This window comes from Acidovorax sp. sif0632, assembly GCF_019218805.1.
Taxonomy (GTDB): domain Bacteria; phylum Pseudomonadota; class Gammaproteobacteria; order Burkholderiales; family Burkholderiaceae_C; genus Acidovorax; species Acidovorax facilis.
The window spans coordinates 628239-1089611 of sequence record NZ_JAHUWW010000001.1 but is presented as its reverse complement, the minus strand read 5'-3'; the positions used below and the strand labels follow the sequence as shown (position 1 = coordinate 1089611).

Here is a 461373-nt window from a genome sequence, read left to right as displayed (position 1 = left end):
ACGCGGTCGTGGGTTTCGATCAACTCCGGCATCGGGCGTCCTTGCGAGAGCAGCACTTCGAAAATCTTGTCAAAGCCGCTGCCTTCGCGCTCCATCAGCTTCAGGTCGTGGAACAGGCGGGCCAAGTGCTCATTGCGTCGCACCGTGGTGTGCAGCACGTTTTGCGGTGTGACGCCCAGCGGCAGTGGGCCGGGGTTTACCATTTCCAACCGGTCGGGATACAGGTTCAGAAAAATGTCGCCACGCTGGGTGTAGGGGCGATGTACCAACGCGTTGACCAGGAGCTCGCGCACCACGATTTCATCGAAAGCAGGCACGTTTTGGCGATACAGGCCATCGGGCAGTTCGTAGCGCTCACGGAAGTCAGGCACCTCCAGCCAGACCGCCTCGATCAGCTCCATCGGGGTCTGGGTGTGGTCGTCCCACACCAGCTTGTTGACCTTCTGCCAATGCTCGTCGTACTTGATGAACTGGATGACCGGTGCCGTGGTCAGTTGGGCGCGATGATGCTGACGACCAAGGCAGAGCACGCCCAAGTTGGTGAGGGTCTGCCCTTGCGCGAGCTGATAGTGATCAAGCAATTCGTTGTCGGATTTTTCCTTGACCGAAGCCTTGACCCGGTCGGATGCACGCAAGGCAGTCAGCAGCTTGTCACGCTTGGTGGCATCCACCTCACTGCGCGGAATTTGCAGAGTGGTCTGCGTTTCCCAAGGCAGTGCGGCACGCTCACTGGCCAGCCGCATCACGTCATCGCCGGTGACGGGCTTGCTTTGGTCTGCCACGCGCAAGAAGTAACGGCCGTCGGTGGTGGACGCCACGGCCATGGCGCGCGGAATGCGCAGTTCGATGTACTGGCCTCCATTCGGTGCAGTGACGACATCAGGCAGTACGGTTATGTTGACGGTACGCTCGGCCAACTTGCGCCGCAGTGTGTCGGGCAAGTCTGACGGGATGTGTTGGTCGGCCGCAGGTGCGTGTTGGCCGTCCTCGATGCCCAAAAGCAGACGACCGCCCGTTGCATTGGCAAAAGCAATGCAATCCTTGGCGATTTCGTTCCAGTCTGCCGTCTTGCCGGTCACTGCCCGCAAGGACTTCTGGTCGAGGAGTTGGCCTTCCAGGCTCACGCGACACCTTCCCCCACCGAATTCATTTTTGTTCGCTCCCGTTTTCCGTGTCGTCATCAGCACCGCCAGCGCGCACCCATTCATCGACCTCGGAGAGCTGGAATTTCCACAGCCGCCCGATCTTGTGCGCGGGCAAACCCTTGCGCTCACGCCAGCGGTAAACGGTGTCCTTCACCACGCCCAGATGCCGGGCGACATCGATGGCAGTGACCCACGGTTCGGAGTTCATAGCATTGGCGCTCACAGAGGCATCAAAGTCGTTTTAAATCGTCTTCAGTCTAACAGAGGGTTGTGGTGGTAGCCACCTTGAAATGGCCGAGATTAGCGGTGTGTCGATTAGTATGAATGATCACGCCGCACTAGACTGCGGCAGTTATCCGTAGAGCGGCCCAGGTTCATCCCGTGGGGCCGCGCGAGGGCCGCATTAGGGCCGGCTTTGCCAGCTATCTCGGCGCCCCCTCGCTGCGAAGAATTTCTATTTCCAGTGCTCCTGAAACGTCAAGCCTAGGCCGCTCCATCCAGTCGGCAATGTCGGGGCGGGTGAGCTTTTTCACCCCATCCGAGACCACCGATAGAATCACAAGAGGTCAGGACGAGTCACAACGTTTGATCCGTACCACAGCAAGAAGCATCAAAAAATGATGGTATTTTTGAAGGTACTTTTTTAAAAAGAATATCAAAAACGTAGATTTCATGCGGCCTGCTGGCTAATTTGTGATTCCGGCCCCGGTCCGTAAGAGCGCAGGCTCTTGCGGACTTTTTTCTTGCGCCTTTGACATCCGCACCTTAGCTGCCCATACCCGCCCAGACCTATCCATCCCATCCGCAACGGGTGGGGGCATATCTGGGGGTACATTTTCAAAAAAGGGGGGCAGATTGATACGTTCCCGGTGCCCACAGCCGGTACCTCGGCGATTCCGATCGCCTTGGCATGGCAGATGCCATCGCCGTACCCCGCTCAATTCTTGAGAACCACCCCCAGCGCAGCGAGCTTTTCCGCATACGAATCCCTGCGCTTCGCTGCTTTGGCTGCCGTATCAACAGCCGCCTGAATGGCTTTTGGGCCCTTGGCGCCGACAGCCTTGATGAGGCCGTGCTTGTGGGCGGCGTCAGCCTGCGCCCTTTTGTAAGTGGCGATCAGCTCGGCATGGGCAACAGGTTGATTCACAGGGGCTTCCATCTTCTAAAGTGCCATTTTCAGCGCGTTACTTTGGGGTGGTCTGCGAGGCTACAGTCACCGGCACACAGAGCCCAACTAGCCCCACACCCCGGGTTCATTTTTACGGCTGCCATCTGGCGTGGAAATCTCTCAACCCGCAGCGTGACGCCGAGTCTGCGTCCCCTGGCGCGGCTCCTGCAGTCCATTCACCGTCTAGCGATTTGCTTCGCTTTTCAACTTGCGCAATTGCTCTTCGGCAGCTTCAAGCTCTGCCCTGAGCGCTCGGACTTCCTTCTCCAGCCTTTCAATATTCGCCGTGTGGCCCTGATCAACCGCGAGCGGCTGACAGCTCGATTGCAGCGCCGGCAGTTGGTCCGCCAGTTGCCTACGTAGCAGCATCTGCCCCTTGGATCGCGCGACTTCCATGCGTTTTTCGACGTCCGCCTTTTCTGCAGTGCACGACGTGTGGTTGTCCACCGGATTCGCAGGCTGAGCGATAGCGAAACCTGCCACGGTTATCGCGATGACCAAAGTGCAATAGCCGCTGAAACGCATACAAGTAAGTACCTGAGGGAATGGGGGCTGAGCATGACAGCAATTGGCGCAGGCGGCCTCGATGCCACATGCGGGACATGGTCGGGCGTCACAGGCGGCCCTGAGCGGCTTCAGGGGCAACGCGGCCTTTTGTTCATCTCTTGTTCGTATTTCTACCTTCCAACACTCACTGCGCCGCCAGCACCAGAAAGTCCTGCTCATACCCCTTTACCGACTGCACTGCCTTCAACCGCTGCGCAGCCGTCATCGCGTTGTGCACGTTAGAGAAGCCTTCGCAGCCCTCTTCCACCAGCGCCTGCGCATAACGCTGGTAGGCCGCGTCGGGCGATGTTTGAAAACGTGCGAGGTAGCCGCGCAGCAGGCTCCGGGCCTGGTCGGTGTTGGTGCGGTCTTCGGCGATTTTCTGCAGCACCTGCACCAGGTCTTTCTGGCGGCGCAGGCGTTCGGCATAGGTGCGCTGTGGGTCAAACGACGACTGGGCGATGAAGGTGCGCAGTGCGGATTTTTGCGGTTCGTCCAAGGCGCCGTAGAAGCCTTCGGCGCGGGACAAGAGCTGCTTGAAGCGCTGCTCTCGCAGCTTGTCGGGCGTGATATCTACCCATTCCTTCTTCCAGTCGGCGTTGCTGTCGGCCTGCTTCTTTTGCAGGTTGCGGATCTGGGTGTCGGTGAGCTGGGCGGCCAGCCAGGCCAGTTTGGGTTCGGCCTGGGCGATGACCTTGTCGATCTGGGTGCGCACTGCGTCGTAGGTGCGGCAGGCCTGGCCGGGCGATATGGCGGATGGCAGTTGTTGCTGTACCTTTTGCAGCAGCTCGGCATGCCGGGGCAGCATGGTGTCACGGTGCCACTGGTGCAGGTCGCCCAGTTCGTCGCGCACGCGCTCGGTCTGGGTTTCTGACAGGCCGAGGTAGCTGTTCAGCTGCCAGTAGGCCAGGTGCGGCACCTGGTTGTAGGCCAGCTTGACAGTGCTGCAGCCTTGCAACAGCAGACCACATGCCGCCAGGGTGGCAGCACACAGTGCTTTGCGAATCAGGGACGGTGCGCGCACAGAAGCTCCTCGTGAAGAAAGGAAAGCGAAAGAGGCAGGATAGGGCCAATGCTGCACGGCGAAATTTGCGGGCTGCAATACCCCGCCAACTGCGCGAGGATTGCCGACAGCCCCGACACTGTGGAGCAGTGCGGCAGGACCTTGCCATCGGTGGCGCTCTGCGGCGCCGTGGGGCTAGTGTGGTGTTGCATGCTTGACGGCACATTGAAAACCGATGGATTTTTTGGCCAGGGCAAGGCGCAAACCACAGCGATACCCGTAGGTATCGCGCGGATTTGCAACGCAGCCCTGGTCGAAAAGACGCGGTTTTAAGTGCCGGATAGCGTGCAACATCACACTAGTTGTCTTGTCGGCGAATCAGTTGCCGACCGCTGGGCGTAATGGCCAGTTCGCCGCCGGAGCCTTTGGTGATGAAGCCCCATTCGAGCAGGCGGCCAGACACGTGGTCCTTGAGCGCATGGGGCAACGTAATGACTTGGCCCATTTCGAGTTGTTTGAGGGTCTCGATCTCGTCCACGGTGGGGTCGAAATGCGGGGCATGGTAGGTGGTCATGGGGTCACTCCCGGATCGGTATGTGCAGACAGACTCCAGCGCCACCAGATTAGTTCAGCCCCTGGGCGGATGCAAGCGCGTCATCCCTTGCCGTCTGCCCCGACGACCGGCGGCACTCCGCCTGCCGCCGCTGCCATGCCCTGCAGCCACCGTGCAAACGCCCCCAACACCGGCGGCTGGGCTTGCGCGGGGCTGATGAGGTAGTAGGCACGCTCGCCACGCAGCGGTCGGTTGCAGGCCACCACCAGCTCGCCGCTGGCCAGTTCGGCCTCGATCAACAAAGGCGGCATCAGCGCCACGCCCATGCCATGCGTGGCGGCCACGGCCAGCATGGAGAACAGCTCGTAGCGCGGGCCATCCAGCGCATGCGGGGCATCCACACCCATCGCATCAAACCACTGGCGCCAGCCATAGGGGCGTGTGCTTTGCTGCAGCAGCGGCAGCTCGGCCAGCGCCTCGGCAGCGATCGGCTGGTGGGCGCGGCCGCGGCCCCGGGGCGCGGCGGATTCGAGCAGGCGGGGGCAACACACGGGCACCACGTCTTCGTGCATGAGCAGCAGGGCCTGCACGCCGGGCCAGTTGGCGACCTGCTCGGGGGTGCCTGCATACAAGGCGGCATCGAAGGTGGTGTCGGCAAACAGAAAAGGCCGCGTTTGCGTGTCGATGTGCACCACGATGTCCGGATGCTCCTGCGCCAGCAGCGGCAGGCGTGGGATGAGCCAGCGCGTGGCAAAGGTGGGCACTGCGGCCAGCGACAGAGTGCCACCCTCGCCCTGGTGAGCCATCACGTCCAGCGTGTCGCGCTCCAGGCCCTGCAGCCAGCGCGCCACCTGGCGGCCGTAGTGGGCACCCGCAGGCGTCAGCACCACGCCGTGGCGCGTGCGGCGAAACAGTGCCACGCCCAAAAACTCTTCCAGCGCCTGGATCTGGCGCGACACCGCGCTTTGGGTGAGCGACAACTCCTGCGCGGCGCGGGTGTAGCTCTCGTGTCGGGCTGCGACTTCAAAACAGGCCAGGGCCTGGGTCGATGGGATGTTGCGGCGCATGATGAAGAGGAACTTTTAACGAGGTTATCTCACCTGCAACCTCTAGACGCGAGTATTCCATACATTCCAACAACGCATATCTGGATGAAAAGAACTCGCTTGCGGGCTGGCACACCAGGGCCTACGATGCGCTTCAGACCCGTTTCTTTCACCTTCTTTCCGACCGGAGACACACATGGCCCACGCCGCTTTTCAATGGGATGACCCGTTCCTTCTGAACCAGCAACTGACCGACGACGAGCGCGCCATCCGCGACGCCGCCGCAGCGTATTGCCAGGACAAGCTGGCACCCCGCGTGCTGGATGCCTTCCGCCACGAAAAGATGGACGTGAGTATCTTCCGCGAGATGGGCGAAGTGGGCCTGCTCGGCCCCACCATCCCCGAGCAGTACGGCGGCCCCGGCCTGAGCTACGTGGCCTATGGCCTGATCGCCCGCGAAGTGGAGCGCGTGGATTCGGGCTACCGCTCGATGGCCAGCGTGCAGTCGTCGCTGGTGATGGTGCCCATTCATGAATTCGGCACCGAAGCGCAGAAGCAGAAGTACCTGCCCAAGCTCGCCAGCGGCGAGTGGATCGGCTGCTTTGGCCTGACTGAGCCCGACCACGGCTCCGACCCCGGCAGCATGGCCACGCGCGCCTACAAGGTGGACGGCGGCTACAAGCTCAAGGGCAGCAAGATGTGGATCACCAACAGCCCCGTGGCCGACGTGTTCGTGGTCTGGGCCAAGGAAGTCTCCGAAGGCGGCGCCGTGGGTCCCATCCGCGGCTTCGTGCTCGAAAAGGGCATGAAGGGCCTGACGGCCCCCGCCATCCACGGCAAGGTGGGCCTGCGCGCCTCCATCACCGGCGAGATCGTGATGGACGATGTGTTCGTGCCCGAAGAAAACGCCTTCCCTGAAGTGCAAGGTCTGAAGGGCCCCTTCACCTGTCTGAACAGCGCACGCTACGGTATTGCCTGGGGCGCGCTGGGTGCGGCCGAGTTCTGCTGGCACACCGCCCGCCAGTACACGCTGGACCGCAAACAGTTCGGCCGCCCCCTGGCTGCCAACCAGCTCATCCAGAAGAAGCTGGCCGACATGCAGACCGAGATCGCCATCGGCCTGCAGGCCTGCCTGCAGTTCGGCCGCATGAAGGACGCGGGCACGGCCAGCGTGGAAGGCACCTCCATCATCAAGCGCAACAGCTGCGGCAAGGCGCTGGACATTGCCCGCCTGGCGCGCGACATGATGGGCGGCAACGGCATCAGCGACGAGTTTGGCGTGGCCCGCCACCTGGTAAACCTGGAGGTGGTGAACACTTACGAAGGCACGCACGATGTGCACGCGTTGATTCTGGGCCGTGCGCAGACGGGCATTGCGGCGTTTGCCAACTGAGGCCCGGCCTCCCCTCCATCCAATGCGGTGGTGAGAACTCCCCTCTCCCCTCGCGGGAGAGGGGCCGGGGGAGAGGGGGTAGTGGCGTGCGCTGTGCCTGTTCGCCCCCTCTCCCCCACCCTCTCCCGCGAGGGGAGAGGGAGTTAAAACGGGGCTCCTTTACACATGTTTCAAGCGTTTTAGGCCTCTAGCGCTTGATGGATAAGCGCTACCAGCTATCAAACTTATAGTACCTTCATGACCACATCCCCCTCCTCCCCAGGCGCCCTCGCGGGCATCAAGGTGCTCGACCTCTCCCGCGTGCTGGCCGGGCCGTGGTGCACTCAGGTGCTGGCCGACCTGGGCGCGGATGTGGTCAAGGTGGAGCGCCCCGGCGTGGGCGACGACACGCGCCAGTGGGGCCCGCCCTTTTTGAAAGACGCGGACGGCAACGACACCAATCAGGCCAGCTACTACACCGCCTGCAACCGCAACAAGCGCTCGGTGACCATCGACATGGCCTCGCCCGACGGCCAAGCGCTGATCCGGCAGATGGCGCAAGAGGCCGACATCGTGGTGGAGAACTTCAAGGTCGGCGGCCTCAAGCAATATGGCCTGGACCATGAGAGCCTGCGCGCACTCAACCCGCGCCTCATCTACTGCTCCGTCACCGGCTTCGGGCAAGACGGGCCTTATGCCGAGCGCGCGGGCTACGACCTGATGGTGCAAGCCATGACGGGCCTGATGAGCATCACCGGCCAGGCCGACAGCCAGCCCGGCGGCGGCCCCATGCGCGTAGGCGTGGCCGTGATCGACCTGTTCACCGGCCTGTATGCCAGCAACGCCATCCTGGCCGCGCTGCATGTACGCGACAACGCCACCAATGGCACGGGCCAGGGCCAGCACATCGACATGGCGCTGCTCGACGTGGGCATGGCCGTGCTGGCCAACCAGGCCTCGGGCTTCCTTGCCACCGGCAAGGCGCCCGGCCGCATGGGCAACAGCCACCCGAGCTTGGCGCCCTACCAGGACTTCCCCACGCAGGACGGCAACATGCTGCTGGCCATTGGCAACGACGGCCAGTTCCAGCGCTTTTGCGCCGCAGCCGAGCAGCCCCAGTGGGCCAGCGACCCGCGCTATGCCACCAACACGCTGCGCGTGCAAAACCGCACCGACCTGATCCCCGCCATGGAGGCCGTGACCCGCACGCGCACCACGGCCGACTGGATCACACTGCTGGAAGACAAGGCCGTGCCCTGCGGCCCCATCAACACCATCGCCCAGGCGTTTGACGACGCGCAGGTGCAGGCCCGTGGCCTGGCCGTGACGCTGCCGCGCTGGAAGGACGGCGAGGCCGCCACCGACAACGTGTTGCAGATCACCGGCGTGGCCAGCCCGCTGCGCCTGTCGGCCACGCCGCCCGTGCTGCGCAACGCGCCACCCGCGCTGGGCCAGCACACGGATGAAGTGCTGGGCGAGCTGGGGCTGGACTCGGCGCGCATTGCGGCGCTGCGGGCCAGCGGGGTTTTGTAGCCAGACCCACGCGGCACCGGGCTGCGCAACGCACACGCCATTGAACAGCCTTGCCCTGACTGGCAAGGCTTTTTTGTCTGCGCCATCTGAATCAAATCAGGCTCTAGCGCTTATTCAATAATCGCTAACAGCTATTAATTTGATAACAAATCTTGGTGCTCTCCGCGCCTACATGTGTTCGCACCTTGGTAAAAAAGACATGTACAAAAATTTACACACCTCTCCATAATGGCAGCGGGAATCTCTCCGGCGCGGCGCACAGCACGCGCCGGTTGACCGAGACGAGAGGCGCAGTGGGACAACCGCCGCAACGTACGGAGAAGTCCGGCTGGGCCGCATGCACTTTGCCCCGCCCCAGCGGCGAATCGTGGACCCCACAGGAGTTCCCCATGAAGCTCAGCCTCAAGCTCCCCCTGGCCTTTACCGTGTCGCTGCTTTTGCTGTTTGCGGCGGCGCTGTTTGGCATCAGCCGCCTGAACCAGGCGCTCGACACCTACCAGACCACCGTGGCCCAGAGTTTTGAGCACGAGCGCATGGCGGCGGACATGCTCAACAACTTCAAGGTGCAGGTGCAGGAGTGGAAGAACGTGCTATTGCGCGGCAAGGACCCGGCCCAGCTCACGCGCTACTGGGCCGCATTTGAAAAGCAGGAAAAGGCCATCAAGGACGAGGCGCAAAAGCTCGTGGTCGCCCTGCCCCCCGGCGAAGGCCGTGAACGCGTGCAGCAATTTGCCCAGGCCCACGAGCGCATGGGCGCGGCCTATCGCAAGGGGTTTGAGGCCTTCAAGGCCGCCGACCACGACCCGCAGGCGGGCGACAAGGCCGTGGCGGGCATGGACCGCGAGCCCTCGCAGCTGCTGGACCAGGCCGGTGGCCTGATCGCCAAGGCCAGCAGCGAAGTGGCCGAGCGCGCCGCCAAAGCAGCGCAGCGCGCCACCACCATCAGCCTGGTGGTGATGCTGGTGGTGTGCGCCCTGGGCATTGCGGGCGCCATTGCCTTCAGCCGCACCGTAGTGAACCCGCTGGACAACGCGGTGCGCGTGTCGCAGGCCGTGGCCAGCGGCGACCTCACCGTGGCACGGCAAGTGCAGGGCAAGGACGAAATCGCCCTGCTGCTGAATGCCCTGCACGACATGCAGATCAGCCTGTCGCACGTGGTGAGCAATGTGCGCAACAACGCCGACAGCGTGGCCGCCGCCAGTACCGAAATCGCACAGGGCAACAACGACCTGAGCGCCCGCACCGAGCAGCAGGCCAGCGCGCTGGAAGAAACCTCGGCGTCGATGGAGGAGTTGAGCTCCACCGTGCAGGCCAATGCCGAAAACGCGCGCACCGCCAACCAGCTGGCCGTGAGCGCCAGCACCGTGGCCGTGCAGGGCGGTGATGTGGTGGCCGAGGTGGTGACCACCATGAAGGGCATCAACGACAGCAGCAAGAAGATTGCCGACATCATCAGCGTGATCGACGGCATCGCCTTCCAGACCAACATCCTCGCGCTGAACGCCGCCGTGGAAGCAGCCCGCGCGGGCGAGCAGGGCCGGGGCTTTGCGGTGGTTGCCAGCGAGGTGCGCAACCTGGCCCAGCGCAGCGCAGACGCCGCCAAGGAGATCAAGACCCTGATCCACGCCAGCGTGGAGCGCGTAGAGCTGGGCACCACGCTGGTAGACAAGGCGGGCGCCACGATGAGCGAGGTGGTCAGCGCCATCCGCCGTGTGACGGACATCGTGGGCGAGATCAGCGCCGCGAGCAGTGAGCAAAGTGCAGGCGTGGCCCAGGTGGGGGACGCCATCACCGAAATGGACCAGGCCACGCAGCAGAACGCGGCGCTGGTCGAACAGAGCGCGGCAGCTGCCGACAGCCTGAAGGTGCAGGCGCAGCAGCTGGTGCAGGCGGTGGCGGTGTTCCGACTGGCGGACACCGAAGCCAGCGCCCCCACGCGCGCCCACTTGCCAGTGCCCGGGCAACACCAGCCCCGTCTGGCCGCTGGCTGACGCGGCGCAGAAATTTCAGGCCAAATTGGCCTCTAGGGATGACCTGCATAACTCCCTGCGGTCTGTGATAGCGCGGCCTCGGGCGGTTCGCTGCGTTGCTTTTCTTGCCAATAGCCCGGCTATTGGCTGCCAAAAGACGCCTTGCGCCCCATCCCGATCCGCACTACCACCGACTCTCGAGGGTTATGCAGGACATCCCTAGCGCTTTACCATCAAGCGCTAAAAGCTATCTAAAAGATAGCAATCTAAAAACCACCGACTCAGACTTCTGCCAGCACCGGCGAAGCCTGCTGCACGGAGGCCAACGTGGGCGAGGCGAGCTTGCGCAGGTAGGCCATGGTCTGCAGGCAGGCCTGGGCCACCTCGGTGCCCTTCTTCACGAAATGTTCGCGGAAGAAGCGCACATGGTCTTCGTGGTCGTGAAAGTCGCGCGGCGTGAGCACGGCCGACATCACGGGCACCTCGGTGTCGAGCTGCACGCGCATCAGGCCGTCGATGACAGCGGTGGTGACGAACTCGTGGCGGTAGATGCCGCCGTTGACCACCAGCGCACAGGCCACGATGGCGTCGTAGCGCCCGCTGCGTGCGAGCTTGCGGGCCAGCAGCGGAATCTCAAACGCACCGGGCACATCGAACAGCGCCACCTGCGCGGGGGGCAGGCCGTGGCGGTCGAACTCGGCCAGGGCCGCGTCACGCGCCTGGTGCACGATGTCCTGGTGCCAGCTGGCACTGATGATGGCCACGCGGGCGCCACGGTGGGCGGCGACGGGGGCCAGGGGGGAAACGGAAGGTGAAGAAGACTGATTCATGGGTTCCTCAAAACAGGTCATACCAGAATCAGGGCGCGCGCGAACACGGCGCCTGCACAGGGCGGCGCAGGCCTCACGGCGCTTGCGAGCGGGCAATAAACACGCAGGCAAACGCCAAAGGCCCAGCCACCCATAGCGGGTGCTCTAGGGATGTCCTGCATAACTCCCTGCGGTCCGTGATAGCGCGGTCTCGGGCGGTCCGCTGCGTTGCTTTTCTTACCAATAGCCGCGCTATTGGCTGCAAAAAGTCGCCTTGCGGCCCATCCCGATCCGCACTACCACCGACTCGCGAGGGTTATGCAGGACATCCCAAGTTTCGCGATCTCTTTCATCCGGACTGTGACCGTCGGCTCTGGTTTCGCACCAGATCTGCTGACCCTGCGGGCCTGTTCCAAAGAACGGCACCACAGGCGCTCGCGGGCTCTTGTTGGCTTTTCAGCCCTCAAATACCGCCGGTGGGGAATTCCACCCCGCCCTGAGAACGCTGCCGGCCCTGGAGTGGATCCAGGGCCGGCAGGAGGATTCTAGGAGCTTGGTGGCGTTCGCGCCGTCGCCAAGGCGATTGGCCCCCTTCGCCGATCCCGTTCACCCGTTCTGGCTGAGCCTGCCCAAGCCAGGCGCGGCGCTTGAACGGCGCTCAGCGAACGGTTCAAGTTGATGGAAGCCGGATCATTCAAAAGACCGGCTGTAGCGTACCTGCACAAAGTCTTCGCCCGGGTTGGGCTTGCGGATGCCGCCGTTGGAAATGTGGCGCACGATCAGCATCAGTTCGTGCTGGCGGCGGGCGCCAAAGTTGAAGCCCACGCCCTGGTGGTCGGCAAAGTTGAAACGGGTGCTGAAGGCCTTGTGCCGGGTGGCGTAGTGCCCGTCCAGCGCCGACAGGCCGATGCCGCCTTCCATGAACCAGGCGGACTGCCCGCCGTCGAATCGCCAACGCAGTGTCGGCACCACCGCCAGCTGCGTCCAGTGGCGGCGCCCGCCCGGCACGGCGGTGCCGGGCGGCACGCGCCAGTGCGCGATGTGGGTATCCCAGTGCCCCGTAAGTTCGCCGCCCAAAAAATCACGGCGCCAGGCCCAGGGCCATTGCACACCCACCGAGGCCAGCCCGACGTCGCTGGCCGCGCGCGCGCCGTCGATGAAGATGCGGCGCGGCTCGGGGGTAGCGGAGACCGCAAGCTCCTGGGCCCGGACGGAGGGCTGCGGCGCGCCAGCCCCCTGCTGCGCCAGGGCCAGCAGGGGCAACAGCGCGCAGCAGGCCAGCAGGGCGGCTCCAGCACAGCCGGCTCGCGGTGGTGGCGGGAACAAGCCCTCGGACGGGGAAGGCAATGGCAGCAAGGGTTGAAATGAGGAACGCACGGCAGGACTCCGACGGGCCACTGGGCCATGCCCTCCAATCTACCCAAACGCCGCCCTGCGCGCAGCACCTGGCAGCGCGCAGGGCTGCAAGAAACTCTTCGGTACCTTGTCGGGGGCGTGCAAAAGCGCTGGGCGCCGAGGTCAACGGGGCCGCGCAAAGCCCCCGTCCGCCCAGGCGGTGGCGCTGGCGGCCGTCAGGCGGAAGGTGGGCGGCGCAGGCACGCGGGCGATTTCCTGGCCCAGTGCATCTTCGGCGCTCAGCGTGGCCGTGGCGCCTTCCTCGTCGGGCACGATGGCCAGCGCCACGCGCAGGCGCTGGCCGTCGGCGGTCGTGATGTGAACGCTCTTGTTCAACTGCGCGTGCAGTTGCTGCTCATGGCGGCGCACCACCTCGCTCGCGGTCTTGACCAGGGTGTGGAAGGCCGACACATCGAGCGGCTTGGGGTTCTTCTTGTCGCGGCCCATGGTCCAGGGGCCCACCAGCGCGGGTTCGGACTCCCCCTTCAGTGTCATGGACACGGCCCAGCCATCGTCGTCTTCGTTCTTGATGACCTGCGCCGTCCAGCGCCCATCGCTCCAGCAGCGGGGTTCCTGGATGGTGTCGGGCGTGTCGGGTGCGTCGGTCATGGAGAAAAAGGTCTGGATGGCGGGAAAGGGCGCAGAGCATAACGGCAGGGCTTGGCGGCCTCAATTTCCAATAACCATTGGTTATCGAAAAACGCCATGCATAGCGCGGACCTCGCTACTCGCCCAAAGCGTCCGGCACCACGCCCGCCGTATCACGCAGCACGTCGATAAAGGCCTGTGCCGAGGGCGTGGGCGACTCGCCCAGCCGGGTGATGAGGCCATAGCTGGGCATGCGGTCGGGCAGCTCGACGGGGATGCGCGAAAGCAGCCCCCGGTCCACGTATTTCTGGATCAGCGCGGCGGGCTGAAGCGACATCATGTGCGTGGTGTTCATCAGCTCCAGCGCAAACAGGAAGGACGGCGTCTCCACCACCCCCGCCGTGAGCGCCAGGCCCGCGCTACCGAACAGGTCGTCCGACACCTTGCGCACGGCCGTGGAGGCGGGGTACAGAATCCACGGCCAGTGGGCCAGCTCGATCAGCGACAAGTCGGTGGCGCCGCGCAGCGGGTGGTGCTGCCCGCCCACCACATGCAGCGGCTCGGCGGACAGGTGCTCATAGTGGAACTGGCTGCGCTGGTCCTCGGTGGTGAACCGGCCGATCATCAGGTCGATCTTGCGCTCGGCCAGCCAGGCGATGAGCTGGTCGCTGCTCTGCTCCAGGATCTTGATGACCAGCAGGGGCCGCAGGCGCTGGATCTCCACCACCGAGGCCACCAGCACATGCGCGGCTGACCCGGTGATGGCGCCCACCGTCACATGGCCGTGGCCGCCCTGCTTGAGCGCATTCAACTCGTCCACAAACTTGCGCTGCCCATCGAGCGCCGCGCTGGCGTAGCGCAGCGTAAAAAGCCCCAACTCATTGGGCCGCATACCGCGCGAGAGGCGGTCGAACAGGCGCGCCTCCAGGATCTCCTCGATGTCCATCAGGATCTTGGTGGCCGCAGGCTGCGTGACGTGCATCTGCTCGGCCGTGAGCCGCAGGTTGCGCGTGCGGCCCAGGATGTCGAGAAACTGCAAATGCCGAAAGCGCAGCCGCGCGCAGGCCTGCGCCAAAGACAAGGGTTTACCCGGAAATTCGTCTGGACTCATAAGCGTTTGGAATGGATTGTCGCAAAACATTCAGTGGACCCGCCGGGGCGTGAAACCTAACCTTCGCTCTGCGTCGATAACGGCTGGCCCCAAAAAAGCCGCAGGCGCCAAAGGCCTCGCCAACGGGGTCCCGCCATTCCAACGGAGACAAGACACCATGCAATTCAAGACCCTCGCTAAATCCTTGGCGCTTGCTGCCACGCTGCTGGCCGCCTTTGCCGCCCCCGTCGCGGCCCAAGTCAAGGAACACACCTTCAAGGTCGGCATTGGCCTGAGCGACGACCACCCGCAGGCCCAGGCCGTGCGCCACTTTGCCGAGCGCCTGCAGGCCAAGAGCGGCGGCAAGATGAACGCCAAGCTGTTTGCCAGCGGTGCGCTGGGCAACGACGTGAGCATGACCTCGGCCCTGCGCGGCGGCACGCTGGAGATGACGATTCCGGATTCATCCACGCTGATGTCGCTGATCAAGCCCTTTGGCGTGCTGAACCTGCCGCTCACCTTCAACACCGAGGCCGAAGCCGACGCCTTGCTCGACGGCCCCTTCGGCCAGAAGCTGCTGGCCATGCTGCCCGACAAGGGCCTGATCGGCTTGGGCTTCTGGGAAAACGGCTTCCGCCATGTGACCAACTCGCGCCGACCTATCAACACGGCCGACGATCTGGCAGGCCTGAAGCTGCGCGTGATCCAGAGCCCCCTGTTCCTCGACACCTTCAACGCGCTGGGCACCAACGCCACGCCCATGCCGTTCACCGAGCTGTACACCGCCATGGAACAAAAGGCCGTCGACGGCCAGGAGAACCCGCCTGCCACCATCCTGGCCAGCAAGTTCTATGAGGTGCAAAAGCATCTGGTGCTGTCGCGCCACATGTACAGCGCGTGGGTGCTGCTCATCTCCAAGAAGACCTGGGACGGCCTTTCGGCCGACGAGAAGAAGATCGTGCAGGAGGCCGCGCGCGAGGCCACGCTGTTCGAACGCAAGACCATCCGTGCCTTCAGCGAAACCGCCCTGGGCGAGCTGAAGAAGGCCGGCATGCAGATCACCGAGCTGCCCGCCGCCGAGCAGGCCAAGCTGCGCACCAAGCTGCAGCCCGTGCTGGCCAAGTACGGCAAGGAGTTTGGTGAGGAAACCACCAGCGAAATGATGGGCGAGCTGGCGAAGGCGCGGGGCGGGAAGTAAGCGATTCGCCTCCCGGGGCGCAGCTGGTTGCAGCTGCGCCCCGCCCCTCCTTTTGCGACGCCCCGACCCCATGACCAAAACACCCCGCCGCCCCTTCCGCTCCCGCGACTGGTTTGCCGCCCCCGAGCGCTCGGACATGACCGCGATGTACCTCGAACGCTTCATGAACTACGGGCTCACGCCCGAGGAACTGCGCTCGGGCCGGCCCATCATCGGCATCGCGCAGACGGGCAGCGACCTGTCGCCCTGCAACCGCATCCACCTGGACCTGGCGCGCCGCGTGCGCGACGGCATCCGCGATGCGGGCGGCATTCCGATGGAGTTCCCTGTTCACCCCATCTTTGAAAACTGCCGCCGGCCCACGGCCGCACTGGACCGCAACCTGGCCTACCTGGGGCTGGTGGAGATCCTGTACGGCTACCCCATCGACGCGGTGGTGCTGACCACGGGCTGCGACAAGACCACGCCTGCTGGCGTCATGGCCGCGTCCACGGTGGACATTCCGGCCATCGTGCTCTCGGGCGGACCGATGCTCGATGGCTGGCACGAAGGGCAGCTGGTGGGCTCGGGCACCGTCATCTGGCGCAGCCGCCGCCAGCTCGCGGCGGGCGAGATTGATGAAGAAGAGTTTCTGCAGCGCGCCTGCAGCAGCGCACCGTCGGCGGGCCACTGCAACACCATGGGCACGGCCTCCACCATGAACGCAGTGGCAGAAGCCCTGGGCCTGTCGCTGCCCGGCTGCGCGGCCATTCCTGCACCGTACCGAGAACGCGGTCAGATGGCGTACGAAACCGGGCGGCGCATTGTTGATATGGCCTATGAAGACCTGCGCCCCTCGCGCATCCTGACGCGCGAGAGCTTCTTGAACGCGCTGTCGGTCATCAGTGTGGCCGGGGGCTCCAGCAATGCGCAGGTGCACGTGATGGCCATGGCGCGCCATGCAGGCGTGGTACTGGAGGCCCAGGACTGGACGGACCACGCCTACGACCTGCCCCTGCTGCTGAACATGCAGCCTGCAGGCCAGTTCCTGGGCGAACGGTTCTTTCGCGCGGGCGGTGTGCCTGCGCTGATGTGGGAGCTGCAGCAAGCGGGCCGCCTGCACAACGACTGCGCCAGCGTGACGGGCAAAACCATCGGCGACAACCTGCAGGGCCACGAAGCGCGCGACCGTGAAGTGATTCGCCCCTTCAACGCGCCGCTGATGGAAAAAGCTGGGTTCCTGGTGCTCGGCGGCAACCTGTTTGACTTCGGCATCATGAAAACCTCGGTGATATCGCCCGCGTTTCGCGAGCGCTACCTGAGCAAGCCGGGCCGCGAGGGCATCTTCGAAGCCCGTGCCGTGGTTTTTGAAGGCGCGGACGACTACCACGCACGCATCAACGACCCAGCGCTCGACATCGACGAGGGCTGCATCCTGGTCATGCGCGGCGCCGGGCCCATCGGCTGGCCGGGCTCGGCCGAGGTGGTCAACATGCAGCCGCCCGATGCGCTGATCCGGCGCGGCATCAACACGTTGCCCACGCTGGGCGACGGGCGCCAGTCGGGCACGGCAGACAGCCCTTCCATCCTCAACGCATCGCCCGAGAGCGCCGTGGGCGGGGGCCTGTCCTGGCTGCAAAGCGGCGACACCATCCGCACCGACCTCAACACCGGGCGCTGCGATGCGCTGGTCGCGCCCGAGGAAATCGCCCGCCGAAAGAGTGAACTGCCCGACCCACCCGTGCCCGCGAGCCAGTCCCCCTGGGAAGCGCTGTACCGCGAGAAGACGGGGCAGCTGGCCGATGGCGCGACGCTCGACTTCGCGCTGGCATTCCAGCGCATTTCCGAAAAGACACCACGCCACAACCACTGACAACGAGCGGGCGGGCCACCGGCGCCACCCCCGGATTTTTTCGAAGGACTCTCCATGAACAACATGACGGCGGCGGCAGTTGCCGAACGGGCCCGTGCGCCCCAGACCGCATTGCAAGTGCTTCCCGACGATGGCCTGCAGGGCACGCTGGTGGGCCGGGTGTGGGCACCACAGGGCGCCGTCGCGGGCCCAGCTGTGGTGGCCCTGCGGCCCGAAGGCGTGTTCGACCTCAGCGCGCACTACCCCACCATGAGCACGCTGCTCGACGCCCTGGCGCCCGCCGAGGCGGTGCGTGCAGCCACCGGCCAGTACCTGTGCAGCGTGGATGACCTGCTGGCCAACAGCCTGCCCGGAACGCGCGACAAGAGCCGCCCTTGGCTGCTGGCGCCGTGCGACCTGCAGGTGGTCAAGGCGGCGGGCGTCACGTTTGCCGCCAGCCTGATCGAGCGCGTGATCGAAGAACAGGCCCGGGGCGACGCCAGCCGTGCGCAAGCCTTGCGAAGCCAGGTCATCGAGCTGATCGGCGAGAACCTTGCCGACATCCGCCCTGGTTCGCCCGAGGCCATGGAACTCAAAACGTTGTTGCAAGAGAAAGGCCTGTGGTCGCAGTATCTGGAGGTGGGTATTGGCCCCGATGCCGAGGTGTTCACCAAGGCGCCGGTGCTGGCGTCCGTCGGCTGCGGGGACGACATCGGCATCCGCTCTGACTCGGCCTGGAACAACCCCGAGCCCGAGGTGGTGCTGGCGGTGAATAGCCGGGGCCAGATCGTGGGCGCCACGCTGGGCAACGACGTGAACCTGCGGGACATCGAGGGCCGCAGCGCCCTTCTGCTGGGCAAGGCCAAGGACAACAACGCCTCGTGCGCGTTAGGCCCGTTCATCCGCCTGTTCGACGCGAGCTTCGGGATGGACAAGGTGCGCAGCGAAACCGTGCACCTGAGCGTTGCAGGGGTGGATGGCTATGAGTTGCGTGGCATCAACACCATGGCCAGCATCAGCCGCGACCCCAGCGACCTGGTGGCGCAGACCCTGGCCGCGCACCAGTACCCGGACGGCTTCATGTTGTTTCTGGGCACGCTGTTCGCGCCTATTGAAGACCGCGACCAGCCGGGCGGTGGCTTTACCCACAAGCTGGGCGACCAGGTGTCCATCCAGAGCGCCTGGCTGGGCGGGCTGCACAACCGGGTGACGCACAGCGAGGCTGCTGCGCCGTGGCGCTATGGCCTGCGCGCCTTCATAGCAAACCTGGCGCAGCGCGGGCTGCTGCAGGGTGCTGCACTCTGAGTCGAAAAGAAAAAATCAGGAGACCACAATGCTGAATGCCCTTATCGACCGCTGCTGCCGGTGGATCAACCTGCTCATCGCCCTGGCGCTGGCCGTGATGGTAGTGATGGTGTTCGGCAATGTGGTGCTGCGCTACGCGTTCAACTCCGGCATCGCCATCAGCGAGGAGGTCTCGCGCTGGCTGTTCGTGTGGATCACCTTCCTGGGCGCCATCGTGGCGGTGCGCGAGCGGGGCCACCTGGGCACGGACTTTCTGCTGGCGCGCCTGCCGCCGCTGGGCCAGCGCATCTGCTTGACCCTGAGCTACGCGCTGATGATCTGGTGCACCTGGCTGCTCTTCAGCGGCGCGCTGGCACAGGCGCGCATCAACTGGGATGTGGATGCGCCGGTCACCGGTGCATCCATGGCCATCTTCTATGCGTCGGGCGTGGTGTTTGCCGTGGCGGCGGGCCTGCTGCTGGCGCTGGATCTGTGGCGCATCGTGTCGGGGCAGATGCCCGACAGCGAGCTGCTGCACATCGCCGAATCCGAAGAACTGGCCGCCGTGGGCAGCCAGTTGCCGCACACAGCCCCCGCGCACACGGCCTCACGCCAGTGAGCCCCACACTGCAATGACCTGGAGCGCTCTCCCATGACCGTTTTTATCTTCCTCGGCTCCCTGCTGGCCGCCATGGCCATCGGCGTGCCGATTGCCTACGCGCTGCTGGTGTCCGGCGCGGCACTGATGTGGCACCTGGACCTGTTCGACGCGCAGATCCTCGCGCAGAACGTGATCAACGGCGCGGACAGTTTTCCGCTGCTGGCCGTGCCGTTCTTCATGCTGGCGGGCGAGATCATGAACGTGGGTGGTCTGTCGCAGCGCATCGTCAAGCTCGCGCTTACGCTGGTGGGGCACAAGCGGGGCGGGCTGGGGTTCGTTGCCATCCTGGCGGCCTGCATGCTGGCGGCGCTGTCGGGCTCCGCCGTGGCCGACACGGCGGCACTGGCGGCCCTGCTGCTGCCCATGATGGTGAAGGCCGGGCACGACAAGGCACGAGCGGGCGGGCTCATCGCTTCGGCGGGCATCATCGCGCCGGTCATTCCGCCGTCCATCGGCTTCGTGGTGTTTGGCGTGGCGGCCAACGTGTCGATCAGCAAGCTGTTCCTGGCCGGCATCGTGCCGGGGCTGCTGATGGGAGTGGCGATTGCCATCACCTGGTACTGGGTCTCCCAGCGCGAAAACGTCACGCCACCGCCCAAGGCATCCACCGCCGAAAAGCTGCAGGCGCTCAGGGAATCGACCTGGGCACTGTTCCTCCCGGTGATCGTGATCGTGGGTCTGAAGATGGGCGTGTTCACCCCTACCGAAGCCGCCGCCGTGGCCGCCGTCTATGCGCTCTTCGTGGCCACGGTGGTGTACCGCGAGCTGCACTGGCGCCAGCTGACCGCCGTGTTCGTGAGCGCTGCCAAAACGACGGCCGTGATCATGTTCCTAGTGGCCGCTGCCATGGTGAGCGCGTGGCTCATCACCGTGGCGGACATCCCCAGACAGCTGGTCTCGCTGCTGAAGCCCTTCATGGACAACCCCATCCTGCTGATGATGGCCATCATGCTGCTGGTGATGGCCGTGGGCACCGCCATGGACATGACGCCCACCATCCTGATCCTGGCGCCCATGCTGATGCCGGTGGTCAAAGCCGCAGGCATCGACCCTGTCTACTTCGGCGTGCTGTTCATCATGAACAACGCCATCGGGCTGATCACCCCACCCGTGGGCACGGTGCTGAACGTGGTGGCGGGCGTGGGCAAGATGCGCATGGACGAGGTCACGCGCGGAGTGATCCCCTTTATGGCAGCGCAGTTCGCCATGATGTTCCTGATGGTGCTGTTCCCGTCCATCGTGCTGGTGCCGATGCGGTGGTTTATCGGCTAAACCGTGAATATTTATAGCCAAATTGGTCGCTAGCGCTTATCCATAAAGCGCTAGCAGCTATCAAAACAGAAGTATTCTGGCCTTTTCGGCCTTTGCACCCCGGCAAGCATGGGCGCTCAGTTCGCCACCGTAAACCGCTTTTGCACGTGGCGCGGCGTCTCCAGCTCGTCCACGATGGCAACAGACAGGTCGGCCACGCTGATGCTGCCGGGTTGCTCGCCATTCATCAGCGGCGCTTCGTCGCCCAGGCGGTATTGGCCCGTGCGTTCGCCAGGCTGCAGCAGGATGGGCGGCGAGAGGAAGGTCCAGTCCAGCGTGTTTTCGGTGCGAATCCAGTTCAGCGCCTCGCGCGCGGCCAGGGCGCCCTGCTTCCATTCGGCGGGGAACTGGGGCGTATCCACCAGCTGCACGCCGGGCGCCACAAACAGGCTGCCAGCGCCACCCACCATCAGAAAGCGGCGCACACCAGCCGCTTTGGTGCCGTCGATGATGGCGCGGGTACCTTTCAGGAACTCGTCGTGGATGTTGGGGTTCTCCCAGCCGGGGTTATAGGCGCTGACCACAGCATCGTGGCCGGCAGCGGCCTTGGCGACCTGGGCGGCGTCTTGCGCGTCGGCCGCCACTACCGCGAGGCCTTCGCGCGCGGCGAGCTTGGCGGGGTTGCGGGCCAGTACCGTCACGCGGTGGCCGCGTTGCAGCAGTTCATTCAGCACGGCAGCGCCAACAAAGCCGGTGGCGCCAATCAGGGCGATGTTCATATCGATGTCCTTGGGTCGAAGTTGCGATGTAGTCAGAATAGGAGATTGTCAAAGCTGGCGGTAGATGGCTAAATTGGCCTTCTCTTTGAAGCTCAACTTCACAATGGATGAATCACACCCTGAGTCGCTCTGCGCCCTCCACCTCTCTGGCATGGCTGCGCCATGCGGGATGGGGACGCCCCCAGCGCACTCAAGCGAAGCGCCGCACAAGCAGCTTGGCGGCCCTTGCGCGGGGGCACTGGACTTGGTCGCGCCAGTTCCAAGGTCTGGGGGCGGACAACAGCCCAGTGGGGATTGACGAGAGGACCTGATATGGAAGACCTCAAACGCATGGCGGTGTTTGCCGCCGTGGTGCAGCACGGCTCGATGAGCGGCGCCGCCCGCGCCCTGGGCATGAGCACTTCCGCCGTGAGCCAGCAGGTGCGCAAGCTGGAAAGCGATGGCGGTGTGACGCTGCTTCACCGCTCTACGCGCAAGCTTGCACTCACTGAAGCAGGCCAGCGCTACCACGCGCGTTGCGCCGCCATGTGTGCCGCAGCCGACCAGGCGCGGGCCGAGCTGGCCGCTTCGCGCGATGCCCCGAGTGGCGAGCTGCGGCTGTCGGCTACCGTCGGGTTTGCACGCCACATTGCCCCAGCGCTGGGCGAGTTGCTGGCCGCCCACCCGGCGCTGCACCTGCGCCTGCTGGTAGACGATTCGCCCATCGACCTCATCAATGCCCGCATCGATCTCGCCGTGCGCTACGGGCGCCTGCAGGACTCTACCTGGGCAGCACGGCGCCTGGGAGGCATGCAGTGGTACCTGTGCGCGGCGCCCGGCTGGGTGGCTGCCCACGGCGTGCCACAGCACCCGGACGCACTGCTCTCGCACAGCTGGCTGGGCTTTGCGCGCGAAAACGGCGGCCTGCTGATCGACCTGCGCAGCCCCACGGGCGATCCCCGGGCCCTGCGGGTGGAGCCGCGCATTGCCAGCAACAACCAGCTGTCGATCCAGCAGATGTGCGAGGCCGGGCTGGGCCTGGCGCTGGTGGGCAGCATGGATTCGCACGATGCGCTGCAGGCCGGGCGGCTGGTACGGCTGCTGCCCGACTGGTCGTTTGGCACCCTGGACATCTGGGCCATGACGCCCCAGCGCGACGCCCAGCCCGCCAAGGTGCGCCAGACCATTGCCGCGCTGCACCGCTATCTGAGCCAGCTGCCCGGCGTCACGGAATGAGAGGGGAACAGTCCGTGGGTGACTGCCATCGGCGCTTTCCTTCGCAGGGATATCGCCGCCACTTTTTATCCATCATTTTTTTATCGTTCAAACCCACAAATTCCATCGTTGTGCAGGCAGCGCCGGCTGCCTACAGTCGCCCCCCAAGGGCCTGCTTCTGGCCCTTTAACCCCCCGACTGGAGAGCGCGCATGACGACCAACCTCACCACAAACTTCCCCATCGACCGCGTACTGGCCGCCTTTGAAAAAGGCGATGTCCCCACGCTGCTCGGTAGCGTTGCCGATGACCTGGATTTCCGCATCGACCACTACCGCGATGATGCAGACACCAGCTGGCAGGTCGCCCGCAACCAGGCCGATCTGCTGACGGTGCTGCAGCGCCTGGGCACGGAGATCTTTCCGCAAGGCACGCAAATCGTTCACACCCACAGCCAGCCGCTGGGCGACGACTGGGTGATGACCCAGCTAAGCCAACGCTTCTTTTATGGAGTACAACAGCGCGAAGTGGAGTCGCTGACCTGGATCCTGAGCCACTCGCAAAACGGCCAGCTCGACTACTTTCGCGAAACCGTCACCACGATCACCCCTACCTGACTGTGGCCCCGGCCCCTGAAACCCCATGCTGTTTGACCTGCGCGCCCTCGGCTACTTCGTAGCGGCCTACGAAGAACGATCCGTGACCACGGCGGCGCGCCGCTGCTTTGTGGCGCAGCCGTCCATCAGCATGGCCATCAAGGGGCTGGAGGACGCGCTGGACACCGTGCTGTTCGAGCGAAGCCGCCAGGGTCTGGCGCCCACCCCCGCCGCCCACCGCCTGTACCCGCGCGCCTGCAGCCTGCTGGCGCAATCCAGCGCCATGGTGCGCGACTTTCGCGATGCGCCCCGCGAAACGCTGGGCGTGTTCCTGCAGGACGACCTGATGGTGGGCCCAGCCGCGCCGCTGTTTGCGCAGATTGCCGACCTCCTGCCCAACACGCTGGTCCGACTCACGGCCACAGCGCAGGAGGCCCGGCTGCGCCTGGTGGCGGAGCACTGCAAACCGCCCGGCGACACGTTTGTGTCGTTGTGGCGCGAGCCCTATGTGATGCTGTTGCCCGAGCAGCATCCCCTGCGCTTCAAGAAGAAATTCGGTCTGGCGGACCTGCAAGGGGTGCCGCTTCTTGAATGGCCGTACTGCCCGCTGCACCAGTCGTTCATCCGCCTGCTGGCCGAGCGCGGCATCGCCCTGGAGGTTCAGGCCAGCGCCGCACGCGAAGAGCTGTTGCTGCACATGGTGGACAGCGGCCTGGGCGTGGCGGTGGTGCCACAGTCCCACGCGGCGCATGCTCGCCGCTCGGTCACGCGCCCCCTCGATGGCCCCCTGGCGTTCTCGCGCCACCTGGGTCTGGCCTGCGATGCCTCGGATGCACCCATGCTCGCACTGCTAGGCCGCCTGGCCGACAGTTTGAAGGCCTCTGTGATTCCCCAGAGCAGCGTTGCCTGAGCCTCCCGCCTCCCGGTGTGGGTGGGCACAGAACAACAGGCTGCATACGGTAACCCGGCAGTCTTGCGGTAGAAACAGGCACTTCCCTAGCGCACAGCACGCCCAAGCCCACCATGGTTCTCGAAATCGCCCACCTCACCATCCGCCCCGGCCAGAACGCGGCCTTCGAGCACGCCTTTGCCCAAGCGCAGCAGATCATTGCCTCGATGCCCGGTTACCTGTCACACGAACTGGGCCATTGTCTGGAGCGCCCGCAGGACTACGTGCTGCTGGTGCGCTGGGTCACCCTGGAAGACCATGAGATCGGCTTTCGCCAGTCGGCCCGGTACCAGGACTGGAAACAGCTCCTGCACCACTTCTACGACCCTTTCCCCACGGTGGTGCACTTTGGGCCGGTGGCCCTGCCAGCCCCGGCTTGAGCCCGCAACGCGGCTCCAACGTGTGACAGCGCTGCCACGCAAGGATGCGGCAGCGCACTATTCGGGTATTGCCTGAACATTTAGCGCACTGCGCACCCCGTTCTGATCCTAGAATTTGTAAACGCGCGTATCTTCTTCTTTTCTGCGCGAAGGACCCATCATGAAAGCAGTGCAGCAGGACATCGACGAGCGGACCAACCTCACCAGCACCAACAAGTTCGAACTGCTGCTGTTTCGCCTGGGCACCGACAGTGCCCTGGGCAAGTCAGAGCTGTTTGGCATCAACGTGTTCAAGATCCGCGAGATCGTGGCCATGCCCAGCATCACCCCGATCGCGGGCACCACGGCCCATTCGCTGGGCGTGGTCAACCTGCGCGGGCAGGTGATTCCGGTGCTGGACCTGCCGTCCATTGTGGGCTGCAAACCCCAGACGGGCCTGAACATCATGCTGGTGACCGAATACGCGCGCACCACACAGGCGTTTGCGGTCGAGTCGGTGGAAGACATCGTGCGACTGGACTGGAAACAGGTGCTCTCGGCCGAAACGAGCGGCGCCGCTGGCAAGCTGGTCACCAGCATTGCCCGCCTGGACGGCAACACGGATGAATCCCGCCTGGCTCAGGTGCTGGACGTGGAGGCCATCCTTCAGATGATCTCGCCCTCGGACGGCCACGAGGTCACCGAAGAAAAGGTTGGGGCCAAGCTCAAGCTCAAGCCCGGCTGCATCATCCTGGCGGCCGACGACTCGTTCGTGGCCCGCTCGCTCATCGAGCAAGAGCTCAAAGTGCTCAACGCCCCGTATGAAATGGTGAAGTCCGGCAAGGAAGCCTGGGACCGTCTCAACGCCATTGCGAAAAGCGCCGAAGCCGAGGGAAAAACGGTCTTGGACCGCGTCGCCATGGTACTGACCGACCTGGAAATGCCGGAAATGGACGGGTTTACCCTGACACGCAACATCAAGCAGGACGCGCGTTTTCATGGGCTGCCCGTGGTCATTCACTCCTCGCTGTCGGGCTCGGCCAACGAAGACCACGTGCGCAGCGTCGGAGCCGATGGGTACGTCGCCAAGTTTGTGGCGGAAGACCTGGCCGAAACCATCCGCCGGGTGCTGCCCAAGCCTTAAAAGCAGGGCGGCCTGCCGCGGAGCAGGCGAGCCGCCCCCACGGTCAGATATTGGGTAAGAAATTGGCCGCTTCCGCTAGTCGGGCAATGGTTTGCAGCTATTGTTTTTGAAGTTTCTCCGCGGCAGCGCCCGGTCCCGACGGTTGGGACAATAGGCGCCGTCCTACCTGGCACATCGGCAGGCAGGTCAACCGAAACGGGGGGCCACGCGCTACATTGAAAGCGGCTTCAACGCGCCAGCCTCCGAAATTTGTAACACTCCGCCGGGGTGCTTTTCGGGGGCTTTACGAGCAGGGTGGAACGGCCACTCCCTGCCAGGGTCTGACCACCATGACAAACACACTTGCCCGCCTTATTTCTGCCACGGTCCTGGGCGCCGCGGTGACCGGCTGCGCCACGGTGCAGGGTGACCCGTACTACGAACCCACTCCGTACCGTGTTTATGAGCAGCCGGGTTACATCTACAACAACGCCCCGCCGGTGTACCCCGCGTATTCGGCGCCCCCAGCCGTTATCTACTACGGTGGACGTGACCGGGACGACCGCTGGGAGCGAGACCGCAACCGTAACGACTGGCGAGAACGTGAACGCGAACGGGAACGTGCCGAGCGCGACCGGCAGGCCCGGGAACGCGAGCGTGATCGCCGCGAACAGCAGGCCCGCGAGCTCGACCGCCGCCAGCGCGACCGTGACCAGGTCCTGCGCGAGCAGGCTGAGCGCGACCGCCGCAATCGCGAGGCTTACACACGTCGCCCACCATCTGGCACCTACACGCCCCATCAGCGCGATTGGCGTTCGCCCCCGCCGTCCGAAAATGCCGACAAGCCGTGAGAACCCTAAAAACCTGCGCGTGAGGGGAGCATCGGCTGCAATGCGCAACACACTCCCGTTTTGTGCAAAACTATCGCTTCGGTGTCTTTTGCCGTGCAGGCTCCGAGCTCAACCCAGCGGCACTGCTGCCACTCGCCGTTCCGGTCAACGCGGGCCATCATGAACTTGAGAATAGACCACATTGCGCCATTGCTTTGCATAGGGGCGTTTGTTTGGAGCATGGGTGCAGAAGCCCAGGTGGTGCGGTGCACCGACGCACGCACCGGCAAGGTAACCTACACCGACGGCGCCTGCGCTGGCGACTCTGCCGCCCGCGAAGTGGAAGCGCGCAAAACGCCGGAAGAACTCCAACAGGAACGCGAACTGGCCGCTGAGGCGCTGGAGCGCAAGCAGCAGCGGCTGCAGGCCGAGGCCACCGCCGCAGAGACCGAGGCCCGCCGCAACGCCGAGCGCGACCGGGCACGCGCTGCGCAGGCCGCTGCCGCAGCCCCACAACCGCAGGACTACGCCCGCTCCCCGGAATGTGCACGTTCGCGGCGCAATTTCGACATGGTGGCTGCAGGCCTGTCGCGCTCGACCTATGAGCAGGAACTGCGGCTCGAAGCGGCCCAGCGGCAGGTGGACCTGGACTGCCTGGGCCCCCAGGGCTATGCCGAGGTCGAAAAGGCACGTGCCAACCAGCCGCGTGTGGTGGTGGTTCCTCCCTCCAGGCACCGCCCTCTCTACCCCGATCCGTTTCCCCAGGCAGGTACCCCACAACCCCCACCACGCCTCACCCAATGTGGCGACTTTCGCTGCACCGACAACCTGGGCAACACCTACCCCCGCACAGGTCCGGGACGGTTTCCCGGGCCCGGTGGGGTCTGCCGCTCAAACGGCGGCCAGGCGCCCTGCTGATGCCACGGGCGCGTAGCAACAGGCCCTAACGCTGCGGCTGCCCGCTCAGCCCCTCGGCCACGCTGGGGTAGCGCAGCCGCAACCCCAGTTCCCGCACCATGCGCTGGTTGTCGAGCCGGCGTGACTCGCTCATGAAGCTCAGCAGCATCAACGACAACTGCTCCTGCGCTGCAGTGCGGGGCACACGCGGGGGGCGCGGCAGGCCGTACAGGTCGGCGGCCAGGTCAAAGTAGTCGCCCATCTTCAGGTGGGTGGCGTCGCTCACGTTGTAAGTGCGCTGTGGCCGCCCTTTCCACACCGCAGCCATGCAGGCGCGGGCCAGATCATCGGCATGGATGTGGTTGGTAAACACATCGTCTTCGGCCACCAGCACCGGCGTGCCTCGGCGCAGACGGGCCTCGGGCGTGCCGCCTTCACGGTCAGGTGCGTAGATACCCGGAATGCGCAGCACGCTGGCCCGCACACCGGCACGGCCCAGGTGGCGTACCGCAGTTTCTGCGTTCACGCGGCGCTGCGCCCGCGGGGTGCCGGGAGCCACGGCCCGCGTCTCAGGCACCAGGGCCCCCTGGCAATCGCCGTACACCCCACTCGTCGATGCATACACCAAGGACACCGGCAGGCTTCGCAGCCGCAGCGCGCGGGCCAAGGCCACGGTGCGGGGATCCAGCCACCAGGCATTTCCTCCGGCCCCTTCGCCCGGAGGGGGCGCCAGGTGCAACACCCGGGTGGCCAGCCCGGCAAGCCTGCGCAGCGAAGGCGCATCGTCCAAATTGCCCCCGATGGGCCTAGCTCCCAGGGCGCGCAGCCCCGCGACCCGCGAGGGGCTGGACGTGAGCGCCATCACCCGCATGCGTGCGGCGCCGGGGCCTGATTGCAGATCGCGCAGGATGCGTTGACCTACATCACCGCAACCCACGATCAGGAGGCGTTCACGGCGAAAGCGCGCAGGGAGGGCGCCAAGGGGGCTTTGTATTGAAGGCAAAATTGGGTCCGTTTGCTTGGCTTTTGCTGGGCCGATAGTTTGATCGAAGACGATTCCAAGGATACCCACACATGACCAGCGCAGAGGCTGCAACCCCCGCAGCGTTCCAGATCACCGTGCAGCCCAGCGGCCGCGCTTTCAGTGCCAATGCGGGCGAGGCCATCCTGTCCGCCGCCATCCGCAGCGGCGTGGGCCTGCCCTACGGCTGCAAGGACGGCGCCTGTGGTTCATGCAAGTGCAAGAAGATCAGCGGCGCCGTGCACCACGGCGAACACCAGTCCAAGGCACTCACGGCCGATGAAGAGGCTGCAGGCCTGGTGCTGACCTGCTGCGCGCAACCGCTGACCGACGTGGTGCTCGAATCACGCCAGGTCACTGACGAAAGCGCGTATCCGATCAAGAAGATGCCGGTGCGTGTATCTACCCTGGAAAAAAAATCCCACGACGTGATGCAGGTGCGCCTGCAGCTGCCCGCCGCCGATACCTTCCGCTACCACGCAGGCCAGTACATCGAATTCATCCTGCGGGATGGCGCCCGCCGGGCCTACTCGATGGCCAACGCGCCCCACACGCAGGCTGAAGCGCCGGGCGTGGAGTTGCACATCCGCCACATGCCGGGCGGCAAGTTCACCGACCATGTGTTCGGCGCGATGAAGGAAAAGGAAATCCTGCGGGTGGAAGGCCCGTTTGGCAGTTTTTTCCTGCGCGAGGACTCCGACAAGCCCATCGTGCTGCTGGCCTCGGGCACGGGCTTTGCGCCCATCAAGGCGCTGATCGAGCACATGCAGTTCAAGGGCATCACACGCCCGACCGCGCTGTATTGGGGCGGCCGCCGGCCGGGCGACCTGTACCTGCATGACTGGGTGCTGGCGCGTGCGGCCGAAATGCCCCACCTCACCTACGTGCCCGTAGTGTCCGATGCCATACCCGAAGACGCTTGGACTGGCCGCACCGGCTTTGTGCACCAGGCGGTGATGAACGACTTTGCCGACCTCTCGGGCCACCAGGTGTATGCCTGCGGGGCGCCCATCGTGGTGGACTCGGCCCGCGATGCCTACAGTGCACAGCGCGGCCTGCCCGCAGAAGAGTTCTATGCAGACTCCTTCACCTCCGAGGCGGACAAGCACGGCGGCTGACCGGGGCGCACATGCCAACCACCCCGGCTGAGCCCGCTGCACCCCGTGCGCCGCTGGCGCTGCCGCCTCCCGGCACTGCGCTCCCACCAGGGCGGATTTCGCGATGGCGCGCCGCAGTGCGCGGCACGGGCCCCATGGCGGCCGTGGTGGGGCTGGCGGTGCTCCTGGTGCTGGGCACGGGAGAATGGGCGACCCAGAGCGAACTCGACAACCAGTGGGACAACCTGCGCCGCTCGGGTGAAGTGCAGGCCATGGCCCTGCGCGGCGTGGCCACCCGCTACAGCTATCTGCCCTTCACGGCGGCGCAGCAGCCGCTGATTGCCGAGTTGCTGCACAACCCCGGCGCACAACCGCTGCGCAGCGCTGCCAACGCCTACCTGCAGACCATCAATGCCAATGCGGGCTCGGACACGCTGTATGTGATGAACACCGACGGGCTCACGGTAGCCTCCAGCAACTGGGACACCCCCACCAGTTTCGTCAACCAGAACTACGGCAACCGCCCGTATTTCCGCGATGCACTGCAAGGGCAGCCGGGGCGGTTTTACGGCGTGGGCAAGACCACCGGCGAGCCTGGGCTTTTTGCATCGGCACCCGTGGTTGAAAACGGCCGGGTGATCGGCGTCGTGGCCGTGAAGGTGTGGATGCAGCCCATCGTGGACACCTGGGCGCAACTGCGCGACCCGGTCTTCGTGACCGATGAGCGCGGCATTATCTTCCTCGGCTCTGTCCTCCCCTGGCTGTACCAGACCACGCGCCCACTGCCCGAACAGGACGTGCAGCAGGTGCAATTCGACGAGCAGCATGGCGCACGCTGGACACCCCAGCCCGTGCCCTGGAAAACGCTCCAGCGCGACGGCCAGCCAGGCACCGAGATCCTCGTGCCCGGCACCGGCAAGCGCTATCTGGCCCTTGAAGAGCGCCTGCCCGATCTGGGCTGGACGCTGACCCTCACGGCCGACAGCAAGGCCATCGCCCTGGCGCGCCAACAGGCCTGGGCACTGGCGAGCCTGGCGTCGGGCCTGCTGGTGCTCGGCGCCCTGTACTGGCAGTTGCGCGAACGGCGCCTGCAAGAGAACCGGCAGGCCCGCATCGAACTGGAGCAGCGCGTCCAGGAGCGCACCCATGCACTGCAGCAGGCGCAGGCATTTCGCCAGTCGATGGAAGACTCGCTGCTGGTGGGCATGCGCGCGCGCGACCTCGAAGGCCGCATCGTCTACGTGAACGCCGCCATGTGCGACATGGTGGGCTACAGCGCAGACGAGCTGATCGGCTGCCTGCCGCCCTACCCCTACTGGCACCCGGACGACTTGGACAGGCACTGGAACGACAGCGACACCGCCCTGGCCGGCAAAGCCGCGCCCCAGGGCAACGAAAACCGGCTGCGGCACCGCAATGGCTCCGACGTGTACACAATGTTCTACACCGCACGCCTCATCGACGGCAACGGCCAGCACATCGGCTGGATGAGTTCGGTGGTGGACATCACCGCCCAAAAACGCGCCGAAGAACAGCAGCAGCAGCGCGAGGCCCAGCTGCAGCGCGTGCAGCGTGTGATCACCGTGGGCGAGATGGCCTCCACGCTGGCGCACGAGCTGAACCAGCCACTGGCCGCCCTGGTCAACTACGCGGCCGCAGCGCGCTCACTGGCGGCACAGGGCAAAACCGAGCTGCTGAACGACAGCCTCACCGCACTCTCCAGCCAGGCCCTGCGCGCCGCCGACATCGTCGGCCGCATCCGCCGCTGGGTGCGCCAGCACCCCGAGGCCCGCGAGCCCTGCGACCTCAATGCCGCCGTGGACCAGTCCCTGGGTCTGCTGCTGCGCGCCGAGGCGCGGCGGCACGGGGTGGCGGTACGGCTGGACCTGGCCCACGGCCCGCTGCGCGTAAATGCCGACCGCGTGCTGCTCGAACAGGTGGTGCTGAACCTGGGTCTCAACGCCTTGCAGGCCACGCAGGCGATGCGCGCAGATGCCACGCCGCCCGAGGCGCACGAACTATTGCTGCGCACCACGGCCGATACCCGGTTTGCCTGCCTCGAAGTGCTGGACCGGGGGCCCGGCCTGCCACCCGAGATCGCCGAACGCCTGTTCGAGCCCTTCTTCACCACCCGTTCCGACGGCCTCGGGCTGGGCCTGAACATCTGCCGCTCCATTGTCGAAAGCATGGGCGGCGAGCTGCTGGCGCGCAACCGCGACGGCGGCGGCGCCGTGTTTGAAATCCGGTTGCCCCGCATTTTCTTGCCCCCACCATGACCGACAGCCATCCGACTACTCCCGTCACCGTCAACACCACAGTTCCCGCGAATGTCTACGTCGTGGACGACGACGAGGGCGTGCGCAACTCCCTGGCCGCCCTGCTGCTGGCCGGTGGCCATGCGCCCCGCACGTTTGCCAGCGGCCCTGAGTTCCTGGCCCGCGCCGACCTCGCCCACCCGGGCTGCGTGCTGCTGGACCTGCGCATGGACGGCATGAGCGGCCTGCAGGTGTTCGATGCCCTGCGCGAGCGCAAAGCCGTGCTCAAGACCGTGTTCCTGTCCGCCCATGGCGAACTGGCCTCCGCCGTCACCGCCGTCAAGCAAGGGGCCGTGGACTGGCTCGAAAAACCCTGCGGCGAGCAAACCCTGCTGGCCGCCGTGCTCCGGGCCGCGAACCTGTCGCTGGAAGACGCACAGCGCGCACAGCGGCGCAACACCTTACGGGAGCGCTGGAACACGCTGAGCCCGCGCCAGCAAGAGGTGGCGCGCCTGCTGGCCACCGGCATCAGCAGCAAGGAGGTGGCCCGCGCGCTGGCCCAGCGCGACCCGGAGCGGCCTATCGACCCGCGCACGGTGGACACGCACCGCTCTGCCATCTTCCTGAAACTGGACATCCGCTCGTCGCACGAGCTGGGCATGCTGGTGGAAGATCTGGGGCTGGCAGAAAACACGTTGCGCACGCTGTGACAGCCCTCCACAGGCACCCTCCACAGCTGCCGTCCACCAGTTTTCGTAAGCAGTCTTATTATTTTTTGCACAATGGCACCATGAACCGCAGAAACCACCTCATCGCCAGTGCCGCTGTTGCAGCGGCTTTTTCATCCCCCTTCGCGGCCTCGGTCGCGCTTGCGCAGGACTCCGGCCAGCCCATCCGGCTGGTCGTGCCCTACGCACCCGGCGGGCCCATCGACGTGACGGCGCGTGCACTGGCCGAGCGCGTGCGCGACTCGCTGGGCACCGTGATCATTGAAAACAAGGGCGGTGCAGGTGGCAACATCGGTGCCGACGCCATTGCCAAGGCCGCACCCGATGGCCTGACCATCGGCATCGCCGCCACGGCCACGCACGCAGTGAACCCCTGGCTGTACGCCAAGATGCCCTACGACGCGGGCAAGGACTTCGCGGGCATCACGCAGATGGTGCGTGTTCCCAACGTGCTGGTCATCAACGCCGCCAAAGCCGAGCAGCTCAAGATCAACACCCTGGCCGACCTGATCGCCTACGCCAAGGCCAACCCCGCCAAGCTCAACTACGGCAGCGGCGGCAATGGCAGCGCGGGCCACCTGGCGGGCGAGATGTTCAAGCAGCGCGCGGGCATCTTTGCGCTGCACATCCCCTACCGCGGCGCCAACCCCGCGCAGCTGGCGCTGCTGGCGGGCGAGGTGGACTTCAACATCGACAACCTGGCGGCCGCCGCGCCCAATATCCGTGCCGGCAAGCTCAAGGCCCTTGCCGTGACCTCGCTGGACGCCTCGCCCTCGCTGCCGGGCGTGCCACCCCTGTCTGCTACTTTCAAGGGCTTTTCCATCGACACCTGGTGGGGCCTGGTGGCACCCGCAGCCACGCCCAAGCCCATCATCGACAAGCTGAACAAGGCCTTTGTAGCCGCCCTCAATGCGCCAGAAACCAAGACCCGCTTTGGCGCCTTGCTGGCCGAACCCGTACCCACCACACCGCAGCAGTTCGACAGCTTCATGGCCAGCGAACGCGCGAAGTACCAGCAGGTGGTGAAGGCGTCCGGCGCGAAGGTGGATTGACCCCCTGAGCGGCAGTATCTCAACCCCCAAGAGGGACGCCACCCGTGGCCCGGCAAAGCCGGTTCCACGGTGGCACTGGCGTTGGGCTGCGCCAGTTTCATCCGGTGCGGGTCCATCCGTCGCGCAGGGTAATATTTTTAAGCTTTTTTAGCCTCTAGCGCTTATCTACAAAGCGCTAGCAGCTCCTGATTTAGGAGCAAATCATCTACCCACCACCGCGTCCGCCCAACCCGGGCCTTCGAGCCGGTGGATGTCCTGCAATGCCACGGCCTGCAGCGCTGCGGCGTCCACCCGCTCTGGCGCAAGATCGGCCAGGGGGCGCAGCACAAACGCGCGCTCGGCCATCCGAGGGTGGGGCACGGTGAGCTCGGGGGTGTTGATGGCCTGGCCGCCAAACCACAGGATGTCCAGGTCCAGCGTGCGCGGGGCGTTGCGGTAGGGGCGCTGGCGGCCAGCGGCTTGTTCGATGGATTGCAGGGCCTGCAGCAGGGGCTGCGGGGCCAGTGCCGTGGTCAGCTCGGCCACGGCATTGAGGTAGTCGGGCCCACCGGCATCGACCGGCGCGCTGCCGTAGAGCGGCGACACGCGTGTGACCCGGGTGCCTGGCAACTGGCCGATGGCCGCCAAAGCATTGCGCAATGCCGCCTCACGCTCGCCGAGATTGGCGCCCAGGCCCACATAGACCAGGGCGGGCCGTTCGCCCTCCTCGCCGAGGTCCGGCAGATTCACTCGCCCGCCGCCGCAGGGGCTGCGCCTTCGCCGCCTCCCGCACCACCGGGCTTGCGACGGCGGCGGCGGCGCTTCTTGGGGGCACCACCTTCGGAGGGGAACTCAGCGTCGCTGTCGACCGGTCCGGCGTCTGACCCCTGGGGCAAGCCGCGCGGATCGGCGGCGGGTGCAGCGCGGGGCACGCGCTTGACCACGGGCTGCGCTTTCTGGCGGGCTTTCTGTTCTTCTTTGGCCTGGTCCATCAGGTCATCACGGCGCTCGTCGTCGGCGGTCTGGAAGTCCTGCCACCACTCGGCCAGCGCTTCTTCCACCTCGCCCACATCGGCGCGCAAGCGCATGAAGTCGAAACCGGCGCGAAAGCGCGGCTGCATCACCATGCCAAACGGTGTGTTGCCCACGCGCTTTTCAAAACGCGGTTGCATGACCCAGATCTCGCGCATGTCGGCGGCCAGTTTGCCCCGGCCGGACACATCACCAATGCGCTTGTCGAACACCTCGTCGATGGCCTCCTGCAACGCGGGCAGCGGGTGCTGGCGCTGGTTCAGGCGCGTCTGCCAGCCATTGCGCACGTCTTCCCACAGCACGCAGGCCAGGAGGAAGCTCGGGGCAACGGGCTTGCCTTCGTTGACGCGGCGGTCGGTGTCTACCAGGGCGGCTTTGACAAATGGCGTATCGGCACGCTCCACGGCCACGTCCAGCAGCGGGTAGATGCCCTTGGCCATGCCCAGCTTGCGCAACTGTTCAATGGTGGCAATGGCGTGGCCGGTTTGCAGCAGCTTGAGCATTTCGTCGAACATGCGGCTCTGCGGCACCTCGGCCAGCAGCGCCTGCGACTGCACCAGCGGGGCTGCCGACTTGGCCTCGATGCTGAAACCCAGGCCGCTGAGCTTGGCTGCAAAGCGCACGGCACGGATGATGCGCACCGGGTCTTCGCGGTAACGCGTGGCGGGGTCGCCAATCATGCGCAGTGTCTTCTTCTTGGCGTCCTGCAGGCCCTTGTGGTAGTCGACCACGATCTGGCTCACCGGGTCGTAGTACATGGCGTTCACGGTGAAGTCGCGGCGCGTGGCGTCTTCGTCCTGCGGGCCCCAGACGTTGTCGCGCAGCACGCGTCCGCTGGCATCCACAGCGTGCTGCATGCCCGACAGCTGGGCCTTGCTGGTCTTTTCGTTGCCCGCCACCTGGCCTGCAGCGGCGTTATCCAGGTAAGCGCGGAAGGTGGAGACCTCGATCACTTCATGCTCACGCCCCCGGCCGTGCACCACGTGCACGATGCGAAAGCGCTTGCCGATGATGAAGGCGCGGCGGAACAGCCCCTTGACCTGCTCGGGCGTGGCGTTGGTGGCCACGTCAAAGTCCTTGGGGCGCAGGCCCAGCAGCAGGTCGCGCACGGCGCCGCCGACGATGTAGGCCTCAAAACCTGCTTGCTTGAGCGTGGCAACCACCTCGGCAGCACGGCGGTCCACCAGTTCGGGGTTGATGCCGTGCACCGAGGCGGGCACCTCCTCGCGCTTGCCAAAGTGGGGCTTGCCGCCCGAGGTGCCGGGCGTCGATTTGCCCATCAGTTTGTCTAGGAACTTCTTGATCATGGAGTGAAAGGTTTCAGGGGGTCGGGCACGAAACGGCGGCTGGTGGGGGCTGCAAGGCGCTCATCATTCAGCTGGTGGTGCAGGCGTTTCGGCATCGGCCGCAAACAGGTCCAGTATGCGCCAGCCGCGCTCCTGGGCCAGGGCGCGCAGGCGCGGGTCGGGGTTGGTGGCCACCGGGTGGTTCACCTTCTCCAGCAGGGGCACGTCGTTCATCGAGTCGCTGTAGAACGTGCTTTCGACATCTCCCCAGGCCAGTTGCCGCTCGGCCAGCCATTGTTCCATGCGGTGCACCTTGCCTTCGCGCATGGTGGGAATGCCATCGATCTCGCCGGTGTACCAGCCGCTGGCGTCACGCACCAGTTGCACGGCCAGAAGTTGCGACACGCCCAGCGCCTGCGCGATGGGCGTGGTCACAAATTCGTTCGTGGCGGTGACGATCAGCACCTCGTCGCCTGCAGCCTGGTGCTGGCGGATGAGGTGGAGCGCCATTGGTTTGATGGCCGGGGTGATGACCTCGCGCATGAACTGCTGGTGCGCGGCCGCCGCCGCCTCGGGCCCGCGCAGGCGCACGGCCTCGGTCGCAAAACGCACGTAGTCGTGCACATCGAGCGTGCCAGCCTGGTAGTGGGCGTAGAACTCGTCGTTGCGGCGCGCGAACTCCACGGGGTCGTTCCAGCCGATGCGGATGGTGAATTCGCCCCACTCGTAGTCGGAGTCGAGCGGCAGCAGCGTGTGGTCCAGGTCAAACAGCGCAAGCCGCAGGCGGCGGGGTTCAGAAGTCATTCAGGTTCACACGTAAAAAAAGACGTGGGGGCACGGCGTTATTCCGATTCCAACATTGTCTTGAGCAAGGGAATCGTGATGGCGCGCTGGGTGCGCAAGGCAAAGGCATCCAGCTGGTCCAAGAGCTGCATGAGACTGCCCAGGTCGCGCGAGAAACGGTTGAGCATGTAGTCCATGACTTCGTCGCCCAGGAACACGCCACGTGCGTCGGCCTCCTGGCGCAGCACGGCGCGGCGCTCGGCCTCGCCCAGCAGTTGCAGCTGGAACACGTGGCCCCAGCCCAGGCGGCTGCGCAGGTCGTCGCGCAAGGGCAGGTCTGCCGGGGGCAGGTTGCCAGCAGCCAGCACCCAGCGCTGGCTGCCGCTGGCGGGGCTGATGGCGTTGACGAACCAATTGAACGCGGTGGCCTGCTGGGCTGTGCTGTACAGGTGCACGTCGTCCATGAGCACGGCTGCCCAGTTTTCGTCGAAATCAGGGGGTTCGGCGACGGCCGGATCGAGCCAGCCTACGCTGGAGCCCTGCTCGCGCAGGGCCTGGCGCACGGCCTGGAGCAAATGGGTCTTGCCACTGCCGGGCTCGCCCCACAGGTAGGTGGGCACGGGGGAGCGGGTGGCCTCGCTGCTGCCCTCGCCGGCGGCCAGGCGCAGATGTTGCAGGGCGGCTTCATTGGGACCTGCATGAAACCGGGCCAGCGTGGGCCCTGTGGCCAGGCCGATGTCCAGTGCCAGTTGCTTCATCATGGCTGCCGCCCACAGGCACGCAGGCAGAGGGTTGGGGCATGAAACAGCATGGGCTTGAAGGACAAAACAGGGCGGTGTGAAGGGGTGAGCGGGTGGCACTGGGTGCGCAACCCGTAAAATCTGGGCAAATTTTAGTCTGCTGCGCACGCTGTTCCGTGCCGTCCCTGCCTTGAGCACCCCTATGAGCACCTCTGCCACCTCCCCCACCCCCCTGTCCTACAAAGACGCTGGCGTTGACATCGACGCGGGCGATGCCCTAGTCGAACGCATCAAACCCCTGGCCAAGAAGACCATGCGCGAAGGTGTGCTGGCGGGTATTGGCGGCTTTGGCGCGCTGTTCGAAGTGCCCAAGCGCTACAAGGAGCCGGTGCTGGTCTCCGGCACCGACGGCGTGGGCACCAAGCTCAAGCTGGCGTTTGAATGGAACATGCACGACACCGTGGGCATCGACCTGGTGGCCATGAGCGTGAACGACGTGCTGGTGCAAGGCGCCGAGCCCCTGTTCTTCCTGGACTACTTCGCCTGCGGCAAGCTCGATGTGGACACGGCTGCGGCCGTGGTGGGCGGCATCGCCAAGGGTTGCGAACTGAGCGGCTGCGCGCTGATCGGCGGCGAAACGGCCGAAATGCCCGGCATGTACCCTGCCGGTGAGTACGACCTGGCCGGCTTTGCCGTGGGTGCGGTCGAAAAGTCCAAGATCCTGACCGGCAAGGACGTGCAGCCCGGCGACGTGGTGCTGGGCCTGGCCAGCCATGGTGTGCATTCCAACGGTTTCAGCCTGGTGCGCAAGTGCATCGACCGCGCCGAAGCCGCTGGCACCGTGCCCGCCACGCTGGACGGCAAGCCCTTCAAGCAGGCCATCATGGAACCCACCCGCCTGTACGTAAAGAACGTGCTGGCTGCGCTGGCGGTCCATCCGATCAAGGCCCTGGCCCACATCACCGGTGGCGGCCTGCTGGAGAACATCCCCCGCGTGCTGCCCGAAGGCACGGCCGCCCATCTGACCAAGGGAAGTTGGCCCCAGACCGAGCTGTTTGCCTGGCTGCAAAAGACCGCCGGCATCGACGACATCGAGATGAACCGCACCTTCAACAACGGCATTGGCATGGTGGTGGTGGTGGATGCCGCCAACGCTGAGGCCACAGCTGCCACGCTGCGCGCTGCGGGCGAGCAGGTGTACACGATTGGCACGATCGCTGCGCGCGGCGAAGGCGCCGCCGTGGTGGTGGCCTGATCGCCCCCGCCCGCGTTCATTCAACCCCACCGCACACGACCAGTTTCAGCGCATGGCGCAGCGCCCCCCTTCTGCCCCCGTCGCCCCCGCACCGCCCGAGCCCACCACGCCGCCTCCGCGCGCCCTGACCCGGGGCGTAGTGGTGGCCAGCTACCTGTTGGTGGCGGCCGTGCTGCTGCTGGTGATGTGGCGCGGCCTGCTGCCGGGCCTGTTGTGCGTGTGCCTGGGCTTTCTGCTCACGCGGGCCCTCACGCGCTGGTTTGCCCAGGGCCTGGGACGGGTGCAGCGCCAGTCCACACCTTCCGCCCCCAGCCTGCGGGTGGCGCAGGTGGTGGCGGCAGGTCTGGTCATGCTGCTGCCGCTGGCGCTGCTGGCCGCCGGACTGACGCACTCGCGGGGTTATCTGGTCGATGCCCCGCAGCAATACCGTGAGCTGCTCAACTACATGGCGCGCACGGTGCTGGAGCTGCGCCTGAAGCTGCCTGCCGACATGGCGGCCCACCTGCCCGAGGGCGCGGCTGAAATCCAGCGCATCATCGCCAACTACCTGGGCGCCAAGGCCGGCGCGCTGGCCATGGCCGGACGCGCCTGGCTGGCCGGGCTGCTGTTTGCCTATGTGGGCCTGCTCATCGGTGCGCTGGCGGCCGTGCGCCCACCAGCCCTCGCGCGCGGCCCGCTGGCCCAGCAGCTCAAGCTGCGCATCACACTGTTTGGCGAGGCGTTCCGGCAGATCGTGGCCGCGCAGTTCTGGATTGCGGCGTTCAACACCCTGCTCACCGCGCTGTTCCTGCTGTTTGTGCTGCCGCTGTGGAATCTGGAGCTGCCCTACACGCCCGTGCTGATCACGTTCACGTTCATTGCCGGGCTCGTGCCCATCGTGGGCAACCTGGTGTGCAACGTGGTCATCACCATCGTGGGGCTGTCGGTGTCGCCGCTGGCGGCGGCCGCCTGCCTGGGCTTTCTGATCCTGATCCACAAGGCCGAATACGTGATCAACGCCAAGGTGGTGGGCCGCCGCACGCAGATGGGCGTGTGGGAGCTGCTGAGTGTGATGTTCGTGGCCGAGGCCGTGTTTGGCCCCGCCGGGCTGGTGGCGGCCCCGCTGTTTTATGCCTACCTCAAGAAGGAACTGGTGGCAGCGCGGCTGGTGTAGCCGGCCATGGATGCTGCCACCGGCAGCATCAAACACCACATTCACTACAAATGTAATAGCTGCTCGCGCTTGACAGATAAGCGCTAGAGCCTATTTTTATTCATTTTTTTGCAAACTGCCGCGCCACAAAGGCCCACACCAGGGCCGAGGCATCCGGCCCGGCCGGGTCGCTGAACGGCAATTGCGCCACGCCGCCGCTCCAGGCGTGGGCCAGCCCCGCCACTTCGCGCAGTGCCACCACGGTGCGGCCCCGGGTCTTGAATTCGGTCACCCGCATGGCATGGCGCTGGCCACGCTGCAGGGTGCGCAAGGCTCCGGCCCGCGCGCCCAGCGCGTCCGCCCACAGCAGGGCCGTAGCCGCCGCGTTACGCACCGAGACCACACCATCGGCATCGCCATGCAGCACCAGCAGGGGCGGCAGCGGCAGCACGGAAGGGGTTGCGCCCTGGTTGAGGGAGACACCCAGGGGCTCTGGCAGATGCGCAGCGCGCCGCCCGTGCATGGCGGCCAGCGCCGTGGCGGCCGATTCGGCCGTGCCCGGTGCCACCCCGGAATGCATGGCCACGGCACAGAACCGCTGGGGATAGAGCGCGGCCATCAGCACGGCCATGCTGGCACCGGCCGACAAGCCCGCCACGGCCACACGGGCCAGGTCCACCGGGTAGCGGCGCGCCACCTTGTCCACCGCAGCCAGCAGCGTGGCTGCCTCGGCCTGGGCCTTGCCGTTGCGGCGCTCAAACCAGTTCCAGCAACCATGGGCGTTGGCCATACGCTCCTGCTCGGGGTACAGCACCAGAAAACGCTCGCGCGCGGCCAGCCGGTTCATGCGCGTGGCGGCAGCCAGATCGCCCCCCGTCTGGCCGCAGCCATGCAGCATGACCAGCAAGGGCAGTTTCTCGTCTGCTTTCAGCGCCAGCCCTGGCGGGATGTAGAGGTGGTAGCGCCGCGCGCCCGCAGGCCCGGGTGCAACGCCACCGACCCACTCTCCGCGAGCGGGCACGGGCTTGCTGGCCGCGCGCCGGGCTGGCACGGCTGGCGCAGGCACCACCCGGCGCGGCGCAGCCGGGGCCTTGGCGCGCACAGGGCGCGCCGCCCGGGCAAAGGCCTTCAGGTTGCGCTGGTAGGCCCGCGTCAGCGCTGACAGGGAAAACAAGCGGGAGCGTCTGACCATGGCGGGGAGTTGCGTAGTGGGTGGGCTGTAGAGGGCAAAAAAATTTAGGGAAAACCCTAATCACCATAACAGCTTATGCGGCTCACCGCGCAAAACTATCAATTTGATAGCTACAAAACATTACCCATACGGCGTTAATCGCCTTTTTCAAGACAACCCCATGGCCCGCTCGCCCACCATTCCCTGCGAAACCTCGCCAAGACCTCCACCGATGGCGTAAATTGATCGAAACCTGTCCCGTCTGGCGCGGACTCCACGCCTTAGTGCAATAAAAATAAAGGCTTCAAACCATCCATCGAAAGAAGTACACCATGAAAACATGTCTGATTGTGATTGACGTCCAGGAGTCCTTTCGCCACCGCCCTTACTTCACCACGCACGACCTGCCCGCCTATCTGCAGGCCCAGAACGCCCTGATCGAAGGCTGCGTGGCGCGCGGCGTGCCGGTGGTGCGGGTGTTCCACAGCGAAGGCCCCGAAGTGCCAGAGAATGCGTTTTCGCAGGTGTCAGGCCAGGTGCGCGTACTCGATGGCCTGGCGCCCTTCGAGGCGGCCGCCACCTTCACCAAGTCGCGCCACAGCGCGCTGGTGGGCACGGGACTGGACGTGTGGCTGACGCGTCATGGCATCCAGCGCCTCATCATCAGCGGCATCCGCACCGAACAATGCTGCGAAACCACCACGCGCCACGCCTCGGATCTGGGCTGGGAGGTGGACTATGTGACCGACGCCACCTTGACCTGGGACATGGTGCAGCCCGACGGCCAGACGCTGGCAGCCGCCGACATCAAGACCCGCACCGCCACGGTGCTGCAGGGCCGCTTTGCCACCCTGCGCACCGTGCGGGAAGCCCTGGACGCCCTGGAAGCGGCCGCAGCCTGACCGCCGGAGAACACCATGCGCGCCACTGTCTGCGAATTGCCCTACCAACCCCATCTGCTCGAAGCTGCCTGGGTAGCACTGTGCGCCCACACCCACAGCGCGCAATCCGAGCTGGTGCTGCTGCCCGAGTTCGCCTTTGTCGAGCCGGTGTGGGAATCGCTCCCCGCCGATCCTGCACGCTGGGGCGCCGCCGTCGCACTCAGCGACACCTGGGCGACCCGCCTTCCTGAGCTGGGCGCCGACTGGGTGGTGGGAGCGAGGCCTGTCACTGCGGGCGGGCAGCGCTTGAACGAAGGCTTTCTCTGGTCCGCGCAGACCGGCTACGCGCCCCTGCGGCGCAAGTTCCACCTGCCCGATGAACCGGGTGGCTGGGAGGCCCAGTGGTTTGAGCGCGGTGATGCAGCATTTCCCCGTTTCAACGCCGGGCCGCTGGCCTTCGGCCTGAACATTTGCACCGAACTCTGGGCGCTGGACACCTATGCCCACTATGCGGCGCTGGGCGGGCTGCAGGCCATCCTGTCGCCGCGCGCCACAGCGGCCGCCACCACCGACAAATGGCTGGCCGTGGGCACCGTTGCGGCCGTGCGCACTGGCGCCTACAGCCTGTCGTCCAACCGCGCGGACCACGCCGCAGGCACCTATGGCGGCGCGGGCTGGGTCATCAGCCCCGATGGCGCCCTGCTCGCCCGCACCACGGCAGAACAACTCTTTTGCACCGTCGATATCGACCTGAACGCCACAACGACTGCGCACGGCACCTATCCGCGTTATGTGTTTGCCCACCCCCTCCCCGCACCACACCATGACCACACCATCTGCCATCAAACCCCCAAAGCCCCTGCAAGTCGCCATCCTCGTTTTTGACGAGGTGGAAGCCCTGGACCTGGGCGGCCCCTACGAAGTGTTCACCACCGCCGTGCGCATGGCGCAGCGCCTGCAGCCTGGCGCACCCGCGCCATTTGCCGTGCAGTGCGTGGCCCGCAGCCTGGCCCCCGTGCGGGCCCGCGCTGGTCTGCGCGTGCTGCCGGACGCGGACTTCACCAGCGCCACCGCGCCCGATGTGCTCATCGTGCCCGGCGGCGTGGTGGACGCCGCCGCGGCCTGCGCAGACACCCGCGCCTGGGTGGCCCAGGCGGCGCGTGGTGCGCAGATCACCGCATCGGTGTGCACGGGTGCGTTCATCCTGGCAGCCGCAGGCGTGCTGACCGAAGGCCCTGCCACCACCCACTGGGAGGACATTGCTGACCTGCGGGCGCAGTTTCCCGCGCTGGATGTGCAGGAAAATGTGCGCTGGGTAGACCGGGGGGCGCTGGTCACGTCGGCCGGCATCAGCGCCGGCATTGACATGAGCCTGCATCTGGTCACCCGGCTGGCGGGCGCAGCACTCGCGGAGCGCACCGCCCGCCAGATGGACACCCCGTGGAACAGGGAGCCATAAAACGCCTTGGGAGCGGCGCCTTTTTCAAGAACTTGTCATGCAGGACATAACACATTCCCCCATCCACGTGTACTTCGCCCTGCTGCCTGGCAGCCTGGTTCTGGACTGGGCCGGCCCGGCCGAGGCGCTGCGCATTGCCAACCAGACCTTGGTCGCCCTGGGCCAACCAGAGCGCTTTGTGCAGCACTTCGTGAGCCCCACGCCCGAGTCGATGTCGTCCGTGGGGGTCGCTGTCACCGGGCTGGCGCCGCTGCCTGACACACTGCCCAGCCCCGCGTGGGTGGTGCTGGTGGGCCTGGCAGGCCACCACATCGACGTGAGCGGCCCCGAAGCCCAGGCCCTGCTGCACTGGCTGCGCGGCCTGCGCCCGGTGGCCGGGCAGCTGGAGCTGGTCACCGTGTGCGCGGGCGCGGTGCTGGCCGCCCATGCAGGGCTGCTGACCGGCCGGCGCGCCACCACGCACCACCTGCACCTGGACGAGCTGGCCCTGGTAGACCCACGCTGCGACGTGGCCGCCAACCGCGTGTTCGTGGCCGATGGCCCCATCTACACCAGCGCAGGCGTGACCACCGGCATCGACCTGCTGCTCCACCGCATCTCCGACATCTGCGGCCCCACGGTGGCGGTGCAGGTGGCGCAGGCCATGGTGATCGGGCTGCGCCGGGGGCCGGACGACCCGCAGTTCTCGCCGTTTCTGCACCACCGCAACCACATGCACCCCGCACTGCACCGCGTGCAGGATGCCGTGGGCCAGCAACCGCAGGCCGACTGGAGCGTGCCGCAGATGGCCGAGGTGGCACATACCTCGCCGCGCCACCTCACGCGGCTGTTTCTGGAACATGCAGGCATCGCCCCGCTGCAGTACCTGCGGCGCATCCGCCTGGCCACGGCCGAGGCCGCGCTGCGCTCGGGCCAGAACGTGACGCAGGCGGCGCTGATGGCGGGGTTCAGCTCCGACACCCAGCTGCGCCGGGCCTGGCACCAGTTCGGGCGCGGAGGCACGCCGTCGCAGGGTTCGGGCCGGGCGCGCGCGCACTGAACTGCGGGCACCGGCCCGCTTCGCAGCCTCGGCCACGGCCCCAAAAGGCACCCGCCGCGACGGCACAGACACTGCCATGAAAGAGCCATCGCGCCGATGAGAATGAACGTCTGCAGGCCCCGCGCCTGCAGCAGACTCTGGACACCCTGCCCGAGGAGCGCTTTGACAGGGTCACGGCTTTTGCGGCGCACCAATTCAAAGGCCCAGCCCAGCCTTAGAAATCTGAAGCACGTGAATCCGCAGTTTGAATTTCCGCAATTCGACCGTTCTCAGGAACTGGAGGATGCAGCGGCATCCGCTCGAATGACCACACCAAGCACGCCCTGGCCTACTGCGCCACAAACCCGCTGGTCTTGATGATGCGCGTCCAAGCCTCGGTGTAGGCCGCCTGGCGGGTGGCCAGCTGCTGCGGTGTCATGTAGCCCACCGTGAGGCCCATGGCCGTCAGGTGCTCGCGCACATCCGGCATCGCCACCACCTTGGACAGGGCGATGGAGAACTCGGTGATGAACTTCTGCGGTGTGCCGGTGGGGGCGTAGATGCCGTAGTACGGCAGGTCTTCAAAGCCCTTGAGGCCCATTTCGTCGAACGTGGGCACATCGGGCATGGCGGCCTGGCGCTTGGTGCCGAGCACGCCCACCACGCGCACCTTGCCCGCCTTGTGGTTCTCGATGAAATCCTGCACCGAGGCGACGCCTGCACCGATCTGGTTGCCCAGCATGTCGGCCATCATGGGCGCGCTGCCCCGGTAGGGGGCGGACACCAGGTCGATCTGGTACTTCTGCCCGATCAGCTTGACCAGGAATTCGGGGGTGGAAGCTGGCGCCGGGATACCCACGGCCCCCTTGCCCTGGCCCGCCGTGCGCACCCAGTTGACGTAGTCGCCGAACGACTTGGCGGGCGTGCCGCCCGAGACGGCAAATGCATTCACAAAGGTGGCAAAGCCACCGACGGGAACGAAGTCGCGCACCGGGTCGAAGCCGGCGTTCTTGACCACCTGGGGCAGGATGGAGATGGTGTGGTCGTGCGTGATGAACAGCGTGGTCCCATCGGGCACTGCGGCTTTGAGCGCCTGGGCCGCAATCTGGCCCCCGGCGCCAGGGCGGTTTTCCACCACCACTGGCACGCCCAGTTCGTCCTTGAGCTTCTCGGACAAGGTGCGCGCAATGGCGTCCGAACCACCGCCGGGCGGGAACCCCACCAGCAGGCGAATGGGCTTGGCCGACTGCGCCGACGCGAGCCCCACGGTCAGCGCAGCCCCCAGAAAGGCGCTGGTGCGCAAAAGACGGGACAACAGGCTGCGGCGGGATGGGGTCATGGCAAAAGCTCCGAAGGGATGTGCAATGGGCACCGCAAAAATCAGGCCAGGCGTGCCCGGTGGCGCGCCAGCTGTGCACGCACCTGGGCCGGGGCCGTACCTCCCAGCGTATTGCGGGCGTTGAGCGAGCCACGCAGGCTCAGGCACTCGTACACATCCTTCTCGATGGCGGGGTGAAAGCCCTGCAGCACCGTCAAAGGCAGCTCCGACAGGTCGCACGCGTGCGAGGTGGCCGCCTTCACGGCATGGGCCACGGTTTCGTGCGCGTCGCGGAAGGGCAGGCCCTTTTTCACCAGGTAGTCGGCCAGGTCAGTGGCCGTGGCGTAGCCCTTGAGGGCAGCCTGCTCCATGGCCTGCGCGTTCACGGTGATGCCGCCTTCCTTTTGGCCCGTGGCGGGGTTCATCTGGCCGCCCACCATCTCGGCAAAGATGCGCAGCGTGTCTTTGAGCGTGTCCACGGTGTCGAACAGCGGCTCCTTGTCTTCCTGGTTGTCCTTGTTGTAGGCCAGGGGCTGACCCTTCATCAGGGTGATCAGGCCCATCAGGTGGCCCACCACGCGGCCGGTCTTGCCGCGCGCCAGTTCCGGCACGTCGGGGTTCTTCTTCTGCGGCATGATCGAAGAGCCGGTGGTGAAGCGGTCGGCGATCTTGATGAAGCCGAAGTTCTGGCTCATCCAGATGATGAGTTCTTCAGACAGACGGCTCACATGCACCATGCACAGGCTGGCGGCGGCGGTGAATTCGATGGCGAAGTCGCGGTCGCTCACGGCGTCCAGGCTGTTCTGGCACACACCTTCCATACCCAAAGTTTTTGCGACACGCTCGCGGTCCAGCGGGTAGGTGGTGCCGGCCAGCGCAGCAGCGCCCAGGGGCAGCACATTGGTGCGGCGGCGCACGTCGGCCATGCGCTCGGCATCGCGTTTGAACATTTCCACATAGGCCAGCATGTGGTGGCCAAAGCTCACGGGCTGGGCCACCTGCAGGTGGGTGAAGCCGGGCAGGATCACCTCGACGTTCTGCTCGGCCACATCGACCAGCGACACCTGCAGCTCCTTGAGCAGGTCACCAATCAGATCAATCTCGCCGCGCAGCCACAGGCGCACGTCGGTGGCCACCTGGTCGTTGCGGCTGCGGCCGGTGTGCAGGCGCTTGCCAGCGTCGCCCACCAGCTGGGTCAGGCGGGCTTCGATGTTCAGGTGCACGTCTTCCAGGTCGAGCTTCCACTCGAACGCACCGGACTCGATCTCGGAGGTGATCTGCGCCATGCCGCGCTGGATGGAGGCGTGGTCATCGGCTCCGATGATGCCCTGCGCGGCCAGCATCTCGGCGTGCGCCAGGCTGCCTGCAATGTCGGCCTGCCACAGGCGTTTGTCGAAGAACACGCTGGAGGTGTAGCGCTTGACCAGATCGCTCATGGGCTCGGAAAACAGCGCCGACCAAGCCTGGGCCTTGGTGTCGAGCTGGTTGTGGGATGGCGCAGAGTCAGCGCTGGTGGCTTGGGCTTTGGACATAGGAGGGCAATAATCCGATGGTTCAGACACCCGGACTGCCCGGATGCCGCAATGCAAAACACGCAAATTTTATCGACCCAGCCCCCGCTGCCGGATTCTGGCCCGCCAGAAAGGTCTGCGCGCAGCGTGCGGGCGGCCGCTGGCGCCGGGCCGGGCGGGCAGCCGCCGCGCGGGCGGGCCCTGGTGTTTGACGCCTGCCAGGTGGGCGTGGTGCTGCGGGCCGTGCTGTTCGTGGAGCTGGTGGTGGGCGTGGGCGCGATGTATGGGGCGGGCAACCCTGTGGAATGGCTGGCCACCCTGGCACTGCTGACGGGCGGTGCGCTGCCCGCCACGCTGCTGTGGCTGGTCACGGCCTGCAGCCTCAAGACCGTGCTGCAGCGACTGACCACCGTGCAGCAATACCTGGCGGGCGTGCTGCTGGGTGCCCTGGCCGGGGCCTATGCCTGCGGCATGCTGGCGCTGGTGGCGCAACCCACCTCGGCGCCCTGGCTGGCCAGCGCCGCCACGGGCGCGCTGCTGGCAGCCATGCTGGTGGCCGCGCTGGTGCTGCGCGCGCGGGGCCGCACGCCCGCAGCCACCACGGCGCGCCTGACGGAGCTGCAGTCACGCATCCGCCCCCATTTTCTGTTCAACACGCTCAACAGCGCCATCGCGCTGGTGCGTGAAGAACCCGCCAAGGCCGAATCGCTGCTGGAAGACCTGTCCGACCTGTTTCGGGTCGCCCTCATCGAGCAGGGTGAATCGACCACGCTGGCCGAAGAAATCACGCTCGCGCGCCGCTACCTGGGCATCGAAGAGGTGCGCTTTGGCAAACGCCTGCAGGTGCAGTGGAACCTGGACCCCCGCACCGACGGCGCCCGCCTGCCCCCGCTGCTGCTGCAGCCTCTGGTGGAAAACGCCGTCAAACACGGCGTGGAGCCCAGCGACCGGGGTGGCAAGCTCCGCGTGCTGACCGAGCTGCGCGGCAGCCGTGTGGTGGTGCGCATTACCAACACCCTTCCCCCCAAGGAAGCCAAGAACAGCCATGGCAATGGAGAAGACACCGCGCCCCGCGGCCACGGCATTGCGCTGGCCAATGTGCGTGCGCGGCTGGCGCTGCTGCACGATGTGCAGGGCGAGTTCACCGCTGGCGTGCAGGACGGCCTCTACCAGGTGCGCATTACCCTGCCCGCCCCCGACCCCCAGCCCCGCGCCCGGGGTGGGCGCAGCACAGCACCGCCCGCGCGCCGCAGTTCTGGCAACCCCGGCAACCGCCATGGCAGCCGCGCGGCGCCGTTGCAGCGCCGCATGGTGGACAGCCCCAACGACAACAACAGCCCCTTGAGAGACCATGAACATCCTGATCGTTGACGATGAAGCCCTTGCGCGCAGCCGCCTGCGGACCCTGCTGGCCGATTGCGCCCAGGCCCAGCCCGCTCAGCGCATGACGGTGGCCGAGGCCTCCAACGCGAGCGAAACCATGGCGCTGCTGGGGCCCACGGGCGGACGGGGTTTTGACCTGGTGCTGCTCGACATCCACATGCCCGGCCAGGACGGCCTGGCCCTGGCCCACACACTGCAGACCCTGCCCCAGCCCCCGGCGGTGGTGTTTGTGACGGCCCACGCCGACCACGCCGTGAGCGCGTTCGAGCTGGACGCCACCGACTACCTGACCAAGCCCGTACGCCGCGAACGCTTGCAGCAGGCACTGGCCAAGGCGCAGCGCAGCGCACGCCCTTCCGCACCCGCCCAGGCGCCCAGCCTGCCCGAAGGCGAAACCCTGCTGATCCAGGACCGGGGCCGCACCGAACGCCTGCCCCTGGCCGAGGTGCTGTACTTCAAGGCCGAGCAGAAGTACGTGACCGTGCGCACCACCACCCGCAGCTACATCATGGACGGCTCGCTCAGCGAGATAGAAACCAAGTTCGCCCCGCGCTTCCTGCGCATCCACCGCAATGCGCTCGTGGCCCGCCGCGCCGTACGCGCACTGGAGAAACACTACGACCCCGAAGAAGGCGAAGGCTGGGCGGTGCGGCTGCAGGGATCCACCGAATTGCTGGCGGTCTCCCGCCGGCAAGTCGCGGCTGTGCGAGAGGAGTTGGCGCGCTGATTTTGGCCGCTAGCGCTTGATAGACAAGCGCATATAGCTATTAATTTAATAGCAATTCTTCAATACACCTCGGGCACGTACATGCTCGCGGGCACCGGCTGACGCAGGTATTCGGGGTTGCGCACCCGCTCGGGCAGCACCACGGTCGGGTGGGGCACGTCCTGGTAGGGCAGTTGCGACAGCAGGTGGGCGATGCAATTGAGGCGGGCCTTTTTCTTGTCCACCGCCTGCACGACCCACCAAGGCGCCTCGGGGATGTGGGTGCGCTCCAGCATCGTCTCTTTGGCCTTCGTGTAGGCCTCCCAGCGCACGCGGCTTTCCAGGTCCATGGGGCTGAGCTTCCACTGCTTGAGCGGGTCGTGGATGCGGCCCAGAAAGCGCAGATGCTGCTCTTCGTCGGTGATGGAGAACCAGTATTTGACGAGTGTGATGCCCGAGCGCACGAGCATCTTTTCAAACTCAGGCACGGTGCGGAAGAACTCTTCGTATTCGTCGTCGCTGCAAAAGCCCATCACCCGCTCGACGCCCGCACGGTTGTACCAGCTGCGGTCAAACAGCACCATCTCGCCGGCCGCAGGCAGGTGCGCCACATAGCGCTGAAAGTACCACTGGGTGCGCTCGCGGTCATTCGGTGCGGGCAGCGCGGCCACACGGGCCACGCGCGGGTTCAGGCGCTGGGTGATGCGCTTGATCACGCCGCCCTTGCCGGCTGCATCGCGTCCCTCGAACAGGATCACCACCTTCTGGCGGCTGTGCTGCACCCAGTCCTGCAGCTTGACAAGTTCACCCTGCAACTGGAACAGATCCTTGAAATACTGCTGGCGCGCCAGGCGATCGGTGGGCTGCGGCGCGCCGATGTCGTCCACATTGCGGTCCTCGATCTCCAGCTCCAGCTCTTCGTCGTAGCTGTCGATGAGGTCGTTGGCGATGCGCTGCATCAGCTCCTGGGTGTCAAGGGTGTTGCTGTGGAACATGGTGCCGTCCGGCGGTGCAAAAAAAGATGGCGCCATGGTGGTACCGCCAAGTGACAGGACCGTGACACGGGTGTGATCTGTCACGGCCATGTCATGTGCAGCAGCCAGGATTCAGGCCCGTGCCCTCCGCTCCCCCCGCCCCCCACCGCCCCAACGCTGCGCCTGCAGGCAACAGCCTGAACTATGGGGGTGATGCCGCCGGGCTCATCTGCGGCTACCTGCTCGCCGCAAACACCGCGCCGCGCGAGGTCGATACCGTGCAGGCGGCGCAGTGGCTGGCAAGCATTCCATCAGGAGCCGCACCGCAAGGGCAGTTCCTGTGGCTGCATTTCAACCTCAGCCACGCGCAGGCCGTGCGCTGGATGGAGCGGCATGCCGATCTGCCCGAAGCATTTTTTGACGCGCTCAAGGACCGTTCTGTGTCCACCCGCATCGAGCGCGACGACGACACCCTGATCGCGGTGCTCAACGACGCGCACTTTGACTTTGCGTTCGAGCCCTCGGACATCGCCACCCTGTGGACCAGCGTGGCGCCTCACCTGATGGTGACTGGGCGCACACGCCCGTTGCGGTCGGTGGACGCACTGCGCACCGCCGTGCGCAGCGGCAATGCGCCCTGCTCCAGCGTGGCCCTGCTGGCCGAACTGATGCGCACGCAGGCCTCGGGTCTGGTGGACATCGTGCGCGGAGTGACCCAGCGCATCGACGACGTGGAAGACGCGCTGCTGGCCGGGCGCCTGGACCACAAACGCGCACGCCTGGGTGTGCTGCGGCGCCTGCTGGTGCGCCTGCAGCGGCTGCTGGCGCCCGAGCCTGCGGCGTTGTTCCGCCTACTGCAGCATCCACCGGCCTGGATGGGATCGGACGATGCGCAGGAGCTGCGCGACTCCACGGAAGAGTTCTCGGTGGTGCTGCGCGACATGCAGGGACTGCAAGAGCGCATCAAGCTGCTGCAGGAAGAGATCGCAGCCAGCGTGCAGGAAGCCAACAGCCGCAGCCTCTTTGTGCTGACGGTGGTGACCGTGCTGGCCCTGCCCATCAACATCCTGGCCGGCCTGTTCGGCATGAACGTGGGCGGCGTGCCGCTGGCTGACAACGGGCACGGCTTCTGGATCATCGTGGCCGTGGTGGCGGCCTTTACAGCGGTAGCGGGCTGGCTGGCGCTGCGGGGCACGCGAGACCAGTAGTGCCCAGGGCGGCGCCCTGGCCCAGGACTCTTGTCGGGGCCTCTACAATCGCGCCCCTTCCCCGCTCCCGATTGCCTGCCCTGCCATGAACATCGTCGTCAACGAAGAACTCAAAGCCTATATCGAACCCCTGACCCCCGACGAACACGAGGCGCTGGAGCGCAGCATCCTGGCCGAAGGCTGCCGCGACGCGCTGGTGCTGTGGGGCGATGTGCTGGTGGACGGCCACAACCGCTATGGCATCTGCCAAAAGCATGGCCTGCCGTTCCAGACGGTGCAAAACCCGCGCTTTCAGTCGATGGAAGACGTGCACCTGTGGATGATCGACCAGCACCTGGGACGCCGCAGCGTATCGGATTTCCAGCGCGGTGTACTGGCACTGCGCAAGCGCGAGATCATGGCCGACCGCAAGGCCCGCGCAACGACGGCCGCAGACACCGAAGCGGCCACCACCACCCCTGACACCCCCGAGGCTACGGCCGCCCTGCCCGCACCCTCGCCCCTGGACAGCCGCGAAGCCATTGCCAAGGCCGCGCGCCTGAGCAGCAGCCAGGTGGTGATGATCGAAAAAATCCAGAAGCAGGCCGCACCCGAGCTGGTAGCGGCCGTGAAGTCCGGCACCATTTCCATCAATGCGGCAGCGGCTGTGGCCACCCTTCCGGCCGAAGAGCAAGTGGCGGCGGTGGTGGCAGGCAAGGACGAACTCAAGCAGGCCGCCAAGCGTGTGCGCGAACTCAACAAGCGCAAGCCACGCGATGAAGCGCCATCGGACGAAAGCCCTGCGGCCAAGGACGCCAGCCCGGGCACCGAAGCGGGCGCCGATGAACTGCAGGCCCTGCGGGCCCGCGTGGCAGAACTGACGGCAGAGAACACCGAGCTGCGTCGGCAGGTGGCGCAATTGCAGGCGGCACTGCCAGAAGGCAGCGCGCCGTTCTGAGCGTCAGCCGTTGGCGTTGCGCAGCGCGCTCAGCCGGTCAGCGATCAGGTCGATGTCGAGCCCGTCTTCGGCGTGGGCAAGGTAGGCTTCCAGATCGGCCATCGCTTCGAGGGTGTTGCCCCGCTCGGCATGGGCCAGCCCCCGATCGCGCCGCTCGCCCCAGGCGTCAGGCAGCAGCACGATGAGCCGGTCGAGCACGGTGATCAAGCGCTGCCAGTCGTGCTGCGTGCGGTGCACCTCTTTCAGATTGCGCAGCATGCGCGCAATGATGTCGCGCGGTGTGGCCGCCTGAAGGTACAGGCCCAGCGGCACGTCGTAGTCGTCCACCAGGCCGTTGCGGCGCTTGTAAGGCTCCAGCCGTTCGGCAAGCTCTTCGCGGCTGAGCGACTGGCCCGAGATCGGGTCCAGCACCACCTGTCCTTTGGGCAGCAGCACCTTGACCATGAAGTGCCCGGGGAATGCAATGCCCCGGGCATGCAGGCCCAGGCCCTGGGCCAGCTCCATCCACAACACGGCCAGGCTGATGGGGATGCCCCGGCGCGTTCGCAGCACGGCGTTGAGATAGCTGTTTTCGGGGTCGTAGTAGTTATTGATGTTGCCGCCAAAGCCCAGGTCGACAAAGAAAAACTGGTTGAGCGTGCGCAGGCGCTGCAGCGCAGGTGCGTCGGCAGGCAGGCGGCGCTTGATGCGCGCAAGCAACTGATCCATGTCGCCCAGCAGTTGCTGCATGTCGAGCTCAGGGTATTCGTCCTGCGCCAGGCTGGCCGCTGCCTCCAGCAGCGGGAAGTGATCATCGCTTTGCACCAGCGATGCAAAGTACTCCAGCGAGGTGGGTACGGAATAGCTCAGTGACATGGTGGTGTTGTAAGTGCCGGGGCGGGCGGCGTCAAGCGACAGAAAGCCCTTCTTGACAGGGCATTTGTGGCCTTCGGTGAAATCAGCGCCGCAACAGCTGGCGCAGCTTGAGCCCGGCCGCCCACAGCGCGCCAAAGTACAGCACGGCAGCAGCAGCCATGAGCGCCGCCAGCAACCCTATCCGCTGCAGGGTTTGCCCCCTCATTTCAACCCAGTCGAAATGCTGCGCACCCCATACCAGCAGCACTGCCAGCAAGGCGCTCGCAGCGATCACCTGCAGGGCGAACTTGCCCCACCCCGGCAGGGGCCGGTAGCTGCCGCGCCGCAGCAGACCGATCAACAGCCAACCGGCATTGATGAGTGCGCCAATGCCGATGGTCAACGTCAGGGCCGCATGCTGCAGGTAACGCACCAGCACCAGGTTCATCAACTGGGTCAGCACCAGCACCGCCACCGCAATGAGCATGGGGGTGCGCATGTCGTGTTTGGCATAGAAGCCCGGCGCCAGCACCTTGATGGCCACAATGCCCACCAGGCCCACGCCATAACCCGTGAGGGCCAGGGTGGTTTGGCGCACGTCCTGGTCGCCAAAGGCCCCATAGTGGTACAGCACCGCCACCAGCGGCTCTGAAAAGACCAGCAAGGCCACCATGCAGGGCACGGACAACAGCACCACCAGGCGCAGCCCCCAGTCAAGCATGGCCGAGTACTGGTCGTCGTCCTGCTTAGCGCGGGCGCTGGCCAGCTGCGGCATCAGTACCACACCCAGCGCCACGCCCAGCAGCGCGGTGGGCAGCTCCATCAGGCGGTCTGCGTAGGTGATCCAGCTCACGCTGCCTGTGGGCAGGTGCGAGGCAATCTGCGTATTGATCAGCAGGGATATCTGCGCCACGCTCACCCCCAGCAGCGCGGGCAGCATCAGTCGTGCCACTTTGCGCGTGGTGGGGTCAGACCAGGCGGCACGAATGGCCGTCCAGCGCACCCCAATGCGCGGCAGCAACCCCAGGCGCACCAGCGCAGGCACCTGGATGGCCAGTTGCAGCAAGCCACCCAGCATCACCCCCGCCGCCTGGGCGTAAATGGGCTCGATGCCATGGCGGGAAAACCAGGGTGCGCCCACCGTGATGGACAGGATCAGTGCGATGTTGAGCAGCACCGGCGACGCCGCCGGCACTGCAAACTTCTTCCAGGTATTGAGAATGCCCCCCGCCAGCGCCACCAGCGACATGAAGCCGATGTACGGGAACATCCAGCGCGTCATGGTGACGGCGGCGTCAAAGCCCTGGGGCGACTGCTTGAGCCCGCTGGCCATGCCCCACACCATCCAGGGGGCGCCCAGCACGCCAGCAATACACAGCAGCACCAGCGTCCATGCCAGCAAGGTGCCCACATGGTCGATCAGCGCGCGGGCACTCTCTTCGCCCTCCTGGGCACGGGTGGCGGACAGCACCGGGACAAAAGCCTGGCTGAAGGCGCCCTCGCCCAGCACCCGCCGGAACAGATTGGGGATACGAAATGCCACATTGAAGGCGTCCGTCATGGCACTAACCCCAAAGACGGAAGCCATGAGAAGCTCTCGCACCAGCCCGGTGATGCGGGAGGCAAGGGTCAAAAGGGAAACGGTGGAGGCGGCTTTGAACAGTGACACGGGCGGGAGTGTATTCCCCCTGAGCCGCTTCGCGCCTTCCCCCAGAGGGAGACGCACCCTGTGGCCTGGCAGAGCCAGTTCCAGGGGTACGCTAGCGATGGCGCTACGCCGGTTTTGAACACCATGGCGATGAACAAACGGCCTTGGGCTATAATCGCGGGCTTTGCTGGCATCATCCACAGACCCAAGGAACTAAATCATGGCATCCGCTAAACCCAAGAAAAAGAACCCGCGCCTGGCGTCGGGCCGCAAGCGCGTCCGTCAGGACATCAAGCTCAACGCTGCGAACACCTCGCTGCGCTCCAAATACCGTACCGCTGTCAAGAACGTCGAAAAGGCTGTTCTGGCTGGCGACAAGACCAAGGCGACCGAACTGTTCGCCAAGATGCAAGCCGTGGTGGACACCGTGGCTGACAAGGGCATCTTCCACAAGAACAAGGCTGCTCGCGACAAGAGCCGTCTGTCTGCCAAGGTGAAAGCCCTGGCACTGGCAGCCGCCTAAACCAACCCCTCCGCCTGCCCCGGCAGGCAAACAGCCCGAACGGCATATGCCGTTCGCCGTTTGTAACGGGTGCGCTGCCAGCAAAAGAAAAACGAATTAAACCGCCTTCGGGCGGTTTTTTCGTTTCTGGGCGGGAAGCAAGCACCGAGCCAAAGGGCCGGACGTGTGAGGTCCCTGCTTTGCGGCAGCCCATGCTGAAATCCGTGAGAGAGCCAGCGCACAGGCCGAAAAAGACACCCCCGGCCCGCAAGCGGTCAGGCCACAAGCCGGCTCAGAGCTTGGAGGACGGGGGATCGGGCAGCAGGCAGGCTTCAGCCACCTGCAGATTGTTGTCGCGCGCGAAATTGATGACAAAGTCCCAGGCCATGGGTTCATGGCCCTGCAGATCGCGGTGCACTACCACACATTTCACGCCATTGAGCGTGGTGGGAATGCACCAGGGCGAGTAGCTCAGATGGCTGCCAGGGCGCGCTCCGCCGGGGCGGAAACTGCTCATCACCCCGGCCAGCCGCTCGGCCCAGTCGCTGGGGCGAAAGGTTTTCCCATCGTGGGTGATGCCCTGAATGAAGACTTCTTTGGAGGAGGGGGAAACCATCGGGGATTGGAGTGGTAGTGAGCGCGCCAGACACAGGATCACTGCATGCTGCACCGCAGCGCGACATTCTAACTCTTATATAAGAGCTGGCTCCCTAAACCCTGCGTCGGGCTGCACATAGGGGCCAAAGCTCAGGTAGTGCCCGCATTGCAGTGATGCGCAATCTTCAACAGCCATGCACCGGGCTCCCCCTAGAATCGTGCTTCGCTTTTTCGGGTTTCATACAGGCCACAAGCCAACCCATCACCGCACCGTCTGGAGATTTCTGCATGACCGCTACCACCCCGGCAGCTTCGCCCCACGTGATGAACACCTATGGCCGCGTACCTATTGCGCTGGCCCGTGGGCAAGGCTGCCGAGTCTGGGACGTGAACGGCAAGGAATACCTCGATGGTCTGGGTGGCATCGCCGTGAACACGCTGGGGCACAACCACGCCAAGCTGGTGCCCGCGCTGCAAGACCAGATCACCAAGCTGATCCACACCTCCAACTACTACCACGTGCCGCTGCAAGAGCAACTGGCCGCCAAGCTGGTGGAGCTGTCGGGCATGCAGAACGTGTTCTTCTGCAACTCGGGCCTGGAAGCCAACGAAGCCGCGCTCAAGATAGCGCGCAAGTTCGGCGTGGACAAAGGCATCGCCAAGCCCGAGATCGTGGTGTACGAGAAAGCCTTCCACGGCCGGTCGATTGCCACCATGTCGGCCACGGGCAACCCCAAGATCCACAGCGGCTTTGGCCCGCTGGTCGAAGGTTTCATCCGCGTGCCCATGAACGACATCGAGGCCATCAAAAAGGCTACCGAAGGCAACCCCAATGTGGTGGCCGTGTTCTTTGAAACCATCCAGGGCGAAGGTGGCATCAATTCGATGCGCGTGGAATATCTGCAGCAGCTGCGAAAGCTGTGCGACGAGCGCGGCTGGCTCATGATGATTGACGAAGTGCAGTGTGGCGTGGGCCGCACTGGCAAGTGGTTTGCGCACCAATGGGCAGGCATCGTGCCCGACGTGATGCCCCTGGCCAAGGGCCTGGGCTCAGGCGTGCCGATTGGCGCGGTGGTGGCTGGCCCCAAGGCCGCCAACGTACTGCAGCCCGGCAACCACGGCACCACCTTTGGTGGCAACCCCCTGGCCATGCGCGCAGGGGTCGAGACCATCCGCATCATGGAAGAAGAAGGCCTGCTGCGAAATGCGGCCACGGTGGGCGACCACTTGCGGGCAGCGCTGCAGCGCGAACTGGGCAGCCTGCCCGGCGTGAAGGAAATTCGCGGCCAGGGCCTGATGCTGGGCATTGAACTGAACAAGCCCTGCGGCGCACTGATTGGCCGCGCTGCGGAAGCCGGCCTGCTCCTGTCGGTGACGGCCGACAGCGTGATCCGTTTGGTTCCCCCGCTGATCCTGACCACCGCCGAGGCCGACGAAATCGTCGCCAAACTGACCCCGCTGGTCAAAGCTATCCTGGCCGAGTAATCGGCCGGCACCGAGACACAAGCCCATGAAACATTACCTGCAGTTCAACGACCTCACCGCCGACGAATACACCTACCTGTTCGAGCGTGCCGCGCTCATCAAGAAGAAGTTCAAGGCCTACGAGAAGCACCACCCTCTGGTAGACCGCACGCTGGCCATGATCTTCGAGAAGGCCAGCACACGCACTCGCGTGAGCTTCGAGGCCGGCATGTACCAGCTCGGCGGCAGCGTGGTGCACCTGACCACCGGCGACAGCCAGCTGGGCCGCGCCGAGCCGATTGAAGACAGCGCCAAGGTCATCAGCCGCATGGTGGACCTGGTGATGATCCGGACCTACGAGCAGGCCAAGATCGAGCGTTTTGCCGCCAACTCCCGCGTGCCGGTCATCAATGGTCTGACGAACGAATACCATCCCTGCCAGATCCTGGCGGACATCTTCACCTACATCGAGCACCGCGGCTCCATCCATGGCAAGACGGTGGCCTGGGTGGGCGACGGCAACAACATGGCCAATACCTGGCTGCAGGCGGCTGCGCTGCTGGGCTTCAAGGTGCATGTGAGCACACCCCGTGGCTACGAAATTGATGAGAAATTGGCTGCTGGCGCAGGTGGGACAAGCGCAAGCAGCTATCAATTTTTTAGCAACCCGCTCGAAGCCTGCCAAGGCGCCGACCTGGTCACCACCGACGTGTGGACCAGCATGGGCTACGAGGCAGAAAACGAAGAGCGCAAAAAGGCGTTTGCCGACTGGTGTGTAGACGCGGAGATGATGGCTGCCGCCAAACCTGATGCGCTGTTCATGCACTGCCTGCCTGCGCACCGGGGTGAAGAAGTGGAGGCGGATGTGATCGACGGGCCGCAATCCGTGGTGTGGGATGAGGCAGAAAACAGGATGCACGTGCAGAAGGCACTCATGGAGTACCTTCTGCTCGGCCGCATAGCCTGATTTTTTGGCTCTCCATGCCTTGGCGTCGCCAGCCCGCCCACTGCGCTGAACTGCTGGCACACTGGGCATCGCTGGGCCAAGCACTCGGCCGGGATACACCGGCGTGGCGTAAAGAGGGGCGACGGCTTGTGCTCAGTTGGGCGCACTGGCCGCGCGCCTACCACGACACCACCCACCTCTGGGCCTGCCTGCGGCATTGGCACGCGGTGCAGGATCAGCAACCCGCCGCACTCGACAACCCCCACGCTGTTGCGCTGGCCCTGTGGTATCACGATGCCATTTACTGGCCGTGGAGCAAACACAACGAAGAGCGCAGCGCCGACTGGGCAAGCCGCTTCATCCTGGGCCAGGGCCTACCCGCCACGCTGGCGCAAACCGTGCACCAGCACATCCTCGACACCCGCCACACCCCCGGCCCACTCACGGGCGATGCGCAGTGGGTGGTCGACATCGACCTGGCGATCCTCGGCCAGAGCGACGCGGTGTACCGCCAGTTCGAACGCAATGTGCGGCGCGAATACTATTTTGTACGCTGGCCACTTTACGTAGCGGGGCGCAGCGGGGTGCTGCAGGGGTTTCTTGACCGGCCGCGCATCTACGGCACGGATTTTTTTGTGCAGCGCTTTGAGGCGCAAGCGCGTAGCAATCTCAGCAACGCATTGAAGGCTCTGCAGGACGGAAAAATCTATGCGTGAACCTCAGTCGCACGGCTGAAAGCGCTTGCATTCGTCCGCCACCTGTATGGAAGTCACCGTGTTCTCACCGTCCATATACTGGGCAGTGAACTTCACCCAGCTGCCCTCGGGAATGTTGGCCAGCAACGCACTATCCATCACCCGAAAGGTCTGTGTCGTGAAGGGAAGTTTCGCAAGGGGCAGCAGCTTCAAGCGGACATAGAGCTTGTTCCCGACCTTTGGCCCGACAGACACCAGGCGCGCGCGGGTGAACACCGGTGCCGCAGGCGCCGCACCCTCTTCACGCACCGCCGGCGCTGGCGCAGCGGATTGGGCTGCTGCGCTGCCGATGACGATGGCACCCAGGGCCAAAGCCACCGTTCGGCACAGCAGACGCCGACTCACATCTGTTCGCTGCGCCATATCGCCTCCTGCATGGTTGCGGCGCGATGACCGCGGATCAGAACGCCCACGCCCCCAACTGGTAATAGTCAAATCCGCTCGTACGCCCGCCCAGGCATTTGGCCAGGAAGTCCTCGGTTTTTCGGTACATGGTGAGGTTGTTGGTCCATTTCTGGTTGCCATGGCCGTCGCCCTTGAAGGTGACGTACTCCACGTCTTTACCCGCTTTGCGCAGCGCCGCCACCATCCATTCGGACTGATCCAGCTTCACACGCGGATCGTTCACGCCGTGCATGATGAGGATGGGCTTTTGCGCATGTTCAGCGCGGTACAGGGGCGACTTGGCGTCCATGCGCGCGCGGTCTGCCGGCACGGCGGGGTTGCCCACGTAGCGGTGCCACCACGGCAAGCCCAACTCCCAGTAGGGCGGCGCGGCTTCCAGCAGGCGGGCAATGTCCGTCACGCCGACCACATCCACCGCACAGGCAAAGACTTCGGGCGTGAAAGTCGCGCCCACCAGTGCCGAGTAACCCCCATAGCTGGCTCCATAAATCGCAACGCGCGCCGGGTCGGCCACACCGCGCTCTACAGCCCAGCGCACGCCATCGACCAGGTCGTCGTGCATGCGGCCCGCGAACTCGCCCATGGCTTTTTCCATGTGCGCGCGGCCATAGCCACTGGAGCCCCGGTAGTTGACCTGCAGCACCGCGTAGCCCCGGTTGGCCAGAAACTGCTGCAGCGCGCGGCTGGGGGCGGTGTCGCCCCAGCGGTCTCGCGCCCACGGCCCGCCGTGCACCAGTAGCACCATGGGCAGCTGGCGCGGCTGCTCTACGCCCGCAGGCAATGTGAGGTAGCCGTGGATGGGCAGGCCGTCCCGTGCCGTGTAGGTGATGGGCTCGGACGACGACAGCGCGTGCGCGATCAGGCTCAGGCGGGTCTCTCCCAGAAACTGCGGCTCTTGCCCATCGCGCAGCAGGTAGGTGCGTGCGCCCCGGTCGGTGGCCACGGCCACCGTGAGCACGCGGTCGGAATCATCGGCGCTGACTACCCGCACGTCCGCGGGCTTGTCCCCAGCCAACGTAGACAACCGCTCTGCCAGCCGCGGATCGAACACCTTGCGCTGCGGATAGCCCGGCATGTAGTAAGCCACCAGCGGTTCACGCGTGCGGCGGCTGAGCGTCACGTTGTCCAGATCCACCTCGGCAGAAGCAAACAGTTCTTCCTCGGCGCCTGTAGTCATATCCAGCCGCACCAGCGCCAGCTTGTCGCGCCCTCGGTTGGACACCGCCCAGGCTTTGCGCCCTTCATCGTGCAGGCCAAAGATGTTCAGGGTGTCCCAGCGGCTTCGTTGCGTGGTAGTCAGCCAGCTACCGGGCTCCGCGCCCGGGCGCTCGACCAGCGTCTGGTCACCCTGGATCTGAGCGCGGGCGCGCAGCTGCCCGGTTCGGTCCACACCCCACCATGTGACGTTGCCGGGGTTGGTGGCCAGCAGCACCGGGGCGCCGCCCGCCGGGTTTACGCGGTACAGGTCAAACACCTTCTTGTCGCGCAGGTTGGAGGTGACGATGAAGTCGGAGGAGCCCTCCACCACCTCGGCCAGATGCACGACCGAGCGCTGTGCGGGCATCAATTCACGCAAATCCGTATCGGCGCCATCCACACGCCCCACGTAAATGCGGGTGTTCTCGTCGCCGGTCGGGTCTGCGGTGATGCTCAGCCAGCGACTGTCGGCACTGAAGCGCACGGAACGCGCACGGATGCGAAACGCCTTGGCATCGCTGCCGTCGATGGAGCGCACCCAGATCGCAGGCACCACCCCGTCAGTGCCGAACCACGCGATGCGCTTGCCGTCGGGCGACACCTGGTAGCCGCCCGTGGACTGGCGGCTGGCCACAAAGTCGCGCACCGGGATCAGCTCGGGCAGCTGGGCACCTGCTAACGACGGGTGTGTGGGACCACTGGCACAGCCCACCAAGACCAGCAAGCCGAACAATGCCATGCCGCCGCTCCACCATCGCAATGCTGTTCTTTTTGTGCCCTGCTGCTGCGCCATACCCATCTCCCCGGATTGTTGAATCGTGAATGTAGTGATTGTGCAAAGTGTTGCCTTAAGGTCTGCCAAAGGCCGCGTTTGCACATTGCCCTAAATGCGACGCACCCAACAAGCAAGGTTGGATGGATCCAGGAGGGCTTTGCCAGTGAGGCACTGTTTCAGCAACGGCGCTCACACCGCTAGCAACTTTCGATAAATCGTGTTGCGCTTGACCACCTGAAAGCCGCAGTCCGCATACACACGATTAGCGCCTGTCAGGTTCTCACCGTCCACCGCCAGCGCCGACTCGGCCATCCCTTCGTCGGCCAACAGGCGGAGGCTGCGGGCGATCAATGCCCTTGCAAGACCGCGTCTGCGCCACTTGCGCCCCACGCTGATGAACTCGGTGTAGCCCCGGCGCCGTGACAGATGGCGGTTCTCATCCTCGTTGATATACGTGCGGACTTGGCCTGCGACCTCATTGCCGTCCCACGCCACCTGCCAGCGCGCGGGCTGGAAAACCCAGCTCTCCAACCAAGTGTCGTAGTCACGAGGCAACGGCGGTGCCATGCCCCAGTGGTCTTGAAAAGCAGTGTGGTGAGCGTCCCAGATGGCGCGGTAGTGCTCTGGAAAAACGGGCCGCAGTTCCAGCCCTTGCGGCAGGGGAAAGTCCGGCGCAGCCTGCAGTTCTGTGTTCAGCATTTCAAAGAAATACCGCATTGGCGCATAGCCACTGGTCTGCAGCAGTTTCGCGCGCGCTTCCTCGCCTTGCTGCACATAGGCATGGTGCACGTGCGGGCCGCCCGGCTGCTGGGCTGCCACGGTGTGGTGCCGCTGCTCAATCCAACCTTGCAGCACACGGCCAATGCCGCGCCCGCGCCAACGCCCGGGCACAAAACCGATTTGCGCGTGCAGCGTCAACCCGTCGGCCTGGGTAAACCGCCAGCACCGGCCATAGCCCACCAGCTCGCCATCCAGCTCGGCCATGATTGCGTCGTGATACGGATCACAGTTGGTGAAGGCGGCATAGTCGCGTGCCAGGTCTTCGGGCGCGCGGCGTGCGAGTACCCCGTCTGCATCAAAGCTGGCATTGGCCACCTCGACCATGGCCGGGAAGTCCGATGGGCCACAAAACGGCCGCAGCACCAACCCAGAAGGGGCCGATACATTCGTCATCGATTTGTCATCACCCACAAGAGCATCCTCCCCAGCTTCTTCCATTCATTCTTCTTCTCCCTCAAACGTCGGTGCGCGAGTCACGTTGGGCTGCGCCCGCTGACATTGTGCAAACCACAGCCTTAACGCCAGCCAAAGACACCGCTTCAGACAACGCCCAGCAGGCTTCGCACCCGCCACAATCGCACCCCATGCACATCCTGCTCATCGAAGACGACCTGGACCTGGGCCGCGCGCTGCAGTCCGCGCTGAAGGTGGAGGGCCTGACCAGCGAATGGCTGCGCCGCACGGTGGATGCCCCGGCCACTGTCGATGCCACCACCATCGACTGCGTGCTGCTGGACCTGACGCTGCCCGACGGCAGCGGCTTCGACCTGCTGGCACGCTGGCGGGCGCAGGGCGAGCAGGTGCCCATCATCGTGATCACCGCGCGCTCGGCCGTGGAAGACCGGCTGGCCGGGCTGGATGGCGGGGCCGATGATTTCGTGGTCAAGCCTTTTGCTACGGCCGAACTGCTCTCGCGCATCCGCGCCGTGCTGCGCCGCAGCGCCCGCCAGGCCAGCGAGCGCTGGGTGCTGGGCGAGCTGGTGATCGAGCCGCGGCGCCATGCCGTGCAGCGCAATGGCACGGTGCTGGATGTGTCACCGCGCGAGTTCCAGCTGCTGCTGGAACTCGCGCGCGAGCCGGGGGTGGTGGTGTCCAAAAGCCTGCTCTCGCAGCGGCTGGACCCGCTGGGCGAGCCCGTGGACTTTGGCGCCATCGAAGTGCATGTGTCCAACCTGCGGCGCAAGATCGGGGCGGAGCTGATCCGCACGGTGCGCGGCGTGGGCTATCTGTTGCAGGCATGAGCATGAGCACCCCCGCCTTCCCCCCGAGCACCGGCAGCCGTACGCCCCGCCAGTTGCGCGCGACATGGCGTCGGCTGGCCGAGCCCACGCTGGTGCGACGCAGCGTGTTGTCCGTCACCGTGGCGTTTGTGCTGGTGTGGGCTGTGCTGCTGGGCTACAACTACTTCAACTACAAGCAGGCCATCACCAACGACCCGGGGCTGCTGAAGTACGGCGACGCGCTGCTCGAGTCGCTCACCCCGATCACGGACCCGGCGCAGGCCGCTGCGGCCGTAGCGGCCACCAACCACTGGACCAACATCCGCCGTCGCCAGATTGGCCTGCTGCCGGGCGCATCGATGCATGAGCTGCGCAACAGCGCCACAGGGCAGGTGGTCTATTCCCCCGCAGGTCTTCAAGAGCTGGACATCCCACTGCCTGCTCTGCAAGAAGGCTCTGCCCTTTCCGAATCCGTCGTGCAGGGCAAGCCCTATCGGATCTACGTCGGCCACAACGCCCGCTGGACACTGCGCATTGTCGATAACAAGCGGACGGATGTGGATTACTTGGCCTACAACGGCCGCTACCTGGTGCCCTATCTCCTGTTGGCCGCCCCCTTCGTGCTGCTGCCCGTGTGGCTGTCAGTGCGCAACGGCCTGCGCCCGCTGCAGCAGTTGGCAAACCTCATCGCCCGCAGGGACAAGGACGATCTGCAGCCCGTTGGCTTCCGCGCCCGCCACCGCGAGCTCAAGCCACTGGAACAGTCGCTCGACCACTTTCTGGCCCAGTTGCGCCAGAAGGTGGAGCGCGAGCGCGCCTTTGTGCAGGACGCTGCGCACGAGATCCGCACGCCGCTGGCCGTTATCACTGCCCAGGCCCACGTGATGGCCCGCTCGCCCATCGAAGAGGAACGCATGCAGGCCCAGGCGCACCTGGAGCAGGCCATCGCCCGCACCTCGCACCTGGCACAGCAACTGCTCGACCTGGCCGCGCTGGACGACGCACAGCGCCCCGCACCGCGTGACCTGGACGTGGCGCAATGGCTGCGTGGCGCGCTGGCGCAGGCCGCGCCGCAGGCGATGGAGCGGCAGATCGAGCTGTCGCTGGACGCGCCCGACACCTTGCCCGCCCGGCTAGACCAGCCTGCGCTCGAATCCATCGCCCACAACCTCATCGACAACGCGGTGCGCTACACGCCCAACGGCGGCAACGTGGCGGTGGCGCTGTGGCGCGAGGGCACGGCGCTGCACCTGTCGGTGCAGGACGACGGGCCGGGCATCGCGGCCACCGAGCAAACGCATGTGTTCGAGCGCTTCTACCGGGGCTTGGGCCATGCCGCCAACGGCTCGGGCCTGGGCCTGGCCATCGTGCGGCAGGCGGTGCTGCGCATGGGCGGGCAGGTGCAGATCGGCGCGGGCCTGAACGGCCGGGGCGTGGGTTTTTTCGTTAGCATTCCGCTCCCGCACAGCGCCTGACGGCCCCGCCGTAGGCCCACCGCCCGCCCCGCATGTCCGACGACGCGACCACGATGACCACCGCCGATTCCACCCACCCGTGCCTGAGCTGCGGCGCCTGCTGCGCCAGCTTTCGTGTGGACTTTGCCGTGTACGAGATGCAGGCAATGGGCGGCACGGTGCCCGACGGTCTGGCCCTGGATGTGAACGGCAGCACCTGCCGCATGCGGGGCACGGAGCAAGTGCCCATCCGCTGCGCCGCGCTGACCGGCCAGGTGGGCCAGCAGGTGGCCTGCAGCATCTACGAACTGCGCCCGGCGCCCTGCCGCGAGTTCTCGGCGGGCGACTACGCCTGCCACAAGGCACGCTCGCGGCACGGGCTGGCGCCGCTGGCGGAAGGCGCCATCTTGTGAGGTGACACGCTCCAGCAGCCGGGCTACTGCAGCATCAAAATAGTTTAGGCCTCAACAAAAAATCGACGGGGTGTTGGAAATAACCGACACCACGGGTTTTTCGGGACATGCAAACTTTGTCCCATGTCAACGCCCTCCACCCCCTCCGCCCGCCGGCTCTGGGACATCTCGCCGCCCGTGCACGCGGGCAGCCCCGTGTTCCCCGGCGACACGGCCTACAGCCAGCAGTGGTGCGCCACCATTGGCCCCGGCTGCCCGGTCAACGTGAGCGCGATCACGATGTCGCCCCATGTGGGCGCCCACGCCGACGCACCGCTGCATTACGACGCACAGGGCGCCACCATTGGCGACGTGTCGCTCGACGCCTTTCTGGGCCCCTGCCGCGTGATCCACGCCATTGGCTGCGGGCCGCTCATCACCTGGGAGCACATTGCCCACGCGGTGAACGGCACCCTGCCGCAGCGCGTGCTGGTGCGCACCTACGAACACATGCCCGTGGACCGCTGGGACGGCCAGCTGGCTGCCTACGCCCCCGACACCATCGAACGCCTGGCCGACCTGGGCGTGCTGCTGGTGGGCATCGACACCGCCAGCATTGACCCGGCCGACAGCAAGACGCTGGACAGCCACCAGGTCATCCGCCGCCGGGGCCTGCGCGTGCTCGAAAACCTGGTGCTCGACGCCGTGCCCGAGGGCGACTACGAACTCATCGCCCTGCCGCTCAAGCTGACCACCGCCGACGCATCGCCCGTGCGGGCCGTGCTGCGCGCGCTGTAGCCCAGAAATTTCAGGCATTTTTGGCCGTCACCGCGCGCCCATCATGCCCTAGCAGCTATCAAAACAGAAGCAAACCACCTTGAACACCATGACCACCACCTTGCAAGACTGCCGCGCGCTCGACGCGCAAGACCCCCTCGCGCCGCTGCGCGGCCGCTTCGCCCTGCCCCCCGGCGTGATCTACCTGGACGGCAACTCGCTGGGCGTAGCCCCCAAGGCCGCCGCCGCGCGCGTGGCCGATGTGGTTACCCGCGAATGGGGCACAGACCTCATCAAATCGTGGAACACCGCAAGCTGGTTCGACCTGCCCCAGCGCCTGGGCAACCAGCTGGCCCCGCTGATCGGCGCGGGCAAGGATGAAGTGGTGTGCACCGACAGCACCTCCATCAACCTTTACAAGGTGCTGAGCGCGGCACTCAACATCGCCCGCGAAGACAGCCCCGCGCGCAAGCGCATCGTGAGCGAGCGCAGCAACTTCCCCACCGACCTCTACATTGCCGAAGGCCTGTGCAAGGAGCGCGGCCTGGAGCTGGTGCTGGTAGAGCCCGAAGAGATCACCGCAGCACTGACCAGCGACGTGGCCGTGCTGATGCTCACGCACGTGAACTACCGCACCGGCGCCATGCACGACATGGCCGCCATCACCGCCGCCGCGCACGCCCAGGGCATTTTGTGCGTGTGGGACCTGGCGCACAGCGCGGGCGCGGTGCCGGTCGATCTGAACGGTGCAGGTGCGGATTTCTCGATTGGCTGCGGCTACAAATATTTGAACGGCGGCCCGGGCGCCCCGGCCTTCGTGTGGGTGCACCCGCGCCATGCCGACCGCTTCTGGCAGCCGCTGTCTGGCTGGTGGGGCCATGCCGCACCCTTTGCCTTCACACCCGACTACCAGCCCGCGCCCGGCATCACGCGCTACCTGTGTGGCACGCAGCCCATCATCAGTTTGTCGGCCCTGCAATGCGGGCTGGATGTGTTCACCGCTGCGCAAAGCCTGGGCGGCATGGCCGCGCTGCGCGCCAAGTCGCTGGCGCTCACTGACCTGTTCATCCAGCTGGTGGAAGAGCGCTGCGCAGGCCACGGCCTGGGCCTGGCCACGCCGCGCGAGCATGCCCAGCGCGGCTCGCAGGTGTGCCTGACGCGCGACGAAGGCGCGGGCGTGAACGGCCAGGGCAGCGGCGCCTACGCCATCGTGCAGGCGCTGATTGCGCGCGGCGTGATCGGTGACTTCCGCAAAGGCGACGGCGGCACGGGCCGCCACAAGGACATCCTGCGGTTTGGCTTCACGCCGCTGTACCTGGGCTTTGAGGATGTGTGGAATGCCGTGGAGCACTTGCGCCAGGTGCTGGAGAGTGGCGAGTGGAAGAAGGCCGAGTTCAACCAGACGCACGCCGTCACCTGATCAGAAAGGCAAACCACCATGTGCCCTTTCTCGCAAACCCCTGCCGATGGCAACAACGCGGCGTCTGCCGCCCTGCCCGAATCCATCGTGCACGAGGAACGCGCCCAGCTCGACTTCAGCAAGTCCATGAGCTACGGCGACTACCTGCAGCTCGACGCCATCCTCACCGCACAAAAGCCGCTGTCGCCCGCACACGACGAGATGTTGTTCATCGTGCAGCACCAGACGAGCGAGCTGTGGATGAAGCTCATGCTGCACGAGCTGCGCGCGGCCATCGGCCACATTGCGCGCGACGAGCTGCCGCCCGCGTTCAAGATGCTGGCGCGCGTGAGCAAGATCATGGAGCAGCTGGTGCACGCCTGGGACGTGCTGGCCACCATGACACCGCCCGAGTACAGCGCCATGCGGCCGTACCTGGGCCAGTCCAGCGGCTTCCAGAGCTACCAGTACCGCTGCATCGAGTTCTCGATGGGCAACAAGAACCGGGCCATGCTCAAGCCCCACGAGCACCGCGCTGACCTGCTCGCCCAGGTGCAGGCCGCGTACGAGGCGCCATCGCTGTACGACGAGGCCCTGCGCCTGCTGGCGCGGCGTGGCCTGGCCGTGCCCACCAGCCACACCGAGCGCGACTGGACGCAGCCCTATGTGGAAAACGATGCGGTGGAGCAGGCCTGGCTGACTGTGTACCGCAATCCCGAGAAGCACTGGGACCTGTACCAGCTGGGCGAGGAGCTGACCGACCTGGAAGACGCCTTCCGCCTCTGGCGCTTCCGCCACGTGACCACGGTGGAGCGCGTGATCGGCTTCAAGCGCGGCACGGGCGGCACGGGCGGCGTGAGCTACCTGCGCAAGATGCTGGACGTGGTGCTGTTCCCCGAGATCTGGAAGCTGCGCACGGACTTGTGAACCGGGTTCGGCGCGCCTTCAAGACGCCGCCTTGAGCGCGCACTGCAGAAAGCGCAAAAACCGCGGGTCGTTGGCATAGGCCACGTTCACCCGCATGGCCTGCAAAGGCTGCTGCTGGCCCTGCCGCTGCGGAAAGAACACGGCGCCCGGCGCCAGAAAAATGCCCCGCTCTGCCGCACTGCGGGCCAGGCCCAGTTCGGTGATGCCATGCGGCAACTCCACCCACAGGTAATAGCCGCCCGGCGGGCTGGGGTGCACGGTGAGGCCCAGGCGTGCCAATGCTTTTTGCGCAGGGCCCAACGCACTGTCCAGCCGGGCCTTGAGACGGCTCAGATGGCGCCGGTACTGGCCCGCAGAGATCAGCTGGTGCACCACGCGCTCTACAAAATCGGACGTGGACACCACCGTCACCATCTTCAGGTCACACAGCGCATTGATGCGGTGCGCCGCCCCGGCGATGTAGCCCACGCGCAGACCGGCCGACAGCGTTTTGGAAAAGCTGCTCACGTAGATCACGCGCTCCAGCTGGTCCAGCGCTGCCAGGCGCGGGGCGTTGGGCGGCTGCAGGTCGGCAAACGGGTCGTCCTCCACCACCAGAAACCCGTGGGCCGCAGCCATCTGCAACAGGCGGTGGGCCTTGGGCAGGCTGATCGACCCACCTGTGGGGTTGTGCGCCAGCGACTGCGTGAAGAACACTTTGGGCCGGTGCTTTTCCAGCAGCGCCTGCAGCGCATCCAAGTCGGGGCCATCGGCCAGCCGGGGCACGCCCAGCATCTCCACCTTGGCGAGCTTGAGCTTGCCAAACAGCGGGTAGTAGCCGGGTGAATCCACCAGCACCTCATCGCCCGCGTCCAGCAGGTGCCGCACGATGAGGTCCAGCGCGTGGTTGGCGCCCTGGGTCAGCAGCACCTGGCGCGGGCTGACGGGGATGGTGCGCTCGCCCAGCATGCGCGCAATGGTCTCGCGCAGTGGCAGGTAGCCCCAGGGAGTGCCGTAGCCATGCTCGATGTCCGTCAACCCTTGCGAGCGCGCGCGGCGCAGCGAGCTGCCCAGCTCGGACCCCTCCATCCACGACGCGGGCGGGCGGCCATCGCCCACACGCACCTCGTAGTGCTGCTCCAGTTGCTCACGCAGCAGCGACACCACGTCCACCGCTTCGGTCACATGCGGCGCAGGGGCCTGGGCATGTACGCTGCTGCTGGGCTTGCGCACGTAATAGCCCGAGCCGGGCCGCGCTTCCACATAGCCGCGCGCGGCCAGGCGGTTGTAGGCCTCCACCACCGTGTTGCGTCCCACACCGTCCTTGGCGGCTGCATCGCGGATGGACCGCAGGCGGGTGCCGGGTAGCACGCTGCCTTGTTCGATGGACTGCGCAATGCGGCGCGCCAGTGCTTCAACCTTGCTGTCGGGCGATGCGTCTTCTTCGGGGTGAGGCATGGGGTCTGTCTCCTTATCTGTATCCATGTATTGATGGGTACAGTTTTCTAATCTGTGCCCAAACTGTATCCAACCACCGGCTGCATTGTCCATATACTTTTCGAACTCGCCCGCAGCCCACACTGCGCATTGGGCCGAGGCAGCAAACCCACGGCGATGGGTGCACACATTCCAAACCAACCGGAGACAAGACATGGCAGACAAAGCCGTCCAACGACGCAACATCCTCAAATCCACCCTGGCTGCAGCCGCTGCCGTGGGCGCAGCGGCGCCCCTGGCCAGCCATGCGCAGGCCACCGTCACCTGGCGCATGCAGGCGCTGTGGGACGGCGGCACCACGCCGCAAAAGTTTGAAGAGCGTTTTGTGGCCCGCGTGGCAGAGCTGACCGGTGGACGCTTCAAGATCAACCTGTTTGCCGCAGGCCAGATCGTGCCCGCTGCACAGGCATTTGATGCCGTGCGCGGCGGCGCGTTTGAGCTGATGAAAACCTTCGACGGCTACGAGGCCGGCAAGATCCCCGCGTTCGCCTTCACCAGCACCATTCCGTTCGGCTTTGCCGAGAGCGACGAATACGAAGCCTGGTTCTACGAGCGTGGCGGGCTTGACCTGGTGCGCCAGGCGTATGCGCCCGCAGGCCTGCACTACATCGCCCCCACCGTGTACGGCCAGGAGCCGCTGCACTCCAAGGTGCCAATCCGCAAGATCGCCGACCTCACGGGCAAGAAGGGTCGCTTTGTGGGCCTGGCCTCGGCCGTGATGGGCGCCATGGGCGTGTCGGTGACGCCACTGCCCACGGGCGAGGTGTATTCGGCGCTGGACAAGGGCGTGATCGACATGGCCGATCGGGGCGACCTGACGGCCAACTTTGAAGCCGGCCTAGCAGAGGTGGCCAAGTTTGTAGTGGTGCCGGGCTTTCACCAGCCCACCACCGCCACCAGCTACGTGGCCAACCGCGCCGCGCACGACAAGCTGCCCGCCGAGTTCAAGGCCGCGCTGGCCGTGGCCGCGCGCGAGATTTCGGCGGCGCTGCGCCAGCACATCCTGGTGAGCGACGCTGCGGTGCTGGCCAAGTACCAGGCCAAGGGCTGCGAGATCATCCGATTCAGCGCAGCCGACATCGCCGCTGCACGGCCCAAGGCCATGGCCGCGTGGCGCACCGCCACCAAGGGCGACGCCCTCGCCACCAAGATCCTGGACAGCCAGGTGGCCTTCATGAAAGAACTGGGCCTGCTGGCCTGATCGCACGCGGCGGACCTTGCACTGGCGCCCTTTGTGCGCGCCAGTGCGCATGGGCTCGCCCCCACTGTTCTGAGGAGTCACCCCATGCCGTCATGGCTCTCTGTCTCCACGTCTGCCATCACCACACTCAACCGCTGGATCTTCCAGGCCACGGTGTGGTTGATGGCCATCGTGGTCCCCGTCATGCTTTATGAAGTCATTGCACGCTATGTGTTCAATGCGCCCACGGTGTGGGGCATGGAGCTGGCCGTGCTGCTGTTCGGCCCGTACTTTCTGCTGGGCGGGCCGTACATGCTGCACCTCAAGGGCCATGTGGCGCTCGACGTGGCGCGCCAGCGCCTGAGCCCCGCATGGCAGCGGCGGCTGGACCTGGTGAACTTTCCCATCATCGTGCTGTTCTGCGCCATCCTGCTGTACTTCAGCGCACCCGCAGCCTACAGCGCCTTCACCTACCGCGAGACCAGCTTTTCAGCCTGGAACCCACCTATCTGGCCGGTGAAGGCCGCCGTGCCGCTGGCCCTGGCGCTGATGCTGCTGCAGGCCGTGGTGGAGTTCTTTCGCACGCTGTTTGGCGAAGCAACCGTTGACGCGTCCCCCGCGGAGGCCCACCCATGACCTCCAACATGATTCTGGTGCTGATGTTCGGCAGCCTCACGCTGTTCATGCTCACCGGTCTGCCCATTGCCTTTGTGCTGGGCGGTTTGTCGCTGCTGTTCACCGTGACGCTGTGGGAGCCCAACGCGGTCATCGTGCTGGTGCTGCAGATCTTCGACACGATGAAGTCCGAGGCACTGCTCGCGATCCCGCTGTTCATCCTGATGGCCTGCATCCTGCAGCGCTCGGGTGTCATCGAAGACCTGTACCGCGCGATGGAGCTGTGGTTTGGGCGCTTGAAAGGCGGGTTGGCCATCGGCACCGTCATCATCTGCGTGGTGATGGCGGCCATGACCGGCGTGGTGGGTGCCGCCGTGACGGCCATGGGCATCCTGGCCCTACCAGAGATGCTGCGGCGCGGCTACAAGCCCGAGCTGGCGCTGGGCACGATCTGCGCGTCGGGCACGCTGGGTATCCTGATCCCGCCATCGGTGCTGACCATCGTGTACGCCGTCACGGCCCAGATATCCATCGGCCAGATGCTGATTGCAGGCATCGTGCCGGGCCTCATCCTGGCCGCGCTGTACATCGCCTACATCATCGTGGTGGGCTGGGTGAAGCCCGAGTGGGTGCCCCTGGACCCCAGCACCCGCAAGGCACCGCTGCGCGAAAAGCTGGTGGCACTGAAGGCCCTGGTGATACCCGCCATGCTGATCGTGATGATCCTGGGCTCGATCTTCTTCGGCATCGCGACACCGACCGAGTCTGCGGCGGTAGGCGTGGCCGGAGCGCTGCTGCCCAGCCTTATCAAGCGCCGGTGGGAGCGCGGCATGCTGCGCGGCGCAGCGACCGATGCACTGAAAGCCACGGCGATGATCCTGTGGATCACTCTCGGAGCCAAGGCCTACGTGGCCATCTTCACCGGCCTGGGCGGGGCGGACACTTTGCTGCAGTTCATCCAGGGGCTGGACGTGAACCGCTGGCTCATCCTGGCGGCCATGATGCTGTTGCTGGTGTTCCTGGGCACGGTGCTGGACGAGCTGGGAATCATCCTGCTCACGGTGCCTGTCTTCCTGCCCATCGTGCGGTTGCTGGGCTTTGACGAGCTGTGGTTTGGCGTGCTGTACGCCATCACCATCCAGATGGGCTACATCAGCCCGCCGTTCGGCTACACGCTGTTCTACATCAAGGGGACGCTGCCCAGCCACATTGGCATGAACGCCGTGTACTGGGGCATCTTGCCGTTCTTCGGGCTGCAGTTCGTCGGCCTGCTCATCTGCGCGGCCTTCCCCGATCTGGTCACCTACCTGCCCCGGCTGATGGCGTCGCGCTGAGCCGCTTGTTCACCCATTTATCCCAAACACGTCCATGACTTCCACCGCACACCCCAGCAGCCGCATCGGCGGTTTTCACAAGCTCGCCATTCCCGCACGCATCGACGCCGTGGCCCAGTTTGCGGGCCTTGGCGACGACGACAAGGCCCACCTGCTGAACACCGGCAACCTGCCTGCCGAACTGGCCGACCACCTCATCGAGAACGTCATCGGCACGATGAACATCCCCGTGGGCATTGCCACCAACATGAAGATCGACGGCCGAGACCGGCTGATCCCCATGGCCACTGAAGAATCGTCGGTGGTGGCCGCGGTGTGCAACGCGGCACGCCAGTGTTATGACCACGGTGGCTTCATCACGTCCATGTCGGGCACCGAGATGATTGCGCAGATCCAGCTTACACAGGTGTCTGACCCGCAGCACGCACGCATCCGCATCCTGGAGCACAAGGAAGACATCCGCACGCTGTGCGATGCCTGCGACCCCATCCTCGTCAAGCTGGGCGGCGGCTTCCGCGACCTGGAGGTGCGGGTGATCGACACACGCGGCGGCACCATGGTGATCACCCACCTCATCGTGGACACGCGCGACGCCATGGGCGCCAATGCCGTCAACACCATGGCCGAAAAGATTGCGCCGCAGATTGCGGCATGGACGGGCGGGCAGACCAACCTGCGCATCCTGTCGAACCTGGCCGACCGGCGCCTGGCGCGTGCGCGCTGCGTGTGGCGCACGGCCGACATCGGCGGCGAGGCGGTGCGCGACGGCATGCTGGCGGCCTACCACTTTGCGGCAGCCGACCCCTACCGCGCCGCCACGCACAACAAGGGCATCATGAACGGCGTGAGCGCCGTGGTGCTGGCCACCGGCAACGACACGCGCGCGGTAGAAGCCGGTGCCCACGCCTACGCCGCACGCGGCGGCCGCTACACCAGCCTGACAACGTGGGAGGTGACCAACGACGGCGACCTGGCAGGCTCCATCGAAATGCCCATGGCCGTGGGCCTGGTGGGCGGCGCCACCAAGCTGCACCCCACGGCCAAGACCGCGCTCAAGATTCTGGGCGTCGCATCTGCCAGAGAGCTGGCCCAGATCATCGCAGCCGTGGGCCTGGCGCAAAACTTTTCGGCCATGAAGGCCCTGGCCACCACCGGCATCCAGAAGGGGCACATGGCCCTGCACGCGCAGAACATCGCGATGATGGCGGGCGCCGCGGGCGACGAGATCGACCGCGTTGCGCAGGTGCTGGTGGCGCAGGGCACGGTGCGCATCGACGTTGCGGAGGCCGAGTTGCAGCGGCTGCGCAGTGGTGCATGAATTCGTTCACAGCGGCAGCGTGAGAGTGCCGACCCGCATCACCCCACCACCTGGAAAAGCGATCTAGAAATTACCCACAAAAAAAGCCACCAGCGCCTTGTTCATAGGCGCTGGCAGCTGTTGTTTTTGAAGAATGCCGCAACCCGAAACCACCGGGCGCGGGGGTGGCCTGCTCTGCAGCCCGCCTATTGCACGCCCGCCACCATCATGGGGCGGTTGCTACGGCACCAGATCGGTGCCAGATGGCCAATCTGGATGGTCAGCTCATTGCCCTTGCCGAGCACGGTGGTGGGGCCATTGCTGAAGGCGTAGCCGGTTTCCGAGGCCTGTTTGGGTAGTTCCACCGTCCAGCCGCTGCGCCGCAACACGCTGCGGCCTTGCTCGGGGTAGAACTGCATCTCCACCTTTTCGCCATTGCCGCAGGCGAACTGCATGCTGCCGCGGTCCGTTGGCTCGCTAAAGGCCTGCATCACGGGCGGCTGGCTGGCGCATCCCGACATCAACAGCGTTGCCAGCGCACCTGAACACAGCGAAACCATCTTCTTCATCAGTCACTCCTGAGTAGCGATGTGCATTGCGGCACACACTCCAACCTGCAAACTGCTTGTGGCCACCGACCACCGGGGTCACTGGGGGCTTCCAAGCACAAACCTTGCCACCACTCCGCTGCAGGCGAGAAGCCGAAACCGAGGAACGGTTTCAGCCGCCATCCACACCCAGCGCACGGCATGCCCATGAGAGTGCCGCACGGTCCACGCCCCGTCGATTGGGGTGATCCCCACATCGAGAGCCTTCTCTAAAGTCTGACTTCGCTCCGTGGCGCCCTGATGACGGGCCAGACTGCCCCGTCCAACACGGCATTACAGGCACGCATGGTTGCAATGCACGGACCTGACACCCGATTGCGCGCAGCTTGGCCCCAAAACGCCACGTCACCTTGGCGACTGGAGCGCCTGCGGCGACGGCTCGGGACATACCCTTAGTACCTCCGCAAATCGGGATGCAACAGCGGCCCTTGCCCAACGGTGAACTGCTGGCCCGACCCCAGGTTTGTGCACGTCATGACCCTTATCCCTCCCCCAACGCCCCTACTGCCTGCCCCACGCGCCCGTCGGTCGCTCCCATCTGGTGCAGATTGGCGGACCCGGCAACCCCTGCGATTCACGCGAGACAGCGGTCACCGCCCTGTCCATGTACGCTCGGAACGGGGCAGCCTGTTGCCACCCCTTTTTGGAGACCCACCACCGTGCAGGTGCCCCCGCCCCCCACACCCACTACCCCACTGCTCCCCCTCCGCGCCGCCTGGGCCATGCTGCTGGCACTGGTGACGGGTTTTGCGCTGAGCCAGGCGTTTCGCACCATCACGGCCATCATGGCCACGGGCCTGCGGGCAGAGTTCGGCCTGTCGGCGCAGGCGCTGGGCGTGTTTGCCGGAGCGTTCGCATTCGCCTTCGGCACCATGCAGCTCTTCATGGGCATCGGCATCGACCTCTATGGCGTGCGGCGCACGCTGCTGGTGGCGTTTCCGCTGGCGATTGCGGGCTCGGTGCTGTCGGCGCTGGCGCCTGGCTATGGCGCGGTGCTGCTGGGGCAGGTGCTGATCGGCGTCGGCTGCGCGCCCGCGTTTTTGGTGTGCACGGTGTTCATTGCGCGCTACTTTCCGGCCAGCCGGTTTGCGATGGTCTCGGGCGTGGCCATGGGTGTGGGTGGGCTGGGCATGTTGTTCACGGGCACGCCGCTGGCGTGGCTGGTGCAGCTGTCGTCCTGGCGCATGGGTTTTGCGGTGCTGGCGGGTTTTGCGGCACTGGCCTGGCTGCTGATCTTCTGGAAAGTGCACGAGCCCGTGCAGCCCACGCACAACGCGCCCCCGCACGAATCGGTGCTGCAGGCGGTGCGCGGGTTTGGCGCGCTGTTCTTGCTGCCGCACACCGCCGGAATCATGCTGCTAGCGCTGACGACGTATGCCTCCTTCCTCACGCTGCGCGGGCTGTGGCTGGGGCCGCTGCTCATTGAGCGGCATGGCTATTCGCTGGTGGCCAGCGGCAACGTGGCCATGTTGTCGTCGCTGGTGTCGCTGTTCACACCGGCATTGTTCGGGCGGCTCGACCCGGGGCCTGGCCAACGCCGCCGCTGGATCACGGGCTTCACGGTGCTGCTGGCAACCCTCTTCGGTGCCATCGGCCTGCTCCACGCCGAGTGGCTGGACGTGGCGGGCTCCATCGCGGTGGGCCTGTTGTCGGGCTACATGGTGCTGCAGTATTCAGACGTGCGTTCGGCCTACGCACCCGCCGTCACCGGGCGCGCCATGGCGGTGTTCACGATGGCGCTGTTTCTGGGCGTGGCACTGATGCAGTGGGTGACCGGCGTGGCAGCCTCCATCGCCGCCGCACAGGGCGCAGACCCGTATGTGGCTGTGATGCTGACCATTGCCGCCATGCTGGCGACAGGCGCCCTGGCGTTCAGGTGCCTGCCGGTGCCAGCACACTGACCCGTGCTGGGGACGTGCCCGCCACGCGCCACCACTGCAGCACACCAAACAGCAGCTCAAACAGCGTGAAGCCCAGCACGATCACATTGGCGCCGTGGGCCACGGCATAGATCTGCCAGGCCGCAAACAGAAACCGCGCCACGCCATCCAGCCGCCCCAGCAGCAGTGACGGAGCCACCATGCGCGCGAGCGACCACACCACCACCACCGACCCCAGCAGGTTGGCAAGCAGCATGTGGGTGGAATCCAGCGGGTGCAAGGTGCCAGGCAGACCCAGCGTGGCGGCCAGCGTGCCCAGTTGGGCGTACAGCCAGGCAAAGGTCCAGGGCAACGCGAAGGGCCAGGTGATCAGCAGGTCGTACCAACCGCTGGCACGCACGATGCACAGGTAGCGGGGCATAGACCAAGAGAAAGCGGCAGCGGGTTTGGCGGCAGCCGCAGGATGGGTGCGGACGGCAGGAATGGTGGACATGGCAGCGCGGCAATAGAAGTGAAAGAAGCCCGCAGCTTCAGGCCTGAAGTACGCTTCAGGGTCAAGCAGAATCTTCTGCCCCGCCCTTTTGATGGAAAGAATGCCCCATGAACCTCATCCAGCTGACCGACCTGCGCCCCGAAGATATCCGGCACATCTGGGCACTGGTCAACGCGCCCGGGCCCACGCTGCAGGGCACCGTGGCATGGTCGTTTGAAGGCAACGGCATCCGCACCCGCACAACGTTCATCGAGGCCTTTCGGCAGCTCGGGCTGGCGTTCACCGAGCTGCCCAATCTGCTCAAGACCAGCGAACGGGCCTGCGACCTGGCGGGCTACCTCGACCCGTTTTACACGGTGTATGTGGTGCGTGAAACCAACCATGCACGGTTGTCGGAGTTTGCCGCCGCGTCGCTGCGGCCGGTGATCAACGCCATGTCGGCCCAGGGCCACCCATGCGAGGTGCTGACCGATGCGTACTTCGTCGATACACAGATCAAACCTCTGGCGCAGGCGCGCGTGTGCCTATGGGGGCCCAGCACCAATGTGTTTCGTTCATGGCACGGGTTGGCCCAGGTACTGGGGTTTGAACTGGTGCAGGTGTGCCACCGGCGCTTTCACGAGGTACTGCCACAGGTGGTCTTTGCCGAGCCTTCCGCCATGCAAGGCCCGGTGGATGTGGTGATCACCGACAGCTGGCCCGCGGGCGCCGAGGCCGACGCCGAGACCCAAACCGACATGACACCGCTGACCGAAGAACACCTGGCCGCCTTGGGCAACCCCGCCCTGCTGCCCACACCGCCCTTCACACTGGGCCGGGAGCTGACGGTGGACCCGGTGGAGTACCCCGGTTTTGTGGGCTACGCACAAAAACAACTGTTGCTGCAGGTGCAGACCGCCATCCTCCGGTGGGCACTGGGCGCAGCCAGCGACGCCCCCACCGGAGGCGACCGTGCTGATCGGTGAACTCGCCACCGCCTCGGGCCTGAGCCGCGAGGCCCTGCGGTTTTACGAGCAGCAGGGGCTGATCCGCGCGCACCGGCTTGCCAATGGCTACCGCGACTACCCGGCCGAAACGGCGATGCTGGTGCAGTACATCCGCACCGCGCAGCAGCTGGGCTTTACGCTGGCAGAGATTGGCGACCGGCTGCCCGCCATCTGGGACGCCGCCGACCCAGGCCCAGCGCTGGCCCAGGTGCTGGCAGTGAAGCTGCAGGAGATCGACGCACGCATTGCCGCGCTGCAGGCCCTGCGCCAGACTCTGGCCGAGCGGGTGGCCACAGACTGCCCACTGCGTGGGGCCGCTGCCGCCGCCTGAATGGCGCAATGGTCCCTCATCGTCGGCAGCCTCCAAAATATCAAGCAAAAACAGGCCTTAGCGCTTATCCAACGAGCGTATCAAGCTATATATTTAATAGCAATCATCCTGCAAAAAATGGGCGCTGGCCCATGGCGCGTACAGCAGGTCTGCAGGCGCGCATCGCGCTGCCCCCGCTCAGCCCCTGTTGTTCACGCGGCCGATGAGGCCACCGAGTGCAGCAGCACGGGGTGGTTGCCATCGGCATCCACACTCTCGATCTGCACCCCAAAACCCCACAGGCGCGCCACATGCCGCAGCACCTCCTGCGTGTCGTCGGCCAGCGGGCGGCCCTGGAACTGGGTGTGGCGCAGGGTCAGGCTGCGGTCGCCGCGCAGGTTCACGTTCCAGACCTGGATGTTGGGCTCGCGCGTGCCCAGGTCGTACTGCTGCGACAGCATCTGGCGCAGGCGGCGGTAGCCGTTCTCATCGTGGATCTCGCTGACCACCAGCTCGCGCTCGTTGGCATCGTCGTGCAGCGCAAACAGACGCATCTCGCGCATCAGATGCGGGCTGAGGTACTGGCCGATGAAACTCTCGTCCTTGAAGTTGCGCATGGCGTGGTCCAGCGCGGGCAGCCAGGGTGTGCCTGCGATGTCGGGGAACCAGTGCCGATCCTCCTCCGTGGGGTTCTGGCAGATGCGCTGGATGTCGCGGTACATGGCAAACCCCAGCGCATAGGGGTTGATGCCGCTGTAGGCGCGGTGGCCCACGGGCGGCTGGTAGATGACATTGGTGTGCGAGCCCAGCCATTCCATCATCACGCCGTCGCTCAGGTAGCCCTCGTCGTACAGCGTATTGAGCAGCGTGTAGTGCCAGAAGGTGGCCCAGCCTTCGTTCATCACCTGGGTCTGGCGCTGCGGGTAGAAATACTGCGCGATCTTGCGCACGATGCGCACGATCTCGCGCTGCCAGGGTTCCAGCAGGGGCGCGTTTTTTTCGATGAAGTACAGGATGTTCTCTTGCGGCTCCTGCGGAAAGCGGTTGTGCTCCTGCGTGGCATCCTCCTTGCCGGGACGCACGGGCAGCGTGCGCCACAGCTCGTTCACCTGCTGCTGGGCATAGGCCTCGCGCTGCGCGCGCTCCAGCCGTTCGCGCGCCAGGTTCTTCTTGGAGGGGCGGCGGTAGCGGTCCACTCCAAAGTTGGCCAGCGCGTGGCACGAATCCATGAGCCGCTCCACTTCGGCCATGCCGTAGCGCTCTTCGCACTGGGCCACGTAGTCCTTGGCATACACCAGGTAGTCGATGATGCTGGACGCGTCGGTCCACATGCGAAACAGGTAGTTGCCCTTGAAGAAGCTGTTGTGCCCGTAGGCCGCATGCGCAATCACCAGCGCCTGCATGGCGGTGGTGTTCTCCTCCATCAGGTAGCTGATGCAGGGGTTGGAGTTGATGACGATCTCATACGCCAGCCCCATGTGCCCGCGCCGGTAGCGCCGCTCGGTGGCCAGAAACTCCTTGCCGTAGCTCCAGTGCCGGTAGTTCACCGGCATGCCGACGCTGGAGTAGGCATCCATCATCTGCTCGGCGGTGATGATCTCCAGCTGGTTGGGGTAGGTGTCGAGGCCAAAGCGCTCTGCCGTGGCGGCAATGGCGGCGTGGTAGCGCTCGATCAGCTCAAACGTCCAGTCGCTCGGGTCGGGCAACGGCTCGGCAGGCCGCGCGCCCGCAGGCAGGGGCTGGCCGGGCACGGCGCGGTGGCGGCGCTCACCCACGGCGGCGGCCTTCCAGGGGTTGTCGCTGACGCGGCGCTCCAGCACCGGATACTGCACAACGTTGTTCATGCGGCCACCCCCTCTTTCTTGAAGAGGTCGCGGAACACCGGGTAGATGTCGCCGGGTGCGGCGACCTTGCGCATTGCAAAGTGGGAGAACAGCGGCATCAACTGGCTGTACTCGTCCCACAGGTTCTGCTCCTCTTCTGCCACCTGCACATAGGCAAAGTAGCGCACCAGCGGCAGGATCTTGTCCACCAGCAGGTTGCGGCAGATGCCACTGTCGTTGGTGAAGTTGTCGCCATCACTGGCCTGGGCCACGTAGATGTTCCAGTCGCCCTGCGGATAGCGCGCACGGATGATCTGGTCCAGCAGCGCCAGCGCGCTGCTGACCACGGTGCCGCCGCTCTCGGTGGAGTGAAAGAACTGCTCTTCGCTCACCTCGGCCGCCTGGGTGTGGTGGCGGATGAACACGATGTCGATGGTCTCGTAGTGCCGCGTGAGAAACAGGTACAGCAGGATGAAAAACCGCTTGGCCAGGTCCTTGCGCGTCTCGTCCATGGAGCCCGACACGTCCATCACGCAGAACATCACCGCCTGGCTGCTGGGCACTGGCACCGGCGTACGCGCACGAAAGCGCAGGTCGATGGGATCGAGGTAGGGAATCTTGTCGATGCGCGCCGTCAGCGCATCGATGCGGCGCTGCAGCTCGGCCACCGCTTCGCTCGTGCCGTCGTCCTGCGCCAGCAGGGCGTCCAGCTCGGCCTGCAGCGCCAGCAGCTCGCGGTGGGTCGACTTGCCCAGCGCAATGCGCCGCCCCAGCGCCCCGCGCATGGTGCGCAGCACAGCCAGGTTGTTGGGGATTCCATCCTGGCTGTAGCCCGCGCGGCGCGACTTCCACTGCGGGTTCTCGCCGATGTGGGTGCGCAGCAGGTGCGGCAGCGCCAGGTCTTCAAAAAAGAGCTGCATGAACTCTTCCTTGGTCAGCGTGAAGGTGAAGTCGTCCTCGCCCTCCTCACTGTCGCTGGCCTGCGAGCCGCGCCCGCCCGCTCCACCCTGGGGCCGTTCGATGCGGTCGCCGCGCACATGCTCTGCGTTACCGGGGTGCACCGTGTCTCGGATGCCGCCCTGGCCATGGTGGAACACGGGCTCGCTGATGTCCTTGCGCGGTATGGTGATGCTCTCGGCCTGCTCCATGTCGCGGATGCCGCGCTGTGAGACAGCACGGCGCACCGCGTCCGCGATCTGTTCCTTGTAACGGCGAACAAATCGCTCGCGGTTGCCCACCGACTTGTTCTTGCCAGCGAGCCTGCGATCGATGATTTGCAATGCCATCCGTTGCCCCCATGCATGAACCAGCGCCCGCAGGGCTGCGCTGGCAATCCAGTCCCTTGATCAGCTGCTCTTGCGCACACGCAAGTACCACTCACACAACAGCCGCACCTGCTTGGGCGTGTAGCCCTTGTTCACCATGCGGGTGACAAAGTCCTCGTGCTTGCGCGCCTCTTCGGCGCTGGCCTTGGCGTTGAAGCTGATCACGGGCAGCAGCTCTTCGGTGTTGGAGAACATCTTCTTCTCGATCACCAGGCGCAGCTTCTCGTAGCTGGTCCAGCTGGGGTTCTGGCCCTGGTTGTTGGCGCGCGCGCGCAGCACAAAATTGACGATCTCGTTGCGAAAGTCCTTCGGGTTGGCAATGCCTGCGGGCTTCTCGATCTTTTCCAGCTCGGCGTTGAGTGCGCCCCGGTCGAACACCTCGCCGGTGTCGGTGTCGCGGTACTCGTTGTCCTGGATCCAGTAGTCTGCGTAGGTCACGTAGCGGTCAAAGATGTTCTGGCCGTACTCGCTGTAGCTCTCCAGGTAGGCGGTCTGGATCTCCTTGCCAATGAACTCGGCATAGCGGGGGGACAGGAACTCCTTGATGTAGCTGGTGTACTTGGTCTCCAGCTCTGTAGGGAACTGCTCGCGCTCGATCTGCTGCTCCAGCACATACATCAGGTGCACCGGGTTGGCGGCCACCTCGGCACTGTCAAAGTTGAACACCTTCGACAAAATCTTGAACGCAAAGCGGGTCGATATACCCGTCATGCCCTCGTCCACGCCTGCGTAGTCGCGGTACTCCTGGTAGCTCTTGGCGCGCGGGTCGGTGTCTTTCAGGCTCTCGCCGTCGTACACCTGCATCTTGCTGAAGATGCTGGAGTTCTCGGGCTCCTTCAGCCGCGTGAGGATGGCGAACTGCGCCATCATCTTGAGCGTGCCCGGCGCGCACACGGCGTTGCCCAGCGACGACTCGCGGATGAGTTTTTCGTAGATGCGGGTCTCTTCGCTCACGCGCAGGCAGTACGGCACCTTGACGATGTAGATGCGGTCCAGAAACGCCTCGTTGTTCTTGTTGTTGCGAAATGCCTTCCACTCGCTCTCGTTGCTGTGCGCCAGCACCACGCCGTCAAACGGAATGGCGCCAAAGCCCTCCGTGCCCTTGTAGTTGCCCTCCTGCGTGGCCGTGAGCAGCGGGTGCAACACCTTGATGGGTGCCTTGAACATTTCCACGAATTCGAGCAGGCCCTGGTTGGCCAGGCAGAGGCCTCCACTGTAACTGTAGGCGTCGGTGTCATCCTGCGCAAAGGTTTCTAGCTTGCGGATGTCCACCTTGCCCACCAGGCTGGAGATGTCCTGGTTGTTCTCATCGCCCGGCTCGGTCTTGGCAATGCCCACCTGCTTCAAGATGCTGGGGTAGCGCTTGACCACGCGGAACTGGCGGATGTCGCCGCCAAACTCGTCGAGCCGCTTGACCGCCCACGGCGAGAGCACACGCTGCAGGTAGCGGCGGGGGATGCCGAACTGTTCCTCCAACACGGGGCCGTCCTCCAGCGCATCAAACAGGCCCAGCGGCGATTCGTTCACCGGCGAGCCCTTGAGCGCATAGAAAGGCACCTTCTGCATCAGGTGCTTGAGCCGCTCCGCGATCGAACTCTTGCCGCCACCCACAGGGCCCAGCAGATAAAGAATCTGCTTGCGCTCTTCCAGCCCTTGCGCGGCATGGCGAAAGAAACTCACCACCTGCTCGATGGCGTCCTCCATGCCGTAGAACTCGGCAAAGGCCGGGTAGCGCTTGATGACCTTGTTGGCAAAAAGCCGTGACATGCGCGGGTCATTGCGCGTGTCCACCATCTCGGGCTCGCCAATGGCGGCCAGCATGCGCTGGGCGGCCGTGGCGTAGGCCATGGGATCGCGCTTGCACTCGGCGAGGTACTCGTCAATCGACATTTCCTCTTCGCGGCTACGGGCATAACGCGCGGCGAAACTGCTGATGGCATCCATACGACCTCCTGTGGCGGCACCCCCGGCGGGCTCGGGTGGTGCCACGGTGTTGCAGTGGGAATCGCTACCGGCTTGGCCCTTTGTAGCACCACGGCGTGCGCTTGAACAGCAAATTCGCTGGCGCATCCGTTGCCTTTTCGGGGCTTTGCACACACAGGGATAGAGCGTGGCACACGGCGCAAAGTTCATCCCGCGCAGCGCATGCAGGGGTTGCCCCGGATAGGGAATATCCTGACAACCTAGGGATGTCCTGCATAACCCTCGCGAGGCGGTGGTAGTGCGGATCGGGATGGGGCGCAAGGCGTCTTTTGGCAGCCAATAGCCGGGCTATTGGCAAGAAAAGCAACGCAGCGAACCGCCCGAGGCCGCGCTATCACAGACCGCAGGGAGTTATGCAGGTCATCCCTAGCGGCGCTGTTCACCCACCCTGCAGGGTCATGAACCGGGCGGCTCGGGGCGGGCAGTTACCACCACCCCGCCCACTGCAATGAACTCACAACGAACTGGCGCTGGAGCCATCGCCCCGGTACAACCAGGGCACATCCAGCAACCGCTCGCCCAGCAGGCGCAGCGACAGATCGCGGCCCCAGCGCACAGGCCCGGTGGCATGGAAGATGCGGCCGTTGCGGATGGAGCGCGCCTGCACCCGGGCGTTTCGCTCCCAGCGGTTAAGGGCGTAGCGGGTAAGGCGCAGCGGCACATCCAGGTCGTGCATGGCCAGCGCACGCTGCAGCTCGGCCGCGTCTTCAATGGCCATGCCAGCGCCCTGGGCCAGGTAGGGGCGCATGGGGTGGGCCGCATCGCCCAGCAGGGCCACCAGGCCTTGCGCCATCTCGTCGGCAGCGCGTACCGGAGGGCGGTCGCACAGCGGCCACAGGCGCCAGCCGGGGCCACCGGCGGCACCCACGCTGCGCACGACATCCTGCAGCGCCGTGCAGGTGCCTTGCAGGGCGTGCTCCAGGCCCGCAGCATTGGCAGCGTGGTCCCAGTTTTCCAGATCGTGCGGCGCGGGGCCTTGCACAATGACGACGATGTTCTGCAACTCGCCCCGGCGCACGGGGTACTGCACAGCATGCAGGCGCGGGCCCAGCCAGGCGGTGACCTGGCCTGTGCGCAATGCATCGGGCAGTGCATGCTGCGGCACCAGCGCGCGGTAGGCCAGGTGCCCCGTCACGCGGGGCGGCACGGCACCGAGCAGCTGGGTGCGCGTGCGGCTCCACAGACCATCGGCACCAATGAGCGCATCGCCTTCCACCTCCTTGCCCCGGCTGGTGCGAACAGTCACGACGCCCTCGGCATCGGTGAATCCGTCGATGGCGTGCTCCAGATGCAACTGCGTGTCGGTGTATTTGGTCACCGCGGAAAGCAGCAGACCATGCAGGTCGGCGCGGTGGATGGTGGCGTAGGCCGCCCCATAGCGCTGCACCGCCGTGGGGCCCAACGGCAGCACGGCCAGTTCCTTGCCACTGACGGCGTTGCGCACCTGCAAGCGGCTGGGGAACGCGGCCACCGCCTGCAACGGCTGCTGCAGGCCCCAGGCCTGTAGGCGGCGCACTACGTTCGGCCCGATCTGCACGCCGGCGCCCACTTCGCTGAATGCTGTCGCGCGTTCGTACAGCCGCACATCCCACCCCGCGCGCGACGCGCCCAACGCGGCGGCCAAGCCGCCAATGCCGCCACCGGCGACCAATACCTGCTTCTTCATGCACCGATTGTGCCGTGCGGGCGTGCCTGGATGTTTGTCATGGCGCAGGGGCCCTGCAACCACATCCAGACACCACACCACGCCATACGTCGCTCGTCACAGCGCTGGCCGCAGTGCCCGCTCCAGAACCTCTGGTGGCATGGGGCGGCCAAACAGGTAGCCCTGGAAAGCCTGGCAGCCATGGCGCTGCAGGAACTCCAGCTGGCCCGTGGTCTCCACGCCTTCGGCCACCACGGCCAGGTCCAGGCTGTGCGCCAGCGCAAGAATGGTTCGCACGATGGCGGCATCGTTGGGGTCGGTCTGCAGGTCGCGCACAAAACTCTGGTCGATCTTGAGCTGGTCCAGCGGCAGGCGCTTCAAGTAGCTCAAGGAGGAATAGCCGGTGCCAAAGTCGTCCAGCGAGAAGCCCACACCATAGCGCCGCAGGTACTCCATGCGCGAGATCACATCCTCCACATCGACCAGCAGCAGGCTTTCCGTCAGTTCCAGCTTCAGGCGCTCGGGGTTGGCCCCGCTGGACTGCAGCGAGCCCAGCACCTGCTCCACAAAATCGGGCTGGCGAAACTGCCGCACGCTCACGTTCACCGACAGGAAGAACTGTCGCGTGAGCGAGCTGCGTGACCACACCACCAGCTGCTCGCAAGCGGCCTGCAACACCCATTGCCCCAGCGGCAGGATGAGCCCTGTCTGCTCGGCCAGCGGAATGAATTCAGCTGGCGACACCAGCCCACGCCGGGGGTGCTTCCAGCGCACCAGGGCTTCTGCGCCCTGCAGGCGGCCCTTGCCGTCCACCACGGGCTGGTAGTACAGCACCAGTTCCTTGTCTTGCAGACCTCGGCGCAGATCGGCCTCCAGGGCCGCACGGTTGCTTACGGCGGCCTGCATGTCCGGGTCGAAGAAGCGCTGGGTGTTGCGCCCTGCAGCTTTGGCCTGGTACATCGCCAGGTCCGCGTGCTTGAGCAGCTCGTCCACACTCACGGTCTGCTGGCCAAACAGCGCAATACCGATGCTCGGGGTGCTGTGGTGGCTGGTATCGCCCAGCGCGTAGGGCTTGCCCAGCGTGGTGGCGATATGGCTGGCCACCAGCGCGGCCTCGGCACTGGCGTGCGGGCCATCGGCACTCAGGCCTTCCACCAGCACCACGAATTCATCGCCGCCAAACCGTGCCACGGTGTCAGCCTCGCGCACGCAAGCCTTCAGACGCTGGGCCGCCTGCACCAGCAGCTGGTCGCCTGTATCGTGGCCCAGGGTGTCGTTGAGGTCCTTGAAGTTGTCCAGGTCGATGAACAGCAGAGCCCCTTGCGCGCCTGAGCGTGCCACGGCCGCCGTGGCGCGCTGCAGCCGGTCCACCAGCAAGCGGCGGTTGGGCAGGCCGGTGAGCACATCGTAAAACGCCAGCTGCTCGATCTGGCTCTCGACCCGCTTGCGCTCGGTAATGTCGCGGCCCACGCCCCGGTAGCCCCACAGGGCGCCCTGCGCATCAAACACAGGCACACCGCTGACCGAGATCCAGTGCATGCTGCCATCGGGCCGCTGACGCTGCAGCTCCAGATCGCGAAACGGCTGGTGGGCCTGCAGCACCGCGCGGTGCGCAGCCCAGTCGGTCTCGGTCATGTTGAGCGCGCCGATCTCCCAGCGCGTGCGGCCCATCACGTTGGACAGCGGGATGCCATTGACGCTCAGGTCGCCCGCCAGCTGCACAAAGCGCCCTTCGGCGTCATGCTCCCAGTACCAGTCGGACGACAGGTCACTCAGCGATCGAAAGCGCGCCTCGCTCTCACGCAACTCGTTCTCAACGCGCACGTAGTCGCTGACATCGGCAAAGGTACGCACGAGGCCCCCATCGGGCAGCCCGGTGGTGCGCACTTCAAACGTGCGGCCATCGGATGTGGTGCGCCAGTAGACGGCGGGCGCAGGCGCCACGGCCCCCCCTGCCACGTAGTCATGCCCGCGCCGGTCCACCAGGCGGTGGCCTTCGCCAAAGTCACCACGCTCGGCCTGGATGCGGGTCAAGTCGGCCAGCGTGGGCCGCGTGGCCATCAGCGATTCGGGCAGGTTGAGCAGTTCCAGCACACGCTGGTTGTAGACGGTGATGCTGCCATCCGGCGCCGTCTTGAAGATGCCCTGGCTCATGCTGGCCAGGGTGGCCTGCAGAGCCGTGCGCTGCTCCTGCAGCAAAGTCAGCGCTTCTTGCCAGATGCGGGCGTCCACCATGCGCACGGGCTGGCCCTGCCCCTGGGCTCCCTGCAGCAGCACGGCCAGACGGTGCAAAAGCTCCGGCAGGTGTGCCACGCCATCTGCCTCGCGCACCATGTAGTCACCCAGCCCGCAGCGAAACGCGCGCGCGGCCAATGCCTCCTGGTGGGCGTCGATGCACATCAGCACCGGACGGCCCGCGCACAGCTCCAGCACGCCGGGCAGGTCCTGCACTGAAGGCTTGAGGCACAACACCACGGCATCCCAGGCCTGCGACGCCAGCGGCGCCCGGGCGGCCTCGGGTGTGGGGCTGTTCACGACACGCCAGTCGGGGTAGCGGGTGGCGATCAGATGCCGCGCTGCCGCTGCATGCTGCGTGTCGCTGTCCACCCAGAGAATGCCCGGCTCGGTCATGGCTTGCGTCCTTCCGGCAGGGCCAGCGCGGGCTGGGCAAACAGGCCCAGCTGGTGTTCGCGCGCAAACACATCCATGGGTACCGGGCGCCCAAACAGATACCCCTGAAACCCCTCACACCCATGCAGCCTCAGGAAACTCAGCTGCCCCGTCGTCTCCACCCCCTCGGCCACCACCTCCAGGTCCAGGCTCTTGGCCAGCGCCAGGATGGTCCGCACAATCGCCGCGTCGTTGGGGTCCGTCAGCACGTCCCGCACAAAGCTCTGGTCGATCTTGACCTGGTCCAGGGGCAGTCGCTTGAGGTAGGACAGGGAGGAGTAGCCGGTGCCGAAGTCATCCAGCGCAAAGCCCACGCCTTCGCTCTTGAGCTGCACCATGCGTGCGATGGTGTCTTCGATGTCTCCCAGCAGCAGGCTTTCGGTGAGTTCGAGCTTGAGTTTGCGGGGGTCGGCGTGGTGGTTCTTGAGGGTCTGCAGCACTTCGGCCACGAAGCCCGGTTGCCTGAACTGCCGGGCGCTGACGTTGACCGAGATGGACAGGTGGGCGGTGGCTTCGTGCTGGCCCCAGCGCTGCAGTTGTTCGCAGGCGGTTTGCAGCACGTATTGGCCTAAAGGGAGGATCAGGCCGGTCTGTTCGGCCAGGGGGATGAAGTCGCCGGGGCTGATCATGCCGCGCTGGGGGTGGCGCCAGCGCACCAGGGCTTCTGCGCCCATGAGCTGGGACTGGTGGTCCACGACGGGCTGGTAGTGCACCAGCAGTTCGCCCCGGGCCAGGCCCTGGCGCAGGTCGGCTTCCAGGTTGGAGCGGGCGTTGACGGCCGCTTGCATGTCGGGGTCGAAGAAGCGCTGGGTGTTGCGCCCTGCCGCTTTGGCCTGGTACATGGCCAGGTCGGCGCGTTTGAGGAGTTCGTCCACCGTGAGGCGTTCGTCGCCAAAGAGGGTGATGCCGATGCTGGGGGTGCTGTAGTGCTGGGCTCCGTCGAGTTCGAAGGGCTGGTTCAGGCTGGCCAGGAGTTTCTCGGCCACGGTTTCTGCCTGGGTGGCGGCGTCTTGCAGGTCGGGGGCCAGGGCTTCGAGCATGACGACGAATTCGTCGCCGCCAAAACGGGCCACGGTGTCGGCTTCGCGCACGCTGCCCACCAAGCGGGTGGCGACCTGGGACAGGAGCTGGTCGCCCATGTCGTGGCCCAGGGTGTCGTTGAGGTCTTTGAAGTTATCAAGGTCGATGAACAGCAGGGCGCCGAGGTTCTTGGTGCGCTGGCAGGCGGCGATGGAGCGTTGCAGGCGGTCCAGCAGCAGGCGGCGGTTGGGCAGGCCTGTGAGGGCGTCGAAGAAGGCCAGGCGCTCGATTTCTTGTTCTGCGCGCTTGCGGTCTGTGATGTCGCGGCACACCCCCAGCACCCCCGTCACCCGGCCGGTCAGGTCACGGATGGGGGTCTTGATGGTCTCGAACTGGCCTCGGTAGCCATCTTCGGCAAAGGTCAGTGTTTCTTCGTAAACCAGCGGCTGCCAAGCCTGCATGGCGCGTTGGTCGTATTTGCGAAAGCGCTCAGCCTCGGCCGGGGCCACCAGGTCAAAATCGTTGCAGCCCACGATCTGCCGCTCCGACCTGCCCGCAAATCGCTCGAACACCGGATTGACGGACAGGTACACGCCGCTGGCATCCTTCAAGAACACCATGTCAGGCATGGCGTTGACCACGCGGGCCAGATGGGCCTTCTGGTCGGCCAGCTCGGCCTCCACGCGCTTGAGCCCGGTCAGATCGTAGGCAAACAGCACAACGGCAGGCACGCCTTGCTCGGTAACGCTCTCGGGCGCGATGGTGGTGTGGCGAACCTGCAGGCCGTCAGGCCCGTCCATGCGGTTCTCGAACACGGCCGTCTCGCCCGCAAAGGCCTTGGCGAAATGGGGTTGCATACGGGCGAAAACATCGGCCGGGATCACCTCCTGCAGCAGACGGTCTTGCAGCTCCTCGGGCTTGCGGTAGAGCCAGCTGGCCTGCTGCGCATTGACATACAAGACGCGCAGATCCCGGTCCAAGCGCGCCACACCGCCGGGCACCTGGCGCAGCATGTTGGCCATCAGGGCTTCGTGGGCATGCGCAGCCTCCTCGGCCAGGCGGTGGGCCGTGATGTCGGTCTGTACACCATCCCACAGCACACGCCCGTCGTCGAGCAGACGGGGCGATGAACTCAGGTGCATCCAGCGTATCTGGCCATCAGTGCGGCGCACGCGAAAAACGGCCTCCATGCTGGTCATGGTCAGAAAAGACTGCCGCTCGGCCTGTCGCAGGCGGTCGATGTCTTCGGGCAACACCTGGCGATACAACACCCGGAAATCGGCCATGACCTCTTGCACCGTCACCCCATTGAGCCGCTCGATCGCATCGCCCATGTGCACAAAGTGTGAGCTGCCATCCAGCTCGCGCACCACCTGGAACAACACGCTGTGGGGCAGGTTGCGCCCAAGCAGCGACAGACGCCCTTCACTCTCGCGCAGGCGCCGCTCGGCCTCCTGCACACGGGCGAACGGCGCCCGTATGCCCGCATCAAAAACGGCCTGGTACAACAACGCATACGCCAAAACCCGCAGACCGTGCGCCAACGGCCCCCCGATGGACGAATGCCCACCCAGCAGGCCCACCACCAGCTCACCCCCCAGAAAGGCCACGGCAGCCCAGGCAAACACCCGTTCGCGCCGGCCCGGATTGCGGTGGAGCCACACTGCGGCTACGCCCAGCGCCACCACGAGCACAAAGGCCAGGTATTGCCGCAATGACCCGCCCGCTGCAGCGGCAAACCAGCCCGGCAGGGGCCCCATGGCCGAGCCCACCAGCAGCAGCGCCACCATGCCCGAGGCGGCCAGCCAGACCTTGGCCGGGCCGGGCATTGCCAGCCGCGCGGCTGTGAGCAGCAGGGTGACGACTTCGACCACCCGCGCCCAGCTGCTCAGCCACAGTGAGATGTGGGCCGTGCCCGATGGCATGTGCACGGGCGTGGAATGTGCCAGCACGCCGTGCAGAAAATTGCACACCGCCGCGACACCAAAGCCTGCCACCAGCACATTGGCCCGGGCCTGCTCCGACGGGTCCAGTGTGTGCAGGGATACCGATACCACCAGCAACCCCAACAGCACTGCAACCAGTTCCATAAACGGCTCCAGGCCGTGCTGGGAACCCGCCCCCGGCCCCAGCATCTGGGCCACTGGCACGATCACCAGCGTCAATGCTGCGACCACCAGCACCACCGTCAGGGCGGGCGCATCCGCCCACGGTGAACGCGCAGGCGGGGTGCGGGTGGGAGAGGACGACAGCGGCATGGTCTGGAGTGTTTCTACCGGGTTCTACATAGCGTCACAAGTGTATCGACGAGTAAGGCGCGGGGGTGCGTGTTTCCCCCCACCATCGGGCTCCATGCAAAACGGGGCCGAAGCCCCGTTGCCGACGATGCCGGTGCCCTGCACCGCCGACAGGGCAGTGTCACCCCTGCAACAACTGGCGCAGCACAAACGGCAGGATGCCGCCGGCCTGGTAGTAGTCCACCTCGATGGGCGTGTCGATGCGCAGCGTGACGGTGACTTCCTGGCGCGAGCCGTCCGCGCGGCGGATGACCAGTTGCGCGTCGCTTTGTGGCGTGAGCGCCGGGTCGGGCACCACATCGATCAGCTCATTGCCCATGAGGCCCAGCGTCTCCCACGATTCGCCCGCCTTGAACTGCAGCGGCAGCACCCCCATGCCCACCAGGTTGGAACGGTGAATGCGCTCAAAGCTGCGCGCCACCACGGCCTTGATGCCGAGCAACTGCGTGCCCTTGGCGGCCCAGTCGCGGCTGGAACCGGTGCCGTATTCCTCGCCCGCAAAGATCACCGTGGGCGTCTTTTGCGCCATGTACTGCATGGCGGCATCGAAGATGAACATCTTCTCGCCCTGCAGCGCGCCTTCGTTCTGGAACACCGTCACCCCACCCTCTTCGCGCGAGCCGTCGGCAGTGGGCGGGATCATGAGGTTCTTGATGCGCACGTTGGCAAAGGTGCCGCGCACCATCACGTCGTGGTTGCCCCGGCGCGCGCCGTAGCTGTTGAAGTCAGCCTTTTGAACGCCATGCTGCCGCAGCCACTGGCCAGCGGGTGAGCTTTCCTTGATGGAGCCTGCGGGCGAGATGTGGTCAGTGGTGATGGAGTCGCCAAACAGCGCCATGATGCGAGCACCGATCACCGATGGAAGTTTGGCATCATTTTGGCCTCCAGCGCTTGATGGATCTGCGTTAGCAGCTCCTTTTTCAAGAGCAAACTGTGCAAAAAACGGAGGCTCTGCAATGTAGGTGCTGGCGGGCCAGGTGTAGGCGGTGCCGCTCACGCCCTTGATCTTTTCCCACAGCTTGCCAGGGTCGGTGGCCACCTTGGCGTAGTTCTCGCGGAAGGCCTTGCCGTTCATGGCGAACTTGAGCAGGGCGTGCACCTCTTCGCTGCTGGGCCAGATGTCGCCCAGGTAGATGTCCTTGCCACCCTTGCCCTTGCCCACCGGCTCGGTCATCAGGTCCTTGAGCACCGTGCCGGCGATGGCATAGGCCACCACCAGCGGCGGACTGGCCAGGAAGTTGGCCTTGAGGTTGGGATGGATGCGCGCCTCGAAGTTGCGGTTGCCCGACAGCACCGCGGCACACACCAGGTCGTTGCTGGTGATGGCCTCGTTCAGCTCGGGCGTGAGGTCGCCCGCATTCCCGATACAGGTGGTGCAGCCGTAACCCGCCAGCGCAAAACCCAGCTTTTCCAGGTAAGGGAGCAAGCCGGTCTGCGTGAGGTATTCGGTGACGATGCGCGAGCCAGGGGCGAGCGAGGTCTTGATGTGCGGCTTGACCTTGAGCCCCGCCTCCACTGCCTTCTTGGCCAAGAGGCCTGCGGCCAGCAGCACGCTGGGGTTGCTGGTGTTGGTACAGCTGGTGATGGCGGCAATCAGCACGTCGCCATTGCCCACGGTCACGTCACCCGTGCGGCTGGCTTGCTGGGCGGGGACTTCGGCATGCGCGGCCGCCAGCGTGGGCTTGTTCTGCTCCATCTCCACGATGAATCGCGGTGCACCCGATGGCGCTGGCACCTCTGCCGGAGCGCCCACATCGACAGGAGCATCACTGGCCCGGACATGGTGGCGCGTGTGCAGCAGCTCGGCCGGGCGGTTGAAACCATTTTGGGCGTTGGGCTTGCTGAACAGGTCGGCAAACTGGCTGCAGACCTTGCCCAGCTCGATGCGGTCTTGCGGGCGCTTGGGGCCAGCCAGGCTGGGGGTGACGCTGCCAAGGTCGAGCTTCACCACCTGCGAATAGTCCACCTCGCCCGCCAGCGGCACGCCGAACAGGCCCTGGGCCTTGAAGTAGGCCTCAAACGCTTCGATCTCGGCCTTGGTGCGACCCGTGCCCTTGAAGTAGTCGATGGTCTTTTCGTCCACCGGGAAGAACCCCATGGTCGCGCCGTATTCGGGCGCCATGTTGCCGATGGTGGCCCGGTCGGGCAACGCCAGGGTGCGCGTGCCTTCACCAAAAAACTCCACGAACTTGCCCACCACCTTGTGCTGGCGCAGCAGTTCGGTCACCGTGAGCACCAGGTCGGTGGCGGTCACGCCCTCGCGCAGCTGGCCCGTCATCTCAAAGCCCACGACGTCGGGCGTGAGGAAGTACACCGGCTGGCCCAGCATGGCGGCCTCGGCCTCAATGCCGCCCACGCCCCAGCCCACCACGCCAATGCCGTTGATCATGGTGGTGTGGCTGTCGGTGCCCACGAGGGTGTCGGGGTAGTACACACCGTCCTTGCGCTTGTGCACGCCGCGCGCCAGGTATTCGAGGTTGACCTGGTGCACGATGCCAAAGCCCGGCGGCACCACGCCAAACGTGTCGAAGGCCTGCATGCCCCACTTCATGAATTCGTAGCGCTCGCGGTTGCGCTGGAATTCGAGCTTCATGTTCAGGTCGAGCGAATTCTTCTTGCCGTAGTGGTCGACCATGATGGAGTGGTCCACCACCAGGTCCACGGGCACCAGCGGCTCGATCTTCTTGGGATTCTTGCCCAGTTTCACGGCCACGCTGCGCATGGCGGCCAGGTCGGCCAAGAGCGGCACGCCGGTGAAGTCCTGCAGCACCACGCGGGAGACGACAAACGGAATCTCGTCCGTACGCGCGGCATTGGGCGCCCAGTGCGCAAGCTGTTGCACATGCTCGGCGGTCACCTTGCGGCCATCGCAATTGCGCAGCACCGATTCGAGCACGATGCGGATCGACACGGGCAAGCGCTGGATCTGGGGGTACTGTTTGGCCAGCGCGGGCAGCGAGTAGAACTGGCCTTCTTTGCCAGACGCTGTCTTGAAACTCTTGAGGGTGTTGGCAAACGCGTGGCGGGCGGGCTTGGGCGACAACTTGCGTGATACGGCCATGGCAAACTCCTGTGAAAGGCAACAAAGCCTATTCTGGCAGTCCTGCATGGCGGTGCAATCGTGGGGCTATGCAAACGCGGCCCCCAACCCTGTGCGGCGTGGTCGGGTCGCCCGATCCACGCCACCCGTGCCCGATATCGGCATAAAAAATGCCCCTGGCGCTTGATGGACAAGCGCAAGCAGCTATATTTTCAGGAGCAAACAACCATCTCCATCACGCCGCAGCCCAGGTTGGCAGGCGGCGCACGCCAAACCACTGCAGCTCGGCCAGCATGGCCACCGAGACCACATGCACCAGCAAATAGGCTTGGCCCAGCAAGGTGGGCGTGAGCGTGGAGCCCAGCAGCAGCAACAGGCTGGCCAACGCCCAGGCCAAGTTGCCCACGATCAGCACCCACAGCCAGCCACGCGGCATGGGCTCAGACCGGGCAATCGCTATGGCCAGGGCGGCATAGCCCAGCAGCATGGCGCCCGTCACCTGCAGCAGCCCGGGCGGCAGGCCCAGCCACTCGGCCAGGGGCGCTGTCAGCAGCAGGTGCAGGGCGCCGAGCAGAACCCCCGTGGAGGCATCGAACCAGACCACGGCACGCAGGAATCGGGGGGAGGACATCAGCTTGAACATGGAAAGCTCCTTGGTTGAGGAAGAAAGAAGGCTCCATCGTTCCCGCCCTGGCGCACCGCGTCGATGACCTGCCAGGTAATGGCCCGTGTGCGGTTAGCGCCTAGGATGGCGGCCATGACCTCCACCGCACCGTCCTCTCACCGCTCTCCGCGCCATCCTTTGCCGCACCGCGTGGCACCAGCGGGGCCCACCTCGTTTGGCGACCACCTGCGCACCTGGCGCCAGCAGCGGCACCTGAGCCAGCTGGAGCTGGCCGACGAGGCGGACATCTCTACGCGCCATGTGAGCTTCATGGAAACTGGCCGCACCAACCCCAGCCGCGACATGGTGCTGCGCCTGTGCGAGCGCCTGGCCATCCCACTGCGTGAGCGCAACGCCCTGCTGGTGGCCGCCGGCTACGCCCCCATGTACCGCGAACGCGCGCTGGACGACCCTGCGCTGGCCGCGGCGCGCCAGGCGGTTGAACTGGTGCTCAAGGGCCACGAACCCTGCCCCGCCATTGCCCTCGACCGCTGCTGGAACGTGGTGGCCACCAACCGCGCCGCGCTGGCCCTGCTGTCTGCCCACGTCAGTCCCGAACTGCTGGCGCCACCTGTCAACGTGTTCCGGCTGAGCCTGCACCCCCAGGGGCTGGCGCCGCGCATCGCCAATCTGGCGCAGTGGCGGGCGCACCTGTTTGAACGCCTGCGCCAGCAGATACAGGCCACGGCCGACCCGGCACTGATCGCACTGCAGGCAGAACTGCTGCAATATCCCGCCCCGCCGGAATCCGATGCCCTGGTACTGGCAGGTGAAATGCTGGGCGTGGTAATGCCGTTCTGCTTTGAAAGCGTGCATGGAATGCTCTCCCTCATCAGCACCACCACGATATTCGGAACGCCGGTGGATGTGACCTTGCAGGAGCTGGCAGTGGAATCCTTCTTTCCGGCGGACGATTTCACGGCACAGGTATTGCGCAAGATTGCGCAGGAAAACCCCGGGGTTGCAGAAGGCTGAACGTAATGCCCGTGCACTGTCAGGGTGCAATCAATGCGCGCAGTGCAAAATTAAACGATGACAATCCGATTCACCAAATGGCTCCACAAAGCACATTGCGCTGCCGATAAATCGCAGACACTGCGCGCGAAGTTACCGCACATGCATTTCCTGTTCGTCGCACAGTGCGTACAGTTGTCGAGGCGCCACCCGCCTGAGCACCTTTTGTCCTGGCCAAGAGTAGCCCATTAAAAAAGCCCGCATCAGCGGGCTTTTTTAATGCAGGGCAAAGACCCTTAAATCACAAACTTTTCGCGGTTTTCGTTTTGAATCCACTTGGGAGCCTTGCCACGGCCTGTCCAGGTTTCGCCGGTGGCGGGGTTGCGGTACTTGGGCGCCACCTTGGTGCCGGCCGTAGAACTGCGGCCTGTCTTGCCAGACGCCTTGCCGGTGGGGAACACGTCCTGGGCAGTCAGCCCATATTCGGCCACCAGTGAACGGACCTGCGACACAGCGTCCGACAGTTCCCGGCGCCGGGCTTCACTGATTTGTTGCTCAAGGGCTTCGCGCTGCTTCAACAGTTCTTTGTAGCTGGTCATGGTGTCTGGATTTTGGATAAGGGTGAAGACCCGCGAATTATAAGAATAATGTGCCTTTTTTGTGCAACCACTTTCAGAATTTCATTAAAAATTCTTGGCATTAACCCCCAACACCCATTGATGCATGGTTTGCGTCTGGCTGAACAACCGGGGTATTGATGCTTGCTGGAGGCGACCGGGGTTCCGTCTTCTGGCGGGGGCAATACGTTGTCGATACGCTTGCATTCCAGCGCCAGCACCTCAAATACCCAGCCCATGCACCGAATGCGGTCGCCCACTTCCATCAAATGCCCCGTTTCTTCCCTCAAACGGGCCGCCCGCGTGTTATAGCGACCACAGCCCTCACCCGGCAAATTGCGAATATCCAGGCGCGCCTTGAGTCCGACACCGGTATCCAGGGATGACCTGCATAACTCCCTGCGGTCTGTGATAGCGCGGCTTCGGGCGGTTCGCTGCGTTGCTTTTCTTGCCAATAGCTGGGCTATTGGCAAGAAAAGACGCCTTGCGTCCCATCCCGATCCGCACTACCACCGCCTCGCGAGGGTTATGCAGGACATCCCCAGCCATCCAACAGCCAGCCTCCGTCATCGCGCTGCGGAGCCCAGGCATCACGGCCCCCCGAGGTGCAATTCAACGGGAATGGCTTTCAGTAAATGGCGCGGGTCATGGTGCATTGCGCCACACCATATTCATCGCCCACAAACACCATGCGCCCAGAACGGGCCCGCAACTGCTCCAGCAACTCCACCCCACCGAGGGTTTCGGGCAGAAATTTCGCCGCCCGTCCATGCGGACACCGCGCGTCCCCGGCCTCAACGCCCAACTCCGGCACATGCTGAGCGAGGTCGGCGACGCGATCAGCAGAAAATCCGTGCTTCACTCATAAAGATCACCATGGCGCTTTACTGTATCGGCGACATCCAGGGCTGCGACGCCGCGCTGGACCGCCTGCTGGACACCATCGGCTTTTCCCCTAGCCGCGACACGGTCTACCTGCTGGGTGACCTCGTCAACCGAGGGCCTGACTCGGCCGCCGTGCTGCGCCGCTGCATGCGCCATGGCGACGCCATCCGATGCCTGCTGGGCAATCACGACCTGCACCTGCTGGCCGCCGCACACGGTGCACGCAAGCCCTCGCGGCGCGACACGCTGGGCACGGTGCTGGACGCCCCCGACCGCGCTGCCCTGCTCGACTGGGTGCGCCAGCAGCCCCTGGCCCGCACCCACATGCATGCGGGGCAAACGCTGCTGATGGTGCATGCCGGTGTGCTGCCCACCTGGACGGCCGCAGAGACTCTCGCGTACGCGGACGAAGTCCATGCAGTACTGCGCGGCCCAGACCTGCCCGATTTTCTGCACGCCATGTACGGCAACATCCCCGACCGCTGGAGTGACGATCTGACCGGCATGGATCGCCTGCGGGTGATCGTGAATGCGCTCACCCGGCTGCGCTTTTGCTCGGCCGACGGCGTGATGGATTTTGAAAGCACCGAAAGCGCCAGCGCCGCCCCGCCCGGCCTCATGCCCTGGTTCGACGTGCAAGGGCGGCGCACAGCGGGCACGCTGATGGCCTTCGGTCACTGGTCCACGCTGGGCTGGCTCAACCGCAGCGATCTGCTCGGACTGGACACGGGCTGCGTGTGGGGCGGCTGCCTGAGCGCCGTGCGTTTTGGCGCGACGCTGGCCGAGCGTGAGCTGCTGCAGGTGCATTGCGAGCAGGCACAGGCCCCGGGCTGAATAAACCGCAGCAGGTTCAGGACGGCACTGGCTCCAGCAACGCCGACATGGCGGTGGACTGCCAGACACCACCGTCCTGCCCGGCGATCAGCACGGCCAGCCCCGGCATGCGCTGCGCCAGTGCCCTGCCCGCCTGCGGGCCCTGCACCATCAACGCTGCGCCCAGTCCGTTGACGGCCGCCACGTCGCGCGCCACCAGGCTCACGCCATGCACGCCCGATGCCGGACGCCCTGTTCGCGGATTGAGCACATGGTGCTGGCGCTGGCCTTGGTGGAAGAAGAAGCGTTCATAGTCGCCCGACGAGGCCACCACACCGGCGCCCGCCACGGCCACCACACCCAGCAGGCGCTCGGGGGAACGCGGGTCGCGCAGCCCCACACGCCAGGGCCTGCCTTGCCACAGCCCGTGGGTCAGCACGTCGCCACCACCGTTGATCATGGCGTTCTCAACCCCTTCGGAGCGCAGCATGTTCATGCCGGCTTCCAGGATCGGGAGCTTGGCGATGCCGCCCAGGTCCAGCGCCATGCCCTGGCGGGCCAGAAAGGCCGTGCCCGCATTCACATCCAGCACCAGGTTGCGCGCATCTACCAGTGGCAACTGCCGTGCAATCTCGCTGGCACCGGGCACCAACTTCTCGCCAGGGCCAAAGTTCCAGGACTTGAGGGCACCCACAGTCACATCAAAGGCACCACGGCTCGTTGCCGATACGCGCTGTGCGCTTTGCAGTATCGCCATGACCTCGGGTGGCACCGCCACGGGCACGATGCCAGCAGCCAAGTTGATGCGACTGACCACGCTGCGTGGCTGGTAACGGCTCATGAGCGCCTCCAGCCTCTGCATCTCTGCATAGGATCGGTCCATGGCGCGGCGCAGCTGCGGGCCATCAACGCCCTCCACCGCCATATCCACCTGCGTTCCCATCAGGGGACGCGAGCTGCGTTCAGACACCACCCGTGCGCCCGCTGACGCGCCACCACCCCAGACCGCACCACCCAGCAAGGGCAATGCCATCACCATGCGACGGCGCGACAGACCCTGAGGGGGCAGAAAAGCTTGCTGCATGGCGCCTCCGCTCAGAGCGACTTGTCGGCCATGTAATCCACGGCGGCCTTGACCTCGGCGTCGGTCAGATTGGCGGAGCCCCCCTTGGCAGGCATCATGCCTTTCGCCCCGGTAAAGCCCTCGATCGCGTGCTTGTACATCGTGTCCTTGCCCTGGGCAATGCGCGGGCCCCAGTCGGCCTTGTCGCCCGGCTTGGGGGCACCGGCCACGCCAGCGGCATGGCACATGGCGCAGGTCTTGCCAAACACGCTCTTGCCCAGTTCGTTCTCTGCGGCAGCCGGTGCGGCGGGGGCCGCTGCGGGCGCTGGGGCCGTCACCGCAGCGGGTGCAGCCACCGGAGCAGGTTCCGACTTCTTGTCGCCACAACCGGCCAGCAGTGTGGCCAAGATCGCTACGGCGACCATCACGGTTTTCTTTTGCATCGCATACATCCTGTTCTTGGGGGTTAAAAAAAATCTGAGAGGGCCTGTGGCTGCGCGAGAAATGCGACGAAATGCGTCCAGCACCTGGCCTGAAAAAACCTACGGGCATTGCACAGGCACCGCTTCAGACTGGTGCATTGACTGTAGGTGCAAGAAGCACTTTTGGGCAGAGGCGAGCGCCGCCAAAGCATGATCCAGATCAAATTGATTCATATTACGTGAATCTATTATCCGTGCCATGCAAAGCCATCACAACCTGCGAACACTGCGCCTTTGGGTGCTGGCGTGGTTTGTCATGGCGCTGGCTGCTGCGGTGGCTTCACCGCTGGTAGTGCCGCGAAGCATGGAGCTGGTCTGCTCCGGCTCCGGCACAGGCAGCGCCAAGCTGGTGGTGAAGACCGCTGAGGGCCTGGTAGCGGCAGACGCCACCGGTCTCGATTGCCCTGTGTGCCTCGCGGCCGACACGCCACCCACCACCCATCTCGCAGCGGCAACCACTGCTGCAGCCCCCACCTTCCAGCCCCGTTTTCACACACCACTTTTTCCACGCACAAGAGTGGCGTTCAGCCCCCCTGCACGCGCACCACCCCTTTTCAACTGAGCGATCCCAAAGAGGAAAACCATGACCGAGAGAAAAGACAGTCCCCTTCCCGCTGCTGGCCTGGGCCGACGCAGCTTCATCAACACGGCGGCCCTGGTCGGGCTGACTGCAGGCGTCGCCGCATGCAACGAAAAGCCCAGCGCTGCAACGCCTGCGGCCCCCGCCCCTGCAGCACCTGCGGCCAGCCATGCCGCCGCTGGCGCCAACGTGCACCTCAAGCCCGGCGAGCTGGACACCTACTACGGCCTCTGGAGCGGCGGCCACACGGGCGACATGCGCGTCCTGGGCCTGCCCTCGGGCCGCGAGATCACCCGCATCCCCTGCTTCGTACCCGACGCCCTGGTGGGCTGGGGCATCACGAATGAATCCAAAGCTGTGATGGGCACCAAGGCCGATGGGAGCCTGAAGTACACGGTGGCCGACACCCACCACACACATGCCTCGTACAAGGACGGCAACTACGACGGCCGCTACGCCTGGATCAACGACAAGATCAACAGCCGCATCGCGCGCATACGCCTCGACTACTTCGTGTGCGACAAGATCACCGAGCTGCCCAACGTGCAGGGCTTTCACGGCATCTTCCCGGACAAGGCCGACCCGGTGGACCCTGCCATCAACTACACCACGCGCGTGTTCTGCGGCGGTGAGTTCGCCATCCCCCTGCCCAACACGGGCACGGAAGACTCGGGCAAATACCGTTCGATGTTCAGCTGCGTCGATGCAGAGACGATGGAAGTGCGCTGGCAAGTGCTGATCGACGGCAACTGCGATCTGGTCGCCACGTCATACGACGGCAAGCTGGCCGCCACCAACCAGTACAACGTGGAAATGGGCGCGAAGTACGAGGACATGATGTCCGCCGAACGCGATGCCTGCCTGTTCTTCAACGTGGGCCGCATCGAGGCTGCCGTGAAGGCTGGCAAGTTCAAGACCATCGGCACCAGCAAGGTGCCCGTGGTGGACGGCACCCATGAAGCCAACAAGGACCCCAAGACAGCACTCACTGCCTACGTTTCGGTGCCCAAGAACCCCCACGGCGTGAACGCCAGCCCCGATGGCAAATACTTCATCTGCGCCGGCAAGCTGTCGCCCACCGGCACCGTGATCGAACTGGCCAAGGTGCTGGACTATTTCGACGGCAAGCTCGAAAAGCTGGACTCCGCCATCGTGGCCGAGGTGGAGCTGGGCCTGGGCCCGCTGCACACCGCCTTCGACGGCCGTGGCAATGCCTACACCACCCTCTTCCTGGACAGCCAGGTCGTGAAGTGGAACGTGGAGGCTGCCATCAAGTTCCACGCGGGCGACAAGACCGCCAAGTACGTGGTGGACCGCCTCGATGTGCAATACCAGCCCGGCCACTTGAATGCATCGCAGTCCGAGACCAAGGCCGCCGACGGCAAGATCCTGGCCGTGGGTTGCAAGTTCTCCAAGGACCGCTTCCTGCCCGTGGGCCCGCTGCACCCCGAGAACGAGCAGCTCATCGACATCTCGGGCGAGAAGATGGTGCTGCTGGCCGACCACCCCGTGCGTGGCGAGCCCCATGACTTCATCATTTTCAAGCGCGACCTGGTGCGCCCCAAGCAGGTCTATACGCTCGACGAGTTCCCGCTGGCGGTCAAGGACCCCAAGGAGTCCGGCGTGTTCCGCAATGGCAAGAAGGTCACCGTGAAGATGACTTCGCAAGCCCCGGCCTTCAGCCTGCGCGAGTTCAAGCTCAAGAAGGGTGACGAGGTCACGCTGATCCTGACCAACCTGGACAAGATCGAAGACCTGACGCACGGCTTTGCGATCCCGAACTACAACGTGAACTTCATCGTGAACCCGCTGGAGACCAAGTCGGTGAGCTTTGTGGCCGACAAGCCCGGTGTGTTCTGGTGCTACTGCACGCACTTCTGCCACGCACTCCACCTGGAAATGCGCACTCGGATGATTGTGGAAGCTTGATGGGGCGATCCCCCTGAGGCGCTGCCGCGCCTTCCCCCTTCTCTCGAATCGCTGCGCGATTCGGGAAGGGGGACGATGCACTCGCTGCGGGGCGGCCCTTGCTCTGCATCCCTGGCCTGGGGCGCGCCAGTTGCGACGACTGCGCTCCACTTCGCATCATATTGGCCGCTAGCGCTTGATGAATAAGCGCTAGCAGCTATCAAAAAGATAGTCCCATGATTTCCCTCCGTCGGCTGTTCGCCACGCTTCTTCTGGTCTTGTTGGCAGCACTTTGGCTGGCGCCGCGCGCGCATGCTGCGGCAGGCGCCTACGAGGCCGAACTGCCTGCGGAACTCTCTACCGCGCGCGACATGTGCGCGCTGGTGCCGTGCAAGGACGTGTTTCCCGGCGCCAGCCATTTCTCTGAACGCAAGGGCCAGCCGCCCTACGTAGAGGCTTACGACAACGACAGCGCGCAAAAGAAGCTGCTGGGCTACGTGATGCTCTCCACCGACATCACCGACACCCCTGCCTACTCGGGCAAGCCCGTGGTCACGCTGATCGGCATGGACACACAGGGCCGCTTTGTGGGCGTGAAGGTGCTCAAGCATTCCGAGCCCATCCTGCTGCTGGGCATCCCTGAATCCGCGCTGCTGAAATTCAACGCCCAGTACCTGGGCAAGTCGGTGGCCGACAAGATCGAGGTGGGCCAGTCGCGCCCTGATGAAAACGTGCTGGGTCTCGACGCCATCTCGGGCGCCACCGTCACCGTCATCGCTCAGAACCAGGTCATGATGGCCTCGGGCTCCGCCGTGGCGCGGCAGGTGGGCATCCTCGCGCCCACGGTGCGCGAGCCCGCACGCTATGCCGAAACCGGCAAGCGCCTGAGCTGGGCTGAGCTGGTGCAACACGGCACCGTGCAACGCCTGCGGGTGCTGCCAGAACAGGTGGGCCTGGACAAGGGCCCCGACCCATTCATCGAGCTGTGGTTTGGCGACCTGAACCACCCGGACATTGGCAAGAGCCTTCTGGGCGAGAACGGCTGGAACAACCTGCGCCTGCAGCTCAAGGAGGGCGAACACGCCTTCTTCATCGTCCGTACCGGTGGCAAGGAATCGTTCAAGGGCTCGGGCTTTGTGCGCGGCGGCATCTACGACCGTGTGCAGGTGCGCCAAGGCGCAGATTCGTTCACCTTCCGCGACCTGGACGCGCTCAACCTGTATGGCATCGAGGCCGCAGGCGCGCCCAGCTACAACGAATCGGTCATCTTCATCATCCGCTCACCCGCGTTCTCGGCCGCCTACCCCTGGAAGCTGAGCTTTCTGGGCAACCGCGTGGACCGTGCCACGGGCACGCGCAGCTTCACCAGCTTTGACACGCCCTACTGGCTGCCCGCCGCCATGCTGCAAGGCGGGCGCCCCACCATCAACGAGCCCGACGCCCCCTGGGTGCGCGTGTGGAAGTCGCGTGCGGTAGAGATTGCACTGTTCGCCGCGCTGCTGATTGCCGTCACCGTGGTGTACGCCCTGCGCGAGAAGCTCACCCGCCTGTCCACCCACAAGAACAAGTGGCCGGTCAACGCCTTCAAGTACAGCTTCTGGGCCCTCAGCATCGGCTGGATCGGCTTTGGCGCCATGGCACAGCCTTCCATCACGCAGGTGCTGACCTGGTTCCACGCGCTGCTGTTCCAGTGGACTTGGTCGCTGTTCCTGTCCGACCCGTTCATCTTCCTGTTCTGGATCTTCATCATCGTCACCGTGTTCCTGTTCGGGCGCGGGTTGTTTTGCGGCTGGATGTGCCCGTTTGGCTCGCTGCAGGAGGGCATCTACAAGATCGCGCGTGCGGTGGGCTTCAAGCGCTTTCAGACGCAGCTGCCGCAGAAGTGGCACGACCGGCTCAAGTGGGTCAAGTACGCGGTGTTCTTCGGGCTGCTCGCGGTGTCGATGTTCTCCATGGGCCTGGCTGAGAAGCTGGCCGAGGTGGAGCCGTTCAAGACGACCTTCCTGGTCGGTGTAATGAATCGCGCCTGGCCCTACAGCCTGTTTGTGGCGGCCATCCTGGGCGTTTCGATCTTCATCGAGCGACCCTACTGCAAATACATCTGCCCGCTGGGTGCCTCGCTGGCCATGCCCAGCACGTTCCGCTGGTTTGGCCTCAAGCGCAAGCAGGACTGCAACAGCTGCAAGGCCTGCGCAGTGGGCTGCGGTGCACAGGCCATCGACGCAGACGGCCGCATCGACCACCGCGAATGCCTGCACTGCCTCGACTGCATGATTCTCTACACCGACACCAAGGGCTGCCCGCCCCTGGCCAAGGAGCGCAAGCGCCGCGAGAAAGATGGCCTGGAAATCACGCCCATCGGCAAGAACGGCTATTTCATCCCGATCCACCCTGCCACGGTGCAGGACCAGATCTCGGCCAAGGCCGCGAAGGGGCCGGACCCACGCTGGCCTACGGCGCCAGTGCTGCCGCAGACCAAGGCAGGCTCGCGCGGCCTGCGCTGGATGGCGAAGGAGCTGGTGGACCATCTGTGGCCCTGGAGCCGCGAAGGCTGGGCCTCGCGGCGCGCGCTGCAGATCGCGGGCTTCTCGCTCGCCCTGGCTGCCAGCGTGGCCTGGGTTATGACCGCCCTGGGCACGTTGTCGTCGGGCGCCATCATCGGCTGGTGGTTTGGCTGGAGCGTGTACGAGGTGCTGATCCGCCTGTCGGGCAAGCGCTATGTGAAGGACGGCCCGTGGTGGCGCGACCAGTACCGCCGGGCGGGCGTGATGGACATGCTGAGCTACGTGGGCTTCAAGAACCTGCTGATCGGCGCAGCACTCTTCCTGGCCATCAAGGCCTTGGTGGGACTGGCGTGATGAAGTCCCCCCTTGCACTCGCTGCGGTTGCTATGGCCCTGGCGCTGTGGACAGCACTTCCTGCGGCGGCAGCCACCGTGCAGGTGCGCCCTGGCCAGGACCTGCAGGCCGCCATCACAGCTGCGGCGCCGGGAGACACGGTGGAGGTGCAGCGGGGCTTTTACCGCGTGAACCTGCGCATCGACAAGCAGCTCACCCTGCGCGGCATCGACCGCCCCACGCTCAGCGGCGGCCAGACGGGCGACACCATCCGCGTCACCGCGCCCGACGTGGTGATCGAAGGCCTGATCGTGCGCGACTCGGGCACCAGCCTCAAGGACCAGAACGCAGGCATCTACATCTACCCCGGAGCACACCGCGCCGTGGTGCGCCACAACGACCTCACCTACAACCTCTTTGGCCTGTGGATCGAGAAGGCCAACGATGTACAGGTGCTGCACAACACCATCACCGGCCTGCGCGATGTGAACTCGTCGCAGCGCGGCAACGGCGTACAGCTGTACAACACCACGGGCGCACGCATCGAGGGCAATCACATCAGCTTTGTGCGCGACGCGCTGTATGTGGACGTGTCGCACCACGCGGTGTTTCGCGGCAACCGGCTGCACCACAGCCGCTACGGCACACACTACATGAACTCCTACTACAACCTCTGGGAAGACAACGATACCTACCTCAACCGTGGCGGCCTGGCGCTGATGGAGGTGCGCGACCAGGTGGTGCGCAACAACCGCGCGTGGGGCAACAGCGACCACGGCATCATGCTGCGCACCCTGCAGGACTCGGTGATCGAGAACAACGTGGTGGCCGAGAACGCCCGGGGCTTCTTCATCTACGACGTGGAGTACATCACCCTGCGCGGCAACCTGGTGGCGCGCAACACGGTGGGCGTGCACCTGTCGGCCGGCTCCAAAAACAACAAGGTCGAAGGCAACGACTTCATCGGCAACCGCGAGCAGGTGCGCTATGTGGGCGCCCGCGACGAGCGCTGGGGCACCGAAGGCGGCAACCACTGGAGCAACTACCTGGGCTGGGACCGCGACGGCAACGGCGTGGGCGACGTGCCCTACGAGGCCAACGACATGGTGGACCGCCTGACCTGGCGCCACCCCGCCATCAAGCTGCTGCTGGCCAGCCCCGCCGTGCAGGCACTGCGCCTGGTGGGCCAGCAGTTTCCGGTGCTGCGCGTGCCCACCGTGGTGGACCCAATGCCCCGCATGCAACCGAACCAACCCCAACGGAATTTTCAGCGTGACACGCAACCCTCCCCCCATTGACCTGAGCGAGCCCCCCGCCATCGAGGTGCGGGGCGCGCACAAGCACTACGGCGCACTGCACGCCGTGGACGGCATCGACCTGCGCATTGCGCGCGGCGAGATCTTCGGCCTCATCGGCCACAACGGCGCGGGCAAGAGCACGCTGTTCAAGATGATCCTGGGCCTCACGCCCGCCACCTCGGGCGAGATCCGGGTGGGCGGCGCCACGGTGCAGGGCCGCGACTTTCGCGCCGCGCGCCGCCACCTGGGCTACCTGCCCGAGAACGTGGTGCTCTACGACAACCTGAACGGGCTGGAGACACTGCGTTTCTTCGCCCGCCTCAAGGGTGCGCCCCTCACGCAATGCCCCGCGCTGCTGGAACGCGTGGGCCTGGCCCACGCGGGCAACCGCGCCGTGCGCGAATACTCCAAGGGCATGCGCCAGCGCCTGGGGTTTGCACAGGCCCTGCTGGGCGAGCCCCAGGTGCTGCTGCTCGACGAGCCCACCAACGGCCTGGACCCGCAGGCCATCCGCGACTTCTACGCCACGCTGCGCGAGCTGCAGGCGGGGGGCGTGACCATCGTCATCACCTCGCACATCCTGGCCGAGCTGCAGGAGCGCGTGGACCGCCTTGCCATCCTGGCCTCCGGCAAGCTGCAGGCCCTGGGCAGCGTGCAGGCGCTGCGCGAGCAGGCGCACATGCCGCTGACTATCCACCTCACCCTGGCTTCGGACGACCGGCCTGCCGCGCTGGGGCTGCTCTCTGCAGTGCCCGGCATCACCGCAGCGGAAACGCCGGAAGGCCTGCACGTGGACTGCCCACGCGGCAGCAAGATGGCCGTGCTGGGTGCGATGGCACCGCTGGGCACCGCGCTGCAGGACCTGCAGATCCAGGAACCCTCGCTTGAGGATGTGTACTTCGACCTGCGCAAGGGCTAGCCATGGAATTCCAACAAATTTTCACCATCGCGGGCAAAGAGTTCCGCGACCGCATGCGCAACCGCTGGGTGCTGGCCGTGGCGATGGTGTTCACCGTGTTCTCGCTGGCCATCGCCTACTTTGGCGGCGCGCAGCAGGGCACGGTGGGCTTTCGTTCCATCGAGTTCACCATCGCCAGCCTGGTCAGCCTGGTCATCTACCTCATCCCGCTGATCGCGCTGCTGCTGGGCTTCGACGCCATCGTCGGCGAACGCGAGCGCGGCTCGCTCGACCTGTTGCTGTCGCTGCCCATCACGCGGCTGGAGCTGCTGCTGGGCAAGTACCTGGGGCTGGCGGCGGCGCTCACGCTATCGACGCTTGCGGGGTTCGGGCTGGTGGCCGTGCTGTTGGTGCAGCAGTTCAGCGGGGCTGCCCTGTTCCACTACGGCGGCTTCATGATCAGCTCGGTGCTGCTGGGGCTGGCCTTTTTGAGCATGGCGGTGCTGCTATCGGTGCTCACGCACGAGCGCACACGCGCCTCCGGCCTGGCGATTGCCGCCTGGTTCTTTTTTGTGCTGGTGTTTGACCTGCTGCTGCTGGGCGCCCTGGTGGCTACGGGCGGCAGCGTGGGCGGCGAAGCCATGGCCTACCTGCTGCTGCTCAACCCGGCCGACGTTTTCCGCATCCTCAACGTGTTCTCGCTCGACGACGTGCGCACCCTGTACGGCCTGACCAGCATCGTGCCCCCTGCCCTGGCCAAGCCATGGCTCATGGGCGCGGTGATGGCGGGCTGGATCGTGGTGCCGCTCGGTCTTGCAAGCTGGAGATTCAAACCATGAACCATTCTTACCAACCCCGGTGCGGCTGCACCACGCGCCGGCAATTGCTGGGCTGGGCCGCACTCGCTTCGCTCGGCACACTCACGGGCCTGACTGGCCTCACGGGCTGCAGCCAGGCGGACAACAGCGCGCAGTCCCTCCAACCCGTGGAGATCGACCGCACCACCAGCTGCGAACTCGACGGCATGCTGCTGGCCGACTACCCCGGCCCCAAGGCGCAGGTGCGCTTTGCAGGGCAGGACAAGCCTTCGTTCTTCTGCGACACAGTGGAGCTGTTCAGCACCCTGCTGGCGGGCGAACAGGTGCGTGCCGTGCAGGCCGTGTATGTGCAGGACATGGGCCAAGCCGACTGGAATGCACCGCAGGGCCACTGGATCGACGGCAAAAGTGCGATCTATGTGGTGGGCGGCAAGCGCCACGGCTCCATGGGTCCCACCATCGGCAGCTTTGCGCAAGAGGCCGATGCGAAGAAGTTTGCTGCTGAATATGGCGGCAAGGTTCTGCGCTTTGCCGAGATCACGCCCGCCATGGTGGACCTGAGCGGCGGGGCACTGCACGACACGCGGATGTGAGCCGCCCATACCTGCGCTGATGCCCCGCCCACACGCAACCACCCGGCGCACAGCCCTTGCAGCCCTGCTGCTGGGCTCGGCAGGCCTGGTGGCATGGCAATGGCCACAGCGCACTCCGCCCCGTCCATCCGGCAACGCCGCCCTGGAGGGCATCGGCGACGATGTGTGCGTGGTGGCGCCGCCCACGCCCTACGACCCTGCGCTGGGCCAGCCCCTGACCGCCGCCCGCGAGGTGCCCGCCGACGCACGCTGCCCGGTGTGTGGCATGTACCCAGCCCGCGCACGGGCTTGGGCGGCGCAGGTCATTTTTGCGGACGGGGATGCGTATTTTTTTGACTCACCGCTCAGCCTCATGCTGTACCTTGGCAACGTGGCCCACTACACGCGGGGCCGCACGGCCGACGCCATCGTGGCGCGGTATGTCACCGATACCGATACGGGTGGTTGGCTGAACGCGCACGAGGCGGTGTATGTGACAGGGTCTTCGGCCATGGGGCCGATGCGGGCGGGCAATCTGCCCGCGTTTGCCGATGCAGAGGCTGCACAGGAGTTTGTGCAACAGCGTGGGGGCCGGGCGGTCCCCTTCGGCGCCATCGATGTGGCCTTGCTGCGCAGGCTGGCCCCAAACCTCCGGGCCGACCACCGTTTGCATTCAGATTGACGGGGCCTCAGTTGCTATTGAAAATATAGCTGCTTGCGCTTATCCATCAAGCGCTACAGGCCTAAAAAGGCCTGTATTTCATCACTGCACCGAAGTCTCTGGCTGGGCAGCCTTGAACAGCGCTGCCACCTTGCGCTTGGGCTTGATGTTGGCCGACACGCTGCTGCGCGGGGCCGACTTGGCAGCTTCCCAGGCGGGGGTTGCGTCGGCAGCTGCGCTGGCCTCATACGGCTTCTCGAAGAAGGGGTCGCGCGATGCCACGGCCGGGCGAAAGCCCCGGTGTTGTTCGCGCCCCTCGCGCCCGACGCGCTGGTCACGCTCGCGCCGTGGCGCAGCGGGGGCGGCCGGCAGCGCATCGCGCCCGTCGCCCGTCTCACCGGCTTCGCGCCAGGCACGGCGGCCGTCGTTGATGCGGCCGCGGGGCTGGTCTTCTTCGTATTCGATGGCTTCGAGATCGATCTTCTTCTTGATCAGCTTCTCGATGTCGGCCACCAGGCGGGCATCGCTGCCCGACACCAGCGTCACCGCCAGGCCCGAGGCGCCCGCACGGCCAGTGCGGCCGATGCGGTGCACATAGTCTTCGGCGTTGAATGGCACGTCGAAGTTGAACACCGCAGGCACGTCCTTGATGTCCAGGCCGCGCGCGGCCACATCGGTACACACCAGCAGATCGACCTCGCCGCTCTTGAAGGCTTCGAGCGCCTTCAGGCGCTCGTCCTGGCTCTTGTCGCCATGCAGTGCGGTGGTCTTGAGGCCTTCGCGCTCCAGGCTGCGCGCCAGACGGGCACAACCGAGCTTGCTGTTGACGAAGATGAACGCCTGCTTGATACCCCGGGTCTTGAGCACCTGGTGGATGGCGCGGCGCTTGTCGTCGTCATTGGCGCTGTAGAAGCGCTGCTCCACGGTGGAGGCCGTTTCGTTCGGGCGGGCCACCTCGATGGTGATGGGGTTTTGCAGGTAGCTGCTGGCCAGACGCTTGATCTCGGGCGAGAACGTGGCACTGAACAGGAGCGTGGTGCGCTGCTTGGGCAGGTAGCTCAGGATGCGCTGCAGGTCGGGCAGGAAACCGATGTCCAGCATGCGGTCGGCCTCGTCGAGCACGACGTACTCGACCTGGTTGAGCACGGCATTCTTGGCTTCGATGTGGTCCAGCAGGCGGCCTGGTGTGGCCACCAGCACTTCGACGCCTTTTTTCAGCTCGATGGTCTGGGGCTTCATGTCCATGCCGCCAAACACCACGGTGCTGCGCAGCTTGGTGTACTTGGCGTACAGCGCAATCTGCTGGGCCACCTGGTCGGCCAGCTCGCGCGTGGGCAACAGCACCAGGGCACGCACGGGGTGGCGGGCGGGGGATGTGGATCTGCTTTCGTGCTTGAGCAGGCGTTGCAGCAGGGGCAGCGAGAAAGCCGCCGTCTTGCCGGTGCCGGTCTGGGCTGCGCCCATCACGTCTTGCCCTGTGAGCACCACCGGAATGGCCTGCTCCTGGATGGGCGTCATGGACTCGTAGCCCATTTCGGCTACGGCGCGCGCGAGCGGTTCAGCCAGCGATAGATTGGAAAAGGAACTTGTCATTTAGCCCTCTATTGTCGCACCGGTGGCCCAAAAAGCGATTTTTCACCATGGGGGCGTGGTACAGAGCGCATTTATTCATTGAGCAAGTCACAGCAATAAGCTACATTTTTGATAGCTATCAGCGCTTATCCATCGAGCGCTAGTGGCCCTTTTTATTCAGAATTACTCCAACACCGCCCGCAATTGGCGTGTGGTCACCGCCAGACGCCTCGCCCCGATCTGGGCGAGGTTATTCATCACGGTGAGCGCTGCCTCGGGGTATTGCCGGGCCCAGGCATCAAAGTGCGCCCGCGACAGGCGCACCAGGTGCGCAGGCCCCCGCTCAGACCCCGCACAAGCGCTGCGCGCAGCGCCGTTGAGGAACGCCATCTCGCCAAACGCCATGCCCGGCCCGACCGTGGCCAAGCGCAGCCCCTTGTCGGGCGGCCACTGGGTCACCAGCGTGATGTGGCCCGACTTCACGACCAGCAGGTCGTGGTCGGTGTCTCCCGCGCTGAACACCACCCCGTGGGGCGGCACGGCCAGAGGCTCCAGCACGGCCATCAGGGCATTGGCCGCCGCCCGGGGCACGCCCTCGCCGATCTCGCCCAGCAGATCCCTTTCGGGACGCGCGGGGCGTTGCTCAATGGGGCGTTGCGAGAGGATGCCGGCCTCGGCCCATTCCAAGGCGCGGTCCAGGTCGGCAAAGGCGCGTACCTGGTCGCCTGCATGTTCAGCGGCCACAGGATCGAGCGCGGCCACGGCAGCGGCAATGCCCTGCTGGCCCAGGTCGCGCACCAGCGCGCGCAGTTGCGCCAGTGCCGTGCTGTCCCAGGCGGGCACGCGGCCCGCATCCAGAATCACCCAGCGGTGGCGCGGCTGCAGCAGCAAACGCACCTGCTCGGCCAAGTGGGCCGCCACGCCGAACGACATCACGCCCTGCAGTTCAAACACAGCCACCTGGTTCATGCGCGGCGAGAGCCAGGTGTCCGACCCCGCGCGCCGCAGCCGGCGCGAGCGCAGTTCGCCATCGAGCCGCACATGGCGCAGCACCTTGGCGGCGGAGTCGTGCAGCAACACAAAGGTGGCCACCACCAGGCCCGCAACCAGCGCGCCCACGCCGCCCATCACGGCAAACACCAGCGCCACCAGCCAGCTTTGCGCCCAGGTCACCCGCGAGCGCTGCGCGTAGCGCAGCGACCACATGAGAGCCGGCACCTGCATGAGCCCGGCCAGCACCAGCCCCCCCGCCAGGCAGGCCATGGGCACCCAGTGCAGCCACCAGGCGCCCGTCACTGCCACGCCCAGCATGATGCCGGCATGCCAGCGCGGAGCGTCGCGGGAGGGGCCCGCCTGCGCCAGCACAATGCGCGAGCGCGATGCGCTGGTGGATGCAGGAATCATCCCGGCCAGCCCGCACAACACGCCCAACAGGCTCTCGCGGCGCAGGGTCAGATTGGCGTTGCCACGCAGACCGTGGTCCAGCTCCAGCTCCTGGTTGAACACCAGTATCTCCAGGCTGTTGACCAGCGCCATCAACAGCGCCAGCACCACCAGGTCCGACCCGTGCTGTTGCGCCAGCGCCATCCAGGGGACACCCGTCCAGTCGGGCCACAGCGGGCCGGCAAACTGGCTGGGCTGCACGGCGGGTGCAAACACATCCCCCAGACCACCACCCCACACCCCCGCCACCGCCACGGCCAGCGCCACCAGGACCACAGCCGACAGCAGCCCCGGCATGCGGGGCCAGCGCCAGCGCAACGCCCAGGCTAGCCCCACCACGGCGAGCGCCGCCAGCAGGTGCCAGCCGGTGCGGGCGTTCCACAGGGCGTCGCTCCCCGCGCCAAAGCCGTTGCGCACCTGGCCCACCACCATCGACAGCCCCACCCCGGCCGCAAAACCATGCGTCACCGAAACGGGCAGGAACCGCGCCACCGAGGCCAGCCGCAGCACCCCCAGCAGCCACTGAAAAACAAACGCCAGCGCCACCGTGGCCCCGCTCACGGCCAGCACCTGGCGCGCACTCAGGCCCAGCGCAGGGGCCGCACCATGGGCGGTGGCCAGCACGGCCGCAAACAGCAGCGCCACCACCGTGGTGGGCGCGTAGACCACCCCGGCACGTGGCACCACCAGCGTGAGCAGCAGGCCCGGCAGGGCCGCCGACCACAGCGCCAGCGCTGCGAGGGAATGGTCGGCCGCCAGGGGCGCAAAAGCCAGCAGGCCCAGGCCGACGGCATGCGGCACCGTGACAGCCGCCGCCGACCACGCGGCGGCGATGCCCGGCGACCGGAGAGGCTGCAGGGACTCAGCAGGGGACATCTCGGTTCTCCATAGCGCCGTAGATCACCCACACCCCACAAAACCGGCGCGGCCCATGCCCGGGCAGCCGCGCAAGGGCCACCCCGCCGCGCTGGCTGCGTCCCCCTGCCCGCAACGCGCAGTGTTGCGAGAGCGGGGGCAGGCCGCGAAGCGGCTCAGGGGGTGTTTCAAAGACTCCGCGCCGCGAAGGTATCGCAGGCTTTGACGCTGCCATTCTGCAGCCCGTTGTGAAACCAGCGCTGCCGCTGAGCACTGGTGCCGTGGGTGAAGCTTTCGGGCACCACCGCCCCGCCGCTCGAGCGCTGCAGGGCGTCGTCACCAATCTTGGCCGCTGCGTTCATGGCCTCTTCCACATCGCCCTGCTCCAGAATCTGGCGCGCGTTCTGCGCATGGTGTGCCCACACCCCGGCAAAACAGTCGGCCTGCAGCTCCAGCCGCACCGAGAGCGCGTTGTACTCCGCCTTGCTCACGCGGCCACGCATCTGGTCCACCTTGCCGCTGATGCCCAGCTGGTTCTGCACATGGTGGCCTACCTCGTGGGCAATCACATAGGCCTGGGCAAAATCGCCGGGCGCGCCCAGGCGGTTCTTGAGGGTTTCATAAAAGCCCAGGTCGATGTAGACCTTCTGGTCCGCCGGGCAGTAGAACGGGCCCATCGCCGCCTGCCCGGTGCCGCAAGCCGTGGCCGTAGCGCCCCGAAACAGCACCAGACGCGGCTCCTGGTAGGTGCCGCCACCCTGGCGGAACACGGCCTGCCACACGTCTTCGGTATCGGCCAGAACGGTCGATACAAAACGGGCCATGGTGTCGTCGGCCGGGGGGCGCTGGGCAGGCCCCTGCGACTGCACCTGCGCGGGCGGCCCACCGCCACTGAGCAGCCCCAGGATAGTCAGCGGATTGATGCCCAGCACCCACCCGCCCACCAGTGCGATGACGATGGTGCCGATGCCAATGCTGCGCCCTCCGAAAATCGGCGAGCCGCCGCCCCCACCGCGCCGGTCTTCCACATTGTCCGACTCGCGATTGCCTTCCCATTTCATGCCGTATCTCCAGCGCCCTCACCGTGCGGAGGGCATGGCGCATATTACGCGCGGTGCAGGAACCGGAGGGGCCGATTACGATGGCCTGCCTGTCGGCGCCCGCTGGCACGATTCCACCCTTCCACGCCCCACCCGAACCGCCCCATGCTCCACGACGCCTCGCACTACGCCCCCATCGGCGACAAGGTGATTCTGATCACAGGCTTTGACCCCTTTGGCGGCGACAGCCTGAACCCCAGCTGGCTGGTGGCACAGGCGCTGGACGGGCAGCGCATCGCGGGCCACCGCGTGGTGGCGGCGCAACTGCCCACCGTCTTTGGCGAATCGATGCAACAGCTGCGGGCGCTGGCCACGGCCCACCGGCCCGCGCTGACCGTCTGCCTGGGCCATGCAGGAGGGCGCAGCGCGCTGTCGCTGGAGCGGGTGGGGATCAATATCAACGACGCCCGCATTCCCGACAACGTGGGCGCCCAGCCCATCGACACGCCGGTGGTGCCCGGCGGGCCTGCCGCCTACTTTGCGAGCCTGCCACTCAAGGCCATGCTGCGCTCCGTACAGCAGGCTGGCGTGCCTTGCGAGGTATCACAAACAGCGGGCACCTTTGTCTGCAACCATGTGCTGTACGGACTGATGCACATGCTGCAGGCACAAGGCGTTGGCCCTGCGGGCGCCCGGGGCGGATTTGTGCACGTGCCCTGGCTTCCCGGGCAAGGCACACCCTCCCTGGCACTGCGGGACATGGTGCGCGGCATCCACGCAGCCCTGTGGGCCGCTGTGCTTCACCAGAGCGACATAGCGCTCGGGGCGGGTGCCACGCACTGAAATCATGGCCTCGGACTGGGGACTTGCCCGCTCCCCGGCTCCGCCCTCGCTGTGTAAAGTCGGCGCATGTCCTTCACCTCCCTCTCCCCGGCCCCCGGCACGCTGGACGCAGCAGCCACAGCGGCGTGTCTGCCATGGGACGCGCTGGCCACCGAGATTGCGGCCCTCTTGCAGGACAGCACCGTCTCGGTGCCTGCCCGCACGGTGCTGCCACTGCCCCAGGGCGGCAGCCTGTTTGTCATGCCTGCCACCGACAGCCGCGTGGCGATGGCCAAGCTCATCACGCTGACCCCTGCCAACACGGGCACCGGCCGCCCCGCGATCCAGGGCGACGTCGTGGTGTTTGACGTGACCACGGGCGAACGCCGCCTGGTGCTGGACGGCCCCACCATCACTGCACGGCGCACAGCGGCGGTGTCGCTGCTGGCTGCACAGCATCTGGCGCCGCAGGCCCAGGGGCCGCTGCTCATCGTCGGTGCGGGCGTGCAGGGCCTGGCCCACCTGGAAGCCTTTGTGCAGGGCCTGGGGGTGCGTGATGTGTGGGTGGCCTCGCGCAGTGCCGCCAGCGCCGAGGCCCTGGTCCTGCGCGCCCAGGCGCTGGGCGCCCAGGCACGCACGGTGGCCGATGCAGACGCTGCGGTGCCCCATTGCCCGCTGATTGCCGTGTGCACCCCGGCGCACAGCGTGGTGCTGAGCGCGCCACCACGGCCCGACGCCTTTGTGGCAGCGGTGGGAGCCTTCACCCCGGCCATGGCAGAACTGGCCCCCGCCTTCTGCCGCCATGTGGCAGCACACGGGCATATCGTGGTGGACAGTGAAGACGCACGCCACGAGGCGGGCGATCTGCTGCAGGCGGGCCTCGACGTGGGCATGCTGCCCACACTGCGGGAAGCTCTGCAACGCCAGCGCGCTCCGTCCGCAGGGCCCGTGCTGTTCAAGAGCTGCGGCTGGGCGGGCTGGGACCTGGCTGCGGCCCGTCTGGCGATGCGCCTGGGCACAGAGGGCGCACCACCCACGCAGGCCACGCCATGAGCCTGCTCCGGTTCTCGGACCACAGCCTGCGCTCGCAGATCGCGCTGGTGTTCGGTACGTTGGTGGTGGGCCTGGCGGTGCTGCTGTCACTAGGATTTGGCGAACTGCTCAAGCTGCGCATCGAGCGCGATGCCGGGACTGCCCTGCAGGTCATTGCCGAAAATGCAGGCAAACTGCTGGCCAACGGCCTGCAGGAGCGCAGCCGCGAGGCCGAGGTCCTGGCGGCCGCCGAGGCCGTCTGGACCAAAGGGCTCGACAGTGCCGAAGCCCACCACATGCTGGCACGCAGTCAGGCCACCCACCCCCACAGCGCCTGGATCGGTGTGGCCGATGCCCAGGGCGTGGTGCGCGCCGCCACGGGCGGGCTGCTGGTGGGCCAGAGCGTGGCAGAGCGCCCGTGGTTCAAGGAAGGCCTGCAAACACTGCACGTGGGAGATGTCCACCCGGCCAAGCTGCTGGAGCAGCTGCTGGCCCCGCCGCCTTCGGGCGAGCCCTACCGGTTTGTGGATTTTGCGGCGCCCATTCGCCTGGGCCCGACCACCATCGGCGTGGTGGGTATCCACGGCAGCTGGGAATGGACCCATGAGGTCATGGAAAGCCTGACCCCGGCACGTACGGACGACAAAGCGGTAGAACTGTTCGTCTTCGACCGCAAAGGCGAGCTTATCTACGCCCCTGGGGGCCAGACCCGGGCCCTGCAAGTAGCCGGGCAGCGCCTGCCCGTCGAGGCCAACAACCCGGTGGCGCCTGACCGCGCCGCAGGCCGGGCCGTCGTGGCGAGGTGGCTGGATGGCCGCAGCTACCTCACGGCCACCGCACCGATGCAGGCACGCAACAGCACCAGCGACCTCGGCTGGCGCATTGTCGCCCGCGAACCCGTGGAACTGGCCTTCGCCGAGGCCCACCGCACCGTGCAACTGGCACTGGCCATCGGGCTCGGCGCCGCGCTTTTGGCCTCGGTGCTGGCGTGGCTGGCGGCACGCCGCCTGAGCGAAGACCTGTACGCGCTGGCCGATGCCGCCAGCGCCGTGGAGGCCGACAAGCCCGGCACCCGCATTCCCCAGGCCCACAGCAGCCGGGAAGTGAGCAAGCTTTCAGGCGCACTGGGCCGCATGACGCACCGGCTTCTGACAGCCCACGAAGCCATGGAGGAAAAAGTACGCCTGCGCACGCTGGAGCTGGAGGCTGCCAACCGCGCCCTGGACCTGCAGGCCCGCACCGATGCTCTGACGGGCCTGCTCAACCGCCGGGGTTTTGAAACGCAGATGGCGTTTGCCCTGGCGCTGGCGCGGCGCAGCGGCCGGCCGTTGAGCCTGATCACAGTCGACGTCGACCATTTCAAGCGCGTGAACGACACCTATGGACACGAAACCGGCGACGAAGTCCTGCGCCGGCTGGCCCGCACGCTGGAAATGCGCCTGCGCAACTCGGATGTGATCGCAAGGCTGGGGGGTGAAGAGTTTGTGGTGCTGCTGCCCGACACCGACCTTCTGGGGGCCCAAGCCATCGCCCAGGCCCTGGTCGAAGCCATGGCCGAACAACACGACCCGGTCGTGGGCCGCATCACCGTGAGCGCGGGTGTGGCCAGCATGCGCGGCCTGCAGGACAACGGCCTCGATATCCTGCGCCGGGGCGATGCGGCGCTTTATGAAGCCAAGGGCCAGGGGCGCAACAGGGTCTGCGTGGAGGCGTGACCACAGTCCATGAACAGCGGTCAGCGCACACCAAGGCCGGCGGCGTGCAAGAGCCCCGCCAGGAACCTGTTCTAAACCTCGCTGATCTCGGCCACCACGGCGCAGCCCTGGGGCGCGGCAACATCAAAATAGGCTTGCAGCCGCAAGGCCAGCGCATTCAGGCTGTGGTCCTGAATGGCCCGCGCCACGGCCAGCTGTTCGAGCGCGTAGGGCCGGTGCCCCAGCATCATGGCGGTATTCACACAGTGGCCCGTGGCGGCCATCTTCAGAACGAAAGCGTTGAGAAGCTCGCAGGGCCAATAGTGGGCGTGGGACACGGCTGCCGGGCGCAATGCGCCGTGGCCCGAGGCCAAGTCGCCTGTGGCACCTGCAGGGTCATGTAGAGAAAGCGCAGCACCCCGGGCCTTGGCGGGTGTGGTCATCGCAGCAAAGGTCAGCATGGTGGACTCCGTGACCACCGGAGGGCCCGGCGGCATGACACCATGCTAAGAACCTTACCTGCGCTTGCATTTCAGCCAATGGGCACTGGCACTGTAGGACGCAGCCCCTGCGAACACGTTCCAGCGCATGCCGAAGACCCGGCGGGCGGGAGGTCAGGCCTTGGGCAGTGTCACGCCGACCTGCCCCTGGTACTTGCCGCCCCGGTCACGGTAGCTGACCTCACACACATCGTCCTTGTCGCTCTCGAAGAACAGCACCTGCGCGCAGCCCTCGCCCGCGTAGATGCGTGCGGGCAGCGGCGTGGTGTTGGAGAACTCCAGCGTCACATAGCCTTCCCACTCGGGCTCGAACGGGGTCACGTTGACGATGATGCCGCAGCGTGCATAGGTGCTTTTGCCCAGGCAGATGGTGAGCACGTTGCGCGGGATGCGGAAGTACTCCATCGTGCGGGCCAGCGCAAAGCTGTTGGGCGGGATGATGCAGCTGTCGCCCTCGAAATCCACAAAGCTCTTCTCGTCGAAATTCTTCGGGTCCACCACCGTGCTGTGGATGTTGGTGAACACCTTGAATTCGGGTGCGCAGCGGATGTCGTAGCCGTAGCTGCTGGTGCCGTAGCTGATGATCTTGCGGCCCTCCACCTCGCGCACCTGGCCCGGCTCGAAGGGTTCGATCATTCCGTGCTCGGCCGCCATGCGGCGGATCCACTTGTCGCTCTTGATGCTCATGGCTGAATTTCCTGCGCTGTGGCCCTGGCCGTCGGTAAACAGCCGGGCGCTATTAAATATGTAGCTATTAGCGCTTGATGATCAAGCGCTGGGGCCGTATTTTGCTTGAGAAATCACCGTTTGCTCCACCACACGGTCATCGCCCAGCACGATCAGCGCAAACAAAAGCTCGTCCAGGCTGCGCGCCTGGCTGGTCTTGCGCTCCAGCAGAGGCGTAGCCCGAGGGTTGAGCACCACAAAATCGGCCTCGCAGCCCGGCTGCAAATTGCCCACCACACCCGCCAGACCCAGCGCCTTGGCGGCCCCGGCCGTGTGTTGCCACCACAGCTGCTGCGGCGACAGGCTCAGCCCCTGCTTGGTCTGGCCCTCGCGGCCCACGTAATACGCCGCCAGCATGGTGTGGAACGGGCTGAAGCTGGTACCCCCGCCCACATCGCTGGCCAGGCCGTAGCCAAAGCCCACGCGGTCGGCGCTGGCGTAGTCAAAAAAGCCACTGCCCAAAAAGAGGTTGCTGGTGGGGCTGACCGCCGCCACCGCACCGGTGTCGCGCATCAGCGCGCGGTCGTCGTCGTCAAAGTGGATGCAGTGCGCGTACACCGCGCGTTCGCGCATCAGGCCAAAGTCGTCGTACACGCCCAAGTAGCTGCGTGCGGCGGGGAACAGCTCGCGCGCCCAGCGGATCTCGTCGCGGTTCTCGGCCACGTGGGACTGAATCCACACATCGGGGTAGCGCGCAGCCAGCTCGCCCGCGCCGCGCAATTGTTCATGGGTACTGGTGGGCGCAAAACGCGGGGTGATGGCATAGCCCAGGCGGTCCACGCCGTGCCAGCGCTGGATCAGCGCCTCGGTGTCAATGAGGCTTTGTTCGGTATCGTCGCGCACGCCATCGGGCGAGTGGCGGTCCTGCAGCACCTTGCCGGTGATCAGGCGCATGTGCTGGCGTTGCCCTTCGGTGAACAAGGCATCCACTGAGGCGGGGTGCGAGGTGGCAAAAGCCAGCGCCGTGGTCACGCCATGGCGCAGCAGCTCGGCCACAAAGAACTCTGCCACCTGCGCGCTGTAGTCGGATGCGACAAAGCGCGATTCATGGGGAAAGGTGTAGTTCTCCAGCCAAGGCAGCAGACCATCCGCGGGCGAGCCAATCACGTCGGTCTGCGGAAAGTGGATGTGCATGTCCACAAACCCAGGGGCCAGGATGCGACCCGGCAGGTGCGTGACGGGCTCGTGGGCATACTGGTGCGACAGCGCCTGCCAGGCGCCGGCTGCCAGCACCCGCTGGCGGCCATGGGCATCCGGGCCAATGGCCAGCAGGCCATCTTCGTCATAGAGGGCGCGGCCATCGTCGGCAAATCGCAAAAGGGCGGAACGGTATACAGGCATGGTGCGCTAGCTTAGCGGCACCGCCTGGCGCCAGCATACGGCGCGCCCCATAGTGGCTATGGACGGCAGTTGGCAGGGTACGGGAACGCTCAACGCGCCACTTTGCCCACCACCCCTTCCACCAGCCAGTTCATCTGCAGGATCTGTGCATCAGTCAGCGCCTGGCCCGCAGCGATGCGCTCTTGCCCGTCGTTGTCGCGCACCGGCGCCTTGCCCGCGCGGAAGGGCTGGAGCTTGCCAGCACCGATGGCCTTTTGCGCATTCAGGACCTCCTGCTGCACGGCGGCAGGCACCTTGGGGCCAAAGTCGCCAACGCGGATCATGCCCTCGCGCACACCGCCCCACAGGTTGGCACTCTTCCAGGTACCGTTCTGCACGGCGCGCACGCGCTCGGTGTAGTAACTGCCCCACTGGTGCGTCACGGCCACGATCTGGGCGTCAGGCCCGGTCTTGCGCATGTCGGAGTGGTAGGCCACGGCCATCTTGCCGCGCTCTTGCGCGGCGGCCATCACGGCGGTGGAACCCGTGTGGAACGCAATCACGTCCACGTCCTGGTTGAACAGCGCCATGGCCGCATCACGCTCCTTGGGTGGGTCGAACCACACATTGAGCCACACCACCTTCACCGCGGCCTGCGGGTTGACCGAGCGCATGCCCAATGTGAAGGCGTTGATGCCCTGGAGCACCTCCGGGATGGGGAAGCCCGCCACAAAACCGGCCACGCCGGTCTTGCTCATGCGGCCCGCTGCAATACCGGCGAGGTAACGCCCCTCGTAGTAGCGCGCGTTGGCAGCGGCCACATTGGGCGTGGTCTTGTAGCCCGTGATGGACTCGAACTTCACGTGTGGATAGTCCTGCGCCACCTTGAGCGTGGGCTCCATGTAGCCAAAGCTGGGGGTGAAGATGATCTGGTGGCCCGTGGCCGCCAGATCACGGATCACGCGTTCGGCATCGGCGCCTTCGGCCACGTTCTCGACAAAGGTGGTCTTCACCTGGTTGCCCAGCGCGGCCTCGACGGCCTTGCGGCCTTCGTCATGCTGGCGCGTCCAGCCTGCCTCGGTGATGGGCGAGACATAGACAAAACCGGCTTTGACCAGCTCGGCCGTACTGCCCTTGGCGGGCGTGGTCTGGGAAAAAACGGGGGAGAAAAAACAGGCGGCCACGAGCGTGGCTGCGAGGTTTTTGTACATGGTGTTCCTCTACATGGCCCTGATGAAATAGACCGGAAGTGCCGCAGGACGACGGTGCCACCGGGAAGGTCAGACTGTGCGAAAACTACATGGAGCGGTGTTGCAAAGACTGCCGGGTTAAAAACAGGATTCAAGTGTGGGCGTGCGCTGCAGCAGCGCACAGAGCCCAGCCATCAATTTCAATTCAGCCGCAGCGCCTGCGGGCCCGCGCCCAGGCGGAAGGCACCCACCACTTCGGCCAGACGAGACGCCTGGTCTTTCAGGCTTTCGGCGGCGGCGGTGGACTCTTCCACCAAGGCTGCATTCTGCTGGGTCATCTGGTCCAGCTGGGTCACTGCCACATTCACCTGGCCAATGCCCTGGCTCTGTTCCGAAGCGGCTGCGCTGATCTCTCCAATGATGTCGGTCACGCGGCGCACGGAACTCACGATCTCGCCCATGGTGGTTCCGGCGTTCTGCACCAGGGCAGCACCCGACTCGACCTTCTCCACGGACACGCCGATCAGCGTCTTGATCTCCTTGGCCGCCTGGGCCGAACGCTGGGCCAGCGAGCGCACTTCGCTGGCCACCACGGCAAAGCCACGGCCCTGCTCGCCAGCACGGGCGGCTTCCACGGCGGCGTTGAGGGCCAGAATGTTGGTCTGGAACGCAATGCCGTCGATGGTGCCGATGATGTCGGCAATCTTCTTGCTGCTGGTGTTGATTTCGTCCATGGTGGTCACCACCTGCGCCACCACTTCACCGCCGCGCTGGGCCACTTCTGCGGCCGACACCGCCAGCTGGTTGGCCTGCACGGCCGAATCGGCGCTCTGGCGCACGGTGCTGGTCAGCTCTTCCATCGAGCTGGCAGTCTCCTGCAGGCTGCTGGCCGTTTGCTCGGTGCGTGCGCTCAGGTCCTGGTTGCCGATGGCGATCTGGGTGCTGGCGGTGGAGATGCTGTCCACCACACCCCGCACTTGCTGGAGCGAGCGGTGCAGAGCGCTGCGCATGGCATCCAGCGCGCGCAGCAGGTGGCCGGTTTCGTCATTGGCGTAGCTCGCCTGGGGGGCACCCGTCAGGTCCATGTTGGCGATGGTCTCTGCAATGGCCTCGGCCTGGCGCAGCGGGCGCGTGATGCTGGTGGTCAGCAGCCAAGCCAGCAAGGCGCCCAGCAGCAGCGACACCCCGGTGCAGATCTGCAGCAGCAGCGTGGTCTGGGCACGCAGCTCCTCGCTTCGCTTGCCGGCAGCATCTAGTTCAGCGCGCTGGCCATCCACCATCTGCTGCACGCCCGCCAGGTAGCTGCGGGAGGTGGGCTCAAACCGCTCGGTGAAAACCTTGTTGGCGTTCTCGGCATCGCCCGCCTGTTTGAACTTGCTCACTTCCTCGCGGGCCGCCAGGTAGTCCTTGCGCAGGTCACCCACCTTGGCAAAATGCTGCTTCTTCTCCGGCGTGTCCATCTTGGACTCGATGAATTTCTGCAGCTCATTGGTATCGCGGATCGACGCGGCGGTGGCGGGCGCAAAGTAGGGGATCAGGCTGGCATCACTGCTCTTGGCAATGGCTGCCGCGCGCTGCACGCCCGATGTGGTGTGGCGCAGCCAGTCCGAGCCAGCGCGCTCGGTCTTGATGTTGTCGTTGACCATGGCGTCGATCTCTTTGCCCAACTGGCTGAGCTTGACCACGGCCACCACGCTGCTGGCAAAAAACAGCGCCAGGATGAGGCCGAGCACCAGGGTCAGGCGCTTGCCAATGGAGATTTGACTGAGAAACATGGAAGGCTCCAAAAAAGGGGGCTACACGGCACCTGTGCACTCCGCAAGGGAGCGCTGGATAAGGGCCATGGTGGTAGATCACCCCGTGGGCCTGGGCCGGACGCAATTCGAACGAATACTTACTATTTTAAGGGTTTACCCACGCCGCCGCCCTGCCGCGCGGGCGACAGCGCACCAACCCGCCGATTCGCACTGGCAATCCGCGCTATGCCCGCCGCACACAGCTCAGTAGTCGTGCTCCACACACCGCTCAAAGGTTTCCTTGAGCTTGTGCTCCCACACACGCTTGTCGGCATTGCTGGCAAAACTCGCCTCAAAGCTGTTGAACGCCAATTGGTAGGCGTGTTTCGCCGTGAGGCCCGTGGCGGCAAACACCTGGGTGAAGTTCTCATTGATGTAGCCGCCAAAGTAAGCGGGATCATCCGAGTTGACCGTGGCGGCCAGCCCGGCGTCGAGCAGCTTGCCCAGGTTGTGGTCCGCCAGGTTGGGAAACACGCACAGCTTCTGGTTGGACAGGGGGCACACCGTGAGCGCAATACGGTCCTGCGCCAGGCGCTGCATCAGGGCCGCGTCGTGCACCGCCTGGACCCCGTGGTCGATGCGCTCGACCTTGAGCACATCGAGCGCGCTCCAGATGTAGGCAGGAGGGCCCTCCTCGCCTGCATGGGCCACCAGGTGCAGGCCCAGTTCGCGACAGCGGGCGAACACGCGGGCAAACTTTTCGGGTGGGTGGCCCAGTTCGCTGGAATCCAGCCCTACGCCAACGATCTTGTCGAGCAGGGGCATCGCCTGCTCCAGGGTCTCGAAGGCGGACTCCTCACTGAGGTGGCGCAGGAAACACAGGATGAGCGTGGCACTGATGCCCAGCTCCCTGCGTGCATCTTCACAGGCCCGGTACAGGCCGTTGATGACCGTCTCCATGGCAACGCCGCGTGCGGTGTGGGTCTGCGGATCGAAGAAGATTTCGGCGTGCAGCACGTTGTCGCGCGCTGCTCGCCCCAGGTAGGCGCGCGCCATGTCATAAAAGTCCTGCTCGTGCAGCAGCACGCTGGCACCCGCGTAGTAGATGTCCAGAAAACTTTGCAGGTTGGTGAACGCGTAGGCGCTGCGCAGTGCCTCCACACTGGCATAGGGCAAGGTCAATTCGTTGCGCTGCGCCAGTGCAAAGATCAGCTCAGGCTCCAGGGAGCCCTCGATATGGATATGCAGCTCGGCCTTGGGCATGGCGCGCAGCAGCGTGGGCAGGCGCTCGGCGGAAATGGGGGGCACTTTAAACATCAGCAGACTCCAAAGGTGATGCCGCTCTGGCGCAAAAAGCGGCGGTAGGCAGATGATGCCTTGTCGGCGGCGGTATGCAACTCCGCCCGCAGGTCCAGCGGCAGACACTGTGGCGTCTGCGACTCCAGCACGGGCTGGTCTTGCGTGAAGATGGTGTGCTGAAAGGCCTGCAGCTTCTCATCGGGCGAATCGAAATCTGCCACGGCCAGGCGAAACCACACGCGGCTGCGCACCGGGGTGATCGGGCAGATGAACAGCGCTATGGACTCCCGCCAGCCATCCACGGCCGTGGTGCCCGCCTCGGGCACCTTGGTCAGCACGGCCGCGTAGGGTGCCGTGACTTCGTAGGTGTACTCCACCTGGGCCGGGGCGGTGGAGTGCAGGTTGGACTGGGGTTGCCAGGCCTTGCAGCCGGTGGCCAGCAAGCCAGTGGGTGTGGCCTCAACGCGGTAGTCATCAATGGCAGGGACGTCGCGGCTGCCCAGCCAGCCTTCGTGCACAAAACCAAAGTGCGACATGTCGAGGAAATTCTCGATGATGCGTGGCGCACTGGCTTCCACGTCGTAAGGGCCGCAGTTGAGCTTGCGCAAGCGCAAGTCCCCTTCGGCGGCGAATGGGGGCAGCGCTGCACTGCCCGGCGCAATGCGCACCCACACCAGGCCATGGGCCTCGCAGGCCTCATGGTGCCGGGCGCAGTGCGTGGTGGGCGGCACAAACGCAGGCAGTGCGGGCACATGCGTGCACTGGCCCGAGCCCTCGAACTGCCAGCCGTGGTACGGGCACTCCAGCCGCCCCTGCACCGTCACCCGGCCCAGCGACAAGCGCGCACCCCGGTGCGGACACCGATCGGCCAAGGCCTGCACCCCACCCAGGCCATCACGCCACAGCACCAGCGGCTGGTCCAGCAACTGCACGGCCAGTGGGGTGTTCGCCACATCACCCGCCAGTGCCACGGGGTGCCACAACGTCGATTCGACCATCGTCCCTGCTCCAAAAAAGCACTCAACAATGAAAAAGGGCCACCCAGGAAGGTAGCCCTTTTGAACTGGCAGCCCCAAGAGGCTGCCTGATGACGGGTCAGAAGTGCTTACTTCTTCTCGCCGCCGGGGATCTTGCCTTCCACGCCCTTGACGTAGAAGTTCACACCGCCCAGAAACTTGTCATCGGCCACCGTGTCTTTGGCCAGCACTTCCTTGCCGTCCTGACCCACGATCGGGCCCTTCCAGATCTGGAACGACCCGTCGGCCAAGCCCTTCTTCACGGCTTCGACCTTGGCCTTGGTGTCGGCAGGCACGTCTTCGGCAATGGAGACGATGTCGATGGCGCCTTCCTTCACGCCCCACCAGCTCTGGCCCGTGGCCCACTGGCCTTCCAGCGCGTCCTTGGTGGCCTTGATGTAGTACGGGCCCCAGTTGATGACGGCCGAAGCCAGGTGGGCCTTGGGACCGTAGGCGGTCATGTCGCTGTCCCAACCGAAGGCGCGCTTGCCCTTCTCTTGTGCGGTCTTGAGCACAGCAGGCGAATCGGTGTTCTGGAACAACACATCCGCGCCACCGTTGATCAGGCTGGTGGCGGCTTCGGTTTCCTTGGGTGGGCTGAACCATTCGTTCACCCAGACCACCTTGGTCTTGATCTTGGGGTTGACCGACTGCGCACCCAGCGTGAAGCTGTTGATGTTGCGGATCACTTCAGGAATCGGCACCGAGCCCACCACGCCCAGCGTGTTGGACTTTGTCATGGCACCGGCAATGATGCCCGCCATGTACGCGCCTTCGTAGGTGCGGCTGTCGTAGGTGCGCATGTTTTCGGCCGTTTTGTAGCCGGTGGCATGCTCGAACTTCACGCCCTTGTTGTCTTCCGCGACCTTGAGCATGGACTCCATGTAGCCGAAGGTGGTGCCGAAGATCAGCTTGTTGCCCTGGCCGGCCAGGTCACGCAGCACGCGCTCGGCGTCGGCGGACTCGGGCACGCTTTCCACAAAGCTCGTCACGACCTTGTCGCCGAATTCCTTCTCGATGGCCTTGCGGCCGTTGTCGTGGGCGAACGACCAGCCACCATCGCCCACCGGGCCGACGTAGGCAAACGCGATCTTCAGAGGCTCGGGCTTGGGCGCCGGTGCTTCTGCCACGGGAGCCGGTGCGGGCGCGGGGGCCGGTGCCGGTTCTTCCTTCTTGCCACAGCCCACGAGGGCAGCAGCGGCCACGGCGGAGAGCGCTGCCACCTTGAGCATGGAGCGTTTCTGCAGATCAGTCATGTCGGTTTCCTTATTGAAGAAGTAAGACTTGCAAAGGTTGAGGGACGAAAACACTAATTATGGGGCGATCTACCACCGGGTAACCAGCAATTCTTGGGACCAGTGCTTGTTCACGAACCCGGATAAAACGGCTTGCCCAGCGATGCCGGCATGTTGATGCGGATCCACGCCGGATTGCGCGAGATCAGCGCCAACACCACGATGGTCGCCACATAGGGCAGCATGCTCAGCAACTGGCTGGCCACCTGCACGCCCGTGGCCTGCAAATGGAACTGCAGCATGGTCACGCCGCCAAACAGGTAAGCACCAAGCAACACCCGTGCCGGGCGCCACGTGGCAAAGGTGGTCAGCGCCAGCGCGATCCAGCCGCGCCCGGCCACCATACCCTCCACCCACAGCGGGGTGTAAACGGTAGAGATGTACGCGCCGGCCAGCCCGCACAGCGAGCCACCGGCCACCACGGCGGCCAAGCGAATACGGCGCACGGGGTAGCCCAGCGCATGGGCCGACTCGGGCGACTCGCCCACCGAGCGCAGCACCAGCCCGGCGCGCGTGCGGTACAGGAACCAGATCAGCCCCGCCACCAGCAGCATGGTGACGTACACCAGCGGGTGCTGCCGGAACAGCGCGGGGCCGAGCAGTGGCACATCGCCCAGCACCGGGATCACGTATTTGGGCAGCTCTGGCAGCTTGGCCTGGACGTAGCTGATGCCCGCAAAGGCCGAAAAACCCACGCCGAACAGGCTGAGCGCCAGCCCCGTGGCGTACTGGTTGGTGTTGAGCCAGATCACCAGCACACCAAAGATGGCCGCCAGCAGCGCGCCAGCGGCCATGCCCGCCGCAAACCCCAGCCAGGTGTTGCCCGTGTGCACCACGGTGGCAAACCCCGCAATGGCGGCGCAGAGCATCATGCCCTCGGCCCCCAGGTTGACGATGCCAGCTTTTTCATTGATCAAGAGGCCCAGGGCTGCGATGGCCAGAACGGTGCCCGCGCTCAGCGTGGCGCCGATCAGGAGTGCATAGGATTCCATTACTTGCCTCCCTTCGCGGCCACCCAGCGGATGCGGTAGGCGATCAAGGTGTCACAGGCCAGCAGCGTGAACAGCAGCAGGCCCTGGAACACGCCCGTGAGCGACTTGGGCAGGCCCATGCGCGACTGCGCCAGCTCGCCGCCGATGTAGAACATGCTCATGAGGATGGCCGACAAAATCATGCCCACCGGGTGCAGCCGCCCCACAAAGGCCACGATGATGGCGGCAAAGCCGTAGCCTGCGGGCACATACGGCGTGAGCTGGCCAATGGGCCCGGCCACCTCCAGCGCGCCCGCCAGGCCCGCCGCACCGCCTGAGATCAGCAGCGCCGTCCACAGTGCCTTGCGCGACGAGAAGCCCGCATAGCGCGCCGCTGCAGGGGCCAGCCCGCCCACCTGCTGGGCAAAACCGGCCCGCGTGCGGAACAGAAACACCCACAAGGCCGCAGCACCCGCCAGCGCCAGCAGCAGCCCGATGGACACGCGCGAGCCCTGCATCAGGCGCGGGATCTGCGTGACTTTCTCGAACGTCTTGGTCTGCGGAAAGTTGTAGCCCATGGGGTCTTTCCATGGGCCATAGACCAGGTAGCCCAGCACCAGCGTGGCCACATAGACCAGCATCAGGCTCACCAGGATTTCATTGGCGTTGAACTTGTCGCGCAGCAGTGCCGTGAGCCCCGCCCACACCATGCCACCCAGCACCCCGGCGAGCAGGATGGCGGGCACGATCCACGGCCCGGTGGTCTTGTCGGCCAGCAGCGCCACGCCGCCCGCCACCACGGCGCCGATGACAAACTGGCCTTCGGCGCCGATGTTCCACACGTTGGAGCGGAAGCACACCGCCAGCCCCAGCGCAATGAGCAACAGCGGCGTGGCCTTGACCATGAGTTCGCCAATGGCGTACTGCGTCTTGATCGGCTCCCAGAAGAAGACCTGCAACCCGCGCACCGGGTCCTTGCCCAATGCGATGAACAAGGCCACACCAATCAACACCGTGACGGCCAGCGCCAGCAGCGGCGAGCCATAGGTCCACCAGCCAGAAGCCTGGGGGCGCGGTTCCAGCTTAAGCATGCTGCACCTCCGCTGCCTTGGCCTGTTGTGCGAGGTGCGCTTGGACATCGGCATGCCACAGCCCGCTCATCCATTCGCCAATGCGCTCTACCGTGGCCTCGGCGCGCGGCACGGACGGCGACAAATGCCCCTTGGCCACCACGTGCAGCCGGTCACAGATCTCAAACAATTCGTCCAGCTCCTCACTCACCACCAGCACGGCGCAGCCCGCATCGCGCAGCGCCAGGATGGAGCCGCGAATCTGCGCCGCAGCCCCCACGTCCACACCCCAGGTGGGTTGCGAGACGATGAGCAGCTTCGGGTTGGCATCGATCTCGCGCCCCACGATGAACTTCTGCAGGTTGCCGCCCGACAACGACTTGGCCGCTGCGTTGGGACCGCCCGCCTTCACATTGAAGCGCCGGATGATGTCCTCGGCATGCTTTTGCAGCGCGCCCACCTTGATCCAGCCACTGCCGCTGACCGCATTGGTGCGCGTGAGCAGCAGGTTGTGCGCCAGCCCCATGGTGGGCACGGCGCCCCGGCCCAAACGCTCTTCGGGCACAAAGTGCAGGCCCAGCGCACGGCGCTGGCCGGGGCCCATGCGGCCTGCGTTCTGGCCCGAGACCTGGATGCTCGCAGGCTCGGCCCGTTGGTCTTCACCCGACAGCGCATACAGCAGCTCTTTTTGCCCATTGCCCGACACGCCGGCAATGCCCACCACTTCGCCCGCCTTGACCTCGAACTGCAGGTCGATCAAGTCCACGCCGAACTGGTCGGCACGCGGCAGCGACAGGCCCTTGACGCGCAGCACCGTGGCGCCGGTCTGCACCGCGCGGTGCTCCAGCGCGGGCGGCTCGGCGCCAATCATCAGGCGCGACAGGGAGGCATTGGATTCCTCCGCCGGGTTGCACACGCCCGTGACCTTGCCGCCGCGCAGCACGGTGCAGGCGGTGCACAGCGCGCGAATTTCGTGCAGCTTGTGGCTGATGTAGAGGATGCTGCAGCCCTCGCTGGCCAGCTTGCGCAGCACCACAAAAAGCTTTTCGACCGCCTGGGGCGTGAGCACCGAGGTGGGCTCGTCCAGGATCAGCACCTTGGGGTTGGTGAGCAGCGCACGGATGATCTCCACCCGCTGCATCTCGCCCACGCTCAGGGTGTGCACGGGGCGCAGGGGGTCGATGTCGAGGCCGTATTCGGCGGCCTTGGCGCTGATGCGGCCGGTCACTTCGGCCAGCGTCAGGCTCTTGTCCAGGCCCAACCACACGTTCTCGGCCACCGTGAGGGTGTCGAACAGGCTGAAATGCTGGAACACCATGGCGATGCCCAGGGCCCGCGCTTCTTGCGGGTTGCGCACCTGCACGGCCTGGCCGTTGAAGAACACGCTGCCTTCATCGGGCTTGACCGAGCCGTAGATGATTTTCATCAGCGTGGACTTGCCCGCGCCGTTTTCGCCCAGCACGGCGTGGATTTCACCCGGCAGCACCGTGAGCGACACGCCGCTGTTGGCCACCACGGCCGGGTAGCGCTTGGTGATGCCCACCAGCTGCAGCCGTGGCGGCGCCGCACCAGGCGCTGAAGGATTGGAGGGAGAACTCATGCGGGGATTGTCTCTCAGTTTTACAACTTGTTATAAGAATGAAAATACCTCATGGCGCTTGTTCAGCATGCTCAAGCAGCTATTCTTTTCGTAGCGAAGCAGCCACGGTTTTCACGCAATCTCGCAGCCAGGCTGCGGCGGCCGAGTGGTGCGTGCGGGCGTGCCACAGCTGGTAGTACATGAGCCGAGGAAACGGCACCGGGCACGGCAATATGGCCAGCGGAAGTTGCTCCACATACCGCTCGCAGTACTGGCGGCCGGTGGTCAGCACAAGCAAGCTCGATGCCACGATGCTGGGGATGAGGCTGAAATGTGCGCAGCGCGCCGTGATGTGGCGCTGCATGCCCAGGCTGTCCAGGTGGGCGTCGATCACGCCGCGCGCGCCGGGGTGGGTGGGCGTGGGCGCGATGTGTTCGGCGGCCAGCCAGCTTTCCACGTCCCAGCCGCGCCGCACGGCGGGGTGGTCTTTGCCGACCAGGCACACCACCTCGTCACCAAACAGGCGGCCCATGTGCAGGTCGTCCGGCGGCTGGGGCCAGTTGCCAATCACCACATCCACCTCGCCCTGCGCGAGATGGGCGTGGTAGTGCGTGTCGGCCGACAGGGGCAGGATCTCGATGGGGCACAAAGGGGCCTCGACCTTGATGCGGGCCACGAGCTGGGGTAGAAAAAGGGGGTCGAGGTAATCGCTGGCGGCCACACGAAAGGTGCGGGTGGCCGTGCGCGGGTCAAACCCGCGTGCGTCTGAAAACAGCGCCTCGGCCGAGCGCAGGATCGCGCCCGCAGGCTCCACCATGCGCAGCGCAGCATCGGTGGGCATCATGCTGGCGCCCGAGCGCACGAGCAGCGGGTCGCCCGCCAGGTCGCGCAGCCGCTTGAGCGCAGCCGACACCGCCGGCTGGTGCATGCCCAGGCGGACGGCGGCCCTCGATACGCTGCGTTCTGTGAGCACGGTGTGCAAGACCCTTATGAGATGGAGGTCTATCTTGTCGAAAAGGGCGTGGTCTCTCATAGCGGTGTGGGCATGGGTGCCATAAGCTTGCGCATATGCCGGTAACGGTACTGCGTTCTACCCTCTGCTGAACCTTTCCATCCAAGATCGAAGTGGCGTTTGTCATGACAACAAGACCCTTGCAATTCCTGCGCCGAGGCCAGCCCGTGGCGCTGGGCAATGTACCACCCGACCGAACCTTGCTGGAGGTGCTGCGCGAAGACCTGGGCTGCACCGGCACCAAGGAAGGCTGCGGCGAAGGCGACTGCGGCGCCTGCACCGTGGTGCTGGGCGAGGCGCGGGACGGCAAGCTGCACTACAGCGCGGTGAACAGCTGCATCCGCCTGGCGCATTCGGTGGATGGCATGGCGCTGTGGACGGTGGAGGACCTGGCGGAAGACCCACTGATCCAGCCCGTGGGCGATGCCGCAACGGCTCCTGGTCAAACCATCACGCTCCATCCAGCACAAGAAGCCATGGTGCAGTGCCACGGCTCGCAATGCGGCTTTTGTACCCCCGGCTTCGTGATGAGCCTCTTTGGCATGTACCAAAACCATGTGTGCCATGGCCAACCCATCACCCGCGAGCTGGCGCAGGAAGAACTCTCGGGCAACCTGTGCCGCTGCACCGGCTACCGCCCCATCCTGAACGCCGCACAGCAGATGGCCGCCCTGCCAGCGATGGCGGTGAACGAGCCGTTTTTGCTACAAAAATTAGAGCTGCTTGCGCTTGACCATCAAGCGCCAGATGCCAATTCTTCTTATATTTCACCCACCACGCTGCCCGACCTGCTGGCCGCACGCGCCGCGCACCCTGCGGCGCAGGTCGTGGCAGGCTGCACCGATGTGGGCCTGTGGGTGACCAAGCAGCACAAACAGTACGCGCAGATTCTGGATGTGACCCGCGCGGCAGAGCTGCGGCAGATCCAGCAGGACGCACACCACATCACCATCGGCGCCGCCGTCACGCTGACCAACGCCTTTGCGGCACTGACCGCACAGTGGCCACAGCTGCACAGCTTTGCCACGCGCTTTGCGGGCCTGCCCGTGCGCAATTCGGGCACGCTGGGGGGCAACGTGGCCAACGGCTCGCCCATTGGCGACTCGATGCCGCTCTTGATTGCACTGCGCGCCCAGGTGGTGCTGGCCAGCGTGCGCGGCGAACGCGCCATGGCGCTGGAAGACCTGTACACCGGCTACCGGCAGAACGTGATGGCGCCCGACGAACTGCTGGCACGCATCGTGGTGCCCAGGCCGGGTGTCACGGAAGTGCTTCGGGCCTACAAGATTTCCAAGCGCTTCGACGACGATATTTCTGCCGTCTGCCTTGTCATCAACCTGGACATCGAAGCCGACGTGGTGCGCCGCGCCAGCATCGGCGCGGGCGGTGTGGCTGCCACACCAGCCCGCGCGCGCCAGACCGAAGCCGCGCTGACCGGCCAGCCCTGGAATGCCGACACCATCGCCCGCGCTGCGCAAGCGCTGCAAGGCGAGTTCAACCCCATCTCTGACATGCGCGCCAGCGGCACCTACCGCCGCACGGTGCTGGCCAGCCTGCTGCAGCGCTTCTGGCTGGAGAGCCAGGGCGAAGAGGCCGTGAGCGTGGAGAACTTCCGACTGGAGGCTGCGGTATGAACCAGCGCGAATCTCTCCCCACGGGCCTCCCGGTGAGCCGCGACGCCGTGGACGACCCGGTGGCTGCCACCGCCGACGCCCACGCCGCCGAGCCCCAAGCCCCGCAGCAGACCAGCGCACCCGCCAGTCCCCGCGCCATGGGCCAGTCGCACATCCATGAAAGCGCGCGCGCCCAGGTGGCCGGTGCCGCCCACTACATCGACGACCTGCCGGAGGTGAAGGGCACGTTGTACGCAGCGCCCATCCTCTCCACGGTGGCGCATGGCACCTTGAACGGCGTGGATGCCAGCGCCGCCCTGGCCCTGCCCGGCGTGCGCGGCGTGGTGCTGGCGCAAGACGTTCCCGGCGACAAGTTGCTGGCCGCCTTTGCGCACGACGAGCCCGTTTTTGCAGTCGACACCGTGCAGCACATCGGCCAGGTCATCGGCCTGGTGGTGGCCGACTCGGTCATGCAGGCGCGGCGTGCGGTGCGTGCCGTGAAGCTCGACATCGCCCCACTGCCCGCCGTGCTTTCCGTGCACGAGGCACTGAAAGCCGAAAGCTACGTGCTGCCCCCCGTCTTCGTGCGCCGGGGTGACGCCGCCACGGGCCTTGCGCAATCAGCGCACCGCCTGCAAGGCGCGTTTGAGGTGGGCGGGCAGGAGCACTTCTACCTGGAAGGCCAGATCGCCTACGCCCTGCCGCTGGAGCAAAAGCAGTGGTGGATCTACTCCAGCACCCAGCACCCCGGCGAGGTGCAGCACTGGGTGGCGCACGCGCTGGGCATCGACAACCACGCGGTCAAGGTGGAATGCCGCCGCATGGGCGGGGGCTTTGGCGGCAAGGAGACCCAGGCTGGTCACCTGGCCGTGTGGGCCGCCGTGGCTGCCAATAAGTTCGGCCGCGCCGTCAAGCTGCGGCTGGACCGCGACGAGGACTTCATGGTCACCGGCAAGCGCCACCCGTTTGCGTACGAGTACGACGTGGGTTTTGACGACACCGGCCGCATCACGGGCCTGAAGCTGCAGATGGCCGCCAACTGCGGTTTCAGCGCCGACCTGTCCGGCCCCGTGGCCGACCGGGCCGTGTTCCATGCCGACAACGCGTACTACCTGAGCGATGTGGAAATCGCCTCCTACCGCTGCAAGACGAATACGCAGAGCCACACGGCGTTTCGCGGCTTCGGCGGGCCGCAGGGCGTGATCGTGATCGAGGCCATCCTGGGCGACATCGCCCGCGCGCTGGGTCGCGATGCGCAGGACGTGCGGATGGTCAATCTGTACGGCAAGGATGCAGCCGATGGCCGCAACGTCACGCACTACCAGATGACGGTGGAGGACAACATCCTCCACGCGCTGATGCCCCAGCTGGAGCGCGATGCCAACTACCGCCAGCGCCAGGCCGCCATCGCTGCGTGGAACGCCACAAGCCCGGTGCTCAAGCGCGGCCTGGCCATCACGCCCGTCAAGTTCGGCATCAGCTTCACCGCCACGCTGTTCAACCAGGCGGGCGCGCTGGTGCATGTGTACACCGACGGCAGCGTGCAGGTGAACCACGGCGGCACCGAAATGGGCCAGGGCCTGCACACCAAGGTGGCGCAGATCGTGGCCGACGAGCTGGGTGTGCCGCTGCACCGTGTGCTGGTCACCGCCAGCGACACCAGCAAGGTGCCCAACGCCAGCGCCACGGCCGCCAGCAGTGGCACCGACCTGAACGGCCGCGCGGCGCAGTTCGCAGCCCGCAATGTGCGGGACAACCTGGCCTCGTTCGTGTGCGGACTCGATGGCTGCGGCGCGGGCGCCATCCGCTTCGAGGGCGGCCAGGTGATCTCGCCCAAGAAGGTGCGCGCGTTCGACGACGTGGTGAAGGAGGCGTACGCCAACCGCATCCAGCTGTGGAGCGATGGCTTTTACCGCACGCCAAAGATCCACTACGACAAGGCCACGCTCACGGGCCGGCCGTTCTACTACTTCAGCTACGGCGCTGCCTGTTCCGAGGTGGTCATCGACACGCTGACCGGCGAAAGCCGCGTGGCGCGCGTGGACATCCTGCACGACGTGGGTCACAGCATCAACCCGGCCATCGACATCGGGCAGATAGAAGGTGGTTTTGTGCAGGGCATGGGCTGGCTGACCACGGAGCAGCTGGTGTGGAACGACAAAGGGTATCTGGCCACGCACGCGCCGAGCACCTACAAGATCCCGGCGACGGGGGACATCCCCCAACACTTCAAGGTGGAACTGTGGCCCGAGGCCAACCGGGAAGACAACGTGGGCGGCAGCAAGGCGGTGGGCGAGCCGCCGTTCATGCTGGCGATCAGTGTGTACGAGGCGCTGCGCAATGCGGTGGCTGCGGGACGTGAGGGGCGGGACGCTACGGAGCCCGTGGTGTTGATGGCACCGGCGACTGCGGAGAATGTGTTGCGCGCCTTGGGTAAATTGGGCGCGTGAAGGGCGTACCTCCCGACCGTTTCACCGCACGATCCGTTCGGGCTGAGCTCGTCGAAGCCGGGGCGTCACCCTGACCGTTCGGGCCGAGCCTGTCGAAGCCAGGGTTTGAGCGCTGCATTTGCCGCATGCCTGGTTTCAGGGCGGGAGCCGGGGTGTGCGCCCGGCGGCGCAGTAACTTTCTCTTGCCTCGCCAAAAGAAAGTCACCAAAGAGAAGGCGACCCTACACGCTGCGTCCCTTCGCTTCGCTGCGGGCAACCTGCGGTGCTCGCGTCCAGCGGGGTCTCGCTCGAACTCGCTCCACTTCGTTGCGCTCAGACAATCGCGAGCCCTGATCCGCTGGCCGCTGCGCTCCTCGGCGCATCCTGAAGGGAACCCGGGGAGCGGACATCCGTTCGGGCCATTGCTTCGCTCGGCCCAGTTTGTGCAGCGCGTGGCGCTTGCGCCCGCGAGGTGAGGCCGAGCGAAACAAAGGCCCGTGTGGCTGTTCGGCTGTTGGATATTCGGGTGCCCAACCCCCTGCTGGCTGCGCCTGCGGCGGGGCGGTTGCGGGGTGGCATGGGCGTCGGAGCGCCCATGCTTCGTGCTCTGACTCGCCGCAGTTGTTCGAGCGGAGCGCCGCAGGCGCGCAGTGAGTTCTGCGGCGCACCCCGCAACCGCCCCGACGCAGGTTTGCCCCGTAGCGAAGCGCAGGGGTCGCAGACTGGGGGTCGCCTTTTCTTTGGTGACTTTCTTTTGGCGAAGCAAAAGAAAGTTACTCGCATGCCGGGCGACTACCGGCCTCCGCACTCAACCCAAGCATGCTGTCCCAACCAGCAAGAACAAGCTTCGACAAGCTCAGCCCGAACGGACAGGAGGGCACCACAAGACTACAAAAACAATAGCACCCCGCGCTCTCCAGACAAGCGCCAGGGTCCAAAATCACCCCAAAACCCCAGACACCAGCCGCAAGACGCGATCACACCGCGCCGCCAGCGACTCATCGTGAGTCACCATCACAAACGCCGTGCCTTGGTCGCGCGCCAGCTGCAGCATCAGGTCAAACACGCCGTCGGCGGTGCTGCGATCCAGGTTACCCGTGGGCTCATCCGCCAGCACACACGCGGGCCGCGTCACCAAGGCACGCGCAATCGCCACACGCTGGCGCTCGCCGCCCGATAGCTCGGCGGGCCGGTGCATCAGACGCTCTTTCAAACCGACGGAGGTGAGCACCCGCTCAGCCTCGGCATGGCACTGCGCCAGCGGCAGACGACGGATGCGCAGCGGCATGGCCACGTTGTCCAGCGCGCTGAACTCGGGCAGCAGGTGGTGGAACTGGTAGATAAAACCCAGGTGCTGGTTGCGCAGCTGGCCCTGGCGCTCTGCTGACAGCGAAGACATCTCTTCACCCTTGAGGCGCACGGTGCCTGCCGTGGGCGCATCCAGCCCGCCCAGCAGGTGCAGCAGCGTGCTCTTGCCCGAGCCCGATGCGCCGACGATGGCCAGCGTTTCGCCCGCGCGGATCTGAAGATCCACGCCTTTGAGCACCGTCACATCGAGGCGGCCTTCGGTGAATCGCTTGGTGAGGCCCTTGGCCTCCAATACCACCACTCCAACTTTCTGATCACTCATAGCGCAGCGCCTCGGCGGGGTTCACACGGCTGGCGCGCCAGCTGGGGTACAGGGTGGCCACAAAAGCCAACACCAGCGAGATGATGCCGATGGGCATGATGTCGCTGCTCTGGGGTTCACTCGGCATCTTGCTGATGAGGTAGATGTCCTTGGGCAAGAAGCTCGCGTTGAGCGCCTTCTCGATGGCGGGCACGATCACGTCGATGTTGAACGCGATGCCCAGGCCCAGCAGCAGGCCCACGGCCGTGCCGATCACGCCGACCATGGCGCCCTGCACCACAAAGATGCCCATGATGCTCTTGGGGCTGGCGCCCAGGGTGCGCAGGATGGCGATGTCGGCGCGCTTGTCGGTCACCGTCATCACGAGGGTCGATACGAGGTTGAACGCCGCCACCGCCACGATGAGGGTGAGGATGATGAACATCATGCGTTTTTCGAGCTGCACGGCCGCAAACCAGGTGCGGTTCTGCTGCGTCCAGTCGCGGATGAGCAACTGGCCGCTCAGACTGCCCGCCAGTTGCTGGGCCACCTCGCGCGCCTGGTGCAGGTCCTTGAGCTTCAGGCGCACGCCCGTGGGGCCTTCCAGGCGAAAGATGCGCTGCGCATCCTCGTGGTGCAGCAGCACCAGGGCCGAGTCGTATTCGTAGTGGCCCGAATCAAACGTGCCCGCCACGGTCATCTGCTTGAGGCGCGGCACCACGCCCGCCGGCGTGACCTGCCCTGCGGGCGCGATCAGGGTGACCACATCACCAGCGCGCACGCCCAGCATGCGGGCCAGCTCGCCCCCCAGCACAACGCGGAATTCGCCGGGCACCAGCAGATTCAGTGTCTTTTCGTTGGTGGCGGCCAGGTCCGTCACGGCGCCTTCCAGCGCCGGGTCGATGCCGCGCACCAGCGCACCCTTCATGTCCTCGCCGCGCGCCAGCAGCGCCTGCGCGGCCACGAACGGTGCGGCGCCCACCACGTTGGGGTTTTGCTTCGCCTCGGCCAGCGTGCGCGCAGGGTCGGGCAACGCAGCGCCCTGGGGCGCAAAAATCTCGATGTGCGAGACCACGCTCAGCATGCGGTCGCGCACCTCTTTCTGAAAGCCGTTCATCACCGACAACACAATGATGAGCGCCGCCACCCCGAGCGCAATGCCCAGCATGGACACGCCCGAGATGAACGAGATGAAGCCATTGCGCCGCGTGGCGCGGCCCGCGCGCGTGTAGCGCCAGCCCAGGGCCAGTTCGTAGGGGATTTGCATGGATAAGGAAAGAAGGCACTGCAGAGTGCGGAATGCACGCCACAGGCCGGCCAGATTGTGGCATCCCGGACAATAGAGCGAGTGAAACACTTTTACATACCCACGTTGGGCCTCCAGGCCAGTGATCGCAAGGCGCGGACCGCTGCCAAGGCTGGATGCCTTGGCAAGGTCCGCAACGCCGCGAGCGCTGGCCTGGAGGCCCAACCCTTCGGGAAAGCCGGGGAAAGGCCCGGCCACTGCGTTGCAGTCCGCTTGCGGTATCCCAACCGCTGCGCGTCCTGCGCCTTGTTGCCGGGCCTTTCCCCGGCTTTCGTGGGCACGTAAAAGTGTTCCACTCGCTCTAGCCATGTCGGACACCAACCATTTGCTCGTTCCCTACGCCGCCAGCGCAGCCACCGGATGCCAGCAAGCCCTGCAGGGCCTGACCCTGCCCCACCTGGACCGGCTTCTGGCCCGGCTCAGCCCCCATCCCACCCACAGTGACAGCGGCGAGGAGACCAGCTTCTCCGCCCCCCACGAACGCGCCCTGGCGCGCGCGCTGGGACTGCCAGCGCAGGACGGGCGCATCCCCTGGGCCGCGTGGCACCGCCACCAGCAAGGCCAGTCACCCAACAGTGACGCCTGGGCGTTTGTCACGCCCTGCCAGTGGCAGGTCAGCACCGACCACGTCACGCTGCGCAACCCCGAGCACCTCGCGCTGGATGAAGCCGCGTCGCGCGCGCTGCTGGCCATCGTCTCACCCTGGTTTGCCGAAGACGGCATCACCCTGCACTACGACCAGCCCACACGCTGGCTGGCCACCAGCCCCCTGTTTGCCGACCTGGCTACCGCCTCGCTGGAGCGCGTGCTGCAGCGCGATGTGCGCGCCTGGATGCCGGACGCCAAGGCGGCCCGGACCCTGCACCGTTTGCACAGCGAGATGCAGATGCTGCTCTACACCCACGCCTTCAACGACGAGCGCTCGGAGCGCGGGCTGCCGGTGATCAACTCGTTCTGGGTGCATGGCACCGGCCCAATTCCCACCCCTGCCCCGTCTGCCCTCCCCACGCCGACGGTGCCCACCACCTTGCGCGATGCGGCACTGAACGAGGACTGGCGCGCCTGGGCCGCCGCGTGGACCGCATTGGACGCAGGCCCGGTGGCCGATCTGCTGCGCAAGTCCGAAGGCGGCGAGCCGGTGCAACTGACCCTGTGCGGCGAGCGCAACACGCTGGCCTTCCACACCGCCCCCCGCACCCTGGCCCAGCGTTTTCAAAGCCTTTTCAGGCCCCAGCGCTTTACAGACAAGCGCGATAAGCTATGAAAATAGTAGCAAGAGACATTCCCCCCCGTGCCGCCTGGGCGCTGGAACAGGCCGGTGTGCACCCGCTGCTGGCGCGCCTGTATGCCGCGCGCGGTGTGCGTGCCAAGGACGAGCTGGACGACGGCCTGGGCAGGTTGTTGCCCCCCGCGGGCCTCAAAGGCATTGACACCGCCGCGCGCCTGCTGGCCGACGCCATGGCGCAGAACAAGCGCCTCGTCATCGTGGCCGACTACGACTGCGACGGCGCCACCGCCTGCGCCGTGGGCGTGCGCGGGCTGCGGCTGCTGGGCGCTCAACAGGTGGATTACCTCGTGCCCGACCGCGTGACGGACGGTTATGGCCTCACCGCATCCATCGCCCGCCGCGTGGCCGAGCGCGGCGCCGACGTACTCATCACCGTGGACAACGGCATCGCCAGCGTGGACGGCGTGGCCGAGGCCAAGGCGCTGGGCCTCACGGTCGTCGTCACCGACCACCACCTACCCGGCCCCGAGCTGCCCACGGCCGATGCCATCGTCAACCCCAATCAGCCCGGCTGCACGTTCGAGAGCAAGTCCATGGCCGGTGTGGGCGTGATGTTCTACGTGCTGCTGGCCCTGCGCGCCGAGCTGCGGGCGCGCGGCATTTTTGACGCGGCCACCCAACCCAAGCTCGACCCGCTGCTCACCCTGGTGGCGCTGGGCACGGTAGCCGACGTGGTCAAGCTCGACGCCAACAACCGCCGCCTGGTCGCCCAGGGCCTGAAGCGCATCCGCGCAGGCCAGATGCCCGCCGGGGTAGCCGCGCTGTTCACCGCTGCCGGCCGCAAGGCGCCCGTGGCCACCACCTTCGACTTTGGCTTCGCCTTAGGACCGCGCATCAACGCCGCAGGGCGCCTGGCCGACATGACGCTGGGCATTGAATGCCTGCTCACCGACGACGCAGGCCGCGCCGCCGAGCTGGCGGGCACGCTCGACGGCATCAACCGCGAGCGCCGCGAGATCGAAGGCGGCATGCGCGACCAGGCCATGCTGATGGCCGAAAGCCTGTTCCAGGAAGACGAAGAACCGCCCCCGGCCATCAGCGTGTTCGACCCCGACTTCCACGAAGGCGTGGTGGGCATCGTGGCCAGCCGCATCAAGGACAAGTTGCACCGCCCCACCTTTGTCTTTGCGGCCAGCAGCGCGCCGGGCAAGGAGCACGAGCTGAAGGGCTCCGGCCGCTCCATCCCCGGCTTTCACCTGCGCGACGCGCTCGACCTGGTGGCAAAACGCCACCCGGGCGTGTTGCTGAAATTTGGCGGCCACGCCATGGCGGCCGGCTGCACGGTGGACGCAGACTCGTTCGATACCTTCGAGCAGGCGCTGGCCCGGGTCGCCCAGGAATGGCTGGACGCCGCCACCCTCACCCGCCGCATCGAGACCGACGGCCCGCTGGCCCCGGAATACTGCCGCGCCGACATGGTGGACACCCTGCACCACGAGGTGTGGGGCCAGGGCTTTGCGCCCCCCACCTTCAGCGAGGAAGTGCAGATCGTGAGCCAGCGCCTGGTGGGCGAGGCCAAAAATCACCTGTCGATCAAGCTCATGCACCAGGGCAACCCGGTGGACGCCATCTGGTTCGGCCACACCGAGCAACTGCCCGCGCGCGTGCTGCTAGCCTTTCGCCTCGATGTGAACGAGTGGAAAGGCGAGCGGAAGGTGCAGTTTTTGGTCGAGGGGGCTCAGATCTAGGAGTCTGTCGGACTTGGAGCGTCGAAGCGAAAATTGGCCCCAGCGAGGACAGTTTTTGCCTGATTTGCAGCCCCATAGCCGAGCTATGGGGCAAAAAGACGGTGGAAAATGGACCGCCGAGGTCAATTTGCAGCCGACGATTTCCAAGTCCGACAGACTCCTAGGGATGACCTGCATAACCCTCGCGAGGCGGTGGTAGTGCGGATCGGGATGGGGCACAAGGCATCTTTTTGCAGTCAATAGCCGCGCTATTGGCAAGAAAAGCAACGCAGTGGACCACCCGAGACCGCGCTATCACAGACCGCAGGGAGTTGTGCAGGTCATCCCTAGGGCAAGGCCCCACCCCGCTCAGGCCTGCGCAGGGCCCTTGCTGCGCTGGCGGATCACCGTCACCGGCTCGCCGCCCTGGCCCCAGTTTTCAGGGTCCACCTCGTCGATGATGACGGTGACACTGTCAGGGCGCTTGTCCAGCACCTGCTGCATGAGTTGGGTGACACCGGCGATCAGGGCTGCCTTTTGGGCTGCGGTGGTGGGCAGTTCGCGCCGCGCGAGGCGGATGTTGACCAGGGGCATGGGCAGATCCTTTCGTCCATCGCAAAAAAACAAAGACAAAGGCAGCCGGGGCTGCCTCGGGGGTACGGTGCAAAAACTTAAGGGCCTTTTTGGCCGCCAGCGCTTGATAGAAAAGCGCAGATAGCTATCATTTTAATAGCAATAACCACTACACCCAGCGGCCTTTAGAAGCTTTCCCAGTCGTCATCTCCGCCTTTGGCTGCAGCCCGGGGCGCAGGTGCAGCGGGCGCGGCCGATGGGCCAGGGGTGGCAGCGGGGCGTGCAGCGGCGGGGGCCGGTGGTGCCAAGCGAGCGGCGGCGGGTGCCTTGGTCGGCTTGGTTGCCTTGGGTGCTGCGGGTTGGTTGTCGAGGGCGGTTCTGGCCGCAGGCGCTGGCCGGGGCGCCGCAGACGGAGCCGGGCGGGGCGCTGCCGGTGCGCGAACCGCCATCGCGCCCACATTGAACACCGCCACCACCTCGGCCAGGCGCTGGGCCTGGTCGCGCATCGAGGCTGCGGCGGCGGTGGACTCCTCCACCAGCGCCGCGTTTTGTTGCGTCATCTGGTCGAGGTGCGTCACGGCCTGGTTGACCTGGGCGATCCCGTCGCGCTGCTCGGAGGAAGATGCCGTGATTTCTCCGATCAGGTCGCTCACGCGCTGCACGCTGGCCACGATCTCGCCCATGGTCTGGCCCGCCTGGGCCACCTGGGCAGAGCCCGACTCGACGTTTTCCACCGAGGCACTGATCAGGTTCTTGATCTCCTTGGCGGCCTCGGCGCTGCGCCCAGCCAGGCTGCGCACTTCGCTGGCCACCACCGCAAAGCCCCGGCCCTGCTCGCCCGCGCGGGCGGCTTCCACAGCAGCGTTGAGCGCCAGGATGTTGGTCTGGAAGGCGATACCGTCGATCACGCCGATGATGTCGCTGATCTTGCGGCTGCTGTCGGTGATCTGCTGCATGCTGGTGACCACCTGGCCCACCACTTCGCCGCCGCGCGCCGCCGCCTGGGCCGCCGTGCCCGCGAGCTGGTTGGCCTGGCGCGCGGTGTCGGCCGACTGGCTCACCGTGGCCGTAAGTTCTTCCATGCTGGCGGCGGTTTCTTCCAGGTTCGAGGCGGTCTGCTCGGTGCGGGCCGACAGGTCGTGGTTGCCGTTGGCGATCTGGATCGAGGCCGACGAGACGGAATCCACCCCCACCCGCACCTCGCTCACCACCCCCCGCAAGCGGGTGGACATGGCCGACAGGGACCTCAGCATGTGGCCGAACTCGTCCTTGCGGGTGGATTGCAGCTCGCGCGTGAGGTCGCCAGCGGCGATGGCGTCAATGGTTTCCACCGCCTCGTCCAATGGCACGGTGATGGAGCGCACCAGCTTCCAGGCCAGCAGCAGCACCACCACAACCAGCACGGCCGACACCACCAGGCCCTGGATGGCGTAGGCAACCCGCCGTTGCGTGGTCTCGGCCCGGATCTCCTCGCGGCGCTTTTGCAGGACAGCAACAAAATCATCCTGCGCCTTGAGGTAGCGCGCCACCATGGGGGTGAGTTCATTGTCGGCAAACTGCTGGGTGGCCACGCCATCGCCCGCGCCCTTGAGCTCCCAGGTCTTGGCGGTGGCGGCCAGCACCAGCTTGCGTTCGGCCAGCACCTTGTCGAGCGCCGCCTTTTCCTCGGGCGCCGTGGCACCGGCCACGATCCCCTCTTGAATCTTGTTGATGCCGCCAATGATTTCCTTGACCTTGGCGTCGTACTGCTGGGCCAGCACCGCGTCGGTGGTGACGGCTCCTCCCATCACCATATTGACGGCGGTTTCTGTGGCACCCCGCCAGCGTATGGCCGCCGAGATGCGCTCTTCGATCTCGACCACCTGGTCCATCGCAGCCGACATGGAGCTGTTGGCCCGGTACTGCTGGAAGCCGGAGATCAACAGCATGGCCAGCATCAGCAGGATGAATGCTCCCCACAGCTTGCGCGAAACGCGGATATTGTCGATTTGCATGGTTCTTTTTCCTCGTGGACCTGGAAATGTAAGTGTGCGGCCAACGCGCGGCACGCAACATCCGATTGCGTCAACAGCAGGCCACAAGCCTACGCCAGCCCAGGCACTGCCCTGCCCTCTTTTTCCCGGGAAAAACCCGCACCCAGGGTGCTGAAGGTGACAGGACGGCCCACCCGGGGGTCAGCGGCACCTGGCAGGACTCCGGGGAACCCGTCCACGACGGCACAGGGGTCGCGCGGTGGCGCGCGATATCGGTACAAGCCCTAAAATGGCACGGTGACATCCATATTGAACGCCGACCTGCATTGCCATTCCGTGGTATCCGACGGAACCCTGACCCCGGAGGATCTGGCCGCCCGCGCGAAAGCCAACGGTGTCGAGCTGTGGGCGCTCACCGACCATGACGAAATCGGCGGCCAGCACCGCGCCGCCGCCGCTGCCCATGCGCAGGGCATGGCCTACCTCACGGGCGTCGAAATCTCGGTCACCTTTGCCGACACCACCGTCCACATCGTCGGCCTGGGTTTCGACCCCAACGACACCCGACTGGCCGAGGGCCTGGCCGCTACGCGCGGTGGGCGCGGCGAACGCGCCAAGGACATGGCCGAACAACTGGCCCAGGCGGGTATTCCGGGCGCTTACGAGGGCGCGCTGCAGTTCGTAGGCAACCCGGCATTGATTTCACGCACCCATTTCGCCCGCTTTCTGGTGGAGACCGGGGTCTGCAAGGACACCTCCGAGGTATTTCGCAAATACCTCATCGAAGGCAAGCCTGGTTATGTGCCGCACCGTTGGGCGTCGCTGGGCAACGCCGTGCGCTGGATCACCGAGGCAGGCGGCATGGCCATCATTGCCCACCCGGCGCGCTACAAGTTCAGTGCCAACGAAGAATTTGCGCTGTTTTCCGAATTCAAGGCCCACGGCGGGCGCGGGGTGGAAGTCGTCACCGGAAGCCACAGCGCAGCCGAATATGTCACCTACGCCGCGATGGCGAAGGAGTTTGGGCTGGCCGCTTCACGCGGCAGCGACTTCCACAGCCCGGACGAGTCCCACACCGACCTGGGGACCTTGCCGCTGCTACCCGGCCAGCTCACCCCGGTCTGGGAACTGCTGGCTGAACGCATCCGGCACCCCGCTGCCGTTTGAGACGAGACGCACCATTTCATGGCCCAGTATTTCGAAGTCCACCCCGACAACCCCCAGCCGCGCTTGCTCAAGCAGGGCGCCATGCTGCTGCAAAAGGGCGGCATTCTGGCCGTGCCCACCGATTCCAGCTATGCGCTGGTCTGCCACCTGGACGACAAGGATGCCGTCGATCGCATGCGCCGCATCCGCCAGGTGGACGACAAGCACCACCTCACCCTGTTGTGCCGTGACCTGTCGGAACTGGCCAACTATGCCCGCGTGGACAACCGCCAGTACCGCCTGCTCAAGCTGGGCACGCCCGGGCCCTACACCTTTATCCTCGAAGCGACCAAGGAAGTGCCGCGCCGCGTGAGCCACCCTTCGCGCAAGACCATCGGTCTGCGCGTACCCGACCGCAAGGGCCTGCAGCTGCTGCTGGAGCTGCACGGCGCCCCGCTGCTGGCCACCACGCTGATCCCGGCCGGCGAGACCGAGCCCCTGAACGACCCGCAGGAAATCCGCGAACGCTACGAAAAGCTGGTGGACGCCATCGTGGACGCAGGCGCCTGCCCGCTGGAACCCACCACCGTGGTGGACCTGACGCCCATGGGCAGCGGCGGCGAACCCGAAGTGGTGCGCGAAGGTCGGGGTAGCTTGCAGGCGCTGGGGTTGTAGCCGCAGCTCCTCACCTCGACTGCCATAGCGCTTGCCCGGGGCCTCCACAACTGGCGCGGCCCCATCCCAGCGCCACCGTGGAACTGGCTTTGCCAGGCCACCGGTGGCGTCCCCCTGAGGGGGAAGCGGCGCAGCCGCTCAGGGGGGCTATAACTTGAACGCACCCACAGCCTGCTCCAGATCGCGCGCCTGCGCCGTGAGCGAGGTGGCGGTAGAAACCGCGTTCTGAACCAGCGCAGCCGTTTCCTGGGTGGAGCCGTCCATGTGCGACACGGCGCCGTTCACATGGCTGATGGCATCGCTCTGCTCGCGCAGGGCGTGGGAGATTTCGCCAAGCAGTGCGCTGACCTGCCCGACGGCCGCCACGATCTCCTGCATGGTCTTGCCCGCCTTGCCCACCTGGCCAGCACCGTTTTCCACCTGCTCGACCGACGCGCTGATCAGCGCCTTGATCTCGCGGGCGGCCACCGCGCTGCGCTGGGCCAGATTGCGCACCTCGCTGGCCACCACGGCAAAGCCCCGGCCCTGCTCGCCCGCGCGGGCGGCTTCCACCGCCGCGTTGAGCGCCAGGATGTTGGTCTGGAAGGCAATGCCTTCGATGACCTGGATGATGTCCACAATCTTGCGTGAGCTGCCACTGATGGCCTGCATGGTCAACACCACATCGCCCACCACCGCGCCCCCTTGCTCTGCAATGCCCGAGGCCTTCACCGCGAGGTCGCTGGCGGAATGGGCGCGCTCGGCGTTCTGGCGCACGGTGGCGGTCAGCTGCTCCATGCTGGCAGCAGTTTCGGTGAGTGAAGAGACCTGGTCTTCCGCATGGCGGGAAAGGTCGGTGTTGCCATGGTCGATGTCTGCGGCAGAGGCGCTGATGGCATCGGCGTCCTGCTTGATGCGCGACACCAGGTCGGTCAGCGTGTCCTCCATGGTGCCCAGGGCGTTCAGGAGCCGGCCAAAGTCGCCCTGCAGATCGGAGCTGAATTCCTGGCTCAGGTCGCCCGAAGCCACGGTTTCTGCAATCAGGATGGCCTGGTTGAGCGGCGCCACGATGCTCATGCGCAGGCTGAACACAGCCAGCAGCGCCAGCACAAACGCCACACAGCTGCAGCCGATGATCCATGCCCGGGCGCTTTGCAGGTGCGCCTGTGCTGCCTGGGCCTGGGGCGCCGTCACAGGCGCGCCCTGCAGTGCCTGCTCGGCCCCGCCGATGCCAGCCAGCGCCATGACCATTAACAGCAGCACCAGCAGTGCCATACCGCCAAACGCCAGGGCCAGGCGCGTTCCAATTTTCAGGTTGTTCCACATGATGTTGTGCCTCTCCAGGGCTGTTGTTTTGGTTTTTTGGGTCGCCCCGGGGGCAACTGTCAGATGCTAGCAATGATCACGGCACTGCGGGCGCCCTCGGCATACGTACATCCCACATAGAACTTGCGCGAATCGGGATGCAACAACCGCCTTGCCTGGGGGTGAGCCACTTGCCCGAGTCCTGTTGTGCGCCAGTCATCCCACCACCGGCATGCCGTGTACTCCGCGCGGGTCGCCCCGGCAACGGCTGGGGTGGCGGGCGTCTGAGACAATCACCGGGTGGACATCTCCAATCTCATCCAAACCGTTCTGATCTACGCCCTGCCGGTGCTGTTTGCCATCACCGTGCACGAGGCAGCCCACGGCTACGCCGCGCGCCACTTTGGCGACAACACCGCGTACATGATGGGCCGGATCACCCTCAACCCGATCAAACACATCGACCCGGTGGGCACCATCCTGATGCCGCTGCTGCTGTACTTTGCGACCTCGGGAGCCTTCCTGTTTGGCTATGCCAAGCCGGTGCCGGTCAATTTCGGCAACCTGCGCAATCCCAAGAAACACATGGTCTGGGTGGCGCTGGCGGGCCCGGCGTCCAACTTCATCCAGGCCATTGGCTGGGCCGTGCTGCTGGTGGCACTGGTGGGCTCTGGCTTGGAGGAGCGCTTTTTCATCGAGATGGCCCGCGCTGGCGTGCTGGTCAACCTCGTGATGTGGGCGTTCAACCTGTTTCCGCTGCCGCCGCTGGATGGCGGGCGCATCCTGGTGGGCCTGCTGCCCTGGAAACAGGCGCACATGGTCTCTCGCATCGAGCCCTGGGGCTTTTTCATTGTGATGGGCCTGGTGATCGCTGGGGTGGTGGGCACGCTGTGGCTGCGCCCGCTGATGTCGCTGGGCTACGGCGTCATCCAGTTTCTGCTCACCCCGCTCACAGCACTGTTGCGTTAATTCTTCTCCCCCCGTTTCTTGCTGACATCCTTCCCATGAGCATCACGCGTTTTCTCACCGGCATTACCACCACGGGCACACCCCACCTGGGCAACTTCGTGGGCTCCATCCGCCCCTCGGTGGCCGCCAGCCTCACGCCCGGCGTGCAGAGCTTTTACTTTCTGGCCGACTACCACGCGCTCATCAAGTGCGAAGACCCGGTGCGCATCCAGCGCTCCACGCTGGAGATCGCCGCCAGCTGGCTGGCCGCAGGGCTGAACCCCGAGAAGGTCACGTTCTACCGCCAGTCCGACATCCCCGAGATTCCCGAACTGACCTGGCTGCTGACCTGCGTGACGGGCAAGGGCGTGCTCAACCGCGCCCACGCCTACAAGGCCAGCGTGGACAAGAACACTGCCGCCGACCGCGATGCCGACGACGGCGTGACGGCCGGCCTGTTCATGTACCCCGTGCTGATGGGCGCCGACATCCTGATGTTCAAGGCGCACAAGGTGCCCGTGGGCCGCGACCAGATCCAGCACATCGAAATGGCGCGTGACATGGCTGCGAGCTTCAACCACCTGTATGGCGAACACTTCGTGCTGCCCGAGGCCGCCATTGACGACCATGTGGCCACGCTTCCCGGCCTGGACGGGCGCAAGATGAGCAAGAGCTACGACAACACCATCCCGCTGTTCAGCTCGCGCGAACAGCTCAAGAAGCTGATCGGTGGAATCCTGACCGATTCGCGCGCACCCGGCGAGCCCAAGGACACCGAGGGATCGGCGCTGTTCCAGATCTACCAGGCGTTTGCCACGCCCGACGAAACCGCCGCGCTGCGCCAGGCCTACGCCGACGGCATTGCCTGGGGTGATGCCAAGAACACCCTGTTCGAACGTGTGGACCAGGTGATCGCCCCCATGCGTGCGCAGTACGAAGAACTCATCCACAACCCCGCCCGCATCGAGCAGACCCTGCTGGCCGGTGCCGAACGCGCCCGTGCGCTGGCCACGCCGTTCATCCGCGAGCTGCGCGCCGCTGTGGGCCTGCGCAGTCTGGCCCAGGCCACTGCGGCGCCCAAGCCCGTCAAGGCCGCGAAGACAGCGCTGCCTTCGTTCAAGCAATACCGCGAAGCCGACGGCAAGTTCTACTTCAAGCTGGTGGATGCCGATGGCCGCCTGCTGCTGCAAAGCACCGGTTTTGACGCGCCCAAGGAAGCAGGCCAGGCCATTGCCCAGTTGCAAAAAGACCCGGACGCACTGCAGACACTGGCACCGCGCCTGGCACCGATGGAGGGCGTGAGCGCCGACGATGTGGTCGCCGCGCTGCAGGCGCTGGCAGAGGCTGCAGCCATCGCGTAAACCGCTTTGTCCCTGTCCAAGGCGGGATCCGGGGTCGGAATGCGCTGGGGGGAAGCGGTCACTTTTTGATAGCTGCTCGCGCTTTACCAATAAGCGCTAGTGGCCAAAATCATTCAAATATTCACCTCCAGGGTGAATCCGCAGAATACCCGCCTGGGCCGCGACGGAAGATTGTGGTGTGTGCGCAATGCGCCTACGCTGTCGGCGTGGGCCTTGTGCGTAAACTGTCCGTTCTGTTCTTGGAGACTCCCATGAAACTGCCAGTTGCCACCCTCTCCGTGCTCGCCGTGCTGGCGGGCTGCAACACTACCAGCCCCCACCACCCCTCGGGGCCCATGGCATCGGGCCGTGACCGCACCTTCAGCGTGCCCGTGTACGGCACCGACACGTCGCCCGCCTATGCAGCGGCCACGCGCGAATGCCAGCGGCTGGCGCTGTTCCCCAAGCTGCTGCGCAACGATGGCTCGCGCCTAGTTTTTGAATGCGTGAGCGAAGCCCCCGACCGCCAACCCTGATCCCTGCCATGGTCTGGTTTCTGCGGCGCCCCCTCAGGGCGCATGGGGTGGCCCTGACAGCCGTGCTGGTCTGCGCCTGCGCCCATGCGGGGCCTGCGCAAAACACCGCCCCCGCCACCTGGACCAACAGCCTGGGCATGGTCTTCCAGCAGGTCCCGGCGGGCCGCTTCACGATGGGGGGCGTGGAGCCGCCCGATACCCTGGCACGCGCGTACCCGGCGCTGGAGGCCAGGCGCTTTTCCGAGTTGACCGATGAAGGCCCCGCGCACACGGTGCACATCCGGCGGGCGTTCTACCTGGGTCGGCACGAGGTCACCGTGGGGCAGTTCCAGCGCTTTCTGGAGGCCTCGGGCTACCAGCCCGAATCGGAAGCCGATGGCACGGGCGGCTACGGCTACAACGCGCAGTACGACCCCGCCACCACCCAGCGCGGCGATGCCTTTGAGGGCCGGGACCCTCGCTATTCGTGGCGCAACCCGGGTTTTGCGCAGGGGCAAGACCATCCCGTCGTGAACGTCACCTGGAACGACGCCCAGGCCTTGGCCCAATGGCTGAGCCGCACCGAAGGCCACCACTACCGCCTGCCCACCGAGGCCGAATGGGAATACGCCTGCCGCGCCGGCACCCGCACCCGCTATCCGCATGGCGACGACCCGCAGGGCCTGCTGCACACCGCCAACACCTTTGACCAGGAGGTCGCCCCGCTGTGGCCCCGCTGGCAGCAGCACGCCTTGGCGGGCAGCGACGGCCATGTTTTCACCGCCCCGGTGGGCAGCTATGCGCCCAATGCCTTTGGCCTGCACGACATGCTGGGCAATGCCTGGGAGTGGGTGTCGGACTGGCACGGGGACACCTACTATGCGCACTCCCCGCGCAATGATCCACAAGGCCCCGCAGACGGCACCGTGCGCGTGCGCCGGGGGGGCTCGTGGCACACTTGGTCGTTTTATGCCCGCTGCGGCTACCGCAACTGGAACAGCCCGCAAACCCGGTACACCCTGGTCGGCATGCGGCTGGTGCGCGAAATCTCTCCCCAGCCCCTTCCCCGGTCGCGGCGAACGAGAGAGCGTTAACAAATGTCAACTGCCGGGCGGTAGGCCGGTGCGCAGCAGCGCAGACGGCGGTTATCGCGAATAATCCGCAATTGCATTTTCGACAGGGGAGAAAACCATGCGCATAGCCGCGTTGGACGACGATGCGCTCCAGCTGGATCTGATCAAACAGGCCACGGAGGCAATGGGCCACGTCTGCCACACCCACCTCAACGGTGCCGACTTCCTGCGCGAGATGCGCCGCGAGACCTTTGACCTGTTGATCGTGGACTGGCACCTGCCAGACACGACGGGGCCTGAAGTGGTGCGCTGGGTGCGCAAAAATGTGGGCACCCAATTGCCCATCCTGTTCGTCACGCACCGCCAGGAAGAGCGCGACATCGTCGAAGGCCTGGGCAGTGGCGCCGACGACTTCATGGTCAAGCCGGTGCGCATTGGCGAGCTCAATGCCCGCGTGTCGGCCCTGCTGCGGCGGGCCTACCCAGCCAATGTGGGGGGCGTGGTGGAGTTCGGGCGCTACCGCTTCCTGTCCGAAACCCGGTCCATCGAAATTGACGGCGTGCCCGTGGAGCTCAAGAACCGCGAGTACGATCTCGCCCTGTTTCTGTTTCAGAACATGGGCAGACTGTTGTCGCGCGACCACCTCAAGGACATCGTCTGGGGCCAGGTGGCGGATGTCATGTCGCGCTCGCTGGACACCCACATCTCGCGCCTGCGCACCCTGCTGGACCTGCGGCCCGCCAACGGCTTCATCGTCTCGGCGGTCTACGGTGTGGGTTACCGTTTTGAAGCTGTTGAGGCCCAGCGAAGGGCCTGACCCCCAACTATCAACGGCGGCATCCTCACGGCATGCCATCGCCAGCCCGCCTGCACCGAGCGGCACGAAGGAGATTTCACGTGGCAACGAACACCGGCCGCCCCCGCTGGGCCCTGCGCGCCAGCGCGGCACTCACCCTGGGTTTCCTCGGTAGCGTGGCGGGCACCAGCGCCCAGGCGGCTCCCCCTGCCGCCACCACGCCGCAGGGCGATGAAATTGCCCACACCGTGCAGGAAGGGGACACGCTCGAAGGCTTGGCCAAGGCCTATCTGGCCGCGCCCCGGCAGTGGCCGCTGCTGCAGGCCCGCAACAAGGTGGCCAACCCCCGGCGCCTGGTGCCTGGTTCGGTGGTGTGGATTCCGGTGCACCTGCAACCCGCCGAGTCGGCCACGGTGGAGTTCGTGCACGGCACGGTCACCGCCCAAGCCCGCGCGGGCGACGCACCGGCGCCCGTCACCCAGGGCGGCAAGCTTGAAGAGGGCACCGCGCTGCAGGTGGGGCCGGATGCTTTTGTCTCCGTCAAGCTGGCCGACGGCACGGTGGTGCGGGTGCAGGCGCAGTCCGAACTGCTACTGCGGCAGCTGCGCCGCCGGGGGCGTGCGGGCAGCCTGCAGTCGGTGCTGGAGATGCGCAGCGGTGCGGTGGAATCCAGCGTGCCACCCAATGCCGAGGCTTTTCGCCGCTTTGAGCTGCGCACGCCCCTGGCCGTGACCAGTGTGCGCGGCACCCACTTTGGCGTTGCGATGGGCGAATCGGGCCAGACCACCGCATCGGTGCTTAGCGGCTCGGTGGCCGTACAGTCCCGCCAGCAAGAAACCACTGGCCCATCCAATTCGTCTGCGGCAGCGGCCTCGATGCTGGCTCCGGGGCAAGGGCTGGCAGTGGCGGCCGATGGCAGCGTGGGCGCACCCCGCCCGCTGCTGGTGGCGCCCGACACATCGGGCGTCCCTGCCATGCTCAGCGATGCGAGCATTCTGGCCATCAACGTGCCACCACTGCCGGGCGCCGCGCGCTACCAGGCCCAGGTGGCGCAGGACGCCGACTTCACCCAGGTGCTGCGCCACGGCAGTTTTGCCGATGGTCAGCTGCGCTGGAAAGCCGTGGAAGACGGGCGATACTACCTGTCGGTGCGCGCCCTGGACGACGCGGGCATCCCCGGTGTGCCTGCCGTGCAGCCTTTTGTGGTCAAGACGCGCCCCGTGGCCCCGCTGTACCAGCACCCTGCGCCCGGCGCTGTGCTGGCCAGCGGCACGGGCGAGCTGCGGTGCACGCAGGTGCCCGGTGTGGCCTGGTACCGCCTGCAGGTGGCCCGAGATGCGCAGTTCACCCAGCCCGTGCTGGACGAGCAACGCCTCACCGAATGCCGCCTGCCGCTGAACACGCTGCCGGTAGGCAACTACTTCTGGCGTGCGGCCAGCCTGCTGCAGCTGCCAAACAGTCCGAGCAGTCAGGCCGACCAAGGTCCGTTTGCCCCGCCCCAGCCCTTCTCGGTGGCAGACCGCCCCGCCACGCTGTCGCCCCAGTCATTGCAAGCGCAGGATGGCGACACCACGGTGCGGGTGCACTGGCCCGCGCAGCCTGGCCAGCGGTTCCGCCTGCAACTGGCCCCAGCCAACGACCTGGCGTTTGAAAAGGTCGTGCTCGACACCCAGCTCGACACCCCTGCATGGACCGCCAGCAACCTGCCTGCAGGCGACTACCTCGTGCGCATCCAGGTGCTGGATCCCACGGGGCTGCAGAGCGACTTTTCGCCGCCGCGCCAGATCCGGGTCGGCTCGGGCATCAGCACGGGTTCGGGTCTGCCGGTCTCCACCTCGAACGGCCAGCCCGTGGCACGCCCTTGAGCCGCGCACGCCGTTTGCCCCGAGCCCGAGGGTTCTGAGCCCATGATCACCGCCGGACGCACCCGGGGCCAGCAGCGGCGCCTGGAATGGAGCCTTCTGGCCGCCGCCTTGCTGGGGCTGGTGGCCTGGCTCAGCACCGCCGACAGCCTGAGCCGGATGAACCACCTGGTGCAGGACGCTGGCCTGCGCCTGCTTTCGCGCCCCGCACACCCCGACATCGTCATCGTTGCCATCGACGACCCTAGCATCGCGGCCATTGGCCGCTGGCCCTGGCGCCGGGCGCTGCACGCAGAGTTGATCGCGCGCGTATCGGCACAGCAGCCCCGCGCCATCGGCATGGACGTGCTGTTCAACGAAGAAGACCTGGACTACCCCGAGGACGATGTGCTGCTGGCCGACGCCATGCGGCGCAGTGGGCGGGTGGTGCTTCCGGTGCTGCGGCGCGGTCACGGCCCGGCAGCCAACATAGCCGACCTGCCCTGGCCCGCATTTGCAGACGCCGCAGCCGGCCTGGGCCATGTGCATGTGGCCCCCGACAACGACGGCGTGGTGCGCAGCCTCTACCTGCAGGAAGGACCCGCCGCCGCGTCCTGGCAGCACTTCAGCATGGCGCTGCAATGCGTGGCCGCTTCCACATCCGCATCACACAAATCGCCCCAGTGCAATGCAGCGCGCGCCGCACCGGTGGCCGATGGCGCTGCAGCCACAGAGCGTCCAGGCAGTGGCCCCTGGCAACACGCTGACCGCACGCTGATTGCCTATGCCGGCGGCCCTGGTCACTTCACCATGTACTCCTACATCGATGTGCTGCGCGGCCAGGTGCCGGCAGATGCGTTTCGCGGCAAGTACGTGATCGTGGGCGCTGCGGCCTCGGGCCTGGGCGACATGTTTGCCACACCCGTGAGCGAGCAATCGCGGCTGATGCCCGGCGTGGAGGTGGTGGCCCAGGTGCTGGACGGCCGCCTGTCGGGCGTGCGGATCGAGCCTGCCGCCACCGCCCTCAACACCCTGTTCAACCTGGCGCCCGTGGTGTGCGCGCTGCTGGCTCTGCTGTTGCTGGGCCCCTTCGTGGCCTTGCTCACCAGCGCAGCGCTGGGCGTGGTCACCCTGCTGCTCAGCGTGGCCCTGCCTTCGTGGATAGGCCTGCAGTTCGCACCCGCTGCGGCTCTGACCGGGCTGGTGCTGGCCTATCCGCTGTGGAGCTGGCGGCGCCTGAGCGCAGCCGCACACTTCCTGCGACTGGAGATGGAGCGCCTGCAACGCGACGGCCTGTCGATGCGGCTGCAGCAACGCCCCGGGGATTCCGGTGACTTTCTGGAAAAACGCATCAATGCTGTGGAACGCGCATCGCGCCAGTTGCGCGACCTGCACCACTTCGTAAGCGAAAGCCTGCAGCAGCTGCCCTCCCCCACCATCGTCTGCGACCCGCAGGGGCGCATCCTGCTCACCAACATGGCGGCACGCCGGCACGTGGGCGGAGACCCTCAGGTGCCGCTGCAGGGCCAGTCCGTGGTCGAACTGCTGCACGACCTGGTGCACACCGGCACCGGCCAGCCCCTGGTCACGCAGGACAAACTGCACAACCACCACATGCCCGAACAGAGCGAAGGCCGCGATGCCCAGGGCCGCAACCTGCTGGTGCTGTGCAAGCCCTTCACCGACTTGGCCAAGGCCGGCTGGCTGCTGACCCTGGTGGACCTGACGGACATGCGCCGCGCCCAGCTGCAGCGCGACCAGGCGATGAACTTCATCTCGCACGACATCCGTGCACCCAATGCATCCATCCTCACGCTGCTGGAGATGCAGCGAGCCTACCCTGGCCGCATGCCGGATGACGAGCTGATGCTGCGCATCGAGCGCTATGCACGCGCGTCGCTGGGCATGGCCGAAAAATTCGTCAAGCTCGCCAGCGCCGAGTCGCAGGAATACCGCATGGCGCCGCTGGACCTGGTGGCCGTGCTGGCCGAAACCGTGGACGACATCTGGGCCTTGGCCCGCGACCGGGGCGTGGAGGTAACCATCGCCACCGCGCCGGAAACCGCCCCCACCGTGGGAGACCGCGCCCTGCTGTCCCGCGCGCTGGCCAACGTGCTGAACAACGCCGTCAAGTTCAGCCCGGAAGAAGGCACGGTGCAGTGCTCCATCGTGCAACGGGGGGCACACTGGAACGTGTCAGTGCGCGACGAAGGCCCCGGCATCGCCCCGGAACTGCAGGGCCAGCTGTTCGCACCCTTCCAGCGGCTGCACGACCGCAGCCACCCCGCCATCGGCGGTGTGGGCCTGGGGCTGGCCCTGGTGCACACCGTGATCCACCGGCACGGCGGAACGCTGGAAGTGGACAGCGATGTGGGACGGGGGGCGGAGTTCAGGCTGGTATTGCCCCTGGGCGCCTGACTCCAGGAGGCAAAACTCGCAAACCCCAGAATTGCTACGATTTTTATAGCAATTAATTCATGACCATAAAGCGCCAGAGCCAATTTTTATCCGAAATCAATCGGTAAATCGACCGCTCGCGTGCATGAATTCGCACAGAAAATCACCCCACCTACAGGCCGCACCGATCCAGACCAAGACGGCGCTGCGCTCGCAATGACGGGCACGGGCCACTTTCATTGGCAGCGACCGTGCGAAGCCCCCCCCTTGCGGTGGGTTCGGCCTTGCCATCTCCCTACCAGGGGCCGAGCGTGATCGCGACGGTCGAGCCCGGCGCCACATTGCCCTGTGTCTTGGAGGGCACATTGGGACCGCTGTACGACCCGTTGGGATTTTCATCGGCGCTGAATCCATACGCCGCCCCGCCGAGGAAGATGGGGGGGCCATTGCCTGCGATGCGTGCATCCTCGCCCTGCGCATTCGCGCAATGAAGGAATTTGGCATAGTAGTTGCAGGTTGAACCTGCACCGTACCACTGTGCCGAATCATTCCAGGCGGTGGTGGAGAAGCCGCTAGGGGGACTCTGGGTCGCAACTCCCGCCACCGCAACGCCCCTGCACAACGCTTCCCAGATGTTCATCTGCAGCAGCCCGGCATCGCCGCCGGATCCTCCCTCCTGGTACTGGCTGAACGCCTGCTGGAAAACATAGAGCGCACTCTGAAGGCCCTGCGGCGGTTGGTAGAACGTGTAGGTGTTCGTGCCATTCGAGAGCGTATAGGCCGCTGTGCTGACGGTGTTGAGGCTCTGCATCGTGCACTGCCCGGTATAGACATTCGTGCCGTCGCCACTGAGATCAATGCTGAGGTAACTGTTCACCGCAAAGAAAGCGTTCAGCGTTGCGTCCCAGTAACTTGCGAGGGAATCGGAGTCGAGCACCCCTGCCGCCTGTTTCGCGATCAGCATGTCGCTGGGATCAGAGATAGCGAAGAACTCGCCCTTCACCGTGGGCGGCGTGTAGCTGGAGCCAAGCGCACCGACCGTCAGCAGTTCGCCATAGGCTGCTGCGCTCGCGCCCTCTTTGGCAATGAAGTCCGTGTACGCACCTGCCATGGTCGCGCGGCTGATGCGGGGGTCCACGCCGAAACTCTCGCCTGCGGAGCTGAACGACAGGTTGAGGCCAAAGCCATTCACGGCGCTGACATCGGCTGCCGCGTTGTAACCGAACTCGAAGAAATCGAACGGTCCGGGAGGTGAAGGCTGTGGCTGATTGCCGTAGGGCGGCGGCGGATACTGCATCACGGCAAATGCCGGGACCGCTTGCGTGGGGGCAACGGGCGGTGGAGTCGCTATCGGTGGTGAGGCTGCGTAAATTGGCAAAGGTGCCGGCTGAGTCGGAGCGACAGCGAAGACCAGCCGTTCGTTGCCATTGGTTGCCGTCGTAAGCGCAATGCTCGGAACCGAGGACATCTCAAGGAAAGCAAGCCCCTGGTTGAAGACCGCAACACTCACGCTGCCGCTGTTGTCTTTCAAGCCAGGACCATATGCACCCGTCAAATCATCGTTGATGCAGAGTTGGAGCTCGCCACTGGGAAAGGTCGATGGCATCAAATACGGCCCCCTGCCAATGAAGAACGGTGAACCTGTACTGCCAATCCTGCCGATGAGTCCGCCCATCGGCACACCGACAATGGGGTACTGCGTCTGATCGGTCGGAACATTGAGATCAGGACAACCGGCCGCATCGTAGAGCTGTCCGCTATTCGTGTCGGGGTCCGCACTCCAACCACCGCCCACATACGCAATCGTCACCGGAGTAGCGGATGGATTGACGTCGATACCGGTACTCTGCCAGGCCTGTATCGCGAGCACGGCAATCGGCAGCACCGAGGGCGCCGCGACGAATGCTCCACCGCTCCCGAGAAATTGAAACTGAAACGCCCCGCTCGGCGCTGCGTTGATCCAGCCTGCCACATAGGCTGTTCCATCAGTCGCCTGAAGACCCGTGTTATCGGAAAACATGATCGTGATTGATTCGGTGTTCATGGCTACTCCTTCTGTTGGAAAAATTGGGCCGTTGCCCTTCTCGGCAAACAAACGACATCAGCCCAGCGTGGCAAGCTGCGCCTCCGAGCCTGCAAACCAGTTCTGGTCCACGGCACCCACCACACCCGCCACCGGGCTGCCGCCTTTGGAGGAGCCATCGCTGTACTGCCAGAACGTCCAGGACGACCAGGGCGGCGGCACGTGCGGGTAGGCCGAGTACGCAGCCAGCCACAGCGGGCGAGAGGCCAGCACCTGGCAACCAGGCAGCGCCTGAAGCGCTTGCCAGAAGCCGGTGTCGGTGTAGACCATGGTCTGGCGCCCGAATAGCGCATCGGCCTCGGACAGGAATGCCAGGGCCCACTGCAGGACTTCGGAGGGGTTTTGCCCATCCAGGGTTTCCAGATCCAGCACCGGTGGCAGATCCGCAGGCCCCACCGTCCCATCGGCGCTGACCGTGTTGTAGAAAAACTGTGCCTGGGCGACTGCATCGCTGCCAGCATGGCCGAAGTGGTAGGCGCCGCGGCGCAATCCTGCGGCCGCGCTGCCCGTCCAGTTGGCGCGGAAAAGCGGGTCCACATAAGCAATGCCTTCGGTGGCCTTGATGAAGCAGAAGGCCACGTCGCTGCCAGCCACGCTGGGCCAGTTGACGTTGCCTTGGTAGTGACTGACGTCGATGCCACGGGTTTGGACTGTCATGGCGTCACACCACGCGGTTGAGCATGTCGACCTGCGTTTGCAACAGGCCATCAATGCGGATCGTCGTGGTCAGCGGCTGGCCTTCATCCCACATAACGCCGCAGTTGTATTGCAGGGTGTTGGGGTTCAGGACGCTGCCGTTGACCTTTTGCTGGTAGGTAGTGTCCCCACCGCCTGCCCCCTGGATGCCGATCCCCCAATGGCACCAGCCGTACCAGCTCGGCGACTTCATGACCATGGTGTAGACCGCAGAGCCGTTGTCGGGCAACACCGTGTGCCCATTGACTTCTGCCGTGAGCTTCATCAGGGCAAAACGGCAGGCGTCCTGCGCTGCCACATTGCCACCCAGTGCGTTGGCAAAATTGGCGGCCAGTGTGGTGTGATACGGCATCGTCTGCGGAAAAATCACATCGGTGACCGCAAAAAAATCCGCATTCAGACCGGTGGGAACACGCTCGGCATTGAACACGAAGGCGCCGTTGTCCGAGGTATAGATGGTGGTGGCTGCGTAGGGGTCGTCGGCATTCACGTATTCACCATTCAACGCCCAACCCCAGCAGGCGGCGTTCACAAAGGGCGCCTGCTGCGAGGTTGGCACCGTGGCACCGTTGCGAGGATGTGGCTGGCCCGCAGGAGCCAGCAAATTGCGTTGAGTGTCAGACAGGTAAGGCATGGTTTTCTCCGTCAATGGATCGGTGCGGATGGCAAGCGCATCTCGCTCGATAAATTGTGGAGACCCTTTTCTCGCTTGGCGATTACAGCCCATTACACGCCATCACAGGTACTGACCCACCGCTCTGCACACCAGTCTGCAGCCGGCCTGGGGAGCAGATTCTTTGCACCGTCGTGCCGCTGCAGTCAATCCCAAAACTACCTGGCCCTGCAAACAGCGGGGTCAAAAATCAGTTGAACGGCTGGGCTGCGCGATGCCTTGCAACGGGGCGTCACGCCGTTGATATCCCGCGCAATTGCAAGCAGAACGTTAACTACCAGATTTGGTAGTTGCGTGGGGAGGACAGCGCCAACACACTCATTGGGCTGCATCGGGAATTCTTGGCGAACGCCCGGACAGGAAACCGGCGTCCGCTGCACAGCGGCATGCCACGGGCTGCGAGGCATCACATTCAGCCATGCGCGGGGCCAAAGGAAACCGCGCCGCAAGGTGTGACGAAGAAAAAATGAGGGACTGACTGATGGCAATCCTGAAAAACCGCGCAACACAGCGCAAGATCCATTTGCGAACACTTCACGTGTTTGGGCGAGGCCGTTCCTCGGACACCTTGCTGGAAAACCCGGATGCCTCGCAACTGCATGCATCGATCCGCTGGACAGGCAGCACCTGGGAACTGCACGACCACAGCCGCAACGGAACCCTGCTCGATGGCGAGCTGCTGTCCCATAGCGGAGCCTTTGCACTCCGCGTGGGAAGCACCATCGGCTTCGGGCGTGACGACGGCTCTGGCTGGGTTGTGGAAGACCTTGCAGCCCCCGCCAATCTGCTCTGGCCGCTGGGGCACGACAGCGCTCCCGTGCCGCTGGAGCGGTCCAACCTGCTGCCCCAGGGCCAGCATGCCGAAGTGTCCATCCACTGCGCCGAGCAAGGCCGGTGGATATGTACCACGCCCCAGGGCAGCTGGGTGCTGGAAGACGGCGACGAGGTCCGATTTTCCAACCAGGCCTGGTGCTTCCTTGCGGCGCAGGAGGTCACATCGACCATGGAGGCCATGGTTGGCGCAGCGCCGTGTATTCGTCCACGCACGAGCCTGCATTTCAACGTCAGCCTGGATGAGGAGCATGTGCGCCTGCAGGTGCAGGAGGGAGACCGGCAGTTCGACCTGGGCGAGCGCACCCACCACTACGCACTGCTGACGCTGGCACGTTTGCGATGGGCCGATGCGCAGCGCCACCGGGACAGCCAGGCCCATGGCTGGGTCGAGCTGGAGCGCCTGGCGAAGATGCTGGGTGTGGAGCCCGGGCACCTCAACATCCAGATCTTCCGCATGCGCAAGCAACTTGCACTGGCCATGCCCGGCGACTCCCATGTCCCCGAGCTGATCGAAAGGCGCCGTGGCTCCTTGCGCTTTGGTTGCCTGCGTTTCAGCATCACACGGGGTACACAGCGGGAAGCCGATTTCGACCCCTTGGCCATGATCAGCCCCATCCACGCTGAAGAGTCGCTTGCGGCCTGAGCCTGCCCCCCATCGCAATGACACGAGTGCCCACGCACGGTTTTCCCGTGGGTGTGCCGGGCTATCAATCGTTGGGTTTGCTGGGCCAGGGCGCATCGGGCCAGGTTTTCAAGGCCCGGCAGCGCAGCACCGGCCAGTTCGTGGCCATCAAGATTCCGAGCACCCCAGCCGCGCGCGATCCCGCCAACCGGCGGCGTGTGCAGCAGCGGCTGCACCAGGAAACCCGGGTGCTGTCTTTGTTGCACCACATCCATGTGGTCCGGCTCATCGATAAAGGCCTGGCCCAGGAGGGCGTGCCGTTTGCCGTGCTGGAGTACGTGACTGGCGAAACGCTGCGCGAATTCCTGCAGCGCCAGGGCCGGCTCTCATTGCCGGACACGGTGGGGCTGATGGCGCAGCTGCTCGATGCCCTGGCTTTCCTGCATGCCCACCATATCGTGCACCGCGACCTGAAGCCAGAGAACGTGATGGTGATCTCCAGCGGCACCACCTTGCACGCCAAGGTGCTGGACTTTGGGCTTGCCAGCCACCACGGAGAACCCCAGTTCACCGCGGGAGCCGAGGGCACGCCCGCCTACTGCGCACCCGAACAGCTGCGCGGCGAGGTGTGCGGGCCCGCCACCGACATCTATGCCTGGGCCTTGATGTTCGTGGAGTGCCTGAGCGCACGACCGAGCATCCAGGGCGCCAGCCTGACAGAGGTGCTGCAGCGCCAGCTGAGCACAGATATCGTCGCCTTGCCAGAGGAACTAGAGGGCAGTCCGCTGGCCGCGCTGCTCCAGCGGGCCTTGCAAAAGGACGTGCGCCGGCGTACCGCCGATGCCGCGCAACTGTACGGTGACCTTGCCCAGTGCGCGGCGCAGGTGCGCCAGCTTCGCCCACCCAGCCATGCGGCAGGGCCAAGCCCTGCAGATCCGTCCACATCCGGCCAGGCGCAGCAGGCCACCATGGATTCGCTGGAACGTCCCAGGTCGCAGAACGTCGATGCTCCTTCGCGCGCCATCCTGTGCCTGACCCTGCGCCTGTACCCCGCCCGCGATGCTTCCCTGGCCCTGTCCGACCTGCAGGAGATTCGCGAGCAGCAGCTGCGCTGGTGCGCCAACGCCGTGCAGTCGGGCCAGGGCCATGGCGCGGGGACGCTGGGAGACTGCATGCTGTTCCACTTCGAGCAGGGCCCCAGCAGCGCACAGAACCTGCAGCAGGCAGCAGCCTTGGCACAGGACCTGTGCATCCGGGTGCAACGAAGAAGCCGCATGCTGGAGGTGCAGCATGGCGTGCGCCTGGAAATATCAGGGAGCATGCACACGGCCACCCTGCAAGCCCACGGTGAGCCGTTGGACAGCCACCACGCGGCCAACGTGACGCTGCACCTGAACAGCCTGGCAGGCCCCGGAACCGTTCTGCTGAGCCACCGCGCGCACCATGAGCTGGCTGGCAGCGTGAAAATGGAGGCCTACGCCAGCACCAGCAAGACCCACCCGCCGGAACCCGAGCCGGTGTACCGGCTGGCACCCGTCACCCTCCAGTAGGCCTGAACAGAGTCAGCGAATGAGCCTCTCGACATGCTCCACCGGGTAACTGTGCCAGCGCCGGTTCCATGTGTCTTTGGGGCTGGTGTTGCGGTCGTGGACGCGGGCCACATACAGGTGCTGGTCCGGGTTGGTGGCAATGCGCTTGTCCCGCACCGACCAGACAAAAGCGTTGTCCTCCCCCACATCGATATCGGCGAACGGCGCACTGCGCCAGAACTCGCGCAGGTAACACAGCGTGCCCCCACACACCCAGGGTGTGCGCCCGTCATACACATACTGCCAGGCCCGGCGCGCGTCTGGCGCATAGAAGAACACCTTGTCCAGGCCGCAGATGTCGGCCCCCTGGCCGCGCAAGGCCTTGACCTGCGAACTGAGCCAGGTGGGCGCCATCCAGTCGTCGTCGTCCCAGTGTGCAATCACCTCGCCGCGCGCCAACTCGCAGGCCATGTTGCGCTTGGCACCAAGGGTGGATTTGCGGTCCAGGCGCAGGTATCGGATGCTGCCGTGCGATGGGATCAGATCGGCGACGCTGTCGCGCCCGTCGTCCAGCACGATCAGTTCGCGGGGCTCATAGTCCTGCGCCAGAAAGTTCCGAATGGCCTGGGGCACAAACTCACGCCGGTCTGCGGTGGGCATGATGCACGACACCAGCGGCATCGCGGGCGTCGGCGAGCCCTCTGTGCCAACTGCGCCAACAGCGCCAACAGTGTCGCCTGTGCCACCGGGGGCGGCAGGAAAGTAGAAATCGCGATCATCGTCCGACAGGCATTCCGGGGCAGGCACCAGGGTCCAGGCGGCCTGCTGCAGGTAATGGCCTTCCTTGAACTTCCAGGTGTTCCCATCGTGGCGCACATAGATGCACAGCGAACGCCCCGAGATGCGGCACAGCCGCGCACCGCCCCGCAGGGTCTTCAGCAGGAAATCCGCATCCTCCCGCAGCGAGGTATCGGGATACCGCCCATGATGCTCCCACAGGCTGCGCCGGAAAACCAAAGTGCCGCCGCTCACGTTTTCTACAAACAACCGGCGAAACAGTGCCCGGCTGCTGGCCCAGAACTCCGCCAGCGGCCGGGCCATGAACAGCATGTCGTTGAGCCCGGTGACATCCGCCAGGTTGTGCAAAATGGGCGCGGCTTGGCGGCTCAGGCGCTGCGCGCCATACCAGTCGTCATCGTCCCAATGCGCGATCAGTTCGCCCCACGCCACGCGGACCGCTTCATTGCGCTTGGCGCCGATGCTGGTGCGGGCCGGCATTCGGATGCAGCGGATGCGCGGGTCATCAATGCCAGCAGGGAGGTCGGACTCATCCTCGTAGACGATGATGAGTTCCAGCGCGGGATAGTCCTGCCGCTGGAAGTAGCGGATCGACTGCGCAACAAAGGCCGCCCGCCCCCGCGTGGGCATGACACAGCTCAGCAAAGGTAATGCGGTGGCCGCAGGCACCAGTGGTGCGGGTTCCACATTGCCAGGCAGTGGCACGAAGATACGCATCTGCTCGGGCACGGCAAAGTAGCGGCAATCGTCTCCCACGCAGTGGCCGTGGTAGGGCGGCGCCTGCAGGTGGCTCTCGCGGCGCCAGGCACAGAACCGGTCCTGGTACAGCCGTTTGTTCGCCTCCAGCAGTCCATCGTGGACAGGCGCCAGCACCGCGCAGCGGGGCGCACGGTGCACAAAGGCGCCCTGCACCCAAACACCCAGGAAGCCGGCGCGGGCGGCGCGCACGTTGTAGTCCATCTCCCAGCATGGGCCTTGCGTGTACGCCGTGTCCGCTGCGCCAATGGCGGCCACCACCTCGTTCTTCACCACATAGCAGAAGTCCGCCAGACTGTGCAGAGGTGACAGGGGTACCCAGGCATTGCCATAGTGCGCCAGCAAGGTGTCCGCTTGGTCCCACAGCGCTTCCTGGGTGCTGCCACAGTTTGGTGCCACGGCCTGTTCATTCCACCCCCGGTTGGTGGAGGGGCCCGCCAAGCCATGGCTGGCGTCGCTGTCCAGCGCGGCCAAGAGCAGCTCCAGCCAGCCGGGGCAGACCCGCACGCCGTTTTCCAGAAACACATAGATGTCGGCAGGCTCGCTCACCAGCTGGTTGAAGCAGGCAGCGGCCCCCGGCTGCGCCGGGCTGGGCCGCTGCACCATAGACACAGGGGCAAGCCGCAACTGCAGCAAACCCGGGGCCCGGGATGCGGCGGCACTGTCCGGCAATATCCGCAGCCCGAAGGGCAGCGGCGTGTTCTCGAAAACACTGGACAGCGTGGCGGCCAGGCCTTCGCCCGCCCCTGTCACATGCACCCCAATCAGGATCTGGCGATCTGGTGCAGCAGTCATTCACCACTCCTCACTGGTCGCCACCAGGCCCGCTCCCAGCAGCGCTTCCAGCTTGCGCCAGGGGCTGCCAGGGGCTTCGTCGGCCCAGTCATGCACCGCGTCCGCCAGTTCTTCGAGCGCAACGGCCTTGGTGTCGGCAGCCGCATAAAAGCGCGGGTAACACAGCAGCAGCTCTTCGATGCAGGCCCGCACCAAGGACTCGCGCCGGGCGATTTCCGGAGCATGGAAAGACACACAAAGGGTGGGCGGGCCACAACGCCACAGGCGGCGCCAGAGGCCGGGGATCACAGCGTATTCACCACCCTCTATGTCCATCTTGATGAAGTTGCAGTCCTTCCCGGCATACATGTCCAGAAAGCGCTCCATGTCCACACCACGCGCCTCGTGGCAAGGCTGGCCAGGCACATCCGGCGCGGCCAACATGCCCGACATACTGTCCCCGAACTCGCTGTGCCCTGCGTAGTAAAGGCCACCGGCATAGAGTTGCAGCGGACCGGACTCGGCGCCAATGCCGAAGGAGTACAGATGGATTTTTTTGCACAGCCCAGGGTTGGCTTGCACGTTGCGGTCCAGCTCTGCAAAGGCGACCGGGTCAGGCTCCAGGGCATGCACGCTGCGCGACAGCGTCGCGCCATAGAGCACCGTAGGGCCGATCCAGGCACCCAGGTCAATGTAGGAGCGGTCTGGTTGCAGAAAACGCCGGAAGACCTCGAAGGTTTGCGGCTCCCACGCGCCGGCCTGCACCCGGTGCCAGAACGCGCACCGGGCCGCATTGGCGCGCACCAGGAAGGCCTGCGGGCCCACCGACACGCTCAGTGCTTGCAGTGCGCTCTCGGCGCCAGGGTCACAGGTTGTCATCGCCCGCGCCATCCGTAGACTGCCAGATGGTGAACGGCGCGGGGCCGTCATACGTGGCACTGAACTCAAAGGCATTGCCTTCAAAGATGAATCCGGGCACGTTGATCTTGCACCACACGGCACCAGCATAGGGGCTGCTGCCCGCCGCCATGGTCATCTGGATGCGCACATCCTGTTTCCAGGAGTCCTGCGTCTGCAGCGAAAGCGGGAGGAAATAGTTGTTTCCGTAGAAGTTGGCCTTCTTGCTGCGTATCTCGCACACCAGCGTCACGAAGCTGCCACTGCTGTTGTAGACCAGCTGGAAGATGAAACGGTAGTCGGGGCTGGCGGGCCAGTCGAGGAATACGATGTTGCCGACCACCACCTGCTGTGCAGGCAAGGCCAGTGCCGGATAGATATTGACCACGCCCGGCCCCCTGGCGTAGAGGGCACTGAGAGCAACATCCTCCACCGGCGAGGTGCTTTGCAGCGCGACATCGGCATCACTGACCGGCGCACTGCAAAGCACGGGCACATTGGCCAACGGTGGCACCTGCTGCACCAAGGTGGAGTGGCTTGCCGCGCCCGAGCCATCGCAATTGAAGACATAGCCGCCCGCCTGCGTGATCACGCTCGGCGCCTGGATGCCCATGCCACACGATGGCACCACCTGCAGCTGAATCAGCTTCTGGCCCGGCAATTGCGGCGACCTCTGTAGTCGGCGCACCGTGCCGCTGTGGTCCAGGCAGACCTCCAGCCCCCAGGTGATGCCTGCCAACTCGAACACGCCGGCACCGTCATAGTTGACCTCTTGCTGCTCACGTCCCAGCCCACCGCCGGTCGATGCAGGCCAGTATTCCACGTCGCCCAGCAACAGGCCGCCCGGATTCACGGCAGTGGCGATGAAATCAACCCCCGACATCAACTCCTTCATCACCATCCGCGCCCCCGCATCGCCCTGCGCCGCCACGCCCCCTTGCTGCACCAGCGCAAAGTTGTAGATCTCGGTGCTCGCGAGTGGGTCGATGTCGTACGGCGGCGTCTGCTGGGTGGCCGACGACGCGCCCAAAATAGTGCCGAACACAAACACCCAGTCCACCCACTGGTCATCGGCCGCCATGCGCTGCAAGGAGGTAATGGCGCGTTGGACATCATCCATCTGGTAAGCCCCCGAGGCACCTCGAAAAAAGAACTCGGGGGCCACGAAGACCTTCAGGGTTTCACCCTCGGGTGTCGGTGGAGACGCCTGCGGAAGCGCATCCCGGGCCGTCTGCATGGCGCGCAACATCACATCGCAGCGCGCTTCAATGTCGAGCTTTGGATCGTTCAACCCCAGATAGGTCTTGGATCCGTCGGGGTTCACCTGGGGCGCCGTGTCGAGCACGTAGCCGATGAATTGGACGTTGGTGTATGCCATGCAATTTTCTCCTTGGAAAGGGTTCTGGGGACACGTGCGCGGTCATCTCAAAAGCGGGAGCAGTCCGTAGGTGAACTTGATGAGGTAGTTGACGTACACATTGAGGGGGCGCGTCTCGTTCGGGCTCACCTGCACCGCCTGCGCCTGGCCCGCGCCCGCAACCGGACCACCCGTGGTCAGCGTGCTGGCGACGCTGGGCGCGCCTGCTGCTGTTCCACTGGGGGAGGTGGCCGAAGGGGCTGGTGCGCTGCTGTAGGTGTGCTCATGCGTCTGTACGGCAAACGGCTGGATGGAACCCACACCATCGCTCGCACCCTGGCCGCCAGGCGGCTGGCTGCGTTGGTCGATGTCCGGATCGTTGCGGGTGCCCATGCCAATACCGCGAAGAAAGTAACCACGGTAGTCGGGGATGTTGAAGCTGTCGTCAGCACCGCCATACACGTAGCCCAGCACGGCAAACAGTTCGGGGTAGTCCACACAGGGCAACGATCGGCCATCGCAAACCATCCATCCCCACGCCTCCAGGGGGTTGGTGGTGTATGCGGCTGGGCTCACCGCAGCAGCAGGGCTCGCGCTGTCGGGCGGCCCCAACGTGCCAGCAAACGCCGTCACCGAACCCACGGGGAGGTCGCCAAAAGCTGGCCGACGGAAGAAGGGGCTGGCTGCCCCCGGTACCACGATCATGGTGCAGCCCCCCCAAGGGCGGGCAGGTCCACCCCCCCCTCGTCGCCCGGCGCATCCAGCACCTGCATGGAGGTAGGCACCACCACCTGCCAGCACGGCCCCAGGCGGTGCGCAGGACTCTGTTGCCGGGGCCCTGCATGCTTGAGGTCGTTGAGCAGTGCGATGTCGTCCGCATTGACGGGGGCAAGCCGATCCGGGGCGCTCCAGAGCATGCCCGCCGAATAAAAATACAGAAAGGCCAGGACATGCGCTGGCTGCACGGGCAGCAGCACGCGCGCCTGACCAGCCTGCAAGAAACTGGCGAACAAGGCATCGTCGTCGGCCGCAAGGCTCCCCAGCTCCGGCACCCCGCCCGCAGCGCCCAGGCCAGGGCTGGCATAGAAGCTGTAGGCCATTTCATTCCACTCCAGCACTTCGTCGAAGAACTGCAGATAGCGGGGCTCATTGACCATGAATTGCGATGGCGGAGACCCCCACGCGGCACCTGCGGACATGCCAGTCAGGGTCAGCAGGCGTTCCAGCAACAGGCGCAGACAGGCATTCTTCAACTCACGCTGCTCGATCTGCCGACGGGCCAGCGGCGAACAGGCCGGTGCGGGAGACGATGGCGCGCCGCCTTGGGCGCGGCCATGGTATGCCGCCATCCGCTCCTGATAGCCACGCACGATGCTGGCGTAGGTACGGATGCGCCACTGGTCCATGCATCGACTGGAAGGCGCGCAGCCGATCTCCACGTTGACCTGCAACGGTTGGTCGCCGGGTGGCGAGAAGCCGGGTGGATAGTCCATCACGGACACCGGCACGGTTTCGTCCTCTCCGTGAAGCGCCACGGGACTGGCCGCAGCGCCTGGGGTCACGGTTTGCCGCCCCACCAGCACGACAGGCGCCTGTTGGCCAGGGGACGCTCCAACCCAGCTGACAAAGGCCTGGGTAGCGCCGTACCCTGCGGGGACGGCGATCTGCTTTTCTTCACCGTTGCGCAGTGTGGCCGAGGCGAAGCGCTCTGCCAGCGGGGGCGGATCCAGATCCAGCACACCATAGTAGGCCCCGAGCTGTGCGTAGTTGCGCGGGCCGTCCACCTTGATGTCCTCGAAGGTGGCCACTCCCATTTGCAGCGGAGACAGCGGCTTGGCGAAGTCCTGCCCCGCCAGCGCCTGCTCCTGCGCAATGAAGCCCGCTGCGGGCTGGCACACCATGAACTCCGTCATCAACCGCCGGCCGTAGTTCACAACGCACGCCTCGTACACCTTGTTCACCCAGCGGAACACGGCGCGCATATTCTGGGTGCCCGAGGTGTTGTCGATCAGGCTGACCACCGCATCTTCGGTCTGGCTCATCGTGCTGCTGGAGCGCGTGTGGCTGACACTGCGGCTGATGCGGTTGACCGTCTTGTTCAGGATGTCGCGTGCAAAGCGGGTGGTGTCGTCCAGCCCCGGGTTGGCGCCTTGCTGCACGGCCTTGGTCCAGGAGCCATCCAGGGTGGCCTGCGTGGGAGGGCCGTAGCTGCTGGTGAACTTGTTGTACTGGTGGGTCTCGGTCGCCTCGGCCACGGTCTTGCGAGACTCTTCCTGCAGATTGCTGCGTTCGTCCGCCGCATCGTTTTGCAGGACCTGCATCTCGGCCAGCGTCTGCTTTTGCTCATCCTTTTGCCGGTGGGTGCGTTTGTGCGTGACCTCCCGGCGCTCACCGCGCATCACGTTTTCTATGCGTGCGATCTCTCCGCTTTGGTAGCGCAGAAGGCGCTGGCGCACCATCTGCAAGTCGCCAATGGCATAGGGCTCGATCCAACCGTCGGGGGCCACGGGCGGAGATCTTTCTGCAGTGCGAGCCGGTGGCAAAGGAAAAACCTGGGCCGGCAGCACCACAGTGGCCTCGCGCAGCAATGCAATTTGGGCGGCACTGATGGGGGCCGGCTGCAAGGGCGCTGGCGTCTCTGATGCGGCGCCGACTGCAGCTATGTCCTGGGCTTTGGGCTGCAATGCCACCGCGATCAGATGGGCCATCTGCAAGGTGCGGGTCAACCCATCCAGCAAGGCAGCGTCATACCCCAGGGTGATGACCAGGGCGAAGTAACTCTGCCAGACCCTGTCCAAGGTCTGCAGGTAGTTTCCAGATTCCAAACAGCTCCAGGTCAGGGCGTACCGCTGCAGCAACTGCACGACTTCTGCACGGGCGGTCGCCAGCCACTCAAGCGGCTTGTCATGAGGCGCGGGCAATTGCTCCAGCAAGGACGCAAACGGGCCCATGGGCCCGGGAAGGCTGTCCAGGTCTCCGATGAAGAGCCCCTGGTAAGGGGCATCTCCGTCAATGAACCGCAGCGCCAGTGACTGCACGGCTTCACGGCCTTGGGCGCGTGCCGCTACCAGGTCCTCAAAGAAACTGCAGCAAGGAGGGCTGGCACTGGCGTACTGGACAAAGCCATGCAAAAGATCCGAGGCTGAGATCTTGGGCCAGCGGCGCACGTACACGTAAGGAAACAGCTCCTCCGGATGGCTGTTGAGGACAGGCAGCGGCTCGACGGGATCGACCGGCGGGGCTGGCGGCACCGGCGTGGGAACAGGCGGCAATGGACTGGGAGGCTGAGGGGGCGGAAGGGGCCCACGCATGGGGCACGCTGCCATGAGGCCTTCAAAGTGGTGGTCATCCGCCTGCCCTCGCATTCCATAGTGGATGTCGGCAAAGATGGCCGTATTGGGGACGCCGTCGATGTGCACCGGCGTTTTTTGCTGCAGGTAGCCCGACACATAGCAGCCCGAGGAGAATCTGAATTCAAACGGCTGTGCGGGCCAGTGTCTGGTGACGGTGACCCGCTGGCGCTCCGACTCCCCCGAACTGCAGGACACGCTAACACAGGAGGGGACATCGTCGTGGGGTGCACGGTTGATGGTGATGTCGAAGATCAGGCAGCCATCCATGGCGCTCCATCTTCTTTGGACCATTTCGTTCACGGCTTGCTTCCTGGGTGGACGGGGAGAGCTACGGAGCATCGGCGCGGGGGCGCTCAACAGCCCCCCCCCGCACCGACGCACCGCTTCAGCACATCACAATGTTTTCGAGGTTGAACGCGAACGGCGTCGAGTTGGCGCCAGGGCCGCCACCCGTCATCACAATGTCCGCGCTGGCAATGCCCAGGAGGGACAGCTCGGTGTTGATGTTGGAGATGATGGCCGAGTTCATGACCTGGCCCTGCACGATCTGGGAGGCCACGCCAATCCAGATGGTGGGCTTGAACTCGAACACTGCCTTTTGCTGGGGCGCGATCGAGGTCTTGATGGCCAGGAGCTTCCCATCCTTGTAGCAGCTGGCGTTGATGGCGCCTTTGGGAAGCGCATTGAGCACCTGCACTTCCCTGGAGCTGCTGCCATTGCCTGCGCGCACGAGCCGGTCGCCAGAGGTGGTCAGGGACATCTGGAACAGCTCGCCGTTCTGGGCATCCAACTGCGGCGTGTAATTGCCGTAGCTGTCGCTGGCCCCCACCTGCATGCCCATAGGGAAGGTGAACGGATGGTTGTCGCCCTGGCCACAGTACTTGATGACCTGCCAGGCCACCGCCAGTTCGTCAAAATTGGTGGCGACATTCTTCTGGAATATCACGACCTCCGAGTTGTTCGTGTCGTTGGAGTTGTTGATGAAATTGAGTTGAACGCCCATGAGTTTCTCCTGTTGGTGAAAGTGGTGGCAACACGCCATGCGTTGCCCGTTTGCCCCCCGGCCTTGAAGCCCGAGAAGCGAACTCTGTGGTTGCGGACCTGCCCGGATGGTCAGATCTGCACGATGTTTTCAAGATTGAATTCGTAGGGGGTGGAGCCCTCGCCTGGCCCACCGCCCGACATCACGATGTCTGCGCTGGCGATGCCCAACAGCGACAGTTCCGTGTTCGCATTGCTCATGACTGCAGAGCTGATCGCCACGCCCTGCGCCACCTGGGATGCAACGCCAATCCACAGCACCGGCTGGTACTGGAACACGGCCTTCTGGCCAGGTGTGACGGCAGTCTTCATGCCCACCATCCGGCCATCCCTGAAGACGCAGATATTGACCGCGCCCTGGCCCAGGTCGTTGAGCACATCGAGCTCATTGGAGGCACTGGCCAGCCCCGCACGCCGCAGGCGTCGCCCCCCCGATGCGGTGGACTCCAGCCTGAGCATCTGGCCGTTTTCTGCGGCCATGCGGGGTGAAAAATTGCCGTACTCATCGGCAACGCCCACTTCGAAACCCGCTGGGAAAACAAAGGGGTGGTAACAGTCACGTCCGCAGAACCGGATCACCTTCCAGGCCATTGCCAGCGAGGCCATGCCGGTGAGCTGGTTCTTCTGATACATCACCACCTCCGACTTATTGCCGTCGCGGGACTGGTTCACAAATCGCAGCTTGATATCCATGGGGACTCCTACCTGATGTCCTGTCGCTGGGTTGCTTGGCACTGCGTTTTTGAAGCAGTGATGCGACTGTAGGCAGGCCCGCAAAGCAAAGCGATTACAGGCAATTACAGGCAGGAGCTCCACCAGACGGCGCGCGCTGGCCCACGGCAAGCGACCGCATTTGGCGTGGAAGATAGAGAGAGGCGCTGGTGTCCCTGAAAATCTGGCTATAATCGCAGGCTTCGACACACAGGAGAGGTGGCAGAGTGGTCGAATGTACCTGACTCGAAATCAGGCGTAGTGGCAACACTACCGTGGGTTCGAATCCCACCCTCTCCGCCACTGACAAAGCCCTGATGCTATTTAATCGATAGCGCAGGGCTTTTTCTTTGGCGCATCGTGAACGGACAAGGGCGACACCACCGCCGTCCCTTGTAATCCATCCCTCAGATTCTCTGGCGCGCGATGTGCTGGGGTCCCAGTTCGCTGCAACCCGTGGCGCCGAGCATGGCGAGGTTGCGATCGACCTCGTCGCGCAGCAGGGTGATTGCGTGGAGCACCCCCGCTTCACCGGCAACGGCGGCGGCATAGTTGAAGGGTCGGCCCACCAGAACCAGGCGCGCACCCAGCGCGATGGCCTTGAGCACGTCGGAGCCGCGCCGAAAGCCCCCATCCACCAGCACCGGGTAGCTCGGGCCCACGGCCGCGACCACGTCTTCCAGCACGCGCATGGGCGATACGGCCCCGTCGAGCTGGCGCCCCCCGTGGTTGGATAACACAACGCCATCCGCACCCGTACGCTGTGCCTGCAGCACGTCCTCCACGCTGAGCAGGCCTTTCACGACCAAGGGCCCCTTCCAGCGGCGGCGAATGGCCTCAATGTGGCGCCAGCTCAAATGGTCGCGCGCCGAGAAGTCGCGCAGGACCGTGGAAGAAACAATGGGCGCACCGCGCGTGGCGAACGAATTTTCAAAGTGCGGCATGCCGTGGCGCAGCAGCGTGCGCAAAAAGGTTTCCGCCACCCAACGCGGCCGAACGAGACCATCCCATGCCAGACGCAGGCTGGGGCGCAAGGGTGTGGAGAAACCCGTGCGGATGTTGTTCTCACGGTTGGCGGAGATGGGGATATCCACCGTGACGACGAGGGTGCGAAAACCCGCACGCTCCACGCGGTCGATGAGCGCATCAATGCGTGCCTGATCGCCAGGTAGGTAGGCCTGGAACCAGGTGCCCGGGCTGTCGCGGGCCACGTCTTCCATCGGAATCAGCGACGTACCGCTCATCACAGACGCAATGCCCATGCGCCGTGCAGCACGCGCCAGCACAAGATCGCCCCGGTAGGTGGACAGCGCATTGATGCCCATGGGCGCTATCCCGAAAGGGCTGCTGTAGCGTTCGCCAAACAGCTCGACGGATTGCGACCGTTGCGATACGTCTCGCAGGACCCGCGTCACGAAGGCAAAGTCTCCAAACGCCGCGCGGTTGTCGCGCAGCGAGGCGTTGTCCTCCGCCGCACCGGCGATGTACCCGAAGATGGGCCGGGGCAGACGCCTGCGCGCGGCGTCCTCAAAGTCGTGCAGCGACAGCATGCGGCGCAATACAGCAGGCGAGCGCGGCGCGGTGGTAGACGGCGTAGCAGTGGAGACGGGCATGGCAGATGGTCATTGCGTTGAGGGATCAGCGCCACTGTAGATTTCCGTATCAGTGAATAAAAGCGGAATATTTAGAATGACTTTGTTCGCTTTTTGCCAATATCTCTGCACATGCCCCATCCCTCGGTCAAACAACTTGAAGCCTTCTGGTGGGCGGCCACCTGCGCCAATTTCGCCACGGCAGCGGAGCGGGTGCACCTGTCGGTCTCGTCGCTGTCCAAACGCATCAGCGAACTGGAGTCCACGCTGGGCCAGTCGCTGTTCGACCGCAGCGGGCACCGTGCCGTGCTCACCGAGGCGGGGGAGCGTCTGCTGCCGGCCGCACTGGAAGTACTCAACGCCATGGCGGCGCTGGGCCATACGCTGGGCTCCCGCGAGGAGCTTGCGGGCCACTGCCGTTTTGGCGTGGGCGACCTCTCTGCGCTCACGTGGCTGCCCACCTTTGTGGCGGCAGTGCGGCGAACGCACCCACGCCTGGCTCTGGAACCTTGCGTGGATGTGGGCGGGGCGCTGGAGCGCCGCCTGGACGACGGCGAACTGGACTTCGCCGTGATCGCAGGACGCTCGTCGCGCAGCACACTGCTATCGCAGCCCGTGGGCGCCGCGCGCTTCGCCTGGGCCCTGTCACCCAGGCTGGCGGGCGCCATCCGCCTGGGCATCAAAGCGTTGCTGCAGCAGCATCCCCTCGTCACGCTGCCGCCAGGCGCTGGCACCACGCGGCTGCTGGACGACTGGTTGCTGGCGCAAGGTGTCACCGTCCGCGAGCACATCCTGTGCAACAGCCTGGGGGCCGTGGCGGGCATGCTGCGCGCAGGAGTGGGTGTGGGGTTTCTGCCCTCGGGGTGGGTGGGCCCGCTGGGTTTACGCGCCCCGGGCGTACGCACGCCACTAGCGCCGCTGCAGTACAGCTTCCAGTGGCGCCGGGGTGATGCGCGGGCACTGATCCCCGCCATGCAACGCCTGGTGCAGGCAGAGGTGGACTTTTCGGTGTCGCCTGCGCTAGGGATGTCCTGCATAACCCTCGCGAGTCGGTGGTAGTGCGGATCGGGTGGGGCCGCAAGGCGTCTTTTGGCAGCCAATAGCCGGGCTATTGGCAAGAAAAGCAACGCAGCGGACTGCCCGAGACCGCGCTATCACAGACCGCAGGGAGTTATGCAGGACATCCCTAGGGATCCTCTGCACGAATTGAGCGGCAAGTGGGGGCTGCGGATCGGGATGGGCTGCAAGGCGCAAAAACGCAGCAATGGCCGTAGCTAGCGCGAGTATTTGCAACGCCGCAGACCGCCCGAGGCCGCAGATGCACACGGCGCGGTGATTCGTACAGAGGGTCCCTACGACTGGCAGTTTGAGAGCCCGGAGCGTTCCCGCAAATACGCCAGGACTTCACCGTAGGCCCCTTGAAACTCAATGCGGTCAGCCCGGCTTTCGCGCTGGTAGGCGTACATGGGGTCGTAGTAACACCGCAGCAGCGCCGTGATCCAGTCGCGGTGCTGCGCAGCATCGCCCTGCGCCTTCTGCTGGGCCAGGGCGCGGAGCATCGTCGCCCGCAGCAGCTGGTGACGATCTCCCCCAAGGCGCTTGTGCAGTTTGTCCAGGCTTTCCAGCAGGCGGGCAGAGAAGGCGTCAAACCCCTGCACCACGCCCTGCGCAGCACAAAAATCGGCGCACTGCGCGACCACGTAGTCCCGCAGGATGCGCTCGACCCTGGCTTCAAAGGGCTCGTCGACATACACCATCGGGGCCTGCTCCAGGCACAGCCTCAGCTCCAGCGGCACAGCGCAGCGCCCCACATGCCGGCCCTCGTCCTCGACGACGAACAGCCGCTGCCCTGCCGCGCGCTTCTTGAGGATGTCGATGGCCAGCTGGTTCTCGAAATCAATCTGCGCGGGCTGGCCACTCACACGCTGGCCAAAGCTGGAGCCCCGGTGGTTCGCGTACCGCTCCAGGTCAAGTCCGCTGGCCAGCTGTTCAATCAACTCGGTCTTGCCGGTGCCCGTGAGCCCGCCAAGCACTACAAACCGGCATTCCTGCGCGGCAGCCTGCGTGGTCTGCAGCAGGAAGGTGCGCATGGCCTTGTAACCACCGATCACGCGGGGGTAGTCGATGCCCGCTTCGCTCTGCAGCCACTGCTGGACGATCTGGGAGCGCAAGCCGCCGCGAAAACAATAGAGCACGCCCTGCGGATGGGCCCGTGCAAACTCGGCCCAAGCCTGGGTGCGCGCCCGCTTGATGTCGCCGGACACCAGCGTGTGCCCCAGCGCAATGGCCGCCTGCTGGCCCCGCTGCTTGTAGCAGGTGCCCACCTGCTGGCGCTCGGCATCGTCCATCAAGGGTAGGTTGACCACTGCAGGGAAAGCCCCCTGGGCAAACTCCACGGGTGCACGCACATCCATCATGGGCACATCGTTCAGAAAGATGTGCCGGTAGTCGGCCAGGTTCTCCATGGTCAGCCCAAAACGACAGCGAAGGCCTGTCGCGCGGTCAAGTGGCCGATGGGCGCAAGCTGCAAGCCACACCCGGCTGCCACTTGCAGAAAATCGCTCTCGCCTTCGGGTGCCACGGCAACCAACAAGCCGCCGCTGGTCTGTGGGTCGCACAACAGTTGCTTCTGCGTGTCGTCCAGCGGCGCAATCCTGGCGCCATAGCTGTCGAAGTTGCGCTGGGTGCCGCCGGGCACGCAGCCTTCGGCCAGGTAGTACTCCACGCCGCTCAGGCGCGGTACGGCGGCATAGTCAAGGACCGCCGTCAGGCCACTGCCCTCGGCCATCTCGACCAGGTGGCCTAGCAAGCCAAAGCCCGTGACATCGGTCATGGCAATGACGCCCGGCAACTTGCCAAAACGGCTGCCGGGCTGGTTGAGGGTGCACATCAGGTCGCGCGCGCGGCCTACGTCCTCGGGCCGCAGCTTGGCCTTTTTCTCTGCGGTGGTGAGGATGCCGATCCCCAGCGGCTTGGTCAGGTACAGGCGGCAGCCCGCCGTGGCGGTGTCGTTGCGCTTGAGGTGGCGTTTTTCCACCACGCCCGTCACGGCCAGCCCGAAGATGGGCTCCGGCGCATCTATCGAATGCCCGCCGGCCAGCGGAATGCCTGCAGCGTCGCACACCGCGCGTCCGCCGCGTACCACCTCGCGTGCCACCTCGGGCGGCAGCACATTCACCGGCCAACCCAGGATGGCAATGGCCATCAGGGGGTCTGCACCCATGGCATAGATGTCGCTGATGGCATTGGTGGCAGCAATACGCCCGAAGTCGAACGGGTCGTCCACGATGGGCATGAAAAAGTCGGTGGTGGACACCACACCGCGTTCGTCGTCCAGCGCGTACACGGCAGCGTCGTCCCGCGAGGCATTGCCCACCCACAGGCGCGGGTCCAGGTTCTGGGCGCCGCTGCCCGCCAGGATCACGTCGAGCACCTTGGGGCTGATCTTGCATCCACAGCCTGCACCGTGGCTGTATTGGGTGAGACGGATGGGGGTGCTGGGGGAGGCGATGCCAGGAGGGGTGTCGGGAGAAGTCATGGCCGCATTGTCCCGAATCGGCGGGCTACTACCATTACGGGGCCGCAAAAACACCAGGGCCTGCCCACGCATTTGATTTGCGTGGGGAGGCCCTGAGGGGTGCGCCCGGCCAAAGCCGATCCGGGGCGCAACACGTGGCCGGTCAGGCCGCGGGTGTCAGCTCCGACACTCCGCCCATGTAGGGGCGGAGAACGGCCGGAACCTCGACGGTTCCGTCCGCACGCTGATAGTTTTCCAGCACAGCCACCAGCGTGCGGCCCACGGCCAGGCCGGAGCCATTCAGCGTGTGCAGCAGTTCGTTCTTGCCTTGTGCATTCTTGAAACGGGCCTGCAGGCGGCGGGCCTGGAAGGCTTCGCAGTTGCTCACCGAGCTGATCTCACGGTAGGTGTTCTGCGCGGGCAGCCACACTTCCAGGTCGTAGGTCTTGGCGGCGCCAAAGCCCATGTCGCCGGTGCACAGGCTCATCACGCGGTAGGGCAGGCCCAGCTTCTGCAGGACGGTCTCTGCGTGGCGGGTCATTTCTTCCAGCGCTTCGTAGCTCTTGTCGGGATGCACGATCTGCACCATCTCGACCTTGTCGAACTGGTGCTGGCGGATCATGCCGCGCGTGTCGCGGCCGTAGCTGCCAGCCTCAGAACGGAAGCACGGCGTGTGGGCCGTGAGCTTGATGGGCAGGTCGGACTCGGCCACCACCACATCGCGCACAAAGTTGGTCAGCGGTACTTCGCTGGTGGGGATGAGGTAGAGCGCCGCGTTGTCGGGCACAGGCTCGCCGTCCTGGCCGCCCTTCTTGGCGGCAAACAGATCGCCTTCAAACTTGGGCAGCTGGCCGGTGCCCTTGAGGGAATCGGCATTCACCGCGTAGGGCACATAGCACTCGGTGTAGCCATGCTCCTGGGTCTGAACGTCCAGCATGAACTGGCTCAGTGCGCGATGCAGGCGGGCGATGGAGCCCTTCATGACGGTGAAGCGCGAGCCCGAGAGCTTGACGCCCATGTCGAAGTCCAGGCCCAGCGGTGTGCCCACATCCACATGGTCCTTCACTTCGAAATCGAACTTGGCGGGGGTGCCCCAGCGACGCACTTCCACGTTGCCCGCTTCGTCGCTGCCCACAGGCACGGATTCATGTGGCAGGTTGGGCACAGCGACCAGCATGGCCAGCAGCTCGGCCTGGATCTGTTCCAGGCGGGCAGCGGATTGCTCCAGTTCCACCTTGCCTGCGGCCACCTGGGCCTTGATGGCTTCGGCACCATCCTTGTCGCCCCGGCTCATCAGCATGCCGACCTGCTTGGACAGCTGGTTGCGCTGGGCCTGCAGCTCTTCGGTGCGGGTCTGGAGGGTCTTGCGCTCGGACTCCAGGGCCTGGAAAGCGGAGACGTCCAGGAAGGCCTGGGGCTTTTTGCGGGTTTCCAGCCGCGCGATGGCGGTGTCGAGGTCTTTGCGGAGGAGAAGAATGTCAAGCATGGCTGGATTTTAAAGGGGTGGTCGGCCTGGGCTCAGGCAAGGATTGCCGGGTCGAAGTTGGCGCCGCAGAGAATGAGGGCCACCGTTTCCTGCGGCTGGGGCTTGTAGGCACCGATCTGCAGCGCCGCCAAACCCAGCGCGGCAGCGGGCTCCACGGCCAGTTTCAACTCTTTCCACAGCCACAGCTGGGCGGCGCGGATGGCGTCGTCGGGCAGCAGCAGGGCATCGTGCACATGGCGCTGGCTGACCTCCCAGCCAATGGCGCCGATGCGGCGCGCGCCGAGGGAATCAGCGGCCACGCCACCCACGTCCACATCCACCGGCTGGCCTGCGGCGCGCGCCGCGTGCAGGGTGGGCGCAAGTTCTGGCTCCAACGCGACAACATGGGCGCGGCTCTCCACCCACGCGGCCACGCCGCCGATGAGGCCACCGCCGCCCACACTGACCAGCACAGTGTCGGGCAGACGGCCACCCTGCTCTTCCATCTCCAGTGCCAAGGTGCCTGCACCGGCCACCACCTCGGGCTGGTCGTAGGCGTGGGCCTGCAGCGCGCCGGTGGCCTTCTGGCGGGCCACGCAGGCCTCGAAGGCTTGTGAATAGGCAGCGCCGGTGACGACCACCTCGGCGCCCAGCGCGCGCAGCCGGGCGCGCTTGGCCTCGGGCGACACCTCGGGCACAAACACCTCGCAGCGCACACCCAGCGCCTTGGCGGCAGCAGCGACGGCAATTCCGGCGTTGCCGCCTGAGGCAATGATCACACCACTCTCGGGCACCGGGTTGGCCAGGAGGCGGTACAACATGCCGCGCGCCTTGAAGCTGCCGCCCACCTGCAGGTGCTCCAGCTTGAGCCAGACCTCGGCGCAATCCACACCCAGGGACTTGCCAGAAACGCGCATCAGCGGCGTGGTGCGCAAAAAATCAGGCTGGGTGGCCAGTTGGTGGCGGGCGGCGGCGATGGCGGCGCGGTCGATCATGCAGGGGCTCCGGTGAAGCTGGTGGGGTCAGAAGAACGGGCAGTGTAGGGGTTGCCCGCAACATGCAGACACAACGCTGACTGCACGCGCGCCGCACAACTGCCGATAACATGGGCAGAGCAGCCCCCACCCCAACGCGGTGGTCGGCCTGCGCGCAGGAGAAAAAGCATGTTCTTTGTGTTCGGCCCTTCGGGCCAGATGTACCGGGGTGGACCCGAAAACCTGGCGCGTATTTCTGCGGTGCGCAGTGTGCAGCGCCCGCAGGCCCTGCGCACGCGGGCCATGGACGCGCAAGATGGTCAGCCGAGGCCGATCTTCACGGCCTCGCCCCGTCCCACTGCGGCCGATGCCAGCGCTGCCGCACCTGCCGCCATCGTCAACCTGCGCATGCACGACGCCGTGAGCGCCTATGCGCAAACCGAACAAGGCCCCCAGGCCACCGCCCGCCAGCCGCTGACCAAGGTGAGCGACGTGATGACCACCGGTGGCGTGAGTGTGGCGCCCGGTGTGCGCGTGAACGATGCCTGGCAGACCCTGGCCGAGCACAAGGTGGCGCAGGCGCCGGTCGTGGATGCGCTGGGCCGCGTGATTGGCCTGCTGCTGCGGGCCGACATGGCGCCGCTGGACCTGCTGCCCGAGCCCGGTGCCGTCAAGCAGGCCATCGACCTGGCGCGCCGCCCGGTATCCGAAGTGATGGTGAGCCCCGTGCCCACCGTGTCGCCCGACACCGAGCTGCGCCGCGTGGCCGCCGTGCTGCTGGACACGGGCCTGCCCGGCCTGCCGGTGACCGACGAGGCGGGCGTGCTGTCGGGTTTTATCTCCCGCACCGACATCCTGCGCGCGGTGGCGGCGGACCCACCGCTGGATTTGTGGAGCGGGCCTGCGATGGCGCTGTAGCGCAACCCATCCTGCACGGCGACAAAACAGGATTCAAATCAGGCCCTAGCGCTTATCCATCAAGCGCTAACAGCTATCAATTAAGAAGCAAAAACAAACGAACACCTTCCCATGAGGTGCCCGCTGCCCCAGATCAATGCCCCGCAGGCCCGGTCTCTGGCGTGCGCTCGGTGATGCTCAAGCCGGTGGTCGCGTCGATTTTGAGCCCCTTGGGCAGCGGGAACTTGATGGTTTCCTCGATGCCCGCCATGGTGCGTACCGACACAGCGCCCAGCGCCTTGATGCGGTCGATGACCTGCTGCACCAGGATTTCCGGCGCCGAGGCTCCGGCGGTCAGCCCCACGCGGGCGAGGCCATCAAACCACTCGCCCTTCAGCTCGTCGGCGCTGTCCACCATGTAGGCGGTGGTGCCCAGCTTGGCGGCCAGCTCGCGCAGGCGGTTGCTGTTGGAGCTGGTGGGGCTCCCCACCACGATCACCACATCCACCTGCGGACTCAGCACCTTGACGGCATCCTGGCGGTTCTGGGTGGCGTAGCAGATGTCCTGCTGCTTGGGCTCGCGCACGCTGGGAAAGCGCGCGCGCACGGCGGCAGAGATTTCGGCCGCATCGTCCACGCTCAGTGTGGTCTGCGTGACCACGGCCAGCTTCTCGGTCTGCCGCGGCTGCACCCGGGCCACGTCTTCCACGTCTTCCACCAGGTGGATGCCATGGTCGAGCTGGCCCATGGTGCCCTCGACCTCGGGGTGGCCCTTGTGGCCGATCATGATGAACTCGTAGCCCTCTTTGGCGAGCTTGGCCACTTCGACGTGCACCTTGGTCACCAGCGGGCAGGTGGCGTCAAAAATGCTGAAGCCACGCGCCACGGCCTCCTGCTGCACGGCCTTGCTCACGCCGTGGGCACTGAAGACCAGCGTGGCGCCGGGTGGCACGTCCGACAGCTCTTCGATGAAGATCGCGCCCTTGGCCTTGAGGTCGTTGACCACGTAGGTGTTGTGCACGATCTCGTGGCGCACGTAGATGGGGGCGCCAAACTTCTGGATGGCGCGCTCCACGATCTCGATGGCGCGGTCCACCCCTGCGCAAAACCCGCGCGGCTCGGCCAGCAGGATCTCTTGCGGCGCCTGCATCACAGGATCCCGATCAGCTGCACTTCAAAGGTCACCGGCTGGCCCGCCAGAGGGTGATTGAAGTCGAACAGCACCGCGCCGTCGTCACGCACCTGCATCACGGCCCCCGCGTAGCTGCCCTGGCCGTCGGGCGTGGGGAACTGCACCACGTCGCCCACGTTGTATTTCTCGTCGGGGTCGCCCAGCTCGTTCATCAGCTTGCGCGCCACCCACTGCTGCATGTCGGGGTTGCGCTCGCCAAAGGCTTCGCCCGCAGGCAGCTCGAACGTGGTGCGCGTGCCCTCGGCCAGGCCCAGCAGGCGCTGCTCCATGGCGGGCGACAACTCGCCCGTGCCCAGCGACAGGGTGGCGGGTTTGTCGGCAAAGGTGTTGATCACATCGCCTGCAGGGCCCGCCAGACGGTAATGCAAGGTGAGGAAAGAGCCCGGCTGGACGGTGGGAACGGAGGCATCGATAGAGGTCATGAAAGTCCCGATAAACTGGCCTGCATTGTAGAAAACCGGGCAAAGCCCTACGCCCGTCACTCCCTGACAGGCGTCAAAGACCCTCGCGCCATGCCCCTCAAAGACCTGCCCGCCGACGCCCAGCCCCGCGAAAAGCTGCTGGCGCGAGGCCCCGCCGCCCTGGCCGATGCCGAGCTGCTGGCCATCCTGCTGCGCACGGGCATCGTGGGCAAGGGCGTGCTGCAGATGGCGCAGGAGCTGCTGGACCCGCCCGGCATCGACCCGGACACCGGCGCCATCACCGGCGGCTTTGGCGGCATTGCCGGGCTGCTGCACACCAGCGCGGCCGACCTGGAACGCATCAAGGGCCTGGGCCCCGCCAAACGCGCCGAGCTGGTGGCCGTGCTGGAGCTGGCCCGCCGCGCCCTAGCCCAGCAGCTGCGCGAGCGCGAGGTGTTCGACTCCCCCGACACCGTCAAGCACTACCTGCAGCTGCACCTGGCGGCCAAGGGGCACGAGGTGTTTGCGGTGCTGTTCCTCGATGCGCAGAACCGCCTGCTGGCGCTGGAGGAACTGTTTCGCGGCACGCTCACGCAAACCAGCGTGTACCCGCGCGAAGTGGTGCTGCGCGCCCTGCACCACCAGGCCGCCGCCGTGGTGCTGGCCCACAACCACCCGAGCGGCAACGTGCAACCCAGCCGCGCTGACGAGGCCCTGACCCAGACCCTGAAGACCACGCTGGCACTGGTGGATGTGCGCGTGCTCGACCACGTGATCGTGGCGCCGGGCCAGGCGTTGTCGATGGCAGAAAAGGGCCTGGTGTGACTTCGCCTGCGCCCGCACCGGCCCACCCGACGACGGCATTACACGCCGCGCTGGCACGTGCTGCGCGCGGCTCAGAAGGCCCTATGGGCGCCGCCCAGCCTGCCCCTGCCCCCACCGCCGTGCCCCGATCCGCCCGGCGCGCAGGTTTGGCCGACAAGAAGGCTGCGGCCAAGGCGGCGATGCGGCCTGTCCGTCATGCCCCCGCGCCGCCCGCCATCAGTGACAACCCGGCACCGCCCCGACGCCGCGCACCACCCGCCCCTCGCCGGGCAGGCGAACGCATCACCCAGCTGCAGGACCTGGCCACCGTGGCCCGCCGCCTGCGCGAGGATCAGGAACGCCGCGAGGCCGAGGAGAAAGCCCAGCGCGAAGCCGCCGCCCGGGCCGAGGCCGAGCGCCACCTCTTCAGCCGCAGCGTGGGCCCCGTCACGCCACTGCGCAACCCCAACGTGGCGCGGTTGCGCAAGCACCAGCCCCCGCCGCTGCCCGTGCAGCACTGGTTGGATGAAGAGCGCGTGCTGCGCGAATCCATCAGCGACGACTTTGACGTGACCACGCTGCTGGACACGGACGACCAGTTGAGCTTCCGCCGCCCCGGCATCGGCGTGGAAGTGACGAGCCGCCTGCGCGCGGGCCATTGGAGCATCCAGCGCCAGCTGGACCTGCACGGCCTGCGCGTGGACGAGGCGCGCGAGGCGCTGGGCGACTTCATCCGCCACGCCCACAAGACCGGCCTGCGCTGCGTGCGCGTGGTGCACGGCAAGGGCCTGGGCTCACCGGGAAAGAGCCCGGTCCTCAAAGGCCGGGTGCACAGTTGGCTGGTGCAGAAGAACGAAGTCCTGGCCTTTGTGCAAGCCCGGGGGGATGAAGGTGGAGCAGGTGCGTTGGTGGTCCTGCTACGCTCGGCGCAGAAGATGCTGCGGAAATAGGGCCTAGCGCTTGACAGAAAAGCACTGGTTGCTATTTCATAGCAATTACTACAGCATCATCCGCACGATACGCTTCCAGAATTTGGCCGTGAAGCTTCCGGTCAAACCGGACCACCCTGCACCCGGACGTAGCAGAAGGGGATGGCGCTGTGGGCAGGGATCCGCATACCTACCTGGCACTGGGGCAAGGTATTTGGCGTAACGATGGTGTAACCGGGGGTCGCCTGGATGCCCAGGATCAACACATCTTCATCCCCGGAGTTGTAGACCACCTCATCAATATTGGCAGGGAAGTTGTACGAAGACCCGATGTAGTTGGCCGCATCAATGCTGCCGTTCGAGTACGCATTGCGTGCACCAAAGACGCTGCCCAGCACCAGGGTCACCCCCACGGCTGCCGCCAGCAGCGAGTAGAACCTGCCGCTCTGCCCCTGGCGCCGAAAGGCATTCCAAGCCAGCAATCCCAGGGCACCCGACAAAGCCAGCATCCCCAAGTCAGACAACGTGGGGATCGAGGAACTCAGTCCAAAGCTGATGACTCCGCCGGAAGCCGGCTGCGCCAGCGCTGCCAAAGAGGAAAACAACCCCAACCCAGCACAGGCCCAGCGGCGGATAGCGGTTCGGTTCATAGTGACTCCAAAAAGAGAATGGCGGGCAATGAGCCCCCAATAGAGGAGCCTGCTCCCCCCCATGGCGGTCACTCTAACACGTAACACTTTGTCTCCAAGAGCGGTATTTGTGTCCGTCCAGACTTACTTCGAGAGGTCGATCGCGTACTTCGACGTGCCCTTGCCCGATCCATCATCGGCCGCCAGCAGCGACACATTGGCCAGCCCGCCCGCCTGTGCCGCGCTCAGCGCATTGGCGCCCGAGCTGAACACCACCGGGCTCGCCACCGTGGCCTTGGCAAAGCGCCAGCTCTTGGCCGCGCCGTTGCCCGTGCGGGTCACGGCCGGGTTCTTGCGGATGTAGTCGATCACCACGTCGCGGTTGGCGTCGGGCGAGGCCCAGATGGTGCCCGAGCCATCGAGCTTGTCGATAAAGCTCTTGCCGCTGGTGGCGCGGTAGTTGTTGGTGGCGATCACAAACTCCTGCGCCACGTCGATGGGCTTGCCCAGGTAGCTCAAGTTCTTGATGCGGCTGCCCACGGGCTGCGTCACGTCGATCTCGTACTGCACGTCGGCGGTGGTGAATATGTCAAAGTTGTACCCAGGGAACGTGCTGATGAGCTGCTGCTCGCCGGTCTTGGCAGGGTCGATCTGGTTGAAGCGCTTGGCGGCGGCCTCCAGCCAGTTCTTGATGTCGCCACCATTGACCTTCACCGCATACACCGTGTTGGGGTACAGGTAGAGGTCAGCTGCGTTGTTGATGGCCAGCGGGCCCACGGCCACGTCGGTGTAGTCGGCGCCGCCCTGGAAGCCGCTCTTGAACGGCGCACTCACCGACAGCACGGGCAGCTGCGCATACTGCGGCAGGTTGGCCTTGACATAGGCCGCCACATAGGCCTGCTGGGCCTGGTTCACGATCTGAATCGCGCCCGGGTCACCCACATCGGCAAACAGCGTGCTCATGCGGAAGTCGGTCTGGCCGATGGGCGTCTTCACGTACTGGATCGCGGCCTGGTGCTGCGTCTCGATCAGCGGGGCGATGGCAGGGTCGGCATCCACGGTGACCGTCGTGCCCGCAGCGTTCTTGCTCTGGATGTTGCGCAACTCGCTCTTGCTGGCGGACTTGTTGACCACCCACTTGGTGCCATCCCACTGCAGCGCGAGCTGCACCACACCCAAGGCCTTGCCCCAGGAGCTGGCCATCACCGCTGGCACGCCGTTGATGGTGCCCGCCTTGTGGTCCACCCCCGGCAGCTTGAAGCCGGGGATGGCCGCCGTGTCGGGGAACACGCCGTGCTGGTGGCCCATCACCATCGCATCGATGCCAGCCACCTTCGACAGGTACAGGCCGGGGTTCTCCATGGTGGGCGAATACGCCGCGCCGTCCAGCCCGCCGTGCAGAAGAGCCACCACGAGGTCAGCGCCCTTGGCGCGCAGTTCGGGCACGTACTTGTTGGCCGCCTCCACCGCGCCTTCGGTAGTGACCTTGCCTTCGAGGTAGCGCTTGTCCCAGTTCATGATGCCCGGCGTGGTGAAGCCGATCACGCCGATCTTGATGGGCAGCTTCACGTCCTTGCCATCCGCGCTCTTGGCCACCAGGGTGCGCTCCAGCAACGTGTAGGGCTGCACCAGCGGCTTCTTGGTCTTGTTGCTGACCACATTGGCCAGCACCACCGGGAAGCCCGCGCCAGCGCACTTCTTGGAGCCATCCACGCCGTCCACATCCAGGCCGCCGCCCAGCACCTGGTTCAGAAAGGGCAAGCCGTAGTTGAATTCGTGGTTGCCGAGGGTGCCCGCGTCAAAGCCCAGGGAGCCCATGGCCTTGTACATCGACAGCTGCTGCGTGCAGGGGATGGGGTTGATGGTGGCTTCGTAGTCGGCCAGCGCCGTGCCCTGGATGGTGTCGCCGTTGTCCACCAGCAGCGTATTGGCAAACTCCTTGCGCGCGGCGCGCACCAGCGTGGCCGTGCGCTCAAAGCCATAGCTCTTGTCCTCGGCCAGCTTGAAGTAGTCGTAGCTGCGCACGTTGAAGTGCAGGTCGGTGGTCTCCAGCACGGCCAGCGTGGCCGTGGCGCCCGCATTGTTACTGCTGTCGTCGCTGCCACCGCAAGCAGCCAGCGAAGCCGCCAGTGCCACCATGCCTAGCGCGGCAACGCGGCGCGACATGTGCGAAGAAAGAAGCGAATGGATTGGAGTGCGCGCAGACATGAACAGTCCCTGGGTGAAAGAAGGGACCGAGTGTCTGGCAGGGGTTTGACAGCGGTGTGACGCGGCACCCCGTCGTCAGGATGTCAGTCGATGCGGTGCACGTCGCCGTTGTGCGGGGAAGCACTTTCGTGGAACAGGTCTTCGAGGAACTGCGCCAGTTCATGTTCTTCGACAAAGTCGGGGATCACAAAGCCTGAGGGTGTGCGTTTACCATCAGCGCCCACGCGGTAGGCCTGCCACAGCGCACCTTCGCGCCGCACCTCGACGATGCGGCCAAAAACATGGAAACGCGGGTGGTTCATGGGATTCAAGCGTGTCAGATGGAGCGTGTGCGCTCCATTGCAATCGCCGACGGGGCAAAACCCATTCTCGCAAAAAATTCGGATGCACCTGGACGGCCAGCGCGCAACACCCAGGTGGCTGCGGGCGCCTTGGCCAATGCTTGTTGCACCAACGCGCGCCCCAGCCCCCGGCCCCGAAACGCAGGGGCCACGACCAGCATGGACAAATAACCATTGCTCAGCCCGTCAGTAATGGCGCGCGCATAGCCCACCACCTCGTCCCCGTGCAGCGCCACCAGGTTGCACTGCGACGCAGCCACCAGCGCCTCGAACTTCGACAGGGTGCCTAGCCGGTGCGACCAGCCGTGCGCAACCAGCAAGGCATACACCTGCGGAAGGTCCTGATCAACAAGGTCTCTGACCGCCATGGCCCCTACCCCTGCGGCTCTTGCGGATAGCCATCCCCGATCACGACCCAGGGGGCTTTGGAGTCCACGTAGATGTGTTTTTGGGGTGGCGTGTCGTAGGGCGTGTCCAGCGTGCCCAGCGGCACGGCCACCCAGTCGGCGTGGGCGCCCTCGCTGTGCCACAGCAGGGGCGAGCCACACACCGAGCAGAACGTGCGTGTGACCTGGGCCGAAGACTGGTAGGTGCGCACCAGCGCCTGGCCCTGGACGAAGCGGTGGTGCTCGCGCCGCACGTTGCCATAGCTGGCGAACGCTGCGCCATGGGCCTTGCGGCACATGGCGCAGTGGCAATGCGATGAGGCCTTGACGGGCGCGGTGGTCTCATAGCGGACGCCGCCACACAGACAGCTTCCTTGGTGCACAACGGGGTTGTTCATGGCCGTTCTTCCTTGGGGGATGGGCGCGATGCGATGCAGTGACCGTGTAGGCTCAAGGTGCAGCAGCTGCGGCAGAGGGGCTCACTGAAGCGATCAGGTCCACCTCCACCGTCGCGTTCTTGGGCAGCTGCAGCACGCCCACCGACGTGCGGGTGTGCGCGCCCGCCTCACCCAGCACGGTAAACAGGATTTCCGACGCACCGTCGGCCACCTCGCTTTGCTGCGTGAATGTCGGCGCCGACTGCACGTAGACCGTGATGCGCAGGATGGATTGCACCGCATCAAGCGAGCCCAGCGCGCGTTGCAACAGCGCCAGTGCGCGCATCGCGCACACCTTCGCAGCCTTCTGCGCATCGGCCAGCGACGCCCCGGCACCCGCGTCCCCGGTGACCACCACCGTGTCGCCCACACGCGGGATCTGGCCGCTCAGGTAGATGTGGTGCCCATCGCGGACCAGCGGCACGTAGTTGCCGCCGATCTTGATCTCGCCATCGAAGCTGTAGCCCAGGGCCTGGGCCTGATCCTGAAAACGTTGGTCGCGTGACATATGAAGACAAACAAGTGGAGTGCAGACAATGAAGAAGGGCGACGACGGCAACGTCACATCACCCCGCGAAGGGCCTTATCAGCGCATGGTGGCGCTCTGCGTCCATGCCCTTGCGCTGCTCCCGCGCCAGCGCATGGCGCGATGTGGGCAGCAGGTAGGCCAGCGGGCGGCGGTCCGGGTCCATGTCCAGGCGCACGGACAGGCCCTGCGTGGCGCGGTAGCCCTTGAGCTGGTTGGCGACCGAGCCTTGAATGACCGGCGGTGTGCCGCCACTCTCCTCGAAGAAGACGAGGTATTGGTCGTGCTGCTGCTGCGTCACCTCAACCCAGACGCCCCAGCCGAAATAATCATCCCGATAGGTGAAGGGCACGGGCAGCACGCAGCGGATGAACCATCGCTTGCCGTCGAGCGTGCAGAAATCCTGGTTGTAGCGGGCGCGCCGGTAGCGGTCCAGGTAGCTGAGCTCGAACACGGCGTCGGGCAGGCCGCAGCCGATGTCCGTGGCCAGCTCTTCATGCCACTCGCCGCAACTGCCGCAGCGAAAACCGGAGCGCTCGCCGGACTTGCGCGCTTTGGCGGGCGTTGCTGTCTTGCGTGCAGTGGTCTTGCGGACGGTGGTCACGGGCATGGCGCAGCGGCGGCGAAACCGGCGGGGTAACGGGAGGAGCCCGAATTTAACAGGCGCATCGCATCAGGCGTGCCGTGCGAACGGGTCCACCCGCGAAGCCAGCGACAGCGGCCCCGCCAGTGCACCCGAGGGTCTGGCTCTGCCAGTCCACCGGGTGCATCCCCGTTCAGGGGTAAACCAGCGCATCCGCTCAGGGGACGCCCCGATTCCTCATCCAGTCGGCCGTGCCCATGAAGCTCTCCTTCAAGCGCGCGCGCAGGTCTGCGGGCACGCCGGTCTCGCCCATGGCCTGGTCCATGCAGGCCACCCACTGGTCGCGCTCCTTGATACCGATAGAAAACGGCATGTGGCGCGCGCGCAGCCGGGGGTGGCCGAACTGGTCGGTGTAGTACGAGGGACCGCCAAGCCAGCCGCAGAGGAACATGAACAGCTTTTGCCGCGCCTGACCCAGGTCGCTGCCGTGGGCGGCCCGCAGCTCCGCGTAGCCTGGCTCCAGGTCCATCAGGTCGTAAAAGCGCTCGACCAACGCGCGCACCCGGCTTTCGCCACCGATCCATTCGAAGGGGATGACGGCAGCCACGGCATCGGTGCCTTCGCTACCAGCTTGGGGGGTATCAGAATTCATAGCAAAACAGGCCCTAGCGCTTATCCATAAAGCGCAACAAGCTATCGAAAATATAGCAAATCAACTACAACACAGGCCAAGGCCATGCACCTGCTCACTCTGCCGAGCGCCGCAGCGTATCGACCACCGGGCGCAGCAACACCTCACGCAGGCCCCACCAGCCCGCAGCCAGCGCCAGCACGGCCCCAGCCACGGCGCCCGCCAGGGGCACCCAGGGGGCAGCCGTCCAGGTGAAGTCGAACACAAAGCGCGCCAACGCCCAGCCCACGCCCACCGCCACGGCGCTGGCCAGAAAGCCCGCGAGCAGGCCCACGCCCATCAGCTCGGCGCGCTGCACCTGCCGCAGCAGGCTGGCGCGGGCGCCCACGGCGCGCATGATGGCGTATTCGCGAGCACGCTCTTCACGCGTGGCCGTGACGGCGGCGAACAGCACCACCAGCCCAGCAGCCAGGGTGAAGGCGAACAGGAATTCGACCGCGCGGATCACCTGCTCCAGCACGCGCTGCACCTGGGCAATGGTGGCGCCCATGTCCACGTTGGTGATGTTGGGAAACTGGCGCACCAGACCGTTGTCAAAGCCGTTGGTCTCGGGCGCACGGTAGGCCGCCAGGTAGGTCACGGGCACCTCCTTGACGGTGGCCACGGGGTACATCACGAAGAAGTTGGCCCGCATCGAGCCCCAGTCCACCTTGCGCAGGCTGGTGATGCGTGCCTCGTTCTGCACGCCGCCCATGTCGAACAGCAGGCGGTCGCCCATCTTCAGGCCCAGGGTTTCGGCAATGCCTTCCTCGACGCTGATCGCGCCCTCTTCGCCCGGCGTCCAGGCACCGGCAACCACCTGGTTGTGGGGCGGTGCCTCCACGGCGTTCGACAAGTTGAACTCACGGTCCACCAGGCGCTTGGCGCGGTCGTCGGTGTAGTCGGCCGGGCCCACGGGTTTGCCGTTCACGGCCAGCAGGCGGCCCCGGATCATGGGGTACCAGTCGTACTTGGCCACGCCACCGTCCTTGAGCGTCTGCTGGAAGGCGTCGGCCTGGTCGGGCATCACGTTGATCACAAAACGGTTGGGCGCATCGGGCGGGGTGGCCTTGCGCCAGCTGTCCACCAGGTCGGTGCGCAGCAGCACCAGCAGCACCAGCGCCAGCAGCCCCACGGCCAGGCTGCTCACCTGCACCACGGCATAGGCCGGGCGCGCAGAAATCTGCCGTGTGGCCAGTACCAGCCAGCGGGGCGCGGTGGCCTCGTTCACACTTTTACGCAGCAGCTTCACCGCCACCCACGACAGCCCGGCAAAGAGGGCCACCGCCCCGGCAAAGCCACCCACGGCAATCAGGCCCAGCGTGATGTCGCTGCTGACCGTGAGCAGCAAGGCGGCAAAGCCTGCCACCCCAATGCCCAGCACCGCCAGCGAGGCAGGCTTGAGACCGCCCACGTCGCGCCGGATCACCCGCAGCGGCGGCACCTGGGCCAGTTGCAGCACAGGCGGCAGACCAAAGGCAAACAGCAGCGTGAGCCCCATGCCCAGCCCAAACGCCACGGGCCACAGGCTGGGCGGCGGCAGGGCCGACTCGACCAGGCCCGCCAGCAGCAGCACAAACGCGTAGTGCACCAGATAGCCCAGCGCCACACCCAATGAGCTGGCAAACAGGCCCACCAACGCAAATTCGGCCGTGTAGGCGCCCGCGATGGTGCGCTGGCTTTGGCCCAGCACCCGCAGCATGGCCGAGGCATCCAGGTGCTCGGCCGCAAAGCCGCGCGCGGCCAGGGCCACGGCCACGGCCGACAGCAGCGCTGCCAGCAGGGCCACCAGGCTCAGGAATTTCTGCGCGCGGTCCAGCGTCTGGCGCATTTCCGGGCGGCCGCTTTCGAGCGACTCCACGCGCACGCCGTGCACTTCGTTTTTTTTCGATTCGGCAACAGCCCATTCGCTGAACGCCTTGACCGCAGGGGCCGACCCGATAACGGCGAAGCGGTAGGTCAGGCGGCTTGCGGGCTGCACCAGGCCGGTGGCGGGCAGGTCGGCCTCGTTCACCATCACCCGTGGGGCGAAGCTCATGAAACCGGCACCGCGGTCGGGCTCGATCACGATGATGCGTGCAATGCGCAGCTGCGAATCGCCCAGCAGCAGCATGTCGCCCATCGCCAGGTTCAACGATTCGAGCAGCGGGGCATCCACCCACACCTCGCCGCGCGCCGGGATGTCGCGGGTGGGCAGGTCGAGCGCGCCGGGGGCGTCTGCCACCTTGAGGCTGCCACGCAGCGGGTAGCCCGGGGGCACGCTTTTGAGCGCCACCAGCTTGCTGGCGCCGCCCTGGGCGTCACTGGCGCGGCCCATGGTCGGAAAGCCCAGCGTGGTCACTGTCTGCAGGCCCAGGGCCTTGGCCTGCTCGACAAAGGCGGGGGGCGTGGGGTTGTCGCTGGCCACTACGGCATCGCCGCCGAGCAGCTGCAAGGCATCGCGCTGCAGGCCACCTTGCAGGCGGTCGGCAAAAAAACCGACCGACGTGAGGGCTGCCACCGCCAGCGTAACGGCCACGATCAGCAGCCGCAACTCGCCCGCGCGCAGGTCACGGGCCAGCGTGCGCCAGCCCAAGCGTAAAAAAGACAGGTTCATGGCGCTGAACCTTAGCGCAAATGGAACGCTCTGGCGAAGCTCAGGGCTTTGCGCCCGCTGCGGCCACCTGGGCCTCTGCGCTGCCGTCTGCCTCTGCCGTTTGCAGGCGATGCTCCAGCGCACGCAGCACCGGCACAATCTGCGCGCCCACATGGATCTGCGGGTTGGAGAAGCCGTCTTGCTTGCCCGCCTCCACCTCGCGCTGCGCAATCACGGGGACGGCCTTGGCAAAGGCTTCGGTGAACGAATGCGTCTGGCGCAGCTGTTCGTGGAACACCGCCCGGCCAAAGAAGGTCAGCTCGGAGCGCGTGCCGCAGCCATATGACGTGTGCGTGGCATCGGCGGCGGTCATGATGAGGCTGCTGTCGGTGGCCAAAGGCTCGATCCAGCCGCCCGAGAAACAGGCCGACACGGCAATCACGCGGTGGCGGATGCCCGCCTCGTCCAGCATGGCGCGCAGCATTTCGGGCGTGACGGGGGGCACCTCCAGCGGCCAGTGCGAGGCCGCCAGCTCATGGTTGCGCGCACCGTGCGAGGTCATGTAGATCACCAGCACATCGCTGTCACGGTCCATGCGCTGGGCCAGCGCAGCGATGGCACGCTGCAGGTTCTGCGGCGTGGCCCAGGCATGCGTATCGGCGGTTTCTGCGTGGTTGAGCAGGTGAACCACACGGCCCTGGGCGTCAAAGCGCTCTTGCAGCAGCGTGCTGACCATGGTGCTTTCACGCCGGAACACGTTTTCGCTGGCGTAGGGGGCGAACACGAGCCCATAGACATCCACCACGCCATCGCGGCCAGCAGGCAGGGCCTGCACTTGCCGATCCCAGAGCGCCTGCTGGTTTTCAAAGACTGCTTGCGAGAGCACAAGGTGCGCGGGCTCCGGTTGTGCCTGTCCCTCCTCGCCCGACTGGGCAGAGGCAGCGGCCAAGGCGTCCAGCTCCCAGGGCTGGTCCTGGAACTGCCACATGCCCACCCCGATCACGGCTGCCATCGCCACCGAAAAGATGGCCGTGCGCAGCCGCGAGCGGATGAAGCGTGCACTCACCACCACCAGCGTGGCCAGCACCCACAGCGTGAGCACGCCATAGGCCACCCAGAAAACATTGCCAGCCACCGCCCCGCCCCACAGGTCTGGCTTGTGCGCCACGGCCCCCATCAAGGCATACAGCAGCAACAAAGGCGCCAGCGGAGCCCACGCCGACAACACATACCAGGCCGCCAGCCCGCCCGAAGGCCCCGAAACACCCTCCGAGGGCTCTTGTGCCGCCGCACGCTGGGCCGGGGCCATGGCCCACCAGGCCAGCCACATCAGCACCAGGCTGCTCCACATCGGCGCCAGCCAGCCCCGCAGATTGAACTGCACAGGCCCCGCCACCTGAAACCGCGCAGCCCCCACCAGCAACGCGCCACCCAGCAGCGATAGCACCAGCACCTGCCAGGGTGAAGGCGCTGCAGCAGCAGTGCGCGGCGACAGGAACAACGCGGCCCGCAGGCCTTCACGCATCCAGTCCCACAGGGACAACTTGGCGGGAGCCGGGGCCATGGTGGATGCGGCGCCGGCAGATGGCGCGGGCGGCTGCTCCCCCAAGGGAATTTCGATCTTGGCGGACTCGGGCCCCCACTGGCTGGGCAGGGTATCGGCCCAGGCGCTCTTGGCGTTCAGGTCTTTCATGGGGCGATCATGCCATTGCGGGAGAGGTTTCTTTCAACCACCAGCCGGTAGTTCGGACTGCGATGTTTCCCGAAATCGCGTGACGCCCCCTTCACACAGCCCCGCCTCCTCAGGCGACAGTTCCAGCTCCGCCCCTGGCCACCGGTACGACGGGTACCTGCGCCAACTCCGGCTGCAGGACCAGCCGATCTGTGCCGCTGTAGCAGACAAACCGGCGATTGGTGGCGCGCCCGATGGCGCACAGGCCCAGTTGCTGCGCTACGGCGTGTCCCATCTGGGTCATGCCGCTGCGGGACACCACGATGGGGACGCCCATCTGCGCAGATTTGATGACCATTTCGCTGGTGAGTCGGCCCGTGGTGTAGAACACCTTGTCTGCACCGGACATGGGCGCGTGCAGGCTCTCCGAAGCAGCATTTTCTGCAGGCGTGCCGCCGGATAGCGTGGAGGAAGCGCCCCCTTGCGGCACCTTGCCATCTGTATTCATCCACATCCACCCTGCAATGGTGTCGATGGCGTTATGGCGCCCCACGTCTTCCACAAAGGTGAGCAGCGCCTCCCCCCGGAACAAGGCGCAACCATGCACGGAGCCTGCGGACTTGTAGGTGGTTTCCTTGAGGCGGATGGCGTTGACGATGCCGTACAACTCGCCCTGTGTCAGGCGTGCCTCGGGCAAGGTGATGCGGTCCACCTCGTCCATGAGCCCGCCAAACACACTGCCTTGGCCGCAGCCGGTGGTGACCACCTTGCTCGCGGTGCGCTCTTCAATGCGGGCGATGCCGTGGCGCGTGCGCACGGCGGCGGCGTGCACCTCCCAATCGACGGTGATGGATTCGATGTCGAACACGGACTCCACCAGCCGCTGGTTGCGCAAATAGCCCAGCACCAGCAGTTCCGGCTGCGCGCCCAGGGTCATGAGGGTGACGAGTTCACGCTTGTCGACATAGATGGTGAGCGGCCGCTCGGCGGGAATCTGCACCTGCTCGCGTTCACCCAGCTCGTTGACGACCTCCACGCTGTGGGTGAGGGGCGCATGCGCCTGCGTCAGGCGCGGCAGCACGGGCGCAGCCGGGGAGGCGGAAGGTGATGAAAGAGACATGGGGCGAATATACGCAGTACCTCTCCCCAAGGAGGGGCATGGGGCATCTGAATCGGGGAAAAGCACGTACGGCGACCACCACAAAAAAGCCGCGCTCCACCAAGTGGGCGCGGCTCTTTTTGACAGCGGGACAGTGGCTGGCGTCAGGACTTGGGCGCTGACGCAGCTGCGGCAGGTGCCAGCGTGCTGGGTGGGCTGCTGGCCGTGCCCGGTGGCGAATGGGCACCCGCCGCTTCAATGGGCTTGGCAGCGGGCGGTGTGTAGGCGAAGGGGCCGGGGTCGGTGCACGCAGCGCCTGCCGCCGTTGCAGGCTTGGCTGTTGGCGTGGTTTTGCGGTAGTGGGCCGCCACACGGTCTTGTGACAGGCACAGCTTGTAGTTGTCCACCTTGCCGGCCCAGGCGGCTTTGGCCGCCGCCTCTGCAGCTTTGGCGGCAGCCTCCGGTGAAGGCGCAGGCAGCTTGGCCGATGCCAGGGTACAGACGCTGGCCGCGCACAACGCCAGCAGGGAAGATCGAGAAAATTGCATCATGGTGCGAAACCTCATACCTGCGCGGGCTGGCCCGCAGATGGTGTAGCTGCAGCTTCGGCTGCGGATGGGTTGGCGCTGCGCTGGCGGGGAATCTTGCCCGCTTGCACGTCGTCGTACCAAAGCTCGTGGTGCTCCTTGGCCCACCCCTCGCTCACGTACCCCGTCCTCATGGCCTTGTAGGCGCCGCGCATGCCCACCGTGCCCATGTAGATGTGGCCGCAGATCAGCGCCATCATCCAGATCGCCAGGGTGGCGTGGATCATGTGGGCGATCTGCATGTCGCCGCGCACGTCACCAAAGCCAGGAATGAGCTTGTCGAGCACCAAGCCGGTGGCCACCACAAAGATGCCGGGGATGGTGATACCCCACCAGAACAGGCCCTTCTCGCCGGCGTTGAAGCGGTGGGAAGGAACCTGGTGGTCACCCCCCAGCATGCCGCCGCCCTTGGACAGCCACACAAAGTCGGCCCGGTTGGCGATGTTGTCCTTGACGAAGGTAAGGATGATCACCAGCAATGAGACAGCAAACAGCGGTCCCATGAAGTTGTGTACGTTCTTGAGCGCATACGTAAGCCAGCCAAACAGCGTGGCCCCCATGATGGGCAGCAGGAAGAACTTGCCAAACGCCATGACAATGCCAGAGATGGCCAACGCGATGAACGCAAAGGCATTGGACCAGTGCGCAGCACGCTCGAAAGGTGTGAAGCGTTCGATGCGGCGGGCTCCGGTGCCGTCAGGGTGTTCATGCCCCAGCGGACCTTTGACAAAGTAGAAGATGCCCAGCGCCAGCAACACGATGGCAAACAAGGCCGCACCGTAAGGAATGATCCAGTGGTTGCGCACCTGGCGCCATGCCTCGCCTGCGTTGGTGAAACGCGAGCCTGGGTACTGCACGAACGGCTGGATCAGGTTGCCCGCCTCGGGCGCCTGGCTTTTCGGCAGGCTGCTGTAGCCCGTCACGCCCTGCCCCACCTGGCGCCACATGGGCGCGTTGTTGCCGGGCTGCACCTTGGCGCGTTCGCCATTGGTCTGCTCGGCGTATTTGGGGTCTGCGCTGGCGTCTGGCTTGACCTCGAAAATGTTTTGGCTTTGAATGCCGCCGGTCGCTGCGGGAGCAGCCGGTGCCGTGACCGCAGGCGCGGCGGCATCTAGCGCTGCCGGAGCCTGGGCACCCGCTGGCCCCCAGGCACATCCCACCGCCAAAGCCAGGGACCACATGATGTGTTTCATGGCGGGCCTCACTTGGACTGGGTGCGGGTGTATTCGTTCTGGCCGTACAGCTGACGCGCCTTCAACTGCGCTTCCCAACCGGCTTTGTCTCCGGCCTTCCAGCCGGGCTGCATGAAATTGCTGCCCGTACCTGCATAGGGAGCTGCATCGCTACGGATGCCCGCGCCGGTCTGCGGCTTCTCGCCACAGGCGGTCAGCGCCACCAGCGCCACAGCGGCGGCCAGGGCCGAATGAACAAGACGCTTCATCATCATGACTTGCCTCCTGCAGGCTGGCCTGCCTGTTGTGACCCATAGGCCGTGCCCCAGCCCCACACTTCGGCGCCCTTGCCACGCTGCACCACCCGGTTGCGGAAGATATCTGCCACCACATCGCCATCACCGGCCAGCAGGGCCTTGGTGGAGCACATTTCTGCGCAGGCGGGCAGTTTGCCCTCGGCAAGGCGGTTGCGGCCGTATTTTTCAAACTCGGCCTGGCTGCCGTGGGCCTCGGGGCCACCGGCGCAGAAGGTGCACTTGTCCATCTTGCCACGCACGCCGAAGGTACCGGACGAAGGGAACTGCGGCGCGCCAAAGGGGCAGGCGTAGCTGCAATAGCCGCAACCAATGCACACATCCTTGTCGTGCAGCACCACACCTTCTTCGGTGCGATAAAAGCAATTGACGGGGCAAACAGCCATGCAGGGTGCATCGCTGCAGTGCATGCACGCGACCGAGATGGATTTTTCGCCCGGTACACCGTCATTGAGCGTGACCACGCGGCGGCGGTTCACGCCCCAGGGCACCTCGTGTTCGTTTTTGCAGGCGGTCACGCAGCCGTTGCATTCGATGCAGCGCTCTGCGTCACAGATGAATTTCATTCGTGCCATGTGTGTCTCCTTGCGTGGCGCGATCAGGCGCGTTCCACGTTGCAGATCGTGGTCTTGGTTTCTTGCATCATGGTCACGCTGTCGTAGCCATACGTCGTTGCGGTGTTCACGGCTTCACCGCGCACCACAGGCGCCGCGCCCTTGGGGTAATAAGCCAGCATGTCCGCGCCCTGCCAGCGGCCCGAGAAGTGGAACGGCATCCACACCGTATCGGGCGCCACGCGCTCGGTGACCAGGGCCTGCACGTTGATCCGTGCGCCAGTGGGAGAGCTGAGCCACACACGCTCGCCGTTGCGGATGCCCCGGTCTGCGGCAGTCTTGGGGTTGATCTCGACAAACGACTCCTGCTGCAGCTCGGCCAGCCAGGGGTTGGAGCGGGTTTCCTCGCCACCGCCTTCGTACTCGACCAGACGGCCAGAGCTGAGGATGAGCGGGAATTTCTCGTGCACCTTGTCCGCCACGTTTTTCTCCTGCACGCTCTTGTACAGCGTGGGCAGGCGCCAGAAGGCCTTCTTGTCGTCGTGGGTGGGGTACTTGGCCATGAGGTCGGGCCGGGTGCCATACAGCGGTTCGCGGTGCTGCGGAATGGCATCGGGGAAGTTCCACACCACAGCGCGGGCCTTGGCGTTGCCAAACGGATGGCAGCCATGCTTCATGGCCACGCGAATGATCGCGCCCGTAGGGTCGGTCTTCCAGTTCTTGCCTTCGGCCTTGGCCTTCTCGGCGTCACTCAGGTCGTCCCACCAGCCCAGCTTTTTCAGCAGCACATGGTCGAACTCGGGGTAGCCCGTGGTGATCTCGCTGCCCACCGAATGCGAGCCGTCCTCGGCCAGCAGATTGACGCCATCCTTCTCGACGCCGAAGTTGGCGCGGAAGTTGCCGCCGCCTTCCATCACGTGTTTGGAGGTGTCGTACAGGTTGGGCGAGCCAGGGTGCTTGAGCTCCGGCGTGCCGTAGCAGGGCCATGGCAAGCCAAAGTAGTCACCCCCAAAGTCGTAGCCGGTTTCCTTGTCCTTGCCACCCTTCGATTTCAGGGTTTTCACATCGAACAGATGCATGTTCCGCATGTGGGCCTTCAGGCGCTCGGGGCTCTGGCCCGTGTAGCCAATGGTCCAGACCGACTTGTTGATTTCGCGCAGGATGTCTTCGATCACGGGCTCGTCCATGCCCTTGACCTTTTGCATCTTGTAGTTCTTGGACAGCTCGGCGGCAAAGCCCAGCTTCTCAGCGAACTGGTGCATGATCATGTGGTCCGAACGGCTCTCCCACAGCGGCTCGATCACCTTCTCGCGCCACTGGATGGAGCGGTTGGAGGCCGTGCACGATCCACTGGTTTCAAACTGCGTGGCGGCTGGCAACAGGTACACCGCACGGTTGGGGTTCAGGTCTTCGGCCTTGCCGGGCATGGCGGCCATGGCGGCGGTGGCCGATGGATACGGGTCCACCACCACGAGCAGATCCAGCTTGTCCATGGCCCGCTTCATTTCCAGGCCACGGGTCTGCGAATTGGGCGCGTGGCCCCAGAAGAATACGCCGCGCAGGTTGGAGTCCTGGTCGATCAGCTCATTCTTCTCCAGCACACCATCGATCCAGCGCGATACGGTGATGCCGCTCTTGGTCATCATCGCGGGCGATGCGTACTGCTTTTTGATCCACTCGAAGTCCACACCCCAGACTGCGGCGAAGTGCTTCCACGAGCCTTCGGCCAGGCCGTAGTAGCCGGGCAGCGAATCGGGGTTGGGGCCGACATCGGTGGCACCTTGCACGTTGTCGTGGCCGCGGAAGATGTTGGTGCCGCCGCCTGTTTTGCCCACATTGCCCAGTGCCAGTTGCAAAATGCACGAGGCACGCACCATGGCGTTGCCGATGGTGTGCTGGGTCTGGCCCATGCACCACACGATGGTGCCAGGGTTGTTGTCGTGCAGCATCTTGGCGACCTTGAACATCTGGTCTTCCTTGACGCCGCAGGCCTCTTCCACCTTGTCGGGTGTCCACTTGGCCAGCACATCCTCGCGCACCTTCTCCATGCCATAGACACGGTCGTTGATGTACTTTTTGTCTTCCCAGCCGTTCTTGAAGATGTGGTACAGCAGGCCGAAGAGGAACGGGATGTCGGTGCCCGAGCGGATGCGCACGTACTCGTCGGCCTTGGCTGCGGTGCGGGTGAAGCGTGGGTCCACCACAATCATCTTGCAGCCGGTTTCCTTGGCGTGCAGCATGTGCAGCATGCTCACCGGGTGGGCCTCGGCCGCGTTGGAGCCGATGTACAGAGCGACCTTGCTGTTTTGCATGTCGTTGTACGAGTTGGTCATGGCGCCATAGCCCCATGTGTTGGCCACGCCCGCCACGGTGGTCGAGTGGCAGATGCGCGCCTGGTGGTCGCAGTTGTTGGTGCCCCAGAAGCTCACAAACTTGCGCAGCAGATAGGCCTGCTCGTTGTTGTGCTTGGACGAGCCGACGAAGTACACGCTATCCGGGCCGCTGGCGGCACGCAGCTCTTTCATCTTGGCAGTGATTTCGTTCAGGGCCGTGTCCCAGCTGATGCGCTCGTACTTGCCGTTGACGAGCTTCATGGGGTAGCGCAGGCGGTATTCGCCGTGGCCGTGTTCACGCAGTGCCGCACCCTTGGCGCAGTGGGCGCCCAGGTTGATGGGCGAATCGAACACAGGCTCTTGCCGCACCCACACGCCGTTCTCGACGACCGCATCCACCGCACAACCCACCGAGCAGTGGGTGCAGATGGTGCGGCGTACTTCGATCTTGCTGTCGCCGATGCCCACCTTGGCACCCTCGGCAGCATTGGATTTTTTGACCAGCGTGAGCTGCGACGCCGCAATACCCACGCCTACCCCCAGGCCGGAGCGGCGCAGGAACGAGCGGCGGTCCATCGTGGGCAGCGCCTGCGACAGGCCACGGCGCAAGCTGTGCACAAAAGGAGACGATGCGACCTGCGCAGCGTGGGAGGACTTCTTGGTTAGCAACATGGCACGCCCCGCTTCAGAGTTGGGTGGTCTTGTAGTACTGCTTCACGTGCGCAGACAGGTGATAGCCACCGCCTTTTTCTGGCGCCACCCGAGCGGGTTCAGACACGACGGCATCTGAGGGAACTACATGGGGGAGTGCCACGACGGCTGCGGCTGCAGCCCCTACGGTGGCAGCGCCGGAGAAGAAGCTCCGGCGTGAGGAATTGGGCTGGCGGTTCTGCATGCTTGTCTCCAGAATGGCTGGCAGCTATGAAACGGAATTCATACAGTCTATGTCAGTGTGTAAAAGCCTGCAATCGAGCTTTACACCTCCCACTAAGACACTCATCTTTTGTAGCAACCTGAGCAGGCTTTTCGAGCCTCCCAGAGGTTAGTCGAGCATGTCGAAGCCCTGGGCCTCCACCGACACGAAGGCCCGTGTGAACTGGGCCAGTGCTGCATAAAAGCGCGCCTGCGGTTGGGCAGCCAGGGCATCACACAACTGCAAAACCCAGGGCTGCAGATGCGTTGCAAAAAAGTCGCGCTGTGCTGTCAGGTTGCAGACAGCTACGTCATCCCCCGCGATCAGGTAGCGCATCACCTCGCAAAGGTACGCGATGTGGTCTTCGGTTTCGGACATGGAATCGTCGCGTGCCAGCCCCAGCCGATCCAGGTCGGTGCGCAAACGGGCCAATGGTTTTTCATTCAGAAAACCGCTCAGGTAATGCGAACCATACAAAAACACCTCGGGCTTGCCCACACCGCCAAAGAGACGGTCGAACTCCTGCGCGATGGCGGCATCGCTCAGTTCGCGGGCCGCGCCCACCAGCACCTGCCAAGGCTCTTGCAAAAAGGCGCCGTCGGCGGGCGCCTCGGTCACGGCTACCCGCAAGGCAGACAACAACTCGGCGCTGGGCGCGGCGTAGTACAACTGCGACAGCAGACCATAGAGTTCGGCGCGTGCCGTTTCCTCATCCAGCGCAGAGCTGCCGCCAGGGGGGGTCAAAGAAGCAGGTTGGGCGCTCACAGGTCCGTCACTTTCGTTTCGCTTTGAGAGGAATACAGGTCAATCACGCGGCAGTCGCTGCACATCTTCAGGCGCTCCAGCGCGTCGCCCTGGAACATCGCGTGGCCCGACAGTTTGCCCAGCATGGCCTCGATGGCCTTGACGGTGCCAAAGGGCTTGCTGCAGCGCACACAGGCCCAGGGTTTGGCCTCGTTGAGCACGCGCAGTTGCGCACGCTCCGGCGCCAGCAGCAGGCGCGGCTGCAGGGTGATGGCGTCTTCCGGGCAGGTGGTGGCACACAGGCCACACTGCACGCAGTTCTTTTCGATAAAGCGCAGTTGCGGCAGCTGCGGGTTGTCCTGCAGCGCACTGGCGGGGCAGGCGCTCACGCAGCTCAGGCACAGGGTGCAGCGGTCCTTGTTGACTTCAATGGTGCCCAGGGGCGACCCCACTGCAGGCAAGGCAATGGCTGCGGGCCGATCGGCCACGGGCATCGGGGCCTGCTCGATGAGATGGTCCAGCGCCATCTCCAGCGTACTGCGCTTTTCCTGCGCCACGGCAAAGCGCGCGGCCACGGCCGGGGTCCTCTGGCGCGTCTGGCCCAGGGCCTGCAAGGCGGCGTCCAGCTCGGTGGGATGGGTGGCGCGCAGCAGCTGCACATGGGTGCCCGTGTAGCCCAGGCCCCGCAAGATGGCTTGCGCCACATCCATCTGCGCCTGCAGGCCGTCGAGGTACTGCGGTGCTTCCTCCTGGGTCGTCAGCAACACTACCTGCGAGGCGCCGTAAGCGATTGCGCTGAGCCACAGGTCCACCCCGGTGCTGGCGGTGTGCCACAGCGCCACCGGGATCACATTGGCAGGCACGCCCTGCGCCAGTTTCAACTGGGCGGCACGACCCAGCTCTTCCACCAGCGCCTGTCCGCGCTCCTGGCTGTGCAGCAGCAGCACAGCATCCTTGCCACCTGCAGCGGCGTAGGTGGACAAAAGGGTTTTGAGCTTGGTGCCCTGCTCGGTCGCGCTGGGGTAGGCATAGGTCAGCGCGCCCGTGGGGCACACGGTGGTGCAAGCGCCGCAGCCGACACACAGGTTGGGGTTCACCTTGATTTGCTGACGGCTTTTGTCGCTGGCAATGGCTTCGGCCGAGCAGATGTCCACGCAGGCATTGCAGCCCACGGTTTCGTTGCGGCTGTGGGCGCAAAGCTTTTGTTTGTAGACAAAAAACTTGGGCTTTTCGAACTCGCCCACCAGCTCGCGCAGCTTCAGCAGCGTGGCCATATTGACACCATCACTACGCCCGTCCCAGCGCAGGTAACCCTGCGGCAGCGCGTGCTGCAAGAAGGTGGGCGTGGCGGTGGGCGAACGCAGGTCCAGCACTAGGTCAAAACGCTCGGTCTGCGCCGTGGCGTCACGGGTGAAGTCGATGGCACCCGCCACCTGGCACACCTTCACACAGTCGCGGTGCGAGCTGCAGGCCGCCATGTCGATCTGGTAGTCGAGGCCGATGGCGTTCTCGGGGCAGGCCGCCACACAGGCGTTGCAGCGTGTACACAGGTCCAGGTCAATGGGGTTGTCGGCCTTCCACTGCAGCTCAAACGCACCCAGCCAGCCGGTAAGGCCCGTAATGCGCCCACCCAGCACGGGAAAACGCCGCGCCTGCGCACCACCCGCATTGCCGGGGCCTTGGGTGAACAGGGTCACATCCAGCACATCCGACACCAGGGCGGCAGCCTGTTCGGCCTGGTCGAGGGGGCCGATGATGAGCAAGCGGCCCGTGCTCTTGTAAGTGACCGTGGGCACGGGCGGTGGATCAGGCAGGCGGGCGGCGGCCAGCAGCGCGGCGATCTTGGGGCTGGCCTTGGCGGCATCGCGGCTCCAGCCACCGGTTTCGCGGATGTTCACAAACCGGATGGGCGACACTGCGCCTTCGGTCTGCTGGCCCAGATCGCCAAACAAGCGCTGCTCCTGGGTGCAAGCCACCACCACATCGTCACCCGACTGGATGGCCTTTTGAAAGGCCCCCGCCTCGCGGCGGCACAGGGTGGAGTGGAGTGTCAGGTCTTCATGCAGCGCCGCGCCCAACGCCTTCGCGTTGAGGGGCATCGTCTGGTTGCAGTCGCAGATGAGCGTCGTGGTCATGTTCTGTGTGGCTGGCTGGCAGGGCCACCGCATCCTTATGGGGGCGGGTGGCCATCTCAAGCTCGCTGGAGGGGGCGCTAGGAATAGCGTTGCATACCCCGGACTGTGCCACGTCTGCGGGGGCGTGCCCCTCCGCATCATCCCGAGGCTGAGCAAGGGCAGGGGCTATTGCCTCTGCGTCTGCACTGGCTTCTACGGCGGCGCCATTGACTGGAACATCAGGCGCTGCATCAGCCTTCTTTTCATGATCAAAAAAGCCCATCGCATGGGCGCTGGCCATTTTGCGCAGCATGCCTTCGGGCAGCGGGTCGGGCTGGGTGTAGTCGCCGATGTAGATATCGAGGCCATCCATCACATTGAAGTGCGGGTCGGCAAAGAGCTTCTTCATGGCCAGGTTGCGCACCTCGGGCGATACATCGCGGGCCACAAAGGCCTTGAAATCGGACGCGGGCGTAAGCGCCTGGGCATCGGCCAGCGTGGGTGGCGGGGGGGCTTCTGCAGCGGGCGCAGCGCCTTCTGCGGCGGTGGGGGGGGCGCCGGCTACCACGGAGGACGGGGTAGGCGGTGACGACGAAGACGCGGCCGGAGGCAACGACGGAGTGGGTGGTGGAGGTTCCTCCACCGGCTTGCCTTCGCGCACCTCCTGCTTGCGGCGCGACCAGCGGCCCAGGAACCCGTCAGCCATGACCGCCACCTCCACCACGCGTTTTTTCAGTGGACACAGATGCAGGGTTACCAAACCGGTCTTGCAGCGTGCGAAAACTGTCCGGCCGCTTGCGGCGTTTGGGTTCGGGCTGGTAGTGCTCGGCCACAAAGGCGCGCAGCGCTTCCACCACTTCGGGCGCGGCTGGCACCTGTTCCACGGTTTCCTGCGCGTCCAGCCAGCGGCCGGCGTCGTGGTAGCTCAGGCTCACAGCCACGGGGCGAGCCAGCGGAATCTCGCCAGTGCCGGGGTCGTCATCGCGGCGCCACATCACAAACCAGCACGGGGCGGGTGAAGTGAGGTTGAGGTGGTAGCCCTCGGCGTCGTCGCGGAACAGCTCTGCCCGAAACCCCGGGAACAACCAGCGCTGCTCGCGCTCGTCCCGGAGGATCTGGCGCGGCTCGGTGCCAAAGGCGGGCTCGTTGATCACCACCTCGGCCAGCGACCACCGCCAGGGCTGCCAGCGGTTGTCGATGTGCTCGCACCGCATGATCACGGCAACGTCGGTGTAGGGGCGCTCAGTCATGGGCGCAGACTTTACCCCGGCGCAAGGCCACCAGCAGCTTTGTCCGTAAAGCCCCTCTGCGCACGGTCAGCTTGCAGCCCCCTCCAGCACCTCCACCGCCACCGCGCAGTACTTGAACTCCGGGATCTTTCCAAACGGGTCCAGCGCCGCGTTGGTGAGCAGGTTGGCTGCCGCCTCCACGTACGCAAAAGGCATGAACACCGTGCCGCGCGGCGTGCCGTCGTCGCGCCGCACGCGCACCTGCACCATGCCGCGCCGCGAGCGGATGCCCACCAGCGCACCGGGCGCCACGCCAAGCCGGTCAAGTTCGTCGCCATGCAGCGATGCGGTGGCCATAGGCTCGATGGCGTCGAGCACGGTGCTGCGCCGCGTCATGCTGCCGGTGTGCCAGTGCTCCAGCTGGCGGCCGGTGATGAGCACCAGGGGGTAGTCGGCATCGGGCTTTTCGGCCGCCGGGATCACGCTGGCGGGCACCAGCTGCAGGCGGCCCGTGGGCGTGGGGAATTTCTCGGTGAACACGATGGGCTGGCCGGGGTCGTCGGGCGTGAGGCAGGGGTAGGTCACGCTGGAGTCCCGCTCCAGGCGGTCCCAGGTGATGCCCTCAATGCTGACGTGCATGGCCTGGCGCATTTCGTCGTAGACAGCGGCCACGCCGGACTCTTCGCCTTCGTAGTTCCAGCCAAGGCCCATCCGCTGGGCAATCTGCTGGATGATCCACAGGTCCGGCTGCGCATCACCGGGCGGGTTCAACGCGCGGCGGCCCATCTGCACCATGCGGTCGGTGTTGCTGGCGGTGCCGGTCTTTTCGGGCCAGGCGCTGGCGGGCAGCACCACGTCGGCCAGCCAGGCGGTTTCGGTCAGGAAGATGTCCTGCACCGCCAGGTGCGACAGGCTGGCCAGCGCGTGGCGCGCGTGGTTCAGGTCGGGGTCGCTCATGGCGGGGTTCTCGCCCATGATGTACATGCCGCGCACCTTGTGCGGGTCGCTTTCGTCGGCCAGGGCCTTGTGCATGATCTCGACCACGGTGTAGCCCGGTGACTCGTCGAGCCGGGTGCCCCAGAAGTCCTCGAACCAGGCATGCGCCCCCGCGTTGTCCACGCGCTGGTAGTTGGGGAACATCATGGGGATCAGCCCCGCGTCGCTCGCGCCCTGCACGTTGTTCTGGCCGCGCAGCGGGTGCAGGCCCGAGCCGGGCTTGCCGATCTGGCCGGTGACGGCGCACAGCGCGATCAGGCAGCGCGCGTTGTCGGTGCCGTGCACGTGCTGGCTCACACCCATGCCCCACAAGATCATGGAGGCTTTGCTTTTTGCAAACGCGCGCGCCACCTCGCGCAGCGTCTCGGCCGGGATGCCGCACACCGGGGCCATGGCTTCGGGGCTGCAGCCCATCACGTTGGCCTTCAAGGCCTCGAAGTTGTTGGCGCGGTCGCGAATGAAGGCTTCATCCACCAGGCCTTCGTCGATCACCGTGTGGATCAGCGCGTTGAGCATGGCCACGTCGGTGTCGGCCTTGAACTGCAACGTGCGCCAGGCATGGCGGCCGATGTCCGTGATGCGCGGGTCGGCCAGCACGATCTTCGCGCCGCGCTGTGCGGCGTTCTTCATCCACGTGGCGGCCACGGGGTGGTTGGCCGTGGGGTTGGAGCCGATCACGAAGATCAGCTCGGCATGCTCCACGTCGTGCACCGGGTTGCTCACCGCGCCGGAGCCCACGCCTTCGAGCAGCGCGGCCACGCTGGACGCATGGCACAGCCGCGTGCAGTGGTCCACGTTGTTGCTGCCAAAGCCGGTGCGCACCAGCTTCTGGAACAGGTAGGCCTCTTCGTTGCTGCCCTTGGCGGAGCCAAAGCCCGCCAGCGCCTTGAGGCCGTGGGTGTCGCGCAGGGCTTTAAGCGCGTCAGCAGCCAGGTCCAGCGCCTCGTCCCAGGTCGCTTCGCGGAAGGTGTCGCGCCAGTCAGCGCCGTAGGGCCGCACCTCCTTGGGTACGCCGGGCTTGCGGATCAGCGGCACCGTGAGGCGGTCGGGGTGGTGGGCGTAGTCGAAACCGAAGCGCCCTTTCACGCACAGGCGGCCGTGGTTGGCCGGGCCGTCGCGGCCTTCCACGCTGATGATTTTTTCATCGCGCACGTTGTAGGTGATGAGGCAGCCCACGCCGCAGAACGGGCAGACCGAATCGACCTTGCGGTCCACCTTCTGCGAGCCGATGTGCGTCTTGGGGCTGAGCGCGCCCGTGGGGCAGGCCTGTACGCATTCGCCGCAGGCCACGCAGGTGCTCTCGGCCATGGGGTCGTCGAGGTCGAAGACGATCTTGCTGTCGGCCCCGCGCAGCGCGTAGCCGATCACGTCGTTGACCTGCTCTTCGCGGCAGGCGCGCACGCAGCGGTTGCACTGGATGCAGGCATCCAGATTCACGGCCATGGCCGGATGGCTCAGGTCGGGCGCGGGCTGCTCGCGGCGCAGGGCCTGGAGCGCGGGGCGCACGGCCACGCCCAGGCGGTCCGCCCAGGCGCTCAGCTCGCCGTGCTGGCCTATGATTTCTGGATTTTTTGAGTCAAATTGGCCACTAGCGCTTGATGGATAAGCGCGACCAGCTATCAATTCAGGAGTATTTGCCTTTTGGTCGGTCCACCGGTATCCCACGTCCGGCATGTCGGACAGCAGCATCTCCACCACCATCTGTTGGCTCTTGCGGGCGCGCGGGCTGGCCGCCTGCACCTTCATGCCTTCAGTCGGTGCGCGGCAGCAGCTGGGGGCCAGCGTGCGTTCGCCCGCGATTTCGACCACGCAGGCGCGGCAGTTGCCGTCGGGGCGCAGGCCGTCGGTGTAGCACAGGTGCGGAATCTCCACGCCGTGGCGCTGCGCGGCTTTGAGGATGGTTTCGCCGGGGCGGGCGGTGACGGACTGGCCGTCCAGCTCGAAGGAAGTCATGGTCATAAGTTGCCTTGCCGCGGCGTCGGGGTATTCAGTTCGGAAGGGGCGCAGAACTCCTGCCACGCGCGTGCCTCGTACTCGACGCGCTGACCTGACGGCCGCGCTCCAGATGACAGCAACTCGGCCACCTCGGTCCTTCCTTCAATCACCGCCAGAGAAACATCTCGCTCTTGCGATTGAAAGAAGCGCCGTGCGATTTCTGCCCGGTAAAGCGCGACCCCCTCACGCTCCGCTGGATTCTGAAAGCCGGTGAACACAATCACCCTTCGCGCCGGCGAGAACACCCGAAGTTTCACGGCCAACTGCTGCAAGTCCTGCCGGGCGCCGAGCTTCAATGTGATGCCATTGCCCTCGAAAAAGAGATCGCCGACCAGAGAAGAGTCCGCTACGACCCTCGGGCAGTCTGGGCTTACGGCGCCCTCCGACGCTTGTGCACCTCCCCACACACACAAGCAGCTAGCAATCAAAAAGGCGATGGAACGACCAATTCGCAGCACCCGGCTTGGACGCATCGTTGCTGCCCCTCCGACACGGCGCGATATGTCACCAGCTGCGACGTCCCACGACATCTTTGCAGTCATAGCGTCTCCATGGCCACACCCGTGCGCGGCCTGGGCAAGTCGCCCGGCCAGGGCGCCTCGCCCACCTCGTGCGCAAAATATTTGTGGATGCAGCGGATGGGGTTGGGCGCGGCCTGGCCCAGCCCGCAGATGGACGCATCGCCCATCACCTGGGCCAGGTCGTCCAGCAGTTCTTCGTCCCACTGCGGGGCGCGCATCAACGCCGCAGCCTTGGCCGTGCCCACCCGGCAGGGCGTGCACTGGCCGCAGCTTTCGTGCTCGAAGAACCGCATCACGTTCAGCGCCGCATCGCGCGCCCGGTCGTGCTGGCTGAGCACGATGACGGCGGCCGAGCCGATGAAGCAGCCGTAGGGCTGCAGCGTGTCGAAGTCGAGCGGAATGTGGTTCAGGCTGGCGGGCAGGATGCCGCCCGAGGCGCCGCCGGGCAGGTAGGCGTAGAGCTGATGGCCGTCCAGCATGCCACCGCAGTATTCGTCGATGAGTTCCTGCACCGTGATGCCCGCGGGCGCGAGCTTGACGCCCGGGTGTCGGACCCGACCGCTGACGCTGAAACTGCGCAGCCCCTTGCGCCCGTGCCGGCCGAAGCTGGCAAACCACTCGGGCCCACGCTCGACGATGTCGCGCACCCAGTACAGCGTCTCGAAGTTGTGCTCCAGCGTGGGCCGGCCGAACAGCCCCACCTCCGCGATGTAGGGCGGGCGCATGCGGGGCTCGCCGCGTTTGCCTTCGATGCTCTCGATCATGGCGGACTCTTCGCCGCAGATGTAGGCGCCCGCACCGCGCCGCAGCTCGATGTGGGGCAGCGGGCACGGCGGCTGGACGTGCAGGTCATCGAGCGCCGTCTGCAGCAGCGCGCGGCAGCCGTGGTACTCGTCGCGCAGGTAGATGTAGACCGCCTCGGTGCCCACCACCTGCGCGGCGATGAGCACGCCTTCCAGAAAGCGGTGGGGGTCGCGTTCGAGGTAGGTGCGGTCCTTGAAGGTGCCGGGCTCGCCCTCGTCGATGTTCACCGCCATCACGCGCGGAGCAGGTTGGTCCCGAACAATCCTCCACTTGCGCCCGGCCGGAAACCCCGCCCCGCCCAGGCCGCGCAGGCCCGAGTTTTCCATGGCTACGAGCACGGCTTCAGCATCCATCTCGCCATTGACCAGCGCGGCCGCCGTCTGATAACCACCATGGGCGCGATAGACGGCGAGGTCGGTGTGGGCGGGGCTGGCGCCGTCCGGCTGCGCAGGCACACTGTTCTCGGCCAGCGCTGCAATATCAAAATTGATAGCTACTTGCGCTTGTGGATGAAGCGCCAGAGCCCGATTTGGCTTCGAATTGAGCGTTTCCAGCACGGCGTCCACCGTGGCGTGTGGCACCGGGCACTGGTGCACCACGGCCACGGGCGCCTGCTCGCAACGGCCCACGCAGGGTACGGCCACCACCTGCACATCGGCCTGCCCTGCAGCGCGCAGGCGTTCGGTCAGCGCGGCCAACAGTTCGCTGGCACCGGCCAAGCTACAGCTCAGGCTCTCGCACACGCGCAGCACCAGGCGCGGGGCTTGGGCTTCGTCGCCGCGCACGATCTCAAAGTGGTGGTAGAAGCTGGCCACCTCGTACACCTCGGCCATGGGGAGATTCATCTGCTTGGCCAGCGCCACCAAGTGCCGGTCGTGCAGCACGCCAAAGTGGTCGTTCAGGCGGTGCAGAAATTCAATCAGCAGGTCGCGCCGAAAGCCTTCGGCCGGGCGCAGACCCAGCAGTTGCGCCACTTCGACCATCGCAGCGTCTTCGGGCTGGCGGCCCTTGAGGCGGCTTTTTCGGCGGATGCGATCGCGCATGTCGTTGACCGACACAGCGGCCACGGTGGGGGCTTCGGGGGCAAGGTGCATGGAGCGAAATCGTGGAATGTTTTGTTGTGGTTATGAAGCCGCCTGCATAAGGCTCGACTGGCGAGCGCAGTGTCGGCGAGCCCCCTTGGCGCGTCAAATTGCCGATGCACATGGGTCGATCACAAAAACAAATGGGCTGCACACCGTGGTTTTGCGCGGCATCGGCGGCAAGGGTCAGCCTGTCAGCGACCCACCTTGCCCGTCGGCAGACCCACCAGCAACCGGCTCGCCAGCATGGCCGCCAGGTCTTGCGTCGAGGGCATGGACACGGGCGCAGCCGACAAGGCGCCGTCAATCGCAAGGCTGGCCAGGCCGTGGGCAAGGCTCCATCCCGCCAGCGCCAGTTCGTCCGCCCCCTCGGCCACATGGGCATGGGCGGCCTGCCGCAGTACCTGAAAAGACCCGTCCGCCGCCGCCTGAAACGCCGGGTGGTCGGCCTTGCGCTGCAGCAGCGGGCTGAACATGAGCCGGAACGCGGCGGGGCGCGCGAGCGCAAAGGCCACGTACGCGGTGCAATGCCCCACCAGCGTGGCGGCAGTGTCTGTGCCGTGGTGTGCGGCCTCCATATCGGCCGCCAGGTCTTGAAAACCCCGCGTGGCCACGGCGGCGAGCAAGGCATCCAGATTGGCGAAGTGGTGGTAAGGCGCCGCATGCGATACGCCCGCAGCCTTGGCCACCGAGCGCAGGCTGAGCGTGGCCCCGGACGCGAGCAAGCCCTCGGCGGCCCCCACCAGGGCGCTGCGCAGATCGCCGTGGTGGTAGGTGGCACGGGGGAGTTCAGGATCGGTCATGCCGGCAATCTTGACACAGTCAAGATACATCTCGACAATGCGTCAATCCTGACACCGTAAAGATCACCATGACCCGACGCCTCCAAGCCACCACCGCTGTGATGGCGTTGATCCCGGTCGCCACCGGCGTGCTGACGATGATGGGCATCGACGACCCGATCTACCACACGAGCGGCCTGCCGCGTGATGCCCTGCTCGACGGCAACCTGCGCTTTTTTGGTGGCGTGTGGCTGGCCCTGGGCCTGGCGATGTGGTCGCTGCTGCCCCGCATCGAGCACGAAGGCCGGTTGTTTGCCGTGCTGTGGGGCGCGGTGTTTCTGGGCGGCGTGGGGCGGGCGCTGTCGATGGCCTTCGTCGGACTTCCGCCCGCGCCTTTCATCGGCTTCACGGTGCTGGAACTGGTAGGCGCCCCCGCCTTCATCGCCTGGCAGCGCCACGTGGCTGCGCAATCGGCCGTTCAATGACACCCAAAGGAAATCCTGTGCGAAAGCTCAACTACTGGTACTTGGCCGCAGCAACGCTGTGCTTGTTCATGATGGGGATGCAAATCTTCGTGGGCAGCCCGCAACTGAATGCACCGGTTCAAGAAAGCTCGTTGCCGCCGGGCATTCGGGCGGTTGCAGAGGTGGCCTGGCATTCGGTGACCACCGCCTATGGGCTCATGGTGGTGGCGCTCATTTACCTGTTCATCCAGCCGAACAATGGCGCGCTCGCCAAATACATCGTTGCGCAACTGGTGGCCTTGTCCGCGCTGTTTCTGATTTACAGCGTCACCCGCTTTGGCAACGTCACCAGCCTGTACCTATGGCCTTTTTCCTGGTCATCGCGGCGACGGTGGGCATGGGGGTGCGCAGCGTGCCTTCATTCAACGAGCCCTGACTGTGGCGGTCCGCTGAACCGGCGGCTGAAATTACTTTGGCCTGCGGGGGCGCTTTGCCTATCGCCCTATCGCTGGGAAGCCGTCAGCAACCCACTGTGCGCTGTGGCGTGCTGCAGCCAGTCCGTGTCCTGCGCCAGGGCCAGCGCCGCATCCAGCGCCCGCGTGGGCTGCACCTGGCGGTGCGACATGAAACCGATGGGCGTGGTAAGCACTGGGCCGACAAGCGGCAAGGCTTCCAGCCCATCGTGGCCGCGCACGGCATCCACCAACGCGCCGGGCAACACGCTGCACAGCTTGCCCGCCACCACGGAGAGGGCCAGGGTCAGCACCGAATCGGTCTCCATGGCCGGCAACACCGTGGCGCCCGCACTGCGAAAAGCGCCGTCGACTAGGCTGCGGTTGTGCATCTCGGGCGTGAGCAGGCACAGCGGCTGGGCGGCCGCCTCGGCCCAACCGATGGGCTGGCCGATCTGCAGGCCGCGGCCTTGGAGGCTGTCGGCCCGGCGCAGCAGAAAGTAGTGCTCCACGTACTGCGGCCAAGCCCGCAGCTGGCCGCCGCGTGCCGGCATGCGCTCGGTGTAGCCCAGCGCAAGGTCGAGCGAAATACTCTCCAGCCCCGCTTCGATGGCCTGCGAACTCATCGACAGCGCCACCGGCACGATGCCCGGGTGCCGCGCCTGCAGCTGCGCCGCAAACCGCGCCAGGATGGGCATGGCGGTGGGCACCGCGCCCAGGCGCAGCGTGCCGCGCGGGTGGGCGGCGTCGCTGCTCAGGTCCTGCTGCAGCACCTGGTGTTCGTGCAGCATGCGCTGCGCCGTGGCCAGCACGCGTTCGCCCTCGGGCGTGAAGCCTTCGAAGCTGCGGCCCCGGCGCACCACGACCACGCCAAACTCCTTTTCCAGCGCCCGCAGCGCGTTGGAGAGCGCGGGCTGCGTGATGTGGCAGGCCTGCGCGGCGCGGCCAAAGTGGCGGTGCTCGTGCAGCGCAACGAGGTAGCGCAGGGAGGCGAGCAGGTTCATGGGGTCACGCTTCGCTTCGCCAGCAGCTACGACCAGCCGCCCCACCCTTCGGGAATTGGGCAAGCACCCCTTGCACAATTCGTACGATCATGGGTTTTTCAATGGTTTTTGGCATACAGCGCTTACCAATCAAGCGCTAGCAGCTATATTTTCAATAGCAACCGACCTACTTAGGTGTTCTTGCTGATCGAAATCGTCGGGAACTTGCTCGAAAAATCCTTGGCCTGCTGCGCGATCTTCACCGCCACGTCGCGCGCGACCTTCTTGTAGATCTTGGCCACGTCCCCGTCGGGGTCGGCCACCACGGTGGGCTTGCCGCTGTCGGCCTGCAGGCGGATGCTCATATCGAGCGGCAGTGCGCCCAGGTAGTCCATGTTGTATTCGGCTGCCATCTTCTTGCCGCCATCGGCGCCAAAGATGTGCTCCACGTGACCGCAGTTGCTGCACACGTGCGCGGCCATGTTCTCGACGATGCCGAGGATGGGCACGCCCACCTTCTCAAACATCTTGATGCCCTTCTTGGCGTCCAGCAGGGCGATGTCCTGCGGCGTGGTCACGATCACGGCGCCGGTCATGGGCACGCGCTGGCTCAGGGTGAGCTGGATGTCGCCGGTGCCGGGGGGCATGTCGATGATGAGGTAGTCGAGGTCTTTCCAGTTGGTCTGGCGCAGCAGTTGCTCGAGCGCCTGCGTGGCCATGGGGCCGCGCCAGATCATGGCTTCGTCCTGGTCCACCAGGAAGCCGATGGACATCACCTGCACGCCGTAGTTCTCCAGCGGCTCCATGGTCTTGCCGTCGTCGCTTTCAGGGCGGCGGTTGATACCCAGCATCATGGGCTGGCTGGGGCCGTAGATGTCGGCGTCGAGCACGCCCACGCTGGCGCCCTCGGCTGCCAGCGCCAGGGCCAGGTTGGCGGCCGTTGTGCTTTTGCCCACGCCGCCCTTGCCCGAGGCCACGGCGATGATGTTCTTGACCTGGGGCAAGAGCTGCACGCCGCGCTGCACGGCATGCGCAATCACCTTGGTGGTGATGTTGACCGACACGTTCTCGACGCCCCCCACGCCCTTGGCAGCGGCCACAAGATTGCGGCGCAGTTCGGGCACCAAGCTCTTGGCGGGGTAGCCCAACTCCACATCGAAGGCCACGTCGCCGCCGCTGATCTGCACATTGCGCAGGGCGCGGGTGCTGACGAAATCCTTGCCCGTGTGGGGGTCCAGCACGCTGGAAAGTGCGGCCAAAAGGCCCTGTTCGGTGACTGCCATTCAATTAACTCCTGTGGGGCCGGTAGTCTATCCAAGCGCTGTTCCCCCGGCGCGTGAAGGACAATGCGCACGCTTTGCCCCTGGCTCCACAGCAGCCGGCACCCTGAGAAACCGAACGAAAAGGACTCCCGTGAAATTCAAGATGGCCGAGAAATCCCTGTTTGCCATGCTGCTGCGCTCGCCCTGGTGGATCAGCTTTGTGGTGGTCGGCATCATCGTTCTGGCGGCAGGTGCGCTGTTGCCCAAGGAATACTTCGTGGTGGGTGCGCTGGCCGGTTTCCCCATCTTCGTGGTGGGCTGCATCGCCGCGTGGAAGCAGCTGCGCGCCCCCAACCCCGCCCGGGTTGCCGAGATGCTGGAGGCCGTGGCCAGCATGCCCTGGCGCAGCTTTGCCGACACCCTGGCATCGGCCTGGGCACGGGCGGGCTACTCCGTAGAGCGGATCAACGGCAACAACGCAGGCGCTGACATGCGACTGACCCAGGGTGGCAAAACCACGCTGGTCAGCGCCAAACGCTGGAAAGCGGCCACCCACGGCGTAGAGCCCTTGCGCGAGCTGCACGCGGCCATGCTGGCCAGCGAGGCCCCCGCAGGCGTCTATGTGGCTGCCCTGGGACAGGTCAGCGACAACGCCCAGGCGTTTGCCCGGGAGCACGGCATTGTGGTGCTGCAGGGTGACGCGGTGGCACAGCTGCTGCTGCGCCAACCGTAGACAGCGATGTGCCGGGGCCTCCGGCCCACAGAATCACAGCTGTAACGCTGCAGAAAAACGGCGATCCGCCCCATCCCGGGCCAAATTTTCAAACTTCTAGTTCTGCGCACAGGGCAGCAAAAGAAGCGGCAGGGTTCAAAGCGCGCGATATCGGCCGACCCACCACGACGTGCGTTGCACCCGCCTTGATGGCTTCGCTGGCGGTGGTGAAACGGGCGTGGTCGCCTTTTGCAAACTCCAGCGGCTGTATGCCAGGCGTGACGATGAGCGCGCCCCGCGGCAGCGCGTTGCGCAGAAGCCTGGCTTCTAGCGGCGACGCGACCACACCGTGGCAGCCTGCTGCGTGTGCAAGGCGCGCAAGACGCAGCACCTGTTCTGGCACTGTCGACGCCACGCCCACTTCGCGCAGCGCCTCGTCGTCCATGCTGGTGATCACAGTGAGTGCCAGCACTTTGAGCTCAGGGAAGTGTGCTGCCGACGCCACTGCAGCCTCCAGCACAGAAGATCCTGCCGACGCATGAACCGTCACCATAGAAGCCCCCAGTTGCCCCGCCGCCGCAACTGCGTCAGCCACCGAGCTCGGGATTTCAAACAGTTTCAGGTCCAAAAAGACCTGCTTGCCAGCATCCAACAGATCGCGGACGAAGGACGGTCCAGCCGCCGTGAGCAATTGCAAACCCACCTTGTAGACAGACGCAGCAGAGCCCAGCTGCCCGACCAGATCTACCGCAGGCGCAGCAGCAGGGAAATCAAGCGAAACGATGATGCTCGGATTCAAGCCATCTCCCCAAAAAAGTGCGTTTGAGCATGCCACAGGCCGGGGAGCAGCACGAACCCACCTCTGGCGCAAACAATTGACTTCCCCTGGCAAGCTTGAACGCCCCAGCGAAAAGCGAAGTGTCGCCTCAACCATGCGGGTTTTCCCACATGAAGGGCTCCCAGCCACCCACCGACACTTGGGACACCACCCCACACACATTCATGCCGCCCTTGGTAACTTCTGATATCCCCGCCGAAGCGCGACCCGCCACCGGCCTGCTACTCACCGGCGGCGGTGCCCGCGCCGCCTACCAGGTGGGCGTGCTCGAAGCCATTGCCGACCTGCGCCAGGCCTGTGGCGAGGGGAGCGGACCCAACCCCTTCCCCATCATCACCGGCACCTCGGCCGGGGCCATCAACGCGGCGGCGCTGGCCTGCGGGGCCGACAATTTTGACCGCGCCGTGCGCCGCATTGCGCGCGTGTGGCGGCAGTTCCACGCCAGCCAGGTGTATGGCGCCGACTCGCTCAGCGTGATGCGCAGCGGCGCGCGCTGGCTCACGCTGGTGTCGCTGGGCTGGGCCCTGGCGCGCTGGCGGCGCATGCGGCCCAAGTCGCTGCTGGACAACACCCCGCTCGAAAAACTGCTGGTCAAGATGGTGCCGCTGGTGCGCCTGCCCCGGCTGATCCGCAAAGGGCATCTCACAGCGCTGGCGGTAACGGCGTCGAGCTACAGCTCGGGCGAACATGTCACCTTTTTTGAAGCCGCCGCACCCGTCAAGCCCTGGGTGCGCTCGCAGCGCAAGGCGGCCAGCGACCGCATCACGCACGAGCATCTGCTGGCGTCCTCGGCCATTCCGTTCATCTTTCCGGCCAAGGGCATCGAGGTGGATGACCACGTCGAATATTTCGGCGACGGCTCCATGCGCCAGTCGGCGCCCATTGCTCCGGCCATTCACCTGGGGGCCGAGCGCATCCTGGTGATCGGCGCCGGCCGCATGCACGAGCCCAAGGGAGATGCCGCTGCCAACCCCACGGCCACCTACCCCACGCTGGCGCAGATTGCGGGGCATGCGCTGTCCAACATCTTTCTGGATGCGCTGGCCGTGGATGTGGAGCGCGTGCAGCGCATCAACCAGACCTTGTCGCTCATCCCCGAAGAAAAGCGCCTGCACAGCGCACTGCGCCCCATCGAGCTGCTGGTGATTGCCCCCTCGCAGCGCCTGGATGCCGTGGCCGCGCGCCATGTGGGCGACCTGCCCACGCCCGTGCGCACCATGCTGGGCGCCCTGGGCGTCACGTCCAACATGGCCGATGTGCGCGGCGCGGCGCTGGCCAGCTACCTGCTCTTCGAATCCGGTTACACCCAGGAGCTCATGGCCCTGGGCCGGGCCGACACCCTGGCCATGCGGGCCGAGGTGTGCAGGTTCTTTGGGTGGACAGATACAGGCGCCGAGGTGAAGACCCGGCACCATGGGGAAACCGCCTGAAACGCCCCAGGCCTGAACCCTACGGCTTGGGCAGCCATCCCAGGCCGTGCGCGTGCAGGCTCTGCACATACAGCCGGTCCGCCGTCTCGGTGATCGCAGTGGTCTCGGGGTAGGCGCCACTCGGGTCCTGCAGGTCGGCCACCACCTTGCCGTCGTCGGTGAACGCGATCACATGCCCGTACGGCTGGGGAATCGGCCACAGCGCGCGCGGCAGGCGCAATGTCAAGCTGCGCAGCCAGGGCTTGCCCGCCATGTTGTCGATGGCTGCCCCGCGCGGCTTGGCAAAGCCCAACCATACCTTGCCGCCCTGCCCGCGCATCAGGTTGTCGGGGTAGCCGGGCAGGTTGTCGAGCAGCACGCGGGCCTGGGGGCTGGCCTGGCCAATGTCGAGGTCTTTCGCATCCACCGCAATCTTCCACACCCGGTATTTGCCGGTTTCGTTGACGAACAGGTGTTTTTCGTCCTGGCTCAGCGCCACGCCATTGGCAAAGCTGATGCCCCGAGCCACCACGCGTGTGGCACGCGTCGCAGGGTCGTATTCGATCACCCGGCCGGTGCTGGCCTGCTCCAGGATGTCGAGCACGCTCGCTTCAAACGTGCCGCCCCAGTCCTTGGGGGCAAAACGGGTGGAGGCGTCGCTCAGGTACATCTTGCCATTCTGGGCCACCACCACCGCATCGGCGTAGCGGATGGGGTCGTTGCCCACCTTGTCGGCCAGCAGGGTGACCTTGCCATCGGGCGCGATGGACAGCAGCCCCTTCACCGCATCGGCCGCAATCAGGTGGCCCGCGGCATCAAAGTCAAACCCCAGCACCCGCCCGCCGGTATTGGCAAACACCTCCTGGCCCGATCCGTCGGCGTTCATGCGCAAAATGCTGCCGCTGAGCACGGTGGTGTAGAGCTTGCCGTCCTTGCCAAAGGCGATGTGCTCGGGGCCCACCTCGCCTTTGAGGTCGATGATGTTCAGCTGGGCCAGGCGCTGGTTGGGGGCGTGCACGCCCTGGTAGCCAGGGGCGGCAGGCGCAGTCCAGGCCACCGGCTGAATGGGCACAGGCCACGCCGCCAGATAGGCAGCCACCGCCAATATCGCGCCACCCACGCCCCACCCCACCCGTTTTGCCCATGTGCTGGCCATGTGTCGTCTCCTGTTGATTGTTGGAATGCGGGGCATTGTGGCGCCATAGGCGGCCTGCACGCACGCCCTGATTGGCACCTGCGCGACCTGGGGAGGCCACCGCAGCGCCCGCAATGGCCAGGGATACTGACGACCGCCTAAAATCGCGGGTTCCGCCTGAGAAAGCCGCTTTTCATGACGACCTCCGCCCGCAAACTCTTCGTTACCACCGCCCTGCCGTATGCCAACGGCAACTTCCACATCGGCCACATCATGGAATACATCCAGGCCGACATCTGGGTGCGGTACCAAAGGATGCAGGGCAACGCGGTCAACTTTGTGGGTGCGGACGACACCCACGGCGCGCCCATCATGATTGCGGCCGAAAAAGCGGGCAAAACGCCCCAGCAGTTCGTGGCCGACATCGCGGCCGGCCGCAAGCAGTACCTCGATGGCTTTCACATCAGCTTTGACAACTGGCACAGCACCGATGCGCCCGAAAACCACGAGCTGGCCCGCCAGATCTACCGCGACCTGCGCGACCGTGCCGACGGCAGCCTGATCGAAGTACGCACCATCGAGCAGTTCTTCGACCCCGAGAAGAACATGTTCCTGCCCGACCGGTACATCAAGGGCGAATGCCCCAAGTGCCACGCCAAGGACCAGTATGGCGACAACTGCGAAGTGTGCGGCACGGTGTACGCCCCCACCGACTTGATCAACCCCTTCTCGGCCCTGTCGGGTGCCAAGCCCGAGCTGAAGAATTCGGAGCACTTCTTCTTCAAGCTGTCGGACCCGCGCTGCGTGGAGTTCCTGGAAAACTGGACGCAGGACGGCAAGCTGCAGCCCGAGGTGGCCAACAAGATCAAGGAATGGTTCACCGTCCGCACCAACCCCGACGGCACCACCAGCGAAGGCCTGGGCGACTGGGACATCAGCCGCGACGCGCCCTACTTCGGCATCGAGATCCCCGACGCGCCCGGCAAATACTTCTACGTGTGGCTGGATGCCCCCGTGGGCTACCTCGCGTCACTCAAGAACCTGCTGGAAAAGCGCGGCGAAAGCTACGACGCCTACATGGCCGACCCGGCGATGGAGCAGTACCACTTCATCGGCAAGGACATCGTCACCTTCCACACGCTGTTCTGGCCCGCCATGCTGCACTTCAGCGGCCGCAAGACGCCCAACAACGTGTTCGTGCACGGCTTTTTGACCGTGAACAACGGCGAGAAGATGAGCAAGAGCCGGGGCACGGGCCTGGACCCGCTCAAGTACCTGAGCCTGAACATGAATGCCGAATGGCTGCGTTACTACCTGGCGGCCAAGCTGAGCGCGCGCAACGAAGACATCGACTTCAACGCCGAAGACTTCATGCTGCGGGTGAACAGCGATTTGATCGGCAAGTACGTGAACATTGCCAGCCGCGCGGCGGGCTTCTTGACCAAGCGCTTTGACGGCAAGCTGACCGACCAATTTGGCACCACGGGCGCGGCGTTGCTGGCCGAGGTGCGCGGTGCCAGCGACGCCATCGCGCAGATGTACGAAACGCGGGAATACAGCAAGGCCACGCGCGAGATCATGCTGCTGGCCGACAAGGTCAACGCCTATGTGGACCAGAACAAGCCCTGGGATCTGGCCAAGGATGCGGCCAACAACGAGGCCCTGCACCAGGTGTGCTCGGTGCTCGTGAACGCCTTCGCCGCACTCACCCGCTACCTGGCCCCCGTGCTGCCGGGCCTGGCCCAGGCGGTGCAAGGCTTTGTGGGCGTGAACATGCAGCAGTGGAACGTGGCAGGCGACGTGCAAGCGATCCAGCCCTACCAGCACCTGATGCAGCGCGTGACCCCAGAACAGCTTGAAGCACTGTTTGAGGCCCCAGCGCAAGCAGAACAAGCGCCAGCAGCTACTGAAACCGTAGCAGCCAACTCCCTTCCTGGTGGCGAGGAACTGGCCCCCACTATCACCATCGACGACTTCACCAAGATCGACTTGCGCATTGCGCTGATCGTGAACTGTGAGCCGGTCGAGGGCTCCACCAAGCTGCTGCGCCTGACGCTGGACGTGGGCGAAGGCCGTACGCGCAACGTGTTCAGCGGCATTGCCAGCGCTTACAAGCCCGAAGATCTGGTGGGCAAGCACACCGTGATGGTGGCCAACCTGGCGCCGCGCAAGATGAAGTTTGGCGTGAGCGAAGGCATGGTGCTGGCCGCCAGCCATGGCGACGAAAAGGCCAACCCCGGCATCTACGTGCTCAACCCCTGGCCCGGCGCCACGCCCGGCATGCGGGTGCGGTAAGGCGTGCAACGCTCATAGACAAAGCAACCGTCAAGGATGCCGAGGGGTGCTGAGCCCCTCGCCATCCGCCGATAGAGGAAGGGGCGGCATGCTGACTGCCGCCCATCATCCAGTTTTCAGTACAGGTACACCGCGCCCGCGTTGGCGCTGCTTTCGTCCGACTGATTGCCCCCAATGCCAGTCGATCCACTGTCTTCGGTGGATGCCCCCACGGCCAGCGTAGTGCCGTCACCCGATATCGCCACACGTCCACCAAACCGGTCCCCAGCGCCCGTATTGGGTGCCTTCAGGTAGGCCTGTTGCGCCCAGGTGCCTGCGCTGCGGCGGAACACCAGCACGGCGCCCGCATCCGCTGCGGCGGTGTTGGCCGGGTCGCCATTGAATCCGCGCGCATTGCTGTCGTCGCGGTACGACGGCACGACCAGCGTGTTGCCATCGCTCGACATCGCCAGGTTGTTGCCAAACCTGTGGGGGGTGCGGGTGTTGGAGGCTTTCAAGTACGCCTGTGACTGCCAGACGCCACCTGCGCGAATGAACACAAACACCGCGCCAGAGTTGAGTGCAAGGGTGTTGCTCGGTGGCGACACCACGAAGGTACCTGTGTAGTTGCTGCTGTCTCCGTCCATGCCAACCGCCAGCGTGTTGCCGTCGCCTGACAGGATGACCGAGACGCCGAAGCGGTCCTGCGCCTTGGGACTGGGTGCCTTCAGATAGGCCTGCTGCGACCATGCCCCCGCATTGCGCTGGAACACGTAAGCCGCACCGGCATTGGCCAGGGTGTCGTCCGCAGGATCACTCGCCAAGGCGCTGCGCTCAAAGAACGCGCCCACCGCCAGGGTGTCGCCTGCGCCAGACAGGCTGAGGTAGATGCCGAAGAAATCTCCCGCGCCTGCGTTGGAGGCCTTGAGGTAACTTTGCTGTGCCCAGCTGGTGCCCGTGCGGGCAAAGACGTAGGCAGCCCCGGACGCAGCATAGGCTCCATTGCCGTGTGTTCCAGTCAGGTCACCATCCTCGTTATAGGCCCCCACCGCCAGGGTGTTGCCGTCGTTCGAGAGGGCTACGAATGAACCGAAAAGATCGTCGGCATCCGCGTTGTTCGCCTTGATGAATGCCTGCTGCGACCAGACGGCGCCCGTGCGGGAATAGACATAGACGGCGCCTGAGTTGCTGGCCAGGTTGTTGGTGGTCGGCATCGTCGAGAACGTGCCCTTCTGGTCGCCGCTCTCGCCATCCGCGCCAATGGCCAGCGTGTTGCCGTCGGCCGACAAGGCCACGGCATTGCCAAAATAATCGTTGGCCTCGCCATTGGGGGCCGCAATGCGCGCCTGCTGCGACCACGTGGCGCCGCTCTTCGTGAATACGTATACCGCCCCCGTGTTGCCACCCTCTCCATACGCCCCCACTGCCAGGGTGGTGCCGTTGCTGGACAAGGCCACGCGGTTGCCAAACCGGCCTTCGGAGGTGGTAGTCGATCCCTTGAAGTAGCCAATGGCACGCACCATGTCTGCCGCCATGGAGGTCGATGGGGCACTGCACCCGCCCGCGTTGCAGGCTTGCACGGTGTACGTCGCATTCACCCGAAGGTGCAGCAGCACCGGAACTGCGTAGGTCAGCCCGGTGGCCGCGGTCGACCCGATTTGCGCGGGTGCCAGCGGGCCCGCGCCGTCCGGGTCTTCGTACACCGTGTAGCGGGTTGCGCCGGGCGTCGAGGTCCACGAAAAGACCAGTGCCTTCGTCCCATAGGCAATCCCCAGGCCACCCGGCGTGGGGGGAGCCGGTGGAGGGGGGGGAGCAGGAGGTGGAGGCGATGAGACGGTGCTGCAACGCACTCTCACTTGGGTCACGGGCGCCACGACAACCCCGGTGCCAGCCTCTACCGTGCAAACCTGATTCGCAGGCTGCACATGCACGGTCACGGCGTAAGAGCTGCCATGGGTCAGCGGTGAGGCAAACCCGAAAACGCCATTGGTGGCCACCAACAGATCCGCAGCGCCGTTGAGCCGCAACGTCACCACGCCCAGCAGGCCCGTGATCGATCCACCGACGGTGTAGGTATTGGTGGTGCATGTCACCAAGATGTTGGTAACCGGGCCTGCCACCACACCCGAACCGTTTTCCACAACACAGGTCTGCCCGGCGGGCTGGGTACGCACAACAATGTTGTAGGCCTGGCCCTGCAAAATGTTGGTGGCATAGCTGCCGTTCGCCGTGATGGTCAGCTCCGCCTCCGTGCCATTGGCCAGGACGAGCGTGCCCACCAGCCCCGTCACAGTGCCGCCCACAGCATGTTGCGCCACGGGCGGGGGCGGTGGGGGCGCAGCAGGGTCTTCGCCACCGCCGCAGGCCATCAAGACTCCGCTCGCAATCAGAAGAAGCAGCCTTGCCGCCCCACCAAGCCTCGCCCACAGTGCTTCAGCGCTGGCGGAATAAGTTCGGTACATCAAGGGTTCTCCGGGCATGTGAACGGGGTGGGCACTTCACCCATTCAGGAGGCGCGGGCGAGCCCGGCGCCCCTCGTGCGGGCGCAGGCGGGGTAGCACGAACTCTATGGTGGGTGGACGCGCAAACACACCCCCACTGAAGCAGGGTTGACGGGTGCAATGGAGTCGCGCAGGGGCGTTCGGCGGGAGCTCAGGCCGCTGAGGACTCGGTCACGATCGGAGACAGGCGGCCGTCGCGCTGGCGGCCCCGTCCCTCAATGCCCCACGTAGCGCCCTGGCCGGTGGCTGATCCACAAGAACCCGCTCATCACCAGCACGGCCAGCACCGAATACGCCACACGCTCGACCGGCACCACGAACAGCGCCAGCAGCACCACCGAACCGTCGATCATCATCTGCACCTTGCCCGCCCGCATGCCATAGCGGCTTTGCAGGTACAGCGACACCACCGTGGCACCGCCCAGGCTGGAGCGGTGGCGCGCCAGAAACAAGCAGCCCGTGCCCAGCAGCAGCCCGCCCAGCAGCGAGGCGAACAGCGGGTTCAGGTAGTCCACATGCATCACGTGCGGAAACAGCTCGGTCAGGAGCGACAGCAGGCCCACGCAGACAAAGGTCTTGATGGTGAACTCGTGGCCCATGCGCGTCCAGGCAAACCAGTAGAACGGCAGGTTGACCACAAAAAACAGCTTGCCGAACGAAATGCCCGTGACGTAGTGCAGCAAAAACGCCACGCCCGCGGTGCCGCCCACCAGCAGGCCCGCCTGGTTGAAAAGCATGAGCGCCATGGCCACAAACAAGGTGCCCGCGAACAGGGCCTGCGCGTCTTCGAACAGGCCGTGGCGCAGCGATGGCGGGGGGGGCATTTCGGGCGTCGGCATGGCAGGAGGGTGAAGGGTGTCGGGCATGGGAGCAGGTGGGAATGCAGTGCATCCATAACTAGCAAGCAACGCGCCAGTGCGCAGGGGCGGCTTTCCCTTGCCAGCCTTGGCAGATTTCAAGCATTTTTTGGCATCTAGCGCTTATACAGCAAGCGCCAAAAGCTATCAAATTATGAGCAAATCCAGTACAACACCGACATGGAGCTGAAGCTACCCAAGTTGCGGAGGCTCTGTTTGTGGCCCTGTTGCGGCCCTGTTGTGGCGCTATTGCAGCGCCGGTGTGACGCCATCGGGTGGTTGGGACCGCCATCGGTTGCACTTCAAGAAGCGCTCACTACACTGGTTGCCTCCATGCCGTTTTCGCCCGCCTTTCGCCCCCGCCTGATCGACGCCCTGCGCGGCTACACCAAGAGCCGCTGGCTGGCCGACGTGGGTGCGGGGGTCACGGTGGGCATTGTGGCGCTGCCGCTGGCCATGGCGTTTGCGATTGCCAGTGGCCTCAAGCCCGAGGCGGGGCTGTGGACTGCCATCATTGCGGGCTTCCTCATCTCTGCCCTTGGGGGCGCCAACACGCAGATTGGTGGGCCGGCGGGCGCGTTCATCGTGATCGTCTACGGCATTGTGGAGCGCTATGGCGTGGCCAATCTGCTGATCTCTACCGCCTGCGCGGGCGTGATTCTGGTGCTGCTGGGGTTGTTTCGCTTGGGCACGCTGGTGCGGTTTGTGCCGGTCAGCATCGTGATCGGCTTTACCAACGGCATTGCGGTGCTGATTGCGCTGTCACAGGTGAAAGACTGGCTGGGCTTGTCGATTGACCGCATGCCGGGCAACTTCTTCTCGCAGGTGAGCACGCTGGCGCAGCACATCGGCACCTTCAACCCCTATGCGTTCGGGCTGGGGCTGGCGTGTGTGGCGCTGCTGTTCCTCTGGCCACGGCTGTTCCTCAAGGGCTCGCCGGTGATCCGGCTCATGGAGGGGCACACGGTGCGCCGGTTTGCCCGCGTGCCCGCACCCGTGGTGGCGCTGGTGGTGCTGAGCCTGCTGGCCTGGGGGCTCAGGTTTCCGGTGGAGACCATCGGCTCGCGCTTTGGTGGCATTCCGCAGGCGCTGCCGGTGTTTGCGCTGCCCGATTTTTCGTGGGAGACGGTGCGGCTGCTGGTCACCCCCACACTCACCATCGCGTTGCTGGGTGCCATCGAGTCGCTGCTGTGCGCCCGCGTGGCCGACCAGCTGGCCACCGACCCGCACCACAAAAAACACGACCCCAACCAGGAGCTGATGGCCCAGGGCGCGGCCAACATGATCGTGCCGTTTTTTGGCGGCATGCCGGCCACCGGCACCATTGCGCGCACGGTGACCAACATCCGCGCGGGCGCCACCTCGCCGGTGGCGGGCATGGTGCATGCACTCACGCTGCTGGCGATTGTGCTGGTGGCTGCGCCGCTGGCGCTGCACATTCCGCTGGCGGTGCTGGCGGGCATCTTGCTGTTTGTGGCCTGGAACATGGGCGAGTGGCACGAGTTTGTGCGGCTCAAGCATTTCAGCAACCACTACCGGCTGCTGATGCTGGGCACGTTTTTCCTCACGGTGGTGTTCGACCTCACGGTGGCGGTGGAGGTGGGCCTGTTCATGGCCTGCGCGCTGTTTGTGCGGCGCATGAGCGGGTTGTTTCGCGCGGTACGCGAGCCCGATCCCACTCCTCCACCACCGGGCGCTGCGCCGGGCCAGCGCACTGTGACCCGCTGGCGCCTGCACGGCGCGCTGTTTTTTGGCGCAGCCGCCAAGATCGACCCCATCGTGCAGGCGGTGGAAACCGGCCCGCCCGGCATGGATGTGGTGCTGGACGCCTGCGAGCTGGTGGCGCTGGACACGACCGGGCTGGATGCGCTGGAGCAGATCCTGAAAGCCGTGGCAGCGCGCGGTGGGCGCATGTCGGTGGTGAACCTGCACGAGCAGCCACGCTCGCTGATCGAGCGATCGGGCTTTGCCGACCGGCTGGCCGCCCAGGGAGGCGCCAGCGTGGATGTGTAGTTGTCGGCAGGGCGCGGGGCAACGGTTTACTTGCCGCCCTTGAACTCAGGCGCGTCCAGGTCGGCCCCCGTCTGCGTGCGCAGCACCACGAGGTCAGGCCCATGGACCACCGTGAACACCTGGGCCTGGTTGGGCGCCTCCAGATAGCGCCAGTCCACCCACGTCTCTTTCTTCAGCTCGTAGGGCGTGGCCTTTGCGGGTTTGCCCAGCAGGCGGCGCACCTCATCCATGCGCATGCCAGGCACGACGCGCGCAAAGGTTTCGGGCGTGAGCACCTGGCGCAGCGCGATCATGCGGCCATCGGGGCCGATGGTGATCATGTAGTTGACCTGACCTGCGGGCTGGCGGTTGTATTCGAAGGTGCGGGCACCGCCCGGTTCTTCCCACACGTTCTCGGGGGCGCCAAAGCGGTCGCGCACGTCGGCTTCGGTCGATACGCCCTCTTTCAGCTCGCTGATGCGCTGGGGGTCGCAGGCGGTAAGAGCGATCAGGGAAAAAGCGGCAGCTGCCAGGGCAGCGGCGCGATATATCAAGCGCATAAATTCGTCCCGGTAAAATCTTGGACCTTTGGTGCGTCACTGTGCCTGATGCGTTCCAAGAAAGAGATTCACAGTCCATGTCTATTTTCCGCCGCCCCGATTACCAATCCGACGCCACCCAGTTCATCAACCAGCTCAAGGCCAGCCGCCCCGAACTGGAAAGCCAGCAGCTGGCAGGCCGTGCCCTGCTGTGGGACAAGAAGGTGGACCGCAGCATCTGGACCGAATACCGCGAAGGCCAGGTCGAGCAAAAGCCGTACGTCTACCAGACCAACGCAGATTAAGCATAAAAATGGCCTCTAGCGCTTATCCAACAAGCGCTAGTAGCTCATTTTTTAATAGCAAACCATGACCACAGCGAACGAAGCCGACGTGGCCGATTCGCCGGATCTGTCCGCGCTGGACGCGGCGGGCATGCCCGTGGTGGTCGACCAGGTGGCGCTGGCACGCCTGTACGGCGAGCCGCTGTTTGCGCTGCCGCAAGACCTGTACATCCCGCCCGATGCGCTCGAAGTCTTCCTGGAAGCCTTCGAAGGCCCGCTCGATTTGCTGCTGTACCTGATCCGCAAGCAGAACTTCAACATCCTCGACATCCCCATGGTGGGGGTTACCAAGCAGTACCTGGCGTATGTGGACGAGATCCGCAGCCGCAACCTGGAGCTGGCAGCCGAGTACCTGCTGATGGCGGCGATGCTCATCGAGATCAAGTCGCGCATGCTGCTGCCGCCCAAGAAGCAGGAAGGCGGCGAGGAGCCCGAAGACCCCCGCGCCGAGCTGGTGCGCCGCCTGCTCGAATACGAGCAAATGAAGATGGCGGCCATGCGCCTGTCGCACATGCCGCAGTACGGCCGCGACTTCCTGAAGGCCCAGGTCTACATCGAACAAAGCCTGCAGCCGCGCTTTCCGGACGTGCACGTGGTGGAGCTGCAGGACGCCTGGCGCGACATCCTCAAACGCGCCAAGCTTGTGCAGCACCACAAGATCACGCGCGAGGAGCTGAGCGTGCGCGAATACATGAGCATGGTGCTCAAGACGCTGCAGGGCCGCCGCTTTGTGGAGTTTGAAGAACTCTTTGAGCCTGAAAAAGGCAGCACCGTGCTGGTGGTGACCTTCATTGCGCTGCTGGAGCTGGCCAAAGAGACGCTGATCGAGATCACGCAGGCCGAGGCTTTTGCCCCCATTTACGTGCGCCTCGCCTACACGCCGGTCTAGGCTGGCTCCCCTGTTCACCGCCCTGGCCGGTGGCCGTGGCGTTACCCCTTTCTTCACCCGCAAGCCATGGCACCCCACGACTTCGACGTTCTCATCGTAGGCAGCGGCCTCGCTGGCCTCTCGGCTGCCTTGCACCTGGCGCCCACGTACCGCGTGGCCGTGATCACCAAGCGCACGCTGCAGGATGGATCGAGCGGCTGGGCCCAGGGCGGCATTGCCGCCGTGCTGGCTGACGACGACAGCTTTGCAGCGCACATCGAAGACACGCTGGTGGCCGGTGCGGGCCTGTGCGACCTGGCCACCACACGCTTTGTGGTGGAGAACGCGCCCGCATCGATTGCCTGGCTGCGCGAGCTGGGTGTGCCCTTCACGCTCGAAGGCGACCAGCTGCACCTGACGCGCGAAGGCGGCCACAGCGCGCGCCGCATTGCCCATGTGACCGACGCCACCGGCGCGGCCGTGCAGCGCACACTGATCGACGTGGTGCGCAGCACGCCCGGCATCACGCTGTTTGAGCAGCACACGCTGGTGGACCTGATCACCACGCGCAAGCTGGGCCTGCCTGGCAACCGCTGCCTGGGGCTGTATGCGCTCGACAGCGACACCGACGAGGTCGTCACCTTCCGCGCGCCGCAAACCATCCTGGCCACAGGCGGCGCGGGCAAGGTGTACCTGTACACCACCAACCCCGACACCGCCACGGGCGACGGCATTGCCGCCGCCTGGCGCGCGGGCTGCCGCGTGGCGAACATGGAGTTCATCCAGTTCCACCCCACAGGCCTGTACCACCCGCACGAAAAGTCCTTCCTCATCAGCGAGGCCGTGCGCGGCGAGGGCGGGCAACTCAAGCTGCCCCCCTCGGCCGGCGGCACCCGCTTCATGCTCGACCACGACCCGCGCGCCGAACTGGCCCCGCGCGACGTGGTGGCCCGCGCCATCGACTTCGAGATGAAGAAACACGGCCTGGACTGCGTACACCTGGACATCTCGCACCAGAGCCCCGCGTTTCTGCAAGAGCACTTCCCCAACATCCTCGCGCACTGCGCGTCGCTGGGCATCGACATCACCAAGGAGCCCATCCCCGTGGTGCCCACGGCCCACTTCACCTGCGGCGGCGTGCTGACCGACCTGGCGGGCCGCACCGACCTGCCCGGTCTGTACGCCGTGGGCGAGGTGGCCTGCACCGGCCTGCATGGCGCCAACCGCCTGGCCAGCAACTCGCTGCTCGAATGCATGGTGTTCGCCCGCGCCGCCGCGCAGGCCATCGCAGCAGCCCCGACCACAGAACTGCCCACCGTTCCCGCCTGGGACGACAGCCGCGTGACCGATGCGGATGAATCCGTCGTCATCTCCCACAACTGGGACGAGCTGCGCCGCTTCATGTGGGACTATGTGGGCATCGTGCGCACCAACAAGCGCCTGGAGCGCGCCGCGCACCGCATTGCGATGCTGCAGGGCGAGATCCAGGAGTTCTACGCGCACTTCCACGTGACGCGCGACCTGCTGGAGCTGCGCAACCTGGTGCAGGTGGCCGACCTCATCGTGAAAAGCGCCCAGCTGCGCCGCGAAAGCCGGGGCCTGCATTTCAGCCGCGACTACCCCGAGGTGGCAGCGCCTGCCGCCCCCACCATCCTTGTTCCGCCGGTGCCGCGATGACCTACAGCGTCAAAGAAATTTTCTACACCCTGCAAGGCGAAGGCGGCCAGGCGGGCACACCCGCCGTGTTCTGCCGCTTTGCAGGCTGCAACCTCTGGACGGGCCGCGAGCAGGACCGCGCGCAGGCCATCTGCCAGTTCTGCGACACCGACTTTGTGGGCACCGACGGCACGCTGGGCGGCAAGTTCGAAACGGCCACGGCGCTGGCAGAGCTGATCGCCGCCCAATGGCCTGCAGGCGCGGGCCACCGCCTGGTGGTGCTGACGGGTGGCGAGCCGCTGCTGCAGGTCGATGCGGCGCTGATCGAAGCGCTGCATGCCCAGCAGTTCCGCATCGCCGTCGAAAGCAACGGCACGGTTGCCGCCCCCCAAGGCATCGACTGGCTGTGCATCAGCCCCAAGGCGGGTGCCCCGTGGGTGCAGCGCAGCGGGCAGGAACTGAAGCTCGTGTGGCCCCAGCCGGGCTTTGACCTGCAGGCGCTGGAGCAGGACACGCAGTTCACCCACCGCTTTCTGCAGCCCATGGATGGCCTTCTGCAGCGACAGAACACTGCCGCTTGCATTGACGCCTGCCTGGCCCACCCCGCATGGCGATTGAGCCTGCAAACCCACAAGCTCACCGGCATCCGTTGAGCTGCTCTCTTCTTGGTTCCCGTATGTTGTTCACCATCTCCCAGCGCTTCTTCTTCGACGCTGCCCACACCCTGCGCCGCGAGATCGAGGCCGAAGGCAGCCGCCGCGTGCACGGCCATACCTACCACGCCGAGGTCTTTTTGAGCGGCCCACGCGACCCCGCCACCGGCATGGTGCTGGACCTGGGCCTGCTGCGCAGGGGCCTGGAGGTGGTGCGCGAGCAGCTGGACCACCACATGCTGGACGACGTGCCTGGCCTGGGCACGCCGACGCTGGAGAACCTGTGCGTTTTCATCGCCCAGGCGCTGCCCGCCGACCTGCGCGCCAGCGTGAGCCGCGTGCGCGTGTGGCGCGAAGCGCTGGGCGACAGCTGCGTGCTGGACTTTCCGCAGCCCTGACCGACCAAGGCCCTGCCACCGGCAGACCCTCCCCCATTCACAGACTTCACTGAAGGAAGCCGATGTTCCGCACCCTGCTCAAATCCAAGATCCACCGCGTGGCCGTGACCCAGTGCGAGCTGCACTACGAAGGCTCGTGCGCCATCGACGAAGACCTGCTGGACGCCGCCAACATCGCAGAGAACGAGCAGATCCACATCTGGAACATCAACAACGGCGAGCGCTTCGTCACCTATGCCATCAAGGGCCAGCGCGGCAGCGGCATGATCTCGGTGAACGGCTCGGCCGCACGCCGCGCAGCCGCAGGCGACCTCATCATCATTGCTGCCTTTGCGCAGGTGCATGAAGACCAGGTGGGCACGCACCAGCCTCAGTTGGTCTTCGTGGACGAGCACAACCGCCAGACCGAGCTGCGCCACGCCGTACCCACCCAGGGCGTCTGACCATGCAGCCCACGCACGACGGACTCGTGGCCCGCAGCCTCGCCAGCGTCTGGCACCCCTGCACCCAGATGAAGCGGCACGAAACCCAGCCGCCCGTGGCCATTGCGCGCGCCCAGGGCCCGTGGCTCTACGGCACCGATGGGAAGCGCTACCTGGACGGCATCAGCTCCTGGTGGGTCAACCTGTTCGGCCACAGCCACCCGCACATCCAGGCGTCGCTCGTGGACCAGCTGGGCCAGCTGGACCATGTGATGCTGGCAGGCTTCACGCACGCGCCGGTGGTGGAGCTGTCCGAACGGCTGGCCGCACTCACCGGACTGGGCCACGCGTTCTACGGCAGCGACGGCGCAGCCGCGACCGAGATCGCCCTGAAGATGAGCGCGCACTACTGGCGCAACACCGGCCGCCCCGCCAAGAGCCGTTTTGTGGGCTTGGCCGGCGGCTACCACGGCGAGACCGTGGGCGCACTCGCTGTGACCGACATTGCGATCTTCCGCGAGGCCTATGCACCGCTGGTGCGTTTGGCCGATACCGTGCCCAGCCCCGATGCGCGCAATGCAGCCCCTGGCGAAACCGCGCAGGACATGGCCCGGCGCGCCGCCGCCGCGCTGGAAGCATGGCTGCAGGAGCACCACACCACCACCGCTGCATTCATTGTTGAACCGCTGGTGCAATGTGCCGCGGGCATGGCCATGCATGACCCCGAGTACCTGCGCCTGGCGCGCGCGCTGTGCAGTCGCTATGAGGTGCACCTTGTGGTGGACGAGATCGCCGTGGGCTTTGGCCGCACGGGCACCATGTTCGCGCACCAGCAGGCGGGCATCCGGCCGGATTTCATTTGTCTGTCCAAGGGCCTGACGGGCGGCACGCTGCCGCTCTCGGCCGTGCTGACCACGGATGTGGTGTACGCCGCGTTCTACGACGACGATGTGGCGCGCGGCTTTCTGCATTCGCACTCGTACACCGGCAACCCCCTGGCCTGCCGCGCGGCGCTGGCCACGCTGGAGTTGTTTGAACAGCTGGATGCGCTGAATGCCAACAAGGCACTGGTGCAACGCATCGATGCGGCGTGCGCACCCTTGGCACAGCATCCACGTGTGCGCCATGCGCGCCGCCTCGGAATGATCTGGGCCTGGGATGTGGACACCACGCTGCCCGACTTTTCCCGCCGCTACCACCAGCACGCCATGGCGCGGGGGCTGGTGCTGCGTCCCATCGGCAAGACGCTGTATGCCATGCCGCCCTACGTGCTCGACGACGAAGCCGTGCAATGCCTGGCCAGCGGCGCGCTCGCTGCGCTGAACGCCACGCTGCAAGAGGAGAATTGATGATTGGTTGTTTTGTCACCGGCACCGACACCGGCGTCGGCAAGACGCTGGTGTCCACCGGCCTGTTGCACGCCCTGGCGCCGCACCACCGCCGTGTGGTCGGCATGAAGCCCGTGGCGGCCGGTGTGGTGCCCTGGGGCGAGGACTGGGCCAGCGAGGACGCGATCGCGCTGCGCTCGGCCTCCACCCTGGCCGTCGCACCCGAGCTGGACAACCCCGTGCTGCTGCTCGACCCGTTGTCGCCCCACATTGCGGCCGAACGTGCCGGGGTGCAGATTGATATCGCGGCCATCGTGCGCAGCTACCAGGCGCTGGCCGCCCAGGCGGATGCCGTGGTGGTGGAGGGCGCGGGCGGTTTTCATGTGCCACTGACCGACACCCAGACCGGTGCCGACCTGGCCCAGGCCCTGGCCCTGCCCGTGGTGCTGGTGGTGGGTTTACGGCTGGGCTGCCTCAGCCATGCTCTGCTGACGGCCGAGGCCATCCGTGCGCGTGGCCTCGTGCTGGTGGGTTGGGTGGCCAACCGTGTGGACCCCGAGATGGAGGCGGCTGACGAGAACATCGCCTACCTGCGTGCGCGCCTGGGCGTGCCGCTGCTGGCCGAGGTGCCGTACCAGGACCTTCCCGATGCGCGCAGCCTGGTGTTTGAACTGCCCGGGGAATGGCTATGACGCAGGAATCCCACCCCACCTCCTGGCTCGACGAGATCCCGGGGCGCCTGGCCGACATCGAGCGCGCCCACCTGCTGCGCCGCCGCCGCGTGGTGCAACCCGCGGGCGGTGCCCACCTGCTGGTGGACGGCCAGCCCATGCTGGCCTTTTGCAGCAACGACTACCTGGGCCTGGCCGGCCACCCTGCGCTGGCCGAGGCCGCTCGCGACGCCACGCACACTTTTGGCGTGGGCTCGGGCGGATCACCCCTGGTCAGCGGCCACAGCGCCGCCAACGATGCGCTGGAGCGCGACCTGGCCGCCTTTGTGCAGCTACCCCGTGCGCTGTACTTCTACGCGGGCTACGCCACCAACGCCGGCATCATCCCCGCGCTGGTGGGCGATGGCGATGCGCTGTTCTCCGACGCGCTCAACCACGCCTGCCTGATCGATGGCGCGCGGCTGTCGCGCGCCACCATCCACCGCTACGCCCACGCCGACCTGGCCGCGCTGGAGACTGCTCTGGCCGCCAGCCCTGCACGGCGCAAGCTAGTGGTCAGCGACGCAGTGTTCAGCATGGATGGCGACCTGATCGACATCCCCGCCCTGCTGGCGCTGTGCGAGCGCTACGACGCGCTGCTGCTGCTGGACGACGCCCATGGTTTTGGCGTGCTCGGCCCCCAAGGGCGCGGTAGCCTGGCGCAAGCGGGCCTGACGGGCACCACCGCCTCGCGCCGCGTGCTCTACATGGCCACGCTGGGCAAGGCAGCGGGCGTGGCGGGCGCCTTTGTGGCGGGTGATGCTGCACTCATTGAATGGCTGCTGCAAAAGACCCGCACCTACATCTTTGCCACGGCCGCACCACCCCTGCTGGCAAGCGCATTGCGCAAAAGCCTGGAGCTGATCGCGACTGCGGACGACCTGCGAGAGGGGCTTTGCAAGCGCATTGCGCAACTGCGCGAAGGCCTGGCCGCGCTGCCCCCGGAACTGGGCTGGCACCTGCTGCCATCCCGCACGGCGGTGCAGGCGCTCGTCATCGGCAGCAACGAAGCGGCCCTGGCCGCGATGGAAAGCCTGCGCCAGCGGGGCCTGTGGGTGCCCGCCATCCGCCCGCCCACGGTGCCCGTGGGTACGGCCCGGTTGCGCATTGCGCTATCGGCCGCACACACGGCGGCGGATGTGGAGGCGTTGCTGGCAGCGCTGGCGGCACATGCCGCCGACTGTGTGGTTGCTCTTCACCAAAAAACCGAAGACACCAGCGTGGCGCCTGCGGCCGCTACAGCCTGACTATGGCCTGAACATCGACCTGCGACTCAGCCGCCCCCTGGAACCAGCGGACCGGCTGGTCACAGTCAGGTACTTTCTTTCACGATGCGGCCATTGAGCGGCTGCACTGGGCGCGCGTTGGCGTTATAGAGCTGGCGGAACGCCTTGATCTGCTGGGCACCCAGTTTCACGGGTTCCTTGAGCACCATCCACTGCACGCCTTCGGAACAGGGCGGCGTGGTCAACGACCCTGCAAAGCTGTAGTAACCCTTCTTGGCGGGCAACAGGGTGCTGGCGTCCAGCGTGAGCCCGTCCACCGTCACCTGCTCACCCACACGCGGCAGGTGCACAAAGATGGGGGCCCAGGCCGCATTCGTCTTGCCCGGCTGGATCAGCACCGCCACCACGCCCAGTCCTCCGTCCGCAGCCTTGTGCACAAAGTGGGCCACCATGGCCGCGTGCTTGCCGCCAATGGCCTCTTCGCTGGGGGTGTGGAAGTGGAACTGCAGCAGCTCCATCGCCTTGCCGTCCACCACCAGCTTGCTGCCCGCAGGCATGTTCACCTGCACCGTGTGCCCGTTGTTGACCAGCGTGGGGGCACCTGCCGTGTACTGGAAATCCAGCGCAGGCAGCGCCTCTTTCACGGTATTGCGAATGTCGATGGGGCTTTGCGCCGCACCACGTGCACAGGCCTCAAAACCAGGCTCCAGCGCGCCCCAGTGGGCGGCGCCGTGTTTGCCCTTGTATTCCCAGTGCGGGTGGGCGCCCTCGGCGCTGGCCCAGGTGGCGGCGCACAGCAGGAGGGCAAACAATGTGGTTTTTTGGATCAAGAAGGGGGGTGTCATGGCTCTTAAGGAACAACAAGTTGATGAAAAACAAGCTGCTGCAAGCAGCCGCGTGATAGTCAGCAGCCTTGCTTAACGGCGGCTTAAACTGCTGGGTGCCACTGACGGCCCAAGGGTTGCTGGCTTTAGAACCTGTTCAGAATCTTTTCGGGGATCGCATTGGAGTGCCATCGTGACGGACGTGGATGCTTCGGAGGCGCCGCATGGGCTCGTGCCCATGCAAGCAGCTGAGGCGTCCAATCGCCCGATTTCACTCCAACCCTTCGGGCAAGTCCCTTGCCGGGCGGTCTGCGGCGTTGCGGCGCTTGTGCGACCCTGAAAAGATCTTGAACAGGTTCTTAGAACCTGTCTACCATGGCTTTGAAGTGAATTCACTCGACCGAACCGGACCCACTCCATGCCCCACCTGACCATTGAATACTCGGCCAACCTGCCCCACTACCCAGAGGCCGAAACGCTGACGGCCCTGAATGCCACCCTGTGCGCCCACCCCCAGGTGCAGGACGAGGCGGACCTGAAGACCCGCTTCATCGTGGCCGACAGCTTCGAGATCGGCATCGCGCCCGCCAACCGCGCTTTTGTGCATGCCCAACTGCGCCTGCTCGCGGGCCGCACGCCCGAGGCCAAGAAGGAGCTGTCCGACCGCATCGCCGCCGTGCTGCGCGAACGCACGCCCAAGCCCCAGGGCGTGATGGTGCAGCTGAGCGTGGAGATCGTCGATATGGACCGGGGCTCGTACGCCAAGGAGCGGCTCTGAACCAGCAGCGGCAATTTTTGAATAAATTTAGCCCTATCGCTTATCCATAGTCATTGATAGCTATTATTTTTATAGCAAAACTCTGTGCCCCTAAAGCCCGGCGGGTGCCCTGATGCATCAGCCTGGGTCTTCTGCCACCAACTCCGCAGCCAACCAGCCGCGCAGGCTATTGATGAACGCCCAGCCCTGCACGCGGGGCAGGTCCTGCAGCTGCACCACGGCTTCTGCCACACGCCCCTCGCGCAGCGCCACCGCGCGGCCCACGCCAGGCAGCAGGCCACAGGCCAGCGGCGGCGTGACCCAGCGGCCATCGAGCAGCAGGGCGATATTGCCGAAGGTACTTTCGGTGATCTCACCCGCCTCGTTCCACAACACCGTGTCGAACATCCCGGCTGCCGTGGGCGCAAAGGCCGCGTAGTGCGCGCGGCGCGTGGTCTTGTGGCGCACGAATTCGCCATGGGCCTCCGGTAGCGGGCTGCGCGCCAGCTGCAGGCGCACGGGCTCGGGCGTGGGGGCCAGTGCAAAGGCCTCGGCCCGGGGCTCGCCAGTGGCATTGAGCAGCAAACGCACACGCCAAGGGCCCGTGCCGTGCCCTGAGGCCAGCATCCTCAGGCACTGCCCAACCTTCTCCCCATCGAAGGGGTAGCCAAAATGCACCGCCGCTGCCTGCAGGCGCGCCAGGTGTTCGGGCAGATGCCGCCACTGGCCGTCCACCAGCGCCAGGGTTTCGAGCAGGTCAAAAGGCTGGCTCGCACGCTCCACGAAGGCGCGCTTGTGGCGCCACTCGTTCCATTCGGCGTCCGCTTGCGCGCCCGAGGTGATGCCACTGCCAATGCCGCAGGTGGCCTGGGTGTGGCCGCCGTCGGTGCGCAGCACCACGGTGCGAATGGGTACGTTGAAGGTGGCCGCCACGCGGTGCTGCCCATCCGCCCCGGCGGCACCCAGAGGCCGCACCACGCCCACGGCGCCGCAGTACACGCCGCGCGGTGCGGGCTCCACCGCATGGATCATCTGCATGGCGCGCACCTTGGGCGCACCGGTGATGGAGCCGCAGGGAAACAGCGCAGCAAACACGTCGGTCAGCGTGGTACCGGGCCGCGTGCGGGCCGTCACGTCCGACGTCATCTGCCACACGGTGGGCAGGGCTTCGGTGGCAAACAGCGCGGGCACACGCACGCTGTGCGGCAGCGCGATGCGGGATATGTCGTTGCGCAGCAGGTCCACGATCATCACGTTCTCAGCCCGCTCCTTGGGCGACGAGCGCAGGTGCTCAGCGTTGGCAACATCCTGCGCAGGCGTGGCGCCACGTGGCGCGGTGCCTTTCATGGGGCGCGCCAGGATGGCTCCACCCGCCGGGTCACCATGGGCTCCGCTTTCCCAGTCAAAGAACAATTCGGGCGACACCGAAAGCACCTGTTCGTTGCCGGTGTCGATGAACGCGGCATAGCCGCCGGGCTGTGAGCGCTGCAAGGCCTGGAACAAGGCCTGCGCGCTGCCCTGCAGCAACTGGCCCGACAGCGGCGCGGTGTAGTTGACCTGGTACAGCTCGCCATCGCCGATGGCCTGGTGAATGCGGTTCAGGGCTGCATCGAACTCCGCGCGCGAGGGGCCCGAGGTCCACTCCACATGGGCCCCATCGGCCGAATCTGCAGCGGCTTCCCCGGGCCACGGCAGCGCTTCGTCATGGACGGCAAACCAGGCCAGCGGCCCCTGGGCGGCATGCACCTGCAAGGCTGCATCGAAGGCCGGAGCCGCCTCGTAGCGCACGTAGCCCACGCACCATGCGCCTGCCTGCGCGGCAGCAAACACGGCATCGAGAACGGGGCGCACCTCGGCCAGGTCACGGGCCGACAGCACGGCGCGGGGCGCGCGGAAGGCATGGCGAAGGCGGGGCGCTGACGGGGCCAGCGCGGCACTGAAGTCGATGCAGGAATTCATGGAAATGGCGGGCGCGGCGGCAGCACCTTGAAGGAAACGAGCGCCCTGCGGCAAGCAGGGGCAGCCGCCTATCGTAAACGCCGCAGGGCACGAACTCTGCGGAGGGTGGGCAGCGCGTTCCTGTTGCAAGTGCAAGCAAAAAATCCATCAAATGCGAATAATTCTTGTTTATAATTTTTGCCATACGGTGCATTGACATGCACCCCAAGCAGCCAGCCGTCGCCAGCCAGCCTCCTGCCCCCTCAAGGAACCACTGTGCTGCCACCGACCGTGCCAGGCTCTCTGCCTTCTTCTTCGATGGACGCCGCTCGCGCGGCCCCCCTTCACCCCCTCGCGGCCGCCACACGCCTGGCGCTCGCCAGTCTGGTCACGGCCGGCATCATGGCCCCGGCAGGCGCTCAGACCGCATCTCCGGACGCCGCCGACCGCCCCCGTACCCTGCCCGAGGTCCAGGTCACAGCAGACGGCGATGCAGGGCTGCCCGCCACCATCGGCAACGGGCACACAGCGCGCGGTGGCCGGCTGGGGCTGCTGGGCAACACCGACACCCTGAACGCACCGCTCAGCGCCACCAGCTACACGTCGCAGATGGTGCAGGACCAACAGGCCGTCACCATTGCCGACATCGTGAAGAACGATTCGTCGGTCCGGCTCTCGGGCCACTCCGGCGACCAGCTGGACTCTTTCTTCATCCGAGGCTTCCCGGTGGGCGACCAGAACTCGGGCGAAATCGCCTTTGACGGCGTCTATGGCATCGCCCCCAACTACCGCGTGCTGGCCGACTACGCGGAGCGCATCGAGCTGGTCAAAGGGCCCGCAGCGCTGCTGTTTGGCATGTCCCCGGCCAGCAGCGTGGGCGGCACCATCAACATCGTGCCCAAGCGTGCCACCAGCGCCCCGCTCACACGCATCTCCGCCGACGCAGGACCCTCCGCACAGGGCGGTGGCCAGATCGACCTGAGCCGCCGGTTTGGCCCCGAACGCCAGTGGGGCGTGCGCATCAACGGCAGCCACCACCAGGGCGACACGCTGCTGGACAACCAATCGCGCAAGGCGGACGTGGGAGCGATCGCGCTCGACTACCAGGGCGAACGGCTGCGCGCCACCGTGGACGCCATCGCGCAAAAGGAAAGTGTCGATGCGCCACAGCGCCGGCCGTTTCTGGCCGCAGGGGCTACGGCCGTACCGGCCGCACCCGATGGCCGGCGCAACGTGAGCCAGCCCTGGGAATGGTTTGAAACCACCGACCGCTCCCTGCTGCTGCGCCTGGAATACGACCTGAACGACCAGACCACCGCGTTCGCCAACGCAGGCGGCGGACGCACACGGGTAGACCGGCTCTTTGGCAACCCCACCCTGCTCAATGTGCAGGGCGACACCAGCACGTTGCCGCAACGCTTTCAGTTCGAGGTTGACCGGAGCACGGCGGACGCCGGGCTGCGCACCAAGTTCGCCACCGGCAGCGTCCGCCACACGGTCACGCTGCAGGCCAGCACCTACCACGACCGCCTGGGTCGTGGTTCCGTCAACGGCACCACCGTGTTGTCCAACATCTACGCGCCGGTGAACAGCCCGGCGCAGAATGTGGCCGCCCCGGCCCAGGTCGCACGGGTGGCCGACACAGAGCTGTCCAGCATCGCGCTGGCCGACACCCTGTCGATGCTGGACGACCGGGTGCAGGTGCTGCTGGGCGTGCGCCGCCAGCGTGTGGAATCCGACAACTTCAACACCACCACGGGCGCCGTCGCCTCGTCGTACGACCAGAGCGCAGTGACGCCGCTGGCGGGCCTGGTGGTCAAGCCCTGGCAGAACGTATCGCTCTACGCCAACTACATCGAAGGCCTGAGCAAGGGCGACATCGCTCCGGCCACGGCCTCCAACGCAGGCGAGGTGTTTGCGCCCTACAAGGCCAAACAAAAGGAAATCGGCGCCAAGTTCGAATGGGACCGGATGATCAGCTCGCTGAGCCTGTTCGAGATCACCAAGCCCAGCGGCCAGCAGACCAACGGCCTGTTTGCAGTGGATGCCAAGCAGCGCAATCGGGGTGTGGAACTGAACGCCTCCGGCCGTGTGGTGCCAGGCGTCTCCGTCACCGGCGGCGTGACGCTGCTGCAAGGTGTGCTGAGCCAGACCAACAGCGCGGCCACGCAGGGCAAGAAAGCCATCGGCGTCCCCTCGGTGCAGGCCAACCTGGGGCTGGAGTGGGATCTGCCCTGGGTGCCGGGCCTGGCACTGAGCGGGGGTATCACCCACACCGGAAAGCAGTATGTGGACCGCGCGAACACGCTGGGCATTCCATCGTGGACCACCGCAGACCTGGGAGCCCGCTACCGCACACAGATCGCCGGCAAGCCCACGACGTTCCGTGCCAACCTGCGCAACGTGGCAGACCGCGCTTACTGGGCCAGCGTATCGCAGTACGGCAGCCTGGTGCAGGGTGCGCCACGTTCCTTGGTGGTGTCGGCCACCGTTGATTTCTGAGGCACGGCTATGCGATCGCAACAGTACGATGGCGAGGCTCAGGCCACTGAACCAGCCTGATGCACCCCACGCCAGCCGCATCCGGCGCCCTGCCCCGCCTGGTTCACGCGCTGTTCGTGATCCAGCTCATTTCCATGGGCGCCATGGAAATGAGCGGGCCCTTCTGGCCGGTGCACCTGCAGTCCCTGGGCGCATCGCCCGGCGTGCTGGCGTTTGCGGGCATTGCCGTGTATGTGGGTCCCATGCTGGGCGTGGCGCTCACCAGCACGTTCTGGGGCAAGGTGGGGGACCGCTTCGGGCACAAGCCCATGATGGTCCGGGCGCTTCTGGGGCTGGCCATCACACAGCTGGCCCTGGCCTTTACGCAGGATGTCTGGACAATCCTGGCACTGCGCTTTCTGCAAGGGGCGTGCGCAGGCTATCTGGCACCGGCGCAGGCCTACGGTGTGAGCGCCGTGGTGCCAGCGGTCCGGGGGCGCCTGTTTGCCTACCTGCAGGTGTCCACCAACGTGGGCTCGCTGGCAGGGGCGCTGGCGGGCGGGCTCATCCTGGACCACGCCACGTTCTTCTGGATCAACCTCATCGCAGCGCTGCTGTGCGCAGTGTGCGCTGCAGCCGTGGCCGTGCTGCTGCCGCCCCGTCCTGCCGCAGGCAGCGCCCAGGGCGTGAAGGCAGTGCCATCACTGCCACCCACGTCAGGCAACGCAGCGCCGCTGCAACCACCATCCTGGTTTGCATCCTCCGTGGCCGGGCTGCTGACCGTGCTGGGGATCCTGCTGGTGGCCCGCATGCTCACGCAAACCCCATTTGCGATGTATGTCCGCTCGGTGTTTGCCGTGGACAACTGGGTGGTGGGCCTGTGCTACGGGCTTCTTTCCATGGGGTTCATCGTGTCGGCCACGCTCTGGGCGCGCTACTTCGAGCGCTTGCAGGGCCCCGACGCCCTGGTCCGCATGGCCTGGGTGGCTGCCGCCTGCGCCTTGCTGATGGTGCTGGCGGGGGCTACTCACAGCGTGGCTTTTTTTATCGCACTGCACTTTGCCTGGGGCGTGCTGCTGGGCGCCACCACACCGGTGCTGATGGCCCAGATTTCGCATGCCACGAGCGGGCAACACCAGGGGCGCATTCTGGGCGTGGCGCAGAGCACCGCCCAGTTCTCGTCCATGGCCGGCATCGCACTGGGCGGGGGCCTGACCCAACTGCTGGGCCTGCACACCACCTACTTCCTCGTAGCGGGGGCCTATGCCTGCGCCCTCGCGGTCATCGTCGCCGTACTGCGCATGCGCGGCACCCGGCAAGGCGCAGCCGGCCTTGCCGGGCCATGACCTCCACGGCGCATCACATCTTTTTCCTCCCCACCCCTTCATTCACAAAGAGTCTTTGACATGGCAATGGGTCACCGCTGGCGCATCGCGCTTCTTATCCTTGTGCTGGCAGGCATCGCCGCCGCCGGCATTTTTCTGGTTTCTCCGGCCGCAGCCCCCGAAGGCGCTGCATCCCCCCCGCCCTCCGGCAGCCACCACGTCACGGTGACCGACCTGCTGGGGCGCAATGTGCAGGTGCGGTTACCTGTGCAGCGCGTGATCCTGGGCGAAGGGCGGCAGTTGTACCTAGTGGCCGCACTCGATACGGACAACCCGATCCAGCGCATCGTGGGCTGGCGCAAGGATCTGATCCAGGCCGACCCTGACACCTATTCGGCGTACGCCAAGAAATTCCCGCGCATCGCCGACATTCCCACCTTTGGGGGCTTTGAAGACGGCACCTTCGACATCGAGCAGGCCATTGCGCAAAAGCCCGATGTGATCCTGCTGAACATCGAGGCCCAACGGGCCACCGATGACGCGCGCTACATCGAGAAACTGGCGGCGCTGGGAATTCCGGTGGTGTATGTGGACTTTCGCCATCGCCCCATGGAGAACACCGAGCCCACCATGCGCCTGATGGGCCGGCTGTTTGGCAAGGAAGCGCGCGCCGAAGAGTTCATCGCCTACCGCACGGCGCAAATCCGGCGCGTGGCAGACACCATCGCCGCCGAGCAGCCCCCGCGCCCCAAGGTGTTCATCGAACGCATCGGTGGCTACACCGAAGACTGCTGCCTGAGCTTTGGCAACGAGAACTTCGGCAAATTCGTGGAAGTGGCGGGGGGCACGAACGTTGCCAAGGGCGTGATTCCCGGCACCTTCGGCCAGCTCAACCCTGAGCAGGTAATCGCCTCCAACCCCGACCAGGTCGTGGTCACCAGCGCCAACTGGGAGGCCTACGTACCCTCCGGCCACTGGATTGGAGTGGGCCCTGGTGCCGACCTGGCAGAGGCCCGGCGCAAGCTCGAAACCTATACCCGCCGCCCCGCCTACACCGGCACCCGGGCTGCGCAAGACCGCGCGTTCCACGCCATCTGGCACCAGTTCTACAACAGCCCGTACGAGTTTGTGGCCATCCAGCAGTTGGCCAAGTGGTTCCACCCGGACTTGTTCGCGGACCTGGAGCCGGACGCCACCTACCGTGAGATGCACGAACGCTTTCTGCCCGTGCCCTATGAACCCGGCTACTTCGTGAGCCTGGACGGCGCAACACCCGCAGCCTCCGCAGCGCCCTCCACCACCAAGGCTGCCCCATGACGACCACGGCGATGGCACCCCCTGCAAGCCAGGGCGCTGGCTACCGTGCCCTGGTACGCCGCAAGCGCTGGCTGCTGCTGGGGTTTTTCGTGCTGACGACCTTGAGCCTGCTGCTCGACCTGGCACTCGGGCCGGTGGGCTACAGCGTGAGGGACGTGGCGCAGGCTGTGCTGTGGCCCGACAGCGTGCCCGTGCAACTGCGCGTGGTGGTGTGGGACATCCGCCTGCCCACCGCGCTCATGGCGCTGGCTGTGGGTGCTGCGCTGTCGGTGGCGGGCGCACAGATGCAGACCACGCTCAACAACCCGCTGGCCAGTCCGTTTACGTTGGGTATTTCGGCGGCGGCCAGCTTTGGCGCCGCGCTCGGGCTGGCCTTCGGCGTTGCCCTGTTCCCCACGGTGGCCGGGTATGTGGTGCCGCTGAATGCCTTTGTGATGGCGATGCTGTCGGCCGGGTTGATCCACCTGCTGAGCATGAAACGCGGCGTGACCACCGAGACCATCGTGCTGCTGGGCATTGCGCTGGTGTTCACTTTCAATGCACTGCTGGCGCTGGTGCAGTATTTCGCCACCGAGCAAGCCGTGGCGGCCGTGGTGTTCTGGACCATGGGCAGCCTGACCAAGGCCACCTGGCCGAAGCTGGGTGTGACCTGCCTGGTTCTCGTGGTCACGCTGCCCCTTTTTGCGCGCAACAGCTGGGCACTGACGGCCCTGCGCCTGGGCGATGACAAGGCCGCCAGCTTCGGCATCAACGTGGCGCGCCTGCGGCTGCAAACGCTGGTGCTGATCAGCCTTCTGGCAGCCTTCCCGGTGGCATTTGTCGGCACTATCGGCTTTGTGGGCCTGGTGGGCCCGCACATTGCACGCATGCTGATCGGCGAGGACCAGCGGTTCTTCCTGCCTGCGTCGGTCATGACCGGCGCATTGCTGCTGTCGATCAGCTCGGTGGTCAGCAAAACGCTGATCCCTGGGGCCATCTTTCCCATCGGCGTCGTGACCTCGCTCATAGGAGTGCCCTTCTTCATCTCGCTCATCCTGGGCCGCAGGGAGCGCTCATGGTGACGCTCCAGCTGCAAGGGGTGGGCGCGCACTATGGCAGCCGCACGGTGCTTGCGAACGTCAACACCCCCGTCTTCCACGCGGGGCAGGTGATAGCAGTGATCGGGCCCAACGCGGCCGGAAAGTCCACCCTGTTCAAGCGCGTGGCCGGCATGCTCAAGGGGCCTGGCCAGATCGTGCTACAGGGCACCCGCAAGGGGTCCGAGGGCATCTGCTACATGCCGCAGGACATCAGCGCCACCGCGCGGCTCACGGTGGTTGAATCCATACTGCTGGCCGCCAAACAGCAGCACCAGGGCTGGGCGGTGAGCGATGCCGAACTGGCGCAGGTGGACGCCATCACCGTGTCACTGGGCATCGCAGACCTTGCCTTTCGCAATCTGGGGGAACTCAGTGGCGGCCAGCGGCAACTGGTGTCCATCGCCCAGACGCTGGCGCGCGACCCCGAGATCCTGCTCATGGACGAGCCCACCAGCGCGCTCGACCTGCACCGCCAGATCCAGGTGCTGGACTTCATGCGCTCGCTGGCACAGGAGCGGGGACTGATCGTGCTCATCGCGCTCCACGATATCAACCAGGCCCTGCGCTACTGCGACCATGCCCTGGTGATCGCCAACGGACAAGCGCAGCACAGCGGACCTTGCGAGCAGGTGATTACTGCAGCCATGCTCCGCGATGTCTATCGCATCCGGGCCCGCATTGAAAGCTGCTCGGCGGGCACGCGGCACGTCATTGTGGACGGCGTGGCGTAGTCCGCGCCCGTCGGGTGCGCCACGATTCAATACCTGCGTGATGCCTCAGGCGGCCCCGATGCCAGGGACCAGGCCCGCCGTGGGCTGCCCGTTCCTCAGCGCGGCCGTGAAGGCCAGCATGCGGTCAATCGGCTGGCGCGCGCGCGGGATCAGCGCCGGGTCCACCTGGATGGCATTGGCACCGGTCTCCAGCACGCGGGCCACATCGGCCAGGCCGTTCATCGCCATCCAGGGGCAGTGCGCGCAGCTCTTGCAGGTGGCGCTGTTGCCGGCGGTGGGGGCCTCAATGAACACCTTGCCGGGGTTCAGCGTGCGCAGCTTGTGCATCATGCCGTTGTCGGTGGCCACGATGAACTCGGTGGCTTCCATCTCGCGCGCGGCCTTGAGGATGGCGCTGGTGGAGCCCACCGCATCGGCCAAGGCGATCACGTCCGCAGGGCTTTCGGGGTGGACCAGCACCTTGGCGTGGGGGTGTTCCTTTTTGAGCACCTCCAGCTCGAAGGCTTTGAACTCGTCGTGCACGATGCAGGCACCGTTCCAGAACACCATGTCGGCCCCGGTTTCGCGCTGGATGTAGGCGCCCAGGTGGCGATCGGGCGCCCACAGGATCTTTTGCCCTGCTGCCTTCAAGGCGCTGACGATGTCGAGTGCGCAACTGGATGTGACCAGCCAATCGGCCCGCGCCTTCACGGCCGCGCTGGTGTTGGCGTAGACCACCACGGTGCGGTCGCGGTGGGCGTCGCAAAACGCGCTGAATTCCTCCACAGGACAGCCCAGGTCGAGCGAGCAGGTCGCATCCAGGTCGGGCATGAGCACCGTCTTTTCGGGGCTCAAAATCTTGGCCGTCTCACCCATGAAGCGTACGCCGCTCACCACCAGGGTCTGCGCGGCATGGTCGCGGCCAAACCGCGCCATCTCCAGCGAGTCGCTCACCAGGCCGCCGGTTTCTTCGGCCAGGTCCTGCAGGTCGGGGTGCACGTAGTAGTGCGACACCATCACCGCATTTTTCTCTTTGAGCAGGCGGCGAATCTTGTCCTTGAGCGCGAGGCGTTCGGCCTGCGTGGGTTCGGGTGGCACGCGCGCCCAGGCGTGTTTGGTGGAGCAGACGGAGCCTTCCTCGGTATCGAGCGGCTGCTCGTACTCCACGTCGATGCGGTTCAGCACGGCAGTGGTGGTCATGACAGCTCCTGCAGGCGCATGGAAAAGTCCGTCGCCTTGACGTCTTTGGTCAGCGTGCCGATGGAGATGCGATCCACCCCCGTCTCGGCCAGTTCGCGCAAGCCTTCGAGCGTGACGCCACCCGATATTTCCAAAATTGCACGGCCCGCGTTGATGCGCACCGCCTCGCGCAGCGTGGGCAGCGGCATGTTGTCGAGCAGCACCATCTCGGCACCGGCATCGAGCGCCTCGGTCAGTTGCTCCAGGGTTTCCACTTCAATCTCGATGAACTTTGCTTGAGCTGCCACAGTCTGGGCGGCTTTGAGCACAGCCGTCACGCCACCGGCGGCGGCGATGTGGTTTTCCTTGATGAGCACTGCGTCGTGCAGACCGATGCGGTGATTGGTGCCGCCGCCCACGCGCACGGCGTACTTTTGCGCCAGGCGCAGGCCGGGGATGGTCTTGCGCGTGTCCACGATGTGGGCGCGGGTGCCCGCCACCACATCCACATAGGTGCGGGTTTTGGTGGCCACGGCCGACAGCAGTTGCAGAAAGTTGAGCGCAGTGCGCTCGGCCGACAGTAGTGCGCGGGCATTGCCTTCCAGCTCAAGCACCACCTGATCGGGCGCGCAGCGCTGGCCTTCGGCCACATGCCAGGTGATCTGCACCGTAGGATCGAGTGCGCGCAGCGCGGCTTCGGCCCAGGGGGCGCCGCAGATCACGGCGGATTCGCGCGCCAGGATGCGGGCACGGGCGCGGCGGGTGGGGTCGATCAGGCCGGCCGTGAGGTCGCCGGCGCCTACATCTTCGGCCAAAGCACGGGCCACGTCGGCCTGGGCCAGGGCCATCACATCGGTATCGCTCATGAGGGTGTTCGCGGGGTGTAACGCTGCTGTCATGGGCCGCGAGCATACCGGGAACGCAAAGGCCATGGTACCGACCTAGGCCGCATACCACTGGGCAGACAACCAATAAGTACACCCATTATTGGTCGCATAGACTCGCGGCAATTTTTGCCCATGGATGCCCCATGACTGCCACAAGCACCGCTTCCGCAACACCCTACGGCACCCTGCCGCCCGCATCTCCCCTGCCCCAGCGCCGCCCGGTCAGCCTGCCGCGCCTGGCGCAGATGCGCGCAGCGGGCGAGAAGATCACCATGCTCACCGCCTACGACGCCACGTTTGCGGCCGTGGCCGATGCGGCGGGGGTGGAATGCATTCTGGTGGGGGATTCGCTGGGCATGGTGTGCCAGGGCCTGCCCAGCACGGTGGGCGTGACGCTGGACACCATGGCCTACCACACGGCCAGCGTAGCGCGTGGCCTGCACCGGGTGCAGGGCACGGCTTGGCTCGTGGCCGACCTGCCCTATGGCACCTATGCCGAGAGCCGAGAGCAGGCGCTGCGCAGCGCCTGCGTGTTGATGCAGGCGGGAGCGCACATGGTCAAGCTCGAAGGCGGGGGCTGGACAGCGCCCACGGTGGAGTTTTTAGTGCGGCGCGGCGTGCCGGTGTGCGCCCACCTGGGCCTCACACCGCAGACGGTGCATGCCCTGGGCGGCTACCGTGTTCAGGGCAAGACCGACGATGACGCCCGCACCCTGCGCAAGGAGGCGCATGAGCTGCAAGACGCAGGCGCCACCATGCTGGTGCTGGAGATGGTGCCCGCCGCGCTGGCCGCCGAGCTGACGGCCGAGCTGCTGCACTGCCACACCATCGGCATCGGCGCGGGCAACGGCACGGCCGGCCAGGTGCTGGTGTTGCACGACATGCTGGGCATGAACCTCGGAAAGATGCCGAAATTCGTCCACAACTTCATGCAGGACGCAGGCAGCGTGCGCGGCGCCATGGAGGCCTATGTGCAGGCTGTGAAGCAGGGGCAGTTCCCGGATAACGCCTTGCACGCCTGGTGAGCCTTCACCGCATTTCTTCATTTCTTTTCGACCTCTCCCACCCCATGCTGATTGCCCGCTCCATCGCAGACCTGCGCCAGGCCCTGGCCTCCTATCGCCACCCCGCCTTTGTGCCCACCATGGGCAACCTGCACGACGGGCACATCGCCCTGGTGCGCCAGGCCAAGCCCCTGGGCGACGTGACGGTGGCCAGCATCTTCGTGAATCGCCTGCAGTTTTTGCCGCACGAGGACTTTGACAGCTACCCCCGCACCTGGGAGGCCGATTGCGCACAACTGCAAGCTGCGGGCTGCGATGTGCTGTTTGCCCCGCGCGAGGCCGACCTGTACCCACAGCCCCAGACCTTCAAGGTGCACCCCGACGCAGCACTGGCCGACATGCTGGAAGGCCATTTCCGCCCCGGCTTCTTCGCAGGCGTGAGCACGGTGGTGATGAAGCTCTTTGCCTGCGTGCTCGGCCAGACGGGCGGCACCGCCGTGTTCGGCAAGAAGGACTACCAGCAGCTCATGGTGATCCGCCACATGGTGCAGCAGTTTGCGCTGCCGATTGAGGTGGTAGCGGGCGAGACCTGCCGCGCGGCCGATGGCCTGGCATTGAGTTCACGCAACGGCTACCTCAGCCTGGAAGAGCGGCAAGAAGCCGTAGCCCTGTCGCAGGCATTGAAGCAACTGGCACAGCAATGGCTGAACGCTGCGCCCAACGACCGCAGCGCGGTGGAGCCCCGGGCCTTGGACGCCCTGCGCGCGCGGGGCTGGGCACCGGACTACCTCACCGTGCGCCGCCGCGCCGATCTGTTGCCCGCCACAGCGGCCGATGCAGCGGGCTCGCTGGTGGCACTGGGGGCTGCGCGGCTGGGCAGCACGCGGTTGATTGACAACCTGGAGTTTTAGAACAGCTCACAAAAATCGCCCCTCGCGCCGTTGTCGCGAGGGAGGGCCTGCCAAAGGGGTGAGCAGACGATGCGGTGCAGCCCCGCCACCGGCCCGTCTCCGAAAACAAACCAAGCACCCACCTACCGTCAGCTATTATTCGACCCCAAAGGCCCCTAGCGCTTATCTGCATTGCGCAATAAGCTACTTATTTGATAGCAAAGACTCCTCCATGTCCTGGCACGCCCGCCTGCAGCTCGACTACACGGCACAAAACAACAACGCCCGCACCGTAGCCCGCTATGAGCACAACGGGCCGCTGCGCATCCTGCAAAGCCTGTACCCCGAGGGCGACGCCATCTGCCACAACGTGCTGGTGCATCCACCCGGCGGCCTGGTGGGCGGCGACACGCTGGACATCACCACCACCGTCGGCCCCGGCGCCCACGGCCTGGTCACCACGCCCGGCGCCACGCGCTTCTACCGCTCCACCGGCCCGCTGGCCTTGCAGCGCAGCCACCTCACCCTGGCCGAGGGCGCACGCCTGGAATGGCTGCCGCTGGAGGCCCTGTGCTACAGCGCCTGCCACGCCGAAAACCACCTCACGCTGAACCTCGCCCCCGGCGCCGAATGCATTGCCTGGGACGTGACCGCACTGGGCCTGCCCCACGCGGGCCAGCCGTTTGAGCAAGGCCGCTTCACCCAGCACCTGGAAGTGCCCGGCCTGTGGCTGGAGCGCGGCGTGATCGACGCCGCCGATGACCGGCTGCTGAGCAGCCCGCTGGGTTTGGCAGGCCACCGCTGCATGGCAAGCATGTTCTTTGCCGCAGGCACGCCCCTCGACCGCGCGCGCCGCGATGCAGCCCTGGACGCGGCCCGCGCAGTGATGGATCAACACCCCCAGGTCAAAGCCACCGCAGGCGCCACCAGCCCCAACGACCGCATGGTGGTGGTGCGCGTGTTGGCACCGCAGGTGGAGCCCGCGATGAAACTGCTCAAGGCGGTACGGGTGGCTTGGCGGGAGGTGATGTGGGGGTTGAACGGAGAAGCGCCCCGCATCTGGGCGATGTAAGGCTGGCGGGCCTGCGTGCCCACCGGCGAGGCCTGACCAAGGCGGCGCACGCGGCACTGCCAAAGCATTGCAACGGTGCGCCCGGCGACTCTAGGCCGCGCCCCGTCAAGAGGCCACAGTGCCAGCGCTCGCCCGGAAACGACGGTTCAGGGGCGCCAAAGCGGCAACCCCCATCAACACGCCCATCAGGACCAGGCCCCATTCGGCCAGGGTGGGAACAGCGGTGACGGCAGAGGGCGCCACGGCCCAAGCCTGGGTGGACCCAAATGCCAGCGACCGGCTGGTGTCAGCACCCAGGACGAGAACGCACGAATCCAGCACACCCGCGGGTGAGGCGCCGACGGTGAGGCACTGCGCGTTGTGATCGACCTCCCCTGTTGCCTGAAAGAAGATCCAGGAATGCCGGTCTCCCGGTACATGGGGAGAGGTTCCGGTCAGCCAGCGCTGGATCCGGATGTCCGTGATGGTGATGGCGCCGGAGGCGTTGGTGGATACGTTGAAAAGGAAGATGCGGGCAGCAGGGTCTCCGCTGGAATAGGTGTGGATTCCATCCGAGAAGCTGAAGGCCGTGACCAGAGGCGCCACGTTCGCGGCAGACAGATTGGCCGCCAGCGGGGCGGACGTCGTGAACGAGCCGGATGCACCTATGCCGGTATTGAAGTTCTGGCAGGGGCCCGCCACACAGAGCGTGAAATTGATGAGTGCGGTGTAGTTGCCCGTCGCGGTGGCAACGTAGGTCGTGGACTGCGCATGGGACGCCGCTGCGGCGCACAGCATCACAAGCGCCACGAGCCAATTCTTCATACGTTCCTTCATGGACCCCCCTCCGCGTTTTGTTAAGCAACAGGAGAGGGATCGTATAGGCATTCGCCAGCAATACCTATACGCTGATGGGCCCGTGCGCACCCGCCAGTTCAGCTGCAAGCCGTCCCGCAGGTGCCCGCAGTCATCACTGCAGGTGTTTTCGGCAGGCCTCAAGCCGCAGCGGCCGCAGGCACCTTCAGTAAACCATCGGCCTTGAACATTGCGCGAATCCCCCGCACCGCCTGCCGAATCCGTGCCTCGTTCTCGATGAGCGCAAAGCGCACATATTCATCCCCCTGGTCGCCAAAACCAATGCCCGGCGACACACACACCTTGGCCTTGTCCAGCAGTTGCCTCGCAAATTCCAGCGAGCCCAGCGCGCGATACGGCTCGGGGATGCGGGCCCAGATGTACATGCTGGCCTTGGGGCAGTCCACCGCCCAACCCGCTTCGGTGAGGCCCTTGTAGAGCACGTCGCGGCGGCGCTGGTACTGGGCAGCAATATCTTTCACACACTGCTGGTCGCCCTCCAGCGCGGCAATGGCCGCGACCTGCAGGGGGGTAAAGGTGCCGTAGTCGTGGTAGCTCTTGATGCGCGCGAGCGCGGCCACGAGGTCGGGGTTGCCGACCATGAAGCCCACGCGCCAGCCGGCCATGTTGTAGCTTTTGCTCAGGGTGAAAAACTCCACCGCCACGTCCTTGGCGCCGGGCACTTCCATGATGCTGGGGGCGCGGTAGCCGTCGTACACGATGTCGGCATAGGCCAGGTCGTGCACCACCAGGATGTCGTGCTTCTTGGCCAGGGCGATCACGCGCTCGAAGAAACTCAGCTCCACGCACTGCGCGGTGGGGTTGCTGGGAAAGCCAAAGATCATCATCTTGGGCTTGGGGTAGCTGCCGCGGATGGCTTTTTCCAGCTCGGCAAAAAAGTCCACATCGGGCGCCACGGGCACGCTGCGGATGTCGGCACCGGCAATCACCGCGCCATAAATGTGAATGGGATAGCTCGGGTCAGGCACCAGCACGGTGTCGCCCCGGTCCAGCGTGGCCAGCATCAGGTGGGCCAGGCCTTCCTTGGAACCGATGGTGACGATGGCCTCGGTGTCGGGGTTGATGTCCACCGCGTAGCGGTCTTTGTACCAGTGGCTGATGGCGCGGCGCAGGCGGGGGATGCCCTTGCTAGCGCTATAGCCATGGGTGTCGGGCCGCTGGGCCACTTCGGTGAGCTTGGCGACGATGTGCGGTGGCGTGGCCCCGTCGGGGTTGCCCATGCTCATGTCGATGATGTCTTCGTCCCGGCGGCGGGCGGCGAGTTTCAGCTCGGCCGTGATGTTGAAGACGTAGGGAGGAAGGCGATCGATGCGCGCAAAACGGCGCTTGCCCTGCGATGCAGACATGCGGTGTGACTTTCACGTAAGCGCCCGGAACCGTCCGAGCGACGTGGCTGGCAGAAAGGCCAGCCCGCAGCCAATGTAACGCACAACACAGCGCCAGCCAGCCACCTTGCGCGCGGCTGTCGCAAAGCCGCTACGGCGCGGGCGGCCCGTGGTGTTGGGCTATGCGGTGGCAGAGGCGCGTGCGGCCGTTGCCTTTTCGCTGCCCAGCGACCACGCAAAAATGGCCACGCCACCCAAGCCCAGCACCACGCCCACCCAGCCGGTGGACGTCCAGCCCATGCCTGCCGAGATCGCCACGCCACCCAGCCAAGCGCCGAGCGCGTTGGCGGCATTGAAGGCCGAGTGGTTGAGTGCAGCGGCCAGGGTCTGCGCGTCGCCCGCCACGTCCATCAGGCGGATCTGCAGCGCGGGGCCGATGGCCACCAAGGTGCCCAAAAAGAACGTGGCCAGCGCGGCGCTGGCAGGATGGTGTGCGGCGGGCACAAACAGCGCCAGCACGAGGATGGACCACACCAGCACCTTGCCCACAGCAGGCATCAGCGCCTTGTCGGCCATGCGCGAGCCGACCAAATTGCCCGCCACCATGCCCAGGCCAAACAGCGACAGCACAAAGGGCATGAGCGCAGGCGGCATGCCGGCCACTTCGATCAAGGTGGGCTTGATGTAGCTGAACACTGCAAACATGCCACCAAAACCAATGGCGCCAATGCCCAGCGTGAACCACACCTGCTTGCGGGCCAGCGCGCCCAGCTCGCGCAGCGGGCTGGCGCCGTGCGACGCGGGCATGGCGGGCACCCAAAGGCGCACCATGACCACGGCGGCCACCGCGATCAAACCCACAAACACAAACGCAGCGCGCCAGCCAAAAGCCTCGCCCAGCGCAGCGGCAATGGGCACACCCACCAGCGTGGCGGTGGTGAGGCCCAGCATGACCCAGCCCACTGCGCGTGCGCGGCGCCCCGGTGGCGCCAGTGCGGCGGCCACCAGCGCGGCCACGCCAAAGTAGGTGCCGTGTGGCAGACCGGTGAACAGGCGCATGGCGCTCAGCGACCCATAGCCCGGGGCCAGCGCCGATGCGAAATTGCCCAGCGCATACACCACCATCAGCGCCATCAGCAGCGCGCGCCGCCCCCAGTGGGCGCACAGCACGGCCAGCACGGGCGCGCCCACCACTACGCCCAGCGCATAGGCGCTGATGACATGCCCGGCCTGCGGGATGCTCACACCAATGTCGCGCGCTACCTCAGGCAGCAGGCCCATGATGACGAACTCACCCGTGCCGATGGAAAAGCCGCCGACCCCGAGGGCCAGCACGGCGCGCACCAAGGTGCGGTCGTCGGTAGGGGTGGCGGCGATGGACGTGGGGGAAAGGGGCGCGGTCATGGCAACAACAGGGGAGACGCTGCACCGGCAAGCGACGGCAGGGCGCAGAAGGTAGACGAGACAGGGAGAAGGAGAGAAAGAAACGCAGTTACGGGGGTAAACCCGATTTTTGTAACCATAGCATGCAAAGCACCGCCTTGCTGAAGCGGGGAAATATGTAACCCAGGTTCAAAGCCATTTCAGCTATGGCTGCTACGCTGACGCCCTGACCACGCCCTTCCTCCTTTTTCAAGGACTGCGAATGACGACCACCCCAAGCACAGCAGACCACATCGCCAGCACCGTGAAGGTGCTGGCGTTCGACATCTTTGGCACCGTGGTGGACTGGCACGGCAGCATCGTGCGCGAGATGCAGGCGCTGTACCCTGCGGTAGATGGAGACGCGTTTGCGCTGGCGTGGCGCGCCGGCTACCAGCCGGCAATGGCCCGCGTGATGCGGGGTGAGCAGGGCTGGACACTGGTCGACGACCTGCACCGCAGCATCCTCGACGAAATCCTGCCGCGCTTTGGCCTAGCGCACCTGCCCGAGGCCGAGCGCCGCCACCTCAACCATGTGTGGCACCGGCTCGATGCCTGGCCCGACAGCGTGGAAGGCCTCACGCGGCTCAAGACACGCTTCACCATCACCACGCTGTCCAACGGCAACATCGGCCTGCTCACCAACATGGCCAAGCGCGCCAGGCTACCGTGGGACTGCGTGCTAAGCGCCGAGGTGTTCAAGGCCTACAAACCCAGCCCCGAGACCTACCTGGGCGTAGCGCGCGTGTTTGACCTGCAGCCCGAACAGGTGGCGCTGGTAGCCACGCACCACGACGACTTGGCCGCTGCCCGCGCATGTGGCCTGCGCACCGCCTACGTCGAGCGCCCCCTGGAACTGGGCGCCGCACAGCCCAAGGACAGTACGCCACAGCCTGGCAACGATCTGCACGCCACAGACCTGAACGATCTAGCGCAGATGCTGGGCTGTTGAATGTGCCCCGGGGCACACCCGCGTCGATCAGTGCGCTACCAGCAGCTGCACAAACATCTGCACCTTGGCATGGCATTCGGCGCTGATCGAGGTGAACTCCAAGCCCGCCACCCACTCGTCGCCTTCCTGCTTGAGGGTGATGACGCGCGCGTAAACATCAGCCACGCGGTAGTCCACCAGCGGCAGCTCAAACTCCAGCTTGATCTCGCTGTGCGGCTCCAGCGGCTCGATCAGCTCCACCAGCAGGCCGTGGTAGCCAATGTCGCGGATGGCACCGTGCACGATGTGGGGCACCACGATCTTGTCCTGCATGCGCTGGCACAGGCAGGGCAGGCGCGCATCCACCCGGTGGCTGCGGCGGAACTCCTGGCGCGGCACCTTGAGCTTTTGCGAAGGGATGGCGATCAGCTCGCGCAGGCTCACGGGCTGCGTGCGGCCCTTGACGTAGACCTGCATTGGCGCCGACGCCGACACCAGACCCCAGCAGCGCTGGTACGTCGTGTCGCTGATGAGCACCTGGCCGCGCAGGCTCAGCGCCTCGATGCGCGAGGCCAGATTGACGGCCTCGCCGATCACTGTGTATTCGGAATAAACGTCCGAGCCAAAACGCCCTGCCATCACCGTGCCCGTGTTCACGCCAATGCCCAGGAAGACCTCGGGCAGCCGCTCGCGCAGGTGGGCGAGGTTCAGCTCGCGCATTGCCATCTGCATCTCCACGGCACACAACAGCGCGCGATCCACATCGTCCTCGCGCGCCACAGGCGCACCGAACAGCACCATGATCGAGTCGCCCATGAACTTGTCGATGCTGCCCTGGTACTTGAACACCACTTCGGACAACCGCGCCAGGCAGCGGTTGAGCGCCGCAATCACCACCGACGCCGGTTGCGAGCCCGACAGTGCGGTGAACCCGCGCAGGTCGGCCAGCAGGATGGTGACCTCACGTGGGGCCACAGACCGGTCATCGGTGGCGGCACCTTCCGGGCCGTCGCCCTGGCGCAGGATGGCAGCCATCTCGGCGAGGGCTTCTTCGCGCAGCGGCGCGCCGGTTTCGCGCTCGATCAGCGACTGCAGCCGGCGCACGGCGTCGTGGTGGAATTCTTTGTGCATGGCGCGGGGGAGGTGGGGGAGTGTGTTGGTATAGGGGGGCGTCACCGGCCCCTGCCAGCCAGAATAGGCGCCGCCCACCGGCTGGTCAACCGGTGAAAACACCCCGGGCCGTGCGGCGGAAGCTGACTTGGTATGCCCCATCGCCCCTGCTGGGAGGGGGCCAGGGGAGAGGGGGGCACCGAGCCCCAGAGCGCCCCCTCTCCCCAGCCCTCTCCCGCGAGGGGAGAGGGAGAAAGAGCCAGCGCTGCGGGTGATGGAGGGTGAGGCGGCGGCCCCACGGCGCGATGGACTGGAGCGAAAAATTCAAGCTTTTTTGGCCTCTATCGCACGACCATCAAGCCTATATTGCTATCGAACTAATAGCATCTAAAGTATTCACCCGCCCGGGGCCCGCAGCGTCGCCCGGCACCACCATCTGATCGATCACGCCAAACGGCGCGGGCTGGCCCTGCTCGTCCAGCGCCACCATGCACACCCGTTCGCCAAAGCGCAGAAACGGTGTGCGCGGCGCGCCGTCGGCCAGGGCTTCGACCATGCGGCGCTCGGCGATGCAGGACGAGCCCACGGCCACATCCGCATTCGACACGGTGCCCGAGCCAATCAGGGTGCCTGCCGACAGCTTGCGCGTGCGCGCCGCATGGGCGATCAACTGGCCGAAGTCAAAGTGCATGGCGCCGCCGCGCGGGTGGCCAAACCATTTGCCGTTGCGCTGCGTCTGCAGCCGCAGGTGCACGCGGCCGCCGTTCCACGCTGCGCCCAGTTCGTCGGGCGTGACGGCGATGGGCGCGAATGCGGTGGAGGGCTTTGCCTGCACAAAGCCAAAGCCGCTTTTGGCCTCGCGCGGGCCGAAGGCACGCAGGCTCCAGTCGTTGATGAGCACGATGAGGCGCACATGCTGCAGCGCCTCTTCGGCGGTGACGCCCAGGGGGGTTTCGCTGAGCACCACGCCAAACTCGCCCTCAAAGTCGATCTGGTCGGCTTCGGACGGCAGGGCCACATCGTCGTGTGGGCCCAGAAAGTCGTCGGCCGCGCCCTGGTACATGAGCGGAATGGTGTCGAAGTCGGCCACCGGCGGCACCTTGAACGCGCGCTCCATGAGGTGGCCGTGGTTCAGAAAGGCCGAGCCGTCCAGCCACTGCCAGGTGCGTGGCAGCGGTGCCAAACACTGGCGCGCATCAAAGGGTATGGCGCCCAGGGCGGCGGGCGCGTTCACGGTGCGGGCCAGGTCGTGCAGCGCGGGCTCCACCACACTCCAGCGCTCCAGGGCATCGAGCAGCGTGGGGGCCACGGGGCTGGCGTCGATGCAGCGGCGCGCATCCGTCGACACCACCACCAGGCGGCCATCGCGCAGGCCGTTACGCAGGGTGGCGAGTTTCATGGCGCCACTCCGGCCGCCGGCTGCAGCGGCAGCACCGGGTCGAAGATGGCCACGGCCCGCGTCCAGCCTGCCGAGGCGCCGCGCACCTTGACCGGAAAGCACGAGATGTAAAAGCCGCTGGCGGGCAGCGCCTCCAGGTTGTGCAGTTTTTCGAGGTGGCAGTAGCCAATGTCGCGCCCGGCCTTGTGGCCCTCCCAGATCAGCGATGCGTCGCCGCTTTCGGCATAGCGCTGCGCGGTATAGGCGAAGGGGGCGTCCCAGCTCCAGGCGTCGGTGCCGGTCAGGCGCACGCCGCGCTCCAGCAGGTACATGGTGGCCTCGTAGCCCATGCCGCAACCCGCGCGCGTGTAGCCCGCCGTGCCGTAGGCGCTGCCAGCGCGGGTGTTGACGACCACGATCTCCAGTGGCTGCAGCGTGTGGCCGATGCGTGCGAGTTCGGCCTCCACATCGGCGGCCTGCACCACGTAGCCGTCGGGCAGGTGGCGAAAGTCCAGCTTCACGCCGGGCTGGAAGCACCAGTTCAGATCCACCTCGTCAATGGACAGCGCGCGCTGCCCGCCATCCATGGTGGACGCAAAGTGGTAGGGCGCGTCCAGGTGGGTGCCGTTGTGGGTGTTGAGCTGCACGTCCTCCACCGCCCAGGATTCGCCGTTGGGCAGGTCTTCCTTCTGGAGGCCTGGAAAGAACTGCGCCAGGTCCGCAAAGCTCATCTGGTGGTCGATGTAATGGATGCGCGGGCCCAGGCCCGGCGGGTCGGAGACAACATCGTTTTCAAGGTGCATCGAGATATCGACGATGCGGCGCGCAGGTGTGGCGAGCGTGGTGGTCATGGCGGGGTCGGGTGGAAAGGTCGAAACAAGGCGATCAGGATTCGGCCGTGAAGCCGGTCTGCTTGATGAGGCCGCGCCACTGGTCGGCATCGGCCTTGAGCATCTGCGCCAGCTGCGCGGCGGTGGAGGGCTTGATCTCCAGGCCGTACTGCTTTCCGTAGTCCACCACCTCGGGCTGGCTCAACGCAGCCTGCAGGGCATCGGATGCGCGCTTGATGGTCTCGGGCGTGGCCTTGCCAGGCAGAAAGAAGCCGTACCACTCGCTGACCTTGAGGGGGTAGCCCAACTCCGTCAGCGTGGGCACCTGCGGCAGGAACGGCGAGCGCTTGCTGCCCGCAATGGCCAGCACGCGCAGCTTGCCGCCCTTGCCATGCTGCAGGTAGTCGCCAATCGGCCCCCAGAACGCAGGGATCTGCCCGCCCAGCAGGTCTTGCATGCCGGGCACCGTGCCCCGGTAGGCAATGTGGCGCATGTCGATCTTGCTGAACTGCCCCAGCAGCACGCCCACCATGTGCGGCATGGAGCCCGCGCCGGGGCTGCCGTAGTTGGCGCTGCCGGGGTTGGCGCGCATCCAGTCCAGCAGGTCGGCCAGCGTGCGCACGCTGTCGGGCACACCGGGGCCCACGGCCAGGCCGTGGTCGAACATGGCGCCCAGTGACACGGGCGCCACATCGTCCAGCGTGTAGCGCAGCTTGGGGTAGGTGTAGGGGTAGATGGACAACATGGACGACGGCGTGATGAGCAGGCTGGTGCCATCGGCCGGGCTGTCGCGCAGGTTGAGGATGCCGATCTGCCCGCCTGCGCCGGGTTTGTTGTCCACCACCAAGGACGCTGCGTAGTGGCCGCGCATGCGGTCGCCCACACGGCGCGCCAGCGCATCGGCCGTGCCCCCGGCCGGAAAGCCCGAGATGATGCGCGCCATGTCGGGCATGGCGTCTTTGCCGGCCTGCGCCCAGGCGGCAGGAGCACCGCCCACGGTGGACAGCAGGGCGGCAGAAAGCTGGGTGAAACGGCGGCGGGTGAACATGGTGTCTGTCTCCTGTTGGAATGGATGGAAGTTGCAGCGACACCCCGCAAGCCAGATCTGACAGGTCCTGCAGCGGGTGGCATGAAAAAATTATACGAACGTACAAATTCAAATCGACTGGGGTTTGTACGAGTGTTCAATAAATTTATACAACCGTATAAACCAGCCTATGCCCAAATCCCGATCCACCCCCCAGACTGCGGCCACCGTGCCCGCCGCCCCTGCCGCGAAAGCCCCGGCGCGCAAGCGTGCTGCGGCCCGCAGCGCCACCAGCGAAGAAGCGCTGGCTCCCAATCGCCAGGCCAACATCCTGCAGGCGGCCGAGCGGCTGTTTGCCACGCGCGGTTTTCATGGCGTGTCGATCCGCGACATTGCCGACGAAGCCGGTGTGCCGCTGGCGCTGGTGGGCTACTACTACGGACCCAAGCTCTCGCTGTACCACGCCATCTTTCGCGCGCATGCGGGCTACATCGATGTGCGGCTGCAGTCACTGGCCCAAGCCCAGCAGGCGGCCCCACCCGGTCAGCTTCTGGACGAAATCGTCAAGGCCTTCGTGCTGCCCGTGCTGGAGGTGGCTCGCCAGCCTGCGGGCCACCACTTTCTGCGCCTGCTGTCGCGCGGCATGAACGACCACCTGGAAGAAGACGAGCCCATCATCCGCGAGCTGTTCGACCCACTGGCCCATGCGTTCATTGATGCGATTGCCGCCGCCCTGCCCCAGGCCACGCGCAGCCAGGCCGCATGGTGCTACCAGTTCGCGCTGGGCGCGCTGCTGCACCATGTGAACGACCAGCGCATCGAGCGCCTGTCGTACGGCCAGAACCAGCCGGGCGACGAGGCTGCAGCGGGGCCACTGCTGGTGCGTTTCATCGCGCAAGGCATGCGTGGCGCCTGTGAAGGCGCGGTGCGCTGACGCCGAACCGCTGACACACCCACCCCTACCACCCGCACTGCCGCGCGAGCGCCGCATGCCAGGCACAGCCACGCCCATTTTTCTGGCCCTTGCCCACCGCCACCCCAGGTGGCTGGGGCCCTGCGCTGCCGCCCCACCCTGGGCATCGGCACGCCAGACCGGCGCACCCTAGCCGCACCGCTTTCGGCGCACACAACGCGCTGACGCCCTCCCCCGTTGAACTGCGTTTTCGGAACAGCCCTGGCTGCGCCGTGGACCGGTTCGCCCTCCGCTTGCCCCTCACCCATCGAAAGACACCATGAAACCCCGCACCTCCCCCACTCCCCACCTCTTCCACCCTCGGGCCCGTCGGCGCTGGACACGCGCCCTGGGCACCGCTGCAGCCCTGTCTGCCGCCACCCTCGCCGCGCAGGCACAGCCAGCATCCGGCCCCGGACTACAGCTGTATGGCCTGGTCGATGCCGCCGTGGGCCACTTTGCGGGCCCCGCCGCCGGCATCAATGCGCAAGACCGCGCCGTGACCAAGCTGGACGGTGGCGGCATGTCCACCAGCCACTGGGGCGTGCGCGGCACCGAAGACCTGGGCGGCGGGCTGTCGGCACAGTTCGAGCTGTCGTCCTTTGTGCGCAACGACTCCGGCGCCACCGGCCGCAGCGATGCGCTGCCCGCACCCGTGAACGTGGCTGCCGACCCCGTGTTCTCGCGCGCAGCCTGGGTGGGCGTGTCGCACCGCGACTGGGGACGCGTGCGACTGGGCAATGTCACGTCGTTACTGTTCCTGAACTCCATCACCTCCAACGCGTTTGGCGACTCCACCGTGCTGGGGCCGCTGAACCTGGTCACCTTCATCGGCAGCCCGCTCACGGGTGGCACGGCATGGGCCAACTCGGTGGTGTATGACAGCCCCAGCGTCGCGGGCGTCAATGCCTCGGTGGCACATGCCATTTCTGAAGGCCAGGGCGGCGGCAACAGCGCAGCACGGCTGGCCTATGCCCAAGGCCCGTGGGCCGCATCGCTGGCGTGGCAGAGCGTGAAGAACAACCCCGGCACCTTCGCCGACGGCACCTCGCCCAACGACACACGCGCCTGGCAGCTGGCGGCGTCGTACGACTTCGAGGTGGTCAGGCTGTTTGCCCACCTGGGCCGCATCGACAACCGGGGCACGGCCGCTGCGCCGCTCAACCTGTCGTATCGGGTGTGGGATGTGAGCGCCGCTGTGCCCGTGGGTGCAGGCCGTGTGCTAGCGGGCTACGCGGTGCGCCGCACCAGCGACACCGTGGGCCCCGTGCCTGCCACGGTGGCGGGCGGCAATGTGGAGCGCAAGGTGTTCACCCTGGGGTATGACTATTTCCTGTCCAAGCGCACGGACCTGTATGCCATGGTGATGCGCGACAGCACCCAGACCCGCACACTGCCTGCGCCGCCGTCTGTAGTCAGCGCACAGGGCACCGGCTTTGCGGTGGGGGTGCGCCACCGGTTTTGATCCGTTTTTCAGAAAGGTTTACGGAGAGTCCCAAGGTTGGGGCGCCTTTGGGCGCCCCTTTTTTATCAAGCGCCGCTCCCGGCCTCCGCGGGTCCACGATTCACTCCGCCCCCACCGCCTGCCGCAGCACACACACAAACTCCCCCGCCGCTTCGTCGTAATCCCAGCGCGCGGCATAGCGGGCCCAGCCCCCCACGGCGGCGCCTGAGGCTTCTACCGTCAGCACCACCAGGCTGTTGGGGCTGCCGTGGCGCAGGCGGTGCGATACCGCCGTGCCCGCGCGGCAGGCCCACAGGCCCGGCAGGGGCTGCAACACGCTGGGTTCATGCACGTGGCCTGACAGCAGCATATGGGCGCCCGCCGCGCGCCAGCGTTGCAACGCTTCGTCCGCCCGGTGGGGCCGGTGCGCGCGGTCGGCGGCGTCGCGGGACACCAGGGGGTGGTGGCTGGCCACGATGCGCCAGGCATCTGGCGGGGCGCGCGCCAGCAGCATGGCCACATGATCGATCTGCGCCGACGACAGGCTGCCCCGCTCGTGCCGCCAGGCGCGGGTGGTGTTCACGCCCACCACATAAAAGGCGCCCATCTGCCGCACGGGCTCCTGATCGATGCCGAACTGGTGGGCATAGCGCTCGTAGGCGCGGCCCCAGCGCATCCACCAGGCAAACAGCGGCAGGTCGTGGTTGCCCGCCAGCACCAGGGTAGAGCGGGCATGCAGGCCTTTGACAAAACGCGCGGCCTGCTCAAACTGCACGGCGGTGGCGCGCTGCGTAAGGTCGCCGGACACCACCACCATCGCCACGCCCAGCCGCTGCGCCAGCCGTTGGGCCGCCGCACACACCGCAGGATCGTGTGCACCAAAGTGCAGATCCGAGAGGTGCATCAAAACGGTCATCGGTGCTTTCTGAAGAGGTGTCTTTTGCCCTGGGACGTGCTGGCGTTAGAGGCTGAGAGTTTTTTAGCCGGGCCCGAAAGGCGCGCGAAAACGCCTCGGATCCAGGCGCAAAGCACAGCCATAGCCCGCGCTATGGTGAGCATTTGCAACGACGAGTCGCGGCGTTTTTGCGTGCAAGGCGGGCATGGATAAAGGACTTTCAGTCTCTCAAACCAGTGTCATGCAGGCATGAGACCGGGCACCGACGCGGGCTCTGGCGCTGCAACTGGTGCACCCTGGGTCTCGCCCTCCTGCTCATCATCGCGCATCAAAGTGGTGGGCGCCACCAGCCACAGCGGGCGCTCGCTCAGGCGGAAATGCAGGGGCGGCACCATCCATTCGCGCTCGCCATCAAACGCCAGCTTGACTTGCGGTGGGCGCCAACTTGCGGGGGTAACGGTCAGCTCGGTACAGGCTATGCTGACCACGGCATTGTCTTTGTGCAGCTGCCCCGTGGCCGCGTTCCACACCGTGCGCGCTATGGCCCAGCGGCCTTGGGGCTTGAGCATGACCACGGCCAGCTTGCCGCCGTCGGCCACGGTTTGCGCCTGCGGCAGGCCCATCCGGTCGAGCTGTAAAGGGTTGTTGCCCACAAACAGCGTGGTGACCAGGTGCTCCTCCTGCTGCGCCTGGGCACCACGGTCGGTCTTCATCACTACGCGCCAGCGGCGGCCCGCCGAGGGGCGGAACATGCTCCAAACCGCAGCCGCCACGGCCACCCAGCGCTTTCGACCAAAGCGGCGCGAGGCCATTTCGCGGTCGGCCAACATCTTGGGGTACAGGCCCACACTGGCGTTGACGACAAACATGCGCCGGTTGACAAAACCAACCTGGACCGGGCGCAGGTCACCGTTGCGCAGCGCCTGCAGCAGGTCTTGCACGGCGGTTTCGGGGTCCAGCGCCAGGCCGTGTTCGCGGCTGAAGTAGTTGAACGTGCCCATGGGCACCACCCCCAGTGGCACCCCCGCCAGCAGCGCCGCCGAGGCCACGGCGTTGATGGTGCCGTCACCCCCTGCCGCCACGACCAGCCCGCCATCAGCCAGCGCAGCCTGCGCGGCATCGCGCGCCAGCTGCACGATGTCGCCGCGCTGGTCGGGCACATGCCAGACCACGTCGTGCTCCTGCAAGGCGGGCACGCCTTCCAGCTTGGCGCGCAGCAGGTCCAGGTCGGCCCCGGGGCGCTTGGGCACCACCAGGTGGATGGGCCCGTGGGGACGGACAGGATGGGGATGCTCGGAAGGGGTCATGGTTCGACGGCTGCGTCAGGAGGCAACGCCTGGAGCGTCGGGCACGGCTTGTGCCCGGGAGCCCCCTGCAGCCATCCTGAATTGTGTAATGCGGTGACCTGAATGATCGCCCCGCCGCGCCCCTGCCGCAGCCAGCAGCTGCGCCCTTGCCCTGTCAGAGTTTGCCGACAGACGCCACATGGCAAGGGGGCATACACCTTCGCTGTGGCGGGGTGTAGGGAACTCGGTTACAACGCCCGGCTCCCTCATATTGACTTCCAAAACAAAACGCAGAAAGCCACCAGCACCCGATGACGATAGCGACACTCACGACCCCGATGGACCTTGCCGCGCTGGGGGCGCTGCTGGCGCGCTACCCCATGGAATGGTGGGTGGCAGGCATGGTGGCCTCGGCGCTGGTGGGCGCGCTGGCCTTGGTCGGCTTGCGCACCGCGCAGCACCACAGCGCGCCGCTGCGCAGGTTTTTGCCCGCGCAGGCGTATGGGGTGGTGCTGGCCGCCATGGGCGCCAGCGCATTCACGCTGGTGCTGGCGGGCGCCACGATGGCCGAACTGGCCGAAAGCTGGAGCGAGGGCGGCCGTTGGGGAACACTGGACGATGCCATTGCGCAAGGACTGCGCACGCACGCCGACACGGCCGTGCTGCAGTGGTTTGCGGTGCTAACGCACCTGGGCGATTCGTGGGTGCTGGCCGGGTGCACCGTGGTGGTGGCGGTGCTGCTGTGGGCGTGCCAGCACCGCCTACTGGCCATCGGTTGGCTGGTGGCCCTGGCGGGCAATGGTGCACTGACCAAGATCCTGAAAAAACTGTTCGAACGCGTGCGGCCGGAACACGAACATGGCATTGCACAGGCCCACGGTTTCAGCTATCCAAGCGGGCACAGCAGCGCGTCGATGGCGGCCTTCGCCATGCTGGCCTACCTGGCCACCCGCCTGCTGCCAAGACCCTGGCACCTGCCTGCGGTGCTGGCAGCGGGCGCGCTCACCTTCACCACTGGCTGGAGCCGCGTGGTGCTGCAGGTGCACTACGCCAGCGATGTGCTGGCGGGCTGGCTGCTGGCGGGCACCTGGGTGCTGTGCACGGTGCTGATCATGGAGAGTGTGTCGCGCTGGCGTGGTTCACAAAACCGCCTGGTGCAGGCCTGAGCGTCTGTCGCCTTCATTCAGATGGCGACCAGATTGCGAATTCCCTTGGCTTCCATCTCGCTGCCCGGGCCGCGCGCAATCACTTCGCCGCGCTCCATCACCAGGTAGTCATCGGCCAGCTCCTGCGCAAAGTCGTAGTACTGCTCGCACAGCAGGATGGCCATTTCACCCTTGTCTGCCAGCATGCGAATGACGCGGCCGATATCTTTGATGATGCTGGGCTGGATGCCTTCGGTGGGCTCGTCCAGAATGAGCAGGCGCGGACCGGGGGCCAGGGCACGGGCGATGGCCAGCTGCTGCTGTTGCCCGCCGGATAGGTCACCACCCCGGCGCTTGAGCATCTGCTTGAGCACGGGAAACAGCTCGTACAGGTGCGGGGGCACGGGCGTGGAGCCGCTTTTGTAGGCTAGGCCCATGCGCAGGTTTTCTTCGACCGTGAGGCGGCCGAAGATCTCGCGGCCTTGGGGGACGAAGCCGATGCCTGCTCTCGCCCGGTCGTAGGGAGTGGTTTTGTCGATGGGTTTGCCATCGAATGTGATGCCCCCGCTTTTGATGGGCACGAGGCCCATGAGGCTTTTGAGCAGCGTGGTTTTGCCGACGCCGTTGCGGCCTAGCAGGACGGTGACTTTGCCGGCCTGGGCGGTGAGGCTCACGTCGCGCAGGATGTGGGAGCCGCCGTAGTACTGGTTGATGTTTTGGACGGTGAGCATGGTGGTTTTGAGTGTTTTTGGCCTATGGCGCTTATTCAGCAAGCGGTAATAGCTATATTTTTGATAGCTTTCACTACCCGTTTGGGCTGAGCTTGTCGAAGCCGGGGCTCTCGTGCTGATCTGGCCGCGTGCCTTTGTTGAGGGCGGGAGCCGGGGTGTGCGCCCGGCGGCGCAGTAACTTTCTCTTGCCTCGCCAAGAGAAAGTCACCAAAGAGAAGGCGACCCTACTGTGCGCGTCCCTTCGCTGCGCTACGGGCAACCTGTGATGCTCGGGCAGAGGGTGCCACCGCAGAACTCGCTGCGCGCCTGTGGCGCTCCGCTCGGACAACTGCGGTGAGTCAGTGCACGAAGTGCGTGTGTCCTTCGGCACACGCACGCACCCCCTGCCCTGCGCTTCTCGGCACGCACAGAAGGGAACCCTGGGGATCGGACATCCATACAGGCCATCGCTGCGCTCGGCCCCATCTCGCGGGCGCAAGCGCCACGCGCTGCGCACACGCGGCCGAGCGAAGCAAAGGCCCGTGTGGATGTTTGGATGTTCGGCTGTCCCACCCCTGCTGGCTGCGCCTGCGACGGGGCGGTTGCGGGGTGAGCATGGGCGTCGAAGCGCCCATGCTTCGTGAACTGACTCGCCGTGGTTGTCCGAGCGGCGCGCCGCAGGCGCAAAGCGAGTTCCACGGCGCACCCCGCAACCGCCCCGCCGCAGGTTTTCCCCTTCGCAACGCGAAGGGGTCGCAGACTGGGGGTCGCCTTTCTTTTGCTTACTATTCTTTGGCGAAGCAAAGAAAAGTGAGTCGCCTGCCGGGGCGACAACCCGGCCTCCGCACTCAACACAAGCACACCGCCCAAACCAGCGCGCAAGCCCCGGCTTCGACAGGCTCAGCCCGAACGGATAGCGGACATTCTCAAGACCAAAGGAACCAGAGCGGCAAAGCACCATCACCGCCCCAAATAAACCTCAATCACCCGCTCATCCGCCTGCACCTGGTCCAGCGTCCCCTGCGCCAGCACAGACCCATCGCACAACACCGTCACGATCTCCGAAATGGTGCGAATGAAAGACATGTCGTGCTCTACCACCATCAGCGAATGCTTGCCCTTGAGTGTCAAAAACAGCTCCGCCGTGCGCGCAGTTTCCTCATCCGTCATCCCCGCCACCGGCTCATCCAGCAACAACAACTTCGGGTCCTGCATCAGCAGCATCCCAATCTCCAGCCACTGCTTTTGCCCATGGCTCAGATTCCCCGCCATGCGCGCCACGCTGTCCGCCAGATGAATCGTGTGCAGGATCTCGGCCAGCCGGTCCGACTGCGCTGAATCGAGACGGAAGAACATGCTCGACGTCACACCCTTGTGCGTCTTCAAGGCCAGTTCCAGGTTTTCAAACACGCTGAGCTGCTCAAACACCGTGGGCTTCTGAAACTTGCGGCCGATCCCCAGGCTAGCGATCTCCGGCTCGTTGTGGCGCAGCAGGTCGATGGTCGAGCCGAAATACACCGTGCCGCTGTCCGGCCGCGTCTTGCCGGTGATGATGTCCATCATCGTCGTCTTGCCCGCACCATTGGGGCCGATGATGCAGCGCAGCTCGCCGGGTGCGATGTCCAGGCTCAGGTTATTGATGGCTTTGAAGCCGTCAAAGCTCACGTTCACATCTTCCAGGTACAGGATGCGGCCGTGGGTGATATCCACCTCGCCGGGCGTGGCGATGCGCGAGAAGCCTGCAGTGCGGCCACCGGATTCGGTCTGGCCCAGGGCAGCAGGTGCCAGCCGGGCCTGAATGCGCCGCGCGCCTTCGTCCATCAGATCAGGCGTCATGGCGCGGCTCCTTCGGTCTTCTTGTTGTTGTTCTTCTTCAACTTCTTCACCAGGCCCACCACACCATCGGGCAGGAACAGCGTGACGGCGATGAACAGCGCGCCCAGAAAGTACAGCCAGAACTCTGGCGCCGTCACGGTGAGCCAGCTCTTGGCACCATTGACGATGAACGCCCCCACGATGGGCCCGATCAGCGTGGCGCGGCCACCCACTGCAGCCCACACCGCGATCTCGATGGAGTTGGCGGCACTCATCTCGCCGGGGTTGATGATGCCGACCTGCGGCACATACAGCGCGCCCGCCACGCCGCACATCATGGCGCTGATGGTCCAGATGGTGAGCTTGTAGGGCAGCGGCGAGTAGCCCGAGAACATGACGCGCGTTTCGGCATCGCGCACCGCCTGCAGCACGCGGCCAAACTTGCTGCGCACCAGCCAGCGGGCCAGCAAAAAGAACACCAGCAACGTCACGCCCGTGAGCACGAACAGGGTCATGCGCATATTCTGCGTGGCCAGGGGCATGCCCAGAATGCGCTTGAAGTCGGTAAAGCCGTTGTTCCCGCCAAAGCCCGTCTCGTTGCGAAAGAACAGCAGCATGGCCGCATACGTCATGGCCTGCGTGATGATGGAAAAATACACGCCCTTGATGCGCGAGCGGAAGGCGAAGTAGCCGAACACAAATGCGATCACGCCGGGCACCGCCACGATGAGGATTAAGGTGGCCACAAAGCTGTCGGACAGCGCCCAGTGCCAGGGCAGCTCCTTCCAGTCGAGGAACACCATGAAGTCGGGCAGGTCGCTCTTGTAGTTGCCGTCGCGGCCGATCTGGCGCATGAGATACATGCCCATCACATAGCCACCCAAAGCGAAGAACAGGCCGTGGCCCAGGCTCAGGATGCCGGTGTAGCCCCAGATCAAGTCCATGGCGAGTGCGCAGATGGCGTAGCACATGATCTTGCCGAGCAGCGCCACGGCGTAGTCGCTGAGGTGGAATGCGCTGCCTGCGGGCACCCACAGATTGAGTACGGGCGCCACGGCGCACACCACGATGAGCGCGACGATAAAGGCTGACCAGCCGCTGCGGGTAAGCAGCGGTGCCGGAGCAGGAAGTTGGATAGGAGATGGCGTAGTCATATCAGTCTGTCTCTATCGGCCTCAATCGGCCGTACGCCCCTTGACCGCAAAGATGCCCTGCGGCCGCTTCTGGATGAAGATGATGATGAAGACCAGCACGGCGATCTTGGCCAGCACGGCGCCCGTCCAGCCTTCGAGGAACTTGTTGAGCACGCCAAGGCCCAGCGCGGCATACACGGTGCCGGCCAGCTGGCCCACACCGCCCAGCACCACCACCATGAACGAGTCCACGATGTAGCTCTGCCCCAGGTCGGGCCCCACGTTGCCAACCTGGCTCAGCGCGCAGCCCGCCAGGCCCGCGATGCCCGAGCCCAGTGCAAAGGCATAGGTATCCACCCGAGCCGTATTCACGCCCATGCACGAGGCAATGGGCCGGTTCTGCGTAACACCGCGCACGAACAGGCCCAGCCGTGTCTTGCTGATGAGGAAGGCCACGCCGGCCAGCACCGCCAGCGCAAAGGCGACGATGATCACGCGGTTCCAGGGCAGCTGCAGGTTGTCCATGAGCTGCACGCCGCCGCTCATCCACGCAGGGTTTTCCACGCCCACGTTTTGCGCACCGAACACGGTGCGCACCAGCTGCTGCAGCATCAGGCTGATGCCCCAGGTGGCCAGCAGCGTCTCCAGCGGGCGGCCATACAAGAAGCGGATCACGCTGCGCTCCAGCACCGCGCCCATCAGGGCCGACGCCATGAATGCCACCGGCACGGCCGCGACCAGGTACCAGTCGAACGCACCCGGAAAATACCGCTGGAACACACCCTGCATCACATAGGTGGCATAGGCGCCGATCATCATCAGCTCACCGTGGGCCATGTTGATCACGCCCATCAGCCCGTAGGTGATGGCCAGGCCCAGCGCCACCAACAGCAGGATGGAGCCCAGGCTGATGCCGGTGAACAGCGCGGCCAGCTTCTCGCCCCACTGCAGGCGGCCTTCCACCGCTGTCAGCGCGGCCTGGATGGCGGCTTTGACCTGGGGGTCCTGTTCATTGCGCAGCTGCTCCAGCAGTACCGTACGCGTGCCGGGGTTGCCGCTGGTGGCCAGATACTGCGCGGCCTTCAGGCGCTGCGACGCGTCGCTGCCGGCCAGCAGGATGCGCGCGCGGATGGCTTCGAGCCGGGCTTGCAGGGCAACGTCCTTCTCGGCGGCAAGGGCCTTCTCGATGAGGGGCAGACGCGCCTCGTCGGTCTCTTCGCGCAGCGCGTCGATGGCGGTGCGGCGCTGGGCCACATCGGGCGACAGCAGTTGCAGCGAAGCCAGCGCTGCGTCGAACTCGCCCCGCATGCGGTTGTTGTTGACGATGTCTTCGGCATCGTCGGGCACAGGCACCTCGGCGCCACTCACCGGGTCGTAGCCCTTGTCGTCCTTCATGACGATGGCCTTGTCGCCTGCGATCTTGACGGCGTCTTCGCCCATCGCGCGGATAAAGGCCAGCGTGGCGTCGTCGGGGGTGGCAATGGCCTGCTGCAGCGCAGCGATGCGCTCGTCGGTATCGCCGCTGGCCATGGCCCGCGCCGCCTCGGCCGTGAGTGCGTGCGCCTGCACGGCTGCACACAGCAGCAGGCAGGCGATCAGGCGGGAAAAGATGGATGAAAGCATGGCACAAGCCGGTGGCGTCTGAAAAAGCAGCGGGCCGCGGAACATGCGCGAACCCAGGCCAGGGATGCCGCGGAACCGGCTTTGCCGGGCCGCTGGCATCGTCCCCCCTCCCGAATCGCGCAGCGAGGCGAGAGAGGGGGTGAAGGCGCGCTAGCGCCTCAGGGGGGTGTACCGAATCACAGCTTCGACTTGCCGTCCGGCTCGTCCTTCTTCTTGTCGTTGCCTTCGATGTACGGGCTCCATGGCTTGGCCTTCACAGGACCAGGCGTCTTCCACACCACGTTGAACTGGCCATCGGCCTTGATCTCGCCGATGAACACGCTCTTGTGCAAGTGGTGGTTCTTCTCGTCCATCTTGCTGACGATGCCCGACGGTGCCTTGAAGGTCTGGCCAGCCATGGCGGCAATCACCTTGTCGGTGTCGGTGCTCTTGGCCTTGGTCACGGCCTGGGCCCACATGTTGATACCGATGTAGGTAGCTTCCATCGGGTCGTTGGTGAGCGGCTTGTCTTTGTGGCCGGCAATGCCCTTGGCCTTGGCGTAGTCGCTCCACTTCTTGATGAATTCGGTGTTGGCCGGGCTCTTGATGGACTGGAAGTAGTTCCATGCGGCCAAGTGGCCCACCAGCGGCTTGGTGTCCACGCCGCGCAGTTCTTCTTCACCCACGGAGAACGCGACGACCGGCACGTCCTTGGCCTTCAGGCCTGCGTTGCCCAGTTCCTTGTAGAAGGGCACGTTCGAGTCGCCGTTGATGGTGGAGACCACCGCCGTCTTGCCGCCCTGGCTGAACTTCTTGATGTCGGCCACGATGGTCTGGTAGTCAGAGTGGCCGAACGGGGTGTACTTCTCGTCGATGTCGCTGTCCTTCACGCCCTTGGACTTGAGGTAGGCGCGCAGGATCTTGTTGGTGGTGCGGGGGTACACATAGTCTGTGCCCAAGAGCACCCAGCGCTTGGCGCTGCCGCCGTCCTTGCTCATCAGGTAGTCCACCGCAGGGATGGCTTGCTGGTTGGGCGCGGCGCCGGTGTAGAACACGTTCTTGGACAGCTCCTCGCCTTCGTACTGCACGGGGTAGAACAGCAGGCCGTTCATTTCTTCGACCACTGGCAGCACCGACTTGCGCGACACCGAGGTCCAGCAACCGAAGATGACCGAGACCTTGTCCTGGCCGAGCAGCTGCTTGGTTTTTTCGGCGAACAGGGGCCAGTTGGAGGCCGGGTCCACCACCACGGGTTCGAGCTTCTTGCCCAGCACGCCGCCCTTGGCGTTGATCTCGTCGATGGCCATGAGCACAGTGTCTTTCAACACGGTCTCGGAGATGGCCATGGTGCCCGACAGGCTGTGCAGGATGCCGACCTTGATGGTCTCCTGCGCGTGGGCTGGCAGCGCAGACAGGCCAGCGAGCGTAGCGACGGCCGCAAGGGCCTTGAGGGAATAACGACGTTGCATGTGTGCTTCTCCGGTGGTGGTTTCAATCAATCAAACCGCTTCGCTCGCCGGTCCCTTGCGGGGCCCTGGGTGATCGAGCGATGGAATGGATTCTGGAGAGCGGGGCCTGCTTGGGAAATACGCCGGGTGGCGTACACGGCGGCCCGGAGCGAACGCGTAAAGCCAGGTCACCCGCGTTGTGTCGGGTAGGCGAAACGCTATGCAATCAGTAGCTAATAGTGCTTGATATATAAGCGCTGGAGGCCAAAAACACTCAAAATCTGCGGCAATCCCGGTGGTGGAGAAACGCCCCTCGGATTTACGATGGGCGGCTAAGGCCCCAACAAGGAATGAACCCATGGTGAAACGACGCACAGTGCTCCTCGGCGGCGCCGCAACAGCGGGCGCGCTGGTCATTGGCTGGGGCGTGATGCCGCCACGCCAGCGCCTGCACCCGTCCGACCCGCTGCCGCAGACCAGCGGACAGGCCGCGTTGAACGGCTGGGTCAAAGTGGGGGCCGACAACACCGTGACGGTGATGATGGCCAAGTCCGAAATGGGCCAGGGCGCGCACACGGGCCTGGCCGCCATCCTGGCCGAAGAGCTGGACGCCGACTGGGCGCAGGTGCGGCTGGAGATGACGCCCATCGACGACATCTACAACAACCTCGCCACGGTGGTGGACGGCCTGCCCTTTCACCCCGACAACGATGGCTCGACGAAGGCCGTGGCCGGCTGGCTGACTGCCAAGACGATGCGCGAGGTGGGCGTGATGATGACGGGCGGATCGAGCAGCATCAAGGACCTGTGGCTGCCCATGCGCGAAGCTGGCGCCCATGCGCGTGCGATGCTGATCCGCGCTGCCGCTGCGCAGTGGGGCGTGCAGGCGACCGAGTGCACGGCCAACGCGGGCTGGGTGGAACACACCGCGGGCCAGCGCGCCACCTTTGGCGAACTGGCCGCCCTGGCCGCGCAGCAGCCCATGCCGGGCAAGGTCACGCTCAAGGAGCCCGCGCAGTTCAAGCTGATCGGCAAGCCGCTCACGCGCATCGAGGCGCCGTCCAAACTCGATGGAACAGCCGTGTTCGGCATCGACGCCAACCCGCCCGGCCTGCTGCACGCCTGTCTCGTGATGTGCCCCACACGCGGCGGCAAGGTGGCCCGCTTTGATGCAGCCGCCGCCCAAAAGCTGCCCGGCGTGAAACACGTGCTCGAAGTGGCGCCCTACCACGGCGGCACGGGCGGTGTGGCCGTGATTGCCGACACGCCGTGGCACGCCAAAAAGGCCGCCGCCGCAGTCACCGTGGAATGGGACCACGGCCCCGCCGCCACCTTGTCGAGCGAAACCGTGATGGCGCGACTGGCCCAGGCGCTGGACCAGGCCAAAGGCTTTGGCTACCACAGCGCGGGCGATGTGGACGCGGCCATGCAAGGCGCTGCGACCACCATCACCGCCGACTACCGCGCGCCCTACCTGGCCCACGCCGCGCTGGAGCCCATCAACTGCACAGTGCAGTTCAAAGACGGCGCTGCCACCGTGTGGACATCCACCCAGGTGCCGGGCCTGGCGCGCCGCGCGGCGGCCAAGGCGCTGGGCATCGACGACGAAAAAGTGACCCTGCACCAGCTGCTGCTGGGTGGCGGCTTTGGCCGCCGGCTGGAGGCCGACTACGTGGCCCAGGCCGCCGCCATCGCCAAGGTGGCCGGTGGTGCGCCGGTGCAAACGCTGTGGAGCCGCGAGCAGGACACGCAGCACGACTTCTACCGCCCCGCGTGCATGGCCCGCTTCAAGGCCGGGTTTGATGCCCAGGGCCAGCTGGTGGCTTGGCACAACGTGTCGGTGGGCCAAGCCATCGTGCCGCAGGTGCTGGTGCGCACCTTTGGCCTCGCAGGCGCAGGGCCGGACAAGACCACGTCCGAAGGCGCGTTCGACCAGCCCTACGAATGGCCCCATGCGCGCATTGCGCACGAGATCGTCGACCTGCCGCTGCCGGTGGGCTTCTGGCGCTCGGTCGGGCACTCGCACCAGGCATTTTTCAAGGAAAGTTTTGTGGACGAGGCCGCAGCAGCGGCCAAGCAGGACCCGGTGGCGTTTCGCGCCGCACTGCTGCAAAAGCACCCGCGCCATCTGAAGGTGCTGCAAAAGGCGGCCGAGCTGGCGGACTGGGGCAAGCCGCTGGCACCGGGTGCAGCGGGCGAGAAGCGTGCGCGCGGCGTGGCATTGCACCAGTCGTTCGGCTCCATCGTGGCGCAGGTGGCCGAAGTGGCGGTGGGGGCGGACAAGGCCATTCGCGTGCACCGCGTGGTGTGCGTTGTCGACTGCGGCGCGGCCATCAACCCCAACCTGATTGCGCAGCAGATGGAAAGCGGCGTGGTGTTTGGGCTCACGGCGGCGCTGTATGGCGAGATCACCCTGAAGGACGGGCAGGTGCAGCAGAGTAATTTTCACGACGTGCCGCTGCTGCGCATGGCCGACTGCCCGCGGGTGGAGACCCACATCATCGACAGCGCCGAGCCGCCCGAGGGCGTGGGCGAGCCCGGCGTGCCGCCCATTGCGCCTGCGGTGGCCAACGCCCTCTTCGCACTCACCGGCCAGCGCCTGCGCGCCCTGCCCCTGAAGCTGGCCTGAATCGATTCAAGGAACCACCATGTCCACCACCCTGCGCATCAACGGCAAAGCCATCGCCGTCACCGCCGAACCCGACACCCCGTTGCTGTGGGTGCTGCGCGGCGAGCTTCACATGAACGGCACCAAGTTTGGCTGCGGCATGGCGCTGTGCGGCGCCTGCACCGTGCATCTGAATGGCGAGCCCGTGCGTGCCTGCATCACGCCCCTCTCTGCCGTGGGCGATGCCGATGTGACCACCATCGAGGGCCTGCAAGGCCCAGAGGCCACAGCCCTGCGCACCGAATGGACGGTGCTGGATGTGGCGCAGTGCGGCTACTGCCAGAGTGGGCAACTCATGTCGGCCTGCGCGCTGCTGAAGAAAACACCCAAGCCCAGCGATGCGGACATTGATGCTGCGATGGGCGGGAATGCGTGTCGGTGTGGGACGTATCCGAGGATTCGGGCGGCGATTCATCGGGCGGCTGAGGGGCGGGGTTGATTTTTGGTTGTTTCTGCCGCTGGCGCTTGTCCATAAAGCGCTTATAGCTATTATTTTTGCAGCATACCCCATGCTATCGGCCATTCGGGCTGAGCTTGTCGGGGTCTGATCGGTTCAGCTGTCCGTTCGGGCTGAGCTTGTCGAAGCCTGGGCTTGTGCACTGGATTTGCCGCATGCCTGGTTGGAGGGCGGAGGCCGGGGTGTGCGCCCGGCGGCGCAGTAACTTTCTCTTGCCTCGCCAAGAGAAAGTCACCAAAGAGAACGCGACCCTACACGCTGCGTCCCCACACGCCCTTGCGGGCGTGTGGGGAAACCTGCGGTACTCGCGCCCAGCGGGGTCTCGCTCGAACTCGCTTCGTTTCACTGCGCTCAAACAATCGCGAGCCCTGATCCGCTGGCCGCTGCGCTCCTCGGCGCATCCTGAAGGGAACCCGGGGAGCAGACATCCATTCGGGCCATTGCTTCGCTCGGCCCAGTTTGCGCAGCGCGTGGCGCTTGCGCCCGCGAGGTGAGGCCGAGCGAAGCAAAGGCCCGTGTGGCTGTTCGGCTGTTGGATGTTCGGGTGCCCAACCCCCTGCTGGCTGCGCCTGCGGCGGGGCGGTTGCGGGGTGAGCATGGGCGTCGAAGCGCCCATGCTTCGTTAACTGACTCGCCGTGGTTGTCCGAGCGGCGCGCGCCAGCGCAAAGCGAGTTCCACGGCGCACCCCGCAACCGCCCCGCCGCAGGTTGCCCCTTCGCAACGCGAAGGGGTCGCAGACTGGGGGTCGCCCTTTCTTTGGTGACTTTCTTTCGGCGACGCGAAAGAAAGTTACCGCGCTGCCGGGCGCGCTCCCCGGCCTCCGCCCACAAACCAGGCACACCGCCCCCATACACACAACCCAGTTAGAGTATCGACCTCGCGCAACCCCTGGCCCGCCCAGGCCTCTTCTCCTCCCTCCCCATGTCCAACCTCGTCGTCCACGGCGGAACCCCGCTGCGGGGCCGCATCATTCCTTCTGCCAACAAGAACGCGGTGCTGCCCGTGCTCTGCGCCACGCTGCTCACCAACGAGCCACTCAGGCTGCTCGGCGTGCCCGACATCACCGATGTGCGCAAGATCCTCGACATCTTCCGCACGCTGGGCAGCGATGTGCAGATGGACCACGCCACTGGCACGCTGAACCTGCACCACCACGCCACCACGTTCGACGCGGCCCACCACCGCCTGCCCGAGGAAATGCGCTCGTCCATCATGCTGGTGCCCCCGCTGCTGGCGCGCTTTGGCGTGGCGCGGCTGGAGGACAACGTCAAGGGCTGCACGCTGGGCGTGCGCGAGATCGACCCGCATGTGGAGGTGTTCCACCGCTTTGGCGGGCGCGTGGAACGGGCCGAAGGCTCGCTGCTGATCCGCTGCGACGGCAGGCTGCAGGCCAACCACCACTGGCTGGACTACGCATCGGTCACCACCACCGAGAATTTCGTGCTGTGCGCCGCCACGGCCGAAGGCACGTCGGTGCTGACCAATGCCGCGTCGGAGCCGCATGTGCAGGAGTTCTGCCGCTTCATGACCATGATCGGCGTGCGCATTGAGGGCATGGGCACGTCGCGCATCACGGTGCACGGCGGCACCACCCTGCGCGGTGGCGAGTTCCGCTTTGACGAAGATTTTCACGAGATCACCACCTTCCTCGCCTTGGGCGCGATCACGGGGGGTGACGTGGTGGTGAAGAACAGCGCGCCGGAGAACTTTCCGCTCATCGACCGCACGTTCGCCAAGTTTGGCGTCACGATCACGCACGAGGACGGCTGGTCGCGCGCGCACTGCGCGGGCCCGCTCAAGGTGCAGACGCCGTTCACCAGCAATGTGCTGACCAAGGTTGAGGCGGCGCCCTGGCCGTACTTTCCGGTGGACCTGCTGCCCATTTTCATCGCCCTCGGTGTGCGGGCTGAGGGCAATACGCTGTTCTGGAACAAGGTGTACGACGGCGCTTTAGGCTGGGCGGGCGAGCTGTCGAAGTTTGGCGCGCATGTGTTCCAGTCCGACCCGCACCGTCTGGTGACCTTTGGCGGCAACCCGCTGACGCCTGCGGTGGTGGAGAGCCCCTACATCATCCGCGTGGCGATTGCGCTCTTCATGGTGGCGGCGAGCACCCCCGGGCGCTCGGAGATCCGCAACGCCACACCCATCCGCCGCGCCCACCCGCACTTCGTGGAGAACCTGCGCAGCCTGGGCGTGCAGGTGGAGTGGACGAGCGAGGAGTGAGGAGCGGACGGTGCTCAGGCGGTGACAACGCCGTCTGCGTCTGCGTCTTCGTCCGGCTCGATGAGTACATGGACCGCAGGGGCCCCACCCTGCTGCACATCGGCGCAGTACACGGCGTTGCGCCCCGTGCCCTTGGCGCGGTACAGGGCCTTGTCGGCACGGTTGACCAGCTCTTCAAAGCCGATGCCCGAGCCCTTGTGCATCGTGGCCACACCGATGCTCACGGTGACCGAAGCGCTCGCACCCTGCTCATTCACGGGCACGCTCAACGCGGCCACATCGTGGCGCAGTGATTCGGCCACACGCAAGGCGCTGACGCCATCGGTTTCGGGCAATACGATCACAAACTCCTCGCCCCCGAACCGCGCCACGATGTCCACACCGCTGCGCTTGCGCGCCGCGCAGGCCTGGGCCACGGCGCAGATCACGCGGTCGCCCGCAAGGTGCCCCCAGGCGTCGTTGACCGTCTTGAACAGGTCAATGTCCACCACCAGCAGGGACAGGGGGTGGTCAAAACGCTCGGTGCGTTTGCATTCGTTCGCGCCCAGTTCCATCAGCGTGCGCCGGTTGGCCAGGCCCGTCAGCGAGTCATTGGCGGCCAGCAACTCCAGCGCGGTGTTGAGCTCTTGCAGCAGCTTGTTCTGCTCCAGCAGCTGCTGGTTGATCTGCGCAATCTCGTCTTCCTTCTGCTTGCGGTCATGGATGTTGAAGGTGACACCTATCAACCGCTTGCCGGGCGTGGCGCTGCTGCGGTCCATGATGCGGCCGTAGTTGGCAAACCAGATCCACTCGCCCGCCTTGGAGCGCAGCCGGAACTCGGCACGGTACTGCGGTGTGATGCCTGCCACGTGGTCGGCCACCGCCTGCTTGACGCTTTCCAGGTCGCCAGGGTGGAACAGGCCAAAGATGTCCTGCACGCCCGTCACGATTTCGTCCTGGGTAAAACCCAGCTCCTCAAAGGTCTTGGTGGCCTTGTGGGTGACCTGGCCGCTGACCAGATCGTTCTCCCACAGGTCCAGCCCGGCGGCCTCCAGCACCAGCTCCAGCCGCTCCTTGTTCAGGTCTGCTTCATCACCCATGGCGGCAAAAACCCTTGATTCTTCAGGCCGACGGCATCGCCCCGGCGTAACCCATGTTGCGCAGCAAACCGGCAAACGACGCTACGACTCCCGGGGTGTTGTAAAGCTGGGGGGCCGTCTGTACGGCGATCACGCTCACCATCTGGCCCGTGCTTTTGCCCGTGGCGGCGTCAAAGTACAGGGCCAGGTCGTCGCTGGCGTTGGAGAAGCCGCGGCCCGTGCTTTCCGAGTAGTAGCAGATGGAGTCGGGGGCGATGACATCGGGCGCCATGCTCGCAGACGAGTACATGATGAGGTTCTCGTTCAGGTTGTACAGATAGTGCGTCTCGGTGCTCAGGCTCGGGTCCTGTGTGTTGTCCAGGCGGATGATGCCCGAATCCAGCGACGCGCTGGACGTGGACTGCGTGACCGAGGTGATGAAAAAGTTGGTCACCACCGCGCTGGCAGAGCGGCCGGTGATCATGGTGATCACGTCCGCCACGGCAGCAGTGGCGGGCGGCGTGGCGGCCTGTAGCAGAAACTGCCCCAGGCCCCGCGCCTGCTCCAGCGTGTCCGGTATGTAGCTGCCCGACAACGCAAAGCCGTTGCCCGCGTTGGAGGGCCACATGGCGATGCCCGAATACCCGCCAAACCCGGCCACCACGCCACCCGCCAGGGTTTCCACGCGCGCAGCTGTGGAGGCGCCCAGCACGGCGGATTCCAGATCCACCAGCGTAGAGGCATCGCTGGCCAGCACAGCGGGGCACGGCGCAAGCTGCGCACCGCCGGTGAAGGTGGTCTGGGGCAGTTCGGGCACGGCACGGCCGGCGCCATCGCCGTTGACCACCCAGACCGCGCCCTGCGACATGGCCGCGCCAATGAGCGGCACCAGCGAATTGATGGGCCCGATCTCCACAGGGATCAAGGCGCCCAGCAGGGCACCGGTACTGGCCTCCATCACGGCCACGGTGTTGCTGACCGAGTTCTGCACCGCAGACAGCGTGAGGCTGTCGGCCGCATCGGGCGAGCCCATGATGGCGAGCACACAGGCGTTGGTGGCGCCGTCATAGTCCTGCACCGTGACCGTGCCGCTCCAGCCCTGACCAGCCAGCTCCTGAAGGATCGAACAAGCGTCGTGGTAGCTGCCGCCCCCCCCACTGGCCAAAACCGCTGCGCCCGCCGCAATCGATTGGAAATCGGCCAACCCATAGTTATAGACAACACCCATCTGGCGCCCCTCTCTTTTGGTATGGCAGGCACGATACGCCTGCCCGGTTGGTTGTCAATCCGCTGCATCCCATGCGGGCCCAGGGCGCCAACGTGGTATGACCCGGATCAAGGGCACGCAAGTTCCACGCCCAAGAACCGCACGGCCAACACCCGCAGCTGAGCGCACCAGGGCGGAAAGCACTCTGGCCTCGCGGTGCGCCATCGCCTATGCTCTGTCTGCGTTGCAGTTTTGTTGTTGTTTTTCCTGGCAGATGCCTACCCACACCATGAGCCTCCCCGATAAATCCCCCGTCTACGGCACCGAAGATCTGCTGATCAGCCTGTGCAACTCCGTCACCCGGGTCTTGAACGTGGCCACCCACAGCCAGATCCACTACTCCGGCATGGTGCAGCGCATCAGCAAGACGTGCCTCAAGCCCGACATCGGCTGTTTTGTGCTGTTCGATGGCGGCTTCTCGGGCCTGGTCATCATCAACTTCTCGGCCCAGGCCGCGATGGAGCTGTATGCCAACTACCTGCTGAACATGGGCATGTCCAAGGACGATCTGGTCAGCTCCTACACCTCGGACGAAGTGAGCAATGTGATGGGCGAGCTGATGAACCAGGTGGTGGGCGACTTCACCGGCAAGGTGCGCCGCGAGCTGCAGACCCACATCACCCAGAACCAGCCCAAGATGCTGGTGCTGAACAAGCAGGTGATGCTGAGCGTGGACGCCAACCTGGACAAGCCCGAAGCCCGGCGTGTGACCTTCTACACCAGCAACAACAACATCTTCTACCTGGAACTGGCCATCGACCGCACCGAGTTCATCAAGCTCTACGACTTCGAGGCGCAGGAAGTGCCGGATGCCGACGCGCTGATGGCCCAGTCGCAAGAAGCCCCTCCCGTGCCTGCGCCACCGCCTGCAGGGCAGGATGACACGGAGGCGTTGCTGAAGTCGCTGGGGATGTAGTTGTTCAAAAACGATAGCTGCTAGCGCCTGTTATATAAGCGCTAAAGGCATATTTCAGCCATATTCTTTTGTCCACAAGCCGGTGCAGCACAGTGCTGGAGACCCAGGGCTTCGTGCTGCTGCCCGGCCTGCTGACACCCGATGACTACGAAACCCTAGCAGCGGAGGTTGACAAGTACCTCCCGCTGCGGGAAGGCAACACCCCACGCCCCCCAGCTCTGGCGGCCAGCGCAACCTGCTGAAGTACCCCTGGTGCAAGGCCCTGGCAGAACGGCTGCAGGGAATGCCTGCGATTGCGACCCTTCTACCCACATCGGCTGTCGCGGTGCAGTGCACCTACTTCGAGAAAACACGAGCGCGCAATTGGCTCGTTCCACTGCACCAGGACCTGAGCATTCCAGTCGCTGAGCGGGTGGAGTATCCCGCGCTGCGAGGCTGGTCTGAAAAGGACTGCGCGCTTTTCGTGCAGCCCCCCGCCCGCTTGCTGCAAGAGTTGCTGGCGGTGCGCCTGCACCTGGACCCGTGCCAAGGTGAAGATGGCCCGCTGCGTGTGGTGCCCGCCACGCACCAACTGGGTGTGTTGACGCCCCGGAACGCCCAGGCGCTGCGCGATGCCAGCGGCGAAGTACTCTGCGTAGCAGACCCGGGCACCGCGCTGGCGATGCGCCCGCTGCTGCTGCACGCCTCGTCCAAGTCCACGAGCAACCGTCAACGGCGCGTGCTGCATTTTGTATTTGGTCCGGCTACCCTGCCTTGGGGCCTGGCTTGGCCCAAGGCAGTGTTCAGTCGGGCGCAAAGTCCTACAAGGCTGTACCGGTGCAGCCTACGGCAGAGCGCCGCTGACTGCATAAATTGTAGGCAACGCAGTCGCCCTCGGCCCGCGCTGCATTCCAACCGCATCCTGAGGAAAACCACCATGCCCCGAGGCACCTGGAGCGCCAAGCGCGAAAGACAATACGAACACATCAAGGACAGTCTGCTGGACCGCGGCAAAGGTCACGAAACGGCGGAGGAAATTGCCGCCCGCACCGTGAACAAGGAGCGGGCCCAGCATGGTGAGAGCAAGACGGCCAACCCCAAGACGCTGCGGGATACACCCGCGCCCGTGCGCGGTGGCAAGCGTTCACACCAAGGCGCACAAGGCCGCACCAAGGAACAGTTGTACGAGGAAGCGCGGCACCAAGGCATTGCGGGGCGTTCCAAGATGAACAAGCAGCAGCTGGAGCAGGCCTTGAAACGGTGACACGGGCAGGCCACATCGAAAATCGAAGTTGATAGCTGCCCGCGCTTTATCTATAAGCGCGGGAGGCCAAAAAAGATCCAAATTTGAGCACCGCCTTCGTCAGCGCCGCGGACCCAAACGCTCTGCGATCCAGATACCGCCAAGCACCATCGCCAGCGCCAACGCGTGATAGGCACCCACCGGCTCGCTCAGTACCCAAACGGCCAAGGCAGGCCCAAACACGGGGTTGAGGTTGAGGAACACGCTGGCACGCGCCGGGCCGATCAGCTCCACCGCGCGGATAAACAGGATCTGCGAGACAAACGATGGCAGCAGACCCACATACAGCAGGATGAGCCAGCCCTGCAACGTGGGCCAGAAGAAATGCCCGGTTGAAACTTCGGCCGCCAGCAGCGGCAACGAAGCCAGCGCCGCGACGCCCGCCACCGCCGAGAAGAAAACCAGGGGCGGCACCACAGGGCGGGACCGCAGCCCCAGCGTGTAGCCGGCATACAGCACACAGGCCAGCAAAATCCACAGGTCGCCAATGTTGAAGTCAAGCGCCGCCACCACCGCCCAGGTGCCGCGCGAGGCGACGATGGCCACACCAGCGAGCGTGATGACCACCCCCAGCATCTGCAATGCGGTAACGCGCAGCCGCAAGAACAACACCCCGGCCAGCAACACCAGCACCGGAATCATCCCCTGAATCAGCGCCAGGTTGACGGCGGTGGTGTGGTGGGCGGCGGCGTAGAACAGCGCATTGAACGCGGTAAAGCCGCTCACACCCATGAGCGCCAGATACGTCCAGCGCCCCCGCAATGCGGGCAGGTGCTGCACCACCTGCTGGCGTGCGACAAACCACAGCGCAATGCAGGCAATGCTCCAGCGGGCCGTGGTCAGCATCATGGGAGAGACGTTCCCCACAGCCAAACGCGCCGCCACCGCATTGCTGCCCCAGATGAGGGTGGTGACGATGAGGAGAAGTGCGGGGCGCTGATAGAGACTGCGCCAAAAGGCACCGCGTGTGGCGGCAGACGAGGATGCGGGCATGGGCACGAGGGTAGCAAACTCAATGGGTGCTGCTGTCCTGCGCCCTCTTCTGTGCGAAGACCCATGCGACGGGCCGAACCAACGGCTGCCTATCCCTCAAACTGCGGGTGCAGCTGCCGGATGCGGTTCATGGCCATGGCCGCCGCTGCGGTGCGCGTCTCCACCCCCAGCTTGGCGAACACGCGCTCCAAGTGTTTCTTCACCGTGGCGGGGCTCGCGCCCAGGATGTCGCCGATGTCGCGGTTGATCTTGCCCTTGACCACCCAGTACAGCACCTCGGCCTCGCGCGCGGTGAGCTTGAAGGACAGGCTCATGGATTCGATGATCTTCGCGTCCGACACCTCGCGCATCACGATGAGCCAGTCGCCGCCGCCGGCGCTGTCCCCCGCCTGCTGGTGCAGGCGGAAGGTGAGGCGGCGCGCGCCCTGTTCCACCGCCAGACGTGGCGGTTCCGCCAGCGATGCGGCCAGCAGCTCGGCGGCGTTGTCGGCCAGCACATGGCGGCGCAGCCAGGCCTGCACCGGCTCGGGCGCCCATTGGCCAAATGCGGTGGGCGTGCCATCGGGGCTCACTTCGCCAAAGTAGCTTTGCAGCAGCTCGCGCGCCAGCGGGGTTTGCCAGACGATGCGGCCGTCCGACGCACGCACGGTGATGCTGGCGTAGCCAAACGCATCGAGCGCGTTGCGCGCCTCGCGGGCCTGGCGGGCGTCCTGCCGGGCCTTGCGGGCTGCGCCCAGGTGCACGCCCATGCGCGCCATCACCTCGCGGGGCTTGATGGGCTTGGTGACGTAGTCCACGCCACCCGCCTCCAGCGCGGCCACGAGGTGCTCGGTCTCGGTCAGGCCGGTCATGAAGATGATGGGGATGTGCGCCGTGGCGGGCGATGCCTTCAGGCGCCGGGCGACTTCAAAACCGTCCATGCCGGGCATCATGGCGTCGAGCAGAACAATGTCGGGCAGGGCCTGCGCGGCACGCTGCAAGGCCGCCTCGCCATGCGTGGCGACCAGCACGGTGTAGCCCGATTCATCCAGCGCGTCGTGCAGCACGGCCAGGTTGTCGGGAACGTCGTCCACGATCAGCACCACGTCGCTGTCGGTGCGGTCCAGCGCTGCACCGGGCGCTGCAGACGCGTGCAAGGAAGATGGGTTGGCGGTGGTCATCACTATGGCGCCTGCTCCAGGATCTGGCCCATGGCATCGAACTGGAACTGCTTGGCCAGCTGCCGCATGGTGCCCACAAAAGCGCTGTGCGCGGGCTGGCTGCGTTCAATGTCGTCCAGCGTGTTGAGGATGCCACGGTAGTAGCCCAAAGACACTGCCTGGGCCAAGGCGGCAAGGGCGGTGGTGTCGGGGTATGTGAGGGGCGCATCCGCTGCCGCAGGCAAGGCGGGGGTCGTATTGGCTTCGCCGTATTGCCACAGCAACCCCAAACGGCGCTCCAGCCAGTCGAGCAGCTCGCTATGGCGCACGGGCTTGACGATGAAGTCTTCGGGGCGGATGTCCACGTCGTTGTCCAGCGCCTTGTCAAACGCATTGGCGGAAACAATGGCGCAATGCACGTTCGGCAACCGCATCTGCCGCACGCGCCGCAAGGTCTCCCACCCGTCGATGCCCGGCATGGCCAGGTCCATGAAGATTGCGTGCGGCCGGTAGCCGGTGGCCAGGAGATCCAGCGCATCGTGGCCGCTGGCCGCCTGGCGCAGCTCAAAGCCCAGGGGTTCGAGCAGTTGCACCAGCAGCTCGCGGTCGGGCTCTTCGTTGTCCACGACCAGGATGCGGCGGCGCTCGCCGGCATACCCTCTGCGCGCGCGCTGGGCTTGCACAGCCACAGGCGCCGCCGCCTTGCCCAGCGCATCCCCATGCACCTCGGGCAGAAACAGCTTGACGTGGAACACAGAGCCCACGCCTGGGGTGCTGCTCACCGTCAGCTCGCCGCCCATGAGCGCGGTGAGCATCTTGGCAATGGTCAGGCCCAGGCCTGCGCCCGGCGCGGCCGCGGTGTTGCCACCGCCCGAGCCGCCGCGCGCAAAGGGCTCGAAGATGCGCTCGATCTCCTCGGCTGTGAGGCCTGGCCCCGTGTCCTGCACCTCGATGCGCGCCATTTCGCGTGCATAGCGCACGCGCAGCGTGACGGTGCCGTGCGAGGTGAACTTGACGGCGTTGCCCAGCAGGTTGATGAGGATCTGGCGCAGGCGCTTTTCGTCGGCACGCACCACTTCCGGAATCACGCCCAGCACATCAAACTGGAAGGCCAGGCCCTTGGCCGCGGCCTGCAGTTCAAACAGGCTGGCCATCTCGTGCAGGCCATCGGAAAAACGCATGGGCGTCACGTCCAGCGTGAGCTTGCCGGATTCGATGCGCGCAATATCGAGCGTGCCCTCGATGAGCGAGAGCAGGTGCTCACCGCCCCGGCGGATCACATGCACCGCCTGCTTGCGGTGCGGGGGCACGCCCGCGTCCTCGCCCATGAGCTGCGCGTAGCCCAGGATGGAGTTGAGCGGCGTGCGGATCTCGTGGCTGATGGCGCTGATGTAGCGGCTTTTGGCGTGGTTGGCCTGGTCGGCAGCACGCTTGGCTTCTTCGGCCACCTGGCGCGCCTGCTCGGCCACGCTGCGCGCGGTCTGCAGGGCCTCGTCGGTCTGGCGGTGCAGCTCGATCTCGCGCACCAGAAGGCCGGTCTGGCGGTTGGATTCCTCCTGAGCCACCTGGCGGCTTTTGTGCGCCAGCACCAGCCACCAGGCCACGATGCCCGAAATGACCAGCAGTGCAAGATAGGCCTTGAGCAGGCCCGAGCGCAGCGCCACTTCGGGTGCCGCCATCACCTCGGTGTCAGTGGCCGCCTGGGCGATGGTGTTGAGCTCCTGGTGGTACAGCAGCCCCATCACCGAGGCCAGCAGCGGCGCTATCACCAGCATCAGCAGCAGGAAGTGACCCAGGCCCGTGTCCAGGTAGCGCCACATGGCGCGCGGCAGCACCCAGCGCAGCGCGGCCGACCACTGCACCGCCATGCTCGCGTGGGGTTTGCACAGGTCGCCGCAGCGCGCATCGAGCGTGCAGCACAGCGAGCAGATAGCCCCCCGGTAAGCAGGGCACTGGGCCATGTCCGGGGCTTCGTACTCGCGCTCGCAGATCACGCAGCGCTGCACGGTGTAGCGCACATAGCTGCCCAGGTCAGCACCTTGTTTGCCGCTGACCGGACCGTGCATGGGCACCGCCACCACATCGGTCACCGCAGTGGGATCGGGCTGGCGCGCAATGTAGTAGCGCCCTCCAGTGGCCCAGGCAATGAGCGGTGCGGTGACAAAGGCCACCGCCATCGCAATCACCGCCGAGAACGCCTGCGGCAGCGGTCCGAACAGGCCCAGGTGCGCGCTGATGGACAGGATGGACGCGAGCGCCATCGAGCCCACGCCCACTGGATTGATGTCGTACAGGTGCGCGCGCTTGAACTCGATGCCCTTGGGCGACAGACCCAGCGGCTTGTTGATGACGAGGTCGGCCACCACCGACATGATCCAGGCGATGGCGATGTTGGAGTACAGCCCCAGCACCTCGCCCATGGCGCGGAACACGTTCATCTCCATCAGCATGAAGGCGATGAGGGTGTTGAACACCACCCACACCACGCGCCCCGGGTGGCTGTGGGTAAGGCGCGAAAAGAAGTTCGACCACGCCAGCGAGCCTGCGTAGGCGTTGGTCACATTGATCTTGAGCTGCGAGACCACCACAAACAACGCCGTGGCCGCCACCGCCCAGCCGTAGTGGGGGAACACGTATTCATACGCGGCCAGGTACATCTGGTTGGGGTCCACCGCACGCTCGGCAGGCACCATGTGCGTGAGCGCCAGGTAAGCCAGCAGCGCGCCGCCCAGCATCTTGAGCACGCCCAGCACCACCCAGCCCGGCCCGCCCACCAGCACGCCCAACCACCAGCGCCCACGTGTGGCGGGGGTGGATGCGGGCATGAAGCGCAGGTAGTCGGCCTGCTCCCCCATCTGGGTAATGAGCGCAATACCGACCGTGAGCGCCGCACCGAACAAGGGCAGCTGGAATGTGGCGCCCCGCATTGACTCACCACCGTAGTGCACGATGCCAGAAAACGCACCAGGATCGCGCACGATCACATACACAAACGGTACCACCAGCATCACCAGCCACAGCGGCTGTGTCCACACCTGCAGGCGGCTGATGGCCGACACGCCATGCGTGACCAGTGGAATCACCACAATGGCGCAGATCAGGTAGCCCCAGGTGGGCGGGATGTCGAGCGCCAGCTCCAGCGCGTAGGCCATCACGGCAGCCTCCAGCGCGAAGAAGATGAAGGTGAAGCTCGCGTAGATCAGCGAGGTGAGCGTGGAGCCGATGTAGCCAAACCCCGCGCCGCGCGTGAGCAGGTCCATGTCCACCCCATAGCGCGCCGCATACACGCTGATGGGCAGCCCCGCCAGGAAGATGATGAGCCCCGTGGCCACGATGGCCCAGAAGGCATTGATGAAGCCGTACTGCACCAGCAGCGTGGCGCCCACGGCTTCCAGGATCAGGAAAGACGCAGCCCCGAACGCTGTGTTGGCCACGCGCCATTCAGACCATTTGCGAAAGCGCTGGGGGGTGTAGCGCAGTGCGTAGTCCTCCATGGTCTCGGTGGCGACCCAGCTGTTGTAGTCGCGCCGGACCTTGACCACCTGTTGCGGGGCCTGCTGGGGTTCATGTGCAGCCATGCCCGGCTCTGTCGGCTGCAACGGTGCGGCGTCAGCGGGGGCGATAGAGGCGGCGTGAGGAGGCATGGGCAATGGCGGCGTTAACCCCTTCCGGTGCAGTTTCCATGCCACTGCCAACCCACATGAGCACAGCCCCTGCGCCAGATGACGTATGGCGGGCACGGGGCTTGCTGCCTAAGATGGGCTTGCTTCCACTAGATCACTCTGTACACCATGGAACTCACCCCTCGCGAAAAAGACAAGCTGCTGATCTTTACCGCCGCCCTGCTGGCCGAGCGCCGCAAGGCCCGGGGCCTGAAGCTCAACTACCCCGAGGCCATGGCCCTGATCAGCGCCGCCGTGATGGAAGGCGCCCGCGACGGCAAGACCGTGGCGCAATTGATGAGCGAGGGCCGCACCGTGCTCACCCGCGCGGACGTGATGGACGGCATCGCCGAGATGATTCCTGACATCCAGGTCGAGGCCACCTTCCCCGACGGCACCAAGCTGGTCACCGTCCATCAACCGATCGTCTGACCCCCTTTCTCTCTGCCCCTCGTTCTCTCTGTGGAGCCCCCATGCGCATCGCACTCTCACACCGCCACACAGCCGCTCTCCTTTTCATAGCGTCCAGCGCAATCAGCACGGGCGCCAGCGCTCATACCGGTGCTGAACCGCATATGCACAACAGCTTTCTGAGCGGCTTTGCCCATCCCTTGTTCGGCATGGACCATCTGGCCGCCATGGTGGCCGTGGGCCTGTGGAGCGCCCTTGCCGCGCGCAGTGCAGGACGCGAACTGCTGTGGGGCCCCGTCGGTTTTGCAGCCATGCTGCTGGCGGGCGCGGTGATGGGCCTGCAAGGTGTGGCACTGCCTGCGGTGGAGCCGATGATTGCTGCGTCGCTGCTGGTCACAGGCCTGCTGGTCGTGTCGCGCCTGCGTGTGCCCGGCGTGGTGGCCGCGCTGGGTGTGGGGATGTTTGCGGTGTTCCACGGCGTGGCCCATGGCTACGAGTTGGCAGGCAGCGACAGCGCCTGGCAAACATTGGCGGGCATGCTGACCGCCACCGTGCTGCTGCATGGCACGGGCCTCGCGGCGGGCTGGGCACTGCGCCACCGCCATGTGTGGCTGGCGCGCGCAGCAGGTGCGGGCGTGGCAGTGTTCGGTGGTGCGCTGCTCGCGCAAATGGCCTGACCCGTTGACCCACCAGGAGCACGCAATGATCCCAGGCGAACTCTTCACCGAACCCGGTGAACACCTGCTCAACACCGGCCGCCGCACCCTCACGCTGGTGGTACGCAACACCGGCGACCGCCCGATCCAGGTGGGCTCGCACTACCACTTTGCCGAGACCAACAACGCCCTGGGTTTTGACCGTGCCGCCGCACGCGGCATGCGGCTGAACATTGCGTCGGGCACCGCCGTGCGCTTTGAGCCCGGCCAGGAGCGCACGGTGGAGCTGGTGGAATACGCGGGCGAGCGCAAGGTGTACGGCTTTCAAGGCCTCACGCACGGCGCGCTGTAGCACTGAGCCGCCAAGATTTGAGCCAAATTGGCCTCTAGCGCTTTATGGATAAGCGCTAGCAGCTATTAAAAAAATAGTATTTATCGCCCACCGGAAAGCGGAGCACCCCACCATGGCAACCATTGGACGACGCGCCTACGCCGAAATGTTTGGCCCCACGGTGGGCGACCGCGTGCGCCTGGCCGATACGGAACTCATCCTCGAAGTCGAGGCCGATCACACGCTGCGCGCAGGCAGCTATGGCGAAGAGGTGAAGTTTGGCGGCGGCAAGACCATCCGCGACGGCATGGCACAAAGCCAGCGCAGCAACGCCCAGGGGGCGGTGGACACGGTGCTGACCAATGCCCTCGTGGTGGACCACACCGGCATCTTCAAGGCCGACATCGGCTTGCGCGCAGGCCGCATCGCATCCATCGGCAAAGCCGGCAACCCCGACACGCAGCCCGGCGTGGACATCATCATCGGCCCCGGCACCGAGGTCATCAGCTGCGAGGGCAACATCGTCACCGCAGGCGGCATCGACAGCCACATCCACTTCATCTGCCCGCAGCAGATCGAGGAAGCCCTGGCCAGCGGCGTGACCACCATGCTGGGCGGCGGCACCGGCCCCGCCACGGGCACGCTGGCCACCACCTGCACCTCAGGCCCCTTCAACATGGAGCGCATGCTGCAGGCGGCCGACGCTTTCCCGATGAACCTGGGCTTTCTCGGCAAAGGCAACGCCAGCCTGCCCGATGCCCTGCATGAGCAGATCAACGCAGGCGCCATCGGCCTCAAGCTGCACGAAGACTGGGGCACCACGCCGTCGGCCATCAGCAACTGCCTGGACGTGGCCGAAGAAACCGACACGCAGGTGGCCATCCACAGCGACACGCTCAACGAATCGGGCTTTGTGGAGAACACCATTGCCGCCGTGGGTGGGCGCGGCATCTGCGCCTTCCACACCGAAGGCGCGGGGGGAGGACACGCACCGGACATCCTGCGCGTGGTGGGCGAGGACAACTTCCTGCCCAGCTCCACCAACCCCACCATGCCGTACACGCACAACACGCTCGACGAGCACGTGGACATGCTCATGGTGTGCCACCACCTCGATGCCAGCATTGCCGAAGACCTGGCCTTTGCCGAAAGCCGCATCCGCAAGGAGACGATTGCCGCGGAAGACATCCTGCACGACCTGGGCGCCATCAGCATGATGTCCAGCGACAGCCAGGCCATGGGCCGCGTGGGCGAAGTCATCCTGCGCACCTGGCAAACCGCGCACAAGATGAAGGTGCAGCGCGGCAGCCTGCAAGGTGACACCGCCCGCAACGACAACACGCGCATCAAGCGCTACGTGGCCAAGTACACCATCAACCCCGCCATTGCGCACGGCATCAGCCATGAAGTGGGTTCGCTCGAAGTGGGAAAATGGGCCGACATCGTCATCTGGAAGCCCGCATTCTTCGGCGTGAAGCCCGCGCTGATCCTGAAGGGCGGCCTGATCGCCATGGCGGCGATGGGTGACCCGAACGCCTCCATCCCCACGCCCCAGCCCGTGCACTACCGGCCGATGTTTGGCGCGTTTGGCGGAGCGATTGCCAAGACCTCCCTCACCTTTGTCTCGCAGGCAGGTTTGGCGGCGGGCATCGGTGAGCGCTTCGGCCTGCGCAAAACGCTGAGCGCGGTGCGCAACATCCGCAGCGTGCGCAAGCAGCACATGGTGCACAACAGCTACACGCCCAAGATGGAAATCGACGCGCAGACTTATTCGGTACGCGCAGATGGGCAGCTGCTCACTTGCGAGCCCGCCACCGTGCTGCCCATGGCGCAGCGCTACTTTTTGTTCTGAGGCCCACGTCCCATGAGCGCCGTATTGCAAGACCTGATGATCCGCCTGGACGACCTGAGCGACCCGCGCATTGAAGCCTTCATGCAAGAGCACCTGGTGGACATGCGCGCCGTTTCACCGCCTGAAAGCGTGCACGCGCTGGACATGGACCAGCTGCGCCAGCCGAACATCGCGTTCTGGTCTGCCTGGCTGACCGGAGCGGATGGCGACATGCTGGTGGGCACGGGCGCGCTCAAGCGGCTCGATGCCGGCCACGCTGAACTCAAATCCATGCGCACCAGCACCCGCCATCGCGGCCGGGGCATTGCGCGCCAGCTCCTGAACCATTTGCTGCAAGAGGCCCGTGCACGCGACTTTGCCCGCATGAGCCTGGAGACCGGCACGCAACCCTTCTTCGAACCCGCGCGGCAGCTCTACCTGCAGAACGGCTTCGTCGAATGCGGCCCTTTTGCCGACTACTGCCTCGACCCTTACAGCTTCTTCATGACCCGTACGCTGTAAACAAACGCGCTCCCCAGGGTTGAGCCCCTGGCACACAATGCGCGTTTGCCCGCTGCAACATAGAATCTCCATGCTCCAAGCCTCCAAACTCATCCCCCAAGGCAAGGGCCTTGCGCCCATACTGGTCAAGCGCGCCACCACCATCGAGCTGGACTGGGACGTACGCCAGAAAAGCCGCTTTGCCGCCACCGACTCCGCCGGGCGCGAATTGGGCATCTTTCTGCCACGCGGCACGCTGGTGCGCGGCGGCGACGTGCTGGTGGCCGAAGACGGCTCCATGGTCCGCGTCATCGCCGCACCGCAGCCCGTGCTGGTCATCACGCACTGCACACAACACGGCACCCCGTTCGACCTGACCCGCGCCGCCTACCACCTAGGCAACCGCCACGTGCCCATCGAGCTGCAGCCCGACCACCTCAAGATCGAACCCGACCACGTGCTGGCCGACATGCTGCGCGCGATGCACCTGATCGTGACCGAGCAGAACTTGCCCTTTGAACCCGAAGGCGGGGCCTATGCGGCGGGACACGGTGGCGGGCACCACCACCATGGTGGGCATGACCATGGACATGACCATGGGCACGATCACGATCACAGCCACGCAGCAGCAAGCACCGCATCCCCAGGCCCCGGGCGCACCGTGTCCATCCCCGTGGTGGCCCAGGGGCATGTGCACGGCCCCCACTGCAACCACGACCACTGACTCCCCGCTCCATGCGCCTGGACCGCCCCGCGCCCCTGCCCGCCGCCAGCTTCCTGCAGCTGATGTGGCTCGCCTCCCCCGCGCTGCCCGTGGGCGGGTTCTCGTATTCCGAAGGGCTGGAAAGCGCCATTGAAAACGCGGGCCTCGCCAGCGAAACCGCCGTGGGCGACTGGCTGCTGGACCAGTTGCACATCACGCAGGCGCGCGGCGACATGGCCCTGATCGCCAAAGCAGCAGGCGCCTGGCGCCGCGCCGACTGGGCGCACGTGCGCGAACTCAACGACTGGGTGCTACACACCCGCGAAACGAGCGAACTGCGCCTGCAGACCGAGCAGATGGGCCGGTCGATGACCGACTGGCTGCGCAACCAGCACCAGGGTAACGAAGAGTCCCTGCCCGCCATCCGCCACCTGGCCGCCCTGCCCCCCACATACCCCGTGGCATTTGCACTGGCCGCCTCCACCACCCAGGCGCCCGTGCGCGATGTTCTGCTGGCCTACGCCTTCGGCTGGGCCGAAAACATGGTGCAGGCCGCCCTCAAATCCATGCAGCTGGGCCAAAGCGCAGGCCAGCGCATCCTCGCAAAACTGGCCGATGCCATACCTGCCGCTGCAGACCACGCCATAGGCCTGATGGATAGCGAGCGCCAGGCCTTCTCGCCGATGCTGGCCATCCTGAGCGCCCAGCACGAAGTGCAATATTCAAGACTTTTTCGCTCCTAGCGCTTGCGAATCCTGCGCTAGCAGCTATTGATTTGATAGTAAATTACGCCATGACCAACACACTGCACCACATCCCGAACCGCACCAAAAACCTGCCCCCGCTGCGCGTCGGCATCGGCGGCCCCGTGGGCTCCGGCAAGACCACGCTGCTGGAAATGCTGTGCAAGACCATGCGCGATGAATACGACCTCATCGCCATCACCAACGACATCTACACCAAGGAAGACCAACGCCTGCTGACAGTGAGCGGTGCCCTGCCCGCCGAACGCATCCTGGGTGTGGAAACCGGCGGTTGCCCCCACACCGCCATCCGCGAAGACTGCTCCATCAACCTCGAAGCCATCGACCGCATGTTGGGCGAGTTTCCCAACGCCGACATCGTGTTTGTGGAAAGTGGCGGGGACAACCTGGCCGCCACCTTCAGCCCCGAGCTCTCGGACCTCACCATCTACGTGATCGACGTGGCCGCTGGCGAAAAAATCCCCCGCAAGGGCGGCCCCGGTATCACCAAGAGCGATCTGTTCATCATCAACAAGACCGACCTGGCCCCCCACGTGGGCGCCAACCTGGACGTGATGCACGCCGACACCACCCGCATGCGCACCAACGCCCAGGGCCTCAAGCCGTTTGTGATGACCAATCTCAAAACCCTGGCAGGCGTGGCCGATGTGGTGAAGTTCATCGAGACCCGGGGCATGCTGAAAAAATAAGCACCCGCAGTCGGCTAGAATTCGCGCCTGCCCTCCCGGAGACTTGGGTGAGTGGTTTAAACCAGCAGTCTTGAAAACTGCCGACGGGCAACCGTCCGTGAGTTCGAATCTCACAGTCTCCGCCAAATCGATGTCCGAGGACATCCCAGGACCTCCATCAAGCCCGCCTCTCTCCTATGAAGGCGGGCTTTTTTTCGTCCATTAAGGGCTCTGGACGTCCACTGACATCCAGCGTTTTTGGCGGTATTTCTGACGGGATGCGGGTAAGCTGCTGGTTTTAGATACCGTCAAAACCGGAGATACCGCCATGCCGCGCCTTGCTGTACCCCTGACAGATACCGCCGTAAGGAACGCCAAGCCGGACGCCAGCAAGCCCAAAGGGCACACGCTGCCGGATGGCGGGGGGCTGTACCTGCACATCACCCAGGCCGGGAAGTACTGGCGCATGGACTACCGCCGCCCGAACGGCAAGCGCAACACCCTGGCCTTTGGCGTGTACCCGGCCATCAGCCTTGCACAGGCCCGCGAGCGGCGCGAGCTGGCCCGTGGACTGCTGGCCCAAGGCATCGACCCCAGCGACCACAAGCGCGAATCCGAGGCCAGCAAGAAGGCGGCAATGGTCAACACCGTGGAAGCGATGGCGCGGGCCTACCTGGAGAACAGGCGGGATGGATGGTCCACCACCCACTACGACCGTGAAGCCCGAAGCCTGGAGAAAGACCTTTACCCCTACCTGGGGCACCGCCCTATCGGTGAGGTGGAACCGCCCGAGCTGCTCCGGGCGTGCGAGCGCGTGCAAGACCGCGATGCCGTGGAGAGTGCGCACCGGCTGCTGACCACTGCATCCGGCGTCTGGCAGTTCGCCATAGCCAAGGGGCACGCCACGCGGGACATTGCCCAGGACATCAAAAAGGCGCTGAAGCCACGCAAAAAGGGGCACTTCCCGGCCATCACCAACCCGGCCCAACTGGGCGAACTGCTGCGGGCCAGCGACGGCTACGGCGGCGGCCCCGTGGTGCGCGGGGCCCTGGCCATCGCCCCCATGCTGTTCCAGCGCCCCGGCAACCTGCGCACCATGCGCTGGGCTGATCTTGACCTGGCGGCGGGCTGGTGGACTATCCCCAGCGCAGACATGAAGCGCAGCGTAGCGGCCAAACGAGACGGGGCAGCGCACAAGGTGCCACTGCCCCGGCAAGCGGTGGCCGCCATCCTCAAGCTACAGCCCTTGACCGGCCACGGTGAGTACGTGTTCCCCGGCCTGCGCGACCACAGCAAGCCCATGAGCGAAGCCGCAGTAAACGCCGCCCTGCACGCCATGGGCTACAAGGACATTCACACTTGGCACGGCTACCGCGCCACGGGCCGCACTCTCTTGCGCGAGGTGTTCAAAGTCGATATCGACGTGATCGAAGCCCAGCTGGCCCACGTGGGCGGCAAGACCCACGGCGGCGCCTATGACCGGACCACCTTCGTTGATGAGCGCGTGACGGTGCTGCAGCAATGGGCGGACTACCTGGACAAGCTGCGCCAGGGAGCGGACGTGATACCGATGCCCCAGCGGGCCGCCTGAGCCCCACGCCAGCACCACACACAAGGGCCGCGAGGCCCTTTTTTCATGGGCGCATGGGGCTACCTTGCATTTCCTTCGGCACCATGAACGCCAAAAGTGCCGGGGACACGGGGACAAATGGCCTGAATCCAGTAGCCATGGGGGTTTGCAGGAAATACCCACCGGGGACAAACCGGGGACGGGCCGGGGACAAAGCGGGGACAAAGGAGATATTTATTGAATAGTGAAATTCATTCATACATCCATACCCATTGAACCCCGCCCCGGCCCTTCAAAGGGTGCCCGCTCTGCCCACCTGCTGACGGGGCGGCACTGCCGCCGCAGTGCCGCGGTGCCTGATGCCCGGCGCCTGGCTGTGTTGCATGCGTAGGTACATCGTTGGAAATGAGCGCGGGAGGGCCTTCCCCTGGCGCCACACGTCGCCGCCCGTCTGCCCAGATCGGCCACTTTTCAGGGCGCGGTCAGGGTCGTGGCTGTGAGACCGGCAGATCTATCGCGCTCTCGCTTGATCGCCATGAGTGCGTTTTTCTTTGCCCTTGCTGCCTCTGGCGCTCGTGCATAGGCCGATCGCTTCCTGGCATTGATCTCATCTTTGTGGACTTCGCGATGCTTCCGGTTTCGCTCTCGGTTTTCCTTCCGCCGTTGTTCGTGCCACGCTTCGGACTGTTCGGCATACCAAGCCCTGTTCTGCTCGCGTCTCTGCTCGCGCCATTCGTGGGACTGTGACGCACGCCACTCAGCGACCCGCGCCCGCTGCTGCGCACGTCCTTCGTCGGACAGGGCGACATACCATGCCTTTTTCAGAGCCCGTTGCCGCGCATGCCATTCTTCGGGGTGCGCCGCCTCCTTCGCCCGGCGCCGCTCGCGCCGCTTCGAGTGCCATTCTTCATCCTGCGAGGCATGGCGTGCCCTGCGCTGTTCCGCCCTGCGGGCGTGCCATCCATCAGGCTGTGCGGCATATCGTGCACGCCGCACCTCCCGCTGCCGTGCACGCCATTCCTCTGGTTGCGCCGCATACCTTGCGCGACGCGGTGCCCGCTGTTGCGCATGCCATTCCTCTGGTTGTGCCGCATACCTTGCCCGACGCAGCGCCAGCTTTTGCTCACGCCATTCCTCGGGCTGTGCTGCATAGAGGGCCCGGCGCATTTCGCGTTGCAGCGCACGCAGTTCCTCAGGCTGGGCAGCCCGCCGATTGCGCCTGATGGCGTTTTTGGCCTCGCGCTGGTCATCGGTCATTTCTCTTCGTGCGATCCTCGCTTGATCTGCTCGCAAGCGTTTCAGCTCCGCCCCTGCGAGTGATCGCTCAGCCCCAAACTCGCGACAAAACCAGCTCTTGTACCCTGTCGAATTCCCGTTGCTCGGGGTGGCTCTTCCTTCGCGGTAGATCACTTGTGCAGGTGCTTGCCATATCCGTTTGCGTAGCTCAGCCGCCTCATCTTCCATGCGAGAGCGCCAGCCTTTGATTTGTCGCGTTTCGTAGGTAGCCATGCCTGCCTCCCCCGTGCATAATGCCCCCAACCCCTGACCGGGGCCGGTGCGTAAGAACACCTTTTCGCAAAGCGGCGCGACCTCCCCGATAGTGAGGTTTTGTCACGTCTGTATTCAGCGCGTGCGGCGTTTGGTCGTACGCTTGGTTTCGGGCGGGATGGCCACAGCGGTAACGCCTGGCGCACGTCTTTGCGCGTGTTCTTAACATCCCGTCCACCTCATGCGCGTAAGAACGCATGCGGTGGTTTCAAGTCTCGCAAAGGAGCAAGAAGCCATGACACCCGTCATCCCCTTGGCCAGCCGCAGCGCTGCGCCCACCAGCTCGCAAGGCGCCCGCCTTGGAGCCCCCACCGACCCCATCCAGTTGCATGCCGATGCGCACAACGCCCTGGCCATGGCGCTGCATTACCTGCGCCAGCCTGATGCGAATGTGCCAGGCGCTGCCCGCAAGGCAGTGCAAGCCCTGGCCGCACTGCGCAGCCTGGGCAGTGCAGACGTGTGCACAAGCCCCCGCACGCAAGGGGGTGCAGCATGAGTGGCATCGCCTTCATCACGCGCCAGCATGAAGCCGGATCGCTCCGGGTGCGCGAGTCGTCTGCAAAACTGCCTGACGGTGGGCATCTGAGCATCGCCGCCACACGGTCAACGCGCCTTGTCGATTTGTATATGTCACGCGACTTTATGAGTGTGCATCTTGAGTTCTCCATTGACCAGGCGCGGGCCGTGGCGGCTGAGCTGCTGGCCGGTGCCGATGCGCTGCAGGGGAGGGGCTGAGCCATGGCAGAAAACATCGGATTACTACCCTACGCTGTGCAAAGCGAGTTGGCGGCTATACGGGACGTGATTGGGCTGGTGGCGTTTGCTGTGGAGGCACGGCGCGTGCTGCAGGCGGTAGACGTGGCCGCCGATGGCATCCCGCACATAGGTAAGGCCCTGAGCGGGGTCATTGATATGCGCAGGCAGTGGACTGAATTCCCCGACACTGCTGCGGCCGTGCTGGCAAGCATGCATTGGCGTCTGGAAGAGCTTTTGATGGTGGGGGAATGAGCCATGTCGACAACTGCTATCACCAGAGCCCCAAGGCGCCCCGCACCCCTGCAGAGCCCCAAGGCTGGCGAGCCTATCCGGGCTTACGGTTTGGCCCACGGATCCAACAGTCTGCGCCGTGGGCTGCGTGCCCGTGAAAGGGCCGTGATTGACCGGGCGCTGTGCATCCTGGGTTCATACCTGCGCGAGCCAGGGGACGTGTTTGACAGCCCTGATGCAGTGAAGCACTACCTGATGCTGCACCTTGCGGGTGAGCCCTGCGAACACTTCGCGGTGCTGTACCTGGACAGTCAAAACCGGGGCATTGCGTTTGAACGGCACTTCGCCGGGACCCTGGCGCAAGCCACCGTCTACCCGCGTGAAATTGCCTTTGCGGCGTTGCAGCACGGTGCCGCTGCGGTGGTACTTGCACATAACCACCCAAGCGGCAGCGTACAACCCAGCAGGGCAGATGAAGCCCTTACCCAGACCCTGAAACAGGCGCTGGCGCTTGTGGGTGTGTGCGTGCTGGATCATGTCATTGTGGGCGGCACGCGGGCGTTGAGCATGGCAGAGCGAGGGCTCATGTAGCCGTGTGATTTTTCGCCACGCCTAGCCCGAGGCTGATCACCGAGGGCGAAAAGCCGGACACCTTCACCGGCCTGGCGTTGGCTCCTATTGAGGGCCGAACCTGGAAGGGGCGCTGTGGAACATGAAAACCTTTTTGACATCCTCGAACACCTCGAAGCGCACAAGCGAGATGGATTGCTAAAAGTTTGCCGCGAGATGCGACTCTCGGAGGCTGCGACCGCTGGTGTCGAACAGGCCGCTCGCCTATTGCGGCACTTCGAAACCTATCAAAAGCCACAGATCCCTACCGATAAAGCGCTGCGTGCCAGCTTGAAAAAGATAGAGAAAAAGTCACGCGAATTGCGCGATGCGATTGATCAGGCTGGCCGGTTTGACAAGTTGGCGATGCACCAACTCATGGCGGAGCAGCAGTTGGGTGACTTCCTTGCATGGCCTGAGCGCGTGCCGTTAAGTGGCGTTGTTGACTACGTGGGGTTGGTGCTGAGCCATATGAGTAGCGCAGCGGCGGCAGTCCAGCGCCAAAACCCGAACGATGGTCGCAAAGGGGGGAGAAAGCGGCTACTTCATCGTTACTACTTCTATATAGATTGGGTGTGGGAATCCGTTGGGGAAGAGGGTCTGCCTATTGGAAGGGGCGGACCGTTTGAGCGTCTATGCGATGCCGTTTTTGTTGCTGCGGGCGTGCCCGCCACTGCTGAGGGAGCCGTGCGGTTCTTTGATGAAAATCGTGCTCAGTTTGAGGAAGAGAGGGCGTCTTGGCGGGATTCGGTTCGTCAGTCTGCCGAATCCCCGGAAGGTATGAAACGAGCGCGATTAATCGACATCACTGGAAAAAACCAAGACTGTACGGAGGTGGAAAAATCCACCGATCAAAGTGCCAAGGTGATTCCTTTGCGCGGATAGCCTGCGAGAAAGAACATGAGCGTCCCAGTAACCACCATAGGCGCTCAATGCATCCAAACGCCCAACACAGGCCCCCCGGCAACAGCCTAGGCGCTGCACCTTTACAGGCAGCTTCTGAACCGGTGCCCGCACTTTCCCCAGCCCCAAGCAGGCTCGTCCGGCTACCCATCGTGGAGAGCCTCACGGGCTTGAAGCGAGCAAGCATCTACAGAGCCATGCAAGAGCGCACCTTTCCAGGCTCAGTGAGGCTCGGAGCCCGTGCCGTGGCCTGGCGTGAGTCCGAAGTGCTTGCGTGGTGCGCCGACCGCGCCAAGATTGGTGACGCCAATGACAGGGCCTGACATTGGGCCATCGCCCATGGACAAAGCCCTGGCCGCAGCGCACGACAGCGCACAGCATTGCCTGCAAGCCGCTGCCGACGCCCTCGCGCTCAAGATGCCCGCCGATGGCGTGATGTGTTCCAGCCTCTGGCGCAGGTCCGGCCGCAAGCCCGTTACCGTGCTGGTGCTGTGGCCCTGCTGGGTGCTGGAGGTGCAGCCCGGCACCGGAGCCGTCATTGCAGAGACGCACATTGCCGAGCTGCAGGCGAAGCGACCCCAGACGGCGGCTTTCCTGCAGCGCACGGCAGAGAGCGGCCCCGCAAAGTCGATGTTTCTGTGCCCGCCACAGTCAAGGCGCCAGCGTGTCACGGTGGATGCCCTGTGTGTGGTGCGTGTGCACGATGCAAAGACAGGCGAGTTGCGGGCCGAATCTGAACCTGGCCAGCCCGGCGTGCTGCGTGTGGGCTTTGAGCCACTGACGCCCGCCGACCTGGCGCCGCGGTTGACGTGAGGGGCAGCATGGCAGCCCCAGCAAAACCCAAAGAAGACACGCGGCCAGAGCAAGCGGTGCGTGCGGCTGACTACCTGGAAACGCATCCCGGCGCGACTGCGAAAGAAATTGATGCCGCTTGCGATGTGGGGAGCGTTACCAAGGTGCTGAGCGACATGCAGCGCCTCGATCTGCCCGGCATGGGCTACGGCATTGCGCGTGACTGGCGGCAGATCCCGTGTGCAGGGGGCACCCATGTTCGCAAGGTGCGCACCTACACGCTGCTGCACCGGCCGCGTGCGCAACCGGACCTGTTCAACACCGAGTGAGCTGGAGTCTGCTTGTGCCTGCCCGTGCGGCGTTTGCCACTACCGCCCGATGAACAGCCGCACGCCGCACCACAGCACGTATCCAGCCAACCCAACAGCGGCCAGCGCGGCCAGTGCCATCCCTGCACGCACGGAAACGCCAGCCCCCACCAAAAAGGCAATGCAGAAGGTGAACGCGATCAAGCGGGCCATCTGCGCATTTTATGAATTGAGAGGTTCCCATGAGCGGAAGACATGAAATCGGCATCGTCATCAAAGCCAGTACCGAGGGCGAAAAGTCCATCACAGACCTTGCCCAGGACCTGGAGAACTTGGCGAAGGTTGCTGAAGGCGACCTTCAGCAGGCGGCGCGTGCTGCCGCTGCACAGTTGCGCCAGCTTGGCGAACAGGACGCGGCCATATCGACGTTTCTGCGTCTGCAGCAAGGAGTGGCCGCCAGCACCAAGGCAATGAACTCGGCGGCCAGCGAGGCCGCAAACTACGCCCGGCAGATCGCGCAGGCAGGCCCGGCAACTGCCCAAGAGGCCGCAGCACTGCAGCGGCTGGAAACCGCTGCTGAAGGCGCACGCGTTGAGTTGAGCCGCCAGACTGATGAACTCGCCGCAGCGCAAGCAGCGTTGCAACGGTTTGGCATTGCCGGAAAAAATGCGGAGGCCGCCCAGCAGCGTATTCGTGAAGAAGTGGCCCTTGTGCGCACTGCGGTGGATGGCATTGCCCCTGCGTACCAACGCGCTGCAACCGGTGCCGAAGCGGCCGGCGCGAGCATGGTGCGCACCCATCGCCAGATCGGGGATGGCGTGGAGTCCATCAGCCAGCAGATCGGGCGCCTGCAAGGGTTCGTGGCTGGGTTGGCGGGCCTGCAGGGCTTGAAGTCCATGGCGACCGATTTGGCGCAGACAGCCGACCAGGTGAACAACCTGCAGGCCCGTTTAAAAATTGCGACAGGCGAGGGAGAGGCGTTCGGCGTAGCTTGGGCCGGTGTGCAGGATGTTGCCCTTCGCACCAACAGTGCGTTGGACGATACCGGTACGTTGTTCACACGTCTTGCGCAAACCGCCAAGGATGCTGGTGCATCGACCGCAGACGCCAGCGCTGGCGCCCTAGGCCTGACTGAGACCATCAACCAGGCAATCCAACTGAGCGGCGCCAGTGCGCAGGCTTCAAGCGCTGCCATTACCCAACTGGTGCAGGGCCTGCAGGGCGGCGTGCTGCGGGGCGATGAATTCAATTCGATCATGGAGCAAAGCCCCCGCCTTGCGCGTGCCCTAGCGGATGGCCTGAGTGTGACCACGGGTGAACTGCGCAAGATGGCCGAGGCTGGATTGCTGACCAGCGAAACCGTGATTGGGGCCCTCAAAGGGCAGAGCGATGCGGTGGCCGCAGAGTTCAGCAAGCTGCCGCCCACTGTGGGGCGAGCGCTGCAGAACCTGAGCACGCAGTGGCAGTTGTATGTGGCCGATACCGACAAAGCCACGGGTGCCAGCACGGCCGCTGCCGGTGCCATCAACGCTCTGGCGGGCAACCTCAAGACGATTGCCGACCTGCTGATTGACGCAGGGCAGGCGGCTGCAGCCTTTGCAGCACTGCGGTTGGCGCAGCACTTCCTGGGCATCGGCGCTGCAGCCCAGCAGGCGGCGGTGGCGATGGCGGCCCACAACGCGCAAATGGCTGCGACGGGCGCGGCCGCCAATGTTGCGGCCGCTGGCGTGGGGCGCATGGCCACCATTTTTGCGTCCCTGCGGACCTTCACCCTGATCGGGTTGCTGGTCAACATCAAGGACATTGGCACATGGCTTGGCGAGGCTGCGGCCAAGCTGGCGGGCTACAAGGACCGCACCGAGGAACTGGCACGCGCTGAAAAGCTGGCATCCGACATAGCGAAGGAAGCGGCAGCAGATCGCGCCCGCCTTGCTGCGGCGACGCAGGCCGCCATCGACAAACAGTTTGAGCTGTCCAAAGCATCCCGCTCGGCTGTCGCTGAGTTCGACCAATTGACCAAGAACGGCACCGCTGCGGCGGAGGCGATCAAGAAAATAACCGAGGGGTTCGACCTGTCGAAGCTGCAGGGCGTGAAGGACTTTGCAGCGACTTTGGACAAGCTGGTGGCTGATGGGAAGGTGTCGGCATCGGAGTTTCAGGCGGCATGGGCGCAGGCGCTCAGCGGCAAGGATCTTGCGCAGTTCGAGGTGATGGCGCGGGCCGCGTTTTCCGGGGCTGCGCGTGAGGGTGAACGCGTGGCCCAAGTCATGGACGCCATCCTGCACGAGGCCGTGAAGCGCACGGGGCTGGATTTTGAAGAACTGCAGGGGAAGATCGGCGCGGCCTCGCGCAGCGCCATCAATGACCTGGATGCCCTGATTGTTGGTGTGGAACGGCTCAAGGCGCAGGGCCTGGATGCGGGCCGGGTGCTGACGGCCAGCTTTGTCAACGCCATCAACACCGCCGACAGTGAAAAGGCGCTGGAGGCGATCCGTGCAAAGGTCGAAGAGGTACGCAGTGTCTTGGGCGACAAGATTGCAGACGGCCTGCTAGACCAAGCCAAGGAGAAAGCCGAGGCGCTTGCTGATGCGCTCGACAAAGCTACACCTGGCATCAACAGCGTGCGCGAGGCCATAGCGCAATTGGGCATCACCTCGGACGAATCGCTGCGCAAGACCGCCGCCACTGCCAAGGAGGCCTACGACACCTTGACCTCCAGCGGCCTAGCCAGTGCCCGCGAACTGAGTGAAGGGTTCAGGAAAGCGGCAGAAGCTGCCATTGCGGCAAACAACGGCGTTGCGCCCTCTTGGGTGGCCGCCGCCGCTGCAATGCGGGGCTTTGAAATCGAAGTAGACCGGGCGGGCAAAAGCACCCTGCGTCTGCGGGATGCCACCAACAGCGCCGCCGACGCACACGGCCGCGCAGCCCGTGCAACCCGCGACCAGGCCACCGAGCTGGAACGCTTGAACGCCCAGAAAGAACGGGAGATTGCCGCGCAGGAAAAGGCCAACCAGCTCAAGGAGCGTGAGATTGAGCTTTACCTCAAGAAATGGAACATGGACAACCAGCACCGCAGCCTGGATGCCGATGGCAAGGTGCGTGAAGAAGACGGCATGCCCACCAAGAAAGGCATCTTTGACCGTGCGAAAAAAGGTGGCATGACCGATGAGGAAGCGCTCGCCTTTGCGGACGCCTTCGACACCAACAGCCTTAGGGATCGGGGCTCGCGGGGCACGCCGTTCATCAACCTGCAAAAGCTGGATGAGGCGATCAACGAAGCGGTGATGGAGGCCATTCGCAGAAGGATCAATGGGACTTCAACGGATGCAGACAAGGGGGGCACGAGCTCCGGCCAGGGGGGCGGCGCGACACCTGGCCGCGCCTCTGGTAGCTCTGCGGGGGTTGGGTCCTCTGGTTACTCTTCCTCTGGGGTAGGGGCTCTAGGCCAGTCGTCTTCTGGCGTGCAAATCACGATGAATGTTCACGGCATACAGGACCCCGTGAAGCTGGCCCGATTGATGGAGCCAGAACTTAAGAGGTTGGCGCGTCTTGCCCGTTGATCTCGCACCTCTTCCCCTGAGCCCGTACAGCGCCTGCCCGGAAGGCGCGGAGCATGCCCCGCAATGTTGACCCCCACCCCTGAATTGATCCGCGCTGCACTGGCGCACATCCCCGCCAGCCTGCCACGCGAAGAATGGGCGCGGGTGGGCATGGCCATCAAAAGCGAGTTTCCCGACGCCACGGGCCAAGACCTGTTCGAGGCATGGAGCGCGACCGCAGACGGGCACGACCCACGCGCCACGCGCAGCACCTGGCGCAGCATCAAGGCGGGCGGGGGCGTAGGCATCGGCACGCTGTTGCACCTGGCCAAAGAACACGGCTTTGTGCTGCCCAAGGCCAGCGAAGCCCCGGCCGCACCGAGCCCCGAGGTGTTGGTGCAGCGTGAGCGCGAGAGGATTGAGCGCCAGCAGGCAGAGCAGGCCCGGCAGCAGGCCGCCCACGCGGCTGCAGCGCTTGAGGCCACGGCGCAGTGGGATGCAGCCAGCGACACCGGCGCCAGCCCCTACCTGGCCCGCAAGGGCGTGCAGGCCCACGGTGTGCGCTTTGCCCCTGATGGCTGCGTGCTGGTGCCCTTGCGTGATGCTGCGGGGGCTCTGTGGAACCTGCAGCGCATTGCACCCGAGCGCCCGGCCGATGGCACCGACAAGCTGTTTTTGAAGGGCGGGCGCAAGTCGGGGTTGTGGCACTGGTGCGGTGATCCTGCCGGGGCTGCTGTGCTGCTCATTGCCGAGGGCTTTGCCACGTCTGCCAGCCTGCACCAGGCCACCGGCCGCCCGGTGGCTGTGGCCTTTGATGCGGGCAACCTTGCCCACGTCGCCAAGGCCCTGCGCCAGCAACACCGTGCCGCGCTGCTGGTGCTGTGTGGCGATGATGACCGCGCCACCGAAGCCCGCACCGGCACAAACACCGGCCGCGTGAAGGCCGAAGCCGCAGCCCGTGCGGTGCGTGGCCTGGCAGTGTTCCCCGAGGGGCTGCCCGATGGTGGCAGCGACTTCAACGACATGCACCAGGCGCAAGGGCTGCAGGCCGTGGGCGCCTGCGTGGAGACCGCCATTGCAGCGCACCAGGCAGAGCAGGCCGAACGCGCCCAGCAAGCCGCGCAAGGCACCACCGCAGGCAAGGCCAGCACCCGCACACCACGCGAGCCCCACGGAGCCGATGGTGGGCACGGCGGGGGCAATGAGCCCCCCAGCGACGGCCGCCCGTTCGACCCCTTCACCGTCAACGATTCGGGTGTGTGGCATGCGGGCGTGGACAAGGAGGGGCAACCCAAGGCGCCGCAGTGGGTGTGCAGCCGCCTCGATGTGCAGGCCCTGACCCGCGATCAGGACGGCGCAGGCTGGGGCTACCTGCTGGCCTTTGCTGACCCGCTAGGCAAGCCCAAGCAATGGGCCATGCCCGCCCGCATGCTGTCTGGTGATGGTGGGGAATACCGCGCCGCGCTGCTGAATATGGGGCTGCGCATCGCTCCATCGCCTGCGGCCCGCAACCTGCTGACCCAGTACATACAGACCCGCCAGCCGGGCGAGTTTGCGAGCTGCACCGACCGCATCGGCTGGCACGGCCGCGCCTTTGTGCTGCCCCATGAAACCATCGGCGACGATGCAGAGCGCATCGTGTTCCAAAGCGAAAGCCAGATGGAGAACACCTTCCGCGTGAAGCACGATGCAGCCGCCTGGCGTGATCGCATTGGGGCCCTGTGCGTGGGTAACTCCCGGCTGGTGTTTGCGGTGGCCTGCGCCTTTGCGGGGCCGCTGCTGCGCCCTGCAGGCATGGAGAGCGGGGGCTTTCACATCCGGGGCGACAGCAGCTCAGGCAAGACCACAGCCCTGCGGCTGGCTGCGAGCGTGTACGGTGGCGCAAGCTACATGCAGCGCTGGCGCACCACCGACAACGCGCTGGAAGCCATCGCCGCGCAGCACTGCGATTCGTTGCTGATCCTGGATGAGCTGGCGCAGGTAGAGGGCAAGGTGGCAGGCGAGTGCGCCTACATGCTGGCCAATGAACAGAGCAAGGCCCGCGCTACCCGCAACGGCGCACCACGCGCCCGCCTGTCATGGCGCCTGCTGTTTCTGTCTGCTGGTGAGCTGGGGCTGGCTGACCACATGGCCGAAGGCATGAAGCGCACGCGGACCGGGCAAGAGGTGCGCATGGCAGACATTCCGGCCGATGCAGGCAAGGGGCTGGGCGCCTTTGAGAACCTGCACGACTTTGCGGGCGGGGCTGCGTTCTCCGGCCATTTGGCCCGAGAGGCGCAGGTGTGCCACGGCGCACCGGGGCGTGCGTTTGTCGAATGGGCGTGCGCCCATGCCGACACCCTGCCCAAGCGCCTGCGCACCGCTGTACAGGCCCTGTCCCGTGAATGGATACCGCAAGGTGCATCGGGCCAGGTGGAGCGGGTAGGCGCCCGCTTTGCGCTGGTGGGTGTGGCGGGTGAGCTGGCCACCGAGGCCGGGCTTACCGGTTGGCCTGCGGGCGAGAGCGAACGCGGTGCACGCGCCTGCTTTGCCGCCTGGCTGGCTGCGCGTGGTGGCGCTGGCAATGGTGAGGTGGTGGCCATGCTGCGGGCTGTGCGCCGGTTTCTGGAGACGCACGGCGATGGGCGCTTTGCCATGTGGCACCGGGCTGCTGATGACCACGCACCCAAGACGCTGCAGCGTGCCGGCGTGCGCCGCATGCTGAACGCCGATGGCGAACCCATCAAGAGCGACCCAGAGCATCAGCGGGAGTATGGCGAGCGCATGCCCGCTACGCTGGGCGAGGGGGTCAGCTTTGAATACTTCGTGCTGGCTGAAACGTTCAAGGCCGAAATCTGCCAGGGCTTCGACCATGTGGCAGTGTGCCGTGTGCTGGCTGCGCACGGTTGCCTGACGGTGAGGGAGTCCGACCGATACACCATCAGCACCAGACTGCCAGGCATTGGCAAGGTGCGGTGCTATCAGATACCGCCTGCCATCTTTGAGCTGGATCTGTGAGCGGTAGCCCGGCCGGGGCTTTGCGTGCTCGCCCTGCGGCAGCAGCCATGCCGTGCCGTGCCGCCCGTGAGGGGCGGGGGCGGGAGCTGCCTTCGCGCTGTACATGCCCGGCTTACGGCATCTGGTGCCAAAGGGAAGGGCGCGGCCCTGGCCTTGATCTGGTGCGGGGCTCGTCCCGTCCCTCGTGTCTCTCGCTGCCGTGTACAGCGGGTCCCTCCTGGCCCCTTCACACAAGGGTAATTCGCACCCCATTGGTGGGCGAGTGGATCGCGTTGGGAAAGGGTGGACGGTGGACGGTGGACACATGCAGCCCTCGGCCGTGGGTCCTTCCTTCCTCTCCCAAGCGCGGGTAATTCGAGCCGCGTTGCCGCGCTGTTCTGCGGTGCTCTATAGGGGGTTAAGTGAAGGCAATGCGTCGATGGCTGGACGATTGCGCACGTCTGTGGATTCATTTGTCCCCGGTGTCCCGGGCAGAATTCCGTTTGTCCCCGGTGCTGCCGGGGACAAACTATTCAATACTGGCGCGGGTTTCCGGGCGGTTTTGATTTTGTCCCCGGTGTCCCCGGTGAAAAAGGGGTAACCCCCCGAAGGAATTGCAGCGCCCGCGCTCAACTGGGCACCCGAAGGAGTCGGCAACGCCGCACGTCAGGGGGACCGGTGACCCCCCGTCGCGGGTCCTTCCCCCGTCCCCTTGATGCGGGTAATTCGCACCACACAAAATTTCTAGTCCTGACCGCTGGCAAGAGGTAAGTAAGCATGGCCTGGGTGGGGCGGTTTTTGGGTCCTTCCCCGGTGGTTCCGGTGCGGGTAATTCGAGCCGCGTTGCCGGACTGTTGCGGGACTCTCCCTAGGGGGGTTGTATTGTGGGGCGGCGTCTCGGGGAGGTTGCAGACGAAGGGGCCAGCAAAAATTTTTGGCGGTATTTTTGACGGGATACTGACCATCAAAAATATTGAAACCCTTTATTCATGCGGGTTTCAATAGGGAATTCAAATCTCACAGTCCCGCCAAAACATCCAACACAACGGGCCTTCACGGCCCGTTGTGCTTTGTGCCCCCTACCCGCCGTCAGTGGCGCCCTTCGGGCAAGCCAGAAGCATGGGGCGAAATGGGTGTCAGATCTTCTGGTCGGCACACCTCCTCACTGCCGGCCAATCGGACCCACAGGCCCGTTCTTCGGATGATGACGTAGTCCACGCTGACACGTCGGCCCTTGTAGATGAATTGCGCCCCGGGCTTGTACAGAATCATTCTGGTTTTGTAATCAAAAGCGGTGGCCCCACGATGACACCCCACCTGGCTGTGAATGATGCAGCCCCCTAGCGCAACGTGCAGAGGATGGGGTCAAAGAACCCAGTATTCACCTGCTCATTCATGACAAGTCCCATGTCCTGCGGTTAGCGGTGCAGGCACTGGCAGGACGGGAAACGGGCAAAAAAAAGCCCGCTGGGTGCGGGCTGAACACTTGCTTGTGCAAGCGGGAGGGATGTCGACGGGGTATCGACGGACAAATAGTAGGCCGCCCCGTGACCGAGGTGTGTAGGACATCTTCGACTTTCTGAAGGACGTCTTCCAAGCCCGCTGACCCGGCGCGTGCACGCTGGGCGGTCACGCACCATAAATCCGCACACAACCGCGCCCAGAGGCTTTCGCCAGGTACATCGCGGAATCGGCCTTGCGCAGCAGCTCTTCGGCGTTCGTGGCGTCGGCGGACGACATCACGATGCCTACAGAGGCTCCGATCTGGATGAAATGCGATTCAATCTCCGTCGGCTGGGCAATGGCCTGCACCAGGCGCTCGCCCAGCCGGAGAGCGCTGTCGCGGTCAGAGACGCCACGCTGCAGCAGGGCAAATTCGTCGCCCCCCAGCCGCGCCACCACGTCGTTTTCGCGCGCCGCCTGGGCGAGCTGCCGGGCCACCCACGCCAGCAATTGGTCGCCCACAGCATGTCCGAAGCGGTCGTTGATGGGCTTGAAGCCGTCCAGGTCCACATACAACACGGCAAAGCCCTGGCCCTGGCGCCGCGCATCGGGCACCGCCGCCTGAAGGGTTTGCAGGAAGGCCGAGCGGTTCAGCAACCCCGTGAGTCCATCGTGTTCGGCAACATGCCGTATGCGGTGCTCGGCCTGTTTGCGCTGGGTCACGTCGGTGAAGGTGCGCAGCGCACCTCCACCTTTGATGGGCACGGTCTGGACCTCCAGGATGCGCCCGTCGGGCCGGGGGCGGTCATAGACCTGCTGCTGATCGACCCCGCCGTCACTGTTCAGCAGCATGTCTTGGATGTCTTGCGAGGCCCCGTCAAACTCGCCCCGTGCGCGCAGGTAGGCCAGCACATTCACCAGCGAGGGCTTGGAGGCCATCAGTTCGACGGGCAAATCCAGCAGCTCTAGCGCGCGGCGATTGCACAGCTCCACAATGCCCGTGGCACTGATCTTGGCCACGCCCTGGTCCATGTTTTCCAACGTGGCTTCCAGCAGGATGGACTTCTCACGCAGTTGCGCCTCGCTGTCGCGGGCACTGCGCTCGGCCTGGGCAAGCCGACGTTGCTGGCGCTTGAACTCGGTGATATCCACATGTGCATAGAACACGGTCCCGTCCAAACCCTGCTTGGCGATCACGCGGCTCCAGCGGTTGCGGGGCAAGGGCACCTCAAACGGTGCGCCTGCAAATCGCATGTGTTCGTGCAGGATGGTGAGCCCCTCATAAAAGGGCGCCATGTCACCCGGCCCATCCGCAGCCCAGGCCCCCCGGTAAATGTCCTCAAAGCTCAGGCCCGTTGCAGCGGCGCGATCAACAAGGCTGTACATCTGCATGAACGGCTCGTTGACCCATTGAATGCGCTGGTCCTCCCCACAGATCATCAAGCCATCGGGAATGCGGTCAAAAAGCTCTGTACTTTCCACCATGGGGCTGCGCGGATAGCCCGGCTCGTGGATGTTGGCATCGCCCACCTTGTCCAGCTTTTCCTGTTCTCGTGGACTTTGCACCGCCTCTGCACGCCAGACCCGCACGCGCCCTACCCCGGCGATCGGCAACGACGATACGTGGACCCGCAGGCCCCGGTGCTCAAAGCTGTAGGGGCGCGTCTGTGCGCGGTGCCGCTCCACGCCTGCCGCGATGTAGCGGTCGATATTGGGCAGCTCCTGCGCATCCAGCCGCTCGGTGTAAAAGCGCCGCAGATTGGCGTGGTAGGGCTCGCCCACGTAGACACGCCCCTCATGCTCCGGGAAGAACTTGAAGAACGTACGGTTCCATGCGAGGGTGCAATCGTTTTCGTCAAACGCGCACAGGGCGACGTCCAGACCATCCAGGGTGTCGCCGAGAGAGTGGATGAGGCTGAAGATGGGATCGTCGGACATGGTGGTTCGGGGATGCACAAACTCGGTTGCCAGAAGCCCGTGCGCTCCACACCGGCCCCGGTGTTCTGCCTACCCAGTGCGGGGCGCAGACCACCAACAGTCCATTGTGCGGACAGGGCCTTACGGCAAACCATCGCCGGGCACCCTTCGTGCAAGGGAGGCGCGCTGCCTGTCGCATTCAGTCAACATTTTCTTGACCTTCATCAAGTCATCCAACCAGCTGGAGGGACAACCGCCCTCCCCCCGTGTTACGCGTGGACACCCGCGCTCACAGGGCTTCCGGTATGGTGAGGGTCTTGTTTTCTGGAGCCTCACCCATGACGAAAATCCCTTTTGGCATCTCTGGCAGCCTGGTGGTTGCGGCGCTGATGACGGGTTGCGCCAGCCAAGGCCAGCCCCCGGCCCCCTCTGGCAGCCCGGCGCCGGCAGAGCCCGCGCCAGGCGGCCTGTGCAACGCCCAGCCGGCCCAGTCGGCGGTGGGGCAGAACAGCACGGCGTCGGTGGTGGAACTGGCCCGGGTGCGGTCGGGCGCACAAATGGCCCGCGTCCTGCGCCCCGGCCAGATCATCACCAAGGAATTCAATGCCCAGCGGCTCAACCTGGAGGTGGATGCCAACGGCCGCATTGTGGCGGTGCGCTGCGGCTGACCACGCGGGGGACGGTGCGCTGCACACAGCGCCAACCATAGGCAGGTGCGGCGGCGCCACGGCATCAGCGGTAGCCCCGGTCAGTCCGCCAGGAACAGCTCCTGCAGGTCGCTCAGAAAATCAAAGCCCCGCTCTGTCGGGCGCACATGGGTCAGGTCGCGCTCGATCAAACCTTTGCTCTCGGCCGCCTTCAACCCCTTGGCGATGGTGGTCAGCGGCAAACCCGTGCGATCCATGAAGTCCTGCAGCGCAAAACCACCGCGCAGGCGCAGGGCGTTGAGCATGTACTCAAACGGAAGTTCGGCCCGGCGCACGTCTTCATCCTGCGCCACAGCCCGGCCGGCCAGGGCGTTGTCCATGTAGCGGCCTGGGTCGCGAAAGCGCACCTGGCGCACCACGCGGTGCGCAAAACTGAGTTTGCTGTGTGCGCCCGCGCCAATGCCCAGGTAGTCACCAAACTGCCAGTAGTTGGTGTTGTGGAAACACTGGTGGCCGGGCTGCGCATAGGCCGATATTTCGTAGCGCGCCATGCCCGCCTGGCCCGTCATCTCGGTGATGCGGTCGAGCATGGCGTAGGCCTGGTCGTCCTCGGGGATGGCTGGCGGAAACTTGGCGAAGTAGGTGTTGGGCTCGATGGTGAGGTGGTAGATGGAGATGTGCGGCGGCTTGAAGGCCAATGCCGTCAACATGTCCTGCTCCAGCTCCTGCGGCGTCTGGCCCGGCAACGCGTACATGATGTCGAGGTTGTAGGTGTCAAACGACGCGGCAGCCTCTTCCACCGCCGCCAAGGCCTGGCTCCGGTCATGCACGCGGCCCAGGGCCTTGAGGTGCTGGTCGTTGAAGCTTTGCACCCCCACCGACAGGCGCGTGACGCCCGCAGAGCGGAAGGCGCGGAAGCGGTCTTTCTCGAACGTGCCGGGGTTGGCCTCCAAGGTGATCTCGCAGTCGGGCGCAAGGAGCAGGCGGGCGCGGATGTCGCCAATCAGCCGGTCAATGGCGGCTGGTGAAAACAGGCTGGGCGTGCCCCCACCGATAAAGACGCTGTGCACCGTGCGACCCCAGATGAGCGGCAGCGCGGCTTCCAGGTCGGCCATCAGGGCGTCGATGTAGCGCTGCTCGGGCACCCCTGCATTGCCCGCCGCATCGCTGCCACCTTCGCGGTACTCATGCGAGTTGAAGTCGCAGTACGGGCATTTCTTGAGGCACCACGGCAGGTGCACATACAGCGACAACGGTGGCAGGCTGGGCAGCTGCAGCAGGCCGGGGCGCATGTAGTGCTGGATGTCGCGCACCACGGCGGGTTCGGCCTCTGCCTGCGGCGTGATCGGAATATGAACCACGTTCAGTGCCCCTTCTACAGCCAATGTTCGCGCATCAGCGCCAGCATCTGCGCGGCCGAGCGGCCCCGGTGGCTGTGGGCGTTCTTCACTTCCACAGGCAGCTCGGCAAAGGTCTTGCCGAATTCGGGGATGAACATCACAGGGTCAAAACCAAATCCGTTGCTGCCCCGGGGTTCGGTGGTGATCTCGCCCACCACCCGGCCCACGGCAATCAGCGGCTCAGGGTCTTGCGGGCTGCGCACGGCAACCAGAGTGCTGACCATGGCGGCGCGGCGGTTGGCGACGCCGTGCAACTGCTCCAGCAGGGCGCGCACATTGTTGTCGTCGCTCTTCTCGTAGCCAAACTGGGTGCAGTAGTAGGCGGTATCGACGCCCGGCAGGCCGCCAAAGGCATCCACACACATACCGGCGTCATCCGCCAAGGCGGGCAGGCCGGTGTGGGCCGAGGCAAAGCGGGCTTTGGCCAAGGCATTCTCCACAAAGGTGCGAAATGGCTCTTCGGCCTCACCCACGCCCAAGTCGGCCTGGCGAACCAGCTCGACCCCGAGTGGCGCGAACATGGACTGCAGCTCGGCCAGCTTGCCACGGTTGTTGGATGCTAGAACGATTTTCATGATTCAAATTGGCATCTAGCGCTTATCCAGCAAGCGCAAGCAGCTATCAATTAGTGAGTATCAGCGGGTTAGGGGGTTTGCAGCAGCGCCCGCTGCTGCAACTGCACCAGCTCTGCGATGCCTTTTTCGGCCAGCGCGAGCAGCTGGTCCATCTCCGTCCGGGTAAACGCCACGCCTTCGGCCGTGCCCTGCACTTCCACAAAGTGGCCTGCGCCCGTCATCACGACGTTCATGTCGGTGTCGCAGTCCACGTCTTCCACATATTCCAGGTCCAGCAGCGGCGTGCCCTGCACGATGCCGACCGAGATGGCGGCCACGGGCTGCACCAGGGGGGACTGCGTGATCTTGCCACTGGCCAGCAGCTGGTTGACTGCATCCTGCGCCGCGACCCAGGCGCCGGTGATGGCAGCGGTGCGGGTTCCGCCATCGGCCTGGATCACGTCGCAATCGAGCTGGATGGTGCGCTCGCCCAGCAGCTTGAGGTCAAACACCGCGCGCAGGCTGCGGCCGATGAGGCGCTGGATCTCTTGCGTGCGGCCGGTCTGCTTGCCGCGCGCGGCCTCGCGGTCACTGCGGGTGTGGGTAGCGCGGGGCAACATGCCGTATTCGGCCGTGACCCAGCCCTCGCCGCTTCCGCGCTTGTGGGGCGGCACGCGCTCTTCCACCGAAGCGGTGCAAAGCACTTTGGTGTTGCCGAACTCGATCAGCACTGAGCCCTCGGCGTGCATGGTGTAGTGGCGGGTGATGCGCACAGGGCGCAGCTGGTGGGCGGCCCGGTCGCCGGTGCGGGTGAAGGTGGTCATAGAATTTTCAGTAGAAAAATGGGCGTGCCTCGTGCATGACCAAAGGCTCGCCCGAAACGCGCGGCCAAGGCCAGCGATCGCCGTGCAAGGGCCGCCCAGGTTGCGTAGCTGCGTCTCCCTTGCGTGCACTGGCAGTGTCCCTTTTCCCGAATCGCACAGCGATTCGAGAGAAGGGGGAAAGCGCGCAGCGACTCAGGGGGGTGTCATGCTTTCCGTGCGGCCGAGCGGCGAATGGCTTCGTTGATTTCGGCGATGGACCGCTCGATGGCGGCATCGTCCAGGTCATCCACCAGGCCATCGAGTGGCCCTGCCTGGATAGTGGACGCAAACACGTCGTCGCTGATGCTGTCGGTCGAGACGCCCTGGGTGGATTCGAACGCGTCGGGCGTCTCCCACTCCAGAGCTATCACGGTCACGTTGTCGCTGCTGTCCCCCGCCTTGCGCAGTGCGTCTTCCACCAACTCGGGCACAGCGTGCGACACGGTGTTGCGGCCGAGTTGGGTGGCAATCTCCTCGTCGCTGAGGGTGCCCCACAGCCCATCCGAACACAGCAAAATGCGGTCGCCCTGCTCCAGGTAAACCGGGCCGGTGATGTCATAAATGGGCTTGGTGGGCGAGCCCAGGCAGGTGAACAGCACGTTGCGGTTGATGCGCTCCAGGCCCGGCGGTGGGGAGTTGCGCAGCTCCATGTAGGAGTGGTCGCGGGTGCGTGTGAGCAAATCCCCGTCGCGCACCATGTACAGCCGCGAATCGCCACAATGCACCCAGGTGGCCGTGCCGCCCTGCAAAACCGCTGCCACCAGTGTGGTGCGCGGCGTGTCGAGCATGCCCTTGTCGGTGGCGTAGCGCAGGATCTGGTGGTGCGCCGCCAGCAGCGCGCCCGACAGAAACTCCTGCACATCCTTGAGCTGCGGCTTGGCTTGGCGCTGGAACAAAGCCGAGATGGTCTGCAGTGCAATCTGTGCAGCCACTTCGCCTTCCGGGTGGCCACCCATGCCGTCGGCCAACACAAACAGGCCCGATTCGCGCGTGTAGCAATAGCCCATGCGGTCTTCGTTCTTCTCGCGGCCACCACGGCGGCTGATCTGGAAAACCGAGAATTTCATAGCGACTCACGCAAAGAGGGCTTCGGGTTCATTTGGGTTTGGCTCCGATACCGGTGGCTTCACCCACCTTTTGCACATTCTTCTTGGTGTCGGACACCAGGGTGTCGAGCTGCAGGCGCATCTTCTCGGCCACCGTCAGTTTGGTGTAGCGGCGCTCACCCTCGCGGCTGAGTTCCTTTTGCAGCGCAAACACCGACTGCGGGCGCGACAGCGGATCGAGCGCCATGCACCACTCCACCACCTCGATGAGGTTGTCGGAGTACACGCCACGCAGCTTGGTCAAGGCCAGCGAGAGGCGGTCCTTTTCGATGCGCTGGGGCGCCTCGTTGGGCGGAAAGCCCTGCATGCAGGCATAGATGCAGGCGCCGATGGCGTAGATGTCGGTCCACGGGCCCATGGACGAGTCGCGCCGGTACATCTCGGGCGCGGCGAAGCCGGGCGTGTACATGGGGCGGATGAAGTTGCCCTCTTTGGACAGCACTTCACGCGCAGCGCCAAAGTCGATCATCACGGCCTTGTTGTCGTCGGTGATGAAGATGTTGGCCGGCTTGATATCGAGGTGCAGCATCTTGTGCTGGTGCACGATGCGCAGCCCGCGCAGCACCTCGTCGAACAGCGAGCGGATGGTGGACTCGCGGAACACCTTCTGCGTTTTCAGGTCGCGCGCGGTGATGATGAAGTCCTGCAGGGTCGCACCCTCCAGGTAGTTCATCACCATGTAGACGGTTTCGTTCTCGCGGAAGAAGTTGAGCACGCTCACCACAGAAGCGTGCGAGATCTGGGCCAGCGCCCGGCCTTCTTCAAAGAAGCTCTTGAGGCCCAGGCGGTAGAGCGAGAGCTTTTCGGACTGCACCTTGGGCAGCAACTCGCCCGGTGCACGCGTGGCCAGCGACGAAGGAAGGTATTCCTTGATGGCGACCTGTTGCCCTTCGGCATCCAGGGCCAGATAGACCACACCAAAGCCGCCAGAAGACAACCGGCGCACCACGCGGTAGCCGCCAATTGCGGTATCGGGCGGCAAAGGAGCCGGCTTGATTTTTGACATATTTTGCGAAGATGACTCGGGGGTGGAGCGGAACCCGGATAATCGCCGGATCGCAAGCAACCATCAAAAAGTCCAATGCCAGTTTACAGCATGACCGGATACGCCAGCGCACAGCATGGCGCATCTGCCACTGGCGCTGAAAACGACACCCGCGCGCCCCAATCACGCAGACTGGGGCTGGAAATCCGCTCGGTCAACAGCCGCTTCCTGGACCTTTCGTTCCGCCTTCCCGATGAACTGCGTGCCATGGAGCCCGCGCTGCGCAGCCTGCTGACCGCCCGCCTCAAGCGCGGCAAGGTTGAAGTCCGCGCCGCCCTGGAGAACGAGGACAGCAACACCCTGCAGGACCCGCCCGCGCGGCTGCTGCAACGGCTCAATTCTTTGCAAGATTCCGTCAAGGCATGGCTGCCGACCGCGGCGCCCCTCACGGTAGCCGACGCCCTGCGCCTGTGCGCCAACGCCCCATCGGGCTCTGAGGACTGGAGCGATGCCGTTCCTGCTTTGGCCGAAGAAGCCCTGACCGCCCTGATGGCCGCCCGCGAACGGGAGGGCAAGCGCCTGGCCACCATGCTGCTGGACCGGGTCAAGCAATTGCGCGCCCTGGCCGAACAGGCCGTCCCCATGGTGCCGCTGCTGGTCGAGCAGCAACGGCTGCGCTTCATGGAGCGCTGGAAGGAAGCCATGGCGCTGACCGACGGTGCCACTCTGCCCGAGGCCGCCCGTGACCGCGCCCTGACCGAAGCCACGGCGTTTGCCATCCGCATTGATGTGGCCGAGGAAATCACCCGGCTGGACTCCCACCTGGACGAGATCGAACGCCTGCTCAAGAAGGGCGGCGAGGTGGGCAAGCGCCTGGACTTCCTGATCCAGGAACTCCACCGCGAGGCCAATACGCTGGGCTCCAAATCTGCCGCCCTTGACCTGACCCGCATCAGCGTGGACATGAAAGTGCTGATCGAGCAGATGCGCGAGCAAGTACAGAACATCGAATAACACTCATTTTTTGATAGCGCTTCGCGCACATCAACTATGGACTATCCCGGAAATCTCATCGTAGTTGCGGCCCCCAGCGGCGCAGGCAAATCCAGCCTGGTCAAGGCCTTGCTGGAACTGGACTCGCATGTCCACCTGTCGATCTCCCACACCACCCGCGCTCCGCGCGGGCAAGAAAAACATGGCCGCGACTACTACTTTGCGTCGCAATCCGAGTTTGATGCCATGGTGGAAGGCAACGCCTTCGTGGAATGGGCGCATGTACATGGCAACCGCTATGGCACCTCCAAGAAGGCGATCGAGGAGCGCATTGCCCAAGGCTCGGACGTGATCCTGGAGATCGATTTTCAGGGCGCGCTGCAGATCAAGGAAGCCTTCGCGAATGCCATCCTCGTGTTCATCCTGCCCCCCAGCTGGGAAGAACTGCGTTCGCGCCTGGAACGACGGGGCGAAGACTCCCCCGATGTCATCGAAGTCCGTCTCAAGAACGCGGCTACCGAGATGGCCCAGGTGAGCAAATTTGACTTCGTTATAATCAATGAGTTGTTTGAGCGCGCGCTTTTCGACCTGAAAGCCGTAGTTCACGCCCAGCGACTCAAGTACGCCGCCCAGCGCCGCGCCCGTGCTGACACCTTCCAGTCGCTCAATATCACCTGAATCCCCGGAGTAAAACGATGGCACGCATCACCGTAGAAGACTGTCTGGAAAAGATCCCCAACCGCTTCCAGCTCGTGTTGGCCGCCACGTACCGTGCCCGCATGCTGAGCCAGGGCCACGCCCCCCGCATCGAAAGCCGCAACAAGCCTGCCGTGACCGCCCTGCGCGAAATCGCAGAAGGCAAGGTTGGCCTGGAAATGCTCAAGAAGGTTCCTGGTTGAGCTTTTTTCTGGGCGCAGCCCGCAAAGAGCACCGCGACAGCGGTGCTTTTTTTTGCCCCAAAGTCTCCTGATGCGCTCCCGCGCTACATTTAAGGCATGAACGCGGTGCTCAACTCACCTTCTGCAACGCAAGCCCGCCCCGGCGAAGTACCAACGGCGGGAACTTTGTCGGCAGCCGCAGCGGCAGCCAATGCGGCTGCGGCCAGCTTTGCTGCGCTGACAGACAGCCTCGACTACCTGGACGCGACCAGCATCGAACAGGTGCGCCAAGCCTATCGTTTCGCTGACGAGGCCCACCTGGGTCAGTTGCGCAACAGCGGTGAGCCCTACATCACGCACCCCATTGCCGTGGCTGCACAGTGCGCCACCTGGAAATTGGACGCCCAGGCGCTGATGGCCGCCCTGCTGCACGATGCCATGGAAGACTGTGGCGTCACCAAAGCAGACCTGATAGACCGCTTTGGCGCCCCCGTGGCTGAACTGGTAGATGGGCTGACCAAGCTCGACAAGCTGCAGTTCAACACCCGCGAAGAGAACCAGGCCGAGTCTTTCCGCAAGATGCTGCTGGCCATGGCGCGCGACGTGCGCGTCATCCTCATCAAGCTGGCGGACCGCACGCACAACATGCGCACGCTGTCGGACATGCCGCGCAGCAAATGGGGCCGCATCTCCTCGGAGACGCTGGAGATCTATGCACCCATTGCCCACCGACTGGGCCTCAACCAGACCTACCGGGAATTGCAGGATCTGGCCTTTCGGCACCTGCACCCATGGCGCTACGCCACGCTGTCCAAGGCAGTCAACAAATCACGCAACCGCAGGCGCGATCTGGTGCAAAAGGTTCAGGCCGAGGTGGACACCGCCTTCTCCAAGATCGGTATGAAGGTCCGCCTTGCCGGCCGCGAGAAAACGCTGTACGCCATCTACCAGAAGATGGACCTCAAGCACCTGAGTTTTGCCCAGGTCACCGATATTTACGGATTCAGGGTGATCGTACCCACGGTGACAGACTGCTACACCGCCCTGGGCGTGCTCCACCAGATGTACAAGCCGGTTCCTGGCAAGTTCAAGGACCACATCGCCATCGCCAAGCTCAATGGCTACCAATCCCTGCACACCACCTTGGTGGGCCCTTCCGGCGTGAACATCGAATTCCAGATGCGTACGGACGAGATGCATGTCATCGCCGAGGCTGGTGTGGCCGCACACTGGTTGTACAAGGCGCAGGACGGCGATGGCACATCGGCCGAGCGACTAGGGACCAAGTGGCTGCAGTCCCTGCTGGACATCCAGAACGAGACCCGCGATGCCGCCGAGTTCTGGGACCATGTCAAGGTGGACCTGTTCCCGGACGCTGTCTACGTTTTCACCCCCAAGAGCCAGATCATGGCCCTGCCTCGCGGAGCTACCGTGGTGGACTTTGCCTACGCCATCCACAGCAACGTTGGCGACCGCACCACGGCGGCAAAAATCAACAATGAGCAAGTGCCCCTGCGCACCGAACTCAAGAATGGCGATGTGGTGGAGATCATCACAGCCCCGGTATCCACGCCCAACCCGGCCTGGCTGGGTTTTGTGCGCACGGGCCGCGCACGCTCCAAGATCCGGCACTACCTGAAAACGCTGGCACAGACCGAATCGGAAGGCCTGGGCGAGAAGCTGCTGACCCAGGCCATCCGGGCGGAAGGCCTGGAGCAGCTCCCTCCCCAGGACGCAGAGACCCAACCGATGTGGGACAAACTGCTGCGCTTTACAGGAAACCGCACCCGCAGCGAACTGATGACGGACCTGGGCCTGGGCAAGCGCATCGCCAGCATCGTGGCCAAGCGACTCATGGTGCTGATGTCCGAACACGGCCATCGTCCTGATGCGCTGCTCATGACACGGGAGCGCTACACATCCCACGAGACGCTTTCGCAAGGAGCGGTAACTCTGGATGGCAGCGAAAATGCCTCGGTGCAGTACGCATCCTGTTGCCGCCCAGTACCTGGCGACAGCATCGTGGGCTATCTGGGCCGTGGCGAGGGCCTGGTGGTTCACAACGCCCACTGCACGGTGGCCAAGCGGCTGCAGCACAAGGACAGCGAGCGCTTCATTGCAGTGGACTGGTCGGACGAGCCCACGCGCATGTTCGAAACCGGGGTCGTGGTGACTGTCACCAACGGCAAAGGTGTGCTCGCCCGCGTGGCCGCTGAACTGGCCAATTCAGAAGCTGACATCACCCATGTGGATATGGATGACGAGGCGGCCCTCGACACCACGGACTTGCGCTTCATTGTGGCGGTGCGAGATCAGACCCACCTCGAAACCGCACTGCGCAACTTGCGCCGCACCCAGGCCGTCATTCGCGCTGCACGCATCACTCCGCAGGCCACGTAAGCACTTCACAGCGCTGAGCGGCGCCATCAACCCATGCTGGGCTTGGCGCAAAGCGGCGTTGCGGACCCCGCTCAGTCCGCATGCGCGGCGCGCTGCGGATACTGCACTGCCACCACTTCAAGGCTTCGCACGCCTCCTGGCGTAGGCAGCAGCACCTCGTCACCCACATGGGCCTTCAAGAGCGCACGCGCCACCGGCGAGATCCAGCTCACCTGCGATTCCCGGCTGTCTGCCTCATCGATGCCCATGATGGTGATCGTGCGCTTTATACCTTCGTCATCGATGTACGTGACTGTGGAGCCGAAAAACACCTGATTGCTGCCCGCATGCAGGCTGGGATCCACCACTTCGGCAATCTCGAGCCGCTTGGTGAGAAAGCGGATGCGCCGATCAATCTCTCGCAAACGTTTCTTGCCGTAGAGATAGTCGCCATTTTCAGACCGATCTCCGTTGCTGGCAGCCCAGTGCACGGCTTCGACCACTTTGGGCCGCTCGTTGTCAATCAGGTCCAGCAACTCATCACGCAGGCGCCCGTATCCTGCCGGAGTGATGTAGTTCTTGCCGCCCGCAGGCAACGCAGGCAACACCAATTCATCCTCGTCGGAAGCATCGGTTTCTTTGGTAAAGGCCTTGCTCATGGAAGATCTCCCCCGTCAGCGAGAAACGCTTTGACAAATGAAAAAGCCTGCAATCTTGCGATTGCAGGCTTTAAACATTGGTGCGGCTGGCAGGAATCGAACCCACGACCCCTTGGTTCGTAGCCAAGTACTCTATCCAGCTGAGCTACAGCCGCTAAGCTTCGAATTATAGCATGATTTCTTGGCAACCCTTGAAATCAACTTTTTTCACTGTAACCATGCCGCATGGGCCTGACCAGCAAAAGCTCAACTCAACGCAAGCCGCAATTGTAATGCACTCCAGCGACTCCAAAAGAAGAAAGGCGCACATTGCGACAAGAAAACTGGCCGTGATCGTGACGATCGCCCATTCGAATGAATGGGTGGTAGGGCGTGTTGGACTTGAACCAACGACCAAAGGATTATGAGTCCTCTGCTCTAACCAACTGAGCTAACGCCCCAAGCCATGCTCCAGCGCTATACAACGGGGCAAGCGCCGTATTGTAGGGGCTTTACTTGCGATGGCTGAGTGCGTTGGACACCAGCTTTGATGTGATGTCCACGATCTGAATCATCCGGTCGTATGGCATGCGCGTGGGGCCGATCACGCCCAGCGTCCCGACCACTTTGCCGTCCACCTCATACGGAGCACTGACGATGGACAGCTCTTCAAAAGGCACGACATGGCTTTCACCGCCAATGTAGATGCGCACTCCCTCGGCCTGGCTGGAGATATCCAGCAACCGCAGAATCTGGGTTTTCTGTTCGAACAGATCGAAGGCACGTCGCAAGTTGCCCATGTCGCTGGAGAAATCACTGACCGCCAGCAGGTTGCGCTCACCAGAAATCACGACCTCGTCTTGCGCTTGGGACAAAGCCTCAGACCCCACATTCACCGCAGCCTGCATGAGCGAAGCGATCTCGCCGCGCAGCACATCCACCTCAGATTTCAGGCGCTCACGCACTTGCTCCATCGCAAGCCCCGCGTAATGCGCGTTCAGAAAGTTGGAAGCCTCGATGAGTTGCGACTGGGAGTAGTCCACGTCCGTGAAGATGACGCGATTTTGAACGTCGCCCTCGGGCGAAACGATGATGACCAAAAATCTCCGCTCGGACAGCCTCAAGAACTCAATATGGCGGAACACCGATGTTCTGCGTGGTGCCATAACGACACCGACGAACTGCGAGAGATTGGATAGCAACTGGGCAGCGTTGGCGATCACCTTTTGCGGCTGTTCGGGCGCAAGCTGGGGAGGGGTCAGAGGGTCCCGCTGCACTGTCAGCATGGTGTCCACAAACAGCCGATAACCTCGTGCAGTAGGAATGCGACCGGCTGAGGTGTGGGGACTCGCGATCAGCCCTAACTCCTCCAGATCCGCCATGACGTTACGGATAGTGGCTGGAGATAAGTCCAGCCCAGACGCGCGCGACAACGTGCGGGATCCGACGGGCTGCCCATCGGCGATGTAGCGCTCGACCAGCGCTTTGAGCAACAACTTGGCACGGTCATCGAGCATGGAATGATTTTAATGATGTAATTTCGCGATGACGTCCAATTTCCGCCATGTCGCACTGATAGGCAAGTACCAAGCTTCTTCGGCGGGCTCCATCGGTGAAAGCTCCCGCCAGGCCCTGGAAGACATCGCCCATTTTCTTGAACGCCAGGGTTGCGAAGTGATGCTGGAAGCTGAGACCGCAAGCAACACCGGGCTCACACACTATCCAGTCCTGAATGTAGACGAGATAGGCAGTCGATGCGATCTGGGCCTGGTGGTCGGGGGTGACGGCACCATGCTGGGCATTGGTCGGCGGCTCGCCCGGTTTGGGACGCCCCTGATCGGCATCAACCAGGGACGGCTTGGCTTCATCACCGACATTCCTTTCGATACCTATCAGGCCACTCTACCCCCCATGCTCCAGGGCGAATACGAGGAAGACTTGCGACCGCTGATGCACGCCACGGTCGTGCGCGACGAGCGCGTCGTCTTCGAAGCCCTCGCGATGAACGATGTCGTTGTGAACCGAGGCGCGACTTCAGGCATGGTGGAATTGCGGGTCGAGGTCGGCGGCCGATTTGTGGCGAACCAACGCGCAGACGGACTCATCATCGCCTCACCCACAGGGTCAACGGCGTATTCGCTGTCAGCCGGTGGTCCCATGCTTCACCCCTCCATTCCTGGATGGGTGCTGGTGCCCATCGCCCCTCATACGCTCTCCAACCGACCGATTGTTCTGTCGGATGCCACCGAGGTGGCGGTTGAGGTTGTGAGTGGCCGGGATGTCAGTGCCAACTTTGACATGCAGTCACTTGCCTCACTGCTACATGGTGACCGCATTCTGGTGAAAAGGTCAGAGCACTGCGTGCGGTTTCTCCATCCTCAAGGCTGGAACTACTTTGCCACCCTGCGCAAAAAACTGCGCTGGAACGAAGGGGGCTCCTGACCATGGCGCTCCGGCGGATTACCCTGCGCGATTTTGTGATCGTTCAAGCGCTTGAACTTGAACTAAGTTCCGGCTTCACCGTGCTGACGGGAGAAACAGGCGCTGGGAAATCCATCCTGATTGATGCACTGCAACTCGTTTTGGGCGCACGCTCCGATGCAGGTGTGGTTCGCGAAGGCGCTGACAAAGCGGATCTTTGCGCTGAGTTCGATTGCCCACCCCATCTCCAGCCATGGCTCGAGGACGCGGGTTTTGACATTGATGAGCTGTTGCTTTTGCGTCGGACCGTGGACTCTCAGGGCAAAAGCAGGGCTTGGATCAATGGCACCCCAGCCACTGCTGCCCAGCTGCGGACTTTGGGAGACAGCCTGCTAGACATCCACGGGCAGCATGCTTGGCAAAGCCTTACAAGACCCGACTCGGTACGCGGCCTGCTGGACGCATTTGCAGGGGTGCACACAGCAGAAACCGCAGCGCTCTGGGCACAATGGCGAAAGGATCAAAAAGCCCTGGAGCAAGCACGCCTGGCCCAGGCTAATTTGCAGCAGGAAAGTGAGCGTCTGCAATGGCAGATCAACGAGGTGGACAAGCTCGCACCCATTGATGGCGAATGGGAAGAACTCGACGCACAACATAAACGCCTCTCACATGCGCAGGCGCTGCTGGAAGGGGCAGAGGGCGCCATCCAAGCCCTCCAAGATGAAGATGCTGGTGCACTGACTGGGCTTGCACGCGCGCACGATCTTCTCCAAAGCCACGAGCATATTGAGCCCGAGTTCGCACCGCTCGCAGACATCCTTTCTTCCAGCCTCGCACAAGCCAGCGACGTGCTCCACTCGCTGCAGCTGTATCTGAGGCACGTGGAAATAGATCCACAGCGTCTGGCCGAACTCGACACCCGCATTTCGCTCTGGATGACCTTGGCACGCCGTTACAAGCGCACGCCAGCAGAGCTGCCGGCTCTACACCAGAGCTGGAAGGAGGAGATGCGCCGGCTGGACGCAGCGACAGATCTGGAACGACTGGAGGCCGCCGAGGCCGCCAGTGCCAAGGCCTACCACGCGTCGGCACGCGCGCTGTCTCTGGGTCGCGCCAAAGCCGCCCCGAAACTGTCTCACGCCATTACCCAAGCCATGCAGGGCCTGGGCATGGAGGGAGGAAAATTCGAGGTTTCCATGACCAAGGCCTCAGAGCCCTCGCACCACGGTATCGATGACGTGGTATTCCTCGTCGCGGGCCATCCCGGGATGACACCGAAACCCATCGGCAAAGTCGCATCGGGCGGCGAACTCTCCCGCATTTCGCTGGCCATCGCTGTAACAACCAGTGAATTGGGTATGGCCCCCACGCTCATCTTTGATGAAGTGGACTCTGGCGTAGGGGGGGCGGTGGCTGAAACAGTGGGGCGGCTGATGCAGCAGCTTGGCAGCGACCGTCAGGTGCTCGCGGTCACCCACCTGCCGCAGGTGGCGGCTTGCGCACACCACCACCTCAAGGTGGCCAAACGCAAGAGCCCGAATGGCACCACCAGCGCCGTATCGACGGTACAGGGCGAGAACCGTGTGGCAGAAATTGCCCGCATGCTGGGCGGCGAACGATCCACCCAGACTACGCTCGCCCACGCGAGCGAGATGCTGGATCTCGCGGCCGTTGCACGAGAAGGACATGGCTGATGGCACTTGAAATCGTTTTGATCACGGGTATGTCGGGATCAGGAAAGTCCGTGGCGCTGCATGCGCTGGAGGACGCAGGGTATTACTGCGTAGACAACCTGCCCCCAGAACTGCTGCCAGCTTTTGTGGCGCTGGAACACCGTCACCACGGCAACCGCGTTGCTATCGCGATGGATGTTCGAAGTGCCACCTCATTGCATCAGGTTCCACAGGAGCTGAGTCGGCTCAGGAGCGAGGGCGTTTCGGTGCAATCGGTTTTCCTCGACGCCACCATCGATACGCTTGTCAGGCGTTTCTCAGAAACACGCAGACGCCACCCGCTGTCGCACGACGATCTCCAACAGGGTCGAAAAGCGCTCGTGCAGATTATCGAGTTGGAGCGCGAGCTGCTGGCGGAACTGCGAGAACAGTCGCATGTGATCGACACAAGCACCATACGGGCTTCACAGCTCCAAAGCTACGTGAAGAGTTTGCTTGTCACCACCCGGGGACAGATGACCCTGGTATTCCAGTCTTTTGCATTCAAGCGTGGCATACCGATGGACGCTGACTACGTCTTTGATGTGCGAATGTTGCCGAACCCACACTATGAACCTGCGCTGCGGGATCTGACGGGGCTGGACGAACCTGTAGCCCATTTCCTGCGCCAGCAACCCGATGTGTCGCTGATGCAGGCGCATATCGAGCAATTTCTCGCGCACTGGCTGGAAATGCTTGACCGGAACCACCGCAGTTATGTCACGGTCGCGGTAGGCTGCACTGGCGGCCAGCACCGCTCGGTCTACTTGGTGGAACGACTAGCCGATGTTTTGAGCAGCCGCTGGGCAACCCTGAAGAGACACCGAGAGCTGGACGGACGCTGATATCTACGCAACAAAACCCGGGTACGCTCACCACAACTGGGCTTGGGTCGAATCAAGCAACTTGCGGATGGGGGCAGGCAGGCCGATAGAGGACCACTCATTGACCCCAAACCACGCCCCTTCTTCAGTGGGCTGGTCCGGAACCTCCCCCGTGACCAACACGGGGTGAAGATGCAAATCCCTGTGTGTCAGCACATGGAGAAAAGGCTGGAGCTCGTTGCAGGCAATGCGAGAAGCATCACCTAGGAATTTGACATATCCGTTCAAAGAGGCGCCGTCGGCGAAGACCGGCACACAATGCATGCCAGCCCATATCCCAGCAGAGGGGCGACGTTGCAACCACACCTGGCCAGCAGAATTTCGAAGTACCAGAAGCTGCCAAGACTCAGACCGGCGTGCCAGCTTGCGCGTCTTGACGGGGTAGCGTTGTGGGTCTCCGTCTTTGAATGCCACACAGCGGCCCGCCAAAGGACACCGGTCGCAACGTGGCAATCGTGGCGTACAAATCGACGCTCCCAGATCCATGAGTCCCTGGGTATAGCGGGGCATGGCCGTAAGCAGATTTTTCTGCGGCAGCAGTGACTCCGCCTCCTTCCAGAGCAGACGCTCGTTTCCCGCCGACACGAGGTCCTTTTCAAAGCCGAGCAAACGCGTCAAAACCCTGCGCACATTGGCATCAAGAATAGGCACGCGTTCAGAGAAACAGAATGCGGCAATCGCTCCAGCGGTGGAACGACCAATCCCCGGCAAGGTAGCCAGCATCTCGGCGGTGCGAGGAAAGGAGCCTCCGTGCTCTGCCACAACCTGCTGGGCGCAGCGATGCAGGTTGCGGGCCCGGGTGTAGTAGCCCAGCCCGCTCCAGAGGCCCATCACTTCATCCTGCTCTGCCTGCGATAGGGCCACTACGTCGGGAAAACGCTCCAGAAAGCGCGCGTAGTAGTCAAGTACCGTCGTAACCTGCGTTTGCTGCAGCATGATCTCGGACAGCCAGACCCGGTACGGATCGCGCGTCTGTTGCCAAGGCAGGTGATTGCGGCCATGAGACGCCTGCCATGCGACCACGAGCCCAGCCACATCCTCCCGCCCGCCGCTTCTCATGCAGATACCAGATGGCTACCCGATGTCACGGAGTCAAGACCGGGCAGAGCAACAAGCTGAGAGGTCAGCTCCTGCAGCCTTTGCTCCAGTTGGACCAACTCATCCTCACTCGCTTCAATTTCCGCAATGCGCTCCACCAAACCGCTGGCAGCCTGCTGAATGCGATCCACAGCCTCGATGCGACGCGCAAAACTACGGCGACGCTCACGCAGCTGCGCATCCAGTTGGGCCGTAGCAGATTTGCTCCACAGTTCAAGATCGTTCGCGGCCGATTCATACACGGTGCGCAAACGCATGGCAAGAGCCCGGACCAGACGTTCCGCAAACTCGGGCTGGGCCAGCTTGAGCGCATTACCCATGCCGAGGTATTGGAGATGGCTCTGTTCGATCTGATTGAGATCGTGCGTAAAGTGCTCCAGCTGCGGAGGCGAGGGGACCTGCAGAGAAAAGCCGAACTCGGCATTGAGTTGCCTGAAGGTGCCACCCAACATGGCCTGAATCTCAGTGCCTGACGCTTGTGCTTTGTCCAGCGTACCGCGCAACTTGTCGAAAGTCTGAAGATAGATTTTCTTCACACCCAGCTTGAGCCCTTTTTGCTGCAGGGTCTGCGCCAATTCCGAAAGCTCGACTTTGAGCGCCTTGGCTCCCAACTGCTGAAATACATCTCGAAGCAGCTTCAGATGGACCGCACGCACCGCCTGGATTTTGGAAGTGCTCAGGTCAAACTCCCGCTGTTCCTGTTCGATGCGGTGCCGCATCGATTCGATCACAGACGCATTCTTGCCGCGCAAGCTTCGCAATTCGGCCATCTGGTCGTCAAGATCTCGGCGCCGGATATTGATGACCCGAGAAGTCTCAGTGCGCAAACTGGCCACGCCGTTGGCCACAGCCGCCCGCAAAATAGACTGCCGCCGCCCCATGATTCCTTTGGCCAGCGCCTCTTCCAGAACAGGCAGGCCGCTGGTCTCCAGCAGCAGATCATCAGCAGTGATCTTGGCGACCAACCCTTTCTGCGCAGACACGGGCACAACCCTGTCCAACGGAACACCCAGCATTTCTGCAGACGTACTGCACTGGCGCTCCATCTGCGCCTGCACCTGCTCTGCAGAATTGAGCGTGTCCCACAAGGTGTCTATCTTGTTGAGCACCACCAGCCGGGCATCCATGCTGTCCGCCGAAATGGCCAGGTGCTCGCGCCAGATGGACAAATCAGAGCGGGTAACTCCGGTGTCAGCGCTCAGAATGAAGACCACCGCATGCGCCTGCGGAATCAGGTTGACGGTAAGTTCAGGCTCAGCGCCCACGGCATTCAGCCCGGGCGTGTCCAGAATCACCAGCCCCTGTTTCAGCAGAGGATGAGGAATATTGATGAGGGCGTGGCGCCACATGGGCACCTCCACCAAGCCCTGGGCATCAGGCACAGGGTTTTCATCGGTCAGATCATCGTGCCAAAAGCCCAATGCCCGCGCGTTGTCCAGGCTGACCTTTCGTACTTCGGCCACCTTTTCGAGCGCCTTGGCAATCTGGTCCGCGTTTCCGACATCCAGGGGAATCTCCTGCCACCGGTCCGTTTTAACCCGCCACTCCGCCAGGCTCTGCATCTGCAGTCGGGTTTCAATAGGCAGCAGCCGAAGGCTGGGCGCCACGCTGGCATCGTACCCAAGTTCGGTGGGGCACATGGTGGTGCGCCCTGCACTCGCAGGCATGATGCGGCGGCCATAGTCTGCAAAGAAGATCGCGTTGATCAACTCAGATTTGCCGCGCGAAAATTCGGCAACAAACGCCACCATGACCTTGTCGCTGCGAACCTGCTCCTCCAGGCGTTGCAGCCGCTCCTGGACGGCTGCGTCCATGAGTTCGTGCGAGGACATCCACTCGGCCAGCCGCTTGAGTTGCTGGGCGAACTCACGCCGCCAGGCACCATGCTGGTCGAACTGTTCGTTGAATGAAGGTCCCACTTTGCTCCCAGAGATCTAAGAATGGCCTGCAGGGCAGGCATACACAAAATATAGCATCGACCGCTCGCGGGCCCTCATGCCACGGCGAATTGGTACTTGACCTGATTCAAGGCCGCTGGCACATCGGGCAAAAATAGCTGCTCCGCTGCCCCTGGCGCAGCACCTTTATCGAAGTGCCACAAACATGGCATGGCGCTCCATCGCGTCCATAAACGTTGGTCTGGGTCTGAAAGTGGCCTGCCATTCCATCTGCATTGGAAAAATCGCGCAGCGTGCTGCCCCCCATATCCACGGCCCGCGCCAATACAGACCGAATGGCAGCGTGCAATTTGAGCACCCGCGCAGGCCCGATACGCGACGCACTCGTCGTGGGACGGATTCCAGCCAGAAAAAGCACTTCTGACGCATAGATATTGCCAACCCCCACCACCAGCCGGCCAGCCAGGAGCAACTGTTTGATGGGCATCTGGCTCTTTTTCAGACCAGCCTGGAAAACAGCAAGAGAGAATCCGTCAGACAGCGGCTCCATTCCCAGCCCGCCCAGAAGCTTGGTCGCAACAGGGTCTTGTTCCCCATGAACGTACACCACGGCACCGAATCGGCGCGGATCGTGCAGCCGCAGCGTCCCCTGGCTGGTCAGCATGTCAAAGTGATCGTGGACTCCGGCCGCCGGTAACCCCTGGCTGAAGCGCAGGCTGCCCGACATCCCAAGATGCACAAGCAGAACTCCTCGACTGGTATCGGCCAGCAAATATTTTCCGCGCCGGCGCAGGCCCATCACCTGCTGCCCCACCAAAGTCTGTGGCGCGCACCCCAGAGGCCAGCGCAAGGGTTTGCCGAGCGTGACCGCCTCAATGCGGGCGCCAGTGATGGCCTGGACCAAACTGCGGCGGGTCACTTCCACTTCGGGCAACTCAGGCATACAAAGACCCCGGCAATGGGTTAACAGGCATGGATTATTATGACCCGATGGTGCTATTTCACAGCTTTCGGATTGCCGCATTGACGACCGTGATCGCGGTATCCGCCCACTCAGCATGGGCACAACAGACCGGCAGTGACAGCCGCCCCGCCACAGATGAATCTCCAGTGGTATCCAACCCGGCACTGGATGCTGAATTGTTCTACGAGATTTTCCTGGGCGAAATCAGCGCCCGGACAGGCGACCCCGGTGCTGGTTATGCCTTCATGCTGGAGGCTGCACGCCGCAGCGCAGACGGCCAACTCTACCAAAGGGCCGCAGATATCGCCTTGCAGTCACGATCGGGTGAATATGCACTGGCAGCGGCCAAGGCATGGAAAGAGGCCCTGCCACAGTCGCGCGAGGCGAATCGCTATGTGCTGCAAATTCTTGTTGCACTGAACCGTATTGGCGAAACACCCGATCTGCTGCGCCAGGAACTCGCCCAATCATCCCCCCGCGCAAAGGCTTCGACCCTGTCTGCACTGCCCCAGATGTATGGGCGTGCCAGCGACAAGGCGCTGGCAGCGAAGGTGGTGGAAGCCGCCCTCGTGGACGAGCTTTCCCACCCTGCCACCGGCCCTGTGGCCTGGGTATCCCTGGGTCGCCTTCGCCTCGCGGCGGGCGATAAATCGGGGGCACTGGATGCCGCTCGGCGCGCGCAGGCTCTTGACGACGCTAACGAGGGGGCCGCCAGGCTGGCGCTGGAGCTGATGGAAGAGAACACCCCCGAGGCCGAACCACTGGTGACACAAGCACTTGCCAAACAACCCGTGCCAGAGTTGCGAATGGGCTATGCGCGGGTTCTTTTGGGCTTGCAGCGCTATCCCGATGCTGCCCGCCAACTGGAATACGTCACCAAAGAGAAACCGGACTTGGTAGAGGCCTGGCTGGTGCTGGCCACCCTGCAGTTGCAAGACAACAGGCTCTCCGCTGCAGAGAGTGCGCTGCAGCGCTTCATGGAGCTCACCTCCGCCGCGACCGATCCTGAAGTGCGTCAGAAAGGGCTTACGCAAGCCTATTTGCTGTCCGCACAGCTCGCAGAGAAGAAGGGCGATTTTGCCGCTGCAGGGGCGTGGCTCAACCGCATCGACAACGTGGACGAAGCGTTCAGTGCGCAAAGCCGCCGCGCGTCCCTGCTGGCACGGCAGGGCAAAGTGGCCCAGGCGCGGGAACTGCTGCGAAACCTTCCAGGAACCTCTGCTGACGACAAACGCATGAAGCTGCTGGCCGAGGTGCAGCTACTGCGTGACCTGCGGCTTTACGAGGAAGCCTACCAAGTCCAGAGCGAGCTTGTGGCGCTCGCACCTGATGACGCCGAACTGGTGTATGACCAAGCCATGCTGGCCGAAAAAGCGGGTCACCCGGAGACTATGGAGAAACTGCTGAGGCAGGTGATTTCCCAGAAGCCTCAATACCACCATGCTTACAACGCCCTCGGTTATTCATTGGCAGACCGGGGCGTGCGCTTGGACGAAGCCAAACAGCTGATTCTGAAAGCTATGGAGTTCGCCCCCTCCGATCCCTTCATTACCGACAGCCTAGGCTGGGTGGAATTTCGCATGGGCAACAAGGCAGAGGCCAAGCGGCACCTGGAAACCGCCTACAAAGCTCGCCCGGATGTAGAAATCGCAGCGCATCTCGGTGAGGTGCTTTGGAGCCTGGGTGACAAGGAGGCTGCCCTCAAGGTCTGGAAAGAAGGCGCGCGGACAAGCCCTGACAATGAAACGCTGAAAGAAACGCTGAAGCGCCTTGGGGTGAGCCTTTGATGCACGGAGTTTCAGGAACTCCTTTTCAACGCATTGCGCGCGTCATGGTCGGCCCACGTGTCGCCGGACTGCTGTTGTGGGTGGCCTGCGCACTGTGGCTGGTCGGCTGCGCGCAGCCGCCACAGGTACCTGCAGGCGAAGAAGATGCCTGGAATGGGCGTATCGCCCTGCAGGTGGAAGGACAGGCATCGCAGTCGTTCTCTGCAATATTTGAACTGCGGGGCAATGCACAGACCGGGGGGCTTGCACTGATCAGCCCGCTCGGCAGCCGCATCGCACAGCTGGAATGGAAAGATGGCCATGCACAGCTGACCAGCGCGCAGGAATCGCGGACCTCTGATTCGCTCGACGCACTGCTGCAGGATGTGACGGGCACGCGCATCCCCGTGGCCGCCCTGTTCGCCTGGCTCAAGGGTGTACAAACCACTGTGCCAGGTTGGAGGGCCGATCTTTCAGCCCTGGAACAGGGGCGACTGGTGGCACACCGCGACGACCCCGCCCCCCAGGCCACTTTGCGCATCGCACTGACCCGCTAGCCGCCCTCCTCACGCGCCCAATTCGTTGCCATGCAATCCCTGTATGACGTGCCGGCTCCGGCAAAGCTCAACCTTTTCCTTCACATCACAGGCCAACGCGCGGACGGGTACCACCTGCTGCAGTCGGTCTTCATGTTGATCGACTGGTGCGACACCCTCCATTTCGAGCGCCGCGCCGGTGGCGCTATCACACGCGAAGACCTGGGCACAGCACTGCCAGAGCTAGACCTGACGATCAAGGCCGCGCTCGCACTGCAGCGAGCCACCGGCTGCACCCAGGGTGCACACATTGGCGTCGTGAAAAACGTCCCCTCGCAGGCGGGCATGGGTGGTGGCTCTTCCGATGCAGCCAGCACCTTGCTTGCCCTTAACAGGTTGTGGGGTCTGAACCTGTCGCAATCGGCACTGGAAGCTATTGGTCTGAAGCTCGGTGCAGACATTCCATTTTTTTTACGCGGTCACAACGCTTGGGTCGAAGGAATTGGTGAGACAATCACGCCGCTTGAGAAAGCACAGCAACTACCGCAAGCGCGCTTTGCCATCGTGAAGCCCGCTGCAGGCTTGGAGACAAAAGCAATTTTTTCGTCACCAAGTTTGAAACGCGATTCAGATAGTGCTACAATCTTAGGCTTTGCTGCAGCACACTTTGACTTCGGTCGAAACGACTTGCAGCCAGTTGCCCAGGCACTTTGCTCCGAGGTTACCGAAGCCATTGAATGGCTCGATACCCGAGGATTGCAAGGCAGGATGACAGGCTCAGGAAGTGCAGTGTTTGCGCTTATGTCACATGCAGTTGACTTGAGTGGAGCCCCACAGGGCTGGCAAGTTAAGGAATGTGAAAATCTGATGGTTCATCCTCTGGCAGGTTGGGCATCAGGCAAGAATTAAGGTTAGCTGCCTTCGGTAGTTGACCTGTGTAGGGGAGTCGCCAAGCTGGTTAAGGCACCGGATTTTGATTCCGGCATGCGAAGGTTCGAATCCTTCTTCCCCTGCCAAACGCTTTCCGCGTACGGGCTTTTATTTCAGACTGCTGGGACGCTCATGCAAGCCAACCACCCCGACTTCATGGTTTTCACCGGCAATGCCAATCCTGGCATGGCAGCTGAAATTGCCCAACACCTCGGCACCACCCTCGGTGCGGCTGACGTGGGTCGATTCTCCGACGGTGAAGTCACCGTTGAAATCAAGCAAAACGTGCGCGCACGCGATGTTTTCGTGGTGCAGTCCACCTGCGCCCCCACCAACGAAAACCTCATGGAACTGCTGATCATGGTCGATGCGCTCAAGCGTGCATCGGCCGAGCGCATCAGCGCCGTGATCCCCTATTTCGGCTATGCCCGCCAGGACCGCCGCCCGCGTTCGACGCGCGTGCCTATCACCGCCAAGGTGGTGGCCAACATGCTGCAAGCCGTGGGCGTGGCACGCGTGCTGACCATGGACTTGCATGCCGACCAGATCCAGGGCTTTTTCGACATCCCAGTGGACAACATCTACGCGTCGCCCGTGCTGCTGGGCGACCTGCGCCAGAAGAATTATGAAGACCTGATTGTGGTCTCGCCCGACGTGGGTGGCGTGGTGCGCGCCCGTGCACTGGCCAAGCAGCTCAACTGCGATCTGGCCATCATCGACAAGCGCCGCCCCAAAGCCAACGTGTCCGAAGTCATGCACGTGATCGGCGAAATCGAAGGCCGCAACTGCGTGATCATGGACGACATGATCGACACCGCCGGCACGCTGGTAAAGGCCGCTGAAGTGCTCAAGGAGCGTGGCGCCAAGAAGGTATACGCCTACTGTACGCACCCTATTTTTTCGGGTCCTGCCATCGAACGCATCGCCAAGGGCTCGGCCCTCGATGAAGTGGTGGTGACCAACACCATCCCGCTGAGCGACAACGCCCGGGGATGCGCCAAGATTCGCCAACTTTCCGTGGCCCCGCTGATCGCAGAGACGATCCAGCGCATTGCCAAGGGTGAGTCGGTGATGAGTCTGTTCTCGGACCAAGACAACCTGTTCTGACAAACGCGGGGCTCGCAAGAGGCCTTCGGCTTGGAAAGACGGTTGAACAGGACACCAAGCCTCCTTCGGGAGGCTTGTCTGTTGGTTCGGGAACGAAGTGTGGCCTGCTATCGCGGGCCTTTTTAAAACAGGGCAAGACTGGTCGCGGTCTGTCCTTTTCAGGAGCTAGTTATGAACTTCGTCGCTTTTGAGCGCGCCAAGCAAGGTACGGGTGCGAGCCGCCGTCTGCGCAATTCGGGCAAGACGCCTGGCATCGTCTACGGTGGCACCGCCGAACCCCAACTCATCGAGGTGGACCACAATGCACTGTGGCACGCCCTCAAGAAGGAAGCTTTCCACTCCAGCGTGCTGGACATGGAAGTTGCCGGCACGACCTCCAAGGTTCTGCTGCGTGACGTGCAATACCACCCCTACAAGCAACTCGTGCTGCACATCGACTTCCAGCGCGTGGACGAAAAGACCAAGCTGCACATGAAGGTGCCACTGCACTACAGCGGTGCTGACGAGTCCAACGCCGTCAAGGTCGACAAGTGCATGGTCAACCCGATCGTGAACGAGTTGGACGTGACCTGCATGCCTTCGGACCTGCCTGAGTTCATCGCTGTGGACCTGTCCAAGCTGGAAAAGGGCGCATCCCTGCACCTGAAGGACATCAAGCTGCCCAAGGGCGTGACGGCCAAGATCCGTGGCGGTCAGAACAACAACCCCGTGCTGGTGTCCGTGGTGCCTCCAGTGGTGGTCGTTGAGACCCCTGCCGAAGCCGCTCCTGCTGCCGATGCCAAGGGCAAGGGCAAGGGCAAGAAGTAATCGGTCAACGACCTCGATCACTTCACCCAGTCAGCCCGCCCTGCGGCGTTGACCCCCAACGGCCCACCTCGTGTGGGCCGTTTTCATTGGCGCAAAGCCATTCGCATCTGCAAACCGTCTGGCTCTAACCACCCCACACCCACCGATAATCCCGCCAATGATCAAGCTGTTTGTAGGCCTTGGAAACCCCGGGCCAGACTACGAAGCCACCCGCCACAACGCCGGTTTCTGGTGGATTGATGCGCTGGCGCGCGAACTCAAGGCCACGCTGGTGCCCGAGCGCAGCTACCACGGGCTGGTGGCGCGCACGACGGTGCATGGGCAAAGCGTCTGGCTGCTGCAGCCACAGACCTTCATGAATCTCTCGGGCAAGTCGGTGGCTTCGCTGGCGCGCTTCTTCAAGATCCAGCCCGAAGAAATCCTGGTGGTGCATGACGAACTGGACATTCCGCCAGGGCAGGTCAAGCTCAAGCGCGGCGGCAGCCATGCAGGGCACAACGGCCTGCGGGACATCCATGGCCAGCTCGGCTCCCCTGACTATTGGCGCCTGCGCGTGGGCATCGGCCACCCGGGCGTGAAAAGCGAAGTCGCCAACTGGGTGCTCAAAAAGCCCTCCCCCGACCAGCGCACGCTGATCGAAGACAGCATCGTCCATTCGCTGAAGGCCTACCCGGCCATGCTGGCAGGCGAGATGGACAAGGCCACCTTGCTCATCCACACCACCAAACCGCCGCGCCCCAAGCCCCCCCGCCCTGCAGAAGACTGAGCGGCACGGCAGGGGTAACGACGGTCCGTCGCATCCCCTTCGATCAATAGCTATTATTTTTATAGCTTCTTGCGCTTGATGGATAAGCGCTAGAGCCAAAAAACACTACAAACTAACTCGAAGCTGGCGCCTGCAACCGCTGGAACTTCTGCCACAGGGTTTCGCGGTTCTCGACGTGCTGCGGGTTCACGGGGATGCAGGCGACGGGGCAGACCTGCACACATTGGGGCTCGTCAAAGTGCCCCACACATTCCGTGCACTTGTTCGGATCGATCTCGTAGATCTCCTGCCCCAGATAGATGGCCTGGTTAGGGCATTCGGGCTCGCACACATCACAGTTGATGCACTCGTCGGTGATCATCAGCGCCATACGGCCTCCCTGGGCACAGGGCCAAAAACAATGGAGACGGGGTACGCGGCGCGGTTCATGCTCCGTATTATCCCGCGCTGGTGGCATGTGCCTTGCATGCCACACTGCAACCCACCACCGCAGACGGGGATGTTTTTACCGTTATGCTGTGTATACACATTAATTTTGACGCCCGCGCGCCCTAACCCTCTCCTCACCCACCTCACCCATGGGCCTGTTTTTTCTCAAGCGGTTTATTACCCTCCTGGCCACGCTTATCGGCGCGTCCATTGTTGTGTTTCTGGTGCTGGAGATCCTGCCGGGCAACGCCGCCCAAATGCTCATGGGACCCGACGCCTCGCCCGAAGCCGTGGCTGCGCTGGCCAGCAAGCTGGGGTTGGACCAGCCCGCCAGCCTGCGCTACTGGCAATGGGTGAGCGGGCTGGTGGTGGGCAACATGGGCGACAGCTATGCCTACAGCTCACCCGTGCTCGACCTGGTGCTGGAACGCCTGGCCCTCACGGTGCCGCTGGCACTGATGGCCATGGTCATCACCACCGTGCTGGCCCTGGTGGCAGGTGTGTATGCAGCATCGCGCCACAACAAGATCGGTGATGTCGGCGTGATGGGGCTGGCGCAGATCGGAATTGCCATTCCCAATTTCTGGTTCGCCATCCTGCTGATCCTGCTGTTCTCCGTGAAATTACAGTGGTTCTCGGCCGGTGGCTTCCCCGGCTGGACCGAAGACGCTGGTGGTAGTCCACTCGAAGCCCTCAAGGCCCTGCTGTTGCCCGCGATTGCGCTGGCCGTGGTGCAGGCCGCCATCCTCGCGCGCATCACGCGCTCGGCCGTGCTGGAGGTGCTGCGCGAAGACTTTGTGCGCACTGCCCGCGCCAAGGGCCTGTCGCAGCGCGCGGCGCTCTGGGGCCATGTGCTGCGCAACGCCATGATCCCGGTGATCACCGTGATGGGGCTGCAGTTTGCCAACCTGCTGGCGGGCACCATCGTGGTGGAGAACGTGTTCTACCTGCCCGGCCTGGGGCGCCTGATCTTCCAGTCCATCTCCAACCGCGACCTGATCGTGGTGCGCAACTGCGTGATGCTGCTCGCCGCCATGGTGGTCATCGTGAATTTCGTGGTGGACATCCTTTACGCCGTGATCGACCCGCGCGTGAAGGCCTCCGACATCTGATCCCCCCATGAACGCTGTCATTCCTTCGCCTTCTGTCACCTCTGCCCCCAGCTGGCTGCACCGCGCGCTGCGCCACCGCAGCTTCGTGATCGGCGCCGTCCTGTCGCTGCTGCTCCTGCTGGCCGCTGCACTGTCGCTGGTCTGGACACCCTGGTCGCCCTACGAGATGGACCTGGCCTCCAAGCTGCAGCCGCCCACCGGCACACACTGGCTGGGCACCGATGCCTTTGGGCGTGATGTGGCGTCGCTGTTGCTGGTGGGTGCGCGCAATTCCATTCTGGTGGGCGTGATCGCCGTGGGCATCGGGCTGACCGTTGGCACGGCGCTGGGCCTGCTGGCAGCGGCCAAGCGCGGCTGGGTAGAAGAACTCATCATGCGGCTGGCCGACTTTACGTTTGCCTTCCCGGCCATCCTGTCTGCCATCATGCTCACCGCTGTGTTCGGCGCGGGCATCGTCAACTCCATCATTGCCATCGGCATCTTCAACATCCCGACGTTTGCGCGCGTCACCCGGGCATCGGCCAATGCAGTGTGGTCGCGTGAATACATCCTGGCGTCGCGCGCCTGCGGCAAGGGCAGCTTGCGCATCACGCTGGAGCATGTGCTGCCCAACATCCTGTCGGTGCTCATCGTGCAGGCCACCATCCAGTTCGCCATTGCCATCCTGGCCGAAGCCGCCCTCTCCTATTTGGGCCTGGGCACCCAGCCGCCCCAACCCTCCTGGGGCCGCATGCTCAGCGAAGCACAGACGCTGATGTTCCAAGCCCCGCTGCTGGCCGTCTGGCCTGGTGTGGCGATTGCGCTGGCCGTGCTGGGGCTGAACCTGCTGGGCGATGGTCTGCGCGACCTGCTGGACCCACGCTTGTCGCGCAAGCGCTGAAACCTCCGCCGAACCTTGCACGAACTGTTCTCCATGTCTTTCCTGCTCGAAGTCTCCAACCTCCGCATCCGCCTGCAGACGCACCGGGGCCCCGCCGACGCCGTGCGCGGCGTGAGCTTTTCGCTGGCGCGCGGTGAAACCCTGGGCCTGATCGGTGAATCGGGCTGTGGCAAGTCCATCACTGCCATGTCGCTCATGGGCCTGCTGCCCGAGAGTGCACAGGTCACGGGCAGCATCCGCTTTGACGGCCAAGAGCTGGTGGGCCGCACCGATGCGCAGATGTGCCAGATGCGCGGCAACCGCATTGGCATGGTGTTCCAGGAGCCCATGACAGCGCTCAACCCCGTGCACACCATCGGCAGCCAGGTGGCAGAGCCGCTGCGCCTGCACCGGGGCATGAATGCGGCAGCCGCACGCACCGAAGCCATTGCCCTGCTGGACCGCGTGGGCATCCCCAACGCCGCGCAGCGCTTTGACGCCTATCCGCACCAGTTCTCCGGCGGGCAGCGCCAGCGCATCACTATCGCGATGGCGCTGGCCTGCGGGCCCGACCTGCTGATTGCCGACGAGCCCACCACTGCGCTCGATGTGACCATCCAGCAGCAGATCCTGGACCTCATCAGCGACCTGGTGGCCGAGCGCAACATGGCGCTTATCCTGATCTCGCACGACCTGGGCGTGATCTCGCAGAACGTGGACCGCATGATGGTGATGTACGGCGGCAGCGTGGTCGAAAGCGGCTCCACCGCCTCGGTCTTCTCGGCCATGGCACACCCCTACACACGCGGCCTGTTTGCCGCCCGGCCTCACCTGGGCGCCGTGCACGCGCCCGGCCACCGCCCGCGCCTGTCCACCATCCCCGGCACGGTGCCTGAGCTGGTCGACCTGCCTTCAGGTTGCCCTTTTGCGGGCCGCTGCAGCTACACGGTGGATGCCTGCCACCACAACCAGCCCGAGGCCACGCTCGTGGCCACCGATGCCGATGGCGACCACGAGGTGCGCTGTCTGCGGCGCGAGGCCATTGCCGAAGCCCAGAGTGCCCAGGTGGTAAACATCGTCGAGGTGGCCGCATGACCCAGGCGCTGCACAGCACCCATCCCGCAGAAACGCCGCTGCTGCAGGTCAAAGACCTGGTGCGTGAATACACGCTGCCGCGCGACCATCTGTTCAAGCCACCCGGCAAGGTGCATGCCCTCAACGGCGTGAACTTCTCGATTGCCTCTGGCCGCAGCCTCGGCATCGTTGGCGAATCCGGCTCGGGCAAGTCCACCCTGGCACGGCTGGTAATGGCGCTCGATACCCCCACCTCCGGCACGGTCGAGCTGCTGGGCCGCAACCTGCACCAGTTGCCCGCCGAGCAGCTGCGCCAGGCGCGGCGCGACTTTCAGATGGTGTTCCAGGACCCATATGGATCACTGGACCCGCGCCAGACCGTGGAGCGCATCGTGACCGAGCCACTGCAGGCGCAAGGACAGACCACGCGCGCCGAGCAGCGCGAGCAGGCCGCCCAGGTGCTGTCGCAAGTGGGCCTGCGCACCAATGACCTGGGCAAGTACCCGCACGAGTTTTCTGGCGGCCAACGCCAGCGCATCGCCATAGCGCGTGCGCTCATCACGCGGCCCCGCCTCATCGTGGCGGACGAACCCGTGAGCGCGCTCGACGTGTCGGTGCAGGCCCAGGTGCTGAACCTGATGCAGGACCTGCAGCAGCAGTTCGGCATCACCTACATGCTCATCAGCCACGACCTCGCGGTGGTGAATCACCTGTGTGATGAGGTGGTGGTGCTCTACCAGGGCCGCATCGTAGAGCGGGGCTCTCCCGGAGAGCTGTTCCGCAACGCGCAGCACCCGTACACGCAATCGCTGGTGGGTGCGGTGCCGCAGGTGCTGCCGGGCCGTGCAAGGGCGCGCCGTGCAGCTGCTGCGGCCGCAGCAAAAATCGTGTAACCAAATACCGATGTGATGGTGTAAAAAGCTTTTGTGCTCCCCGGTAACCCATTGCAAAGGCGCCGGGGTCTTCGTCTGGTTTTTTGTCTGGAGAGTCCGAACATGCTGAACCGCCGTACCGTCCTTGCCACTGGCGCCATCGCCGCTGTGCCCTTGTCCACCTCGCTTGGCGCCATGGCGCAAAGCCGCAAAGATGCGGTGACGCTGGCGATGACGCTGGAGCCCCCAGGCCTGGACCCCACCGCCGGTGCGGCATCTGCCATCGCCGAGATCGTGCAGTACAACATCTTCGAGACGCTCACCAAGATCAACCCCGACGGCAGCGTGTCGCCCTTGCTGGCCGAAAGCTGGGAGGTCTCGCCCGACCTCAAGACCTACACCTTCAAGCTGCGCCGTGGCGTGAAGTTCCAGAACGGCGAGCCCTTCACCGCTGCGGCCGTCAAGTTCTCATACGACCGCGCAGGCGGTGAGAAGAGCACCAACAAGGACAAGCGCACCTTTGCCGGCATCACCACCCAGGTGGTAGACGACTACACCGTGGTGCTGCTCAACAAGGAGATCGACCCCGACCTGCTGTTCATCCTCGGCCAAGCCACCTCCATCATCGTGGAGCCCAAGAGCGCCGACACCAACGCGAACAAGCCCGTGGGCACCGGCCCCTACCAGCTGCAGGCCTGGAACAAGGGCTCGTCGGTCGTGCTGACCGCGTGGGACGGCTACCGCGACGCCAAGGCCATCAAGATCAAGCGCGCCACCTTCCGCTTCATCTCCGACCCCGCCGCCCAGGTGGCCGCCCTGCTGGCCGGTGACGTGGACGCCTTCCCGCGCGTCACACCGCGCAGCGTGGCACAGTTCAAGGCCAACCCGAAGTACCAGGTGATCGTGGCAGGCTCGCGCGCCAAGACCATTCTGGCCATCAACAACGGCAAGAAGCCGCTGGACGATGTGCGCGTGCGCCGCGCCATTGCCGCAGCCATTGACCGCAAGGCCGTGATCGAAGGCGCGGGCGACGGCTACGGTGCGCCCATTGGCAGCCACTACGTGCCTGGCGCCTTTGGCTATGTGGACACCACGGGCGTGAACCCCTACGACCCCGAGAAGGCCAAGAAGCTGCTGGCCGAAGCCGGCATCAAGACGCCGCTGGAGCTGACCATGACGCTGCCCCCCACGCCTTACGCCCGCCAGGGCGGCGAGGTGGTGGCTGCCCAGCTGGCCAAGGTCGGCATCATCGCCAAGATCCAGAATGTGGAATGGGCGCAGTGGCTCAGCGGCACCTACGGCAGCAAGAACTACGACCTGACCATCATCAGCCACGTGGAGCCCTTCGACCTGGGCAACTTTGCCAAGCCCGACTACTACTGGGCCTACAACTCGCCCAAGTTCAACGACCTGTTCACCCAGATCAAGAACGCAGCACGCCCCGCCGACCGCGCCAAGCTGCTGGGCGATGCCCAGCGCCTGTTGGCCAACGATGCAGTGCACGCCTTCCTGTACTCCAACCAATGGATCACGGTGGCCAACAAGAACCTCAAGGGCTTGTGGAAAGACATGCCTGTGTTCGTGAACGACATCTCCGCGCTGTCCTGGTCTTGAGATGGGCTCCCCCCTGAGGCCCTTCGGGCCTTCCCCCCGCTCTCGCATTGCTGCGCAATGCGGGCAGGGGAACGCAGCCCTCGCTGCGGGGCGGCCCTTGCTCGGCTGCCCGCGCCTGGGCCACGCCAGTTTCGCGGGCAGCGCACAGCGCAGTGAATAGCTGAAGCCCGCAGAAGCAGAAAGCTCCTAAACTAATAGCTGCCAGCGCTTTACCAATAAGCGCTAGCAGGCTTTTTTATTGATAAAACTCCCCACATCCCGCCATGACAGCCCTGCACGACCTGCCCGCCCACGACCTCCTTGCCGCCTACCGCCAGCGCACGCTGTCCCCCGTCGAGGTCACGCAGGCCGTGCTGGCCCACATTGAGCGGTGGGAGCCCCACATCCGCGCCACCTACCTGCTGCGCCCTGAGATGGCCCTGGCGCAAGCCCGCGAATCAGAAGCCCGCTGGCTGCGTGGTGAGCCCAAGGGCGCGCTGGATGGCGTGCCCAGCACCATCAAGGAAAACATCGCCACCGAAGGCGATCCAACGCCCCTGGGCACGGCCGCCGTCGAGCTGGTGCCCGCCGCTGCCGATGCGCCGCCCGCCGCCCGCATGCGCGAGGCGGGTGCCGTCATCGTGGCCAAGACCACCATGCCTGACTACGGCATGTTGTCCTCGGGCCTGTCCACCTTTCACCCCCTGTCGCGCAACCCGTGGGACACCCGCAAGGGCCCCGGTGGCTCCAGCGCCGGCGGTGGCGCTGCCGCAGCCGCAGGCTACGGCCCGCTGCACATCGGCACCGACATAGGCGGCTCGCTGCGCCTGCCCGCCAGCTGGTGCGGCATCTTCAGCCTGAAGCCCAGCCTGGGCCGCATTCCGATCGATCCACCCTACACCGGCCGCGCCGCAGGCCCCATGACCCGCACCGTGGCCGACGCCGCGCTGATGATGCAAGTGCTGAGCCAGCCCGACGCGCGCGACAGCATGAGCCTGCCCTACCAGGACATCGCGTGGAGCCAGTTCAACAAGGGCGCCGAACGCTTGCGCGGCCTGCGCATTGGTTTGCTGCTCGACGCCGGATGCGGCCTGCCGGTGGAGCCCGAGGTGAAAGCCGCCGTAGAACGCGCAGCAAAACTCATGGAGGCAGCTGGCGCCACCATCGTGCCCATGGCGCCTTTCATGACCCAGGCCATGCTCGACGGCATGGACCACTTCTGGCGCATGCGCTCGCACATCGACCTGCAGGCCCTGCCCGCCGCGCGGCGCGACAAGGTGCTGCCCTACATCCGCACCTGGGCCGACAGCGCAGCGGGCATGAGTGGCACGGAAGTCTTCAACGCCAGCCACCAGTTCCACCTGACGCGGGTCAACACCGTGAAGGCCTGCAGTGCCTTTGACTATGTGGTCTCCCCCGTGGCGCCCATGCCCGCCTTCCAGGCCGAACTGCCCTCGCCCACCAACGACCCGCTGCGCCCGCTGGAGCACATCGGGTTTACCGTGCCCTTCAACATGTCCGAGCAGCCCGCCGCGTCGGTCAACTGCGGCTACACCACAAGCGGCCTGCCCATTGGCCTGCAGATTGCGGGTGCCCGTTTTGACGACCTGGGCGTGCTGCAGGTGGCACACGCGTTCGAGCTGATCCGTGAACCCCAGCGGGCATGGCCCCAGCCGCCAGCGAGCTGAAAGCATGGCCGGAGGTTGTTGGTAACCTTGGGGTTTTGTTGGCAGACACCGGGCCACCCTGGGCCACCACTCTCCCACCCCCTGTACGAACGCACCACACCGCATGGACATCCTCATCCTGGCGATCCTGATTGCCACCGGCACCTACATGCTCAACGCCAAAGAGCAGCGCAAACGCATTGCGCTGCTGGGCAGCCACCTGGCCAACTACCAGATCGAAAAGCTCATGGAAGCCCTGACCGACGGCTACCTGCGCGCCCTGGGCGAAAGCACGGACGAGCGCCGCCAGCAGATCTGGAGCCTGCTGAGCACCACCGAAGCGCAACTCACCGAGCAATTCAGCCGGTTTGCCGCCGACTTTGCCAAGGAGCCCGAGGCCACCACACGCGTCAGCCGCCTGGCAATGGCGATCCCCTTTGCCGAGAAGATATTGCCCAGCTTCACCTTCGACATGCGCAAGGCCCTGGCCATCCACGCGCGCGGCATTGCGCACGTGGTGCAGAACACCAGCCACCTCGCGCCCAAGGACCGGGCCTTCATGATGACGGCAGAACTGTTCCTCATGCAGCACACCTGCCACTGGTTCTGCAAATCCAAGACCATTGCCACCGCCCGCATGCTGGCGCGCCACCAGACGCCGCACGAGCAGCTCGTGGCCTCTGTGTCTGCCGACACCCGCAAGGCCTATCTGACGCTGATCAAGGGCGGCTGATCCACCACCCCTAACAATGCCCCATGCCATCCTCCACGCACACCCGCATGACCGATAGCCTGGGCAACCCCGTCACCTTGCAGGACCCGGCAAGCGCCGCCGCCCTGAACGACTTTGTCGAAGGCTTCATCGCCTGCGAAGCCCGCGCGGTGAATGTGCTGAACGCAGCCGCAGACACCAGCCCCATCGTGCAGGCCAGTTGCGCGGCGCTGCACATGTTTGCCGAATCGGCCGACGCACCGCGCAACGCGCGCCCCTTCATCAACCAGGCGCTGGCCAACGCCCCACAAGCCAGTGACCGCGAGCAACGCTTTGTCGCCGCCGTGGCTGCCTGGGTGGATGGCGACCTGCCCCGTGCGATTGCGCTGCATGAGGAGCAGGCACGCCTGTTTCCACGCGACCTGGCATCGCTCAAGCTCGGTCAATACCATTTGTTCAACCGGGGCGACTCGCCCGGCATGCTGCGCCTGGCGCTGCAGGCTGTGCCTGCCGCCGCCGATGTGCCCTACCTGCACGGCATGCTGGCCTTTGGCTGGGAGCAATGCCATTTGCTCGACCGCGCCGAGGCCTCCGCCCGCCACGCCATCGCCCTTTGCCGCAAGGAGCCCTGGGCCCACCACGCCCTGGCCCACGTGATGCTGACGCAGGGACGCATCCGCGAAGGAGGCGACTTCATGGCCAGCATGAGCGACACCTGGACGGGCCTGAACTCCTTCATGGTCACGCACAACTGGTGGCACCAGGCGCTCTTTCTGCTGGAGCAGGACCGGTACGCCGAAGTGCTGGCGCTGTATGACAGCCAAGTCTGGGGGGTGGTCAAGGAATACACGCAGGACCAGATCGGCGCCGTGTCATTGCTCGCTCGGCTGGAACTGGCGGGCGTAGACGTGGGCGACCGCTGGACCGACGTGGCTGACCACCTGGCACTGCGCCTGGCCGACCATGTGTTGCCCTTCCTGGACCTGCAATACCTCTACGGCCTGGCCCGCGCCGGGCGCATGGAGGCCGCACGCACACTGCAAAGTAACCTTGAGGCCCACGCAAACACCCGCACCGAGGCGCACGAGCGCACTGTGTGGCAGCAGGTGTGTGTGCCTGCAGCGCACGGCCTTCTGGCACATGCGCAGGGCGACTGGGCCACGGCGGTGGAGAAGCTGGGCGTGGCCCTGCCCCGGCTGGTGGAGATTGGCGGCAGCCATGCGCAGCGGGATTTGTTCCACCAGATCTGGGTGGATGCGCTGCAGCGTAATGGGCAGTGGGGGGCGGTGCAGAACGTGTTGCAGCCGTTGGTGAATGGGCAGCCGGAGTCGAAGAGGCTAGCGCGGCAGGTGGGGGTGGTGAATGGGGTGTTGGGATTGCCGGCCAGATAAGCCGCGCAGTTCGTCAAGTGGATCGATCGACCACCTGCGATCCGTAGCTATCTATTTCGACCAATGAGATTCTTGCTTCTGTTCTTTCGCGGCTGGTTGGCCTTGTGCTTCGTATTGGTCTACTTCGTTGTTCCCTTTTACCTAGTCGCCATTTACCCCGACGTACCAGAGCCTGTCGTCCGCGCCGCACGCGGTCTTGGCTACGGAGCTATCAAAGGCCCTCCGTCAGAGCTTAGGTTCTGGTATCGGTTTTTCGCTTGCGGGGCCTGGGTAGGCTTAGGCCTGCTATTGGTGGGGCGCTTCCTCCGTGGGGAAGAAGGTGCTTCCAACCAAGGTGATCGGAAGACAGAAAGATTGTCTACCGCAATGCTTAAACAGCCCCGCCGCTCGCGGCACTGATCTCACCGGTCACCGCACCACCAACTTCGTCTGGTCATACACCGGCTGCTCCGGCAAATCCGCGAGATGCCGCACGTCGGCCCAGTCCAGCACCTCCACCGCCTCGCCACTCACCCGCACGCGGTTGAGCCCCGCGTTGGGAATGTCGCTCTGGCGCGGGCCGTCCAGCCCGGTGCCACGCGCAGTGCGCCAGATCATGTCGAGCACGCCGCCATGGGTGACCACCATCACCGTCTGGCCGCTGTGCTGCTGCGCGATGCGGTAGACAGCGTCCATCACGCGGGTGTGGAACTGGCGGGTGGTCTCGCCGCCGGGCATGCCGTAGTCGGCTTCAAAACGCAGCCACTGATTCCATGCGTCGGCGTGCTCCAGCTTGACGTCGTCCACGCGCTTGCCGTCCACCACGCCAAAGTTTTGCTCGCGCAGGGCGCTGTCGGTGAGGGTGTCGATGCGGGCCTCAGGGAACAACACCTGCAGGCTGGGCGTGGCGGTCTGCTGGGTGCGGATGAGGTCGCTGCAGATGAGGTGGTGCACCACGGGGCGCTCTGCAGCCAGACGCTCAGCCAGGCGGCGGGCCTGTTCGTGGCCAGTGGCGTTGAGGGGTACGTCCACATGGCCCTGAAAACGCAGCTCGCGGTTCCAGTCGGTCTCGCCGTGGCGGATCAGGATCAATTCAGTCATGCGTGCCATTATCGAATGTACACACATTAATGCAAGCAATTTTGGCCTCTAGCGCTTATCCAGCAAGCGCTAGTAGCTATTATTTTTATAACAAGCACCGCAATCACAGAAGCCATTGGCAGCCAGCCACAGCTACCGCATGGGCACGATCAGCACCTTGCGCCGGGGCTGGCAGCCAGGGCCTTCATAGGCAGCGCTGTCGCGCTCCCAGCCGTGGCCGGGCGAGGTTTGTGCACACACGCGCTGGCCATCGACCAAGCTGCGCCAGTAAAACCAGGGCGCGGGGGCGGCCTGCACCAGCAGCGGGTCCAGCAGGACCAGCGCGAACAAAAAGCGGGGGGCGAAAGGCATGGGCAAACAAAGCATCCAGCGACTGCACCCCATGCTACTGAGCCTGCGCAGGGCCGATGCCCTGAAAAGCGGCGGAATCGTTGGTCAGGGCTTGTCCGCTGTGACGATCCAGCCTTCGAGCGGGTCCAGCCCTGGGGGCAGGCCATAGAGCGCATCGCCCTCGGCATGGCGCTGCTCGGCCCAGGCGGCCTGCAGCAGGCACAGCACAGCGTCCAGGCTGTCGCCGCTGGCGTCCTGCACCAACGCATCGCGCTGGGCGTGGCTGAGCTTGAGGCGCAGGTCCAGGCGGGTCTGGCCCAGTTCCAAGGCGTTGATCAGGTCCTTGCGGGCAATGAGGCGATCCGGCGTCTGCTTGGCGCGGTCGTCGCTTTTGTAGCTGCGCCGCTGCAGCACCTCGCGCGCCAGCAGGCCGGGGTAGGCCTCCAGCGCCACGCGGTGAGGGGCGCCAGGGTGCAGGCCGGGCAGGTGCACACCCGCATCCAGCAGCAGTGGCAGGCCCGCGTGCAGCATGTAGGCCACGGGCGGATTCACCCATTTCATGGAGGGGCTGGAGCCTGCGGGCCCATCGGTGGCGCGGTGGGCAAACTTGCCGCCCACGGGGCGCGCATCGCAGAACGCCGCAAACTGCGCGCGGATCTGCTCGCGGCCGAGGCTGCGGTAGTGCAGCATGCAGGCATGCCAGTCGGTGGGCCAACCCAGCGCCTGCACCAGCTCGCGCGGCAGGCCAAAGGGCAGGTCAAAGCCACCCACCCAGTCACCGGGCTGAGACAGCCATTGGCCGAACGCGGCCAGGGTGTCGAACGGCTGCAGCGCGGTGAGCGACACGCGCGCGCCCTGGCGCTGGCCCAGCGCAAGCACGATCGGTTTGCGCCGCGTGGGGCTGCTGGAGAAGTCGCAGCCCAGCAGCAGAGGTTGTGGTGCGGCGGCCGTCATCCCAAGGCCAGGGCCGTGACGCCTGCCGCAATGCACAGCGCGCCAAAAATGCGCGCCACGCGGTCACCCTCGCCCAGCAGATGCCCACCGATCAGCGCTGCAAACAGCATGGACACCTCGCGCGCTGGGGCCACGTGCGACAGGGGCGCCTGCTGCATGGCGTACAGCACCAGCACATAGGCCACCGGGCTGACCACCGCCACGGCCAGCGCAAAACGCCACTGGGCCAGCCAGAGCGTTCGGGCCGTGGGCAGGTCGCGCAGCACCACCGGCGCCAGCAGGCCCACGCGCACAAAGTTGCCCATGTAATCCACCAGGATGGGCGACATCTGCAAAAACTTGACCGCATAGCCATCGACCACCGTGTAGCTGGCAATGAACGCGCCTGTGAGCAGGCCATACAACATGCCCTTGTGCACCCGAGCCCGCGCAGCGGGGTCGTGGGCGGCGCGCAGCAGGCCCGGGCCGCCCGCAATCAGAAACACGCCCCCGACCACACCCACGATGCCCAAAGCGCCCAGCGCGGAGATCTGCTCGCCCAGCAGCGTGATGGCCACCAGCGACGACAAGAGCGGCCCCGAGCCGCGCGCCAGCGGATAGACCACGGTGAGGTCCGCCACACGGTAGCCGCGCAGCAGGATGACGAAATACGCCACATGCAGCAGCCCGCTGGCGGCGACAAAACCCCACTCCACCGCGCCCCACTGCGGCACCGCATCGCGCCCCAGGTACCAGCCCAGCGGCGCCCAGACGACCATCATGATCACCGAGGTGAAGAACGCGAATCGCGAGTCCCCCCCGGCCTTCTTGGCCACGATGTTCCAGCACGCGTGAATAAGGCCAGCGAGGATGATGAGGGCGAAGGCGGTGAAGGTCACGGGTGAAAAGGAGCAGCTTGAATGGAAAAAGCCGCAGCTCCATGGGGGCTGCGGCTTGGTGTGGCGCTAAAGAGTTTGTCGATTCAAGACCTGCGTACTGCCCACAGCGCCCGCAACTGGCGTGGACCAATCCGGCGGCCACCGTGCAAGGGCCGCCCCGCCGCACTGGTGGCGTCCCCCTGCCCGCACCGCCCAGCGGTGCGAGAGCGGGGGGAAGGCGCGCAGCGCCTCAGGGGGGTGATCTCTAAGCTCTTCCGATGATGGAGGCCGTGGCCATCAACTCTTCGAGCAACGCAAACGACACCTTGCCCGACACCGCATACGGGTCCAGTTCGGGCTTCTCTGAATACTTGAGCAGGATCGAGTGGTTGATCTTGGACAGGTTGACCTGCCCCATGGTCCAGCCACCAAAGCGGCGCTCGGCAATTTCTTCGTAGTGCAGCAGTTCCACGTTCTTGTGGCGCGGGTCCTTCTGGATGTGGCCATACAGCTCGCTCACCGCAGAGCGCCCGCCCTCGATGGCTTGCAGAAACACGCCGCCGCCGTAGCACAGCACGCCGGTGATGCCGGAGCCTGGGTTGTGCTGGCGCGACTGCGTCAGGATGGCTTCGATGGCGGCGGGCGAGGTATCGACCGCGCGACTGGCGTAAAGCAGGCGTACCAGCATGGTCAGTTCTTTCCAGGAATGAGGGACAAAAATTCACGACGCAGAGCGCTGTCCTTGAGGAACACGCCGCGCATGACCGAGTTGATCATCCGGCTGTCGTTGTCCCGCACACCGCGCCAGGACATGCAGAAGTGGCTGGCCTCCATCACGATGGCCAGGCCGTCGGGCTGGGTCTTTTCCATGATCAGGTCAGCCAGCTGCACCACGGCTTCTTCCTGGATCTGGGGGCGGCCCATGATCCAGTCCACCAGGCGCGCGTACTTGGACAGGCCGATCACGTTGGTGTGCTCGTTGGGCATCACGCCGATCCAGATCTTGCCGATGACAGGGCAGAAGTGGTGGCTGCAGGCGCTGCGCACGGTGAGCGGGCCCACGATCATCAGCTCGTTCAGGTGCTCGGCGTTGGGGAACTCGGTGATGGGCGGCTGCGCCACGTAGCGGCCCTTGAACACCTCGTTGAGGTACATCTTGGCCACGCGGCGCGCGGTGTTGTTGGTGTTGTGGTCGCCCTGGGTGTTGATCACCAGGCTGTCGAGCACGCCCTGCATCTTGACTTCGACCTCGTCGAGCAGCTTTTCCAGCTCGCCGGGCTCGATGAATTCGGCAATGTTGTCATTGGCGTGAAAGCGCTTGCGGGCGGCGGCAAGGCGTTCGCGAATCTTCACGGAGACAGGCGTGCCTTCATCATCCGGCGGGGTGGGCGTCATATCGGCGGCGGGTTGGCTAGACATGGCCAGAATCGTAACAGCGAACGCTGGCGCATGGAGTTCAAGGGTTTTAGGCATCCAGCGCTTGATGGACAAGCGCAAAAAGCTATCAAAACAATAGCACAATGCCTCGCAGGATTCCGTCGTTCATGCCACCTGCCCACGGCCCAGGCGCAGGCAAATGGCGCGTCCGGGGCGCGCAGCACCCCATGGGGGCCTGCTCAATACCTGTTTCCGGTAACCCACAACGCCAGCCGCATGAGGCCAAAGGCAACGCGGTCGAGCACGCGCTGGCGCAGGGGGCGGCCTGCGTACCGGGCCGGGTCCATGCGCCGGCCAGCATGCTGCATGGCATGCACCAGGCGCTGGCGCAGGTCGGTGGCAAAGGCGGCGTCTTCCACCACCACGTTGGCCTCGCGCGCCAGCAGCAGGCTCAGGGGGTCGAGGTTGGACGAGCCCACGGTAGCCCAGGGTTTGTCGCCCAGCGCGTCGATGACAGCCACCTTGGCGTGCAAAAAGCTGGGCGCGTATTCATGAATCTCCACCCCCGCCTCCAGCAGCGCGCCATACACCGGCCGCGCCGCGTGGTACTGCATGAAGTACTCATAACGCCCCTGCAGCAGCAGGCGCACGCGCACGCCCCGGCGCGCTGCCATCACCAGCGCACGGCGCAGCTTGCCGCCGGGCATGAAATACGCGTTGGCGATGATCACTTCGTGCCGCGCCGCGCCAATGGCCTTGCGGTAGGCCTTCTCGATGCGGCTGCGGTTGCGCACGTTGTCGCGCAGCACCAGCGCAGCCCGCATGGGCGGGCCTGCCTCGGCGACCCGGGCTGCGTGCTGGGCGGCGCTGGCCGCGCGCAGGGCCTGCAAGGCCTCGGGCAGACGGCGCTGGCGCGCGTCGCGCACTGCCTGCATGCGCCACCACAGCTGGTCCATGGTCTCGCTGGCCGACGCCACCAGGCTGCCCGTGGCCAGCACCGCAAAGTCGAAACGCGGCGCATCCAGCGTGCCGTAGTTGGGGTCGTGAAAATCATCCAGCACGTTGATGCCGCCGCAAAACAGCATGCGCCCATCGACCACACACAGCTTGCGGTGCAGCCTGCGCCACCGGTGCGGCAGCAGCAACCCCAGCGGGCCGAGCGGCGAGTACACGCGGTATTGCACGCCGGCCGCCTGCAGGCACTGCGCCCAGTCGTGCGGCAAGGCGCCGGTGCCCACACCGTCCACCACCAACTGGGTGCGCACGCCGCGCTGCGCCGCGCGCATCAGGGCCTCGGCCACCGCCGCACCGGCACCGGTGAAATCAAAAATGTAGGTCTCGAACTGGATGTCCGACAAGGCCGCATCCATGGCCTGGATCAAGGCAGGGAACAGCTCCTCGGCCCCTTGCAGCAGGCGCACCTGGTGGTCATCGGCAAACTCGAATCCACGCAGCGTGGCGGAAGACTTTCTTCTCATCTCTGCAGGCCGCCACCAACTCGCGGCGAAACTGGCGCGGCCAAGGCGCGGGACACCAAGCAAGGGCCGCCCCGCAGCGTGGGTGTCGTCCCCCTCAGGGGGAAGGCGCCGAAGGCGACACAGGGGGGGAGCATCACAGCCTGAACTCGGCAATCAACGGCAAATGGTCGGACATGCGCCACCAGATGCGGCCCTTGGGCACGTGCAGGGACAGCGGCGTCAGGCCCCGCACATAGACATGGTCCAGTTGCGCCAGCGGCAGCCGAGCCGGGTAGGTGAAGGTGCGCGGTGCATCAAACTCGTACAGAAAATAGCCCGCGAGCATGCGCTTGATCTGCTGGCCCCAGTCGTTGAAGTCTCCGGCCACCACCAACGGGGCGCCACCGGGCACCTCGCGTTCGATAAAACGCTGCAAGCGTTCGATCTGGCGAATGCGGCTGCCAGGGATGAGCCCCAGGTGCACCACGATCACATGCACGCGGCGGCCATGGGCGTCCACCTCCACGTGCAGCAGCCCCCGCTGCTCGAAGCGGTGGTCAGAGATGTCTTCATGCTGGTGGCCGATCACGGGCCAGCGCGATAGCAGGGCATTCCCGTGCTCGCCGTGTTTGGTGATGGCGTTGGTGCGGTACACCGCCTCATAGCCCTCGGGGGCCAGGAACTCGGCCTGGGGCAACTCGGGCCAGCGCTGGAAATACGCCTGTTCCCGCCGGTGAAGTTTGCGCACCTCCTGCAGGCAGACGATGTCGGCGTCGAGCTGCTCCACCGCCAGCCCCAGGTTGTGGATCTCCAGCCGGCGCGCCGGGCCGATGCCTTGTACGCCCTTGTGGATGTTGTAGGTGGCTACCCGCAGAATGTCGTCGTGTTCCATGAGCCTCATCGGAGTAGTTGAGCGCGCTTGCCAGTCCCCATGCCGGGCCTGCGATGGGGGATTGTGTCGCAAGCCGCGCACGCAGCGGGTTTGCCCGGCATTTGCGCCGTGCGGGTCGCCCTTACACTGGGGGCTTCCCCTATCCACGCCAGCAGCAGGGCCGGTACACACCACCGATGGCAACCGAGAAAGAACAATCCGCCCCACCCCAGGTGCTGGCCTTGATTGTTGACAGCAATGCCACATCACGCAGCATTCTGGTGGGGCAGCTGCGTGAGTACGGCGTGACCCGCATCGTGCAATGCAGCCGTGTGCAGGACGCACGCAACCGGCTGGAGCACACCGTGTTTGACTACGTGCTGTGCGAACAATACTTTGGCGAAGGCGGCTACTCGGGCCAGACCTTGCTGGACGATCTGCGGCGCGCGCAGCTGCTGCCGTTTTCCACCGTGTTTTTCATGGTCACGGCCGAGGCGTCGTATGCCGCCGTGGCCGAGGCCGCCGAGTCGGCGCTGGACGGGTATCTGCTCAAGCCCTTCACCCCCAGCGCACTGTTTGAGCGCCTCAGCCTGGCGCGGCTGCGCAAGATCCATCTGCGCCCCATTTTTGACGCCATCGAGGCCGAAGATTTTGAGCGTGCCGCCCAACTGTGTGTGGAGCGATTTGAGTCTCGCCAACCCTATTGGCTGTATGCCGCGCGCATTGGCTCCGAGTTGCTGCTGCGCCTGGGTCGCCACGACGAGGCCCGCACGCTGTTTGAAGCCGTTATTGCCGCGCGCGCCCTGCCTTGGGCCAAACTGGGCGTGGCCCGCGCGCAGATCGAGTCGGGCCAGGCGGCGCGCGCCGTGACCACCTTGCAGGAGCTGATTGGCGAAGACGCCTCGTTTGCCGATGCCTACGACGTGCTGGGCCGGGCGCAGGTGGAGCTGGGCAATTTCTCGCAGGCCATCGAAACCTACCGCACGGCCAGCGGCCTGACGCCCGACTCGGTGGTGCGGCTGCAGAAGCTGGGGATGATGTCGTATTACATGGGCGACCGCGAAACCGCCACCAAGGTGCTGGCGCGGGCTGCCATCCTGGGCATCGACTCCAAGCTGTTTGACTTCCAGTCGCTGGTGCTGCTCACGTTCTCGTACTTTGCCGAGAACGACCGCAAGGGCATCGAACGCTGCATGGCCGACTTTGGCCGCATTCTGGAGCGCCACCAGGGCAGCGCCCGCGTGCAGCGTTTTGCCGAGGTGGCCCGCACGCTGCAGCTCATCCAGCAGCGGCAGTTCTCGCAAGCAGTGGAGTCGGTGCGCAGCATGGCACGCGAGATCACGGCCAGCAGCTTTGATTTCGAGGCCGCTTGCAACCTGGGCAGCCTGCTGGCGGTGCTGGCCGTCACGTCGATTGATCTGGCCGACGGCGAAGGCTGGGTGCGTGCGCTGGGCATGCGCTATGCCAACACGCGCGGCCTGACCGAGCTTCTGGCCAACGCCTGCAACCTGCACACGCCGTATGGCGACCTTGTGCGCGAATGCCTGGTCCACATCAACAAAACCGCCGAGGCCGCCATCGCGCAAAGCCTGCACGGAGACCCGACCGGTGCCGTCCATCATCTGCTGGCAGAGGCCGAGCGAACGCTCAACTCCAAGCTGGTGGACATGTCCCAGCAGGTGCTGCTGCGCCACCGGGCACGCATGGCCTCGCCCGAGCCATTGCAGGAGGCCATTGACACGCTGCGCGCCCGCGTGGGCTCCACCCCGGCACGGGCTATCCTGGGGCAGGACAGCGAGCGGCACCCAGGGGGCGTGGCCATCCGCTCGCGCAACGCCGCCGAGCCAGCTTCAGCGGCCCGGCCGCCGCTGGGCGACGATCCCAGGGCCCCTGCCAGCGCTGCCAGCGCTGCCAGCGCTGCCAGCGCTGCGCCAGACAATCCAGCGGACAAGCTTCGGCTGCGGCCACCAGGGTAGGCCCCCGGTCGCTGGCTCTGCGCCTGCCAAGATCAGTACACGGCCACCGATCGTGCATTGCGGGAGGGAGCCAGGCTCACCGGCCTGCCATAGCGTGCCGCCAGGTCCCGCGTGGCCGCCACCAGAACGCTGGTGTCCGCCCCCACAGCGACGAAGACGGCGCCCAGCTCCAGATAGCGGCGTGCCAGCTTCTCGTCGGCCATCAGAATGCCCGGGGCCTTGCCCGCTGCCAGCACACGGCGTATTCCGTCTTCGATCACGGCCTGCACATCAGGATGGCCTGGATTGCCAACGTGACCCATGCTGGCTGACAGATCCGCCGGGCCAAAGAAGACGCCATCCACCCCCGGCGTGGCGGCGATCGCATCCAGGTTCTGAATGGCCAGCGTGCTCTCGGCCTGCACCAGCAGACAGACCTGGGCATTGGCCTCCGTGAGGTAGCCCGGGTAGCGCATCCACTGCGAAGCACGCGCCAGGCCTGCACCCAGGCCACGGATGCCGCCTTGCCCGTCGTCTTGCGGGTAGCGCATGGCGCGCACCAGTTGCGCGGCCTGTTCGGGGGTATCCACCATGGGCACCAGCAGCGTCTGCGCACCAATGTCCAGGTACTGCTTGATCAACGCCGTGTCGCCCACGGGCACGCGCGCCACCGGGTGGGGCCCGGTGCCCAACAGGGCACGTGCGCTGGCAATACCTTGCAATTGGGCAAGCATGAGCGGCACATCGTTGGGGGCATGTTCGCCATCGAGCAGCAACCAGTCAAAACCAGCACCCGCCACCAGCTCGGCCGCATAACCATGGGCCAGGCCGAACCACAGGCCGATCTGCGGCGTGCGCGCAGCCAGGGCTGCCTTGAAGGTGTTCACAGGGGTGTGCATACCCAAGCCCTCAAACAAAGCGAAAAGCGATATTGCCCAGTGGCCCGTAGTCCGCATGGAAGGTGTCGCCCGCTGCGGCGGCCACGGGGCGCGTGAAGGAGCCACCCAGCACCACCTCCCCCGCCGCCAGGCCTTCTCCATACGGGGCGAGCTTGTTGACCAACCACGCCACGCCCGTAGCCGGGTGGTTGAGCACGGCAGCCGCCAGCCCGGACTCTTCGATCACGCCGTTCTTGTAGAGCAGTGCGCCACACCAGCGCAGGTCCACCGCATCGGGGCGCACCGGGCGTCCGCCGGTGATGATGCCGGCGTTGGCGGCGTTGTCGGAGATGGTGTCGAACACCTTGCGCATCACACCCGTGTGGCGGTCGTGCTGTTCGATGCGCGCGTCGATGATCTCGATGGCAGGCACCACGTACTCGGTGGCGGCCAGCACGTCGAAGATGTTTAGCGGAGGGCGCCCAGGTTCTCCACGCAGCGGCTTGTTGAGCACGAAGGCCAGCTCCACCTCCACGCGCGGCAGGATAAAGCGCTGCAGGGGTATGTCGCCACCTTCGGCAAAAAACATGTCGTCCAGCAACGTGCCGAAGTCAGGTTCGGTGATCTGACTGGCGACCTGCATGGCGCGCGAGGTCAGCCCGATCTTGTGGCCGCGCACCGTGCGCCCCTCGGCGATCTTCATCGCCACCCAGGCCCGCGAGATGGCATAGCCGTCCTGCACCGTCATGCCAGGGTTGCGTTTGGAGAAATGCTCCACCTGCACGCGGGACTTCTCGGCCTGGTGCAGTTCACGGGCCAGTTGCTGGATCACTGCGTCGTCAAACATCTGTTGTTCTCTCTTCAGGGTTGTGCACCGTGGCAACCGCGCGAAGACTGGCGCGACCAAGGCCCGCGGCCGCCGCGCAAGGGCCGCACCGCCGCGCTGGCGGCGTCCCCCTTGAGGGGGAAGGCGCGAAACGACTCAGGGGGTGCATTCAAGACTCGGCGGTGAAGCCGATGGCCTTCACGATGGGGCCCCACTTCTCGCCATCGGCCTTGAGCAGCGCCGCCAGTTCGGCAGGCGTGGACGAACGGGCCTCCAGCCCCATGGCGGCCAGCCCGGCGACCACCTCCTTGTCGGCCAGCGCGGCACGAATGGCGGTGTTGGCCTTCTGCACCAGATCCGCAGGTGCCTTGCCCGGCAGGAAGAAACCAAACCACTCGCCGTAGACCATGTCCTTGAAGCCCTGCTCCACCAGCGTGCCCACGCCGGGCACGAACTTGTTGCGTGTGGCACCCGAAGTGGCCAACAGACGCACCTTGCCGCCCGCCAGGTGGGGCAAGAACTCGCCCACAGGCGCCGACACAGCGGCGATCTGGCCGCCCATCAAATCCAGAATGGCAGGCTGCGATCCGCGAAAGCCCACGTGCCTCATGTCCACCTTGCCGGCGCGGGCGATGAGTTCACCCACGAAGTGCGGGACCGAGCCTGGCGCAGGAGAGCCAAAATTTGCGCCGTTCGAGTTGGCCTTGCACCACTCCAGAAACTCCGGCACGGTCTTCACCGACGCTGGCACCTGCGGCCCCACGGCAAACCCCATGTCGAACACCACGCCCAGCGAGACGGGAGTGACATCGACCGCCGGGTCGTAGGGCAGCTTTTTGTAGGTGTGGGGGTAGATGCCCAGCATGGACATGGGGGTGACCAGCAGCGTGGCACCGTCTGCCGGAGCTGCCTTGAGGGTCGCAATGGCGATCTGCCCGCCTGCCCCGGTCTTGTTCTCCACCACAGCCGACTTGGCGTAGGCCGGTGCCAGCTGGGTGGCCACACGGCGGGCCAGGGTGTCTACCGTGCCGCCAGCGGCAAAACCGGCCAGTATCTTGACGGTGTCGATGGACTGCGCACGGCCCAACAGCGGCAAAGACCCTGCGGCGCCCACCAGTGCAAATTGCAAAACACTGCGGCGCGAAGCGGAAAGGGAAGGGTTCATGGTTTGTCTCCAGGTTGTTGTGGCGGGATCACGGGGGAAGCAAAAACAAAGGCAGAGCACTAGGGCGATGGGGTCTGGCCTCCCGCCGCCTGCCGGTAGTTGGCTTTCAAGGGGTCGGGCACCCGTTCGTCAAATCCAAAGGCGACGCGCCGCACTTCGGGGCTGTCGGTGGGCTGGTGGCCTACGCCCAGGGCAGACGCGCGCGGCGCCGGGATGGCAACCACCGTGCCGGCCAGGCGCCCCAGGCCTGTGATCTCGCACTCCACCAGGTCGCCCGGGTCTACCGAGCGCGAATGGCACGGCGTCCCCATCAGGATCACGTCGCCCGGCACCAGGGTGATGTGGCGTGCGATATCGGCCACCACGTAGTGCGGGCCCCAGATGGTCTCGTCGCCGATGTGCGCCTCCTGCACCACAAGACCGTTGCGATAGGTGCGCAGCGTCTGTTCGAAAATATTCACGCCGCGCACAATGCCGGGGCCGATGGGCAGCAGCGTGTCCGCGCCTTTGACACGCAGCATGCTGCCCTGGTCGGTGTCGCGGTAGTTCTGCAGGCCCATGTCCAGGGCAGGGCAAAAGCCTTCGATGTAGTCCCAGGCTTCATCGGGCAACACGTTGCGGCAGGTCTTGCCAATGACCACGGCGTATTCGCCTTCGTAGTTGAGGTACAGGCTGTCAGCGGGCTTGTGGATCTCGCAGCCATGGCCGTTGACCGAAGTCGGCGGCTTGGTGAAATAGGTGGGCGTCTCGGTCGGCCTGGGCTGGTTACGCGTCTCGAAGCTGCGCGAGCTGTACGAGATGTGCACGGCGATGATCTTGCTGGGCGACACCGGTGGCAGGTGCTGCACGGTCGCCAAGTCCACCACGCGGCCATCGTCCAGGCGCAATTGCCCTTGTTGTGCGCCCTCTTCCACAATGCTGCCCCAGCAGGCACTGCCACCCACCAGAACGAGGCGGCGCTCCATGCGCGGTCCACGCATCACGGCGGGCAGTTCTTTCAGCGGGAATTCGAAATTCATGCCGCCACCTCTTGCATATCGAACCACATATGCACATTGCCGGTGCCGCGCGCGTTCTCGTAAGCGGACAGCGTCTCACCCCGCGCGCGGCAGTCCGCGCCCCCCATGGCACCCACCATCTGCAGGTAGTGGGCGCCAAAGGCCTCCCAGGGGAGCTTTCGGTATTCGTCTTGCCAACGGTCGAGCACAGTGCCGTGGCGGCCCTGCTGCAGCAGCTCGATCGCACCCTTGTCACTCGCGATGTTCTCTGGGCGCGAGACATTGCTCTCATGGAAGATACGCGGGTGGTTGGGCTTCCAGTCGATGGGGTTGAACTTGTGGCTGAGCGCCCCGGAGGCAAGCAGCGCCACACGCAGGTTGCTGCGGCGCACGGCCTCGCCAATGGCCTCCCCCGATTTCACGAAATGCGTCCAGTCGCAGTTCTGGCATGAACTCACGGTGACAACCGGCGTGTCGCTGTGCTCCAACCGCAGGTGCTTGACCAGGTTGATGGTGGCGTACTGTCGGCCCAGTTCGGGATGGTTGATGACGCGGTTGTAGCCCCCCAGTTCGCGCGAGACGGCCTCGATCTCCAGCGCCAATCCTGGATGGCCCCGGTAGTTGTAGGGCACGCCGTGCAGATACCAGGGCATCTCATCCGAGATGTAGTTGCCCTGATAGCGTGAGGCCCCATCCACCAGGTGGTAGCCCGTGGTGAACCAGTGTGAATCGAAGATGACGACCACGTCAGGCCGGGCTTCGGCGAGCTTGGCGCGCAGCCGGGCATAGCCGGGGATAAGGTCCGAGTCGGCCCCCGCGCCCTGCAGCACGCGAAACTCTTCGCATTGCATCAGGCCGGGATGGTGCGAGACGATGGCTGCGCCAACAATGCTTCCCATGGTGGTGTTCTCCTGCATGTGATTGGGGTGGGGTCAGCGATGGCTGAAACTTGCGCGGAACGGCTTTTTGGGCAGCACCACATCCTTGACATCGCAGAAGAACTCGAAGCTCCAGTCCCCGCCCTCGCGGCCCACACCGCTGCGCTTGATGCCACCAAACGGCGCAGCCAGATCGCGGATGCCAAAGCTGTTGACCCAGATGAAGCCGGTGCGCACCTGCTGCGCCACGGCGCTCGCATGCCCCACCTCGCCGTAGCAGACGCCACCCAGGCCGTAGTCCGTGCCGTTGGCCAGGGCGATAGCGTCTTCGTCGCTGTCAAAGACCTGCAGGGTGAGTACAGGTCCGAAGACCTCGTTCTGCACGATCTCGCTGTCCTGGCGCACCCCAGCCAGCAGCGTGGGCTGGTAATACTGCGCACCGAAGGAATGGTGCGCGCCACCCCAGAGCAGCGTGGCGCCATCGGCCACGGCGCGCTGCACAAAGCCGTGCACGCGCTCCACCTGGCGCGGGTGAATGATCGGCCCGACCTCGGTGGCCTCCTCGCGCGGGTCGCCCACGGTGAGCTTTTCCACATGGCCGCGCAAGACCGCTACGAAGGCGTCGTGCACCTTGCGGTGCACCAGGAAGCGTGTGCCCGCCAGGCACACCTGGCCGGCGTTGCGGTACATCAGCGCGCCGGTGGCGGCGGCGTTGTCGATGTCGGCGTCTTCCAGCACGATGAAGGCCGACTTGCCTCCCAGCTCCAGGCTGCAGGGCACGAGGTTGGCGCCGGCGGACTGCGCGATCCACTTGGCCGTGGGGACCGATCCGGTGAACGAGATACGCGCCAGGCGCGGGTCGCTGACCAGGCGCGCGCCGGTGCTGGCGCCCGCGCCCTGCACGATGTTGAACACCCCAGGCGGCAGCCCGGCGGCATGCGCGCAATCGGCCAGCAGGCTGCTGGTCAGCGGTGCCCATTCCGGCGGCTTGACGATGGCGCAGTTGCCAGCGGCCAAGGCGGGGCCGAGCTTCCAGGTGGCCAGCATCAGCGGTGCGTTCCAGGGCGTGATGATGGCCACCACGCCGGCCGGGTCGTGGCGCACGAGGTGGGTGGCCTGCTCGGTCTCGATGGGGCGGTCCTGCAGCGTGAGCGCATGCTCGGCGAACCAGCTGATGTTGAGCATGGCGCGCGGCACCACGCCGTGCTTCATGCGCGAGAGCAGCACGCCAGCGTCGTTGGATTCGAGCGTGCAGAAGGCCTCGGCGCGTTTTCCAATCTCGGCTGCGAAACGATCCAGGTAGGGTTTGCGCTCCGCCGCCGTGAGCGCGCTCCAGGCGGGGAAAGCGCGCGCCGCAGCGGTGACGGCGGCGTCCACATGGGCGGGCGATCCTTCGCTGATGGAGCCCAGCAGCGCCTGGTCGATGGGCGAGTGCAGATCGAAGCGCATCTCGGACGCAACGCGCCGGCCGTCGATGTAGTGGTGGGGCGACACCGCGATGCCGGCGACATTCAGCATGTCATTGCTCAAGGGAGTTCTCCAGTCAGACAACAGAGCAGGGCAACCTTGCCCGATCCGTCGCGAAGTATCTGCAGCGCCCTTCTTGACCACAATCAATGCTTCATGACGGATTGTGAAGATGCTCTAATGAATGACATGATCCCAGCGATTCAACCGCAACAGCCATGTCTCTGCCCCATTTCACGCCACGCCAGCTCGAAGCCTTTGTCAACGTGGCAGAACTGCGCAGCTTCGCGGCCACCGCAGAGCGTTTGGCACTTACGCCGTCTGCTGTAAGCCAACTCGTGAGCGAGTTGGAAGACGCGCTCGGCTTCAAACTGTTTGAGCGCAGCACGCGCAGGGTTGACATCACCAGCGCGGGGCGGGAGTTTCTGGCCTCGGCAGAGTCGGTGCTCAAGCACATGCGCATAGCGCAGTCGGCCGCCAGCGATGTCCGCAACCGCGCAGCGGGCATCGTGCGAATCGCCGCACCACTGGTCGTCGCCAGCGTGATCCTGCCCAAAGCCATCAAGGCCTATACACAAACCAGGCCCAAGGTGCACATCCGCATTCGCGACGTGCCGGTGGAAAAACTCGTCGATGCGGTTGCCAGCGGCGACGCCGATCTGGCCCTGGGTCCGGATCGCGCCTGTGGCGATGACATCGTGCGTACCCAGCTGTTCGAGAGCCCCTGGGTGTTGTGGTGTGCGCCCACCCATCCCCTGGCCCACAAACGCAACGTGACCTGGGCGCAGCTGCACGCCTACCCACTGGTGGCTGCCGGGCGGGATCACGAACGCAGCGTGGCGCAGATGCACACCGGGCTGCCCAGCGAGCAGCGTGTGACCCCCGTAGAGATCGTGGACAACATCTCCACCGCCATGGGCCTGGCTGCCGCCGATGTGGCCGCTACGCTGGCGCCCGACTATGTGGGTGCACTGGCCAAGCCACTCGGACTGGTGCGCCGCCGCATCCTGTCGCCCGAAGTCATGCGCTACGTGTGCCTCTACAGCCCCGCACGGCGGGCCACCTCGCCTGCAGCGGAGGGCTTCGCAGACCACCTGATCCGCATCCTCGCCCAGCGCAAGTGAGCTGCCGGCGCCGCCGCGCGCAGTGCGGGGCGCGCACCAACGTCTGCCTACACAAAACGAGGAAGCAGTAAGCAGGCCTCAGCATTGGAGGCCGAGAAGCAGCGCTCGGCCGCGCGCTGCCACGGCAACCATTCGAAAGCATCGTGTTCACGAGGACTCAGTACCACGGGCGTAGCTGCTGGCACACACAAGCCAAACACCCGCTCGCGATTGCGCACGACCCCCGGGGCGTATCGGTGCAGCCATTGCGGCCAGATGTCGTAGACGTTCTCCAAGGCCCAGTCGGTCAGCAGGCAGCCGGGCGCCCGCGCGTCAATGCCGGTTTCCTCGGCCACTTCGCGGCGGGCGGTTTCTTCAAACGACTCATCAAGGCGGTCTTTGCTCCCGGTGACAGATTGCCAGTGCCCATCACCGCCCGTGCGGCGGATCAGCAGCACCTCCAGGGCGGGCGTGTGGATGACCACCAGCACCGACTCTGGAAGCTTGTAGGGCCGGTGCTGCGCTGTCGGCACCATGGGCGACACCTTCCCTCTTTACCCGGCCTTGGAACGCGGGGCTGAAGTGGTGGGAACGGGCGGCGGCAGCTCCTTGGCCTGCAGCGCCCTGACCTGCACCACCAACTGGTTGTGCGCGTCCAGGAAGGCAGCGGCAATGACCTTGCCCTCGTTGGTATTGCTCCAGCCCGCACCCGCTGCGCCCCCGAGCTTGCCGAACACGAGCCCGCCCACGCCCAGGTCAGTGGTGCGTGCGGACCCGGTGGCGGCGGCAACCTGCTCGGTGGTTTCGTTGTCGGACAGCAGCAGTGCCGTTTGCGCCTCCTTGAATTTGACTTGCTCCACCATGCCGGCCAGGCCCGCGATGTCGCGCAGCACCGGAATCATGGCAATCACGCCCGCCAGGCCCCGTCCCGCGTCCTGCTCACTGAACGTGAGGCTGGGTGTGAGCGTGTACTGCGCCTCATAGCCCTTGCCCTTTGCCACGGTGGAGTTGTTCTTGCGCAGCACGCCGGAGTCCTTGAGATCCTGCTCCTGGATGGTTCCGCGCAGCCCGGCCGACCGGTCCACCACACGAAAGCAGCCACTTTGCTGGGCCAGCAGCTTGACCAGGGGCACGGGGGATGCCGGGAGGCTGTAGCCCGAACCCATGGTGTAGCCGCTGGGGTTTTCTGCCAGCGCCAGCGTGGCCACGGGCGCCTCGCAGCGCACCAGTTCGCGCGCAGCGTTGCTGGCCCCCGCCGGCCCTGCCGAGCCAGTGACCACGGAACCGCCCTGGCCCAGTTCGGTCTTCTTTTCACCGCAACCTGCCAGGGCCAGTAGCACGGCGCCCATCCACAAAGCCCGGGTCGTCATTGAACGCATGGAAAGTGTCCTTTCAGTGCCAGAGCCACATCGCCGAGGGCGCGGGCTGGCCAAGAAAAAAGCGGCGCAGGCTGCCAAGCCCTTGCCGCTTTGTCGTGCGATGCCACGAGAGTGGATCCGCGCCGGGTTCGGGGAAAGCCCCGGATCAGGCTGCCTTGACAGCGTCGATGTTGCGCAGGCGGATGTGCAGCTCGCGCAACTGCTTTTCGTCCACGGGCGAAGGCGCCTGCGTGAGCAGGTCCTGAGCGCGCTGGGTCTTGGGGAAAGCGATCACGTCACGGATCGATTCCGCACCGGTCATCAGCGTGATGAGGCGGTCCAGACCGAAGGCCAGGCCACCGTGTGGGGGCGCGCCGTACTGCAGGGCATCCAGCAGGTAGCCGAACTTGGCCTGAGCGTCTTCGGGTGTGATCTTGAGCGCATCGAACACCTTCTTTTGCACATCGGCGCGGTGGATACGCACCGAGCCACCGCCCAGCTCCCAGCCGTTGAGCACCATGTCGTAGGCCTTGGCGATGCACTTGCCGGGATCAGTGGCCATGAACTCTTCGTGGCCGTCCTTGGGGCTGGTGAAGGGGTGGTGCACGGCCGTCCAACGGTCTTCTTCCTCGTCGTGCTCGAACATGGGAAAGTCCACCACCCACAGCGGCGCCCAGCGGTTTTCAAAGAGACCGCTCTTCTTGCCGAACTCGCTGTGGCCGATCTTCAGTCGCAGCGCGCCGATGGAATCGTTGACGATCTTTTCCTTGTCGGCACCGAAGAACAGCAGGTCACCGTCCTGCGCACCCGTGCGCTTGAGGATTTCAGCGATGGCCGCGTCATGCAGGTTCTTCACGATGGGCGACTGCAGCCCTTCGCGGCCCTGGGCCACTTCGTTGACCTTGATCCAGGCCAGGCCCTTGGCACCGTAGATCTTCACGAACTCGGTGTAGGCATCGATCTCACCGCGCGAGATCTGTGCGCCGCCGGGCACGCGCAGGGCAACCACACGGCCGCCCTTGGTGGTGGCGGGAGCAGAGAAGACCTTGAAGTCCACGTCCTTCATCACTTCGGTCAGCTCGGTGAATTCGAGCTTTACGCGCAGGTCGGGCTTGTCCGAGCCAAAGCGGAAAGCCGCTTCCTGGTAAGTCATGATCGGGAATTCGCCCAGGTCCACGCCCAGTTGCTGCTGGAACACCTCGGTGATCATGCGCTGGAAGATCGCACGGATTTCTTCTTCGCCCAGGAACGACGTCTCGCAGTCGATCTGCGTGAATTCGGGCTGGCGGTCGGCGCGCAGGTCTTCGTCGCGGAAGCACTTGGTGATCTGGTAGTAGCGGTCGTAGCCGGCCACCATCAGCATCTGCTTGTACAGCTGGGGCGACTGGGGCAGCGCGAAGAACTGGCCGTCGTGCACGCGGCTGGGCACCAGGTAGTCGCGCGCGCCTTCGGGCGTGCTTTTGCCCAGCATGGGCGTTTCGATGTCGATGAAGCCTTCCTTGTCCAGGAAGTTGCGCACCTGGATGGAGGTCTTGTAGCGCAGCATCATGTTGCGCTGCATGTGCGGGCGGCGCAGGTCCATCACACGGTGCGTGAGGCGCGTGGTTTCCGACAGGTTCTCGTCGTCCATCTGGAACGGAGGCGTGACCGAGGGGTTGAGCACGTTCAGCTCATGGCACAGCACTTCGATCTGGCCGCTCTTGAGCTTGTCGTTGGTCGTGCCGTCAGGGCGGGGGCGCACCAGGCCCACCACCTGCACGCAGAACTCGTTGCGCACGTCTTCGGCGGTCTTGAACATCTCGGCACGGTCGGGGTCGCACACCACCTGCACGTAGCCTTCGCGGTCGCGCAGGTCGATGAAGATCACGCCGCCATGGTCACGACGACGGTTCACCCAGCCAGACAGGGTAACGGTTTGGCCCATCAGGGCTTCGGTCACAAGACCGCAATAGTGGGAACGCATGGCCATGGCAGAAACTTCCGGCGCCCAAGGGGCGCGTTAAAGGGATTTACTTACTGTGGGAAACAAGCGTGGGGTCAGCTGGAGCGACCACGCCCATCGAAACAATGTATTTGAGGGCGGCGTCCACGCTCATGTCGAGCTCGACGCAGTCGCTCTTGCGCAGCATCACAAAATACCCGCCAGTGGGGTTAGGCGTGGTGGGCACATACACGCTCACGAATTCATCGCGCAGGTATGCCGCCACCTCGCCATTGGGCGCGCCAGTGACGAAGGCCACGGTCCAGACGCCCTCGCGCGGCCACTGCACCAGCACGGCCTTGCGAAAGGCGTTTCCGCTTTCGGAAAAAAGCGTGTCGGACACCTGCTTGACGCTGGAATAGATCGAACGCACCACCGGGATGCGGTGCACCACCGCATCGCCCCACTGCACGAGCTTGCGGCCCGCGAAGTTGCTGGCGACGGCACCGACCACCAACAGGATCAGCAGCGTGAGAACCACGCCAAAGCCCGGGACGTGAAAGCCCAGCAGCTTGTCGGGATGCCATGCAACAGGCAGGATTTGCAGGGTCTGGTCCAGTGTGCTCACGATCCAGTTGAGCACCCAGGCCGTGATAACCCCTGGCACGATCACCAGAAGGCCGGTCAACAGCCACTTGCGCAAGGCAGCCATGAGGGTCACTCAGCTCGCAGAGGAGGTGGAAGTGGTAGAACTGCCACCAGCGCTTGATGCTGCTGCACCAGATGCTTCTTTTTTAGGAGCATCACCAGAACTTGCCGGCGCCGCGGCCTCGGCTTTCGGTTCCGTCTTGCTGTCCGTCGCAGGGGCAGAACTGCCACCGCTGCCACCACGAAAATCGGTCACATACCAGCCCGAGCCCTTGAGCTGGAAGCCAGCCGCTGTGACCTGCTTGGAAAATGCTTCCGCGCCGCAGGCGGGGCACACCGTGAGGGGCGCATCAGAGATTTTTTGCAGCACATCCTTGGCATGGCCGCAGGAGCCGCATTTGTAGGCGTAAATAGGCATGTCAGTGTGTTGAGGGAAAGTGCAAAACCCTCAATTATAGGCGGCATGCCCATCCTCAAGCCCCACGCACTGGGCATGGGGCGATGCAATCAGCTGGCGCTGCCCTCGTAGTGGGTGACGTGGCCTTTGTGGTCGTCGATCCACTGCGGTGCCAGCGAGCCCCCGATCATGCCGACCAATGCCGCCAGCACCCCAGCCAGTTGCTGCGGGAACGCTTCGGACAGCATGGGGCTGGCCACAAACAGCAGCCACACACCCAGGCCCATGGCCACCGCCAGGATGGCGCCCTGGGTAGTCGCGCGCTTCCAGTACAGGCCGAACACCAGGGGGACAAAAGCCCCCACCAGCGGTACCTGGTAAGCGCCCGACACCAGTTCATAGATCGACGTTCCCTGCATGGTGATCGCGTAAGTGAGCACGCAGGCGGTAAACACGAGCACCGATATGCGCATGGCCTTCAGTGTCTGGGCATCGGTCATGCCAGGCCGCAGGTTGTGCAGGATGTTCTCCACAAAAGTGGTGGACGGTGCGAGCAACGTGGCCGATGCGGTGGACATGATGGCCGACAGCAGCGCGCCAAAGAAGGCGATCTGAAGAATCAGCGGCATGCGTTCCATCACCAGCGTGGGCAGCACTTTCTGGGGATCGTCCTTGAGCAGCGCCTGGGCGGTTTCGGGCATGACCAACACGGCGGCCGTAACGACAAACATGGGGATGAAGGCAAACAGCAGGTACAGCACCCCTCCGATGACCGGGCCGGTGCGCGCTGTCTCGGCGCTGTTGGACGACATCACGCGCTGAAAAACATCCTGCTGGGGTATGGAGCCCAGCATCATCGTGATCGCGGCGGCAAAGAAAAAGGTCCACTCCTTGAGCCCACCAGTGGGAAAGAACTGGAACTTGCCTTCACGCGCGGCATATTCCACGACCTTGCCCGCCCCTCCGGCCAGTTCCGCCGCGTACCAGGCAATGGCCAGCAGCCCCACGGCGATCACAATCATCTGGACAAAGTCAGTCATGGCCACCGACCACATGCCGCCATACAGGGTGTAGACCAGAACGATGACCGTACCGATGACCATGCCCATGGTGACGGACACATACCCCTGCGTCAGCAGGTTGAACACCAGCCCCAGAGCCGTGATCTGCGCAGCCACCCATCCCAGGTAGCTGAACATGATGATGGCTGAACAAGCCACTTCGATCACACGCCCGTAACGCTGGCGGTAGTAGTCACCCAGGGTGATGAGGTTCTTCTTATAAAGCTTGTAGGCAAAAAACAGCCCCACAAGAACCAGGCACATGGAGGCGCCAAATGGGTCCTCCACCACCGCACCCAGCCCACCATCCACAAACCGGGCTGACACGCCGAGAACGGTTTCCGATCCAAACCAGGTCGCAAAGGTCGTGGCTATCACCACAGCCAGGGGCAGGCTGCGGCCCGCCACCGCATAGTCGGCCGTGTTGTGCACGCGCGTGGCGGCATACAGGCCAATACCAATCGAGACCAGCAGGTACAGAACGATGAATGTGATCAGCATGGCGCCGCTCCGAAACTCCAAGGAAGGTTACAAAAAGCAGGTGTGCGCCCGGCGTGCCGTGGGCCGACACGCCGAGGCCCCTGCAGATCCAGGGGTGACCACTTTGCTACAAAATTCGTAACAAAAGTTGCAGCGGATTATGAAGGCAACTTTCGTGCCGTTCGCGCCGTTTCAGAAAATCCGCATCCGCACAAACAACTGCATCGCCAGAAGGCCCAGCACAAAACCGATGCCGCCATAAATGATGGACTGGAGCAGCCGGTTGGTACGGTGCTGGACTTCCAGCAGTTCGCGCAAGGCTTGCTGCTGGTCAGCCGGGCGCTGCCGCAAGGCGTCGTGCAGCAGGCGCGGCAGCTCGGGAATCAGCTTGGCATAGTGGGGCGCCTCGGCCCGCAGCTCCCGCCACAGGCGCTGCGGCCCCATCTGCTCCAGCATCCACTTTTCCAGGAAGGGCTTGGCGGTGCTCCACAGGTCCAGCTCCGGGTCCAGCTCGCGGCCCAGGCCTTCGATGTTGAGCAGGGTCTTTTGCAACAGCACCAGCTGGGGCTGAATCTCAACGTGGAAGCGGCGCGAGGTCTGGAACAGGCGCATCAGCACCATGCCCAATGAGATCTCCTTGAGCGGGCGATCAAAGTACGGCTCGCACACGGCGCGGATGGCCGATTCGAGGTCGTTCACCCGCGTCTCGGGCGGCACCCAGCCACTTTCGATATGCAGCTCCGCCACGCGTTTGTAGTCGCGCCGGAAGAACGCCACGAAGTTCTGCGCCAGGTACTCCTTGTCAGACTCGGTGAGCGTGCCCACGATGCCGAAATCCAGCGAGATATAGCGCCCAAAGGTGGCCGGATCCAGGCTCACCTGGATGTTGCCGGGGTGCATGTCGGCATGAAAGAAGCCGTCACGGAACACCTGGGTGAAAAAGATGGTGACGCCGTCGCGCGCGAGTTTGGGGATGTCGACCCCGGCATCCCGCAGGCGCTCGATCTGGCTGATGGGCACACCGTTCATGCGCTGCATCACCATGACCTCGGGGTGGCAGAAGTCCCAGAAAATCTCAGGGATCAGCACCAGGTCCAGCCCCTGCATGTTGCGGCGCAGCTGCGCGGCGTTGGCGGCCTCCCGCACCAGATCGAGTTCGTCGTGCAGATAGTTGTCGAACTCGGCCACCACCTCGCGGGGCTTGAGGCGCTTGCCGTCGGCCGACAGGCTCTCCACCCACCCGGCCATCATGCGCATGAGACTCAGGTCTTTCTCGATCACGGGCAACATGCCCGGGCGCAGTACCTTGACCGCCACCTCGCGCTCGATGCCATGGCGGTCCCGCAGCGTGGCGAAATGCACCTGCGCAATGGAGGCACTGGCCACCGGCACGCGATCGAAGAATGTGAAAACCTCATCCACCGGCCGCCGGAATGCCCGCTCGATCGTGGCGATGGCGATCTCCGGGTCGAACGGCGGCACGCGGTCCTGCAGCCGGGCCAGCTCGTCGGCCACATCGGGGGGCAGCAGGTCGCGGCGTGTCGAAAGCACCTGACCAAACTTGACGAAGATGGGGCCCAGGCGCTCCAGCGCCAAGCGCAGCCGCTGGCCGCGCGCTGCATCCAGGTTGCGCCCGAACGACAGGACGCGCGATACCGATCGCAGCCAGGGCTTCTGGAAACTGTCCAGCACCATGGCGTCCAGGCCGTACCGGAACACCACCCACAGGATGGCGCCGCCCCTCAGGAACTGCTTCATGCGCCAGCCCGGTCGGAACCGCTGTTTGGCGCGGAAGGCGTGGAGGGTCCGGATGGCATGGGCGCGACGGCTGAAGACCTTGGTGCAACGCGCGTGCCCACGAACTGGCGCAGCGCTTGCGCAGCGCGGCTCGCCACCTGCGCCACAGTGTGTGCGGGGGCGTCACCGATCACACGCGCCAGGTCCTCCTCAACATCCCAGCGCACGTGATCGACCAGCCAGTTGATTTCGGCGGCCAGTTGCACATCGCCCTCAATGCGGATGGCAGGCTTGTCACCCCGCAGGGCCGTCTGGGCCAGCGCAAAGGGAGAGGTCTCGGTGACGTGAAGCTGCAGATCGGGCGCGGCAGTCTCGTGCGCCAGGTTGAACAGCCCAGCGGGCGTGATGACCAGGGCCATCGAATACGCACGCCACTGCACGCGGGCGATGCGGCCCTTCTGACGCACCAGGCGGTCCATGGCCTCTTTTTCCTGCATCAGTACATGGTTGAGGAACAGCACCATGCGCTGCTGCATCTCATGCACGAGCCACTGGGGGGGTTGGGGGCCGGCGGCCACACGCTCAAAGAGGCCGTCCAGAAACGAAAAAGGGGACTGTGGTGTTGCCATAGTCCCCGATTATTCCCTGAACTGGGATAGCCCCACAGCGGGGCATTTCCTTTATTACTGCAAGGCCTGCACGCCGGCCACCAGCCAGCCGCTGCTGCCTGCCTTGGGCTTGGTCATGTTCCAGACCTCGCGGAAGGGGCTCGGGCCGGCTGAGGGCTCTTCGCGGATCATGCCGGAGAACTCGACGCTGGCCATGTAGCCGTCGCCCAGGTCTTCAATGCCCAGCAACTGGGCTTCGATCATGACCACATCGGTGTGGTTGGGCTGCATGCCACGGTGGTCTTCGCGCTCCGTGAGCTGGGTGCGAATCTCGCCGAGCATGCTGTCGGTCATCATGGAGCGCAGGGTGGCGATGTCCGAACGGTCCCAGGCCGCTTGCAAGGTGACGAAGTTGCGCTTGGCGGCAGACAGGAAGCCCTCGGTATCAAAGCCTTCAGGAATCCCCCAGTTCTGCGACCCGGACAGGCCCGAGCCGATCACCACGCCCGAACCCGCACCGCCTTGTGCAGCGCGCGAGGCATCAAACGCCATGCTGCTGCGCTCCCAGGGGCGCGCCGAGGCGTCGTTGCCCACGTTGTTGGGGCTGTACTGCGGAGGCACCTGCGCTGCGGCGGGCGTGGCAGCACCCGCGCCCTGGAACGCGAACGGCGCACCACCGGCAGCAGCGCCACCGTTGCCACCGCCACTGCGTGCGCGCATCACCATCTTGAAGATGGCAAACGCGGCCACGGCCAGCAACGCAATCATCAGAATGTTGGCAAACCCTGCACCCAGCCCCAACGAGCTGGCCAGCCAGGCCAAGCCCAGGCCAGCGGCCAGGCCACCCAGCATCGCGCCCCAAGGCTTCTTGGCCGCAGCAGCGGCCGGAGCTGCACCCGCAGCAGGCGGCTTGGCAGCCGCCGCATTGGTCGCATTCTGGGCGGGCGCACCCGGCGCTGCCGACTCACGCTGCGTAACGTTGCTCGATTGCTGCCCCGTCGATTTACCACCGCCCAGTCGCCGGGCGTCGGCATCGGCGTGCGCAAACGCCAGCATCGCAACCAACACCACAGACCACAGTTTCATCATGACTTCTCCGTCTCCGTTAATGACTGAGCGAAACGCTCAGCACTTGATTCCAACATGCAAGGCCACAATCCCCCCAGTCATGTTGTGATAGTCCACATGCCCAAAGCCATTTTTTTGCATGAGGCTTTTGAGCTCTTCCTGCCCGGGGTGCATGCGGATGGACTCGGCCAGGTAGCGGTAGCTGGCGTCGTCGCCCGCCACCAGCTTGCCCAACTGGGGCAGCACCTTGAACGAATACCAGTCGTACACCTTTTCGAGTGGCTTTGCGACCTTTGAAAACTCCAGCACCAGCAGCTTGCCGCCGGGCTTGAGCACGCGGCACATTTCGGCAATCGCCTGGTCCTTGTGCGTCATGTTGCGCAGGCCGAAAGCAACGCTGACCACATCGAAATGTGCGTCGGGGAACGGCAGCTTCTCGGCATCGCAGACCAGTGTGGGCAACACCACACCCGCATCAATCAGGCGGTCGCGCCCCACTCGCAGCATGGCTTCGTTGATGTCGGTGTGCACCACACGGCCGGTGGCGCCAACCTTCTTGGAGAACGCCAGCGCCAGGTCGCCCGTGCCCCCTGCAATATCGAGCACCTGGCTGCCTTCGCTGAGGTTGGCCACCATCACGGTGTAGGCCTTCCAGGCACGGTGCAGGCCCGCCGACATGAGGTCGTTCATCACGTCGTACTTGGAGGCCACGGAGTCGAACACGCCGCGCACGCGGCGTGCTTTTTCCTGCTCGTCCACCGACTGAAAACCGAAATGCGTGGTGCTCATAAGATTCATGCTAGGCGCGTGAACGCCAGAGGTACAGCGACAACCCCGCACTGAAATGGGGCATCTGTCGCAATTTGGACAACGCTATTGAAAAGAAATCAGCCGCCAGCGCTTTTCTATATTGCACCAACAGCTACTATTTCAATAGCACCTTGACAGACAAGGGCTTCCGCCGTGTTCTGTGCTCCTCCAGAAAAACACCCGGCCCGCAGCCTCAATGGCTGCCACAGACATGGCCACCGGCACCACCCTGAGGCGCCATCGGCGCATCGCGGTCCGCCCCCGCAGCGGCCAGCCGCTCGGTGTACTGGGTCCACAGCGCGTCTTGCTTGTCGCCCAGTTCGTAGAGGTAGTCCCAGGTGAAGATGCCGCTGTCATGCCCGTCAGAAAACGTGGGCTTGACCGCATAGTTGCCCACGGGTTCCAGGTTGACCAGCGTGACCTCCCGCTTGCCCGTCTGCAGCACTTCCTGGCCTGGGCCATGGCCCTGCACTTCGGCCGACGGCGAATACACACGCATCAGCTCGAACGGAATGCGGAACGTGGTGCCATCGGAGAACCCTACTTCGAGCACCCGCGATGCCTCGTGCACCGTGATTGCCTGCGGCGTGGGCGCACCCGCTTTCAAACCTGCCATGGATTCACCTGTGAGAAAACTGTTGTCAGAAACGACCTCTGCGATTGTCCCACCCGCTCTGGGGCACACCGCAAACAGAGTTACCGGGTAGGCAACTGGGCCAGCCGCGATTGCAACTGCGCCTCCAGCGCGGGCAGCAGGGTCCGTACGCCGGCCTCTTGCGCCGCCGGGCTGGGCCGCTGTGCCGCCGCCCACACGGGCGATGGAAAGTGACTGTCCCAGTCAAACCGCGCAATCACATGCCAGTGCAGGTGCGGCACCATGTTGCCCAGCGCCGCGATGTTGACCTTGGTGGGCGACAGGTGCTGGCGCAGGGCCAGCTCCACCAGGGCCACTGCCTCCATGCAGTGCACACGATCAACGGCAGCCAGGTCCGAGAACTCGGCCGCATGTGCATTCCACACCACGCGATAGAAGGCAGGAAACCCCGCCTCCTGCGCACGGATGACACGCAGGCGCTCGCCACGCCAGACCAATGCGCCGCCGTCTTCAGCGCACAAGGGGCAGGTCATCAGACCAGCACCCGCTCAATGCCGCCGTTGTTGGCACGGCGTACGTACTCAGGCATCCAGTTCTCGCCCAGGATCTCGCGCGCCATCTCGACCACGATGTAGTCGGCTTCGAGCAAGCCGTTGTTCAGGTCGCCTTCGTAGCGGTTCAGGCCCTGCAGGCAGCTGGGGCAGCTGGTGAGAATCTTCACGTTGTCCTGGGCACCCACGGCACCGCTCTCGCGCAGTTTGGCCTCGCCCTTTTTGATCTCTTCTTCCTTGCGGAAGCGCACCTGCGTGGACACGTCGGGCCGGGTCACACCCAGCGTGCCCGACTCGCCGCAGCAACGCTCGCTCTTCAAGACCTGCTCGCCCACCAGCGCCTTCACGGTCTTCATCGAGTCCTGCAGCTTCATGGGGTTGTGGCAGGGCTCGTGGTACAGGTAGGCGCCCTTGCCTTGCAGCTGAATGCCCTTTTCCAGCAGGTACTCGTGGATGTCGATGATGCGGCTGCCCGGGAAGATCTTGTCAAACTCGTAGCCCTGCAGCTGGTCGTAGCAGGTGCCGCAACTCACCACCACGGTCTTGATATCGAGGTAGTTGAGCGTGTTCGCCACGCGGTGGAAGAGCACACGGTTGTCCGTGATCATCTTCTCCGCCTTGTCGAACTGACCCGAGCCGCGCTGCGGGTAGCCGCAGCACAGGTACCCGGGCGGCAGCACGGTCTGCACACCGGCGTGCCACAGCATGGCCTGCGTGGCCAAGCCAACTTGCGAGAACAGCCGCTCCGACCCGCAACCGGGGAAGTAGAACACCGCCTCCGTCTCGGCGGTGGTGGCCTGCGGGTTGCGGATGATCGGCACGTAGTCCTTGTCCTCGATGTCGAGCAGCGCGCGCGCCGTCTTCTTGGGCAGGCCGCCCGGCAGCTTCTTGTTGATGAAATGGATCACCTGCTCCTTGATCGGAGCGGTGCCCACCGTCGCAGGCGGCTTGGCCGTCTGCTTGCGGCCCACCTTGCGCAGCAGGTCCACGGCCAGGCGCTGAGCCTTGAAGCCCACATCGACCATGGCCGAACGCATGAACTTGATGGTGTCCGGGTTGGTGGCGTTGAGCATGGTCATCGCCAGCGCGTTGCCAGGCCGGAACGTCTTCTTGCCCATCTTGCGCAGCAGGTTGCGCATGTTCATGGTGACGTCGCCGAAGTCGATCTTCACCGGGCAGGGACTTTCGCACTTGTGGCACACCGTGCAATGGTCGGCCACGTCCTCGAACTCCTGCCAGTGCTTGATGCTCACACCCCGGCGGGTCTGCTCTTCGTACAAAAACGCCTCGACCAGCAGCGAGGTGGCCAGGATCTTGTTGCGCGGGCTGTAGAGCAAATTGGCGCGTGGCACGTGCGTGGAGCACACGGGTTTGCACTTGCCGCAGCGCAGGCAGTCCTTGACGCTGTCGGCAATCGCGCCGATGTCGCTCTGCTGCATGATCAGCGACTCGTGGCCCATCAGCCCGAAGCTGGGCGTGTAGGCATTCGTCAAATCGGCGTGCATCAACGCAGCGTTTGAAGCATTCGAAGCATTTTTGGCCTGCAGCGCTTTTCCATCAATCGCTGGCAGCTCCTGATTTCGGAGCAATTTACCCTTGTTGAAGCGACCTTCCGGGTCCACCTTGCGCTTGTACTCGGCAAAGGGGCGCAGCTCTTCGTCGGTGAGGAACTCCAGCTTGGTGATACCGATGCCGTGTTCGCCCGATATCACGCCGTCCAGGCTGCGCGCCAGCACCATGATGCGCGCCACGGCCTCGTGCGCGGTCTGCAGCATCTCGTAGTCGTCGCTGTTGACCGGGATGTTGGTGTGCACATTGCCGTCGCCTGCGTGCATGTGCAGCGCCACCCACACGCGGCCCTTGAGCACGCGCTTGTGGATGGCCACGGCCTCGTCCAGGATGGGTTTGAATGCCGCGCCAGTGAAGATGCCTTGCAGCGGCGCCCGCAGCTGGGTCTTCCAGCTCGCGCGCAGGGTGTGGTCCTGCAGTTGGGGGAACAGCGTTTCCACATCGTGCAGCCAGCCCTGCCACAGCGCGCGCACCTCTTCCACCAGGGCGATGGCCTGGGCCACGCGCTCCTGCAGCAGCTCGGGCGATGGGACTTCGTCGTCGGCGTCATGCTTGCCCAGGGGCAGGTTGCCGCGCTCGAAGAACTCGGTCAGCGCGTCGCACAGCTTGATCTTGTTGCGCAGGCTCAGCTCGATGTTGATGCGCTCGATGCCGTCGGTGTACTCGGCCATGCGCGGCAGCGGGATCACTACGTCTTCATTGATCTTGAAGGCGTTGGTGTGGCGGCTGATGGCGGCCGTTTTCTTGCGGTCGGCCCAGAACTTCTTGCGCGCCTCGGCCGTGATGGCAATGAAGCCTTCGCCGCTGCGGGTGTTGGCCAGGCGCACGACCTCACTGGTCACGCGGGCCACGTCGTCGGCGTTGTCGCCCGCGATGTCGCCAATCAGCACCATCTTGGGCAGGCCGCCGTTGCCCTTCTTGCTTTTGGTGGCGTAGCCCACGGCCTTCAGATAGCGGTCATCCAGGTGTTCCAGGCCAGCCAGCAGCACGCCACTGCGCTTTTGCTCGGCGAACATGAAGTCCTTGATCTCGACGATGCTGGGCACGGCGTCCTTGGCGTTGCCGAAGAACTCCAGGCACACGGTGCGCGTGTGCTCGGGCATGCGGTGCACCACCCAGCGTGCGCTGGTGATGAGGCCGTCGCAGCCTTCCTTCTGGATGCCGGGCAGGCCCGCGAGGAACTTGTCCGTCACATCCTTGCCCAGGCCTTCCTTGCGGAAAGTCTTGCCCGGGATGCTCAGGCGCTCGGTGCGCACGGGCGTCTTGCCATCGGCCTCGAAATACTGCAGCTCGAAGGTGGCCGTCTCCACGTCGTGGATCTTGCCCATGTTGTGGTCCAGGCGCGTCACCTCCAGCCACTGGGCGTCGGGCGTGACCATGCGCCAGCTGGCCAGGTTGTCCAGCGCCGTGCCCCAGAGCACGGCCTTCTTGCCGCCCGCGTTCATGGCAATGTTGCCGCCAATGCAGGAAGCCTCGGCACTGGTCGGGTCCACCGCAAACACAAAACCGGCGCGCTCGGCCGCATCGGCCACGCGCTGGGTCACCACACCGGCCTCGGTCCACACCGTGCCCACCTCGCGGTCCAGGCCCGGCAGGCGGCGCATCTCCACCTCGGTCATGGCTTCGAGCTTTTCGGTGTTGATGACCACGCTCTTCCACGTCAGCGGGATCGCGCCGCCGGTGTAGCCGGTGCCGCCCCCCCGGGGAATGATGGTCAGGCCCAGCTCGATACAGCCCTTGACCAGGCCCGCCATCTCGACCTCGGTGTCGGGGGTCAGCACCACGAACGGGTACTCGACACGCCAATCGGTCGCGTCGGTCACATGGCTCACGCGGGAGAGGCCGTCGAACTTGATGTTGTCCTTGGCCGTCAGGCGGCCCAGGGTCTTCTGGATCTGGCGGCGCAGCTGCGCGGCCTGCTCGAAGGTGGCATTGAACTCGGCCACTGCGCGGCGCGCAGCGACGACCAGTTCACCCACCAGACGGTCGCGTCCGGCGTCATCGGCGGGGGTGCGGCGCTTTTCGATCTCCCCCAGGCGGTGCTGGAGGGCATCGACCAGCAGCTTGCGGCGGTTGGGGTTGTCCAGCAGGTCGTCCTGCAGGTAGGGGTTGCGCTGCACGACCCAGATATCGCCCAGCACTTCATACAGCATGCGGGCCGAGCGGCCGGTGCGGCGCTCTTTGCGCAATTGGTCCAGCACCTCCCAGGATGAAGACCCCAGCAGGCGGATCACGATCTCCCGGTCGGAGAACGAGGTGTAGTTATAGGGAATTTCTCGCAGACGGGCAGGCTCGGCGGCCTGCGTCTGCAAGGCCGCCAACGCGATCGGAACATTCATGGGGGTCTACCTGGGGTGGGGGCATGATTTTATGCCACGGTGCCCGCCCCGCGTCGGCCCCCACTCTGGCGCTCAGAACAGCACGCGGCTGCGCAGGGTTCCGCCGACCTGCGCAAGCTTGTCCAATGCCAGGTCCGACGAGGCGGCGTCGATGTCGATCACCACATAGCCGATCTTCTCGTTGGTCTGCAAGTACTGGGCCGAGATGTTGATCTGGTTGTCCGAGAAGATGCGGTTGATTTCGGACAACACACCCGGCACGTTGCGGTGGATGTGCAGCAGGCGGTGCTTGCCGGGGTGGGCGGGCAGCGCGACCTCTGGAAAGTTCACCGACGAGGTGCTGGTGCCGTTGTCGCTGTATTTCACCAACTTTTCCGCCACTTCGAGGCCGATGTTGGCCTGTGCCTCCATGGTGGAGCCGCCGATGTGAGGAGTCAGGATCACGTTGTCCAGGCCACGCAGGGGGGACTGGAACTCGTCCTTGTTGGTGCGTGGCTCGACCGGGAACACGTCGATGGCTGCACCCAGCAGCTTCTTGGCCTGGAGCGCTGCGGCCAGCGCTTCAATATCCACCACCGTGCCCCGCGCGGCGTTGATGAGGATGCCGCCTGGCTTCATGGCCGCGATCTCGGCGGCGCCGATCATTCCCTCGGTGGACGGCAACTCGGGCACGTGCAGGCTCACGATGTCGCTCTGGCCCAGCAGGTCGTGCAGGTGCTGCACCTGGCGGGCATTGCCCAGGGGCAGCTTGTTGACCACGTCAAAAAACGCCACGTGCATGCCCATGGCCTCGGCCAGCACCGACAGCTGGGTGCCGATGGAGCCGTAGCCCACGATGCCCAGGGTCTTGCCCCGGATTTCATACGCGTTGTCGGCCGACTTGAGCCAGCCGCCCCGGTGCGCCACCGCGTTCTTCTCGGGGATACCGCGCAGCAGCAGGATGGCTTCCGCCAGCACCAGCTCGGCCACGGAGCGGGTATTGGAATACGGGGCGTTGAACACGGCAATGCCACGCTCGCGCGCCGCATTCAGATCCACCTGGTTGGTGCCAATGCAAAAGCAGCCCACGGCCACGAGCTTGTGGGCCTGGGCAAACACTTCCTCGGTGAGCTGCGTGCGCGAGCGGATGCCCACAAAGTGCACATCCGCGATCTTGCGCTTGAGCTCATCGTCGGGCAGTGCGCCAGACACCGTCTCGATCTGCGTATAGCCAGCCGCGCGGATCACATCCACCGCAGAGGAGTGAATGCCTTCGAGCAGTAGAAATTTGATCTTGTTCTTGTCCAGCGAATTGGTGGCCATGGCAATAAGAAAGAAGGAGATGGAGAAAAGAAGAAACCGGCGCGCTGCGGCGCGAACGAACCGGTGCGACAGGGACCAGCGAACAGTCACCAGCATGGTGCATTGCACAAAACCTTGCAAGCCTCGGCAAATGCGCCACACCTTGTCACAAAAGAGTCACAATCGCTCCCCTTGCGGGTTACCCAAGGGGTTTCCCGGTTGTTGCAAGCGCTGGGGTCATGCGACAACGACATATCAATGTCACATCGGCTGCATAGCATCCAGCCTTTGTGCTTTTCGTCATCCTCGGAGGAAATATTCATGCAAACGAAGCATCTGGCGGTCTGCGCTGCCATTGCCCTGTCGGTCTGCGCACCTGCGCAAGCCCAGGCGCAGCAAGTTGAGATTCAGTGGTGGCATTCGATGAGCGCAGCGCTGGGCGACTGGGTCAATGACCTGGCCAAGCAGTACAACGCCAGCCAGACCAAGTACAAGGTCGTGCCCACCTACAAGGGCACGTATGACGAATCCATGACAGGCGCCATCGCCGCCTTCCGTGCGGGCAACGCCCCCCACATCCTGCAGGTGTTTGAAGTGGGCACCGCCACCATGATGGCCAGTAAGGGCGCCATCGTGCCCGTCGCCAAAGTATTGAACGACGGCGGCTTCAAGTTCGACCCCACCCAGTACGTGTCAGCTGTGGCTGGCTACTACACCGCGCCCAATGGCCAGATGCTGAGCTACCCGCTCAACAGCTCCACCACGGTGTTCTATTACAACAAGGACGCCTTCAAGAAGGCCGGCCTGGACGCCGACAAGCCGCCCAAGACCTGGCCCGAAGTGTTTGCCGCCGCGTCCAAGCTCAAGGCCAGCGGCCACAGCTGCCCGTTCACCACCAGCTGGATCAGCTGGACGCAGCTTGAAAGCTTCTCGCTGTGGCACAACACGCTGTTCGCCTCCAAAAACAACGGCTTTGACGGCAACGACGCCCAGCTGCAGGTCAACTCGCCATTGCACGTGCGCCACTTCGAGAACCTGGCCAAGGCCTCCAAGGACGGCAGCTTCGTCTACAAGGGCCGTGGCAACGTGCCGGACGCATCCTTCCCATCGGGCGAGTGCGCCATGATGACGGGCTCCTCGGGCCTGTACGCCCGCGTGGCCAAGGAAGCCAAGTTTGCCTACGGCATCTCGGCCCTGCCCTACTACCCTGATGTAAAGGGTGCTCCCCAGAACACCGCCATCGGTGGTGCCAGCCTGTGGGTGATGTCTGGCAAGAAGGCCGAGGAATACAAGGGCGTGGCCGATTTCCTGAACTTCCTGAACGACACCAAGGTGCAGGCTGCCAGCCACCAGCGCACGGGCTACCTGCCTGTGACCATGGGCGCCTACCAGCTGACCGAGGCGTCGGGCTTCTACACCAAGAACCCCGGCACCGACGTGGCCGTGACGCAGATGATCAAGAAGGCCACTGACAAGTCGCGCGGCATCCGCCTGGGCAACTTCGTGCAGATCCGCGCCATCATCGACGAGGAAACCGAGCAGATCTGGTCGGGCAAGAAGTCGCCCAAGGAAGCACTGGACACCGCCGTGACCCGTGGCAACGAGCAACTGGGCCGCTTCGCCCGCGCCAACAAGTAAACACTGCCGAACATCTGCCGATACCGCCCAGCAGCACTGCCGGGTGGCATCGAAAGCCCGCCGCCCCGTCAACCCTATTGGTTCACGGGGCGGCGGGGTTTTCTTTTTGAGAGTTTCGACATGGAAAAACGCGTTTTATTCCGCTCTGCATGGCTGCCATGGGTGCTTCTGGCACCCCAGCTGGCCATCATCAGCGTCTTCTTTTTCTGGCCAGCTGGCCAGGCCCTGGTGCAGTCGTTCCAGATGCAGGACTCCTTCGGGTTTTCGAAGGAATGGGTCGGTTTCGACAATTTCCGGGACCTGTTCCAGGATCCGGGCTACCTGGCATCGTTCAAGACTACGGCCTTCTTCTCGATCCTGGTGGCGGTGAGCGGCATCACGCTGTCGCTGTTCCTTGCGATCTTTGCCGACCGCATCATCAAGGGCGCCATGGTCTACAAGACCGCGCTGCTGCTGCCCTACGCCGTGGCGCCTGCGGTGGCGGGCGTGCTGTGGATGTTCATGTTCTCGCCCTCGCTGGGCGTGGTGGCCTACATGCTGCGCCAGTCGGGTTTCGACTGGAACCACATGCTCAACTCCGACCACGCGATGGCGCTGATCGTGATTGCGGCGGTGTGGAAGCAGATCTCCTACAACTTCCTGTTCTTCCTGGCGGGCTTGCAGTCCATCCCCAAGTCGCTCATCGAGGCGGCCGCGATTGACGGTGCAGGCCCCTGGCGCCGCTTCTGGAGCATCCAGTTCCCGCTGCTGTCGCCCACCACGTTCTTCCTGCTGGTGATCAATGTGGTGTATGCGTTCTTCGACACCTTCGCCATCGTGGACGCCACCACGCAGGGCGGACCGGGCCGCGACACTTCCATCCTGGTCTACAAGGTGTACCACGATGGCTTCAAGGCCATGGACATGGGCGGATCTGCCGCACAGTCGGTGGTGCTAATGGCCATCGTCGTTGTGCTGACGGTCATCCAATTCCGCTACGTCGAGAAGAAAGTGCAGTACTGATATGAAGCACCCCCTGAGTCGCTTCGCGCCTTCCCCCTCCAGGGGGACGCCGCCCTCACTGCGGGGCGGCCCTTGCTCGGCGGCCCTCGCCTGCGTCGTGTCTTTTGCGGGCGCAGTGGGCCAAGCTTCGATCCTGAAAGATTCCAATGGTTGAACGTAGTCCCTACCTCACCGCGTTCTCGCACCTCATCATGGTGCTGGGCGTGATCATCGTCGGCTTCCCGCTGTACCTGGCCTTCGTGGCCTCCACCCACACGGCGCAGGACATCGTGCAGGTGCCCATGCCCATGGTGCCCGGCGGCAACTTCTGGCAGACCTACCACGACGCCTTGTTCGGCGGCGGAACCGGCGCGGGCTCTACCGCACCCGTGGCGCACATGATGTGGGTGAGTTTTGTCACCGCCATGGTCATCACGCTGGGCAAGATCGCCATCTCGCTGTTGTCGGCGTTTGCCATCGTGTACTTCCGCTTCCCCTTCAAGGGCATCTGCTTCTGGCTGATCTTCATCACGCTGATGCTGCCCGTGGAAGTGCGTATCGGGCCCACCTACCAGGTGGTGTCGGACCTAGGCATGCTCAACACCTATGCGGGCCTCACGGTGCCGCTGATCGCCTCGGCCACGGCCACGTTCCTGTTCCGGCAGTTCTTCCTCACGGTGCCCGATGAACTGGTCGAAGCCGCGCGGGTGGATGGCGCCGGTCCGATGCGCTTTTTCAAGGACATCCTGGTGCCGCTGTCGCGCACCTCGATTGCCGCGCTGTTCGTGATCCAGTTCATCTATGGCTGGAACCAGTATCTGTGGCCCCTGTTGGTGACCACGTCCGAAGACATGTACCCCGTGGTGATCGGCATCAAGCGAATGCTGGCCGGCGGCGACGCAGGCAACGAGTGGAACATCGTGATGGCCACGGCCCTGCTGGCCATGCTGCCACCTGCCTTTGTGGTGGTGGTCATGCAGCGCTGGTTCGTCAAGGGCCTGGTGGACACTGAAAAATAAAGATAAAACGGGCCCTACCGCTTCATACATCTGCGCTAGCAGCTACATATTTAATAGCAAAATGGCATCCATCTCTCTTCGCAACATCATCAAGCGCTACGGGCACGGCCCCAAGGCCAACCAGGTCATCCACGGCGTGAATGCCGAGGTCAAGGACGGTGAATTCATCGTGATCGTCGGCCCCTCGGGCTGCGGCAAATCCACCCTGCTGCGCATGGTCGCCGGCCTGGAAGAAATCTCCGGCGGCGAGCTGCGCATCGGCGACCGTGTGGTGAACAACCTGGAACCTGCCCAGCGCGACATCGCGATGGTGTTCCAGAACTACGCGCTGTACCCGCACATGACGAACTTCGACAACATGGCGTATGGCCTGAAGATCGCCAAGGTGCCCAAGGACGAGATCAAAGCGCGCGTGGACAAGGCCGCCAAGATCCTCGAACTGGGCCACCTGCTGGAGCGCAAGCCGCGCGAACTCTCGGGCGGCCAGCGCCAGCGCGTGGCCATGGGCCGCGCCATCGTGCGCCAGCCCCAGGTGTTTCTGTTCGACGAGCCGCTGTCCAACCTGGACGCCAAGCTGCGCGCCCAGACCCGCCTGGAGATCCAGAAGCTGCACCGCGAGCTGGGCATCACCAGCCTGTTCGTCACGCACGACCAGGTCGAGGCCATGACATTGGCCGAACGCATGATCGTGATGAACGCCGGCAACATGGAACAGTTCGGCACGCCCGAAGAGGTCTACCACACGCCCGCCTCCACCTTCGTGGCCAGCTTCATCGGCTCGCCGCCCATGAACTTGCTCAAGAACGCGCCGAGCGCCGCCCCCGGCACCATCCTGGGCATCCGCCCCGAGCACCTGGATGTGCGCAGCGAAGGCTGGGCGGTCACGGTCGAGACGGTGGAGCTGCTGGGCGCCGAGCGCCTGATCTATGGTCGCATCAATGGCGAGCAGATCATCGTGCGCGTTGAAGAAGGCACGCACTCCCCTGCGCCCGATTCCGTGATCCATGTTCAGCCCCGCGCAGATCGCCTGCACGCGTTCGATGCCACCACCGGCAAGCGCATCGCGGCCTGAACCGATGCCACCCAAGCCAGCTGCCAGTACCGGGGGCAAGGTTCAGGCCACAGTCCCGGTGCTGGCGTCTCTGGACCTTGCAGAAACCCTGCGGTTCTACACCAGGCACCTGGGCTTTGATCCGCTGCTGGAGATGGACAACTACCTGATCCTGCAGCGCGATGGCTGCGAGCTGCACTTCTGGCCCTGCACCGAGCGCCACGTTGCAGAGAACACCTCGTGTTATGTGCGTGCCGACACAGAAGCGCTGCACGCGGATTTCACGGCACGAGGCCTGCAACTGGCTCCTCCCACTGTCCAGCCCTGGGGCATGAAGGAGATGTTCGTCATCGACCCCCACGGCAACCTGCTGAAATTTGGTGAACCCGCATGAGCGCCCAATCTCCCATCCTCGCCCCCTGGCCCTACCCCCGCTGGATCGCCCACCGCGGCGCCGGCAAGCTCGCCCCTGAAAACACCCTGGCCGCCTTCCGGCTGGGAGCACAGTATGGCTATCGCATGTTCGAGTGCGATGCCAAGCTGAGTGCCGACGGCGTACCGTTTCTGATGCACGACGCCACGCTGGACCGCACGACCAATGGCGCGCCGGCACTGGGCTCGGTAGCGAGCGCGGTCGGGGGCGATCACCCCTGGGCGGCCCTGTCACAGCTGGATGCTGGCGCCTGGCATTCACGCAGCTACGCCGGCGAGCCGCTACCCACGCTGGAGAACATTGCGCACTACTGCATCGCCAACGGGTTCTTGCTGAACATCGAGATCAAGCCAACACCCGGCGTGGAGGAAAAGACTGGCCAGGTAGTGGGCGAGCATGCGGCGCGGCTGTGGCACGGCCAGGCGGTGTTGCCCCTGTTCTCGTCATTCCGACCCGAAGCGCTGGCTGGCGCCCGCGCCACGGCACCCCACATCCCCCGCGCCCTGTTGCTGGACACGCTGTGGGACGGCTGGCACAACACGGCCCGCGAGCTGGGCTGCGTGGCCATCGTCTGCAACCACGCGCTGTGGGATGCGGCGCTGGTTGCGCGCGTCCACGGCGACGGCCTGCGCGCGCTGAGCTACACGGTGAACGACGACTGGGCCGCACAGCGGCTCATCGCCCTGGGCACGGACGGCATCATCACCGACCGCGTGGACTTCTTTTCGCCCGCCACGCCATAGGGCGCGCCTTCAAACCATCCACGCCCCAAGCCAGTGCCACCGTGGAACCGGCTTCGCCGGGCCAGGGGTGGCGTCCCCCTTCAGGGGGAAGGCGCGCAGCGCCTCAGGGGGTCAGTCCAGCTTCGCGCCCGACTTTTTCACCGCCTCGGCCCAGCGTGGCATCTCGGACGCCAGGAATTTCGCGAAGTCCTCCGAGCCCAGAAACGCCGGGTCGGCCCCCTGGCTCACCATGCGGTTGCGCACATCGGGCATCTGCAGCACTTGGCCGAAGGCCTCGCTGAGCTTGTTCACAGCTTCCTTGGGCGTGCCGGCCGGGGCCAGAAAGCCATAGAAACCCACCACCTCGAATCCCTTGATGCCGCTCTCGATCACCGTGGGCACATCGGGCAGTGCGGGGTTGCGCTCCTTGCTGGTCACCGCCAGGGCGCGCACCTTGCCCTGTTTGTGGTACGCGGCGGCCTGCGGGATGCTCTCGGCCATGAACTGCACCTGCCCGCCCATGAGGTCGGTGAACGCCGGGGCGCTGCCCCGGTAGGGGATGTGCACCATGAACAGACCCGTGGCGGTCTTGAACATCTCGGGCACCAGATGGCTGATGCCACCATTGCCCGCCGAGCCAAAGTTGACCTGGCCCGGCTTGGCCCGGGCGTAGTCCATGAACTCCTTGAGGCTCTTGGCAGGCACGTTGGGGTTCACCAGCAGCGCCAGTGGCTGCATGGCGGTGCGCGCAATCGGCACAAAGTCCTTGAGGGTCGAATACGGCAACCGGCTGTAGAGCCCCGGGTTGATCACCATCACACCCGTGTTGGCCAGCATGATGGTGTGGCCGTCGGGCGGTGCTTTCATCACGTCCTGCGCGCCCACGGTGCCACCGGCACCGGCCTTGTAGTCCAGCACCACCGGCTGGCCGAGCACGGCCTGCAGCTTATCGGACAGCAGGCGTGCATGCTGGTCCAAAGGCCCGCCAGCCGGGAAGCCCACGACCACACGTATGGGTTTGGACGGAAAAGCCTGTGCGTGCACGGCAGCGGAAAGGGCCAAGCCCGCAGCCAGGGTGATCCAGGTACGCAGCAGCTTCATGGGGAATGTCTCCAGCAGTCGGTGTAGGGGGCTTCGTCAGCGGCGGGTCAAACCGCCAATACCCATGACATGGCACGCCATGGGGGCGGCACCAAGGCTATCAGACACAAGGGCGCCAGAGCCCCCAAAACCACCCCTCGCAAACCCTCAAAACACGTGACGGCTTGCTGAAAGCTTCAAGCCTTCCAGCCCCGCACCAGCACCCACTGGCAGGTAGCGCAGGCCACAACCAGGGCGGCATAGGTCAGCATCTTGCCGTCACGCCCCCACAGCACCAGCCCCGCTGCGAGCACCGCCACACCCACGGCAAACAGAATCACCCAGCGCAGCCACACCGACATCGCCGAGGCACTGCGGGAGCCCACCAGACGGCCCGAAAGCACCAACACCAGCGCCATGGCGGCGGCGGGTGCAACAAAGTTGAGAAGGTGGTTGGCGATGTCCAGTGGACCCATGGAATTGACCCAAATCAAGGCTTGAACAAGCAAGGCCGCCTGTTCGGGCCAACAATTTTATAATCGCAGCTTATGGCAGTCTGGGCCCTCGGCATCAACCACACCACCGCGCCGCTCGATCTGCGTGGCCGGTTCGCGTTCGCGCTCGACCAGATTGCCCCCACATTGCACGGTTTGCGCCAGTCGCTGGGCTCCACCAGCCGCCACCCCGGGGTGGAAACAGCCATCATCTCCACCTGCAACCGCACCGAAATTTACTGCGCGGGCGAGCAGGCAGCCATGGACCATACGCTGGGCTGGCTGGCCCAGAGCGGCGGCGTCAGCCCCGCGCTGCTGCGCTCGCACTCGTACACCCTGGAAGACAGCCTCGTCGCACGCCACGCCTTCCGCGTGGCCAGCGGGCTCGATTCGATGGTGCTGGGCGAGGCCCAGATCCTCGGCCAGATGAAAGACGCCGTGCGCGCCGCCGAAACCGCTGGCGCCCTGGGCACCACGCTCAACCAGCTGTTCCAGCGCAGCTTTGCCGTGGCCAAGGAAGTGCGCAGCAGCACCGAGATTGGTGCACACAGCATCAGCATGGCCGCCGCCGCAGTGCGTCTGGCGGGCCAGCTGTTTGAAGACATCTCCGAGACCAAGATTTTGTTCGTCGGCGCGGGCGAGATGATCGAGCTGTGTGCCACGCACTTCGCCGCCAAGAACCCCAAGGCCATCGCCATTGCCAACCGCACCCTGGAGCGCGGCGAAAAGCTAGCCACCCGGTTTGGCGGCGAGGTGATGCGCCTGGCCGACCTGCCCGAGCGCCTGCACGAGTTCGACGCCGTCATCAGCTGCACCGCCAGCAGCCTGCCCATCATCGGCCTGGGCGCCGTAGAACGCGCTTTGAAGAAGCGCCGCCACCGCCCCATGTTCATGGTCGATCTGGCCGTGCCGCGCGACATCGAACCCGAAGTGAAAGCGCTAGGCGATGTGTACCTGTACACCGTGGACGACTTGGCCACCGTGGTGCAGACCGCACAGGCCAACCGCCAGGCCGCCGTGGCCCAGGCCGAGGCCATCATCGACGCGGGCGTGCAGAGCTTCATGCACTGGATGGAGCTGCGCAGCCCTGTCGGCCAAGCCGGTGGTGTGGTACCTCTGATTCAGCAGCTCAACGCCCAGACCGACGAGTGGCGTGCACTGGAAATCGCGCGCGCCAAGAAGCTGCTGGCCAAGGGCGAGGATGTGGACGCCGTGCTCGAAGCGCTCTCGCGTGGCCTCACGCAGAAGATGCTGCACGGCACACTGGCCGAGCTGCGCGCGGGCGACGCCGAGATGCGCGCCCAGACGGCCCAGACCGTCTCGCGCCTGTTCCTGCGCTCGCAAAGCAAGACGCCCAACAACAACGGCCTGTAGCGGCGCTCGCCCGCTCCGCAGCCGCCCCGGTTTTCATCAAAATCGGCCCCTAGCGCTTGATAGATAAGCGCCACCAGCTACCAAATATGTAGCAAACCATTTTTCCAGAATTCCATGAAACCCTTTCTCCGCAGCCAACTGGAGCGCTACGCACAGCGCCTGGGCGAACTCGACTTCCTGCTCTCGCGCGAAGACATCATGAGCGACATGGCGCAGTACCGCCGCATCTCCGTCGAGCATGCCGAAGTCACGCAGGTCGCCGGCCGCTACGCCCGCTACCAGCAGCGTGAGGCCGATCTGGCCGGCGCGCGCGAGATGCTGGCCGACCCCGACATGGCCGAGATGGCGCAGGAAGAAATCACCAGCGCCGAGGCCGAGCTGCTGCAGCTGGAAGACGAACTGCAGCGCCTGTTGCTGCCCAAGGACCCCGACGACGCCCGCAACGCGTTTGTGGAAATCCGCGCGGGCACGGGCGGCGACGAATCCGCCCTGTTTGCGGGCGACCTCACGCGCATGTACACCCGCTACGCCGCCAACGTAGGGTGGAAGGTGGAGGTGGTGAGCGAGAACGCGGCCGAGTTGGGTGGCTACAAGGAAATCGTGCTGCGCATAGAGGGTGACCATGTTTACGGGGCTCTCAAATTCGAATCCGGCGGCCACCGCGTGCAGCGCGTGCCCGCCACCGAAACCCAGGGCCGCATCCACACCAGCGCCTGCACCGTGGCCGTGATGCCCGAGCCCGACGAGCACGAGGCCATCAAGCTCAACCCGGCAGACCTGCGCATCGACACCTTCCGCGCCAGCGGCGCTGGCGGCCAGCACATCAACAAGACCGATTCGGCCGTGCGCGTGGTGCACTTGCCCACCGGCATCGTGGCCGAATGCCAAGACGGCCGCAGCCAGCACAGCAACAAGGCCAAGGCGCTGCAAGTGCTGCAGGCACGTATCCAGGAAAAGGAGCGCAGCGAGCGCGCCGCCAAGGAGGCCGCGCTGCGCAAGGGCCTGATCGGCAGCGGCGACCGCAGCGACCGCATCCGCACCTACAACTTCCCGCAAGGGCGCCTCACCGACCACCGCATCAACCTCACGCTGTACAAGCTGCTGCAGGTGATGGAAGGCGACCTGGGCGATGTGCTGCAGGCCCTGGCCCACGCCCGCGAGGCCGAACAGCTCGAAGAGCTGGAGATGGGTACCGCAAGCTGAACCATATTCAGAATTTGAACAATATTGGCCTCTAGCGCTTATCTGTCATGCGCTAGCCGCTATTAAATCAATAGTGACCAACACATCCCCCACCCTCGCCCAGGCACTGAACCAGGCCCACACCCTGGGACTGGCGCGCATCGACGCGCAACTGCTGCTGCTGCACACCCTGGCGCGCCACGACGCAGGCCGCGCCTGGCTGCTGGCGCACGACACGGATGCGATGGAAGAGGCAGCACATGCCCAATTCATCGCCCTGTGCCAGCGCCGCTTGGCGGGCGAGCCGGTGGCCTACCTCACCGGACGCAAGGAGTTCTACGGCCTACCGCTGCAGGTGGACGCCCGCGTGCTGGACCCACGCCCCGACACCGAAACCCTGGTGGACTGGGCACTGGAAGTGATCGCCCCGCTGACATCGCCGCGCGTGGTGGACCTGGGCACCGGCAGCGGCGCGATTGCACTGGCGCTGCAAAGCCAGCGCGCTGACGCCAGGGTACTGGGGGTGGACGCGAGTGCCGATGCATTGGCCGTGGCCCAGGCCAATGCACAGCGGCTGGGTTTGCCGGCGCGGTTTCAGCGTAGTGATTGGCTGCAAGGCGTGGATGGTTTTTTTGACGCGATCATCTCCAACCCCCCCTACATCGCCAGTACCGACCCCCACCTGGCCGCGCTGACGCACGAACCCCTGCAGGCCCTGGCCAGCGGCGCAGACGGCCTCGAAGACATCCGCACCATCGTCGCCCAGGCGCCCGCGCACCTGCAGCCGGGCGGCTGGCTGCTGCTAGAGCATGGCTACGACCAGGCCGAAGCCGTGCAGGCCCTGCTCGCCACCCAGGGTTTTGTGCGGGTACAAAGCCGCAATGACCTTGCCGACATCGCACGCTGCACAGGCGGGCAATGGCCGACAGTGAAATAATCCCTCCATCGCGGGCCCTCAGCATCCATTCGCCCGCAGCCTCTTTCAAGGAGTTTTCCCATGAGCGACACCCAACAACGCATCGACACCCTCGTCAAATCCAGCGACATCCTGCTGTTCATGAAGGGCAACGCCAGCTTCCCCATGTGTGGCTTCTCGGGCCGTGCCATCCAGATCCTCAAGGCCTGCGGCGTGGACCCCAAGAGCGTGGTCACCGTCAACGTGCTCGAAGACGACGAAATCCGCCAGGGCATCAAGGAATACAGCAACTGGCCCACGATCCCGCAGCTGTACGTGAAGGGCGAGTTCATCGGCGGCTCGGACATCATGATGGAGATGTACGAGTCGGGCGAACTCAAGCAGGTGCTGGGCACCGAAGGCTGATCGACGCGGCCACTACCCCGTGCAAACCAGGCCGCCTGCGGGCGGCCTTTTTGTTTGCCCGCAACAGTGGCACCAATCAGGGGCTTTTCCGGTACTGAAGCGGGCATGTTGTGTGCTTGAATGGTTGCGTGACGTAACCATCACAGGAGCATGCAATGACCAGCCATAGCCTTGTTCCCCAGCCACCCGCCCTGCGCTTGCCGGTGGCCCAGATGCGCAATGTGTTCCACCCCGGTGACGTCGAGCGCAAGCTCGCACGGTTGCAGGAGTCGGGCAACCAGCGCGAATACGAAACCCTGCGCACCGTGTACGAACGCATGCTGGAACGTGGTCCGGAGCGCTTTCAGGTCAAGCCCTCGGGCATCCCCGACATGGCCAGCCTGTATGAGCAGTTGCCCAACTTCACCGAGGTGCTGGACGACGTCAAGCGCCACGTGGCGCTGGCGCAGGACAGCAGCGATGGCCTGGAGGTCACGCCCATGCTGCTGCTGGGCCCGCCCGGCATCGGCAAGACCCACTTTGCGCGCCACCTGGCCGAGCTGCTGGGCACGGGCATGAACCTCTTGCCCATGAGCTCCATGACCGCAGGCTGGCTGCTGTCGGGCTCTTCCGCACAGTGGAAAGGCGCACGCCCGGGCAAGGTGTTCGAGGCGCTGGTGGAAGGTGAATACGCCAACCCCGTGATCGTGGTGGACGAGATCGACAAGGCCAGCAGCGATGCACAGTACGACCCGCTGGGCGCGCTGTACAGCTTGCTGGAGTACGACACCGCCCAGAGCTTTACCGATGAGTTTGCGGAGGTGGCCATCGACGCCAGCCAGGTGATCTGGATCACCACCGCCAACGACACGCGCGGCATCCCCGACCCCATCCTGAACCGCATGAACGTGTTCGAGGTGGAGGCGCCCACGCTGGAGCAGGCGCGCACCATTGCCCGCAACCTGTACCAGGGCATCCGCGCAGGGCACGACTGGGGCCGCCTGCTGGATCCGGAGCCGACGGACGACGTGCTGGACCACCTGGCACAGATGCCCCCCCGTGAGATGCGGCGCGCGCTGATGACGGGCTTTGGCAATGCGCGGCTGGACCGCCGGTCCACCGTGGAGATTGCTGATCTGCCCAAGGCGGCGTCAGGGCGCAGCCGCATCGGTTTCGTGCAATAACAAGGCCCCCGCCGCCAGTCCTGCGCTCGCCTGCAGGACTGGCCTTCGGGGCCCCACCCCCGAAGGCCCACCAGGCCCCCCGGTGTGTGCACACCTGGGGTAGGTGCCTGCGGAACGCCCAGATACACTCAGTCATCCGGTGTGCCGCAGCGCCACGCTCCGTCGCCATTCATGACCTTCTCCCAAAGCCTCTTTGTCATCGGACTGCTGATTGCAGCCAGCGCCTTCTTCTCCATGGCCGAGATCTCGCTCGCCGCAGCGCGCCGCCTGCGCCTGCGGCAGATGGCCGACGAAGGGGATGCCAGGGCGGACCAGGTGCTGCGCATGCAGGAGCAGCCGGGCGACTACTTCACCGTGGTGCAGGTGGGGCAGAACGCCGTGGCCATCCTGGGCGGTATCGTGGGCGAAGGTGCGCTGAGCCCCCACTTCACCACGCTGTTCGGCCTGTGGCTGTCGGAATCAGCCGCGCAGAAGGCGGGCTTTCTCGCCTCGTTCCTGGTCATCACCTCCCTTTTCATCCTGTTTGCCGACCTGTTCCCAAAACGCCTGGGCATGGCCGATCCCGAGCGGCTGGTGGTGCGGCTGGCGCAGCCCATGGCCTGGTGCATGGCGCTGCTGCGCCCTGTGGTGTGGTTCTACAGCCGGGGGGCGGATGCGCTGTTCCGGGTGCTGGGCATGTCGTCGCTGCGGGACGACCGCATCACCTCGGACGACATCCTGGCGATGATGGAAGCGGGTGCGCGTGCCGGCGTGCTGGCCGCCCGCGAGCAGCAGGTCATCACGAATGTGTTCGAGCTGGACACGCGCATGGTGTCCAGCGCCATGTCCCCCCGCGACCGTGTGGCCTTCTTCTTGCGCGACGAGCCGGACTCCGTGATCCGCCTGCGCATTGCTGCCGAGCCTTTCTCCACCTACCCCGTGTGCGAGGGCGACATCGACCATGTGGTGGGCTATGTGGATGCCAAGGACCTGTTCCAGCGCGTGCTGAACAACCAGCCCATTTCGCTGGCCGATGACAGTCTGGTGCGCAAGGTGCTGATCGTCCCAGACCGGCTCACGCTGTCGGAGGTGCTGGAGCAGTTCCGCCAGGTGCACGAGGACTTTGCCGTCATCGTGAACGAATACAGCCTGGTGGTGGGCGTGGTCACGCTGAACGACGTGATGAGCACCGTGATGGGCGACCTGGTCGGCCCGGCGGATGAAGAGCAGATTGTGCGGCGCGATGAAAACTCGTGGCTCATAGACGGCGTCACACCGGTCGAGGACGTGCTGCGCGCACTGTCGCTGGACGAGCTGCCCCACGCGGGCGACTACGAAACCCTGGCCGGGTTCCTGATGGTGATGCTGCGGCGCGTTCCGCGCCGGACGGACAGCGTGAGCTGGGGGGGCTACAAGTTCGAGGTGCTGGACGTGGACAGCTACCGCATCGACCAGGTCATGGTGTCTCGCCTCGGTACCGCCCAGTCAGCAGGTTCCGGCCACACCATCCCGGCCTCCCCAGCAGACAGCGCTGCGCCGACTTCGACCTAGGCCTGTGGGCGAAAGGGCTCCATCGGCTTTTCGGGAGCTGACTCCTGTTGCCGCATGCAGAATTTGAGAAATTCAGCAAAATTGGCATTTAACGCTTGATAGATAAGCGCAAGCAGCTATATAAACAATAGCAAACTAGGCAGCGGGCAGCTGTGAACCTTCGGCAAACAACCAGTTGCGCTGTGCGCGAAACACTGCGTCTGGATACGGTGAGCGCCCGCGGCTGCCGTTATAGCGCCCCAGCGCCATGAACAGGTCGCCCCGCTCCCGGTCGATGTAGTGCCGCAAGATCACACAACCAAAGCGCAGATTGGTCTGCATGTGAAACAGCTTGCCGGGGTCACCATCCCCAATCACCCGTGTCCAGAAGGGCATGACCTGCATGTAACCACGTGCGCCCACGCTGGACACCGCGTATTTGCGGAACGCACTCTCCACCTGGATCAGGCCCAGCACCAGGGACACATCCAGCCCGGCACGCTTGGATTCGTACCAGGCGGTCTGCAGGAAGTCGCGGCGGACCTCCCATTCGGGCTTGCGGCGGCGCAGGCGGTCGCTCATTGCGGCGAGCCAGCGCACGTAGTGAATGCGGGCTTCGGTGGTGAAAAAATGGGGCTCTGGCGGTGCCTGGTTGGCAATGGCCGAACTGAGGGCGGTGCGCACAGAGTCCATCAGGGGCTCTTCCAGCTGCCCGCCCGCATGGGCCAGCGAGGGCGCCGCCAGCCAAGCCGCAGGTGCAGACAGAGCCGACAGCGCCGTCAGGCACACGCGCCGGGATACACAGCCCCCATCATCGGGAGCTCTGCCCGCCGCAGAAACCAGCCGCGCCGCGTTCATACCGCCATGCGGCCCTTCACGTGGGCCAGGATGTCTGCCACCGCCACCTTGGTGGCCGCAGGGTCACGGCGGTGCTGGTACTCGACCACGCCGTCTTTGAGGCTCTTGTCGCCAATGGTCACGCGGTGGGGCACACCGATCAGTTCCCAGTCGGCAAACATGGCACCGGGGCGCTCACCCCGGTCGTCCAGGATCACGTCGACGCCGGCAGCCAGCAGGTCGGCATAGAGCTGCTCGGCCGTGGCCTTGACGGCTTCGCTGCGGTCCATGCCCACGGGGCAGACCACCACGGTGAAGGGGGCAATCGCGTCCGGCCAGATGATGCCGCGCTCGTCGTGGTTTTGCTCGATGGCCGCAGCGGGCAAGCGCGTGACGCCAATGCCGTAGCAGCCCATTTCAAAAAATGCGGGCCTGCCGTCGTCACCAAGGAAGGTGGCGTTCATGTCCTTGCTGTATTTGGTGCCCAGGTAGAACACATGACCCACTTCAATACCGCGCTCAATCGCCAGCTCGCCCTTGCCGTCGGGCGAACGGTCGCCCGCCACCACATTGCGCAGGTCGGCCACGGCGTCGGGCTCGGGCAGGTCGCGGCCCCAGTTCACGCCGGTGATGTGGAAGTCCACCTCATTGGCGCCGCAGATCCAGTCAGCCATCAGGGCGACTTCGCGGTCGGCCACGATCTTCAAAGGCTTCTTCAGGCCGATGGGGCCCAGGTAACCGGGCTTGCAGCCGAAATGGTCTTCGATTTCGCCCACCGTGGCAAAACGGAAACCCGCCAGCCCCGGCACCTTGCCCACCTTGATCTCGTTCATGTCGTGGTCGCCGCGCAGCAGCAGCAGCCAGACCTGGGTCTTGACAATTTCGCCGGCTTCGCTGGTTTCGTCTGTGGCCAGCACGAGCGACTTGACCGTAGTGTTCAGAGGCACTCCCAGCAGTTCTGCCACATCGGCGCAAGTGCTCTTGCCAGGCGTGGCCGTTTTGGTTAACGCCTGAGTGGCTGCGCCGCGTGGGCCGGCAGGGGCCAGCGCTTCGGCTTTTTCCATGTTGGCGGCGTAGTCGCTCTGTGGGCAGTAGACGATGGCGTCTTCGCCCGTGGCAGCGATCACCTGGAACTCTTCGGAGAGGTCGCCACCGATGGCACCACTGTCGGCCGCCACGGCGCGGTAGGTCAGGCCAAAGCGGTCAAAAATGCGGCGGTAAGCCTGCGCCATGACCTGGTAGCTGGCCTTGGCCGAGGCTTGGTCGCGGTCGAAGCTGTAAGCATCCTTCATGATGAACTCGCGTCCGCGCATCAGGCCGAAGCGCGGACGGCGCTCGTCGCGGAACTTGGTCTGGATCTGATAGAAGTTCTTCGGCAGCTGCTTGTAGCTCTTGAGCTCTTGGCGCGCGATGTCAGTGATCACTTCTTCGCTGGTGGGCTGCACCACGAAGTCGCGCCCGTGGCGGTCCTGGATGCGAAGCAACTCGGGGCCCATCTTTTCAAAGCGACCCGTTTCCTGCCAGAGCTCAGCGGGCTGCACCACAGGCATGGTCAGTTCCACGGCGCCTGCACGGTTCATTTCCTCGCGCACGATGGCCTCTACCTTGCGGATCACCCGCAGCCCCATGGGCATGTAGTTATAGATGCCAGCGCCCAGCTTCTTGATCAGCCCCGCCCGCGTCATGAGTTTGTGGCTGACCACTTCGGCATCCGCCGGAGCTTCCTTGAGGGTGGAAATAAAGAATTGGGAGGCTTTCATCGGAATCGATTGCAGGCAGAACGGGGCCGTCCACTTGCTGCGCGCTAGGCGCCGTGCATAATGGACACAGTTTAAAAATTTGGGGTTTGATTATGCTTGACCGGGACGGCTTTCGGCCGAACGTCGGCATCATCCTGCTCAACCAGAAAAACCAGGTGTTCTGGGGCAAGCGTATACGCACCCACAGCTGGCAGTTTCCGCAGGGTGGCATTGACCGGGGAGAAACTCCCGAGCAAGCCATGTTCCGTGAGCTGCATGAAGAAGTGGGCTTATTGCCCAACCACGTACGCGTGGTGGCCCGCACCCGGGACTGGTTGCGCTATGAGGTGCCTGACCGGTACATCCGCCGCGATGCACGCGGACACTACAAGGGCCAGAAACAAATCTGGTATCTGCTTCAACTGGTAGGACACGACTGGGACCTGAACCTGCGTGCCACCAACCATCCGGAATTCGACGCCTGGCGCTGGAATGACTACTGGGTTCCGCTGGATGTCGTGGTCGAATTCAAGCGTGGCGTCTATGAAATGGCGCTGACGGAACTGGCCCGCTTCCTGCCTCGCCACGAGCAGCGCAACCGCTACCTGCGCAGTGGCATGCGCACGCGCGAGGGCGAACACGCGGGCACCATGTTTCGGACGGGGTCCATGCTGATCAATCCGGGTATGGAGCTTCCACCGGGGGCCAGTTTCGATCCAGATCCGCAGAACAGTGTGCCCGGAGAGCTAGACGGACTGCCTGCGGTCACCACGCCGCGTTAATTCATTGGCGAGGTGATCGCCAGTCCCATGAAAAACGCCTGCAAATCGCAGGCGTTTTTGTTGGTGGACTGATGGTGTCTTTGAGAAGCTACGTTGGCTGCTGGCTTTCGCCGTCAGCTGGCGGCCAGCACCATGTTGTCTCGATGCACCATCTCTGACTCGGCAACGTAACCCAGCAGCTTTTCGAATTCGGTCGAAGGCTTGCGGCACAACATTCTGGCTTCGGCCGCAGCATAGTTGGCCAGGCCACGGGCAATTTCGGTGCCGGATGCGTCGCGCACGGCAATCACGTCGCCGCGCGAAAAGTCACCCTCCACAGCCGTCATACCGATAGGCAGCAGACTCTTGCCTTCATCACGCACCTTGGCCGCAGCCCCCGCGTCCACCACCACCGAGCCGCGCAATTGAAGGTGGTCGGCCATCCACTGTTTGCGGGCTTGCTTTTTTTGCGTCTGGGCCACCAGCAGCGTACCCAGCGACTCCCCTTGAACGAGGCGAACCAGCACATCGGATTCGCGCCCCCAGGCAATGACCGTGGAGGCGCCAGAACCAGCAGCACGCTTGGCCGCGAGGATCTTGGTGATCATGCCGCCCTTGCCAATGCTGGAACCCGCACCACCGGCCATGGCCTCCAGCGCTGGGTCGCCGGCCTTGGCTTCGTGCACAAACTGCGCGGACGCATCGCGGCGCGGGTCGGCCGTGTACAGGCCCTTCTGGTCGGTGAGGATGATCAGCGCGTCGGCCTCGACCAGGTTCGCCACTAGGGCGCCCAGGGTGTCGTTGTCGCCGAACTTGATTTCGTCGTTGACGACGGTGTCGTTCTCATTGATCACCGGCACCACGCCCAGGCGCAAGAGCGTCAGCAGGGTCGAGCGCGCATTCAGGTAGCGCTCGCGGTCGGCAAGGTCAGCATGGGTGAGCAACACCTGTGCGCTGCCCATGCCTTGCTCGCGCAGCTTGGTTTCGTACATCTGCGCCAGCCCCATCTGCCCAACGGCAGCGGCGGCCTGCAGCTCGTGAACTTCGTTCGGCCGCGTGGTCCAGCCCAGGCGCTTCATGCCTTCGGCAATGGCGCCACTGGACACCATCACAACCTCGCGCGGCAGCCCGCCATCGCCACGCACCAGAGCCGCCAGCTGACGACTCCACTCGCCAATGGCGGTTTCGTCGAGGCCACGGCCCTCGTTGGTCACAAGACTGGAGCCCACCTTGACCACGATGCGGCGGGCGTCACGCAATACGCTGGAAACCATTTTTTAAGTTTTTTTGGCCGCTAGCGCTTATCCAAAAAGCGCCAATAGCTATTATTAATATAGCAAATGAGAACGCAGACCGTGACTGCAAATCAGGCTGGCGCATCCCCTGCAAAACGTGGATCAATTTCCACTGGCTCGTTCTCCACCCGCTGTTCGGACTGCACATGGCGGAAGATGGCATGGATCAGCGGCTCGCAGCCTTCACGCGTGAGGGCAGAAATCTCAAACACCGGCCCCTTCCACTTGAAGCGCTTGACGAAATCCTTCACACGGGCTTCCCGCTCTTCGGTGGGCACCATGTCCAGCTTGTTCAGCACCAGCCAGCGCGGCTTGTTGTACAACTGCTGGTCATACTTCTTGAGCTCGTTGACGATGGCTTTGGCCTGAGCCACCGGGTCCACCGCATCGTCGAAAGGCGCCAGATCCACAATGTGCAGCAGCAGGCGGGTGCGCTGCAGATGGCGCAGGAACTGGTGCCCGAGGCCCGCACCTTCCGAAGCGCCTTCGATCAGGCCGGGAATATCAGCCACCACAAAACTCTGCTCCGGCCCCACGCGAACCACACCCAAGTTGGGATGCAGCGTCGTAAAGGGGTAGTCTGCAATCTTGGGGCGGGCGTTGGACACCGCCGTGATGAAGGTGGATTTACCCGCATTGGGCATGCCCAGCAGGCCCACGTCGGCCAGCACCTTCAACTCCAGCTTCAGGTTCTTCTTCTCGCCGGGCCAGCCTGGTGTCTTCTGGCGCGGGGCCCGGTTGATAGCGCTCTTGAAGCGCATATTGCCAAAGCCGCCATCACCACCCTTTGCAATGGTGATGACCTCGCCCGGGTTCAGCAGCTCGTAGAGCACCTCGCCCGTTTCGGCGTCTGTGATGATGGTGCCGACGGGCATCTTGAGGGTGATGTCAGCACCCGCGGCGCCAAACATATCCGATCCCATGCCATGCTCGCCCCGCTTTGCCTCGTGCCTGCGCGAATAGCGAAAGTCCACCAGGGTGTTCAGGTTCGGATCAGCCACGGCAAACACATGCCCACCGCGACCACCATCCCCACCGTTGGGACCGCCGAATTCCTTGTACTTTTCGTGCCGAAAAGACACGCAGCCATTGCCACCATCACCGGCGGCAATGTCAATAAAGGCTTCATCGACGAACTTCATGGGATATCCAGTTTACAAAAGGGCGCAGCACCGGCAGCAGACTGCCTGATTCTGTCGGAACTGCGGAACGCCTTGCAGGCGCCGTCTGCCGACGACTTGAGCGCCATCGTACAGACCAAACAACAAAGCCCCGGCAAAGCGGGGCTTCGATGGCTACCGGAGGAATGAACCTCAGGCAGGAGTCACATTGACCGTGGACTTGGACAACGCACCCTTAGTACCGAACGACACGTGGCCATCCACCAGGGCGAACAAGGTGTGATCCTTGCCCACGCCGACATTGTTGCCGGGGTGGAAACGTGTGCCACGCTGGCGCACGATGATCGAGCCAGCGCTGATCAGTTCACCACCGAACGCCTTGACACCCAGCATCTTTGGCTTGGAGTCACGTCCGTTTCGCGTAGAGCCGCCGCCTTTTTTCTGTGCCATGACTAGCTCCTTCGATTAAGCAGCAATCGCACCGATTTGCAGCTCAGTGAACTGCTGGCGATGGCCTTGGCGTTTTTGATAGTGCTTGCGACGGCGCATCTTGAAGATGTGCACTTTGTCGTGCTTGCCGTGGGCCACGACAGTGGCTTTCACGGTTGCGCCGGACACCAGGGGCGTACCAACCTTCAGTTCAGCGCCGTTGCCGACAGCCAGAACCTGGTCGATCACAATTTCCTGGCCTACGTCCGCAGCAATCTGTTCTACTTTAATTTTTTCGCCGGAAGCAACGCGATACTGCTTGCCGCCGGTTTTTATGACCGCGTACATGTTGACCTCTTGATATGAGTTCTGCAGACGAATTTCCGCAGAGCCCAAGAGTATAGCGCATTGCAATACAACACACCACCCCCGCTTTCAGCGACAGCGCCGCCGCCTCGATGGTCGCAACGAAGCGCCTCCGGGGCTTCCTATAATCCGGTCTCTTTCTGTGACCACCATCTTGACTGACCACACCGCCCCCGCAGCATCCCCTCTCTTGCTCGTTGCACAAGACATGCACGAGGTCGACAAGGTCATTGGTCAGCGCCTGACGTCTAGCGTCCCTCTGGTGGCCCAGATATCGCAGTACATCATTGCCGCTGGCGGGAAACGCCTGCGACCGGCACTGCTGCTGATGGTCTGCGGCGCCCTAGGGTATCGGGGCGCACATCGGCACAGCCTCGCGGCCGTTGTGGAACTGATCCACACCGCCACACTGCTGCACGACGATGTCGTGGACGCATCCACCCTGCGCAGAGGCCGACCCACGGCGAACGAAACCTTTGGCAACCCCGCCAGCGTGCTTGTTGGGGATTTTCTGCACACCCGCTCCTTCCAGATGATGGTCGAGGCAGGCAGCATGCGGATCATGGAGATACTCTCGGAGGCCACCAACGTGATCGCCGAGGGTGAGGTGTTGCAGCTGATGAACATGCATGACGCATCGCTCGACGAAGCAGGTTACCTGCGCGTCATTCGCTCTAAAACCGCCAAACTGTTTGAAGCCAGCGCACGCCTCGGCGCAGTACTCGCCGAGAGCTCGCCTGAAATTGAGGAAGCTTGCGCAACCTACGGACAAGCGTTGGGCACCGCTTTCCAGATTATTGACGACGTCCTCGACTACGACGGGGATGCGACTGAGATGGGGAAAAACCTGGGGGACGATCTGCGCGAAGGCAAGTCCACCCTCCCCCTCATCGCTGCCATGGAGCGCGGCACCGAAATTCAGGCGCAGGTCGTGCGCCAAGCCATTGAACAAGGCTCGACCGACCAACTGGCAGACATCGTGCAAATCGTCCGCGAGACCGGCGCACTGGAAGTCACACGGGCCGCCGCCTTTAGCGAGGCCCGCCGGGCCATGGCGGCTGCAGAGCAATTACCAACCAACGCATATTCAGCAGCTTTGCTAGAATTGGCTGCACAGTTGCTTACAAGACGCAACTGATCTGCCCATTGCATCAGCTTCTGAGCGCAATCGTGGCACACGGGGTGTAGCTTAGCCTGGTAGAGCGCTACGTTCGGGACGTAGAGGCCGGAGGTTCGAATCCTCTCACCCCGACCATAAATACCAGTGCATTTTCAGCAATAGCGCCCTTTTTGTGGTGCTGTTGCCAATCTCGAATCTCTGTACAGCCTTCAGATGATCGGTGATGATAGGATGGTTTCTTTTCCACACCTAACATATTTCCGGTTACATGGCCGCTGTCGATACTGCCCCCAAAGAAGCCTCCGCAGTGGCCCTCCCCGGATTGGGCAGGGCCCTGATGTCTGCTGGCAAGCTGACCCAAAAGGCAGCAGAGGACATTTACAAAAAATCACAAACTAGCCGGACCAGCTTTATTGCCGAACTGACCGGTTCTGGCGCGGTGTCAGCTGCCGACTTGGCCCATACCGTGTCGGCTGTGTTTGGCGCACCCTTACTCGATCTGGATGCGATTGATCCGTTACGGCTTCCGAAAGAACTGCTGGACGGCAAGATATGCCAAGCATATCGGGTTGTTGTGCTCAGCAAACGGAATAATCGGCTGATTGTTGCGACTGCAGACCCTACGGACCAGGAAGCAGCTGAAAAAATAAAATTCACCACCCAGATGGGGGTGGACTGGATTATTGCGGAGTACGACAAGCTCAGCCGCCTGGTAGAAACCACCACCAAATCGGCCAGTGAGTCTTTGGAAACGCTGACGGGTGGTGGTGGTGATTTTGAATTTGACGACGCACCCATCGAAGAGGCACCAGACAACAACGACACCGGGGCTACTGATGTAGAAGATGCACCCATCGTCAAGTTCTTGCACAAAATGCTTCTGGACGCATTCAACATGCGTGCATCCGATTTGCATTTTGAACCTTATGAGCATCAATACCGCGTGAGATTTCGGATTGATGGTGAATTGCGAGAAATCGCGTCCCCACCAATAGCCATCAAGGATAAGCTTGCATCTCGCATCAAGGTGATTTCTCGCTTGGATATTTCTGAAAAGCGGGTACCGCAAGACGGACGCATGAAACTCAAGGTGGGCCCGGACAGAGTCATTGATTTCCGGGTCAGCACCCTCCCGACCTTGTTTGGGGAAAAGATTGTTATCCGTATTCTGGACCCCAGCAGCGCCAAGCTGGGTATTGATGCATTGGGCTATGAGCCCCAGGAGAAAGAGCGCCTGCTCGAAGCCATTGGGCGGCCCTATGGAATGATCTTGGTCACGGGACCCACGGGCTCCGGCAAAACCGTTTCCCTTTATACCTGCCTGAATCTTCTCAACAAGCCAGGCGTCAATATTGCCACAGCGGAAGACCCATCCGAAATCAATCTCCCAGGCGTTAACCAGGTCAATGTGAATGAAAAGGCTGGACTAACCTTTGCGGTAGCCCTCAAATCCTTTCTGCGGCAAGATCCCGACATTATCATGGTCGGCGAAATCCGTGATCTGGAAACTGCGGACATTTCCATCAAGGCAGCACAAACGGGGCATTTGGTGTTGTCAACGCTTCACACCAATGATGCCCCCACCACTTTGACGCGCATGCGCAATATGGGGATCGCCCCGTTCAATATTGCTTCCAGCGTTATTCTCATCACAGCGCAGCGCTTGGCGCGCAGGTTGTGCCCCACCTGCAAAGCGCCGGCCGATATACCGCATGAATCGCTGCTCGAAGCAGGGTACAAAGAAGAAGAAATTGATGGAAGCTGGGTCACGTACCGCCCCGTAGGCTGCTCCGCTTGTAACAACGGATATAAGGGACGGGTCGGCATCTACCAAGTCATGCCGATCTCTGAGGACATCCAACGTATCATCCTGCGCGACGGGAGTGCACTAGAAATCGCCGAACAGGCGAGAGCAGAAGGCGTGCGCTCGCTCCGCGAATCCGGCCTGCACAAGGCAAGACTGGGCTTCACTTCACTGGAAGAAGTGCTTGCCGTCACCAACGAATAACGACTAGAGGGTCCAGCATGGCAACCGCTGCATCACGGGATATCAAGGATTTTGTTTTTGAATGGGAAGGCAAAGATCGCCACGGCAAGATAGTGCGGGGCGAGGTGCGTGCGTCTGGCGAGAACCAGGTGCAAGCCACGCTCCGCCGCCAGGGCGTTTTTCCCACAAAAATCAAAAAACGCCGGATGCGCTCTGGCAAGAAGATAAAACCCAAAGACATCGCTTTGTTTACGCGTCAGCTTGCCACAATGATGAAAGCAGGCGTTCCACTTCTCCAATCGTTTGATATTGTGGGACGAGGGAATACCAACGCAAGTGTTACCAAACTACTCAACGACATCCGCTCCGATGTCGAAACAGGCACTTCCCTGAATGCTGCATTCCGCAAGCATCCCATGTATTTCGATAGCCTCTACTGCAACCTTGTGGAAGCAGGCGAAGCCGCCGGTATTTTGGAAGCCCTGCTGGACCGTTTAGCCACCTACATGGAAAAAACGGAGGCCATCAAATCAAAAATCAGATCTGCTTTGATGTATCCCATTTCCGTGATCATCGTTGCCTTTGTGGTGGTTACGATCATCATGATTTTTGTGATTCCTGCATTCAAGGAAGTTTTCTCATCGTTTGGGGCCGATTTGCCTGCCCCTACACTTTTCGTGATGGGTATTAGTGAAATCTTCGTAAAGTGGTGGTGGTTAATATTCGGTGTGATTGGTGGAGGTTTTTTCTTTTTCATGCAGGCCTGGAAAAGAAATGAGAAGATGCAGATGTTCATGGACCGCGTGCTATTGAAGATTCCAATTTTTGGGGCTTTGATCGATAAATCCTGCGTTGCACGCTGGACGCGTACTCTGTCCACGATGTTTGCGGCAGGGGTGCCACTGGTTGAAGCTCTGGACTCCGTCGGTGGTGCTTCGGGCAATTCGGTGTATTCCATGGCAACCGAAAAAATCCAGCAGGAAGTCTCTACCGGTACCAGCCTGACCGCAGCCATGGGCAACGCAAATATTTTTCCCTCCATGGTCCTTCAGATGTGCGCCATCGGGGAAGAATCAGGTTCCATTGACCACATGCTGGGCAAGGCTGCGGATTTCTATGAGGCCGAAGTGGACGAAATGGTGGCGGGCTTGTCCAGTCTGATGGAGCCCATCATCATCGTGTTCCTGGGTACGCTGATTGGCGGCATCGTCGTCTCCATGTACCTCCCAATCTTCAAACTCGGCCAAGTTGTGTAATGGAGATGCCCGTTTGGTGGAATGCAGGTTTGGGCGGGATATTGGGACTTCTGATCGGTAGTTTTCTCAATGTGGTCATTTATCGCCTTCCCAAAATCATGGAACGCCAGTGGGCTGAGGAAATCCGGGCAGCGCAGGCGCAGAGCGCGCAAGGAGATGCCGGTGCCGCACCTCCTGAACAGGAGCGGTTCAACCTCATGGTTCCCCGTTCCCGCTGCCCCTCGTGTGGGCACATGGTCCAGTGGTACGAGAACATCCCTGTTTTGAGCTACCTTTTTCTGCGCGGGCGCTGCTCCGCGTGCAAGGCGCGGATCTCGGTACGCTATCCCTTGATCGAGATGGCGACGGGGGCCCTTTTCTTCCTGTGCATCCAGCGCTGGGGGATGACGCCCACAGGGCTCGTCTGGTGCGGGTTCTCGGCAGCCTTGGTCGCCTTGGCGTTCATCGACTGGGACACGACGCTGCTCCCGGACGACATCACTTTGCCGTTGCTGTGGGCTGGCCTGCTCGCTTCCGCGCTGCAGTGGATTGACGTGCCCTTGTATGCCTCTGTGCTCGGTGCGGCAGCGGGGTATCTTTCGCTCTGGCTGGTTTACTGGGGATTCAAGCTCGCCACGGGCAAGGAAGGCATGGGCTATGGGGATTTCAAGCTGTTTGCCGCACTGGGTGCTTGGTTCGGCTGGCAGGCACTGATCCCCATCATCCTGATGTCCTCAGTCATCGGTGCCGTCATCGGTATCGGGATGAAAGTCTTCAGCAGCCTGCGTGAGGGCGGCTACATCCCTTTCGGCCCCTTCCTGGTCGGCGCTGGTTTTACCGCCATGGTGTTTGGCCCCAACGCTATCCTTAACGCTGTCTTGAACCTTCTGGGCCTATAAACGATGAATCCGCGCAGGCGCCCCTTGCGCCTTGGCTTGACCGGGGGCATTGGCAGCGGAAAGAGCACGGTGGGCAGCATGTTCGCCGCGCTGGGAGGCAGCCTGATCGATGCAGACCAGCTGGCTCGCGACGTGACAGGCCCGCACGGAGCGGCCATGGACGCAATCAGAGCCACTTTCGGGGCAGACTTCGTGGATGCGTCCGGCGCACTGGACCGTGCGCGAATGCGTGCTCTGGTCTTCAGCCACCCCGAGGCACGCGCCCAGCTCGAAGGGATCGTGCACCCTCTGGTTACCCTGCATAGCAACGCGAAGGCCCAGCAGGCTGCGGACCAAGGCCATGCCCTGATCGTATTTGACATCCCGCTGCTGGCGGAATCCGGCCGGTGGGCCCGCAGGCTCGATGCGGTCGTGGTGGTGGATTGTTCTGCAGAAACGCAGATCAAGCGGGTCATGCAGCGCAGCGGCCTGGCGCAAGAGGTGGTGCAAGGCATCATCGCCTCGCAGGCAAGCCGCCCGGCGCGGCGCGCCGTGGCAGATGCCGTGATTGCCAACGACAGGGATTGCTCGCTAGAGGACCTGCGCCTGCAGACCCGGCAAGTGGCCACGCTGTTCGGGCTATGATGCGAACGAAACCGTTTGTGCTTTCACCCCATGCCGTGCGCCACCGGCGTCAGAATACTCCCTGAGCCCCCAGGAACCCGCCAGCGTGATCCTTTACGAATATCCCTTTAACGAGCGTCTCAGAACCTATCTGCGGCTTGAGCAGTTGTTCCGCCGGTTGGGAGAACTGATTCCCCGCTCCCACGCGCTCGACCACCACTTTGCGCTGGTCACCATCTTCGAAATCATGGATGTGGCGGCACGGGCCGACCTCAAGTCGGATGTGCTCAAGGACATCGAGAAGCACAAGCACCAGCTCGATAGCTACCGTGGCAATCCCTCGATCTCCGAAGCTGCCCTTGACGCAGTCATTGCCCAGCTCGACCGTTGTTTCACAGCTCTCAACACCCAATCAGGCAAGTCCGGACACTTGCTCACCGAAAACGACTGGCTGATGAGCATCCGCAGCCGGGTGGGCATTCCCGGTGGCACCTGCGGGTTCGATTTGCCTGCGTACTACGCGTGGCAGCACCATGAACCGGGTGTGCGCCAGCAGGCCCTTGAAGAGTGGGCATCGACCTTGGCCCCGCTGGCCGAATCCATCTATGTGTTGCTCAAGCTGCTGCGCGACTCTGGCGTTCCCCAGAAGGTGGCAGCAGAGCGCGGTCAATTTCAGCAGAACCTGCCGCAGGGCCGCACATTCCAGTTGCTGCGTCTGCGCATTGACCCGGCCCTGAACCTGATTCCCGAGATCAGTGGCAACCGCCTGATCGTCTCGGTGCGACTCATGCGCCTGGAAAGTGATGGGCGCCTGCACGCAAGCAATGAAGATGCGGCCTTCGAGCTGACCCTGTGCGCGTAAGCTGCGGCGCCGGATAGGCAGCAGGCAAGGACATTGAGAACGACGACGAGCATGGCCAACTCTACGCACACCCAACCACGAGCACGCATCGTCACCTGCCCCAGTTGTGGCGGTGACAGTGTCTACAGCCCCACCAACGTGTACCGCCCATTCTGCAGCGAGCGGTGCAAGCAGATCGACCTCGGCGCCTGGGCCAGTGAGGACTTCCGCATGCCTGCAGAGGCTCCACCCGCCGACGAACCTTATGGCGATCCTCGCCTGCAGCACTGACCTCGACTGGGAATTGCCCAGGATTTCAAACAAAATTGGGCTCTAGCGCTTACCAGTGAGGCGCTAGTAGCTATCAATTCAGCAGCAAACGAAAGTCATTCCGGCGAATATTTCAGGCCACGCTCTTCAGCGAGCCACTGCAGCACCGGGTAGGCACCGGGCAGCACCGGTGACACCGTCAGTGGCATCTGCTGCCACTCCATGGTCTGCCCTTCGCGCATTTCGAACTCGCCCGACCATTCCCAGACCTTGCACCAGTGCAAGCGCACCAGGGCATGTGGGTAGTCGTGTTCCGTGACTTTCCAGACACTGGCAGCGCCGATGGTCACGCCCAGCTCTTCCACCAGCTCTCTGCGCAGCGCCTGCTCCACAGTTTCGCCCGCTTCGACCTTGCCGCCCGGAAACTCCCAATACCCGGCATAAGGCTTTCCCGGCGGGCGTGTGGAGAGCAACATCGCGCCATCGGCCCGCAAGAGGATACCGACAGCCACCTCGGTGTGCTGGCGCGCCGTAGTCGCGGCCGGTGTTGCAGGCGCAGCAGCGGATCCGGCAACAGAATCAACCATCGTGGCGCCCCGCATAGTCACGCGCAAACTGGTAGGCCACACGGCCACTGCGCGAGCCGCGCTCCAGCGCCCAGACCAGCGCCTCGGGCCGGGCCGCAGCAGTCGCGGCGCCAGAGACCCCGAAGGAGGCCAGCCACTGGGCGACGATGGTCAGGTACTCCTCCTGGCTGAAGGGGTAGAAGCTCACCCACAGGCCAAACCGCTCTGACAGCGAAATCTTCTCCTCCACCACTTCACCGGGGTGCACTTCGCCATCAGCGGTGTGGGTGTACGTGAGGTTTTCAGCCATGTATTCGGGCAACAGGTGGCGCCGGTTGCTGGTGGCGTAGATCAGCACATTGGGCGTGGCAGCGGCCACCGATCCATCCAGGATCGACTTGAGCGCCTTGTAGCCTGGCTCGCCGTCTTCAAAGCTCAGGTCATCGCAAAAGATGATGAATTTCTCCGGCCGGTCGGCCACCACATCCACGATATCCGGCAGGTCGACCAGATCCGCCTTGTCCACCTCGATCAGGCGCAGGCCCTGTCCGGCGTACGCATTCAGGCAGGCCTTGATGAGCGACGACTTGCCGGTTCCACGCGCACCGGTCAGCAGCACGTTGTTGGCGGGCTTGCCCAACACAAACTGCTCGGTATTGCGCTGAATCTTTTCCTTTTGCCCGTCGATCTCTTTGAGATCCGCCAGCTGCATCGCAGCCACATGGCGCACGGGCTCCAGGGTGCCGTGGCCACTGCTGCGCTTGCGGTAACGCCAGGCGATGGACAAAGACCAGTCCGGCGCTCCCAGGGGCTGGGGCAGCACAGACTCTATGCGGGCGATCAGCTGCTCGGCCCGCTCGATCAGATGTTCAAATTTTTGATTCATTTCGGGCCTAGCGCTTATCTATCAAGCGCCAAAAGCTATTAAATTAGGAGCATTCTTTACGAACGATAGTCCGCATTGATGGTGACGTATTCGTGGCTGAAATCGCAGGTCCACACCGTGTCGGAGGCCTCGCCCCGACCCAGCAGCACGCGCACTGTGATCTCGCTTTGCTTCATCACGCGCTGGCCGTCTTCCTCGCGGTAGGCGGGGTTGCGTCCGCCCTGAATGGCCACGTGTACGTCGTCCAGGTACAGATCGATACCGGTCTGGTCGAGGTCGTCAATGCCCGCGTAGCCCACGGCCGCGAGGATGCGGCCCAGGTTTGGGTCGCTGGCATAGAACGCGGTTTTTACCAACGGCGAATGGGCGATGGCGTACGCCACCTTGCGGCACTCTTCGCCGGTCTTGCCACCTTCTACCTGCACGGTGATGAACTTGGTAGCGCCTTCGCCGTCGCGCACAATGGCCTGGGCGAGCTTTTGCGATACCGCCAGCATGGCGGCCTTGAGGGCCTGGCCCTCGGCGCTTGCCAGAGATGTAATGGGCGCATGCGCGGCCTTGTTGGTCGCCACCACCACAAACGAATCGTTGGTGGAGGTGTCGCCATCGATGGTGACGCGGTTGAACGAGCCATCGGCCAGTTCGCGAGCCAGCTGCTGCATGACGACAGGGGCCACGCAGGCGTCCGTGGCCATGAAGCCGAGCATGGTGGCCATGTTGGGCCGGATCATGCCCGCGCCCTTGCTGATGCCAGTGATGGACACGGTGGCACCACCAATCTGCACTTGGGCAGAAAAGGCCTTGGGCAAGGTGTCCGTGGTCATGATGCCTTCTGCAGCGCGCGCCCAGTGGCCCGGCTGCGCGTCGGCAATGGCGGCGGGCAGGCTTGCCTCGATGCGGTCATTGGGCAGCGGCTCCATGATCACACCGGTGGAAAACGGCAGGATCTGCTCGGGCGCTACGCTGAGCTGGCGCGCGAGGGCAACGCAGGTGGCGCGCGCACGCGCCAGGCCATCAGCGCCCGTGCCAGCGTTGGCATTGCCGGTGTTGATCAGCATGGCGCGGATGGGCTGCCCGCTGGCAAGGTGGTCGCGGCTGATCTGCACCGGCGCGGCACAAAAACGGTTCTGCGTGAACACGCCCGCCACGCTGGCGCCCTCATCGAGCAGGAACACGGTGAGATCCTTGCGGTTGGCTTTGCGCACACCGGCTTCGGCAACGCCAATGCGCACTCCAGCAATCGGGTGCAGATCAGCGGCAACGGGGGCAACTAGATTGACGGGCATGGGGGTCCTTCTGAAAAACTGCTGCCGATTATCCGGAAAACCGTGGCACGCCAATGAAAACACGGGCCGAAGCCCGTGTTGTGTGGATCAGGAAATCAGGCGAGCTTGCCGTGGCACTGCTTGTACTTCTTGCCGCTGCCACAAGGGCAAGGATCGTTGCGGCCCACACGCATGCCCTCCGGCAGCGCCAAGTCCTGCGCCTGCGCATCCACCGTGGTTTCGACCTCGCCCGTTTCGGTCGGCGCGGTATAGGTCACGTTGGCAATGCTTTCGCCGCGGCTTTCCATCTCTTGTGCGGCCTGGTCCAGCTGCTCCTGCGATTGCACCTGCACAGTCATGAGGATCTTGGTGACTTCGTTCTTGACCTGGTCGATCAGCTGGCGGAACAGCTCGAAGGCCTCGCGCTTGTATTCCTGCTTGGGTTGCTTCTGCGCATAGCCACGCAGGTGAATGCCCTGGCGGAGATAGTCCAGTGCGGAGAGGTGGTCGCGCCAATTGGAGTCGAAGCTCTGCAGCAGCACCATGCGCTCGAACTGCGTGAAGTTCTCGCGCCCAACCTGCGCCACCTTGGCGTCAAACGAGGCATGGGCAGCGGCCAGCACCTTCTCCAGGATTTCATCGTCGGTGATGGCGCTGGCGCCCTGCACCACCTGCTGCAAGGCAATCGACACCTGCCATTCTTCAGCCAGCACCTTCTCTAGCGCGGCGAGGTCCCACTGCTCTTCCACCGATTCGGCGGGCACATACTGGCGCACCAGATCGGTCATGCAGTCTTCGCGCATGGCAGCGATCACGTCCGACAGGTCGGCCGCATCCAGGATGTCGTTGCGCTGCTGGTAGATCACCTTGCGCTGGTCGTTGGACACATCGTCGTATTCCAGCAGCTGTTTGCGGATGTCGAAGTTGCGGGCTTCCACCTTGCGCTGGGCCGACTCGATGCTTCGCGTCACGATGCCGGCTTCGATGGCTTCGCCATCGGGCATCTTCAGGCGGTCCATGATGGCCTTGACGCGGTCGCCCGCGAAGATGCGCATCAGGGAATCGTCCAGGCTCAGGTAGAAACGCGACGAGCCCGGGTCGCCCTGACGGCCCGAGCGGCCGCGCAGCTGGTTGTCGATGCGGCGGGACTCATGGCGCTCGGTCGCAATGATGCGCAAGCCACCCAGTTCCTTGACCTTCTCGTGATCGATCTTCCACTGCTCGCGCAACGCCGCCACCTTGGCAGCGCGCTCCGTTTCAGAAAGGGACTCGTCGGCCTCGATGGCCGCCACATCCTTTTCAATGTTGCCGCCCAACACGATGTCGGTCCCGCGACCTGCCATGTTGGTCGCGATGGTGATCATGCCCGCACGGCCTGCCTGGGCCACGATGTCCGCTTCCCGTGCATGCTGCTTGGCGTTCAGCACCTGGTGCGGCAAGCCTTCCTTGTTCAGGAGCTGGTCGATGATTTCAGAGTTCTCGATCGACGTGGTGCCCACCAGAACGGGCTGGCCGCGCTCGTGGCATTCACGGATGTCTTTGATGGCGGCTTCGTACTTCTCGCGCGTGGTCTTGTAAACGCGGTCCAGCTGGTCGTCGCGGCGGCTGGGGCGGTTCGGCGGGATGACCACGGTTTCCAGGCCGTAGATTTCCTGGAACTCGTAAGCCTCGGTATCGGCCGTGCCGGTCATGCCGGCGAGCTTGTTGTACAGGCGGAAATAGTTCTGGAAGGTGATCGAAGCCAGCGTCTGGTTTTCGGCCTGGATGTTCACGCCTTCCTTGGCTTCCACGGCCTGGTGCAGGCCTTCGCTCCAGCGGCGACCCGACATCAGGCGGCCGGTGAACTCGTCCACGATCACGATCTCACCGTTTTGCACCACATAGTGCTGGTCGCGGTGATACAGGTGGTTGGCACGCAGCGCCGCATACAGGTGGTGCATCAGCGTGATGTTGGCCGGGTCGTACACCGAGGCCCCCTCGGCAATCAGGCCCTGGCTGGCCAGGATGCGCTCAGCGCTCTCGTGGCCCTGCTCTGTCAGGAACACCTGGTGCGTCTTCTCGTCCAGCGTGAAGTCGCCAGGCTTGGTCACGCCTTCACCCGTGCGCGGGTCGGCTTCGCCTTCCTGGCGCACCAGCAGGGGCACCACCTTGTTCATGGCGATGTACATCGCTGTGTGGTCTTCGGCCTGTCCGCTGATGATCAGCGGTGTGCGGGCTTCGTCGATCAGGATCGAGTCCACCTCATCGACGATGGCGAAGTTCAGGCCTTGCTGCACGCGGTCCTGCGCTTCGTAGACCATGTTGTCGCGCAGGTAGTCAAAGCCGTATTCGTTGTTGGTGCCGTAAGTGATGTCAGCGCGGTAGGCTTCCTGCTTTTGCTCGCGCGGCATGTTCGGCAGGTTGATACCCACCGTGAGGCCCAGGAAGTTGTACAGGCGCCCCATCCACTGCGCATCGCGGTTGGCGAGGTAGTCGTTCACGGTCACCACGTGCACACCCTTGCCCGACAGGGCATTGAGGTACACAGGCAAGGTGGCGGTGAGGGTCTTGCCCTCGCCCGTCCGCATTTCGGAGATCTTGCCAAAGTGCAATGCCATGCCACCCAGCAGCTGCACATCAAAGTGCCGCATCTTCATGATGCGCTTGGAGCCCTCGCGCACCACGGCAAAGGCTTCGGGCAGGATGTCATCCAGCGATTCGCCCTTGGCCACGCGCTCCTTGAACTCCTGCGTCTTGGCCTTGAGCTGCTCGTCCGACAGCTTCTCGTAGTCGGGCTCCATCGCATTGATGCGGGTCACCGTCTTGCGGTACTGCTTGAGGAGCCGGTCGTTGCGGCTGCCGAATAGTTTGGTGAGGAAGTTGGTGGCCATGCGAACAGGACCGCCTGCCCCGCTGCAAGCAGCGCGTCAAGCGACCGAAATCCCTAAGATGAATTGAGTTCAGGTGGGTCCATCACCAAGGATTGCAAGCACTGCAATCCCGGGCCGTGAACACCGGACCCGCGATTTTACCTGCCTGCTGCAGGTGTGGCCGGCTGGCCGGGCGATGCGTGCGGCTGGATCGCCGCAACCTGCGCACCCGCAGCCGTGCCGCCAGCGCTGAGAAACTTCTGTGGGTCCTGGAAAACCCCTTGCACCAGCACCTCAAAGTGAAGGTGGGGACCGGTGGAACGCCCTGTGGTTCCCACTTCGGCAATCTTCTGGCCACGGCGCACGATGTCGCCCTGCTTGACCAAGGTGCGCGACGCGTGGGCGTAGCGCGTGACCAGCTGGTTGCCGTGGTCCACCTCGATCATGTTGCCGTAAGCCGGATGGTATTCCTGCGTCACGACTACACCCCCCGCAGCTGCCAGGATCGGTGTTCCGGTATCTGCCTGAAAATCCAGGCCCGTGTGCAAGGCCGACTGGCCGGTGATTGGGTCTACGCGCCAGCCAAACGCCGAGCCCGGCACCCGTCCGGTGACAGGTGCATGGGTAGGAATCATCTTCTTGCGGATGTGCTGATCAAAAAGGCGCGATTCGAGCACGGTCATCAAATCCACACGCTGGTTGGTCAGGCGCTCCAGCTCGTCAAGGGTGGATTGCAGTTCCTCCATGGAGAGATTGCGTGCACTGACCAACACCCCTCCACGACCATCGGACTTCTGGACATCGGCCGGCGCCATGCCTGCAAGGCCCAGCACGCGGTCGCCCAAGGATTCCAGCTGCACCATGCGAGCCTGCATCTCGCCAACGCGGCGGGCCATGGCATCCAGATTGGCACGCATGAAACGGTCCCGCTCTGCAAACTCGTCCTTGACGACCAGCCGTACCAATGACCCCACAATCGGCCAGCCTTCACGCGCGCCCTTGAGAAACACCCAGTGGTACAGCGTCGCAGCCACCAGCATGAGGCACAGCGACAGCAAGAGCCCTGCCAGGATCAGGCGGGTGCCCGACAAGTGAATGGCCCGGCTGCGCGCCAGCCTGGCGTCCGTGATAATCAGATGCACTACGAATTCTCCACGCCCGAAGACGCACACCATGAACCGCCGCCACTACGCCGTCACCCTGCAGCAAGCCAGCGAGGACTCTCCCACGCTGGCCAAGCTCACAGCGCTGACACGCGACTCCAGTGATCGGCTCAAGGCCATTGAAATGCTGATTCCTGCGGCGCTGCGCCCAGCGATCCAGGCCGGTCCCATCGATGGTGACTCCTGGTGCCTGCTGGTCAAAAGCAATGCCGCCGCGGCAAAAATACGCCAACTGCTGCCTGCTTTGCAGGCGCATTTGCGCAGCCGGGGGTGGGAGGTTAACGCGATTCGCCTGAAAGTTCAAACCTGACGGTCAACGCCAGGATCAGGGAATGCGGTGAGGAACAGGAGAAAACTGGTGCCGGTTGTCGGAATCGAACTGACGACCTACCGCTTACAAGGCGGGTGCTCTACCAACTGAGCTAAACCGGCGAAGGCTGCATTTTATCGTGGAAAAAGCAGCCTCAAAAAAACAAGGGGCGGTTATTTCACCCGCTTGAGCGATGGCCGAGCACCACCCGCAGCCGGAGGTGGTCGCGGTGCGTCACCCCCTTCGTCGCCATCTTTCCTGCCGTCATCCGCAGACACCAACTGCACCACGCGGTCCTCGGAAGTTTGCGCTCCACTCGCAGCAGTAGCATCTTCGGAAGACACCGCTTCTGCCAGCATAGGCGCGATGGCCCCGGCAGCAGCCGCACCACCAGCCAGCACATCCACCGGGGGCGGAAACGCCATACCCTGCCCGTTTTCACGGGCATAGATGGCGATCACCCGCCCCACCGGCACGAGGATCTCACGCGGCTTGCCGCCAAACCGGGCCTTGAACTCGATGAAATCGTTGCCCAGTTGCAAGGCGCTCGTCGCATCAAAACTGATGTTCAGGACGATCTCACCATCCTTCACGTATTCACGAGGCACCTGCACCGAGTCATCGACACGCACCGCCACATACGGCGTCAGCCCGTTGTCGGTGCACCACTCGTACAAGGCACGAATGAGGTACGGGCGTGTGGACGTGGATTCCTGTGCGGTCATGAAGGTGAAAGGCAACTGCTGTGAATAGGGAACGGGGCAGGCCGCAAGTTACTTGCGCATGACCTTCTCGGATGGGGTCAACGCCTCGATGTACGCAGGGCGCGAGAAGATGCGTTCTGCATACTTGAGCAGCGGAGCTGCATTCTTGCTGAGGTCGATGCCATAGTAGTCGAGGCGCCACAGCAGCGGGGCAATGGCCACGTCGAGCATGGAGAAGTTGTCGCCCAGCATGTACTTGTTCTTGAGGAACACAGGAGCCAGCTGCGTCAGGCGGTCACGGATGTGCGCACGCGCCTTTTCCAGCGCCTTTTCGTTGCCCTTGGTCGCGCGCGACTCCAGGATGTTCACGTGCACGAACAGCTCCTTCTCGAAGTTGAGCAGGAACAGGCGCACACGGGCGCGGTCCACGGGGTCGCCGGGCATCAGCTGGGGATGGGGGAAGCGCTCGTCGATGTACTCGTTGATGATGTTCGACTCGTACAGGATCAGATCGCGCTCGACCAGAATGGGAACCTGGCCGTAGGGGTTCATCACGCTGATGTCTTCGGGCTTGTTGTACAGGTCCACATCGCGGATTTCAAAGTCCATGCCCTTTTCGAACAGGACAAAACGGCAGCGGTGGGAGAAGGGACAGGTCGTACCCGAGTAAAGCACCATCATGGTGGGAGGCTCCTAAAAATCAAAAGAGTGGGACGCCAAAAGCGCCCACTCTGCAAAAAAACCAAGGCACCCCGAAGGGTGCTTTCAATGGATATGACTGCTGCGCGCGTTACTTCACATCTTTCCAGAAGGCTGCGTTGAGCCTCCAGGCAATCACCGTGAACACACCCAGGAAAATCAGCACCCAGACACCCACGCGCTTGCGGGTGTTTTGCGCGGGTTCTGCCATCCATTGCATGTAGTTCACCAGGTCACCCACGGTCTGGTCGTACTGCAGTGGGGTCATCAGACCAGGCCTGACCTGCTCCCAACCCTTGAAAACCTGGGTCTTGTGGCCATGGCTTTCGTGCTCTTCAAACACTGGGCGGCGATCACCCTGCAGCTCCCACAACACGTGGGGCATGCCCACGTTGGGGAACACGAGATTGTTCCAGCCGGTCGGCTTGGTTTCGTCGCGGTAGTAAGTACGCAGGTAGGTGTACAGGTAATCCGCACCCGAACCACCGGCGCCAGCACGCGAACGGGCGATCACGGTCAGATCGGGGGGATTGGCACCAAACCAGGCCTTGGCCTGCTTGGGATCAATCGCCGCCTTCATGGTTTCGCCGACCTTGTCCGTAGTGAACAACAGGTTGTCCTTGACCTGCTGATCGGTCAAACCGATGTCTTTCAGGCGATTGAACCGCATGAACGCTGCAGAGTGGCAATTCAGGCAATAGTTGACGAAAACCTTGGCGCCATTTTGCAGCGAGGCCAGATCGTTCGTCTTGACGGGGGCCTTGTCCAGCGGAATGCCACCGCCCGCAGCCAGTGCAGAGCCAGCAGCCAGACCCAGGGCGGCCACCAACGTGAGGATGATTTTCTTCATTGTTGTTATCTCCTGGGGCTCAGTGCGCCACAAAGGTCACGCGGTCGGGCACGGCCTTGGCCTCGCCAATACGGCTCCACCAGGGCATCAGCAGGAAGAACCCAAAGTAGAACAGCGTACCCACCTGCGACACACGTTCGCCAATGGGCGAAGGGGGTTGCACACCCAGATAGCCCAAGATCAGGAAGATGATCACGAACACGCCATACAGGTACTTGTGCCAGTCGGGACGGTAGCGGATCGACTTCACCGGGCTGTGGTCCAGCCAGGGCAGGAAGAACAGGATGATCACGGCACCACCCATCACCACCACACCCCAGAACTTGGCGTCGATCGACAGCATCAGCACCACCGCCACGACGGCGGCACCGGCGATGCCGGCCTTGATGAAACTTGGCAACTTGGCCTTGAACACACCAAAGGCAGCACCCGCAAGCACACACAGCACCAGAACGTACATCATCTCGGTCGTGATGGCACGCAGCATCGAGTAGAACGGTGTGAAGTACCAGACCGGCGCGATGTGCAACGGCGTCACCAGCGGATCGGCCGGGATGAAGTTGTTGTACTCCAGGAAGTAGCCACCAAACTCAGGCGCAAAGAACACCACGGCCGTGAACGCCATCAGGAACATGCTCAGCGCGAAGATGTCGTGCACCGTGTAGTAGGGATGGAAAGGCACGCCATCGAGCGGCTTGCCATTGGCATCCTTGGGCGCCTTGGGGCCCTTGATTTCCACGCCATCAGGATTGTTGGAACCCACGTCGTGCAACGCCAGCAAGTGGGCCACCACCAAGCCGAGCAGCACCAGCGGGACAGCGATCACATGGAAGCTGAAGAAGCGGTTCAGCGTCGCATCGCCCACCACAAAGTCGCCACGGATCAGCAGCGCCAGGTCAGGGCCGATGAAGGGAATGGCAGCGAACAGGTTCACGATCACCTGGGCGCCCCAGTACGACATCTGGCCCCAGGGCAGCAGATAGCCCATGAAGGCCTCGGCCATCAGGCACAGGAAGATGGCGCAGCCGAAGATCCAGACCAGTTCGCGCGGCTTGCGGTAGCTGCCGTAGATAAGGCCACGGAACATGTGCAGGTACACCACCACAAAGAACGCTGAGGCGCCTGTGGAGTGCATGTAGCGGATCAGCCAGCCCCAGGGCACATCGCGCATGATGTACTCGACCGAAGCAAACGCCAGGCTGGCGTCGGGCTTGTAGTGCATGACCAGGAAGATGCCGGTCACGATCTGGATCACCAGCACAACGAGGGCCAGCGAGCCGAAGATGTACCAGAAGTTGAAGTTCTTCGGAGCGTAGTACTCCGACATGTGCACCTTGTAGGCGTCAAAAGCGGTCGGGAAGCGGTTCTCGAACCAGTTCGTGACCTTGGCGCCTGCCGAGGCGTTGGGGGAGATTTCCTTGAATTCAGCCATGTCGATTTACCTCAGGCCTTCTTGTCTTCGCCGATCAACAGCAGCGTGTCGGACAGGTACATGTGCGGCGGCACTTCCAGGTTGTCAGGCGCCGGCTTGTTTTTGAAGACCCGGCCAGCCACGTCGAACGTGGAGCCGTGGCAGGCGCACAGGAAGCCACCGTGCCAGTCGTCTGGCAGCGAGGGCTGTGGGCCGGTCTGGAACTTGTCTCCGGGCGAGCAACCCAAGTGGGTGCAGATGCCCACGCCCACAAACACTTCCGGCTTGATCGAACGGTGCTGGTTCTTGGCGTACTCGGGGGTGGGGTACGTCTTGCGATCCGACTTGGGATCGGCCAGCTGCGATTCCGTCTGAGCGAGAGACTCCAGCTGCTGGGGAGTGCGCTTCAGGATCCACACGGGCTTGCCACGCCATTCAACGGTCAGCTTTTCGCCGGGCTGAAGGGCGGAGATGTCCACCTCTACAGCGGCACCGGCCGCTCTGGCTTTTTCCGAAGGCTGAAAACTACTGACGAAAGGCACTGCAACTGCCACTCCGCCAGCGGCACCGGCACATCCGGACGCAATCAGCCACGTCCTTTTACTGGTGTCGACTGGTGTGTCACTCATGGGGATCCTCGGTAAACATCGCTATTGTTGGGTCAACCGCGAATTGTAGCGGAGTGAAAATGGTTATTTCAAAGTGGGTGACTGTCTTGACAGGGCACCGCGCCGGGCAATACTCCGGCATCACCATTCAAACAAGGAGCACACCATGGGGATGATGCAGGAGTTCAGGGAGTTTGCGGTCAAGGGCAATGTGATCGACCTTGCCGTCGGCGTGATCATTGGAGGGGCGTTCGGCAAGATTGTGGATTCGGTCGTGTCCGACCTGATCATGCCGGTGGTGGGGCTGGTGTTCGGCAAACTCGACTTTTCCAACCTCTTCGTGGTACTGGGCTCCGTGCCACCGGGCACGGCCATGACGCTCGATGCCCTCAAGAAGGCGGGCGTGCCGGTGTTTGCCTATGGCAACTTCCTGACCGTGGCCGTCAACTTCATCATTCTGGCGTTCATCATCTTCATGATGATCAAGCAGATCAATCGCCTCAAGCGCGAAGCCCCTGCGCCAGCCCCCGAAGCCCCAGCCGCGCCCGCCGAAGACATCGTCCTGTTGCGCGAGATCAGAGATAGCTTGAAAAAATAACGCCCCTTTGAGTCGCTACGCGCCTTCCCCCTGAAGGGGGACGCCGCCAGCGCGGCGGAGTGGCCCTTGCGCGATGGCTGCTGGCTCGGGGCGCGCCAGTTTGAAGCCCCATCCCTCAACAATCCGCTATCGAATTGATAGTTTTTTGTTTTTGCGCTTAGCCACAGCGCCATGGGACTGTTTCATCCACAAAGGGTCCGCGCCATGCGCACGGCCTCGATGAGGCTTGCAGCATCGGCAATACCCTGCCCCGCTATGTCAAACGCAGTGCCGTGGTCGGGGCTGGTGCGCACCAGGGGCAGGCCCAGGGTCACGTTCACCCCCTTGTCCACCCCGAGGTACTTCACCGGGATAAGCCCCTGGTCGTGGTACATGGCAATGACCACGTCGAACTCTCCAGCGCGATGGGGCGTACTGCGCGCGCGCATGAACACCGTGTCGGGAGCGAAGGGGCCCTGCACATCCAGCCCCTGCGCGCGCGCAGCGGCGATGGCCGGCGCAATCACCTCGGCTTCCTCGTTACCGAACAGCCCGCCCTCGCCAGCGTGGGGATTGAGCCCCGCCACCGCGATGCGCGGCGCCCGCCCCAGACTGCGCACCAGGGCAGCGTGCGTGATTTGCAACGTCTGCAGGACGTTGTCCGTGGTGACCGCCGCAATGGCATCGCGCAGCGACATGTGGATGCTGACCAGCACCGTGCGCAGCTCGTCGCTGGCGAGCATCATGCGCACGGGCATTTGCGCCAGCGATACCCCCTGGTGCGCGGCGGCCTCGACCTGCAGCAGCTCGGTGTGGCCCGGAAACGCCACGCCCGCTGCCGCCAGGGCCTCCTTGTGCAAGGGCGCCGTGACCAGCCCCGCCACCTCGCCCCGCAGCGCCGCGCGGGCGGCCCAGACCACGCTGTCTGCGGCAGCACGGCCAGCGGCGGCGCTAACCTGCCCCCAGGGCTGCGGGCCAGGAATGCCTGGCAACTGCAACACCGGAACACAGCGGGGCGGCACGTCCAGCACATCGGCGGGCACAGCAATCTGTGCCACGGGTACCCTGGGCACGCCGGGCCGCACAATGGCCTGGGCCGCACGCCGCAAGGTGGCGACATCGCCCACCACAAAACAGCCGTGCATATCGGCCGAAGCATCGCGAAAGGCCTTGGCCACGATTTCGGGGCCGATGCCGGCGGGATCACCCTGGGTAATGGCGAGAGGCTTCATGGAAGTTTGATTTCAGATAAAAAGTGACCCTAGCGCTTTATTTACAAGCGCAAGTAGCTATTATTTTTATAGCTAAAACCCAGGCTACCAGCGATCAGGCAGGATTGTCGATCTCGATGAATTGGTGGCCCAGACCCAACTGCCCTGCAACCTGCGCCGCCACCGCAGGCGCCCCATAACGCTCGGTCGCGTGGTGCCCTGCTGCGATAAAACCCACCCCCATCTCGCGGGCCAGATGCGCCTGGGGCTCGGAAATCTCGCCGGTGATGAACACGTCGGCCCCAGCCGCAATCGCCGCCTCGAAATAGCCCTGAGCGCCTCCTGTGCACCAGGCCACGCGGCAGACTGGCCGCTGCGCAGTAGCGCCTTCCGGCGGCACCCAGGTGACGGCACGGCCCAGGGCCTGCGCGACATGGTCTGCCAGGGCCCGCCCATCGGCAAACGCGGCAGGCCCGGCAAAGCCCAGATCGTTCTCGCCAAACCGCGCGTCGGCCACGAGCCCCAGCACCCGGCCTAGCTGGGCGTTGTTGCCCAGTTCCGGGTGGGCATCCAGCGGCAGGTGGTAGGCAAACAGGTTGATGTCATGCGCGAGCAGCAACTGCAAACGCTGCTTCATCCAGCCCGTCACCCGGCCGTCTTGCCCGCGCCAGAACAGGCCATGGTGCACGAAGATGGCATCCGCTTGGGCAGCAATGGCCGCGTCGATCAGGGCGCGGCTGGCCGTCACGCCGCTGACGATGCGGCTGATCTCGGCCTTGCCCTCCACCTGCAAGCCGTTGGGGCCATAGTCCTTGAAGCGCTCGGGTTGCAGCAGGCTGTCAAACGCCTGCAAAAGTTCGGTGCGGGAAATGCTCATGCAGCTATTGTCGCGCGTGGCCCACGCCCACACATGGGGGACAATGCTTTTCTCCGGGAGGCAGCCGTGGCATGCGCACCGCCCGCCACCCCTTCTCCAGCCCATCACCTGTACAGAATTTCATGAAACGCATCTGGCTGTTGTTCTCGCAGGCCGTCACGGTGTTCGTTGCGGCCTACTTCGTTGTCGCCACCCTGCAGCCGAGCTGGCTGGGCCGCGGCGCCACCACACGCTCCGGCGCTGGCATTGCGCTGCTCGAAGCACCCCCTACCCCGGCCAATGCGCAACCTGCCGCAGGCAGCTTCAGCGCTGCGGCGCGCCAGGCGGCGCCGGCGGTGGTCAGCATCAACACCAGCAAGGCCGTGCGCCATCCGCGCAGCAACGACCCCTGGTTCCAGTTCTTCTTTGGCGACCAGGGTGCCCAGGCGCAGGCCGGGCTGGGCAGCGGGGTGATCGTGAGCCCCGACGGCTACATCCTGACCAACAACCACGTGGTGGAGGGCGCCGACGAGATCGAAGTGACGCTGACCGACAGCCGCCGCGCCCGCGCTCGCGTGATCGGCACCGACCCCGACACCGACCTGGCCATCCTCAAGATCGAACTCGACAAGCTGCCCGTCATCGTGCTGGGCAACTCGGACGTACTCGCCGTGGGCGACCAGGTGCTGGCCATCGGCAACCCGTTTGGCGTGGGCCAGACGGTGACCAGCGGCATCGTGAGCGCGCTGGGCCGCACACAGCTCGGGATCAACACCTTCGAGAACTTCATCCAGACCGATGCGGCCATCAACCCTGGTAACTCGGGCGGCGCGCTGGTGGACGTGAATGGCAACCTCATGGGCATCAACACGGCCATCTACTCGCGCTCGGGCGGCAGCATGGGCATCGGCTTTGCAATCCCCGTGTCTACGGCCCGCATGGTGCTGGATGGCATCGTGCAGGACGGCCAGGTCACACGCGGCTGGATTGGCGTGGAGCCCAACGAACTCTCACCCGAGCTGGCAGAAACCTTCGGCGTGAAAGCCACCGAGGGCGTGATCATCACCGGCGTGCTGCAGGACGGCCCCGCCGCCCAGGCGGGCATGCGGCCCGGCGATGTGATCGTGCGGGTTGAAGGCAGGAAAGTGAGCAATGTGTCCGAGTTGCTGACCGCCGTGGCGGGGCTCAAGCCCGGCACTGCGGCACCATTCAACGTGCAGCGTGGCGACAAGATGGTGGAACTGAGCATCAACCCCGGCGTGCGCCCCAAGCCTCAGCGCAATGTGAGACGGTAAGCCCCCCGAGCCGCTGCGCGTTTTCCCAAAGGGAGACGCCTCCAGCGGCCTCGCAAAGCCGGTTCCGCGGTGGCACTGGTATTGGGCACGCGCCAGTTTTTAGGGGCTGCGCGCAGAACACTGCGACATGGCCGCTGATGCAACCCGTCAGCTATTAAAAATATAGCTTGGAGCGCTTATCCAACAAGCGCTAGAGCTCATTTTCACGAGAAACTCAACCTTCAGGCGTTGGAGGCGGGCTCGCTACCCTCTTCCGGGGCTTTGGTGTGCTTGATGAAGATCTGCGCCGCCCAGATGCCCACCTCGTACAGCAGACACATGGGGATCGCCAGCGACAGCTGCGACACCACATCGGGCGGCGTGACGATGGCAGCGATCACAAAGGCGATCACGATGAAATAGCCACGAAACTCCCGCAGCTTCTGCACGCTCACGATGCCCATGCGGGCCAGCACCACCACGGCAATCGGCACCTCGAAGGACAAGCCAAACGCCAGGAACATCGACAGCACAAAGCTCAGGTAGGCCTCGATGTCTGGCGCGGCGGTGATGCTCTTGGGCGCAAAGCTCTGGATAAACGCAAACACCTGGCCAAACACCAGGTAGTAGCAAAACGCCACCCCGATGAAGAACAGCAGCGTGCTGGAGATCACGAGCGGCAGCACCAGCTTCTTTTCGTGCGAATACAGGCCCGGCGCCACAAAGGCCCACACCTGCCACAGCACAAACGGCAGTGCCAGCAAAAAGGCCGACATCAACAAGATCTTGAGCGGCACCATGAACGGCGAGATCACCGACGTGGCGATCAGCGTGGCGCCCTTGGGAAGGTGGGCCACCAGCGGCGCCGCCAGAAAGTCATACAGCGCGCCAGGGCCAGGGAAGAAGAACAAAATCGCCGCCGCAATCGCGATGGCAATGATGGCCTTGACCATCCGGTCGCGCAGCTCCATCAGGTGCTGCACAAACGGCTGCTCGGTACCGGCCAGCTCGTCTTCTTTGGAAGGGGTTTCGGACATGTTGGGTTTTCGTGGGCGTCAGGGCCGCCCATGCAGCGCGCGGTGCGCTGGTGGCTGCTGCATCAATGGAATTTACGGGGACGGAAACGCGCCACACGGGCCGCGCCGGACTGTGCCTTGGTGCGCACACCGCTTCGGGCCTTGTACCACTGGGGCACCGCACCCCGCTTGAGGCGCCAGTTCTTGCCGGGGTGTTTGTAAGCCGGCACGACGGCGGTCTGGTCCTGCAACGCCGAGCTGGCGGTGTCGGTAGCCTCGGCCCAGTCCTTTTCGAACTCGCTGGCGCTGGTCTGGATGGAGTTGTGCACATCGCGTGCGGCGTTCTCCACCGTGTCCTTCATTTTCTTGAGCTCGTCGAGCTCCATGGACCGGTTGACCTCGGCCTTCACATCGGACACGTAACGCTGGGCCTTGCCCAGCAGGGTGCCCACCGTGCGGGCCACACGGGGGAGCTTCTCGGGCCCGATGACTATAAGAGCCACCGCGCCGATCAGCGCCATCTTGGACAGGCCAATATCAATCATGGATCAAGAGCAAAGCGTGCGGGTGCCAGCGGGAACAGCCCGCTCAGCTCTTTTGCTTGGCTTCGACATCGATGGTGGTCTTGTCGGTCGCAGGGTTGTTGGCAACCTGGCCCGCGGGTGGGGTGGTGGTGGCAGCCGCGTCGGCCGAACCGTCTTTCATGCCGTCCTTGAAGCCCTTGACGGCGCCCCCGAGATCGGAGCCCATGTTCTTGAGCTTCTTGGTGCCGAACACCATGACGACGATCAGCAGCACGATCAGCCAGTGCCAGATGGAAAAAGAGCCCATGGAATATCTCCTAACGAATTGCAATCATTTTAGACGGGGGGCGTGACAGGAGTTCACAGCCCAAGCAGAACTGCGGGAATCTCCCTGCACGACCCGTCAGCCTGGTTCAGCCTTTGAGCCACGGACGGGGACCGCCCATCACATGGATATGGAGGTGGTGGATTTCCTGCCCACCTTCAAGCCCCGTGTTTACCACGACGCGAAAGCCACCCTCCGGGTACGGGTTGCAGCCCTGCTCCATTGCCAGCTTCGGCGCCAGCGCCATCATGCGCCCCAGCACACCCGCGTGTTCCTCGGTGACCTGCGCCATCGAAGGGATATGCAGCTTGGGCACCATCAGAAAGTGCACCGGCGCCCAGGGGTGGATGTCGTGGAAGGCGAAAATTTCTTCGTCTTCATAGACCTTTTTCGAAGGAATCTGGCCTGCGATGATTTTGCAGAAGAGGCAGTTCGGATCGTGCATGAGGAAAATGTCAGTACAAAATTAACAGGTCACCAAGCGCTGCTCGCCATCCAAAGCGGTCGCAACCGGCGCGCGCGAAGCCAGTGCCACCGTGGAACTGGCTTTGCCAGGCCACGGGTGGCGTCCCCCAAGGGGGAAGGCGCCGTAGGCGGCACAGGGGGGCTTCATGTATTTTCAGCGATATTGATGGTGGGCCGCACACCCACATCCTTGCGGTGCGCGTGCAGCCATTCCTGCCCGGCCGTGCGGCCGAGGGCGAAAAGCTTGCGCACAAAGGCCATGTCTGCACGGGCCTTGCTGTCGGCGCCAAAGGGCGCCAGCACGGCGCCGCCGTCGATGCGGTGCATGCGGACGCTTTTGTAGCGTCGCGCATCCAGCTTGCCCTCAGCCAGCAGACGGCGCACGAACTCGATGGCGCGCAACTCGGCCAGCAGGCTGGCATTGAAGGTGACTTCGTTCATGCGCTCCATGATTTCCTGGCCTGAGTGGGGCAGATCCAGATGTTCGATGGGGTTGATCTGCACAAGCAGGATGTCGGAGGTCTCGGTCTGATAGATCAGCGGGTGCAACGCAGGGTTGCCCGAATAGCCGCCGTCCCAGTAATGCTCACCGTCGATTTCCACGGCCTTGAACAGCGCTGGCAGGCAGGCCGACGCCATCACGGCATCCGCGCTCAGCCGGGGGCCAGAGAAGATTTCGCCGCGCCCGGTGCGCACGTTGGTGGCGCACACAAACACCTTGGGCCCGTCCGCCGCAGCGCTGGCGCGGCGCACAGTGCACAGCAGGTCAAAGTCCACCTCGCGCTCCAGCAGGCGGCGCAGCGGATTGATGTCGAGCGGATTGGTCTGGTAGGGCGAGAGCCACTGGCGCATCAGCCCCATCATGGGGTTGGCGGCCGACAGGGGCGAGCCCCACATCAGGCTGCCCAGCGTGCCCACGCCCTCCCACAGCCGGGTAAGCGTTTGACGCGCCTGGACGCAACCCGCCAGGTGCGCTTCGTGCGGGTCTTTGTACTCCTGTGCGGCTTTGGCAAAGCCGTGCGCCATGGCCACGGCATTCATCGCGCCAGCACTGGTGCCGCTCACGCCATCAAACTGCCACTGGCCATCCTCCAGCAAGGCATCCAGCACACCCCAGGTGAGCGCACCGTGGGAGCCCCCACCCTGCAGGGCCAGGTTCAGCCGTGGCAGGGATGACAGGTGCGACAGGGACGCCGTCGGTTCAGGCATCCACCGCCTGGTTCTTGCTCATGGCCAGCATGCCGCGCACGATGCGGTACAGGAACCACAGCGAGATCAGCCCCCAGGCAATCCAGCCCGGCGCAATCAGCAGCAGCCACAGGGGCGCGGTCACCACATACAGAACACCAGCCCAGATCGTCGAGCGGATGCGCCAGGAGAAATGATTGGCCTGCCAGGTGCCCTCGGCATCGCTGCGCTTGACCAAGTCAATCACCAGCGCAATGACCAGCAACAGCGCACTGGCCTGCGCGCCTGGCAGCACAGCCCCCACGGCCACGATGAGGTGCAGCACATAGCTGACCCAGCCGATGTTCTTCAGGCCCTGGGCCTTTTGCTCATTGCTTTGAACGTCGATGATGTCGTTCATGGGGCCCCTTCTTCGGCAGTGCGCGCAACGGCCTTGCGCAAGGCTTTTTCCTCGATGCCGCTGGTGCCCTCGCGGCGCTCCAGCTCGGTCAGTACATCGGCAGGCGTGAGGCCATAGTGGGCCAGCGCCACCATGGAGTGGAACCAGAGGTCGGCCACTTCGTAAACCAGCTTGGACTTGTCGGCGCCGTGGTCCACATCCTTGGCCGCCATGACGACTTCGGTGGCCTCCTCGCCGATCTTCTTCAAGAACGCATCCGGCCCCTTGTGCAGCAGGCGCGAGACATAGCTCTTGTCGGGATCGCCGCCGTTGGCAGGCTTGCGGCTTTCAATCACATCGGCAAGGCGTGCGAGGGAATCGTTGGAACTCATGGTCTTGTCGTCCATTGCCATTACTTGTAGATGGATTCAGGGTCTTTCAAGACCGGATCGACCGCGTGCCAGGCTCCGTCCTTGAGCACACTGAAAAAACAGCTGTGGCGGCCTGTGTGGCAGGCGATACCCGGCTCGTGGCCGAGCTGGGTGACCTTGAGCAGCACCACATCGTTGTCGCAGTCCAGGCGGATCTCGTGCACGGTCTGCACGTGGCCGGACTCTTCGCCCTTGAACCACAGCTTCTTGCGCGAGCGGCTGAAGTACACGGCGCGGCCGAGTTCTGCCGTCTTGGCAAGGGCCTCGCGGTTCATCCAGGCAAACATCAGCACGTCGCCCGTGCCCTGCTCCTGCGCAATCACGGGCACCAGGCCCTGCGCGTCCCATTTCACTTCGTTGAGCCAGTTCATGGGCGGGATTGTCGGTGATTTGAATGACCAGCCCGCCTGCCGGGCGAGCGGTTTTGAGGTCATTTTTGCCTCTAGCGCTTATCCATCAAGCGCTAGCAGCTATCAAAATGAGAGTTCAATGAAAAACCAGATGCATCGTCGGGCAGCTTGCAGCCAATTGCAGCACTGCGCAGCGCGTAAATCTGACTACAAAAACAATAGCTATCAGCGCTTTCACACTCAGCGCAAGAACCACTTTTGGTCAAATATTTACTTCGCCACGGTCAAAAACACCCACTTGCGATCCCAGTTCTTGCGGCCCAGGTACTTGATGGCAAACGCATAGCGCCCCGGGGGCAGAAAATCCTGCGTAAGGGTTTCCTGCTGCGTCACCACGGGCTGGCCATTCACGCGCACGCTTTGCTGCGCTACCAGCTCCGATTCGCTCTCCAGATCTTGGCCGTCGAGGGCATAGACGGTGACATCGGGCTCTTCCTTCTCATCGCCCACCAGCGGCAAACCCAGCGTGTTGGCGCGGGTTTCCACGTCCAGCGCCAGCGTGCCCAACACGGGTTCGCGCACGATCCAGTGCACGTCACGTACATTGCTGTTCAGCGTCTGGAGCAGGGCCTTGAGCTTTTCAAATTCGGCCTTGTCGGCAATCACCTCCACCGGCTTGCCGCCGATGGTCGCGTCAAAGCAGCGGCCGATGCGGTGCACACAGGGCAGGCGCTCAGAAAAACTCGCATACGACGGGGGCGGCACCTGCTGCGCCGCAGCGGGCAGTGCCGTGGCCGCCAGGGCCACCACCAGCGCCCAACGCGCGCCCGCGAATGGCGTCGTCACAGACGCACCGGAATGCCGCGCTCGGCCATGCGGGCCTTGGCCTGGCCCACGGTGTATTCGCCGTAATGGAAGATGCTGGCGGCCAGCACCGCGTCGGCACCACCAGTCTGGATGCCGTCGGCCAGGTGGTCGAGGTTGCCCACCCCGCCCGAGGCGATCACGGGCACGCTCACCGCATCGCTCACTGCGCGGGTCAGCTCCAGGTCAAAACCCGCCTTGGTGCCGTCGCGGTCCATGCTGGTCAGCAGGATTTCGCCCGCACCGCGCTGCGCCATCTCGGTGGCCCAGGCAATGGCGTCCAGGCCGGTGTTCTTGCGCCCACCGTGGCTGTACACGTCCCAGCCCGCACCCACGGGCTGGCCGTTGGCACCCAGGCGCTGCGCATCCTCGGCCGAGCGACGCTTGGCGTCGATGGCCACCACGATGCACTGAGCACCGTACTTGGCAGACACGGCGTTGATGACGTCAGGGTTGGCAATCGCGGCCGAGTTGAAACTGGTCTTGTCGGCGCCAGCATTGAGCAGCCTGCGCACGTCTTCCACAGTGCGCACGCCGCCACCCACGGTGAGTGGAATGAACACCTGGCTGGCCACGGCCTCGATGATGTGCAGGATGAGGTCACGGCCATCGCTGGTGGCGGTGATATCGAGGAAGGTGAGCTCGTCAGCGCCCTGCGCGTTGTAGCGCGCGGCAATTTCGACCGGGTCGCCTGCGTCGCGCAGCTCGACGAAATTGACGCCCTTGACCACACGGCCTCCGGTGACGTCAAGACAGGGAATGATTCGTTTTGCGAGCATGTCCGTGAGCGATTCGTTGATTAGGCGCTACCGAGGCCAGCAGACGCCGTGGAACTGGCTTCGCCAGGCCACTGGCGTCGTCCACTGGGGGAAGCGGCGAAGCCGCTCAGGGGGTGATCGGTTTCAGCCGTTCAGTTCGTCGGCACGCGCTTGCGCCGCAGCAAAGTCCAGGTCGCCGCTGTAGATGGCGCGGCCGCAGATCACACCTTCGACGCCTTCGCTCTCCACCGCGCACAGCTGCTCGATATCGGTCATGTTCGACAGGCCGCCCGAGGCGATCACGGGGATGCTCAAAGCCTGGGCCAGCTTCACCGTAGCGTCGATGTTGATGCCCGAGAGCATGCCGTCGCGGCCGATGTCGGTGTAGATGATGGATTCGACGCCCCAGTCCTCGAACTTCTTGGCCAGGTCCACGACCTCGTGGCCGGTGAGCTTGCTCCAGCCGTCGGTAGCGACCTTGCCGTCCTTGGCGTCGAGCCCCACGATGATGTGGCCGCCGAAGGCGCTGCAGGCGTCTTTGAGGAAGCCAGGGTTCTTGACCGCAGCCGTGCCGATGATCACGTAGCGCAGGCCGCCGTCGATGTATTTCTCGATGGTGTCCAGGTCGCGGATACCGCCGCCCAACTGCACGGGAATGTCGTCGCCCACCTCTTTCAGAATGGACTTGATGGCGCTGTAGTTCTTGGGCACGCCCGCAAACGCACCGTTCAAGTCCACCAGGTGCAGGCGGCGTGCGCCGGCATCCACCCATTTGCGCGCCATGGCGGCGGGGTCTTCACCAAAGGTGGTGGATTGGTCCATATCGCCTTGCTTGAGGCGTACGCAGTGGCCGTCTTTGAGGTCGATGGCGGGGATGAGCAGCATGGTGGTGAAGTTCGGGTGAAAAAGGGCGAGACGCAGCTCGGCCCGAACGGGTGGCGGTTAAGGGATCAGGGATTCCAGTGCAGAAAATTGCGGTACAGGGCCAGGCCGTGCTCCGCGCTCTTCTCCGGGTGAAACTGGGTAGCAAAAATATTATCGCGTGCAATGGCGGCGGCGAACAAACCGCCGTAGTCCGTTTGCCCTGCGCAGTGGGCAGGATTTTGCGGCACGGCGTAGAAACTGTGCACAAAGTAAAAGTAGCTGCTGTCCGGCACGCCAGCCCACACCGGGTGCACGCCACCGCCGTGGTGGGCGTGGGGCATCTGCCGCACCTGGTTCCAGCCCATCTGGGGCACCTTGAAGCGGCTGCCGTCAGGCTGGGTGCGGCCTGCCAGGTCGAACTTGAGCACGTCGCCAGGGATGAGGCCCAGGCCCGGCGTATCCCCCTCGGCGCTGTGGTCCAGCAGCATCTGCATGCCCACGCACACGCCGAACATTGGCTTGGTGGCAGCGGCTTCGAGCACCGATTCCTGCAGGCCGGACTCGCGCAGCTCGCGCATGCAGTCGGGCATGGCGCCCTGCCCTGGCAGCACGATGCGCTGGGCGGCGCGCACGTCTTCGGGGCGCTGGGTGACGACCACGGTCCAGCCCGTGCCCTCGGCGGCGGCCTGCACGGCCTGCGACACCGAGCGCAGGTTGCCCATGCCGTAGTCCACGACCGCCACTGTTTTTGCTTCCATATTCATAGCTACTAGCGCTTATCCATCAAGCGATAGCGCCTGATTTAACCCAAAATTTCACAACGAACCCTTGGTGGAGGGGATGACACCGGCCGAGCGCGGATCGCGCTCTAGCGCCGCGCGCAGCGTGCGCCCGAACGCCTTGAAGATGGTCTCGCACTGGTGGTGTGCGTTGACGCCCTTGAGGTTGTCGATGTGCAGCGTGACGCCCGCGTGGTTCACAAAGCCCTGGAAGAACTCGAACACCAGTTGCGTGTCGAGCTGGCCGATGCTGCCGGAGGTGAACTTCACATCCATGTGCAGCCCGGGGCGGCCCGAGAAATCCACCACCACACGCGACAGCGCTTCGTCCAGCGGCACATAGGCATGCCCGTAGCGGCGGATGCCTTTCTTGTCGCCCACGGCGCGCGCAAAAGCCTGGCCCAACGTGATGCCCACGTCTTCCACGGTGTGGTGGCCGTCGATGTGCAGGTCACCCTCGCAGTCGATGTCGAGGTCGATCAGCCCATGGCGGGCGATCTGGTCGAGCATGTGGTCGAAGAAGCCGATGCCGGTGTGCAGCTTGGCCTGGCCGGTGCCGTCGAGGTTGATGCGCACACTGATGCGCGTTTCGGCGGTGTTGCGGCTGACCTCGGCGATGCGGTCGGCCATCGGGTCGGCCGATGGGGCGGAAGGTACGAGTGCGGAGGAAGTCATAGGGAGGCTTGGAGTGCGGCCAGCATCTGCGCGTTGTCTTCGGCATTGCCTACCGTCAGGCGCAGGCAGTTGGCCAGCAATGGGTGCATTGTAGAAACGTTCTTGACGAGCACCTTGCGGTTTTTCATACCCTCGTAGGCCTTGGCGGAATCCGCCACACGGATCAGCACCATGTTGGCCTCGCTGTCCCAGCACTTTTCGACTCCCGGCATCTGGCGCAGGGCTGCGATGAGCGTGGTGCGTTCGACACGGATCTCGGCGGCCTGGGCGGCGAAAACCTCGGCATGTTCCAGCGCAAACAGGGCGGTTTCGCAGTTGAGCACGCTCACGTTGTAGGGCGGGCGCACCTTGTCGATCTCGCTCACGAACGCCGAGGGCCCGATGAGGTAACCCAGGCGCACGCCTGCCAGGCCAAACTTGCTGAGCGTGCGCATGAGCAGCACGTGCGCATTGCGCGCAGGCTCGGCACGCATGCGGTCGATCCAGGTGCGGCTGGCAAAGGGCTGGTAGGCCTCGTCCATGACCACGATGCCACCCTGTGCGCCCGCGGCGTCGATGATGCGCTGCACTGCGCCCTCATCCCACAGCGTGGCCGTGGGGTTGTTGGGGTAGGCGATGTAGATGATGGCGGGGTTGTGCTGCGCGATGGCGGCCAGCATGGCGGGCTCATCCAGCTCGAAGTTGGGCGTGAGCGGCACGCCGACAAAGTCCAGGCCCTGCAGCTGCGCAGACAGCGGGTACATCACAAAACCCGGCATGGGCGCCAGCATGGTGGCGCGCTGGCCCGTGCCGGGCTGTGCGCAGGCCAGGGCCAGCAGGGTGATGAGTTCGTCCGAGCCATTGCCCAGCACCACGCCGTAGCCCTCGGGCATCCCGGCGTATTTCGCGAGCGCCGCCTTCAGGTCCAGCAGGCGGTCGCCGGGGTACCGGTTGAGTGCCACCGCACCCAGGCGCTGGCCCAGCGCGGCCTGGAGGTGCGCGGGCAGGCGGAACGGGTTCTCCATCGCGTCCATCTTGAGCATGCCGGTGGAGGGCTGCACGCCGTAAGCGTGCATGGCGCGCACGTCGGGGCGGATACGGGCCAGGGCTTGGAGAGGAGACGACGCAGGAGTAGTCATTCGGTGGTGTCCAGTTCGTTGGGGGTGACAAGAAAAGGGTTGATCGGCCGCACGGCGTCCATCGGCTGGTCGTGTGGCAACGCTTCGGTGAGCAGGTAGCGGCAGCCCTGCTGATGGGCGGACGAGAGGATGAGCGCATCCCAGTAGCCCAGGCGGTAGCGGTCCTGCAGGTCCCAGGCGCCGTCCACCGTGTAGGAGTCGAGGTGCGGCGGCAGCCACACGCGCAGGCGGCGCACCTGGGCGCGCACCTGCTGCAGCACGTGGGGGCCATCAAAACGCTGGATGGCCTGGTTGTACAGCTCGTTGAGCACCTGCGAGCTGATGCGGCCGCTGCGCGTCTGCCAGCAAAAGCTGATCCATTCACGCGCCCGCGCCTGGCGCCCGGTATCGCGGTCGTCCACGCTGGCGAGCAGGATTTCGGTATCGACAAAGATGGGGACGGTGGCCATGCGTTTTGCCCCGTTCAGCGCAGAAACAAGGTTTCGCGCGGCACATAGGGCCCGCTGGAGGCGCCCCAGCTCTCAAACCCCAGCGCCTCGCGCATGGCCTGGGCGTAAGCGTCTTCCTGGCGCATCTTTTCGGCCAGCCATTCACCGAGCAGGCGCGAGACGCTGCTGCCGCGCTTGGCGGCTTCCACGCGGACCCATTCGGCAACGGTGTCGTCCATGGTCACGGTGATGTTTTTCATGGACTAAATATTACACGAACTTCGTGTACCACGAACTTCGTGTTGATTAAAACACCACAATCAAGCCGCCTTGCGCTGTGCCCCGCCCTGCAGCATCTGGCACGCCATGTCACCCACGGTGCGCAGCGCCTCCAGATGGGCAGGCGACCAGTCGCCGCCCACGCCAATGCGCAGGCAGTTGCGGAACCGCCCGCTGGCGCTGAACACCGTGCCGGGTGCGATCAGGATCTGCCGGGCCAGGCAGGCCTCGTGCAGTTGCACGGAATCGAGCGCGCGAGGCAGCTCCAGCCACAGCAGCAGGCCGCCGGGCGGGTCACTCACGCGCGTACCCTGCGGGAAGTGCGCGGCAATCACGTGGCGCACCTCATCCATGCGCGCCGCCACGGCCGCACGCAGCTGGCGCATGGCGGCGGCGTGGCCCGTCTGGGTGATGAGGTCGGCCAGGGCCAGCTCCAGCACGGCGGACTGGCCACCCGCCTGTAGGTCCTTGATGGCGCGCAGCTTGTCGGCCCAGCGGCCGGCCTCCAGCCAGCCCAGGCGCAGGCCCGGCGCCAGCGTCTTGGAGAACGAGTCGCACAACATCACATGGCCTGTGGTGTCGTACGACTTGACGGTGCGGCGCATCTCGTCCACCTCGACCAGATCGTTGTAGATCGCGTCCTCGATGACCGCCATGTCGTGCCGCGCCGCCATCTGCACCAGGCGCCTGCGCTCGGCCTGGGGCATGCAGCTGCCCAGCGGGTTGCTGAGCGTGGGCACCACCATCACGGCCTTGACGGGCTGGGTGTCCAGCGCGAGCTGCAGCGCATCAAGAGACAGTCCGTTGCGCGGGTGGGTGGGAATCTCCAGCGCCTTGAGGTGCAGGCCCTGCAGCACCTCCAGAAACGAAAAATGCGTGGGTGACTCCAGCGCCACCACGTCGCCCGGCTGCGTCACCGCGCGCAGGCACAGCGCAATGGAGTCCATGCAGCCGCCGGTGATCACGATGTTCTCGGGGTCCAGGCTGCAGCCCAGGCTGACGGCATAGCGCGCCAGGGCGCGGCGCGCGTCCTCATGGCCCGACGAACCGGGGTAAGTGCACAGCAGGTTGCGGTGGCGCTGCGCGGCGCGCACCACGGCGCGGCGCACGCGGTCGGGGTTGAACAGCTCGGGGCCGGGCGTGCCGCTGCTGTACGAGATCATGTCCACCGGCTGGTTGCGCCCCAGGATACGCTGGCCCAGCCAGTCCACCGACACCTCGCGCGGGCGGCGCATCGGGCGCGGTGTGCTGGGCTCGGGCAGGCTCACCGGCCGCGCCGCCACAAAAAAGCCGGAGCGCGGGCGCGCGGTGATCAGGCGCGCATCTTCGAGCCAGTGGTAGGCCTGCACCACCGTGGTCTGCGCCACGCCGTGCTGGCGCGCCAGCTCACGCACCGAGGGCAGCTTTTCGCCGCGCGCCAGGGTGCCGTTGCGGATCAGCTGCGCAAGCTGTTCGGCGATTTGAAGGTACAGCGGGGGTGCGTCATCGGTGGCCATGCTGCATTCTGTACTGGCACTCTGTTCGATAGACAGTACAGAGGCATCCCAGTACGACCAGTACAGATGGGTTGGTTTGCTGTTCTGTACTGGCCCAGATTGTGCAGGCCTGTGGCTGGTGGCGCATCGCAGGTGGCCGCACAGTGAAGGCATGAACACGCTGCACACCCCCACCCCACCGTCGCCCACGCTGCCCAGCCAGCCTGCGGTTCCTCTCACGCTGCAATGGAAGCGCCAGCCGCTGCCGCCCTTGCAGGCTGTCCAGGTGCTGGACTTCCGCGCAGGCGACATTGCCCTGCTCGAAGTCGAACAAGGCCGCGTCTGGGTGACCTGTGATGGTCTGCTGGAGGATTACTTTCTGGAGGCCGGCCAGCGCCTGTCCTTCACCGGACCCGTGCGACTGCGGGTCAGTGCCGAAGGCCACCGGCCCGCGCGGCTGAACTGGGCACAACACCGGGCGGTGGCAGGAGCCGCCTGTCCACCTGCACCCGCCGCATCTCAGCCCAAGGCGTCGGCACCCACACAGGGTGCCCTGCCCCGGGGGGCGATCAGCGCGGCTTAACTCCAGCTTTGAGCCGCATCTCGGCCGCCTGCGCGTGGGCCTGCAAGCCCTCGCCGTAGGCCAGCTCGGCGGCGATGGTGCCCAGCACCTGGGCACCAGCTTCGCTCACTTCGATGATGCTGCTGCGCTTCTGGAAGTCGTACACGCCCAGCGGGGAGGAGAAGCGTGCCGTGCCGCTGGTGGGCAGCACGTGGTTGGGGCCTGCGCAGTAGTCGCCCAGGCTTTCGGAGGTGTAGGCCCCTAGAAAGATCGCGCCCGCGTGGCGCAGCAGCGGCTCCCAGCGGTGTGGGTCGGTGCTGCTCACTTCCAGGTGTTCCGGTGCGATGCGGTTGCTGATCGCGCAGGCTTCTTCCATGTCCTTCGTCAGGATCAGTGCGCCCCGGCCGGTGAGGCTCTTGGCGATGATCTCGGCGCGCGGCATGGTGGGCAGCAGGCGGTCGATCTCGCGCTGCACGGCGTCGAGGTAGGCGGCGTCGGGGCACAGCAGAATGCTCTGGGCCAGCTCGTCATGTTCCGCCTGGCTGAAGAGGTCCATGGCCACCCAGTCGGGCGGTGTGGTGCCATCGGCCAGCACCAGGATTTCGCTCGGGCCCGCGATCATGTCGATGCCCACGGTGCCGAACACGCGCTTCTTGGCGCTGGCCACATAGGCGTTGCCGGGGCCGGTGATCTTGTCCACCTTGGGCACGGTGGCCGTGCCGTAGGCCAGCGCGGCCACGGCCTGGGCGCCGCCGATGGTGAAGGCGCGGGTCACACCGGCCACGTAGGCGGCGGCCAGCACCAGCTCGTTGCGCTCGCCCTTCGTCGAGGTGCCCTCACCCGAGCCGCCGGTCGCCACGCTGCCGCGTACGGGCGTGGGCACCACCATGATGATTTCCTGCACTCCCGCTACGTGGGCTGGGATGGCGTTCATCAGCAGGCTCGACGGGTAGGCGGCCTTGCCGCCGGGCACGTAGATGCCCACGCGGTCCAGCGGCGTGACCTTCTGGCCCAGCAGAGTGCCGTCCTCGTCGCGGTAGCTCCAGCTCTCTCCCGACGCCTTCTTCTGCGCCTCGTGGTAGCTGCGCACGCGCTTGGCGGCTGCCTGCAGCGCGTCGCGCTGGGCCTGGGGGATGGCGTCAAACGCGGCCTTGAAGTCGGCCTGGGTCAGCTCCAGCGCGGCCATGTTCGGTGCCGAGAGGCCGTCGAAGCGGGCGGTGTATTCCAGCACCGCCGCATCGCCGCGCTTTTGCACGTCGGCCAGGATGTCGGCCACGCGCTGCTCGATGGCCGCGTCGGTGTCGGCAGACCAATGCAGGCGGGCTGCAAAATCAGCCTCAAAAGTGGCCGCAGCGGTGGACAGACGGGCGGGAGCAGCTACCAAAGTCATAGTGCGTTCTACGGTGGGTTCAGTTCTTGGGGGCAGGGATGGCCGAAGCGAACGCATCAATGATGCGGCGCAGCGGTGCCTGCTTGAGCTTGAGCGCGGCCTGGTTGACCACGAGGTAGGAGCTGATGTCCATGATGCGCTCCACCTCCACCAGATGGTTGGCCTTGAGCGTGTTGCCGGTGGACACCAGGTCGACGATGGCATCGGCCAGGCCGATGAGCGGCGCCAGTTCCATGCTGCCGTAAAGCTTGACCATGTCGACATGCACGCCCTTGGTGGCAAAGAAGTCACGCGCAATCGACGTGTACTTGGTGGCGACCTTCAGGCGCGAGCCCTGCTTGACAGCGCGCTCGTAGTCAAAATCATTGCGCACGGCAACGCTCACGCGGCACTTGGCAATCTGCAGGTCCAGCGGCTGGTACAGCCCCTGGCCACCATGTTCAATGAGCGTGTCCTTGCCGGTCACGCCGATGTCGGCACCGCCGTATTCCACATAGGTGGGCACGTCGGTGGCACGCACCAGCACCACGCGCACGTTGGGCTGGTTGGTGGGCAGGATGAGCTTGCGCGACTTTTCGGGGTCTTCCAGCACCTCGATGCCTGCGGCGGCCAGCAGCGGCAGGGTTTCGTCAAAGATGCGGCCCTTCGAAAGCGCCAGGGTGATCATCGTCATGTTTTCTAATTACTCCACTGTTTCTTGCCTGCTACTGCACTGTGATCCGTGAGCGCCCCATGCCAGGGACGCCGTGCAAGGGCCGCCCCGCCGCACTGGCGTCGTCCCCCTTCCCACGCGCAGCGTGAGAGAAGGGGGAAGCGGCGAAGCCGCTCAGGGGGTTGTTCTTCATGCCACTCGCTCGATGTCGGCGCCAATGCCGCGCAGTTTGGCTTCCATGCAGTCGTAGCCTCGGTCCAGATGGTAGATGCGGTCCACCACGGTTTCTCCGTCGGCCACCAGGCCGGCAATGACGAGGCTGGCGGAGGCGCGCAGGTCGGTGGCCATCACGGTGGCGCCGGACAGGCGGGGCACGCCTTCGATGACCGCCACCTTGCCATCGGTCTGGATCTTGGCACCCAGCCGCACCAGCTCATTGACATGCATGAAGCGGTTTTCAAAAATTGTCTCGGTCACCGTGGCCGTGCCCTGCGCAATGCAGTTGAGCGTCATGAACTGGGCCTGCATGTCGGTGGGGAAACCGGGGTACTCCGTGGTGCGAAAGCCCTGGGCCTTGAGCGTGGCGCCGCCAGCGCTTTGCACGCGAATGCCGCCGTCCACCGCCTGCACGGAAGCGCCGGCCTCGCGCAGCTTTTCGATCACGGCGTCGAGGTGGTCGGCACGGCCATGGCGCAGCACCACATCACCGCCCGTGGCGGCCACAGCGCACAGGAAGGTGCCGGCCTCGATGCGGTCGGCCACCACGCGGTGGGTGCAGCCGTGCAGTTGGTCCACGCCCTGGATGCGGATGCGGCTGGTGCCGTGGCCTTCGATCTTCGCGCCCATGGCGATCAGCATCTCGGCCAGGTCCGAAATCTCGGGCTCTTGCGCGGCGTTTTCCAGCACCGTCTCGCCCTCGGCCAGCGCGGCGGCCATGAGGAAGTTCTCGGTGCCCGTCACCGTGACCATGTCGGTGGTGATGCGCGCGCCCTTCAAACGCGTCCAACCCGCAGGCAACTTGGCGATCATGTAGCCGTGTTCGACCACGATCTCGGCGCCCATGGCGGCCAGGCCCTTGATGTGCTGGTCCACCGGGCGCGAACCGATGGCGCAGCCGCCGGGCAGCGACACCGTGGCCTCGCCAAAGCGGGCCAGCAGCGGGCCCAGCGCCAGCACCGAGGCGCGCATGGTCTTGACCAACTCGTACGGCGCCTCGGGCGTGTTGAGCGCACTGGCGTCGATGCGCACCGTGCCGTCGTCGGCGCGCTCTGCGGTCACGCCCATATTGCGGATGAGCTTGAGCATGGTGCTCACATCCTGCAGCTGGGGCACGTTGAGCAGGGTCACCGGGTCGGCGGTGAGCAGCGCGGCACACAACTCCGGCAAGGCGGCGTTCTTAGCGCCAGAGACCAGCACCTCGCCTTGCAAGGTGCGTCCGCCGCGAATCAGGAGTTTGTCCATCTCTATCTAACAACCAAAATATGAATGAAAATGGCCCTTAGCGCTTATCTATCAAGCGCTAACAGCTATCAATAAATGAGTACCCAGGCAGGCAGCGTCACTGCGCTTGCGCCGCCCACTCGGCGGGGGTGAAGGTCTTCATCGACAGCGCGTGAACTTCATCCGTATGCATTTTCGCGCCCAGCGTGGCGTACACGCGCTGGTGGCGCTGGATGGCGCGCTTGCCCTCGAACTCGGCCGAGACGATGGTGGCGTACCAGTGGCGCCCATCGCCCTCCAGCGTGATGTGTTCGCAGGCCAGGCCGGCGGCGATGATGTCTTTGAGTTGGTCAGCAGTCATGTTGGGCTCGGAATCAGTTGCGAATTTTGTAGCCGGTGCGCAGCAGGTGGACGGCGAGAAAGCTCACGGCCAGCCAGGCGATGCCCACGATGCTGAGGCTGAGCCAGGGCGAGGTGTCGCTCTGGCCGAAGAAGCCATAGCGAAAACCATCGATCATGTAGAAAAACGGGTTCAGGTGGCTCACGGTCTGCCAGAACGGGGGCAGCGACTGGATGGAATAGAACACACCCGAGAGGAACGTCATGGGCACGACCACGAAGTTCTGGAACGCGGCGAGCTGATCAAACTTGTCGGCCCACAGCCCCGCAATCAGCCCCAACGTGGCCAGCAGGCCCGCCCCCAGCACCGCAAACACCAGTATCCACAGCGGCGCCGCAAACTCTGGCCGCGCAAAAGCCAGCGTGACGATGAACACACCCAGCCCCACCACCAGCCCGCGCACCATGGACGAGCCCACATAGGCCACAAACCAGGCCCAGTGCGACAGCGGCGTGAGCAGCACAAACACCAGGCTGCCCATGATCTTGCTTTGGATCAGGCTCGACGAGCTGTTGGCAAAGGCATTCTGCAACACGCTCATCATCACGAGGCCGGGCACCAGAAAGGCGGTGTAGCTGATGCGGTCGTAGACCTTGACGTGGTCTTCGAGCACGTGGCCGAAGATCAGCAGGTACAACACGGCCGTGAGCACCGGCGCGGCAACGGTCTGGAAGCTGACCTTCCAGAACCGCAGGACTTCCTTGTAGAACAGGGTCTGCCAGCCGGTCATCGTTGTGCCCCCACGCTCGGCACTGCCGTGTCCTCGCTGCCCCCCAAGGGGGCCGCGCCTTGCTTGGGGCGGCCCGGCGCGGCGGCGGACGCCGCCCCTTCGAGTGGGATGTTGGACGCAGATGTACCGGACATCACCTGCAAGAACACATCCTCCAGGTCCGGCCTGCGGATCTCCATGTCATGCACCTCCACGCCCGCTACGCGTAGCGCTGCCAGGTGGCTTTCGATCTCTGCGGCGTCGTGCGCGGGCAGTTGCACGATACGACCGGTGACACGCGCCGCCATCGCCAGGGCGGGTGGCAAAGCCGCATCGGTCTTGAACTGCAGGATGCTGCCTGAAGCCGCCTGCAGCAGTTCGCTGGTGCGGTTCAGCGCTACGATCTGGCCGGACTTGAGCATGGCAATGCGGCCACACAGGGCTTCGGCTTCTTCCAGGTAATGCGTGGTCAGCAACACCGTGTGGCCTTCCTTGTTCAGGCGCGCGACAAAGTGCCAAAGGGTCTGGCGCAGCTCCACGTCCACGCCAGCCGTTGGTTCATCGAGCACGATGATGGGCGGCTTGTGCACCAGCGCCTGCGCCACGAGCACGCGGCGCTTCATGCCGCCCGACAGTTGCCGCATGTTGGCGTTGGCCTTGTCGGTAAGGCCCAGGTTCTCCAGCAGCTCGTCGATCCAGGCGTCGTTGTTCTTCACGCCGAAATAGCCGGACTGGATGCGCAGCGATTCGCGCACATTGAAGAAGGGGTCGAACACCAGTTCCTGCGGCACCACACCGAGCTTGCGGCGCGCCTCGGCAAAGTCGGCCTGCACGTCGCTGCCCTGCACCAGCACACGGCCGCTGCTGGCGCGCGCCAGGCCCGCGAGGATGCTGATCAGGGTGGTTTTACCGGCACCGTTGGGGCCGAGGAGTCCGAAGAACTCGCCCTCCTCAATGTCCAGGTTGACCTGGTTCAGTGCCTGGAAAGGGCCTTTGGGCGTGGCAAAGGTCTTGGAGATGGCTTGGAAGGAGACTGCGGGCATGAAGCCCCTGATTTTACGGCCTTGCCCCGAACTGCGTTATGGCGGAGGGTATGCAGCCTCAGGACACGGGCGTGAGCAAGGTGCCAACGCCGTACAAGCCCGCCATGCCGCGCAGCGCCGTGGGCAACCCCTGCACGGCAAAGGTCTTGCCCACGGACAGCGCCTCACGCCGGCATTCCAGCAGCACGGCCAGGGCCGAGCTGTCAAACACCGTCATCGCGCTCGCATCCACCACCACACCACTTTCACGGTGCACGCGCAGCCCCTGCAGAAGCATCTGCAGGCAGGCTGTGGCCTGGCGGTGGGTCAGCTCGGGGGGGAGAACCAGCATGGAGGAGGCTCAGCCCTTGGCGGTGGAGTTGGCTTTGTTGCGCGCAGCCAGGGTCTCGATCAGGCCATCAATACCCTTGGCGTTGATCTCCTGGGCAAACTGGCCCCGGTAGGTTTCCACCAGCCAGACACCCAGCACATTCAGGTTGTAGATCTTCCAGCCTGCGCCGTCGCCAGGGGTTTTTTCGAGGCGGTAGTCAAGCTGAATGGGGTCGCCACGGCCCACGATTTCGGTGCGCACCAGCACGTCCTTGTCTTCGGGCGCAGCGCGCAACGGCTTGACCTGGATGCTTTGGTCGTTGACCTGCGCCAGCGCACCCGCATAGGTGCGCACCAGCAAGATCTTGAACTCGTCCTGCAGGCGTTTTTGCTGCTCGGGCGTGGCCTGGCGCCAGCCTGGCCCCACGGCAGCGGCAGTCATGCGGCGAAAGTTGACGTTGGGCATCACGGTCTTGTCCACCAGCGCGATCACCTTGGTCAAGTCGCCGCCCTGAATCGCCTTGTCGGACTTCACAGTGTTGAGCACGTCGGTGGACAGGCGCTTGATCATCGCGTCCGGCGCTTCGTCTGCCGCCAGAGCGGCCAGCGGCAAGCCCAGAGATGCCACGGCGGCAGCACACAGTGCCAGGTGGCCCAGGGAACGTCGGTTCATCATGTCCTCTATCCTCTACTTTCTCATTCAGTCATGAGCCGCCATCCGGCATGCCCGTGTTGCATTGTGGTGGCCGCAGAAACAACGCATGCGTCGCGGGCGTTGCGGTGTGCAAGCAAGTGCAACACGATCGCCCGCGCTATGGCCGCCATCGGCGGGCAGCCCCCTGGAAATCACCTCAACGGGGAGGCTCTTGCGGCAGCACGCCGTCGTTGCCGTCTTTGCCATCCGAGCCCTTGCTGTTCTGGGGCTCGCCAGCCTGGCTGCGCACCTGCAGGAAAACGTCCCGCGTGAAGCTGTACTTGTCCAGCGCGGCACTGTCGAGGACGGAGCTTGCCCGCAAAAGATTGGCGCGCGTGTCCACCACTCGCAGTGCATACAGCGTGTTCCGGGCCGAGACCGGGTCCACATAGCTCACCACGTTGCCCTTCATGTCCACCGGGAGCGCAAAGGTGTCGCGCACCGTGGACGGGCCGAGAACCGGCAGCACCAGGTATGGGCCAGTTCCCACGCCCCATCGGCCCAGCGTCAGGCCAAAGTCCTGCTTGTAGCGGTCTATGCCCAGCTCACTGGCGATATCGAGCACCCCGCCGAGACCCATGAAGGTGTTGACATTGACGCGCATGAACGTCGAGGCGGCAGCCTCCGCGCGCAGTTGCAGCACGTTGTTCACAAACGACCAGACATCGCCGATGTTGGCGAAAAAGTTGCTCACCCCCGTGCGCACGGGGGCGGGCGCGATGTCCTGGTAGGCAATCGCTACCGGCTTGAGCACCATGGCATCAACTTGCTCGTTGAAGTTGGTCATGCTCCGGTTGTAGGATTCCAGCGGATCACGCGGGTCGGGATTGGCCACGGTGGCACAGCCCGAAAGCAGCGCACCGGCCAACAGCAGCGCCGAACCGCCCAGCGCACGTGGCAAGCCCTGCTGCTTGGAGCCGGTGGGCAGGGTGGTTGTTTCAAAGTTCTTCATTTCTTGTCACCTGCCCCTGCGGGCTTACCGCCGTCTTCGGCTTTGCTGTAGAGAAACTGTCCAATGAGGTTTTCGAGCACCACGGCAGACTGGGTCGCGGTGACCATGTCGCCCGCAACAAGGTTCTTCTCGTCCGCCCCGGCCTCAATACCGATGTACTGCTCACCCAACAGGCCGCTGGTGAGAATCTTGAGGGAGCTGTCCTTCGGGAAAGCGTAGCGGTTTTCCATCGCCAGCGTCACCCGCGCCTGGTAGGTCTTGTCGTCGAACGTGATGGACTCCACACGCCCGACCACCACGCCCGCACCGCGCACCGCAGCCTGGGGCTTGAGCCCGCCGATGTTGTCAAAACGCGCCGTGATGCGGTAGCCGGACTGGAAATTCAGGCTCAGCAAATTGGCGGACTGGAGCGCCAGAAACACCAGCGCCACGGCACCCAGCATCACGAACAGCCCAACCCAGAGATCGTTTTTGGAGCGTTGCATTGTTTATTTCCTCTTCACTGCCAGCATCGCCAGCTCAGATACTGAACATCAGGGCCGTGAGGACGAAGTCGAGCCCCAGCACGGCCAGGCACGCCATCACCACGGTGCGCGTAGTGGCACGCGACACGCCCTCGGGCGTGGGCTTGGCAGTAAAGCCCTGCAGCAACGCCACAAAGGTGACGGCAACGCCGAACACCACGCTTTTGAGCACCCCGTTGCCCACGTCTTTCCACACGTCAACGCCGCCCTGCGTCTGGCTCCAGAAAGCGCCGGGGTCGATGCCGATCATGAGCACGCCCACGCTCCAGCCACCAATCACCCCCACCGCACTGAACACCGCCGCCAGCAGGGGCATGGTGATCACGCCGGCCCAGAAGCGGGGCGCCAGAATGCGCTGGACGGGGTCCACCGCCATCATTTCCATCGCGCTGAGCTGCTCGCCAGCACGCATCAAACCAATCTCGGCCGTCAGCGACGTGCCCGCCCGCCCCGCAAACAGCAAGGCGGTGACCACGGGCCCCAGCTCCCGCACCAGCGACAGCGTGACCAGAAGACCCAGCGCTTCTGCTGAACCGTAGCGCTGCAGCGTGTAATACCCCTGCAGCCCCAGCACCAGCCCTACAAACAGGCCGGACACTGCGATGATGGCCAGCGAGTAGTTGCCCAGAAAATGCACCTGGTCGCGCACCAGCGAAGGCCGCATGAAGGTGGCACCCACCATCCGCACCAGCCGTACAAAAAGACGCGCGCCCATGCCAATGTCGGCCAGCTTTTGGCGCACGGCAAAACCGACATCGGAGGGGTTGTACCAGCTCACCGTGCACGCCCTCCCACAGGTCCGAAGTCGTGCACCTCGTCAGGGCCAGGGTAATGAAAGGGTACCGGCCCTGTGGGCAAGGCATTGACAAACTGGTGGACCAGGGGGTCCGTGCTGGCACGCACCTCATCTGGCGTGCCCTGAGCAGCCACCACGCCAGCCCCGAGGATGATCACGTGGTCTGCCAGCCGGAAGGTTTCCTCCAGGTCGTGCGAGACCACGATGCTCGTGAGGCCCATGGCATCATTGAGCTGGCGGATCAGCTGCGCCGCCGTTCCCAGGGAAATGGGGTCCAGCCCCGCAAAAGGCTCGTCGTACATCACCAGCTCGGGGTCCAGCGCAATGGCACGGGCCAGGGCCACCCGCCGGGCCATTCCCCCCGAAATCTCGCTGGGCATGAGATCACGTGCGCCGCGCAGGCCCACGGCATGCAGTTTCATGAGGACCACGTCACGGATCAGCGCTTCGGAAAGGTCGGTGTGCTCCCTGAGCGGAAAGGCCACATTCTCGAAAACACTCAGGTCGGTGAACAACGCCCCGAACTGGAACAGCATCCCCATCCGGCGACGGACGGCGTACAAGCCAGACGCATCAAGGCGACCCACGTCCTGCCCATCAAACAGGACTTCACCGCCCGAAGCCCGCTGCTGCCCCCCTATCAGGCGCAGCACCGTGGTCTTGCCCCCACCGGAGGCACCCATCAGCGCCGTGACCTTGCCACGCGGCACGGTCAGCGAAACGTCGCGCAGGATGTCGCGGTCTCCGTAGGAGAACGTGACATTGCGCAGTTCGGCAAGGAGGGAGGGGTCAGGCATGCAAAAAAGATTCAGGATTCCGGGTCATCAGTCACCACACAGTGATTCCTCGGGCCGCAGGAAGCCGCGATGGTAGCTCAAGATGCATACATACATACATGTATGTTTGCATCTTGAAGCATCTGCATCATGAGATGGATGATCGCTCAGACGCCATACAACCCCGGATTGACAGAACCCTCGATTGTGCCAATAAAGATGCGCAGACGTGGAAGGCAGGCCATCCACCTGGACTGGCGGGCGCGCGCCGGGTCCAGTCGGTGGCCTCGCCCAATAATGCGTCCGCAGCCCCTCCCCTCCCAACTTCCAGGGGCATATCCACCGATCGCCTTACGCCCTGACCAACCCGCCATGAAAAACGGCGCCGCAGCGCCGTTTCGATTGCATGTTCCGCAGCCGATCAGCGCGGCAGATCTGAGTAGCCCATGAGGAACTCATCGACTGCACGCGCGGCCTGACGGCCTTCGCGGATGGCCCAGACGACCAGCGACTGACCACGCCGAATGTCGCCAGCAGCGAACACCTTGGGCACGTTGGTGGCATAACCTCCATCGAAGTCGGTCGTGGCGCGGGCATTGCCCCGGGCATCCTTGTCCACGCCAAAAGCTTCCAGCACGGCAGCCACCGGGCTAACAAAGCCCATGGCCAGCAGCACCAGATCGGCCTTCAGGATCTTCTCAGACCCGGCCACCTCGACCATCTTGCCGTCCTTGAACTCCACACGCACGGTCTTGAGGCCGGTGACCTTGCCCTTTTCGCCGATGAACTCCTTGGTGGAGATGGCGAACTCGCGCTCGCAACCCTCTTCGTGGCTGGAGCTGGTGCGCAGCTTGATCGGCCAGTAAGGCCAGGTCAGCGGGCGGTTTTCCTCTTCGGGCGGCTGGGGCATCAACTCAAACTGGGTGACGCTCACGGCGCCATGGCGGTTGCTGGTACCCACGCAGTCGCTACCGGTGTCGCCGCCACCAATCACGATGACGTGTTTGCCATCGGCGCGCAACTGGCCCTTGAGCTTGTCGCCGGCGTTGACCTTGTTCTGCTGCGGCAAGAACTCCATCGCGAAGTGGATGCCATCGAGGTCACGGCCCGGCACGGGCAGATCGCGCGATTGCTCAGCGCCGCCGGTCAGCAGCACGGCATCGAACTCCTTGTTCAACTGCTCGGGCGTGACAGTTTCCTTGGCCCAGTTGGTGACCTTGGAATCTTTGCCCAGTCCGTCCTTGGCAGCGCCCACGAACACGCCGGTGCGGAAGACCACGCCTTCGGCTTCCATCTGCTTGACGCGGCGGTCAATGTGCGACTTCTCCATCTTGAAGTCCGGAATGCCGTAGCGCAGCAGCCCGCCCACGCGGTCGTTCTTTTCAAACAGCGTGACGCTGTGGCCAGCGCGCGCGAGTTGCTGTGCTGCCGCCATACCTGCGGGGCCAGAGCCCACCACGGCCACCTTCTTGCCCGTTTTGTGCTTGGCAACGCGTGGCTGTACCCAGCCCTCCTCCCACGCACGGTCAATGATCGCGTGCTCGATGGACTTGATGCCCACGGCGTCGTCGTTCACATTGAGCACGCAGGCGGCCTCGCAGGGTGCGGGGCAGATGCGGCCGGTGAACTCGGGGAAGTTGTTGGTGCTGTGCAGCACCTCAATCGCGCTCTTCCAGTCCGCGTGGTACACCAGATCGTTGAAGTCCGGAATGATGTTGTTCACCGGGCAGCCGTTGTTGCAGAACGGCGTGCCGCAGTCCATGCAGCGCGCGCCTTGCACCTTGGCCTGGCTTTCATCCAGCCCGATGACAAATTCCTTGTAGTGCTTCAAGCGCTCGGGCACAGGCTTATAGCCCTCTTCGATGCGCTCGTATTCCATGAAGCCGGTAGTTTTTCCCATGACGATGTCCTTGTCTATGAATGCTGTGCGAAGGTGGGTGACGTCGCCTTACTTGGCGGGTGCCACTTCTTTTTTGGTAGCAGCTACCGCTGGTGTAGCAGACTCCTCCAGCACTTTTCGTTCATAAATTTCAGCCAACGCACGCTTGTACTCGGTCGGGAAGACCTTGACGAACTTGCTGCGCGATGCGGCCCAGTTGTCGAGCAGTTCGCGTGCGCGCTTGCTGCCCGTCCAGCGGTTGTGGTCTTCCAGCAGCTTCTTGAGCTGGGCTTCGTCGGTCTGTCCGTTGTGCCAGATCGAGCGTGGCACCGTGGCTTCCTGCTCGGTGGCGGGCAGGATGCGCTCCAGCGTCACCATGGACATGTTGCAGCGGGTGTCGAACTGACCGTCTTCGTCGTACACGTACGCCACGCCGCCGCTCATGCCCGCCGCAAAGTTGCGACCGGTCTTGCCAAGCACCACCACGGTGCCCCCGGTCATGTATTCGCAACCGTGGTCGCCCGTGCCCTCCACCACTGCGGTGGCGCCCGACAGACGCACGGCGAAACGCTCACCGGCAACGCCGCTGAAGAAGGCTTCGCCCGTAGTGGCGCCGTACATCACGGTGTTGCCAACGATGGTGTTGCGCACGGCGTCACCGCGGAAATCGATGCTGGGGCGCACGACCACGCGGCCTCCCGACAGACCCTTGCCCGTGTAGTCGTTGGCGTCGCCGATCAGGTACAGCGTGATGCCGCGCGTGAGGAACGCACCGAACGACTGGCCGCCCGTGCCTTCGAGCTGGATACGGATGCTGTCGTCGGGCAGGCCTTCGGGGTGCACGCGGGTGACAGCGCCGGACAGCATGGCGCCGACCGAGCGGTTCACGTTGCGCGCCACCTCGATGAACTGCACGCGCTCGCCCTTTTCAATGGCGGGCTTGCTGCGCTCGATGAGCTTGCGGTCCAGCGTGTGCTCGATGTTGTGGTCCTGCACGTCCACGTGGAAGCGCGGCACATCGGCGGGCACGTTGGGCTGGGCGAACAGGCGGCTGAAGTCCAGGCCACGTGCCTTCCAGTGTTCCAGTCCCTGGCGCATGTCGAGCAGATCGGTGCGGCCGATCAGGTCGTCGAACTTGCGAATGCCCAGTTGGGCCATGATCTGGCGCACTTCTTCGGCGATGAAGAAGAAATAGTTCACCACGTGCTCGGGCTTGCCCGAGAACTTCTTGCGCAGTTCGGGGTCTTGGGTGGCCACGCCCACGGGGCAGGTGTTCAGGTGGCACTTGCGCATCATGATGCAACCTTCCACCACCAGCGGTGCCGTGGCAAAGCCGAACTCGTCAGCGCCCAGCAGTGCGCCGATGGCGACGTCGCGGCCGGTCTTCATCTGGCCGTCGGCCTGCACACGGATGCGGCCGCGCAGGCGGTTGAGCACCAGGGTCTGCTGGGTTTCGGCCAGGCCGATTTCCCACGGACCACCCGCGTGCTTGATGGACGACCAGGGCGAAGCGCCCGTGCCGCCGTCATGCCCCGCGATCACCACGTGATCGCTCTTGCACTTGGCCACGCCTGCGGCGATGGTGCCCACGCCCACTTCAGAGACCAGCTTGACGCTGATGCCAGCGTGTGGTGCCACGTTCTTCAGATCGTGGATCAGCTGGGCCAGATCCTCAATGGAGTAGATGTCGTGGTGCGGCGGGGGCGAGATCAGGCCCACGCCGGGCACGCTGTGGCGCAGCTTGCCGATGTAGTTGGAAACCTTGCCACCCGGCAGCTGACCACCCTCGCCGGGCTTGGCACCCTGGGCCATCTTGATCTGGATCTGGTCGGCCGACGACAGGTATTCGGCCGTGACACCAAAGCGGCCCGAGGCCACCTGCTTGATGCGGCTGCGCAGCGAGTCGCCGTCCTGCAGGGGCAGGTCGACCTCAACGTTCTCGGCACCAATCACGCTCTTGAGCGTATCGCCCTTCTTGATCGGGATGCCCTTGAGTTCGTTGCGGTAGCGTGCGGCGTCCTCACCACCTTCGCCGGTGTTGCTCTTGCCGCCGATGCGGTTCATGGCCACGGCCAGCGTGGCGTGGGCCTCGGTGGAGATGGAACCCAACGACATGGCGCCCGTGGCAAAGCGCTTGACGATTTCCTTGGCAGGCTCGACTTCGTCGACCGGGATCGCCTTGGCGGGGTCGATCTTGAACTCGAACAGACCGCGCAGCGTCATGTGGCGCTTGCTCTGGTCGTTGATCAGCTGGGCGTATTCCTTGTACGTGTTCCAGTTGTTGGCGCGCGTGCTGTGCTGCAGCTTGGCAATCGCATCGGGCGTCCACATGTGGTCTTCGCCCCGAGCGCGCCAAGCGTATTCGCCGCCGGCGTCCAGCATGGTCTCGAGCACGGGGTCGTCACCAAACGCCGCCTTGTGCATGCGGATGGCCTCTTCGGCGATCTCGAACACGCCGATGCCTTCCACGCGGCTGGCGGTGCCGGTGAAGTACTTGCCCACGGTTTCCGTGTTGAGGCCGATGGCCTCGAACAACTGGGCGCCGCAGTAGCTCATGTAGGTGCTCACACCCATCTTGGACATGATCTTGGACAGACCCTTGCCGATCGCCTTGACGTAGTTGTAGATGGCCTTGTCGGCCGACAGGTCGCCGCCCAGGTCCTTGTGCATCTCGGCCAGGGTTTCCATGGCGAGGTAGGGATGCACGGCCTCGGCGCCGTAGCCCGCCAGCACGGCAAAGTGGTGCACTTCGCGCGCGGTGCCCGTTTCGACCACGAGGCCGGCCGTGGTGCGCAGGCCCGCTCCCACCAGGTGCTGGTGGATGGCGGACAGCGCCAGCAGCGCAGGGATTGCCACCTGGGTAGCGCTCACGGCGCGGTCGCTCACGATCAGGATGTTGGCGCCGCCCTTGATGGCATCCACAGCCTGCGCGCACAACGAGGCGAGCTTGGCTTCCACCCCCTCACGGCCCCAGTTCAGTGGGTAGGTGATGTCGATGGTCACGCTCTTGAACTTGCCCTGCGTGTACTTTTCGATGTCGCGCAGCTTGGCCATGCCGGCAAAGTCGAGCACGGGCTGGCTCACTTCGAGCCGCATCGGCGGGTTGACCTGGTTGATGTCCAGCAGGTTCGGCTTGGGTCCGATGAAGCTGTTGAGCGACATCACGATGGCTTCGCGGATCGGATCGATCGGCGGGTTCGTCACCTGGGCGAACAGCTGCTTGAAGTAGTTGTACAGCGGCTTGTTCTTGCCCGACAGCACAGCCAGCGGACTGTCATTGCCCATCGAGCCAATGCCCTCTTCACCATTCTTGGCCATGGGCGCCATCAGGAACTTGATGTCTTCCTGCGTGTAACCGAAGGCCTGCTGGCGGTCGAGCAGCCGCAGATCGGCAGGCTGCGGTGCGGCCACTTGCGCGCCCGCGTCAATGCTGTCGAGCTTGATCCGCAGGTTTTCGATCCACTGCTTGTAGGGCTTGGTGTTGACGATGTTGGCCTTCAGCTCTTCGTCGTCGATCATGCGGCCTTGTTCCAGGTCGATCAGGAACATCTTGCCGGGCTGCAGGCGCCACTTGCGCACGATCTTGTTCTCGGGCACAGGCAGCACGCCCGACTCGGAGCCCATGATGACCAGATCGTCATCGGTGATGCAGTAGCGCGAGGGGCGCAGGCCGTTGCGGTCCAGCGTGGCGCCGATCTGGCGTCCGTCGGTGAACACGATGGAGGCGGGGCCGTCCCAAGGCTCCAGCATGGCAGCGTGGTATTCATAGAAGGCGCGGCGGCGCTCGTCCATGGTGGTGTGCTGCTCCCAGGGCTCGGGGATCATCATCATCACGGCCTGGCTGATGGGGTAACCAGCCATGGTCAGCAGTTCGAGGCAGTTGTCGAACGTGGCGGTGTCGGACTGGTCGGCGAAGCTGATGGGGTAGAGCTTTTGCAGGTCGGCGGCCAACACCGGCGAGGCCATTACGCCTTCGCGCGCCTTCATCCAGTTGTAGTTGCCCTTGACGGTGTTGATTTCACCGTTGTGCGCCACATAGCGGTAGGGGTGGGCCAGCGGCCACTCGGGGAAGGTGTTGGTGGAGAAACGCTGGTGCACCAGACCGATGGCCGAGACGCAGCGCTCGTCGGACAGGTCCTTGTAGTACACGCCCACCTGGTCGGCCAGCAGCAGGCCCTTGTAGACCACCGTGCGGCTGGACATGGAGGGAACGTAGTATTCCTTGCTGTGCTTGAGCTTGAGGGCCTGGATGTTGGCGCTGGCCGTCTTGCGGATCACGTACAGCTTGCGCTCCAGCGCATCCTGCACGATCACGTCGTTGCCACGGCCGATGAACACCTGGCGCAGGATGGGCTCCTTCTTGCGCACGGTGGGGGACATGGGCATGTCCACATTGACCGGCACATCGCGCCAGCCCAGCAGTACCTGGCCTTCTGCCTTAATGGCACGCTCCATCTCCTGCTCGCAAGCCAAGCGGGAAGCATGCTCCTTGGGCAGAAAGATCATGCCCACACCGTATTCACCAGCCGCTGGCAAGGTCACGCCTTGCTTGGCCATCTCTTCGCGGTACAGAGCGTCAGGGATCTGGATCAGGATGCCGGCGCCGTCGCCCATCAGCGGGTCGGCACCCACCGCGCCACGGTGGTCGATGTTTTCCAGAATCTTCAGAGCCTGCGTCACGATGTCGTGGCGCTTGATGCCCTTGATGTGGGCCACAAACCCGAGGCCGCAGGCGTCGTGTTCGTTACCCGATGAATACAAACCGTGTTGTTGCAGATGCTGGATCTCGGCAGCCGTAGTCATGGCGCACTCCTATATTTTTCGCAGGGAGTGGAAGATTAGTGCATTGCAACATCTTTTGGCAAGAAGATTAATTAGGGTCAGATTCTTAATTTACGAATGAAAATTGAATTTCATTTTTTATTAGGGACACATTAAATTTCATAGCAATTAATTCAACAAAAGCAAGCGCTAAAGCCATATTTATTCAGGCGTTTTGCGAAGCGCCGGCCTACCGGCTTGACCCTGGGTTATCCGGCGCGGTGTGTGCTTTTGCAACTCTTGAACAAATTCTGCGTCGCCCAGCGCCCAACCACTGAGTGCGGATGACGTCAGCACAGTCTGCTCCTGCGAGCCGATGCCCGCCTGCACCAGCGCGGCGTACGCCGCCTCGCGCGCAAACGGCGTGTTGCCCAGCGCCCAGTACAAAGCATGCGGTGTGAGCAAACGGTCATGGCGCAGTCCCAGCCAATGGGCATGGCTGGACCACGGGTAGTCGCCAGGCTGCGCCACCTGCCCGGCCCGCACCGGGTTTAGATCAAGGTAGACCATGCAAGGCAGGAGATACCGCTCGGGCTGCAGCACCGTGGAACGATAGCGCCCCTCCCACAGGGTGCCCGTACGGGCGTGGCGTCGGTTGAAATACTGCACGTAGCGCCGCCCTACCGCCTGCATCATCTGCGGAAGGCCGTCAGCAGTAGTGGGCGTGCACAGCAGATGAAAGTGGTTGTCCATCAGCACATAGGCATGCACAGCAACACCAAATTTCTGCGCATTGTCTGCCAGCAGCGAAAGCATGGTCTCGAAGTCTTCGCGGTCCGCGAAGATGCTTTGGCGGTTGTTTCCGCGCTGGATGACGTGGTGCAGATGACCCGGCAGGGTCAGGCGCGGCAGGCGGGCCATGGATGTGGATGGGAGCTAGGGGAAGGATGATCATAAATCCGTCCCCGATTTCTTCTCACCCCGGCAACAACGTACGGCGCGACGTCAGTCCGGCACCAATTCCAGGGCAACCTGGGTATCGCGAGCCTCCGGCTTCAGACCAAAGCGAGCCCCCAGCGCCTTGTCGAGGCCAAACTCTTCGAGAATGGCGCGCAGGCGCTCCGAGGCGCTGCGCTTTTTCTGTCCCGTGTAGCGGGCAATGATTAGCTCATTCTTCATGCTGTGCTCCCAGCCTACCAGCTCCGTCACGGTGACCTGGTAGCCACTCGCCTCGAGGTACAGGCAGCGCAGCACATTGGTGACCTGGCTGCCCAGTTCGCGCGTGTGCAGCGGGTGGCGCCACAGCTCGGCCAAGGGCGTGCGCGACAGCTGCAAGGCCTTGCCCTGCCGCAGGCAGGCGGCCATCTCAGCCTGGCAGCACGGCACCAGCACCATCGCCCGGGCCTGTTTCTGCAGGCCGAAAGCAATGGCATCGTCCGTGGCGGTGTCACAGGCATGCAGGGCGGTGACCACATCGATCCTGGCTGGCAATTCATCTGCACCGGTGGATTCCGCCACCGACACATTCAGGAACGACATGCGTTCAAAGCCCAGCTTCTGCGCCAGCAGGCGGGATTTGTCCACCAGCTCGGCGCGCGTTTCCACCCCGTAGATGTGCCCATGCCCCAGGGCCTTGAAGTACAGGTCGTACAGGATAAAACCCAGATACGACTTGCCCGCCCCATGGTCTGCGAGCGTCGGCCCCTGGTCGGTGGTGGCAAGCTCCGTGAGCAGCGGCTCGATGAAGTTGAACAGGTGGTAGACCTGCTTGAGCTTGCGCCGCGAGTCCTGATTCAGGCGTCCATCGCGCGTTAGGATGTGCAGTTCCTTGAGCAGTTCTATCGACTGGCCCGGCCGCAGTTCGGAAAGCTCCGCAGACTCGGCCTTGGAGGCGGCCGCCTTCGGGCGGGAAGCATGTGGCTGCTGCACGCGGGCTGCAGAGAGGTCTTTGGTCTTTCTCATCATCGAACGTCCTGGTTCGCTTCCGGCAGCGATGGCGTGCCAGCGCTGGGGCCCACATCCAGCGCAGACCAGCCCTGCATGCCCAATGCCTGCAGCACCTCAATATTTCGCTCAAAAATTGTTTCCGCCTCCGGAAACACCTCCACGGCGCGGTCGATGCTCTCCTCCCGCAGCAGATGCAGTGTGGGGTATGGCGAACGGTTGGTGCAATTGGTCACGTCATCCACATCGGTGCCCGCAAACTGAAACTGGGGGTGAAAACTCGCGATCTGCAGCGTGCCGTCGAGCCCCATGGCCTCCAGCAGTGCCTCCGCATCTCCCAGAAAATCGTTGAAATCAAGAAACTCCTGGAGGCAGTGAGGGAGTATCAGCAAGGTGGTGTCCCGCGTTTCGGCAGGGGCCGCCACCAGGGCAGACAGCTCACTGCGCAGAAGAGCCAGCACGTCCGTCAAGTCTTCGGTCAGCGCGACCACGTAGTGAATCTGCCCTTTGACATGAACACCCTTGGCAAAAGGGCACAGGTTGAGCCCGATCACTGCTCGCTCCAGCCAACGGACGGTGTTGCGAACGAACAAATCGGCAGGCTCCGAAGAGGCCACCGAGGCCGTAAAGGGGGGGGAGGAAGTCATGAAACGGGCGCACGGGGCGCGAAGAAGTGCGAGGTTGATTTTACCGGGCGCCCTGCCCACCCCCACAGCCGCTAGTCGAAAAGCCGCCGTCCCGTCAGGCGCTCATGCTCCCGCGCTGCAAACCGGTCTGTCATGCCCGCAATGAAATCCGCCACAGCCCTTGCCCGCAGCGGGCCGCAGTCCACAGAGGCCTGCTCGGCAAACGCCGCCTTCATTTCTTGGGGGGAGGCCGTGTACGCTGCAAACAGGTCGCGCACGACCCCCTGCGCACGTCCCGTGGTCTCCATGACGCGTGGATGGCGGTACAGGTTTTTGAAGAGGAACTGCTTGAGTTCCAGCGAGCGCGCACGCATGGCATCGCCAAACATCACGAGCGACGGCGATTGGCGCACGGCCTGCACATCAGTGGGCGCGTGCCTGGCCAGTGCTGCCTGCGTGGCATCAATCACGTCATAAACCTGCGCGCTGAGCATGCGCCGTATGGCTTCAAACAACAGGCGCCGTTGCAGCAGCGGCTGCACGAGATCCGGGTACTCGGCCTGGGCCGCGGCGCGGTACTGGTCGAACAAGGGCACGTCCTGCAATTGCGCCAGCGTGATCAGCCCAGAGCGCACGCCGTCATCGATGTCGTGCGCGTTGTAGGCGATTTCATCGGCTAAGTTGCACAGCTGCGCCTCCAGGCTGGGCTGCTCCCGGCGCAAAAACCTTGCACCAACGCCACCGGGCTCTTCCCGCTCCAACTGCTGTGCGTGTTGCCTGGAACAGTGCTTGAGAACGCCTTCACGCGTCTCGAAGGTCAAGTTCAGTCCGTCGTACTGTGGATAACGCTCCTCCAGCTTGTCCACCACCCGCAAACTCTGCAGGTTGTGCTCAAAGCCCCCGTGCTCCGCCATGCACCCATGCAGCGCATCCTGGCCGGCATGTCCAAACGGCGTGTGCCCAAGATCGTGGGCCAACGAGATCGCTTCCACCAGGTCTTCGTTGATGCGCAAGGAGCGAGCGATGGACCGCCCCAATTGGGCGACCTCCAGCGAGTGCGTCAGGCGTGTGCGAAACAGGTCCCCTTCATGGTTGAGAAAGACCTGCGTCTTGTAGACCAATCGCCGAAATGCAGTGGAGTGCACGATCCGGTCTCGATCGCGCTGGTATTCGGTCCGTGTGGGTGCCGGTGTTTCGGGGTAGCGCCGCCCCTTGGTCGCAGCAGGGTGGCAGGCGTACGGGGCCAGGTCAGAGATCGGAATCAAAATTGCCGCCAGCGCTATCTATAAAGCGCAAATAGCTATACTATTTATAGCAATTGGTGACAAGCACCTTCTAGACACAACAGGCATCAATCACTTCGCGCACCAGGCTGTCCGGTGCAGCGCGCACTGCCGCCTTGCCCGGGCCATCGATCACGACAAATCGGATCTCACCGGCTTCGGATTTCTTATCGATGCGCATCAGTTCCAAATAACGGCCGGCATTGTCTGCGGCGTCCAGAATGGGCCCCTTGGTGGGCAACCCCGCGCGCTGGATCAGCAGATTCAGGCGGGCCACAAACTCGCCGTCCACCAAGCCAAGCCTGCGAGAAAGCTCTGCCGCCATCACCATGCCGGCGCCAACGCCCTCACCGTGCAGCCACACGCCATAACCCATGCCGGCCTCAATGGCGTGCCCAAAGGTATGGCCAAAGTTGAGGATGGCACGAAGGCCCGTCTCTTTTTCATCCTGGCCGACAACCCAGGCCTTGATCTCGCAACTGCTCCGCACGGCGTGCGCCAGGGCGTCGCGGTCGTGCGCGATCAGGGCATCCATATTGCGTTCCAGCCAATCAAAGAAGGCCATGTCCGAGATCGGCCCGTACTTGATGACCTCTGCAAGACCCGCACTGAACTCGCGCGCTGGCAACGTATCGAGCACCGCAAGGTCGCACACCACCAGCTGCGGCTGGTAGAACGCGCCAATCATGTTCTTGCCCAAAGGGTGGTTGATGGCCGTCTTGCCACCCACCGAAGAGTCCACTTGGGCCAGTAGCGTGGTGGGCACCTGCACAAAAGGCACACCCCGCATGTAGCTGGCTGCGGCAAAACCCGTCATGTCACCAACGACCCCGCCGCCCAGCGCAAATATGGTTGTCTTGCGGTCGCATGCGTTGGACAGCAGCGAATCAAAGATCCGCTGCAATGTTTGCCAGTTTTTGTATTCCTCACCATCCGGCAGTCGCAGCTCATGAATTTGTGGATAGCGCCCAGCAAGCGCAGCCCGCAAAGCCTCTGCGTACAAAGGGGCTACCGTTGTGTTACTCACGATCAGCGCTGTGCTGGCCCGAGGCAAATCCGCATAGGAAGCGGCATTGCCCAAAAGCCCCCCCCCGATGAGGATGTGATAGCTGCGTTCAGCCAGTTCAATGGTGACTGCTTGATCAATCTGGGACATGAAGTGTTGTTACACGTTAATTAATAAAAAAGCAGCGACGCCGACGCCACACTATCCCAATTTTGCCTGCTTCACCTGCCTACCCAGCACACTGAAGACTGAGGCAGTTAAGGCGCATACCACGCCACACTGCAAGTTCTTGGTCGCCAGCTTGGTTGACGAAGGGGAAGCCCAATCCCCCATACCGAAGGACTCTTACAAAGTGCCAGGAGATGCTAAACGCTCGACGTAGCGCATGTGGTTTCTTTGAACGTAGGCACTGACCCAGCGCACCGGCCACAGCAACGCGCTTGTGCCGCTCCCGATTGACTCTGCGGACATAGACGCGCGCCAGTTTCCACAACAAAAAACCCCGGCAAGCCGGGGTTAAAAATCGAAGGCACCTAGCAATAAGGCATTGTCAGGTGCACTCTCTAAGCACGGTGCAGCAACTTGGCGGCTACGGGCAGATGTAGTCGACAGGTTCCCCACCAGGAGGAACAGACCCAGCGCTCACCACAGTGATGCTAAACGTCCGCGTCACTTTCGACGCACCCTTTGTGGCAGTCACCAAGAATCTTTGTTCGCCACAGTTAGCCACCTTGGGTGTTCCATTGAGAACCCCGGCGGCACCGGTCGTGCCACTGGTCAGCCAAGACGGCAGACTGGTGAAACTCCAAGTCACATCGCTTACCGAAGCAACAAACGAGTAGGTAAAACTATTCCCAACGGGAATTGTTCCCAACGAGCAAACAGCAGTCGAATTGCAATCACCGATTGCAAAGTCTTCCGGCAACCCATTTACCAACTTCAGTTTGACAACAGCCGTTGCAGATCGCTTGTTCTTATCTACCACAGTTACTGTGGCACGGTAATCACGCTCTTGTGCGCTGGTGCTAGCCGTGCCACTCAGCATACCGGTGCTGGCGTCAATAGCCAAACCGGCAGGCAATCCAGTCGCCGACCAAACATAAGGCGGCAATCCCCCACTGACGGTCAGCAGCGCCGTGAATGGGACTCCTTTGGTTACGGTGCCCAAATCTACATCGGCAAGTGTCGGCGCACTCGTCAGCGCCTCCAGCACAGAAATCGGTTGAATCGATGTGATCGGGTCAATGATGCCATTGCTCACATTGTTGTCAAAACGATCCGCCGTCAACTCCAGGAAAATTGCTCCAGTTTCAGTGCTGCTTAGCAGGGAGAACGTTGCAACACCGCCGATGGACGGCAGTTGCAAAATGCTACCGCTCTGAGCACCAGAGACCAAACGCGCCCCCTGGGCTGCATCTGTGCCCGACAGAATGCGAACCTGCATGTTGGCCCCCGAGGCACTTGCCGTAGGCTGATTGGCATCATCCATCACAAACGCCTGTATTCCCATCTGATTCAGAAGGCCATTAGCGTTGTTCTTGGTACCCAGATAACCTGGAATCTGAGCTTCCATACGCACGCTAGCTGGCTTTCCGGTGGTACCGCCCACAGCAATCGTCACACTCGCAGATTTCTGCTGATTGTCACGCGGATCAGTCACAGAGCACGTGATGCGCGCGGTTCCAGCTTGGTCACCGGCATGGAAATGGAAAGAATTTCCACCTGAATTTGCGCCCAACGTAATATTTCGATAGGCGTTCGGAACTATTATTTTCCCGCCATTCCCATCATCAACTTCCGTTTGATGATCTGGATCACCATCCAAATAATATAGCGACCCCGAATCCAACCCACCAGCTACATTACAGCCAAAGACATTCTCACCACTAGGTATCAGCACACTGCCCTTGCGAGCCTCCACATATAAAGATGTGGTATACGGCCGATATGCTCCAATACCAGGCATAGCGCCTGCAATATTTAATGGCAATTGCGTCTTTTCAGCCCGAAGCGTGATGCTGTAATTTTCCTGTGTCTCGCCCGAACCACCGCTACCGCCACCACCACATGCCGACAAGATTGCCGCTAACGCAAGGGTTAAAAATTTAGCATTTTTCAACATTGCTCATCCATTCAATATAAAATTAGCGAGCCGCAGCACGCTCAGTGAGAACCTTCGGGGTAATGAAAATTAACATTTCTTGCTTATTGGCTTGCTTAGTTTTTGTTTTGAATAAATTACCTACACCAGGAATATCACCCAAAAACGGAACCTTTGCCTCAGCATCATCCTCGAACAATTCAAAAATTCCGCCAATTACGACCGTACCACCATTTTCAACCAACACTTGTGTTTTAATGTGCTTGGTATTAATAGCTCGCACATTCTGAAGAATTTCACCTGGGCTATCTTTATTTACATCAAGATCCAAGATGATATTACCCTCTGGAGTTATTTGAGGCAGGACCTCCAACTTCAAAACTGCCTTCTTGAACGCGATAACCGTTCCACCATTTGGAGCTGTCACAGGGTATGGGAACTCGGTTCCTTGCTCGATAGATGCTTTGGTTTGATCAGCTGTCACAACACGGGGGCTAGACACAATCTTACCTTTACCGTCTGCCTCCATCGCAGATATTTCAAGATTCAAAAACCTGTTGGCCGCTGAGTTAAAAATCGATATAGCGAAGCTAGCCGGATCGAACCCACCTTGGGCCTGCGCAGGAAGATTAACAAAATTACCCAGAGTATTATTAGTTCCACCAGCACCAGACGAAGCTACCGCATTGCTATAACTAGTACCAAAAGCCATGCTATTGCCACCACCGATATTGTATCCACCGGTACCGCCACGATTAGCACGCAAATCTGTTCCACCTAGTCGAACGCCCAAGGAGCGCCCGAACGTATCGGATGCCTCAACAATTCTCGCTTCAATCATCACTTGCCGAACAGCAACATCCAAGGTCGAGAGGAGCTGACGCACTTCTTCCAGTTTACTTGCCGTGTCAGTCACAAAAAGCTGATTGGTTCTGGGTTCCGCAATAGCGCTACCTCGCTCCGACAGGAATCTATTTGAAGTCCCCCCCGATGTACCACCGCTTTGGGCAGTCAGTTGAGCGACCATATCAACCGCTTTTGCATAATTCATTTGGAACGCTTGCGTTCGAAGCGGCTCCAGTTTTTGAATAGCTAACGCAGCCTCGTAATCCTTCTTCGTCCTGTCATCAATTTCATCTTTAGGCGCAATCCACAACACCGTGCCAGATTTTCGCATCCCCAGGCCTTTGGCCTCCATTATGATTTGAAGCGCTTGATCCCAAGGCACATCCTTAAGGCGCAGTGTCAGCGAACCAGTGACCGTATCCGAGGTCACAATATTGAAATTGGTAAAATCAGCAATGACTTGCAGAAGTGATCGAACCTCAATATTCTGAAAATTCAGCGATAGCTTCTCCCCGCTATATCCAGGGCCTTGTGTTAGCTTGTTCAGGTCGACCTTCTTTTGCCGGATTTCAACTACGAACTGGCTATCACTCTGATATGCGCTATGTTCCCAATCACCAACAGGATCAATGGTCATGCGAACCCGCTCACCTTGCTGAACGGTGGTAATAGCTTGCACTGGCGTGCCAAAATCACCCACATCCAAACGCCGGCGCAGTCCTTCCGGCAATGAAGATTTTAGAAAATCCACCACCAAACCTTTTCCCTGCTGACGAATATCAACGCCCACTTGGCTTGAAGGAAGCATCACCACCACACGCCCAGAGCCATCCGCGCCTCGTCTGAAGTCAACATCTTTCAGTGTCTGAATATCAGAATTAGCAGGATCAGCAAACACTGGAGCAGACACCGCTTGAGTTGCTGAATTGGCAGACTGCACCGTCCCCAAAGAAATCAGGAGTGATTTCCCTTGAATTTCAGCCTGGTAGGAAGTGGATTGCTTAAGATTCAGGACAATTCGGGAGCGGTCACCGGCCTGCACCACATTGACAGACTTAACGTTGCCCTGATTCACTTCAAAAACATTTTTTCCAGTCGCATTGGACGCATCAGGAAAGTCCAAAGCAATGCGAGGAGGCGATTGGATGGAAAATCCTGTAGGCACAGACTTCAGTGGTTCAGAAAAATCAATACGGACCACATCTACACCGTTCTGCACGCTCCCCATTACAGATTGAACTACAATCTGCGCGAACACACTGATAGGTGTCAATACAGCAAATGTGAATCCCACTGCAATTTGACAAATCTTTGATGGATAAATTTTTAGATATTTCATTTCTTGTCCTCTTGCAGATCGAGGGAGGCCGAACGTTCAATCCAATCACCAGTTGCATCTTGAACAATTTCGCGCAACTGAATCGAATTCTCAGTAATTTTCGTTATTCGCCCGTAGTTTTGACCAATATAGTTTCCAACTCGCACTTGATAAAGTAACTTATCAACTTTCAATAGTGCAGTCGGCGCACCCTTTTTATCAAGACTGCCTACCATCGCCATTACATCCAGCGGATAAGACTCCAGAGGCTCCTTTCGTCTGGCCATCTCTGGGGCAATTAAAGCAGCGTTAGAAGCGGACTGGGTAGACTCTCGTCTCAACGCCTGTGTTAACTTTATAGAGTTGAACGGCTCGACTCCTGAATCCATTGCATAGGTTTGGGGTAAAAATTGCTTGGGCTCAGTCAAAGGGGTTACTTTGGGTTTGGTTGTTGCCCGCAACTCCGACATCCACTGACGCAATTCGTCATCACCCGAAGAAACACAACCGGACAGACCAAGAGCCATCACTATTAATGAAATCAGTCTATGTGACGTCATTTTTTACCGCCCTTCGCCACCTGCTTTTGAGCCTGAATTTCCTCAGAATCGAGGTACCTAAACGTACGGGCTGTGGCCTCCATCGTTAACGTAGCCCCACCCTTCTCCTTCCCCAGTGGGGCAATGGAAATATTGTTTAGAGTAACAATTCGGGACAGATGCGCGATATCAGATGCAAACGCTCCCATATCGTGATATTTTCCAGTCACACGAATTTGAATAGGCAATTCAGCATAATACTCTTTAACCACCACTTGGCCTGGTCGAAACAAATCAAACTGCAAACTTCTTCCAAGACCCGCCTGATTGATATCAGAGAGCAGCGCTGCCATCTCAGCCTTGCTTGGCAGTTGTTTTTCCAGTTGAATAACGTACTGCTGAACCTGTTCTCGTTGACGCTTTAAAGCTTCCAAACTCACAGCTTTAGTCAATTTTGCTTGATAGTTTTGACGCAGGGTTTGCTCTTTAGCGATCTCTGTTTCAAGTTCGACTTCATACTCATTGATCTTGGCAAACCAAAGAACAGCAGCCACCGCGATGGAAATAAAAAGACATAACAGAATTTTTGGAGCTACTGGCCACAAAGAGGGGTCTTTGGGATCCAAATTCCGAAACTGCCGAGAAATATTTTCCTGCAAGGCAGAGAAATCAATATCTTTTTTTGATTTTTTTGCCATATTTATTTCCCAATCGCGGCGCTAGCCGAGTCTTTGGCTTTTTGCACTTCACCGGTACGCATCAGCCGGAAACGCAAATTGAACGTGGACACTCGACGCTGGTCTCTGGACGACAAAGCAATATTGCTCGCCACAATTTCCACCAACTCCGGCTTCGACAGCCAAGGAGTGTTATCTGTCAAATTGCGAAGCATTTCAGAAACACGCTCATTGGATTGGGCAACCCCTTGCATAGCGATTACTTGCTCGGTTTGCTTAATGCTTGTCACATACGCGCCTTCTGGTATCTGACGCACAAGCTCATTGAGCAAGTGAACAGGGAGATTTCGATCTGACTGAAGATCTTCCACAGCCTTCTGCCTAGCCCGCAAAGCCGCAATTTCGTCTTCTATAGTGGCAATTTCCTTGATTTGTTCTTCAAGGACCTTAATTTCACTCTGAAGAAAAGCATTTCGCTCTTGCTGGGCGGTGATCATCATTTGAAACCACCAATATACTGCCCCAGCGATTGCCAGACCAATCAGAAATGATGCAAACATCGTCGCCTGAAAGGCTTCCTTCCGACGTTTGCGCGCAGCTTCCCGGTGCGGAAGTAAATTGATCAGAATCACTGCAGGAACCTCCGCATGGCCAGACCGCACGAGGTCAGATAGGACGGCGCCTCACGCACCATTTTTTTCAAACGAACGGAACTTCCGATTTCCATACCGTCAAAAGGATTGACTGCGCTGCACGCAAAGCCGGTCTGCTGGGTAACAGCCTCTGTCAAGCCTGGCAGTGGCGCGGAGCCACCTGCAAGCATGATGTGATCAACACGGTTATGGGGTGTACTGGTGAAGAAAAACTGCAAAGCTCGGCCGATCTCTTGGGCCATGCTGTCTACAAACGGCCGCAGCACAGCCGATTGATAGTCTTCTGGGAGGTCACCATTTCGCTTTTTACTTTCCGCCTCTTCCACTGAGAAACCGTATTGACGGACGATCAATTGGGTCAGCTGCGCTCCTCCAAAAGCTTGGTCCCGGTCATAAAGAACTTCTTCGTTGCGGATAACCTGCATGCTGGTGGTAAGTGCTCCCACCTCAAAAAGCGCAACCATTGCGTCGACGCCTTTCTTGGGCAAGGCCTCAATGAGACGCCCCGCAGCCAATCGGGAGGCATGGGATTCAATGTCCACCACCACGGGCTTGAGGCCTGCAGCCTCTGCCAAACCCTGACGGTCTTGGACCTTCTCTCGCCGAGATGCGGCAATGAGAACATCGACGTCTCCCGGCGCATTTTTGCTGGGGCCGATGACGCAGAAGTCCAAACTCACTTCGTCGAGCGAGAAAGGAATGTACTGATTGGCCTCCGACTCGACTTGAACCTCAAGCTCTTGTTCTGTCATGCCCCCTGGCAGCGTGATCTTCTTGGTAATGACGGCCGATGGCGGCAGTGCCAAGGCGACGTTCTTCGTGCGCGTTCCACTTTTTTTGACTAGGCGGCGCAGTGCGTCCGCAACTTCGTCGAATTTTTCGATGTTGCCATCCGTGATCCAGCCACGCTCCAGCGGTTCGATCGCGCAACGCTCCAGAACCAAGCCGCCTGCCTTATCGCGCCCAAGCTCCACCAGTTTGACACTGGAGGAACTGATGTCGATTCCCAGCAGCGGCGGAGACTGGCGACTGAACAAAGACCCCATTGAGCTCAAGATTGGTCCCCTGTAACTTGCCAAAATGAGGCAACAAAACTTAACACTTCACATGAATGCTATCAGTAAGATAGTTCTCCAGCAAAGATTTTTCCCCGCGTAACACTTGCGGAGCGTTGCCAAAAGCAGACGAATTTAGCCGCCCTTGCAACACCGTTTGGCAACGATGACGCACCTTTGGGCAGACGGGCACGGGCCGGGCATTGTGATTTTCAGTGGGGTGCAGCGGACATTTTTATAATGGGCCGTCTTACCCCTCCGGAGCGATATGCCGCCCTCTTCATCGAAGTCCTCTGACAAGCAGGACTCTCCTTCCGCTCCCTCCCGCCCCACTTGGCTCCGTTGGCTGGTGCGCGCCACTCTTTGGATGGTGGGCCTGGCGACTGCGGCCGCCGTGGGATTGGCTCTGACCATTGCAGTGGCGCTGGCGGTGGCCTATCCGAACCTGCCGGACATCTCTGATCTCGCTGACTATCGCCCCAAGTTGCCTTTGCGCGTTTACTCTGCCGAAGGCGCTTTGCTGGGCGAATTCGGCGAGGAGCGCCGCAACCTCACCCCCATTGGTGAAATCCCGAAGGTCATGAAGGACGCGGTATTGGCCATTGAAGATGCCCGCTTCTTCCAGCATGGCGGCGTTGACTACAAAGGCGTAATTCGCGCAGCCTTGGCTAATCTTGGCCGGGTAAAAAGCCAGGGCGCCTCTACTATCACAATGCAGGTGGCGCGGAATGTTTACCTCTCGTCAGAGAAAACATTTACACGCAAAATTTACGAAATCTTACTGACATTCAAACTCGAGCATTTACTGACCAAAGATCAGATTCTTGAGATTTACATGAATCAGATTTATTTGGGCAATCGCGCCTATGGATTCGCTGCGGCGTCAGAAGCCTATTTTGGCAAGCCCCTGAAATCGGTGTCCGTGGCTGAGGCGGCCATGCTTGCAGGTCTGCCCAAAGCGCCCTCTGCGTACAACCCCATCAGCAACCCCAAGCGGGCTCGCTCCAGGCAGCTTTACATCATTGAGCGCATGGAGGAAAACGGCTTTATCACCGCCGAGCAGGCGACAGATGCCAAGAAAGAAGAACTCAAGATCCGTACCGGCCCGGACAGTACCCGGATTCATGCAGAGTACGTGGCCGAGATGGCGCGCCAGCTGATCTTCACGCAGTATGGCAACGAGGCCTACACACGCGGACTCAACGTCTACACGACACTTAACGCTGCGGAACAAGAGGC

416 protein-coding genes, 7 tRNA genes, 4 pseudogenes and 1 riboswitch (2 of these 428 running past the window's edge) are annotated in these 461373 nt (G+C 64.4%); of the genes and pseudogenes, 186 read left to right on the top strand and 241 right to left on the bottom strand.

The window, feature by feature from the left end; all coding sequences use genetic code 11:
* The 5 genes from KW832_RS04900 to KW832_RS04880 form a co-directional block, all read right to left on the bottom strand.
* A protein-coding gene (locus KW832_RS04900; protein ID WP_255577531.1) for an ATP-binding protein crosses the window boundary here: on the bottom strand, nt 1–1181 show its 5' portion. Its footprint begins 514 nt before the window's first position; 1181 of the gene's 1695 nt are visible here — the first part of the coding sequence; it begins with the start codon at nt 1179–1181; its stop codon lies beyond the left edge, outside the window.
* Entirely contained in the window at nt 1147–1353 is a 207-nt protein-coding gene (locus KW832_RS04895) for a helix-turn-helix domain-containing protein (protein ID WP_218298491.1), read from the bottom strand. The genes KW832_RS04900 and KW832_RS04895 overlap by 35 nt, the downstream gene beginning before the upstream one ends.
* A 729-nt stretch (nt 1354–2082) precedes the next feature.
* A complete protein-coding gene (locus KW832_RS04890; protein ID WP_218298492.1) occupies nt 2083–2292 on the bottom strand; it encodes a hypothetical protein in 210 nt (69 codons plus the stop codon).
* A 204-nt stretch (nt 2293–2496) separates the two neighbouring features.
* Nucleotides 2497–2838, bottom strand: a complete 342-nt coding sequence (locus KW832_RS04885) for a DUF1090 family protein (RefSeq protein ID WP_218298493.1) — start codon at nt 2836–2838, stop codon at nt 2497–2499.
* Nucleotides 2839–3004: 166 nt separating this feature from the next.
* Nucleotides 3005–3883, bottom strand: coding sequence for a DUF6279 family lipoprotein (locus KW832_RS04880; protein WP_218298494.1), 879 nt, complete (start codon nt 3881–3883; stop codon nt 3005–3007).
* A 48-nt stretch (nt 3884–3931) separates the two neighbouring features.
* Here KW832_RS04880 and KW832_RS04875 point away from each other — a divergent pair, with 48 nt between their 5' ends.
* Nucleotides 3932–4195 (top strand): hypothetical protein, encoded by a 264-nt coding sequence (locus KW832_RS04875; protein WP_218298495.1) that lies wholly within the window; start codon nt 3932–3934, stop codon nt 4193–4195.
* Between the two features lie 25 nt (nt 4196–4220).
* Here KW832_RS04875 and KW832_RS04870 read toward each other — a convergent pair whose 3' ends face one another.
* Both KW832_RS04870 and KW832_RS04865 read right to left on the bottom strand, forming a co-directional pair.
* Nucleotides 4221–4436 (bottom strand): hypothetical protein, encoded by a 216-nt coding sequence (locus KW832_RS04870; RefSeq protein ID WP_055401611.1) that lies wholly within the window; start codon nt 4434–4436, stop codon nt 4221–4223.
* An 80-nt stretch (nt 4437–4516) separates the two neighbouring features.
* Nucleotides 4517–5482, bottom strand: coding sequence for a LysR family transcriptional regulator (locus KW832_RS04865; protein ID WP_218298496.1), 966 nt, complete (start codon nt 5480–5482; stop codon nt 4517–4519).
* A gap of 175 nt (nt 5483–5657) precedes the next feature.
* On the opposite strand from KW832_RS04865, the gene KW832_RS04860 reads away from it, so the two are divergent.
* From KW832_RS04860 to KW832_RS04850, 3 genes are all read left to right on the top strand, one after another.
* Nucleotides 5658–6854: an acyl-CoA dehydrogenase gene (locus KW832_RS04860; RefSeq protein WP_218298497.1), complete on the top strand. Its 1197-nt coding sequence runs from the start codon at nt 5658–5660 to the stop codon at nt 6852–6854.
* Between the two features lie 237 nt (nt 6855–7091).
* Complete coding sequence (locus KW832_RS04855) at nt 7092–8366, top strand: CaiB/BaiF CoA-transferase family protein (RefSeq protein ID WP_218298498.1); 1275 nt, start codon at nt 7092–7094, stop codon at nt 8364–8366.
* A 389-nt stretch (nt 8367–8755) separates the two neighbouring features.
* Nucleotides 8756–10357 (top strand): methyl-accepting chemotaxis protein, encoded by a 1602-nt coding sequence (locus KW832_RS04850; protein ID WP_218298499.1) that lies wholly within the window; start codon nt 8756–8758, stop codon nt 10355–10357.
* Nucleotides 10358–10617: 260 nt separating this feature from the next.
* Here KW832_RS04850 and KW832_RS04845 read toward each other — a convergent pair whose 3' ends face one another.
* From KW832_RS04845 to KW832_RS04830, 4 genes are all read right to left on the bottom strand, one after another.
* Nucleotides 10618–11166, bottom strand: a complete 549-nt coding sequence (locus KW832_RS04845; protein ID WP_121419297.1) for a 6,7-dimethyl-8-ribityllumazine synthase — start codon at nt 11164–11166, stop codon at nt 10618–10620.
* Nucleotides 11167–11482: 316 nt separating this feature from the next.
* Nucleotides 11483–11653, bottom strand: a riboswitch (FMN riboswitch).
* Nucleotides 11654–11835: 182 nt separating this feature from the next.
* Nucleotides 11836–12522 (bottom strand): acyloxyacyl hydrolase, encoded by a 687-nt coding sequence (locus tag KW832_RS04840; protein WP_218298500.1) that lies wholly within the window; start codon nt 12520–12522, stop codon nt 11836–11838.
* Nucleotides 12523–12663: 141 nt separating this feature from the next.
* The gene (locus KW832_RS04835; RefSeq protein ID WP_218298501.1) at nt 12664–13149 is read right to left on the bottom strand and encodes a hypothetical protein; all 486 of its coding nucleotides are present in this window, start codon (nt 13147–13149) and stop codon (nt 12664–12666) included.
* A 115-nt stretch (nt 13150–13264) separates the two neighbouring features.
* The gene (locus KW832_RS04830; RefSeq protein ID WP_218298502.1) at nt 13265–14239 is read right to left on the bottom strand and encodes a LysR family transcriptional regulator; all 975 of its coding nucleotides are present in this window, start codon (nt 14237–14239) and stop codon (nt 13265–13267) included.
* 157 nt (nt 14240–14396) lie between these two features.
* Between KW832_RS04830 and KW832_RS04825 the strand changes: the two genes are divergently transcribed.
* From KW832_RS04825 to KW832_RS04805, 5 genes are all read left to right on the top strand, one after another.
* Nucleotides 14397–15416, top strand: coding sequence for a TRAP transporter substrate-binding protein (locus KW832_RS04825; protein WP_218298503.1), 1020 nt, complete (start codon nt 14397–14399; stop codon nt 15414–15416).
* 70 nt (nt 15417–15486) lie between these two features.
* Nucleotides 15487–17268 carry an IlvD/Edd family dehydratase gene (locus tag KW832_RS04820; RefSeq protein ID WP_218298504.1) on the top strand — a complete coding sequence of 594 codons (1782 nt, stop codon included), beginning with the start codon at nt 15487–15489 and terminating at the stop codon, nt 17266–17268.
* Between the two features lie 54 nt (nt 17269–17322).
* Nucleotides 17323–18552, top strand: coding sequence for a fumarylacetoacetate hydrolase family protein (locus KW832_RS04815; protein WP_218298505.1), 1230 nt, complete (start codon nt 17323–17325; stop codon nt 18550–18552).
* A gap of 28 nt (nt 18553–18580) precedes the next feature.
* Nucleotides 18581–19150 carry a TRAP transporter small permease gene (locus KW832_RS04810; protein ID WP_218298506.1) on the top strand — a complete coding sequence of 190 codons (570 nt, stop codon included), beginning with the start codon at nt 18581–18583 and terminating at the stop codon, nt 19148–19150.
* A gap of 33 nt (nt 19151–19183) precedes the next feature.
* The gene (locus tag KW832_RS04805; RefSeq protein ID WP_218298507.1) at nt 19184–20464 is read left to right on the top strand and encodes a TRAP transporter large permease subunit; all 1281 of its coding nucleotides are present in this window, start codon (nt 19184–19186) and stop codon (nt 20462–20464) included.
* A gap of 116 nt (nt 20465–20580) precedes the next feature.
* Here the strand turns inward: KW832_RS04805 and KW832_RS04800 are convergent, their stop codons facing one another.
* Nucleotides 20581–21222, bottom strand: coding sequence for an NAD(P)-dependent oxidoreductase (locus tag KW832_RS04800; RefSeq protein ID WP_218298508.1), 642 nt, complete (start codon nt 21220–21222; stop codon nt 20581–20583).
* A gap of 312 nt (nt 21223–21534) precedes the next feature.
* Here KW832_RS04800 and KW832_RS04795 point away from each other — a divergent pair, with 312 nt between their 5' ends.
* The 7 genes from KW832_RS04795 (at nt 21535) to KW832_RS04765 (ending at nt 27190) form a co-directional block, all read left to right on the top strand.
* Complete coding sequence (locus KW832_RS04795) at nt 21535–22437, top strand: LysR family transcriptional regulator (protein ID WP_218298509.1); 903 nt, start codon at nt 21535–21537, stop codon at nt 22435–22437.
* 190 nt (nt 22438–22627) lie between these two features.
* Complete coding sequence (locus KW832_RS04790) at nt 22628–23032, top strand: hypothetical protein (RefSeq protein ID WP_055395103.1); 405 nt, start codon at nt 22628–22630, stop codon at nt 23030–23032.
* 25 nt (nt 23033–23057) lie between these two features.
* A complete protein-coding gene (locus tag KW832_RS04785; protein WP_121507216.1) occupies nt 23058–23921 on the top strand; it encodes a LysR family transcriptional regulator in 864 nt (287 codons plus the stop codon).
* A 113-nt stretch (nt 23922–24034) separates the two neighbouring features.
* Nucleotides 24035–24340 (top strand): antibiotic biosynthesis monooxygenase, encoded by a 306-nt coding sequence (locus KW832_RS04780; protein WP_218298510.1) that lies wholly within the window; start codon nt 24035–24037, stop codon nt 24338–24340.
* 160 nt (nt 24341–24500) lie between these two features.
* Nucleotides 24501–25463, top strand: a complete 963-nt coding sequence (locus KW832_RS04775; RefSeq protein WP_121419286.1) for a chemotaxis protein — start codon at nt 24501–24503, stop codon at nt 25461–25463.
* 329 nt (nt 25464–25792) lie between these two features.
* The gene (locus KW832_RS04770; protein ID WP_255577491.1) at nt 25793–26293 is read left to right on the top strand and encodes a hypothetical protein; all 501 of its coding nucleotides are present in this window, start codon (nt 25793–25795) and stop codon (nt 26291–26293) included.
* Nucleotides 26294–26512: 219 nt separating this feature from the next.
* Complete coding sequence (locus KW832_RS04765; RefSeq protein WP_218298511.1) at nt 26513–27190, top strand: DUF4124 domain-containing protein; 678 nt, start codon at nt 26513–26515, stop codon at nt 27188–27190.
* A 25-nt stretch (nt 27191–27215) separates the two neighbouring features.
* Here KW832_RS04765 and KW832_RS04760 read toward each other — a convergent pair whose 3' ends face one another.
* Nucleotides 27216–28172, bottom strand: coding sequence for an NAD-dependent epimerase/dehydratase family protein (locus KW832_RS04760; RefSeq protein ID WP_218298512.1), 957 nt, complete (start codon nt 28170–28172; stop codon nt 27216–27218).
* Between the two features lie 71 nt (nt 28173–28243).
* Between KW832_RS04760 and KW832_RS04755 the strand changes: the two genes are divergently transcribed.
* The 4 genes from KW832_RS04755 to KW832_RS04740 all read left to right on the top strand — a co-directional run bounded on the left by KW832_RS04755 (nt 28244) and on the right by KW832_RS04740 (nt 33322).
* Nucleotides 28244–29308, top strand: coding sequence for a CDP-6-deoxy-delta-3,4-glucoseen reductase (locus KW832_RS04755; RefSeq protein WP_218298513.1), 1065 nt, complete (start codon nt 28244–28246; stop codon nt 29306–29308).
* An 11-nt stretch (nt 29309–29319) separates the two neighbouring features.
* Nucleotides 29320–31563: a PAS domain S-box protein gene (locus KW832_RS04750; protein WP_255577490.1), complete on the top strand. Its 2244-nt coding sequence runs from the start codon at nt 29320–29322 to the stop codon at nt 31561–31563.
* Entirely contained in the window at nt 31560–32252 is a 693-nt protein-coding gene (locus KW832_RS04745) for a response regulator transcription factor (RefSeq protein WP_218298514.1), read from the top strand. Before KW832_RS04750 ends, KW832_RS04745 begins: the two co-directional genes overlap by 4 nt.
* Nucleotides 32253–32332: 80 nt before the next feature.
* Entirely contained in the window at nt 32333–33322 is a 990-nt protein-coding gene (locus KW832_RS04740) for a tripartite tricarboxylate transporter substrate binding protein (RefSeq protein WP_055395087.1), read from the top strand.
* Between the two features lie 201 nt (nt 33323–33523).
* Here KW832_RS04740 and folK read toward each other — a convergent pair whose 3' ends face one another.
* The 4 genes from folK to hda form a co-directional block, all read right to left on the bottom strand.
* The gene (folK, locus tag KW832_RS04735) at nt 33524–34051 is read right to left on the bottom strand and encodes a 2-amino-4-hydroxy-6-hydroxymethyldihydropteridine diphosphokinase (RefSeq protein ID WP_218298515.1); all 528 of its coding nucleotides are present in this window, start codon (nt 34049–34051) and stop codon (nt 33524–33526) included.
* Nucleotides 34048–35640, bottom strand: coding sequence for a polynucleotide adenylyltransferase PcnB (gene pcnB / locus KW832_RS04730; RefSeq protein WP_121507224.1), 1593 nt, complete (start codon nt 35638–35640; stop codon nt 34048–34050). Before pcnB ends, folK begins: the two co-directional genes overlap by 4 nt.
* Nucleotides 35641–35703: 63 nt before the next feature.
* Entirely contained in the window at nt 35704–36423 is a 720-nt protein-coding gene (locus KW832_RS04725) for an HAD family phosphatase (protein WP_218298516.1), read from the bottom strand.
* Between the two features lie 38 nt (nt 36424–36461).
* Nucleotides 36462–37160 carry a DnaA regulatory inactivator Hda gene (gene hda, locus KW832_RS04720; protein WP_218299067.1) on the bottom strand — a complete coding sequence of 233 codons (699 nt, stop codon included), beginning with the start codon at nt 37158–37160 and terminating at the stop codon, nt 36462–36464.
* A 184-nt stretch (nt 37161–37344) separates the two neighbouring features.
* On the opposite strand from hda, the gene purM reads away from it, so the two are divergent.
* Nucleotides 37345–38397 carry a phosphoribosylformylglycinamidine cyclo-ligase gene (gene purM / locus KW832_RS04715; protein WP_218298517.1) on the top strand — a complete coding sequence of 351 codons (1053 nt, stop codon included), beginning with the start codon at nt 37345–37347 and terminating at the stop codon, nt 38395–38397.
* A gap of 52 nt (nt 38398–38449) precedes the next feature.
* The gene (locus KW832_RS04710) at nt 38450–39550 is read left to right on the top strand and encodes an AI-2E family transporter (protein ID WP_218298518.1); all 1101 of its coding nucleotides are present in this window, start codon (nt 38450–38452) and stop codon (nt 39548–39550) included.
* A gap of 100 nt (nt 39551–39650) precedes the next feature.
* On the opposite strand, the gene KW832_RS04705 is transcribed toward KW832_RS04710, so the two are convergent.
* Nucleotides 39651–40721 carry a PHB depolymerase family esterase gene (locus tag KW832_RS04705; RefSeq protein WP_218298519.1) on the bottom strand — a complete coding sequence of 357 codons (1071 nt, stop codon included), beginning with the start codon at nt 40719–40721 and terminating at the stop codon, nt 39651–39653.
* Nucleotides 40722–41032: 311 nt separating this feature from the next.
* Between KW832_RS04705 and KW832_RS04700 the strand changes: the two genes are divergently transcribed.
* From KW832_RS04700 to KW832_RS04685, 4 genes are read left to right on the top strand one after another with little or no spacing between them, the layout of a single operon-like run.
* Entirely contained in the window at nt 41033–41602 is a 570-nt protein-coding gene (locus KW832_RS04700) for a cysteine hydrolase family protein (RefSeq protein ID WP_218298520.1), read from the top strand.
* Between the two features lie 15 nt (nt 41603–41617).
* Nucleotides 41618–42466, top strand: coding sequence for a carbon-nitrogen hydrolase family protein (locus KW832_RS04695; RefSeq protein WP_218298521.1), 849 nt, complete (start codon nt 41618–41620; stop codon nt 42464–42466).
* Nucleotides 42405–43040, top strand: a complete 636-nt coding sequence (locus tag KW832_RS04690) for a DJ-1/PfpI family protein (protein ID WP_218298522.1) — start codon at nt 42405–42407, stop codon at nt 43038–43040. The genes KW832_RS04695 and KW832_RS04690 overlap by 62 nt, the downstream gene beginning before the upstream one ends.
* Before the next feature lie 37 nt (nt 43041–43077).
* Complete coding sequence (locus tag KW832_RS04685; RefSeq protein ID WP_218298523.1) at nt 43078–44079, top strand: GlxA family transcriptional regulator; 1002 nt, start codon at nt 43078–43080, stop codon at nt 44077–44079.
* Between the two features lie 328 nt (nt 44080–44407).
* On the opposite strand, the gene KW832_RS04680 is transcribed toward KW832_RS04685, so the two are convergent.
* On the bottom strand, nt 44408–45397 hold the full coding sequence (locus tag KW832_RS04680) for a Bug family tripartite tricarboxylate transporter substrate binding protein (RefSeq protein WP_121419270.1): 990 nt from the start codon (nt 45395–45397) through the stop codon (nt 44408–44410).
* Between the two features lie 41 nt (nt 45398–45438).
* Complete coding sequence (gene argH, locus KW832_RS04675; RefSeq protein WP_218298524.1) at nt 45439–46908, bottom strand: argininosuccinate lyase; 1470 nt, start codon at nt 46906–46908, stop codon at nt 45439–45441.
* Nucleotides 46909–46959: 51 nt separating this feature from the next.
* Between argH and KW832_RS04670 the strand changes: the two genes are divergently transcribed.
* Together KW832_RS04670 and KW832_RS04665 are read left to right on the top strand one after the other, a co-directional pair.
* On the top strand, nt 46960–48258 hold the full coding sequence (locus tag KW832_RS04670) for a sensor histidine kinase (protein WP_218298525.1): 1299 nt from the start codon (nt 46960–46962) through the stop codon (nt 48256–48258).
* Nucleotides 48239–48997, top strand: a complete 759-nt coding sequence (locus KW832_RS04665; RefSeq protein ID WP_055394454.1) for a LytTR family DNA-binding domain-containing protein — start codon at nt 48239–48241, stop codon at nt 48995–48997. Before KW832_RS04670 ends, KW832_RS04665 begins: the two co-directional genes overlap by 20 nt.
* Before the next feature lie 59 nt (nt 48998–49056).
* Here KW832_RS04665 and ppk2 read toward each other — a convergent pair whose 3' ends face one another.
* Nucleotides 49057–49971: a polyphosphate kinase 2 gene (gene ppk2 / locus KW832_RS04660; protein WP_218299068.1), complete on the bottom strand. Its 915-nt coding sequence runs from the start codon at nt 49969–49971 to the stop codon at nt 49057–49059.
* A gap of 119 nt (nt 49972–50090) precedes the next feature.
* Here ppk2 and KW832_RS04655 point away from each other — a divergent pair, with 119 nt between their 5' ends.
* Together KW832_RS04655 and KW832_RS04650 are read left to right on the top strand one after the other, a co-directional pair.
* Complete coding sequence (locus tag KW832_RS04655) at nt 50091–51158, top strand: transporter (protein WP_370628600.1); 1068 nt, start codon at nt 50091–50093, stop codon at nt 51156–51158.
* Between the two features lie 85 nt (nt 51159–51243).
* Complete coding sequence (locus KW832_RS04650) at nt 51244–52095, top strand: plasmid replication/partition related protein (protein WP_218298526.1); 852 nt, start codon at nt 51244–51246, stop codon at nt 52093–52095.
* A 3-nt stretch (nt 52096–52098) separates the two neighbouring features.
* Here KW832_RS04650 and KW832_RS04645 read toward each other — a convergent pair whose 3' ends face one another.
* Entirely contained in the window at nt 52099–52950 is an 852-nt protein-coding gene (locus KW832_RS04645) for a SirB1 family protein (protein ID WP_121422607.1), read from the bottom strand.
* 82 nt (nt 52951–53032) lie between these two features.
* The gene (gene murJ / locus KW832_RS04640) at nt 53033–54598 is read right to left on the bottom strand and encodes a murein biosynthesis integral membrane protein MurJ (RefSeq protein ID WP_218298527.1); all 1566 of its coding nucleotides are present in this window, start codon (nt 54596–54598) and stop codon (nt 53033–53035) included.
* 199 nt (nt 54599–54797) lie between these two features.
* Here murJ and rpsT point away from each other — a divergent pair, with 199 nt between their 5' ends.
* On the top strand, nt 54798–55100 hold the full coding sequence (rpsT, locus tag KW832_RS04635) for a 30S ribosomal protein S20 (RefSeq protein WP_008905691.1): 303 nt from the start codon (nt 54798–54800) through the stop codon (nt 55098–55100).
* 271 nt (nt 55101–55371) lie between these two features.
* Here rpsT and KW832_RS04630 read toward each other — a convergent pair whose 3' ends face one another.
* A complete protein-coding gene (locus tag KW832_RS04630) occupies nt 55372–55695 on the bottom strand; it encodes a DUF3579 domain-containing protein (RefSeq protein WP_121507234.1) in 324 nt (107 codons plus the stop codon).
* Between the two features lie 269 nt (nt 55696–55964).
* Between KW832_RS04630 and KW832_RS04625 the strand changes: the two genes are divergently transcribed.
* Genes KW832_RS04625 through KW832_RS04615 form a run of 3 tightly spaced genes read left to right on the top strand, consistent with a single transcriptional unit; the run spans nt 55965 to nt 58802 of the window.
* A complete protein-coding gene (locus KW832_RS04625) occupies nt 55965–57161 on the top strand; it encodes an aspartate aminotransferase family protein (RefSeq protein ID WP_218298528.1) in 1197 nt (398 codons plus the stop codon).
* Between the two features lie 25 nt (nt 57162–57186).
* Nucleotides 57187–58107 carry an ornithine carbamoyltransferase gene (gene argF / locus KW832_RS04620; protein WP_218298529.1) on the top strand — a complete coding sequence of 307 codons (921 nt, stop codon included), beginning with the start codon at nt 57187–57189 and terminating at the stop codon, nt 58105–58107.
* A gap of 14 nt (nt 58108–58121) precedes the next feature.
* Complete coding sequence (locus KW832_RS04615; RefSeq protein ID WP_218298530.1) at nt 58122–58802, top strand: hypothetical protein; 681 nt, start codon at nt 58122–58124, stop codon at nt 58800–58802.
* Nucleotides 58803–58805: 3 nt separating this feature from the next.
* Here KW832_RS04615 and KW832_RS04610 read toward each other — a convergent pair whose 3' ends face one another.
* From KW832_RS04610 to KW832_RS04600, 3 genes are all read right to left on the bottom strand, one after another.
* Nucleotides 58806–59204, bottom strand: a complete 399-nt coding sequence (locus KW832_RS04610) for a copper-binding protein (RefSeq protein ID WP_255577489.1) — start codon at nt 59202–59204, stop codon at nt 58806–58808.
* Between the two features lie 37 nt (nt 59205–59241).
* A complete protein-coding gene (locus KW832_RS04605) occupies nt 59242–61182 on the bottom strand; it encodes a S9 family peptidase (protein ID WP_218298531.1) in 1941 nt (646 codons plus the stop codon).
* Nucleotides 61183–61407: 225 nt separating this feature from the next.
* Complete coding sequence (locus KW832_RS04600) at nt 61408–62409, bottom strand: GNAT family N-acetyltransferase (RefSeq protein ID WP_370628601.1); 1002 nt, start codon at nt 62407–62409, stop codon at nt 61408–61410.
* A 173-nt stretch (nt 62410–62582) separates the two neighbouring features.
* On the opposite strand from KW832_RS04600, the gene KW832_RS04595 reads away from it, so the two are divergent.
* The 6 genes from KW832_RS04595 (at nt 62583) to kynA (ending at nt 68167) form a co-directional block, all read left to right on the top strand.
* The gene (locus KW832_RS04595) at nt 62583–63239 is read left to right on the top strand and encodes a response regulator transcription factor (RefSeq protein WP_218298533.1); all 657 of its coding nucleotides are present in this window, start codon (nt 62583–62585) and stop codon (nt 63237–63239) included.
* Between the two features lie 2 nt (nt 63240–63241).
* Entirely contained in the window at nt 63242–64693 is a 1452-nt protein-coding gene (locus KW832_RS04590) for a HAMP domain-containing sensor histidine kinase (RefSeq protein WP_218298534.1), read from the top strand.
* A gap of 32 nt (nt 64694–64725) precedes the next feature.
* Nucleotides 64726–65085, top strand: coding sequence for a YkgJ family cysteine cluster protein (locus KW832_RS04585; protein ID WP_255577488.1), 360 nt, complete (start codon nt 64726–64728; stop codon nt 65083–65085).
* Nucleotides 65086–65208: 123 nt separating this feature from the next.
* Nucleotides 65209–65862, top strand: a complete 654-nt coding sequence (gene kynB / locus KW832_RS04580) for an arylformamidase (protein ID WP_218298535.1) — start codon at nt 65209–65211, stop codon at nt 65860–65862.
* An 88-nt stretch (nt 65863–65950) separates the two neighbouring features.
* Nucleotides 65951–67261, top strand: coding sequence for a kynureninase (kynU, locus tag KW832_RS04575; protein ID WP_218298536.1), 1311 nt, complete (start codon nt 65951–65953; stop codon nt 67259–67261).
* Nucleotides 67262–67279: 18 nt separating this feature from the next.
* Nucleotides 67280–68167: a tryptophan 2,3-dioxygenase gene (kynA, locus tag KW832_RS04570; RefSeq protein WP_218298537.1), complete on the top strand. Its 888-nt coding sequence runs from the start codon at nt 67280–67282 to the stop codon at nt 68165–68167.
* Nucleotides 68168–68185: 18 nt separating this feature from the next.
* Here kynA and KW832_RS04565 read toward each other — a convergent pair whose 3' ends face one another.
* On the bottom strand, nt 68186–69604 hold the full coding sequence (locus tag KW832_RS04565; RefSeq protein ID WP_218298538.1) for a PLP-dependent aminotransferase family protein: 1419 nt from the start codon (nt 69602–69604) through the stop codon (nt 68186–68188).
* Nucleotides 69605–69797: 193 nt separating this feature from the next.
* Between KW832_RS04565 and dctP the strand changes: the two genes are divergently transcribed.
* From dctP to KW832_RS04545, 4 genes are all read left to right on the top strand, one after another.
* Nucleotides 69798–70844 carry a TRAP transporter substrate-binding protein DctP gene (dctP, locus tag KW832_RS04560; RefSeq protein ID WP_142144121.1) on the top strand — a complete coding sequence of 349 codons (1047 nt, stop codon included), beginning with the start codon at nt 69798–69800 and terminating at the stop codon, nt 70842–70844.
* 84 nt (nt 70845–70928) lie between these two features.
* Nucleotides 70929–71459, top strand: a complete 531-nt coding sequence (locus tag KW832_RS04555) for a TRAP transporter small permease subunit (protein WP_218298539.1) — start codon at nt 70929–70931, stop codon at nt 71457–71459.
* Nucleotides 71456–72772, top strand: coding sequence for a TRAP transporter large permease subunit (locus KW832_RS04550; RefSeq protein ID WP_055394417.1), 1317 nt, complete (start codon nt 71456–71458; stop codon nt 72770–72772). Before KW832_RS04555 ends, KW832_RS04550 begins: the two co-directional genes overlap by 4 nt.
* A 34-nt stretch (nt 72773–72806) precedes the next feature.
* On the top strand, nt 72807–74090 hold the full coding sequence (locus KW832_RS04545; RefSeq protein ID WP_218298540.1) for a hydroxymethylglutaryl-CoA reductase, degradative: 1284 nt from the start codon (nt 72807–72809) through the stop codon (nt 74088–74090).
* Nucleotides 74091–74275: 185 nt separating this feature from the next.
* Here KW832_RS04545 and KW832_RS04540 read toward each other — a convergent pair whose 3' ends face one another.
* Nucleotides 74276–74638, bottom strand: coding sequence for an MliC family protein (locus KW832_RS04540; RefSeq protein WP_218298541.1), 363 nt, complete (start codon nt 74636–74638; stop codon nt 74276–74278).
* A gap of 761 nt (nt 74639–75399) precedes the next feature.
* Between KW832_RS04540 and KW832_RS04535 the strand changes: the two genes are divergently transcribed.
* Entirely contained in the window at nt 75400–76578 is a 1179-nt protein-coding gene (locus tag KW832_RS04535) for a nitrate/nitrite transporter (RefSeq protein WP_218299072.1), read from the top strand.
* Here the strand turns inward: KW832_RS04535 and KW832_RS04530 are convergent.
* Nucleotides 76550–76978, bottom strand: coding sequence for a hypothetical protein (locus KW832_RS04530; RefSeq protein ID WP_218299073.1), 429 nt, complete (start codon nt 76976–76978; stop codon nt 76550–76552). The genes KW832_RS04535 and KW832_RS04530 overlap by 29 nt on opposite strands.
* 179 nt (nt 76979–77157) lie before the next feature.
* Between KW832_RS04530 and KW832_RS04525 the strand changes: the two genes are divergently transcribed.
* Together KW832_RS04525 and KW832_RS04520 are read left to right on the top strand one after the other, a co-directional pair.
* Nucleotides 77158–78015, top strand: coding sequence for an ornithine carbamoyltransferase (locus tag KW832_RS04525; protein ID WP_218298542.1), 858 nt, complete (start codon nt 77158–77160; stop codon nt 78013–78015).
* Nucleotides 78002–78367 carry a MerR family DNA-binding protein gene (locus KW832_RS04520; protein ID WP_218298543.1) on the top strand — a complete coding sequence of 122 codons (366 nt, stop codon included), beginning with the start codon at nt 78002–78004 and terminating at the stop codon, nt 78365–78367. Before KW832_RS04525 ends, KW832_RS04520 begins: the two co-directional genes overlap by 14 nt.
* A gap of 191 nt (nt 78368–78558) precedes the next feature.
* Here KW832_RS04520 and KW832_RS04515 read toward each other — a convergent pair whose 3' ends face one another.
* The 8 genes from KW832_RS04515 to KW832_RS04480 form a co-directional block, all read right to left on the bottom strand.
* Nucleotides 78559–80190: a SpoVR family protein gene (locus tag KW832_RS04515; RefSeq protein WP_218298544.1), complete on the bottom strand. Its 1632-nt coding sequence runs from the start codon at nt 80188–80190 to the stop codon at nt 78559–78561.
* Nucleotides 80187–81455, bottom strand: coding sequence for a YeaH/YhbH family protein (locus KW832_RS04510; RefSeq protein ID WP_218298545.1), 1269 nt, complete (start codon nt 81453–81455; stop codon nt 80187–80189). Before KW832_RS04510 ends, KW832_RS04515 begins: the two co-directional genes overlap by 4 nt.
* A 60-nt stretch (nt 81456–81515) precedes the next feature.
* Nucleotides 81516–83438, bottom strand: a complete 1923-nt coding sequence (locus tag KW832_RS04505; protein ID WP_218298546.1) for a PrkA family serine protein kinase — start codon at nt 83436–83438, stop codon at nt 81516–81518.
* 493 nt (nt 83439–83931) lie between these two features.
* Complete coding sequence (locus KW832_RS04500) at nt 83932–85143, bottom strand: FAD-dependent monooxygenase (protein WP_218298547.1); 1212 nt, start codon at nt 85141–85143, stop codon at nt 83932–83934.
* Between the two features lie 96 nt (nt 85144–85239).
* Nucleotides 85240–87753, bottom strand: a complete 2514-nt coding sequence (locus KW832_RS04495; protein ID WP_218298548.1) for a bifunctional diguanylate cyclase/phosphodiesterase — start codon at nt 87751–87753, stop codon at nt 85240–85242.
* The gene (locus tag KW832_RS04490) at nt 87750–91070 is read right to left on the bottom strand and encodes an EAL domain-containing protein (protein ID WP_218298549.1); all 3321 of its coding nucleotides are present in this window, start codon (nt 91068–91070) and stop codon (nt 87750–87752) included. The genes KW832_RS04495 and KW832_RS04490 overlap by 4 nt, the downstream gene beginning before the upstream one ends.
* Before the next feature lie 160 nt (nt 91071–91230).
* Nucleotides 91231–94170 carry an aconitate hydratase gene (locus KW832_RS04485; RefSeq protein ID WP_218298550.1) on the bottom strand — a complete coding sequence of 980 codons (2940 nt, stop codon included), beginning with the start codon at nt 94168–94170 and terminating at the stop codon, nt 91231–91233.
* 214 nt (nt 94171–94384) lie between these two features.
* On the bottom strand, nt 94385–94792 hold the full coding sequence (locus KW832_RS04480) for a hypothetical protein (RefSeq protein WP_121422602.1): 408 nt from the start codon (nt 94790–94792) through the stop codon (nt 94385–94387).
* 114 nt (nt 94793–94906) lie between these two features.
* Here KW832_RS04480 and KW832_RS04475 point away from each other — a divergent pair, with 114 nt between their 5' ends.
* Nucleotides 94907–95788: a helix-turn-helix domain-containing protein gene (locus tag KW832_RS04475; protein ID WP_121508796.1), complete on the top strand. Its 882-nt coding sequence runs from the start codon at nt 94907–94909 to the stop codon at nt 95786–95788.
* 275 nt (nt 95789–96063) lie between these two features.
* On the opposite strand, the gene KW832_RS04470 is transcribed toward KW832_RS04475, so the two are convergent.
* The gene (locus KW832_RS04470) at nt 96064–96366 is read right to left on the bottom strand and encodes an H-NS histone family protein (RefSeq protein ID WP_055393525.1); all 303 of its coding nucleotides are present in this window, start codon (nt 96364–96366) and stop codon (nt 96064–96066) included.
* A 200-nt stretch (nt 96367–96566) separates the two neighbouring features.
* Nucleotides 96567–97177, bottom strand: a pseudogene (locus KW832_RS25865) (hypothetical protein); the annotation flags it as partial.
* A gap of 83 nt (nt 97178–97260) precedes the next feature.
* Between KW832_RS25865 and KW832_RS04460 the strand changes: the two are divergent.
* Nucleotides 97261–98103, top strand: coding sequence for a symmetrical bis(5'-nucleosyl)-tetraphosphatase (locus KW832_RS04460; RefSeq protein ID WP_218298552.1), 843 nt, complete (start codon nt 97261–97263; stop codon nt 98101–98103).
* A gap of 16 nt (nt 98104–98119) precedes the next feature.
* On the opposite strand, the gene KW832_RS04455 is transcribed toward KW832_RS04460, so the two are convergent.
* Both KW832_RS04455 and KW832_RS04450 read right to left on the bottom strand, forming a co-directional pair.
* Nucleotides 98120–99166 carry an FAD:protein FMN transferase gene (locus KW832_RS04455; RefSeq protein WP_255577487.1) on the bottom strand — a complete coding sequence of 349 codons (1047 nt, stop codon included), beginning with the start codon at nt 99164–99166 and terminating at the stop codon, nt 98120–98122.
* Between the two features lie 11 nt (nt 99167–99177).
* Nucleotides 99178–99588, bottom strand: a complete 411-nt coding sequence (locus KW832_RS04450; protein WP_055393536.1) for a cytochrome c5 family protein — start codon at nt 99586–99588, stop codon at nt 99178–99180.
* Nucleotides 99589–99826: 238 nt separating this feature from the next.
* Between KW832_RS04450 and KW832_RS04445 the strand changes: the two genes are divergently transcribed.
* The 8 genes from KW832_RS04445 to KW832_RS04410 all read left to right on the top strand — a co-directional run bounded on the left by KW832_RS04445 (nt 99827) and on the right by KW832_RS04410 (nt 109220).
* Entirely contained in the window at nt 99827–100189 is a 363-nt protein-coding gene (locus tag KW832_RS04445; protein WP_218298553.1) for a DUF2946 family protein, read from the top strand.
* Between the two features lie 21 nt (nt 100190–100210).
* The gene (gene nosZ / locus KW832_RS04440) at nt 100211–102136 is read left to right on the top strand and encodes a TAT-dependent nitrous-oxide reductase (RefSeq protein WP_218298554.1); all 1926 of its coding nucleotides are present in this window, start codon (nt 100211–100213) and stop codon (nt 102134–102136) included.
* 215 nt (nt 102137–102351) lie between these two features.
* Nucleotides 102352–104973 (top strand): NosR/NirI family protein, encoded by a 2622-nt coding sequence (locus KW832_RS04435; protein ID WP_218298555.1) that lies wholly within the window; start codon nt 102352–102354, stop codon nt 104971–104973.
* Entirely contained in the window at nt 104973–106250 is a 1278-nt protein-coding gene (locus KW832_RS04430) for a nitrous oxide reductase family maturation protein NosD (RefSeq protein ID WP_218298556.1), read from the top strand. Before KW832_RS04435 ends, KW832_RS04430 begins: the two co-directional genes overlap by 1 nt.
* Complete coding sequence (locus KW832_RS04425; RefSeq protein ID WP_218298557.1) at nt 106225–107169, top strand: ABC transporter ATP-binding protein; 945 nt, start codon at nt 106225–106227, stop codon at nt 107167–107169. The genes KW832_RS04430 and KW832_RS04425 overlap by 26 nt, the downstream gene beginning before the upstream one ends.
* A gap of 2 nt (nt 107170–107171) precedes the next feature.
* A complete protein-coding gene (locus tag KW832_RS04420; RefSeq protein ID WP_218298558.1) occupies nt 107172–107987 on the top strand; it encodes an ABC transporter permease in 816 nt (271 codons plus the stop codon).
* Nucleotides 107984–108559 (top strand): nitrous oxide reductase accessory protein NosL, encoded by a 576-nt coding sequence (locus tag KW832_RS04415; RefSeq protein ID WP_218298559.1) that lies wholly within the window; start codon nt 107984–107986, stop codon nt 108557–108559. Before KW832_RS04420 ends, KW832_RS04415 begins: the two co-directional genes overlap by 4 nt.
* A 19-nt stretch (nt 108560–108578) precedes the next feature.
* A complete protein-coding gene (locus tag KW832_RS04410; protein WP_255577486.1) occupies nt 108579–109220 on the top strand; it encodes a nitrous oxide reductase accessory protein NosL in 642 nt (213 codons plus the stop codon).
* Between the two features lie 81 nt (nt 109221–109301).
* On the opposite strand, the gene KW832_RS04405 is transcribed toward KW832_RS04410, so the two are convergent.
* The 3 genes from KW832_RS04405 to KW832_RS04395 all read right to left on the bottom strand — a co-directional run bounded on the left by KW832_RS04405 (nt 109302) and on the right by KW832_RS04395 (nt 114130).
* Nucleotides 109302–110792: a DEAD/DEAH box helicase gene (locus KW832_RS04405; RefSeq protein ID WP_218298560.1), complete on the bottom strand. Its 1491-nt coding sequence runs from the start codon at nt 110790–110792 to the stop codon at nt 109302–109304.
* Nucleotides 110793–110954: 162 nt separating this feature from the next.
* Nucleotides 110955–113090, bottom strand: a complete 2136-nt coding sequence (locus KW832_RS04400) for a SulP family inorganic anion transporter (protein WP_218298561.1) — start codon at nt 113088–113090, stop codon at nt 110955–110957.
* 167 nt (nt 113091–113257) lie between these two features.
* Nucleotides 113258–114130: a neutral zinc metallopeptidase gene (locus tag KW832_RS04395; protein WP_121422587.1), complete on the bottom strand. Its 873-nt coding sequence runs from the start codon at nt 114128–114130 to the stop codon at nt 113258–113260.
* Between the two features lie 144 nt (nt 114131–114274).
* Here KW832_RS04395 and pcp point away from each other — a divergent pair, with 144 nt between their 5' ends.
* The 3 genes from pcp to KW832_RS04380 all read left to right on the top strand — a co-directional run bounded on the left by pcp (nt 114275) and on the right by KW832_RS04380 (nt 117678).
* Nucleotides 114275–114952 carry a pyroglutamyl-peptidase I gene (gene pcp / locus KW832_RS04390; protein WP_218298562.1) on the top strand — a complete coding sequence of 226 codons (678 nt, stop codon included), beginning with the start codon at nt 114275–114277 and terminating at the stop codon, nt 114950–114952.
* Between the two features lie 66 nt (nt 114953–115018).
* Nucleotides 115019–115984, top strand: coding sequence for a delta(1)-pyrroline-2-carboxylate reductase family protein (locus tag KW832_RS04385; protein ID WP_218298563.1), 966 nt, complete (start codon nt 115019–115021; stop codon nt 115982–115984).
* Nucleotides 115981–117678 carry a diguanylate cyclase gene (locus KW832_RS04380; RefSeq protein WP_218298564.1) on the top strand — a complete coding sequence of 566 codons (1698 nt, stop codon included), beginning with the start codon at nt 115981–115983 and terminating at the stop codon, nt 117676–117678. The genes KW832_RS04385 and KW832_RS04380 overlap by 4 nt, the downstream gene beginning before the upstream one ends.
* A 71-nt stretch (nt 117679–117749) precedes the next feature.
* Here the strand turns inward: KW832_RS04380 and KW832_RS04375 are convergent, their stop codons facing one another.
* The 12 genes from KW832_RS04375 to KW832_RS04320 form a co-directional block, all read right to left on the bottom strand.
* Nucleotides 117750–118118, bottom strand: a complete 369-nt coding sequence (locus KW832_RS04375; protein ID WP_218298565.1) for a hypothetical protein — start codon at nt 118116–118118, stop codon at nt 117750–117752.
* 153 nt (nt 118119–118271) lie between these two features.
* The gene (dcd, locus tag KW832_RS04370; protein WP_055401412.1) at nt 118272–118844 is read right to left on the bottom strand and encodes a dCTP deaminase; all 573 of its coding nucleotides are present in this window, start codon (nt 118842–118844) and stop codon (nt 118272–118274) included.
* Between the two features lie 81 nt (nt 118845–118925).
* Complete coding sequence (guaD, locus tag KW832_RS04365; RefSeq protein WP_218298566.1) at nt 118926–120224, bottom strand: guanine deaminase; 1299 nt, start codon at nt 120222–120224, stop codon at nt 118926–118928.
* A gap of 89 nt (nt 120225–120313) precedes the next feature.
* On the bottom strand, nt 120314–121414 hold the full coding sequence (locus KW832_RS04360) for a BMP family ABC transporter substrate-binding protein (RefSeq protein WP_218298567.1): 1101 nt from the start codon (nt 121412–121414) through the stop codon (nt 120314–120316).
* A 179-nt stretch (nt 121415–121593) separates the two neighbouring features.
* Nucleotides 121594–123168, bottom strand: a complete 1575-nt coding sequence (locus tag KW832_RS04355) for a methyl-accepting chemotaxis protein (protein WP_218298568.1) — start codon at nt 123166–123168, stop codon at nt 121594–121596.
* A 225-nt stretch (nt 123169–123393) separates the two neighbouring features.
* On the bottom strand, nt 123394–124446 hold the full coding sequence (locus tag KW832_RS04350) for an adenosine deaminase (protein ID WP_218298569.1): 1053 nt from the start codon (nt 124444–124446) through the stop codon (nt 123394–123396).
* A complete protein-coding gene (locus KW832_RS04345; protein ID WP_218298570.1) occupies nt 124446–125426 on the bottom strand; it encodes an aromatic ring-hydroxylating dioxygenase subunit alpha in 981 nt (326 codons plus the stop codon). The genes KW832_RS04350 and KW832_RS04345 overlap by 1 nt, the downstream gene beginning before the upstream one ends.
* A 107-nt stretch (nt 125427–125533) precedes the next feature.
* A complete protein-coding gene (locus KW832_RS04340; RefSeq protein WP_055401936.1) occupies nt 125534–126700 on the bottom strand; it encodes a BMP family ABC transporter substrate-binding protein in 1167 nt (388 codons plus the stop codon).
* Nucleotides 126701–126810: 110 nt separating this feature from the next.
* Nucleotides 126811–127731, bottom strand: a complete 921-nt coding sequence (locus KW832_RS04335; RefSeq protein WP_218298571.1) for an ABC transporter permease — start codon at nt 127729–127731, stop codon at nt 126811–126813.
* Nucleotides 127731–128801: an ABC transporter permease gene (locus KW832_RS04330; protein WP_218298572.1), complete on the bottom strand. Its 1071-nt coding sequence runs from the start codon at nt 128799–128801 to the stop codon at nt 127731–127733. Before KW832_RS04330 ends, KW832_RS04335 begins: the two co-directional genes overlap by 1 nt.
* Nucleotides 128794–130380 carry an ABC transporter ATP-binding protein gene (locus tag KW832_RS04325; protein ID WP_218298573.1) on the bottom strand — a complete coding sequence of 529 codons (1587 nt, stop codon included), beginning with the start codon at nt 130378–130380 and terminating at the stop codon, nt 128794–128796. Before KW832_RS04325 ends, KW832_RS04330 begins: the two co-directional genes overlap by 8 nt.
* A 79-nt stretch (nt 130381–130459) precedes the next feature.
* Nucleotides 130460–131392, bottom strand: a complete 933-nt coding sequence (locus KW832_RS04320) for a LysR family transcriptional regulator (protein WP_082437633.1) — start codon at nt 131390–131392, stop codon at nt 130460–130462.
* A gap of 104 nt (nt 131393–131496) precedes the next feature.
* Here KW832_RS04320 and xdhA point away from each other — a divergent pair, with 104 nt between their 5' ends.
* Both xdhA and xdhB read left to right on the top strand, forming a co-directional pair.
* A complete protein-coding gene (gene xdhA / locus KW832_RS04315; protein ID WP_218298574.1) occupies nt 131497–133005 on the top strand; it encodes a xanthine dehydrogenase small subunit in 1509 nt (502 codons plus the stop codon).
* Nucleotides 133002–135434: a xanthine dehydrogenase molybdopterin binding subunit gene (gene xdhB, locus KW832_RS04310; protein WP_218298575.1), complete on the top strand. Its 2433-nt coding sequence runs from the start codon at nt 133002–133004 to the stop codon at nt 135432–135434. Before xdhA ends, xdhB begins: the two co-directional genes overlap by 4 nt.
* Before the next feature lie 919 nt (nt 135435–136353).
* Here the strand turns inward: xdhB and lolD are convergent.
* Both lolD and KW832_RS04300 read right to left on the bottom strand, forming a co-directional pair.
* A complete protein-coding gene (lolD, locus tag KW832_RS04305; RefSeq protein ID WP_121422573.1) occupies nt 136354–137043 on the bottom strand; it encodes a lipoprotein-releasing ABC transporter ATP-binding protein LolD in 690 nt (229 codons plus the stop codon).
* On the bottom strand, nt 137036–138289 hold the full coding sequence (locus tag KW832_RS04300; RefSeq protein WP_121422572.1) for a lipoprotein-releasing ABC transporter permease subunit: 1254 nt from the start codon (nt 138287–138289) through the stop codon (nt 137036–137038). Before KW832_RS04300 ends, lolD begins: the two co-directional genes overlap by 8 nt.
* 346 nt (nt 138290–138635) lie before the next feature.
* Between KW832_RS04300 and KW832_RS04295 the strand changes: the two genes are divergently transcribed.
* Nucleotides 138636–139592 carry a phosphoglycerate mutase gene (locus KW832_RS04295; protein ID WP_218298576.1) on the top strand — a complete coding sequence of 319 codons (957 nt, stop codon included), beginning with the start codon at nt 138636–138638 and terminating at the stop codon, nt 139590–139592.
* The gene (gene recJ / locus KW832_RS04290; RefSeq protein ID WP_218298577.1) at nt 139589–141304 is read left to right on the top strand and encodes a single-stranded-DNA-specific exonuclease RecJ; all 1716 of its coding nucleotides are present in this window, start codon (nt 139589–139591) and stop codon (nt 141302–141304) included. The genes KW832_RS04295 and recJ overlap by 4 nt, the downstream gene beginning before the upstream one ends.
* Before the next feature lie 348 nt (nt 141305–141652).
* Here the strand turns inward: recJ and KW832_RS04285 are convergent, their stop codons facing one another.
* Nucleotides 141653–141877 carry a 4-oxalocrotonate tautomerase family protein gene (locus tag KW832_RS04285; protein ID WP_055393469.1) on the bottom strand — a complete coding sequence of 75 codons (225 nt, stop codon included), beginning with the start codon at nt 141875–141877 and terminating at the stop codon, nt 141653–141655.
* Nucleotides 141878–142041: 164 nt separating this feature from the next.
* Nucleotides 142042–143850 carry a methyl-accepting chemotaxis protein gene (locus KW832_RS04280; RefSeq protein ID WP_218298578.1) on the bottom strand — a complete coding sequence of 603 codons (1809 nt, stop codon included), beginning with the start codon at nt 143848–143850 and terminating at the stop codon, nt 142042–142044.
* 276 nt (nt 143851–144126) lie between these two features.
* Here KW832_RS04280 and KW832_RS04275 point away from each other — a divergent pair, with 276 nt between their 5' ends.
* Both KW832_RS04275 and KW832_RS04270 read left to right on the top strand, forming a co-directional pair.
* Complete coding sequence (locus tag KW832_RS04275; RefSeq protein ID WP_055393474.1) at nt 144127–144996, top strand: 3',5'-nucleoside bisphosphate phosphatase; 870 nt, start codon at nt 144127–144129, stop codon at nt 144994–144996.
* Nucleotides 144997–145014: 18 nt separating this feature from the next.
* On the top strand, nt 145015–145650 hold the full coding sequence (locus KW832_RS04270; protein ID WP_121420991.1) for an L-threonylcarbamoyladenylate synthase: 636 nt from the start codon (nt 145015–145017) through the stop codon (nt 145648–145650).
* 147 nt (nt 145651–145797) lie between these two features.
* Here the strand turns inward: KW832_RS04270 and KW832_RS04265 are convergent, their stop codons facing one another.
* Nucleotides 145798–146955: a methyl-accepting chemotaxis protein gene (locus KW832_RS04265; RefSeq protein ID WP_218298579.1), complete on the bottom strand. Its 1158-nt coding sequence runs from the start codon at nt 146953–146955 to the stop codon at nt 145798–145800.
* Between the two features lie 279 nt (nt 146956–147234).
* On the opposite strand from KW832_RS04265, the gene KW832_RS04260 reads away from it, so the two are divergent.
* From KW832_RS04260 to KW832_RS04230, 7 genes are all read left to right on the top strand, one after another.
* On the top strand, nt 147235–147903 hold the full coding sequence (locus KW832_RS04260) for a site-2 protease family protein (protein ID WP_218298580.1): 669 nt from the start codon (nt 147235–147237) through the stop codon (nt 147901–147903).
* A 35-nt stretch (nt 147904–147938) separates the two neighbouring features.
* Nucleotides 147939–149243, top strand: a complete 1305-nt coding sequence (locus tag KW832_RS04255; protein ID WP_218298581.1) for a tryptophan--tRNA ligase — start codon at nt 147939–147941, stop codon at nt 149241–149243.
* Between the two features lie 251 nt (nt 149244–149494).
* Nucleotides 149495–149758 (top strand): hypothetical protein, encoded by a 264-nt coding sequence (locus KW832_RS04250; protein ID WP_218298582.1) that lies wholly within the window; start codon nt 149495–149497, stop codon nt 149756–149758.
* Nucleotides 149759–149766: 8 nt separating this feature from the next.
* Nucleotides 149767–150831: a formylglycine-generating enzyme family protein gene (locus KW832_RS04245; RefSeq protein ID WP_370628602.1), complete on the top strand. Its 1065-nt coding sequence runs from the start codon at nt 149767–149769 to the stop codon at nt 150829–150831.
* A 97-nt stretch (nt 150832–150928) separates the two neighbouring features.
* On the top strand, nt 150929–151627 hold the full coding sequence (locus KW832_RS04240) for a response regulator transcription factor (RefSeq protein ID WP_121507291.1): 699 nt from the start codon (nt 150929–150931) through the stop codon (nt 151625–151627).
* Nucleotides 151628–151707: 80 nt separating this feature from the next.
* Nucleotides 151708–153471, top strand: coding sequence for a FecR domain-containing protein (locus tag KW832_RS04235; protein WP_218298583.1), 1764 nt, complete (start codon nt 151708–151710; stop codon nt 153469–153471).
* Between the two features lie 42 nt (nt 153472–153513).
* Nucleotides 153514–155865: a CHASE2 domain-containing protein gene (locus KW832_RS04230; protein WP_218298584.1), complete on the top strand. Its 2352-nt coding sequence runs from the start codon at nt 153514–153516 to the stop codon at nt 155863–155865.
* A 274-nt stretch (nt 155866–156139) separates the two neighbouring features.
* On the opposite strand, the gene KW832_RS04225 is transcribed toward KW832_RS04230, so the two are convergent.
* Genes KW832_RS04225 through KW832_RS04215 form a run of 3 tightly spaced genes read right to left on the bottom strand, consistent with a single transcriptional unit; the run spans nt 156140 to nt 159257 of the window.
* Nucleotides 156140–157888 (bottom strand): hypothetical protein, encoded by a 1749-nt coding sequence (locus tag KW832_RS04225; RefSeq protein WP_218298585.1) that lies wholly within the window; start codon nt 157886–157888, stop codon nt 156140–156142.
* Between the two features lie 57 nt (nt 157889–157945).
* Nucleotides 157946–158584: a glycoside hydrolase family 25 protein gene (locus KW832_RS04220; RefSeq protein WP_218298586.1), complete on the bottom strand. Its 639-nt coding sequence runs from the start codon at nt 158582–158584 to the stop codon at nt 157946–157948.
* 4 nt (nt 158585–158588) lie between these two features.
* Nucleotides 158589–159257 carry a hypothetical protein gene (locus KW832_RS04215; RefSeq protein WP_218298587.1) on the bottom strand — a complete coding sequence of 223 codons (669 nt, stop codon included), beginning with the start codon at nt 159255–159257 and terminating at the stop codon, nt 158589–158591.
* A 520-nt stretch (nt 159258–159777) separates the two neighbouring features.
* On the opposite strand from KW832_RS04215, the gene KW832_RS04210 reads away from it, so the two are divergent.
* Together KW832_RS04210 and KW832_RS04205 are read left to right on the top strand one after the other, a co-directional pair.
* Entirely contained in the window at nt 159778–160773 is a 996-nt protein-coding gene (locus tag KW832_RS04210; protein WP_218298588.1) for an FHA domain-containing protein, read from the top strand.
* Between the two features lie 17 nt (nt 160774–160790).
* A complete protein-coding gene (locus tag KW832_RS04205) occupies nt 160791–162302 on the top strand; it encodes a protein kinase (RefSeq protein WP_228898519.1) in 1512 nt (503 codons plus the stop codon).
* Between the two features lie 12 nt (nt 162303–162314).
* Here KW832_RS04205 and KW832_RS04200 read toward each other — a convergent pair whose 3' ends face one another.
* The 7 genes from KW832_RS04200 to KW832_RS04170 all read right to left on the bottom strand — a co-directional run bounded on the left by KW832_RS04200 (nt 162315) and on the right by KW832_RS04170 (nt 171950).
* Complete coding sequence (locus tag KW832_RS04200; protein WP_218298589.1) at nt 162315–164630, bottom strand: glycosyltransferase family A protein; 2316 nt, start codon at nt 164628–164630, stop codon at nt 162315–162317.
* Entirely contained in the window at nt 164631–165488 is an 858-nt protein-coding gene (locus tag KW832_RS04195) for an FkbM family methyltransferase (RefSeq protein WP_255577485.1), read from the bottom strand. It lies immediately after the preceding gene.
* Nucleotides 165475–166884, bottom strand: coding sequence for a hypothetical protein (locus KW832_RS04190; protein ID WP_218298591.1), 1410 nt, complete (start codon nt 166882–166884; stop codon nt 165475–165477). Before KW832_RS04190 ends, KW832_RS04195 begins: the two co-directional genes overlap by 14 nt.
* 42 nt (nt 166885–166926) lie before the next feature.
* Nucleotides 166927–167568: a tail fiber protein gene (locus tag KW832_RS04185; protein ID WP_218298592.1), complete on the bottom strand. Its 642-nt coding sequence runs from the start codon at nt 167566–167568 to the stop codon at nt 166927–166929.
* Nucleotides 167565–170507 carry a hypothetical protein gene (locus tag KW832_RS04180; RefSeq protein WP_255577483.1) on the bottom strand — a complete coding sequence of 981 codons (2943 nt, stop codon included), beginning with the start codon at nt 170505–170507 and terminating at the stop codon, nt 167565–167567. The genes KW832_RS04185 and KW832_RS04180 overlap by 4 nt, the downstream gene beginning before the upstream one ends.
* Nucleotides 170508–170601: 94 nt before the next feature.
* A complete protein-coding gene (locus tag KW832_RS04175) occupies nt 170602–171219 on the bottom strand; it encodes a hypothetical protein (RefSeq protein ID WP_176888664.1) in 618 nt (205 codons plus the stop codon).
* Nucleotides 171220–171329: 110 nt separating this feature from the next.
* Nucleotides 171330–171950, bottom strand: coding sequence for a hypothetical protein (locus KW832_RS04170; protein ID WP_218298593.1), 621 nt, complete (start codon nt 171948–171950; stop codon nt 171330–171332).
* A gap of 231 nt (nt 171951–172181) precedes the next feature.
* Here KW832_RS04170 and KW832_RS04165 point away from each other — a divergent pair.
* Nucleotides 172182–172271, top strand: a tRNA-Ser gene (locus KW832_RS04165).
* A gap of 104 nt (nt 172272–172375) precedes the next feature.
* On the opposite strand, the gene KW832_RS04160 is transcribed toward KW832_RS04165, so the two are convergent.
* Nucleotides 172376–173581, bottom strand: coding sequence for an alpha-hydroxy acid oxidase (locus KW832_RS04160; protein WP_218298594.1), 1206 nt, complete (start codon nt 173579–173581; stop codon nt 172376–172378).
* Nucleotides 173582–173692: 111 nt separating this feature from the next.
* Between KW832_RS04160 and KW832_RS04155 the strand changes: the two genes are divergently transcribed.
* Nucleotides 173693–174619 carry a LysR family transcriptional regulator gene (locus tag KW832_RS04155; RefSeq protein ID WP_218298595.1) on the top strand — a complete coding sequence of 309 codons (927 nt, stop codon included), beginning with the start codon at nt 173693–173695 and terminating at the stop codon, nt 174617–174619.
* A gap of 293 nt (nt 174620–174912) precedes the next feature.
* On the opposite strand, the gene mnmH is transcribed toward KW832_RS04155, so the two are convergent.
* From mnmH to KW832_RS04135, 4 genes are all read right to left on the bottom strand, one after another.
* The gene (gene mnmH, locus KW832_RS04150; RefSeq protein ID WP_218298596.1) at nt 174913–176025 is read right to left on the bottom strand and encodes a tRNA 2-selenouridine(34) synthase MnmH; all 1113 of its coding nucleotides are present in this window, start codon (nt 176023–176025) and stop codon (nt 174913–174915) included.
* Between the two features lie 2 nt (nt 176026–176027).
* The gene (selD, locus tag KW832_RS04145) at nt 176028–177098 is read right to left on the bottom strand and encodes a selenide, water dikinase SelD (protein ID WP_218298597.1); all 1071 of its coding nucleotides are present in this window, start codon (nt 177096–177098) and stop codon (nt 176028–176030) included.
* Nucleotides 177099–177240: 142 nt separating this feature from the next.
* Nucleotides 177241–178563, bottom strand: coding sequence for a serine--tRNA ligase (gene serS, locus KW832_RS04140; protein WP_121421012.1), 1323 nt, complete (start codon nt 178561–178563; stop codon nt 177241–177243).
* A 32-nt stretch (nt 178564–178595) separates the two neighbouring features.
* The gene (locus tag KW832_RS04135; RefSeq protein WP_055402251.1) at nt 178596–179537 is read right to left on the bottom strand and encodes a threonine/serine dehydratase; all 942 of its coding nucleotides are present in this window, start codon (nt 179535–179537) and stop codon (nt 178596–178598) included.
* Between the two features lie 168 nt (nt 179538–179705).
* Here KW832_RS04135 and KW832_RS04130 point away from each other — a divergent pair, with 168 nt between their 5' ends.
* Entirely contained in the window at nt 179706–180434 is a 729-nt protein-coding gene (locus KW832_RS04130) for an HPP family protein (protein ID WP_218298598.1), read from the top strand.
* A 133-nt stretch (nt 180435–180567) separates the two neighbouring features.
* On the opposite strand, the gene ispH is transcribed toward KW832_RS04130, so the two are convergent.
* Together ispH and KW832_RS04120 are read right to left on the bottom strand one after the other, a co-directional pair.
* Nucleotides 180568–181563, bottom strand: coding sequence for a 4-hydroxy-3-methylbut-2-enyl diphosphate reductase (ispH, locus tag KW832_RS04125; RefSeq protein WP_055402245.1), 996 nt, complete (start codon nt 181561–181563; stop codon nt 180568–180570).
* A complete protein-coding gene (locus KW832_RS04120) occupies nt 181563–182027 on the bottom strand; it encodes a peptidylprolyl isomerase (protein WP_121507311.1) in 465 nt (154 codons plus the stop codon). Before KW832_RS04120 ends, ispH begins: the two co-directional genes overlap by 1 nt.
* 90 nt (nt 182028–182117) lie before the next feature.
* On the opposite strand from KW832_RS04120, the gene radC reads away from it, so the two are divergent.
* Nucleotides 182118–182831: a DNA repair protein RadC gene (gene radC, locus KW832_RS04115; protein WP_218298599.1), complete on the top strand. Its 714-nt coding sequence runs from the start codon at nt 182118–182120 to the stop codon at nt 182829–182831.
* Nucleotides 182832–182977: 146 nt separating this feature from the next.
* Complete coding sequence (locus KW832_RS04110) at nt 182978–183760, top strand: Smr/MutS family protein (protein ID WP_228898884.1); 783 nt, start codon at nt 182978–182980, stop codon at nt 183758–183760.
* 101 nt (nt 183761–183861) lie between these two features.
* On the opposite strand, the gene KW832_RS04105 is transcribed toward KW832_RS04110, so the two are convergent.
* The 25 genes from KW832_RS04105 to KW832_RS03985 all read right to left on the bottom strand — a co-directional run bounded on the left by KW832_RS04105 (nt 183862) and on the right by KW832_RS03985 (nt 211026).
* Nucleotides 183862–184389 carry a midcut-by-XrtH protein gene (locus KW832_RS04105; protein ID WP_218298600.1) on the bottom strand — a complete coding sequence of 176 codons (528 nt, stop codon included), beginning with the start codon at nt 184387–184389 and terminating at the stop codon, nt 183862–183864.
* 123 nt (nt 184390–184512) lie between these two features.
* A complete protein-coding gene (locus tag KW832_RS04100) occupies nt 184513–186534 on the bottom strand; it encodes a bifunctional 2',3'-cyclic-nucleotide 2'-phosphodiesterase/3'-nucleotidase (protein ID WP_218298601.1) in 2022 nt (673 codons plus the stop codon).
* Between the two features lie 125 nt (nt 186535–186659).
* Nucleotides 186660–186878 carry a hypothetical protein gene (locus KW832_RS04095; protein ID WP_121507315.1) on the bottom strand — a complete coding sequence of 73 codons (219 nt, stop codon included), beginning with the start codon at nt 186876–186878 and terminating at the stop codon, nt 186660–186662.
* A gap of 14 nt (nt 186879–186892) precedes the next feature.
* Nucleotides 186893–187285 carry a GNAT family N-acetyltransferase gene (locus KW832_RS04090; protein ID WP_255577482.1) on the bottom strand — a complete coding sequence of 131 codons (393 nt, stop codon included), beginning with the start codon at nt 187283–187285 and terminating at the stop codon, nt 186893–186895.
* Nucleotides 187286–187290: 5 nt separating this feature from the next.
* The gene (locus KW832_RS04085; protein ID WP_218298602.1) at nt 187291–187701 is read right to left on the bottom strand and encodes a GFA family protein; all 411 of its coding nucleotides are present in this window, start codon (nt 187699–187701) and stop codon (nt 187291–187293) included.
* A gap of 52 nt (nt 187702–187753) precedes the next feature.
* Entirely contained in the window at nt 187754–188248 is a 495-nt protein-coding gene (locus KW832_RS04080; protein ID WP_218298603.1) for a RidA family protein, read from the bottom strand.
* Between the two features lie 58 nt (nt 188249–188306).
* Entirely contained in the window at nt 188307–188876 is a 570-nt protein-coding gene (locus tag KW832_RS04075; protein ID WP_218298604.1) for a DUF2199 domain-containing protein, read from the bottom strand.
* 190 nt (nt 188877–189066) lie between these two features.
* Nucleotides 189067–189501: a group II truncated hemoglobin gene (locus tag KW832_RS04070; protein WP_218298605.1), complete on the bottom strand. Its 435-nt coding sequence runs from the start codon at nt 189499–189501 to the stop codon at nt 189067–189069.
* Nucleotides 189502–189595: 94 nt separating this feature from the next.
* Nucleotides 189596–192115: an ABC transporter permease gene (locus KW832_RS04065; RefSeq protein WP_218298606.1), complete on the bottom strand. Its 2520-nt coding sequence runs from the start codon at nt 192113–192115 to the stop codon at nt 189596–189598.
* Nucleotides 192116–192155: 40 nt separating this feature from the next.
* Complete coding sequence (locus tag KW832_RS04060) at nt 192156–193787, bottom strand: C13 family peptidase (RefSeq protein WP_218298607.1); 1632 nt, start codon at nt 193785–193787, stop codon at nt 192156–192158.
* 109 nt (nt 193788–193896) lie between these two features.
* Nucleotides 193897–194886: a formate dehydrogenase accessory sulfurtransferase FdhD gene (locus KW832_RS04055; RefSeq protein ID WP_218298608.1), complete on the bottom strand. Its 990-nt coding sequence runs from the start codon at nt 194884–194886 to the stop codon at nt 193897–193899.
* A 143-nt stretch (nt 194887–195029) separates the two neighbouring features.
* Nucleotides 195030–195416: a hypothetical protein gene (locus tag KW832_RS04050; protein ID WP_121422843.1), complete on the bottom strand. Its 387-nt coding sequence runs from the start codon at nt 195414–195416 to the stop codon at nt 195030–195032.
* 11 nt (nt 195417–195427) lie between these two features.
* A complete protein-coding gene (locus KW832_RS04045; RefSeq protein WP_218298609.1) occupies nt 195428–196645 on the bottom strand; it encodes a formate dehydrogenase subunit gamma in 1218 nt (405 codons plus the stop codon).
* An 8-nt stretch (nt 196646–196653) separates the two neighbouring features.
* A complete protein-coding gene (locus tag KW832_RS04040; protein WP_055402825.1) occupies nt 196654–196896 on the bottom strand; it encodes a hypothetical protein in 243 nt (80 codons plus the stop codon).
* Nucleotides 196896–197513, bottom strand: coding sequence for a formate dehydrogenase FDH3 subunit beta (gene fdh3B, locus KW832_RS04035; RefSeq protein WP_108616030.1), 618 nt, complete (start codon nt 197511–197513; stop codon nt 196896–196898). The genes KW832_RS04040 and fdh3B overlap by 1 nt, the downstream gene beginning before the upstream one ends.
* Nucleotides 197514–197536: 23 nt before the next feature.
* Nucleotides 197537–200497: a formate dehydrogenase subunit alpha gene (locus tag KW832_RS04030; RefSeq protein WP_121421028.1), complete on the bottom strand. Its 2961-nt coding sequence runs from the start codon at nt 200495–200497 to the stop codon at nt 197537–197539.
* 13 nt (nt 200498–200510) lie between these two features.
* Complete coding sequence (locus KW832_RS04025) at nt 200511–200720, bottom strand: formate dehydrogenase (protein WP_055402831.1); 210 nt, start codon at nt 200718–200720, stop codon at nt 200511–200513.
* 147 nt (nt 200721–200867) lie between these two features.
* A complete protein-coding gene (locus KW832_RS04020; RefSeq protein WP_121507323.1) occupies nt 200868–201503 on the bottom strand; it encodes a molecular chaperone in 636 nt (211 codons plus the stop codon).
* On the bottom strand, nt 201500–203581 hold the full coding sequence (locus KW832_RS04015; protein ID WP_218299081.1) for a 4Fe-4S binding protein: 2082 nt from the start codon (nt 203579–203581) through the stop codon (nt 201500–201502). Before KW832_RS04015 ends, KW832_RS04020 begins: the two co-directional genes overlap by 4 nt.
* Nucleotides 203541–204302: a DUF3306 domain-containing protein gene (locus KW832_RS04010; protein WP_218298610.1), complete on the bottom strand. Its 762-nt coding sequence runs from the start codon at nt 204300–204302 to the stop codon at nt 203541–203543. The genes KW832_RS04015 and KW832_RS04010 overlap by 41 nt, the downstream gene beginning before the upstream one ends.
* Nucleotides 204295–204846, bottom strand: coding sequence for a DUF3305 domain-containing protein (locus KW832_RS04005; protein WP_121507325.1), 552 nt, complete (start codon nt 204844–204846; stop codon nt 204295–204297). The genes KW832_RS04010 and KW832_RS04005 overlap by 8 nt, the downstream gene beginning before the upstream one ends.
* A gap of 66 nt (nt 204847–204912) precedes the next feature.
* Nucleotides 204913–207780 (bottom strand): formate dehydrogenase subunit alpha, encoded by a 2868-nt coding sequence (gene fdhF / locus KW832_RS04000; protein WP_218298611.1) that lies wholly within the window; start codon nt 207778–207780, stop codon nt 204913–204915.
* Complete coding sequence (locus KW832_RS03995; protein WP_218298612.1) at nt 207777–208358, bottom strand: hypothetical protein; 582 nt, start codon at nt 208356–208358, stop codon at nt 207777–207779. Before KW832_RS03995 ends, fdhF begins: the two co-directional genes overlap by 4 nt.
* Nucleotides 208355–210235, bottom strand: a complete 1881-nt coding sequence (locus tag KW832_RS03990; RefSeq protein ID WP_218298613.1) for an NAD(P)H-dependent oxidoreductase subunit E — start codon at nt 210233–210235, stop codon at nt 208355–208357. Before KW832_RS03990 ends, KW832_RS03995 begins: the two co-directional genes overlap by 4 nt.
* 182 nt (nt 210236–210417) lie before the next feature.
* Entirely contained in the window at nt 210418–211026 is a 609-nt protein-coding gene (locus KW832_RS03985; protein ID WP_255577477.1) for a TetR/AcrR family transcriptional regulator, read from the bottom strand.
* 68 nt (nt 211027–211094) lie between these two features.
* Here KW832_RS03985 and KW832_RS03980 point away from each other — a divergent pair, with 68 nt between their 5' ends.
* Nucleotides 211095–211490, top strand: a complete 396-nt coding sequence (locus KW832_RS03980) for a DUF4345 domain-containing protein (RefSeq protein WP_218298615.1) — start codon at nt 211095–211097, stop codon at nt 211488–211490.
* A 481-nt stretch (nt 211491–211971) separates the two neighbouring features.
* On the opposite strand, the gene KW832_RS03975 is transcribed toward KW832_RS03980, so the two are convergent.
* Nucleotides 211972–212925, bottom strand: a complete 954-nt coding sequence (locus KW832_RS03975) for a LysR substrate-binding domain-containing protein (RefSeq protein WP_218298616.1) — start codon at nt 212923–212925, stop codon at nt 211972–211974.
* Nucleotides 212926–213095: 170 nt separating this feature from the next.
* The gene (gene apbC, locus KW832_RS03970; RefSeq protein ID WP_055402851.1) at nt 213096–214187 is read right to left on the bottom strand and encodes an iron-sulfur cluster carrier protein ApbC; all 1092 of its coding nucleotides are present in this window, start codon (nt 214185–214187) and stop codon (nt 213096–213098) included.
* Between the two features lie 142 nt (nt 214188–214329).
* Between apbC and KW832_RS03965 the strand changes: the two genes are divergently transcribed.
* Entirely contained in the window at nt 214330–214899 is a 570-nt protein-coding gene (locus tag KW832_RS03965) for a restriction endonuclease (protein WP_218299082.1), read from the top strand.
* A gap of 88 nt (nt 214900–214987) precedes the next feature.
* Here KW832_RS03965 and pyrF read toward each other — a convergent pair whose 3' ends face one another.
* Entirely contained in the window at nt 214988–215677 is a 690-nt protein-coding gene (gene pyrF, locus KW832_RS03960; protein WP_255577476.1) for an orotidine-5'-phosphate decarboxylase, read from the bottom strand.
* Nucleotides 215678–215880: 203 nt separating this feature from the next.
* Between pyrF and KW832_RS03955 the strand changes: the two genes are divergently transcribed.
* The gene (locus KW832_RS03955; protein WP_218298618.1) at nt 215881–217146 is read left to right on the top strand and encodes a patatin-like phospholipase family protein; all 1266 of its coding nucleotides are present in this window, start codon (nt 215881–215883) and stop codon (nt 217144–217146) included.
* Nucleotides 217147–217165: 19 nt separating this feature from the next.
* Here KW832_RS03955 and KW832_RS03950 read toward each other — a convergent pair whose 3' ends face one another.
* The gene (locus KW832_RS03950) at nt 217166–218281 is read right to left on the bottom strand and encodes an SMP-30/gluconolactonase/LRE family protein (protein WP_218298619.1); all 1116 of its coding nucleotides are present in this window, start codon (nt 218279–218281) and stop codon (nt 217166–217168) included.
* Between the two features lie 174 nt (nt 218282–218455).
* Between KW832_RS03950 and metG the strand changes: the two genes are divergently transcribed.
* Entirely contained in the window at nt 218456–220555 is a 2100-nt protein-coding gene (gene metG / locus KW832_RS03945; RefSeq protein WP_218298620.1) for a methionine--tRNA ligase, read from the top strand.
* Nucleotides 220556–220671: 116 nt separating this feature from the next.
* On the opposite strand, the gene KW832_RS25860 is transcribed toward metG, so the two are convergent.
* A complete protein-coding gene (locus KW832_RS25860) occupies nt 220672–222852 on the bottom strand; it encodes an FG-GAP repeat protein (protein WP_218298621.1) in 2181 nt (726 codons plus the stop codon).
* Between the two features lie 398 nt (nt 222853–223250).
* Entirely contained in the window at nt 223251–223901 is a 651-nt protein-coding gene (locus tag KW832_RS03935) for a YitT family protein (protein WP_255577475.1), read from the bottom strand.
* A 324-nt stretch (nt 223902–224225) separates the two neighbouring features.
* Here KW832_RS03935 and KW832_RS03930 point away from each other — a divergent pair, with 324 nt between their 5' ends.
* The gene (locus KW832_RS03930; protein ID WP_218298623.1) at nt 224226–225905 is read left to right on the top strand and encodes a SulP family inorganic anion transporter; all 1680 of its coding nucleotides are present in this window, start codon (nt 224226–224228) and stop codon (nt 225903–225905) included.
* Between the two features lie 26 nt (nt 225906–225931).
* On the opposite strand, the gene KW832_RS03925 is transcribed toward KW832_RS03930, so the two are convergent.
* Nucleotides 225932–226444: an outer membrane protein assembly factor BamE gene (locus KW832_RS03925; protein WP_218298624.1), complete on the bottom strand. Its 513-nt coding sequence runs from the start codon at nt 226442–226444 to the stop codon at nt 225932–225934.
* Between the two features lie 77 nt (nt 226445–226521).
* On the opposite strand from KW832_RS03925, the gene KW832_RS03920 reads away from it, so the two are divergent.
* The 9 genes from KW832_RS03920 (at nt 226522) to bioF (ending at nt 234049) form a co-directional block, all read left to right on the top strand.
* Nucleotides 226522–226728 (top strand): DUF3460 family protein, encoded by a 207-nt coding sequence (locus KW832_RS03920; RefSeq protein ID WP_055402867.1) that lies wholly within the window; start codon nt 226522–226524, stop codon nt 226726–226728.
* Between the two features lie 64 nt (nt 226729–226792).
* Entirely contained in the window at nt 226793–227656 is an 864-nt protein-coding gene (locus KW832_RS03915) for a ScpA family protein (RefSeq protein ID WP_082437692.1), read from the top strand.
* Nucleotides 227657–227722: 66 nt separating this feature from the next.
* On the top strand, nt 227723–229312 hold the full coding sequence (gene nadB, locus KW832_RS03910) for an L-aspartate oxidase (protein WP_218298625.1): 1590 nt from the start codon (nt 227723–227725) through the stop codon (nt 229310–229312).
* A complete protein-coding gene (gene queE / locus KW832_RS03905; RefSeq protein WP_218298626.1) occupies nt 229309–229944 on the top strand; it encodes a 7-carboxy-7-deazaguanine synthase in 636 nt (211 codons plus the stop codon). The genes nadB and queE overlap by 4 nt, the downstream gene beginning before the upstream one ends.
* Before the next feature lie 23 nt (nt 229945–229967).
* On the top strand, nt 229968–230342 hold the full coding sequence (locus tag KW832_RS03900) for a 6-carboxytetrahydropterin synthase (protein WP_008903449.1): 375 nt from the start codon (nt 229968–229970) through the stop codon (nt 230340–230342).
* A gap of 62 nt (nt 230343–230404) precedes the next feature.
* A complete protein-coding gene (gene panD, locus KW832_RS03895; RefSeq protein WP_008903448.1) occupies nt 230405–230785 on the top strand; it encodes an aspartate 1-decarboxylase in 381 nt (126 codons plus the stop codon).
* A gap of 2 nt (nt 230786–230787) precedes the next feature.
* Nucleotides 230788–232113 (top strand): adenosylmethionine--8-amino-7-oxononanoate transaminase, encoded by a 1326-nt coding sequence (gene bioA / locus KW832_RS03890; RefSeq protein ID WP_218298627.1) that lies wholly within the window; start codon nt 230788–230790, stop codon nt 232111–232113.
* A complete protein-coding gene (gene bioD, locus KW832_RS03885; RefSeq protein WP_121507339.1) occupies nt 232113–232784 on the top strand; it encodes a dethiobiotin synthase in 672 nt (223 codons plus the stop codon). Before bioA ends, bioD begins: the two co-directional genes overlap by 1 nt.
* On the top strand, nt 232781–234049 hold the full coding sequence (gene bioF / locus KW832_RS03880; protein WP_218298628.1) for an 8-amino-7-oxononanoate synthase: 1269 nt from the start codon (nt 232781–232783) through the stop codon (nt 234047–234049). The genes bioD and bioF overlap by 4 nt, the downstream gene beginning before the upstream one ends.
* A 65-nt stretch (nt 234050–234114) precedes the next feature.
* Here the strand turns inward: bioF and KW832_RS03875 are convergent, their stop codons facing one another.
* Nucleotides 234115–234873 (bottom strand): carbonic anhydrase family protein, encoded by a 759-nt coding sequence (locus KW832_RS03875; protein ID WP_218298629.1) that lies wholly within the window; start codon nt 234871–234873, stop codon nt 234115–234117.
* Nucleotides 234874–235270: 397 nt separating this feature from the next.
* Here KW832_RS03875 and KW832_RS03870 point away from each other — a divergent pair, with 397 nt between their 5' ends.
* Nucleotides 235271–235630: a 5-carboxymethyl-2-hydroxymuconate Delta-isomerase gene (locus tag KW832_RS03870; protein WP_121507342.1), complete on the top strand. Its 360-nt coding sequence runs from the start codon at nt 235271–235273 to the stop codon at nt 235628–235630.
* 117 nt (nt 235631–235747) lie between these two features.
* On the opposite strand, the gene KW832_RS03865 is transcribed toward KW832_RS03870, so the two are convergent.
* Nucleotides 235748–237568, bottom strand: a complete 1821-nt coding sequence (locus KW832_RS03865) for a chorismate-binding protein (RefSeq protein ID WP_218298630.1) — start codon at nt 237566–237568, stop codon at nt 235748–235750.
* Nucleotides 237569–237823: 255 nt separating this feature from the next.
* Between KW832_RS03865 and KW832_RS03860 the strand changes: the two genes are divergently transcribed.
* The 5 genes from KW832_RS03860 to KW832_RS03840 are packed head-to-tail and all read left to right on the top strand — an operon-like array spanning nt 237824 to nt 244480.
* The gene (locus KW832_RS03860; protein ID WP_218298631.1) at nt 237824–240049 is read left to right on the top strand and encodes a TonB-dependent receptor; all 2226 of its coding nucleotides are present in this window, start codon (nt 237824–237826) and stop codon (nt 240047–240049) included.
* Between the two features lie 59 nt (nt 240050–240108).
* The gene (locus KW832_RS03855) at nt 240109–241374 is read left to right on the top strand and encodes an MFS transporter (protein WP_218298632.1); all 1266 of its coding nucleotides are present in this window, start codon (nt 240109–240111) and stop codon (nt 241372–241374) included.
* Nucleotides 241375–241434: 60 nt separating this feature from the next.
* Nucleotides 241435–242670: an ABC transporter substrate-binding protein gene (locus KW832_RS03850; protein WP_218298633.1), complete on the top strand. Its 1236-nt coding sequence runs from the start codon at nt 241435–241437 to the stop codon at nt 242668–242670.
* Nucleotides 242667–243731 (top strand): iron ABC transporter permease, encoded by a 1065-nt coding sequence (locus KW832_RS03845; protein WP_218298634.1) that lies wholly within the window; start codon nt 242667–242669, stop codon nt 243729–243731. The genes KW832_RS03850 and KW832_RS03845 overlap by 4 nt, the downstream gene beginning before the upstream one ends.
* The gene (locus KW832_RS03840; protein ID WP_218298635.1) at nt 243725–244480 is read left to right on the top strand and encodes an ABC transporter ATP-binding protein; all 756 of its coding nucleotides are present in this window, start codon (nt 243725–243727) and stop codon (nt 244478–244480) included. The genes KW832_RS03845 and KW832_RS03840 overlap by 7 nt, the downstream gene beginning before the upstream one ends.
* Nucleotides 244481–244525: 45 nt before the next feature.
* Here KW832_RS03840 and nadA read toward each other — a convergent pair whose 3' ends face one another.
* Together nadA and nadC are read right to left on the bottom strand one after the other, a co-directional pair.
* Nucleotides 244526–245659: a quinolinate synthase NadA gene (nadA, locus tag KW832_RS03835; protein ID WP_218298636.1), complete on the bottom strand. Its 1134-nt coding sequence runs from the start codon at nt 245657–245659 to the stop codon at nt 244526–244528.
* A complete protein-coding gene (nadC, locus tag KW832_RS03830) occupies nt 245656–246504 on the bottom strand; it encodes a carboxylating nicotinate-nucleotide diphosphorylase (RefSeq protein WP_218298637.1) in 849 nt (282 codons plus the stop codon). Before nadC ends, nadA begins: the two co-directional genes overlap by 4 nt.
* 164 nt (nt 246505–246668) lie before the next feature.
* Here nadC and panB point away from each other — a divergent pair, with 164 nt between their 5' ends.
* The 3 genes from panB to KW832_RS03815 all read left to right on the top strand — a co-directional run bounded on the left by panB (nt 246669) and on the right by KW832_RS03815 (nt 249491).
* The gene (gene panB, locus KW832_RS03825; protein ID WP_218298638.1) at nt 246669–247550 is read left to right on the top strand and encodes a 3-methyl-2-oxobutanoate hydroxymethyltransferase; all 882 of its coding nucleotides are present in this window, start codon (nt 246669–246671) and stop codon (nt 247548–247550) included.
* 44 nt (nt 247551–247594) lie between these two features.
* Complete coding sequence (panC, locus tag KW832_RS03820) at nt 247595–248440, top strand: pantoate--beta-alanine ligase (RefSeq protein ID WP_218298639.1); 846 nt, start codon at nt 247595–247597, stop codon at nt 248438–248440.
* A gap of 211 nt (nt 248441–248651) precedes the next feature.
* On the top strand, nt 248652–249491 hold the full coding sequence (locus KW832_RS03815; protein ID WP_218298640.1) for an urease accessory protein UreD: 840 nt from the start codon (nt 248652–248654) through the stop codon (nt 249489–249491).
* Between the two features lie 105 nt (nt 249492–249596).
* Here KW832_RS03815 and KW832_RS03810 read toward each other — a convergent pair whose 3' ends face one another.
* The 3 genes from KW832_RS03810 to KW832_RS03800 form a co-directional block, all read right to left on the bottom strand.
* Nucleotides 249597–250295, bottom strand: coding sequence for an IPTL-CTERM sorting domain-containing protein (locus KW832_RS03810; protein WP_218298641.1), 699 nt, complete (start codon nt 250293–250295; stop codon nt 249597–249599).
* Nucleotides 250296–250465: 170 nt separating this feature from the next.
* Nucleotides 250466–251692 carry an alanine transaminase gene (alaC, locus tag KW832_RS03805; RefSeq protein ID WP_218298642.1) on the bottom strand — a complete coding sequence of 409 codons (1227 nt, stop codon included), beginning with the start codon at nt 251690–251692 and terminating at the stop codon, nt 250466–250468.
* Nucleotides 251693–251851: 159 nt separating this feature from the next.
* Nucleotides 251852–253075 (bottom strand): MFS transporter, encoded by a 1224-nt coding sequence (locus KW832_RS03800; protein ID WP_218298643.1) that lies wholly within the window; start codon nt 253073–253075, stop codon nt 251852–251854.
* Between the two features lie 241 nt (nt 253076–253316).
* Between KW832_RS03800 and KW832_RS03795 the strand changes: the two genes are divergently transcribed.
* Complete coding sequence (locus KW832_RS03795) at nt 253317–254045, top strand: haloacid dehalogenase type II (RefSeq protein ID WP_218298644.1); 729 nt, start codon at nt 253317–253319, stop codon at nt 254043–254045.
* A 27-nt stretch (nt 254046–254072) separates the two neighbouring features.
* Here KW832_RS03795 and KW832_RS03790 read toward each other — a convergent pair whose 3' ends face one another.
* The 4 genes from KW832_RS03790 to KW832_RS03775 form a co-directional block, all read right to left on the bottom strand.
* Nucleotides 254073–255155 carry an adenylate/guanylate cyclase domain-containing protein gene (locus KW832_RS03790; protein ID WP_218298645.1) on the bottom strand — a complete coding sequence of 361 codons (1083 nt, stop codon included), beginning with the start codon at nt 255153–255155 and terminating at the stop codon, nt 254073–254075.
* Between the two features lie 340 nt (nt 255156–255495).
* Nucleotides 255496–256533, bottom strand: a complete 1038-nt coding sequence (locus KW832_RS03785; protein WP_218298646.1) for a fumarylacetoacetate hydrolase family protein — start codon at nt 256531–256533, stop codon at nt 255496–255498.
* Nucleotides 256530–257363 (bottom strand): cyclase family protein, encoded by an 834-nt coding sequence (locus KW832_RS03780; protein WP_228898637.1) that lies wholly within the window; start codon nt 257361–257363, stop codon nt 256530–256532. The genes KW832_RS03785 and KW832_RS03780 overlap by 4 nt, the downstream gene beginning before the upstream one ends.
* A 34-nt stretch (nt 257364–257397) precedes the next feature.
* Nucleotides 257398–258390: a tripartite tricarboxylate transporter substrate-binding protein gene (locus KW832_RS03775; RefSeq protein ID WP_218298647.1), complete on the bottom strand. Its 993-nt coding sequence runs from the start codon at nt 258388–258390 to the stop codon at nt 257398–257400.
* Nucleotides 258391–258559: 169 nt separating this feature from the next.
* Here KW832_RS03775 and KW832_RS03770 point away from each other — a divergent pair, with 169 nt between their 5' ends.
* Both KW832_RS03770 and KW832_RS03765 read left to right on the top strand, forming a co-directional pair.
* Nucleotides 258560–259303: a TetR/AcrR family transcriptional regulator gene (locus tag KW832_RS03770; protein WP_218298648.1), complete on the top strand. Its 744-nt coding sequence runs from the start codon at nt 258560–258562 to the stop codon at nt 259301–259303.
* A gap of 298 nt (nt 259304–259601) precedes the next feature.
* Entirely contained in the window at nt 259602–260786 is a 1185-nt protein-coding gene (locus KW832_RS03765) for a porin (protein WP_218298649.1), read from the top strand.
* 100 nt (nt 260787–260886) lie between these two features.
* Here the strand turns inward: KW832_RS03765 and KW832_RS03760 are convergent, their stop codons facing one another.
* Complete coding sequence (locus tag KW832_RS03760) at nt 260887–261681, bottom strand: metallophosphoesterase (RefSeq protein WP_176888598.1); 795 nt, start codon at nt 261679–261681, stop codon at nt 260887–260889.
* 228 nt (nt 261682–261909) lie between these two features.
* Here KW832_RS03760 and KW832_RS25855 point away from each other — a divergent pair, with 228 nt between their 5' ends.
* Nucleotides 261910–262647: a DUF2694 family protein gene (locus KW832_RS25855; RefSeq protein WP_370628621.1), complete on the top strand. Its 738-nt coding sequence runs from the start codon at nt 261910–261912 to the stop codon at nt 262645–262647.
* Here KW832_RS25855 and KW832_RS25850 read toward each other — a convergent pair.
* A pseudogene (locus KW832_RS25850) lies at nt 262557–262967 on the bottom strand (diacylglycerol kinase family protein); the annotation flags it as partial. The gene KW832_RS25855 and the pseudogene KW832_RS25850 overlap by 91 nt on opposite strands.
* A gap of 290 nt (nt 262968–263257) precedes the next feature.
* Here KW832_RS25850 and KW832_RS03750 point away from each other — a divergent pair.
* Complete coding sequence (locus KW832_RS03750; RefSeq protein ID WP_255577472.1) at nt 263258–264112, top strand: phosphatase PAP2 family protein; 855 nt, start codon at nt 263258–263260, stop codon at nt 264110–264112.
* Between the two features lie 17 nt (nt 264113–264129).
* Here the strand turns inward: KW832_RS03750 and urtE are convergent, their stop codons facing one another.
* The 5 genes from urtE to urtA all read right to left on the bottom strand — a co-directional run bounded on the left by urtE (nt 264130) and on the right by urtA (nt 270820).
* Nucleotides 264130–264822, bottom strand: coding sequence for an urea ABC transporter ATP-binding subunit UrtE (gene urtE / locus KW832_RS03745; RefSeq protein ID WP_055398987.1), 693 nt, complete (start codon nt 264820–264822; stop codon nt 264130–264132).
* Nucleotides 264823–265761: 939 nt separating this feature from the next.
* Nucleotides 265762–266637 (bottom strand): urea ABC transporter ATP-binding protein UrtD, encoded by an 876-nt coding sequence (gene urtD, locus KW832_RS03740; protein ID WP_218298650.1) that lies wholly within the window; start codon nt 266635–266637, stop codon nt 265762–265764.
* Nucleotides 266634–267770, bottom strand: a complete 1137-nt coding sequence (urtC, locus tag KW832_RS03735; protein ID WP_121422540.1) for an urea ABC transporter permease subunit UrtC — start codon at nt 267768–267770, stop codon at nt 266634–266636. The genes urtD and urtC overlap by 4 nt, the downstream gene beginning before the upstream one ends.
* 21 nt (nt 267771–267791) lie before the next feature.
* Nucleotides 267792–269372 carry an urea ABC transporter permease subunit UrtB gene (urtB, locus tag KW832_RS03730; protein ID WP_218298651.1) on the bottom strand — a complete coding sequence of 527 codons (1581 nt, stop codon included), beginning with the start codon at nt 269370–269372 and terminating at the stop codon, nt 267792–267794.
* Nucleotides 269373–269548: 176 nt separating this feature from the next.
* Entirely contained in the window at nt 269549–270820 is a 1272-nt protein-coding gene (urtA, locus tag KW832_RS03725; RefSeq protein WP_176888594.1) for an urea ABC transporter substrate-binding protein, read from the bottom strand.
* A gap of 337 nt (nt 270821–271157) precedes the next feature.
* Here urtA and KW832_RS03720 point away from each other — a divergent pair, with 337 nt between their 5' ends.
* The 3 genes from KW832_RS03720 (at nt 271158) to KW832_RS03710 (ending at nt 276148) form a co-directional block, all read left to right on the top strand.
* Complete coding sequence (locus KW832_RS03720; RefSeq protein WP_218298652.1) at nt 271158–273428, top strand: xanthine dehydrogenase family protein molybdopterin-binding subunit; 2271 nt, start codon at nt 271158–271160, stop codon at nt 273426–273428.
* Nucleotides 273429–273447: 19 nt separating this feature from the next.
* Nucleotides 273448–273906 (top strand): (2Fe-2S)-binding protein, encoded by a 459-nt coding sequence (locus tag KW832_RS03715; protein WP_218298653.1) that lies wholly within the window; start codon nt 273448–273450, stop codon nt 273904–273906.
* A gap of 940 nt (nt 273907–274846) precedes the next feature.
* Nucleotides 274847–276148, top strand: a complete 1302-nt coding sequence (locus KW832_RS03710; RefSeq protein WP_218298654.1) for a UDP-N-acetylglucosamine 1-carboxyvinyltransferase — start codon at nt 274847–274849, stop codon at nt 276146–276148.
* A gap of 14 nt (nt 276149–276162) precedes the next feature.
* On the opposite strand, the gene KW832_RS03705 is transcribed toward KW832_RS03710, so the two are convergent.
* A complete protein-coding gene (locus KW832_RS03705) occupies nt 276163–277227 on the bottom strand; it encodes a sensor domain-containing diguanylate cyclase (protein ID WP_121507372.1) in 1065 nt (354 codons plus the stop codon).
* Between the two features lie 22 nt (nt 277228–277249).
* Complete coding sequence (locus KW832_RS03700) at nt 277250–278434, bottom strand: DUF917 family protein (RefSeq protein ID WP_218298655.1); 1185 nt, start codon at nt 278432–278434, stop codon at nt 277250–277252.
* Between the two features lie 268 nt (nt 278435–278702).
* Between KW832_RS03700 and KW832_RS03695 the strand changes: the two genes are divergently transcribed.
* The 3 genes and pseudogenes from KW832_RS03695 to KW832_RS25600 all read left to right on the top strand — a co-directional run bounded on the left by KW832_RS03695 (nt 278703) and on the right by KW832_RS25600 (nt 280632).
* Nucleotides 278703–279389, top strand: coding sequence for a DUF3334 family protein (locus KW832_RS03695; RefSeq protein WP_218298656.1), 687 nt, complete (start codon nt 278703–278705; stop codon nt 279387–279389).
* Nucleotides 279390–279672: 283 nt separating this feature from the next.
* Nucleotides 279673–280050 (top strand): annotated as a pseudogene (locus KW832_RS25845) (phytanoyl-CoA dioxygenase family protein); the annotation flags it as partial.
* Between the two features lie 255 nt (nt 280051–280305).
* Complete coding sequence (locus KW832_RS25600) at nt 280306–280632, top strand: plasmid stabilization protein (RefSeq protein ID WP_255577471.1); 327 nt, start codon at nt 280306–280308, stop codon at nt 280630–280632.
* A 99-nt stretch (nt 280633–280731) separates the two neighbouring features.
* Here KW832_RS25600 and KW832_RS03685 read toward each other — a convergent pair whose 3' ends face one another.
* The 3 genes from KW832_RS03685 to KW832_RS03675 form a co-directional block, all read right to left on the bottom strand.
* Nucleotides 280732–281664, bottom strand: coding sequence for a DMT family transporter (locus tag KW832_RS03685; protein WP_218298658.1), 933 nt, complete (start codon nt 281662–281664; stop codon nt 280732–280734).
* Nucleotides 281665–281753: 89 nt separating this feature from the next.
* Complete coding sequence (locus tag KW832_RS03680; protein ID WP_055399009.1) at nt 281754–282824, bottom strand: response regulator; 1071 nt, start codon at nt 282822–282824, stop codon at nt 281754–281756.
* A gap of 2 nt (nt 282825–282826) precedes the next feature.
* Nucleotides 282827–286447, bottom strand: coding sequence for an ATP-binding protein (locus KW832_RS03675; protein WP_218298659.1), 3621 nt, complete (start codon nt 286445–286447; stop codon nt 282827–282829).
* A gap of 147 nt (nt 286448–286594) precedes the next feature.
* On the opposite strand from KW832_RS03675, the gene KW832_RS03670 reads away from it, so the two are divergent.
* The 10 genes from KW832_RS03670 (at nt 286595) to KW832_RS03625 (ending at nt 293921) form a co-directional block, all read left to right on the top strand.
* Complete coding sequence (locus tag KW832_RS03670) at nt 286595–286897, top strand: urease subunit gamma (protein ID WP_055399013.1); 303 nt, start codon at nt 286595–286597, stop codon at nt 286895–286897.
* Nucleotides 286898–286938: 41 nt separating this feature from the next.
* Nucleotides 286939–287553 carry a HupE/UreJ family protein gene (locus KW832_RS03665; RefSeq protein ID WP_218298660.1) on the top strand — a complete coding sequence of 205 codons (615 nt, stop codon included), beginning with the start codon at nt 286939–286941 and terminating at the stop codon, nt 287551–287553.
* 25 nt (nt 287554–287578) lie between these two features.
* A complete protein-coding gene (locus KW832_RS03660) occupies nt 287579–287884 on the top strand; it encodes an urease subunit beta (RefSeq protein ID WP_218298661.1) in 306 nt (101 codons plus the stop codon).
* Between the two features lie 112 nt (nt 287885–287996).
* Nucleotides 287997–289715: an urease subunit alpha gene (gene ureC / locus KW832_RS03655; RefSeq protein ID WP_218298662.1), complete on the top strand. Its 1719-nt coding sequence runs from the start codon at nt 287997–287999 to the stop codon at nt 289713–289715.
* Nucleotides 289716–289727: 12 nt separating this feature from the next.
* A complete protein-coding gene (locus KW832_RS03650) occupies nt 289728–290216 on the top strand; it encodes a GNAT family N-acetyltransferase (protein ID WP_218298663.1) in 489 nt (162 codons plus the stop codon).
* Between the two features lie 70 nt (nt 290217–290286).
* Complete coding sequence (gene ureE, locus KW832_RS03645; protein WP_218298664.1) at nt 290287–290919, top strand: urease accessory protein UreE; 633 nt, start codon at nt 290287–290289, stop codon at nt 290917–290919.
* Nucleotides 290920–290930: 11 nt separating this feature from the next.
* Complete coding sequence (locus KW832_RS03640; protein WP_176888579.1) at nt 290931–291641, top strand: urease accessory protein UreF; 711 nt, start codon at nt 290931–290933, stop codon at nt 291639–291641.
* A gap of 50 nt (nt 291642–291691) precedes the next feature.
* A complete protein-coding gene (gene ureG / locus KW832_RS03635; RefSeq protein ID WP_121507382.1) occupies nt 291692–292351 on the top strand; it encodes an urease accessory protein UreG in 660 nt (219 codons plus the stop codon).
* A 37-nt stretch (nt 292352–292388) separates the two neighbouring features.
* Nucleotides 292389–292476 (top strand) — tRNA-Ser (locus tag KW832_RS03630).
* A gap of 182 nt (nt 292477–292658) precedes the next feature.
* The gene (locus KW832_RS03625) at nt 292659–293921 is read left to right on the top strand and encodes an integrase arm-type DNA-binding domain-containing protein (protein WP_121422523.1); all 1263 of its coding nucleotides are present in this window, start codon (nt 292659–292661) and stop codon (nt 293919–293921) included.
* Nucleotides 293922–294371: 450 nt separating this feature from the next.
* Here KW832_RS03625 and KW832_RS03620 read toward each other — a convergent pair whose 3' ends face one another.
* Nucleotides 294372–295157, bottom strand: coding sequence for a hypothetical protein (locus KW832_RS03620; protein ID WP_147433303.1), 786 nt, complete (start codon nt 295155–295157; stop codon nt 294372–294374).
* A 526-nt stretch (nt 295158–295683) separates the two neighbouring features.
* Between KW832_RS03620 and KW832_RS03615 the strand changes: the two genes are divergently transcribed.
* From KW832_RS03615 to KW832_RS03580, 8 genes and pseudogenes are all read left to right on the top strand, one after another.
* Nucleotides 295684–295944, top strand: a complete 261-nt coding sequence (locus KW832_RS03615) for a hypothetical protein (protein WP_121422521.1) — start codon at nt 295684–295686, stop codon at nt 295942–295944.
* Nucleotides 295941–296183, top strand: coding sequence for a hypothetical protein (locus KW832_RS03610; protein WP_121422520.1), 243 nt, complete (start codon nt 295941–295943; stop codon nt 296181–296183). The genes KW832_RS03615 and KW832_RS03610 overlap by 4 nt, the downstream gene beginning before the upstream one ends.
* Nucleotides 296184–296186: 3 nt before the next feature.
* On the top strand, nt 296187–296456 hold the full coding sequence (locus KW832_RS03605; protein ID WP_121422519.1) for a hypothetical protein: 270 nt from the start codon (nt 296187–296189) through the stop codon (nt 296454–296456).
* Between the two features lie 87 nt (nt 296457–296543).
* A pseudogene (locus tag KW832_RS03600) lies at nt 296544–297026 on the top strand (JAB domain-containing protein); the annotation flags it as partial.
* Between the two features lie 114 nt (nt 297027–297140).
* Nucleotides 297141–297929, top strand: a complete 789-nt coding sequence (locus tag KW832_RS03595) for a hypothetical protein (protein ID WP_121422517.1) — start codon at nt 297141–297143, stop codon at nt 297927–297929.
* Between the two features lie 47 nt (nt 297930–297976).
* Nucleotides 297977–298270 carry an AlpA family transcriptional regulator gene (locus KW832_RS03590; protein ID WP_121422516.1) on the top strand — a complete coding sequence of 98 codons (294 nt, stop codon included), beginning with the start codon at nt 297977–297979 and terminating at the stop codon, nt 298268–298270.
* Nucleotides 298271–298286: 16 nt separating this feature from the next.
* Complete coding sequence (locus KW832_RS03585; RefSeq protein WP_121422515.1) at nt 298287–298760, top strand: hypothetical protein; 474 nt, start codon at nt 298287–298289, stop codon at nt 298758–298760.
* A gap of 8 nt (nt 298761–298768) precedes the next feature.
* Complete coding sequence (locus KW832_RS03580; RefSeq protein ID WP_121422514.1) at nt 298769–299068, top strand: hypothetical protein; 300 nt, start codon at nt 298769–298771, stop codon at nt 299066–299068.
* Nucleotides 299069–299107: 39 nt separating this feature from the next.
* Here the strand turns inward: KW832_RS03580 and KW832_RS03575 are convergent, their stop codons facing one another.
* Nucleotides 299108–299260, bottom strand: coding sequence for a hypothetical protein (locus KW832_RS03575; protein WP_158603845.1), 153 nt, complete (start codon nt 299258–299260; stop codon nt 299108–299110).
* A 29-nt stretch (nt 299261–299289) separates the two neighbouring features.
* Between KW832_RS03575 and KW832_RS03570 the strand changes: the two genes are divergently transcribed.
* Both KW832_RS03570 and KW832_RS03565 read left to right on the top strand, forming a co-directional pair.
* Nucleotides 299290–302607, top strand: a complete 3318-nt coding sequence (locus tag KW832_RS03570) for a tape measure protein (protein ID WP_218298665.1) — start codon at nt 299290–299292, stop codon at nt 302605–302607.
* 63 nt (nt 302608–302670) lie between these two features.
* Nucleotides 302671–305583, top strand: coding sequence for a DUF927 domain-containing protein (locus tag KW832_RS03565; RefSeq protein WP_218298666.1), 2913 nt, complete (start codon nt 302671–302673; stop codon nt 305581–305583).
* A 1608-nt stretch (nt 305584–307191) separates the two neighbouring features.
* Here the strand turns inward: KW832_RS03565 and KW832_RS03560 are convergent.
* Nucleotides 307192–308943 carry a GGDEF domain-containing protein gene (locus KW832_RS03560; protein WP_218298667.1) on the bottom strand — a complete coding sequence of 584 codons (1752 nt, stop codon included), beginning with the start codon at nt 308941–308943 and terminating at the stop codon, nt 307192–307194.
* 317 nt (nt 308944–309260) lie between these two features.
* Here KW832_RS03560 and KW832_RS03555 point away from each other — a divergent pair, with 317 nt between their 5' ends.
* Entirely contained in the window at nt 309261–309590 is a 330-nt protein-coding gene (locus KW832_RS03555) for an I78 family peptidase inhibitor (RefSeq protein ID WP_082437489.1), read from the top strand.
* An 80-nt stretch (nt 309591–309670) separates the two neighbouring features.
* Here the strand turns inward: KW832_RS03555 and hemW are convergent, their stop codons facing one another.
* From hemW to KW832_RS03530, 5 genes are all read right to left on the bottom strand, one after another.
* Nucleotides 309671–310930, bottom strand: coding sequence for a radical SAM family heme chaperone HemW (gene hemW / locus KW832_RS03550; protein WP_218298668.1), 1260 nt, complete (start codon nt 310928–310930; stop codon nt 309671–309673).
* A 14-nt stretch (nt 310931–310944) separates the two neighbouring features.
* Entirely contained in the window at nt 310945–311544 is a 600-nt protein-coding gene (gene rdgB / locus KW832_RS03545) for an RdgB/HAM1 family non-canonical purine NTP pyrophosphatase (RefSeq protein ID WP_218298669.1), read from the bottom strand.
* A 68-nt stretch (nt 311545–311612) separates the two neighbouring features.
* Nucleotides 311613–312347: a ribonuclease PH gene (rph, locus tag KW832_RS03540; protein ID WP_055399034.1), complete on the bottom strand. Its 735-nt coding sequence runs from the start codon at nt 312345–312347 to the stop codon at nt 311613–311615.
* Nucleotides 312348–312550: 203 nt separating this feature from the next.
* Complete coding sequence (locus tag KW832_RS03535; protein WP_055399036.1) at nt 312551–313453, bottom strand: PP2C family serine/threonine-protein phosphatase; 903 nt, start codon at nt 313451–313453, stop codon at nt 312551–312553.
* Nucleotides 313454–313481: 28 nt separating this feature from the next.
* Nucleotides 313482–314498: a serine/threonine-protein kinase gene (locus KW832_RS03530; RefSeq protein WP_008905072.1), complete on the bottom strand. Its 1017-nt coding sequence runs from the start codon at nt 314496–314498 to the stop codon at nt 313482–313484.
* A 75-nt stretch (nt 314499–314573) separates the two neighbouring features.
* Between KW832_RS03530 and KW832_RS03525 the strand changes: the two genes are divergently transcribed.
* The 4 genes from KW832_RS03525 (at nt 314574) to KW832_RS03510 (ending at nt 318748) form a co-directional block, all read left to right on the top strand.
* Entirely contained in the window at nt 314574–315491 is a 918-nt protein-coding gene (locus tag KW832_RS03525; protein WP_121422508.1) for a YicC/YloC family endoribonuclease, read from the top strand.
* Between the two features lie 36 nt (nt 315492–315527).
* A complete protein-coding gene (gene gmk / locus KW832_RS03520) occupies nt 315528–316148 on the top strand; it encodes a guanylate kinase (RefSeq protein WP_055399040.1) in 621 nt (206 codons plus the stop codon).
* Nucleotides 316149–316165: 17 nt separating this feature from the next.
* Complete coding sequence (rpoZ, locus tag KW832_RS03515) at nt 316166–316369, top strand: DNA-directed RNA polymerase subunit omega (RefSeq protein WP_005794722.1); 204 nt, start codon at nt 316166–316168, stop codon at nt 316367–316369.
* Between the two features lie 96 nt (nt 316370–316465).
* Nucleotides 316466–318748, top strand: coding sequence for a bifunctional (p)ppGpp synthetase/guanosine-3',5'-bis(diphosphate) 3'-pyrophosphohydrolase (locus tag KW832_RS03510; protein WP_055399042.1), 2283 nt, complete (start codon nt 316466–316468; stop codon nt 318746–318748).
* Nucleotides 318749–318819: 71 nt separating this feature from the next.
* Here the strand turns inward: KW832_RS03510 and greB are convergent, their stop codons facing one another.
* From greB to hrcA, 4 genes are all read right to left on the bottom strand, one after another.
* Entirely contained in the window at nt 318820–319386 is a 567-nt protein-coding gene (gene greB, locus KW832_RS03505) for a transcription elongation factor GreB (RefSeq protein ID WP_218298670.1), read from the bottom strand.
* A gap of 78 nt (nt 319387–319464) precedes the next feature.
* Nucleotides 319465–319541, bottom strand: a tRNA-Arg gene (locus KW832_RS03500).
* A gap of 208 nt (nt 319542–319749) precedes the next feature.
* Nucleotides 319750–319826 (bottom strand) — tRNA-Ile (locus KW832_RS03495).
* A gap of 51 nt (nt 319827–319877) precedes the next feature.
* Nucleotides 319878–320882 carry a heat-inducible transcriptional repressor HrcA gene (gene hrcA, locus KW832_RS03490; protein ID WP_055399047.1) on the bottom strand — a complete coding sequence of 335 codons (1005 nt, stop codon included), beginning with the start codon at nt 320880–320882 and terminating at the stop codon, nt 319878–319880.
* A 28-nt stretch (nt 320883–320910) separates the two neighbouring features.
* On the opposite strand from hrcA, the gene KW832_RS03485 reads away from it, so the two are divergent.
* The 3 genes from KW832_RS03485 to rapZ are packed head-to-tail and all read left to right on the top strand — an operon-like array spanning nt 320911 to nt 324343.
* Nucleotides 320911–321807, top strand: a complete 897-nt coding sequence (locus KW832_RS03485; protein ID WP_055399049.1) for an NAD kinase — start codon at nt 320911–320913, stop codon at nt 321805–321807.
* Nucleotides 321808–321809: 2 nt separating this feature from the next.
* A complete protein-coding gene (gene recN, locus KW832_RS03480; protein WP_218298671.1) occupies nt 321810–323480 on the top strand; it encodes a DNA repair protein RecN in 1671 nt (556 codons plus the stop codon).
* Entirely contained in the window at nt 323480–324343 is an 864-nt protein-coding gene (gene rapZ / locus KW832_RS03475; protein ID WP_121422498.1) for an RNase adapter RapZ, read from the top strand. Before recN ends, rapZ begins: the two co-directional genes overlap by 1 nt.
* 27 nt (nt 324344–324370) lie before the next feature.
* Here rapZ and mutY read toward each other — a convergent pair whose 3' ends face one another.
* The 3 genes from mutY to mutM form a co-directional block, all read right to left on the bottom strand.
* The gene (gene mutY, locus KW832_RS03470; RefSeq protein WP_218298672.1) at nt 324371–325441 is read right to left on the bottom strand and encodes an A/G-specific adenine glycosylase; all 1071 of its coding nucleotides are present in this window, start codon (nt 325439–325441) and stop codon (nt 324371–324373) included.
* Nucleotides 325438–327399, bottom strand: a complete 1962-nt coding sequence (locus KW832_RS03465) for a dynamin family protein (protein WP_055399056.1) — start codon at nt 327397–327399, stop codon at nt 325438–325440. Before KW832_RS03465 ends, mutY begins: the two co-directional genes overlap by 4 nt.
* Before the next feature lie 106 nt (nt 327400–327505).
* A complete protein-coding gene (mutM, locus tag KW832_RS03460; RefSeq protein ID WP_121422496.1) occupies nt 327506–328321 on the bottom strand; it encodes a bifunctional DNA-formamidopyrimidine glycosylase/DNA-(apurinic or apyrimidinic site) lyase in 816 nt (271 codons plus the stop codon).
* Between the two features lie 29 nt (nt 328322–328350).
* Between mutM and KW832_RS03455 the strand changes: the two genes are divergently transcribed.
* The 7 genes from KW832_RS03455 (at nt 328351) to pth (ending at nt 334254) form a co-directional block, all read left to right on the top strand.
* On the top strand, nt 328351–330129 hold the full coding sequence (locus tag KW832_RS03455; RefSeq protein WP_218298673.1) for a tetratricopeptide repeat protein: 1779 nt from the start codon (nt 328351–328353) through the stop codon (nt 330127–330129).
* A gap of 44 nt (nt 330130–330173) precedes the next feature.
* A complete protein-coding gene (locus tag KW832_RS03450; protein ID WP_121507395.1) occupies nt 330174–330665 on the top strand; it encodes a lipoprotein insertase outer membrane protein LolB in 492 nt (163 codons plus the stop codon).
* Nucleotides 330666–330695: 30 nt separating this feature from the next.
* Nucleotides 330696–331553, top strand: a complete 858-nt coding sequence (gene ispE / locus KW832_RS03445; protein ID WP_218298674.1) for a 4-(cytidine 5'-diphospho)-2-C-methyl-D-erythritol kinase — start codon at nt 330696–330698, stop codon at nt 331551–331553.
* A 30-nt stretch (nt 331554–331583) separates the two neighbouring features.
* Nucleotides 331584–331660 (top strand) — tRNA-Gln (locus tag KW832_RS03440).
* A gap of 46 nt (nt 331661–331706) precedes the next feature.
* Nucleotides 331707–332681 carry a ribose-phosphate pyrophosphokinase gene (locus KW832_RS03435; protein ID WP_055399067.1) on the top strand — a complete coding sequence of 325 codons (975 nt, stop codon included), beginning with the start codon at nt 331707–331709 and terminating at the stop codon, nt 332679–332681.
* 171 nt (nt 332682–332852) lie between these two features.
* Complete coding sequence (locus KW832_RS03430; protein ID WP_055399069.1) at nt 332853–333488, top strand: 50S ribosomal protein L25/general stress protein Ctc; 636 nt, start codon at nt 332853–332855, stop codon at nt 333486–333488.
* Between the two features lie 157 nt (nt 333489–333645).
* Nucleotides 333646–334254: an aminoacyl-tRNA hydrolase gene (gene pth / locus KW832_RS03425; protein WP_055399071.1), complete on the top strand. Its 609-nt coding sequence runs from the start codon at nt 333646–333648 to the stop codon at nt 334252–334254.
* A gap of 112 nt (nt 334255–334366) precedes the next feature.
* Here the strand turns inward: pth and KW832_RS03420 are convergent, their stop codons facing one another.
* A complete protein-coding gene (locus KW832_RS03420; protein WP_055399073.1) occupies nt 334367–334624 on the bottom strand; it encodes a YfhL family 4Fe-4S dicluster ferredoxin in 258 nt (85 codons plus the stop codon).
* 208 nt (nt 334625–334832) lie between these two features.
* Here KW832_RS03420 and KW832_RS03415 point away from each other — a divergent pair, with 208 nt between their 5' ends.
* The 8 genes from KW832_RS03415 to KW832_RS03380 all read left to right on the top strand — a co-directional run bounded on the left by KW832_RS03415 (nt 334833) and on the right by KW832_RS03380 (nt 343963).
* A complete protein-coding gene (locus KW832_RS03415) occupies nt 334833–335795 on the top strand; it encodes an ABC transporter permease (protein ID WP_055399075.1) in 963 nt (320 codons plus the stop codon).
* A gap of 7 nt (nt 335796–335802) precedes the next feature.
* On the top strand, nt 335803–336675 hold the full coding sequence (locus KW832_RS03410; protein WP_055399077.1) for an ABC transporter permease: 873 nt from the start codon (nt 335803–335805) through the stop codon (nt 336673–336675).
* Nucleotides 336676–336708: 33 nt separating this feature from the next.
* Entirely contained in the window at nt 336709–337749 is a 1041-nt protein-coding gene (locus tag KW832_RS03405) for an ABC transporter ATP-binding protein (protein WP_218298675.1), read from the top strand.
* On the top strand, nt 337746–338621 hold the full coding sequence (locus KW832_RS03400) for an ATP-binding cassette domain-containing protein (RefSeq protein ID WP_218298676.1): 876 nt from the start codon (nt 337746–337748) through the stop codon (nt 338619–338621). The genes KW832_RS03405 and KW832_RS03400 overlap by 4 nt, the downstream gene beginning before the upstream one ends.
* Before the next feature lie 102 nt (nt 338622–338723).
* Entirely contained in the window at nt 338724–340214 is a 1491-nt protein-coding gene (locus KW832_RS03395) for an ABC transporter substrate-binding protein (protein ID WP_055399081.1), read from the top strand.
* Nucleotides 340215–340477: 263 nt separating this feature from the next.
* Complete coding sequence (locus tag KW832_RS03390) at nt 340478–341881, top strand: amidase (protein ID WP_218298677.1); 1404 nt, start codon at nt 340478–340480, stop codon at nt 341879–341881.
* A 103-nt stretch (nt 341882–341984) separates the two neighbouring features.
* Nucleotides 341985–342593, top strand: coding sequence for a hypothetical protein (locus tag KW832_RS03385; RefSeq protein WP_055399085.1), 609 nt, complete (start codon nt 341985–341987; stop codon nt 342591–342593).
* Nucleotides 342594–342616: 23 nt separating this feature from the next.
* Nucleotides 342617–343963 (top strand): tetratricopeptide repeat protein, encoded by a 1347-nt coding sequence (locus KW832_RS03380; protein WP_218298678.1) that lies wholly within the window; start codon nt 342617–342619, stop codon nt 343961–343963.
* A 408-nt stretch (nt 343964–344371) separates the two neighbouring features.
* On the opposite strand, the gene KW832_RS03375 is transcribed toward KW832_RS03380, so the two are convergent.
* The 8 genes from KW832_RS03375 to KW832_RS03340 all read right to left on the bottom strand — a co-directional run bounded on the left by KW832_RS03375 (nt 344372) and on the right by KW832_RS03340 (nt 350910).
* Entirely contained in the window at nt 344372–345043 is a 672-nt protein-coding gene (locus tag KW832_RS03375; protein WP_209817548.1) for a histidine phosphatase family protein, read from the bottom strand.
* A gap of 132 nt (nt 345044–345175) precedes the next feature.
* Entirely contained in the window at nt 345176–345394 is a 219-nt protein-coding gene (locus tag KW832_RS03370; protein ID WP_218298679.1) for a hypothetical protein, read from the bottom strand.
* An 84-nt stretch (nt 345395–345478) separates the two neighbouring features.
* Nucleotides 345479–346327 carry a DUF429 domain-containing protein gene (locus tag KW832_RS03365; RefSeq protein ID WP_218298680.1) on the bottom strand — a complete coding sequence of 283 codons (849 nt, stop codon included), beginning with the start codon at nt 346325–346327 and terminating at the stop codon, nt 345479–345481.
* Nucleotides 346324–347205, bottom strand: a complete 882-nt coding sequence (locus KW832_RS03360) for a DMT family transporter (RefSeq protein ID WP_218298681.1) — start codon at nt 347203–347205, stop codon at nt 346324–346326. The genes KW832_RS03365 and KW832_RS03360 overlap by 4 nt, the downstream gene beginning before the upstream one ends.
* 244 nt (nt 347206–347449) lie before the next feature.
* The gene (locus tag KW832_RS03355; protein ID WP_055399097.1) at nt 347450–347872 is read right to left on the bottom strand and encodes a BLUF domain-containing protein; all 423 of its coding nucleotides are present in this window, start codon (nt 347870–347872) and stop codon (nt 347450–347452) included.
* Nucleotides 347873–347874: 2 nt separating this feature from the next.
* The gene (folE, locus tag KW832_RS03350; protein ID WP_055399357.1) at nt 347875–348603 is read right to left on the bottom strand and encodes a GTP cyclohydrolase I; all 729 of its coding nucleotides are present in this window, start codon (nt 348601–348603) and stop codon (nt 347875–347877) included.
* Between the two features lie 197 nt (nt 348604–348800).
* On the bottom strand, nt 348801–350039 hold the full coding sequence (gene clsB / locus KW832_RS03345) for a cardiolipin synthase ClsB (protein ID WP_218298682.1): 1239 nt from the start codon (nt 350037–350039) through the stop codon (nt 348801–348803).
* Between the two features lie 133 nt (nt 350040–350172).
* Nucleotides 350173–350910 carry an endonuclease/exonuclease/phosphatase family protein gene (locus tag KW832_RS03340; protein WP_055399101.1) on the bottom strand — a complete coding sequence of 246 codons (738 nt, stop codon included), beginning with the start codon at nt 350908–350910 and terminating at the stop codon, nt 350173–350175.
* Nucleotides 350911–351086: 176 nt separating this feature from the next.
* On the opposite strand from KW832_RS03340, the gene KW832_RS03335 reads away from it, so the two are divergent.
* Nucleotides 351087–352865, top strand: a complete 1779-nt coding sequence (locus KW832_RS03335; protein WP_218298683.1) for a tetratricopeptide repeat protein — start codon at nt 351087–351089, stop codon at nt 352863–352865.
* Nucleotides 352866–352897: 32 nt separating this feature from the next.
* Here KW832_RS03335 and KW832_RS03330 read toward each other — a convergent pair whose 3' ends face one another.
* The 6 genes from KW832_RS03330 to KW832_RS03305 all read right to left on the bottom strand — a co-directional run bounded on the left by KW832_RS03330 (nt 352898) and on the right by KW832_RS03305 (nt 359107).
* Nucleotides 352898–353743: an aldolase/citrate lyase family protein gene (locus KW832_RS03330; protein ID WP_218298684.1), complete on the bottom strand. Its 846-nt coding sequence runs from the start codon at nt 353741–353743 to the stop codon at nt 352898–352900.
* Between the two features lie 10 nt (nt 353744–353753).
* Nucleotides 353754–354569 (bottom strand): 2-oxo-hept-4-ene-1,7-dioate hydratase, encoded by an 816-nt coding sequence (gene hpaH / locus KW832_RS03325; RefSeq protein WP_218298685.1) that lies wholly within the window; start codon nt 354567–354569, stop codon nt 353754–353756.
* A 148-nt stretch (nt 354570–354717) separates the two neighbouring features.
* Complete coding sequence (locus KW832_RS03320) at nt 354718–355713, bottom strand: Bug family tripartite tricarboxylate transporter substrate binding protein (protein ID WP_218298686.1); 996 nt, start codon at nt 355711–355713, stop codon at nt 354718–354720.
* A 59-nt stretch (nt 355714–355772) separates the two neighbouring features.
* Entirely contained in the window at nt 355773–356732 is a 960-nt protein-coding gene (locus KW832_RS03315; protein WP_218298687.1) for a fumarylacetoacetate hydrolase family protein, read from the bottom strand.
* Nucleotides 356729–357610 (bottom strand): extradiol ring-cleavage dioxygenase, encoded by an 882-nt coding sequence (locus tag KW832_RS03310; RefSeq protein ID WP_121423055.1) that lies wholly within the window; start codon nt 357608–357610, stop codon nt 356729–356731. Before KW832_RS03310 ends, KW832_RS03315 begins: the two co-directional genes overlap by 4 nt.
* Nucleotides 357611–357643: 33 nt before the next feature.
* The gene (locus tag KW832_RS03305; RefSeq protein WP_255577470.1) at nt 357644–359107 is read right to left on the bottom strand and encodes an aldehyde dehydrogenase family protein; all 1464 of its coding nucleotides are present in this window, start codon (nt 359105–359107) and stop codon (nt 357644–357646) included.
* A 167-nt stretch (nt 359108–359274) separates the two neighbouring features.
* On the opposite strand from KW832_RS03305, the gene KW832_RS03300 reads away from it, so the two are divergent.
* A complete protein-coding gene (locus KW832_RS03300) occupies nt 359275–360180 on the top strand; it encodes a LysR family transcriptional regulator (RefSeq protein ID WP_218298689.1) in 906 nt (301 codons plus the stop codon).
* Between the two features lie 47 nt (nt 360181–360227).
* Here KW832_RS03300 and nudB read toward each other — a convergent pair whose 3' ends face one another.
* The 14 genes from nudB to serA form a co-directional block, all read right to left on the bottom strand.
* The gene (nudB, locus tag KW832_RS03295) at nt 360228–360695 is read right to left on the bottom strand and encodes a dihydroneopterin triphosphate diphosphatase (protein ID WP_055399114.1); all 468 of its coding nucleotides are present in this window, start codon (nt 360693–360695) and stop codon (nt 360228–360230) included.
* Between the two features lie 18 nt (nt 360696–360713).
* A complete protein-coding gene (locus tag KW832_RS03290; RefSeq protein ID WP_370628622.1) occupies nt 360714–361529 on the bottom strand; it encodes a CsgG/HfaB family protein in 816 nt (271 codons plus the stop codon).
* 154 nt (nt 361530–361683) lie between these two features.
* Entirely contained in the window at nt 361684–363486 is a 1803-nt protein-coding gene (gene aspS / locus KW832_RS03285) for an aspartate--tRNA ligase (protein WP_121507410.1), read from the bottom strand.
* Nucleotides 363487–363526: 40 nt separating this feature from the next.
* Nucleotides 363527–364150 (bottom strand): DUF502 domain-containing protein, encoded by a 624-nt coding sequence (locus KW832_RS03280; RefSeq protein WP_055399363.1) that lies wholly within the window; start codon nt 364148–364150, stop codon nt 363527–363529.
* A gap of 9 nt (nt 364151–364159) precedes the next feature.
* Complete coding sequence (locus KW832_RS03275; protein ID WP_218298691.1) at nt 364160–364504, bottom strand: FmdB family zinc ribbon protein; 345 nt, start codon at nt 364502–364504, stop codon at nt 364160–364162.
* Between the two features lie 89 nt (nt 364505–364593).
* Complete coding sequence (locus KW832_RS03270; protein WP_055399122.1) at nt 364594–366045, bottom strand: sodium:solute symporter family protein; 1452 nt, start codon at nt 366043–366045, stop codon at nt 364594–364596.
* A gap of 171 nt (nt 366046–366216) precedes the next feature.
* Nucleotides 366217–367782 (bottom strand): ubiquinone biosynthesis regulatory protein kinase UbiB, encoded by a 1566-nt coding sequence (gene ubiB, locus KW832_RS03265; RefSeq protein ID WP_218298692.1) that lies wholly within the window; start codon nt 367780–367782, stop codon nt 366217–366219.
* Complete coding sequence (locus tag KW832_RS03260) at nt 367779–368390, bottom strand: SCP2 domain-containing protein (RefSeq protein WP_218298693.1); 612 nt, start codon at nt 368388–368390, stop codon at nt 367779–367781. The genes ubiB and KW832_RS03260 overlap by 4 nt, the downstream gene beginning before the upstream one ends.
* 54 nt (nt 368391–368444) lie before the next feature.
* Nucleotides 368445–369458 carry a Tim44 domain-containing protein gene (locus KW832_RS03255; protein ID WP_055399128.1) on the bottom strand — a complete coding sequence of 338 codons (1014 nt, stop codon included), beginning with the start codon at nt 369456–369458 and terminating at the stop codon, nt 368445–368447.
* 36 nt (nt 369459–369494) lie between these two features.
* A complete protein-coding gene (gene ubiE, locus KW832_RS03250) occupies nt 369495–370226 on the bottom strand; it encodes a bifunctional demethylmenaquinone methyltransferase/2-methoxy-6-polyprenyl-1,4-benzoquinol methylase UbiE (protein WP_121507415.1) in 732 nt (243 codons plus the stop codon).
* A gap of 214 nt (nt 370227–370440) precedes the next feature.
* Entirely contained in the window at nt 370441–370863 is a 423-nt protein-coding gene (locus KW832_RS03245; RefSeq protein ID WP_218298694.1) for a gamma-butyrobetaine hydroxylase-like domain-containing protein, read from the bottom strand.
* A gap of 80 nt (nt 370864–370943) precedes the next feature.
* The gene (locus tag KW832_RS03240) at nt 370944–371375 is read right to left on the bottom strand and encodes an HIT family protein (protein WP_218298695.1); all 432 of its coding nucleotides are present in this window, start codon (nt 371373–371375) and stop codon (nt 370944–370946) included.
* Nucleotides 371375–375301, bottom strand: a complete 3927-nt coding sequence (locus tag KW832_RS03235; RefSeq protein WP_218298696.1) for an FAD/FMN-binding oxidoreductase — start codon at nt 375299–375301, stop codon at nt 371375–371377. The genes KW832_RS03240 and KW832_RS03235 overlap by 1 nt, the downstream gene beginning before the upstream one ends.
* A 72-nt stretch (nt 375302–375373) precedes the next feature.
* Nucleotides 375374–376603 carry a phosphoglycerate dehydrogenase gene (gene serA / locus KW832_RS03230; RefSeq protein WP_218298697.1) on the bottom strand — a complete coding sequence of 410 codons (1230 nt, stop codon included), beginning with the start codon at nt 376601–376603 and terminating at the stop codon, nt 375374–375376.
* A 300-nt stretch (nt 376604–376903) separates the two neighbouring features.
* Here serA and ugpB point away from each other — a divergent pair, with 300 nt between their 5' ends.
* The 6 genes from ugpB (at nt 376904) to ugpQ (ending at nt 382447) form a co-directional block, all read left to right on the top strand.
* Nucleotides 376904–378220, top strand: a complete 1317-nt coding sequence (gene ugpB / locus KW832_RS03225; protein WP_055399138.1) for a sn-glycerol-3-phosphate ABC transporter substrate-binding protein UgpB — start codon at nt 376904–376906, stop codon at nt 378218–378220.
* Between the two features lie 120 nt (nt 378221–378340).
* Nucleotides 378341–379222 carry a sn-glycerol-3-phosphate ABC transporter permease UgpA gene (gene ugpA, locus KW832_RS03220; protein ID WP_121422466.1) on the top strand — a complete coding sequence of 294 codons (882 nt, stop codon included), beginning with the start codon at nt 378341–378343 and terminating at the stop codon, nt 379220–379222.
* 146 nt (nt 379223–379368) lie between these two features.
* Nucleotides 379369–380220, top strand: coding sequence for a sn-glycerol-3-phosphate ABC transporter permease UgpE (ugpE, locus tag KW832_RS03215; RefSeq protein WP_121422465.1), 852 nt, complete (start codon nt 379369–379371; stop codon nt 380218–380220).
* A gap of 61 nt (nt 380221–380281) precedes the next feature.
* Complete coding sequence (locus KW832_RS03210; RefSeq protein WP_055399144.1) at nt 380282–381292, top strand: sn-glycerol-3-phosphate import ATP-binding protein UgpC; 1011 nt, start codon at nt 380282–380284, stop codon at nt 381290–381292.
* Between the two features lie 4 nt (nt 381293–381296).
* Entirely contained in the window at nt 381297–381665 is a 369-nt protein-coding gene (locus KW832_RS03205) for a VOC family protein (RefSeq protein WP_218298698.1), read from the top strand.
* Nucleotides 381662–382447, top strand: coding sequence for a glycerophosphodiester phosphodiesterase (ugpQ, locus tag KW832_RS03200; protein WP_218298699.1), 786 nt, complete (start codon nt 381662–381664; stop codon nt 382445–382447). The genes KW832_RS03205 and ugpQ overlap by 4 nt, the downstream gene beginning before the upstream one ends.
* Nucleotides 382448–382558: 111 nt before the next feature.
* Here the strand turns inward: ugpQ and KW832_RS03195 are convergent, their stop codons facing one another.
* On the bottom strand, nt 382559–383527 hold the full coding sequence (locus tag KW832_RS03195; RefSeq protein WP_055399149.1) for a tripartite tricarboxylate transporter substrate binding protein: 969 nt from the start codon (nt 383525–383527) through the stop codon (nt 382559–382561).
* A 176-nt stretch (nt 383528–383703) separates the two neighbouring features.
* The gene (locus KW832_RS03190) at nt 383704–383982 is read right to left on the bottom strand and encodes a hypothetical protein (RefSeq protein ID WP_121422462.1); all 279 of its coding nucleotides are present in this window, start codon (nt 383980–383982) and stop codon (nt 383704–383706) included.
* A gap of 72 nt (nt 383983–384054) precedes the next feature.
* Here KW832_RS03190 and hemA point away from each other — a divergent pair, with 72 nt between their 5' ends.
* The 6 genes from hemA to KW832_RS03160 all read left to right on the top strand — a co-directional run bounded on the left by hemA (nt 384055) and on the right by KW832_RS03160 (nt 390570).
* Nucleotides 384055–385374, top strand: coding sequence for a glutamyl-tRNA reductase (gene hemA, locus KW832_RS03185; RefSeq protein WP_121507421.1), 1320 nt, complete (start codon nt 384055–384057; stop codon nt 385372–385374).
* 114 nt (nt 385375–385488) lie between these two features.
* Entirely contained in the window at nt 385489–386577 is a 1089-nt protein-coding gene (gene prfA / locus KW832_RS03180) for a peptide chain release factor 1 (RefSeq protein WP_121507422.1), read from the top strand.
* 73 nt (nt 386578–386650) lie between these two features.
* A complete protein-coding gene (prmC, locus tag KW832_RS03175; protein WP_218298700.1) occupies nt 386651–387493 on the top strand; it encodes a peptide chain release factor N(5)-glutamine methyltransferase in 843 nt (280 codons plus the stop codon).
* A gap of 60 nt (nt 387494–387553) precedes the next feature.
* Nucleotides 387554–387877 (top strand): Grx4 family monothiol glutaredoxin, encoded by a 324-nt coding sequence (grxD, locus tag KW832_RS03170; RefSeq protein ID WP_055399159.1) that lies wholly within the window; start codon nt 387554–387556, stop codon nt 387875–387877.
* Nucleotides 387878–388032: 155 nt separating this feature from the next.
* On the top strand, nt 388033–389040 hold the full coding sequence (locus KW832_RS03165) for an AAA family ATPase (protein WP_055399161.1): 1008 nt from the start codon (nt 388033–388035) through the stop codon (nt 389038–389040).
* A 171-nt stretch (nt 389041–389211) separates the two neighbouring features.
* Nucleotides 389212–390570: a hemolysin family protein gene (locus tag KW832_RS03160; RefSeq protein WP_218298701.1), complete on the top strand. Its 1359-nt coding sequence runs from the start codon at nt 389212–389214 to the stop codon at nt 390568–390570.
* A 135-nt stretch (nt 390571–390705) separates the two neighbouring features.
* On the opposite strand, the gene KW832_RS03155 is transcribed toward KW832_RS03160, so the two are convergent.
* Nucleotides 390706–391407 carry a lytic transglycosylase domain-containing protein gene (locus KW832_RS03155; protein WP_218298702.1) on the bottom strand — a complete coding sequence of 234 codons (702 nt, stop codon included), beginning with the start codon at nt 391405–391407 and terminating at the stop codon, nt 390706–390708.
* Nucleotides 391404–393146, bottom strand: coding sequence for a proline--tRNA ligase (locus KW832_RS03150; protein WP_218298703.1), 1743 nt, complete (start codon nt 393144–393146; stop codon nt 391404–391406). The genes KW832_RS03155 and KW832_RS03150 overlap by 4 nt, the downstream gene beginning before the upstream one ends.
* Before the next feature lie 92 nt (nt 393147–393238).
* Here KW832_RS03150 and KW832_RS03145 point away from each other — a divergent pair, with 92 nt between their 5' ends.
* Nucleotides 393239–393907 (top strand): RNA pyrophosphohydrolase, encoded by a 669-nt coding sequence (locus KW832_RS03145; RefSeq protein WP_055399169.1) that lies wholly within the window; start codon nt 393239–393241, stop codon nt 393905–393907.
* Nucleotides 393908–394020: 113 nt separating this feature from the next.
* On the opposite strand, the gene proB is transcribed toward KW832_RS03145, so the two are convergent.
* On the bottom strand, nt 394021–395160 hold the full coding sequence (gene proB / locus KW832_RS03140) for a glutamate 5-kinase (protein WP_218298704.1): 1140 nt from the start codon (nt 395158–395160) through the stop codon (nt 394021–394023).
* A gap of 92 nt (nt 395161–395252) precedes the next feature.
* Complete coding sequence (gene cgtA, locus KW832_RS03135) at nt 395253–396263, bottom strand: Obg family GTPase CgtA (protein WP_233559599.1); 1011 nt, start codon at nt 396261–396263, stop codon at nt 395253–395255.
* On the opposite strand from cgtA, the gene KW832_RS25840 reads away from it, so the two are divergent.
* Entirely contained in the window at nt 396192–396491 is a 300-nt protein-coding gene (locus KW832_RS25840) for a hypothetical protein (RefSeq protein WP_233559615.1), read from the top strand. The two genes, cgtA and KW832_RS25840, sit on opposite strands and share 72 nt — an antisense overlap.
* 3 nt (nt 396492–396494) lie before the next feature.
* Here the strand turns inward: KW832_RS25840 and rpmA are convergent, their stop codons facing one another.
* Nucleotides 396495–396752 carry a 50S ribosomal protein L27 gene (rpmA, locus tag KW832_RS03130; protein ID WP_008905145.1) on the bottom strand — a complete coding sequence of 86 codons (258 nt, stop codon included), beginning with the start codon at nt 396750–396752 and terminating at the stop codon, nt 396495–396497.
* A 15-nt stretch (nt 396753–396767) separates the two neighbouring features.
* On the bottom strand, nt 396768–397079 hold the full coding sequence (rplU, locus tag KW832_RS03125) for a 50S ribosomal protein L21 (RefSeq protein ID WP_005794184.1): 312 nt from the start codon (nt 397077–397079) through the stop codon (nt 396768–396770).
* A 226-nt stretch (nt 397080–397305) separates the two neighbouring features.
* Here rplU and KW832_RS03120 point away from each other — a divergent pair, with 226 nt between their 5' ends.
* The 8 genes from KW832_RS03120 (at nt 397306) to KW832_RS03085 (ending at nt 404073) form a co-directional block, all read left to right on the top strand.
* Nucleotides 397306–398235 carry a polyprenyl synthetase family protein gene (locus tag KW832_RS03120; protein WP_055399175.1) on the top strand — a complete coding sequence of 310 codons (930 nt, stop codon included), beginning with the start codon at nt 397306–397308 and terminating at the stop codon, nt 398233–398235.
* Nucleotides 398236–398275: 40 nt separating this feature from the next.
* A tRNA-Pro gene (locus KW832_RS03115) sits at nt 398276–398352 on the top strand.
* Nucleotides 398353–398485: 133 nt separating this feature from the next.
* On the top strand, nt 398486–400225 hold the full coding sequence (gene pilB / locus KW832_RS03110; RefSeq protein ID WP_218298705.1) for a type IV-A pilus assembly ATPase PilB: 1740 nt from the start codon (nt 398486–398488) through the stop codon (nt 400223–400225).
* A gap of 17 nt (nt 400226–400242) precedes the next feature.
* Nucleotides 400243–401460, top strand: coding sequence for a type II secretion system F family protein (locus KW832_RS03105; RefSeq protein WP_121507430.1), 1218 nt, complete (start codon nt 400243–400245; stop codon nt 401458–401460).
* Entirely contained in the window at nt 401460–402338 is an 879-nt protein-coding gene (locus tag KW832_RS03100; protein WP_218298706.1) for an A24 family peptidase, read from the top strand. Before KW832_RS03105 ends, KW832_RS03100 begins: the two co-directional genes overlap by 1 nt.
* A 3-nt stretch (nt 402339–402341) precedes the next feature.
* Nucleotides 402342–402962 carry a dephospho-CoA kinase gene (coaE, locus tag KW832_RS03095; RefSeq protein WP_218298707.1) on the top strand — a complete coding sequence of 207 codons (621 nt, stop codon included), beginning with the start codon at nt 402342–402344 and terminating at the stop codon, nt 402960–402962.
* An 85-nt stretch (nt 402963–403047) separates the two neighbouring features.
* Complete coding sequence (gene zapD, locus KW832_RS03090) at nt 403048–403803, top strand: cell division protein ZapD (RefSeq protein ID WP_055399185.1); 756 nt, start codon at nt 403048–403050, stop codon at nt 403801–403803.
* Nucleotides 403804–403854: 51 nt separating this feature from the next.
* Nucleotides 403855–404073, top strand: coding sequence for a DNA gyrase inhibitor YacG (locus tag KW832_RS03085; protein ID WP_218298708.1), 219 nt, complete (start codon nt 403855–403857; stop codon nt 404071–404073).
* A gap of 95 nt (nt 404074–404168) precedes the next feature.
* Here the strand turns inward: KW832_RS03085 and KW832_RS03080 are convergent, their stop codons facing one another.
* The 5 genes from KW832_RS03080 to KW832_RS03060 form a co-directional block, all read right to left on the bottom strand.
* Nucleotides 404169–404639, bottom strand: coding sequence for an NUDIX domain-containing protein (locus KW832_RS03080; RefSeq protein WP_218298709.1), 471 nt, complete (start codon nt 404637–404639; stop codon nt 404169–404171).
* On the bottom strand, nt 404632–405504 hold the full coding sequence (locus tag KW832_RS03075; RefSeq protein ID WP_218298710.1) for an ATP-binding protein: 873 nt from the start codon (nt 405502–405504) through the stop codon (nt 404632–404634). Before KW832_RS03075 ends, KW832_RS03080 begins: the two co-directional genes overlap by 8 nt.
* Before the next feature lie 56 nt (nt 405505–405560).
* Nucleotides 405561–406790: a bifunctional glutamate N-acetyltransferase/amino-acid acetyltransferase ArgJ gene (gene argJ, locus KW832_RS03070; RefSeq protein ID WP_218298711.1), complete on the bottom strand. Its 1230-nt coding sequence runs from the start codon at nt 406788–406790 to the stop codon at nt 405561–405563.
* 95 nt (nt 406791–406885) lie between these two features.
* Complete coding sequence (secA, locus tag KW832_RS03065) at nt 406886–409639, bottom strand: preprotein translocase subunit SecA (RefSeq protein ID WP_218298712.1); 2754 nt, start codon at nt 409637–409639, stop codon at nt 406886–406888.
* A 137-nt stretch (nt 409640–409776) separates the two neighbouring features.
* Nucleotides 409777–410760 (bottom strand): M23 family metallopeptidase, encoded by a 984-nt coding sequence (locus tag KW832_RS03060; RefSeq protein ID WP_228898777.1) that lies wholly within the window; start codon nt 410758–410760, stop codon nt 409777–409779.
* Between the two features lie 31 nt (nt 410761–410791).
* Here KW832_RS03060 and KW832_RS03055 point away from each other — a divergent pair, with 31 nt between their 5' ends.
* Nucleotides 410792–411091, top strand: a complete 300-nt coding sequence (locus KW832_RS03055) for a hypothetical protein (protein ID WP_055399197.1) — start codon at nt 410792–410794, stop codon at nt 411089–411091.
* A 46-nt stretch (nt 411092–411137) separates the two neighbouring features.
* Here KW832_RS03055 and KW832_RS03050 read toward each other — a convergent pair.
* The 6 genes from KW832_RS03050 to petA all read right to left on the bottom strand — a co-directional run bounded on the left by KW832_RS03050 (nt 411138) and on the right by petA (nt 415384).
* A tRNA-Thr gene (locus KW832_RS03050) sits at nt 411138–411213 on the bottom strand.
* A gap of 51 nt (nt 411214–411264) precedes the next feature.
* Nucleotides 411265–411816, bottom strand: a complete 552-nt coding sequence (locus KW832_RS03045) for a ClpXP protease specificity-enhancing factor (protein WP_055399369.1) — start codon at nt 411814–411816, stop codon at nt 411265–411267.
* A gap of 48 nt (nt 411817–411864) precedes the next feature.
* Nucleotides 411865–412476 (bottom strand): glutathione S-transferase N-terminal domain-containing protein, encoded by a 612-nt coding sequence (locus tag KW832_RS03040; protein WP_007854512.1) that lies wholly within the window; start codon nt 412474–412476, stop codon nt 411865–411867.
* Nucleotides 412477–412585: 109 nt separating this feature from the next.
* The gene (locus KW832_RS03035; RefSeq protein WP_055399199.1) at nt 412586–413344 is read right to left on the bottom strand and encodes a cytochrome c1; all 759 of its coding nucleotides are present in this window, start codon (nt 413342–413344) and stop codon (nt 412586–412588) included.
* A gap of 19 nt (nt 413345–413363) precedes the next feature.
* Nucleotides 413364–414776 (bottom strand): cytochrome bc complex cytochrome b subunit, encoded by a 1413-nt coding sequence (locus tag KW832_RS03030; RefSeq protein WP_121422443.1) that lies wholly within the window; start codon nt 414774–414776, stop codon nt 413364–413366.
* Nucleotides 414777–414787: 11 nt separating this feature from the next.
* A complete protein-coding gene (gene petA, locus KW832_RS03025) occupies nt 414788–415384 on the bottom strand; it encodes a ubiquinol-cytochrome c reductase iron-sulfur subunit (RefSeq protein WP_055399203.1) in 597 nt (198 codons plus the stop codon).
* Between the two features lie 145 nt (nt 415385–415529).
* On the opposite strand from petA, the gene mscL reads away from it, so the two are divergent.
* Nucleotides 415530–415961 carry a large conductance mechanosensitive channel protein MscL gene (gene mscL / locus KW832_RS03020; RefSeq protein WP_055399204.1) on the top strand — a complete coding sequence of 144 codons (432 nt, stop codon included), beginning with the start codon at nt 415530–415532 and terminating at the stop codon, nt 415959–415961.
* Nucleotides 415962–416143: 182 nt separating this feature from the next.
* Here the strand turns inward: mscL and pdxA are convergent, their stop codons facing one another.
* Together pdxA and KW832_RS03010 are read right to left on the bottom strand one after the other, a co-directional pair.
* Complete coding sequence (gene pdxA, locus KW832_RS03015) at nt 416144–417172, bottom strand: 4-hydroxythreonine-4-phosphate dehydrogenase PdxA (RefSeq protein WP_218298713.1); 1029 nt, start codon at nt 417170–417172, stop codon at nt 416144–416146.
* 94 nt (nt 417173–417266) lie between these two features.
* Nucleotides 417267–418028: a Nif3-like dinuclear metal center hexameric protein gene (locus KW832_RS03010; RefSeq protein WP_218298714.1), complete on the bottom strand. Its 762-nt coding sequence runs from the start codon at nt 418026–418028 to the stop codon at nt 417267–417269.
* 122 nt (nt 418029–418150) lie between these two features.
* On the opposite strand from KW832_RS03010, the gene KW832_RS03005 reads away from it, so the two are divergent.
* Entirely contained in the window at nt 418151–419302 is a 1152-nt protein-coding gene (locus tag KW832_RS03005; RefSeq protein WP_218298715.1) for a S1C family serine protease, read from the top strand.
* Between the two features lie 221 nt (nt 419303–419523).
* Here KW832_RS03005 and tatC read toward each other — a convergent pair whose 3' ends face one another.
* The 17 genes from tatC to KW832_RS02920 form a co-directional block, all read right to left on the bottom strand.
* A complete protein-coding gene (gene tatC, locus KW832_RS03000) occupies nt 419524–420318 on the bottom strand; it encodes a twin-arginine translocase subunit TatC (protein WP_121422440.1) in 795 nt (264 codons plus the stop codon).
* Nucleotides 420319–420380: 62 nt separating this feature from the next.
* Nucleotides 420381–420842 carry a Sec-independent protein translocase protein TatB gene (tatB, locus tag KW832_RS02995; protein ID WP_055399209.1) on the bottom strand — a complete coding sequence of 154 codons (462 nt, stop codon included), beginning with the start codon at nt 420840–420842 and terminating at the stop codon, nt 420381–420383.
* Between the two features lie 43 nt (nt 420843–420885).
* A complete protein-coding gene (gene tatA, locus KW832_RS02990; RefSeq protein ID WP_055399211.1) occupies nt 420886–421128 on the bottom strand; it encodes a Sec-independent protein translocase subunit TatA in 243 nt (80 codons plus the stop codon).
* 106 nt (nt 421129–421234) lie between these two features.
* Nucleotides 421235–421591: a histidine triad nucleotide-binding protein gene (locus KW832_RS02985; RefSeq protein ID WP_055399213.1), complete on the bottom strand. Its 357-nt coding sequence runs from the start codon at nt 421589–421591 to the stop codon at nt 421235–421237.
* Between the two features lie 164 nt (nt 421592–421755).
* Nucleotides 421756–422820 carry a patatin-like phospholipase family protein gene (locus KW832_RS02980; RefSeq protein WP_218298716.1) on the bottom strand — a complete coding sequence of 355 codons (1065 nt, stop codon included), beginning with the start codon at nt 422818–422820 and terminating at the stop codon, nt 421756–421758.
* Entirely contained in the window at nt 422813–423199 is a 387-nt protein-coding gene (locus KW832_RS02975) for a hypothetical protein (RefSeq protein WP_121422438.1), read from the bottom strand. Before KW832_RS02975 ends, KW832_RS02980 begins: the two co-directional genes overlap by 8 nt.
* Nucleotides 423196–423570, bottom strand: a complete 375-nt coding sequence (locus tag KW832_RS02970) for a phosphoribosyl-ATP diphosphatase (protein WP_218299085.1) — start codon at nt 423568–423570, stop codon at nt 423196–423198. The genes KW832_RS02975 and KW832_RS02970 overlap by 4 nt, the downstream gene beginning before the upstream one ends.
* 20 nt (nt 423571–423590) lie before the next feature.
* On the bottom strand, nt 423591–423989 hold the full coding sequence (gene hisI, locus KW832_RS02965) for a phosphoribosyl-AMP cyclohydrolase (protein WP_176889144.1): 399 nt from the start codon (nt 423987–423989) through the stop codon (nt 423591–423593).
* A 240-nt stretch (nt 423990–424229) separates the two neighbouring features.
* Nucleotides 424230–424805 (bottom strand): hypothetical protein, encoded by a 576-nt coding sequence (locus KW832_RS02960; protein ID WP_055399221.1) that lies wholly within the window; start codon nt 424803–424805, stop codon nt 424230–424232.
* Nucleotides 424802–425602, bottom strand: a complete 801-nt coding sequence (hisF, locus tag KW832_RS02955) for an imidazole glycerol phosphate synthase subunit HisF (protein ID WP_121422436.1) — start codon at nt 425600–425602, stop codon at nt 424802–424804. Before hisF ends, KW832_RS02960 begins: the two co-directional genes overlap by 4 nt.
* 123 nt (nt 425603–425725) lie before the next feature.
* Entirely contained in the window at nt 425726–426466 is a 741-nt protein-coding gene (hisA, locus tag KW832_RS02950) for a 1-(5-phosphoribosyl)-5-[(5-phosphoribosylamino)methylideneamino]imidazole-4-carboxamide isomerase (protein ID WP_121422435.1), read from the bottom strand.
* 65 nt (nt 426467–426531) lie between these two features.
* Nucleotides 426532–427209, bottom strand: a complete 678-nt coding sequence (hisH, locus tag KW832_RS02945) for an imidazole glycerol phosphate synthase subunit HisH (RefSeq protein WP_218298717.1) — start codon at nt 427207–427209, stop codon at nt 426532–426534.
* 51 nt (nt 427210–427260) lie between these two features.
* Nucleotides 427261–427899, bottom strand: a complete 639-nt coding sequence (hisB, locus tag KW832_RS02940; RefSeq protein ID WP_121422434.1) for an imidazoleglycerol-phosphate dehydratase HisB — start codon at nt 427897–427899, stop codon at nt 427261–427263.
* Nucleotides 427896–429017 (bottom strand): histidinol-phosphate transaminase, encoded by a 1122-nt coding sequence (gene hisC, locus KW832_RS02935; protein ID WP_218298718.1) that lies wholly within the window; start codon nt 429015–429017, stop codon nt 427896–427898. Before hisC ends, hisB begins: the two co-directional genes overlap by 4 nt.
* Nucleotides 429014–429466 carry a PIN domain-containing protein gene (locus tag KW832_RS02930; protein WP_121507442.1) on the bottom strand — a complete coding sequence of 151 codons (453 nt, stop codon included), beginning with the start codon at nt 429464–429466 and terminating at the stop codon, nt 429014–429016. The genes hisC and KW832_RS02930 overlap by 4 nt, the downstream gene beginning before the upstream one ends.
* 14 nt (nt 429467–429480) lie before the next feature.
* Nucleotides 429481–429705: a hypothetical protein gene (locus KW832_RS02925; RefSeq protein ID WP_015012682.1), complete on the bottom strand. Its 225-nt coding sequence runs from the start codon at nt 429703–429705 to the stop codon at nt 429481–429483.
* A 60-nt stretch (nt 429706–429765) separates the two neighbouring features.
* Nucleotides 429766–431220 carry a PLP-dependent aminotransferase family protein gene (locus tag KW832_RS02920; RefSeq protein ID WP_108497076.1) on the bottom strand — a complete coding sequence of 485 codons (1455 nt, stop codon included), beginning with the start codon at nt 431218–431220 and terminating at the stop codon, nt 429766–429768.
* 151 nt (nt 431221–431371) lie between these two features.
* Between KW832_RS02920 and KW832_RS02915 the strand changes: the two genes are divergently transcribed.
* Nucleotides 431372–431782, top strand: a complete 411-nt coding sequence (locus tag KW832_RS02915; protein WP_055399235.1) for a DUF2917 domain-containing protein — start codon at nt 431372–431374, stop codon at nt 431780–431782.
* Here the strand turns inward: KW832_RS02915 and hisD are convergent.
* From hisD to KW832_RS02790, 25 genes are all read right to left on the bottom strand, one after another.
* On the bottom strand, nt 431769–433151 hold the full coding sequence (gene hisD / locus KW832_RS02910; RefSeq protein ID WP_218298719.1) for a histidinol dehydrogenase: 1383 nt from the start codon (nt 433149–433151) through the stop codon (nt 431769–431771). The genes KW832_RS02915 and hisD overlap by 14 nt on opposite strands.
* A 19-nt stretch (nt 433152–433170) precedes the next feature.
* On the bottom strand, nt 433171–433818 hold the full coding sequence (gene hisG, locus KW832_RS02905) for an ATP phosphoribosyltransferase (RefSeq protein WP_121508815.1): 648 nt from the start codon (nt 433816–433818) through the stop codon (nt 433171–433173).
* A 174-nt stretch (nt 433819–433992) separates the two neighbouring features.
* A complete protein-coding gene (gene murA, locus KW832_RS02900; RefSeq protein ID WP_218298720.1) occupies nt 433993–435264 on the bottom strand; it encodes a UDP-N-acetylglucosamine 1-carboxyvinyltransferase in 1272 nt (423 codons plus the stop codon).
* Nucleotides 435265–435361: 97 nt separating this feature from the next.
* Nucleotides 435362–435604 carry a BolA family protein gene (locus KW832_RS02895; protein ID WP_010462096.1) on the bottom strand — a complete coding sequence of 81 codons (243 nt, stop codon included), beginning with the start codon at nt 435602–435604 and terminating at the stop codon, nt 435362–435364.
* A gap of 13 nt (nt 435605–435617) precedes the next feature.
* Nucleotides 435618–436373 carry an ABC transporter permease gene (locus KW832_RS02890; RefSeq protein WP_121507446.1) on the bottom strand — a complete coding sequence of 252 codons (756 nt, stop codon included), beginning with the start codon at nt 436371–436373 and terminating at the stop codon, nt 435618–435620.
* The gene (locus KW832_RS02885) at nt 436370–437395 is read right to left on the bottom strand and encodes an ABC transporter ATP-binding protein (protein WP_218298721.1); all 1026 of its coding nucleotides are present in this window, start codon (nt 437393–437395) and stop codon (nt 436370–436372) included. Before KW832_RS02885 ends, KW832_RS02890 begins: the two co-directional genes overlap by 4 nt.
* 58 nt (nt 437396–437453) lie before the next feature.
* Nucleotides 437454–437726, bottom strand: coding sequence for an STAS domain-containing protein (locus tag KW832_RS02880; protein WP_055399248.1), 273 nt, complete (start codon nt 437724–437726; stop codon nt 437454–437456).
* A 9-nt stretch (nt 437727–437735) separates the two neighbouring features.
* On the bottom strand, nt 437736–438380 hold the full coding sequence (locus KW832_RS02875; protein ID WP_055399250.1) for a phospholipid-binding protein MlaC: 645 nt from the start codon (nt 438378–438380) through the stop codon (nt 437736–437738).
* Nucleotides 438381–438555: 175 nt separating this feature from the next.
* A complete protein-coding gene (locus KW832_RS02870; RefSeq protein WP_055399252.1) occupies nt 438556–439350 on the bottom strand; it encodes a VacJ family lipoprotein in 795 nt (264 codons plus the stop codon).
* On the bottom strand, nt 439347–439835 hold the full coding sequence (gene mlaD / locus KW832_RS02865; protein WP_121507448.1) for an outer membrane lipid asymmetry maintenance protein MlaD: 489 nt from the start codon (nt 439833–439835) through the stop codon (nt 439347–439349). Before mlaD ends, KW832_RS02870 begins: the two co-directional genes overlap by 4 nt.
* A 34-nt stretch (nt 439836–439869) precedes the next feature.
* Nucleotides 439870–440652 carry a lipid asymmetry maintenance ABC transporter permease subunit MlaE gene (mlaE, locus tag KW832_RS02860; RefSeq protein WP_055399256.1) on the bottom strand — a complete coding sequence of 261 codons (783 nt, stop codon included), beginning with the start codon at nt 440650–440652 and terminating at the stop codon, nt 439870–439872.
* Entirely contained in the window at nt 440649–441467 is an 819-nt protein-coding gene (locus tag KW832_RS02855; protein ID WP_218298722.1) for an ABC transporter ATP-binding protein, read from the bottom strand. Before KW832_RS02855 ends, mlaE begins: the two co-directional genes overlap by 4 nt.
* A gap of 400 nt (nt 441468–441867) precedes the next feature.
* Nucleotides 441868–443346, bottom strand: coding sequence for a glutamate synthase subunit beta (locus KW832_RS02850; protein WP_176888461.1), 1479 nt, complete (start codon nt 443344–443346; stop codon nt 441868–441870).
* Between the two features lie 48 nt (nt 443347–443394).
* Nucleotides 443395–448128 (bottom strand): glutamate synthase-related protein, encoded by a 4734-nt coding sequence (locus KW832_RS02845; RefSeq protein WP_218298723.1) that lies wholly within the window; start codon nt 448126–448128, stop codon nt 443395–443397.
* Between the two features lie 180 nt (nt 448129–448308).
* A complete protein-coding gene (locus KW832_RS02840; protein WP_218298724.1) occupies nt 448309–449007 on the bottom strand; it encodes a transposase in 699 nt (232 codons plus the stop codon).
* Nucleotides 449008–449091: 84 nt separating this feature from the next.
* Nucleotides 449092–450048 (bottom strand): SAM-dependent methyltransferase, encoded by a 957-nt coding sequence (locus KW832_RS02835; protein WP_121422423.1) that lies wholly within the window; start codon nt 450046–450048, stop codon nt 449092–449094.
* Nucleotides 450048–450677 carry a DUF1415 domain-containing protein gene (locus KW832_RS02830; protein WP_218298725.1) on the bottom strand — a complete coding sequence of 210 codons (630 nt, stop codon included), beginning with the start codon at nt 450675–450677 and terminating at the stop codon, nt 450048–450050. The genes KW832_RS02835 and KW832_RS02830 overlap by 1 nt, the downstream gene beginning before the upstream one ends.
* A 71-nt stretch (nt 450678–450748) precedes the next feature.
* Nucleotides 450749–451918, bottom strand: coding sequence for a deoxyguanosinetriphosphate triphosphohydrolase (locus KW832_RS02825; protein WP_218299086.1), 1170 nt, complete (start codon nt 451916–451918; stop codon nt 450749–450751).
* A 73-nt stretch (nt 451919–451991) separates the two neighbouring features.
* The gene (gene aroB, locus KW832_RS02820) at nt 451992–453095 is read right to left on the bottom strand and encodes a 3-dehydroquinate synthase (RefSeq protein ID WP_218298726.1); all 1104 of its coding nucleotides are present in this window, start codon (nt 453093–453095) and stop codon (nt 451992–451994) included.
* Between the two features lie 439 nt (nt 453096–453534).
* Nucleotides 453535–455067 (bottom strand): putative Ig domain-containing protein, encoded by a 1533-nt coding sequence (locus KW832_RS02815; RefSeq protein WP_218298727.1) that lies wholly within the window; start codon nt 455065–455067, stop codon nt 453535–453537.
* A 22-nt stretch (nt 455068–455089) separates the two neighbouring features.
* Nucleotides 455090–457231, bottom strand: a complete 2142-nt coding sequence (gene pilQ, locus KW832_RS02810) for a type IV pilus secretin PilQ (RefSeq protein ID WP_218298728.1) — start codon at nt 457229–457231, stop codon at nt 455090–455092.
* Nucleotides 457228–457770 carry a pilus assembly protein PilP gene (locus KW832_RS02805; protein ID WP_176888446.1) on the bottom strand — a complete coding sequence of 181 codons (543 nt, stop codon included), beginning with the start codon at nt 457768–457770 and terminating at the stop codon, nt 457228–457230. The genes pilQ and KW832_RS02805 overlap by 4 nt, the downstream gene beginning before the upstream one ends.
* On the bottom strand, nt 457767–458447 hold the full coding sequence (locus tag KW832_RS02800) for a type 4a pilus biogenesis protein PilO (RefSeq protein ID WP_176888445.1): 681 nt from the start codon (nt 458445–458447) through the stop codon (nt 457767–457769). Before KW832_RS02800 ends, KW832_RS02805 begins: the two co-directional genes overlap by 4 nt.
* A 2-nt stretch (nt 458448–458449) precedes the next feature.
* Complete coding sequence (locus tag KW832_RS02795; RefSeq protein WP_176888442.1) at nt 458450–459058, bottom strand: PilN domain-containing protein; 609 nt, start codon at nt 459056–459058, stop codon at nt 458450–458452.
* Nucleotides 459055–460134 carry a pilus assembly protein PilM gene (locus KW832_RS02790; RefSeq protein ID WP_055399276.1) on the bottom strand — a complete coding sequence of 360 codons (1080 nt, stop codon included), beginning with the start codon at nt 460132–460134 and terminating at the stop codon, nt 459055–459057. The genes KW832_RS02795 and KW832_RS02790 overlap by 4 nt, the downstream gene beginning before the upstream one ends.
* Nucleotides 460135–460402: 268 nt before the next feature.
* Here KW832_RS02790 and KW832_RS02785 point away from each other — a divergent pair, with 268 nt between their 5' ends.
* Nucleotides 460403–461373: the start of a penicillin-binding protein 1A gene (locus KW832_RS02785; protein ID WP_218298729.1), read on the top strand. 1423 nt of this gene lie beyond the right edge of the window; the window shows 971 of its 2394 coding nt (coding positions 1–971); the start codon lies at nt 460403–460405; its stop codon lies beyond the right edge, outside the window.

Coding starts and splice junctions, on each gene's coding strand:
- KW832_RS04895 (WP_218298491.1), bottom strand. CDS start 1,353: ATGAACTCCGAACCGTGGGTCACTGCCATCGATGTCGCCCGGCATCTG.
- KW832_RS04885 (WP_218298493.1), bottom strand. CDS start 2,838: ATGCGTTTCAGCGGCTATTGCACTTTGGTCATCGCGATAACCGTGGCA.
- KW832_RS04875 (WP_218298495.1), top strand. CDS start 3,932: ATGCTGCACGGCGAAATTTGCGGGCTGCAATACCCCGCCAACTGCGCG.
- KW832_RS04870 (WP_055401611.1), bottom strand. CDS start 4,436: ATGACCACCTACCATGCCCCGCATTTCGACCCCACCGTGGACGAGATC.
- KW832_RS04865 (WP_218298496.1), bottom strand. CDS start 5,482: ATGCGCCGCAACATCCCATCGACCCAGGCCCTGGCCTGTTTTGAAGTC.
- KW832_RS04860 (WP_218298497.1), top strand. CDS start 5,658: ATGGCCCACGCCGCTTTTCAATGGGATGACCCGTTCCTTCTGAACCAG.
- KW832_RS04855 (WP_218298498.1), top strand. CDS start 7,092: ATGACCACATCCCCCTCCTCCCCAGGCGCCCTCGCGGGCATCAAGGTG.
- KW832_RS04850 (WP_218298499.1), top strand. CDS start 8,756: ATGAAGCTCAGCCTCAAGCTCCCCCTGGCCTTTACCGTGTCGCTGCTT.
- KW832_RS04845 (WP_121419297.1), bottom strand. CDS start 11,166: ATGAATCAGTCTTCTTCACCTTCCGTTTCCCCCCTGGCCCCCGTCGCC.
- KW832_RS04835 (WP_218298501.1), bottom strand. CDS start 13,149: ATGACCGACGCACCCGACACGCCCGACACCATCCAGGAACCCCGCTGC.
- KW832_RS04830 (WP_218298502.1), bottom strand. CDS start 14,239: ATGAGTCCAGACGAATTTCCGGGTAAACCCTTGTCTTTGGCGCAGGCC.
- KW832_RS04825 (WP_218298503.1), top strand. CDS start 14,397: ATGCAATTCAAGACCCTCGCTAAATCCTTGGCGCTTGCTGCCACGCTG.
- KW832_RS04820 (WP_218298504.1), top strand. CDS start 15,487: ATGACCAAAACACCCCGCCGCCCCTTCCGCTCCCGCGACTGGTTTGCC.
- KW832_RS04815 (WP_218298505.1), top strand. CDS start 17,323: ATGAACAACATGACGGCGGCGGCAGTTGCCGAACGGGCCCGTGCGCCC.
- KW832_RS04810 (WP_218298506.1), top strand. CDS start 18,581: ATGCTGAATGCCCTTATCGACCGCTGCTGCCGGTGGATCAACCTGCTC.
- KW832_RS04805 (WP_218298507.1), top strand. CDS start 19,184: ATGACCGTTTTTATCTTCCTCGGCTCCCTGCTGGCCGCCATGGCCATC.
- KW832_RS04800 (WP_218298508.1), bottom strand. CDS start 21,222: ATGAACATCGCCCTGATTGGCGCCACCGGCTTTGTTGGCGCTGCCGTG.
- KW832_RS04795 (WP_218298509.1), top strand. CDS start 21,535: ATGGAAGACCTCAAACGCATGGCGGTGTTTGCCGCCGTGGTGCAGCAC.
- KW832_RS04790 (WP_055395103.1), top strand. CDS start 22,628: ATGACGACCAACCTCACCACAAACTTCCCCATCGACCGCGTACTGGCC.
- KW832_RS04785 (WP_121507216.1), top strand. CDS start 23,058: ATGCTGTTTGACCTGCGCGCCCTCGGCTACTTCGTAGCGGCCTACGAA.
- KW832_RS04780 (WP_218298510.1), top strand. CDS start 24,035: ATGGTTCTCGAAATCGCCCACCTCACCATCCGCCCCGGCCAGAACGCG.
- KW832_RS04775 (WP_121419286.1), top strand. CDS start 24,501: ATGAAAGCAGTGCAGCAGGACATCGACGAGCGGACCAACCTCACCAGC.
- KW832_RS04770 (WP_255577491.1), top strand. CDS start 25,793: ATGACAAACACACTTGCCCGCCTTATTTCTGCCACGGTCCTGGGCGCC.
- KW832_RS04765 (WP_218298511.1), top strand. CDS start 26,513: ATGGGTGCAGAAGCCCAGGTGGTGCGGTGCACCGACGCACGCACCGGC.
- KW832_RS04755 (WP_218298513.1), top strand. CDS start 28,244: ATGACCAGCGCAGAGGCTGCAACCCCCGCAGCGTTCCAGATCACCGTG.
- KW832_RS04750 (WP_255577490.1), top strand. CDS start 29,320: ATGCCAACCACCCCGGCTGAGCCCGCTGCACCCCGTGCGCCGCTGGCG.
- KW832_RS04745 (WP_218298514.1), top strand. CDS start 31,560: ATGACCGACAGCCATCCGACTACTCCCGTCACCGTCAACACCACAGTT.
- KW832_RS04740 (WP_055395087.1), top strand. CDS start 32,333: ATGAACCGCAGAAACCACCTCATCGCCAGTGCCGCTGTTGCAGCGGCT.
- pcnB (WP_121507224.1), bottom strand. CDS start 35,640: ATGATCAAGAAGTTCCTAGACAAACTGATGGGCAAATCGACGCCCGGC.
- KW832_RS04725 (WP_218298516.1), bottom strand. CDS start 36,423: ATGACTTCTGAACCCCGCCGCCTGCGGCTTGCGCTGTTTGACCTGGAC.
- hda (WP_218299067.1), bottom strand. CDS start 37,160: ATGAAGCAACTGGCACTGGACATCGGCCTGGCCACAGGGCCCACGCTG.
- purM (WP_218298517.1), top strand. CDS start 37,345: ATGAGCACCTCTGCCACCTCCCCCACCCCCCTGTCCTACAAAGACGCT.
- KW832_RS04710 (WP_218298518.1), top strand. CDS start 38,450: ATGGCGCAGCGCCCCCCTTCTGCCCCCGTCGCCCCCGCACCGCCCGAG.
- KW832_RS04705 (WP_218298519.1), bottom strand. CDS start 40,721: ATGGTCAGACGCTCCCGCTTGTTTTCCCTGTCAGCGCTGACGCGGGCC.
- KW832_RS04700 (WP_218298520.1), top strand. CDS start 41,033: ATGAAAACATGTCTGATTGTGATTGACGTCCAGGAGTCCTTTCGCCAC.
- KW832_RS04695 (WP_218298521.1), top strand. CDS start 41,618: ATGCGCGCCACTGTCTGCGAATTGCCCTACCAACCCCATCTGCTCGAA.
- KW832_RS04690 (WP_218298522.1), top strand. CDS start 42,405: ATGACCACACCATCTGCCATCAAACCCCCAAAGCCCCTGCAAGTCGCC.
- KW832_RS04685 (WP_218298523.1), top strand. CDS start 43,078: ATGCAGGACATAACACATTCCCCCATCCACGTGTACTTCGCCCTGCTG.
- KW832_RS04680 (WP_121419270.1), bottom strand. CDS start 45,397: ATGACCCCATCCCGCCGCAGCCTGTTGTCCCGTCTTTTGCGCACCAGC.
- argH (WP_218298524.1), bottom strand. CDS start 46,908: ATGTCCAAAGCCCAAGCCACCAGCGCTGACTCTGCGCCATCCCACAAC.
- KW832_RS04670 (WP_218298525.1), top strand. CDS start 46,960: ATGCAAAACACGCAAATTTTATCGACCCAGCCCCCGCTGCCGGATTCT.
- KW832_RS04665 (WP_055394454.1), top strand. CDS start 48,239: ATGAACATCCTGATCGTTGACGATGAAGCCCTTGCGCGCAGCCGCCTG.
- ppk2 (WP_218299068.1), bottom strand. CDS start 49,971: ATGTTCCACAGCAACACCCTTGACACCCAGGAGCTGATGCAGCGCATC.
- KW832_RS04650 (WP_218298526.1), top strand. CDS start 51,244: ATGAACATCGTCGTCAACGAAGAACTCAAAGCCTATATCGAACCCCTG.
- KW832_RS04645 (WP_121422607.1), bottom strand. CDS start 52,950: ATGTCACTGAGCTATTCCGTACCCACCTCGCTGGAGTACTTTGCATCG.
- rpsT (WP_008905691.1), top strand. CDS start 54,798: ATGGCATCCGCTAAACCCAAGAAAAAGAACCCGCGCCTGGCGTCGGGC.
- KW832_RS04630 (WP_121507234.1), bottom strand. CDS start 55,695: ATGGTTTCCCCCTCCTCCAAAGAAGTCTTCATTCAGGGCATCACCCAC.
- KW832_RS04625 (WP_218298528.1), top strand. CDS start 55,965: ATGACCGCTACCACCCCGGCAGCTTCGCCCCACGTGATGAACACCTAT.
- argF (WP_218298529.1), top strand. CDS start 57,187: ATGAAACATTACCTGCAGTTCAACGACCTCACCGCCGACGAATACACC.
- KW832_RS04615 (WP_218298530.1), top strand. CDS start 58,122: ATGCCTTGGCGTCGCCAGCCCGCCCACTGCGCTGAACTGCTGGCACAC.
- KW832_RS04610 (WP_255577489.1), bottom strand. CDS start 59,204: ATGGCGCAGCGAACAGATGTGAGTCGGCGTCTGCTGTGCCGAACGGTG.
- KW832_RS04605 (WP_218298531.1), bottom strand. CDS start 61,182: ATGGCATTGTTCGGCTTGCTGGTCTTGGTGGGCTGTGCCAGTGGTCCC.
- KW832_RS04595 (WP_218298533.1), top strand. CDS start 62,583: ATGCACATCCTGCTCATCGAAGACGACCTGGACCTGGGCCGCGCGCTG.
- KW832_RS04590 (WP_218298534.1), top strand. CDS start 63,242: ATGAGCACCCCCGCCTTCCCCCCGAGCACCGGCAGCCGTACGCCCCGC.
- KW832_RS04585 (WP_255577488.1), top strand. CDS start 64,726: ATGTCCGACGACGCGACCACGATGACCACCGCCGATTCCACCCACCCG.
- kynB (WP_218298535.1), top strand. CDS start 65,209: ATGTCAACGCCCTCCACCCCCTCCGCCCGCCGGCTCTGGGACATCTCG.
- kynU (WP_218298536.1), top strand. CDS start 65,951: ATGACCACCACCTTGCAAGACTGCCGCGCGCTCGACGCGCAAGACCCC.
- kynA (WP_218298537.1), top strand. CDS start 67,280: ATGTGCCCTTTCTCGCAAACCCCTGCCGATGGCAACAACGCGGCGTCT.
- KW832_RS04565 (WP_218298538.1), bottom strand. CDS start 69,604: ATGCCTCACCCCGAAGAAGACGCATCGCCCGACAGCAAGGTTGAAGCA.
- dctP (WP_142144121.1), top strand. CDS start 69,798: ATGGCAGACAAAGCCGTCCAACGACGCAACATCCTCAAATCCACCCTG.
- KW832_RS04555 (WP_218298539.1), top strand. CDS start 70,929: ATGCCGTCATGGCTCTCTGTCTCCACGTCTGCCATCACCACACTCAAC.
- KW832_RS04550 (WP_055394417.1), top strand. CDS start 71,456: ATGACCTCCAACATGATTCTGGTGCTGATGTTCGGCAGCCTCACGCTG.
- KW832_RS04545 (WP_218298540.1), top strand. CDS start 72,807: ATGACTTCCACCGCACACCCCAGCAGCCGCATCGGCGGTTTTCACAAG.
- KW832_RS04540 (WP_218298541.1), bottom strand. CDS start 74,638: ATGAAGAAGATGGTTTCGCTGTGTTCAGGTGCGCTGGCAACGCTGTTG.
- KW832_RS04535 (WP_218299072.1), top strand. CDS start 75,400: ATGCTGCTGGCACTGGTGACGGGTTTTGCGCTGAGCCAGGCGTTTCGC.
- KW832_RS04530 (WP_218299073.1), bottom strand. CDS start 76,978: ATGCCCCGCTACCTGTGCATCGTGCGTGCCAGCGGTTGGTACGACCTG.
- KW832_RS04525 (WP_218298542.1), top strand. CDS start 77,158: ATGAACCTCATCCAGCTGACCGACCTGCGCCCCGAAGATATCCGGCAC.
- KW832_RS04515 (WP_218298544.1), bottom strand. CDS start 80,190: ATGAACAACGTTGTGCAGTATCCGGTGCTGGAGCGCCGCGTCAGCGAC.
- KW832_RS04510 (WP_218298545.1), bottom strand. CDS start 81,455: ATGGCATTGCAAATCATCGATCGCAGGCTCGCTGGCAAGAACAAGTCG.
- KW832_RS04505 (WP_218298546.1), bottom strand. CDS start 83,438: ATGGATGCCATCAGCAGTTTCGCCGCGCGTTATGCCCGTAGCCGCGAA.
- KW832_RS04500 (WP_218298547.1), bottom strand. CDS start 85,143: ATGAAGAAGCAGGTATTGGTCGCCGGTGGCGGCATTGGCGGCTTGGCC.
- KW832_RS04495 (WP_218298548.1), bottom strand. CDS start 87,753: ATGACCGAGCCGGGCATTCTCTGGGTGGACAGCGACACGCAGCATGCA.
- KW832_RS04490 (WP_218298549.1), bottom strand. CDS start 91,070: ATGCCGCTGTCGTCCTCTCCCACCCGCACCCCGCCTGCGCGTTCACCG.
- KW832_RS04485 (WP_218298550.1), bottom strand. CDS start 94,170: ATGGCCGTATCACGCAAGTTGTCGCCCAAGCCCGCCCGCCACGCGTTT.
- KW832_RS04480 (WP_121422602.1), bottom strand. CDS start 94,792: ATGTTCAAGCTGATGTCCTCCCCCCGATTCCTGCGTGCCGTGGTCTGG.
- KW832_RS04475 (WP_121508796.1), top strand. CDS start 94,907: ATGACCTCCACCGCACCGTCCTCTCACCGCTCTCCGCGCCATCCTTTG.
- KW832_RS04470 (WP_055393525.1), bottom strand. CDS start 96,366: ATGACCAGCTACAAAGAACTGTTGAAGCAGCGCGAAGCCCTTGAGCAA.
- KW832_RS04460 (WP_218298552.1), top strand. CDS start 97,261: ATGGCGCTTTACTGTATCGGCGACATCCAGGGCTGCGACGCCGCGCTG.
- KW832_RS04455 (WP_255577487.1), bottom strand. CDS start 99,166: ATGCAGCAAGCTTTTCTGCCCCCTCAGGGTCTGTCGCGCCGTCGCATG.
- KW832_RS04450 (WP_055393536.1), bottom strand. CDS start 99,588: ATGCAAAAGAAAACCGTGATGGTCGCCGTAGCGATCTTGGCCACACTG.
- KW832_RS04445 (WP_218298553.1), top strand. CDS start 99,827: ATGCAAAGCCATCACAACCTGCGAACACTGCGCCTTTGGGTGCTGGCG.
- nosZ (WP_218298554.1), top strand. CDS start 100,211: ATGACCGAGAGAAAAGACAGTCCCCTTCCCGCTGCTGGCCTGGGCCGA.
- KW832_RS04435 (WP_218298555.1), top strand. CDS start 102,352: ATGATTTCCCTCCGTCGGCTGTTCGCCACGCTTCTTCTGGTCTTGTTG.
- KW832_RS04430 (WP_218298556.1), top strand. CDS start 104,973: ATGAAGTCCCCCCTTGCACTCGCTGCGGTTGCTATGGCCCTGGCGCTG.
- KW832_RS04420 (WP_218298558.1), top strand. CDS start 107,172: ATGGAATTCCAACAAATTTTCACCATCGCGGGCAAAGAGTTCCGCGAC.
- KW832_RS04415 (WP_218298559.1), top strand. CDS start 107,984: ATGAACCATTCTTACCAACCCCGGTGCGGCTGCACCACGCGCCGGCAA.
- KW832_RS04410 (WP_255577486.1), top strand. CDS start 108,579: ATGCCCCGCCCACACGCAACCACCCGGCGCACAGCCCTTGCAGCCCTG.
- KW832_RS04405 (WP_218298560.1), bottom strand. CDS start 110,792: ATGACAAGTTCCTTTTCCAATCTATCGCTGGCTGAACCGCTCGCGCGC.
- KW832_RS04400 (WP_218298561.1), bottom strand. CDS start 113,090: ATGTCCCCTGCTGAGTCCCTGCAGCCTCTCCGGTCGCCGGGCATCGCC.
- KW832_RS04395 (WP_121422587.1), bottom strand. CDS start 114,130: ATGAAATGGGAAGGCAATCGCGAGTCGGACAATGTGGAAGACCGGCGC.
- pcp (WP_218298562.1), top strand. CDS start 114,275: ATGCTCCACGACGCCTCGCACTACGCCCCCATCGGCGACAAGGTGATT.
- KW832_RS04385 (WP_218298563.1), top strand. CDS start 115,019: ATGTCCTTCACCTCCCTCTCCCCGGCCCCCGGCACGCTGGACGCAGCA.
- KW832_RS04380 (WP_218298564.1), top strand. CDS start 115,981: ATGAGCCTGCTCCGGTTCTCGGACCACAGCCTGCGCTCGCAGATCGCG.
- KW832_RS04375 (WP_218298565.1), bottom strand. CDS start 118,118: ATGCTGACCTTTGCTGCGATGACCACACCCGCCAAGGCCCGGGGTGCT.
- dcd (WP_055401412.1), bottom strand. CDS start 118,844: ATGAGCATCAAGAGCGACAAGTGGATCCGCCGCATGGCGGCCGAGCAC.
- guaD (WP_218298566.1), bottom strand. CDS start 120,224: ATGCCTGTATACCGTTCCGCCCTTTTGCGATTTGCCGACGATGGCCGC.
- KW832_RS04360 (WP_218298567.1), bottom strand. CDS start 121,414: ATGTACAAAAACCTCGCAGCCACGCTCGTGGCCGCCTGTTTTTTCTCC.
- KW832_RS04355 (WP_218298568.1), bottom strand. CDS start 123,168: ATGTTTCTCAGTCAAATCTCCATTGGCAAGCGCCTGACCCTGGTGCTC.
- KW832_RS04350 (WP_218298569.1), bottom strand. CDS start 124,446: ATGTTTAAAGTGCCCCCCATTTCCGCCGAGCGCCTGCCCACGCTGCTG.
- KW832_RS04345 (WP_218298570.1), bottom strand. CDS start 125,426: ATGGTCGAATCGACGTTGTGGCACCCCGTGGCACTGGCGGGTGATGTG.
- KW832_RS04340 (WP_055401936.1), bottom strand. CDS start 126,700: ATGACTGATCTGCAGAAACGCTCCATGCTCAAGGTGGCAGCGCTCTCC.
- KW832_RS04335 (WP_218298571.1), bottom strand. CDS start 127,731: ATGGAATCCTATGCACTCCTGATCGGCGCCACGCTGAGCGCGGGCACC.
- KW832_RS04330 (WP_218298572.1), bottom strand. CDS start 128,801: ATGCTTAAGCTGGAACCGCGCCCCCAGGCTTCTGGCTGGTGGACCTAT.
- KW832_RS04325 (WP_218298573.1), bottom strand. CDS start 130,380: ATGAGTTCTCCCTCCAATCCTTCAGCGCCTGGTGCGGCGCCGCCACGG.
- KW832_RS04320 (WP_082437633.1), bottom strand. CDS start 131,392: ATGAGAGACCACGCCCTTTTCGACAAGATAGACCTCCATCTCATAAGG.
- xdhA (WP_218298574.1), top strand. CDS start 131,497: ATGACAACAAGACCCTTGCAATTCCTGCGCCGAGGCCAGCCCGTGGCG.
- xdhB (WP_218298575.1), top strand. CDS start 133,002: ATGAACCAGCGCGAATCTCTCCCCACGGGCCTCCCGGTGAGCCGCGAC.
- lolD (WP_121422573.1), bottom strand. CDS start 137,043: ATGAGTGATCAGAAAGTTGGAGTGGTGGTATTGGAGGCCAAGGGCCTC.
- KW832_RS04300 (WP_121422572.1), bottom strand. CDS start 138,289: ATGCAAATCCCCTACGAACTGGCCCTGGGCTGGCGCTACACGCGCGCG.
- KW832_RS04295 (WP_218298576.1), top strand. CDS start 138,636: ATGTCGGACACCAACCATTTGCTCGTTCCCTACGCCGCCAGCGCAGCC.
- recJ (WP_218298577.1), top strand. CDS start 139,589: ATGAAAATAGTAGCAAGAGACATTCCCCCCCGTGCCGCCTGGGCGCTG.
- KW832_RS04285 (WP_055393469.1), bottom strand. CDS start 141,877: ATGCCCCTGGTCAACATCCGCCTCGCGCGGCGCGAACTGCCCACCACC.
- KW832_RS04280 (WP_218298578.1), bottom strand. CDS start 143,850: ATGCAAATCGACAATATCCGCGTTTCGCGCAAGCTGTGGGGAGCATTC.
- KW832_RS04270 (WP_121420991.1), top strand. CDS start 145,015: ATGGCCCAGTATTTCGAAGTCCACCCCGACAACCCCCAGCCGCGCTTG.
- KW832_RS04265 (WP_218298579.1), bottom strand. CDS start 146,955: ATGTGGAACAACCTGAAAATTGGAACGCGCCTGGCCCTGGCGTTTGGC.
- KW832_RS04255 (WP_218298581.1), top strand. CDS start 147,939: ATGAGCATCACGCGTTTTCTCACCGGCATTACCACCACGGGCACACCC.
- KW832_RS04250 (WP_218298582.1), top strand. CDS start 149,495: ATGAAACTGCCAGTTGCCACCCTCTCCGTGCTCGCCGTGCTGGCGGGC.
- KW832_RS04245 (WP_370628602.1), top strand. CDS start 149,767: ATGGTCTGGTTTCTGCGGCGCCCCCTCAGGGCGCATGGGGTGGCCCTG.
- KW832_RS04240 (WP_121507291.1), top strand. CDS start 150,929: ATGCGCATAGCCGCGTTGGACGACGATGCGCTCCAGCTGGATCTGATC.
- KW832_RS04230 (WP_218298584.1), top strand. CDS start 153,514: ATGATCACCGCCGGACGCACCCGGGGCCAGCAGCGGCGCCTGGAATGG.
- KW832_RS04225 (WP_218298585.1), bottom strand. CDS start 157,888: ATGAACACCGAATCAATCACGATCATGTTTTCCGATAACACGGGTCTT.
- KW832_RS04220 (WP_218298586.1), bottom strand. CDS start 158,584: ATGACAGTCCAAACCCGTGGCATCGACGTCAGTCACTACCAAGGCAAC.
- KW832_RS04215 (WP_218298587.1), bottom strand. CDS start 159,257: ATGCCTTACCTGTCTGACACTCAACGCAATTTGCTGGCTCCTGCGGGC.
- KW832_RS04210 (WP_218298588.1), top strand. CDS start 159,778: ATGGCAATCCTGAAAAACCGCGCAACACAGCGCAAGATCCATTTGCGA.
- KW832_RS04205 (WP_228898519.1), top strand. CDS start 160,791: ATGACACGAGTGCCCACGCACGGTTTTCCCGTGGGTGTGCCGGGCTAT.
- KW832_RS04200 (WP_218298589.1), bottom strand. CDS start 164,630: ATGACTGCTGCACCAGATCGCCAGATCCTGATTGGGGTGCATGTGACA.
- KW832_RS04195 (WP_255577485.1), bottom strand. CDS start 165,488: ATGACAACCTGTGACCCTGGCGCCGAGAGCGCACTGCAAGCACTGAGC.
- KW832_RS04190 (WP_218298591.1), bottom strand. CDS start 166,884: ATGGCATACACCAACGTCCAATTCATCGGCTACGTGCTCGACACGGCG.
- KW832_RS04185 (WP_218298592.1), bottom strand. CDS start 167,568: ATGATCGTGGTACCGGGGGCAGCCAGCCCCTTCTTCCGTCGGCCAGCT.
- KW832_RS04180 (WP_255577483.1), bottom strand. CDS start 170,507: ATGGTCCAAAGAAGATGGAGCGCCATGGATGGCTGCCTGATCTTCGAC.
- KW832_RS04175 (WP_176888664.1), bottom strand. CDS start 171,219: ATGGGCGTTCAACTCAATTTCATCAACAACTCCAACGACACGAACAAC.
- KW832_RS04170 (WP_218298593.1), bottom strand. CDS start 171,950: ATGGATATCAAGCTGCGATTTGTGAACCAGTCCCGCGACGGCAATAAG.
- KW832_RS04160 (WP_218298594.1), bottom strand. CDS start 173,581: ATGCCCGTCTCCACTGCTACGCCGTCTACCACCGCGCCGCGCTCGCCT.
- KW832_RS04155 (WP_218298595.1), top strand. CDS start 173,693: ATGCCCCATCCCTCGGTCAAACAACTTGAAGCCTTCTGGTGGGCGGCC.
- mnmH (WP_218298596.1), bottom strand. CDS start 176,025: ATGGAGAACCTGGCCGACTACCGGCACATCTTTCTGAACGATGTGCCC.
- selD (WP_218298597.1), bottom strand. CDS start 177,098: ATGACTTCTCCCGACACCCCTCCTGGCATCGCCTCCCCCAGCACCCCC.
- serS (WP_121421012.1), bottom strand. CDS start 178,563: ATGCTTGACATTCTTCTCCTCCGCAAAGACCTCGACACCGCCATCGCG.
- KW832_RS04135 (WP_055402251.1), bottom strand. CDS start 179,537: ATGATCGACCGCGCCGCCATCGCCGCCGCCCGCCACCAACTGGCCACC.
- KW832_RS04130 (WP_218298598.1), top strand. CDS start 179,706: ATGTTCTTTGTGTTCGGCCCTTCGGGCCAGATGTACCGGGGTGGACCC.
- ispH (WP_055402245.1), bottom strand. CDS start 181,563: ATGCAGGCGCCGCAAGAGATCCTGCTGGCCGAGCCGCGCGGGTTTTGC.
- KW832_RS04120 (WP_121507311.1), bottom strand. CDS start 182,027: ATGACCTCTATCGATGCCTCCGTTCCCACCGTCCAGCCGGGCTCTTTC.
- radC (WP_218298599.1), top strand. CDS start 182,118: ATGCCCCTCAAAGACCTGCCCGCCGACGCCCAGCCCCGCGAAAAGCTG.
- KW832_RS04105 (WP_218298600.1), bottom strand. CDS start 184,389: ATGAACCGAACCGCTATCCGCCGCTGGGCCTGTGCTGGGTTGGGGTTG.
- KW832_RS04100 (WP_218298601.1), bottom strand. CDS start 186,534: ATGTCGCGCCGCGTTGCCGCGCTAGGCATGGTGGCACTGGCGGCTTCG.
- KW832_RS04095 (WP_121507315.1), bottom strand. CDS start 186,878: ATGAACCACCCGCGTTTCCATGTTTTTGGCCGCATCGTCGAGGTGCGG.
- KW832_RS04090 (WP_255577482.1), bottom strand. CDS start 187,285: ATGGCGGTCAGAGACCTTGTTGATCAGGACCTTCCGCAGGTGTATGCC.
- KW832_RS04085 (WP_218298602.1), bottom strand. CDS start 187,701: ATGAACAACCCCGTTGTGCACCAAGGAAGCTGTCTGTGTGGCGGCGTC.
- KW832_RS04080 (WP_218298603.1), bottom strand. CDS start 188,248: ATGTCACGCGACCAACGTTTTCAGGATCAGGCCCAGGCCCTGGGCTAC.
- KW832_RS04075 (WP_218298604.1), bottom strand. CDS start 188,876: ATGCCCGTGACCACCGTCCGCAAGACCACTGCACGCAAGACAGCAACG.
- KW832_RS04070 (WP_218298605.1), bottom strand. CDS start 189,501: ATGAATTCTGATACCCCCCAAGCTGGTAGCGAAGGCACCGATGCCGTG.
- KW832_RS04065 (WP_218298606.1), bottom strand. CDS start 192,115: ATGAACCTGTCTTTTTTACGCTTGGGCTGGCGCACGCTGGCCCGTGAC.
- KW832_RS04060 (WP_218298607.1), bottom strand. CDS start 193,787: ATGAAAGACCTGAACGCCAAGAGCGCCTGGGCCGATACCCTGCCCAGC.
- KW832_RS04055 (WP_218298608.1), bottom strand. CDS start 194,886: ATGTCTCTTTCATCACCTTCCGCCTCCCCGGCTGCGCCCGTGCTGCCG.
- KW832_RS04050 (WP_121422843.1), bottom strand. CDS start 195,416: ATGATGCAATTTTCTCGATCTTCCCTGCTGGCGTTGTGCGCGGCCAGC.
- KW832_RS04045 (WP_218298609.1), bottom strand. CDS start 196,645: ATGAAACACATCATGTGGTCCCTGGCTTTGGCGGTGGGATGTGCCTGG.
- KW832_RS04040 (WP_055402825.1), bottom strand. CDS start 196,896: ATGATGAAGCGTCTTGTTCATTCGGCCCTGGCCGCCGCTGTGGCGCTG.
- fdh3B (WP_108616030.1), bottom strand. CDS start 197,513: ATGGCACGAATGAAATTCATCTGTGACGCAGAGCGCTGCATCGAATGC.
- KW832_RS04030 (WP_121421028.1), bottom strand. CDS start 200,497: ATGTTGCTAACCAAGAAGTCCTCCCACGCTGCGCAGGTCGCATCGTCT.
- KW832_RS04025 (WP_055402831.1), bottom strand. CDS start 200,720: ATGCAGAACCGCCAGCCCAATTCCTCACGCCGGAGCTTCTTCTCCGGC.
- KW832_RS04015 (WP_218299081.1), bottom strand. CDS start 203,581: ATGCCCCTCAACGCGAAGGCGTTGGGCGCGGCGCTGCATGAAGACCTG.
- KW832_RS04010 (WP_218298610.1), bottom strand. CDS start 204,302: ATGGCTGACGGGTTCCTGGGCCGCTGGTCGCGCCGCAAGCAGGAGGTG.
- KW832_RS04005 (WP_121507325.1), bottom strand. CDS start 204,846: ATGACTGAGCGCCCCTACACCGACGTTGCCGTGATCATGCGGTGCGAG.
- fdhF (WP_218298611.1), bottom strand. CDS start 207,780: ATGACCATGACTTCCTTCGAGCTGGACGGCCAGTCCGTCACCGCCCGC.
- KW832_RS03995 (WP_218298612.1), bottom strand. CDS start 208,358: ATGACTGCAAAGATGTCGTGGGACGTCGCAGCTGGTGACATATCGCGC.
- KW832_RS03990 (WP_218298613.1), bottom strand. CDS start 210,235: ATGCACCTTGCCCCCGAAGCCCCCACCGTGGCCGCTGTGTCGGTCAAC.
- KW832_RS03985 (WP_255577477.1), bottom strand. CDS start 211,026: ATGACCGATCCTGAACTCCCCCGTGCCACCTACCACCACGGCGATCTG.
- KW832_RS03980 (WP_218298615.1), top strand. CDS start 211,095: ATGACCCGACGCCTCCAAGCCACCACCGCTGTGATGGCGTTGATCCCG.
- KW832_RS03975 (WP_218298616.1), bottom strand. CDS start 212,925: ATGAACCTGCTCGCCTCCCTGCGCTACCTCGTTGCGCTGCACGAGCAC.
- apbC (WP_055402851.1), bottom strand. CDS start 214,187: ATGGCAGTCACCGAACAGGGCCTTTTGGCCGCACTTTCCAGCGTGCTG.
- KW832_RS03965 (WP_218299082.1), top strand. CDS start 214,330: ATGGCCGAGAAATCCCTGTTTGCCATGCTGCTGCGCTCGCCCTGGTGG.
- KW832_RS03955 (WP_218298618.1), top strand. CDS start 215,881: ATGCCGCCCTTGGTAACTTCTGATATCCCCGCCGAAGCGCGACCCGCC.
- KW832_RS03950 (WP_218298619.1), bottom strand. CDS start 218,281: ATGGCCAGCACATGGGCAAAACGGGTGGGGTGGGGCGTGGGTGGCGCG.
- metG (WP_218298620.1), top strand. CDS start 218,456: ATGACGACCTCCGCCCGCAAACTCTTCGTTACCACCGCCCTGCCGTAT.
- KW832_RS03935 (WP_255577475.1), bottom strand. CDS start 223,901: ATGCCCGACACCCTTCACCCTCCTGCCATGCCGACGCCCGAAATGCCC.
- KW832_RS03930 (WP_218298623.1), top strand. CDS start 224,226: ATGCCGTTTTCGCCCGCCTTTCGCCCCCGCCTGATCGACGCCCTGCGC.
- KW832_RS03925 (WP_218298624.1), bottom strand. CDS start 226,444: ATGCGCTTGATATATCGCGCCGCTGCCCTGGCAGCTGCCGCTTTTTCC.
- KW832_RS03920 (WP_055402867.1), top strand. CDS start 226,522: ATGTCTATTTTCCGCCGCCCCGATTACCAATCCGACGCCACCCAGTTC.
- KW832_RS03915 (WP_082437692.1), top strand. CDS start 226,793: ATGACCACAGCGAACGAAGCCGACGTGGCCGATTCGCCGGATCTGTCC.
- nadB (WP_218298625.1), top strand. CDS start 227,723: ATGGCACCCCACGACTTCGACGTTCTCATCGTAGGCAGCGGCCTCGCT.
- queE (WP_218298626.1), top strand. CDS start 229,309: ATGACCTACAGCGTCAAAGAAATTTTCTACACCCTGCAAGGCGAAGGC.
- KW832_RS03900 (WP_008903449.1), top strand. CDS start 229,968: ATGTTGTTCACCATCTCCCAGCGCTTCTTCTTCGACGCTGCCCACACC.
- panD (WP_008903448.1), top strand. CDS start 230,405: ATGTTCCGCACCCTGCTCAAATCCAAGATCCACCGCGTGGCCGTGACC.
- bioA (WP_218298627.1), top strand. CDS start 230,788: ATGCAGCCCACGCACGACGGACTCGTGGCCCGCAGCCTCGCCAGCGTC.
- bioD (WP_121507339.1), top strand. CDS start 232,113: ATGATTGGTTGTTTTGTCACCGGCACCGACACCGGCGTCGGCAAGACG.
- bioF (WP_218298628.1), top strand. CDS start 232,781: ATGACGCAGGAATCCCACCCCACCTCCTGGCTCGACGAGATCCCGGGG.
- KW832_RS03875 (WP_218298629.1), bottom strand. CDS start 234,873: ATGACACCCCCCTTCTTGATCCAAAAAACCACATTGTTTGCCCTCCTG.
- KW832_RS03870 (WP_121507342.1), top strand. CDS start 235,271: ATGCCCCACCTGACCATTGAATACTCGGCCAACCTGCCCCACTACCCA.
- KW832_RS03865 (WP_218298630.1), bottom strand. CDS start 237,568: ATGAATTCCTGCATCGACTTCAGTGCCGCGCTGGCCCCGTCAGCGCCC.
- KW832_RS03855 (WP_218298632.1), top strand. CDS start 240,109: ATGCACCCCACGCCAGCCGCATCCGGCGCCCTGCCCCGCCTGGTTCAC.
- KW832_RS03850 (WP_218298633.1), top strand. CDS start 241,435: ATGGCAATGGGTCACCGCTGGCGCATCGCGCTTCTTATCCTTGTGCTG.
- KW832_RS03845 (WP_218298634.1), top strand. CDS start 242,667: ATGACGACCACGGCGATGGCACCCCCTGCAAGCCAGGGCGCTGGCTAC.
- KW832_RS03840 (WP_218298635.1), top strand. CDS start 243,725: ATGGTGACGCTCCAGCTGCAAGGGGTGGGCGCGCACTATGGCAGCCGC.
- nadA (WP_218298636.1), bottom strand. CDS start 245,659: ATGACCACCACTGCCGTGCTGAACCGCATCGACGTGGAGTACGAGCAG.
- nadC (WP_218298637.1), bottom strand. CDS start 246,504: ATGAGCGATACCGATGTGATGGCCCTGGCCCAGGCCGACGTGGCCCGT.
- panB (WP_218298638.1), top strand. CDS start 246,669: ATGACTGCCACAAGCACCGCTTCCGCAACACCCTACGGCACCCTGCCG.
- panC (WP_218298639.1), top strand. CDS start 247,595: ATGCTGATTGCCCGCTCCATCGCAGACCTGCGCCAGGCCCTGGCCTCC.
- KW832_RS03815 (WP_218298640.1), top strand. CDS start 248,652: ATGTCCTGGCACGCCCGCCTGCAGCTCGACTACACGGCACAAAACAAC.
- KW832_RS03810 (WP_218298641.1), bottom strand. CDS start 250,295: ATGAAGAATTGGCTCGTGGCGCTTGTGATGCTGTGCGCCGCAGCGGCG.
- alaC (WP_218298642.1), bottom strand. CDS start 251,692: ATGTCTGCATCGCAGGGCAAGCGCCGTTTTGCGCGCATCGATCGCCTT.
- KW832_RS03800 (WP_218298643.1), bottom strand. CDS start 253,075: ATGACCGCGCCCCTTTCCCCCACGTCCATCGCCGCCACCCCTACCGAC.
- KW832_RS03795 (WP_218298644.1), top strand. CDS start 253,317: ATGACGACCACCCCAAGCACAGCAGACCACATCGCCAGCACCGTGAAG.
- KW832_RS03790 (WP_218298645.1), bottom strand. CDS start 255,155: ATGCACAAAGAATTCCACCACGACGCCGTGCGCCGGCTGCAGTCGCTG.
- KW832_RS03785 (WP_218298646.1), bottom strand. CDS start 256,533: ATGAAACTCGCCACCCTGCGTAACGGCCTGCGCGATGGCCGCCTGGTG.
- KW832_RS03780 (WP_228898637.1), bottom strand. CDS start 257,363: ATGACCACCACGCTCGCCACACCTGCGCGCCGCATCGTCGATATCTCG.
- KW832_RS03775 (WP_218298647.1), bottom strand. CDS start 258,390: ATGTTCACCCGCCGCCGTTTCACCCAGCTTTCTGCCGCCCTGCTGTCC.
- KW832_RS03770 (WP_218298648.1), top strand. CDS start 258,560: ATGCCCAAATCCCGATCCACCCCCCAGACTGCGGCCACCGTGCCCGCC.
- KW832_RS03765 (WP_218298649.1), top strand. CDS start 259,602: ATGAAACCCCGCACCTCCCCCACTCCCCACCTCTTCCACCCTCGGGCC.
- KW832_RS03760 (WP_176888598.1), bottom strand. CDS start 261,681: ATGACCGTTTTGATGCACCTCTCGGATCTGCACTTTGGTGCACACGAT.
- KW832_RS25855 (WP_370628621.1), top strand. CDS start 261,910: ATGAGACCGGGCACCGACGCGGGCTCTGGCGCTGCAACTGGTGCACCC.
- KW832_RS03750 (WP_255577472.1), top strand. CDS start 263,258: ATGACGATAGCGACACTCACGACCCCGATGGACCTTGCCGCGCTGGGG.
- urtE (WP_055398987.1), bottom strand. CDS start 264,822: ATGCTCACCGTCCAAAACATCAACCAGTACTACGGCGGCTCCCACATC.
- urtD (WP_218298650.1), bottom strand. CDS start 266,637: ATGACGCCTGATCTGATGGACGAAGGCGCGCGGCGCATTCAGGCCCGG.
- urtC (WP_121422540.1), bottom strand. CDS start 267,770: ATGACTACGCCATCTCCTATCCAACTTCCTGCTCCGGCACCGCTGCTT.
- urtB (WP_218298651.1), bottom strand. CDS start 269,372: ATGCTTTCATCCATCTTTTCCCGCCTGATCGCCTGCCTGCTGCTGTGT.
- urtA (WP_176888594.1), bottom strand. CDS start 270,820: ATGCAACGTCGTTATTCCCTCAAGGCCCTTGCGGCCGTCGCTACGCTC.
- KW832_RS03720 (WP_218298652.1), top strand. CDS start 271,158: ATGGTGAAACGACGCACAGTGCTCCTCGGCGGCGCCGCAACAGCGGGC.
- KW832_RS03715 (WP_218298653.1), top strand. CDS start 273,448: ATGTCCACCACCCTGCGCATCAACGGCAAAGCCATCGCCGTCACCGCC.
- KW832_RS03710 (WP_218298654.1), top strand. CDS start 274,847: ATGTCCAACCTCGTCGTCCACGGCGGAACCCCGCTGCGGGGCCGCATC.
- KW832_RS03705 (WP_121507372.1), bottom strand. CDS start 277,227: ATGGGTGATGAAGCAGACCTGAACAAGGAGCGGCTGGAGCTGGTGCTG.
- KW832_RS03700 (WP_218298655.1), bottom strand. CDS start 278,434: ATGGGTGTTGTCTATAACTATGGGTTGGCCGATTTCCAATCGATTGCG.
- KW832_RS03695 (WP_218298656.1), top strand. CDS start 278,703: ATGAGCCTCCCCGATAAATCCCCCGTCTACGGCACCGAAGATCTGCTG.
- KW832_RS25600 (WP_255577471.1), top strand. CDS start 280,306: ATGCCCCGAGGCACCTGGAGCGCCAAGCGCGAAAGACAATACGAACAC.
- KW832_RS03685 (WP_218298658.1), bottom strand. CDS start 281,664: ATGCCCGCATCCTCGTCTGCCGCCACACGCGGTGCCTTTTGGCGCAGT.
- KW832_RS03680 (WP_055399009.1), bottom strand. CDS start 282,824: ATGACCACCGCCAACCCATCTTCCTTGCACGCGTCTGCAGCGCCCGGT.
- KW832_RS03675 (WP_218298659.1), bottom strand. CDS start 286,447: ATGCCTCCTCACGCCGCCTCTATCGCCCCCGCTGACGCCGCACCGTTG.
- KW832_RS03670 (WP_055399013.1), top strand. CDS start 286,595: ATGGAACTCACCCCTCGCGAAAAAGACAAGCTGCTGATCTTTACCGCC.
- KW832_RS03665 (WP_218298660.1), top strand. CDS start 286,939: ATGCGCATCGCACTCTCACACCGCCACACAGCCGCTCTCCTTTTCATA.
- KW832_RS03660 (WP_218298661.1), top strand. CDS start 287,579: ATGATCCCAGGCGAACTCTTCACCGAACCCGGTGAACACCTGCTCAAC.
- ureC (WP_218298662.1), top strand. CDS start 287,997: ATGGCAACCATTGGACGACGCGCCTACGCCGAAATGTTTGGCCCCACG.
- KW832_RS03650 (WP_218298663.1), top strand. CDS start 289,728: ATGAGCGCCGTATTGCAAGACCTGATGATCCGCCTGGACGACCTGAGC.
- ureE (WP_218298664.1), top strand. CDS start 290,287: ATGCTCCAAGCCTCCAAACTCATCCCCCAAGGCAAGGGCCTTGCGCCC.
- KW832_RS03640 (WP_176888579.1), top strand. CDS start 290,931: ATGCGCCTGGACCGCCCCGCGCCCCTGCCCGCCGCCAGCTTCCTGCAG.
- ureG (WP_121507382.1), top strand. CDS start 291,692: ATGACCAACACACTGCACCACATCCCGAACCGCACCAAAAACCTGCCC.
- KW832_RS03625 (WP_121422523.1), top strand. CDS start 292,659: ATGCCGCGCCTTGCTGTACCCCTGACAGATACCGCCGTAAGGAACGCC.
- KW832_RS03620 (WP_147433303.1), bottom strand. CDS start 295,157: ATGACCGATGACCAGCGCGAGGCCAAAAACGCCATCAGGCGCAATCGG.
- KW832_RS03615 (WP_121422521.1), top strand. CDS start 295,684: ATGACACCCGTCATCCCCTTGGCCAGCCGCAGCGCTGCGCCCACCAGC.
- KW832_RS03610 (WP_121422520.1), top strand. CDS start 295,941: ATGAGTGGCATCGCCTTCATCACGCGCCAGCATGAAGCCGGATCGCTC.
- KW832_RS03605 (WP_121422519.1), top strand. CDS start 296,187: ATGGCAGAAAACATCGGATTACTACCCTACGCTGTGCAAAGCGAGTTG.
- KW832_RS03590 (WP_121422516.1), top strand. CDS start 297,977: ATGCATCCAAACGCCCAACACAGGCCCCCCGGCAACAGCCTAGGCGCT.
- KW832_RS03585 (WP_121422515.1), top strand. CDS start 298,287: ATGGACAAAGCCCTGGCCGCAGCGCACGACAGCGCACAGCATTGCCTG.
- KW832_RS03580 (WP_121422514.1), top strand. CDS start 298,769: ATGGCAGCCCCAGCAAAACCCAAAGAAGACACGCGGCCAGAGCAAGCG.
- KW832_RS03575 (WP_158603845.1), bottom strand. CDS start 299,260: ATGGCCCGCTTGATCGCGTTCACCTTCTGCATTGCCTTTTTGGTGGGG.
- KW832_RS03570 (WP_218298665.1), top strand. CDS start 299,290: ATGAGCGGAAGACATGAAATCGGCATCGTCATCAAAGCCAGTACCGAG.
- KW832_RS03565 (WP_218298666.1), top strand. CDS start 302,671: ATGTTGACCCCCACCCCTGAATTGATCCGCGCTGCACTGGCGCACATC.
- KW832_RS03560 (WP_218298667.1), bottom strand. CDS start 308,943: ATGTCCGACGATCCCATCTTCAGCCTCATCCACTCTCTCGGCGACACC.
- KW832_RS03555 (WP_082437489.1), top strand. CDS start 309,261: ATGACGAAAATCCCTTTTGGCATCTCTGGCAGCCTGGTGGTTGCGGCG.
- rdgB (WP_218298669.1), bottom strand. CDS start 311,544: ATGAAAATCGTTCTAGCATCCAACAACCGTGGCAAGCTGGCCGAGCTG.
- rph (WP_055399034.1), bottom strand. CDS start 312,347: ATGACCACCTTCACCCGCACCGGCGACCGGGCCGCCCACCAGCTGCGC.
- KW832_RS03535 (WP_055399036.1), bottom strand. CDS start 313,453: ATGAAATTCTCGGTTTTCCAGATCAGCCGCCGTGGTGGCCGCGAGAAG.
- KW832_RS03530 (WP_008905072.1), bottom strand. CDS start 314,498: ATGTCAAAAATCAAGCCGGCTCCTTTGCCGCCCGATACCGCAATTGGC.
- KW832_RS03525 (WP_121422508.1), top strand. CDS start 314,574: ATGCCAGTTTACAGCATGACCGGATACGCCAGCGCACAGCATGGCGCA.
- gmk (WP_055399040.1), top strand. CDS start 315,528: ATGGACTATCCCGGAAATCTCATCGTAGTTGCGGCCCCCAGCGGCGCA.
- rpoZ (WP_005794722.1), top strand. CDS start 316,166: ATGGCACGCATCACCGTAGAAGACTGTCTGGAAAAGATCCCCAACCGC.
- KW832_RS03510 (WP_055399042.1), top strand. CDS start 316,466: ATGAACGCGGTGCTCAACTCACCTTCTGCAACGCAAGCCCGCCCCGGC.
- greB (WP_218298670.1), bottom strand. CDS start 319,386: ATGAGCAAGGCCTTTACCAAAGAAACCGATGCTTCCGACGAGGATGAA.
- hrcA (WP_055399047.1), bottom strand. CDS start 320,882: ATGCTCGATGACCGTGCCAAGTTGTTGCTCAAAGCGCTGGTCGAGCGC.
- KW832_RS03485 (WP_055399049.1), top strand. CDS start 320,911: ATGACGTCCAATTTCCGCCATGTCGCACTGATAGGCAAGTACCAAGCT.
- recN (WP_218298671.1), top strand. CDS start 321,810: ATGGCGCTCCGGCGGATTACCCTGCGCGATTTTGTGATCGTTCAAGCG.
- rapZ (WP_121422498.1), top strand. CDS start 323,480: ATGGCACTTGAAATCGTTTTGATCACGGGTATGTCGGGATCAGGAAAG.
- mutY (WP_218298672.1), bottom strand. CDS start 325,441: ATGAGAAGCGGCGGGCGGGAGGATGTGGCTGGGCTCGTGGTCGCATGG.
- mutM (WP_121422496.1), bottom strand. CDS start 328,321: ATGCCTGAGTTGCCCGAAGTGGAAGTGACCCGCCGCAGTTTGGTCCAG.
- KW832_RS03455 (WP_218298673.1), top strand. CDS start 328,351: ATGGATTATTATGACCCGATGGTGCTATTTCACAGCTTTCGGATTGCC.
- KW832_RS03450 (WP_121507395.1), top strand. CDS start 330,174: ATGGTCGGCCCACGTGTCGCCGGACTGCTGTTGTGGGTGGCCTGCGCA.
- ispE (WP_218298674.1), top strand. CDS start 330,696: ATGCAATCCCTGTATGACGTGCCGGCTCCGGCAAAGCTCAACCTTTTC.
- KW832_RS03435 (WP_055399067.1), top strand. CDS start 331,707: ATGCAAGCCAACCACCCCGACTTCATGGTTTTCACCGGCAATGCCAAT.
- KW832_RS03430 (WP_055399069.1), top strand. CDS start 332,853: ATGAACTTCGTCGCTTTTGAGCGCGCCAAGCAAGGTACGGGTGCGAGC.
- pth (WP_055399071.1), top strand. CDS start 333,646: ATGATCAAGCTGTTTGTAGGCCTTGGAAACCCCGGGCCAGACTACGAA.
- KW832_RS03420 (WP_055399073.1), bottom strand. CDS start 334,624: ATGGCGCTGATGATCACCGACGAGTGCATCAACTGTGATGTGTGCGAG.
- KW832_RS03415 (WP_055399075.1), top strand. CDS start 334,833: ATGGGCCTGTTTTTTCTCAAGCGGTTTATTACCCTCCTGGCCACGCTT.
- KW832_RS03410 (WP_055399077.1), top strand. CDS start 335,803: ATGAACGCTGTCATTCCTTCGCCTTCTGTCACCTCTGCCCCCAGCTGG.
- KW832_RS03405 (WP_218298675.1), top strand. CDS start 336,709: ATGTCTTTCCTGCTCGAAGTCTCCAACCTCCGCATCCGCCTGCAGACG.
- KW832_RS03400 (WP_218298676.1), top strand. CDS start 337,746: ATGACCCAGGCGCTGCACAGCACCCATCCCGCAGAAACGCCGCTGCTG.
- KW832_RS03395 (WP_055399081.1), top strand. CDS start 338,724: ATGCTGAACCGCCGTACCGTCCTTGCCACTGGCGCCATCGCCGCTGTG.
- KW832_RS03390 (WP_218298677.1), top strand. CDS start 340,478: ATGACAGCCCTGCACGACCTGCCCGCCCACGACCTCCTTGCCGCCTAC.
- KW832_RS03385 (WP_055399085.1), top strand. CDS start 341,985: ATGGACATCCTCATCCTGGCGATCCTGATTGCCACCGGCACCTACATG.
- KW832_RS03380 (WP_218298678.1), top strand. CDS start 342,617: ATGCCATCCTCCACGCACACCCGCATGACCGATAGCCTGGGCAACCCC.
- KW832_RS03375 (WP_209817548.1), bottom strand. CDS start 345,043: ATGACTGAATTGATCCTGATCCGCCACGGCGAGACCGACTGGAACCGC.
- KW832_RS03370 (WP_218298679.1), bottom strand. CDS start 345,394: ATGCCTTTCGCCCCCCGCTTTTTGTTCGCGCTGGTCCTGCTGGACCCG.
- KW832_RS03365 (WP_218298680.1), bottom strand. CDS start 346,327: ATGACGGCCGCCGCACCACAACCTCTGCTGCTGGGCTGCGACTTCTCC.
- KW832_RS03355 (WP_055399097.1), bottom strand. CDS start 347,872: ATGCTGGTACGCCTGCTTTACGCCAGTCGCGCGGTCGATACCTCGCCC.
- folE (WP_055399357.1), bottom strand. CDS start 348,603: ATGTCTAGCCAACCCGCCGCCGATATGACGCCCACCCCGCCGGATGAT.
- clsB (WP_218298682.1), bottom strand. CDS start 350,039: ATGAGAAGAAAGTCTTCCGCCACGCTGCGTGGATTCGAGTTTGCCGAT.
- KW832_RS03340 (WP_055399101.1), bottom strand. CDS start 350,910: ATGGAACACGACGACATTCTGCGGGTAGCCACCTACAACATCCACAAG.
- KW832_RS03335 (WP_218298683.1), top strand. CDS start 351,087: ATGGCAACCGAGAAAGAACAATCCGCCCCACCCCAGGTGCTGGCCTTG.
- KW832_RS03330 (WP_218298684.1), bottom strand. CDS start 353,743: ATGCACACCCCTGTGAACACCTTCAAGGCAGCCCTGGCTGCGCGCACG.
- hpaH (WP_218298685.1), bottom strand. CDS start 354,569: ATGTTTGACGACGCAGTGATCCAGCAACTGGCCCGTGAACTGCACCAG.
- KW832_RS03320 (WP_218298686.1), bottom strand. CDS start 355,713: ATGAACCCTTCCCTTTCCGCTTCGCGCCGCAGTGTTTTGCAATTTGCA.
- KW832_RS03315 (WP_218298687.1), bottom strand. CDS start 356,732: ATGAATTTCGAATTCCCGCTGAAAGAACTGCCCGCCGTGATGCGTGGA.
- KW832_RS03310 (WP_121423055.1), bottom strand. CDS start 357,610: ATGGGAAGCATTGTTGGCGCAGCCATCGTCTCGCACCATCCCGGCCTG.
- KW832_RS03305 (WP_255577470.1), bottom strand. CDS start 359,107: ATGCTGAATGTCGCCGGCATCGCGGTGTCGCCCCACCACTACATCGAC.
- KW832_RS03300 (WP_218298689.1), top strand. CDS start 359,275: ATGTCTCTGCCCCATTTCACGCCACGCCAGCTCGAAGCCTTTGTCAAC.
- nudB (WP_055399114.1), bottom strand. CDS start 360,695: ATGGTGCCGACAGCGCAGCACCGGCCCTACAAGCTTCCAGAGTCGGTG.
- KW832_RS03290 (WP_370628622.1), bottom strand. CDS start 361,529: ATGACGACCCGGGCTTTGTGGATGGGCGCCGTGCTACTGGCCCTGGCA.
- aspS (WP_121507410.1), bottom strand. CDS start 363,486: ATGGCCATGCGTTCCCACTATTGCGGTCTTGTGACCGAAGCCCTGATG.
- KW832_RS03280 (WP_055399363.1), bottom strand. CDS start 364,150: ATGGCTGCCTTGCGCAAGTGGCTGTTGACCGGCCTTCTGGTGATCGTG.
- KW832_RS03275 (WP_218298691.1), bottom strand. CDS start 364,504: ATGCCTATTTACGCCTACAAATGCGGCTCCTGCGGCCATGCCAAGGAT.
- KW832_RS03270 (WP_055399122.1), bottom strand. CDS start 366,045: ATGCTGATCACATTCATCGTTCTGTACCTGCTGGTCTCGATTGGTATT.
- ubiB (WP_218298692.1), bottom strand. CDS start 367,782: ATGAAGCAGTTCCTGAGGGGCGGCGCCATCCTGTGGGTGGTGTTCCGG.
- KW832_RS03260 (WP_218298693.1), bottom strand. CDS start 368,390: ATGGCAACACCACAGTCCCCTTTTTCGTTTCTGGACGGCCTCTTTGAG.
- KW832_RS03255 (WP_055399128.1), bottom strand. CDS start 369,458: ATGATGAAACTGTGGTCTGTGGTGTTGGTTGCGATGCTGGCGTTTGCG.
- ubiE (WP_121507415.1), bottom strand. CDS start 370,226: ATGAGCACCACGCATTTCGGTTTTCAGTCGGTGGACGAGCAGGAAAAA.
- KW832_RS03245 (WP_218298694.1), bottom strand. CDS start 370,863: ATGGCAGGTTTGAAAGCGGGTGCGCCCACGCCGCAGGCAATCACGGTG.
- KW832_RS03240 (WP_218298695.1), bottom strand. CDS start 371,375: ATGACCTGCCCCTTGTGCGCTGAAGACGGCGGCGCATTGGTCTGGCGT.
- KW832_RS03235 (WP_218298696.1), bottom strand. CDS start 375,301: ATGAATGTTCCGATCGCGTTGGCGGCCTTGCAGACGCAGGCCGCCGAG.
- serA (WP_218298697.1), bottom strand. CDS start 376,603: ATGGCCACCAATTCGCTGGACAAGAACAAGATCAAATTTCTACTGCTC.
- ugpB (WP_055399138.1), top strand. CDS start 376,904: ATGCAAACGAAGCATCTGGCGGTCTGCGCTGCCATTGCCCTGTCGGTC.
- ugpA (WP_121422466.1), top strand. CDS start 378,341: ATGGAAAAACGCGTTTTATTCCGCTCTGCATGGCTGCCATGGGTGCTT.
- ugpE (WP_121422465.1), top strand. CDS start 379,369: ATGGTTGAACGTAGTCCCTACCTCACCGCGTTCTCGCACCTCATCATG.
- KW832_RS03210 (WP_055399144.1), top strand. CDS start 380,282: ATGGCATCCATCTCTCTTCGCAACATCATCAAGCGCTACGGGCACGGC.
- KW832_RS03205 (WP_218298698.1), top strand. CDS start 381,297: ATGCCACCCAAGCCAGCTGCCAGTACCGGGGGCAAGGTTCAGGCCACA.
- ugpQ (WP_218298699.1), top strand. CDS start 381,662: ATGAGCGCCCAATCTCCCATCCTCGCCCCCTGGCCCTACCCCCGCTGG.
- KW832_RS03195 (WP_055399149.1), bottom strand. CDS start 383,527: ATGAAGCTGCTGCGTACCTGGATCACCCTGGCTGCGGGCTTGGCCCTT.
- KW832_RS03190 (WP_121422462.1), bottom strand. CDS start 383,982: ATGGGTCCACTGGACATCGCCAACCACCTTCTCAACTTTGTTGCACCC.
- hemA (WP_121507421.1), top strand. CDS start 384,055: ATGGCAGTCTGGGCCCTCGGCATCAACCACACCACCGCGCCGCTCGAT.
- prfA (WP_121507422.1), top strand. CDS start 385,489: ATGAAACCCTTTCTCCGCAGCCAACTGGAGCGCTACGCACAGCGCCTG.
- grxD (WP_055399159.1), top strand. CDS start 387,554: ATGAGCGACACCCAACAACGCATCGACACCCTCGTCAAATCCAGCGAC.
- KW832_RS03165 (WP_055399161.1), top strand. CDS start 388,033: ATGACCAGCCATAGCCTTGTTCCCCAGCCACCCGCCCTGCGCTTGCCG.
- KW832_RS03160 (WP_218298701.1), top strand. CDS start 389,212: ATGACCTTCTCCCAAAGCCTCTTTGTCATCGGACTGCTGATTGCAGCC.
- KW832_RS03155 (WP_218298702.1), bottom strand. CDS start 391,407: ATGAACGCGGCGCGGCTGGTTTCTGCGGCGGGCAGAGCTCCCGATGAT.
- KW832_RS03150 (WP_218298703.1), bottom strand. CDS start 393,146: ATGAAAGCCTCCCAATTCTTTATTTCCACCCTCAAGGAAGCTCCGGCG.
- KW832_RS03145 (WP_055399169.1), top strand. CDS start 393,239: ATGCTTGACCGGGACGGCTTTCGGCCGAACGTCGGCATCATCCTGCTC.
- proB (WP_218298704.1), bottom strand. CDS start 395,160: ATGGTTTCCAGCGTATTGCGTGACGCCCGCCGCATCGTGGTCAAGGTG.
- KW832_RS25840 (WP_233559615.1), top strand. CDS start 396,192: ATGCCCACCGCGACCACCATCCCCACCGTTGGGACCGCCGAATTCCTT.
- rpmA (WP_008905145.1), bottom strand. CDS start 396,752: ATGGCACAGAAAAAAGGCGGCGGCTCTACGCGAAACGGACGTGACTCC.
- rplU (WP_005794184.1), bottom strand. CDS start 397,079: ATGTACGCGGTCATAAAAACCGGCGGCAAGCAGTATCGCGTTGCTTCC.
- KW832_RS03120 (WP_055399175.1), top strand. CDS start 397,306: ATGCACGAGGTCGACAAGGTCATTGGTCAGCGCCTGACGTCTAGCGTC.
- pilB (WP_218298705.1), top strand. CDS start 398,486: ATGGCCGCTGTCGATACTGCCCCCAAAGAAGCCTCCGCAGTGGCCCTC.
- KW832_RS03105 (WP_121507430.1), top strand. CDS start 400,243: ATGGCAACCGCTGCATCACGGGATATCAAGGATTTTGTTTTTGAATGG.
- KW832_RS03100 (WP_218298706.1), top strand. CDS start 401,460: ATGGAGATGCCCGTTTGGTGGAATGCAGGTTTGGGCGGGATATTGGGA.
- coaE (WP_218298707.1), top strand. CDS start 402,342: ATGAATCCGCGCAGGCGCCCCTTGCGCCTTGGCTTGACCGGGGGCATT.
- KW832_RS03085 (WP_218298708.1), top strand. CDS start 403,855: ATGGCCAACTCTACGCACACCCAACCACGAGCACGCATCGTCACCTGC.
- KW832_RS03080 (WP_218298709.1), bottom strand. CDS start 404,639: ATGGTTGATTCTGTTGCCGGATCCGCTGCTGCGCCTGCAACACCGGCC.
- KW832_RS03075 (WP_218298710.1), bottom strand. CDS start 405,504: ATGAATCAAAAATTTGAACATCTGATCGAGCGGGCCGAGCAGCTGATC.
- argJ (WP_218298711.1), bottom strand. CDS start 406,790: ATGCCCGTCAATCTAGTTGCCCCCGTTGCCGCTGATCTGCACCCGATT.
- secA (WP_218298712.1), bottom strand. CDS start 409,639: ATGGCCACCAACTTCCTCACCAAACTATTCGGCAGCCGCAACGACCGG.
- KW832_RS03055 (WP_055399197.1), top strand. CDS start 410,792: ATGAACCGCCGCCACTACGCCGTCACCCTGCAGCAAGCCAGCGAGGAC.
- KW832_RS03045 (WP_055399369.1), bottom strand. CDS start 411,816: ATGACCGCACAGGAATCCACGTCCACACGCCCGTACCTCATTCGTGCC.
- KW832_RS03040 (WP_007854512.1), bottom strand. CDS start 412,476: ATGATGGTGCTTTACTCGGGTACGACCTGTCCCTTCTCCCACCGCTGC.
- KW832_RS03035 (WP_055399199.1), bottom strand. CDS start 413,344: ATGAAGAAAATCATCCTCACGTTGGTGGCCGCCCTGGGTCTGGCTGCT.
- KW832_RS03030 (WP_121422443.1), bottom strand. CDS start 414,776: ATGGCTGAATTCAAGGAAATCTCCCCCAACGCCTCGGCAGGCGCCAAG.
- petA (WP_055399203.1), bottom strand. CDS start 415,384: ATGAGTGACACACCAGTCGACACCAGTAAAAGGACGTGGCTGATTGCG.
- mscL (WP_055399204.1), top strand. CDS start 415,530: ATGGGGATGATGCAGGAGTTCAGGGAGTTTGCGGTCAAGGGCAATGTG.
- pdxA (WP_218298713.1), bottom strand. CDS start 417,172: ATGAAGCCTCTCGCCATTACCCAGGGTGATCCCGCCGGCATCGGCCCC.
- KW832_RS03010 (WP_218298714.1), bottom strand. CDS start 418,028: ATGAGCATTTCCCGCACCGAACTTTTGCAGGCGTTTGACAGCCTGCTG.
- KW832_RS03005 (WP_218298715.1), top strand. CDS start 418,151: ATGAAACGCATCTGGCTGTTGTTCTCGCAGGCCGTCACGGTGTTCGTT.
- tatC (WP_121422440.1), bottom strand. CDS start 420,318: ATGTCCGAAACCCCTTCCAAAGAAGACGAGCTGGCCGGTACCGAGCAG.
- tatB (WP_055399209.1), bottom strand. CDS start 420,842: ATGATTGATATTGGCCTGTCCAAGATGGCGCTGATCGGCGCGGTGGCT.
- tatA (WP_055399211.1), bottom strand. CDS start 421,128: ATGGGCTCTTTTTCCATCTGGCACTGGCTGATCGTGCTGCTGATCGTC.
- KW832_RS02985 (WP_055399213.1), bottom strand. CDS start 421,591: ATGCACGATCCGAACTGCCTCTTCTGCAAAATCATCGCAGGCCAGATT.
- KW832_RS02980 (WP_218298716.1), bottom strand. CDS start 422,820: ATGCCTGAACCGACGGCGTCCCTGTCGCACCTGTCATCCCTGCCACGG.
- KW832_RS02975 (WP_121422438.1), bottom strand. CDS start 423,199: ATGAACGACATCATCGACGTTCAAAGCAATGAGCAAAAGGCCCAGGGC.
- KW832_RS02970 (WP_218299085.1), bottom strand. CDS start 423,570: ATGAGTTCCAACGATTCCCTCGCACGCCTTGCCGATGTGATTGAAAGC.
- hisF (WP_121422436.1), bottom strand. CDS start 425,602: ATGCTCGCAAAACGAATCATTCCCTGTCTTGACGTCACCGGAGGCCGT.
- hisA (WP_121422435.1), bottom strand. CDS start 426,466: ATGCTGCTCATCCCCGCCATCGACCTCAAAGACGGCCACTGCGTACGC.
- hisH (WP_218298717.1), bottom strand. CDS start 427,209: ATGAATATGGAAGCAAAAACAGTGGCGGTCGTGGACTACGGCATGGGC.
- hisB (WP_121422434.1), bottom strand. CDS start 427,899: ATGACTTCCTCCGCACTCGTACCTTCCGCCCCATCGGCCGACCCGATG.
- hisC (WP_218298718.1), bottom strand. CDS start 429,017: ATGACTACTCCTGCGTCGTCTCCTCTCCAAGCCCTGGCCCGTATCCGC.
- KW832_RS02930 (WP_121507442.1), bottom strand. CDS start 429,466: ATGGCCACCGTCCCCATCTTTGTCGATACCGAAATCCTGCTCGCCAGC.
- KW832_RS02925 (WP_015012682.1), bottom strand. CDS start 429,705: ATGAAAAACATCACCGTGACCATGGACGACACCGTTGCCGAATGGGTC.
- KW832_RS02920 (WP_108497076.1), bottom strand. CDS start 431,220: ATGGCCACCGATGACGCACCCCCGCTGTACCTTCAAATCGCCGAACAG.
- KW832_RS02915 (WP_055399235.1), top strand. CDS start 431,372: ATGAACACGCTGCACACCCCCACCCCACCGTCGCCCACGCTGCCCAGC.
- hisD (WP_218298719.1), bottom strand. CDS start 433,151: ATGACTTTGGTAGCTGCTCCCGCCCGTCTGTCCACCGCTGCGGCCACT.
- hisG (WP_121508815.1), bottom strand. CDS start 433,818: ATGATCACCCTGGCGCTTTCGAAGGGCCGCATCTTTGACGAAACCCTG.
- murA (WP_218298720.1), bottom strand. CDS start 435,264: ATGGACAAACTCCTGATTCGCGGCGGACGCACCTTGCAAGGCGAGGTG.
- KW832_RS02895 (WP_010462096.1), bottom strand. CDS start 435,604: ATGACTGCTGACCAACTCAAAGACATCATCGCCGCCGGCCTGGCCTGC.
- KW832_RS02890 (WP_121507446.1), bottom strand. CDS start 436,373: ATGACCGGCTGGCAGACCCTGTTCTACAAGGAAGTCCTGCGGTTCTGG.
- KW832_RS02885 (WP_218298721.1), bottom strand. CDS start 437,395: ATGCCCGCAGTCTCCTTCCAAGCCATCTCCAAGACCTTTGCCACGCCC.
- KW832_RS02880 (WP_055399248.1), bottom strand. CDS start 437,726: ATGCTGGTTCTCCCCCCCGAGCTGACCCACCGCCAGGCCACAGCCTGC.
- KW832_RS02875 (WP_055399250.1), bottom strand. CDS start 438,380: ATGATGAACCGACGTTCCCTGGGCCACCTGGCACTGTGTGCTGCCGCC.
- KW832_RS02870 (WP_055399252.1), bottom strand. CDS start 439,350: ATGAAGAACTTTGAAACAACCACCCTGCCCACCGGCTCCAAGCAGCAG.
- mlaD (WP_121507448.1), bottom strand. CDS start 439,835: ATGCAACGCTCCAAAAACGATCTCTGGGTTGGGCTGTTCGTGATGCTG.
- KW832_RS02855 (WP_218298722.1), bottom strand. CDS start 441,467: ATGCCTGACCCCTCCCTCCTTGCCGAACTGCGCAATGTCACGTTCTCC.
- KW832_RS02850 (WP_176888461.1), bottom strand. CDS start 443,346: ATGGGAAAAACTACCGGCTTCATGGAATACGAGCGCATCGAAGAGGGC.
- KW832_RS02845 (WP_218298723.1), bottom strand. CDS start 448,128: ATGACTACGGCTGCCGAGATCCAGCATCTGCAACAACACGGTTTGTAT.
- KW832_RS02840 (WP_218298724.1), bottom strand. CDS start 449,007: ATGGCCCGCCTGCCGCGCCTGACCCTGCCGGGTCATCTGCACCACGTC.
- KW832_RS02835 (WP_121422423.1), bottom strand. CDS start 450,048: ATGAGAAAGACCAAAGACCTCTCTGCAGCCCGCGTGCAGCAGCCACAT.
- KW832_RS02830 (WP_218298725.1), bottom strand. CDS start 450,677: ATGACTTCCTCCCCCCCCTTTACGGCCTCGGTGGCCTCTTCGGAGCCT.
- aroB (WP_218298726.1), bottom strand. CDS start 453,095: ATGTCCCAGATTGATCAAGCAGTCACCATTGAACTGGCTGAACGCAGC.
- KW832_RS02815 (WP_218298727.1), bottom strand. CDS start 455,067: ATGTTGAAAAATGCTAAATTTTTAACCCTTGCGTTAGCGGCAATCTTG.
- pilQ (WP_218298728.1), bottom strand. CDS start 457,231: ATGAAATATCTAAAAATTTATCCATCAAAGATTTGTCAAATTGCAGTG.
- KW832_RS02805 (WP_176888446.1), bottom strand. CDS start 457,770: ATGACGTCACATAGACTGATTTCATTAATAGTGATGGCTCTTGGTCTG.
- KW832_RS02800 (WP_176888445.1), bottom strand. CDS start 458,447: ATGGCAAAAAAATCAAAAAAAGATATTGATTTCTCTGCCTTGCAGGAA.